The sequence below is a fragment of the Glutamicibacter endophyticus genome (assembly GCF_048457885.1).
Classification (GTDB): Bacteria; Actinomycetota; Actinomycetes; order Actinomycetales; family Micrococcaceae; genus Glutamicibacter; species Glutamicibacter endophyticus.
In genome coordinates, this window is the sequence record NZ_CP174200.1 from 1,771,309 (window position 1) to 2,232,681 (window position 461,373).

At 62.2% G+C, this 461,373-nt stretch carries 413 protein-coding genes, 13 tRNA genes, 2 pseudogenes and 1 riboswitch (2 of these 429 cut by a window edge); of the genes and pseudogenes, 155 read left to right on the forward strand and 273 right to left on the reverse strand.

Annotation, left to right across the window (positions count from 1 at the left end; translation table 11 throughout):
* The 16 genes from ACJD00_RS08255 to ACJD00_RS08330 all read left to right on the forward strand — a co-directional run.
* A protein-coding gene (locus ACJD00_RS08255; protein ID WP_418906622.1) for a site-2 protease family protein crosses the window boundary here: on the forward strand, positions 1-621 show its 3' portion. It extends 501 nt beyond the left edge of the window; the window shows 621 of its 1,122 coding nt (coding positions 502-1,122); the start codon falls outside the window, past its left edge; it ends in the stop codon at positions 619-621.
* A 10-nt stretch (positions 622-631) separates the two neighbouring features.
* Positions 632-1,669 carry a tRNA (adenine-N1)-methyltransferase gene (locus ACJD00_RS08260; protein WP_309407199.1) on the forward strand — a complete coding sequence of 346 codons (1,038 nt, stop codon included), beginning with the start codon at positions 632-634 and terminating at the stop codon, positions 1,667-1,669.
* 190 nt (positions 1,670-1,859) lie between these two features.
* Positions 1,860-3,497 carry a proteasome ATPase gene (arc, locus tag ACJD00_RS08265; protein WP_309410440.1) on the forward strand — a complete coding sequence of 546 codons (1,638 nt, stop codon included), beginning with the start codon at positions 1,860-1,862 and terminating at the stop codon, positions 3,495-3,497.
* Positions 3,494-5,110, forward strand: coding sequence for a depupylase/deamidase Dop (gene dop / locus ACJD00_RS08270; RefSeq protein WP_418906623.1), 1,617 nt, complete (start codon positions 3,494-3,496; stop codon positions 5,108-5,110). Before arc ends, dop begins: the two co-directional genes overlap by 4 nt.
* 33 nt (positions 5,111-5,143) lie before the next feature.
* Complete coding sequence (locus ACJD00_RS08275; protein WP_418906624.1) at positions 5,144-5,329, forward strand: ubiquitin-like protein Pup; 186 nt, start codon at positions 5,144-5,146, stop codon at positions 5,327-5,329.
* 62 nt (positions 5,330-5,391) lie between these two features.
* On the forward strand, positions 5,392-6,765 hold the full coding sequence (gene pafA / locus ACJD00_RS08280; RefSeq protein WP_418906625.1) for a Pup--protein ligase: 1,374 nt from the start codon (positions 5,392-5,394) through the stop codon (positions 6,763-6,765).
* A 119-nt stretch (positions 6,766-6,884) separates the two neighbouring features.
* Positions 6,885-7,811: an FKBP-type peptidyl-prolyl cis-trans isomerase gene (locus tag ACJD00_RS08285; RefSeq protein WP_418906626.1), complete on the forward strand. Its 927-nt coding sequence runs from the start codon at positions 6,885-6,887 to the stop codon at positions 7,809-7,811.
* A 34-nt stretch (positions 7,812-7,845) separates the two neighbouring features.
* The gene (locus ACJD00_RS08290) at positions 7,846-8,241 is read left to right on the forward strand and encodes an FKBP-type peptidyl-prolyl cis-trans isomerase (RefSeq protein WP_309407191.1); all 396 of its coding nucleotides are present in this window, start codon (positions 7,846-7,848) and stop codon (positions 8,239-8,241) included.
* Between the two features lie 92 nt (positions 8,242-8,333).
* Positions 8,334-10,328 carry a helix-turn-helix transcriptional regulator gene (locus tag ACJD00_RS08295; protein WP_418906627.1) on the forward strand — a complete coding sequence of 665 codons (1,995 nt, stop codon included), beginning with the start codon at positions 8,334-8,336 and terminating at the stop codon, positions 10,326-10,328.
* 4 nt (positions 10,329-10,332) lie between these two features.
* A complete protein-coding gene (locus tag ACJD00_RS08300) occupies positions 10,333-10,707 on the forward strand; it encodes a hypothetical protein (protein ID WP_309407187.1) in 375 nt (124 codons plus the stop codon).
* A 22-nt stretch (positions 10,708-10,729) separates the two neighbouring features.
* On the forward strand, positions 10,730-10,951 hold the full coding sequence (tatA, locus tag ACJD00_RS08305) for a Sec-independent protein translocase subunit TatA (RefSeq protein ID WP_309407186.1): 222 nt from the start codon (positions 10,730-10,732) through the stop codon (positions 10,949-10,951).
* 9 nt (positions 10,952-10,960) lie between these two features.
* On the forward strand, positions 10,961-11,794 hold the full coding sequence (tatC, locus tag ACJD00_RS08310; RefSeq protein WP_418906628.1) for a twin-arginine translocase subunit TatC: 834 nt from the start codon (positions 10,961-10,963) through the stop codon (positions 11,792-11,794).
* A 62-nt stretch (positions 11,795-11,856) separates the two neighbouring features.
* Complete coding sequence (locus tag ACJD00_RS08315; RefSeq protein ID WP_418906629.1) at positions 11,857-14,634, forward strand: DEAD/DEAH box helicase; 2,778 nt, start codon at positions 11,857-11,859, stop codon at positions 14,632-14,634.
* A 36-nt stretch (positions 14,635-14,670) separates the two neighbouring features.
* Positions 14,671-16,281, forward strand: a complete 1,611-nt coding sequence (locus ACJD00_RS08320) for an amidohydrolase (RefSeq protein WP_418906630.1) — start codon at positions 14,671-14,673, stop codon at positions 16,279-16,281.
* Between the two features lie 363 nt (positions 16,282-16,644).
* On the forward strand, positions 16,645-17,376 hold the full coding sequence (locus ACJD00_RS08325) for a polyprenol monophosphomannose synthase (protein WP_418906631.1): 732 nt from the start codon (positions 16,645-16,647) through the stop codon (positions 17,374-17,376).
* A 159-nt stretch (positions 17,377-17,535) separates the two neighbouring features.
* Positions 17,536-18,699 carry an IS1249 family transposase gene (locus ACJD00_RS08330; protein WP_418906632.1) on the forward strand — a complete coding sequence of 388 codons (1,164 nt, stop codon included), beginning with the start codon at positions 17,536-17,538 and terminating at the stop codon, positions 18,697-18,699.
* Positions 18,700-18,792: 93 nt separating this feature from the next.
* On the opposite strand, the gene ACJD00_RS08335 is transcribed toward ACJD00_RS08330, so the two are convergent.
* The 5 genes from ACJD00_RS08335 to ACJD00_RS08355 form a co-directional block, all read right to left on the reverse strand.
* Complete coding sequence (locus ACJD00_RS08335; RefSeq protein WP_309407176.1) at positions 18,793-19,140, reverse strand: RNA polymerase-binding protein RbpA; 348 nt, start codon at positions 19,138-19,140, stop codon at positions 18,793-18,795.
* A gap of 170 nt (positions 19,141-19,310) precedes the next feature.
* Positions 19,311-20,246 carry an SPFH domain-containing protein gene (locus ACJD00_RS08340; protein ID WP_418906633.1) on the reverse strand — a complete coding sequence of 312 codons (936 nt, stop codon included), beginning with the start codon at positions 20,244-20,246 and terminating at the stop codon, positions 19,311-19,313.
* Positions 20,247-20,297: 51 nt separating this feature from the next.
* The gene (locus tag ACJD00_RS08345; protein WP_418906634.1) at positions 20,298-20,768 is read right to left on the reverse strand and encodes an NfeD family protein; all 471 of its coding nucleotides are present in this window, start codon (positions 20,766-20,768) and stop codon (positions 20,298-20,300) included.
* A 103-nt stretch (positions 20,769-20,871) separates the two neighbouring features.
* Positions 20,872-21,720, reverse strand: coding sequence for a putative RNA methyltransferase (locus ACJD00_RS08350; protein WP_418906635.1), 849 nt, complete (start codon positions 21,718-21,720; stop codon positions 20,872-20,874).
* A complete protein-coding gene (locus ACJD00_RS08355; RefSeq protein WP_418906636.1) occupies positions 21,721-22,362 on the reverse strand; it encodes a peptide deformylase in 642 nt (213 codons plus the stop codon).
* 198 nt (positions 22,363-22,560) lie between these two features.
* Here ACJD00_RS08355 and ACJD00_RS08360 point away from each other — a divergent pair, with 198 nt between their 5' ends.
* Positions 22,561-22,908, forward strand: a complete 348-nt coding sequence (locus ACJD00_RS08360) for an ArsR/SmtB family transcription factor (protein WP_418906637.1) — start codon at positions 22,561-22,563, stop codon at positions 22,906-22,908.
* A gap of 118 nt (positions 22,909-23,026) precedes the next feature.
* Here the strand turns inward: ACJD00_RS08360 and ACJD00_RS08365 are convergent, their stop codons facing one another.
* Positions 23,027-23,422: a GNAT family N-acetyltransferase gene (locus ACJD00_RS08365; protein ID WP_418906638.1), complete on the reverse strand. Its 396-nt coding sequence runs from the start codon at positions 23,420-23,422 to the stop codon at positions 23,027-23,029.
* Positions 23,423-23,612: 190 nt separating this feature from the next.
* On the opposite strand from ACJD00_RS08365, the gene ACJD00_RS08370 reads away from it, so the two are divergent.
* Entirely contained in the window at positions 23,613-23,999 is a 387-nt protein-coding gene (locus tag ACJD00_RS08370) for a DUF3054 domain-containing protein (RefSeq protein ID WP_418906639.1), read from the forward strand.
* Here the strand turns inward: ACJD00_RS08370 and ACJD00_RS08375 are convergent.
* Together ACJD00_RS08375 and ACJD00_RS08380 are read right to left on the reverse strand one after the other, a co-directional pair.
* On the reverse strand, positions 23,961-24,518 hold the full coding sequence (locus tag ACJD00_RS08375; RefSeq protein WP_418906640.1) for a hypothetical protein: 558 nt from the start codon (positions 24,516-24,518) through the stop codon (positions 23,961-23,963). The two genes, ACJD00_RS08370 and ACJD00_RS08375, sit on opposite strands and share 39 nt — an antisense overlap.
* Before the next feature lie 3 nt (positions 24,519-24,521).
* Positions 24,522-25,118 carry a hypothetical protein gene (locus ACJD00_RS08380; protein ID WP_418906641.1) on the reverse strand — a complete coding sequence of 199 codons (597 nt, stop codon included), beginning with the start codon at positions 25,116-25,118 and terminating at the stop codon, positions 24,522-24,524.
* A gap of 157 nt (positions 25,119-25,275) precedes the next feature.
* Between ACJD00_RS08380 and ACJD00_RS08385 the strand changes: the two genes are divergently transcribed.
* Positions 25,276-25,557, forward strand: coding sequence for an Lrp/AsnC ligand binding domain-containing protein (locus tag ACJD00_RS08385; RefSeq protein WP_309407156.1), 282 nt, complete (start codon positions 25,276-25,278; stop codon positions 25,555-25,557).
* A gap of 70 nt (positions 25,558-25,627) precedes the next feature.
* Here ACJD00_RS08385 and trpD read toward each other — a convergent pair whose 3' ends face one another.
* Positions 25,628-26,692 carry an anthranilate phosphoribosyltransferase gene (gene trpD / locus ACJD00_RS08390; protein WP_418906642.1) on the reverse strand — a complete coding sequence of 355 codons (1,065 nt, stop codon included), beginning with the start codon at positions 26,690-26,692 and terminating at the stop codon, positions 25,628-25,630.
* Positions 26,693-26,978: 286 nt separating this feature from the next.
* Here trpD and ACJD00_RS08395 point away from each other — a divergent pair, with 286 nt between their 5' ends.
* The 4 genes from ACJD00_RS08395 to ACJD00_RS08410 all read left to right on the forward strand — a co-directional run bounded on the left by ACJD00_RS08395 (position 26,979) and on the right by ACJD00_RS08410 (position 31,284).
* A complete protein-coding gene (locus ACJD00_RS08395; RefSeq protein ID WP_309407153.1) occupies positions 26,979-27,617 on the forward strand; it encodes a heme-copper oxidase subunit III in 639 nt (212 codons plus the stop codon).
* A 73-nt stretch (positions 27,618-27,690) separates the two neighbouring features.
* Positions 27,691-28,485: a cytochrome c gene (locus tag ACJD00_RS08400; protein ID WP_309407151.1), complete on the forward strand. Its 795-nt coding sequence runs from the start codon at positions 27,691-27,693 to the stop codon at positions 28,483-28,485.
* A gap of 70 nt (positions 28,486-28,555) precedes the next feature.
* Complete coding sequence (locus tag ACJD00_RS08405) at positions 28,556-29,605, forward strand: Rieske 2Fe-2S domain-containing protein (protein WP_418906643.1); 1,050 nt, start codon at positions 28,556-28,558, stop codon at positions 29,603-29,605.
* A gap of 2 nt (positions 29,606-29,607) precedes the next feature.
* Positions 29,608-31,284, forward strand: coding sequence for a cytochrome b (locus ACJD00_RS08410; protein WP_418906644.1), 1,677 nt, complete (start codon positions 29,608-29,610; stop codon positions 31,282-31,284).
* A 272-nt stretch (positions 31,285-31,556) separates the two neighbouring features.
* Here the strand turns inward: ACJD00_RS08410 and ACJD00_RS08415 are convergent, their stop codons facing one another.
* The 7 genes from ACJD00_RS08415 to ACJD00_RS08445 all read right to left on the reverse strand — a co-directional run bounded on the left by ACJD00_RS08415 (position 31,557) and on the right by ACJD00_RS08445 (position 38,113).
* The gene (locus ACJD00_RS08415) at positions 31,557-31,856 is read right to left on the reverse strand and encodes a DUF1883 domain-containing protein (protein WP_418906645.1); all 300 of its coding nucleotides are present in this window, start codon (positions 31,854-31,856) and stop codon (positions 31,557-31,559) included.
* 241 nt (positions 31,857-32,097) lie between these two features.
* Complete coding sequence (locus tag ACJD00_RS08420; protein WP_418906646.1) at positions 32,098-32,880, reverse strand: GntR family transcriptional regulator; 783 nt, start codon at positions 32,878-32,880, stop codon at positions 32,098-32,100.
* A gap of 82 nt (positions 32,881-32,962) precedes the next feature.
* Positions 32,963-33,364 carry a cytochrome c oxidase subunit 4 gene (locus ACJD00_RS08425; RefSeq protein WP_309407141.1) on the reverse strand — a complete coding sequence of 134 codons (402 nt, stop codon included), beginning with the start codon at positions 33,362-33,364 and terminating at the stop codon, positions 32,963-32,965.
* 2 nt (positions 33,365-33,366) lie between these two features.
* Positions 33,367-35,085, reverse strand: a complete 1,719-nt coding sequence (ctaD, locus tag ACJD00_RS08430; RefSeq protein WP_309407139.1) for a cytochrome c oxidase subunit I — start codon at positions 35,083-35,085, stop codon at positions 33,367-33,369.
* Between the two features lie 6 nt (positions 35,086-35,091).
* On the reverse strand, positions 35,092-36,024 hold the full coding sequence (gene coxB / locus ACJD00_RS08435; protein ID WP_418906647.1) for a cytochrome c oxidase subunit II: 933 nt from the start codon (positions 36,022-36,024) through the stop codon (positions 35,092-35,094).
* Between the two features lie 170 nt (positions 36,025-36,194).
* Complete coding sequence (locus ACJD00_RS08440) at positions 36,195-36,569, reverse strand: iron-sulfur cluster assembly accessory protein (protein WP_309407135.1); 375 nt, start codon at positions 36,567-36,569, stop codon at positions 36,195-36,197.
* A 134-nt stretch (positions 36,570-36,703) separates the two neighbouring features.
* A complete protein-coding gene (locus ACJD00_RS08445) occupies positions 36,704-38,113 on the reverse strand; it encodes a dipeptidase (RefSeq protein WP_418906648.1) in 1,410 nt (469 codons plus the stop codon).
* A 68-nt stretch (positions 38,114-38,181) separates the two neighbouring features.
* Between ACJD00_RS08445 and ACJD00_RS08450 the strand changes: the two genes are divergently transcribed.
* The gene (locus ACJD00_RS08450; RefSeq protein ID WP_418906649.1) at positions 38,182-38,781 is read left to right on the forward strand and encodes a DUF3043 domain-containing protein; all 600 of its coding nucleotides are present in this window, start codon (positions 38,182-38,184) and stop codon (positions 38,779-38,781) included.
* Positions 38,782-38,916: 135 nt separating this feature from the next.
* Here the strand turns inward: ACJD00_RS08450 and ACJD00_RS08455 are convergent, their stop codons facing one another.
* Positions 38,917-39,984, reverse strand: a complete 1,068-nt coding sequence (locus ACJD00_RS08455; protein WP_418906650.1) for a quinone-dependent dihydroorotate dehydrogenase — start codon at positions 39,982-39,984, stop codon at positions 38,917-38,919.
* Positions 39,985-40,045: 61 nt separating this feature from the next.
* On the opposite strand from ACJD00_RS08455, the gene ACJD00_RS08460 reads away from it, so the two are divergent.
* Complete coding sequence (locus ACJD00_RS08460) at positions 40,046-41,074, forward strand: alpha/beta hydrolase (RefSeq protein ID WP_418906651.1); 1,029 nt, start codon at positions 40,046-40,048, stop codon at positions 41,072-41,074.
* Here ACJD00_RS08460 and ACJD00_RS08465 read toward each other — a convergent pair.
* The 3 genes from ACJD00_RS08465 to leuA all read right to left on the reverse strand — a co-directional run bounded on the left by ACJD00_RS08465 (position 41,071) and on the right by leuA (position 44,469).
* Positions 41,071-41,880, reverse strand: a complete 810-nt coding sequence (locus ACJD00_RS08465; RefSeq protein WP_418906652.1) for an isoprenyl transferase — start codon at positions 41,878-41,880, stop codon at positions 41,071-41,073. The two genes, ACJD00_RS08460 and ACJD00_RS08465, sit on opposite strands and share 4 nt — an antisense overlap.
* Entirely contained in the window at positions 41,877-42,626 is a 750-nt protein-coding gene (recO, locus tag ACJD00_RS08470) for a DNA repair protein RecO (RefSeq protein WP_418906653.1), read from the reverse strand. The genes ACJD00_RS08465 and recO overlap by 4 nt, the downstream gene beginning before the upstream one ends.
* Positions 42,627-42,723: 97 nt before the next feature.
* Positions 42,724-44,469: a 2-isopropylmalate synthase gene (gene leuA, locus ACJD00_RS08475; RefSeq protein WP_418906654.1), complete on the reverse strand. Its 1,746-nt coding sequence runs from the start codon at positions 44,467-44,469 to the stop codon at positions 42,724-42,726.
* A 287-nt stretch (positions 44,470-44,756) separates the two neighbouring features.
* Here leuA and ACJD00_RS08480 point away from each other — a divergent pair, with 287 nt between their 5' ends.
* On the forward strand, positions 44,757-45,929 hold the full coding sequence (locus tag ACJD00_RS08480; protein ID WP_418906655.1) for an FAD-dependent monooxygenase: 1,173 nt from the start codon (positions 44,757-44,759) through the stop codon (positions 45,927-45,929).
* A gap of 8 nt (positions 45,930-45,937) precedes the next feature.
* On the opposite strand, the gene era is transcribed toward ACJD00_RS08480, so the two are convergent.
* From era to ACJD00_RS08500, 4 genes are read right to left on the reverse strand one after another with little or no spacing between them, the layout of a single operon-like run.
* On the reverse strand, positions 45,938-46,900 hold the full coding sequence (gene era, locus ACJD00_RS08485; protein WP_418906656.1) for a GTPase Era: 963 nt from the start codon (positions 46,898-46,900) through the stop codon (positions 45,938-45,940).
* Complete coding sequence (locus ACJD00_RS08490) at positions 46,890-48,182, reverse strand: hemolysin family protein (protein ID WP_418906657.1); 1,293 nt, start codon at positions 48,180-48,182, stop codon at positions 46,890-46,892. The genes era and ACJD00_RS08490 overlap by 11 nt, the downstream gene beginning before the upstream one ends.
* A 3-nt stretch (positions 48,183-48,185) precedes the next feature.
* Positions 48,186-48,659 (reverse strand): rRNA maturation RNase YbeY, encoded by a 474-nt coding sequence (gene ybeY, locus ACJD00_RS08495; RefSeq protein ID WP_418906658.1) that lies wholly within the window; start codon positions 48,657-48,659, stop codon positions 48,186-48,188.
* Positions 48,656-49,678 (reverse strand): PhoH family protein, encoded by a 1,023-nt coding sequence (locus tag ACJD00_RS08500; RefSeq protein WP_418906659.1) that lies wholly within the window; start codon positions 49,676-49,678, stop codon positions 48,656-48,658. Before ACJD00_RS08500 ends, ybeY begins: the two co-directional genes overlap by 4 nt.
* Positions 49,679-49,933: 255 nt before the next feature.
* Here ACJD00_RS08500 and ACJD00_RS08505 point away from each other — a divergent pair, with 255 nt between their 5' ends.
* Positions 49,934-50,875 carry a GerMN domain-containing protein gene (locus ACJD00_RS08505; RefSeq protein ID WP_418906660.1) on the forward strand — a complete coding sequence of 314 codons (942 nt, stop codon included), beginning with the start codon at positions 49,934-49,936 and terminating at the stop codon, positions 50,873-50,875.
* Here ACJD00_RS08505 and ACJD00_RS08510 read toward each other — a convergent pair.
* From ACJD00_RS08510 to hrcA, 3 genes are read right to left on the reverse strand one after another with little or no spacing between them, the layout of a single operon-like run.
* Entirely contained in the window at positions 50,872-51,645 is a 774-nt protein-coding gene (locus ACJD00_RS08510) for a 16S rRNA (uracil(1498)-N(3))-methyltransferase (protein WP_418906661.1), read from the reverse strand. The two genes, ACJD00_RS08505 and ACJD00_RS08510, sit on opposite strands and share 4 nt — an antisense overlap.
* A 10-nt stretch (positions 51,646-51,655) precedes the next feature.
* Positions 51,656-52,777 carry a molecular chaperone DnaJ gene (dnaJ, locus tag ACJD00_RS08515; protein ID WP_418906662.1) on the reverse strand — a complete coding sequence of 374 codons (1,122 nt, stop codon included), beginning with the start codon at positions 52,775-52,777 and terminating at the stop codon, positions 51,656-51,658.
* Positions 52,778-52,834: 57 nt separating this feature from the next.
* On the reverse strand, positions 52,835-53,842 hold the full coding sequence (gene hrcA, locus ACJD00_RS08520; protein WP_418906663.1) for a heat-inducible transcriptional repressor HrcA: 1,008 nt from the start codon (positions 53,840-53,842) through the stop codon (positions 52,835-52,837).
* Between the two features lie 113 nt (positions 53,843-53,955).
* Between hrcA and ACJD00_RS08525 the strand changes: the two genes are divergently transcribed.
* Positions 53,956-54,807 (forward strand): DUF3097 domain-containing protein, encoded by an 852-nt coding sequence (locus tag ACJD00_RS08525; RefSeq protein ID WP_418906664.1) that lies wholly within the window; start codon positions 53,956-53,958, stop codon positions 54,805-54,807.
* A 113-nt stretch (positions 54,808-54,920) separates the two neighbouring features.
* Positions 54,921-55,316: a DUF4870 domain-containing protein gene (locus ACJD00_RS08530; RefSeq protein ID WP_309410438.1), complete on the forward strand. Its 396-nt coding sequence runs from the start codon at positions 54,921-54,923 to the stop codon at positions 55,314-55,316.
* A 19-nt stretch (positions 55,317-55,335) separates the two neighbouring features.
* On the opposite strand, the gene hemW is transcribed toward ACJD00_RS08530, so the two are convergent.
* Positions 55,336-56,565, reverse strand: a complete 1,230-nt coding sequence (hemW, locus tag ACJD00_RS08535) for a radical SAM family heme chaperone HemW (RefSeq protein ID WP_418906665.1) — start codon at positions 56,563-56,565, stop codon at positions 55,336-55,338.
* Complete coding sequence (gene lepA, locus ACJD00_RS08540; protein ID WP_418906666.1) at positions 56,565-58,409, reverse strand: translation elongation factor 4; 1,845 nt, start codon at positions 58,407-58,409, stop codon at positions 56,565-56,567. Before lepA ends, hemW begins: the two co-directional genes overlap by 1 nt.
* Positions 58,410-58,520: 111 nt before the next feature.
* Here lepA and ACJD00_RS08545 point away from each other — a divergent pair, with 111 nt between their 5' ends.
* Positions 58,521-59,039: a type II toxin-antitoxin system PemK/MazF family toxin gene (locus tag ACJD00_RS08545; RefSeq protein WP_418906667.1), complete on the forward strand. Its 519-nt coding sequence runs from the start codon at positions 58,521-58,523 to the stop codon at positions 59,037-59,039.
* A 171-nt stretch (positions 59,040-59,210) separates the two neighbouring features.
* Entirely contained in the window at positions 59,211-59,471 is a 261-nt protein-coding gene (gene rpsT / locus ACJD00_RS08550; protein WP_309407099.1) for a 30S ribosomal protein S20, read from the forward strand.
* Positions 59,472-59,552: 81 nt separating this feature from the next.
* Here rpsT and holA read toward each other — a convergent pair whose 3' ends face one another.
* The 9 genes from holA to ACJD00_RS08595 all read right to left on the reverse strand — a co-directional run bounded on the left by holA (position 59,553) and on the right by ACJD00_RS08595 (position 71,852).
* Complete coding sequence (holA, locus tag ACJD00_RS08555; protein WP_418906668.1) at positions 59,553-60,542, reverse strand: DNA polymerase III subunit delta; 990 nt, start codon at positions 60,540-60,542, stop codon at positions 59,553-59,555.
* Between the two features lie 36 nt (positions 60,543-60,578).
* Positions 60,579-62,861, reverse strand: a complete 2,283-nt coding sequence (locus tag ACJD00_RS08560; protein WP_418906669.1) for a ComEC/Rec2 family competence protein — start codon at positions 62,859-62,861, stop codon at positions 60,579-60,581.
* On the reverse strand, positions 62,858-63,553 hold the full coding sequence (locus tag ACJD00_RS08565) for a helix-hairpin-helix domain-containing protein (protein WP_418906670.1): 696 nt from the start codon (positions 63,551-63,553) through the stop codon (positions 62,858-62,860). Before ACJD00_RS08565 ends, ACJD00_RS08560 begins: the two co-directional genes overlap by 4 nt.
* Before the next feature lie 97 nt (positions 63,554-63,650).
* The gene (locus ACJD00_RS08570; protein WP_418906671.1) at positions 63,651-64,580 is read right to left on the reverse strand and encodes a DegV family protein; all 930 of its coding nucleotides are present in this window, start codon (positions 64,578-64,580) and stop codon (positions 63,651-63,653) included.
* Positions 64,581-64,589: 9 nt separating this feature from the next.
* Positions 64,590-67,079, reverse strand: a complete 2,490-nt coding sequence (gene leuS, locus ACJD00_RS08575) for a leucine--tRNA ligase (RefSeq protein WP_418906672.1) — start codon at positions 67,077-67,079, stop codon at positions 64,590-64,592.
* Between the two features lie 211 nt (positions 67,080-67,290).
* Positions 67,291-67,614 carry a hypothetical protein gene (locus ACJD00_RS08580; RefSeq protein ID WP_418906673.1) on the reverse strand — a complete coding sequence of 108 codons (324 nt, stop codon included), beginning with the start codon at positions 67,612-67,614 and terminating at the stop codon, positions 67,291-67,293.
* Positions 67,615-67,830: 216 nt separating this feature from the next.
* A complete protein-coding gene (gene glpK / locus ACJD00_RS08585; protein WP_418906674.1) occupies positions 67,831-69,354 on the reverse strand; it encodes a glycerol kinase GlpK in 1,524 nt (507 codons plus the stop codon).
* A 30-nt stretch (positions 69,355-69,384) separates the two neighbouring features.
* Complete coding sequence (locus tag ACJD00_RS08590) at positions 69,385-70,071, reverse strand: MIP/aquaporin family protein (protein WP_418909325.1); 687 nt, start codon at positions 70,069-70,071, stop codon at positions 69,385-69,387.
* Positions 70,072-70,172: 101 nt separating this feature from the next.
* Positions 70,173-71,852 carry an FAD-dependent oxidoreductase gene (locus tag ACJD00_RS08595; protein WP_418906675.1) on the reverse strand — a complete coding sequence of 560 codons (1,680 nt, stop codon included), beginning with the start codon at positions 71,850-71,852 and terminating at the stop codon, positions 70,173-70,175.
* 145 nt (positions 71,853-71,997) lie between these two features.
* Here ACJD00_RS08595 and ACJD00_RS08600 point away from each other — a divergent pair, with 145 nt between their 5' ends.
* From ACJD00_RS08600 to ACJD00_RS08610, 3 genes are all read left to right on the forward strand, one after another.
* Entirely contained in the window at positions 71,998-72,966 is a 969-nt protein-coding gene (locus ACJD00_RS08600) for a sugar-binding transcriptional regulator (protein ID WP_418906676.1), read from the forward strand.
* A 9-nt stretch (positions 72,967-72,975) separates the two neighbouring features.
* Positions 72,976-73,872 carry an alpha/beta fold hydrolase gene (locus ACJD00_RS08605; protein WP_418906677.1) on the forward strand — a complete coding sequence of 299 codons (897 nt, stop codon included), beginning with the start codon at positions 72,976-72,978 and terminating at the stop codon, positions 73,870-73,872.
* 160 nt (positions 73,873-74,032) lie between these two features.
* Entirely contained in the window at positions 74,033-74,482 is a 450-nt protein-coding gene (locus ACJD00_RS08610) for an NUDIX domain-containing protein (protein WP_418906678.1), read from the forward strand.
* 211 nt (positions 74,483-74,693) lie between these two features.
* Here ACJD00_RS08610 and ACJD00_RS08615 read toward each other — a convergent pair whose 3' ends face one another.
* The 27 genes from ACJD00_RS08615 to ACJD00_RS08745 all read right to left on the reverse strand — a co-directional run bounded on the left by ACJD00_RS08615 (position 74,694) and on the right by ACJD00_RS08745 (position 102,860).
* Positions 74,694-76,643: a primosomal protein PriA gene (locus ACJD00_RS08615; RefSeq protein WP_418906679.1), complete on the reverse strand. Its 1,950-nt coding sequence runs from the start codon at positions 76,641-76,643 to the stop codon at positions 74,694-74,696.
* A 10-nt stretch (positions 76,644-76,653) separates the two neighbouring features.
* Positions 76,654-77,859 (reverse strand): methionine adenosyltransferase, encoded by a 1,206-nt coding sequence (gene metK / locus ACJD00_RS08620; RefSeq protein ID WP_309407079.1) that lies wholly within the window; start codon positions 77,857-77,859, stop codon positions 76,654-76,656.
* Positions 77,860-77,936: 77 nt separating this feature from the next.
* The gene (coaBC, locus tag ACJD00_RS08625; protein WP_418906680.1) at positions 77,937-79,163 is read right to left on the reverse strand and encodes a bifunctional phosphopantothenoylcysteine decarboxylase/phosphopantothenate--cysteine ligase CoaBC; all 1,227 of its coding nucleotides are present in this window, start codon (positions 79,161-79,163) and stop codon (positions 77,937-77,939) included.
* A gap of 65 nt (positions 79,164-79,228) precedes the next feature.
* Positions 79,229-79,489: a DNA-directed RNA polymerase subunit omega gene (gene rpoZ, locus ACJD00_RS08630; RefSeq protein ID WP_309407076.1), complete on the reverse strand. Its 261-nt coding sequence runs from the start codon at positions 79,487-79,489 to the stop codon at positions 79,229-79,231.
* Positions 79,490-79,499: 10 nt separating this feature from the next.
* The gene (gene gmk, locus ACJD00_RS08635) at positions 79,500-80,063 is read right to left on the reverse strand and encodes a guanylate kinase (protein ID WP_309407074.1); all 564 of its coding nucleotides are present in this window, start codon (positions 80,061-80,063) and stop codon (positions 79,500-79,502) included.
* A gap of 3 nt (positions 80,064-80,066) precedes the next feature.
* The gene (gene mihF, locus ACJD00_RS08640; protein ID WP_309407073.1) at positions 80,067-80,402 is read right to left on the reverse strand and encodes an integration host factor, actinobacterial type; all 336 of its coding nucleotides are present in this window, start codon (positions 80,400-80,402) and stop codon (positions 80,067-80,069) included.
* 135 nt (positions 80,403-80,537) lie between these two features.
* A complete protein-coding gene (gene pyrF / locus ACJD00_RS08645; RefSeq protein ID WP_418906681.1) occupies positions 80,538-81,371 on the reverse strand; it encodes an orotidine-5'-phosphate decarboxylase in 834 nt (277 codons plus the stop codon).
* Positions 81,364-84,642 (reverse strand): carbamoyl-phosphate synthase large subunit, encoded by a 3,279-nt coding sequence (gene carB / locus ACJD00_RS08650; protein WP_418906682.1) that lies wholly within the window; start codon positions 84,640-84,642, stop codon positions 81,364-81,366. The genes pyrF and carB overlap by 8 nt, the downstream gene beginning before the upstream one ends.
* Positions 84,642-85,811 (reverse strand): glutamine-hydrolyzing carbamoyl-phosphate synthase small subunit, encoded by a 1,170-nt coding sequence (carA, locus tag ACJD00_RS08655; protein ID WP_418906683.1) that lies wholly within the window; start codon positions 85,809-85,811, stop codon positions 84,642-84,644. Before carA ends, carB begins: the two co-directional genes overlap by 1 nt.
* Complete coding sequence (locus tag ACJD00_RS08660) at positions 85,812-86,321, reverse strand: hypothetical protein (RefSeq protein ID WP_309407066.1); 510 nt, start codon at positions 86,319-86,321, stop codon at positions 85,812-85,814. It abuts the gene before it with no gap.
* A complete protein-coding gene (locus ACJD00_RS08665) occupies positions 86,314-87,618 on the reverse strand; it encodes a dihydroorotase (RefSeq protein ID WP_418906684.1) in 1,305 nt (434 codons plus the stop codon). Before ACJD00_RS08665 ends, ACJD00_RS08660 begins: the two co-directional genes overlap by 8 nt.
* Complete coding sequence (locus tag ACJD00_RS08670) at positions 87,615-88,592, reverse strand: aspartate carbamoyltransferase catalytic subunit (RefSeq protein ID WP_418906685.1); 978 nt, start codon at positions 88,590-88,592, stop codon at positions 87,615-87,617. Before ACJD00_RS08670 ends, ACJD00_RS08665 begins: the two co-directional genes overlap by 4 nt.
* Positions 88,589-89,164, reverse strand: a complete 576-nt coding sequence (gene pyrR, locus ACJD00_RS08675; RefSeq protein ID WP_418906686.1) for a bifunctional pyr operon transcriptional regulator/uracil phosphoribosyltransferase PyrR — start codon at positions 89,162-89,164, stop codon at positions 88,589-88,591. Before pyrR ends, ACJD00_RS08670 begins: the two co-directional genes overlap by 4 nt.
* A 393-nt stretch (positions 89,165-89,557) precedes the next feature.
* Positions 89,558-89,968 (reverse strand): transcription antitermination factor NusB, encoded by a 411-nt coding sequence (nusB, locus tag ACJD00_RS08680; protein ID WP_309407059.1) that lies wholly within the window; start codon positions 89,966-89,968, stop codon positions 89,558-89,560.
* Positions 89,968-90,528, reverse strand: coding sequence for an elongation factor P (gene efp / locus ACJD00_RS08685; RefSeq protein WP_418906687.1), 561 nt, complete (start codon positions 90,526-90,528; stop codon positions 89,968-89,970). Before efp ends, nusB begins: the two co-directional genes overlap by 1 nt.
* 603 nt (positions 90,529-91,131) lie before the next feature.
* Positions 91,132-91,668, reverse strand: coding sequence for a tetratricopeptide repeat protein (locus tag ACJD00_RS08690; RefSeq protein WP_418906688.1), 537 nt, complete (start codon positions 91,666-91,668; stop codon positions 91,132-91,134).
* Between the two features lie 2 nt (positions 91,669-91,670).
* Entirely contained in the window at positions 91,671-92,762 is a 1,092-nt protein-coding gene (aroB, locus tag ACJD00_RS08695) for a 3-dehydroquinate synthase (protein ID WP_418906689.1), read from the reverse strand.
* 62 nt (positions 92,763-92,824) lie between these two features.
* The gene (locus ACJD00_RS08700) at positions 92,825-93,298 is read right to left on the reverse strand and encodes a shikimate kinase (RefSeq protein WP_418906690.1); all 474 of its coding nucleotides are present in this window, start codon (positions 93,296-93,298) and stop codon (positions 92,825-92,827) included.
* 21 nt (positions 93,299-93,319) lie between these two features.
* Entirely contained in the window at positions 93,320-94,519 is a 1,200-nt protein-coding gene (gene aroC / locus ACJD00_RS08705; protein ID WP_309407052.1) for a chorismate synthase, read from the reverse strand.
* Positions 94,520-94,548: 29 nt separating this feature from the next.
* Positions 94,549-95,379 carry a shikimate dehydrogenase family protein gene (locus ACJD00_RS08710; RefSeq protein WP_418906691.1) on the reverse strand — a complete coding sequence of 277 codons (831 nt, stop codon included), beginning with the start codon at positions 95,377-95,379 and terminating at the stop codon, positions 94,549-94,551.
* Positions 95,379-96,737, reverse strand: a complete 1,359-nt coding sequence (mltG, locus tag ACJD00_RS08715; RefSeq protein ID WP_418906692.1) for an endolytic transglycosylase MltG — start codon at positions 96,735-96,737, stop codon at positions 95,379-95,381. The genes ACJD00_RS08710 and mltG overlap by 1 nt, the downstream gene beginning before the upstream one ends.
* 35 nt (positions 96,738-96,772) lie before the next feature.
* The gene (gene ruvX / locus ACJD00_RS08720; protein WP_418906693.1) at positions 96,773-97,246 is read right to left on the reverse strand and encodes a Holliday junction resolvase RuvX; all 474 of its coding nucleotides are present in this window, start codon (positions 97,244-97,246) and stop codon (positions 96,773-96,775) included.
* Positions 97,239-99,929 (reverse strand): alanine--tRNA ligase, encoded by a 2,691-nt coding sequence (gene alaS / locus ACJD00_RS08725; RefSeq protein WP_309407047.1) that lies wholly within the window; start codon positions 99,927-99,929, stop codon positions 97,239-97,241. The genes ruvX and alaS overlap by 8 nt, the downstream gene beginning before the upstream one ends.
* Before the next feature lie 19 nt (positions 99,930-99,948).
* On the reverse strand, positions 99,949-100,158 hold the full coding sequence (locus tag ACJD00_RS08730) for a hypothetical protein (protein WP_309407045.1): 210 nt from the start codon (positions 100,156-100,158) through the stop codon (positions 99,949-99,951).
* Positions 100,159-100,168: 10 nt separating this feature from the next.
* A complete protein-coding gene (locus tag ACJD00_RS08735; protein ID WP_418906694.1) occupies positions 100,169-100,540 on the reverse strand; it encodes a DUF948 domain-containing protein in 372 nt (123 codons plus the stop codon).
* A 123-nt stretch (positions 100,541-100,663) separates the two neighbouring features.
* Positions 100,664-101,287 carry a 30S ribosomal protein S4 gene (rpsD, locus tag ACJD00_RS08740; protein ID WP_309407042.1) on the reverse strand — a complete coding sequence of 208 codons (624 nt, stop codon included), beginning with the start codon at positions 101,285-101,287 and terminating at the stop codon, positions 100,664-100,666.
* A 187-nt stretch (positions 101,288-101,474) separates the two neighbouring features.
* On the reverse strand, positions 101,475-102,860 hold the full coding sequence (locus ACJD00_RS08745; protein ID WP_418906695.1) for a replication-associated recombination protein A: 1,386 nt from the start codon (positions 102,858-102,860) through the stop codon (positions 101,475-101,477).
* A 46-nt stretch (positions 102,861-102,906) separates the two neighbouring features.
* On the opposite strand from ACJD00_RS08745, the gene dtd reads away from it, so the two are divergent.
* The gene (gene dtd / locus ACJD00_RS08750) at positions 102,907-103,344 is read left to right on the forward strand and encodes a D-aminoacyl-tRNA deacylase (protein ID WP_418906696.1); all 438 of its coding nucleotides are present in this window, start codon (positions 102,907-102,909) and stop codon (positions 103,342-103,344) included.
* On the opposite strand, the gene ACJD00_RS08755 is transcribed toward dtd, so the two are convergent.
* From ACJD00_RS08755 to hisS, 3 genes are all read right to left on the reverse strand, one after another.
* A complete protein-coding gene (locus ACJD00_RS08755; RefSeq protein ID WP_418906697.1) occupies positions 103,310-104,032 on the reverse strand; it encodes a CPBP family intramembrane glutamic endopeptidase in 723 nt (240 codons plus the stop codon). The two genes, dtd and ACJD00_RS08755, sit on opposite strands and share 35 nt — an antisense overlap.
* Positions 104,033-104,222: 190 nt before the next feature.
* Entirely contained in the window at positions 104,223-106,016 is a 1,794-nt protein-coding gene (gene aspS / locus ACJD00_RS08760; protein WP_418906698.1) for an aspartate--tRNA ligase, read from the reverse strand.
* Positions 106,017-106,085: 69 nt separating this feature from the next.
* On the reverse strand, positions 106,086-107,408 hold the full coding sequence (gene hisS, locus ACJD00_RS08765; RefSeq protein WP_418906699.1) for a histidine--tRNA ligase: 1,323 nt from the start codon (positions 107,406-107,408) through the stop codon (positions 106,086-106,088).
* A 146-nt stretch (positions 107,409-107,554) separates the two neighbouring features.
* Between hisS and ACJD00_RS08770 the strand changes: the two genes are divergently transcribed.
* Complete coding sequence (locus ACJD00_RS08770; protein ID WP_418906700.1) at positions 107,555-108,913, forward strand: DUF349 domain-containing protein; 1,359 nt, start codon at positions 107,555-107,557, stop codon at positions 108,911-108,913.
* Between the two features lie 57 nt (positions 108,914-108,970).
* Positions 108,971-109,576 (forward strand): hypothetical protein, encoded by a 606-nt coding sequence (locus ACJD00_RS08775; protein WP_418906701.1) that lies wholly within the window; start codon positions 108,971-108,973, stop codon positions 109,574-109,576.
* Position 109,577: 1 nt separating this feature from the next.
* Here the strand turns inward: ACJD00_RS08775 and ACJD00_RS08780 are convergent, their stop codons facing one another.
* The 11 genes from ACJD00_RS08780 to ACJD00_RS08830 all read right to left on the reverse strand — a co-directional run bounded on the left by ACJD00_RS08780 (position 109,578) and on the right by ACJD00_RS08830 (position 120,935).
* Positions 109,578-111,845, reverse strand: coding sequence for a RelA/SpoT family protein (locus ACJD00_RS08780; protein ID WP_418906702.1), 2,268 nt, complete (start codon positions 111,843-111,845; stop codon positions 109,578-109,580).
* Positions 111,846-112,076: 231 nt separating this feature from the next.
* Positions 112,077-113,036, reverse strand: a complete 960-nt coding sequence (gene secF, locus ACJD00_RS08785; protein WP_418906703.1) for a protein translocase subunit SecF — start codon at positions 113,034-113,036, stop codon at positions 112,077-112,079.
* Complete coding sequence (gene secD, locus ACJD00_RS08790) at positions 113,029-114,717, reverse strand: protein translocase subunit SecD (RefSeq protein WP_418906704.1); 1,689 nt, start codon at positions 114,715-114,717, stop codon at positions 113,029-113,031. Before secD ends, secF begins: the two co-directional genes overlap by 8 nt.
* Before the next feature lie 54 nt (positions 114,718-114,771).
* Positions 114,772-115,197, reverse strand: coding sequence for a preprotein translocase subunit YajC (gene yajC, locus ACJD00_RS08795; protein WP_418906705.1), 426 nt, complete (start codon positions 115,195-115,197; stop codon positions 114,772-114,774).
* 130 nt (positions 115,198-115,327) lie between these two features.
* Positions 115,328-116,377, reverse strand: a complete 1,050-nt coding sequence (gene ruvB, locus ACJD00_RS08800) for a Holliday junction branch migration DNA helicase RuvB (RefSeq protein ID WP_309407024.1) — start codon at positions 116,375-116,377, stop codon at positions 115,328-115,330.
* An 11-nt stretch (positions 116,378-116,388) separates the two neighbouring features.
* The gene (ruvA, locus tag ACJD00_RS08805; RefSeq protein ID WP_418906706.1) at positions 116,389-117,006 is read right to left on the reverse strand and encodes a Holliday junction branch migration protein RuvA; all 618 of its coding nucleotides are present in this window, start codon (positions 117,004-117,006) and stop codon (positions 116,389-116,391) included.
* 62 nt (positions 117,007-117,068) lie between these two features.
* On the reverse strand, positions 117,069-117,659 hold the full coding sequence (gene ruvC / locus ACJD00_RS08810; protein WP_309407021.1) for a crossover junction endodeoxyribonuclease RuvC: 591 nt from the start codon (positions 117,657-117,659) through the stop codon (positions 117,069-117,071).
* Positions 117,660-117,706: 47 nt separating this feature from the next.
* Positions 117,707-118,465, reverse strand: coding sequence for a YebC/PmpR family DNA-binding transcriptional regulator (locus ACJD00_RS08815; protein WP_418906707.1), 759 nt, complete (start codon positions 118,463-118,465; stop codon positions 117,707-117,709).
* Positions 118,466-118,468: 3 nt separating this feature from the next.
* A complete protein-coding gene (pdxT, locus tag ACJD00_RS08820) occupies positions 118,469-119,080 on the reverse strand; it encodes a pyridoxal 5'-phosphate synthase glutaminase subunit PdxT (RefSeq protein WP_418906708.1) in 612 nt (203 codons plus the stop codon).
* Between the two features lie 108 nt (positions 119,081-119,188).
* Positions 119,189-119,716, reverse strand: a complete 528-nt coding sequence (locus ACJD00_RS08825; protein WP_418906709.1) for a hypothetical protein — start codon at positions 119,714-119,716, stop codon at positions 119,189-119,191.
* Positions 119,717-119,723: 7 nt separating this feature from the next.
* The gene (locus ACJD00_RS08830) at positions 119,724-120,935 is read right to left on the reverse strand and encodes a CapA family protein (protein ID WP_418906710.1); all 1,212 of its coding nucleotides are present in this window, start codon (positions 120,933-120,935) and stop codon (positions 119,724-119,726) included.
* Positions 120,936-121,009: 74 nt separating this feature from the next.
* On the opposite strand from ACJD00_RS08830, the gene ACJD00_RS08835 reads away from it, so the two are divergent.
* Together ACJD00_RS08835 and ACJD00_RS08840 are read left to right on the forward strand one after the other, a co-directional pair.
* On the forward strand, positions 121,010-123,022 hold the full coding sequence (locus tag ACJD00_RS08835; protein WP_418906711.1) for a M3 family metallopeptidase: 2,013 nt from the start codon (positions 121,010-121,012) through the stop codon (positions 123,020-123,022).
* Positions 123,022-123,786, forward strand: a complete 765-nt coding sequence (locus ACJD00_RS08840) for a GNAT family N-acetyltransferase (RefSeq protein WP_309407011.1) — start codon at positions 123,022-123,024, stop codon at positions 123,784-123,786. The genes ACJD00_RS08835 and ACJD00_RS08840 overlap by 1 nt, the downstream gene beginning before the upstream one ends.
* A gap of 28 nt (positions 123,787-123,814) precedes the next feature.
* On the opposite strand, the gene ACJD00_RS08845 is transcribed toward ACJD00_RS08840, so the two are convergent.
* The 6 genes from ACJD00_RS08845 to ACJD00_RS08870 all read right to left on the reverse strand — a co-directional run bounded on the left by ACJD00_RS08845 (position 123,815) and on the right by ACJD00_RS08870 (position 129,939).
* Positions 123,815-124,402: a dihydrofolate reductase family protein gene (locus tag ACJD00_RS08845; RefSeq protein WP_418906712.1), complete on the reverse strand. Its 588-nt coding sequence runs from the start codon at positions 124,400-124,402 to the stop codon at positions 123,815-123,817.
* A 112-nt stretch (positions 124,403-124,514) separates the two neighbouring features.
* A complete protein-coding gene (locus ACJD00_RS08850) occupies positions 124,515-125,105 on the reverse strand; it encodes a DUF1349 domain-containing protein (RefSeq protein WP_418906713.1) in 591 nt (196 codons plus the stop codon).
* Between the two features lie 258 nt (positions 125,106-125,363).
* On the reverse strand, positions 125,364-126,272 hold the full coding sequence (gene pdxS / locus ACJD00_RS08855; protein ID WP_309407005.1) for a pyridoxal 5'-phosphate synthase lyase subunit PdxS: 909 nt from the start codon (positions 126,270-126,272) through the stop codon (positions 125,364-125,366).
* 308 nt (positions 126,273-126,580) lie between these two features.
* On the reverse strand, positions 126,581-127,141 hold the full coding sequence (locus tag ACJD00_RS08860) for an HIT family protein (RefSeq protein WP_418906714.1): 561 nt from the start codon (positions 127,139-127,141) through the stop codon (positions 126,581-126,583).
* A 28-nt stretch (positions 127,142-127,169) separates the two neighbouring features.
* Positions 127,170-129,185 (reverse strand): threonine--tRNA ligase, encoded by a 2,016-nt coding sequence (thrS, locus tag ACJD00_RS08865; protein WP_418906715.1) that lies wholly within the window; start codon positions 129,183-129,185, stop codon positions 127,170-127,172.
* Positions 129,186-129,291: 106 nt separating this feature from the next.
* A complete protein-coding gene (locus tag ACJD00_RS08870; protein ID WP_418906716.1) occupies positions 129,292-129,939 on the reverse strand; it encodes an ArsR/SmtB family transcription factor in 648 nt (215 codons plus the stop codon).
* A 78-nt stretch (positions 129,940-130,017) separates the two neighbouring features.
* Between ACJD00_RS08870 and ACJD00_RS08875 the strand changes: the two genes are divergently transcribed.
* Both ACJD00_RS08875 and ACJD00_RS08880 read left to right on the forward strand, forming a co-directional pair.
* Entirely contained in the window at positions 130,018-131,553 is a 1,536-nt protein-coding gene (locus ACJD00_RS08875; RefSeq protein ID WP_418906717.1) for an MFS transporter, read from the forward strand.
* 162 nt (positions 131,554-131,715) lie between these two features.
* Positions 131,716-132,156 (forward strand): VOC family protein, encoded by a 441-nt coding sequence (locus tag ACJD00_RS08880; RefSeq protein ID WP_418906718.1) that lies wholly within the window; start codon positions 131,716-131,718, stop codon positions 132,154-132,156.
* A 9-nt stretch (positions 132,157-132,165) separates the two neighbouring features.
* Here ACJD00_RS08880 and ACJD00_RS08885 read toward each other — a convergent pair whose 3' ends face one another.
* The 4 genes from ACJD00_RS08885 to ACJD00_RS08900 all read right to left on the reverse strand — a co-directional run bounded on the left by ACJD00_RS08885 (position 132,166) and on the right by ACJD00_RS08900 (position 137,847).
* Positions 132,166-132,780, reverse strand: a complete 615-nt coding sequence (locus ACJD00_RS08885) for a GrpB family protein (protein WP_418906719.1) — start codon at positions 132,778-132,780, stop codon at positions 132,166-132,168.
* Between the two features lie 51 nt (positions 132,781-132,831).
* Positions 132,832-136,284, reverse strand: coding sequence for a DNA polymerase III subunit alpha (locus ACJD00_RS08890; protein ID WP_418906720.1), 3,453 nt, complete (start codon positions 136,282-136,284; stop codon positions 132,832-132,834).
* A gap of 68 nt (positions 136,285-136,352) precedes the next feature.
* A complete protein-coding gene (locus ACJD00_RS08895) occupies positions 136,353-136,670 on the reverse strand; it encodes a hypothetical protein (RefSeq protein ID WP_418906721.1) in 318 nt (105 codons plus the stop codon).
* Between the two features lie 226 nt (positions 136,671-136,896).
* A complete protein-coding gene (locus ACJD00_RS08900) occupies positions 136,897-137,847 on the reverse strand; it encodes an NADP-dependent oxidoreductase (RefSeq protein WP_418906722.1) in 951 nt (316 codons plus the stop codon).
* Between the two features lie 71 nt (positions 137,848-137,918).
* Between ACJD00_RS08900 and ACJD00_RS08905 the strand changes: the two genes are divergently transcribed.
* The 4 genes from ACJD00_RS08905 to ACJD00_RS08920 all read left to right on the forward strand — a co-directional run bounded on the left by ACJD00_RS08905 (position 137,919) and on the right by ACJD00_RS08920 (position 141,511).
* Positions 137,919-138,911, forward strand: coding sequence for a GlxA family transcriptional regulator (locus ACJD00_RS08905; protein ID WP_418906723.1), 993 nt, complete (start codon positions 137,919-137,921; stop codon positions 138,909-138,911).
* A gap of 226 nt (positions 138,912-139,137) precedes the next feature.
* Entirely contained in the window at positions 139,138-140,223 is a 1,086-nt protein-coding gene (locus ACJD00_RS08910; protein ID WP_309406991.1) for an S-(hydroxymethyl)mycothiol dehydrogenase, read from the forward strand.
* Positions 140,223-140,855: an MBL fold metallo-hydrolase gene (locus tag ACJD00_RS08915; RefSeq protein WP_309406988.1), complete on the forward strand. Its 633-nt coding sequence runs from the start codon at positions 140,223-140,225 to the stop codon at positions 140,853-140,855. The genes ACJD00_RS08910 and ACJD00_RS08915 overlap by 1 nt, the downstream gene beginning before the upstream one ends.
* 101 nt (positions 140,856-140,956) lie before the next feature.
* Entirely contained in the window at positions 140,957-141,511 is a 555-nt protein-coding gene (locus tag ACJD00_RS08920) for a hypothetical protein (RefSeq protein WP_418906724.1), read from the forward strand.
* On the opposite strand, the gene ACJD00_RS08925 is transcribed toward ACJD00_RS08920, so the two are convergent.
* Together ACJD00_RS08925 and ACJD00_RS08930 are read right to left on the reverse strand one after the other, a co-directional pair.
* Positions 141,508-142,389, reverse strand: coding sequence for an RCC1 domain-containing protein (locus tag ACJD00_RS08925; protein WP_418906725.1), 882 nt, complete (start codon positions 142,387-142,389; stop codon positions 141,508-141,510). The genes ACJD00_RS08920 and ACJD00_RS08925 overlap by 4 nt on opposite strands.
* Positions 142,390-142,487: 98 nt before the next feature.
* Positions 142,488-143,216 carry an SOS response-associated peptidase gene (locus ACJD00_RS08930; RefSeq protein ID WP_418906726.1) on the reverse strand — a complete coding sequence of 243 codons (729 nt, stop codon included), beginning with the start codon at positions 143,214-143,216 and terminating at the stop codon, positions 142,488-142,490.
* Between the two features lie 137 nt (positions 143,217-143,353).
* Here ACJD00_RS08930 and ACJD00_RS08935 point away from each other — a divergent pair, with 137 nt between their 5' ends.
* A complete protein-coding gene (locus ACJD00_RS08935; RefSeq protein ID WP_309406981.1) occupies positions 143,354-143,632 on the forward strand; it encodes a glutaredoxin domain-containing protein in 279 nt (92 codons plus the stop codon).
* Here the strand turns inward: ACJD00_RS08935 and ACJD00_RS08940 are convergent.
* Positions 143,629-144,369, reverse strand: coding sequence for a lipoate--protein ligase family protein (locus ACJD00_RS08940; protein ID WP_418906727.1), 741 nt, complete (start codon positions 144,367-144,369; stop codon positions 143,629-143,631). The genes ACJD00_RS08935 and ACJD00_RS08940 overlap by 4 nt on opposite strands.
* A 101-nt stretch (positions 144,370-144,470) precedes the next feature.
* On the opposite strand from ACJD00_RS08940, the gene ACJD00_RS08945 reads away from it, so the two are divergent.
* Positions 144,471-145,082 carry a uridine kinase family protein gene (locus tag ACJD00_RS08945; RefSeq protein ID WP_418906728.1) on the forward strand — a complete coding sequence of 204 codons (612 nt, stop codon included), beginning with the start codon at positions 144,471-144,473 and terminating at the stop codon, positions 145,080-145,082.
* A 2-nt stretch (positions 145,083-145,084) separates the two neighbouring features.
* Here the strand turns inward: ACJD00_RS08945 and ACJD00_RS08950 are convergent, their stop codons facing one another.
* The 3 genes from ACJD00_RS08950 to ACJD00_RS08960 form a co-directional block, all read right to left on the reverse strand.
* Positions 145,085-145,903, reverse strand: coding sequence for a thioesterase family protein (locus tag ACJD00_RS08950; protein ID WP_418906729.1), 819 nt, complete (start codon positions 145,901-145,903; stop codon positions 145,085-145,087).
* Positions 145,904-146,015: 112 nt separating this feature from the next.
* Positions 146,016-146,603 (reverse strand): GNAT family N-acetyltransferase, encoded by a 588-nt coding sequence (locus ACJD00_RS08955; protein WP_418906730.1) that lies wholly within the window; start codon positions 146,601-146,603, stop codon positions 146,016-146,018.
* A 53-nt stretch (positions 146,604-146,656) separates the two neighbouring features.
* A complete protein-coding gene (locus ACJD00_RS08960) occupies positions 146,657-147,238 on the reverse strand; it encodes a helix-turn-helix domain-containing protein (protein ID WP_418906731.1) in 582 nt (193 codons plus the stop codon).
* Between the two features lie 47 nt (positions 147,239-147,285).
* On the opposite strand from ACJD00_RS08960, the gene ACJD00_RS08965 reads away from it, so the two are divergent.
* From ACJD00_RS08965 to ACJD00_RS08980, 4 genes and pseudogenes are all read left to right on the forward strand, one after another.
* Positions 147,286-148,236 (forward strand): NAD(P)/FAD-dependent oxidoreductase, encoded by a 951-nt coding sequence (locus tag ACJD00_RS08965; RefSeq protein WP_418906732.1) that lies wholly within the window; start codon positions 147,286-147,288, stop codon positions 148,234-148,236.
* A gap of 1,491 nt (positions 148,237-149,727) precedes the next feature.
* Positions 149,728-149,919 carry a hypothetical protein gene (locus ACJD00_RS08970; RefSeq protein WP_309406970.1) on the forward strand — a complete coding sequence of 64 codons (192 nt, stop codon included), beginning with the start codon at positions 149,728-149,730 and terminating at the stop codon, positions 149,917-149,919.
* A 1,089-nt stretch (positions 149,920-151,008) separates the two neighbouring features.
* A pseudogene (locus tag ACJD00_RS08975) lies at positions 151,009-151,629 on the forward strand (manganese catalase family protein); the annotation flags it as partial.
* Between the two features lie 118 nt (positions 151,630-151,747).
* A complete protein-coding gene (locus ACJD00_RS08980; RefSeq protein WP_418906733.1) occupies positions 151,748-151,870 on the forward strand; it encodes a hypothetical protein in 123 nt (40 codons plus the stop codon).
* A 304-nt stretch (positions 151,871-152,174) separates the two neighbouring features.
* On the opposite strand, the gene ACJD00_RS08985 is transcribed toward ACJD00_RS08980, so the two are convergent.
* The 4 genes from ACJD00_RS08985 to ACJD00_RS09000 all read right to left on the reverse strand — a co-directional run bounded on the left by ACJD00_RS08985 (position 152,175) and on the right by ACJD00_RS09000 (position 156,254).
* On the reverse strand, positions 152,175-154,052 hold the full coding sequence (locus ACJD00_RS08985) for a thiamine pyrophosphate-binding protein (protein WP_418906734.1): 1,878 nt from the start codon (positions 154,050-154,052) through the stop codon (positions 152,175-152,177).
* A gap of 9 nt (positions 154,053-154,061) precedes the next feature.
* A complete protein-coding gene (locus ACJD00_RS08990) occupies positions 154,062-154,373 on the reverse strand; it encodes a hypothetical protein (protein ID WP_418906735.1) in 312 nt (103 codons plus the stop codon).
* A gap of 177 nt (positions 154,374-154,550) precedes the next feature.
* Positions 154,551-154,745 carry a hypothetical protein gene (locus ACJD00_RS08995; RefSeq protein ID WP_418906736.1) on the reverse strand — a complete coding sequence of 65 codons (195 nt, stop codon included), beginning with the start codon at positions 154,743-154,745 and terminating at the stop codon, positions 154,551-154,553.
* Positions 154,746-155,045: 300 nt separating this feature from the next.
* Positions 155,046-156,254 carry an IS110 family transposase gene (locus ACJD00_RS09000; RefSeq protein WP_418906737.1) on the reverse strand — a complete coding sequence of 403 codons (1,209 nt, stop codon included), beginning with the start codon at positions 156,252-156,254 and terminating at the stop codon, positions 155,046-155,048.
* Between the two features lie 487 nt (positions 156,255-156,741).
* On the opposite strand from ACJD00_RS09000, the gene ACJD00_RS09005 reads away from it, so the two are divergent.
* Complete coding sequence (locus ACJD00_RS09005; protein ID WP_418906738.1) at positions 156,742-157,164, forward strand: CBS domain-containing protein; 423 nt, start codon at positions 156,742-156,744, stop codon at positions 157,162-157,164.
* A gap of 193 nt (positions 157,165-157,357) precedes the next feature.
* Here the strand turns inward: ACJD00_RS09005 and ACJD00_RS09010 are convergent, their stop codons facing one another.
* The 13 genes and pseudogenes from ACJD00_RS09010 to poxB form a co-directional block, all read right to left on the reverse strand.
* On the reverse strand, positions 157,358-157,537 hold the full coding sequence (locus tag ACJD00_RS09010) for a hypothetical protein (protein ID WP_418906739.1): 180 nt from the start codon (positions 157,535-157,537) through the stop codon (positions 157,358-157,360).
* A 339-nt stretch (positions 157,538-157,876) separates the two neighbouring features.
* On the reverse strand, positions 157,877-159,154 hold the full coding sequence (locus tag ACJD00_RS09015) for an MFS transporter (RefSeq protein ID WP_418906740.1): 1,278 nt from the start codon (positions 159,152-159,154) through the stop codon (positions 157,877-157,879).
* Between the two features lie 81 nt (positions 159,155-159,235).
* Positions 159,236-159,832 (reverse strand): TetR/AcrR family transcriptional regulator, encoded by a 597-nt coding sequence (locus ACJD00_RS09020; RefSeq protein ID WP_418906741.1) that lies wholly within the window; start codon positions 159,830-159,832, stop codon positions 159,236-159,238.
* Entirely contained in the window at positions 159,816-160,115 is a 300-nt protein-coding gene (locus tag ACJD00_RS09025; protein WP_418909326.1) for a PEP-utilizing enzyme, read from the reverse strand. The genes ACJD00_RS09020 and ACJD00_RS09025 overlap by 17 nt, the downstream gene beginning before the upstream one ends.
* 1,272 nt (positions 160,116-161,387) lie before the next feature.
* A pseudogene (locus ACJD00_RS09030) lies at positions 161,388-162,218 on the reverse strand (PEP/pyruvate-binding domain-containing protein); the annotation flags it as partial.
* A 298-nt stretch (positions 162,219-162,516) separates the two neighbouring features.
* Complete coding sequence (locus ACJD00_RS09035) at positions 162,517-163,113, reverse strand: DUF4240 domain-containing protein (protein WP_418906742.1); 597 nt, start codon at positions 163,111-163,113, stop codon at positions 162,517-162,519.
* A gap of 646 nt (positions 163,114-163,759) precedes the next feature.
* Complete coding sequence (nrdF, locus tag ACJD00_RS09040) at positions 163,760-164,734, reverse strand: class 1b ribonucleoside-diphosphate reductase subunit beta (protein WP_309406951.1); 975 nt, start codon at positions 164,732-164,734, stop codon at positions 163,760-163,762.
* A gap of 215 nt (positions 164,735-164,949) precedes the next feature.
* Entirely contained in the window at positions 164,950-167,088 is a 2,139-nt protein-coding gene (nrdE, locus tag ACJD00_RS09045) for a class 1b ribonucleoside-diphosphate reductase subunit alpha (RefSeq protein ID WP_418906743.1), read from the reverse strand.
* Positions 167,085-167,573 carry a class Ib ribonucleoside-diphosphate reductase assembly flavoprotein NrdI gene (gene nrdI, locus ACJD00_RS09050; RefSeq protein WP_418906744.1) on the reverse strand — a complete coding sequence of 163 codons (489 nt, stop codon included), beginning with the start codon at positions 167,571-167,573 and terminating at the stop codon, positions 167,085-167,087. The genes nrdE and nrdI overlap by 4 nt, the downstream gene beginning before the upstream one ends.
* A gap of 63 nt (positions 167,574-167,636) precedes the next feature.
* Positions 167,637-167,867: a glutaredoxin-like protein NrdH gene (gene nrdH, locus ACJD00_RS09055; protein ID WP_309406947.1), complete on the reverse strand. Its 231-nt coding sequence runs from the start codon at positions 167,865-167,867 to the stop codon at positions 167,637-167,639.
* 466 nt (positions 167,868-168,333) lie between these two features.
* Positions 168,334-169,161: a PfkB family carbohydrate kinase gene (locus tag ACJD00_RS09060; RefSeq protein ID WP_418906745.1), complete on the reverse strand. Its 828-nt coding sequence runs from the start codon at positions 169,159-169,161 to the stop codon at positions 168,334-168,336.
* A complete protein-coding gene (locus ACJD00_RS09065; protein WP_309406944.1) occupies positions 169,161-169,913 on the reverse strand; it encodes a YggS family pyridoxal phosphate-dependent enzyme in 753 nt (250 codons plus the stop codon). The genes ACJD00_RS09060 and ACJD00_RS09065 overlap by 1 nt, the downstream gene beginning before the upstream one ends.
* A gap of 95 nt (positions 169,914-170,008) precedes the next feature.
* Positions 170,009-171,733 carry a ubiquinone-dependent pyruvate dehydrogenase gene (poxB, locus tag ACJD00_RS09070; protein ID WP_418906746.1) on the reverse strand — a complete coding sequence of 575 codons (1,725 nt, stop codon included), beginning with the start codon at positions 171,731-171,733 and terminating at the stop codon, positions 170,009-170,011.
* A gap of 151 nt (positions 171,734-171,884) precedes the next feature.
* Between poxB and ACJD00_RS09075 the strand changes: the two genes are divergently transcribed.
* Positions 171,885-173,147, forward strand: a complete 1,263-nt coding sequence (locus ACJD00_RS09075; RefSeq protein ID WP_418906747.1) for an FAD-dependent oxidoreductase — start codon at positions 171,885-171,887, stop codon at positions 173,145-173,147.
* A gap of 51 nt (positions 173,148-173,198) precedes the next feature.
* On the opposite strand, the gene ACJD00_RS09080 is transcribed toward ACJD00_RS09075, so the two are convergent.
* Positions 173,199-173,339 (reverse strand): hypothetical protein, encoded by a 141-nt coding sequence (locus ACJD00_RS09080; protein ID WP_418906748.1) that lies wholly within the window; start codon positions 173,337-173,339, stop codon positions 173,199-173,201.
* Between the two features lie 166 nt (positions 173,340-173,505).
* Between ACJD00_RS09080 and ACJD00_RS09085 the strand changes: the two genes are divergently transcribed.
* A complete protein-coding gene (locus tag ACJD00_RS09085) occupies positions 173,506-174,114 on the forward strand; it encodes a DUF2249 domain-containing protein (RefSeq protein ID WP_418906749.1) in 609 nt (202 codons plus the stop codon).
* Here ACJD00_RS09085 and ACJD00_RS09090 read toward each other — a convergent pair.
* Positions 174,111-175,199 carry a PLP-dependent cysteine synthase family protein gene (locus tag ACJD00_RS09090; protein ID WP_418906750.1) on the reverse strand — a complete coding sequence of 363 codons (1,089 nt, stop codon included), beginning with the start codon at positions 175,197-175,199 and terminating at the stop codon, positions 174,111-174,113. The genes ACJD00_RS09085 and ACJD00_RS09090 overlap by 4 nt on opposite strands.
* A gap of 109 nt (positions 175,200-175,308) precedes the next feature.
* Here ACJD00_RS09090 and ACJD00_RS09095 point away from each other — a divergent pair, with 109 nt between their 5' ends.
* Both ACJD00_RS09095 and ACJD00_RS09100 read left to right on the forward strand, forming a co-directional pair.
* Positions 175,309-176,112, forward strand: coding sequence for a hypothetical protein (locus tag ACJD00_RS09095; protein WP_418906751.1), 804 nt, complete (start codon positions 175,309-175,311; stop codon positions 176,110-176,112).
* Between the two features lie 114 nt (positions 176,113-176,226).
* Positions 176,227-176,574 (forward strand): hypothetical protein, encoded by a 348-nt coding sequence (locus ACJD00_RS09100; protein ID WP_309406935.1) that lies wholly within the window; start codon positions 176,227-176,229, stop codon positions 176,572-176,574.
* A gap of 41 nt (positions 176,575-176,615) precedes the next feature.
* On the opposite strand, the gene ACJD00_RS09105 is transcribed toward ACJD00_RS09100, so the two are convergent.
* Complete coding sequence (locus ACJD00_RS09105) at positions 176,616-177,437, reverse strand: alpha/beta fold hydrolase (protein ID WP_418906752.1); 822 nt, start codon at positions 177,435-177,437, stop codon at positions 176,616-176,618.
* 127 nt (positions 177,438-177,564) lie between these two features.
* On the opposite strand from ACJD00_RS09105, the gene ACJD00_RS09110 reads away from it, so the two are divergent.
* From ACJD00_RS09110 to ACJD00_RS09120, 3 genes are read left to right on the forward strand one after another with little or no spacing between them, the layout of a single operon-like run.
* Positions 177,565-177,945: a YidH family protein gene (locus ACJD00_RS09110; RefSeq protein WP_309406933.1), complete on the forward strand. Its 381-nt coding sequence runs from the start codon at positions 177,565-177,567 to the stop codon at positions 177,943-177,945.
* The gene (locus ACJD00_RS09115; protein WP_418906753.1) at positions 177,945-178,259 is read left to right on the forward strand and encodes a DUF202 domain-containing protein; all 315 of its coding nucleotides are present in this window, start codon (positions 177,945-177,947) and stop codon (positions 178,257-178,259) included. Before ACJD00_RS09110 ends, ACJD00_RS09115 begins: the two co-directional genes overlap by 1 nt.
* Before the next feature lie 54 nt (positions 178,260-178,313).
* The gene (locus tag ACJD00_RS09120; RefSeq protein WP_418906754.1) at positions 178,314-179,996 is read left to right on the forward strand and encodes an ABC-F family ATP-binding cassette domain-containing protein; all 1,683 of its coding nucleotides are present in this window, start codon (positions 178,314-178,316) and stop codon (positions 179,994-179,996) included.
* Between the two features lie 61 nt (positions 179,997-180,057).
* Here the strand turns inward: ACJD00_RS09120 and ACJD00_RS09125 are convergent, their stop codons facing one another.
* On the reverse strand, positions 180,058-181,803 hold the full coding sequence (locus ACJD00_RS09125) for an L-aspartate oxidase (RefSeq protein ID WP_418906755.1): 1,746 nt from the start codon (positions 181,801-181,803) through the stop codon (positions 180,058-180,060).
* Between the two features lie 77 nt (positions 181,804-181,880).
* On the opposite strand from ACJD00_RS09125, the gene ACJD00_RS09130 reads away from it, so the two are divergent.
* The 5 genes from ACJD00_RS09130 to ACJD00_RS09150 all read left to right on the forward strand — a co-directional run bounded on the left by ACJD00_RS09130 (position 181,881) and on the right by ACJD00_RS09150 (position 187,512).
* The gene (locus ACJD00_RS09130) at positions 181,881-182,831 is read left to right on the forward strand and encodes a LysR family transcriptional regulator (RefSeq protein WP_418906756.1); all 951 of its coding nucleotides are present in this window, start codon (positions 181,881-181,883) and stop codon (positions 182,829-182,831) included.
* Positions 182,832-182,896: 65 nt separating this feature from the next.
* A complete protein-coding gene (locus ACJD00_RS09135) occupies positions 182,897-183,409 on the forward strand; it encodes an Lrp/AsnC family transcriptional regulator (protein WP_418906757.1) in 513 nt (170 codons plus the stop codon).
* Between the two features lie 186 nt (positions 183,410-183,595).
* Positions 183,596-184,663, forward strand: coding sequence for a histidinol-phosphate transaminase (gene hisC / locus ACJD00_RS09140; RefSeq protein WP_418906758.1), 1,068 nt, complete (start codon positions 183,596-183,598; stop codon positions 184,661-184,663).
* On the forward strand, positions 184,660-186,051 hold the full coding sequence (locus ACJD00_RS09145) for an amino acid permease (RefSeq protein ID WP_418906759.1): 1,392 nt from the start codon (positions 184,660-184,662) through the stop codon (positions 186,049-186,051). The genes hisC and ACJD00_RS09145 overlap by 4 nt, the downstream gene beginning before the upstream one ends.
* A gap of 186 nt (positions 186,052-186,237) precedes the next feature.
* Complete coding sequence (locus ACJD00_RS09150; RefSeq protein ID WP_418906760.1) at positions 186,238-187,512, forward strand: DUF4232 domain-containing protein; 1,275 nt, start codon at positions 186,238-186,240, stop codon at positions 187,510-187,512.
* A 10-nt stretch (positions 187,513-187,522) separates the two neighbouring features.
* On the opposite strand, the gene ACJD00_RS09155 is transcribed toward ACJD00_RS09150, so the two are convergent.
* The 19 genes from ACJD00_RS09155 to ACJD00_RS09245 all read right to left on the reverse strand — a co-directional run bounded on the left by ACJD00_RS09155 (position 187,523) and on the right by ACJD00_RS09245 (position 208,130).
* On the reverse strand, positions 187,523-188,224 hold the full coding sequence (locus ACJD00_RS09155; RefSeq protein WP_418906761.1) for a DNA alkylation repair protein: 702 nt from the start codon (positions 188,222-188,224) through the stop codon (positions 187,523-187,525).
* Positions 188,225-188,288: 64 nt separating this feature from the next.
* Positions 188,289-188,915, reverse strand: coding sequence for a GyrI-like domain-containing protein (locus ACJD00_RS09160; RefSeq protein ID WP_418906762.1), 627 nt, complete (start codon positions 188,913-188,915; stop codon positions 188,289-188,291).
* Between the two features lie 8 nt (positions 188,916-188,923).
* The gene (locus ACJD00_RS09165; protein ID WP_418906763.1) at positions 188,924-189,913 is read right to left on the reverse strand and encodes a magnesium and cobalt transport protein CorA; all 990 of its coding nucleotides are present in this window, start codon (positions 189,911-189,913) and stop codon (positions 188,924-188,926) included.
* Between the two features lie 216 nt (positions 189,914-190,129).
* Positions 190,130-190,735, reverse strand: a complete 606-nt coding sequence (locus ACJD00_RS09170; protein WP_418906764.1) for a dihydrofolate reductase family protein — start codon at positions 190,733-190,735, stop codon at positions 190,130-190,132.
* Between the two features lie 142 nt (positions 190,736-190,877).
* A complete protein-coding gene (locus tag ACJD00_RS09175; RefSeq protein WP_418906765.1) occupies positions 190,878-191,255 on the reverse strand; it encodes a hypothetical protein in 378 nt (125 codons plus the stop codon).
* Positions 191,256-191,303: 48 nt separating this feature from the next.
* Entirely contained in the window at positions 191,304-191,576 is a 273-nt protein-coding gene (locus ACJD00_RS09180) for a DUF2277 domain-containing protein (protein ID WP_418906766.1), read from the reverse strand.
* A gap of 1,216 nt (positions 191,577-192,792) precedes the next feature.
* Positions 192,793-193,887: a CHAT domain-containing protein gene (locus tag ACJD00_RS09185; protein ID WP_418906767.1), complete on the reverse strand. Its 1,095-nt coding sequence runs from the start codon at positions 193,885-193,887 to the stop codon at positions 192,793-192,795.
* A 1,296-nt stretch (positions 193,888-195,183) separates the two neighbouring features.
* On the reverse strand, positions 195,184-196,311 hold the full coding sequence (locus ACJD00_RS09190; protein WP_418906768.1) for a hypothetical protein: 1,128 nt from the start codon (positions 196,309-196,311) through the stop codon (positions 195,184-195,186).
* Positions 196,312-197,256: 945 nt separating this feature from the next.
* Positions 197,257-197,329, reverse strand: a tRNA-Ala gene (locus ACJD00_RS09195).
* A 76-nt stretch (positions 197,330-197,405) separates the two neighbouring features.
* Positions 197,406-197,783, reverse strand: a complete 378-nt coding sequence (gene rsfS / locus ACJD00_RS09200) for a ribosome silencing factor (RefSeq protein WP_309406911.1) — start codon at positions 197,781-197,783, stop codon at positions 197,406-197,408.
* A gap of 53 nt (positions 197,784-197,836) precedes the next feature.
* A complete protein-coding gene (locus ACJD00_RS09205) occupies positions 197,837-199,174 on the reverse strand; it encodes a hypothetical protein (RefSeq protein WP_418906769.1) in 1,338 nt (445 codons plus the stop codon).
* A gap of 79 nt (positions 199,175-199,253) precedes the next feature.
* Positions 199,254-199,871, reverse strand: coding sequence for a nicotinate-nucleotide adenylyltransferase (gene nadD / locus ACJD00_RS09210; RefSeq protein ID WP_309406908.1), 618 nt, complete (start codon positions 199,869-199,871; stop codon positions 199,254-199,256).
* Between the two features lies 1 nt (position 199,872).
* Complete coding sequence (locus ACJD00_RS09215) at positions 199,873-200,085, reverse strand: hypothetical protein (protein WP_309406906.1); 213 nt, start codon at positions 200,083-200,085, stop codon at positions 199,873-199,875.
* A 96-nt stretch (positions 200,086-200,181) separates the two neighbouring features.
* Positions 200,182-201,477, reverse strand: a complete 1,296-nt coding sequence (locus ACJD00_RS09220; protein ID WP_418906770.1) for a glutamate-5-semialdehyde dehydrogenase — start codon at positions 201,475-201,477, stop codon at positions 200,182-200,184.
* Positions 201,478-201,500: 23 nt separating this feature from the next.
* Complete coding sequence (proB, locus tag ACJD00_RS09225) at positions 201,501-202,646, reverse strand: glutamate 5-kinase (protein WP_309406903.1); 1,146 nt, start codon at positions 202,644-202,646, stop codon at positions 201,501-201,503.
* A gap of 18 nt (positions 202,647-202,664) precedes the next feature.
* Positions 202,665-204,236 carry a GTPase ObgE gene (gene obgE / locus ACJD00_RS09230; protein ID WP_418906771.1) on the reverse strand — a complete coding sequence of 524 codons (1,572 nt, stop codon included), beginning with the start codon at positions 204,234-204,236 and terminating at the stop codon, positions 202,665-202,667.
* Between the two features lie 127 nt (positions 204,237-204,363).
* Positions 204,364-204,618 (reverse strand): 50S ribosomal protein L27, encoded by a 255-nt coding sequence (gene rpmA, locus ACJD00_RS09235; protein ID WP_309406901.1) that lies wholly within the window; start codon positions 204,616-204,618, stop codon positions 204,364-204,366.
* Positions 204,619-204,669: 51 nt separating this feature from the next.
* Positions 204,670-204,978, reverse strand: a complete 309-nt coding sequence (gene rplU, locus ACJD00_RS09240; RefSeq protein WP_309410435.1) for a 50S ribosomal protein L21 — start codon at positions 204,976-204,978, stop codon at positions 204,670-204,672.
* Between the two features lie 224 nt (positions 204,979-205,202).
* A complete protein-coding gene (locus ACJD00_RS09245; protein ID WP_418906772.1) occupies positions 205,203-208,130 on the reverse strand; it encodes an Rne/Rng family ribonuclease in 2,928 nt (975 codons plus the stop codon).
* A gap of 481 nt (positions 208,131-208,611) precedes the next feature.
* Between ACJD00_RS09245 and ACJD00_RS09250 the strand changes: the two genes are divergently transcribed.
* The 3 genes from ACJD00_RS09250 (at position 208,612) to ACJD00_RS09260 (ending at position 211,409) form a co-directional block, all read left to right on the forward strand.
* The gene (locus ACJD00_RS09250; protein WP_418906773.1) at positions 208,612-209,229 is read left to right on the forward strand and encodes a vitamin K epoxide reductase family protein; all 618 of its coding nucleotides are present in this window, start codon (positions 208,612-208,614) and stop codon (positions 209,227-209,229) included.
* 203 nt (positions 209,230-209,432) lie between these two features.
* Entirely contained in the window at positions 209,433-210,026 is a 594-nt protein-coding gene (locus ACJD00_RS09255; protein WP_418906774.1) for a GNAT family N-acetyltransferase, read from the forward strand.
* Between the two features lie 96 nt (positions 210,027-210,122).
* The gene (locus ACJD00_RS09260; protein ID WP_418906775.1) at positions 210,123-211,409 is read left to right on the forward strand and encodes an AI-2E family transporter; all 1,287 of its coding nucleotides are present in this window, start codon (positions 210,123-210,125) and stop codon (positions 211,407-211,409) included.
* 79 nt (positions 211,410-211,488) lie between these two features.
* Here the strand turns inward: ACJD00_RS09260 and ACJD00_RS09265 are convergent, their stop codons facing one another.
* From ACJD00_RS09265 to ileS, 5 genes are all read right to left on the reverse strand, one after another.
* Entirely contained in the window at positions 211,489-211,863 is a 375-nt protein-coding gene (locus ACJD00_RS09265) for a VOC family protein (RefSeq protein WP_418906776.1), read from the reverse strand.
* Between the two features lie 225 nt (positions 211,864-212,088).
* On the reverse strand, positions 212,089-212,505 hold the full coding sequence (ndk, locus tag ACJD00_RS09270) for a nucleoside-diphosphate kinase (protein WP_309406881.1): 417 nt from the start codon (positions 212,503-212,505) through the stop codon (positions 212,089-212,091).
* 36 nt (positions 212,506-212,541) lie between these two features.
* On the reverse strand, positions 212,542-212,976 hold the full coding sequence (locus ACJD00_RS09275; RefSeq protein ID WP_309406880.1) for a DUF4233 domain-containing protein: 435 nt from the start codon (positions 212,974-212,976) through the stop codon (positions 212,542-212,544).
* On the reverse strand, positions 212,976-214,331 hold the full coding sequence (locus ACJD00_RS09280; protein WP_418906777.1) for a bifunctional folylpolyglutamate synthase/dihydrofolate synthase: 1,356 nt from the start codon (positions 214,329-214,331) through the stop codon (positions 212,976-212,978). Before ACJD00_RS09280 ends, ACJD00_RS09275 begins: the two co-directional genes overlap by 1 nt.
* Positions 214,328-217,588, reverse strand: coding sequence for an isoleucine--tRNA ligase (ileS, locus tag ACJD00_RS09285; protein WP_418906778.1), 3,261 nt, complete (start codon positions 217,586-217,588; stop codon positions 214,328-214,330). The genes ACJD00_RS09280 and ileS overlap by 4 nt, the downstream gene beginning before the upstream one ends.
* 433 nt (positions 217,589-218,021) lie before the next feature.
* Between ileS and helR the strand changes: the two genes are divergently transcribed.
* From helR to ACJD00_RS09310, 5 genes are all read left to right on the forward strand, one after another.
* Positions 218,022-220,175 carry an RNA polymerase recycling motor ATPase HelR gene (gene helR, locus ACJD00_RS09290; protein ID WP_418906779.1) on the forward strand — a complete coding sequence of 718 codons (2,154 nt, stop codon included), beginning with the start codon at positions 218,022-218,024 and terminating at the stop codon, positions 220,173-220,175.
* 13 nt (positions 220,176-220,188) lie between these two features.
* Complete coding sequence (locus tag ACJD00_RS09295) at positions 220,189-221,433, forward strand: sensor histidine kinase (RefSeq protein ID WP_418906780.1); 1,245 nt, start codon at positions 220,189-220,191, stop codon at positions 221,431-221,433.
* Positions 221,433-222,056 carry a response regulator gene (locus tag ACJD00_RS09300; protein ID WP_418906781.1) on the forward strand — a complete coding sequence of 208 codons (624 nt, stop codon included), beginning with the start codon at positions 221,433-221,435 and terminating at the stop codon, positions 222,054-222,056. The genes ACJD00_RS09295 and ACJD00_RS09300 overlap by 1 nt, the downstream gene beginning before the upstream one ends.
* A 93-nt stretch (positions 222,057-222,149) precedes the next feature.
* Complete coding sequence (locus ACJD00_RS09305) at positions 222,150-224,246, forward strand: MMPL family transporter (protein ID WP_418906782.1); 2,097 nt, start codon at positions 222,150-222,152, stop codon at positions 224,244-224,246.
* The gene (locus tag ACJD00_RS09310) at positions 224,239-224,694 is read left to right on the forward strand and encodes a DUF2871 domain-containing protein (protein WP_418906783.1); all 456 of its coding nucleotides are present in this window, start codon (positions 224,239-224,241) and stop codon (positions 224,692-224,694) included. The genes ACJD00_RS09305 and ACJD00_RS09310 overlap by 8 nt, the downstream gene beginning before the upstream one ends.
* 7 nt (positions 224,695-224,701) lie before the next feature.
* Here the strand turns inward: ACJD00_RS09310 and ACJD00_RS09315 are convergent, their stop codons facing one another.
* Both ACJD00_RS09315 and ACJD00_RS09320 read right to left on the reverse strand, forming a co-directional pair.
* Positions 224,702-225,550, reverse strand: a complete 849-nt coding sequence (locus ACJD00_RS09315; protein WP_309406869.1) for a glycerophosphodiester phosphodiesterase — start codon at positions 225,548-225,550, stop codon at positions 224,702-224,704.
* A gap of 166 nt (positions 225,551-225,716) precedes the next feature.
* Positions 225,717-227,120, reverse strand: a complete 1,404-nt coding sequence (locus tag ACJD00_RS09320; RefSeq protein ID WP_309406868.1) for a DUF3100 domain-containing protein — start codon at positions 227,118-227,120, stop codon at positions 225,717-225,719.
* Between the two features lie 216 nt (positions 227,121-227,336).
* On the opposite strand from ACJD00_RS09320, the gene ACJD00_RS09325 reads away from it, so the two are divergent.
* A complete protein-coding gene (locus ACJD00_RS09325) occupies positions 227,337-228,830 on the forward strand; it encodes a chlorohydrolase family protein (RefSeq protein WP_418906784.1) in 1,494 nt (497 codons plus the stop codon).
* Positions 228,831-228,899: 69 nt separating this feature from the next.
* Here ACJD00_RS09325 and ACJD00_RS09330 read toward each other — a convergent pair whose 3' ends face one another.
* From ACJD00_RS09330 to ACJD00_RS09390, 13 genes are all read right to left on the reverse strand, one after another.
* Entirely contained in the window at positions 228,900-230,354 is a 1,455-nt protein-coding gene (locus ACJD00_RS09330) for an FAD-dependent oxidoreductase (RefSeq protein WP_418906785.1), read from the reverse strand.
* An 18-nt stretch (positions 230,355-230,372) separates the two neighbouring features.
* Positions 230,373-231,152 carry a uroporphyrinogen-III C-methyltransferase gene (gene cobA / locus ACJD00_RS09335; RefSeq protein WP_418906786.1) on the reverse strand — a complete coding sequence of 260 codons (780 nt, stop codon included), beginning with the start codon at positions 231,150-231,152 and terminating at the stop codon, positions 230,373-230,375.
* Positions 231,145-232,005, reverse strand: a complete 861-nt coding sequence (locus ACJD00_RS09340; RefSeq protein ID WP_418906787.1) for an ABC transporter permease — start codon at positions 232,003-232,005, stop codon at positions 231,145-231,147. The genes cobA and ACJD00_RS09340 overlap by 8 nt, the downstream gene beginning before the upstream one ends.
* Entirely contained in the window at positions 231,989-232,720 is a 732-nt protein-coding gene (locus ACJD00_RS09345) for an ABC transporter ATP-binding protein (RefSeq protein WP_309406862.1), read from the reverse strand. Before ACJD00_RS09345 ends, ACJD00_RS09340 begins: the two co-directional genes overlap by 17 nt.
* Positions 232,717-233,796, reverse strand: coding sequence for an ABC transporter substrate-binding protein (locus ACJD00_RS09350; RefSeq protein WP_418906788.1), 1,080 nt, complete (start codon positions 233,794-233,796; stop codon positions 232,717-232,719). The genes ACJD00_RS09345 and ACJD00_RS09350 overlap by 4 nt, the downstream gene beginning before the upstream one ends.
* Positions 233,783-235,084 carry a sulfate adenylyltransferase subunit 1 gene (locus tag ACJD00_RS09355; protein ID WP_418906789.1) on the reverse strand — a complete coding sequence of 434 codons (1,302 nt, stop codon included), beginning with the start codon at positions 235,082-235,084 and terminating at the stop codon, positions 233,783-233,785. Before ACJD00_RS09355 ends, ACJD00_RS09350 begins: the two co-directional genes overlap by 14 nt.
* A 1-nt stretch (position 235,085) precedes the next feature.
* On the reverse strand, positions 235,086-236,009 hold the full coding sequence (gene cysD / locus ACJD00_RS09360) for a sulfate adenylyltransferase subunit CysD (protein WP_309406857.1): 924 nt from the start codon (positions 236,007-236,009) through the stop codon (positions 235,086-235,088).
* A gap of 16 nt (positions 236,010-236,025) precedes the next feature.
* Entirely contained in the window at positions 236,026-236,736 is a 711-nt protein-coding gene (locus tag ACJD00_RS09365) for a phosphoadenylyl-sulfate reductase (RefSeq protein WP_309406856.1), read from the reverse strand.
* On the reverse strand, positions 236,733-238,436 hold the full coding sequence (locus ACJD00_RS09370) for a nitrite/sulfite reductase (protein ID WP_309406854.1): 1,704 nt from the start codon (positions 238,434-238,436) through the stop codon (positions 236,733-236,735). The genes ACJD00_RS09365 and ACJD00_RS09370 overlap by 4 nt, the downstream gene beginning before the upstream one ends.
* 85 nt (positions 238,437-238,521) lie before the next feature.
* Entirely contained in the window at positions 238,522-239,229 is a 708-nt protein-coding gene (locus ACJD00_RS09375; RefSeq protein ID WP_418906790.1) for a sirohydrochlorin chelatase, read from the reverse strand.
* A gap of 19 nt (positions 239,230-239,248) precedes the next feature.
* Positions 239,249-240,013 carry an SDR family oxidoreductase gene (locus ACJD00_RS09380; RefSeq protein ID WP_418906791.1) on the reverse strand — a complete coding sequence of 255 codons (765 nt, stop codon included), beginning with the start codon at positions 240,011-240,013 and terminating at the stop codon, positions 239,249-239,251.
* A gap of 92 nt (positions 240,014-240,105) precedes the next feature.
* Positions 240,106-241,200, reverse strand: a complete 1,095-nt coding sequence (locus tag ACJD00_RS09385) for a hypothetical protein (protein WP_418906792.1) — start codon at positions 241,198-241,200, stop codon at positions 240,106-240,108.
* Positions 241,201-241,511: 311 nt separating this feature from the next.
* On the reverse strand, positions 241,512-242,009 hold the full coding sequence (locus ACJD00_RS09390; RefSeq protein ID WP_418906793.1) for a methyltransferase family protein: 498 nt from the start codon (positions 242,007-242,009) through the stop codon (positions 241,512-241,514).
* Positions 242,010-242,143: 134 nt separating this feature from the next.
* Between ACJD00_RS09390 and valS the strand changes: the two genes are divergently transcribed.
* Positions 242,144-244,765 (forward strand): valine--tRNA ligase, encoded by a 2,622-nt coding sequence (gene valS / locus ACJD00_RS09395; protein WP_418906794.1) that lies wholly within the window; start codon positions 242,144-242,146, stop codon positions 244,763-244,765.
* An 89-nt stretch (positions 244,766-244,854) separates the two neighbouring features.
* On the opposite strand, the gene ACJD00_RS09400 is transcribed toward valS, so the two are convergent.
* The 11 genes from ACJD00_RS09400 to ACJD00_RS09450 form a co-directional block, all read right to left on the reverse strand.
* Complete coding sequence (locus ACJD00_RS09400; protein ID WP_418906795.1) at positions 244,855-245,850, reverse strand: trypsin-like serine peptidase; 996 nt, start codon at positions 245,848-245,850, stop codon at positions 244,855-244,857.
* A gap of 552 nt (positions 245,851-246,402) precedes the next feature.
* Positions 246,403-247,011: a DsbA family protein gene (locus tag ACJD00_RS09405; RefSeq protein WP_418906796.1), complete on the reverse strand. Its 609-nt coding sequence runs from the start codon at positions 247,009-247,011 to the stop codon at positions 246,403-246,405.
* A 37-nt stretch (positions 247,012-247,048) separates the two neighbouring features.
* Positions 247,049-248,341, reverse strand: a complete 1,293-nt coding sequence (clpX, locus tag ACJD00_RS09410; RefSeq protein ID WP_309406839.1) for an ATP-dependent Clp protease ATP-binding subunit ClpX — start codon at positions 248,339-248,341, stop codon at positions 247,049-247,051.
* Between the two features lie 168 nt (positions 248,342-248,509).
* Positions 248,510-249,169 carry an ATP-dependent Clp protease proteolytic subunit gene (locus tag ACJD00_RS09415; RefSeq protein ID WP_309406838.1) on the reverse strand — a complete coding sequence of 220 codons (660 nt, stop codon included), beginning with the start codon at positions 249,167-249,169 and terminating at the stop codon, positions 248,510-248,512.
* Positions 249,170-249,215: 46 nt separating this feature from the next.
* Positions 249,216-249,812, reverse strand: coding sequence for an ATP-dependent Clp protease proteolytic subunit (locus ACJD00_RS09420; RefSeq protein WP_309410434.1), 597 nt, complete (start codon positions 249,810-249,812; stop codon positions 249,216-249,218).
* 252 nt (positions 249,813-250,064) lie between these two features.
* Positions 250,065-251,390: a trigger factor gene (gene tig, locus ACJD00_RS09425; protein WP_418906797.1), complete on the reverse strand. Its 1,326-nt coding sequence runs from the start codon at positions 251,388-251,390 to the stop codon at positions 250,065-250,067.
* A gap of 88 nt (positions 251,391-251,478) precedes the next feature.
* Positions 251,479-251,553 (reverse strand) — tRNA-Pro (locus ACJD00_RS09430).
* Between the two features lie 157 nt (positions 251,554-251,710).
* A tRNA-Pro gene (locus tag ACJD00_RS09435) sits at positions 251,711-251,785 on the reverse strand.
* A 280-nt stretch (positions 251,786-252,065) separates the two neighbouring features.
* Positions 252,066-252,136 (reverse strand) — tRNA-Gly (locus tag ACJD00_RS09440).
* A gap of 107 nt (positions 252,137-252,243) precedes the next feature.
* Positions 252,244-253,194 (reverse strand): Fpg/Nei family DNA glycosylase, encoded by a 951-nt coding sequence (locus ACJD00_RS09445; protein ID WP_418906798.1) that lies wholly within the window; start codon positions 253,192-253,194, stop codon positions 252,244-252,246.
* Positions 253,195-253,196: 2 nt separating this feature from the next.
* Entirely contained in the window at positions 253,197-253,670 is a 474-nt protein-coding gene (locus ACJD00_RS09450) for a ribose-5-phosphate isomerase (protein ID WP_418906799.1), read from the reverse strand.
* Positions 253,671-253,924: 254 nt separating this feature from the next.
* Here ACJD00_RS09450 and pepN point away from each other — a divergent pair, with 254 nt between their 5' ends.
* The 3 genes from pepN to ACJD00_RS09465 all read left to right on the forward strand — a co-directional run bounded on the left by pepN (position 253,925) and on the right by ACJD00_RS09465 (position 257,594).
* Positions 253,925-256,492 carry an aminopeptidase N gene (gene pepN, locus ACJD00_RS09455; RefSeq protein ID WP_418906800.1) on the forward strand — a complete coding sequence of 856 codons (2,568 nt, stop codon included), beginning with the start codon at positions 253,925-253,927 and terminating at the stop codon, positions 256,490-256,492.
* A 117-nt stretch (positions 256,493-256,609) separates the two neighbouring features.
* The gene (locus tag ACJD00_RS09460) at positions 256,610-257,092 is read left to right on the forward strand and encodes an OsmC family protein (protein ID WP_418906801.1); all 483 of its coding nucleotides are present in this window, start codon (positions 256,610-256,612) and stop codon (positions 257,090-257,092) included.
* Position 257,093: 1 nt separating this feature from the next.
* Positions 257,094-257,594: a globin gene (locus ACJD00_RS09465; RefSeq protein WP_418906802.1), complete on the forward strand. Its 501-nt coding sequence runs from the start codon at positions 257,094-257,096 to the stop codon at positions 257,592-257,594.
* A 9-nt stretch (positions 257,595-257,603) separates the two neighbouring features.
* Here the strand turns inward: ACJD00_RS09465 and ACJD00_RS09470 are convergent, their stop codons facing one another.
* Positions 257,604-258,269 (reverse strand): hypothetical protein, encoded by a 666-nt coding sequence (locus ACJD00_RS09470; RefSeq protein ID WP_418906803.1) that lies wholly within the window; start codon positions 258,267-258,269, stop codon positions 257,604-257,606.
* Positions 258,270-258,423: 154 nt separating this feature from the next.
* Between ACJD00_RS09470 and ACJD00_RS09475 the strand changes: the two genes are divergently transcribed.
* Positions 258,424-259,308, forward strand: coding sequence for an acyl-CoA thioesterase (locus ACJD00_RS09475; protein ID WP_418906804.1), 885 nt, complete (start codon positions 258,424-258,426; stop codon positions 259,306-259,308).
* On the forward strand, positions 259,309-259,893 hold the full coding sequence (locus ACJD00_RS09480) for an AAA family ATPase (protein ID WP_418906805.1): 585 nt from the start codon (positions 259,309-259,311) through the stop codon (positions 259,891-259,893).
* On the opposite strand, the gene ACJD00_RS09485 is transcribed toward ACJD00_RS09480, so the two are convergent.
* Positions 259,850-260,356 (reverse strand): flavin reductase family protein, encoded by a 507-nt coding sequence (locus ACJD00_RS09485; RefSeq protein WP_418906806.1) that lies wholly within the window; start codon positions 260,354-260,356, stop codon positions 259,850-259,852. The two genes, ACJD00_RS09480 and ACJD00_RS09485, sit on opposite strands and share 44 nt — an antisense overlap.
* A gap of 122 nt (positions 260,357-260,478) precedes the next feature.
* On the opposite strand from ACJD00_RS09485, the gene soxR reads away from it, so the two are divergent.
* Positions 260,479-260,976: a redox-sensitive transcriptional activator SoxR gene (gene soxR, locus ACJD00_RS09490; RefSeq protein WP_418906807.1), complete on the forward strand. Its 498-nt coding sequence runs from the start codon at positions 260,479-260,481 to the stop codon at positions 260,974-260,976.
* A gap of 72 nt (positions 260,977-261,048) precedes the next feature.
* On the opposite strand, the gene ettA is transcribed toward soxR, so the two are convergent.
* Both ettA and ACJD00_RS09500 read right to left on the reverse strand, forming a co-directional pair.
* Positions 261,049-262,731, reverse strand: coding sequence for an energy-dependent translational throttle protein EttA (gene ettA, locus ACJD00_RS09495; protein WP_309406819.1), 1,683 nt, complete (start codon positions 262,729-262,731; stop codon positions 261,049-261,051).
* A 109-nt stretch (positions 262,732-262,840) separates the two neighbouring features.
* The gene (locus ACJD00_RS09500; RefSeq protein ID WP_418906808.1) at positions 262,841-263,302 is read right to left on the reverse strand and encodes a single-stranded DNA-binding protein; all 462 of its coding nucleotides are present in this window, start codon (positions 263,300-263,302) and stop codon (positions 262,841-262,843) included.
* Positions 263,303-263,510: 208 nt separating this feature from the next.
* Between ACJD00_RS09500 and ACJD00_RS09505 the strand changes: the two genes are divergently transcribed.
* Both ACJD00_RS09505 and ACJD00_RS09510 read left to right on the forward strand, forming a co-directional pair.
* A tRNA-Arg gene (locus tag ACJD00_RS09505) sits at positions 263,511-263,584 on the forward strand.
* 1,028 nt (positions 263,585-264,612) lie between these two features.
* On the forward strand, positions 264,613-265,815 hold the full coding sequence (locus ACJD00_RS09510; RefSeq protein WP_418906809.1) for an MFS transporter: 1,203 nt from the start codon (positions 264,613-264,615) through the stop codon (positions 265,813-265,815).
* Between the two features lie 9 nt (positions 265,816-265,824).
* On the opposite strand, the gene ACJD00_RS09515 is transcribed toward ACJD00_RS09510, so the two are convergent.
* Positions 265,825-266,271: an Lrp/AsnC family transcriptional regulator gene (locus ACJD00_RS09515; protein ID WP_418906810.1), complete on the reverse strand. Its 447-nt coding sequence runs from the start codon at positions 266,269-266,271 to the stop codon at positions 265,825-265,827.
* Between the two features lie 156 nt (positions 266,272-266,427).
* Between ACJD00_RS09515 and ACJD00_RS09520 the strand changes: the two genes are divergently transcribed.
* The 6 genes from ACJD00_RS09520 to ACJD00_RS09545 all read left to right on the forward strand — a co-directional run bounded on the left by ACJD00_RS09520 (position 266,428) and on the right by ACJD00_RS09545 (position 271,816).
* The gene (locus ACJD00_RS09520) at positions 266,428-267,147 is read left to right on the forward strand and encodes a LysE family translocator (RefSeq protein ID WP_418906811.1); all 720 of its coding nucleotides are present in this window, start codon (positions 266,428-266,430) and stop codon (positions 267,145-267,147) included.
* Positions 267,148-267,270: 123 nt separating this feature from the next.
* A complete protein-coding gene (locus ACJD00_RS09525) occupies positions 267,271-267,960 on the forward strand; it encodes an energy-coupling factor ABC transporter ATP-binding protein (RefSeq protein ID WP_418906812.1) in 690 nt (229 codons plus the stop codon).
* Positions 267,957-268,574, forward strand: a complete 618-nt coding sequence (locus ACJD00_RS09530) for an energy-coupling factor transporter transmembrane component T family protein (RefSeq protein WP_418906813.1) — start codon at positions 267,957-267,959, stop codon at positions 268,572-268,574. The genes ACJD00_RS09525 and ACJD00_RS09530 overlap by 4 nt, the downstream gene beginning before the upstream one ends.
* A gap of 4 nt (positions 268,575-268,578) precedes the next feature.
* Positions 268,579-269,163: a biotin transporter BioY gene (locus ACJD00_RS09535; protein WP_309406808.1), complete on the forward strand. Its 585-nt coding sequence runs from the start codon at positions 268,579-268,581 to the stop codon at positions 269,161-269,163.
* Between the two features lie 71 nt (positions 269,164-269,234).
* Complete coding sequence (locus ACJD00_RS09540; protein ID WP_418906814.1) at positions 269,235-270,659, forward strand: AMP-binding protein; 1,425 nt, start codon at positions 269,235-269,237, stop codon at positions 270,657-270,659.
* Positions 270,656-271,816 (forward strand): thiolase family protein, encoded by a 1,161-nt coding sequence (locus tag ACJD00_RS09545; RefSeq protein ID WP_418906815.1) that lies wholly within the window; start codon positions 270,656-270,658, stop codon positions 271,814-271,816. The genes ACJD00_RS09540 and ACJD00_RS09545 overlap by 4 nt, the downstream gene beginning before the upstream one ends.
* Here ACJD00_RS09545 and ACJD00_RS09550 read toward each other — a convergent pair.
* The 6 genes from ACJD00_RS09550 to ACJD00_RS09575 form a co-directional block, all read right to left on the reverse strand.
* Positions 271,806-272,141: a metal-sulfur cluster assembly factor gene (locus ACJD00_RS09550; protein ID WP_309406803.1), complete on the reverse strand. Its 336-nt coding sequence runs from the start codon at positions 272,139-272,141 to the stop codon at positions 271,806-271,808. The genes ACJD00_RS09545 and ACJD00_RS09550 overlap by 11 nt on opposite strands.
* 163 nt (positions 272,142-272,304) lie before the next feature.
* A complete protein-coding gene (locus tag ACJD00_RS09555) occupies positions 272,305-272,649 on the reverse strand; it encodes a metal-sulfur cluster assembly factor (RefSeq protein ID WP_309406802.1) in 345 nt (114 codons plus the stop codon).
* A 13-nt stretch (positions 272,650-272,662) separates the two neighbouring features.
* Positions 272,663-273,421, reverse strand: a complete 759-nt coding sequence (sufC, locus tag ACJD00_RS09560; RefSeq protein WP_418906816.1) for a Fe-S cluster assembly ATPase SufC — start codon at positions 273,419-273,421, stop codon at positions 272,663-272,665.
* A gap of 46 nt (positions 273,422-273,467) precedes the next feature.
* Positions 273,468-274,748 (reverse strand): Fe-S cluster assembly protein SufD, encoded by a 1,281-nt coding sequence (gene sufD / locus ACJD00_RS09565; protein WP_418906817.1) that lies wholly within the window; start codon positions 274,746-274,748, stop codon positions 273,468-273,470.
* Positions 274,749-274,750: 2 nt separating this feature from the next.
* On the reverse strand, positions 274,751-276,211 hold the full coding sequence (sufB, locus tag ACJD00_RS09570; RefSeq protein ID WP_418906818.1) for a Fe-S cluster assembly protein SufB: 1,461 nt from the start codon (positions 276,209-276,211) through the stop codon (positions 274,751-274,753).
* Entirely contained in the window at positions 276,208-276,993 is a 786-nt protein-coding gene (locus tag ACJD00_RS09575) for a helix-turn-helix transcriptional regulator (RefSeq protein WP_418906819.1), read from the reverse strand. The genes sufB and ACJD00_RS09575 overlap by 4 nt, the downstream gene beginning before the upstream one ends.
* Positions 276,994-277,136: 143 nt before the next feature.
* Here ACJD00_RS09575 and ACJD00_RS09580 point away from each other — a divergent pair, with 143 nt between their 5' ends.
* From ACJD00_RS09580 to ACJD00_RS09590, 3 genes are read left to right on the forward strand one after another with little or no spacing between them, the layout of a single operon-like run.
* On the forward strand, positions 277,137-278,090 hold the full coding sequence (locus ACJD00_RS09580) for an ABC transporter ATP-binding protein (protein WP_418906820.1): 954 nt from the start codon (positions 277,137-277,139) through the stop codon (positions 278,088-278,090).
* A complete protein-coding gene (locus tag ACJD00_RS09585; protein ID WP_418906821.1) occupies positions 278,087-278,848 on the forward strand; it encodes an ABC transporter permease in 762 nt (253 codons plus the stop codon). The genes ACJD00_RS09580 and ACJD00_RS09585 overlap by 4 nt, the downstream gene beginning before the upstream one ends.
* A 28-nt stretch (positions 278,849-278,876) precedes the next feature.
* Positions 278,877-279,815, forward strand: coding sequence for a COX15/CtaA family protein (locus ACJD00_RS09590; RefSeq protein WP_418906822.1), 939 nt, complete (start codon positions 278,877-278,879; stop codon positions 279,813-279,815).
* A gap of 437 nt (positions 279,816-280,252) precedes the next feature.
* On the opposite strand, the gene ACJD00_RS09595 is transcribed toward ACJD00_RS09590, so the two are convergent.
* On the reverse strand, positions 280,253-281,230 hold the full coding sequence (locus ACJD00_RS09595) for a heme o synthase (protein ID WP_418906823.1): 978 nt from the start codon (positions 281,228-281,230) through the stop codon (positions 280,253-280,255).
* Positions 281,231-281,584: 354 nt separating this feature from the next.
* On the opposite strand from ACJD00_RS09595, the gene tkt reads away from it, so the two are divergent.
* The 11 genes from tkt (at position 281,585) to glgX (ending at position 299,427) form a co-directional block, all read left to right on the forward strand.
* Positions 281,585-283,687, forward strand: a complete 2,103-nt coding sequence (gene tkt / locus ACJD00_RS09600; RefSeq protein ID WP_418906824.1) for a transketolase — start codon at positions 281,585-281,587, stop codon at positions 283,685-283,687.
* A 16-nt stretch (positions 283,688-283,703) separates the two neighbouring features.
* Positions 283,704-284,807 carry a transaldolase gene (gene tal, locus ACJD00_RS09605; protein WP_418906825.1) on the forward strand — a complete coding sequence of 368 codons (1,104 nt, stop codon included), beginning with the start codon at positions 283,704-283,706 and terminating at the stop codon, positions 284,805-284,807.
* Position 284,808: 1 nt separating this feature from the next.
* The gene (locus ACJD00_RS09610) at positions 284,809-286,383 is read left to right on the forward strand and encodes a glucose-6-phosphate isomerase (protein ID WP_418906826.1); all 1,575 of its coding nucleotides are present in this window, start codon (positions 284,809-284,811) and stop codon (positions 286,381-286,383) included.
* A gap of 13 nt (positions 286,384-286,396) precedes the next feature.
* On the forward strand, positions 286,397-287,917 hold the full coding sequence (gene zwf, locus ACJD00_RS09615; protein WP_418906827.1) for a glucose-6-phosphate dehydrogenase: 1,521 nt from the start codon (positions 286,397-286,399) through the stop codon (positions 287,915-287,917).
* Positions 287,914-288,855, forward strand: coding sequence for a glucose-6-phosphate dehydrogenase assembly protein OpcA (locus ACJD00_RS09620; protein ID WP_418906828.1), 942 nt, complete (start codon positions 287,914-287,916; stop codon positions 288,853-288,855). Before zwf ends, ACJD00_RS09620 begins: the two co-directional genes overlap by 4 nt.
* On the forward strand, positions 288,845-289,585 hold the full coding sequence (gene pgl / locus ACJD00_RS09625; RefSeq protein WP_418906829.1) for a 6-phosphogluconolactonase: 741 nt from the start codon (positions 288,845-288,847) through the stop codon (positions 289,583-289,585). The genes ACJD00_RS09620 and pgl overlap by 11 nt, the downstream gene beginning before the upstream one ends.
* A 224-nt stretch (positions 289,586-289,809) precedes the next feature.
* Positions 289,810-292,248: a glycogen/starch/alpha-glucan phosphorylase gene (locus ACJD00_RS09630; protein WP_418906830.1), complete on the forward strand. Its 2,439-nt coding sequence runs from the start codon at positions 289,810-289,812 to the stop codon at positions 292,246-292,248.
* A gap of 111 nt (positions 292,249-292,359) precedes the next feature.
* The gene (glgB, locus tag ACJD00_RS09635) at positions 292,360-294,552 is read left to right on the forward strand and encodes a 1,4-alpha-glucan branching protein GlgB (protein WP_418906831.1); all 2,193 of its coding nucleotides are present in this window, start codon (positions 292,360-292,362) and stop codon (positions 294,550-294,552) included.
* Entirely contained in the window at positions 294,549-295,883 is a 1,335-nt protein-coding gene (gene glgC, locus ACJD00_RS09640) for a glucose-1-phosphate adenylyltransferase (protein WP_418906832.1), read from the forward strand. Before glgB ends, glgC begins: the two co-directional genes overlap by 4 nt.
* A 2-nt stretch (positions 295,884-295,885) precedes the next feature.
* Positions 295,886-297,337 (forward strand): glycogen synthase GlgA, encoded by a 1,452-nt coding sequence (gene glgA / locus ACJD00_RS09645; RefSeq protein WP_418906833.1) that lies wholly within the window; start codon positions 295,886-295,888, stop codon positions 297,335-297,337.
* Positions 297,334-299,427, forward strand: a complete 2,094-nt coding sequence (gene glgX, locus ACJD00_RS09650) for a glycogen debranching protein GlgX (protein ID WP_418906834.1) — start codon at positions 297,334-297,336, stop codon at positions 299,425-299,427. Before glgA ends, glgX begins: the two co-directional genes overlap by 4 nt.
* 92 nt (positions 299,428-299,519) lie before the next feature.
* Here the strand turns inward: glgX and secG are convergent, their stop codons facing one another.
* The 13 genes from secG to ACJD00_RS09715 all read right to left on the reverse strand — a co-directional run bounded on the left by secG (position 299,520) and on the right by ACJD00_RS09715 (position 313,683).
* Positions 299,520-299,771, reverse strand: a complete 252-nt coding sequence (secG, locus tag ACJD00_RS09655) for a preprotein translocase subunit SecG (protein WP_418906835.1) — start codon at positions 299,769-299,771, stop codon at positions 299,520-299,522.
* Between the two features lie 17 nt (positions 299,772-299,788).
* Positions 299,789-300,604: a triose-phosphate isomerase gene (gene tpiA / locus ACJD00_RS09660; protein ID WP_418906836.1), complete on the reverse strand. Its 816-nt coding sequence runs from the start codon at positions 300,602-300,604 to the stop codon at positions 299,789-299,791.
* Between the two features lie 2 nt (positions 300,605-300,606).
* On the reverse strand, positions 300,607-301,833 hold the full coding sequence (locus tag ACJD00_RS09665; protein WP_418906837.1) for a phosphoglycerate kinase: 1,227 nt from the start codon (positions 301,831-301,833) through the stop codon (positions 300,607-300,609).
* A 16-nt stretch (positions 301,834-301,849) separates the two neighbouring features.
* A complete protein-coding gene (gene gap / locus ACJD00_RS09670; protein WP_418906838.1) occupies positions 301,850-302,857 on the reverse strand; it encodes a type I glyceraldehyde-3-phosphate dehydrogenase in 1,008 nt (335 codons plus the stop codon).
* Positions 302,858-303,042: 185 nt separating this feature from the next.
* Positions 303,043-303,672: a superoxide dismutase gene (locus tag ACJD00_RS09675; protein ID WP_309406763.1), complete on the reverse strand. Its 630-nt coding sequence runs from the start codon at positions 303,670-303,672 to the stop codon at positions 303,043-303,045.
* A 62-nt stretch (positions 303,673-303,734) separates the two neighbouring features.
* Positions 303,735-304,715 carry a DNA-binding protein WhiA gene (gene whiA, locus ACJD00_RS09680; RefSeq protein WP_309406762.1) on the reverse strand — a complete coding sequence of 327 codons (981 nt, stop codon included), beginning with the start codon at positions 304,713-304,715 and terminating at the stop codon, positions 303,735-303,737.
* 35 nt (positions 304,716-304,750) lie between these two features.
* Complete coding sequence (locus ACJD00_RS09685) at positions 304,751-305,776, reverse strand: uridine diphosphate-N-acetylglucosamine-binding protein YvcK (RefSeq protein ID WP_309406761.1); 1,026 nt, start codon at positions 305,774-305,776, stop codon at positions 304,751-304,753.
* Positions 305,777-305,787: 11 nt separating this feature from the next.
* The gene (rapZ, locus tag ACJD00_RS09690) at positions 305,788-306,681 is read right to left on the reverse strand and encodes an RNase adapter RapZ (protein ID WP_309406760.1); all 894 of its coding nucleotides are present in this window, start codon (positions 306,679-306,681) and stop codon (positions 305,788-305,790) included.
* Positions 306,682-306,690: 9 nt separating this feature from the next.
* Positions 306,691-308,628: an excinuclease ABC subunit UvrC gene (uvrC, locus tag ACJD00_RS09695; protein WP_418906839.1), complete on the reverse strand. Its 1,938-nt coding sequence runs from the start codon at positions 308,626-308,628 to the stop codon at positions 306,691-306,693.
* Between the two features lie 2 nt (positions 308,629-308,630).
* A complete protein-coding gene (locus tag ACJD00_RS09700) occupies positions 308,631-309,287 on the reverse strand; it encodes a lysophospholipid acyltransferase family protein (protein ID WP_418906840.1) in 657 nt (218 codons plus the stop codon).
* 11 nt (positions 309,288-309,298) lie between these two features.
* The gene (locus tag ACJD00_RS09705; RefSeq protein WP_418906841.1) at positions 309,299-310,006 is read right to left on the reverse strand and encodes an HAD hydrolase-like protein; all 708 of its coding nucleotides are present in this window, start codon (positions 310,004-310,006) and stop codon (positions 309,299-309,301) included.
* Positions 310,007-310,087: 81 nt separating this feature from the next.
* Positions 310,088-312,991 carry an excinuclease ABC subunit UvrA gene (uvrA, locus tag ACJD00_RS09710; protein WP_418906842.1) on the reverse strand — a complete coding sequence of 968 codons (2,904 nt, stop codon included), beginning with the start codon at positions 312,989-312,991 and terminating at the stop codon, positions 310,088-310,090.
* A 314-nt stretch (positions 312,992-313,305) separates the two neighbouring features.
* Positions 313,306-313,683 carry a GntR family transcriptional regulator gene (locus tag ACJD00_RS09715; RefSeq protein ID WP_418906843.1) on the reverse strand — a complete coding sequence of 126 codons (378 nt, stop codon included), beginning with the start codon at positions 313,681-313,683 and terminating at the stop codon, positions 313,306-313,308.
* Between the two features lie 80 nt (positions 313,684-313,763).
* Between ACJD00_RS09715 and ACJD00_RS09720 the strand changes: the two genes are divergently transcribed.
* The gene (locus ACJD00_RS09720; protein ID WP_418906844.1) at positions 313,764-314,417 is read left to right on the forward strand and encodes an MBL fold metallo-hydrolase; all 654 of its coding nucleotides are present in this window, start codon (positions 313,764-313,766) and stop codon (positions 314,415-314,417) included.
* Positions 314,418-314,423: 6 nt separating this feature from the next.
* Here the strand turns inward: ACJD00_RS09720 and ACJD00_RS09725 are convergent, their stop codons facing one another.
* Entirely contained in the window at positions 314,424-315,212 is a 789-nt protein-coding gene (locus ACJD00_RS09725; protein WP_418906845.1) for a methyltransferase domain-containing protein, read from the reverse strand.
* A 76-nt stretch (positions 315,213-315,288) separates the two neighbouring features.
* Between ACJD00_RS09725 and ACJD00_RS09730 the strand changes: the two genes are divergently transcribed.
* Complete coding sequence (locus ACJD00_RS09730; RefSeq protein ID WP_418906846.1) at positions 315,289-317,820, forward strand: DEAD/DEAH box helicase; 2,532 nt, start codon at positions 315,289-315,291, stop codon at positions 317,818-317,820.
* A 23-nt stretch (positions 317,821-317,843) separates the two neighbouring features.
* On the opposite strand, the gene ACJD00_RS09735 is transcribed toward ACJD00_RS09730, so the two are convergent.
* Positions 317,844-318,596, reverse strand: a complete 753-nt coding sequence (locus ACJD00_RS09735) for a metal-dependent hydrolase (RefSeq protein WP_418906847.1) — start codon at positions 318,594-318,596, stop codon at positions 317,844-317,846.
* A gap of 63 nt (positions 318,597-318,659) precedes the next feature.
* Here ACJD00_RS09735 and ACJD00_RS09740 point away from each other — a divergent pair, with 63 nt between their 5' ends.
* Together ACJD00_RS09740 and ACJD00_RS09745 are read left to right on the forward strand one after the other, a co-directional pair.
* The gene (locus ACJD00_RS09740; RefSeq protein ID WP_418906848.1) at positions 318,660-319,151 is read left to right on the forward strand and encodes an N-acetyltransferase family protein; all 492 of its coding nucleotides are present in this window, start codon (positions 318,660-318,662) and stop codon (positions 319,149-319,151) included.
* Positions 319,148-320,425, forward strand: coding sequence for an alpha/beta fold hydrolase (locus ACJD00_RS09745; RefSeq protein WP_418906849.1), 1,278 nt, complete (start codon positions 319,148-319,150; stop codon positions 320,423-320,425). The genes ACJD00_RS09740 and ACJD00_RS09745 overlap by 4 nt, the downstream gene beginning before the upstream one ends.
* A 450-nt stretch (positions 320,426-320,875) precedes the next feature.
* Here ACJD00_RS09745 and ACJD00_RS09750 read toward each other — a convergent pair whose 3' ends face one another.
* From ACJD00_RS09750 to coaE, 7 genes are all read right to left on the reverse strand, one after another.
* On the reverse strand, positions 320,876-322,138 hold the full coding sequence (locus ACJD00_RS09750; protein ID WP_418906850.1) for an MFS transporter: 1,263 nt from the start codon (positions 322,136-322,138) through the stop codon (positions 320,876-320,878).
* Positions 322,139-322,148: 10 nt separating this feature from the next.
* Positions 322,149-322,637 carry a MarR family winged helix-turn-helix transcriptional regulator gene (locus tag ACJD00_RS09755; RefSeq protein WP_418906851.1) on the reverse strand — a complete coding sequence of 163 codons (489 nt, stop codon included), beginning with the start codon at positions 322,635-322,637 and terminating at the stop codon, positions 322,149-322,151.
* Positions 322,638-322,761: 124 nt separating this feature from the next.
* Positions 322,762-323,796: a TerC/Alx family metal homeostasis membrane protein gene (locus ACJD00_RS09760; protein WP_418906852.1), complete on the reverse strand. Its 1,035-nt coding sequence runs from the start codon at positions 323,794-323,796 to the stop codon at positions 322,762-322,764.
* A gap of 324 nt (positions 323,797-324,120) precedes the next feature.
* A complete protein-coding gene (locus ACJD00_RS09765; protein WP_418906853.1) occupies positions 324,121-325,437 on the reverse strand; it encodes a CHRD domain-containing protein in 1,317 nt (438 codons plus the stop codon).
* 549 nt (positions 325,438-325,986) lie between these two features.
* Complete coding sequence (gene uvrB, locus ACJD00_RS09770; protein WP_418906854.1) at positions 325,987-328,074, reverse strand: excinuclease ABC subunit UvrB; 2,088 nt, start codon at positions 328,072-328,074, stop codon at positions 325,987-325,989.
* Positions 328,075-328,180: 106 nt separating this feature from the next.
* A complete protein-coding gene (locus tag ACJD00_RS09775; RefSeq protein WP_418906855.1) occupies positions 328,181-328,438 on the reverse strand; it encodes a hypothetical protein in 258 nt (85 codons plus the stop codon).
* The gene (gene coaE / locus ACJD00_RS09780; protein ID WP_418906856.1) at positions 328,435-329,025 is read right to left on the reverse strand and encodes a dephospho-CoA kinase; all 591 of its coding nucleotides are present in this window, start codon (positions 329,023-329,025) and stop codon (positions 328,435-328,437) included. The genes ACJD00_RS09775 and coaE overlap by 4 nt, the downstream gene beginning before the upstream one ends.
* A gap of 26 nt (positions 329,026-329,051) precedes the next feature.
* Here coaE and ACJD00_RS09785 point away from each other — a divergent pair, with 26 nt between their 5' ends.
* The 3 genes from ACJD00_RS09785 (at position 329,052) to ACJD00_RS09795 (ending at position 332,708) form a co-directional block, all read left to right on the forward strand.
* Positions 329,052-329,726 (forward strand): YigZ family protein, encoded by a 675-nt coding sequence (locus tag ACJD00_RS09785; protein WP_418906857.1) that lies wholly within the window; start codon positions 329,052-329,054, stop codon positions 329,724-329,726.
* On the forward strand, positions 329,723-330,838 hold the full coding sequence (locus ACJD00_RS09790; protein WP_418906858.1) for a class I SAM-dependent methyltransferase: 1,116 nt from the start codon (positions 329,723-329,725) through the stop codon (positions 330,836-330,838). The genes ACJD00_RS09785 and ACJD00_RS09790 overlap by 4 nt, the downstream gene beginning before the upstream one ends.
* Positions 330,839-330,929: 91 nt before the next feature.
* Entirely contained in the window at positions 330,930-332,708 is a 1,779-nt protein-coding gene (locus ACJD00_RS09795) for a DUF222 domain-containing protein (RefSeq protein ID WP_418906859.1), read from the forward strand.
* Positions 332,709-332,775: 67 nt separating this feature from the next.
* Here the strand turns inward: ACJD00_RS09795 and rpsA are convergent, their stop codons facing one another.
* The 7 genes from rpsA to ACJD00_RS09830 form a co-directional block, all read right to left on the reverse strand.
* Positions 332,776-334,242 carry a 30S ribosomal protein S1 gene (rpsA, locus tag ACJD00_RS09800; RefSeq protein ID WP_309406726.1) on the reverse strand — a complete coding sequence of 489 codons (1,467 nt, stop codon included), beginning with the start codon at positions 334,240-334,242 and terminating at the stop codon, positions 332,776-332,778.
* 200 nt (positions 334,243-334,442) lie between these two features.
* Positions 334,443-335,741 carry a GNAT family N-acetyltransferase gene (locus ACJD00_RS09805; protein WP_418906860.1) on the reverse strand — a complete coding sequence of 433 codons (1,299 nt, stop codon included), beginning with the start codon at positions 335,739-335,741 and terminating at the stop codon, positions 334,443-334,445.
* Between the two features lie 10 nt (positions 335,742-335,751).
* On the reverse strand, positions 335,752-338,433 hold the full coding sequence (gene polA, locus ACJD00_RS09810) for a DNA polymerase I (RefSeq protein WP_418906861.1): 2,682 nt from the start codon (positions 338,431-338,433) through the stop codon (positions 335,752-335,754).
* A gap of 75 nt (positions 338,434-338,508) precedes the next feature.
* Positions 338,509-339,060, reverse strand: coding sequence for a dihydrofolate reductase family protein (locus ACJD00_RS09815; RefSeq protein ID WP_418906862.1), 552 nt, complete (start codon positions 339,058-339,060; stop codon positions 338,509-338,511).
* A 32-nt stretch (positions 339,061-339,092) separates the two neighbouring features.
* Positions 339,093-339,332, reverse strand: a complete 240-nt coding sequence (locus ACJD00_RS09820; RefSeq protein ID WP_418906863.1) for a hypothetical protein — start codon at positions 339,330-339,332, stop codon at positions 339,093-339,095.
* Entirely contained in the window at positions 339,329-340,645 is a 1,317-nt protein-coding gene (locus tag ACJD00_RS09825; protein ID WP_418906864.1) for an inorganic phosphate transporter, read from the reverse strand. The genes ACJD00_RS09820 and ACJD00_RS09825 overlap by 4 nt, the downstream gene beginning before the upstream one ends.
* Before the next feature lie 336 nt (positions 340,646-340,981).
* Positions 340,982-341,066, reverse strand: a tRNA-Leu gene (locus tag ACJD00_RS09830).
* A 179-nt stretch (positions 341,067-341,245) separates the two neighbouring features.
* Here ACJD00_RS09830 and ACJD00_RS09835 point away from each other — a divergent pair.
* Positions 341,246-341,863 (forward strand): ANTAR domain-containing response regulator, encoded by a 618-nt coding sequence (locus ACJD00_RS09835; RefSeq protein ID WP_418906865.1) that lies wholly within the window; start codon positions 341,246-341,248, stop codon positions 341,861-341,863.
* Positions 341,864-341,966: 103 nt separating this feature from the next.
* Here ACJD00_RS09835 and pyk read toward each other — a convergent pair whose 3' ends face one another.
* From pyk to hisI, 11 genes are all read right to left on the reverse strand, one after another.
* Positions 341,967-343,478 carry a pyruvate kinase gene (gene pyk, locus ACJD00_RS09840; RefSeq protein WP_418906866.1) on the reverse strand — a complete coding sequence of 504 codons (1,512 nt, stop codon included), beginning with the start codon at positions 343,476-343,478 and terminating at the stop codon, positions 341,967-341,969.
* A gap of 91 nt (positions 343,479-343,569) precedes the next feature.
* Positions 343,570-345,027 (reverse strand): glutamate synthase subunit beta, encoded by a 1,458-nt coding sequence (locus ACJD00_RS09845; protein WP_418906867.1) that lies wholly within the window; start codon positions 345,025-345,027, stop codon positions 343,570-343,572.
* Positions 345,020-349,660 carry a glutamate synthase large subunit gene (gene gltB / locus ACJD00_RS09850; protein ID WP_418906868.1) on the reverse strand — a complete coding sequence of 1,547 codons (4,641 nt, stop codon included), beginning with the start codon at positions 349,658-349,660 and terminating at the stop codon, positions 345,020-345,022. The genes ACJD00_RS09845 and gltB overlap by 8 nt, the downstream gene beginning before the upstream one ends.
* Positions 349,661-350,082: 422 nt before the next feature.
* The gene (gene lgt, locus ACJD00_RS09855) at positions 350,083-351,066 is read right to left on the reverse strand and encodes a prolipoprotein diacylglyceryl transferase (protein WP_418906869.1); all 984 of its coding nucleotides are present in this window, start codon (positions 351,064-351,066) and stop codon (positions 350,083-350,085) included.
* 1 nt (position 351,067) lies between these two features.
* Positions 351,068-351,850 carry a tryptophan synthase subunit alpha gene (gene trpA / locus ACJD00_RS09860; RefSeq protein ID WP_418906870.1) on the reverse strand — a complete coding sequence of 261 codons (783 nt, stop codon included), beginning with the start codon at positions 351,848-351,850 and terminating at the stop codon, positions 351,068-351,070.
* Positions 351,850-353,103 carry a tryptophan synthase subunit beta gene (trpB, locus tag ACJD00_RS09865; protein WP_418906871.1) on the reverse strand — a complete coding sequence of 418 codons (1,254 nt, stop codon included), beginning with the start codon at positions 353,101-353,103 and terminating at the stop codon, positions 351,850-351,852. Before trpB ends, trpA begins: the two co-directional genes overlap by 1 nt.
* 48 nt (positions 353,104-353,151) lie before the next feature.
* Positions 353,152-353,967 (reverse strand): indole-3-glycerol phosphate synthase TrpC, encoded by an 816-nt coding sequence (gene trpC, locus ACJD00_RS09870; protein ID WP_418906872.1) that lies wholly within the window; start codon positions 353,965-353,967, stop codon positions 353,152-353,154.
* A 1-nt stretch (position 353,968) separates the two neighbouring features.
* On the reverse strand, positions 353,969-354,217 hold the full coding sequence (locus ACJD00_RS09875) for an HGxxPAAW family protein (RefSeq protein ID WP_418906873.1): 249 nt from the start codon (positions 354,215-354,217) through the stop codon (positions 353,969-353,971).
* Positions 354,218-354,361: 144 nt separating this feature from the next.
* Positions 354,362-354,961: a Trp biosynthesis-associated membrane protein gene (locus ACJD00_RS09880; protein WP_418906874.1), complete on the reverse strand. Its 600-nt coding sequence runs from the start codon at positions 354,959-354,961 to the stop codon at positions 354,362-354,364.
* Positions 354,958-356,523, reverse strand: a complete 1,566-nt coding sequence (locus ACJD00_RS09885; protein WP_418906875.1) for an anthranilate synthase component I — start codon at positions 356,521-356,523, stop codon at positions 354,958-354,960. The genes ACJD00_RS09880 and ACJD00_RS09885 overlap by 4 nt, the downstream gene beginning before the upstream one ends.
* Before the next feature lie 92 nt (positions 356,524-356,615).
* A complete protein-coding gene (hisI, locus tag ACJD00_RS09890) occupies positions 356,616-357,020 on the reverse strand; it encodes a phosphoribosyl-AMP cyclohydrolase (RefSeq protein ID WP_418906876.1) in 405 nt (134 codons plus the stop codon).
* A gap of 94 nt (positions 357,021-357,114) precedes the next feature.
* On the opposite strand from hisI, the gene ACJD00_RS09895 reads away from it, so the two are divergent.
* Positions 357,115-357,756, forward strand: a complete 642-nt coding sequence (locus tag ACJD00_RS09895) for a TIGR03085 family metal-binding protein (protein WP_418906877.1) — start codon at positions 357,115-357,117, stop codon at positions 357,754-357,756.
* A gap of 121 nt (positions 357,757-357,877) precedes the next feature.
* Here the strand turns inward: ACJD00_RS09895 and hisF are convergent, their stop codons facing one another.
* From hisF to ACJD00_RS09960, 13 genes are all read right to left on the reverse strand, one after another.
* Positions 357,878-358,648: an imidazole glycerol phosphate synthase subunit HisF gene (gene hisF, locus ACJD00_RS09900; RefSeq protein ID WP_309406696.1), complete on the reverse strand. Its 771-nt coding sequence runs from the start codon at positions 358,646-358,648 to the stop codon at positions 357,878-357,880.
* 26 nt (positions 358,649-358,674) lie between these two features.
* Positions 358,675-359,523, reverse strand: a complete 849-nt coding sequence (gene hisG, locus ACJD00_RS09905; protein ID WP_309406694.1) for an ATP phosphoribosyltransferase — start codon at positions 359,521-359,523, stop codon at positions 358,675-358,677.
* Between the two features lie 157 nt (positions 359,524-359,680).
* Positions 359,681-359,944 carry a phosphoribosyl-ATP diphosphatase gene (locus ACJD00_RS09910; RefSeq protein ID WP_309406692.1) on the reverse strand — a complete coding sequence of 88 codons (264 nt, stop codon included), beginning with the start codon at positions 359,942-359,944 and terminating at the stop codon, positions 359,681-359,683.
* A gap of 151 nt (positions 359,945-360,095) precedes the next feature.
* Positions 360,096-360,572 carry a 6,7-dimethyl-8-ribityllumazine synthase gene (ribH, locus tag ACJD00_RS09915; RefSeq protein WP_418906878.1) on the reverse strand — a complete coding sequence of 159 codons (477 nt, stop codon included), beginning with the start codon at positions 360,570-360,572 and terminating at the stop codon, positions 360,096-360,098.
* Positions 360,569-361,807 carry a 3,4-dihydroxy-2-butanone-4-phosphate synthase gene (gene ribB, locus ACJD00_RS09920; protein WP_418906879.1) on the reverse strand — a complete coding sequence of 413 codons (1,239 nt, stop codon included), beginning with the start codon at positions 361,805-361,807 and terminating at the stop codon, positions 360,569-360,571. The genes ribH and ribB overlap by 4 nt, the downstream gene beginning before the upstream one ends.
* Positions 361,807-362,427 carry a riboflavin synthase gene (locus ACJD00_RS09925; RefSeq protein ID WP_418906880.1) on the reverse strand — a complete coding sequence of 207 codons (621 nt, stop codon included), beginning with the start codon at positions 362,425-362,427 and terminating at the stop codon, positions 361,807-361,809. The genes ribB and ACJD00_RS09925 overlap by 1 nt, the downstream gene beginning before the upstream one ends.
* A gap of 20 nt (positions 362,428-362,447) precedes the next feature.
* On the reverse strand, positions 362,448-363,542 hold the full coding sequence (gene ribD / locus ACJD00_RS09930) for a bifunctional diaminohydroxyphosphoribosylaminopyrimidine deaminase/5-amino-6-(5-phosphoribosylamino)uracil reductase RibD (RefSeq protein ID WP_418906881.1): 1,095 nt from the start codon (positions 363,540-363,542) through the stop codon (positions 362,448-362,450).
* Positions 363,539-364,243: a nicotinamide riboside transporter PnuC gene (pnuC, locus tag ACJD00_RS09935; protein ID WP_418906882.1), complete on the reverse strand. Its 705-nt coding sequence runs from the start codon at positions 364,241-364,243 to the stop codon at positions 363,539-363,541. The genes ribD and pnuC overlap by 4 nt, the downstream gene beginning before the upstream one ends.
* A gap of 115 nt (positions 364,244-364,358) precedes the next feature.
* A riboswitch (FMN riboswitch) is annotated at positions 364,359-364,500 on the reverse strand.
* A 17-nt stretch (positions 364,501-364,517) separates the two neighbouring features.
* A complete protein-coding gene (rpe, locus tag ACJD00_RS09940; protein ID WP_418906883.1) occupies positions 364,518-365,195 on the reverse strand; it encodes a ribulose-phosphate 3-epimerase in 678 nt (225 codons plus the stop codon).
* A 26-nt stretch (positions 365,196-365,221) separates the two neighbouring features.
* Positions 365,222-366,733, reverse strand: a complete 1,512-nt coding sequence (locus tag ACJD00_RS09945) for an RsmB/NOP family class I SAM-dependent RNA methyltransferase (RefSeq protein WP_418906884.1) — start codon at positions 366,731-366,733, stop codon at positions 365,222-365,224.
* On the reverse strand, positions 366,730-367,662 hold the full coding sequence (gene fmt / locus ACJD00_RS09950; RefSeq protein WP_418906885.1) for a methionyl-tRNA formyltransferase: 933 nt from the start codon (positions 367,660-367,662) through the stop codon (positions 366,730-366,732). Before fmt ends, ACJD00_RS09945 begins: the two co-directional genes overlap by 4 nt.
* A gap of 5 nt (positions 367,663-367,667) precedes the next feature.
* The gene (def, locus tag ACJD00_RS09955) at positions 367,668-368,231 is read right to left on the reverse strand and encodes a peptide deformylase (RefSeq protein ID WP_418906886.1); all 564 of its coding nucleotides are present in this window, start codon (positions 368,229-368,231) and stop codon (positions 367,668-367,670) included.
* Positions 368,232-368,314: 83 nt separating this feature from the next.
* Positions 368,315-369,163 (reverse strand): PD-(D/E)XK nuclease family protein, encoded by an 849-nt coding sequence (locus ACJD00_RS09960; RefSeq protein ID WP_418906887.1) that lies wholly within the window; start codon positions 369,161-369,163, stop codon positions 368,315-368,317.
* Positions 369,164-369,357: 194 nt separating this feature from the next.
* On the opposite strand from ACJD00_RS09960, the gene ACJD00_RS09965 reads away from it, so the two are divergent.
* The 7 genes from ACJD00_RS09965 to ACJD00_RS09995 all read left to right on the forward strand — a co-directional run bounded on the left by ACJD00_RS09965 (position 369,358) and on the right by ACJD00_RS09995 (position 370,064).
* Positions 369,358-369,430 (forward strand) — tRNA-Gly (locus ACJD00_RS09965).
* A gap of 56 nt (positions 369,431-369,486) precedes the next feature.
* Positions 369,487-369,558, forward strand: a tRNA-Val gene (locus ACJD00_RS09970).
* Between the two features lie 31 nt (positions 369,559-369,589).
* Positions 369,590-369,662 (forward strand) — tRNA-Gly (locus ACJD00_RS09975).
* Positions 369,663-369,696: 34 nt separating this feature from the next.
* Positions 369,697-369,767: transfer RNA gene (locus ACJD00_RS09980), tRNA-Cys, on the forward strand.
* Between the two features lie 26 nt (positions 369,768-369,793).
* Positions 369,794-369,865 (forward strand) — tRNA-Val (locus ACJD00_RS09985).
* Positions 369,866-369,896: 31 nt separating this feature from the next.
* Positions 369,897-369,972 (forward strand) — tRNA-Gly (locus tag ACJD00_RS09990).
* Between the two features lie 16 nt (positions 369,973-369,988).
* A tRNA-Gly gene (locus ACJD00_RS09995) sits at positions 369,989-370,064 on the forward strand.
* Between the two features lie 74 nt (positions 370,065-370,138).
* Here ACJD00_RS09995 and ACJD00_RS10000 read toward each other — a convergent pair.
* Positions 370,139-370,540 carry a hypothetical protein gene (locus ACJD00_RS10000; protein WP_418906888.1) on the reverse strand — a complete coding sequence of 134 codons (402 nt, stop codon included), beginning with the start codon at positions 370,538-370,540 and terminating at the stop codon, positions 370,139-370,141.
* A 313-nt stretch (positions 370,541-370,853) separates the two neighbouring features.
* On the opposite strand from ACJD00_RS10000, the gene ACJD00_RS10005 reads away from it, so the two are divergent.
* Together ACJD00_RS10005 and ACJD00_RS10010 are read left to right on the forward strand one after the other, a co-directional pair.
* A complete protein-coding gene (locus tag ACJD00_RS10005) occupies positions 370,854-371,072 on the forward strand; it encodes an antitoxin (protein ID WP_309406674.1) in 219 nt (72 codons plus the stop codon).
* Positions 371,073-371,214: 142 nt separating this feature from the next.
* Positions 371,215-372,393, forward strand: a complete 1,179-nt coding sequence (locus ACJD00_RS10010) for a benzoate/H(+) symporter BenE family transporter (RefSeq protein WP_418906889.1) — start codon at positions 371,215-371,217, stop codon at positions 372,391-372,393.
* 4 nt (positions 372,394-372,397) lie between these two features.
* Here ACJD00_RS10010 and zapE read toward each other — a convergent pair whose 3' ends face one another.
* On the reverse strand, positions 372,398-373,438 hold the full coding sequence (gene zapE, locus ACJD00_RS10015; protein WP_418906890.1) for a cell division protein ZapE: 1,041 nt from the start codon (positions 373,436-373,438) through the stop codon (positions 372,398-372,400).
* A 204-nt stretch (positions 373,439-373,642) separates the two neighbouring features.
* On the opposite strand from zapE, the gene ACJD00_RS10020 reads away from it, so the two are divergent.
* From ACJD00_RS10020 to ybaK, 3 genes are read left to right on the forward strand one after another with little or no spacing between them, the layout of a single operon-like run.
* Entirely contained in the window at positions 373,643-374,560 is a 918-nt protein-coding gene (locus ACJD00_RS10020) for a sulfurtransferase (protein ID WP_418906891.1), read from the forward strand.
* The gene (locus ACJD00_RS10025; RefSeq protein WP_418906892.1) at positions 374,557-374,997 is read left to right on the forward strand and encodes a SufE family protein; all 441 of its coding nucleotides are present in this window, start codon (positions 374,557-374,559) and stop codon (positions 374,995-374,997) included. The genes ACJD00_RS10020 and ACJD00_RS10025 overlap by 4 nt, the downstream gene beginning before the upstream one ends.
* 10 nt (positions 374,998-375,007) lie before the next feature.
* Positions 375,008-375,535, forward strand: coding sequence for a Cys-tRNA(Pro) deacylase (gene ybaK / locus ACJD00_RS10030; protein WP_418906893.1), 528 nt, complete (start codon positions 375,008-375,010; stop codon positions 375,533-375,535).
* Here the strand turns inward: ybaK and ACJD00_RS10035 are convergent.
* Positions 375,532-376,740, reverse strand: coding sequence for an alpha/beta hydrolase family protein (locus ACJD00_RS10035; RefSeq protein WP_418906894.1), 1,209 nt, complete (start codon positions 376,738-376,740; stop codon positions 375,532-375,534). The genes ybaK and ACJD00_RS10035 overlap by 4 nt on opposite strands.
* Before the next feature lie 63 nt (positions 376,741-376,803).
* On the opposite strand from ACJD00_RS10035, the gene msrB reads away from it, so the two are divergent.
* The 9 genes from msrB to ACJD00_RS10080 all read left to right on the forward strand — a co-directional run bounded on the left by msrB (position 376,804) and on the right by ACJD00_RS10080 (position 386,505).
* A complete protein-coding gene (msrB, locus tag ACJD00_RS10040) occupies positions 376,804-377,211 on the forward strand; it encodes a peptide-methionine (R)-S-oxide reductase MsrB (protein WP_418909327.1) in 408 nt (135 codons plus the stop codon).
* Positions 377,212-377,351: 140 nt separating this feature from the next.
* The gene (locus ACJD00_RS10045; protein WP_418906895.1) at positions 377,352-378,725 is read left to right on the forward strand and encodes a DUF6421 family protein; all 1,374 of its coding nucleotides are present in this window, start codon (positions 377,352-377,354) and stop codon (positions 378,723-378,725) included.
* A gap of 12 nt (positions 378,726-378,737) precedes the next feature.
* The gene (locus tag ACJD00_RS10050) at positions 378,738-379,427 is read left to right on the forward strand and encodes an SDR family NAD(P)-dependent oxidoreductase (RefSeq protein ID WP_418906896.1); all 690 of its coding nucleotides are present in this window, start codon (positions 378,738-378,740) and stop codon (positions 379,425-379,427) included.
* A gap of 24 nt (positions 379,428-379,451) precedes the next feature.
* Positions 379,452-380,513 (forward strand): threonine aldolase family protein, encoded by a 1,062-nt coding sequence (locus tag ACJD00_RS10055; RefSeq protein ID WP_418906897.1) that lies wholly within the window; start codon positions 379,452-379,454, stop codon positions 380,511-380,513.
* Between the two features lie 70 nt (positions 380,514-380,583).
* A complete protein-coding gene (locus ACJD00_RS10060; RefSeq protein ID WP_418906898.1) occupies positions 380,584-381,198 on the forward strand; it encodes a DUF3000 domain-containing protein in 615 nt (204 codons plus the stop codon).
* 31 nt (positions 381,199-381,229) lie between these two features.
* Entirely contained in the window at positions 381,230-382,447 is a 1,218-nt protein-coding gene (locus ACJD00_RS10065) for an HRDC domain-containing protein (protein WP_418906899.1), read from the forward strand.
* A 108-nt stretch (positions 382,448-382,555) separates the two neighbouring features.
* Positions 382,556-383,794, forward strand: coding sequence for a thiolase family protein (locus tag ACJD00_RS10070; protein WP_309406656.1), 1,239 nt, complete (start codon positions 382,556-382,558; stop codon positions 383,792-383,794).
* A 12-nt stretch (positions 383,795-383,806) separates the two neighbouring features.
* Entirely contained in the window at positions 383,807-385,921 is a 2,115-nt protein-coding gene (locus tag ACJD00_RS10075) for a 3-hydroxyacyl-CoA dehydrogenase NAD-binding domain-containing protein (RefSeq protein WP_418906900.1), read from the forward strand.
* 104 nt (positions 385,922-386,025) lie between these two features.
* The gene (locus ACJD00_RS10080) at positions 386,026-386,505 is read left to right on the forward strand and encodes a Rieske (2Fe-2S) protein (RefSeq protein WP_418906901.1); all 480 of its coding nucleotides are present in this window, start codon (positions 386,026-386,028) and stop codon (positions 386,503-386,505) included.
* Positions 386,506-386,586: 81 nt separating this feature from the next.
* On the opposite strand, the gene ACJD00_RS10085 is transcribed toward ACJD00_RS10080, so the two are convergent.
* A complete protein-coding gene (locus ACJD00_RS10085) occupies positions 386,587-387,564 on the reverse strand; it encodes an aldo/keto reductase (protein WP_418909328.1) in 978 nt (325 codons plus the stop codon).
* 132 nt (positions 387,565-387,696) lie between these two features.
* Here ACJD00_RS10085 and argG point away from each other — a divergent pair, with 132 nt between their 5' ends.
* Entirely contained in the window at positions 387,697-389,124 is a 1,428-nt protein-coding gene (gene argG / locus ACJD00_RS10090) for an argininosuccinate synthase (protein WP_418906902.1), read from the forward strand.
* 109 nt (positions 389,125-389,233) lie between these two features.
* On the opposite strand, the gene ACJD00_RS10095 is transcribed toward argG, so the two are convergent.
* The 5 genes from ACJD00_RS10095 to ACJD00_RS10115 all read right to left on the reverse strand — a co-directional run bounded on the left by ACJD00_RS10095 (position 389,234) and on the right by ACJD00_RS10115 (position 393,478).
* Positions 389,234-389,557, reverse strand: coding sequence for a hypothetical protein (locus tag ACJD00_RS10095; RefSeq protein WP_309406649.1), 324 nt, complete (start codon positions 389,555-389,557; stop codon positions 389,234-389,236).
* Between the two features lie 44 nt (positions 389,558-389,601).
* Positions 389,602-390,171: a hypothetical protein gene (locus ACJD00_RS10100; protein WP_418906903.1), complete on the reverse strand. Its 570-nt coding sequence runs from the start codon at positions 390,169-390,171 to the stop codon at positions 389,602-389,604.
* 5 nt (positions 390,172-390,176) lie between these two features.
* The gene (locus ACJD00_RS10105) at positions 390,177-390,788 is read right to left on the reverse strand and encodes a DUF402 domain-containing protein (RefSeq protein ID WP_418906904.1); all 612 of its coding nucleotides are present in this window, start codon (positions 390,786-390,788) and stop codon (positions 390,177-390,179) included.
* Positions 390,785-392,752 carry a 1-deoxy-D-xylulose-5-phosphate synthase gene (gene dxs / locus ACJD00_RS10110; RefSeq protein WP_418906905.1) on the reverse strand — a complete coding sequence of 656 codons (1,968 nt, stop codon included), beginning with the start codon at positions 392,750-392,752 and terminating at the stop codon, positions 390,785-390,787. Before dxs ends, ACJD00_RS10105 begins: the two co-directional genes overlap by 4 nt.
* Before the next feature lie 81 nt (positions 392,753-392,833).
* Complete coding sequence (locus ACJD00_RS10115) at positions 392,834-393,478, reverse strand: TetR/AcrR family transcriptional regulator C-terminal domain-containing protein (protein ID WP_418906906.1); 645 nt, start codon at positions 393,476-393,478, stop codon at positions 392,834-392,836.
* Positions 393,479-393,533: 55 nt separating this feature from the next.
* Between ACJD00_RS10115 and ACJD00_RS10120 the strand changes: the two genes are divergently transcribed.
* Positions 393,534-394,766, forward strand: coding sequence for a beta-ketoacyl-[acyl-carrier-protein] synthase family protein (locus ACJD00_RS10120; RefSeq protein ID WP_418906907.1), 1,233 nt, complete (start codon positions 393,534-393,536; stop codon positions 394,764-394,766).
* A gap of 79 nt (positions 394,767-394,845) precedes the next feature.
* Here ACJD00_RS10120 and ACJD00_RS10125 read toward each other — a convergent pair whose 3' ends face one another.
* The 4 genes from ACJD00_RS10125 to ACJD00_RS10140 all read right to left on the reverse strand — a co-directional run bounded on the left by ACJD00_RS10125 (position 394,846) and on the right by ACJD00_RS10140 (position 402,302).
* Positions 394,846-395,697 carry an aminoglycoside phosphotransferase family protein gene (locus tag ACJD00_RS10125; protein WP_418906908.1) on the reverse strand — a complete coding sequence of 284 codons (852 nt, stop codon included), beginning with the start codon at positions 395,695-395,697 and terminating at the stop codon, positions 394,846-394,848.
* Positions 395,698-396,055: 358 nt separating this feature from the next.
* Positions 396,056-398,758, reverse strand: a complete 2,703-nt coding sequence (acnA, locus tag ACJD00_RS10130; protein WP_309406636.1) for an aconitate hydratase AcnA — start codon at positions 398,756-398,758, stop codon at positions 396,056-396,058.
* Between the two features lie 189 nt (positions 398,759-398,947).
* Positions 398,948-400,273: a class I SAM-dependent RNA methyltransferase gene (locus ACJD00_RS10135; protein WP_418906909.1), complete on the reverse strand. Its 1,326-nt coding sequence runs from the start codon at positions 400,271-400,273 to the stop codon at positions 398,948-398,950.
* Positions 400,274-400,304: 31 nt separating this feature from the next.
* A complete protein-coding gene (locus ACJD00_RS10140) occupies positions 400,305-402,302 on the reverse strand; it encodes an APC family permease (RefSeq protein ID WP_309406632.1) in 1,998 nt (665 codons plus the stop codon).
* Positions 402,303-402,446: 144 nt separating this feature from the next.
* Between ACJD00_RS10140 and ACJD00_RS10145 the strand changes: the two genes are divergently transcribed.
* Entirely contained in the window at positions 402,447-403,124 is a 678-nt protein-coding gene (locus ACJD00_RS10145; protein ID WP_309406630.1) for a TrkA family potassium uptake protein, read from the forward strand.
* 10 nt (positions 403,125-403,134) lie between these two features.
* Positions 403,135-403,800 carry a TrkA family potassium uptake protein gene (locus ACJD00_RS10150; RefSeq protein WP_309406628.1) on the forward strand — a complete coding sequence of 222 codons (666 nt, stop codon included), beginning with the start codon at positions 403,135-403,137 and terminating at the stop codon, positions 403,798-403,800.
* 5 nt (positions 403,801-403,805) lie between these two features.
* Here ACJD00_RS10150 and ACJD00_RS10155 read toward each other — a convergent pair whose 3' ends face one another.
* The 4 genes from ACJD00_RS10155 to dut are packed head-to-tail and all read right to left on the reverse strand — an operon-like array spanning position 403,806 to position 406,123.
* A complete protein-coding gene (locus ACJD00_RS10155) occupies positions 403,806-404,516 on the reverse strand; it encodes a DUF3159 domain-containing protein (RefSeq protein ID WP_418906910.1) in 711 nt (236 codons plus the stop codon).
* Positions 404,517-404,555: 39 nt separating this feature from the next.
* A complete protein-coding gene (locus ACJD00_RS10160; protein WP_309406624.1) occupies positions 404,556-404,930 on the reverse strand; it encodes a hypothetical protein in 375 nt (124 codons plus the stop codon).
* 4 nt (positions 404,931-404,934) lie between these two features.
* A complete protein-coding gene (locus ACJD00_RS10165; RefSeq protein WP_309406622.1) occupies positions 404,935-405,624 on the reverse strand; it encodes a DUF3710 domain-containing protein in 690 nt (229 codons plus the stop codon).
* A gap of 40 nt (positions 405,625-405,664) precedes the next feature.
* A complete protein-coding gene (gene dut, locus ACJD00_RS10170; protein ID WP_418906911.1) occupies positions 405,665-406,123 on the reverse strand; it encodes a dUTP diphosphatase in 459 nt (152 codons plus the stop codon).
* Between the two features lie 143 nt (positions 406,124-406,266).
* On the opposite strand from dut, the gene ACJD00_RS10175 reads away from it, so the two are divergent.
* Positions 406,267-406,782 (forward strand): DUF3093 domain-containing protein, encoded by a 516-nt coding sequence (locus ACJD00_RS10175; protein WP_418906912.1) that lies wholly within the window; start codon positions 406,267-406,269, stop codon positions 406,780-406,782.
* 36 nt (positions 406,783-406,818) lie between these two features.
* Here the strand turns inward: ACJD00_RS10175 and ACJD00_RS10180 are convergent, their stop codons facing one another.
* Positions 406,819-407,124, reverse strand: a complete 306-nt coding sequence (locus ACJD00_RS10180; RefSeq protein ID WP_309406617.1) for a DUF4193 family protein — start codon at positions 407,122-407,124, stop codon at positions 406,819-406,821.
* Between the two features lie 232 nt (positions 407,125-407,356).
* Between ACJD00_RS10180 and sepH the strand changes: the two genes are divergently transcribed.
* Complete coding sequence (gene sepH / locus ACJD00_RS10185; protein WP_418906913.1) at positions 407,357-408,409, forward strand: septation protein SepH; 1,053 nt, start codon at positions 407,357-407,359, stop codon at positions 408,407-408,409.
* A gap of 103 nt (positions 408,410-408,512) precedes the next feature.
* On the opposite strand, the gene ACJD00_RS10190 is transcribed toward sepH, so the two are convergent.
* Genes ACJD00_RS10190 through ACJD00_RS10200 form a run of 3 tightly spaced genes read right to left on the reverse strand, consistent with a single transcriptional unit; the run spans position 408,513 to position 412,999 of the window.
* Positions 408,513-409,694 carry an alkaline phosphatase family protein gene (locus ACJD00_RS10190; RefSeq protein WP_418906914.1) on the reverse strand — a complete coding sequence of 394 codons (1,182 nt, stop codon included), beginning with the start codon at positions 409,692-409,694 and terminating at the stop codon, positions 408,513-408,515.
* A 3-nt stretch (positions 409,695-409,697) separates the two neighbouring features.
* Entirely contained in the window at positions 409,698-410,285 is a 588-nt protein-coding gene (locus ACJD00_RS10195; RefSeq protein ID WP_309406613.1) for a DUF5998 family protein, read from the reverse strand.
* Between the two features lie 47 nt (positions 410,286-410,332).
* The gene (locus ACJD00_RS10200; protein ID WP_309406611.1) at positions 410,333-412,999 is read right to left on the reverse strand and encodes a GNAT family N-acetyltransferase; all 2,667 of its coding nucleotides are present in this window, start codon (positions 412,997-412,999) and stop codon (positions 410,333-410,335) included.
* Between the two features lie 98 nt (positions 413,000-413,097).
* Here ACJD00_RS10200 and ACJD00_RS10205 point away from each other — a divergent pair, with 98 nt between their 5' ends.
* Positions 413,098-415,716, forward strand: a complete 2,619-nt coding sequence (locus ACJD00_RS10205) for a DNA gyrase/topoisomerase IV subunit A (protein WP_418906915.1) — start codon at positions 413,098-413,100, stop codon at positions 415,714-415,716.
* Here ACJD00_RS10205 and cydC read toward each other — a convergent pair.
* From cydC to ACJD00_RS10220, 3 genes are all read right to left on the reverse strand, one after another.
* Positions 415,669-418,971: a thiol reductant ABC exporter subunit CydC gene (gene cydC, locus ACJD00_RS10210; RefSeq protein ID WP_418906916.1), complete on the reverse strand. Its 3,303-nt coding sequence runs from the start codon at positions 418,969-418,971 to the stop codon at positions 415,669-415,671. The genes ACJD00_RS10205 and cydC overlap by 48 nt on opposite strands.
* A gap of 71 nt (positions 418,972-419,042) precedes the next feature.
* Positions 419,043-420,068 carry a cytochrome d ubiquinol oxidase subunit II gene (cydB, locus tag ACJD00_RS10215; RefSeq protein WP_418906917.1) on the reverse strand — a complete coding sequence of 342 codons (1,026 nt, stop codon included), beginning with the start codon at positions 420,066-420,068 and terminating at the stop codon, positions 419,043-419,045.
* An 18-nt stretch (positions 420,069-420,086) separates the two neighbouring features.
* Positions 420,087-421,682 (reverse strand): cytochrome ubiquinol oxidase subunit I, encoded by a 1,596-nt coding sequence (locus ACJD00_RS10220; RefSeq protein WP_418906918.1) that lies wholly within the window; start codon positions 421,680-421,682, stop codon positions 420,087-420,089.
* A gap of 273 nt (positions 421,683-421,955) precedes the next feature.
* On the opposite strand from ACJD00_RS10220, the gene ACJD00_RS10225 reads away from it, so the two are divergent.
* Both ACJD00_RS10225 and ACJD00_RS10230 read left to right on the forward strand, forming a co-directional pair.
* Entirely contained in the window at positions 421,956-422,327 is a 372-nt protein-coding gene (locus tag ACJD00_RS10225; protein ID WP_418906919.1) for a BlaI/MecI/CopY family transcriptional regulator, read from the forward strand.
* 25 nt (positions 422,328-422,352) lie between these two features.
* On the forward strand, positions 422,353-423,336 hold the full coding sequence (locus ACJD00_RS10230; RefSeq protein ID WP_418906920.1) for a M56 family metallopeptidase: 984 nt from the start codon (positions 422,353-422,355) through the stop codon (positions 423,334-423,336).
* 73 nt (positions 423,337-423,409) lie between these two features.
* Here ACJD00_RS10230 and ACJD00_RS10235 read toward each other — a convergent pair whose 3' ends face one another.
* The gene (locus ACJD00_RS10235; RefSeq protein ID WP_418906921.1) at positions 423,410-425,518 is read right to left on the reverse strand and encodes a DNA gyrase/topoisomerase IV subunit B; all 2,109 of its coding nucleotides are present in this window, start codon (positions 425,516-425,518) and stop codon (positions 423,410-423,412) included.
* Positions 425,519-425,730: 212 nt separating this feature from the next.
* Between ACJD00_RS10235 and ACJD00_RS10240 the strand changes: the two genes are divergently transcribed.
* Positions 425,731-425,952, forward strand: coding sequence for a DUF7455 domain-containing protein (locus ACJD00_RS10240; protein ID WP_309406601.1), 222 nt, complete (start codon positions 425,731-425,733; stop codon positions 425,950-425,952).
* A 151-nt stretch (positions 425,953-426,103) separates the two neighbouring features.
* On the opposite strand, the gene ACJD00_RS10245 is transcribed toward ACJD00_RS10240, so the two are convergent.
* From ACJD00_RS10245 to ACJD00_RS10260, 4 genes are all read right to left on the reverse strand, one after another.
* The gene (locus tag ACJD00_RS10245) at positions 426,104-427,315 is read right to left on the reverse strand and encodes an RNA polymerase sigma factor (RefSeq protein ID WP_418906922.1); all 1,212 of its coding nucleotides are present in this window, start codon (positions 427,313-427,315) and stop codon (positions 426,104-426,106) included.
* A 263-nt stretch (positions 427,316-427,578) separates the two neighbouring features.
* Positions 427,579-428,685, reverse strand: coding sequence for a DUF4192 family protein (locus tag ACJD00_RS10250; RefSeq protein ID WP_418906923.1), 1,107 nt, complete (start codon positions 428,683-428,685; stop codon positions 427,579-427,581).
* A gap of 62 nt (positions 428,686-428,747) precedes the next feature.
* Positions 428,748-430,037, reverse strand: a complete 1,290-nt coding sequence (locus ACJD00_RS10255) for an MFS transporter (protein ID WP_418906924.1) — start codon at positions 430,035-430,037, stop codon at positions 428,748-428,750.
* On the reverse strand, positions 430,034-430,996 hold the full coding sequence (locus tag ACJD00_RS10260; protein WP_418906925.1) for a proteasome assembly chaperone family protein: 963 nt from the start codon (positions 430,994-430,996) through the stop codon (positions 430,034-430,036). The genes ACJD00_RS10255 and ACJD00_RS10260 overlap by 4 nt, the downstream gene beginning before the upstream one ends.
* A gap of 232 nt (positions 430,997-431,228) precedes the next feature.
* On the opposite strand from ACJD00_RS10260, the gene ACJD00_RS10265 reads away from it, so the two are divergent.
* The 4 genes from ACJD00_RS10265 (at position 431,229) to ACJD00_RS10280 (ending at position 436,770) form a co-directional block, all read left to right on the forward strand.
* Positions 431,229-432,740 (forward strand): leucyl aminopeptidase, encoded by a 1,512-nt coding sequence (locus tag ACJD00_RS10265; protein ID WP_418906926.1) that lies wholly within the window; start codon positions 431,229-431,231, stop codon positions 432,738-432,740.
* A gap of 270 nt (positions 432,741-433,010) precedes the next feature.
* The gene (gene lpdA / locus ACJD00_RS10270; protein WP_418906927.1) at positions 433,011-434,390 is read left to right on the forward strand and encodes a dihydrolipoyl dehydrogenase; all 1,380 of its coding nucleotides are present in this window, start codon (positions 433,011-433,013) and stop codon (positions 434,388-434,390) included.
* Between the two features lie 169 nt (positions 434,391-434,559).
* Entirely contained in the window at positions 434,560-436,308 is a 1,749-nt protein-coding gene (gene sucB / locus ACJD00_RS10275) for a 2-oxoglutarate dehydrogenase, E2 component, dihydrolipoamide succinyltransferase (protein WP_418906928.1), read from the forward strand.
* 99 nt (positions 436,309-436,407) lie between these two features.
* Positions 436,408-436,770, forward strand: a complete 363-nt coding sequence (locus tag ACJD00_RS10280; protein WP_418906929.1) for a hypothetical protein — start codon at positions 436,408-436,410, stop codon at positions 436,768-436,770.
* 52 nt (positions 436,771-436,822) lie between these two features.
* Here ACJD00_RS10280 and ACJD00_RS10285 read toward each other — a convergent pair whose 3' ends face one another.
* Positions 436,823-438,409, reverse strand: coding sequence for a serine/threonine protein kinase (locus ACJD00_RS10285; protein ID WP_418906930.1), 1,587 nt, complete (start codon positions 438,407-438,409; stop codon positions 436,823-436,825).
* Positions 438,410-438,459: 50 nt separating this feature from the next.
* On the opposite strand from ACJD00_RS10285, the gene lipB reads away from it, so the two are divergent.
* The 4 genes from lipB to ACJD00_RS10305 all read left to right on the forward strand — a co-directional run bounded on the left by lipB (position 438,460) and on the right by ACJD00_RS10305 (position 442,547).
* Positions 438,460-439,107 (forward strand): lipoyl(octanoyl) transferase LipB, encoded by a 648-nt coding sequence (gene lipB, locus ACJD00_RS10290; RefSeq protein ID WP_418906931.1) that lies wholly within the window; start codon positions 438,460-438,462, stop codon positions 439,105-439,107.
* 25 nt (positions 439,108-439,132) lie between these two features.
* Positions 439,133-440,134: a lipoyl synthase gene (gene lipA, locus ACJD00_RS10295; protein ID WP_396275207.1), complete on the forward strand. Its 1,002-nt coding sequence runs from the start codon at positions 439,133-439,135 to the stop codon at positions 440,132-440,134.
* Between the two features lie 144 nt (positions 440,135-440,278).
* Positions 440,279-441,028 (forward strand): DUF4191 domain-containing protein, encoded by a 750-nt coding sequence (locus ACJD00_RS10300; protein WP_418906932.1) that lies wholly within the window; start codon positions 440,279-440,281, stop codon positions 441,026-441,028.
* 310 nt (positions 441,029-441,338) lie between these two features.
* Complete coding sequence (locus ACJD00_RS10305) at positions 441,339-442,547, forward strand: RNA-guided endonuclease InsQ/TnpB family protein (RefSeq protein ID WP_418906933.1); 1,209 nt, start codon at positions 441,339-441,341, stop codon at positions 442,545-442,547.
* Positions 442,548-442,576: 29 nt separating this feature from the next.
* On the opposite strand, the gene ACJD00_RS10310 is transcribed toward ACJD00_RS10305, so the two are convergent.
* Positions 442,577-443,014 carry an RDD family protein gene (locus tag ACJD00_RS10310; protein ID WP_418906934.1) on the reverse strand — a complete coding sequence of 146 codons (438 nt, stop codon included), beginning with the start codon at positions 443,012-443,014 and terminating at the stop codon, positions 442,577-442,579.
* Positions 443,015-443,237: 223 nt separating this feature from the next.
* On the opposite strand from ACJD00_RS10310, the gene glnA (ACJD00_RS10315) reads away from it, so the two are divergent.
* Positions 443,238-444,662, forward strand: a complete 1,425-nt coding sequence (gene glnA, locus ACJD00_RS10315; protein WP_309406583.1) for a type I glutamate--ammonia ligase — start codon at positions 443,238-443,240, stop codon at positions 444,660-444,662.
* A 207-nt stretch (positions 444,663-444,869) separates the two neighbouring features.
* Positions 444,870-445,229 (forward strand): hypothetical protein, encoded by a 360-nt coding sequence (locus ACJD00_RS10320; RefSeq protein ID WP_418906935.1) that lies wholly within the window; start codon positions 444,870-444,872, stop codon positions 445,227-445,229.
* Positions 445,230-445,231: 2 nt separating this feature from the next.
* Here the strand turns inward: ACJD00_RS10320 and ACJD00_RS10325 are convergent, their stop codons facing one another.
* Entirely contained in the window at positions 445,232-448,258 is a 3,027-nt protein-coding gene (locus tag ACJD00_RS10325) for a bifunctional [glutamine synthetase] adenylyltransferase/[glutamine synthetase]-adenylyl-L-tyrosine phosphorylase (protein WP_418906936.1), read from the reverse strand.
* Positions 448,259-448,267: 9 nt separating this feature from the next.
* A complete protein-coding gene (glnA, locus tag ACJD00_RS10330; protein ID WP_418909329.1) occupies positions 448,268-449,608 on the reverse strand; it encodes a type I glutamate--ammonia ligase in 1,341 nt (446 codons plus the stop codon).
* Between the two features lie 148 nt (positions 449,609-449,756).
* Between glnA (ACJD00_RS10330) and panB the strand changes: the two genes are divergently transcribed.
* The gene (gene panB / locus ACJD00_RS10335; RefSeq protein ID WP_418906937.1) at positions 449,757-450,593 is read left to right on the forward strand and encodes a 3-methyl-2-oxobutanoate hydroxymethyltransferase; all 837 of its coding nucleotides are present in this window, start codon (positions 449,757-449,759) and stop codon (positions 450,591-450,593) included.
* Positions 450,594-450,632: 39 nt separating this feature from the next.
* Here the strand turns inward: panB and ACJD00_RS10340 are convergent, their stop codons facing one another.
* Positions 450,633-450,827, reverse strand: a complete 195-nt coding sequence (locus ACJD00_RS10340; protein WP_418906938.1) for an SPOR domain-containing protein — start codon at positions 450,825-450,827, stop codon at positions 450,633-450,635.
* A gap of 103 nt (positions 450,828-450,930) precedes the next feature.
* Between ACJD00_RS10340 and map the strand changes: the two genes are divergently transcribed.
* Together map and ppgK are read left to right on the forward strand one after the other, a co-directional pair.
* Positions 450,931-451,809 carry a type I methionyl aminopeptidase gene (gene map, locus ACJD00_RS10345; protein WP_418906939.1) on the forward strand — a complete coding sequence of 293 codons (879 nt, stop codon included), beginning with the start codon at positions 450,931-450,933 and terminating at the stop codon, positions 451,807-451,809.
* Between the two features lie 29 nt (positions 451,810-451,838).
* Entirely contained in the window at positions 451,839-452,630 is a 792-nt protein-coding gene (ppgK, locus tag ACJD00_RS10350) for a polyphosphate--glucose phosphotransferase (protein ID WP_418906940.1), read from the forward strand.
* 83 nt (positions 452,631-452,713) lie between these two features.
* On the opposite strand, the gene nrdR is transcribed toward ppgK, so the two are convergent.
* From nrdR to ACJD00_RS10390, 8 genes are all read right to left on the reverse strand, one after another.
* Positions 452,714-453,202, reverse strand: a complete 489-nt coding sequence (gene nrdR / locus ACJD00_RS10355; RefSeq protein WP_309406570.1) for a transcriptional regulator NrdR — start codon at positions 453,200-453,202, stop codon at positions 452,714-452,716.
* Positions 453,203-453,275: 73 nt separating this feature from the next.
* A complete protein-coding gene (hisD, locus tag ACJD00_RS10360) occupies positions 453,276-454,634 on the reverse strand; it encodes a histidinol dehydrogenase (protein WP_418906941.1) in 1,359 nt (452 codons plus the stop codon).
* Positions 454,635-454,713: 79 nt separating this feature from the next.
* A complete protein-coding gene (dnaE, locus tag ACJD00_RS10365) occupies positions 454,714-458,277 on the reverse strand; it encodes a DNA polymerase III subunit alpha (RefSeq protein WP_309406567.1) in 3,564 nt (1,187 codons plus the stop codon).
* Positions 458,278-458,349: 72 nt separating this feature from the next.
* Positions 458,350-459,300 carry an RluA family pseudouridine synthase gene (locus ACJD00_RS10370; protein ID WP_418906942.1) on the reverse strand — a complete coding sequence of 317 codons (951 nt, stop codon included), beginning with the start codon at positions 459,298-459,300 and terminating at the stop codon, positions 458,350-458,352.
* Positions 459,297-459,881, reverse strand: a complete 585-nt coding sequence (lspA, locus tag ACJD00_RS10375) for a signal peptidase II (RefSeq protein ID WP_418906943.1) — start codon at positions 459,879-459,881, stop codon at positions 459,297-459,299. Before lspA ends, ACJD00_RS10370 begins: the two co-directional genes overlap by 4 nt.
* A gap of 101 nt (positions 459,882-459,982) precedes the next feature.
* Positions 459,983-460,723: a DivIVA domain-containing protein gene (locus ACJD00_RS10380; protein ID WP_418906944.1), complete on the reverse strand. Its 741-nt coding sequence runs from the start codon at positions 460,721-460,723 to the stop codon at positions 459,983-459,985.
* Positions 460,724-460,948: 225 nt separating this feature from the next.
* Positions 460,949-461,245: a YggT family protein gene (locus tag ACJD00_RS10385; RefSeq protein ID WP_309406562.1), complete on the reverse strand. Its 297-nt coding sequence runs from the start codon at positions 461,243-461,245 to the stop codon at positions 460,949-460,951.
* A 27-nt stretch (positions 461,246-461,272) separates the two neighbouring features.
* Positions 461,273-461,373: the 3' end of a cell division protein SepF gene (locus tag ACJD00_RS10390; RefSeq protein WP_309406561.1), read on the reverse strand. The gene runs 460 nt beyond the window's last position; only the last 101 of its 561 coding nucleotides appear in the window; the start codon falls outside the window, past its right edge; its stop codon occupies positions 461,273-461,275.

The following is a 461,373-nucleotide window of genomic DNA, read 5'->3' on the forward strand; positions in this document are numbered from 1 at the left end:
GGTGGACGGCTCGTGGAAACCGCCGTCTGGAAAGCCACCGGCTCACAAGAACGCGGCACCATCGCTGCCGCATGGTGCGGTCGGGTTATCGCCGTGCTGGTTGTGGCCGGTGCGCTGCTCTATCCACTGTGGCGCGGACTGTCTCCGGAGTTGACCACCGTGGTGGTCGCGGCCATGATCGCCTTGTTCATGTGGCAAGGGGCCGGTCAGTTGATCTCTTACTCGCGGATGCGCCTAAACCTGCCGCGGGTACGGGTCCGGGACCTGATGAGCCCGGCCAGCGCCATGCATGCGACCGTCACCGTGGCCGAAGTATTTTCACGTCGCAGTAGCCGCGGCGGGCAAGTTGTTCTACTCGATCCACGCGGCATGCCCGCGGGTGTGGTGGACGAACCAGCCTTAGCCCGAGTTCCAAGCGACGTTGCAGCAAGCACACCGGCACTGTCGGTATGCCGCGCCCTAGGCGAAGGTGCCGTGGTTGACGCAGATGCGGACGGACGAACTTTGATTCAATACCTGGCGGGGGTGCCGACTGCCGAATACGTGGTGATCGACGCCGCCGGTCGGGTCGTGGGTCTGCTACAGCAGCAGGCCATTATCCGGGCCATTTCCGGACAGTAGAAAGGTAATCGTGACAGAACAGAACAGCAACACGGCCCACGGCGCCGCGGCGCGCCGCGGTCCCTTCCGCGTCGGTGACCGGGTGCAGCTTACCGATGAGAAGCGCCGGATTAACACCATTACCCTTGAAGAGGGCGGTGAATTCCACACCCATAAGGGCATTTTGCGCCACGAGGAAATCCTTGGAAAGCCCGAGGGCAGCGTCATCGAGAACGTTGACGGCTTCCGCTACCAGGCGTTGCGACCGTTGGCGAAGGATTTCGTGTTGTCAATGCCACGTGGAGCGACCGTGGTCTACCCAAAGGACGCGGCCCAGATCGTTCAGTTCGGCGACATTTTCCCCGGGGCCCGCGTGGTGGAAGCCGGCGTAGGCTCCGGCGCACTCTCGATTTCGCTGTTGCGCGCCGTGGGGGACCAGGGCTTCTTGCACTCCTTCGAACGCCGCGAGGAATTCGCCGACATTGCCCGCGGCAACGTGGCTACTGTCTTTGGCGGGGAGCACCCCGCATGGCGTATTTCCATCGGTGACTTCCAGGAGCAGGTCGTTGCGCTCGAGGAGCCAGGCAGCGTGGACCGCGTGGTGTTGGATATGCTCAGCCCTTGGGAGTGCCTTGACGCCGTGGCCACCGTGTTGGCCCCCGGAGGCGTGTGGACCAACTACGTGGCCACCGTGACGCAGATGTCTCGCGTGGTTGAGGCCATCCGCGCTTCGGGACAGTTCACCGAGCCCGAGTGCTTCGAAACCATGGTGCGTGGCTGGCACGTCGACGGCCTTGCCGTCCGCCCGGATCACCGGATGGTCGCGCACACCGCATTCCTGATCACCTGCCGCCGCCTGGCCGATGAAACCAACGGCATCCCCAAGGCCAAGCGTATTAAGGAGCACGGCTATTCGGCCGAAGACCTCAGCGCTTGGACGAAGGATCACGATCCGACCGTGTGGACCGCGGAGGCCTTAGGGGAGCGCGGACTCTCGGCTAAGAAACTGCGTCGGGCAGCTAAGGACGCGGCGCGTCCCGAGCAGGTTCGCAAGGACAACGAAGCCTAACGCATTTCTCGCCATGTGGACTTTCGGCCCCGCACCTTTTGGGTTGCGGGGCCGTGCCTTTCTAAGATGAACCCAGTCACATCGGCGTAGCATGGCAAGTAGAACCCGGTGGAAGACCCACCCTCCGGTCAAGGTGAAAGTGAGTATCGTGTCCGACAGTAGCGAAGCCCAACTGGCCGAGCGGCTTTCCATGAGTGAACGGCAGATCAATATCCTGCGCGACAAAAATCGCAGCCTGGATAAGCAGCTGGCCACCCTCAACGGCAACAACCAGCGGCTCGTGGCGATGCTAGAACGCACCCGCGAGCAGATCGTGAATCTCAAGACGGCCCTGGAAAAGGACGGCGACACGCCCTTTAGCTACGGGACCATCACAGCGCTACACCCGCGCCGGCACCCCGAACCGGGCACCGGGATTGAATCTACGGCCGTTCAGTCAGTGGATGTTCAGTACTCCGGGCGCAAGATGCGAGTGGCGGTCAGTCCACTGCTGGACTTCGAGAAACTTCATGTCGGACAGCAGGTGCTGCTCAACGAAGCGCTCGTGGTCATTGCCGCCTTGGGCTACGAGTCCACCGGCGAGCTGGTCACCATCAAGGAATTGCTGGATGATCACCGTGCCGTGGTCATGGCCCGCGCCGACGATCAACGGGTCGTGGAACTCGGCGAGCCCTTGCGCTCGGTCCATTTGCGCGTGGGTGATCAGCTCACGTTGGACTCACGTACCGGGCTGGCGATGAGCCGGGTGGTCCTTACCGACATGCAGTCGCTGGTACTCGAGGAAGTCCCCGACATCGCCTACTCCGATATCGGCGGGCTGAACTCGCAAATCGAGGCGATTCAGGATGCCGTTGAGCTGCCCTTCGCGCACCCCGAGCTCTATCGCGAACACGGGTTGACCGCCCCGAAGGGTATCTTGCTCTATGGTCCTCCCGGCTGCGGTAAAACGCTGATCGCCAAGGCGGTGGCCCATTCCTTGGCCGAACGCGCCGCGGCGAAAACCGGATCGCAAACCACCCGGAGTTACTTCCTGAATATCAAGGGTCCGGAACTGCTGGATAAATATGTCGGCGAAACCGAACGTCATATCCGACTGATCTTCGCCCGGGCGCGCGAAAAGGCGGTCAGCGGTGATCCGGTCGTGGTGTTTTTCGATGAAATGGACTCGCTGTTCCGCACCCGCGGCACCGGAGTCTCATCGGATGTTGAAACCACCATTGTTCCGCAGTTGCTCTCCGAGATCGACGGTGTGGAACGACTGGATAACGTGATCGTGATCGGTGCCTCAAACCGTGAAGACATGATCGATCCGGCCATTTTGCGTCCGGGCCGTTTGGACGTGAAAATCAAGATTCGCCGCCCCGATGCAGAGGGCGCAGCCGATATCTTCGGCAAATACCTGACCGAAGCGGTGCCATTGCACGACGCGGAGCTTGCCCTTGACGGCGGAGACCGCCAGGCAACGGTGAACCGGCTCATTGCCAGCACCGTGGAATCAATGTACTCCACCGCGCCGATCAATGAATTCCTCGAGGTCACCTACGTCACCGGTGAGACCCAGGTGCTGTACTTCAAGGACTTCGTCTCCGGTGCCGTGATTCGCAATATCGTGGATCGCGCCAAGAAGCATGCGATCAAGGAACTGCTCACCAACGGGCAGCGCGGCATCACCAGCGACTTTCTGCTGCGCGCCGTCCGTGAAGAGTTCGCCGAACACGAAGATATGCCGAACACCACCAACCCGGACGATTGGGCACGGATTTCCGGGCGCAAGGGGGAGCGGATCAGCCATATCCGTTCGCTGGTCGGCAAGGGGCATCGCTCGTGAGCGCCCGTCGAGTTGTCGGGCTGGAAACCGAATACGGCATTATCCGCCCGTCCATGCCGCGGGCCAACGCCACCGTCCTATCGGCGCAGATCGTGGACTCCTACGCTCAACTGGTCCGCGAAGGCGCCGGTCAGGTCCGCGGTACGCGATGGGACTATTCCGAGGAAAGCCCGCTGGCCGACGCCCGTGGATATCAAGTGGAGCGTTCGACCGCGCACCCCAGCCAGCTCACCGATATGGAACCGGCCGAACAGCCCGGCATGGTGTGGACGGCCGAATCGGTGGCCTTAGATGCTGGCGACGCGCGCGTGGGGCAGGCGCTCTACCGCGAGGAATACGCCAGTGACGTGGTGATGAACATGGTTCTGGGCAATGGCGCGCGTTTTTATGTGGATCACGCCCACCCGGAATACTCGAGTCCCGAGGTGACCACCCCGCACGATGCGGTGCTCTGGGATCAGGCCGGTGACGAGGTATTGCGCCGCGCGGCGGCTCATAACGACCAGCTGGGTAAAGGGGTGCTGCAGCTCTACAAGAACAACACGGACAATAAGTCCGTGTCGTACGGGGCGCACGAGAATTATCTTGTCCCACGCGAGGTCGAATTCTCGGCCCTGATTTCCGTACTCACCCCATTCTTCGTGTCCCGTCAGGTGATTTGTGGAGCCGGGCGAGTCGGCCGCGGCATGCTTGGCAACCTTCCCGGATTCCAGATCTCGCAACGAGCGGACTTCTTTGAAGCCGAAGTAGGGCTGGAAACCACCATTAACCGACCCATTATCAACACGCGCGATGAACCACACGCTGTGTGGGATAAGTATCGGCGGCTTCATGTGATCATCGGTGATGCCAATCTCGGGCAGATTTCCACGCTGCTCCGGGTGGGAACCACCAACCTGGTGCTCTCCATGCTTGAGGCAGGTTGCGCGCCGCAACTCGAACTCATCGACCCGGTCGGTGCGCTTCAGCAGATCAGCCACGATCCGACGCTGCGAACCACGGTGGCTCTGCGTGGCGGGAAGCGACTGACCGCCCTCGAGATTCAGCGCATCTACTTTGAAGCCGCTGCCAGTCACTGCGCGAAAACCGGGGCGGATGACCCGGCCACCGAAGATATTCTGGCGCGCTGGGAGGGGCTGCTCGATGATCTGGAGCGGGATATCTTCAGTGCGGCCGACCGCGTGGACTGGATCGCAAAATACCGCCTCATGTCGTCCTATACGCAAAAGCACGGCGTAGGCTTTGACGATCCACGCATCGCGCTGATGGACATTCAGTGGGCCGATCTCGACAAGCAAAAAGGCCTGTACTACCGGCTGGCCGCTCGCGGTGCCATGGAGACGCTGTTCGACGAGGCACAAATCAATGAAGCGGTGCTCGCCCCACCGACCGACACGCGGGCCTACCTGCGCGGGATGGCGTTACAGCGCTACGCCGATCACGTGGTGGCAGCGAACTGGGACGCGCTCTCCTTCTCGGTGCCCGGGGCCCGTAAACTAAATCGCATATACCTCACCGAACCACTGCGCGGCACCCGGGCAGAGGTCGGGGCGTTATTTGACGCGGAAATGGAGATCGCCGAATTTCTCGACTCTCTCCCGCCGCGACTCTAACCGCACACACCTTCCGATGAAAGGACCGTTGAGATGACTCAGGAAAGCTTCTCTTCCCGTAAGCAGCAGCAAGGCACCGAAGCCGAGCAGGAATTCACTCAGGCGCAGCGTAGCGGCACCGAGGCCGGGGTCGATGACCTGCTCGACGAGATCGATTCCGTGCTGGAAAGCAACGCCGAAGAGTTCGTGCGCGGCTTCGTCCAAAAGGGCGGCCAGTAGCCCTTAGCGGCAGTGAAAGACTGCGCGTCACAACGCGCACCCGGTAGTGAAGGTGGGATTAGGTGGACCGCAGAATTTATGGGCTAGAAACCGAGTATGGGCTGACCTATGTGCCCTCGGACGGGCGTCGGCTCACCCCCGAGGATGCGGCGCGCCACCTCTTTCGCCCAGTGGTCGCCTGGGGGCGTAGCTCGAACGTGTTCCTAACCAATGGGTCACGGCTCTACCTCGATGTCGGATCACACCCGGAATATGCCACCGCCGAATGCGACAACCTTCAACAGTTAATCGCCCACGACCGGGCTGGTGAGGCGATTCTGCTGGACTTGGTGGAGCAGGCCGAGGAGCAATTGGCCGACGAAGGGCACCATGGCAAGCTCTTCCTGTTCAAAAATAACGTGGATACCGCAGGTAACTCCTACGGTTGCCACGAGAATTATCTGATCACCCGCCGCATGGAATTCAAACGGCTGACCGATATGCTCATCCCATTTTTGGTCACCCGGCAGCTGCTCTGTGGTGCCGGTCATCTGGTCAACATCGATGACGAGACCCGCTTCGTCTTCTCACAACGTGCCGACCATGTCTGGGAGGATGTCTCCTCGGCTACGACACGTTCACGTCCCATTATCAACACTCGCGATGAGCCGCATGCGGATGCCGAGTACTACCGTCGGCTGCATGTGATCGTGGGGGACACCTCCATGAGCGAAACCACTCAGCTACTCAAGATCGGTACCACCGATCTGGTGTTGCGGCTGATCGAATCGGGGGAGATCTATCACGATCTGCGTTTGGAAAACCCGATCCGTTCGATTCGTCAGGTCTCGCACGACTTCACCGGCCAAACGGTGGTTCGTCTGATGTCCGGCGACGAGCCGACCGCTTTGCAGATTCAATGGAAATTGCTGGAACTTGTCACCGAATTTGTCGAACGCCACGGCGCACACCATGAATCGGTCCCGCATATTCTTGCCCTGTGGGAACGTGTGTTGACCGCAATCGAAACCCAGAATTATGGGCTGATTGACACCGACATTGACTGGGCCATCAAACACAAACTTCTCACCGGGTACGCGGCGAAAAATAACCTGGAGCTATCGGACGCCCGGATTGCCCAATTGAACTTGACCTACCACGATATCGATCCGACACGCGGAATCTTCCACCTGCTACAGAAGCGTGGCCTTGCCACCGGTGTGGTGGATCCGTCCGCGATTCGTGCCGCCATCGATCAGCCGCCGGCGACCACCCGAGCGAAAATTCGTGGCGATTTTGTCAGGGCGGCCCGGGCCACCGGTCGGCGCTATAGTGCCGACTGGGTCCATATGAAATACGAGGAAGGGGCCGGTGGCACCGTCTTGTGCAAGGATCCCTTCGCCACCGAAGACCCTCGCGTGCAGGAACTTTTGGCGATCATGAATCAACCGGTGTAAGCCTCCGCGTCGATTAAGAGGATTCACAGCCTGCACCCGTAGGCTGGTTCGTGGACATTGCGCCTGCGCCCACCGACCACGGTGGTACAGGCATTTCACCGCAGACGGAAAGTAGATACGTGCGTAAGATTTTGGCAATGGGGGCTACCGCCTCCCTTCTGGCCCTGTCATTAACCGCCTGCGGCGGGGCCTCCGGCGACAGCCTAGACTCGATCAGCGTCAAGCCTGGCAAGGACGAGAAAACCGCCCCCGAGGTAAAGTTCAACGCCCCGCTGTTGACCGATAAGAGCGAAGCGGTGACTCTCGAATCCGGTGACGGTGCCGAGATCGATCCGGGCTCCTCCATCAGCATCAAGTCAGGCATCTACAAGGCCATTGACGGCACCTTAACCAACGAAAACTTCACCGGCGACGCCACCAGCATGACCGTGGATGACACCATGAAGCAATCCATGCCGGAGTTCTACAACCTCTTGGTTGACTCCAAGGTCGGCGACTGGATCGCCTACACCACGGTCGAGGGCACCCCTCAGGCAGACGGTTCGGTGGCCGAGCCGGCGGAAGGTGCGAAGGCCGAACGCATCATCATCATTCATGTTGAAGGCGCCACCGCCCCGAGCAAGGATCTGTCCAAGGACGAGATCAAGAAGCTCAAGGACGAGAAGAAGCTGCCAACCGTCGACACCTCCGGTGACACCCCGAAGATCAGCATCCCCAAGGACACCGACGCGCCCAGCGGTCTTGTCGTAGACGTGCTCGAAGAGGGCAAGGGCAAGGAAGCAACTAACACCTCGAAGGTCACCGCCAACTACACCGGCGTGCGCTGGGAGGATGGCAAGGTCTTCGATTCCAGCTTCGAACGCGGTAAGGCCACCGAGTTCTCGCTCGATGGGGTCATCAAGGGCTGGACGGAGGGCCTGAGCGGCCTGAAGGAAGGCAGCAAGGTGCTCTTGAGCATTCCGGCCGATAAGGCCTATGGCGACGGGGCGAACGGACAGCCGGCCGGCCCATTGGTCTTCTACGTGGAACTAGACAAAGTTAAGTAGTCTTTAAGCTCAAACATCTAAGGAAGGGACGCGCATGTCATTTGGTCAGCGCAACTACGACCGCACCAAGCCGGAAATCGACTTCCCGGGCGCCGAGCCGCCCACGGAACTGGTGATTACCGACCTCATCGAGGGTGACGGCGCCGAAGTTACCCCGGGTACCACCGTGCAGGCCCACTACGTGGGCGTGGCCTGGTCCACCGGCGAAGAATTCGACGCGTCGTGGAACCGCGGCTCCACCCTCGACTTCCCGGTCGGTGTGGGCATGGTCATCAAGGGCTGGGACGACGGCCTGCTCGGGATGAAGGTCGGTGGCCGCCGCCGCCTGGAAATTCCGTCGCACCTGGCCTATGGCGAACGTGGTGCACCCGGCGCCATCGCCCCCAACGAAGCTTTGATCTTCGTGGTTGACCTGATGGGCGTCAAGTAGCCTAGGTCTGTGAGGCGGCCGATTCGTGAGTCACGAATCGGCCGCTCGACTTTTTAACAACCCGGGTGGATTTTTTCGTTAGGGTAGGGGATGTGAGCACGAAGCACCGTGATGAAGCCAGCAAGGCCGAGCGCCTGACCAGTCTGATCTATGCCATGGCCACCACCAGAGGCAAGGTGACCGCCGAGTTCATCGGCAATTATCTCAACCCCGAGGGGAGCGCCGAGGCCAAAGAGAAGGCCATTGAGCGGCTCAAGGAGGAAATCCGAAACGAATTCGGGTTGCGGGTTATCAGCGAACTAACCGCGGATGACACCACCTATTACCGGATTGACCGCGATGACTGGCTATTGCCGCCGTTGGAGTTCTCCCCGGCCGAAACCGGCCTGATCGCCCTGGCCGCCACCCTCTGGAAGGACAGTAAGCTCCAGAGCCTTGGGCTCAATGCCGCCGCCCGCGTCACCGGGGCCGTGGATGGTGTGCTCACGCCGGTGGCCGGCAACCTGCTTCCGCGCCTGTCCATGGACGAACCAAACTTCAAGCAGTGCGCCTTGGCCGTGTTCAACCGCCGAACCGTGCGTTTTGATTATCGCGATAGCAACGATGTGCCCAGCCGACGGGTGGTAGATCTGTGGGGGATCGGGCAACGTTACGGCAACTGGTACTTCACCGGATGGGATCACTCGCGCGCGGATCGCCGCGTGTTTCGGCTGGCGCGGGTCGAAGGAAAATTCGCCATCGTCAACCGTGGCAAGGCCGGTACCGACGGGACGTATCATCCACGCCCCGACGACTTCGACATGAACGAGGTGCTACTGCAATTCGATGCGGCCACCCAACCGGTGCTGGCCCGCGTGCAACTGCTCGAGGACTCGGCCACCCCCTTGCGGGCCCGGGCCATCTCCGAAACCCAGGATCTGCTAGAGATCCCCTACGCCGGGGAACAATCCTTCTCCCAAGACTTAGCCTCCTATGGGCCTGCCGTTGAGGTGCTCGCCCCCGATTCCTTGCGGGAACGGGTGTGTGCGGTGCTCGACGCGGCCGCAACGGCACAGCATCACATTGGGCAACAACTGGATGTGCAGCAGATCAAATTCCGGCCGAGCCGTCCCTCGGGCCGCGGCAGTACCGCGCAACAGGTGATGCGAAATATCGAGCTGATCCAGTATGTGGTGGCCCACGGCAACGTCTCGGCCCGCGAACTAAGCGAGCGCTTCGACATCCCGGCCTCTAAGCTTCCCGACGAACTGGCCATGCTTTCGCTCTGCGGCGTGCCCTACGGCTACCCGAACGAGCTGATCAACGTCAACGATGGCGACTACGACGCCGAGACCATCTCGATCTCCAACGCCGCGCTCCTGGGTGAACCGCAGAAGCTCGCCCCCATGGAAGCGATCGCCGTGCTCGGCGGGCTTAACGCCCTGCGCAGCGTGCCGGAGTTCGCCGATCACCAGATCTTGGGGTCGGCCCTGGCCAAAGTCAATGAGGCGGTGGCCCGATTCGACGGCTGGAACGGCGCACTGGGGTTCGCATTAAGCCAGGCTCGCGATCACGATGTGCTCGGACTGCTGCACCGTGCGGTAGCCCAGCACCACGTGCTGCGCATCGACTACTATTCAGCCAAATCCGGGGTTCACGCGGTGCGCGAGATCGAACCGGTGCGGATGATCGAAGACGGCACCTTGAACTATGTGCTGGGCTACTGCCGCACCCGACAGGCCGTCCTGACCTTCCGGGTGGACCGTATCCTCAGCGCCGAGCTGCTCGGTGAGCGCTTCGAACTTTCCGAGCGTCATGAGCCGGCCGACACAATGACCCCACAGTACGCCTCCAGCGCCGATGACGAATCGGTGGTGGTGTACGTGGCCGAAGACGCGGTGCCCGCCGTCGAGGCCTACCGGCCGGTGGCGTGGTCTACCGCCCGGGTGGCCGGCGGGTACCTGGCGAAAATTCGGTTCGCCGACGCGTTGGTTGCCGCCCCGCTGATCGCCCGCGAAGGCGGTAGACTGGCGGTCGTGTCCCCGGCGGATGCGAAGGAAAAAGTTGAGGCGTGGCTCAGCCGTGCCCGAGCGATGTACAAGGACTGATTGAATGCTTCCCTGGTGGTTTTGGGTGCTGCTGTGGCTGGTGCTGATCTTGGCGACCCTGCTACTGGTGGTACTGGCAGGGGTGTGGCTCTTCCGGCGCTTCATGAAGGTCCTCGACGATCTTGGGACGGCCACTACCCAATTCGGTGAGCAGCTCGCGGCTGAAGGCACCGTCGTCGAGTACGCCCCGCGCACCCGCCGTTACCCTTCGGGTACCAAGGCCACCCATGGTGATCCGAAGAAGATTCGCAAGAAACTCGAAAAGGGTAAGGCCGAGCGAATCGAGGCCCGACGCGAACGCCGAGTGGCTCGTCGACGTGAGCGGGGACAAGCTCAGAACATGAATGACCTCGGCTTGTTTGACGTAGACTTTAAGTAGACATTAGTAGGGGGTAATCCACATGGGTGGTTTGCAGGGATGGCACCTAGTCATCATTATTGTGTTGGCGTTGCTGCTCTTCGGCGCGCCGAAGCTTCCGGGCTTGGCCCGGTCGATGGGACAGTCGCTTCGCATCTTCAAGTCCGAGGTGCGCCAGATGAAGGACGACGATCCGGCAGCATCGGAGACCATTGACGGCTCGGTCGTTGAGCCTAAGAACGACGACGAGAAGAAGAACTCGTAATCTTTATCCGTGGCAAAGAACACCAACAAAACCAAGCGGCCTAAGCGACCTAAAAACGCCGAAGGGCGGATGTCTCTCAAAGAGCATCTCATCGAGGCGCGAAATCGACTCTTTAAGTCGCTGATCGCCCTCGCCCTGTGCACGATCGTAGGCTTCTTCGTTTACGACGACCTGCTGGCGTTGCTCATCGAACCGGTGAAGGATGCCGGTGGTTCGGTCAACTTCACCGCCGTGATGTCGCCCTTCGACATCCTGCTCAAGGTCGCTCTCTTCGTCGGTCTCGTGCTCTCCTCCCCGGTGTGGATCTACCAGATCTGGGCGTTTATCGTCCCGGGGCTGAAGAGCAACGAGCGCAAACTGGGCTACGCCTTTGCCGCCGTCGCCGTGCCGCTGTTCCTCGGCGGCGTGGCCATGGCCTACTTCGTGTTGCCCTTCGCACTGAAGTTCTTCATCGGCCTGGCGCCGGAGAACTCCGACACGCTGTTCACGATCGACACGTATCTGCCCTTTATTTTCCGGTTATTGCTCGCCTTCGGGTTGGCCATGCTGGTTCCGGTGCTGATGGTCGGATTGAATATGGTCGGGGTGCTCTCCTCCAAGCTGATCCTGAAGAACTGGCGTATCACGGTGTTCCTCATCGCTTTGGTGGCGGCCATGGCTGCCCCGGGCGGCGATATGATTACCATGTTCGCGCTAGCCGGACCGCTCTTCGTGACCTTCGCGGCGGCCACCATTTTCTGTGTGCTCAACGACAAGAAACGAGCCAAGAAGCTCAAGGCGCAGGAAGCCGAAAACGAGCGGATGGCCGCCTCCGGCCATAGCGAAATCGACGATCTCAAGTAATCGCCGCCGACACCGGTGCGGTGCCAGGTGGTAATCAGTACCCAACCGAGCAAAGGACCCCGGTGACTTCACCCGCCGAACGCTACGCGTTATCTAAGGCCCGAGCGGTGGAAGCGGAAACGCCGCTGCCGGATTTTCGAGCCAGCCTTTCCTTCGATCTCGACGATTTCCAAGCCGAGGCCTGCCGTAGTGTGGCCGCCGGGCACTCCGTGCTGGTCGCCGCGCCTACCGGCGCCGGAAAAACCGTGGTGGGCGAGTACGCGATCTTCCAGGCTCAACGGGAGAACCGCAAGGCCTTCTACACCACCCCCATCAAGGCGCTGAGCAACCAGAAGTACGCGGAACTGGTGACCCGCTACGGAGCCAAACGCGTCGGTCTGCTCACCGGGGATACCTCGATCAATAGCGAAGCGCAGATTGTGGTTATGACCACCGAGGTGCTGCGCAATATGCTGTACGCCGATTCGCCGACCCTCGACGGGCTGGGCTACGTGATCATGGACGAAGTGCACTATCTGGCCGATAAATTCCGGGGCGCGGTCTGGGAAGAGGTCATCATCCATCTGCCGATGAACGTGCAGATGGTCGCGCTCTCGGCCACGGTCTCGAACGCTGAGGAATTTGGCGGCTGGCTCGACACGGTGCGCGGCAAAACCGACATCGTCGTCTCCGAGCACCGACCCGTCCCGCTGTTCCAGCACGTGATGGTCGGCGGATCGATCGTGGATCTCTTTGCCGAAGATGTCGCCTTCGACGAGGTCGCCGGCGCCCAAGCACCGAATGCCACGGTCAATCCCGAACTGCGCAAGCTCGCCCGGAACCTTCGTGCCCCGGCCCGTGGGCCACGCGGGAAACGCGGCGGCCCGCCCCGTCGCGCGGCCGGAGCCGGACAGCGCAGGGTGAGCCGCGCCGAGGTTATCCGCTCACTGGATCACCATGGCCTGCTGCCGGCAATCTTCTTTATTTTCTCGCGCAAGGGCTGCGATATGGCGGTGCAACAATGCGCCTACGCAGACCTGCGATTGACCACCAACGAAGAATCCGCGCAGATTTCTGCTGCGCTCGATGCCGTGGCCCACCAGATCCCCAGCGAAGACCTGGAAGTTTTGGAGTACTGGGCATGGCGCGATGGCTTGCTCCGCGGCATCGCCTCACACCACGCCGGGCTGCTGCCGATCTTCAAGGAGATCGTCGAAGACCTGTTCGCTCGCAATCTACTCAAGGTGGTTTTCGCGACCGAAACGCTCGCCCTAGGCGTGAACATGCCAGCGCGCACCGTGGTGCTGGAGAAGCTGGTGAAGTTCAACGGCGAAACCCACGTGCAGATTACACCGGGGGAGTACACCCAGCTCACCGGGCGAGCCGGCCGCCGCGGCATTGACGTCGAAGGCCATTCGCTCGTGTTGTGGAATCCGGAGATGGAGCCCGAAGAACTGGCGGGCCTGGCCTCGAAGCGTACCTACCCGCTGCACTCCTCGTTCCGTCCGACCTACAACATGTCCACGAACCTGCTGGCACAGTTCGGCCGCGAGCAGACCCGAGCGATTCTCGAATCCTCCTTCGCGCAGTACCAGGCCGACCACTCGGTGGTCGGTATGGCCCGTCAGGTGCGTAGCCGCGAGGAATCCCTCGAAGGCTACCGCAAGGCAATGTCCTGCCATCTGGGTGATTTCTCCGAGTATGTGAAGCTGCAGCGCGAACTGGCCGCCGCGCAAAAGCTTGCCGCGCGTAATCGCCGGGTCGAACGACGCAATGCGGCCCAAAAGTCCATGGCGTCGGTGATCCGTGGCGATGTGGTGGACCTATCGGGGAACCGGAAGATGGGCCGGGCGGTCATTATCGCCGTCGACGACTCCCTGCACGATCCACGCCACACCATCCTCACCGAGGAAGGACGCCTGCGACGCCTGTCGCTGGCCGATCTCAACGGACCGTTGGAGATCATCTCGCGCGTCAAGGTTCCTAAGTCCTTTACCGGCAAAACACCCAAGGAACGCCGCGACTTGGCCTCGGCACTCCGCAATGCCATCTACGAGCACCGTCCACCGCGATTGGACGCCCAGGGCTTCAACTACGGCGATGAGGGCTTCCTGAACGAGGCGCAACAGCTGGAACAAGCCCTGCGGGACCATCCCTGCCACGGTTGTAATGATCGTGCCGAGCATATGCGCTGGGCCGACCGCTATTGGAAGCTGAAAAAGGAAACCGACAAGCTGCGGCGCAATATCCGTGGCCGGACGAACACCATCGCCCAGCAGTTCGATCGGGTCTGCCAGGTGCTCGAGCGTCTCGAGTATCTGCTTCCCGGCGAGGGTGACGAGTTCACCATGACCGACGCCGGTCGTCGGCTGCGCCGCATTTACGGGGAACGCGACCTGCTGATCAGCCAGGTGCTGGAATCCGGCCAACTCAACGGGTTGAGCCCGGAGGAGTTGTGCGCGGCGGTGGCCTCCTTGGTCTTCCAAGGCCGACGGGAATCGGATCGACCGGACCCGAAAATGCCCACGGAGAAGCTCAACCAGCTTTGGCACCTGTCCATCAATGCTTGGGGGAAGCTCTCGGACCTAGAAGAGGAAATGCGTCTAGAGCCGACCACTCCACCGGAATCAGGGCTCATTTGGCCGATTTTCAAATGGGCTAAGGGCGCAACGCTGAACAACGCGTTGCGCGGCACCGAAATGGCTCCCGGCGACTTCGTGCGCTGGGCCAAACAGGTGATTGACACCCTCGAACAGTTCGCACAGAACCCGCAGTTGCCCGCCCGGCTCGTCAAGAACTCTTCACGTGCCGTGGATCTGCTCAAACGCGGGGTTATCGCCTACTCGAACGTGCTGAACTAACCGCGGTGTCCACCGACGTAGAAAGGTAACAGGTCAATGAGCACCATTCTGTACCGCAATGGCTCCATCTACTCGCAGGCCGACCCGTTCGCCACCGCCATGGTGGTCGACGGTGCGACGATCGCATGGCTGGGCTCCGAGGAGGCCGCCGATGCCCAGGCCGAACGCGTTAGCGAGGTGATCGACCTCGCCGGAGCGCTGATCACCCCCGCCTTCGTTGACGCTCACACGCATCTGGCCGGCCTCGGCCGGCAACTCGAGGGCGGCTCGCTGGAATCGGTGCGTAGTGCCGAGGAGCTGTTGCAACGCGTGGCTGAGCTGGCCGCCGGTGCCACCGGCCCGGTGATGGCCCACGGTTGGGATGACACCCAGTGGAGCGTGGATGGGCTACCGACGCCGGCGCAGCTTTCCGTCGCGGCCGCCGGGCGCGGGTGCTACCTGCTGCGTCGCGACGTGCACAGCGCCTTGGTGGACGCGGACCTGCTCGAGCAGCTGGGCCTGGACGACGTGAGCCCGGGATTGGTGCAGGGCGCGGCTCATGATCGCGTGCGGGCCGCGGTCCTGGCCGCCCACCCGGTGGCCGACAGTGCGGCGCACACGGCGCTGAAGCACTATGCCGCCAAGGGTTATGCCGCGGTGGTGGAAATGGCCGCTCCGCACATTGAGGGAGCCGAGCAGCTCAAGCAGCTCCTGCGCGACACCGACCCGCAGCTACCGGCCGTCTACGCCTATTGGGGTCAGGCCGTCTCCAGTGCCGCGGAAGCCCAGAGCGTCCTGGCCCAGTTTGATTCCCCGCGTGTACTTGGGCTCGGTGGGGACCTGCGTGTCGATGGCTCCCTCGGCAGCCGCACCGCCTACCTACGTGCGGACTACGCCGACGCCGCCGGGCAACGCGGCGAGCTGATGCTCACCTCCGCACGGATCGCCGATCATGTGGTCGCTTGCGCCGAAGCTGGCATCCGCACCGGTTTTCATGTGATCGGTGACTCGGCCATGGATGAGCTGCTCGAAGGATTTGAGCTCGCGGCACAACGGGTAGGCCTCGGACGGGTACAGGCCGGACGCCACGTGGTGGAGCACGCCGAAATGCTCGATGCGGCGCAGCGCCAGCGGATGCTCGCCCTTGGCCTGACCGTGTCCGCGCAGCCCTTATTCGATGCCTACTGGGGACAGCCCGAGGGCATGTACGCCACGCGGCTTGGCGACCGCGCCGAATCGATGAACAACCTTGCGGCGCTGCTTTCCGACGGGATTCCGCTGGTCATCGGTTCCGATGCTCCGGTCTGTGAAGTCGATGGCTGGAAGAACGTCCGCGCGGCGATGCAGCTGAATAATGCGGCAGGACGCATCTCGGCGCGTGCCGCGTTCATTGCCCAAACACGCTCGGCCTACCGGGCGCTGGGGGAGATGAACCCCATGGCCGGGCAGCTGCTGATCGGTGCGCCGGCGACCTTCGCGATCTGGGCGGCCTCCGAATTGGCCGTGCAGACACCCGACACACGCATTAGCTCGTGGAGCACCGATGCCCGTGCCGGAACGCCGATGCTCCCGGTGCTCGACGAGGAAATCCCGCAGTGTCTACGCACCGTTCGCGAAGGTGTAACGCTTTACGATCAGCTACCTGCAGCGACGAAGCCCATAGTCTAGACAATCTTCCAAGTTTTTGAAACGGTCGATAAACGAGGATTTGATCTGTAGTTTTATCGAAAATTGGTGGTCATTCTCTGGTTGACAGGACCGGTGGGGTAGCCACTAGGCTTGGGGGAAGCGGCACGTTGCAACCGGAGCTCTTCCGGCACCCGCGTGCTACTCGATAGTCGATCCCCGGTGACATTAGATAACATTTCACGCCGTTCGCGGTGCACAGAAATAGGGCCGAAGTCACCGGGGATCGCTGCGTTCGGAACACCTCTTAGGCCCTGAGAGTGGATATACTGTGGGTTTGGGTAACCCCCGTCGGCCCGTTAGGGGCCATCGTCCTATGTTGTAGACCATGAAAGGTGCCGCCGCGTGCGCGTCGTTACGATCATTCCGACCTATAACGAGCTTGAATCGTTGCCCATTACCGTCGGACGCCTGCGTCAGGCGGTGCCGGACTCGGATGTCTTGATCGTCGATGACAACTCGCCAGACGGCACCGGGGACCTGGCCGAGAACATGGCCTCCGAGGACTCGGCAATCCACGTGTTGCACCGCACCGGTAAGGAGGGTCTGGGCGCCGCGTACATCGCCGGATTCCGTTGGGCCCTCGAGCGCGACTACGACGTGCTGGTCGAAATGGATGCCGATGGCTCGCATATGCCCGAGCAGCTCCCACGCCTCCTGGAAGCCAGCGAGGCCGGCGCCGACCTCGTTATCGGCTCGCGCTGGGTCAAGGGTGGGGAAGTGGTGAACTGGCCGCTACTGCGCAAGATCATCTCCCGTGGTGGCAGCTTCTACGCGCGCACCATGCTCGGACTGCCGCTACGCGATATCACCGCCGGCTACCGGGCCTTCAAGCGTTCCACCCTTGAAGCCATCGACTTTGACGCCATCGAATCGCGCGGCTACGGATTCCAGGTCGATATGACCTTCCGCGTGGCCATGCTGGGCAAGAAGATCACCGAGGTACCGGTGACCTTCGTCGAGCGCGAACTGGGGGATTCGAAGATGAGCGGCAATATCGTCGTGGAAGCCATGCTCAACGTCACCCGCTGGGGTCTTAGCGCCCGCTGGAACAAGTTGACCAAGAAGTCGCGCTAGCCCAAGCTAGCAACGAAAAAGACCGGCGGTTGCGCCCCCAACAGGGGGACAACCGCCGGTCTTTTGGGGGTTAAGTCTCAAAATGTGTGTACAGAAACCCGCTAAACCCGCACGCCACTAGGAACAACAGTCACGGTACATGCTTTGAAAGCATGTACCGTGGTCAAAGTTGAAAACCAGCCCCGCTGCGGTGTATGCGGAACCAAACAGGTCAAGAACGGGAAAACCAGCGCCGGCCGGACCCGCTGGCGGTGCAAGAACTGCGGAGCTTCGAGCACCCAACGCCGTGAAGACATCACCGCCCGCAAGCACTTCACCGCCTTCTATCAATGGGCCACCGGCAAACAGCCAGCGGCCCGCTGGGGAACCAGCAGAGCCACGTTTCAGCGCACCACCGCTTGGTGCTGGAGCGTGCACCCGACCTTGGAACCGACCGGAGAAATCCACCGGTACCTCATGCTCGACGGCACCTACGTCAACGGGTTCTGCGTGTTGACCGCGTACAACGGTCGGCACATCACCGATTGGCAATTCTGCGACCGGGAGAAGACCGCGTCGTGGACCTTGCTGCTGCAACGCATCCCTGCCCCGCAGGTCGTCATCGTTGATGGCAACGGGCCGCTGGCCAGCGTGATCAAACAGCTCTGGCCCGAGACTCGGGTGCAGCGCTGTTACTTCCATATTCGCCAGAACATCCATAAACACCTCACACGCCACCCCCGCACACTGCCCGGTCAGCAACTATTAGTCCTGGTCAAGGCGCTCACCAAGGTCAGCACGCTCACCGAATCGGTGGCCTGGGAGGAACAATTTCATCAGTGGCACGCAATGCACCAGGCCACGTTGAAGGCCAGGACTTACGCGAAGCACGTCACCGGCCAGCGCCCAGCTCACGTAAAGCAGGGACAGACCTGGTGGTACACGCATCTGCGGTTGCGTCGAGCAGCGCACCTGATCGACTCGCTGCTCCGCGAACGCCACTTGTTCACCTGGTTAGAGGACACCCACCACGAGGATCGCGAGGAGTTACCGCGCACGACCAGCCCTCTGGAAGGCGCGGTGAACGCCCCGATCAAAGAGATCCTCCGAGCCCACCGTGGTCTGAGCGCCGACCACGCGATGACCCTGCTGGAATGGCATCTCTACCAGCACACGCAAGACCCGAAGGATCCGTACAGTTTCGTCAGGCCCGAACACTGGCAGAAGGCCGCATCACGAACGATCGGTAGCGTTGACCCCGACCCTGGACCCGAGCTCTACGGTGCGCACTTCAGCTGGGAAGACGGCAACGGGCTGCGCAAAGGATGGTCCGGACGGGCCTAGCAACAAAAGTTACGCCGGATCCATACACACATTTTGAGGCTTAACCCTCTTTTGGCGTTAGTGGCCCTGGTCGGGCCGCACGTCGCCGGGTGCTTAGACCGCTTCGCCGCGCGATGCGCGTAGCTGGGTTAGCCGGTCGGCAAGGATCTTCTCGAGCTCTTCCTCGCTGCGACGCTCGAGGAGCATATCCCAGTGGGTACGGATCGGCTTATCCGTGGATTCCTCGTCGGCCTTGGCCTCACCATGCACCAGGTGGGCTTCCTTGCCGGTCTTAGTGGTCCACGTGGCGGGCACCTCGGCCTCGGCCGCGAAGACTACGAAGACGCGTTCGCCGTCCTCGCAGCGGTATTCCACACGCTGACGGGCAGCGGGCTCGACACCTGCCTCGGATTCCATGCTCTGTGCACCCAGGCGCATGCCTCGAAGGCTGCGATCGCTCATGTTTTTCCTCCGCGATGGTTCGACGTAGTGGCTATAGTGTCAACGCATGGCAGCGGGGAAACATTCCGCTGCACCCTGACACGTCAAAACATTTATTATACGCGTAAGTGGCGGTGCACCGTTCGGGGCGCACCGCCACTTAGCTAGCTCGGTTCGAAGATGAACGAGACTTAGATCTCCTCGGCCTTGTGGGTGCCGGAGGGGGAGCCGGCATCGGGCTGGTTGGCCAACGGGCCACCCAATGCGCCGCCAATGCCCTTGAGCGCCTCACCCAACTCGCTGGGGATGATCCAGAGCTTGTTGCTCGAACCATCGGCCAGCTTCGGGAGCGTCTGCAGGTACTGGTAGGCCAGCAGCTCGGAGTCGGGACGACCAGCATGGATCGCGTCGAACACCTTCTGAATCGCCTGGGCTTCACCGTCTGCACGCAGGATCGAGGCCTGAGCATCGCCTTCGGCCTTGAGGATCGCGGCCTGGCGTTCACCTTCGGCGGTGAGAATATCGGACTGCTTGGTACCCTCGGCGGTCAGGATGGCCGCACGACGATCACGCTCGGCGCGCATCTGCTTCTCCATCGAGTCCTGGATGGACATTGGAGGATCAATCGCCTTGAGCTCCACGCGAGAGACGCGGATGCCCCACTTGCCGGTGGCCTCATCGAGCACGCCGCGCAGCTGACCGTTGATCTGGTCGCGGCTGGTCAGAGCCTCTTCCAGGTTCAGTCCACCGACCACGTTACGCAAGGTGGTGGTGGTCAGCTGTTCGACAGCTTGAATGTAGTTGGCGATTTCATAGGTCGCAGCGCGAGGCTCGGTGATCTGGAAGTAGACCACGGTGTCGATGGAGACCACCAGGTTATCCTCGGTGATCACCGGCTGTGGCGGGAAGGATACGACCTGTTCGCGGAGGTCCAGCATCGGCAGCAGTCGATCCACGAAGGGGATCAGCAGTGTCAATCCGGGGTTGAGCGTGCGGTTATATTTGCCTAGTCGTTCCACAATGCCAGCACGTGCCTGCGGCACGATACGGACGCTACGGAGCAACACTACGATCACGAAGATCGCCAGGACAATGAGCACGATCGTCAAGCCAAAGTTATCTGGCATGCTCGTTACCTCTTTCCATGTGCTGGGTGATAGTTATGGTCTGTAGTCGTTCTAGATTTCTTCGGTGGGCGCCGGTACGAGGTAGGCCGTAGCACCTTCGATGCGGGCCACTACGGCGTAACTGCCCGGATTCATCACCGGGGCATTGGCTTCAGCACGGGCGGTCCAAATTTCCCCGACTATTTTTGCGCTACCGGAGATGCGCGAGGTTGGCTCCAAAACCAGTGCGTCCTTGCCGATCAAACGATCGACGTTGGTTCGGAATCCGTCCGGGGATTTACGTAAGTGCCGCACGGCAATGGGCCTGATAAACAAGATCATCAACAGCGAAACCACGCCGAAGATCACGACTTGCAACCAGATTTCCCCGTTGAGTAGGGCGGTAACGACACCGCCGAGCGCTCCGACGCCGAGCATGATGAAGTAAAGATCCAGCGAGATCATCTCGATAATGGCCAGCAGTAAAAAGAGCGCAAGCCACACAATCCATGCGTTATTTATGATCCATTCAGCCGCTGTCATGGCCTCCACCTTCAATCAGGGACGTGCTATGCCACCGATGTGGCTTTGCGTCCTATTCTGCCGCACGAATACGCGAAACCGCGTACCTATTTGGGCGTATATTTCACGAACGATGCCCGAATACATAAATGCCGAAGGCCGCGGTGACGGTTTGCGGGCCCAATCCGGCGGCGATCTGCTCAAGGTCGGACAACGCTTGATGGTGCCCTGCCGGTCCCATGAATGCCAGGTCTGCCAGTTGTTGTGGGCTAGCGGAAAATTCGTGGCGGAGGTGCTTCTCATCGAGCAGCTCGAGGCCGGCGGGTGAGAACTTCTCCAACAACTGGTCGCGTTTGTTGCCGCCAATGCCGAGCATGCCCAGGGGTTCGCGGACCTCTTGAAGATGATCGGGCAGACCGGTGACCACGATGCAGCGTCCCGTGGGTCGCAAAACGCGGGCGAACTCCGCGGGGTTGTGCGGGGCGAAACAGTTCAGTACAAGGTCGCACGAGCCATCCGCGGCCGGAAGACGACGCCAGAGATCCCAGACGACGGCCGTGGTCTTCGGAAGCTTCGCGGCGCGTCGCATGGCGTAGCGCGAGATATCTAGCGCCAAGGCCGAAGCCTCGGGCAAGGCGTTGGCCTGGAGGATTTCACCGAGGTAATAGCCGGTGCCGGCGCCGGCATCCACAATATTGCTAGGCGGCGACGCCGGAATCGCACGCGCACGCTCGATCAATTCCTGAGCCAAGGGGGAGTAGTGCCCGGTGGCCTGGAATCGTTCACGGGCGGCCACCATGGGCGCAGTATCCTCGAGGAATTTGGTGCCAGCCCCGGTGAGGAAGTTGTAGTATCCCTGCTTAGCTGGATCGAAACGATGGTTCGCATCGCAGGCCAACGTGGCTCGCGAACCTTCCAGAATGTGGAGTTCCGTCTGGCAGATCGGACAGTAGATATCAATCGTTGCGCGCACCTAGAAGCCCAGAACCTTGCGTGCAGCATCGACATGTAGACCCGGGTAACGCGACAGTTCGCCTTGCCCGATCAGTGAGCGTGTCTCGGCACAGTCGATGTAGACGGTGCCGGCCAAATGATCGGTCTCATGCTGGAAAATTCGTGCTTGCCAGCCACTGAAGGATCGCTGGATCTTGGTGCCAGAGGCATCGCTAAACGACGTTTCGATGTCGGCCGGACGCGTGACTACGGCCTGAAAGCCGGTAAACGACAGACAACCTTCAAAGAAGCTGGCGGTGCGATCACCCGCCGGGGAGTACGACGGATTAAAGATTTCGAGGTACTCCAACGGTTCGCGTTCCCGGTCCGCGGCGATGGCTGGATCAAGTGTGTACTGGTCTTCTAGCACCGCAATCTGCAGGGATATACCAACTTGGGGAGCGGCGAGACCGACACCTGGGGCGTGGTGCATCGTGTGACGCATGACGCGGAGAAATTCGCTCAGTAGGTCATCGGGTAGCTGGCCGTCGTAAGGCTCGGCGTTCTGGCGAAGCGCTGGATGCCCTAATTGCACGATGGGCACAATATCGTCGGTAGCTTCGGAGACCAGGCGTTCGACCTGATCGCGAAGCTGGGATGACCTCGAGGATTGACTGCTCATAGATCTAGTATTTCTGATTTCAGGGCGAACACCACACCGACGCATATTATGTAAAGTAATAAGTTTCACCGTGTCAGCGACGGGGAAGTGCCGCAATGGTTGCATTCCGTGGCGAGGCGCTCATAATGGGAAGCATCCTCAGGCCCCAAGCGGTGCCTCCGGAATAAACGGTCAACGGTGATACGGGGCGTGATGATCATGACGCAGGGTAACAACGGTGCCGAGATGCAATTCCTCGCTAGCGACGAGCTTGAGATGGCTTCCGGCATATTGGGTACGTTGTCAGATCCGATGCGCCTACAGATGCTCTGGGCGCTGTGCCAAGGTGAATGCACGCTTAGCGACTTAGCCCAGCAATGCGGCGTGAGCACCAACGTAGCCAGCCAACTAATGACTCGCTTACGAACAGCTGGAGTTCTGCGTTCGCACAAAGATGGACGGCACGTGATCTACGAACTGCACGACGACCAGCTGCGAGACTTCATTGAGAGCGTCGTAGACATGGCACGCCGTCGTCTGCGCATGGAGCTCGATGATGCCTCGTAGCCAGATACCAACTAGCTCAAACCCCTGATTATCAGCAGGGCATCAAAGAGCCGATAATCTACATTATGTAAAGTAGTGGATTCTTTGCCCTACCCCGGCGCGCTAATGCTTATGACAATTATTCGCGACGAGCCCGATTTGTACGCGGCTTACGAGAATCTACGGAGAACCCAGGATAGCTAGGAAAGCCGCCGACGTAGTCTGCGACGAAACCCATGGATTCGTAGAACGATATGGATTCTGGTCTAGCTTGCCAGTCAAGGATCATGGGATGGGCTCTGTTATAGGCCCACTCGATTGCATATTCGACGAGCGCCCGGCCCAGACCTTGATGTCGGACCGTCCCTCGCACATAGAGACCATGTATCCGGCCCACGCTGAACGTCGTACGGAACGTCGATCCATAGTCTTGCGCTAAAAGATATCCACCAAGCGATGGACCTGTGCCAATGACCCCAAGTAGCCATTGATCATCCTGAATCGTGGCGCGAAGTCGCGTCTTGAATTCGCTCAAGCTTAGGTCCAGTCCCCCGCTAAATTCTCCCGCAAGGCTGAACAGGTCGTCGACATCATCTGGTATGACCTGTCTGACGATAGAGCTCTCGAGTGCCCTGCTCGAAGCCTAACGCGCCGCTCGTGTGCTGACTACATGGTGACTATCCATTCAAGAACTCTCTGACACCTGGTGGACTACGATGGAGAGTATGTCTGAGAAGCCCGCGCGTTGGATTACCTACCTCGTTATTGACCTAGTACTCATTGTTCTGTTCGCGGCGCTCGGCCGACGCGAACATGAACATGGACTATCCCTCGCTGGAATTCTAGAGACTGCTGCCCCATTCCTCATGGCTTACCTAGTTATGGCGTTGCTTTCACGGCCATGGCTCAGCATCAACAAGATCTGGCCCGCCGGCGTCCTCGTCTGGATCGGCACGGTTGCCTTCGGTATTGCCTTGCGTCTGCTATTCGGAAGCACAGCAGCGGTTCCTTTTATTATCATTGCCACCATTGTGCTCGGTGTGTTCTTGCTCGGTCGCCGTGTGCTGACCAAATTACTGCACAAGCGGCTGACCCAGCAGGGCAACGCCTAGTCCGTAACCAGCAAGCGCGGTGAGTCCGCTTGAAAAAGTACCTAGGATAAATTGCTCGGCGGCAACGGTGTCCTTCAGTTCAGCGAAGCGACCGAGTCCCTTGATGGCCATGACGACCGCGATTCCTTCGGGCCAGCCTGCCCACAGGGAAACGATGATGGCCGTACGTTCGAGAAGGCCGATCCAGAGTCCTCCCTTCAGCGGCGATGGGTCTCTGTCAGTTTCGCCAGCATGTTCGGTACGTGCGCGAGCAAAAACGGCTTCGGTGAACGGTCCACCGCATAAAACCGCATAGAGCCCCGTCATGGCGATAATCCACGGAGCTGGCATCCACGACTGGCCCTGCTCCCCCGACGTCGCACCTCCGATAATTGCAAAGATGCCACTGAGCGCGCCTAGAGCCAAAGCAAGCACGGTAAGAAGCCTTTTGAGGCGCAGGCGTTTTGGCGCCTCAAGGGCGAAGGCCCCGCCACCAGCGGCTGTGCCTAGAACAAGTGCGATGAACGACAGAACGAGCATTCCTTATTCCTTTTCTAGCTTCTTAAGTTCTTCGTCCAGTGCTGTGGCTGCGTGCTCCATAAGTCGCTGACATTCGAACCACAGGGCGGCCGCCACACGCGAAGACACGGCCTGTTGACTGATGCCTAGTTTCTCGGCCGCTTCGGCTTGGGTATAGCCCTGGTCCAACAAGGTACCGGCCTCCCATGCTGTCGAGCGGCGTTTCGCGACGATATTCGACAGTAGCTGAAGTTCGACTTCGAGACGCTCCGACTCCCCCGTTGCCCCTGCCACGGCGAGGTGTCCAGAGGAATGTTTGGCGCGTTCCACAGCTTCTCGCGCGTACTCAAAAGCAAGACCACGCCCGGCACGTGTTTCGCTGGGTAGCGGTTCTTCAACTGAGCCATATCCTAGCCCTACGCTCCAGTCGCCGGATGCTGCAAGCATGACGGCAAGACGCACCGCTTCAAGTGAATTGTCGAGCACGGCCTGAACTTCATCGCCGGCGGTCCGCTGAAAGGGCCGAATGTGTGACACCGTAGAGTTAGCGCGATCTATTAACTCGGCAACCTTATCTTCCGAGCTACGCGAGTGACGCTGGTCGATAGTCAAGACGATCATGGAACAAGGTTATAACTTTGTATTCGAAAGTACAAGGTTTTAAATTTGTATCGTGTGCTACGCACTTAAAGCTTTGTGCTTTCTGTGCGCCAATCCGCTGGACTAGACTCGTGATCAAAGGAAAATTGCCCGAAGAGAGACCTTGGAGGTACCCATAGTGGTCACCGCATTCGTGATGATCCAGACCGCCACCGACAGTATTCCCGAGTGTGCGCAACAAATTTCGGAGATCGAGGGGATCAGCGAGGTCTACTCAGTCGCTGGCGACTGGGACCTTATTGCCGTGGCGCGCGTAACCCGGCACGAAGATCTGGCCGAAGTGATTGCCAACAAGCTCTCAAAGATCCCCGGAATTCGCGGCACTCAGACGCATATTGCCTTCCGCGCGTATTCAGCTCATGACCTGGAGGCAGCCTTCTCGCTGGGTCTTGACGACTAGTCTTTAGGTGCAGAATCACGGGGGCGGAACATCAAATGATGTTCCGCCCCCGTTGCCTGTGCACGGCGTGCTATCCGACGATTCGAGTGGTGCTATTGGCCCACCGTTGTAGCGTTTCGCCTGCGGCGCCGGAGTCGATTGAATGTGCCGCGCGCTCCAAGGCCGATTCCATTCGTTGCTGGAATGGTTGGTCCGCGGAATCTTCAAACGCGACGATGCCGGCGGCAGAGTTCAGTAGTACGGCGTCGCGGACCGGGCCCTGGGCGCCCTGAACAATATCCCGAACTACCTGGGCGTTTGCTGCGGCTTCTCCCCCGCACAAGTCATCGAGCGTTGCCCGCTCAAGGCCAATGTCACGCGCATCAAAGGTGAATTCTTCGACCTTCCCGTTGCGCACTTCCCAGACACGGTTGGCCGCTGTAGTCGTCATTTCATCAAGTCCGTCGTCACCCCGGAACACAAGACCGCGGACACCGCGCTGGGCCAGAACGCCGGCCATGATGGGCGCCATGCGCAGGTCGGAGCAGCCAATGGCTGAGGCGTTGGGAAGTGCCGGATTTGTCAGTGGTCCCATGAAGTTAAAGGCGGTCGGAACTCGCAGTTCCCTGCGGGCGCCGGCAACGTGTCGCATCGAGGGATGAAATACGTTCGCGAAGCAAAAGGCGATGCCCACCTCGTCAAATACTTCCGATAGCCGCTCGACGGGTACATCGAGCCGTACATTGAGCGCCTCGAGGACATCGGCGGACCCGGACGACGACGAAGATGCTCGATTGCCGTGTTTAACGATCTTGATGCCGGCTCCGGCGCAGACCAGCGTGGACATCGTCGAAATATTCACGGTGTTCTGCCGGTCGCCGCCGGTGCCTACAATGTCTAGAGTTTGTTCTTCGATGTACAAGGGTCTTGCGTTCTCGACCATGGAGTCGACCAGACCGGTCAATTCATCAACCGTCTCGCCCTTGGAGCGCAGTCCGACCAGTAGACCTGCGATCTGTACATCGCTGGCTTGCCCGGTCATGATTTGGCCCATTGCCCAAGCGGCCTCCGCGCGCGTGAGATCCCGGCCGGAAATCACGGCCGACAAAAGGTTTGGCCAGGTTGGGAACTTTTCATTTTGAGCTGTCGTTGACACGTTGTAAGCGTATCGAGGGCATGGGCTACGCTTCCACTTCATTGCGTGTCACGAAGGAAAAATCTAGGGCGCAGGTCACCTGAAAACACCCGGAAATAGGTAACAAATTCGTTGCCTAAGTGGTGCGGGAGTATGACGCGCCGTAAGGCGCTCTACGAATTGTAGAAAGACTTTCGAGCCAACTTCCCCGTGTTTCCGCGGCTCTGGGCTCTATGTGGCGTAGAAAACCTCTGTCACGCCGGTTTTGCATTGGTATATGTAGGCCGTTTAGAGACATAATGTCAGTGTGACAACTGCGACTCATGCCCCAAATACGACGGCGCACCATGCGCCGAACCGCCCAAACATGGTGTCGGTGGGAACGATGGTATGGCTCTCGAGCGAGCTCATGTTCTTCGCCGCGCTTTTTGCCATGTATTTCAGCCTTCGTGCGGCCGCCCCAGAAATGTGGGCGACTGAAACCGCGAAGTTGAACGTACCGTTCGCGCTGATCAACACCATCATCCTGGTGTCCAGCTCCTTCAGCTGCCAGCTTGGCGTTTTCCGCGCCGAAGAGTTCAAGGCCCGCCGTAGTGGCGGCGTCTTCAACGTTAAGGAATGGGGAATGATCGAATGGTTCATTCTCACCTTCATCCTTGGCGCGATCTTTGTTGCCGTGCAGGCCTATGAATACACCGAACTGGTTCACCACGGTATTGCCCTGAACTCGAACTCCTACGGTTCTGCCTTCTACATGACCACCGGCTTCCACGGCATGCACGTGCTCGGTGGCCTTATCGCCTTCTTGCTGATCATTGGCCGTGCCATGCTCGCCAAGAAGTTCGGTCACTTCGAGGCAACCGGCGGCATCGTTGTGTCCTACTACTGGCACTTCGTTGACGTCGTGTGGATCGCGCTGTTCGTGATCATCTACTTCTTGAAGTAGGCAACAAATATTCATCGGTTGCCTCCATAGAAGTAGGGCAACACCACACCAAGACAAAGTGAGGAACCAGCAAGTGAAGGCTCTTTCCAAAAAGCGCCGCCACCCGCTCGCCGCTGTGGCTCTGCTGTTGTTCGGATTGCTTATCACCGGCAGTCTCTACACCGCAGCGGGAAATATCCAGGAAGCGAAGGCGGCGGAAACTAGCACCGCTTCGCAGAGCGATATTGAGGAAGGCGGCAAGCTCTTCGTTGCCAACTGTGCCACTTGCCACGGCAAGAACGCCGAAGGGACCAACGATGGTCCGTCGCTGATCGGCGTTGGTGCCGCAGCCGTTGACTTCCAGGTCGGCACCGGCCGTATGCCGATGCAGATGCAGGGCCCACAGGCTCAGGTCAAGCCGGTTCAGTTCGACGACGAGCAGATCTCCCAGTTGGCTGCTTACGTAGCTAGCCTCGGAGCCGGCCCGGCCATCCCCGACGAGCAGTACCTCGACACTTCCGAGGGCGACGCTGCACACGGTGGCACCGTCTTCCGCGTGAACTGCGCCATGTGCCACAACGCTGCCGCTGCTGGTGGTGCGTTGACCCGCGGTAAGTTCGCGCCGACGCTAACTGGTGTCGAAGAGAAGCACATTTACGAAGCCATGGCGACCGGCCCGCAGAACATGCCGGTGTTCAACGACTCGAACATCACCCCGACCGAGAAGCGTGACGTGATCACCTTCCTGAAGACCATTGAAGCTAATGGTTCCGCCGGTGGTGCCGCATTGGGTTCCTTGGGTCCTGTGGCTGAGGGTCTGTTTATCTGGACCGCTGGTCTGGGAATCGTTATCGCCTTCACCATCTGGCTGACCTCGCGTCCTTCCTAAGGCGCCCGCGGTGTTAGAGCCGCGACATCACTACGTACGAAAATTCCTAAGAGAAGGATGAGAGAGAAACATGGGCGACCATAGTCACGGCAGTCCCGAAGACTCGGGCACCGTTGCTAAGGCTGACGATGTGGCTCAGGACCGTTTCCCGGATCCGGGCCTACCCCCACACCGTCCGCGTCTCGCAGATCGCGATCCGCGCGCAGCCAAGCGACACGAGCGCCAGGTAGCGCTGCTATTTACCATCTCCATCATCGGCACGCTGTTCTTCTTCGTTGCCTACTTTGTGCTGGGTCAGCTGGGCGATATGAGCTTCGCCGAGTTGCGTGTGCAGAACGCCGCGTTGGGCCTTGGTACCGCCTTTGCCATGCTCGGCATCGGTGTCGGCATTGTGCACTGGGCTAAGACCCTGATGCCGGACCACGAGCTGGTGGAAGAGCGTCACGAAATCCGTTCGGAAGCAGACCGCAAGGATGCTCAGGAGATCATCGACACCGTTCTCGATGAGTCGGGCATCAAGCGCCGTCCGCTGATCCGCAATACCCTGATCGGTGCCATTGCATTGGCTCCGATTCCGGCGATCTTCATGTTCCGCGATCTTGACCGCACCGGTAACACCGCTAGCGAGATGATCGACAGCCTGCGTCACACCATGTGGGACACCGGCGTGCGTCTGACTCGCGACCCATCGGGAACCCCGATCAAGGCCGCAGATGTTCAGATCGGTTCGGCCTTCCACGTTATTCCTGAGGGTCTGAACGAAGCCGAGCAGCCGCTGAACGAAAAGGCTAAGGCCGTCGTTCTGTTGATGCGCATGGACCCGAAGGAGATGAACGTCTCCCCCGGTCGCGAGGACTGGAACGTTGACGGTATCGTCGCTTACTCCAAGATTTGCACTCACGTGGGTTGCCCGATTGCACTTTACGAGCAGCACACCCACCACCTGCTGTGCCCGTGCCACCAGTCGACCTTCGACCTCGCCAACGAGTGCAAGGTTGTCTTCGGTCCGGCAGGTCACGCACTTCCGCAGTTGCCGATCGAGGTTGACGCCGAGGGTTACCTGGTAGCCAAGAGCGACTTCCATGAGCCGGTTGGCCCGAGCTACTGGGAGCGTGGTTAATCATGGCCGCAAATACCACTGAGTACACGGCAGCAACCAAGACCGGTCGCATTGCCGACTTCGTGGACTCCCGCGTTGGCGGGTCCGCAATGGTCAAGGAATTCGGCCGGAAGATCTTCCCGGATCACTGGTCCTTCATGTTCGGTGAAGTAGCGCTGTACACCTTCGTACTGCTGCTGCTCTCGGGCACCTTCCTGACCTTCTTCTTCGATCCTTCGATGGCTCACGTCACCTACAACGGTAGCTACGTGCCGATGAAGGGCGTTGGCATGTCCACCGCCATGGCCTCGACCCTGGACATCTCCTTTGATGTTCGCGGCGGTCTGTTCATGCGCCAGGTCCACCACTGGTCGGCGCTGCTGTTTGTCGCATCGGTGTCCGTCCACATGCTGCGTGTCTTCTTCACCGGCGCCTTCCGCCGCCCGCGCGAACTGAACTGGATCGTCGGTGGCGTCCTGCTCATCCTGGGTCTGGCTGCCGGCTTCACCGGCTACTCGCTGCCTGATGATCTGCTGTCCGGTAACGGTCTGCGCATTATCGATGGCGTTATGAAGGCCCTGCCGATCGTCGGTACCTACCTGTCGATGTTCTTCTTCGGTGGGGAGTTCCCGGGCGAGCACGTGATTCCACGTCTCTACTCGCTGCACATCATGATCGTTCCGGCCATGATCCTGCTGATGGTTGCCATCCACCTGTTCATGGTTGTCGTGCACAAGCACACCCAGTACCCCGGCCCGGGCCGCACCAACAACAACGTTGTCGGTTTCCCGGTTGGTCCGGTGTACGCAGCGAAGGCCGGTGGCTTCTTCTTCATCGTCTTCGGCATCATCGCGCTGATCTCCGGTCTGTTCCAGATCAACCCGGTGTGGAACTACGGCCCTTACGACCCGTCGCCGGTGTCGGCCGGTACCCAGCCTGACTGGTACATCGGCTTCGTCGATGGCGCCCTGCGTCTGATGCCAGGTGTCTTGGGTAACTTCAGCTTCGAATGGGTTATTCCGTTCCCGTGGGGTGACAACACCCTGGTCCTGAACGTGTTGCTCCCCGCGCTGGTTCCGGCCGGTGCCTTGTTCGCAGTGATGTTTGCTTGGCCGTGGATCGAGCGTTGGGTCACCAAGGACAACCGCGAGCACCACCTGCTGGATCGTCCGCGTAACGCCCCGTTCCGCACCGCCGTTGGCGCTGCTGGTGTGGTGTTCTACTCGGTCATGTGGGCTGCCGCATCCTCCGACTTGATCGCGACGCACTTCCATGTGTCGCTGAACGATGTCACCTACTGGTTGCGTACGCTGTTCTTCCTTGGTCCAGTGGTTGCGTTCTTCCTGACCCGCCGTATTTGCCTGTCGCTGCAGCGCAAGGACCGCGAGATCGTGCTGCACGGCCGCGAGGCTGGCATCATTGAGATGTCGCCGGAGGGCGGCTTCTCGGAGAAGCACGAGCAGGTCGACGTGTACCGCCGTTACGTGCTGACGAACTTCAACGATCGTCAGTACATCCCGGCAGAACCAGATGCAGCCGGCCACATCTCCCGCAAGGAGAAGCGTCGCGCGAAGATCTCGAAGTTCTTCTTCGAAGATCGTGTTGCTCCGGTGACCCCGTCCGAGCTGGAAGCCGCTCACGCGGCACACGGCCACCACGAGGTCGAGGGCGACAAGAAGTCTGAGTCGCTCGAGAGCTAAGCTCTCACCGCATTAGTCACAAAGAGAGGGACCCGCATTGCGGGTCCCTCTTTTGTATGCTCTGGACGTGATTCAGAGTCGCACGTCGGTTTGAAAGGTGTCGATCCGTGGTTGCGCAACCCGCCTCCGAGTTCGCGTTCCGCTACCGCTGACGCCAACCGAGCCCGACTCTCGCCTACAGAAACGTTTCAGGTCCTCCGTGGAGCCGTTTACGGGTCCTCTGACGCCGTCATGGTTACTTAGAGGTCGCCACGCAACCGGGAGTGTAGCGACTAGAGCCTCTGCGAAGGACGTGCCCGGTGCTCGACATCGACCGAGTGGCGCACCAGTGGCCCGCTAAGGCCTTCGAGATCAATAACGAGAAACCAAGGTCCAGAGCTGGGTACTCGTAGTCGGTAGGGCGCTTTTCGGGCGACTGATTCCCGCGCGCTGTATTCGACGCCATCTTCGAAAGCCGCGAAATTTTCGGGATCCATGAGGCGAACGTTGGCCGGTCGGCTCAACGTAATCACCAATGTGCTGCCGCGTTCGAGATGCTCCCAGTGATACTCGGCAAATTTACGCTCTGTCATACCGCTAGCCTCTCATGAGAGCGATTTGGGATGCCCTAGGCTTTCTCGCGCGCCCCGGAGTCTCATTGCCTACCGCCGCTCGATACGAGAAGTACGTGGAGACACCAGCGCACCACCCACTCGTTGGTGCCCGTGGCAGTTTGTGAAGTCTCACGAGCGGCTGTCGAGATAGGTCGACGCCAGAAGGACCTACTCCCCCGTGCCCAGAGGCTCTAGATGGCTCTCTACGGGGTGCAGAAGGTTAGAAGGTGTCCGAGTAGCGTGGCGTACCGGTTCCGAGGCGCTGTAGCGGCACAAAGAGCTTATAGCGATCCGAACGATACAGCGAGACGGAATAGTCGGCCAGCCGTTCGCCGATGTAGGCGTAACGAGTGATCTGCAGCAAGGGGAAACCTGGCTCAACACCCAACAGATCGGCCTGGCTGTGGCTAGCTGCGCGACTCTCGACCTGATCCTCACCCCATTCCAGCAACAGGCCATAACGCTCATGAAGGGCCTGATAAAGCTTGGATGGCGGAGGGCCGTCGATAAAGCCCGGCACGAGGTCGGCGGGCATATAGTTCTCGTCAAGGCTCATGGGTGTGCCATCGGCCAGCAGGAGGCGCTTGAAGCGTACGACGGGCTGTCCCTCTTCGATCATCAACTGAGCGGCCAAGTGCCCGGACGCCTTGATGGTGTCGAACTTCAACACATGTGCATCCGGCACCATGCCACGACGCATCATGTCTTCGCTGTAGGAGTGTAGCCGGACGCGGAGGTCCATCTTTTCGGGCACCACGAAGGTCCCGATCCCCACGACGCGCTTGAGCACCTGCTCGTCGACAAGTGCGTCAATGGCATGGCGAATGGTCTTGCGGGCCACGCCAAAGTGCTCGGACAGCTCACGTTCGGGTGGTAGCCGGTATCCGGGCTGGCAGGCCTCACGAGCATGCGTTTTCAGGATCTCGCGGATCTGCTTGTACTTGCTCAGAGGACTCTCCGGATCCAGTCCTTCGGTGACCGGTGGCTGAGGTACATGCCGCATGATTTACCTGACTTGTCGTAGTGCGTTAAATGCCGAAACGGGGTGGCAAGAACTATCTTGCCACCCCGTTACCGGAATTTACTTAGTGGGCGTGATCGCCACGGCTGTACTCGTAGACCCAGCCGGTCACACCGACGATGGCCAGGCCAGCGCCGATGTAGAAGACCCACCAACCCACGGCCAGGCCGAGGAAGGAGATCGCAGCGGCTGCGGCCAACACCAGCGGCCACCAGCTCCACGGGGAGAACATGCCAATCTCGCCGGCGTTCTCGTGGATTTCGCCATCGAGGCGGTCCTCGGGACGAGCACCAACGCGCTTAGCGGTGAACAGCAGGTACCAACCAACCATGGCGGACAGGCCCACCAGCATCAGCAGGGCCAGTACGCCAACCCACTCGCTCCAGTTGGTCATGTAGCCATACACGACCGCTACCGGTGCGAAGAAGAAGACTCCACCCAAGAAGATCCAGGATTCGATTTTCACCGTTACACGTCCTTCTGATCAGCCGGGCCAAAGATCTTGGCGGCCGGTGCGGATGGGGTTGCGCGGCCAGACAATTCCGGGTGGTGCAGATCCAGCGCAGGGCGCTCGGAACGAATACGCGGAATCGAGTGGAAGTTGTGGCGTGGCGGCGGGCAAGAAGTTGCCCACTCCAGCGAAGCACCGAAGCCCCACGGATCGTCAACTTCAACCTTCTTGGCGCTACGTGCGGTGATCCAAACGTTCCAGAAGAACGGAATCAGCGACATGCCCAGGATGAAGGCGAAGACGGTCGATACCTGGTTCATGGTGGTGAAGCCATCTTCCGGCATGTAGTCGGCGTAACGACGTGGCATACCCATAACGCCCAGCCAGTGCTGGATCAGGAAGGTGCCGTGGAAGCCGATGAACAGCAACCAGAAGTGGATCTTGCCCAGGCGCTCGTTGAGCATCCGGCCGGTCCACTTGGGCCACCAGAAGTAGAAGCCAGCGAACATTGCGAAGACCACGGTACCGAAGACCACGTAGTGGAAGTGAGCAACCACGAAGTAGGAGTCGGAGACATGGAAGTCAAGTGCCGGAGCCGAGAGGATAATACCGGTCAGACCACCGAAGAGGAAGGTGATCATGAAGCCAATACTCCAGAGCATCGGGGTTTCGAAGGTAATCGAACCGCGCCACAGGGTACCGATCCAGTTGAAGAACTTCACACCGGTCGGAACCGCGATCAGCATGGTCATGAAGCCGAAGAACGGAAGCATGACGGCGCCGGTCACGTACATGTGGTGAGCCCACACGGAGGCGGACAGTGCGGCAATCGCGATCGTTGCGAAGACCAGACCCTTGTAACCGAAGATCGGCTTGCGGCTGAAGACCGGGAAGATCTCGGAGACGATACCGAAGAACGGCAGGGCGATGATGTACACCTCGGGGTGACCGAAGAACCAGAACAGGTGCTGCCACAAGACGGCGCCACCGTTATCGGGGTCGAAGATGTGTGCGCCGAAGCGACGGTCCGCGCCCAGGGCGAACAGTGCGGCTGCCAGCGGCGGGAAGGCCATGAGCACCAGGATCGAGGTGATCAGGGTGTTCCAAGAGAAGATCGACATGCGCCACATGGTCATACCCGGTGCGCGCAAGCAGATGATCGTGGTGATGAAGTTGACCGCACCAAGGATGGTACCGAAGCCCGATAGGCCCAGACCGAAGACCCACAGGTCGCCACCGATACCCGGGGAGAACGTGGTGTTCGACAGCGGTGCGTAGGCGAACCAACCGAAGCTAGCTGCACCCTGCGGGGTGAGGTAGCCGGCCACGGCGATGGTCGAACCGAAGGAGAAGAACCAGAAGGCCAGTGCGTTCAGTCGCGGGAAGGCCACATCGGGCGAGCCGATCTGCAGCGGCATCATCACGTTAGCGAAACCGGCGAACAGCGGGGTTGCGAACATCAGCAGCATCACGGTGCCGTGCATCGTGAACAGCTGGTTGTACTGTTCCTTGGTCTGCAGGATCTGCATACCTGGTTCGAACAACTCTGCACGGATCAACAGCGCCATAACGCCACCGATGCAGAAGAAGAGGAACGACATGACCAGGTACATGTACCCGATCTTCTTGTGGTCGGTCGAAGTGATGTAGTCGACGAAGAGGCGACCCTTGGACTTCGGAACCACGGATGGTGCGATCGCACGAGCGTCGTCTGTAGCGTATTCAAACGTCGTCATAATCGATTACTCCCCTTCCCCGTGAGCGCCGTTTTCTCCGGCGGTGGAGTTCACCTTGTTCGGCTTGCGGTCGTACTCCTCGCCGAGGTGTCCATCGTCGAGCTTGGCGAGCTGGGCCTTGAACTCGGCCTCGTCGACAACCTTGACGTTGAAGAGCATCTCGGAGTGGTATTCACCGCACAGCTCGGCGCACTTGCCGTCGTAGGTGCCCTCAACCTGAGGAGTCAGGTAGATGTGGTTGGTGCGACCTGGGATCATATCCAGCTTCTGCAGGAAGGCTGGTACCCAGAACGAGTGGATGACGTCGCGGCTGTTCAGCTGCAATTCAACGCTCTTACCTGCCGGCAGGTAGAGGGTCGGAAGCGAATCGCGCGCGCCTTCGGAGCCGTCCTTGTTCAGGTGAGCCTGCTCACCGGCGAAGTACTTCTGCTGACCCTGGTAGTCATAGTTGAAGTCCCAGGACCACTGCTTGGCTCGAACGTCGACAACAAGCTCGGAATCAACCTTGGTGTTGATTTCCTTTTCGAGGTTGTTGTTAAAGCTAAAGAAGACCAACACCATCACCAAAGGAACGGCGGTGTAGAAGATCTCCAATGGCAGGTTGTAGCTCATCTGACGCGGGTAACCAGTGTCGGACTTGCGACGGCGGTAGGCGACGATGCACCACAGCATCAGGCCCCAAGTCAAAATACCGATGATAATCACGGCGAGCCACGAGTGCGTCCAGAAATCCTGAATCGCACCGGTGTGGTTGGTGGTGTCACGCTCCACGTTTGGGAGCCAACCCCGTTTAGCCTCCGCTGAACATCCCGTCAACAGCAATGCGCCGGTGCCAACCAAAGCCAGGACTTTGGCTTTAGCAGACCCGCGACTGCCGGTTCGGTCTTGCGAACTCACAGACGGCCCTTCCTCTTTGTTGGTGCAGAATGTGGTCTTCATAAGTCACCCCGCATTTACAGGTTGCACGGTGAGGTGGCTCACGAAGCGAAACATAGTTTTACTACTTAATGTAGAGCTTACCCTCTTGGGGCCCAGAATGCAGAAAAACACCGCTGCCCGACCGAGATTTTTCATCAACGGTCGAGCAGCGGTGTTAGTTCCCGCGGCCTTTAGTGGAAGGAGTCACCGCAAGCGCATGAGCCCGAAGCACTTGGGTTATCGATGGTGAAGCCCTGCTTGGCGATGGTGTCCTCAAAATCGATGGAGGCGCCGGCCAGGTAAGGAACGCTCATCTTGTCCACGATGACCTCGACCCCGTCGAAGTCACGGACGGCGTCACCGTCGAGCACACGCTCATCGAAGTACAGCTGGTAGATCAGACCGGAGCAGCCACCTGGCTGCACGGCGATGCGAAGGCGTAGATCGTCGCGGCCCTCCTGCTCGAGCAACGAGCGTACCTTTTCCGCGGCAACGTCACTGAGCTTCACATCGTGGCTTGGCAACTCGGTTGGGTCGCCCTTCACGTCATTGGCTGCTGCAGTCATGATTTTCCTCCCATACTGCTTATGCTGATTCGAGTCCTTGGTCGGTGTAACGCCGGGACCGAACATTTTCTTCCTTCTATCCTACGGGCCATGCTTCCCATCTGGGCAGAGCGAGTTCCGTTATATGACGCGAGTCATAGTCCTTCGGCGTTGATGCGCGCCAACAGAAGGGCTTCGGCGATGATGGCATTTTTGAAGTCGCCTAGGTGCAGTGATTCATTCGCGGAGTGCGCACGCGAGTCCGGATCTTCCACGCCGGTCACCAAGATTTGCGCCTCCGGGAAGACCTCGGAGAGATCGGCGATGAAAGGAATCGAACCGCCCAGTCCCATGTTGACCGGCTCGCAGCCCCACGCGTTCGCCAGAGCCCACTGCGCGATCTGCGTTGACTTGGTGCCTTCGGCGGCCTGGTAGGCGCTGCCGGCCTCGGTGCCTTCAAAGCCAACTTCGGCCCCGCGCAGGTCCACGCTGCGCACATGCGCTTCGAGTGCTTCAAGCGCCTTGCGTGGGTCCTGGCCCGGGGCCAGTCGCATCGATACCTTGAAGCGAACCTGCGGAATCAGGGTGTTCGAAGATTGCGCGACGGCGGGCATGTCGAGGCCGATAACGCTCAGTGCCGGCTTGTGCCAGAGGCGATCGGTGAGCTTGCCTTCACCGGCAAGCTCCACGGAATCTAGGATGCCGCTATCCCGGCGGAAATCTTCTTCGGCGAAATCGACCTCAGCGGACTCGAAAGAATGTAGGCCGGCCACGGCCACATTGCCCTTCTCGTCATGGAAGCTGCTGATCAATTTCGCTGCCAGTAGCGGTGCGTCCAATACCGGGCCACCAAACATGCCCGAATGCACCGCGTGGCTCATGGAGCGCACGGTGATCTCCGCGGCCGCCATGCCACGAAGCGAGGAGGTCAATGCCGGAGTTCCCACGGCCCAGTTCGACGAGTCGGCCACGATAATCAGATCGGCCTTGAGCTTATCCTGATGGGCTTCGAGGAAGTTGCGGAACGATGGCGACCCGGCCTCCTCCTCCCCCTCGATGAAGTAGGTGACGCCGACGCCGAAGTCCTCGCACAGGCTCAATACGGCGCGCATGGCCGCCACATGCACCATGATCCCGGCCTTGTCGTCGGCCGCGCCGCGACCATAGAGGCGCCCGTTGATTTCGGTGGCTTCGAAAACCGGGGTGTTCCAGTCGGCTTCGTTGCCCGGGGGCTGCACATCGTGATGCGCGTAAAGCAACACCGTAGGTTTGCCCGGCTGGGCCGCGCGGCGGGCTACGACGGCCGGGCTACCGAGGCTTCCGCTATCGGTAGGTTCGCGCAGAATTTCAATGCTGTCCATGCCTGCTGTTTCGGCCAGTTGGGCCACAGCCTGGGCGCTACGTTCGAGGTTTTCCGGGTCGAAAGATTCCCACGCAATGGCTGGGATCGAGACGAGGTGGCGTAATTCATCGACGATGCCGGTAAAGGATTGATCGACCTGGACCCGCAAGGCTTCGAGATCGATGCCATGGGTGGTGGCATCGACGGTAGAGAAATTAGTCATAGCTTTAGCCTAGCAATGGACAATGCCTTCGATGCGAAATAGCCCACAGGTGCCGGTAGGATGGTGGGGTGTTTGGTCGTAAAAAGGAAGATCCCCAGTCGCAGGCAAGTGCCGAGCCGACTCAGCCCGTAGATCCCACGGCTGGTGACGGACGTAAGTCCGGTCCGACGCCGAAACGAAGCGCTCAGCAGTCGCAACGTCAGCGTCCGCTGGTGCCCACGGACCGCAAGCTCGCCAAGGAGCAGGAGCGTAAGCGGCGTATGGAGGCTCAGGAGCGCCTGCGTTTAGCTAATGAGACCGGTGACGAGCGCTACCTGTTGCCGCGTGATCAGGGTCCACAGAAGCGCTATGCCCGTAATTTCGTCGACTCTCGCTGGATGTTCAGCGAATTCATGATGTTCTTGATCTTCGGGTTCCTTATTGCCTCGTTGATCTTCGGTAATAACCTCGTCGTTCAGGTCAATATCCAATTTGCCCTGTGGATCGTGTTGGCCATTGTGATCCTTGAACTGATCGTCACCACGATCATGCTCAAGAAGCGTCTGGTCGCGAAGTACGGATCGCTGGATCGCGGGGTGCGGATGTACGCCGCGATGCGTGCCATGCAGTTCCGCAAGCTGCGTCTGCCAAAGCCTCAGGTCAAGCGCGGCGAATCTTTCGAGTCTTAATCTGCTTCTCGCAAGCAAAAGGGGCGGCCTTGTGGCCGCCCCTTTGCTTTACCCAACGTTCAGCTTGTACGCGTGGATACAAAATAGGGGCCTTGTTGAGTCAACAACAAGGCCCCTGTTTTGTAGAGCGGGATACTACTTCAAAAGTTCTGCCAGCTCGCGGTTGATCGTGCGGGCCCAGAAGGGCCCTTCGTATAAGAACGCGGTGTAGCCCTGCACCAGATCGGCGCCCGCCTCCAGGCGCTCCTTCACGTCCGCGGCGGTTTCTACGCCGCCCACCGAAATGATGGCCATTTCTTCCGGAACCAACTGGCGAACCTGGCGTAGCACCTGCAGCGAGCGCTCCTTGAGTGGTGCACCGGATAGCCCGCCAGCACCAATCTCCTCAACCTTGGCGCTGTCGCTTTGCAGGTTCTCGCGGCCGATGGTGGTGTTGGTGCAAATGATGCCATCGAGCTTCAGGTCGGTGGCCAAGGCCGCCACCTCAGCGACGTCGTCATCACTGAGATCCGGCGCGATTTTCACCAGCAGTGGCACATGTCGGCCGGCTACTTCATCGGCGAGGGCCCCAACTTCACTCAGCAGCGGGCGCAGGGATTCAACACTCTGCAGCAGGCGAAGTCCCGGGGTATTCGGGCTGGAGACGTTAACCACGAGGTAGTCGGCGTGGATCGCCAAGTAACGGGTCGAGGTCAGGTAATCCCCCACCGCATCTTCAAGCTCGACCACCTTGGTTTTGCCAATGTTGACACCGACGACGGGACGCACCCTGTCATACTCCTTGGCCAGTCGAGCGCGTGCCGCGGCCACGCGGGCCGAAACTTCTTGTGCCCCGTCGTTGTTGAAGCCCATCCGGTTGATGACCGCACGGTCCTCGACCAGACGGAACAAGCGGGGACGCTCGTTGCCCGGCTGGCTCTGCCCGGTGATGGTTCCGATTTCAATGTGACCGAAGCCAAGATCGCTTAGTGCCTCGATTCCGGTCGCTCCCTTATCGAAGCCGGCAGCCAAACCGAAGGGTGAGGGGAAATCAATGCCGAGCACCGTGCGGCGCAGCGAGGGGTCCGGGGCGAAGAAAGATCGTGCCGCCTTGGTCAGGCCCACCCGCTGGGCGATTTTGATGGCGTTGAAGGCCAGGTGGTGTGCCTGTTCCGGGTCCATCTTGGTGAACAGGTGCTTAAAAACCAGTGGGTAGATGCGCATGACTTCTATTTTCCGTGCCGCAACGCATCCAGACAAACTCGCGACGGCTAGGCTACACGGTATGAGGCATGTCAGCGCATCACCCACCAGCCAGTGGCAGGACTTTGCGAAATCAACTGACCCCGGGCAGTGGGTCGATGATCCGCTAGGTGACGGCTTTAGCTATACGACCCTTCCGTTGCGTGACGATGGCGATGCGCCCACGCTGGCGACCCTGGTACGCTACCGCCGCACCGGTTTCAAGCGACTGCTCGATCGCCCGCGTGCCGTCGTGCTCAGTGTGCACGGGTGGAGCGACTATTTTTACAATCCCGAGCTGGCGCACTTCTACGCCGGGCAGCATGTGGCGTTCTATGCCTTGGATCTGCGTCGTTTTGGGCGCAGCCTTCGGGTGGAGCACGAACTTCCCGGATTCGTCAGTGACCTCAGCATCTATGACGAGGAACTGGCCGCCGTATTGGAGATCATCGAGGCGGAGCATCCAGGACTGCCGCTCGTGCTCCATGGGCATTCACTGGGCGGATTGGTCTTGTGCCTCTGGCTGGCGCGCACCGGCCGCAGTGCCGCCGGGCTGGTCCTGAATTCGCCCTGGCTAGAATTTCAGGGCACCGCGTTCTTGCGCGCCCCGATGAAGGGGCTGCTCGAGGCGATGGCTCGCGGAAACCCAAGGCGCAAACTGCGGCTACCCGAAGTCGATACCTATTGGCGGTCCATGAGTGCCGAGGGTGAAGGCTGGTGGGACCTGCACCGCGTGTGGCGCCCGATGAAAGCGTTCCCGGCCACCGCTGGATGGCTCAGTACGGTGCTTGAAGGGCACGCAGTGATCGCCAAGGGTTTGGCCTTGGAGCTGCCAATTTTTGTGGCCACCAGTAAACGGACGCACTTTTCTCTTCAATATGCATCCGACATTCAATCCACCGACTCGGTGATTGATGCGGTGCAGACGCGCGCCCGCGCCCTGCAACTAGGTTCGCTGGTTACGCTGTGCACCATTGAATCGGCCATGCACGATGTATTCGCGTCGGCGCCCGCGCCGCGCGCCGAAGCGTACCGAAGCTTGGGTCGCTGGTTGCCGATGGCCCTGGGCTAGGCCTTCACGACCTTATCCACGGCTCCCCCGTAGCGGCGATCACGCTGCGCATACTGTTCCACGGCTTTGTACAAGGTGCCGCGATCGACATCTGGCCACAGCTCGTCGAGGAACACGAATTCGGCGTAGGCCGACTGCCAGAGCAAGAAGTTGCTGGTGCGTTGCTCCCCCGAGGTACGCATGAATAGGTCCACGTCCGGAAGCTCGGGCGCGTGAAGGTATTTGGCAATGGTTTTCTCGGAGACCGCTGAGGCCTTGAGCCGGCCAGCGGCAACGTCTTGGGCGATGAGTCCCATCGCGTCAGCGATTTCGGCGCGCCCGCCATAGTTCACGCACATGGTCAACTGGCATCCGAGATTGTCTTTGGTCAGTTCTTCGGCCACCTTCAGTTCCCGAATAACCGACTTCCACAATCGCGGTTCGCGTCCCGACCATCGGATCCGTACTCCCCAGGAGTTCAACGTGTCACGTTGGCGGCGTAACACATCCCGCGAAAAGCCCATGAGGAATCGCACCTCATCCGGGCTCCGCTTCCAGTTTTCGGTGGAGAACGCGTAAACGGAAACGTATTTGATCCCCAGTTCCACGGCGCCTGCGAGCACATCCAGAAGCGCAGCCTCGCCGGCCCGGTGTCCCTCGGTCCGCGGCAACCCCCGTTGATTCGCCCATCGACCGTTGCCGTCCATCACGATCGCCACATGTTCGGGCACCAATTCTGCGGGAATCTGCGGCGCCTGCAGCTGCTCGGGATGAGCAAAGGGTTTCACCGGTCCGCGTTGGCCGGTGATCGGGGCAAGTTTCTTCACGTTCTCTCCACATGACGTAGCGACTTCACGGCACGTTCTAGGTGCCACTGCAGATAATTGGCCACAATTTCGGCGGCCTGATCGATGGCTCGGGGGCCGGCCTGTGCGACCGCGGCCCAGTCTCCGGTGAGTAGGGCCTGCAGGTAGGCGACCGTGACCGGATGCGGCGAGAGCGACCCGGCCGGGCGGCAGTTAGCGCACACCACACCGCCCAGCGGGATATTAATCGCCTGATGGGGGCCCTGCGCGCCACAGCGAACACAGTCGGTAAAGCTCGGAGCCCATCCGGCAATGGCCAGCGCCCGCAAAATATAGGAATCCAGCACCGCACCGGGGCGCACCTCGTGCCGGGCCAATAACGCGATGGCTCCGTGCAGGAGCCGATACTGTGCCGCCGTCGAGTCCGAGTCGGCCTCGGCGAGACGTTCGGCGGTTTCCGCCATTGCGTGTGCCACCGTGTAACTGGCATAGTCCGCGACCAAACGTTGGCCGTAGGGGTGGCGTAGCTGGGCCTGTGAAATCGTGTGTAGCGTGCGGCCTATGACGATCTGTGCGTCCACTTCCATAAATGGTTCGAGGGTAGCCCCAAGCCGCGAGGTGGTACGCCGAACACCCTTTGCGACGGCACGCACCATCCCATCGGGAGTCATCAGCGTGATGATGCGGTCGGCCTCCCCCAATTTATGGGTACGCAGCACAATCCCGCGGGTACGGTAGCTGCGCGCGGCAAAACCTGATCTGGACACAGGCCCTATTCTCCCACCGAAAGCCGTCCACGAAAAAACCCGCTGCCGCTATCCCACCATCAGTGGCGTAGCGGCAGCGGGTCAGTGCGCCAAAGTCTTATTCGGCGGCGTCGCGAATCGCGCGGTTCACGGCCGAAACGACGGCCTTCAGCGAGGCCAAGGTGGTGTTGGCGTCCAAGCCGACACCCCACAGAATGCGGTCGCCAACGGCGCACTCGACGTACGCGGCCGCCTGAGCGTTCCCGCCTTCGCTGAGCGCATGCTCCGTGTAGTCCAGCACGCGCAGGTCCACACCATCATCATTGAGCAGCTTCACCAGCGCCGAAATCGGGCCGTTGCCGGTGCTGGAACGCTCGTGGGCCACACCGTCGATGAGCAGTTTGGTGTGCAGCGTGAAGCTGCCATCCTCGCTGGACTCCGCGGTCGCCGAGGCGATCCGGTAGTAGCCCCATGGCTCCATCTCCGAGCCCTCGGCCGACGGCAGGTACTCATCCTGGAAAACGTTCCAAATGGTGGCCGAGGAAACCTCGCCGCCTTCGGAATCGGTCTTGCGCTGGATGACCCCGGAGAATTCGATCTGCGCACGACGGGGCAGATCCAAGGAGTAGTCGTTCTTCAACAGGTAGGCCACGCCGCCCTTGCCGGACTGCGAATTCACGCGGATGACGGCCTCGTAGCTGCGCCCAATATCCTTCGGGTCCACCGGCAGGTACGGTACCGCCCAGGTGATCTCGTTAATATCCTTGCCTTGGGCCGAGGCCTTGGCCTCCATGGCCTCCAGGCCCTTCTTGATGGCGTCCTGGTGCGAACCGGAGAACGCGGTGAAGACGAGGTCGCCACCGTAGGGGCTACGCTCCGGTACCGGCAACTGGTTGCAGTATTCGACCGTGCGGCGGATGTGGTCCATATCGGAGAAGTCGATCTCCGGGTCGATCCCCTGCCCGAAGAGGTTCATCCCCAACGTGATCAGGTCTACGTTACCGGTGCGCTCCCCGTTGCCAAACAGGCACCCCTCGATACGGTCGGCGCCGGCCAGGTAGCCCAGCTCCGCGGCGGCCACACCGGTGCCACGGTCGTTATGTGGGTGCAGCGAGAGGATGATCGATTCACGATTCGCCAAATTCCGGTGCATCCACTCGATGGAATCGGCGTACACGTTCGGAGTCGCCATTTCCACGGTGGCTGGCAGGTTCAAGATCACCTTACGCTCGACGCTGGCTTCCAAGACCTCGGCAACCTCGTCGCAGATGCGCTTGGCGAATTCCAGTTCGGTACCGGTGAAGGACTCCGGGGAGTACTCGTAGGTGATCCGCGTGCCGGTCAGCTGCTCCTCGTACTTCTTGCACAAGCGGGCGCCCTGCAGGGCGATGTCCACGATGCCGTCCTCATCCTGGCGGAAGACCACTTCACGCTGCAGGATCGAGGTCGAGTTGTACAGGTGCACGATGGCCTGCTTGGCCCCTTCGAGCGCCTGGAAGGTGCGCTCGATCAGGTGCTCGCGGGACTGGGTGAGCACCTGGATGGTTACATCATCCGGAATGCGGTTCTGCTCGATGAGCTGACGCACAAAGTCGAAGTCGGTCTGCGAGGCCGAAGGGAATCCAACTTCGATTTCCTTGTACCCCATCTGCACCAACAGGTCGAACATCTTGTGCTTGCGTTCCGGGCTCATGGGGTCGATCAGTGCCTGATTGCCGTCGCGCAGATCGACGGCGCACCAGCGCGGAGCCTTGGTGATGTACTTGTCCGGCCAGGTGCGATCCGGCAGATTTACCTGGATCTGGTCCTGAAACGGGACGTACTTGTGGATAGGCATTTTCGAAGGCTTTTGCACGTGCTGCATGGTTACTCTCCCCGGGGCGTAGAAATCACGATGAAATGGGGCCAGATAAGAACTACTCCGCAACGAGGGCTTGGCCAGGAACCACTAACGGTCCGTTGGATCCTCGCAGCGGCTAAGTAGGAGTAGTAGCGTCAAATGCACGTGGTAAGCATATCGCTGTAAATTCTTCAGCACGGAACTTATTGCGCGATCGTGTCACATTGTGGACACGCTGATCGCGGTTGCGGGTCTGGACAGCGAGCACGCCACGGTTCACGCTGGAGCAATATCGCGCGTGGAGGGTCGAGATGCGAGTGCTCATTGCAGGTGCAGGAATTGCGGGATTGGTCGCCGCCCGCCAGCTCGGTCTGGCCGGCTGGCAAGTTACGGTGCTCGAACGCAGCGGCGGCCCTCGGTCCGAGGGCTACATGATGGATTTCTTTGGTCCCGGAGTGCTGGCCGCCGAGCGTATCGGTCTGGCCGGGCGCATGCGGGAGGCCGCCTATGATGTGGACGCCGCATGCTATGTGGATCCCGCGGGCAAGGAAACCGGGCGACTCAACTACCGTTCCTTCCAGCTCCTGGCGGGAGGGAAAGTCTTCAGCCTGATGCGCCCAGATCTAGAGGCCGTGGCTCGCCAGGCCCTCGCGGATGTGCCAGCGGGGCGAATCAGCCTGCACTACGGGTGCACGGTACAGAGTGTCGACAACGCGCAGGTCGGTGTCGCCTTGCACTGTGCAGGGCAGTCCGGGACCTTTCGTGGTGACGTGCTCATCGGTGCCGACGGGCTGCATTCGACGGTACGCCGCGAAGTATTCGGGCCCGACAGCACATATTTCCTTGATCTGGGGATGCGGGCGGCAGCCTATATCGTGACCGATCCCGAACTGAACGCCAGGATCCGCGATACTTTTATGCTCACCGACAGCGTGGGGCGCAGCGCCGGCTACTACGCCCTGAGCGACGGTCGGGTGGCGGTTTTTCTGGTCTATCGCCCGCGGGCCCAGGATCGCGGGAAACCCACCCGGCAGGTCCTTCGCGAGCAGTTCGACGGTTTGGGGCGGGAGGTTGATCGCCTCCTTGAGCTATGCCCGGAGCGCCCCTATGACGATGCGGTGGCACAGATCCTGATGCCCCGGATTTTCGCCGGTCGCACGCTCTTGCTCGGCGATGCCGGAGGTGCCGTCTCCCTACTGGCCGGGCAGGGTGCCTCGCTGGCGATAGCCGGTGCAGCACGTCTGGGCGACGAACTTGGCCAGCTCAGCGACCCCGACCGGGTGCCAGCGGCCGTGGCTGGATTTGCTACGAGCTGGTTGCCGGTGATTCGGCAGGCGCAGGCTTCCGGACGTCGGGCGGCACGCAGTTTCTTGCCGCGTAACCGATGGCAGCAGTTGCAACGCCGGATGATTCTTAAAGCGACAAATCTGCCGGTCCTTGAAAAGATCGTGGCCCGGCAGATTGTGGCGCGATTAGCGAAATAGCTACAAGCTTAGAAGCCCAAGCGTCCTAGCTGCTTCGGATCGCGCTGCCAGTCCTTGGCGACCTTCACATGCAGATCCAAGTACACCTTGGTGCCCAAGAGTGCCTCGATCCCCTTGCGGGCATTGGTGCCCACCTCACGCAGTCGCGAACCGCCGCGGCCAATGACAATGGCTTTCTGGCTGGGGCGCTCCACATACAGCGAGACATGGATATCGAGCATGGGGTTGTTTTCGCTGCGGCCCTCGCGCGGCAGCATTTCCTCAACCACCACAGCCAACGAGTGCGGCAATTCGTCACGCACACCCTCCAGGGCGGCCTCGCGCACCAGTTCGGCGACCATGATGGACTCCGGCTCGTCGGTCAGCTCGCCATCCGGGTACAGCGGCGGACCCAAGGGCAGCTGCTGGACAAGAACATCAGCCACCTCCTTGACCTGGAATTCGCTCACCGCCGAGACCGGGACGATCGCGGCGAAGCCCTCGGGACCAAAGTTCTGGCTACCAAGCTCGGTCACGGCCAGCAACTGGGCGGCCAATTGCTCACGGTCGACCAGATCTGCCTTGGTTACGATGGCGATAATCGGCTTGCGCTGCAGCTGGGCCAGTTGGGTGGCGATAAACCGGTCACCCGGGCCGATCTTCTCATTGGCCGGAATGCAGAACCCAATCGCATCAACTTCCGAGAGGGTCTCGGCCACCAGGTCGTTCAGTCGCTGACCCAGGAGCGTGCGGGGGCGGTGCAAGCCGGGGGTATCGACCAGCACCAGCTGGGCGTCGTCGCGGTGCACGATGCCGCGAATGGTGTGCCGGGTGGTTTGCGGTTTCGCGGAGGTGATTGCGACCTTTTGGCCTACGAGCGCGTTGGTCAGCGTGGACTTGCCGGCATTGGGGCGTCCCACGAACGAGGTGAACCCCGATCGGTAGTCTTCCGGCCATCCCCCACTGGGTAGCAATTTTCCGTTATCGCTCATCTGTTGAGTCCTCATCGTTCTGCGTATCGTCGGAGGCGGCCTTCTCAAGCCGCTCTACATGGATCTTTCCAATGCGGTTTCGGCGACCGGCAAGGGTCGCCACGGTAAGCCGTAGCCCGTAAATCTCTGCAGTGGATCCGAGCACCGGAACAGATTCCAGCGCCTTGGAGAGCAGGCCGCCGACGGTGTCGACGTCTTCTTCCTCGATCTCCATGTCCAGATGCTCGGCCAGATCGTTCACATTCGTTGCGGCCATCACAAAGAAGGAACCATCCGGGTTGTCTATGATCTCAAACTTTGCGCGATCGTATTCGTCGTCGATCTCACCGACGATCTCCTCGAGCAGGTCCTCCATGGTGATCAGACCCGCCGTACCACCGTACTCGTCGATCACGATCGCCAGGTGAATGGATTCCATCTGCAGTTCTTGGAGCAGATCGGCAGCGGACTTCGACTCCGGAACGAAGCGAGCCTCGCGGGCCAGTTCGCTCAGCTCCATCTTTTCCTGCAGGCCGTGGACCTCGCGGATCACATCCTTGAGGTAGATGATGCCGCGTACATCGTCGTTGTCCTCGCCCACCAGCGGGATCCGTGAAAAGCCGGAGGCGATGAACAGCTCCACCGCCGTGGCCACGGTATCTTCGGGGGTCAACACCACCATGTCGGTGCGTGGCACCATCACCGCGCGCACATGGGTTTCTTCAAGATCGATAACCGAGGAGATCAGCTCGGCCGACTCCTCGTCCAAACCCTCGCCCTCACTGGCTCGATCGACGATATCGCGCAGTAGTTCTTTGCCCAGATACCCTTCGTCATCGCCGACTGCGCCCGGGCTCAATGCCTTGCCGATGGAGGCTAGCCAGTCGCTGACCGGCCCGAGCACGACCCGCAGGGCCCGCACCAGCGGCGCGGTGCTCCGCACGACCGTGCGCGCATTGGAGCGCCCGTAGCGGCGAGGCGAGACCGAAACCAGCACGAAGCCGACGCCGGCCATCACCATGGTGGCCAACAGGCCGGTAAGCCAGTCGTTTTCGATCCAGCGGGAGAAGAGCAACGCCACGGCGACCGCCGAGGCCGTCTCGAACCAAATACGCCAGAATCGGATGGCCTGCGCGTGCGTTTCGGTATCGTCCAAAATCCGGCTCAAGGCCGGAGACTGACTGTCGGCTCGGAGCTTTTCGGCTGCAGAGCGCGAGAGTGTGTAGAACGCGGCGTCGGCCGCCGTGAGCACCGCAGAACAGACGATAAAAGCCAGCGCAAGGGCCAGCAAGATGAAAATCACCGTCTACTGCACCGTTTCCTTCGGGGCCGGACGCCCCAGGTACTCCTCCAACAAGGTCCGCTGCAAGGTGAACATCTCCTCACGTTCCTCGGGCTCATCGTGATCAAACCCCATCAGATGCAGCAGGCCGTGCGTGGTCAACAACAGGATTTCATCGGCGGTGCTGTGTCCGCCGCGCCGTGCCTGTTCCTCGGCCACGGTAGGGCAAATCACGATGTCACCCAGAATCCCGTCGAGGCCCGGCGCCGACTCGGTTCCGGGACGTAGTTCGTCCATGGGGAAGCTCATCACGTCGGTCGGCCCCTCGAGGTCCATCCACTCCACGTGCAAGCGGCTCATCGCCTCTTCGTCGATGAAGACGATCGATACTTCGGTTTGCGGGTGCAAGAACATCCGGCGCATCACGAAGTCGGCCAGCTTGGAGACATCCTGCAGGTCAACTTCGAAGCCGGTTTCGTTGTTAACGTCGATGCTCATTTGCTGCCTCGTTCGTTGCGGTGTTTGTATTTGCGGGTGCTGTCCCAACGGTCGTATGCCGAGACGATGTCGGCAATCAACCGATGACGGACCACGTCGGTGGAATCCAAGCGGCAGACCGAAATGTCGTCGATGCCCTCGAGCACCTCGGTGACCACACGCAGACCGGACACGGCCGAACCGGGCAGGTCGACCTGCGTGATGTCGCCGGTAACCACCATTTTCGAACCGAATCCCAGACGGGTAAGGAACATTTTCATTTGTTCGCTGGTGGTGTTCTGCGCTTCGTCGAGAATGACGAATGCGTCGTTCAGGGTGCGCCCGCGCATATAGGCCAGCGGCGCCACCTCGATGGTGCCGGCTTCGAGCAACCGCGGAATCGATTCGGGATCAACCATGTCGTGTAGCGCATCGTAGAGCGGACGCAGGTACGGGTCGATCTTCTCGCTCAAGGAGCCAGGCAGAAAGCCGAGCTTCTCCCCCGCTTCGACCGCCGGACGGGTCAGGATGATCCGATTGACCTGCTTATCCTGCAGGGCCGAGACGGCCATGGCCATGGCGAGGAAGGTTTTGCCGGTACCGGCCGGCCCAATGCCGAAGGTGATCGTCGAGTCCTCAATGGCATCGACATAGGACTTCTGATTCAGCGTCTTGGGGCGGATCGAGCGTCCGCGTCCGGAGAGGATCTTCAACCCGAGGACGTCGGCCGGAGAATCCTGCCGTCCGGCGCCGAGCATCTTGATGATCTGCTCGATGGCCTCGGCGGACATCCGGGTGCCACGCGAGGCAAGGGAACGGGCCTCTTCCACTACGCGCTGGGCACGCCGTACCTGCGAGGGTTCGCCACGAAGGGTCAACGATTCGCTATTTGGATGGAACACAACATCCGGGTAGACCCCGGTGAGAATGCGCAAGAGCTCGTCGCCGGCGCCGAGCGTGGCGACCATATGCTCCGGTGTGTCAAAGCTGATGCTGAGCGACGCGCCCTGTGCGGCCGTAGCTGGTTGTTCAACGTCCATGCAGTGCTAGATGCCCCTTTTCGAGCTGATCGGGTGAATGGGTTCTGCCTACCTCAAGTCTAGCCAGTACCCGATCGCGGTGGGTCCATTGCGCCCACGGCGTAGCCAGCTTAGGTATAGATTTGGTTACGGATCGGTAGAAAACTCGGTTTCCGGCCGTTTGCCGGGCAAACTTGTGGCAAGCTAAATGGGCGCGCGAGCTCGCCGGAGGGCGAGTCGGGCGCGCTGAGGGCATGATACGGAAATGGGAGAAGTGTGCAGTTCAAGGTGCGTAAATCAGGCGTGATGCGCCAACGCATTGCCTGCCTAGCGGTTGCGGCGGTGGCGTTGACCGGCTGCGCTAGCACCCAAAACAGCACGGAACTGCAGATGCCCACCGCCGACCCGGCACAAGCCAACGGACTACCGGTGGCTGAAGATACGGTCGAAAGCGGCACGAAGGCTCAGAGCCTGCCGGTGTACTGGCTGCAGAACACCGATCAGGGCGTTTTTCTCTACCGCGAATATGTCAAAGGTGATGCCAGCGCCGAACCGGTCACCGAGGCGGTGCGTTATCTACTCAATGATGCCCCCGCCACGGACCGCTGGTACACGCTATTGGAACCCAGCACTGAAATCGGCGTTGCGGTCGGTCACGATAATGTGATCACCCTCGATTTGCCCGCCACGGTGTTCACCGCCCGCATCGATGATGGGCTGGCCGAACGTAGCATCCAACAGCTGGTATTCACGGCCACGGCCGCCGCCTCCCACGCGAGCCTGCTCACCGGAACGGCGGCACCGCGGGTGCGGCTGCTGGTCGACGGGCAGCCAGAGGCCACGGTTTTTGGCGACTACCAGCTACCGGCCACCATTGAACGCGACCCGAGGTTTGCCGCTCCCCTGTGGATCATTGACCCGCAGTACGGTTCGGTCAAGGCCGCCGGGAATGTCCGGATCAACGGACGCACATCCGGTTTCAGCGGCGGAACGCACTACAGCCTGACCCGACTCGATACCGCATCCGGGGATCACAACATCATCCCGGCGACCCGGGTGGACCAAGCGCTGATCGCCGATGACGGTAGCTTCAGCATCCGCCAGCGGCTCGAAAAGGGCCGGTACCGCTTGACCCTGTGGGGACAAAATCAGGGGTCCATGGCCCATGTCGCGACGGTGACCAGCGATTTCACCGTCGGCCCCAAATCCGAAGACTAGAGTTCGCCGAGTAGGTGTCGGATCAGCACCAGTGCGGCCGGTCCAGCAGTCGAGGCACGCAACACATGCTGACCCAATAACGCGGGAATGGCTCCGGCGGCGGTAAAACGCTCAATCTCCGCATCCGAGATGCCCCCTTCGGGACCCACGATCAGTCGGATGGCGCCGCCCTCCGTGTCGGCACCGAGCCATTGGCTCACCACCTCGGACAGCGCCCGCTGCTCGGCCTCGTGCAACACGATCACCAGCTCACCGGCCGCCACGTGCTCGGCAATCTGCGCTTCGAGTTGCTTCGAGTTGCACAGCGGCTGCACCGAGGGTTCATGTGTGCGCCGGGACTGTTTCTGCGCGGCGCGGACCTGAGCCTGCCATTTCGCCTGGCCCTTGGCCGCCTTTGCTTGATTCCAGCGCACGATGGAGCGTTCGGCCTGCCAGGGCTGGACCTGACTGATCCCCAATTCGACGGCGGCTTCGACTGCCTGCAGGTCGCGGTCCGACTTGGCCAGCGCCTGCGTCAGCGAAATCGGGATCGCCGGTGCAGGTTCACGCTCCACCTGCTCCACACGGACGCTCAGGAGCTCACGCCCGACCTCGAGCACGCTCACGGTCAGCCGGGTACCGCGCCCGTCGAGCAGATCGAGCTGCTCGCCGGGCGCGGCCCGCTTGACCGTGGCCGCGTGGTGGGCCTCGGCCCCGGTGAGCTCAAGGGTATCGCCCACGGAGGCACCACTGGCCTGCTCGGGGTCGATGGTGAAGCTCTGGTTACTCATTGGCTAGCCGTTAGCGCTGGTGGAGCTTGTCGCGCAGGCGGGCAAACATGCCGCCGGACTGTTCGACCTGACCGGCGGTCATCTCCTCACCACGGAGCTTAGCCAGCTGTTCGAGCAGGTCGCGCTGGGCGGCGTCGAGCTTGGTGGGGGTCACCACCTGCAGGTGCACGACGATGTCGCCGCGCTTGCCGCCGCGAAGCCGTGGCACACCCAAGCCGGGCAATGTGACGGTGTCCCCGTCCTGTGCGCCGGCTTCGACGTTCACGGTCTGTTCGCCGTCGAAGGTTTCCAGCTTCAGTTCGCAGCCCAGGGCTGCGGCGGTCATCGGCAGGCTCATCTTGGCGTGCAGGTCGTTGTGGTCGCGTTCGAAGATCTTGTGGCGACGCACGTCAATTTCCACGAACAGGTTGCCGTTCGGGCCACCGCCCGGGCCGGCCTCGCCCTGACCACGGAGCTGGATGCGGGTACCCGAGGCCACACCGGCCGGAATGTTCAGTTGCTTGGACACATGCTCGCGCACGCGGCCCTCGCCGTTGCACTCCACGCAGGGGTCCGGGATGGTGGTGCCGTAGCCGCGGCAGGCGGCACAGGTTTCGACGGTCATCATCTGACCCAAGAAGGAGCGCACCGGGCGCTGCACTTGACCGGCGCCGTGGCAGATCGAGCAGGTCACCGGGCTGGTGCCTTCGCGGCAGCAGGAGCCGTTGCAGACCTTACAGGTGACAGCCGATTCCATCTCCAGCGGGTACACGGTGCCCTTGACCGCGTCCTCCAGGTCGATGGTGACGGTGATCAGCGCGTCACGCCCTGGCTGGGTACGCGACATCGGGCCCTGCTGGCCACCGGCACCTCCGAAGAACTGCTCGAAGATATCCCCGAAGCCACCGAAACCGCCACCGCCGAAGCCTTGCTGGCCGTTGCCGTTTTCATCGCCGGTCGCGTCGTAGTTGGCGCGCTTCTGCTCATCGGAGAGCACCTCGTAGGCTCGGGTTACCAGCTTGAACTGCTCAGCGGCATCCTGAGACGGGTTCACGTCCGGGTGCAGCTTGCGCGCAAGTTTGCGGTACGCGCTCTTGATTTCCTGTCCGGTCGCGTCCTTGGCCACGCCAAGGGTTTCATAGTGCGTGCTCACGGTGAAGCCGCATCCTTTCTGCAGGGGTCATACGTTGAGTGTAGGGGCCAACGAGGGTTAGCCGGTCAAAATACGCGAAAGATAGCGCGCCACAGCGCGTACTGCGGCCATCGACGAGGGATAGTTCATGCGCGTCGGGCCCAGCACGCCGAGTTTATTGCGGGCATCGTTACTGTAGGTGGTGGCGATGACCGCGGTATCTAGTAGCTGGCCGTAGTGGTTCTCGGTGCCGATGGCTACGGCCACACCACGTGAATCTGCTTCGAGCTCGGAAAATAGCTTCAGCAATACAACCTGTTCCTCTAGTGCTTCGAGAACCGGAGTAATGCTCAAAGGAAAGTCTCTGCCCGAACGGGCCAAATTCGCGGTTCCGGCCATCACAATACGCTGTTTGCCAGCGGCGAGGGCCATTGCCGAAATACCGTCGACCAATTCGTTGAGAAAAGCCGCGTCTAGTTCCGCCGGGACGGGCACGGACTCAGCCTGTGCCAAGTCGGCAATTTGCCGCCCCGCAAAGTGGGTTAGCAGCCAGATTTTGGAACGTTGGAGCTCTTCTTCACCAATCACCCGATCCACCGTCAGCATGCGCTGATCCACGGTGCCGTCGGAGGTGATAAGTACCATCAGCACCTGGGATCCACCCAGCCACACCAGTTCCAGATTTTTCAAATGTGCCAGGTCGTAATGCGGCACCTGAATCATCGCGACCTGATTGGTCAACTGTGAGAGCAAGCGCACGGTGCTGCGCAAGAGATCGTCGAGATCGTGCGAACCGTCGAGAATCTTGTTGATGGCGTCGCGTTCGGGTCGTGAGAGCGGCTTGAGCTCCTCGATCTGATCCACGAAACGCCGATAGCCCTTTTCGGTAGGGATACGCCCCGAAGAGGTGTGCGGGGCCGCGATCAGCCCCTCCTCTTCCAGGGCCGCCATGTCATTGCGGATTGTCGCCGCCGAGACGCCGAGATTATGACGATCTAACAGCGCCTTAGAGCCGACGGGCTCACGGGACTGCACGTAGTCCTCGACGATTGCGCGCAGCACATCCAACCTACGCAACTCACTCATGGGACCACCTCGCCTCGAATTAGCACTCGAACCTTTCAAGTGCCAAGTCTAGTACGTTCAACGCTTGCTAGCATGGGATTTCCCGCGTATTCGATCACAGCGAAAGGCAGTTCGTGACCAATTATCCCTGGGGCGCCCAAGACCTGCGCGCGCCACAGCCGCGAAAACTCCGCCAAGTGCCCGTCGCCAAGGGCCTACTGCTTGAAGACGTGGACAGCGGATGGGTCGGTGAAGTCATACGCACGGACAAGTCCGGCGGCATGCGCGTCATCGTGCTTGAAGATCGACATGGCCGCACTCGCTCCTTTCCCGCAGGCTTCGGATTTCTGCTCGAGGGCGAACCGGTTGAACTTATCGAGCCGCGCACAGCGGCCGGCTCGGGCAAGAAAATCTCTGCCTCCGGTTCCGTGGCGGTCACCGGGCATAAGGCCCGTGTCGCCCGCGCCAGTCGCATCTGGGTCGAGGGTAAGCACGATGCGGAACTGGTCGAAAAGGTGTGGGGCCATGACCTGCGCGTGGAAGGCATTGTTGTCGAGCCCCTGCACGGCGTCGACGACCTGGCTGGAGCGATCGCCGAGTTCGCCCCATCGCCACAGCGACGTCTGGGCATTCTGGTTGATCACCTGATCGAGGGCACGAAAGAACAACGCATCGTCCAAGAGGCGCTCAAGGTGCCCGGCGCGGCCGGAAACGTGAAAATTCTCGGCCACCCGTACGTCGATGTCTGGCAGGCGATCAAACCCGCCACGCTGGGAATTTCGGCGTGGCCGGTCATCCCCAAAGGCACGGATTGGAAAACCGGCGTGTTGCGCAGCTTCGGCTGGCCGCATGCGACGGCCGAAGATATCGGCATCGGTTGGTCGAAAATCTTGAATGCCGTCACCCATTACGGACAACTCGAACCGCAGTTGCTCGGTCGTGTCGAAGAGCTGATCGATTTCCTCACCAGCGAAGATTACAACTAGCTAACAATCGCCCAGTAAATGGAGAATAGGGTGCAATATCCCCGATTTCTCCGGCGACACTGCGTAGAATTAGGCGTAGAAACCAACAGCAACGCGAGGAAGTGCCAGTGTCAATGCGCCAGACGGATCCGTCGAAGGGTTCGAATTTCGAGGGATCCAAAACATCGGCTCAGCCGTTGACTCCCTCCGAAGACCGCCAATGGGCAATGCTCGCCCACTTCGGCTTGATTCTCGGTTGCATTCCGGCCGCGGTGATCTTCGCGGTCTATCGCGACCGGGGACCGTTCACTGCGCAGGAAGCCAAAGAAGCTTTCAACTTTGCGTTGCCTCTGACCGTGCTGGCGATCGCGCTGAACGTACTAACCCTGATTCCCGGGCTGGGCTGGCTTTTTGCCGTACTGGCCGTGGTGTTGTGGATCTTCATGACGCTCATGGGCGCACGTGCCGGTATCGAGGTTAATAAGGGACGCCCCTACCGCTACTCGATGAACCTTCGGTTGCTCAAGTAGCGCCAGGGGCACCGATTGCTCAGAATCCGAGCAGTTGACGTACTACGAGGTCGGCCAAGAGCCGGCCTCGTTGCGTTAAGACCAACGTTCCTTGGAGGGCCTGCTTTGGATCAATCAGTGAATCGGCGATGAGCCCGGCCACGTTCTGCCGCGCTTCGCCGCTGAGTAGCTCCAAGGGCATCCCACTGGATAGCCGCGTCAAAAGCATGGTGCGTTCGAGCTCCACGGCCTCAGCATCGGGGAACTCGCGTCCGGCGCCGGGAGAAATTTCCGCGTCGATCCGCTGCTGATAAGCCGCCGGATGCTTCACATTCCACCAGCGCAGACCGCCGACATGGGAGTGAGCGCCCGGGCCGGCACCCCACCAATCCCCACCCTTCCAGTAGGCGAGATTGTGGTCGCAAGCAAATCGTGGTTCGCGCGCCCAGTTACTGACCTCGTACCAGCCATACCCGCCGCCGGCAAAAAGCTCGTCCGCCAGCTGGTACTTCTCGGCATGATCGTCATCGTCGATATTCGGCACTTGACCGCGGCGGATCTGGGCCGCCAATTTGGTGCCCTCCTCAATGATCAACGCATAGGCACTGATATGGTCCGGCTCCAGGGCCAATGCCGCTTCGATGCTGGTGCGCCAGTCCTCGAGCGATTCCCCCGGTGTGCCATAGATTAGGTCCACGCTTACTTCCAGCCCGGCCTCCCGGGCCCAGCTGACCACCTGCGGTAATCGGCGCGGATCATGCGTCCGTTCCAGAACCTGCAACACGTGGGGTACCGCGGACTGCATGCCGAAGGACACGCGCGTGAATCCGCCCGCCGCCAATTCGGCCAACGACTCACGAGTGACCGAATCGGGGTTGGCCTCGGTGGTGACCTCCGCCCCGGGCGTCAGTCCGAATCGCTGGACAATGCGCTGCAACACGGTCACCAGGTCCGCGGCAGGCAACAGGGTGGGCGTGCCACCACCGAAAAATACGGTATCGACCGTGCGTTGCGGAATACCGGAGCGCTCGAGAACCTGCTCGGCGAAGTCGATTTCCCGTGAGACGGTTTGCGCATAGGTCAGTTGGGAGGCGCCGGATCCGAGTTCGGTGGCCGTGTAGGTGTTGAAGTCACAGTAACCGCAGCGAACCGTGCAAAACGGAATATGCACGTAGAAGGAGAAGCTACGCCCCGCGGCGCCTTCGGCGCACGCGGGGGGTAGCAACCCGTCGGCTGGTGCCGGGTCACCGTCGGGAAGAACTGAGGGCATTACTTCTTTTTCGGCTCGTCCGAGGACAGTGCGGCGATGAAGGCTTCCTGCGGAACCTCCACGCGACCGACCATCTTCATGCGCTTCTTGCCTTCCTTCTGCTTCTCCAGCAACTTGCGCTTACGGCTGATGTCACCGCCGTAGCATTTGGCCAGCACGTCCTTGCGAATCGCTCGAATGTTCTCACGGGCAATGATGCGAGAGCCGATGGCTGCCTGAATCGGCACTTCGAACTGCTGGCGTGGAATGAGCTCGCGTAGCTTGGTGGCCATCATGGTGCCGTAGGCGTACGCCTTATCGCGGTGGGTGATGGCGCTAAATGCGTCCACCTGGTCGCCCTGGAGCAGGATGTCGACCTTGACCAGGTCGGCGGTCTGCTCCCCGTCGGCCTTCCAGTCCAGCGAGGCGTAGCCACGCGTCTTGGATTTGAGCTGGTCGAAGAAGTCGAAGACGATTTCCGCCAGCGGTAGCCGGTAGCGCATTTCGACACGATCCTCGGAGAGGTAGTCCATGCCGCCCATGGTGCCGCGACGCGACTGGCACAGTTCCATGATGGCGCCAATGAACTCGCTCGGCGCCAAAATGGTGGCCGAGACCATCGGCTCGTGCACCTCGAGGATCTTCCCATCGGGGAATTCCGACGGGTTGGTCACCGTGATCATTTGCTTGTCTTCGCCCATCACCCGGTACACCACGTTAGGAGCGGTGGAAATCAGGTCCAGCCCGAACTCGGCCTCGAGGCGCTGGCGCGTAATTTCGAGGTGCAGCAAGCCGAGGAAGCCCACGCGGAAGCCGAAGCCCAGTGCCACCGAGGTCTCCGGTTCGTAGACCAGCGCGGCGTCGTTGAGTTGAAGCTTATCCAGAGCATCGCGCAAGGCCGGGTAGTCCGATCCGTCAATCGGATACAGGCCGGAGAACACCATGGGCTTGGGTTCTTCGTAGCCGCCCAGGTTTTCGGTAGCCGGATTCGCGTTGTTGGTGACGGTGTCACCGACCTTGGACTGTCGGACGTCCTTCACACCGGTAATCAGGTAGCCCACTTCACCGACACCCAAACCCTTGGTGGGGATCGGGTTCGGTGAGGAGACGCCAATTTCGAGAAGTTCGTGGGTGGTGCCGGTCGACATCATTTCGATGCGTTCACGTGGCTTCAAGTTGCCATCGACCACACGCACATAGGTCACCACACCGCGGTAGGTGTCGTAGACCGAGTCGAAGATCATGGCGCGGGCCGGGGCGTTGGCTTCGCCGACCGGGGCAGGAAGCTGACGCACAACCTCATCGAGCAGCGCCTCGACGCCCTCACCGGTCTTACCGGATACCTTCAGCACGTCTTCCGGTTCGCACCCGATCAGGCCGGCCAGTTCCGCAGCGTACTTTTCCGGCTGCGCGTTGGGCAGGTCAATCTTGTTGAGCACCGGAATGATGGTCAGGTCGCCTTCGATGGCCAAGTACAGGTTCGCTAGGGTCTGCGCTTCGATACCCTGAGCGGCGTCTACCAGCAGGATGGCACCCTCGCAGGCTGCCAGCGAGCGAGAGACCTCATAGGTGAAGTCCACGTGGCCGGGGGTATCGATCATGTTCAGCGCGTACGACTGCCCATCGAGCTCCCACGGCATGCGTACGGCCTGGGACTTAATGGTGATACCGCGCTCGCGTTCGATATCCATCCGGTCCAGGTACTGGGCCTTCATATCGCGGGCGGCGACCACGCCGGTAAGCTGCAGCATTCTATCGGCCAGGGTCGACTTACCGTGGTCGATATGTGCGATGATGCAGAAATTTCGGATGAGCGACGGATCGGTCGCGGCGGGCACCTGAGCGGTGCGGGCCATGGGAGACACCTAAACAGACCTCACTTGCTGATGAAGTTACATGCAGAATTAACCCTCATTCTCTCATGACTACACTGCGGATCCGTAGTTAGGCCATCGCGTGCTGATAGTTTGTCAGCTATGGCAATCAACGTTGAGAAGATCTTCAGGGTCGTAAACCAGGTCTTCAAGGTACTTTCTTCCTCCCAAAAGGCCCCTGCGCAGCGTTCGCACCGCACCGCGAACCCGGCGGGCACGACCCGAGTGGCCGAGGGCTATCCCGGAGATTTCACCGGACGGGTCACCTTCGAATATGCACCGGAGCTCGACGGTCAAGCTGATCCCGGCGAGGTCGTCTGGTCGTGGGTTCCTTACGAAGAGGATCACACCCAGGGCAAAGACCGCCCGGTACTGGTCGTTGGCCGTGATGGTCGGTGGCTCTTGGGGCTCATGCTCACCAGCAAGGATCACGGCAACGGGCGCACGCAGGATCCCGACTACCTCGATATTGGGACCGGCGACTGGGACCGGCAACGTCGCGAAAGCGAGGTCAAACTTGACCGCATTATTCGCCTTGCCCCGGATGGCATTCGCCGCGAGGGTGCCGTGCTGGATCGTCGGCGTTTCGAGCGCGTAGTTAAGGCGCTCAACGAGCGCTAAGTCACGTGGGTCTGACCGGCCCAATGTGCTAGGGTTAATGCTTGTGTGTCCATCTGGTTGGGTGGACCGCCCCCTTCGGGTCGCCATAGGTGCCCCACACCGCTCAGTCGATGGCTTGAAGGATGAACCCTCTACCGACCGTATAAGACGATAAACGAGAGAGTTTATTAAGTGGCTAACATCAAGTCCCAGAAGAAGCGCATCCTGACCAACGAAAAGGCTCGCCTGCGTAACGTAGCAGTCCGCTCCGAGGTCAAGACCGTGATCCGTAACGTCAACGCTGCCGTGGCAGCCGGTGACAAGGAGAAGGCAACCGACGCTCTGCGCTTGGCCGGCAAGAAGCTGGACAAGGCAGTCAGCAAGGGTGTGCTGCACAAGAACAACGCAGCAAACCGCAAGTCGGCCCTTGCCCAGAAGGTTAACGCCCTCTAAGCAAAGCGAAGCTTCATAGTTCGGCCCGGTAGATTCTTCGGAATCTACCGGGCCGAACTGTTTTTAACTCGTTTCTAACCGCTAGCGCGGAGCCTTACCGGCAATGAAGAGTACCGCCCGCTCCAAGGCATACCCCGGCGACTTGCCGCCACCTTTGACCATGCGGTCGGTCTGCGCCACATGCTCGACGCAGGCTGCCACGTCGGCACGTTTCCAGCCGCGGGACTGCTGCTGTGCCGCCTGTACCTGCCATGGCGCCATGCCCAGTTCGGAGGCCAGTTGCGCGGCGGGCTCGTTCACGCCAAGCACCTTGGCCATCAATCGCACCTTCATCGCTAAGGTGGCGACCACCGGAATCGGATCGGTGCCGGTATCCAAGGCATGACGCAAGGTGGCCAAGGCTAAATACGCATTACCCGACACGGCCGCGTCGGCCACCTTGAACGCGGTAGCCTCGACTCGACCGCCGTAGTACTTATCCACCACGGCTTCGTCGACAACGCCCGTGGTGTCCTCCAGCAATTGATGCACGCTGGCCCCCAGCTCGGAGAGCGAGGATCCAACGGCCGCGACGAGGGCCTTAACCGCATCATTGGTGATCCGGCGTTTGGCGGCCTTAAACTCGGCCATCACGAAGTCGATCTTTTCGCTGTCGCGTTTCAGCGGCTGACAATTAACGACCACTGCCCCGGCCTTCTTCACCGCATCCAGCAGCTTCTTACCGCGGGTTCCTCCCGAATGGTGCATGATCAGCACGGTATCTGGGGCCGGGTCCTGCAAATATTTGAGCCCATCCTTGAGGAAGTCCTCGTTCATCGTCGCCAGATTGTGGACCTCGACGAGGTTGGCGCTTGAAAAGAGTGAGGCGCTGGTGGCCATCAGCAACGATCCTGGCTCGTAGCCCGAGGCCGATAGCACGGTGTGCCCAATGTCTCCGCGTCCCATGGCGGCCCGCCGCATGGCTTCGAAAGCGCGCGACGCCAAATAATCTTCCGAGCCGCTGAGCAGAATCAGGGGTTGGGGTTGCAGGTCCCGCCAGGGGATCCCCGCCGGGGTCTGGGCGCGTGCCATCGTGCTCCTTCAAGACAATTGGGTGCAGCCTCGATCTTATCGAACCGGCCAGCGGATCGTGTTCACTCGGATCTGCTCGGCGTCGAATGTGACCAGAACCGTGCCCGAGTGGTCTGTGCGCAGGATCCTTGCTCCTACGGCGCGAGCCCGGTCGAGGATTTGTGCGTGCGGATGACCATAACTGTTCTGCGCGCCGACCGAAATAAGAAAGAGTTGGGGTCGTACCGCTTCAATGATGTCCGCTCCCCCGTTACGCGCCCCATGATGGGAGGCTTTCAGCACGGTAGCCGGTGCGATAGGTCGGCGCCGTAAGAGCGCCGCCATCGATTCTTGCTCCATGTCCCCGGCGGTGACGAGGCTCGCTACGCTCTCGCCTGCGGTATCGAACTCGAACCGCAACACCAGGGAATGATCGTTGGGGTTACTTGAGCTCTCTCCGGGCGTCGGGCCGAGCACCGCATAGGAAAGCTCGGGTGTCCCACCGCGCTCCCCCTGCCGAAGGACCGTTGCCTCCGGGACAAGCGAAGGATCGAAGCCCTCCGGGATGAAGATCTTCCCGATAGGGAGCCCCGAGGTGCGTAGTTGTGGCAGCGCGCCAATATGATCGGCGTGCTCATGGCTGAGAAAGACCCATGGTAGTTCGCGTACCCCTAAGGAACGTAAACAGCCGAGGATCTCGCTTTCCGGTGGGCCGGTGTCGATCAACCAACCGGCCCCCGAGCCAGCATTGAGCACCATTCCATCGCCCTGTCCCACGTCGCACAGGGCGATGTCCCAGTCGCTGGGCAACTTCGGCGGCAATAGCAGGCTCAGCGGGAACATTGCGGCGACGAGCACCACGAGCGTCATCGGTAGCGCAAAGCGCAAAATCCGCTGTGCTACTGGCCGCTCGGCATGAAGCCGGCCGAGCAGAATGACGCTCAGTCCAAGGCTCACCGCCACTGCCAGCCAGAGACCGGCCGCACCTTCGGGCCACGGTCTCGCAGCCCCGGGCAAGTTCACCGCGTGCAGCGCCGCTCGACCGATCAGCTCGGCAGGCCACACCGCCATGTGGGCCAGTACCTGAGCGAGCGGGGCCAGCGCCCCTGCCAGCAGCAAGGCGAAAAGTCCAAGCACCGTAATTCCGGGAACTAGCGGCGCGGCCATCAGGTTCAGCGGGACGGTGTACGGACTCAAGCTTCCCGAGAGGGCGATAATTATCGGCAAACAGGTCAGCTGTGCGGCCAGGCAGATCGCGGTGGCCTGCGCTAGAAGATTCGGCATCCAGCGACCTAGCGCGTCGCTGAGCCCAGTTCCAAAGAGGATGATGCCCAGGGTCGCCAGCATGGACAGCGCAAAACCTGGCTCGGTTGCCAGTGAAGGATTAACGGCCAGCAGAATACACCCGCTAAAGGACAACACGCCCAGCGAGCCGCGCCCACGACCGCTTAGTAGTGCGACGGCGCCGATGGCGCCCATGACCCCTGCACGCAGCACGCTCGGGTCCGGCCCCACGAAGACGACGAAGAGCCCTAGTACGCTCAGTGCGCCGAGCCCCGAACTCCAGCGCCCAAGGCCCAGTGCCCGCAAACATCGTAGAGCCAGTGCGGTCAGCAGGGCACAGTTCGAGCCGCTGACCGCCGTCAAATGGCTGAGCCCGGTGAGTTTCATGGCCGCGCTGAGTTCTTCATCCTGGCCCGAACGGTCGCCGTACAACATCCCCGGCAGTAGCGCGCGGCCCTGTTCCGGTGCTCCCTCAAGCATGGCCGGTAACCGAGCCTTAACGCGGTCCGCGATAGAGGAAGTTCTGTAGGAGAGCACGCTCGGTTCGGAGAGTCCTCGCGCCCACCAGTCGATCGAGCCTCCAGTATCATTGCGCTCCAAGCTGAGTAGCACTTCAAGGGTCTGTGCGTGTTCCGGTGGCGCCTTGGGAAGCGTGAGATAAATATCCAGTGTGCAAGACTGCCACGCGGGGCTGTGCTGGTCCGATTGCCGATAGGCCAACAGCTGCGCCCGACCTTGCACCCTGCCATCGATTTTCGGGGCCACGATTTCGCGAAACTCTACGCGTGCACGTCGGGATTGCTCCGCCGGGCCGGGGAGCTCACATTGTGGTTGAACCACCGATAACCCGACCATGGCCAGTGCCGCGAGGGCTAGCAACAATGGGGCGGTGAACCAGGGGGCCGCATAGCCCGTAGCATGTCGCTGGCGCAGCAGAAGCACGGTGAGCACAAAGATCACCGCAGCTAAGGGCGCCGCCACGATGGGGTCGGGACGAAGCAGTGCACACACCCAGGCTCCGGTAAGTAACCAAAGCCCGCGAAGGTCGGTGCTCATGGCACCGAGACACGATCTTTAAGTCGCTCGAATAGTACCTGGCCAATCCCGGGCACGGCGTCGAGTTCGGCAATATCGCTAAAGCCGCCATGTTCGGTGCGGAAGGCGATGATGCGTTCGGCCAGTGTGGGGCCGATTCCGGGAAGTTGCTCCAGTTGTTGGGCGTCCGCGGAATTCAGCGGGATTAGCTCTTGTGTTTGCGAGGTCACCGGCGCAGCAGGCCCGGGGCCGTCTGGCCTCCGCTGGGTAGTCTCGTCATGGGTGGGAATGTAGAGTTGCGAGCCGTCGACGAGAACGGCCGCGAGATTGAGTCCAGAGTCTTCCGCGTCCTTGCGCAGTCCCCCGGCGGCGGTCACCGCATCGATCGCGCGTTCGCCCTTGCGAAGGCGGTAGACCCCAGGATTTTTCACCGCCCCGACCACGTGCACCATTACTACTGCGCCCTCGCTAGAGCTCTGGGTAGTGCTCGAGCCGCTTGGAGCCGGGCTCGTAGTGACTTGAGGTTGCGAGGATTCCTCTCGGAGCGGCAACGGATGTTGCGCTTCGGAGCGTGGCGGTGGGGATATGAGCAGTGAGGCCACGATCCACGTCAGCACAGCGGCGAGCAGGGCAAGTACGGCGATTCTGGACACGGCAAAGCGTAGCCGCGCCGGGCGCGGAGCGAAGCTACTGAAGAGATCGTGGCGGCCCATAAGCCACAGTGTCTGCTCCGAAGTAACACGGCGGACTTACCTATCCGCGGACTGTGGAACGCGATGACCGGAAATCATATCCGGATCCGCTACAGCCCTAGGTTGCCTCGCTACTTGGTTCTTCTTCGGCGGGAAGACCGGCTACGCAAATGGCGAGCACCCCGATCCCAGTATGCGCGGCCAGCACCGCCGGAAGCGACTGCACCAGAACCGCTTCCTCGCCAATATCGGAGAGTTCGGCGGCGACTTCTTGGGCGAGTTCCGCGGCGCCAAAGTGCATGACGCCGATTCGCACCGGTCCCTGGCACGCCGCGGCCCGCGTGCGCGCCAACGTCACCAGGCGCCCTTGGGCTCGTTCGAAGGAGCGCGGCTTCTCCAACGCCACAATTGACCCGTCGTTGATCCCGAGGATCGGCTTGACGTTCAGCAGCGTTCCGAGGACACCCGAGACGGCCGAAATCCGTCCTCCTCGACGCAGGGTTTCCAAGGAAGGCACCGCAAAGTAGACCACGTACTTCTCGGCCTGTCGGGCCAGAGACAGTAACTGCTCAACATCTGCCCCGGCGGCCCGTGCACGCGCCATTTCGGCGACCGCAAAACCTATGGGTGCCGCCGCGGTGCGTGTGTCGATGACATGCACCGGAATTGTCACCTGGGATGCCGCCAACCGAGCTGCTTCGAAGGTCCCCGACAGTGCTCCGGAAAGGTGCACCGAGACGATTTCCTTGCACCCGGCTTCCTGCAGCCGGGTGTACGCCGAAACGAACTGTCCCGGTGCCGGGCGGGAGGTGCGTACCGCCTTGCCCATGGCCAAACCCATGAGCAGTGCCTGAGTGTCGCCGTCTTGGACCTCATCGTCGACAATAATCGGGATGGTTAATTCGATGAGGTCTGGCGCGTGGGAAAATTCCTCGGGGAGACAACTGGCCGAATCGACAACAATCCCGATCCGTGAACGCGCAGGAGCGCGGCCCGGGCGCCATCGAGACAGCCACCCGGTCCGCGCTCCTGCGCTGCGTTCGTTCATGATCCGAGCTTACGGTGCGGGAACCACATTCACGAGCTTCGGGGCCCGCACAATCACCTTGAGCGGATCCTTGCCATCAAGCAGACGCACGACGTTGGCATCGGCCAGCGCCAGCTCGCGCAACTCTTCCTCGCTGATGTCAACGGACACCTCGAGGCGGGCGCGCACCTTGCCCTTGACCTGTACCACTGCGGTGATGGTGTCATCGACCAGCAGGGACTCGTCAACCTCGGGCCAGGCGCTGGTGGCTACGGAGGCTTCGTAACCGAGTTGGGCCCACATGTCTTCGGCCGTGTATGGGGCGAACAGGCTCAGCAACTGGGCGGTAACGCCGGCAGCCTCGCGGACGGCCGGATCGGCGGCGCCGGCACCGGAATCGATGGTCTTACGGGTGGCGTTGACCAATTCCATGGTCTTGGCGATCACCACGTTGAACTTGCCCGAGTCCAACAGCTGGGCCGACTCGTTGACGGTGCGGTGGATGACCTGGCGCAGTGCCTTGTCTCCGGTGCCGTAGTCCACGCCCGGGGCGCTAGCCACGTCCTGAGCGATGCGCCATGCACGCGCAAGGAACTTCTGCGAACCAGCCGGGGAAACATCGGCCCAGTCCACATCGTCCTCTGGCGGCGAGGCGAAGACCATGGTCAGACGCACGGCATCCACACCGAACTTGTCCAGCTGCTCACCCAGGTCCACGCCGTTACCCAGCGACTTACTCATGGCCTTACCGCCGTTGAGTACCTGCCCTTGGTTCAGCAACGCGCTGAATGGCTCGGTGGCGTCGATCAGGCCCAGGTCGTGGATCACCTTGGTGAAGAAACGTGCGTAGAGCAGGTGCAGAATCGCGTGCTCCACACCGCCGACGTACTGCCCCACCGGCATCCAGTCACGCACGGCCTTCGGGTCGAAGGGGCCCTCGGTGTAGTTCGGGGAGGTGAAGCGCAGGAAGTACCAGGAGGAGTCCACGAAGGTATCCATGGTGTCGGTATCGCGCTTGGCCGGCTTGGCGCAGCGCGGGCAGGGCACGTTGACCCAGTCCTCGGCCGCGGCCAACGGGCTGGTGCCCTTCGGAGCCAGCTGCTCACCGCGCAGGTTATCGGGCAGACGCACCGGCAGCTGATCATCCGGTACCGGTACCTCGCCGCAATCAACACAGTGAATGATCGGGATCGGGGTTCCCCAGAAACGCTGGCGGGAGAGCAACCAGTCGCGCAGGCGGAAGTTCACCGTGTGCTTGCCGGTCCCGGCAGCCTCGATGATCTCAATGGCCTTGGCGATGGCCTCGGCCTTGTTCAGTCCGTTGAGCTCACCGGAGTTCACCAAGGTACCTTCGCCGCTGGTGGCTACGCCGCTCTCGGCCGGGTTCTCTTCGCCGGTGTCCACGACCACGCGGACCGGCAGGTCGAAGGTGCGGGCAAAGTCCAGGTCGCGCTGGTCGTGTGCCGGCACCGCCATGATGGCGCCGGTGCCGTAATCGGCCAGCACGTAGTCGGCGGCCCAGATCGGCAGCTTCTCACCCGAGAGCGGGTTGATGCCGTAACGGCCGGTGAACACACCGGTCTTTTCACGCTCGGTGGACTGGCGCTCGATCTCCGAAAGCGCCTTGACCTGCTCCTGGTAGTCGCTCAGCGCCTGGCGGTGCTCGTCGGTCACCAGCTCATCGGCCAGCGCCGCGTCCGCCGCAACCACCATGAAGGTGGCACCATACAGGGTGTCTGGACGGGTGGTGAATACCGGAATGGTCTTGCCCGGCTTGTCCTCGGTGGCTTCGATCGCGAACTCGACCTCGGCGCCCTCGGAGCGGCCAATCCAGTTCTTCTGCATGAGCAGCACGCGCTCGGGCCAGTGGCCCTTGAGCTGCTCCATGTCCTCGAGCAGGCGATCGGCGTACTCGGTGATCTTGAAGTACCACTGGTTCAAGGACTTCTTGGTCACCGTGGTGCCGCAGCGATCGCAGGCGCCGTTGACGACCTGCTCGTTGGCCAGCACGGTCTGGTCCTTCGGGCACCAGTTCACCGGGTGGTCCTTGCGGTAGGCCAGACCCTTCTCGTAGAAGCGGGCAAACAGCCACTGGGTCCAGCGGTAGTATTCCGGGTCCGAGGTGTGCAGGCGGCGGGACCAGTCGGCGCTGATGGCATAGCGCTTGAAGGAGGCGGCCTGCGTGTCGATGTTCTTGTAGGTCCACTCGGCCGGGTGGGCATCGCGCTTAATGGCCGCGTTTTCGGCCGGCAGGCCGAAGGAGTCCCAACCGATCGGGTGCATCACGTCGAAGCCCTTGAGCTTCCAGTAGCGTGCCACCACATCGCCCATGGCGAAGGCCTCGGCGTGACCCATGTGCAGGTCGCCCGAGGGGTACGGGAACATATCTAGTACATAGCGGCGCTCGGCCGTGCCGTCGTCGGCGGGCTTGAAGACCTCAAGTTCATCCCACTTCGGCAGCCACTTGGCCTCGATGGTCTTAAAGTCGTATGTACTGGTCTCGTTCGTCGCTGATGTCACTGAGCTCGTCTCACAAAACGGTCGGAAAAGGGGCTAACTCCCATAACGTGCAAACACCCCCGTTCACTCACGAGGGTGTCGACTCCGGCAAAAGCCGGTGTCACTGGGGTTTCATACGCCGATTCTACCGCAGAGCGCAGTGGGAATCGGCTTCGTGTCCGCTCGCTCACACCCCGGCGGTGCGCGGTGCTCCGGTAGCGGAGGGCTGACTCTAATAGATGCTCTCTTCGCGCTGGTTTGCTAGGGCGCGTTCGCGTAGTTCTTCGAGGCTAGGATCGTCAATTTCGAGCAAGGTGTAGGCCACGGGTTCGCTGATTTCGAATGAGTCGAGTTCAATATCGATTTCATCGACGATCACCGCAATGAGCCGCGGGCTATCTGCCCCCAATGGCCGTGCATCGTGCATATAACGCATGGCCACCTGCAATTCGTGAACCTGTTCCTCGAGGTCTACCCGTTCAGCAAATTCCTTGGTCAGCAGCACCAGCTCCTGCTCTCCCGGCGTAATCTGAATGACCTGGATGGCTCCGTACATGCCCCGCTCCGTCCTTGGGGTCCACCGCCCGAGGCGCGGGGCGAAAGACATTCTCGAATGATTAAAACCAGTATGTCCTATTTCCGGGATTTTTCGGCAATAGATTGCGCGATTAATGCGGCCTCGGTTCGGTGGCCAAAACGCAAACACCCCGTGATTGATGTCCAATTCACTGAACATCTATCACGGGGTGCGCGTCGGTTTTACCGGTATTGATTAGGCCTTGGTGTCCTCGTCAACCCAGTCGAAGGTGCGGGTGACGGCCTTCTTCCACAAACGGAGACGGCGCTCGCGCTCCTCCTCGCCCAACTGTGGCTCCCAGCGCTTATCCTCGGACCAGTTCGAACCCAGTTCGCCCAGGTCCTTCCAGAAGCCCACCGCTAGGCCAGCGGCGTAGGCCGCACCCAGTGCAGTGGTCTCGGTGACCTTCGGGCGGACCACCGGTACACCGAGAATGTCGGCTTGGAACTGCATGAGCGCGTCGTTCGCAACCATGCCGCCGTCGACCTTCAGTTCGGTCAGCGGCACCTCGGCGTCGGCGTTGACCGCATCGAGCACCTCACGGGTCTGGAAGGCCGTGGCCTCCAGTGCCGCGCGGGCGATGTGATGCTTATTGGCGTAGCGGGTCAGACCCACGATCGCACCGCGGGCATCCGAGCGCCAGTACGGGGCGAATAGGCCGGAGAAGGCCGGCACGATGTACACGCCGCCGTTGTCCTCAACCTGCTCGGCCAACTTCTCGATCTCCGGGGCGGTGGCGATCATGCCGATGTTGTCACGCAGCCACTGCACAAGCGAACCGGCCACGGCGATCGAGCCCTCGAGGGCGTAGACCGGGGCGTTGTCGCCGAGTTTGTAGGCCATGGTGGTGAGCAACCCGTTCGAGGAGTGCACGATCTCGTTGCCGGTGTTGAAGATCAAGAAGCAACCGGTGCCGTAGGTGTTCTTGGCCTTGCCCGAGTCGAAGGCGGCCTGACCGAAGGTTGCGGCCTGCTGGTCGCCGAGAATGCCCGCTACCGGCACCTCGCGCAACAGCTGGTTGCCGGCCACGGTGCCGTAGACCTCGGAGGAGGAACGGATCTCGGGCATCATGCTCACCGGAACGCCGAAGTCCGCGAGGATCTCTTCATCCCAGGTCAGGGTCTTCAGGTCCATGAACAGGGTGCGCGAGGCGTTGGTGACGTCGGTGACGTGCACGCCGCCGTCCACGCCGCCGGTGAGGTTCCACAGCACCCAGGTGTCGGTGTTACCGAAGATCAAGTCTCCGGCTTCGGCCCGCTCACGCGCGCCGTCCACATTGTCCAGGATCCACTTGATCTTGGTGCCGGAGAAGTAGGTGGCCAGCGGCAGACCAACACGGTCCTTGTAGCGTTCCACTCCCCCATTGGCGGCCAATTCGTCCACGATGTCCTGGGTGCGGGTGTCCTGCCAGACGATGGCGTTGTACACGGCTTCGCCGGTGTTCTTATCCCACACCACCGCGGTTTCGCGCTGGTTAGTGATACCCACTGCTTCGATATCGTGGCGGGTCAGGTTGGCCTTGGACAGGGCCTGACCGATGACTTCGCGCACGTTGTTCCAGATTTCGGCTGGATCGTGCTCAACCCAGCCGGCGGCCGGGAAGATCTGCTCGTGTTCGAGCTGGCCGACGGAGACGATGTCTCCGGCGTGGTTGAAAACGATGGCGCGCGACGAGGTGGTTCCCTGGTCGATGGCGATGACGTACTTAGTGGTACTCATAACTTCGATGTCACTTTCGCTGATCGATGATTAGAACATGGCCATGGCGAGCAAACCACCGGCGGCGCCGCCGATGATCGGGCCGACGATCGGCACCCAGGCGTAGGACCAGTCGCTCGAACCCTTGCCCTTGATCGGCAGCAGGGCGTGGGCGATACGCGGGCCAAGGTCACGTGCGGGGTTGATGGCGTAGCCGGTCGGGCCACCGAGGGAGGCACCGATGGCGACAACCAGCAGGGCCACGGCCAGTGGGCCCAGACCGTGCGGGGTCTTACCGAAGCCGGCAATCACGAAGACCAGCACGAAGGTAGCGACGATCTCGGTAAGCAGATTCCACCCGTAGGAACGGATGGCCGGGCCGGTGGAGAAGACGCCGAGCTTGCTGGCGGCCTCGGGCTCCTCGTCGAAGTGCTGCTTGTAGGACAGCCAGGCACCGACGGCACCGAGGAAGGCACCGAGCATCTGGGCGACAAAGTAGAGCAGCATGTTCAGGAAGGTCTTATCGACGCCCGGGGCAAACTCCTGGACGTCACCGTTGACCATCAAACCGACGGTCACGGCAGGGTTCAGGTGCGCACCGGATGCCGCGGCAACCCACACACCGGCGAACACGCCAAGGCCCCAACCGAAAGCGATGGTCAGCCAGTCGGCTCCATTACCTTTGGTCTTGGCCAGTACGACGTTGGCGACCACGCCGCAACCAAGCAGCAACAACATAAACGTGCCGAGCATTTCGGCAAAAAACACATTAGCGGACAACGTTGACCTCATTAATGTTTCGACGAACTGGCACCTCTTTGATACCAGTGATGAATTTGCTAGACGAGCTGCACCTGGTGTGCATCGGCTAGCACCGAAAGCGCGTGCTCAATTTCGGTTTCCTTGCGGCTGGAATCCCAGCCCATCGGTGCGGCGAGGCCGTCGGCGACCTCATGCACCAAATCCTTGGTAACCAGGCCCCGGAAGGCCAGGTTGGTACGGCGGATGAACACGTCGATCAGGCGTCCGACCTGTTCATTGGCGGCCATATGTGCCAGTTCTTCAACGGAGAGTTCGTCGCTGTGCTCCAGCGGCTGCTCGCCGTCCTTGATGATCTCGAGCAGCTCGTCGGCGCGAGTGCCGTAGCGTTCGAGCAGGACTTGCAGACGCTGCCGGCTGGCCTGCCCCTCACGGGCTGCGAACCAGGCGGCGAGCTCACCCTCGTTCTTCGGGTAGTTCTTACCGCCGCCGATGGCCACCCCGGCGGTGCTGGCGACCTGGCGGGCACCGAGTAGCTCCAGGGCCTTGCCGCCGAGCGATTCGCTCAGGGCGCGGAAGGTGGTCCACTTGCCACCGATCAGCGAAAGCATGGTGGTCTTATCGGTCAGGCGGGTGTCCTTGACCTGGTAGTCGCGGGAGACGAAGCCGGGGGCCGTGTCGTCGTGGTTCGGCAGCGGGCGTACCCCGGAGAAGCTGTAGACGATGTCGTCCTTGGTGACGTTCAGCTTCGGGAAGACGTGGTGAACCAGATCGAAGAAGTACTGGATCTCTTCGTCGGTGCACACGGCCGGTTCGCGCATATCGTGCTCGAGGTCGGTGGTGCCCACCAGCACGCGGCCGAGCATTGGGTAGATCAGCACGATGCGGCCATCGGAGTGCTCGAAGAAGATCTCGCGTCCGCCGGTGGCGGCGAGCAGCTCCGGGTGATCGAGCACGATGTGCGAGCCCTTGGTGCCGCCGGTCCACTTGGTGTTCTTCCCCAGCTGCTCGTTGGTCAGATCCACCCAGGCGCCGGTGGCGTTGATGATTACATCGGCTTCGAAGTCGAACTCGTCCCCGGTCAGCTCATCGCGCAGTCGGGCCTTGCCGCCTTCGAAACCGGTCATCGACACGTAGTTGCTGGCACGGGCCTTGTCATTGGCCTCGAGGCCCTCGCGCAGCACGTCGAGGGTCAGGCGCTCCGGGTTGTGCACCGAGGCATCGAAGTAGGTGGCGGTGTACTTCACGTCGTCGCGAAGCTGCGGCAGTTCCTTGCGGCCGTTGGCGCCGAGCTGGAACTTGTGCCATGGGGTGTTACGTCCGCCCAGACCGGCGAATACGTCATACATGATCAGGCCGAGCTTGATGAGCACGGCCCCGCGCTCGGTGGGCTTGCCGGACTTGTGGGTCAAGAAGCGCAGCGGAGCGGAGAGAATGCCGGAGAAGGTTGAGAAGATCGGGATCGTGGTCTGCAACGGCTTGACGTAGTGCGGGGCGATCTCGAGTAGCGAATTGCGTTCCTGCACGGACTCGTGGACCAGGCGGAATTCACCGTTTTCGAGGTAGCGGATGCCGCCGTGAATCATGTGCGAGCTGGCCCCGGAGGCGCCCTGGCAGTAGTCCCCGCGTTCCACGAGCGCCACGTCGATCCCCTGCATGGCCAAGTAGCGGAAAGTCGCTACGCCATTGATGCCGCCGCCAACAATTAAGACGCGTGCCTGCGGATTGGCGCGGAGGTCCTCGAGCTGCTTTCGATTCACGAATACTCACCCTTAAGTACGAAATGGTCTTTTCAAGGGTTAGTCTGGTCACTATGGAACAAAGCGGTCAAACTATTTGCACATACGTGCAGAATTGCTAGGAACGATGGCGGAAAACCGGTTAAATGTCGGGTCACGGCGCTATGTGCATGACACATCCGTGCACGCGGATCCCAAAACACGGGATGCCTTGCGTGCGGCGCAGCTCTACTACGTGCAGGACATGAAAATGGAGAGCATCGCCCGGGAACTGGGAACCTCGCGCTCCACGGTGTCCCGGCTTTTAGCGCATGCCAAACGCACCGGGATGGTGTCGGTGAAGATCAATCCGGCGGCGAACCTTTCGGCCATGCTCAGCACCCAGCTCTCCGAGCGGTTCCGCATCTCGGTCCAGGTGGTCCCCACCGACGGGTCCATGGACGACACCCAACTTCTCCAGCGAGTTACCGCCCATGCGGCCTACGTCTTGGGCACCATGGTCTCTTCCTCGATGACCATCGGGGTCGCCTGGGGCTCGACCATGCAGGCGCTGTCGACCGCCCTGGGCAGTCACCCCACCCACGACACCGTGATCGTGCAACTCAACGGCGCGGCCAACCCGGTCACCAGCGGGGTGGGCTACGCCAGCGAAATCCTCACCCGTTTTGGGGAGTCCTTTACCGCACGCATCGAACAGTTTCCGGTCCCCGCCTTTTTTGACCGGGCCGAAACCCGGCAGGCGATGTGGGCCGAAACCTCGGTGCAGCGTGTGCTGCGCGTGCAACGCGACATGTCCCTGGCCGTGTTCTCCCTCGGCGCCGCCGCCTCTACGGTCACCTCGCAGGTATACCGGGGCGGTTATCTGAGCGAGGCCGAACTGCGGGAACTCGAACGGCTCGGCGCGGTGGGCGACGTGGCCACGGTGTTCTTCGACGCTCAAGGTCGCAGCGACACCATAGAAATCAACGCGCGGGCCACCGGTCCCACCTTCGACATGTTGCGTGAAGTGCCCCGCCGGCTGTGCGTGGTGGCCGGGCGCGGCAAACTCGAGGCGGTGCGCGGGGCCCTGGCCGGGGAATTAATTACCGACCTGATCATCGACGAGGGTACCGCCATGGCGCTGCTGGGCGGGTAGGCTTTTGCCATGGCCGCACGTGAAGAACTTGTCTCCACCCACCACCTATTGGGCAGCGAACTGAAGGTTTTCAGCTTCCCGGCAACCGCCCGTAAACGCGGGGTGATTTTCGCCGTGCATGGTTTCCGCGGCGATCACCATGGCCTGGCCCGGATCGTGGCGCAACTGCCCGGATATACCGTCATCGTTCCGGACCTTCCGGGTTTCGGCGCCTCCACCCCGATGTCCGGCACCCATGATGTGCCCGGATATGCGGAACTGCTGGCGGCCCTGGCCGATGAGCTTGAACTACCGCGGAGCACCGTCTTGCTCGGGCACTCCTTCGGCTCTATTGTGGCGGCCGAATTGGCCACCCAACGTGACTTTGCCGCACTGCTACTGTTGAACCCAATTTCCGAACCTGCCCTGGAATCCAGCCAGGCCTTGTTGGCCGGGATTACCAGCGGCTATTACCGACTCTGTGCCGCGCTCCCGACCGGAATCGGCGAGGGCCTGTTGCGCTCGCGCATGTTCACGGATTCGATGAGCCTGGTGATGACCAAAAGTCAGGACCCCACTGTGCGCGCCTACGTGCGGGAGCAGCACCGCGCCTACTTCGGTAGTTTCCACTCCCGGCACACCTTGGCCGAGGCCTACCGCGCCTCGATTACCAGCACCGTGCTCGACTACGCACCGGCGCTGGACCTTCCCACGCTGTTGGTGGCCGGGGCCGAGGACGAGCTGGGTAGCCCGGCCAGCCAAGAACGACTGCGCGATGCCTTCGGTGACGCCCGGCTGGTAATGCTCGAAAACGTGGGCCACCTGATCCACTATGAGAAGGCCGAGCAGACTGCCGCGGCGATCACCGGTTTCTTGCGCGAGATCTCCGCACGCCGCCGAGCGGCCGACGCCTCGTCAAGTTCCTAACACACGGCGTTAACCGATCCCCTCTCGTCTGTTGGGCAACGTCAGGCCGATGCCTCCGAAGTCCATTCAGTAAGCTCATCGCCCCTGTGGGCCTGCCGCCAGTCCCATCGTGTCTTTGATGCTTCGATAGCGAGTTCTCTCCCGCTGATAGGCTCCACATATGCCCGTTGTCACTGAGAAAGCCGTATGCTACGTAGTCCAAGACGACCACTTGCTGGTTTTCACACATTTGCAGCATCTTCTGCAGGTAACCGGCGTTCAGGTGCCCGCCGGCTCGATTCACTCCGGAGAATCACCCGATCGTGCGGCGATACGCGAGCTACGTGAGGAAACGGGCTTGACCGGTTCTGTGGTTCGTAGCCTCGGAACGGCGACCTACGATATTCGACCGGCACGAAATGAAATCGCTCGCCGACATTTTTTCGAGTTGTCGGTAGCACCACAAGACTTGACGCGCCGCTGGATCGCAGGTGAGACCGATCCTTCACACGGCGGACTACCCGAAACCTGGGAATGCTGGTGGTTGCCGCTGAAACAAGGGCATGTGTTAGCTGCTGGCCTCGGCGCCCTCCTAGGAAACCTTCGCACCGGCTCGACTCAAGGCGCCTAACGGATATCCAGTATCGAAGCTCTGCAGACTAGATTATCCAAGCAGCGGTCGGTCGTTGATCGCACACTTCACAGTTCGAACTCTGAATCTCCAGCGGTCCGTCAAGTCGAGGCACGTCTCGAGATGCTCTTGTGTGTGACAACAAAAGATCCGGACGATTCCATGTCTTGGGCTGCACGTAGTTCGTATTGTGGTCCGCACGATCGCCGTCTTACAGCACCTGATCCGGGTCGATGCTCACCTGCGCCACCGGTTCCTTGGCCGCGGCCATCTGGGCGCGCAGGCTACGCAGCTGCCCGGTCACCGCGGGGCCATCGGCATAGGAGAAAAACAGCACATAACGGTGCTCAAGTGGCGGACCTTCAAGGATGGTCGGTCCGTGTACCTGCACCGGCGCCTGAAGCCGCCGCACCAGCAGACCGGCACCGGGCCCGGAGACGATGGCGCTACGCACCGCTGGGGGTAAGCCAACTTCGCGCCGTTCGGCCAGTTCCCGCTCGGCGAATCCGGCCGGGTCATAGCGAATCAGCGCGGCACCGGCAACGCTCGGGTCGCCGGTGAGCACCACTACCCCGTCGTCCCGGGCGAGGCTGGCCGCGGCAAACCAACGCGCAAGCACCTGTTCGGCATTACGCAAGGCATCGTGGGCCAACATCTTCTGCGCGTCGAGGAGCAGCACCGCCCGGTAGCCGGCCTCGGCCACCGGCTCCACGCCGGGGGTACTGACCACCAGCGCCGGGCGATCGGGCACCTCGAACAGCGGCTTGGCACCCGTGGAGGACAGTACCGGCACGCTGGGAAAAGCCTGGCCCAGCTCGTCGGCGGTGCGTTCACTGCCGACCGAGGCGGCGCGAATCTGCGTGGAGCCACAGGTTTGGCAGGCATAGTTCCGGTAGGTGCGGGCACACCAGCGGCAACTGAGGGCCGCGCCGGAAGAGCTGAGCTGTAACGGTCCCTGGCAGTCCAGGCAGCGGGCCAGCGAGCGGCAGTTCTGGCAGGCAATGGCTGGCATAAACCCGGTGCGCGCTACCTGTACCAGGACCGGCCCGTGTTTGAGGGCCGCGCTGGCCTCCCGCCAGGCCAAGGCCGGGATGCGGGCTCGAGCCAGCACCGGATCGCGTTCGAGCTCAAAGTCGCTGGCCGCCGCCACTACCCGTGGGGCACGTTCACGCAGTAGGGCGCGCGGGAGCTTGAGCTCTTGGGCCCAGTCAGTAGCCACCAGCCGTTGTGCCTCAACCGAGCGCGAGGTACCGGCGATGAGTAGACCCACCTCGTCGAGCTGACTTCGGAGCAGGGAAATTTGCCGAGCGTGCGGATATGGAGCACGCTGTTCGCGGTGGGAGGCGTCATCATCCTGCCAGATGATCATCAACCCAAGATCCGGCACATGACAGAGCGCGGCGGCCCGGGTACCGATCACCAGTGGCACTTCCCCACCGATGGCCTTGAGATAGTTCCGGTAGCGCGGCGTGGGGCCATCATCGGCATGTAGCCGTGCATAGCTTTCGGGTCCCAGTTCGCTATCGAGGTAGGCCGCCAGCAGTTGCAGGTCGCGGGCATCGGGCACCACAATCAGCGCGCGGCGTCCGGCGGCCAAGACCGGCAGGCAGGCATCGAGCAGAAACCCGGGCCAGGACCCCTGATTATTCGGGGCCCAGGTCACCACGGCGCGGTGGGCCTGGCCTGCCGCCCACCGACCGGCGCTTTCGGCTCCGCCGGCATACTCATCAAGTTGCCCCTGGCGTGGTGGCAGTTCGGGATAGCGCAACTCGCGTTGCTCGGTCTCGACCCGTGCGGCTCGTGCCGGGACGGCCAGTCGCACCACATCCCACAGGGTGCCGGCGTAGCGTTCGGCCACGGCCTGCGCGAGCCGCGCAATCTCGGGATGTAGCGCCACGGTTGGTGATACGAGCTTGGCCAGCGGCTTGAGTTTATGTTCGACCGGTAGCTCGTCGAGCACCTCGAGCACGAAACCGGCCAGTTGCCGACCACCGAAGGGGACCTTGACTCGCACGCCGGCCTGGACCTGCTCGCGCATGCTCGGCGGGATCAGGTAGTCAAAGGGGCGATCAAGATGTGGCAGCGCAGATTCAATAAGCACCCGAGCCACATGCGCGGCGCGCTGTGGCTCGGGTGCTTCGATCAGGGCCTGTTGGTCCACCGACGGACCTTTAGGCGTTGAAGTAGCTGCGCAGCGCCTCGACGCGGTCGGTGCGCTCCCAGGTGAAGTCCTTATCGTCGCGGCCGAAGTGGCCGTGTGCTGCGGTCTTCTGGTAGATCGGACGCTTCAGATCCAGATCTTCGATAATGCCCAGCGGGCGCAGATCGAAGACTTCGTTGATCGCGGCGGTGATCTTTGCCGGATCGACGGTTTCGGTGCCGAAGGTTTCCACGTAGAGACCCACCGGGCGGGCCACGCCGATGGCGTAGGCCACCTGCACTTCGGCGCGTCGCGCCAGGCCTGCGGCGACCACGTTCTTGGCTACCCAGCGCATGGCGTAGGCCGCCGAACGGTCCACCTTCGACGGGTCCTTACCGGAGAAGGCACCGCCACCGTGGCGAGCGTAGCCGCCGTAGGTGTCGACGATGATCTTGCGGCCGGTCAGCCCGGCGTCGCCCACCGGGCCACCGATGATGAACGGGCCCGAAGGGTTCAGAATGACATTGGTGTTCGAGGTGTCCAGGCCCGAACGCTCCAGAACCGGGGTGACGACCTCTTCGAGCAGATCGGCCTTGAGGGTGTCCAGCTCGTACTCCGAGGCGTGCTGGCTGGAGACCACCACGGTGTCGATGCTGACCGGGGTTTCCCCGTCGTAGCCGATAGTGACCTGGGTCTTGCCATCCGGGCGCAGCAGGGGCAGGCGGCCGTTCTTGCGCACCTGGGTCAGGCGCTCGGAGAGCCGATGGGCCAGGAAGATCGGGGTGGGCATCAGCGAATCAGTTTCATCCGAGGCATACCCGAACATCAGACCCTGATCGCCGGCTCCCTGCAGGTCGCGGGGATCCTTGGCCAGGCCCTGGCGGGCTTCGAGAGAATTGAACACCCCGTCGTGGATTTCCTGCGACTGCTGGCCGATGGATACCGATACGCCGCAGCGGGCGCCGTCGAAGCCGTTGGCCGAGGAGTCGTAGCCGATGTCGAGGATGGTGCGGCGCACGATCTCGGGGATTTCAACATAACCGTCGGTGGTCACCTCGCCGGCCACATGGACCAGACCGGTGGTGGTCAGCGTTTCGACGGCGACCTTGGAATGTGGGTCCTGAGCCAACATGGCGTCGAGGATGGCGTCGGAGATCTGATCGCAGATCTTATCCGGGTGCCCCTCCGTGACGGACTCGGAGGTGAAAAGGCGCAATTCGGGGGTTGATGAAGTCACCTAGTTACTCTATCTGTTCTCATACTGTTGATGTTCAACGTTGATACTTTCCGTGACTTTGGGTCACGTGGTGCCGCTCACTGTGTGACGGTCTGTTGCCGATTTATGACGTCAGCGACCTGTTCGATGACCACGCGGGCCACCTCGAGCTTGCTTCCGGCGCTGTGCACCGGGGTGCGGCCATCGGCGAAGAGCACCTGGGCGGCGTTGGTGTCTTGTCCGAAGGTCAGGTTGGTGCCGACCTCGTTGACCACGAGCATTTCACAGCCCTTGCGTTGCAATTTGGCGCGGCCGTAGTCTTCCACGCTGCCTTGCGCGTCCCCGGTTTCTGCGGCGAAGCCGACCACCAGCGGAGGCAGCTCGGGTTGCGTGGCGCGAGCCGCAACTACCTCGGCCAAGATATCGGGGTTGCGCACCAGTGAGATCACCGGGGCCGAATGCTCATCACGCTTTTTGATCTTGGACTGCTCAATGGTGTCGGGGCGGAAATCGGCCACCGCCGCGTTCATGATCAACACGTCCTGGCCCGGCGCGTGCTCAAACACCGCCGCGTGCAGGTCACTGGCGCTGCCGACCTGGATCACCTTGGCTCCAAGCGGCGCGGGAACCTCGAGGTTACAGGCCAAGAGGGTCACGCTAGCTCCGGCATCCATGGCGGCACGGGCCAGAGCCACGCCTTGGCGCCCGGACGAACGGTTGCCCAAGAAGCGCACCGGGTCCAGCGGTTCGCGGGTGCCTCCGGCGGTGATCAGTACCTTGCGCCCGGCCAACAGCGGCTCGCTGAGCATCGCGGTGGCCCTGGCAAAGATCTCCTCGGGTTCCACCATGCGCCCGGGGCCCGAATCGGTACCGGTTAGTCGCCCCTCGGCCGGACCGATCAACTGTACGCCGCGGTCGCTGAGCGTCTGGATATTGGCAACGGTCGCCGGGTGCTGCCACATTTCGGTGTGCATCGCCGGGGCCATGAGCACCGGGGCGCGGGTGGCGAGCAGGGTTCCGGTCAACAAGTCCGTGGCCAGCCCGTTCGCGGCCTTGGCCAGCAGATCGGCGGTGGCCGGCACGACAAGCACCAAATCCGCCTGCTGACCCAAGCGCACGTGGTTCACGCTATCCACGGCGTCGAAGACATCGGCGGTCACCGGGTTGCCCGAAAGCGCCTCCCAGGTGGCGTTTCCCACAAATTTTTCCACGCTGGGGGTGGGAATCACATCGACGTGGTGTCCGGCCTCGCGCAGCAGGCGCAGGAGCAAGACCGATTTGTAGGCCGCAATGCCGGCCGAGACCCCTAGGACAATTCGCTTCACGCTATAGCTTTCTGGCTCGTTAAAAAGGAAACGGCGCCCTGATCTCAGGGCGCCGTAGCGACGTTTTAGGCCTCTTCGGCGGCCGCGGTAACCTTCAGCAGACCCTCGTCGAGTTCGCGTAACGCAATGGTCAGCGGCTTCTCGTTGGCCTTGGTCTCCACCAGCGGGCCGACGTACTCGAACAGGCCCTCATTGAGCTGCGCGTAGTATGCGTTGATCTGACGAGCACGCTTGGCCGAGTTCAAGACCAGTGCGTACTTCGAGTCATTGGTCGTCAGCAACGAGTCGATCGACGGGTTGATGATTCCCTCTAGGTTGGTGGTCACAAGACTCCCCTTATTCATTCCTCAGCCCCATTTGGGCGACAAGCTCTTCGGCGGCGCGTGCAACATCGTCATTAACGATGGTCACGTCGAATTCCGACTCAGCCGCAAGTTCCAGTTTAGCGGTTTCCAGCCGACGCTGCTGTTCCTCGGCGGATTCGGTGCCGCGGCCAATGAGCCGACGCACCAATTCCTCCCACGACGGCGGGGCCAAAAACACGAATTTTGCCTCGGGCATGGTCTCCTTGACCTGCCGGGCACCCTGCAGGTCAATTTCGAGCAAAACCTTCTTGCCCTGGGCCACCGCGTCCTCTACCGTGCTGCGAATGGTGCCGTAGCTATTGCGTCCGTGCACCACCGCCCATTCGAGCATTTGCCCGTCCTTGACGAGCGCCTCGAACCGTTCCGGGCCCACAAAGTAGTAGTGCACCCCTTCCACTTCGCCGGGACGCGGGTCCCGAGTGGTGGCTGAAACCGAGAGCCATACATCCGGATAGTTATCGCGGATATAAGTGGAGACGGTTCCCTTGCCAACGGCCGTTGGGCCTGCCAGTACGGTTACTGACGCAGCGGTCATATACTACACTTTCGTTTTTGGAGGCGACTGCTTGAAATGCTCGGTGATCGCGGTCCGTTGCTTACGGCCCAATCCACGCAGTCGACGGGAGGGAGAAATCCCCAGTCGTTCCAGCAGATTCGCGGCGCGGACTTCGCCGACGCCAGGCACCGACTCGAGCAAGTCCATCACGCGCATGCGCCCCACGGCTTCATCTTCGTAGACCAAGTCTAGTACCTCGGTGATGGAAATTTTTCCCGTACTGAACTGATCTTTGATCTCCGCACGTCGGGTGCGCGCGGCTAGCGCCTTGGCCCGTGCCCGGATGCGATCTTCGTCTGAAAGCTCTCGCAATACCATCGTTCAGCCATCCTTAGTGTGTAGTGGACTTGCCTCTATGGTGTTGAACATAATCACCAAACGCGTTTTATGCAAGAAGAATCGCGTTGTGGCTACCAGAAACTGTAGTAGCCACAACGCGATTCGGCTAGTAATTTAGCGCGCGTCGATCAATTCGTTGCGCACTTGCTCCGCCTTTTTCCGCAGGGCGGAAACTTCCGGTCCAACCTTGAGGATGTCTCGGCTACTGGTGCCCAGCACCTGAGCGTAGCTCTGCTCGAAGGCGGCGGCGATGTCCGCTGCGGTGGCGCCCTGCGCTCCGAGGCCCGGAGTGAGCAACGGTGCCTTGCTGGCCACCAGGTCGATGCCCAGCGTTTTCACCGCGTCTCCGATGGTCGCACCGACCACCAGGCCCACGTGACCCAGATCCGCGGCGTCGGCGTTTTCGGCGGCGACCTGCTCGATAATCGACTTGGCCACCGACTGCTCACCGCCCACATGCTGCACGGAGGGGCCCTCGGGGTTCGAGGTCAGTCCCAGCACGAACACACCGCGACCGGTGCTACGAGCCAGGTCCACCGCCGGACGCAGGGACTCATAGCCCAGATAGGGGCTGAGCGTCACCGCATCCGAGGCCAGCGGCGAGTTATCGTCCAACCAGGCGGTCGCATAGGCGGCCATGGTCGAACCGATATCCCCGCGCTTGGCATCGGCTAGGCTCAACACGCCCGCGGCCCGCGCTGCGGCAAGCGTTTCCTCCAGCACGGCGAAGCCGGCCGAGCCGAAGCGCTCGTAGAGGGCGACCTGCGGCTTGCACATGGCCGCTACCCCTTCGAGTGCCTCGATCACCGTCAGCGAGAAGCGGCGCACGCCCTCGACGTTATCCTCCAGCCCCCAGCTGTGAAGCAGCCCGGGGTGCGGGTCGATGCCCACGCACAGTGGACCGTACTGGTCCATGGCGCTGCGCAGGCGCTCTCCGAAGTTACGCATCCTCGCCCCGGTTCAGGAACTTGGCGTGCTCCTGCAGGCTCATCACATCCCAGTCGTAGGAACGCTGTGCATCGATGGCCTGTGCCGCCGCGGCCAGTTCGGCCACGGTGGTGATGACCGGGGTGCCCACGCTGGTGGCCGCGGCACGAATCTCGTAGCCGTCGCCGCGGGCTTCGGAACCCGACGGGGTGTTCACGATCAGTCCGATATGTCCCTCGTTGATCATGTCGACGATCGAGGCACCACCCTCGTGCACCTTGGAGACCACTTCGGTGGGGATACCGTTGCGGCGCAGCACCTCGGCGGTGCCACCGGTGGAGACAATCTCGAAACCGTTATCCGAGAGGTGCTTGACCGGCAGCACGATCGAACGCTTGTCGCGGTTGGTCACCGAAACGAAGATCTTGCCCGAGGTCGGCAGCGGGTTGTTGGCCGCGGCCTGGCTCTTGGCGAAGGCGGTGTCGAAGTACTTGTCGATACCCATGACCTCACCGGTGGAGCGCATTTCCGGGCCGAGCAGCGAGTCGACGACCTTGCCCTCCGGGGTGCGGAAACGGGCGAAGGGCAGCACGGCTTCCTTCACGGCGATCGGTGCGGTGTCCGGCAGGTTCGAGCCGTCACCGGTGGCCGGCAGCACGGTACCGCGCAGCTCGGCGATGGATACCCCCACACCGATCAGGGCGGCAGCCTTGGCCAGCTGCACACCGGTGGCCTTCGAGGTGAAGGGCACGGTGCGGCTGGCGCGCGGGTTGGCCTCGATGACGTAGAGGATGTCGCTGGCCAGCGCGAACTGCATGTTGATCAGACCGCGTACGCCCACGCCTTCGGCGATGGCGCGGGTGGCGGCGGCCACACGGGCGCGCACGTCCGGGCCCAGGGTGATCGGAGGCAGCACACAGGCCGAGTCGCCGGAGTGAATACCGGCCTCCTCGATGTGCTCCATGATGCCACCGATGTACAGGTCGGTGCCGTCGAACAGGGCGTCGACGTCGATCTCGATCGCGTCTTCGAGGAAGCGGTCCACCAGCACCGGGTGATCCACGGTGATTTCGGTGGCGTTGGAGATGTAACGCTCCAGGTTTGCCTCGTCGTACACGATTTCCATGCCGCGGCCACCCAGCACGTAGCTTGGGCGCACCAGCACCGGGTAACCGATGGAGTCGGCGATGGTCTTGGCCTCGGCGAAGGACACGGCGGTGCCGTTCTTCGGGGCGATCAGCCCGGCGTTATCCAGCACGCGCTGGAAGGCGCCACGGTGCTCGGCCAAGTCGATGGCCTCCGGGGTGGTGCCCAGAATCGGCACGCCGGCGGCCTTCAGCTCGGCGGCGAGCTTCAGCGGGGTCTGTCCACCGAGCTGCACGAAGACACCGAGTACGCCACCGGTCTCCTCTTCGGCGTGGATGATCTCCAGCACATCTTCCAAGGTCAGCGGCTCGAAGTAGAGGCGATCGGAGATGTCGTAGTCGGTGGAGACGGTCTCCGGGTTGCAGTTGACCATCACGGTCTCGTAGCCGGCCTCGCGCAGCGCCATCACGGCGTGCACGCAGGAGTAGTCGAACTCGATACCCTGACCGATTCGGTTGGGACCCGAACCGAGGATGATCACCGACTTCTTCTCGTGGGCCACCAGCTCGCTCTCCTCATCGTAGGAGGAGTACATGTACGGGGTGAAGGCCTCGAACTCGGCGGCGCAGGTATCCACGGTCTTGTAGACCGGGCGGATGTTCAGCGCATGACGCACTCCGCGCACCACGGCCTCGGACTTGCCGGTCAGCTTCGCGATCTGCGCATCGGAGAAACCGTGACGCTTGGCCTCGCGCAGCACCTGCTCATCGAGGTTCGGGTGCGCGGCGATCTGCGCGGCGGTCTCGTTGATCAACGCCAGCTGATCCAGGAACCACGGGTCGATGCCGGTGACCTCGTAGAGCTTTTCCAGGGAAACCCCGGAGAGCAGTGCGCGCTGTACCAGCGCCAGGCGCTCGGTGGAGCCCACGGTGATCTTCTCGAGCACCTCGGGGATCTCGGCCTCGTCCAGCGGCTCGAAGGACAGCTCGCTGCCCTTCTGCTCGAGCGAACGCAGCGCCTTCTGCAGCGCCTCGGTGAAGTTACGGCCCAGGCTCATCGCCTCGCCGACCGACTTCATGGTGGTGGTCAGGGTGGCATCGGCGGCCGGGAACTTCTCGAAGGCAAAGCGCGGGACCTTGACCACAACGTAGTCCAGGGCCGGCTCGAAGGAGGCCGGGGTCTTCTGGGTGATGTCGTTCGGGATCTCATCCAGGGTGTAACCCAGCGAGAGCTTGGTGGCGATCTTCGCGATGGCGAAGCCGGTGGCCTTCGAGGCCAGCGCCGAGGAGCGCGAAACACGCGGGTTCATTTCGATGACCACGACGCGACCGGTGTCCGGTTCGATGGCGAACTGGATGTTGCAGCCACCGGTGTCCACGCCGACCTCGCGGATCACGTTGATCGAGATGTCACGCAGGCGCTGGTATTCGCGGTCGGTCAGCGTCATCGCCGGGGCGACGGTGATCGAGTCACCGGTGTGCACGCCCACCGGGTCGAAGTTTTCGATGGAGCACACGACCACGACGTTGTCGTTCTTGTCGCGCATCATCTCCAGCTCGTACTCCTTCCACCCCAGGATGGACTCCTCCAGGAGCACCTCGGTGGTCGGCGAGTACTGCAGGCCGGCGCCGGCGATGCGGCGCAGATCCTCGGGGTTGTAGGCCATGCCCGAACCCAGGCCACCCATGGTGAAGGAGGGGCGCACCACGACCGGGTACTTCAGCTCCTCGACGGCGGCGAAGGCCTCCTCCAGGGTGTGCACGATCTTCGAGCGGGCCGATTCGGCGCCCGAGCGCTCCACCACGCCCTTGAACTTTTCGCGGTCCTCACCGAGCTCGATGGCCTCGATGTTGGCGCCGATCAGTTCCACGTTGTACTTCTCCAGCACGCCGTTCTTATCCAGCGCGATGGCGGTGTTCAGTGCGGTCTGACCGCCCAGGGTCGGAAGCACGGCATCCGGGCGTTCCTTGGCAATGATCTTCTCGACGATTTCCGGGGTGATCGGCTCGACGTAGGTGGCGTCGGCGAATTCCGGGTCGGTCATGATGGTGGCCGGGTTGGAGTTGACCAGGATGACCCGCAGGCCCTCCTCCTTGAGCACACGCAGAGCCTGGGTGCCGGAGTAGTCGAATTCGGCGGCCTGGCCGATCACGATCGGACCCGAACCGATCACGAGCACAGAGTTCAAATCGGTGCGCTTAGGCATTACTTGGAATCCTTATCTGCAGCGTTGTCTAACGCGGCGACGAAACGGTCAAAGAGGTAGGCGGCATCGTGCGGGCCGGAAGCGGCTTCCGGGTGGTACTGCACGGAGAAGGCCGGAATGTCCAGGCAGTTCAGGCCCTCGACGACGCGGTCGTTGAGCGAGAAGTGGGAGACCTCCACGGCACCAAAGCGCGCGACCGGCGCGGTGACCGAGCCCTCGAGCGGGGCGTCCACGGCGAAGCCGTGGTTCTGGCTGGTGATCTCCACCTTGCCGGTGGCCTTATCCAGCACCGGCTGGTTGATACCGCGGTGACCGAAGGGCAGCTTGTAGGTGTCAAAGCCCAGGGCGCGGCCTAGGATCTGGTTACCGAAGCAGATCCCGAAGTAAGGGATGCCGGCGTCGAGCACCGAACGCACCAGTTCCACCTGAGTGGTGGCGGTGGCCGGGTCACCCGGGCCGTTGGAGAAGAACACCCCGTCGGCGCCGGTGGCCTTGATATCTTCGAGGGTCGCATCATGCGGCAGCACGTGCACGCGCAGGCCACGCTCGGCCAGACGGTGCGGGGTCATCGACTTCATGCCCAGGTCGATGGCGGCCACCGAGTGCTTTACCGCACCGGTGTAACCGTGATCGGCTGGCTCGACGACGTAGGCCTGCTCCACCGAAACCTCGGCGGAGATATTGCGCCCGGCCATCGGCGGCTGCTGCTGCACCTCGGCGAGCAGTTCCGCCTCGGGACGCTGTGCGGCCTCACCGGAGAAGATGCCGGCCTTCATGGCACCGGCTTCGCGCAGGTGGCGAGTCAGCGCGCGGGTGTCAACATTGCGAATGCCCACGATCCCCCACTTTTTCAGCTCATCTTCCAAGGTGCCCTGGCTGCGCCAGTTGCTCGGGCGGCGCGAGGCGTCGCGCACCACGTAGCCGGCGGCCCACATGCGGCGGGACTCGGGATCCTCGTCGTTCACACCCGTGTTGCCCATATGCGGGAAGGTCTGCGCGATGATCTGGTGGGCGTAGGAGGGGTCGGTGAGCGTCTCCTGGTATCCGGTCATGCCGGTGGTGAACACGGCCTCGCCCAGGGTGGTGCCCACGGTGCCGTAGGCCAGGCCACGGAAGATGCGGCCATCTTCCAGTACCAGCAGGGCTGGAAGGTTGCTTAGCGTAGTCACTTAATGTTTCTCCTGCTCGGCTGTGCCGCCCATGCGCGGCTGCAGCATCTGAATAATCTCTGCGGTCTGTTCGTGATACCGGGGTCGGAAGCCGGTATCGAATTCGTAGTCGTCCTTGGCCCAGCTGATGATCACCAGTCCGTCGCGTTCGACGAACTTGCCCGCCATTCCGGCCCCTCGCTGTACCTCCAGCGTGGCGCCGTAGGGAATGTGCAGGTCCGTGGTTCCGGGACGCAGCAGGTGCACCCCATCCTCACCAATGCTCAATTCGGCATTGGAGCGGATCCCCAGCTGATGCACGGCCACCCGGTCCAGCCAGTCCTCGCGGCGCGTGGTGCTGACATACATTCCCGTAAAACGAGCCTGCTCGCTGTCCTCGAAGGGCTCATAGGGGGCCGGTACATCCTGTTGCCGACGCTTCATATTGCGCCACCCCAAGGCGATGAGGATGAAGGCCAGGACGATGACGGCGATCGTGATCCCGATCGCGGTAGGCGCGCCCTCAGGCATCGATCGACCGAGCCGAGGCCAATTCACCATCCAGCACGGTCGGGTGACCGTGGAAGAAGGTCGCGCGCACCGCACCGGGCAGTTCCATGCCGGCGAAGGGCGAGTTCCGCCCCTTGGTGGCCATCGCGAAGGGGTCGACGATCCAACGTGCCTCGGGATCCACCAAGGTCAGGTTGGCCGGTTCGCCCTCGGCGATGGGGCGGCCCTGATCGCTCAATCGGCCGATCTGCGCCGGCACCGCGGAGGTGATCCGTGCGACGTCGGCCCAGGACAGCAGCCCGGTCTCGACCAGCGTGTGCTGCACGATGGACAGCGCGGTCTCCAGACCGGTCATGCCCATGGCCGCCTGCGCCCATTCGCAGTCCTTGGACTCCGAGGGGTGCGGGGCGTGGTCGGTGCCGATCACGTCGATGGTGCCATCGGCCACGCCGGCGCGCAGCGCCAAAACATCCTCGTTGCGGCGCAGCGGCGGGTTGACCTTGTACACCGGGTCGAAGGTCTTGACCTTCTCATCGGTGAGCAGCAGATGGTGCGGGGTCACCTCGGCGGTGACCTTGATGCCGCGGGCCTTGGCCCAGCGGATGATCTCCACCGAGCCGGCGGTGGAGACGTGGCAAACGTGCAGGCGGGCATCGACGTGCTCGGCCAGCAGCACGTCACGGGCGATAATCGATTCCTCGGCCACCGCCGGCCAACCGGGCATTCCCAGTTCCGCGGAGGTCTCCCCCTCGTTCATCTGGGCACCCTCGGTGAGCCGTGGCTCCTGCGCATGCTGGGCGATCACCCCGTCGAAAGCCTTGACGTATTCCAGGGCCCGGCGCATCAGCAGCGGGTCCGAGACGCAGATGCCATCATCCGAGAACATGCGCACCGCGGCGCGCGAGTCGGCCATGGCACCGATTTCCGACAGCTGTTCGCCGGCCAAACCGACGGTGACGGCGCCAACCGGGCGGACGTCCACCCAACCGGCCTTGCGTCCCAGCTCATAGACCTGCTCGACGACGCCGGCGGTGTCGGCCACCGGGGTGGAGTTGGCCATGGCGTGGACGGCGGTGTACCCGCCCTTGGCGGCGGCCTGGCTACCGGTCAGCACGGTTTCGGCGTCCTCACGGCCCGGCTCGCGCAGGTGGGTGTGGGTATCGACCAGACCGGGTAGCAGGATCTGACCGGCGGCCTCGATGACGGTGGCGTCCTCGGCGGACAGCTCGGTGCCGATCTGGGCGATCACCCCGTCACGGATCAACACGTCGGCGCGCTGCTCGCCAAGAATATTAGCGTCACGAATCAGGTAGTTCATAGGGAGGATTCCTTCGTCAGGTCGCCGGATAGAAGCAGGTAGAGGCTCGCCATGCGCACGGCCACACCGTTGGTGACCTGTTCAAGCACGAGAGCGCGATCGGAGTCGGCGGCCGCCGAGGAAATTTCCAGGCCGCGGTTCATCGGCCCCGGGTGCAGGATCAAGGTGTCCATCCCGGCGGCGTTCAAACGGCCCAGTCGGGCGTCATCCAGCCCCCAGTACCGCGAGTATTCGCGTGGGTTCGGGAAGTACGCCGCCTTCATGCGCTCACCCTGGACGCGGAGCATCATCACGGCGTCCACGCCCGCGTTCAGCACGGAATCCAGGTCGTAGCTGATGGTGCACGGCCAGTTGCCACTACCGACCGGCAGCAGGGTGGGCGGGGCGATCATGGTCACCTCGGCGCCCAGGGTACGCAGCAGCCAGAGGTTGGAGCGGGCCACGCGCGAGTGCAGGATGTCACCGACGATCGCGACCTTCAGGCCATCGAGTCCACGACCCAGCGGGGAGACGTTCTCGCGCAGTGCCAGCTGGCGGCGCAACGTGAAGGCATCGAGCAGCGCCTGGGTCGGGTGCTCGTGCATGCCGTCACCGGCGTTCACGATCGGCAGATCGATCCAGTCGGTGGCCGCCAGACGAGCCGGGGCCCCGGAGGCTGGGTGACGAATCACCACGGCGTCGGCGCCGATGGCCAGCAGCGTCTGCGCGGTGTCTTTCAGCGACTCGCCCTTGGACACTGAGGAGCCCTTGGCGGAGAAGTTGATCACGTCCGCGCTCAGACGCTTGGCTGCCGCTTCGAAGGAGATGCGGGTGCGGGTGGAGTCTTCGAAGAAGAGGTTCACCACGGTGCGTCCACGCAGCGCCGGAAGCTTCTTGACTTCGCGGGTGCCGGCCTCACGCATTTCTTCGGCCACGTCGAGGATCTGGATGGCCTCGGCGCGCGACAGATCGCGGGTGGAAATCAGGTGTTTCATGCGATCCCCTCGATACTCACATCGTTCGTGCCGTCGATTTCTGCCAGGCGCACACGCACCTTTTCGCTTTTCGCGGTGGGCAGGTTCTTGCCCACGTGATCCGCGCGGATCGGCAGTTCGCGGTGTCCGCGGTCGACCAGTACGGCCAGTCGCACGATTTTGGGGCGTCCCCAGTCGGCGAGGGCGTCGAGGGCGGCGCGAATGGTGCGTCCGGAGTAGAGCACATCGTCGACCAGTACCACGACCTTGCCCTCGATGCCGCCGCTGGGAAGTTTGGTCGGCGAGGGGGTGCGTGCGGTGGAGTGCCGCAGATCGTCACGGTACATGGTGACGTCGAGTTGCCCCACCAGAGCGGCGGGGTCGATGGATTCGTCCTTGGATGCGGCCGCAATACGGTCGGCCAGACGGCGCGCCAGCGGGAACCCGCGGCTTGGAATACCGAGCAGGACGAGGTCCTCGGTACCCTTATTTGCCTCGATTATTTCAAAGGCAATACGCGTCAACACACGTTCAATGTCATCGCCGGACAGCACGGTACGTGCCAGCACGGGCTGTGATGCTTCATCGGTCATCTGTGCGCGATCTCCCTTCTCCGCCTCACGGGACGGTTCTTAAAGGAACAGTGCTGAAGTAAAAATTATCACGCGTGCACCCCAATCCCCTAGCGCATATTCATGCATTGCGACGAATCGACCGAGGTGTTAATCACAGGGAAGGCGACGGCGCCCTTTCCTGGCCTGCCCCGGTCACGCATCGGCGCAGGTCACCGGTGCGCCGACACTGACCTGACGCGTCATTTCCAGTGCCGCGGCCTAGGCATGACGCCGTGCATAGCTCGTCGCCAATCTCACGTTCGCGTCGTGGAGAGGTAATACGCGTGCAACGTTGGCGCTTAAACACGAACTGCCGAGGAGATATCCCTAAACGGGATCTCCTCGGCAGTTCCGAAGTGTTGCTGCTACGAGCTAGTCGACCAGGGTTTCTTTGACTTCCTGGATGCGTCCGAGCACGCCGTTGACGAAGTCCGGGGACTCATCGGTGGACAGCTCACGGACGTTCGCCACCGCCTCGGCAATGGCCACCGCGTCGGGGACGTCATCGTTGTAGAGCACTTCCCACACGCCAATGCGCAGGGCAATGCGATCGACATTGGGCATCCGTTCGATGGTCCAGCCACGTACGTAGCTTTCGAGCACCTCATCGATGCGTTCCTGGTGCGCGGTGACACCCTCGATGATGTTCAACGAGTACTCGTTGAGCACGATATCGGAGTTCTCACGTCGCGCAACGGCTACCTGAAGTGGGTCAGCGCCGCGGGCTTCTGCTTCAAACAAGAATTCCAGGGCCCGGCGGCGGGCCTTGGCGCGGGCGCTCACTAGGAGACACGTCCTAGGTAATCGCCGGTACGGGTGTCAACCTTGACCTTGGTGTTCTGCTCAACGAACAGCGGCACCTGGATCTCCTTGCCGGTTTCCAAGGTGGCGGGCTTGGTGCCGGCCGAGGAGCGGTCGCCCTGCAGGCCTGGCTCGGTGTAGGTGATTTCGAGAATGACCGAGGCTGGCAGCTCGAGGTACAGCGGAGCACCGTCGTGCATGGCGATGGTCAGTTCCTGGTTTTCCAGCATGTAGCCGGCGGCTTCGCCAACGGTATTGCCGGGCACGGTGATCTGGTCGTAGTCTTCCAGGTTCATGAAGACGTAGTCTTCGCCGTCCTGGTAGAGGTACTGGTAATCGCGGCGGTCCACGGTTGCGGTTTCGATCTTTGCACCGGCGTTGTAGGTCTTGTCGACGACCTTACCGGTGAGCACGTTGCGCATCTTGGTGCGCACGAAGGCGCCACCCTTGCCCGGCTTCACATGCTGGAAATCGATGATGGTCCACAGCTGGCCATCGATCTTGATGACCTGTCCGTTTTTGATGTCGGTTGTATCCGCCACGTATAACTCAATTCCTCGTATGTGCCAGCGCGAGGCCGGCCTTGTCAAAAATCCATATACAGTCTAGCGCATGGAAAGTTCAGCTGGCGGGTCTTTGCGACGAGTACCACGCAGGTAATTCGGCACAATGACTCGGTAAGGGCCACATGGAGCGGCTTGGTACCCGCCGAAGGCGCCGTTGATGGCGGTGCGATCCTACCGCGGCCCCGCGTGGGAAAACAGCTACCTCACTCGTCGCAGGCCTTAGCCGCACCTGTAGCCCCGCGGTGAGTCGTGCGACCCACGGCCATTGCTGGGGATGGTTGCCGGGTGAGCAATGGCGCTCACGGATAGGGTTTACGCCAGCGAATCGCGAAGGCCAACTGCAGTAGTTCCGGATTTCGCGCTAGATAACGGCGAATGCTCTAACCGAATTTAGGCCCCGCCCCGTTGCCTACACAGTGGTGTAGCGCTCCACTAGGGCTCCGACAGCTTCGCGAGCTTGTTTGTCGCAGGATGCTCCCGCGTGGCGGCAGAGGTGCACAACCACGTTAGTCTGAGTTAAAAGAAAATTCTGGCGCGCACATCACGTGCACGCCAGAATCACTTCACGCAATGGCTGCTTTAGCCGTGCTGTGCAAGTTTTTCTTCGGCCATCTGCAGACAGACCCGCGAGGCGTCGATCAAGTGTGGACGTCCACCGGATTCTTCACGCATCTGCAAGGCGGTGCGGAAGCGAGTGGCCGCGGCGTGGTAGTCGCCACGCTCGTAGTAGGACATGCCCAAGTGGTGTTGCATCAGCGACTCGTACTCGGTGCCGGCGAACTCTTCGAGGAGCGCGCGCAACCGGTTGATCGCCCGGTCGAAGTCACCTCGTGCACGGGTCAGCTCGGTATCCAACACGCGCAGGTGGGCGTTGGTCGGGTCGGTCAACCGCGATTCGGCGATCAGCTCCCCCGCCTTGGACAGTTCACCGCGGGCCAGGTGAATGACTACCTGGTCGGTCGGCGAACCGAAAAGCATCGAATGCTCGGCGGCCTTCTCGTCCGAGACGAAGGGACGCATGGTCTCCGGGTCGATGAGGATGCCCGCAATAGCCGTATCGGTACCTTCACGGTTGACCGAGGCGACTTCAAAGGCTTGGTGTGTCTGCTGAGTCATCGCTATTCCCCGATCTCCTGGTAGGCGGCGAACAACAGCGAGTTATCGGGCACCTCGTAGATACGCGGCTTGCCGATTTCCTCGAGCACGACAAAGCGCAGCTGATCGCCACGCGACTTCTTATCGCGCTTCATCCCATCGAGCAGCGCGGCCCAACGGTCATTGCGGTAGCTCGTGGGCAGACCCAGCGAACGGAGAATGGCAAAGGTGCGCTCAACAATAGCGTCAGAGGTGTAACCGACCGAGCTTCCCAGCTCGGCCGCGAAGCACAGGCCAATGGAGACCGCGGCACCGTGACGCATCTGGTAGCGCTCGGCCAACTCGATGGCGTGGGCCAGGGTATGGCCGTAATTCAAGAACTCGCGCTCCCCCGATTCCTTCAGGTCACGCGAGACCACGTCAACCTTGACGGCGATGGTGCGTTCAACGATTTCACGCAGCCGATCGCTGGTCGGATCGATCGCATCGGCGGGATCTTCTTCGATCAATTCCAGAATGCGTTCGTCGGCGATGAAGCCACATTTCACGGCTTCGGCCAAACCGGTGACCAGTTCGTTCTTTGGCAAGGTGGCCAGCGCATCGAGGTCGGCCAGTACGGCGGCCGGTGGGTGGAAGGCCCCGACGAGGTTCTTGCCCTCGGCGGTGTTAATGCCGGTCTTGCCGCCCACGGCGGCATCCACCATCGCCAGTAGCGAGGTGGGGATATGGATCACCTTGACGCCGCGCAGCCAAGTCGCTGCCACGAAGCCGGCCAGATCGGTGACGGCGCCGCCGCCAACGGAGATTACCGCGTCGCTGCGGGTGAAGTCGTTCTTGCCCAGAACCTCCCAGCAGAAGGAGGCGACCTGAATGTGCTTGCCTTCCTCGGCATCCGGGATTTCCGCGGTCAGCGCGGTCAGTCCGGTCCCTTCGAGATCCTCACGAACCAGATCGCCGGTGGCGCGCAGGGCTCGTGGGTGGATGATCAAAACCTTCTTCACCGCCGGACCGAGCAATTCGGGTAGTTGCCCCAGCAAAGAATTGCCGACGAGTACGGGATAAGATTCCCCGGCATTCGTCCCGGTGACCTGCAGTGTGGTGGGTGCTAATGGCATCCGTCGAGATCCTCCTCATGGTGCTGATCTATCTAGGGTACGCGCGCGGCGGCGCACGCAAACTATCTCGTGGCGCGAATCACATGATCCTTAATGAGCGCTACGACCTCGTCGACCGTGCGATCATCCACGTTAACTGTCAGGTCAGCTAGGGATTCATAGGTAGTTCGGCGCTGTTCGTAGAGCTGCGTCCAGCGCGCAATGCGATCATCGCCACTTAGCAGGGGCCGCCCGTCATCAGCCGGTAGACGGCCTTGCGCGGTCCGTTCGGAGAGCTCTAAATAGATGACCGTACCGCGGCGTAGCGCGGCATGATTTTGCGGGTTGACCACTATGCCACCGCCGGTGGCGATAACCCCGGCCCGCGTTTGCGCCACCGCCTGAGCTTCGAGGCTCCGGAAGTAGGACTCCCCGTGGGTGGCGAAAATCTGTGGGATCGGGCCGTGCGCCTCGGTGATGACCGCGTCGGTGTCGGCGAAGTCGGTGGACAGGGCAATGGCCAGCGACCGCCCAATGGTGGACTTGCCGCTGGCCATAGGACCAATGAGATAGATCATTTATACCCCGGTCGACTCCAACGACTCAGGGATTGCCGCCAGGTACGACTCCAGGTTCCGCTTGGTTTCGGCCACCGAGTCGCCGCCGAACTTCTCCAATACGGCCTGGGCGAGCACCAGTGCCACCATGGCTTCGGCTACCACGCCGGCAGCCGGAACGGCACAGACGTCCGAACGCTGGTGGTGTGCGGTGGTGGCTTCGCCGGAGGCGGTGTCAATGGTGCGCAGGGCGCGCGGCACGGTGGCAATGGGCTTCATACCGGCACGTACGCGCAGCACCTCGCCGATGGACATGCCACCTTCGATACCGCCGGCACGACCCGAAGCGCGGCGGATAACACCCTGTTCGTCACGTTCGATCTCGTCGTGGGCAGCCGAACCGCGACGGGCCGCGGTTTCGAACCCGTCGCCAACCTCAACACCCTTAATGGCCTGAATGCCCATCAGTGCGCCGGCCAGGCGCGCGTCAAGACGGCGGTCCCAGTGCACGTAGGAGCCCAGACCTGGAGGCAGGTTGTAGGCAAGAACCTCGACCACGCCGCCGAGGGTTTCCCCGGCCTTGTGTGCGTCGTCGACTTCGGCCACCATGGCCTGGCTGGTCTCTGCGTGGAAGCAACGCAGTGGGTCGGCATCCAACGCGGCCACATCGGCGGCCGTGGGTAGCGGGGCGTCGGCCGGGGCGCTGACGGTGCCGATGGCGGTGGTGTGGGAGACCAACTCGATACCCAGTTCGCGCAGGAATGCCTGCGCCACGGATCCGAGGGCCACTCGGGCGGCGGTTTCGCGGGCGCTGGCCCGTTCAAGCACCGGACGGGCATCCTCGAAACCGTACTTCTGCATGCCGGTGAAGTCGGCGTGGCCCGGACGCGGGCGGGTCAATGGTGCGTTGCGCGCCATGGCGGCCAGCTCGTCGAGGTCCACCTCGTCGGCGTTCATCACCTTTTCCCACTTGGGCCATTCGGTGTTGCCGATCTGGATGGCCACCGGGCCGCCCTGCGACTTGCCGTGGCGGACACCGCCAAGGAAGGTGACCTGGTCCTGCTCAAACTTCATGCGGGCACCGCGGCCATAGCCGAGCCGCCGGCGGGCCAGTGCATCACGCACGACCTGTGAGTCCACCGAAACCCCGGCGGGTAGTCCTTCAAGAATTCCAACGAGTGCCGGGCCATGGGATTCGCCCGCCGTCAACCAACGCAACATGGCATCAATTTTGCCATGACATGACCGGATTAGCCTTCTCGATGAAGTCCGATGCTGGCGTATAGGGCATTTGTGACGTTTTCACGCACCGACTCATCGAAGTTCACGCCACTAAAAAGGCGGACCTGCTCCACGGCCTGGTGCACCAACATATGTTCGCCGCTGAGCACCGGCCCGGCCCAGCTTTCGGCCAGGGCCGAGGGCCATGGGTCATAGGCCACGTCCAGCAGCACCCCGGTGCCGGCCCCGAGCACGGACAGCCAATCATCGGCCCCATGCGGTGGCAGAGTGCTAATCACCAGCGGGTCCGCGGCTAAGGCGCCTTCGCCAAGCGAGCCTAGCTCCTCGACGCGCACATCCATGCCCAACTCTTCGGCCAGGGCGGCGACCTTCTGGGCCTTGAGCGCGTTGCGCAGCACGATACGCAGCTCGCGCACACCCAGTTCGGCACCGGCGGCCACGGCCGCCAGGGTGGTGTTGCCGGCCCCGAGCACGGTGAGCCGCTCGGCTTGGCGCACCCCGGCGTCGCCTAGGGCTCCAAGGATGCCGTCGACGTCGGTATTCTCCCCGCGCAAACGGCCCTGCGGGTCAACGATGATGGTGTTCAGCGCGCCCAACCGGCGCACCCGATCGCTCAGCTCGTCCATCAGGGGCACGAACACGTCCTTCAGCGGCATGGTGACCGAACAACCGGCCCAACGACCGGCACGTAGCTCCGCCGCCTGTGCCTCGGCCTGTTCCGGGGACAGCTCAATGGCCCGGTAATCGATCGGCACCTCGAGCAGCGCGTAGGCGGTGCTGTGCAGCACCGGGGACTTGGAGTGGCCGATGGGTTGGCCGAGGACGGCGGCGCGTAGCATTAGCAAGCCTCCGGATTCGCCGAGCAGAAGTCGCGGAACTGCTGCTGATTCTTCTGATGGTCGGCGAAGGTCCGCGCAAACTTCGTTTCGCCGGTGATGGTGTTCACCGTCACCCAGTAGTAGTAATCATTGGGCACAGGGTTGATCGCGGCACGGATCGCCGGAAGCGCCGGGGAACCGATCGGCGTGGGCGGCAGTCCCTTGTGCACATAGGAGTTGTAGCGGTTCGAGGCGTCCTTGCGTTCGGCCTGGCTGAACTGCAACGAGTAGCGATCCAGTCCATAGATCACCGTGGAGTCCACCTGCAAGAGCCCGTGGGTTTCGCGGTTATTCGGTGAGAGACGGTTGTCGATGGCCCCGGCCACCGTCGCGTAATCCTTCGGACGGGCCTCCGCCTGCAAAATCGAAGCGATCTTCAGGTAGCGATACCCTTCGCTGAGATCCTCGACGCCCTGCTCGCTCAGGGCCTTCTTGGTGTTATCTACCATGGTCTGCAAAATCTCGGTGGCTTCGGTTTCCAGCGGGAAGCGGTACTCCCCCGGGTGCAGCCAGCCCTCAAGATTCGGCACCGACTCGGGAAGCCCAAAGGCCTGCGGGTCATCGGCGAGTTCACGCAACTGCTTTTCCTTCAGCCCGGAGCCCTCGGCGATTTCCTTCAACGAGTCCTTGAGCCGCACATTGGCCTTCAACCCCACGTAGACCACCTTGTCGGGGCGGTTATCCAGCATGATTTCGGCGGCGTCGGCGGCCGGCAAATTTGTGTTGAGCTGATAGGTGCCCGGGTGAATGGTGGTGGCCTCCTCATGGGTGGCGACGAAGTCCTCCACCGCCTTCACGAAGAGCTTCTCGCTGGCCACGACCTTCTTCTCGGCCAGCACCGAACCAACGATCTTCGCACCCCAACCATCCTTGACGGTGATTTCAACCACGGGACCCTTGGGTCCGGTGAAATCGTCCGGGTTGAACTGCTTGTAGATGGTCTTGATGAAGTACACCGACCCGGTCACGACCAGGGCAAAAATCAACACGGTGGCAAGCATCACCAGATTGCGCCGACGCTTGGTGCGCCGCGGCTTTGGCTCATGCTCGGTAAAAACCGAGGTTTCGGCCAGCGGCATTTGCCCGGTGATCGGATGCTGCTCAGCGTGCTCGGCCTCGGCGTCGTACGCGGCGGCCTGCTCGGCATGCGGGTGCTCGGTCTCGGGGGCCTCGGTGAAGTCCGCACCGCCTAACGGAGCTCCGGTGATTTCCGGGGCTCCCGGGGTCGGTAGTTCTCCCGGGCGTGTTCCACCGGCCCAGCGGCGCAGCAGCTCGGGCAGCGATGACGGGATATTGGCCGGGTTATGCTCGTCGCCCATAATCTCTCTCCATGTGGGGCGTGCGTGGCGAAGGGTTACTTCACCACGACGCGGCTTGCCTGCACGCGGGCGTCGTTACGCCGTGCGTCCAGCACCTGTTGCAAAATATTGACCGCGGCCACCTGGTCGACGACCTCGCGGTGCTGCTGCATTTTGCGACCCGATTCGTGCAGCATTCGGTGGGCGCTGACCGTGCTCAGCCGTTCGTCGATGAGATACACCGACAACTCCTGCTGCGCCTCGTGGGCACGCTCGGCCAGTTCGATCGCATAGGCGCGGGCCATCCGAGTGGACTCGGTGTCCTGCCCCGAGAGGGAACGCGGCTCACCGACAAACACCTCGCTGACCCCACGATCCGCAATAATGCGCAACAGCATCCGCAGATCGGAATTCTTCTTCGCGTCGCGGCGCAGGGTCATCACCGGGGTGGCCAGCACCCCGTGCGGATCGGATACGGCGACGCCGACGCGGGCCAAGCCCACGTCGACGCCCATCGCCAACTCAGGCATTGGCCACCGCGGAACGGATGGCCGCCAGGGCCTCGCCGATGCGCGAGGCGTCCTGCCCGCCACCCTGAGCCATATCGTCCTTGCCGCCGCCGCCACCGCCGAGCACGGAGGTAGCGGTGCGCACCAGCGCACCGGCCTTGAAACCGGCGGAGCGTGCCGCCTCGTTGGTCACGGCCAGCACCAGCGGGCGTCCGCCGGCCTGACCGATCAGCACGATCACGGCCGGGTCGGAACCGATCTTGCCGCGCAGATCCAGTGCCAGCGTGCGCAAGGCATCGGCCGAATCCACGGCACCGGCATCATGAGCCAAGAGCTTGACACCGTTGAGCGACTCGACGTCGGCGAGCAGCGCACTGCTCTGGGCCAGTAGCGCGGCCGACTTCATTTCGGCGATCTGCTTCTCGGCGGCCTTGAGCTTTGCCACGGTGTCCGAGACACGGTCGAGCACCTGCTCGCTGGGGACCTTGAACATGCCGGTCAGCTCCGAAACCAGGGCGCGTTCGGCTGCCCCGTGACGGAAGGCCTCCATACCCACCAGGGCTTCGACGCGGCGGTTGCCCGAACCGACCGAAGCCTCCGAGAGCAGGGTCAGCTGGCCGATGCGGGCGGTGGAGCCCACGTGGGTACCACCGCACAGTTCGCGCGACCAGGCGCCGTTCATCTCCACAACACGCACCGAATTGCCGTACTTCTCACCGAACAGGCTCATCGCACCGAGCTTCTTCGCGGCATCCAACGACATTTCATTGCTGATCACGTCGTGGTTCGCCACGATGGCCTGGTTGACGACCTCTTCAATTTCGGCGCGCGTGGCGGACGACAGTGCCTCAGTCCAGGAGAAGTCGAAGCGCAGGTATCCGGCCTTGTTGAAGGAACCGGCCTGCGTGGCGGTGGGCCCGAGCAGGTCGCGCAGCGCGGCGTGCACCAGGTGAGTGGCCGAGTGAGCCTGCTCACCGGAGTGGCGACGGATTGCGTCCACCTCGGTGCGGACCAGTGCCTCGGCGGGCAGTTCGCCCTCGCGCACCAGAACCTTGTGGACGTTCAAACCCTTAACCGGGGCCTGCACATCGGTGACCTCGAGGACGAAACCATCACCGTGGATCAATCCCACGTCACCGGCCTGGCCACCGGCCTCGGCGTAGAACGGGGTTTCCTCGAGCACCAGATCCACCTGCTGGCCCTGTTCGGCAAAGGGCACCAACTGCCCATCGCGAACGATGCCGCGGATCTTCGACTCGCCATTGAGCGTGTCGTAGCCGGTGAAGTGCACCGCGCCGGACTCGGCAAGCTTGTTGAAGACGCTCAGATCGGCGTGACCGGCCTTCTTGGCCTTGGCGTCCTTCTGCGCGCGGGTGCGCTGTTCGGTCATCAGCTCACGGAAGCGCTTCTCATCGACGCTCAACCCCGCCTCGGAGGCGATCTCCAAGGTCAGGTCGATCGGGAAACCGTAGGTGTCGTGCAAGGTGAAGGCGTCATCGCCGGAGAGGTTCGTGCCGGCGGCCTTGGCCTGTTCGAGGGCCTCGTCCAGACGGGTGGTACCCGAGGAGATGGTGCGGCGGAAGGCGCGCTCTTCGGCGTAGGCCACCCGGGCAATGCGTTCGAAGTCGGACTCCACCTGCGGGTAGACGCCCTTCATCGCATCGCGCGAAACCGGCAACAGCTGTGGCAGCACCTCGGAGTCCACACCCATCAGGCGCATGGCACGCACCGCACGGCGGATCAGGCGACGCAGCACATAGCCGCGGCCCTCGTTACCCGGGGTCACGCCATCGGAAATCAGCATCAGGGCGCTGCGTACGTGATCGGCAATCATGCGCAGGCGCACATCGTTGGCGTGGTTCGGATCCTCGGGATCCTCGGTGGAGGTGTACTCCACCCCGGCCAGTTCGGCGGCGCGATCAAGCACCGGACGCACCTGGTCGGTTTCGTACATGTTCTCGACGCCCTGCAGGATCATCGCCAGGCGTTCCAGACCCAGCCCGGTGTCGATATTGCGCTTGGGCAGTTCACCGGCCACATCGAAGTCGGTCTTCGAGCGCACGGCGGAAAGCCGGTACTGCATGAACACCAGGTTCCAGATCTCGATGAAGCGGGTTTCGTCGACGGCCGGGCCGCCGTCCTTCCCATACTGCGGGCCACGGTCGTAGTAGATCTCCGAGCAGGGACCACCGGGGCCGGGCTGACCGGTGTTCCAGTAGTTATCTTCCTTGCCGGTGCCGATCACACGTTCGCGGGGCACACCGATCTCTTCTTCCCAAATGCGGCGGGCCTCGGTGTCCTTCTCGTCGCCGTCCTCGTAGACGGTCACCCACAGGCGCTCGGGATCCAAGCCGTAGCCGCCGGATTCCACCGAGGAGGTCAGCAGCTCCCAGGCGAAGGGAATCGCCGATTCCTTGAAGTAGTCACCGAAGGAGAAGTTACCGCACATCTGGAAGAAGGTACCGTGGCGTACGGTCTTACCGACCTCTTCGATATCTCCGGTGCGGATGCACTTCTGCACGGAGACGGCGCGCGAGTATGGCGGCTCCTCACGGGCGGTCAGGTACGGGATGAACGGGACCATGCCCGCCACCGTAAACAGCAGCGAGGGATCAGAGGAGACCAGCGAGGCGCTGGGAACCGCGGTGTGGCCCTTGGCGGCGAAAAAGTCGATCCAACGGCGGGCAATTTCCTGCGTTTTCATCGTTGAGCGGATGATCCCTTCACTTAGCGTCGTTCACGCCGAGGGCGGAACGAAGTTCTTCTTCGCGGGCGGCCATCCCCTCACGGAAGGCCTGCCCAATGTCCGAGAGCCGGTCCGCATAGCGCCCGACCTGGCGGTTAAGTGCCGCCCCGGAGGAAATTTCGGTGTATTTCTTGGCCGCCAGCACGCCGACGGACACGCCGAGAGCAACCCAGAAAAGCTTTTTCATTCTAGTCTCCTTAGCGGCTGCGGCGGTGCGTACCGCGCGGCTTTGCGTTCATCGCTTCCTTCACACCGGCGGTGAAGGCGGCCACCTTGATCAGCGGCTTGCCCACGGTTGCGGCGACCAGCGAGGACAGGGCCGAAACGTTGGCGGTGGCATCGGACACATTCGAGGTGATCGTATCGACCTTCTTGAGCTGGTCGTTGGTGGTCGCCACCGTGGTGGTCACCTCGCCCAAGAGCGGGGTGGTGCCATCGGAGAGCTCCTTGATCGAACCGCGTAGCTCATCGAAGACCTTACCCAGTTTAAGAATCGGCACCGCCAGCAGTGCCACGAGAACCGCGAAAACGCCCGCGGCGATTAACCCCGCAATATCCGAACCCGACATGTGCTTCCTCTTCCGCTTGGGTTTTGTTGCCAGTCCACCTTATCGAACCGGCAACGCTGGGTGTTAGTTAGCCCAAGGGCCCGCAGCCGATAGCGGCTACGGGCCCTTGGAACGCACCTAGATTTAGCGTGCGTAGTACTCGACCACGAGGTTCTCTTCGCAGGTCACCGGGATCTCGGCACGCTCAGGAGCGCGCAGCAGGGTAGCCTGCAGCGACTCGAGCTTGACGTCCAGGTAGCCCGGAACGGCCGGCAGCACGTTCTTGTGCTCGCCGGTGGCGGCAAGCTGGAACGGAACCATCTTCTCGCTCTTCTCGTGAACGTGGATCATCTGACCCGGCTTCACCTTGAAGGACGGACGGTCCACGCGCTGGCCGTTGACCAGGATGTGGCGGTGCACGACCAGCTGACGGGCCTGTGCGATGGTGCGGGCGAAGCCGGCACGCAGCACCAGGGCGTCGAGGCGGGTCTCGAGCAGGGCCAGCAGGTTGTCACCGGTCTGGCCGCCGAGGCGCTTGGCTTCCTTGAAGGCAGCCAGCATCTGGGTCTCGCGGATGCCGTACTGGGCACGCAGACGCTGCTTTTCGCGCAGACGCACAGCGTAGTCGCTGTCCTGCTTCTTGCGAGCACGGCCGTGCTGACCGGGGCCGTACGGACGGCGCTCCATGTACTTTTCGGCCTTCGGGGTCAGGGCAATGCCAAGTGCGCGGGAGAGGCGCACGGTACGGCGGGCACGGGCGTTAGCCATTGATGTGTCCTTTTCTTTTCTGGCGACGTGAGCAAGGCTGGCCTCCGCGGTTCAATGGAGAGTGCCCGGGCGTCGCGTCCCGTTAACACTGCAACCGGTGCGACGAGAATCTCGTCCACCGGCTTGCCAGCCAAGGATCAAGTCTACACCACTATGCTCGCTGTGCCCGGCGTGAGAATGCTCGCAATTATTGTCGCTTGCCCCGGATGATCTGGCGTAACTTCGCCAGACGTTGACCGATGGAGCGTTCGGCCCCGTTCTCCGTGGGCTGGTAGTAGTCCACCCCGAGTAGATCGTCCGGGGCGTACTGCTGGGTGGCGATGGAGTGCGGCGCATCGTGCGAATACACGTACCCCACCCCGTGGCCCAGCTGCTTGGCGCCGGGATAGTGCGCATCGCGCAGGTGATCGGGCACCCGCGACCCCTTACCGGCGGCCACATCGGCCTGCGCCTGATTCAACGCCATGTAGGAGGCATTGGATTTCGGGGCGGTGGCTAGGTGCACGGTGGCCTGCGCCAGCATGATCCGTGCCTCGGGCATGCCCACCAGCTGCACCGACTGGGCCGCGGCCACGGCCAGCGGCAGCGCGCTCGGGTCGGCCATCCCAATATCTTCCGACGCGCTAATCATGAGCCGACGCGCCACAAATCGCGGGTCCTCCCCCGCGGCGAGCATGCGCGCCAGATAGTGAAGTGCCGCATCCGCATCCGACCCGCGGATCGACTTGATGAACGCCGAGATGATGTCGTAGTGCTGGTCCCCATCCCGGTCATAGCGCTGCACCGCCTGATCCATAGCCAACTGGACGTGCTCGGTCTCGATCCGTACCGGTGTGCGCGGGTTCTTCCCGGCCGCGTTCCAGGCCACGGCGCCGGCGGCCTCGAGGACGGTGAGTACCCGGCGGGCATCGCCCTGGGCCAAGCGCACGATCGTCTCGCGCTGTTCATCGGGTAGCTCGACCTCCCCGTTGAATCCGCGTTCATCGCTGACCGCACGGGTGGCCAGCTCCATCAGATCCGCGTCGGTTAACGGGCGCAGGGTGAGCATCAACGAGCGGGACAGCAGCGGGGAGATCACCGAGAACGATGGATTTTCGGTGGTGGCGGCCACGAGCACCACCACCCGGTTTTCCACGCCGGGCAGCAACGCGTCTTGCTGGGCTTTATTGAAACGGTGGATCTCATCGAGGAACAACACCGTGGTCAAGCCGCGCAGATCCCGGTCGTCCTTGGCTTGTTCCAGCACCCGGCGCACATCTTTCACCCCGGCGGTAATGGCCGAAAGCTCAACGAATTTGCGGTCCGTGGCCCGCGCGATCACGTGCGCGATCGTGGTTTTACCGATCCCCGGGGGCCCGTAGAGGATCACGCTGGACGGTCCGGCCGGCCCGGTATCCGGGTGCTCGGCCAGTTGACGCAGCGGCGAGCCGGGGCCCAGCAGATGCTGCTGTCCCACGAGCTCATCCAAGGTGCGCGGGCGCATGCGTACCGCCAGGGGCGGACGCGGGCGATGGACGCCGCGCCCGGAATCCTCCGGGTCGTTCTCGTTCAGGGCGTCGAGCAAATCGTTCACCGTCCCAGCCTACCGATACTCTGGGACACGAGCAGAAAGGAGCGTCATGCGCGCAGTAGTGCAACGGGCCAGCCAGGCCGCCGTCCACGTAGCGAACGAGGTGGTCGGGCAGCTTACGGAACCGGGGTTGGTGGTGCTCTTAGGGATCACCCACGAGGATGACGAGGCCACCGCGCGGAAGGTTGCCGAGAAAATCTACGAACTACGGATTCTCGACGAGGAACGTAGCTGCGCCAGCACTGGGGCACCGCTGCTGGTGATCAGCCAGTTCACGCTCTATGGGTCGGTGCGCAAGGGCCGCCGTCCCTCATGGAGTGCCGCCGCCCCCGGCGCACACAGCGAACCGCTGTACGAGTACTTCGTGTCCCACCTGCGTTCGCTAGGTGCCACGGTGGCCACCGGGGTGTTCGGGGCCATGATGGAAGTCTCGCTGACCAATTCCGGGCCCTTTACCGTACTGGTCGACTCTGCCGACCTGCCCTAGCGGGCTGCGAACGTAAGAGCAGCACCCCGAGGAGCACAAAACCCACGTGCACCAGCAGGTAGGCCGCAAACGGGGCCGGGGTGGTCATGAGCACGGTGAAATCGGCCAGCGCGTGGACCAGGAACAGCGGCGCTAACCAATGGAAGCGTAGCTGGAACGCGGCCAACGCGAACCCGTAGGTGGCCGAGGCCAGCACGTTGAGCAACACATCATCCACGGCACGGCTGGTGGTGGCCAGTAGCGACAGGTGTGCCAACCCGAACAGGGCGCCGCCAAGGACCGCCGAGGCCACCGGCCCCAAGGCACGGCGCAGCGTGCTGAGCACCGCCATCCGGTGAAAAAGCTCCTCATTGATCCCCACCATCAGCAGGGTAAGGATCCACAGCGCCCAGCCCGGCTCACGCATCGCGAAGTCCCCGGGCGCCACCAACCACATCAGCGCCTCGGCGAGAAAGGGCAGCAACCACACAGCCGCCCGGCGCGAGTGCCAGAGCAGCATCACCCCCTGGCCGTGGCCAAGCTGTAGCCAACGCACAAGGATGAGCGCCGCCACCACGCACCAAAAATTCGCGAATAAACCCGCGTACCAGCCGGTGATCCCCAGCCACGGCGCAACCCACAAGGCCAGTTGGATCAGCACAAAGCGCGCCACCAGAATGCTAACTGCCGTGACTATCGCCCGCGCCACGCTACGAGCATGGCTCGAGGTCCTGCGCCCACCCAATGTCATGGGGCGACGCTAACAAGCCCGGTGCCCCATGGAACTGGTCCGCGGACTTTGATCTTTGACGCCGTCAAGTGCCGGTTAAATGCCCGTCGCGGGCCGGTCAGCACCATATCTGGTGCCGACCAACCCGCGATGGTGAACAACTAAACCCTTAGGAGTTCGCCGGAGCCTGCGCTTCGGCCTTCTTCTTCTCGGGCTTGAAATCGATTCCGGCTTCCTTGCGCTGCTGCGCGGTAATCGGTGCCGGAGCCGAGGTCAGCGGGTCGAACCCGCCACCGGTCTTCGGGAAGGCGATAACATCGCGAATCGAATCGGACCCGGTCAGCAGCTGCAGCACACGGTCCCAGCCGAAGGCGATACCGCCATGTGGTGGGGCGCCGAACTTGAAGCCTTCGAGCAGGAAGCCGAACTGGCTCTCAGCCTGCTCCGGGGACACGCCCATAACCTTCAGCACGCGCTCCTGCATTTCGCGCTGGTGGATACGGATCGAACCACCACCGATTTCATTGCCGTTGCAGACAATGTCGTAGGCGTAGGACAGTGCCGAGGCCGGATCGGTGTCGAAGGTGTCGACGAACTCTGGCTTCGGGCTGGTGAAGGCGTGATGCACAGCGGTCCAGGCACCGGCACCGACGGCCACATCGCCGGAGGCGACCGCGGAGGCGGCCGGCTCGAACATCGGGGCGTCAACCACCCACACGAAAGCCCAGTCGCCGTCCTTGATCAGGCCGGTGCGGTGACCGATTTCCACGCGTACCGCGCCGAGCAGGGCACGGGATTCGGCCTTGTCGCCGGCGGAGAAGAAGATGCAGTCACCGTTGCTGGCGCCGGTTGCGGCCGCCAGGCCGGCCTTCTCTTCCTCGGAAAGGTTCTTGGCCACCGGACCGGCCAGTTCGCCATCTTCCTTGATCAGCACGTAGGCCAGACCCTTGGCACCGCGCTGCTTGGCAAATTCCTGCCAGGCATCCAGCGTGCGTCGCGGCTGCGACGCGCCGCCTGGCATCACCACGGCGCCGACGTAATCGGCCTGGAACACCTTGAAGGTGGTGTTGGCGAAGTACTCGGTCATTTCGGTCAGTTCCAAACCGAAACGCAGATCCGGCTTGTCGCTACCGTACTTGGCCATGGCGTCGGCGTAGGTCATGCGCTGAATCGGGGTCGGGATCTCCACATCGATCAGGGCCCACAGTTCCTTCACCAGGGCTTCGCCCAGGGCGATGATGTCATCCTGCTCAACGAACGAGGCCTCGATGTCCAGCTGGGTGAATTCCGGCTGACGATCGGCGCGGAAGTCCTCATCGCGGTAGCAACGCGCGATCTGGTAGTACTTCTCGAAGCCACCGACCTGAAGGAGCTGCTTGAACAGCTGCGGCGACTGCGGCAGCGCGTACCAGCTACCCGGGGCCAGACGGGCCGGCACCACGAAGTCACGGGCTCCTTCCGGGGTGGAGCGGGTCAGCGTAGGGGTCTCGATTTCCACGTAACCCTGATCGTGCAGCAGGTTACGGGCGATACGGTTCGCCTCCGAGCGCAGCCGCAGGGCCTTGGCCGGAGCCGGGCGACGCAAGTCCAGGTAGCGGTGACGCAGACGCGCCTCCTCGCCGACCTCGACATGCTCATCGATCTGGAACGGCAGCGGGGCGGAGGTGTTCAGCACGATCACCTCGTCGGCGATCACCTCAATTTCGCCGGTCGGCAGGGCAGGATTCTCGTTGCCCTCCGGGCGGCGTTCCACGGTGCCCTTGACCTGCAGCACAAATTCATTGCGCAGCGGGTGGAAGTCGGCCTCATCGCGCACCACCACCTGGGCGAAGCCCGAGGCATCACGCAGGTCCAAGAAAGCCACGCCGCCGTGGTCGCGGCGCCGGGCCACCCAGCCGGTCAGGGTGACTTGCTCTGAAATGTGCTCGGCGCGAAGTTCGCCCAGCTGATGAGTGCGTAGCACTACGATCCTTTCGGTTGGAACAGGTGGATGTGGCAGCTTGCCGCTGCACACGAGTTTAGTGCACGAGCTTTACTTCACTAAGTTCGTCAGATCCTCGGCCGGCGGCTGCCAGCTGGTCGGATCGGCCGCGAACTGTTCGCCCGAGCGAATGTCCTTGACCTCGTGGCTACCATCGGGCTGGGTAAACCAGACGAATGGAATGCCGCGACGGTCCGCGTATTTGATCTGCTTGCCGAACTTCTCGGCACTGGAGGCCACCTCGCAGGCGATCCCCCGGCCGCGAAGCTGCGCGGCAACATCCTGTGCCTCGTGCCAGGACTCGTCGTTAGCCAGGGTGATGTAAACCACCGACGGCACGCTGCGGGCAGCGCTGACGGTCTCCTCGGCCAGGATCCGGGAAATCAAACGGGTCACGCCGATCGACAGGCCCACGCCCGGGTAGTTCTTCTTGCCCTTGGTCGCCAGCGATTCGTAGCGGCCGCCGGAGCAGATGGAGCCGAGCGACTCGTGGCCCACGAGCACCGTTTCGTACACGGTGCCGGTGTAGTAGTCCAGCCCGCGGGCGATCGACAGGTCGGCCATGACCTTGCCCGGAGCCCGCTTCGAGGCCGCGGCGATAACCTGCGACAGTTCATCGAGCCCGATCTCCAGCAGCTCGTGGCTGACGCCCAGGGCGCGGACCTGATCCACGAACCCGGTATCCAGGGAGCGGATTTGGGCCAGATCCAGGGCGGCGCGAGCCTGCTGCTCATTGGCGCCGACCTCCTCGATGAGGATCTTGGCGACCGCGTCGGGGCCAATCTTCTCCAGCTTGTCGATGGCGCGCAGTACCGCGTCGGGGTCGCCCAACCCCAGACCCAGGTAGAAGCCTTCGGCGAGCTTTCGGTTATTCACGCGCAGGCGGAAGTCGCCGATCGGCAGTGCCGAGAGTGCGTCGGCAATGGTCAGCGCCAGCTCCACGTCGTAGCTGAAGGGAAGTTCGCCCTCGCCCACCACGTCGATGTCGGCCTGGGTGAACTCGCGGAAGCGACCATCCTGTGGTCGTTCGCCACGCCAAACCTTCTGCATCTGGTAGCGCCGGAATGGGAAGGCCAGGTGACCGGCGTTCTCCACGACGTAACGGGCAAAGGGCACGGTCAGATCGAAATGCAGGGCCAGTACGTTCGGGTCGTGCTTATCGTCCTCCGCGGCCAAGCGGGAGAGCCCGTACACTTCCTTATCGATCTCGCCCTTGCGCAACAACTGGGCGCGGGTTTCCACCGCACGGGTTTCGATATTGGCGAATCCATGCAATTCGAAGATTCTGCGCAAGGTGTCCAGCACATGCTGCTCGACAACGCGTTCCGCGGGTAGCCATTCGGGAAAACCGGACAATGAGGCCTTGCGTGCCATGAATCTCCTTGAAACGAAACAAAACTGCCTGTCCATCTTACTTCGCAACACACCTCGCTGTTTACGTAGCCACGGTTACATCGCGGTGCACCTCACAGGTAGAGTAGCCACTAGCAAATGCTCAAAATCATGAAAGAGTTCCAGCGGTGACCACCAGTCAAGAATCCGACGACCAGAAGACCATCCCCGTGCCGCAGGCTGTTAAGCCCGCCGCCAATGCACCGGCAGCAACCCCGGCCGCACCGGCCACCTCGCTCGAAGAGGCCGCGGCGTTCGCCCGCGTGACCGATGACGGGCATGTGTTCGTTATCATCGACGGCACCGAGCACCCGGTAGGCCAGTACCCGGACGCGACGAAGGAAGAAGCACTGGCGTACTTCGTGCGTAAGTACGACGACGTTATCGCCCAGATCGTGTTGCTCGAGCAGCGCGTTGCCGCCAAGGCACCGGCCAATGACATGCATAAGGCCCTCGAGACGATCAACTCGTTGATCGTCGAGCGCCATATGGTCGGCGACATTGCCGCCCTCGAGTCCCGCGTGGAAACCCTGCGCGTGGCCATCGAGTCGTTGCAGGCCGATCAGCGCAAGGCCGCCGAGGCCGCCCGCGCCGAGATGCTTGCGGTGCGCGAAGCCATCGTGGAAAAGGCCGAGGAACTGGCCGCGAAGCGCCCCGAACAGGTGCAGTGGAAGACTGCCTCGGGTTCCATGAACGAGCTCTTCGACCAGTGGAAGGAAGCGCAGCGTTCGTCGGTGCGTTTGCCGCGAGCCACCGAAGATGCCCTGTGGAAGCGATTCCGTGCGGCCCGCACGACCTTTGATCGTCACCGCCGGGCGTTCTTCTCGCAGCTGGACTCCAACAACGCCGAAGCCAAGCGTGTGAAGGAAGAGCTGATCGCGCGTGCCGAGGCACTGCAGACCTCCACGGACTGGGGTGCAACGGCCGCCGAGTACCGTCGCTTGATGGACGAGTGGAAGAAGTCGCGCCGTGCCTCGCGCAAGGATGACGACGCCCTGTGGAGCCGTTTCCGTGCCGCTCAGGATGTGTTCTTCCAGGCCCGTGCCGAGCAGAATGCGAAGGTCGAGGCCGAGTTCCGCGAGAACCTCGTGGTCAAGGAGGCGCTCCTGGAAGAGGCTCGTGCCTTGTTGCCGATCAAGGATCTTGCGGCCGCAAAGAAGGCACTGGACTCCATCCGCGACCGCTGGGATGCCGCCGGTAAGGTTCCGCGCGGCGATCTGCAGCGCGTGGAATCCGCGCTACGTCAGGTTGAGGATGCCGTGAAGAGCGCCGAAGACGAGCAGTGGCGTCGCTCCAACCCGGAGACCAAGGCCCGTTCGAACTCGATGCTCTCGCAGCTGCAGGACACCATCGCGCAGCTCGAAGATGATCTGGCTCAGGCCGAGGCTGCTGGCAACGCCAAGCAGATCGATGCGGCCCGTGAAGCCCTCGAGGCTCGCCGCATGTGGCTGAACACCCTGGAGAAGTCGGCCGCCGACTTCCAGTAAATCCACAAATCGCCTCGGCGACCGCCACGCGGCGGCGCGTGCTGATTGACTTCCCTCATGGAACAAGTCAACAAGCAACGCGCCGCCGCGTTGCGTATACCCGAAGATTTATTCATGGTTGGCCAGCCCTTCTCCCGCAATGAACTGGGTGCTCTGGTGCATCGCGGACTCTTACGCGAAACCATGGGCGGCTGTTTCTTACGCACCGACCACCCCTATGACCCGACCGTCCGCACGCGGATCGCCGCCTATTTGGCCGGCTCTCGAATGGCCCCCGGCGACGTGCTCTGTCGGCTGACGGCGGCATGGATTCACGGTCTGCTACCGCATAGCTCGGTGCTATGTATTTCCAGCGATGAGTATCATCGGCCCTATGCGCTACCCGAGGGGCCGACCTTTGATTTCGTGCGGCTCAGCTTTCGGGATGACGAAATTCAGTACCGGCACGGCGTTCTGGTGACGACGCTGCTTCGCACGGTCTGCGATGTCGCATGCTGGGACGAGATCCATGTGGCAGCCGACGTGTTGCGCCGGGTTCGGGTTCTGGGAGATCAATTCCTGAGCCTCGACGCGGTGGCCACGGCGCTCGAAGGTAGAGCGGATCATCCCAGCGTGCGCCGCGGGTTACGGCTGGTGGAGTCCTATCAGTTACGTGCCGCCTAACCTAGCGGCGGTTCCCCGAGGTCGTACGGTACACGTCGTAAACACCATCGATGCGCCGAACCTGGTTCAACACATGGTTCAGGAACTTCGGGTCGCTCATCTCGAAGGAGAAGCGGGAGATGGCCACGCGTTCCTTCGAGGTTTGGACACTGGCGGCCAGAATGTTCAGATGGTTTTCCGACAGAATGCGGGTGACATCGGAGAGCAACGATTTGCGGTCCAGGGCTTCGACCTGAATCTCCACGAGGAAGACGCCCTGGTGCTTGTCGGCCCAGGCGACGTTGACCAGCCGATCGGGCTGATTGGCCAGCTGTGCGAGGTTCAAACAGTCCGTACGGTGTACCGAGACGCCAGCGCCACGGGTGACGAATCCTTGAATGTCATCCGGGGGCACCGGGGTGCAGCAGCGCGCCAGCTTCACCAACACGTCGCCCACGCCCTCGACAATCACACCGGCATCGTTACCCGTGCTGGCCTTCGGTGTGGCGACACTGACCAGCGCTTCTTCCTCGACCTGCTCGCTCTCCGGTGGGCCGACGAGGGCGGTGAGGCGTTCGAGCACATTCTGTGCGCTGGTGTGCCCATCCCCGACCGACTGGTAGAGGGCCGAGATGTCGACATGGTGCAATTCGGTGGCGACCGCGGTGAGCAGCTCGTGGGTCATCACCTTCTGTAGCGGCAGGTGACTCTTGCGCAGCTCCTTGGTGAGCAGCTCCTTGCCCTTTTCGATCGCCTCTTCACGGCGCTCTTTACTGAAGTACTGACGGATCTTGGCCTTGGCTCGTGGCGAGCGAACAAAGTTTTGCCAGTCTTGGGAAGGGCCAGCGGTTTCGGCCTTGGAGGTAAAGACCTCGACCATATCGCCCTGGCGTAGCTCGGTATGTAGCGGGACGAGCTTGCCATTCACGCGGGAGCCGATGGTTCGGTGGCCAACATCGGTGTGGATCGCGTAGGCAAAATCGACCGGGGTGGCGCCGACGGGTAGCGACATGATGTCGCCCTTGGGAGTGAAGACATACACTTCGGCGGAACTAATCGAGTAGCGAAGCCCGTCGAGGAATTCTTCGGAGTCGGTGGTCTCCTGCTGCCACTCCATCAGGGAACGCAACCAGTCCATATTCTGCGTCGGGGAGAGCATGGAGTTTGCGTTGGAACCGTGCTTGTACTGGAAGTGCGCGGCCACACCATATTCGGCGCGCAGGTGCATGTCGTGGGTGCGAATCTGGATCTCGACAGGTTTGCCGTCGGGTCCCATCACGGTGGTGTGCAGAGACTGATACAGGTTCAGCTTCGGTAGCGCAATATAGTCCTTGAACCGGCCCGGCAAGGGGTTCCAGAGCTCGTGGACGATACCCAGCGCGCCATAACAGTCCTTGACCGAGTCCACCAGAATGCGCACACCCATCAGATCATGGATGTCGTCGAAGTCCTTACCGCGCACGATCATCTTTTGGTAGATCGAATAGTAATGCTTGGGGCGCCCCGAGACGACGGCTTCGACATGATCGCGCGTCAGATGCTGATGCAGGGTGCCGCGCACATTGGCCAGATACTTTTCGCGTTCGGGGGTGCGCTCCCCCACCATCCGCACGATTTCCTGGTAGACCTTGGGGTGTAGCGCCGCGAAGGAGAGGTCCTCGAGCTCCCACTTGACCGTATTCATACCCAAGCGATGCGCCAGCGGAGCGAAAATCTCGAGGGTTTCTTTGGCCTTGCGCGCACTGGACTCGGGCGAAACATAGCGCCAGGTGCGTGCGTTATGCAGCCGGTCGGCCAACTTGATCAGAAGCACGCGGATATCCCGCGACATCGCGACGACCATCTTGCGCACCGTTTCGGCCGGTGCGGCCTCCCCGTAGGTGACCTTGTCGAGTTTCGTCACGCCATCGACCAACATGGCGATCTCTTCGGAGAATTCTTTGGTGACCGACTCCAAGGAGTAGTCGGTATCTTCGACGGTATCGTGCAGCAAGGCCGCGGCAAGAATGGAACCGGTCATGCCCATTTCGGCCAGAATGGTGGCCACCGCGACCGGGTGGGTGATGTAGGGGTCGCCGCTCTTGCGCTTTTGACCGTCGTGGTACTTCTCGGCGACCTCATAAGCATGAATGAGCTGATTGAGGTCGGCCTTGGGGTGCTGGGCCTTGACGGTGCGCAGCAACGGTTCGAGGGTGGGCGAGGTACCTTCGGTCGTGCCGCGCCCGGCAAAGCGCACCAGACGAGAAATCGACCGCCGCTTATTACCGTTGAGGTTAGACGTATTCGCCATGCCTCACTCCTTCCCCCCACCGTTAACGGTGCTCAGCGTGCCCATGAAGAGGCCGTCGGCCCGGAGTGATTCGGGGCGCACGGCACATTGTGCAGTTCATTTGTTATAACACGTTCAAGTTCACACAACTAATTATGCTTGCCTTGCTTTAACCAGAGGTGGCGCCCGAAACCGTAGTTTCGAACGCCACCCGAAGTCCAGCACTTACCGGCAGACTCGCGAAATCCCCGACTACAGGTTTTCGCGCTGTTCCAGTACGTCCTTATCCTTGCTGCGCAGCCAGTAGTAGAACGGCGCCTGGATGAACAAGGTCGACAGTGTGGAGACGATAATACCGACGAACAACGCCAACGACAGGTCCTTCAATGTACCGGCGCCCAAGATCATGGAGCCGATGAAAAGGATCGAGGCCACGGGCAGCACGGCCACCACCGAGGTGTTAATGGAACGCACCAGGGTCTGGTTAATGGCCAGATTCACCAGCTGCTCAAAACTGCGCTTTGTTTGCTCCGTGAAATTCGCGGTATTTTCGCGCACCTTGTCGAAGACCACCACCGTGTCATAGAGCGAGAAGCTCAAGATGGTCAAGAAGCCAATGATCGCACTGGGCGTGACTTCAAAGTCTGACAGGGCGTAAATACCGGAGGTGATGATGGCGACGGCCAACAAACCGACAATAGCGGCAATCGACATCTTCCAGGTACGGAAGTAGGCGGCCATGAGCAGCGCCACCAGCACGACGAAGGCCACCAGGCCCAGTAGCGCCTGCCGCGAAACGTCCTCGCCCCAGGTCGGGCCGATGAAGTTGCTGGTTACTTCCTTGTCGGAGACCCCATAGGCCTCGGCGAGCTTGCCGGCGATGGCCAGGGTCTGATCATCCGAGAGGCGCTCGGTCTGCACGCGCATGGTTTGCGGTGCAATGTTGGTCACCGTGGCATCCTGCCCGGGCACTGCCTCACTGACGGCCTGCTCGCCGATGGTGATGTCGGTGTTTTGCACCGAAGAAATCATGAACTCCGAGCCACCACGAAACTCAATGCCGAGGTGGAATCCGCCCTTGGCGACCGGCACGAGGATCGAGGCGATCACCAGCAGACCGGCGATAAGGAACCATAGCCGGTGCTTTCCCGTAAAGGGGTAGGAACGCTTGCCGGTGTAAAGCTCATTGCCCCAAGACACTAGCTTATTCATTGGCTTCCTCCCGGTTTTCTTGAGCTGCCCGTCGTTCGGCGATGGTCAACCGGCGATTGGCTTCGGCGCTCGCCTTCGGCTTGCGCTTCCCCTCCGCGGTGGGGTTGAAGCGTCGGATCTGTCCCGCACCCTTGTACAGCGGCTCAACGCCCAACAACGATGGGTCCAGACCGGAGAGGCGGTGCCCGTCGGCGAAGAACGGGGTGCGTGCCAGCATGGTGAGCAGCGGGTGGGTCAGACCGTAGACGACGATGAGGTCAATGATGGCGGTCAGGCCCAGAGTGAACGCGAAACCACGCACGTTGCCCACGGCCACCAGATACAGCACGGCGGCGGCCAGCAAGTTCACGGCCTTCGAGGCCAAGATCGTGCGCTTAGCACGGCCCCAACCGATGTCGACGGCGCTTGCGAGCGGACGACCGTCACGCAACTCATCGCGCACACGTTCGAAGTAGACGATGAAGGAGTCGGCGATCAGACCGATGGCCACAATCAGACCGGCGACACCGGCCAGCGAAAGCCGGTAGTTCATGCCCCAACCGAGCAACACGAGCGCCAAGTAGCTGAGCACACCCGAGACCAGCAGCGACAGGATGGTCACCAGGCCCAGAGCACGGTACTGGAAGAGCGAATAGATGAAGACCAGAACCAGACCGATCACACCGGCCAACAGGCCGGTACGGAGCTGGTCGGCACCGAGCGTGGCCGAGATCTGCTGTTCGGACTGGATATCGAAGCTAATCGGCAGCGCACCGTATTTCAGCTGCTGCGCCAGAGCCTGCGCGGACTCCTCGGTGAAGCCACCGGTAATCTGCGCCCGTCCATCGGAGATGACATTGTTCGTCGTTGGCGCGGTCAGCACGGTGCCGTCGAGCAGAATCGCGAACTGATTGCGCGAACCCTGCAGGGCCACCAAGCGCTGGGTGGTCTCGGAGAAGGTCTTCGTACCCGGGCCGTTGAACTCGAGGTTCACGGCCCATTGACCGGTGACAGCGCCCTGGGAGCCGCGCACCATCCCCGCATAGGCGTCCTTGATCTGGTCGCCGGGGATTTCCTGCGGGCCAAGAATGTACTTCACGCCCTGCCCGGGATCGCAAGAGATCATCGGCTTGGCCGGGTCATCCTCGTTGCGATCCGCCTTGGCTAGTTCGACGGCGCAATCATAAGCCTCGAACTCTTTATAGAGCTTGGGGGTGATCCAGTTGGTATCCGAAGCGTCCTTGGGGTCGCCCTCCGGCTTCGGAATATCTTTCTCGGGAGTACGATCGGCTTCCGGAGTGGCGGTGAACGGTCCGGCGATTAGCACCGGACGGAACTCCATATCGGCCGAGGCACGAATAAGTTCGCGGGTCTCGCTGCTGGGAACGCCAGGCATCGAGACAACGACGTTGCGGCCGGACTGGGTGGTGATCTCCGCTTCGGAAACACCGCTACCGTCCACACGCTGGCGGATAATCTCCACCGCTTGATCGAGCTGTTCTTGACTGATCGACTCGTTGCCCTTGACTTGCGGCGCCAGGATCATCTGGGTGCCGCCCTCAAGGTCCAGGGCTAGTTTTGGACTGGCATCTGTTTTGCCCGCAGTCACACCGGCAACCAGGATTCCGGTTGCGATGACGGCTACGACCAACAACCAGAGCAACGCCCTACGCGCCTGCTTTACAGGTCCAGTTGATGACATCTATTGTGCTTTCTCGTCGAATTGACGGTGCCCGGTGAAGTCCGGGGTGTGGACTTAGGCGTTGTTGTCGCCCTTGTTCTCGCCATTCAGGCGGCGCATGGTTTCCTCGGCGGTCTCGCCCTGAACGGTCTCGCCCTGCACGCTGTCATCTTCCTGCGCGGTAGCAGCAGCGGTGGTCTCGGCGTCGGAATCAATGAACTGGGCGATGGCCTGGCGGTGCAGGGTCAGCACCACGCCGGGAGCAACCTCGACCTGGACGCGATCCTGAGCGTCAACACCGAGCACGGTACCGAAAATTCCGGAGTTGGTCATCACCTTGGCGCCGGGCACGGTGTTGTTCTTCAACTTCTCCTGCTGTGCCGCCTGCTTCTTACGGCCACGGAACATCATGATGATCAGCACTGCAAAAAGTGCAACCATCAACAGCATTGAAGGATTGAAGCCACCACCGGCGGCCTGGGCAAGAACAAGGAAGTTCACGCGGTTTACCTGCTAACAACTAGTCACAAAAGTTCGGAAACCCCGGCGCATGCCAACGGTGGACATGTGTCGGGCGTCTCCAGTCTAGTCGTTGTGTGCTTTGGCACCGGACCATTAAGCGCGAAGAGTACTAATCCTCATCCGATTCATAGCTTTGGGCGCTGGCAAATACGGCATCCTGCGGCATGCGCAGCCCCAAGTGCTCCCACGCGCCGGGCATTGCCACGCGTCCGCGCGGGGTTCGTCCCATCAAGCCTTCACGCACCAGATACGGTTCGGCGACCGTTTCCACCGTTTCGATTTCCTCGCCGACGGCGATGGCCAGCGTGGACAGGCCCACCGGTCCCCCGCCGAACTTCTGGCACAGCGCCAGAAGCACCGAACGGTCGAGGCGATCCAAGCCGCGCGCGTCCACCTCATACATGTCTAGCGCGGCGCTGGCTGCCGAAGCGTCAATCTCCTCGAGGGAGTGCACCAGCGCCCAGTCGCGCACGCGACGCAGGAGGCGGTTAGCGATACGTGGCGTGCCGCGGGACCGGGAGGCGATCTCGGTAAAGGCCGCCGAGGTGACCCGAAGATCAAGCATCATCGCTGAGCGGCGTAGCACCAGCTCTAGTTCATCGACGGTGTAGAACTCCAGGTGGCCGGTGAAACCAAAACGATCCCGCAGCGGGCCGGGAAGCAACCCGGCGCGGGTGGTCGCCCCGACCAGCGTAAAGGGCGGGAGTTCAAGCGGGATGGCGGTGGCCCCGGCACCCTTGCCGACCACAATGTCGACCCGGAAATCCTCCATCGCCATGTAGAGCATTTCTTCGGCGGGCCGTGACATACGGTGAATTTCGTCGAGGAAGAGCACTTCGCCCTCGGATAGCGAAGACAAGATGGCCGCCAGGTCACCGGCATGCTGAATGGCCGGGCCGGAGGAAATACGTAGCGGCGCGTTCATTTCGGCCGCAATGATCATCGACAGGGTGGTTTTCCCGAGCCCCGGAGGGCCGGAGAGCAACACGTGGTCGGCGGTGCGTTCACGGATTTTCGCTGCCTCGAGCACGAGGGAAAGCTGGCGGCGCACCCTGCCCTGACCAACGAATTCGTCAAGGTGCTTTGGACGTAATGCAGCCTCGAGCACTCGCTCTTCGGGTTCGCTACCGGCCTGGGTCAGCGGATTGACCTCACTCATGGTGATTTCTCCTAGCGAGCCCGGGCACCGGATGACATGCTACGCAGGGCGGCGCGCAGAATATCCGGGACAGTACCGGTAGCAATAAGATCGGGCTCGGCCTTGGCCAGGGCCTTCAGCGTAGATTTCGCGTCCTTCTCGGTCCACCCCAGACCGGTCAGCGCCTCCAAAACCTGCGGTTCCCAGGTCTCGGCCGGTGCCGCTGGGTTTGAACCGACCGGAGCCCCAGTGGGCACGAGCTTTCCGTTCAGTTCCAGCACGATGCGACTAGCCCCCTTGGGGCCGATGCCGGAGACCTTGGTGAAGGCTGCCGTGTCTTTGGTATTTGCGGCAATACGCACCTCTTCGGGGGTGTGCACCGCCAGGATCGCCAAGCCGGTGCGCGGTCCAATGCCGGTCACCGAGATCAGCACCTCAAATACTTCGCGTTCTTCCGGGCTGGCAAACCCATAGAGCGTCATCGAATCTTCGCGCACGACCATGGAGGTGTGTACGGTGGCGCGTTCCCCGACCTTGAGAGTGGACAGCGTCTGCGGGGTGGCCTGCACCAGCATGCCGAATCCGTTGACGTCGATTACGGCGGTGTGCAAGGTCGCGGCCTGCACCACACCGGTCAGTGAGCTGATCATCCCACTCCTTCTCGGGTTTGTACGATAACACCCAGCTTATCGAATATATCTACGAATGGCGATCAGCCGCGGGCCGCTCGGCCCTTCGAGGCGGCCTCGGCGGCAATCCACGCCCGCTGGGCTGGAGTTAGGGCGGCTCCCCCGGAACGTGCCGCCGGTGAGGCGGAGGCCGAGGCGTGCGAGCCGGCGGCCGCACCACGCCAGGCGTGGGCGATGGCCAGCGCCACGGCGTCGGCGGCGTCGGCGGGCTTCGGTGGTTCATCGAGCCGGCAAATCTTGGCCACCATCTTGCCCACCGCATTCTTGGTTGCCTGCCCGCTGCCGGTGACCGCGGCCTTCACTTCGGTGGGGGTGTGCAGGGCCACCGGGATTTGTTGCCTGGCGGCGGAGACGATGACGATTCCCGAAGCCTGGGCGGTGCCGATCACCGTGGAGACATTCACCTGAGAGAAAACCCGCTCCAGGGCGAGCACGTCCGGCTGGTGACGTTCCAGCCATGCGTCGATTCCGTTGGCCACGGCCAACAGGCGGGCGTCAAGCGCCGTGCCCGGTGGGGTGCCAATCACGGTGACGTCGATGAGCTCAACCTTGCGGTTGGGCAGGACGTCGACCACGGCTAGACCGCAACGGGTCAGGCCGGGGTCGACGCCCACGACGCGTAAAGCGCTACGCGTCGACTGTCGCTGCTGCTTGGAAATTATTAGTCCTCGTCATCCAGCGCGGCACGAACCTCATCCGAGAGGTCGGCGTTGGTGTAGACGTTCTGCACATCGTCCAACTCTTCGATGGCGTCGTACAGGCGCAGGAACTTACGGGCGCCTTCGACATCCAGGTCCACCTTCATCGAAGGAATGAACTCGACTTCATCGGACTCGTACTCGATCTCGGCTTCGTCCAAGGCGGTGGCCACGGCGCGCAGATCGGTTGCTTCGCAGATGATCTCGAAGTTCTCGCCCTCGTCGTTCACCTCATCGGCGCCGGCGTCGAGGACCACCATCAGCAGATCGTCTTCGGTCAGATCGCCCTTGGGCAGGCGAACAACACCCTTACGAGCGAACAGGTAGTTCACGCTGCCTGGGTCGGCGACGGTGCCACCGTTACGGGTAATGGCCACGCGGGTCTCGCTGGCGGCACGGTTCTTGTTGTCGGTCAGGCACTCCACCAGCAGCGCCGAACCCTGTGGGCCGCGTGCTTCGTAGATGATCTCGGTGTAGTCGACAACTTCACCCGTGAGGCCGGCACCGCGCTTGATGGCACGCTCGATGTTGTTGATCGGCACCGAATTCTTCTTGGCCTTGCTCACGGCAAGTTCCAGCGCCGGGTTACCGGCTAGATCGGCACCGCCGGCACGCGCCGCGACTTCGATTCCCTTAATGAATTTGGCGAAGGCCTTCGCGCGCTTGGCGTCAATCGCGGCCTTCTTGTGCTTGGTCGTTGCCCATTTGGAGTGGCCTGACATGCTTTAAGCGTCTCCTCGCGTGATGTCGATGAAATACTGGTGGATAGCCAAGCTTCCGGTGACTTCCGGATGAAAGCTGGTCGCCAGCAAATTTCCCTGTCGTACTGCAACAATTCTATCAACAGTTCCTTCACCATCGGCGGGAACGGTACCCAGCACGCGCACCTGCTCGCCCACTTCCAAGGCTTCGGGAGCCCGGATAAAGACGGCGTCGAGGTTCACCCCGTTGAACTGCATGCGGTGCTCGAAGGAGTCGACCTGCCGTCCGAAAGCATTGCGGCGCACGGTCATATCGATACCGCCAAAGGTCTGTTGCGCGTTCCCCAGCTGGTCAATGGCCGGGTTATCCAGGCGGTCGGCCAGCATGATCATTCCCGCACAGGATCCGTAGACCGGAAGTCCCGCGGCAATACGCTCTTTAATGGGGTCGGCAAGGCCGTAGATGCGCGAGAGACGGTCGATCACCGAGGACTCACCGCCGGGGAGCACCAGCGCGTCGACGGCCGCTAATTCCGCTTCGGTACGCACCGCGATTGCTGCTACGCCGAGCTTGCCCAGGGCCTGCAGATGCTCGCGAAAATCGCCCTGCAGAGCTAGGACGCCAATGGTGGACATATGAACTTACCTTCCGACCGAGCCAGCGGCGCCCGGCAGCGGCGCCGGATCAACGGTAGTCCCAAAAGGCCTTGTCACCCAAGTTGATTGCGCGGCGTGTCGCGGCGTTCAGCGATGCAGACTCACCTCGGACTCGCGAAGCGGCACGATCTTGCGCGTGCCTAAGGGTTGGTCGAGATTGACTAGCAGTGTCGCGGCCACCCCAATGTCGCGGCAGACGTCGGCACTTTCGGGAATGTTCCCCACGACCACGGCAACTCTCACCGCCTCCGCGTCCTCGCGCACCACCGCTCGCGCGCCGTAGCATTCGGGGGTTCCGGAGATGAAGTGAATGCGCAGATACTGCTGGTCCACCACCTCCACCTCGTTATAGGCGCTGTAGTGTTCGTTCAGTAGATCATCACGCGGCACTAATTCCGGGGCTGCGCTCAGCGGTGCGCTGGGCGCATCGGGGTCAAGGCTGGTGGACGTCGGCGCATCCGGCCTGTCGGAGGTCGGCATCGCACCCGTGGGGGAACTGGGGCTGCCGCCACTGGTACTGCAGGCTGGCAGTAGTCCGAGCAAGGCCATGGTGCACAGTGCAAGAAGTCGTCGAGAACCGCCGGATACCATCACGCCCTCCTTTGGGTCGCTCACCGAGCCTTTACTTCTTAGGTACCCAGTCTCGCAGTCCATCCTCGAGTGCGCCATAGGCATCGACGGTGCGCGTGCTCCGTTCACGCGATGCCTGCGCCTCGGCGTTCTCCGGGCAGTCACCAGCGGCCGCATCCTTAGCATCGGAGGCAGGTAGCGCACACCAGCGAATCGGTGACCCGGTGAGCCAGTGCGGCACCCAAGCCATGCTGTCGACACTCCAGCGGCCCGCATCGCTGCGCGAGAAGGTCGCCTTGACGCTAATTCCCTCGCGGTTGAGTTGGTTCACCGTGGCGTGCTTGGCCACCGAATTGCCAAGCCCATAGACGATCCAGGTGCCCTTGTATTTTTCGATGGGCTGCGCCGAGTGCGTGTGATGCATGTAGACGAAGTCAAAGGCCCCCGAGGCCGCTAGCTCACGCCCCAGCTTTCGTTGGCTGCTGGTGGGACGGTCGGTGTATTCCGCGCCGTCGTGCACCGCGGCCACCACCAGGTCGGCACCGACCTTGCGGGCCTTCTGCGCGCGTCCGATCAAGGTTTTCGCATCGATCTGATCGTCCACGCGCCAGGGCTTGTCTTCGGGTAGTCCGTTCAGCGAATATGTGCCCGCGATGACCGCCAGCTTCACTCCCTGCCGCTCGATAATGGGCGGAAGTTTCGATTCTGCCTGGGTGCGGTACGAACCGGTGGTGAACAGCCCCGCTGATTCAAGCGCGTCAAGTGTTTCTTGAGCCCCGGAGGCACCGCCGTCCATGGTGTGATTGGTTGCCGTGGTGCATCCGTCATAGCCAAGGTCGGCAAGATCTTCGGCAATCTGCGCCGGGCCCTTGAAGCGCGGATATCCGCTGTATGGGGCATCACCGATGGGGGTTTCCATATTGCACAGCGCCACGTCGGCATCCTTCACGAAGGGTTCTAGCCCTGCCAGCAACGGATGAAAATCATGGCCCTTGCTCGTCTCGGCCTGCCGCACCAGCGTCGGATGCAGTAATACGTCGCCGGTGACCATCAGCGAAAAAGTGTCCGGTGGCGCCGACGCCGACTCGCTCGCTGTCGTCGAGGCACCACTGCTTGGCTGCGCGGTTTCCGTCAGCTGCGGTGCCTGGCTTGATGCCGATGGACTGGGGGCCGAGTCCCCCGGTGCTGGCGCGGAGGTTTCGGGGGCGGCGCAGGAGCTGAGCAGCAGTGTTAGAGCCACCAGTGCGGCACGTCGACGGTTCATAGAAGCCAGCCTAGCTTGGGCCGATGACTGTGTTAATTCAGCGCTTCGGATGTGATCTGTGACAATCTAGTGCTATGCCAAACCCATTGCTAACCCGCAGTTCTTTGCCCTTCCAGTGGCCGGATTTTTCGGCTATCACTCCGGAGAATTACCTCGAAGCGGTTAAGGCCGGCATCGCCGAACAACGTGATGCTATCGCCTATATTGTCGCAGATCCGACACCCGCCGACTTTGAGAACACCGTCCTTGCCCTCGAACTCAGTGGCGAGACGCTGCGCCGCGCCTTGATGACCTACTTCAGCGTGCTGTCCGCGGACGGCACCGAAGAGATTCGTGCCTTGCAAGAGGAAATTTCGGCGCTCTACGCGGCACAAATGAGCGAAATCCATCTCAATGGTGAGCTCTACGCCCGTCTGTGCGCCGTACCGACGGAGGAACTGAGCGGCGAAGACGCCCGTTTGGTGCACGAAACCCTAAAAAGCTTCAAGCTAGCCGGTGCCGAACTGGAGCCGGAGACCAAGGATCAGCTGCGCGAACTCGACGCGGAGATCGCCGCATGCAGCACCAATTTCTCGGCCCAAGCCCTCGAAAATCAGAACGCCCACGCCGTGTACTTTGAATCGGCCGAGGAACTAGCCGGACTCGACGCCGGACGACTGGCCACGGCGCGGCAGGCCGCCGCGGACGCCGGGCATGAACAGGGATACTTGCTCACCCTGGTCTCCCCCACCCAGCAGCCGGTACTACAGTCCTTGGAATCTTCCGCGGCACGCCGCCGCGTCTTCGAAGCGTCAATCTCCCGCGGCATCGAGGGTAACAACACCTATGCACTGGCCGTGAAAATGGCCGAACTGCGTGCCCAGCGCGCCCAGCTTCTGGGCTATGCGAACCATGCCGAATCGGTGCTGGCTACCGCCACGGCACCGGATACCGCGGCGGTCGCCGAACGCCTGGCCGAACTCACCGCCCCGGCGGTACGCAACGCGCTGAGCGAAACGGCCACCTTGCGCGAACTGGCCGGCGAAAAGATCGAAGCCTGGGACTGGACCTACTACTCGAATAAGGTACTGGCTCAGCGCTACGCCGTGGACACCTCGGCACTACGCGAATACTTCGAACTCGAGCGAGTACTCCATCAAGGCGTGTTTGCCGCCGCCACCAAGCTCTATGGGATCACCTTTAGCGAACGCACCGACCTGCCGACGTATCACGAGTCGGTGCGGGTGTGGGAAGTCCGCAACGAGGACGGCAGCGTGCTGGGACTATACAGCGGAGACTATCTGGCGCGTCCCACGAAAAAGGGCGGCGCATGGATGACGTCCTTGCGTGATGCCGCGAGCGCGGTCGATGAATTGCCGGTGGTCACCAACACCTTGAACATTTCCCCAGCGGCTCCCGGTGAACCCGTGCTGCTGAGCCTCGACGAAACGCGTACGCTCTTCCACGAGTTCGGCCACGCACTGCATGGCCTATTCTCCAACGGGCGCTACCCCTCGCTGTCGGGCACCTCGGTGCCGCGCGACTTCGTCGAGTTCCCGTCACAGGTCAATGAGATGTGGGCGCTACACCCGCAGATTCTGCCGGATTACGCGGTGCATTACCGTACCGGGGAACCGCTTGATCCGCAGGTGGTGAAGGCGATCGAAGACTCTGCCCTATGGGGCGAGGGATTCGCCACCACCGAATACTTGGCGGCCAGTGTGCTGGACTGGGCCTGGCACACCCTGGAGCCCGGTGCGCAGATCAACGACCCGGTGGCGTTCGAAAATCAGGTGTTGGTCGAGGCCGGATTCATTCCCGAACTCATTCCACCGCGCTACCGTACCGGCTACTTCCAGCACATTTTCGCCAATGGATACTCGGCCGGGTACTACTCCTACATTTGGTCCGAGGTACTCGATGCCGACACCGTGGAGTGGTTCACCGAAAATGGTGGCCTCATGCGCGAAAATGGTAACCGGTTCCGCGAGGAACTGCTGTCGCGGGGAAATACCCGCGACCCGTTGGAGTCCTACGAACTGTTCCGCGGACGTAGCGCGCGCGTCGAGCCGCTGCTGCGCCGCCGAGGATTGGTGAACGCAGAATAATGACCACAATTGCCTCCGCCCAGGATGCCTTGACCCATTGGCAGCAGGCGCTAGCCATCGCTACCGGGGGAAAGATTTTCACGACCCATGGCTGTTCCTGGGCCTGGCAACCGGCACGTAAACGACTGGTGCTCCTCTTCCCCGACGAGGCCGAGCCCGCAGGGCTGCGTCCCGCCTTGGCCGAGGGGCACCGGTTGGGCGCCCAACGTGTGGAGGCGTGGGTGAACTCGGGCGCTCAGGTGAAACATCTGACCGAGGCCGGTTTCTCCGACAACGCCCAAGTGTCGTGGCATGCCGGCATCTTGGCGGTGCCGATGGAGTCCTGGGCTGGAAAGGTGCGACTGGGCAATAACGTGCCCGAGGCCAAGGGCGCGGACAAGATCGAACTAAATGTCACGAACTTGTGGCGCGATCACACGACGTCCCTCAGCTCCGGGCACCCGGCGCTGCGCCGTGTGGAGCACGCGGTGGCCCGCACCGAAGAGGGGCAGGTTGTCGGTCGCGGCTTTGTGCAACAGGCCATGCACGGGCAGTTGATGGTGCACGCGCTGGCGGTCTCCCCCTCGGTGCGCCGCCAGGGCGTGGGCACCGCACTGCTTCAGGGTCTGTCGCGCTCCATGTTGAACCCGCTGGTGGCCATGGATGACCAAGATCCAGTGGAGATGCTGGCCGCCGCGACCCCGAAGAACGCCGAATTTTTCACGGCCAACGGGATGAAGCTACTCGGTCGCGGGCGCCATATGGTGCTACGCAACTGGTCCTAGCCTTTCGCCTCGCTCCGTGCCCGGTGCGCTAGAGTGCCGAATTCGGGCGTTGCTCAACCGAGGGCAGTACCCGAAATTCGACACGGGCGAAGGGGCCGATGATCTTGGCTTCTTCGACCCGCAACCGGGCTGGCGGGACGGTGACCGGCAGTAGTGGCGCACCGGACGCCAGGGCCGCAGGAGCAATGCTCAGGCAAATGCGGTCCAGTGCACCTGCGCGCAGAAACTCGCCGGCCAATGCCCCGCCACCGAGCACCCAAATATCGCCGTCCGCCGCGGCCTCGCGGATCTCATCGAGATGCTCGGCGACATCTCCGCTGACGAACCGGATATTGGCTCCCTCCGGGGCCGGCAAAGTTGCGTGCGCAAAGACGAAACAGGGGCGCTGCCCATAGGCCTCACGCCAATGCTCCGGCTCATCGAGCATCGGTTGGTAATCGAGCAACCACCGGTAGGTATTTGCACCCATAACGTAGACCGATGGGTTCTCCGGCATCAATCCAGGCGGCGGTTCTCCGTTGGACCCGGCGGCGTCAAAGAGCCACTGTAGGGAGTGTTCCTCATCGGCGATGAACCCGTTAAGGGTGGTGGCCGCATCGTAAATAATCTCGCCCATTCGCACAGTGTACGGAGTGTGGCGCCGCTTTGGCACCCCCTTACGCGTCAGCGCATCGTCGCGGAGCTTCGCGCTTCCCGAGGAACGGCGTGGACCGCTGGAACCAGGCAGGCTAGTGAAGCGCAGCATCCTTTGGGGTCATTCGCCAAGAATGGAACGGTATGGTCAGTCCGGCTCTGCTCGGCGCACAGATCAGCGGCCCTGCCTGGGCATGAAGTTCAGGTGCGAAAGGAACGACCCGCACCAGCTGCAGCGCACCGCCGGCCACACCGGCGCGAATGCTCAGTGCGTCGCCAGATCTGCTGACCCTGATCAGCACACGCTGGTTCGTCCAATCCGGTACGGGCGCCAACGACCAGTCCGAGGCTCCATTGGTGACCACCGCCCCCAATTGGGCACTGCCATCGGCATATTCGACACCCGCTTTAATCCAGTGCGCGTCGCTGACTTTGATGAAGATGCCGGCCTGGTCGAACTGCTGAGAGAACGCCGCCGTGAATTCGACCTCCACGGCACTATCCTGCGCAAAGGGAGCCAGTAACGCGTGTTCACTCTCGTGCACAAAACCATAGGAGGTATGCCGCCATGCGTCACTACCTTCCACTGCCGTTACCAGTAGGTTTGTGCCTTGCTCAACGGCTTCAGCCGGGGCATGGGTCCAACGGCCGCTGGACCACGGAATCAGTGTTGAATCATGACTCACGTACTGTCGTCTCCTGTGAAATACTGGCCGGTCGTTTCGGCGAAAGCTGAAGCTCATGCCAAGCGCGGAGGTGTCAGCGTTCGGCGTCTCAATCCAATTTTTGTACGAGTCGGCGCTTTGCTGAAGTATTTGGCGATGGCGTGCGACTCCGTGTCGAACCAGTTGCCGACGCAAGGTTCCCACCGGTTGTTAAAGCACTAAGGCCCACGCCACCGGAATCCCGGTGAAGTGGGCCTTAATTGCCTGGTATTTCAGCGTTTACCAGCCGCGCTCTGCCAGGCGGTGAGGCACTGGAACGTCGGCGACGTTGATGCCGACCATGGCCTCGCCCAGACCACGGGAGATCTTGGCCAGCTCATCCGGGTTGTCGAAGAAGGTGGTGGCCTTCACGACGGCTGCGGCGCGCTGCGCCGGGTTGCCGGACTTGAAGATACCCGAGCCAACGAAGACACCATCGGCGCCCAGCTGCATCATCATGGCAGCGTCGGCCGGGGTGGCAATGCCGCCGGCGGTGAACAGCACGACCGGCAGCTTACCGGTGCTGGCAATTTCCTTGACCAGGTCGTACGGTGCCTGCAGCTCCTTGGCGGCCACGTACAGCTCGTCCTCGGGCAGTGCGGCCAGCTTGGCAATTTCGGCGCGAATCTTGCGCATGTGCCCGGTAGCGTTCGAGACGTCGCCGGTACCGGCTTCGCCCTTGGAGCGGATCATGGCTGCGCCTTCGTTGATACGACGCAGGGCCTCGCCCAGGTTGGTGGCGCCGCAGACGAACGGTACGGTGAAGGGCCACTTGTCGATGTGGTTTTCGTAGTCGGCAGGCGAGAGCACCTCGGATTCATCGATGTAGTCGACACCGAGCGACTGCAGGATCTGCGCCTCGACGAAGTGACCGATACGTGCCTTAGCCATCACCGGAATGGAGACGGCGTCGATGATGCCGTCGATCATGTCCGGGTCGCTCATGCGCGAGACGCCGCCCTGGGCGCGAATATCTGCAGGAACGCGTTCAAGGGCCATAACGGCCACGGCGCCAGCATCTTCGGCGATGCGCGCCTGCTCGGGGGTGACAACGTCCATGATGACGCCGCCCTTGAGCATTTCGGCCATACCGCGCTTCACGCGATCGGAGCCGACCAAGTTTCCTTGACCCTCAGCTGGGTTAGACATGAGTTGGATGTTTCCTTTCGAACACCGCGCGCCTCGCTGCGCGGCGATTGTTGCTACGCCAGCAATGCTATGGTGCCGCGTAACAATTCCCCGATCTGTTGCGTCATAATTTGGCTTTAGGAGACTAATCACCCGGTTTCGGGTTTGCGCGTAACAATTAGTGACATGCAAAAGCTCTACTCAGCCAAGGTTTTTGCAAGAAGCCCGGCAAGAGTAAAAGGAGCGTTAAACACCGAGACGGCGGACCCGATTTTTCGGATCCGCCGTCGTCGAAACTTGCTACCAGCCTTCATGTGGCCCAGAATGCGCTACTCGGTCGCTTCCCAGGCCTCCGCGATCTGGTCACGCACCTGCGAGAGCGTGGCCGGGATGGCCTTGGTCTGGGCAATGATGGGCAAGAAATTCCCGTCGCCGCCCCAGCGCGGCACGATGTGCTGGTGCAGGTGCGCCGCGATCCCGGCCCCACCGGTTTCGCCCTGGTTCATACCCAGATTGAATCCGGTCGGGCCGGAGACCTTACGCAATACGCGCATGGCCTGCTGGCTGAGCGCCGCCATCTCCGCGGTCTCCTCCACGGTGATATCCGTGTAGTTAGGCACGTGGCGATAGGGGCAAACCAACAGATGGCCCGGGTTGTAAGGGAAGAGGTTCAGAATGACGTAGCAGGTCTGACCGCGATGGACGATCAGCGCCTCCTCATCCTTACGTTGCGGTCCGGCGCAGAACGGGCAACTCGACTCATCCTTAACCTGGCCCTGCCCGCCCTGGATATAGGCCATGCGATACGGGGTCCATAGGCGCTGGAAGGAATCGGGTACACCAGCGAGCTCGAAGTCGTCGGTCACCGACCCGTCGTCCGGGTACTGCATACTGGCCTCTCCCCTGTTCTATCGTGCGTTAGTTATCGTTCGAACGGTTTTTAATGGCCGTCACGATACGCTCGATGGCTTCCTCAACGGGCACCTGGTTCTCCTGGCTACCGTCACGGAAGCGGAAGGACACGGCATTCGCGTCCGCATCATCGCCACCGGCAATGAGCACGAACGGGATCTTTTCCTTCGAGGCGTTGCGGATCTTCTTCGGGAAACGATCCGAGGAATCGTCGAGTTCCACACGCACCCCGGCGGCCCGCAGCTTGGCCACAACCTCGTCGAGGTAGTCGTTGAAGGCTTCGGCCACCGGAATGGCTCGCACCTGTACCGGAGCCAACCATGCCGGGAAGGCGCCGGCGTAGTGCTCGGTCAGCACACCGAGGAAGCGTTCGATGGACCCGAACTTGGCGGCGTGAATCATCACCGGTTCCTGACGGGTACCGTCCGCTGCCTGATACTCCAGACCAAAGCGTGCCGGCTGGTTGAAGTCATACTGCACGGTGCCCATCTGCCAGGTACGGCCGATGGCGTCCTTGGCCTGAACCGAGATCTTCGGACCGTAGAAGGCTGCGCCACCCGGGTCGGCTACAAGTTCGACACCGGATTCGGTGGCAACTCGTTCCAACACGGAGGTAGCTTCTTCCCACTGCTCATCGGTGCCGATGAACTTATCAGACTCCGGATCACGGGTGGAGAGCTCGAGGTAGAAGTCGTCCATGCCGAAGTCCTTGAGCAGGGAGAGCATGAAGTTCAGCAGGTGCTCGACCTCGGCTGGCGCCTGCTCCTTGGTGACATAGGAGTGCGAGTCGTCCTGGGCAAAACCGCGCACGCGGGTTAGCCCGTGGACCACGCCCGACTTCTCGTAGCGGTACACGTGCCCAAATTCGAAGAGGCGCAGCGGCAACTCGCGGTAGGAACGACCACGACCGCGGAAAATCAGGTTGTGCATCGGGCAGTTCATTGCCTTCAGCCGGTATTCCTGACCCTGCTTGGTGATGTTGCCATCTTCATCGCGCTCTTCGTCGATATGTAGCGCCGGAAACATGGTATCCGCGTAGTACGGCAAGTGCCCGGAGGTGTGGAACAACCCGTCCTTGGAGATGTGCGGGGTGCCCACGTACTGGAAGCCCTCGGCCACGTGACGGTCACGCACGTAGTCTTCCATCTCGCGCTTGATAATGCCGCCCTTGGGGTGGAAGACCGGCAGGCCGGAACCCAACTCATCGGGGAAGGAGAATAGGTCGAGTTCCGCGCCGAGCTTGCGGTGATCGCGGCGCTCGGCTTCGGCCAGGCGTTCCTGGTAGGCCTTGAGATCTTCCTTGGTCGGCCAAGCGGTGCCGTAGATGCGCTGCAACTGCTTGTTCTTCTCGCTACCCAGCCAGTAGGCGGCGGCCGAACGAGTCAACGCGAAGGCATTCTTGATCAGCTTGGTGTTGGGCAGGTGCGGCCCACGGCACAGGTCCTTCCACACAGCCTCCCCACTCTTGCGATCAACGTTGTCGTAGATGGTGGTCTCGCCGGCGCCAACTTCCACGGTCACGCCCTCACCCGAGGTGTCATCCGAGTCGGCCTTGGCCAGCAGCTCGCACTTGTAGGGCTCATTGGCCATTTCGGCCTTGGCCTCGTCCGGGCTGACCTCGCGGCGCACGAACAGTTGGTTCTGGTTGACGATCTTGAGCATCATCTTTTCCAGCTGCTTGAGATCTTCGGGAGTAAAGGCCTCATCCACGTCGAAGTCAAAGTAGAAGCCGTCGGTGATGTACGGGCCGATGCCGAGCTTGGCATCCGGGCGCAACTGCTGCACAGCCTGGGCCATCACGTGAGCGGTGGAGTGACGAAGCACCTCCAGACCCTCGGGGTCGGTGATGGTGACCTTGGTGACGGTGGTTCCTGCTTCTAGTTCGCGGGAGAGATCTCGCAGTACGCCATCGACGTGCATAACCACCACGTCATTATTCTTGGCGTAGAACTGCAGACCGGTCGTTCCCGCGTCCACCTGTACCTGCTCGCCATCGATGGTGAGAGTCAGCTGTTCGCTCATGTGATCGGATCTACCTTTCATTGGTTCACGGCTTCATAGCTTGCGGCATACCTTGGCCGCAGCCAGCCATTACCCAGTTTAGTTCAGCACCCTACGTAAGTCGCGTTCACTTCGGGCTTTGCGCCGCATCGAAACCCTCTTGTGACTCGTTTAACAATTCGTCGGCGGAGAGCAATCCCGAAAAGTGCCAGAGAGTGCGTTCGCTCTCGGGCTGGGCGCTGACGATTTCCCCAGCCTTGAGCTCTTCACGGAACGCTGGAATTAGCGCCTCGATGCGCTCGTTGAGAGCTTGGGCCTCATCTTTGGTGAGCATCAAGTTGCTGGTGCTGAGAAGTGCCTTGGCCGCTCCGAGTTCCGGCGAAGCGTAGTGACGTTTAGCGTGCGCCAAGGCCGCCGCTATCCGGCGCTGCTCATCGTAGGCGATTTGATCGAGATAGGCATTCATGGCGGAATCCCCCTCGGCACTGGGGCGCTCGGCAGGTTCGCCGGTGGTGTAGCCCTTGGCCGCGGTACGCCACACTCGGTCGCGCTTATCCCGAGCCAGCTCCGGGGCCTCCTCAATCAGTTCAGCCTTCGCTAGTTCACGCAGGTGGAAGCTGACCTTATTGGCCGCCACTGAGAGAAGTTCAGCCAAGTCGGAGGCGCGAGCGGAACCCATGGCACCTAGGGCGTCAAAGATTTTTCGCCGCAAGGGATTGGCCATGGCTTTCAGCATCGGTGCGGTCAGCGTGATATTGCCTTCTTGCCGGGTCATGCCCCCAGCATAGCAATGCCCAAAAAATATTGCGCAAATTCTATTGCGCAAGTTTTGTTGCGGGTCTACCGTGAGGATATGACCTCGCTCCCAGCACCGCCCCTCACGCAGCCAACGCCTCGGCCGGCCCTATACACCCAGCGTTCTTACCGCCTATGGTGGGTGGCCGACACCTCGGCTTTGCTTGCCGGAAATTTCTACGCGTTTCTCATACCGCTGTTGCTACTGGCAGCGACCGGCTCCCCCGCTCAGGCCGGCGCGTTAGCCGCGCTGGGGCTCACCGCACGCACCGTGGTGACGCTAGCTGGCGGGGCCATGGCCGACCGGCGGGATCGCGCACGCATGATCGTGTTTGGTTCGCTGCTGGGCGCGATACTGGCCGGAACCCTCACCCTGCTGGCCTTTGTCGATTCGCTAACTGCCATCGTGTTGAGCGTTGCCCACGTGGCCATGGAGCTTCGCTCGGGCTATTTCGGGTCAACGACCAATGCGGCACTGAAAGATGTGGTGCATCCAGATCAGCTCGGACGCGCAATGGCTGCCAATCAGGCTAGGGACTCGGGTCTAGCGCTCCTGGTCGCCCCGGCAGCAGGAGCGCTACTTGGTCTTGGTGCGGGTCTTGCTTTGCTCTGCATCACCGCGGCGCAGCTCATCGCGGCAGGCGCCGGGCGCGCCTTGCGCGCACCGTTACGCGCGGCACGAGCGAAAAGCTCGGCCGTCGAAGCCGGCGGCGTACGCGACGGTGTACTTGCCGGGCTGCGCTGGTGTTTTGGCCACCGGCGACTACGGATCCTGCTGTTGATCGCCGCGCTGATTAACCTCGGCACTGGAGGAATGAGCACCACGCTGATCTATGGGCTACAGCAACGCGGCGAAGCACCGTGGGTTATCGGACTTATTACCACCGCAATGGGCGTGGGGATGCTGTTTGGGTCGATACTTGCGAGCCGACTTATTGAGCGCTTCCGCACCGGGCTACTGGCCTGCAGCTGTCTGAGCGTGCTGGCCGCAGGCATTGTGCTCATGGGGCTGAACACGCAGCTGTGGTGGATGGGCGCCATGCTGGCTTTGGCTTTCTTCAGTGTCCCGGCGCTGAACGCTGGGGTGGGAGGCTACTTCCTGGCGACGGTGCCACACGAACTCGCCGGCCGCGCCAGTTCGATTCTGCTGTTTATGGCATTGGTAGCCGCGCCGCTCGCCCCAATTCTTGCCGGGCTCGGACTGCAGTTGCTCGGCCTGTCGACCACATTGCTGTGCTTCGGTGTGCTGGTAGCACTTGCCGCCGTGGCCGCTTGGGGTAGCCGCTCCATACGCACCATCCCCCGGCCCGACCAGTGGCAGGACCCAACGCCACACGATGCCATGTCGGCGACAACACTCAATCACGAACACCCACGTAGCGAGGCGAAGACCTCGCACCTCGAAGGAGAAATCATCATGAAAACAACGGCACCAACCCATCAAACCCGTGCTACGCACGGCTCTCCCCCACACAAGGCTTCGCATAGCGAAGCACGGCAACACCACGCCCCTTTTGCACACTCGGCTGAGTTTCGGCGGAGGAAGGATGAGCAGCGCTCTACACTTCGGCAGGAGCAGTGGATTTACCTATAACTGCCGCGCAGTTCCCTCGGGGTGGAACTCAGCGCACTGGCTCATCGCCTGCGACCCGTTGCGGTCGTGGGCGATGAACTTATTCTGAGACCGGCTCCGCGTCTCCAGGTAGCCGGACCCGAACCTCTTCCCCGATCGATATGCGGCTTCTAGGCTGGAAGTATGAGTAGCCATACCCCACCGACCATTAGCGCCATAACCCTCGGAGTACGCGACGTAGCACGCTCGCTGGACTTCTACACGGAGGGCCTTGGATTCACCCTCGTGCAACCGGCGAGCGCGGAGATTGCCTTCGTACGGGCCGGGCATGGGTTGATGTTGGCTCTGTGGGATGTGCGGCAGATGCCTTCGGAGTATGGGGAGGTTGGTCATGGGCCATTGGCTCCCCCGGTGTCGTTGGGGCATAACGTGCGGAACGATGATGAGGTGGAGCGGCATTACCGGCGAGCGCTGGAGGCGGGGGCAAGTTCAATTACCGCGCCTACGCGTCAGCCTTGGGGCGGCATGAGCGCCTGCGTGGCTGACCCGGATGGGTTCCGGTGGGATTTTGTGCATAACCCGAGTTTTGTCATCGACGCGGATGGGCATGTGTCCTCGGTGTAGGGCCACGTGCTAGCTTGCGGTGCGCCGTTGCTGGATGAACTGAGTTTTTCCCGCTAAGTAGGTGCCGCGATCGCTATCGCCGCGATTTGCGAGGCGTTCTTTGAGCGCCGCATAGGCGTCGCGGTCTGCCGGATGGTTTCGAAGGTAGTTTCGAAAGTTGAGGTAGTGCTGCCATTGGCTGGCGCCGTAGTCGATTAGGTGCGCATTGACCAGACGAATGCCCGGGTCGCGTTCGAAAGCGTACATGAGGTCCGGGCGCGTATTGTCGCGTTCCCCGCGGTAGATGAAACCGAGGTGGCTGAGCCAGTGATGGATCGTGGCGCGGTCCGCGGTAGGGGCTAGTCCAATGGCGAGGTCGAGGATGGGTTTGGCGGCAAGTCCCGGTACTGCGGTCGAGCCGATATGCGCAAGGGCGCGGACCACTTCGGGCCGAGTTTGATTCAGTATCTGTTCGAGCTGATGGTAGGCCGGGGCCCAACGGGGCGAGGCGGGGGCAAGATATACCTGCTCGCGGCGCAGGCCGAGATCGGCGCCTTTGAGGCAGGCCACTAGGGCCGAGTCGAATCGTTGTGGTGTATCGCTGCGTACCCGCCACACCTCGGGTTCGCTGCATTTGCTGTCCATTCGCTCATCCTAGCGGCGGGTGAACGGGCGTGGAGCGCAGTCGCTGAGTTGTTAGGCCCCGCGCTGGTCGAGGTCTTCGGCGCGCATGCGAGCGGCAAGCTCTCCCGTACCGAAAGTGACTCTGCTGTGGGAGCGTGGTCGGTAGCTGGGTTGCGGGCGTGCCGGGTCTTGCAAGTAGTTCGGGTCCGGCCAGGTTTCGGGCTGGTGCAGGTTCCAGGCGTTCAATGCCTGCAGAGAGATGCCGCGCGGTCCGGTGCGCCGGGTGGTGCCGTGGATGAGCAGGAGTCGCGTGTTGAATAGTAGCGTCCCGGTATGTTGTTGCACATCGGCGAAGAAGGTGGCATCGATACAGCCGGTGCCGTCGTCCACGGAGATGAACACTACGCGCTGTCCCCCGCGCATGGGTGGGGTTTGGGTGGCGACGCGCACCCCGGCCACAAGGACCTCGCTACCGTTACGTAGGTGTAGCAGCTCGGTGGCCCGAGTGATCGGCAGATGAGCGAGGGGTTGGGTATAGGAATTCATCAGGTGTCCGCTGGCATCGAGGTGCATCAAATCCAGTTCGGTGCGCACCATCTCCTCGGCACTGAGCCGCTGGCCGCTACGGGCAATGTGGTCGATGGGCCCCAGTGGCAGGGCAAGTTGCCCGGGTCCGGGACGATATTTGGCGGGGATGCCGTGGTTCGGGGTCAACGATTGGCTGTGCGCGATTGCATCGGCGCGGTTATTTTCGGCCAGCAGAGAGTCGAAGACTCCTAGGGCGGCGAGGTTTTGGTAGGTGCGTCGCGAGAGCCCGGCGCGATGGCGCACATCGGCCAGGGAGTCATAGGGTTGCCCGGCCAGCAAGCGCGCGGTTTCACGCTGGCTCATCTGGTGGATTTCGCGGAAGGCCAGCCGGATGCCGCAGTGCCCAGGTCGGACGCTTCCCGGGGCACGCGGTATTTGCGGGGCGGGTGCCGGGGTGGGTTCGGCGATGGCCTCAACCCGGTAGTGATCGGTGGAGCGGTTGATATCCAGAGGCAGGATGGGGATGTTCATGCGGCGGGCTTCGGAGACCAGCAGGCGTTTGGGGTACATCCCCGGGTCGTGCTCCCAGATGCCCGCGAGGAAGGCCTCGGGATGGTGGGCCTTGAGCCAGGCCGAGTGGTAGGTGGGTACGGCAAAGGCGGCACCGTGGGCCTTGCAGAATCCGAAGGAACCGAAACCGGCCAGTACCTGCCAACAGTCTTCAATCACCTGCGGTTCGTAGCCTCTGGCCGCGGCTTGGCTGCGGAAGAAGCGTTCGATTTCCGGTTCACGGTTGGGGTTGCCCAGCCCGCGGCGCAGATCGTCGGCGGTACCGAAGTCGCAGCCGGTCATGACATTCAGGATGCGCATGACCTGCTCGTGGAAGACGGTAACCCCGTGGGTTTCGGCCAACGCCGGGACCAGATCACGGTGCAGGTAGCGGGCGGGGGCGAATCCGTGCCGGTGTTCGAGGTAGGGCTTGACCATATTGGATTGCATTGGGCCGGGGCGGAAGAGCGAGATATCGATAATCAGGTCGTTGAATTCTCGGGGTGCGAGTTTGCCGATGAGCTCGCGTTGCCCCGGGGATTCAATCTGGAAGCACCCTAGGGTGTGGGTGGAGCGGATCAGTTCGAAGGTGCTTGGGTCATCGAGCGGAACCCGGGAAAGGTCGATGAACCCATCGGCGTCAATGTAGTCACTGCGCGAATGTCCCCCGGCGCGGGCCACTGCGGTGCCGCTAGGGTGCAGGCGTTGAATCTCCGCCAAGGTGTATGCGATGGCCGATTGCATGCGCACCCCAAGGATGTCGAGCTTAATCAACCCCATATAGTCCATGTCGTGTTTGTCGTATTGGCTCATGGGTAAACCGATCCCGGAGGGTTGGACCGGGGTGCGGTCATAGAGTGTGGCATCGGAGAGGATCACCCCGCAGGGGTGCATGGCGATATGCCGCGGAAGCCTGTCGAGACGCTCGGTGGCATCGATAAGTATCTGCAGGTCGGTATTGTCACTGACGCGTTCGGCCAGAGCCGCGAGTTCGGGCTTTTCGCTCAGTGCTTCGCGGAAGGAGGAGGCCGAGAAGCGCCAGAGCTGCTTGGCGATGTCATCGATGGTGGTTTGTTCAAGTCCGAGGGCGGTGCCGGCGTCGCGTACCGCACCACGGGCCCGGTAGGCGTTTTGCATGCTCATCAGGCTGACACGTTCGGCACCGAAAGCCTCGAAAATCCGGTGGTAGATCTCGTGACGTCGCGCCGATTCGACGTCAATGTCAATGTCGGGCAAGGTGGTGCGCTCGGCTGAGAGGAAGCGCTCGAAAAGCAGATCGTGGCGTAGCGGGTTCACGTGGCTGATTCCCAGTAGGTAGTTGACCAGTGAGGAAGCCCCGGAGCCACGGGCGGAGACCCGAACGCCGAGTTCGGTGATCAGCCCGACGGTTTCGGCCACGGTGAGAAAGTAACTGGCAAATCCTAGCTTTTCGATCACACCTAGTTCGTGGGCGAGCCGATTACGGGCCGCTGCGGCCTCTTCTGGTGGTAGCAGCCTGCTGATGGCCGCATGGGTACGTTCGGAGAGTTCCTGCTGGGCCGGCTGGTGTATCCCGATGATGTGGGCCTCGGGAATGACCGGGGTTTTCCACCCTAAATCGGTGCGTTCATCCAGCGACGCCCAGGCGGCGACCCGTTCGGTTTCGGCCAGCAGGGCACGACCGAATCGCGGCTCGGTGGCCCGGCCTAAGAGCGCGGCCAGACGATACATCTGCACGCTGCTCTTGAGCCAGCCTTGCCCATTGGGTTGCACGCTCTCCAGTTCGGCTAGACTTCCCAGCACACGGGCGGAGTCGAGCAGATCGGCGGTGACCGCACCGTCGGCATCGGCATAGCGCACCGCATTACTCAGAACCGCCGCAATTTTCAGCTCATGGGCATTGCGCAGTAGCTTGCTGGCATGCCCCAGGCTGTAACGGGCCGCATCGGCGGAGAGGTGTAAGGCGATCTCCACCCGTAGCCTGCTTCCAGCCAGTTTTTTCCATCCCACCAACGCCTGCCTGGCCTGCGCATAGCGACGCGCTTCTAGGGCCTTTGCCACATCGGATTCGGCCCCGAGGAGCACCATGAGCCTGCCCCCGCGCAGCGCATGGGCCAACTGTTCACGGGTGAGGCCTATGGCTGCCGGGGTTTCGCTGTGTGCCGCACTGACCGCACGGCACAGTGCCGCGTAGCCTGCCCCGTTGCTATGCCCTTGGGCGAGCAGGATGATCCGCCCGGTGGGTTTTCCACTTCGATCTAGGGTGGCGAGATTGACCCCGAGAATCGGGGTTAGTCCATGCTGCAGGCAAGCGGCAACGTGTTTCACCGCGCCGTAGAGGCCGTCGCGGTCCGTCAACCCAAGGGCATGCGCCCCGTCGGCGGCGGCCGCGGCGACCAGCTGCACGGGGGTAGAAACCCCATAGTGTGCGCTGAATGCCGAACTGACATTCAGGTGGGTGAAGCTCATCGGTGTCCTTTGTCCTGCAATCAGAACACCATTAGAACAAAAATTCGAAGCTAAGACATCTGCCCTACTCAGGCACCCAGTGCCAGCGGGTACTCATGCGTTTTCACCAGACGCCAGCGAGTGCTTTGCGGGTCAAAACTCACGTCGACACTGAAGGATTCTCCGGGGCCACGCAACGGTGCGAGCTGCAAGCGCCACATCTCATAATCGGCCAGCCCGGCCCCGGCGCCGCGGGGAATGCGCACCTTTTCCTCCCACCACTTGCGGCGCTCAAACCAACAGTGCGGCTCGGCTACCAGTCGATAATCGCGACCCTGCCAGCGCACGCGCAACGGCACGCCCGCGGGCGTGCAGGTTACTTCAATCCCCTCGGTGAACATCCCCATGCTCGACTCCTCACTGCCATCAAACCATTATATTCGAACACACGTTCGATTCGATAGCGACCTTAGCGAGGCGCTCCGACGCTTTACCCCTGCCAGCACGCCACGGTGGGCGGTGCGCGACGCCATGAAGCCCGGAGTGGCGCAGATTTTTCTGCACCACCCCGGGCTTTACGTCGCGACCCGAGCTCGGAAATACCGGGAAGTTCTCACACTAGGATGCGGGAGGCTAGGTCATGGTGATCACAAGCTTGCCGGCGGTGTGTCCGCTTTCTCCGGCCCGGTGCGCCTGGGCAATACGGTCCAAGGGGAAGGTCTCGGCGATGGCAGGGCGCAACGACCCCGCATCGGCCATCTCTGCGATCGTCGCCAAATCATCCTTTGAGGAATCGACGAGCATCCGCACGGCCCGCACGCCCAACCGCTGCGCTTCGCGATAGAGGTCATCGGAGCCGATCGGAAGCGTGGAGACCAGCACACCGCCTCGGCGCAGGGTCTGCAATGAGCGGACCGAGGTCTCGGCGCCAATGGTGTCGAGCACGACATCGACATCCCGGACCTCCGCGGTGACGTCCACCGACCGATAATCAATGGCCTGATCCACTCCGAGGCCGTGCAAAAACTCATGTTTCGCGGCACTAGCCGTACCAATCACATAGGCCCCGCGGGCCTTGGCGATTTGAACGGCCACATGACCGACCCCGCCGGCCGCCGCGTGAATCAACACGCGCTGCCCGGCCTCGAGCTGCGCGTAGTCCACCAACGCCTGCCACGCGGTAAGCGAGACCAGCGGCAGGGCTGCCGCGTGAATATGGTCGAGGGTGGTTGGCTTGGCTGCGAAAACCCGAGCCGGCGCGGTCACGTACTCTGCATGCGTGCCATGCCCGAAGGGGTAGGACATCATGCCAAATACTTCATCGCCGGGCTGGAAACGCGCGACACCGATGCCCACCTCTTCCACCACTCCGGAGACATCCCAACCCAAAACATAGGGTGGCTCACCCAGAAATCCCGCACCTGCCCGGTGTTTCCAGTCGGTCGGATTGATCCCCGCCGCGTGGACGCGCACCAGAATCTCATTCGGTCGTGGAGTGGGGCGGGGAACCTCGGCGATCCGAAGAACTTCTGGCTCGCCGACAACCTCTTGGGTGGCAACTTTCATCATGACTGTACTGTTCATAGCTTCTATCCTCCCGGCTCTAGGGTTTGGGCAATAGTGGCTAGAATGACAATCTTCGATAGGATCATGCCATGTCTTCACCTCAGTCGCCGACTCGCGTCGCGGTCCTCGCCCTCGACGGGGCCTACCCCTTCGAACTGGGCATCCCCAGTAGGATTTTTGAGGCGGTCGAGGGCCTCTACACGGTGTCTACCTGCAGTATCGACGGGAAACCGGTACGCAGTGCCGCGGATTTCAGCATCGCCGTTGAGCACGGGCCGGAACTGCTGGAAACGGCCGATATTGTGGTGCTCAGCGCGGTACACCCCGAGTGGATTCCCAGCACGCTTTCCCTCGAGCTTCGGCAGGCTCTGGCCCGCATCGGCACACACAGCCGTATCGTCTCGATCTGCACCGGGGCCTTTATTCTCGCGGCCACCGGTCTGCTCGATGGGCGCCGGGCGACCACCCACTGGCGCGTGGCCGAGCATTTTCGTGCACGCTTCCCTCAGGTTGCTCTTGAGCCCGAGGTACTTTTCGTGGAAGATGGCCGCTTTCTCAGCTCGGCTGGGGCCGCCTCGGGCATCGACGCCTGCCTGCATCTGGTCCGCAACGACTACGGGCACGACATTGCCAATCAGGTGGCACGGCGATGCGTCGTACCGCCTTTTCGCGACGGCGGGCAGGCACAGTTCATTGAACAGCCCGTCCCGAAACCCGAACAGGTAGGCACCGCCCCCGCACGGGACTGGGCGCTGAGCCATCTCGACGAACCGCTTGACCTGAATACCTTGGCCCGTGTCGTCGGCATGAGCCCGCGCACCTTCTCACGGCGTTTCACCGCCGAGGTGGGTATCAGCCCCGGCAAATGGCTCCTCGTGCAACGCGTGGCACAGGCGCAACGCCTATTAGAAAACAGCACCCTGCCCATCGACCGGGTGGCCGAGGCGGTTGGCTTTGCCACCTCAGCCTCGCTGCGCCAACATTTTCACGCGACGCTGGGGGTCACCCCCACCGCCTACCGGAACACCTTTGGTACACCGCCGGACATCGACCTAGCCTCACCGGCGCTGCCGGGGAGTTAAAAGTGCTCGCGCGCTCAGCCGCGTCGGCCCCTTTAAGAACCCTCTGAAGAGGCCGAATGTGCAAAGAATTTGCAGGGTTCACCACACTCTTCGTGGAGAAGTTCGCCTGCAGATGAAAAGCGTGAATCTCTAGGTGAAATACGCGGTCATAGCTAGCTGTAGAAGAGGGTGACCGCTAGCATCGAAGCATCTAACGATCCATAAACTTTCCCCTAAGGATGAGCTCATGCCTCAAACAGTCAAGGGCGCCATTTCGCGCGCCAAGAATGCCCCGGTAGAAATCGTCAACATCGTGATCCCTGACCCGGGCCCCGGGGAGGTCGTCGTCGATGTACTCACCTGCGGTGTCTGCCACACCGACCTGCACTACAAGCTGGGTGGAATCGGCGACGAGTACCCCTACCTGCTGGGTCACGAGTCCACCGCGGTAGTCAGCCAGATCGGCGAGAACGTCACCAACGTTAAGGTCGGCGACCGAGTGATCCTCAACTGGCGTGCGGTCTGCGGACAGTGCCGTGCCTGCGCCAAGGGCGAGCCGAAGTACTGCTTCAACACCCACAACGCCACACAGAAGATGACACTCGAGGATGGCACCGAGCTCTCCCCGGCTCTGGGCATCGGCTCCTTCGCTGAAAAGACCCTCGTGGCCGCCGGACAGTGCACCATCGTCGACGAGGACGCCGACCCGGCGGCCGTGGGTCTGCTCGGTTGCGGCGTTATGGCAGGTATCGGCGCGGCAATGAACACCGGTGAGATCAAGCGCGGCGAGTCCGTGGCCGTGATCGGCTGCGGTGGTGTGGGCGCAGCCGCTATTGCCGGCGCCCAGCTCGCCGGAGCAACCACCATCATCGCGGTGGACGTCAACCCGGACAAGCTGGAAACCTCCAAGCGCTTTGGTGCCACGCACACCGTGGACTCCTCCAAGGTCGATGCGGTGGAAGCCATCCGTGAGCTCACCGGCGGCTTCGGCGCCGACGTGGTCATTGACGCCGTGGGCCGCCCGGAAACCTACGCCCAGGCCTTCTACGCCCGCGACCTGGCCGGCCGTGTAGTGCTCGTTGGTGTGCCGACCCCGGAGATGAAGCTCGAACTCCCGTTGCTGGATGTGTTCGGCCGCGGCGGTTCGTTGAAGAGCTCCTGGTACGGCGACTGCCTGCCCAGCCACGACTTCCCGATGCTGGTCGAGCAGTACAAGCTCGGCCGTCTGGATCTGGATGCCTTCGTGACCGAGCGCATCAAGCTCGAGGACATCGAGGCCGCTTTCGACAAGATGCATGAGGGCACCGTGCTGCGTTCGGTGGTGGAGATCTAATGACTGCACAGATCGAACAGGTAGTCACCTCCGGCACCTTCAGTCTCGACGGTGGCACCTGGGAGGTAGACAATAACGTCTGGCTCATCGGCGATGAGCAGCGCGTTGTGGTCATTGACCCGGCCCATGAGCCGGAGAAGATCCTGGCCGCCATCGGCGAGCGTGAGGTACAGGCCGTCCTGCTCACCCACGGACACGACGATCATATCCGCGCCGCCGGCGACTTTGCCGACCAGGTGCAGGCTCCGGTGTATCTCAACCCGGCCGATTCGATGCTCTGGGAAGCGGTCTACGGTCAGGAGCGCGCGGTCGATCAGGAAATCGCCGACGGTGACAGCTTCGAAATTGCCGGGACCACCCTGCGCGCCTTGCACACCCCGGGGCATTCGCCGGGCTCGACCTGCTTCTATGTCGAAGACCTGGGTGTGCTCTTTAGCGGAGACACGCTGTTCAACGGTGGCCCCGGGGCGACCGGGCGCAGCTACTCGAGCTTCGAGACCATTATCGACTCGATCCGCGAACGCCTGCTCACCCTGCCCGAGCAGACCGTGGTCCATACCGGACACGGAGATTCGACGAGCATCGGGGCCGAGGCACCGCATCTCGAGGAATGGATCGCTCGCGGGCACTAACCGCTGACGGATCCGGCGCAATGAGAAGCGACCGGCGTCGAACTGAGTTCAGTTCGACGCCGGTCGCTTCTATTTTCACGACGTTATGACAGACTTATCCCATGTCGAACGCTGAATTATCACCACGTCGCCGCCTAGCTGGGTGGCTCACCGGCGGGTTGGGTGCATTGGCAACGCTCGCTGGAATCGCTATTGTTTGGTGGTTTCATACCCGCACCCATGTGATGTACACCGGGATCTATGAGCCGATGTTGACCGAGGACTCACCAGAGCTATTCCTGATGACCCCACCGGGGCAACAGGGCGGAGAGCTACTGTTCGTCCTTGGCGTGATCGTGCTCGGCGTGGGGCTGGGAATCCTTGCGGCCACCCGCCGCCGCGGTATGGCGAGTGGCGGTCAGAAGCTACCACGGGCACTGTTCTGGGGCGGGTTGTTCCTGACGCTCGTGGCCAGCGGTGTGCTGCTTTGGGATGCCCTCCAAGTCAGAAGCTTCGGCTGGTTCGGTTACGCGCCGATCGATGTCGGGTTAGTCGAGGGAGATCCATTTAGCAGCGGCACAAAGCTCATCGGTCTACTGCTCCTAGCCGTGGGCCTAGGTGCTGTGGGTTTCGCACTCGCCTTCAGACGCGAAGCAAGGGCGCAGATCTCCCGCTAGAGGCGGGAACCTGGTGGCTCTGCGGTGCCGGGAAGCCGCAGGGGCGGCCAGTGGGCCACCTCGCCCTGGCCTTCGGCATTGTTCCCGGTGCTTCGCACGGTACCGTCCGCGCAGAGGGCCAAGGTATGGGTCGAGCCGGCGGCCACGGCGACCACGTTCTGCCATCGGCTCACCTCACATTGTCCATAGCTGTTATCGCCCACGGCAAGCACCGTTCCTGCGGCGTTGACCCCGACGGTGTGATAGCTTCCAGCGTCCACCGCAAGCATCTCTTCCCATTCGGCTACCGCACAGGCGCCGTTGCTGCGATCACCTATGGCCACGACTCGACCATCAGTCCTTAGCCCTACGGTGTGCAAGTACCCGGCCGAGATGGCTATGAGCTCCTCCCAACGCTCAACGGCGCACTGGCCACGCCGGTCATTCCCGGTAGCTACCGCCGTCCCATCCGCTCGCAGACCCACCGAATGCCAGTCCCCGCAAGCCACCGCGATAATCTGTTGCCAAGAGTGCACCTGGCAGGCACCCTCGGCGGTGCGTCCGACGGCGTAGACGGTCCCGTCGGCCCTAACCCCCAGCGTCCGCCGCCACCCAGCCGCCACGAAGGTGATATCCCGCCAGTGCTCGAGCGCGCACTGACCATCGGAGTTGAGGCCCGTGGCTAGGACGGTGCCATCAGCCCGCAAGGCAACGGTGTGCGATTTGCCGGTATTGCGCGCGGTATGAACATTGCCCGCTGTCACGGAGATCACCTGGCGCCACCTATCCACCTCGCATTCACCGGCCGAGTTGCTACCGCACGCGAGGACCGTGCCATCGGGGCGCAGCCCCACCGAGTGCCGCCGCCCGGCGGCCAGCACGATCTGCGCACCTGGCACGCGACCTCCTTCTCGGATCTAGCTCTTGGCGGTGGCTGGTCTTGTCGCCAGTGGAACCCTTGCCGCGTTCGGGTTCACGCCCCTAGACAACCCGGCGCTTAGAACAGCTGGGAATTATGCGGCTCGATCAATGCTGGAGAATCATTGCGCACATTGCCCACCGCGGAATCGACTTCATGCATCGTCCACTGAGCGGCGACCGCGTAGGCTTCGTCACGGAGCCGGTCCAGCATCCCCGCCGCATCCTCGGCTTCCGGGTTAAGCCAGTCGGCCATCATGGCGCGGTCCATGGGAATCGGTAGCCTGTCATGCAAGGTAGCCAGTTGCCCTAACACGCCAGGTTCCCCTTCCGGCGGCGAAGGCATGGTCAGGATCGAGGTGGAAAGTATCCACGAGTCATCGGAGTCTTTCCACCATTCGTAGAGGCCCGCGAAGAAGATCAGCTCGCCCGCTGGACGGTGTACGAAGAAGGGGCGCTTGGTGCCGCCTTCCTTCTTCCACTCGTAGTACCCCTCGACGGGCACGGCGGCACGCCGCTTCTTCAGCGCCGAGCGGAAGGTGGGCTTCTCTGCCACGGTTTCGCTCCGCGCATTAAAGGCTCGTACTCCGACGGAGAGGTCTTTCGCCCACCCCGGGACCAATCCCCAACGGGCCACGTGTATCTGTCGATGCACTACCCCATCGATCACCCGTTCCAGAACGATCGGCACATCTGTGGTCGGAGCGATATTCCACGAGTGACGTAGCTGTAAGTTCTCGTCGGCTTCGGCTTCCGCCTCGGCCACGAGATCGCCGATGGCCTTGGCCATCACATATCGTCCGCACATACCGTTCGCCCTTCCCGATCGACGCGTTGCGGCCAGTGTAAGCACAAAACCGTGTCGTTGGCTCGCTTCCCACGCGCCGGGCGAGACCAACACGTCACGGTGGGAAGAACGGCGCCGCTTGAATGGTTGAATGAAGTATGACCAACCAAGCAGAACTTGAAAAGTACATTCCGGCCGCTGGCAGCGTCACCATGTTCACCACCAGCTGGTGCGGATACTGCCGTAACCTCAAACGCCTCATGGATCAGAAGGGCGTGGGCTACACCGAGGTGAATATCGAAGAGGTTGCGGGCACCGCGGAGCTAGTCGAGTCCTTTAACGGCGGCAATCAGACCGTTCCGACCCTGATCTTCCCCGACGGAAGCGCCGCGACCAACCCGCGCATCGAAGAAGTCGTCGAGCGCGTCGGCGCCTAAACCAGTTCGTTGACCGTGGTGTGCTGACGATATTCGCTCAGGAGCGCGTCGATAAAGTCCTCGACGTTGACCCCTGGCACCATGTCGTCGGCCGCCCCGGCCGTACTCGGATCCATTTCAAGATCCATCGCTTGATACACCGCGTCGAGAACCGCGCGGATCGGCGCGGAATCTTCGATCACGAAAACGCTGGAGAACAGCCAGGCCCCGGCGATCACCCGCTGTGCGGTGCCCACGAGTTTTACCGGAACGGCGCTGCGCGACAGTTCTGTGGGTAGCCCGTGCACCGAAAAATCCCCCGGGCAGTATTCGCCGGGGATCGCGCCTACGCGAGCCTGGACACCCAACTGGCGTAGCGCTTGCGCGTAGAGCTCACCGAAAACTTCGAAACGGCGCTGGTGCCCTAAGATCGCTTCGCTATGCGGTTCAATATGATCAACGATCAGCGTGCCGCGATGATAGGCGGCAGCCCGGCCGCCGGCCTTGCGCACCACGGGAGCAAATCCATGTGCCGTGCTGGCAGCCACGGCCTGCTCGTATCCGGCCATCCGCACATCACGTTGGCCGAAGGCCAACGTCGGATCTGGGCGGTAAAAGCGCAGCAACCCGGGCCGTTCACCGCGTTGCACCTGCCGCAATAAATCCAAGCCGCGCCCCAGATCGGCGACCGGGTCGCCGCTGGGTTCCTCAAAGAGAAAGTCCAGCGCTGCATCGGATTCAGGGTTCCACAAGGTCATACCCACAGCTTAACCTAGCCGCCGTGCGGCGACCGCGTACGTGTCGGGCGCAACGCCTCGATGCGACCTAGGCCCGAAACGGATACGGAATAATAGACTGGGTGTCTAGCGATACCCCAACTATTATTCTCATCGGCGGCGCTTCGGGTTCGGGAAAATCCTACCTCGCCGGACGTTTCGGCAACCCACATTTGCCATTAGACGAGTTCTACCGTGAAATCAGCGAGGATGGGAACCCCGCCGCCTTTCCACGCACCGCCTATGGGCAGATCGATTGGGACCACCCGGAGACATGGAATCTTCAGGCCGCGGTGGACGCGCTCATCGAACTCGCCGAAACGGGGCGGACCACGGTACCGAACTACTCAATCGCTACCTCCAGCTACAGCGGGCACCGCGACATCTCCGGTTCCGGACCCATTCTCGCCGAGGGGATCTTCCTCAGTCAGGTGCTCGCACCCCTACAACGTGCCGGATGCCACGTGCAGGCCTACTTTGTCGACGAACCGGCATTGCTGACCGCGATACGCCGCTTTGCCCGGGATGTCGCCGAGCGCCGCAAACCCGTGGGTTTCCTCATCAAGCGCGGCTACGCGCTGTATCGGGCGCACCAGTCCACTCGGGAAAGCTACCGCGAGGCCGGATTTACTATGGTGCCCAAGCCGGCCCTGAAACGGATTCTGGCTTCCCAGCAGACCCAGGCCCAGGCTTAGGGTTACAACGGGCGGACGGTCAGAATTTGTTCGCTATGCCCGAAGGGTCCTAGCTCATCGTGTAACACGCTGGAGGTCAATCCGATGCCCTCGGCTCCGTAGGCTTGCTTCGTGGAAAATCCCAACCATTGGCCCTGTGGCTGGCGGTACAGGTGAATCTGCAGATCCACGTTCGGGAACATCCAACTTCCGGCCCCAGGGGTGGCGCGTGGCGCCACACCATTGGCGGTATCGACCATGCCGATTAGCCGCACCATGTCGCTGGTGTTTTCGCTGTCGAGTAGCCGCAGGGGGTTACGCACCCACACGATCCCGTGGCCCGGGCGGGTTTCGGGTGCGTGACGGATCTCTAGGCTCCGGATATAACCGCCGGGCCAGATGTTGGTGATGTCCACCTCGACGCACTGCTCTGGTGTTGGGATCCACGCATCGTCGGTTCCCGAGACCGCTGAGCTGTCCCCGGCGATAATGCGCCAGGCACGGGCAATGATGCTGGTGCGGCCGCCGGCAACGAGTTCGGCTTCGAGTAGTTCGATGGTGCGCCCGGGGCGCAACATACGGGTGCGGATCTCAAATTCTCCACCGGGAATGATGCCCAGAATGTCGAAGCTCAGTCGCGACAGTCGCATCTCATCGCGGGGCTGAAAATTGGCTAACTCATGGGTCAGAATGCCGCTGGCCGGACCCATGTGCTGTTCGTGCTCATTCCACGCACCCTGCGCGTGAATGCTGGAACGAAACCGTCCGGCGCCGAGCCGCTGATAATAAAAACCTCCAACGGCCAGTTCGTCGGCCAAATTTTCTGGGGCCGGGTGGGTCATCGATGAGCCTCCTTGCTACATTGCTGCACTGTGTCCCAGCGTATCCGATCCGTGCGTCGGCTATTGGCACTCCAGCGGTAAGCGGGTGAGGCTTCTGAACCTAAAACATGGTCTAAACGCCGAGCCTACGATGATCGGTGAGTTCGGCTCGCATTGAGTAAACCCTAGGACCCTCCGCGATGTCGGTGCACTGTGAGAGAACGAATCCATGCCGTTGATAAAGCCGCACGTTCTGCGCGGCCGAGGTTTCCAACGAGACCCGCGGAAAGGGCGATGTAGCGACGGACCACAGAGACTTGCGCAGTAGCGCGGAACCAAGTCCGCGGCCAGCGCTGGATTTCGCCACGCCAAGTGTGGCCAGTTCCCATGAATTTTCTGGCCTCGCCGGGAGCTGCACTCCGAACACGATCTCGAGCCGCTCGCCCATCAACTCGGCGATTTCTTCCTGCCGTTGCGTATCTGGTTCCGGGCAGTCCGGTGGTAGGAGTGCCGCTACTCCGTCGTGGTCATAACTGATGAGGACAAGCCCATGCTCGATAGCATGCGACAAGTAGATGGCTTGGAGTCGTTCGAGCCGCGCTAGGTAGTCATCGGCCGGGATACTCCACCGTGTCCACGGGTAAGAATCAAAAGCATCGGCGAGCGTGGCCGCGGCGGACGGGACATCGTACATAGTCGCTCGACGTAGCTGAAAGTTCATAGTGTTATCCAAACACGTCTGAGTTCGGCAGCACGAAAGCATGGGTCGCCTGACTAGCTCTCCAAACCATCATCGCTATGCGCACGACGCCCGGCGGGATCCATAATGCTCAGGATCTCCGCTGACCCTCCGTGAGCTTGAATAGAGTGTGGGGTCATCGTTTCGAACTGTGCGGCTTGCCCGGCGGGAATATGAAAGACTCGATCCCCCAGACGCAACTTGATCTCCCCGAGGAGAACGGTAAACCATTCCTTACCGGGGTGCACCCGCAACTCCGGTTCTTGCTTTACCTCGCGAGGGTCAAAACGGATCTTGGTGACACTCACTCCATTCAGTGCTTTGGCATCCGAAAGCAGCCAAGTGGTCATGCCCGGCACGGCGACTGGCTGCGGACGGATGATAATTTCGCCGGCGTCTTCCGGGGCGGTCAATTCATCCAGCGTAGTCTCTAGGGCCCGGGCCAAGGCGAGAAGTTGGTCCACCGCGATCCGACGGTTTCCCGTTTCAATTCGACTGAGAGTCGAAATGGTCAAACCTGCCCGGGTGGCCAAGGCTTCAAGGGACCATCCGCGCGCTTGCCGCAACGTCCGAATACGCAGGCGAATAATGGCATCAACACCCAATTCTTGCGTCATACGCAAAATCATATCCCCTTTACGCAAAGCATGCGTAGCGTGGAGGTATGCAAACAACCCCAGAAGAACTCAGTGAAAATTACGAAGTCATCGTGATCGGCGCCGGCGCAGCTGGTGCATCCGCCGCCGTCGCCCTGTCCCGTTCCCTCCGTCGCGTACTCGTGATTGACGCCGGTGCCCCACGCAACGCCGTCAGCGCCCACGCCCACAATGTCCTCGGCCAAGAAGGCGTGAACCCACTTGAACTTCTCGCTCGAGGACGGCAAGAAGCCATCGACTATGGAGCGCACTGGCTCGAGGCGCGAGCCGAAAATCTACAGGGGACTCGCGAATCCGGTTTTTCGATACAGGCGGCAGGTCGCACCTTCCACGGGGAACGTGTTCTGTTGGCCACCGGCCTCAGCGATCAACTGCCCGATATTCCGGGCATCACTCAAGCCTGGGGAGTTTCGGCTCTACACTGCCCTTACTGCCACGGTTATGAGGTACGCGGCGAGCAGATTGTCGTACTCGGAACAGGCGAGATGTCCGCACATCAGGCGTTGATGTTTCGGCAGCTCAGTGAGCACGTCACCTATCTCGAGCAGGTCCCGGGACAACTAACACAAGACGACGAGCGGCGGCTTGCCGCCCTGTCAATTGAGATCCGACGCGATGCCGTCCAACGCCTCGACGTTGATGATCGTGGTCAAATCAGCATGTTGCACCTAGCATCGGGGGCAACTTTGCCAGCCAAAGCTCTGGTACTTGCCAACCGACTGGAGGCCAATGCCGATCTCTATGTAGGACTAGGCGGGGCGCTCGCCGAGCATCCGGTCGGTCGCTTTATCGAGGTTGATCAGATGCAACAGACCGCCATACCGGGAGTGTATGCGGCCGGAAATACCTCAAATCTGATGCATATGGTGATGGCTGCCGCCGCCTCGGGCACGATGGCAGGGGCAGCAATCAACGCCGAGCTGATCATGAATCGGGCCGTTGTCGCATCGGGACGCTAGCCAAGCGGTAACAGGAGTAGCTGAAGGAACGCTGCGGCCAGAGTCTCTGGTCGCAGCGTCGACCGCTGTTCAAGATCGGCCAAGTCGCTGGGCCAGCTCAGACCCCGGACGTGAGCACACCCGAGCATTCGATCTGTTGCGTTCCAGGTTCAGCCATCATCCCCACAATCTCCGCAATGACGAGTGTAAACGCGACGACGAACGGTTAATATAGGAGCGAGACGCCAGCGCTTCGCACCATAGTCAATTGAGACTTTCCGATCAAAGCTGGGCGCAAGCTGATAGAACTTGCCAATCTCTAGCAAGTTTCTGACAAGAAGCCTACGGTGAAGATTCCAACTGCGAGCCAGATCACAGTCTGTCGCAAACCCTCCATGTAGGCGATGGGACATTGGGGATAGCCAATCGAACCTACCTCGCGCAACGCCCAACCAGCAAGCAAGAAAGTAGGAACCATGCCAGGACGATACGTACGTTCCGCGACAGCCATCCGGGTATCAGAATTTCTCGGATCACGCGCTGGACGCCGATACTTAGAAACGCACGCATGGACCGAGGGCATGCCAATTATAATTTCGCAGAGCCACGAGCCATTGCCCGACGCCATGGGCCTTGTCGCCACACAGGGGAACGTTGCGCTCGTAGCATTTCTCGATCCAGCGACCGACGAGTTGCGCTTTATCTACGCCTCCTTGCCGAACCGGGCCTTAGGAATCGTTCCACCCGAGCCGCCACAGAGAACCGTCGCCGATCTCTATCAAGCCGCGGCACAATCGTTCGCGTACACGTTTCGCATTGCAAGCTGGAAGTTCAGCGCTATCGCGCACGCAATTAGTACCAGAGCCGTACGCTTCGAATCCACTGAGCTTCGCCTGGGATTCGCTCTCCCCGAGCCCTCGGCACAGGTGCCAGACGTTCCCTCCCCACAGCCGCCGCGTCATACCCTTCAGTAACCACACCCTTCAGTAACGCAGAGTCTGGCGCAGCCCTCTCGCGCGCCTTGTTCGAGGGGCGGCTCCCCGGTTCATCGAAGATGCCGCAGATACTGTAACCCTCATCTTGTATCGATCCACCACCGAGCCTGGCGGTTTCCTCGACACCAACCTTTCTGCGAGATCGACTTCGAAGACACGACCGTGACCTTCTAATGCTGAGCTGACGCGGCTCCACAAGTCGAGCCACCGTACAGGCCTAGTCCGCTTGCCACTCCTCTTGTCTCGCGGAATAAAACTGCGGGACCAACTCAAGCTTCCACACACTATTGCATGGTCATAGCAACCCGAGCTCACCACGGGTTGCATCCCGAAGCCAGCGCATCGGGCACGCGGCAATGCTACTACCCGACAATGCCCTGAACCGTTGATTTCTCGATAACGGCTCACCCCAACCTGAGAGATCCCTCAGTCCCCTAGAAGTATGTTTACACAGTGCATAGGTTAAAGAATGTGTTCCTCACAAAGGGTGAGGACTCTCAATGGAAGGAGCAAGATCATGGCAAATGAGAACAACTCCGGACAGTTTGGAAACCGGGAAGACACCGAGGAGCAGGCACGGAAGGGCGGCGAGGCCAGCTCGGGTAGTTTCGGGGAAGAGAACAGCGCTGACCCCAGCGAAGCAGGCCGCCGAGGAGCAGAAGCTCAACCCACCGAAGCCAAGGCGCGTGGCGGGAAAAACAGCCACTAAGCCGGCTCAATGACCTCCGATAGCTGGCACGGGCCCTGCCCGTGTCAGCTATCTTTGTCTTTTTTAGGAATAAATATATTTGAGTGAGCTTGCCCAAGTTTGACGCCGCCTTGTCCCGTCTAAATACCTAGCTGTTGCCCCCGCTAAATTCTGACGTCATGTTCTGCCGGAGACCGCTCATGGCTATGCGATTCGGGGCAATTTCACGTCGCTACTATCGGCATTGCGCCACGAGAGCGTTGGTCCGACATCGCCTCACCCACCGACACCTCCAGAAAGAAACACGAATTCTTGCTGCATAGCGTCCCGATCGACGGGCCTCAGGTCCAGCCGACTCCCCGGCTCGTTTGTCCGTGGATTACTTCTCGAGCGGTGAGCGGCCTTGGAAACACACCAACCGTCGTTCGCGCCGTGCGCTACCGCCATTGCAGAATTTCCCAGGGCTCTTCGTAGCTCTGCCACCGTCAGGCGCATTGCCAGGGACTTGGTAGTGCGCTGCTCCACGCAGCGTTCCTCGACACTCAATTAGGACCGGTGAGCCGAGAGGCGTCAACACGCCGCTTGTCCTGCCAGACAACGACAATGGCACAAAAGGCTAACATGCTGGCGCGGCCCGTCGGCAATGAACCCTACCCACACGCACATCGGCTAGCGCGCAGCGAGCGCGCGACACATGCGTTGCTTTCAGTACCGCGTTGCACCTTTCGGGTCAATCTTCGCTCGGAGTTTCCTTCTCCGCCGATTGCGCACGCTCTAATTGGCGATTTAAGTTCTCCAGTTCCCCACTGGCCCGAGCCAATTCAATGGGTGACTCCGTCCGGGCGAGCAACTCCACCAGTTCGCACTGGCGTCGACGCAACGCTTCTAGGTCCATCTCAACAACTCACTTTCGCTCGAAATCTGGGGCATGCCTTTAGGATGCCATTTCCCTAGCCGAACCGAAGTTACCTTGGAGTAACCTGCTCATCTCAGGCCCTTACTTTCAAATCCTCCCCCGGTTTCCTACGGTAAATAGGGAAATGGGTAGAAGGTGCGATGCCGTTCACGGTCTCGACCCACTACCCCAGAACCTCAACGTTGGAGAGGTCCATGTTTTTCCATAAGCGAGAGCCACAGTACCGGGCTACGCCCGAACATCCGGACGCAGGCTACGCACGCAAGTTGCAAGAAGTGCTAGGTGGTCAATACGGTGCAATCACGTTGGCCATGCAGTACAGCTTCCAGGCTTGGAACGCCCATCTGCCAGGCAAATACCGGGACCTCATTTTCGACATTGGCACCGAAGAGTTCGGTCATGTCGAAATGCTAGCTACCATGATTGCTCGGCTGTCAGAGGCGGAACCGCAGGACTTCGTGGAGGAAACAGCGCAGTCTGACTCGATTGTCTCGGCCGTACTTGGTGGAACGGATATTGAACAGGCGGTCTTAGCCGGAGTCGGCGCGCGTCCCGTCGATGGCGCGGGAAACCCATGGAGTGGTTCGTACATCACCGCTACCGGAAACCTGATTGTGGACTTCAAGGCGAACGCAACCGCCGAAATGCAAGGCCGCTTGCAACTCGCCGAGCTATATCACCAAACAGATGATCACGGCGTGAGAGATCTACTCTCGTTTCTCCTAGCACGGGATACTGTCCACCAGAATCAATGGCTCGCCGCAACTATGGAACTCGAGGAGGAAAACGTTAAGAGTATGGCTGCGCCAGGCAGCCTCCTCTAACCCGCTCAATGTACCTATTAGCACGCGTAACTGATCACCACGGATAGACCTGTACTGGTCACGCAAGAGAACAATCGTGCAAGCCCACCCACCGAAGGAGGTCACACTTATGGCACAGGAACCAGAGAAGAAGAATCCCGGCACTGAAGAGTCACCCGTAGAAGAGGAACAGACGGTTCGAGAGTGGGAGAAGGAGTCCTTCCCGGCCTCCGATCCACCAGCGAACTATTAGCAGACAGCCTACTTGCGACGGGACTGCCGCTTCGGAGAATCGCTCACGATTAGGCGTTGAGAATACGGCCGATCAGAGACAGTCGCCTCCCGCGACAGGCAGAGCTGTAACTGGATAGCCAACGTAATGCGCCTGACCCCGCCCCCATCGATGGGGGCGGGGTCAGGCGCATTTGCAAAGCGTAGGGCGCGACCGCAGCGGGACATGAGATCACGCTGAGTAATTGCGTCCCACCCATTTCACGGGCCATCCGCCCGTGCTTGTTGCCGGTGTTTTCGTTTGTCCAGTAACCCGAATGCGATGCTCAACGCCCTTCCAGAGAATCCTCCAGGGCGACATAAGCGTTCAACAGATCCAAGCCCTGGGTATTCGCTTCCTTTTCCAGTCCCGCGCGCATCTTAGCGAGCACCTGCTCATCGGCTAGAGGTGGCAACAGCGGCATATCACGATCGCTATGAACCTCCAATACAGCAGGTCTGTCCGCCTGAAGCGCCCATGCCCAAGCTTCGGCGAGGTCTGAATCGTCGGTGACGACACGACCGGCGAGACCGAGCATACGGGCATAGTTCGCGAACGGGAACCGTGGCAAGTGCTGACTCTCCTTGAACCGCGGGTCTCCTTCGGTTTCACGTTGTTCCCAGCTCACTTCGGCTAAGTCGCCGTTGGAAAAGACGCAGACGACTAGCCTTGGGTCATCCCACTGCTTCCACCGTTCAGCGATGATCACTAGTTCCGCGTTTCCGGCCATCTGCATACCGCCATCGCCGCTGAGCACGACCACGGGCCGTTTGTCATCGAGTAGTTTGGCCGCGACACCATAGGGGACGCCGCCTCCCATGCTGGCCAAGGTGCTACACAATTGCGCGCTGGCGTCCGGTGGCAAGCGAAGCTGACGAGCATACCAGTACACGCAACTACCAACATCCAATGCAATCTGAGCCGCCGACGGCAGTTGGCTCGAAAGTTCAGCGACGACTGCTTCCGGATTCACCCCGTGGACCGCCAACCGGGCACGCTCCTTACACAAGGTGCGCCACGAGAGTACCTCCCGTTCAACCAGATCGCGCCATAGCGCACGGTCTGCTGCGGGTCGTGTGAGCCGAATTTTGAGTGCTTCGAGACTCAACCCAGCATCGCCGACGAGGGCGACCTCGACCGGGTAGCGGTTGCCCACCCGCGCCGCAGAAATATCGATCTGAATGGCACGCGCCGCACCAGGCTCTGGATAAAACTCGGTCCACGGATCATTGGATCCGATGATAAGTAGTGCATCGCACTCCGACAGAACGCGAGCACTGGCCGTTGTCCCCAAATGCCCCATGACCCCGGCGACGTTCGGCGCCGATTCATCGACATAGGGTTTGCCCAGCAGACTTGTGACCACTGCAGCATCTAGTTGCTCGGCAAGCGATCGTACCTGTGCTTGGGCGTGACGTGCCCCCTGCCCCACAAGAAAGACAATGCGTTCCGAATCTTCCAGCAATCGAGCGGCACGGTTCAGTGCCTCCGCATCCGGCACGGTGACCGATGGACGCCACGCGTTAGAGGTGGGGATTTGCGCATGCTTCCCCGCTGGCAGCGATTCCTCTTGCTGCTGGACGTCATGGGGAACAATGACCACGGCTGGCCCCGAATGCGCTAAGGCGCTGCGAATGGCCCGGTCAAGCACCGGCACCAGCTGAACGGCCGTGGTGACTTCTTCCCGATAGCAAGCGACATCGGCGAAGAGTGCTTTGAGGTCGACTTCCTGCTGGTAGTCGCTACCGAGTGCCGGCCGATTCTGCTGTCCGACGATCGCTAGCACCGGCACAGAGTCCAGCTTGGCGTCGTAGAGGGCATTCACGAGATGGATGGCGCCGGGACCTTGGGTAGCGGCCACTACACCGAGATCTACCCCACGCTCTTCGGGCTGGGTGCCCTCCGCGACGTCCGGACGGTTTCGTGCCTCGAGCGCATCATCTGCCGCGCTCGAACCGAAGGCATATTGGCCAAGCCCGTATTTGCTATGCGCCACCGCCATGAAGCCGGCGGACTCCTCGTGACGAGCCTGGATAAAGGGCAGTTCGGCCCGGCGCACGGCGCCCAGTAACGTGTTGATTCCGTCTCCGCTGTAGCCGAAGAGCCGGGTCACTCCCCACTGGGTCAGTCGCTCTACTAAGGTATCCGCAACATTTCGCGACATACACCGCTCCTACTCGTGGTCCGGGTTGTCGCGCTGATCCGGAAGATTGGCGCGGTGGTTCGCTTCCGTATCGGAGTCACTCTCCGCTGCCTGGGCCTCACCGGCTGCAGACTCCGAGGGCAAATTCTCGGGGTTCAGCTGCAGTGGGTCCAGATCGTTTTCTTCGAGTACTTGGTCTACTCCACGAAGCGGGTCTTCGGAGTTCAACTCGGCGGTAGCGTCCGGTGAGCCGGGCATCGGCTGACTATCGCGCCCGTCCAATGGTTCATCGATGTCCTCATCCTTACGGACATTATCGAATTCTGAGTTATTCAAGGTCATGACTACTCCTTCTCCATTGGTGTATTCGCACGGCGGAACGGATATTGCCCGTGCGGTACTCGCGGTTAGTGCTAAGCGGGGTATCGAGCCCGAACCTGGTTTAGCGTCGTCTCCAAACCTGGTGTGCAGCCTATGAAGAGTTAGCGCACTTTGGGTTCGAAGCCTCCCCCGATACAGCTAGCCGCGTTCGTCGTCCTCTGGGTCATACTGGTCCTCTTCAGAGACGTCCAGTTCCGGGTCATACCCCTGCACCGAGTCGGCATGATCTGGCATAGAGTCCCCTGTGCCCTCGTCCCGGTCTTGCCTGTTGGTGTCCTTCAGGCTTTCCACCGTCTGGCTGATTGCGTGTTTGGCCTTGTCCAAAAATCCCATCACGGTGATCCCTTCTGGTTGCTCAAGCGCCCTCGGGTGCGTTCCTCTACCGATACCAGTGTCTATGCCCGTGGTACACGCTTAATAGGTTCTTGCCAGCTTCGACCCGCGGCGCCTTTGAGGTCGCTGGCAATCGTTGAATCGGCTTGGCATGTGGCCCATGGTGGGTCACGTCCGCACCCAACGAAAGGAATCTCAATGGTGTTTGTCAAGCCCCGAGCGCATTGGTTTTAGGGCGCGTTTCGACGCCCGGTGACTAGCGGAGGGACATCCGATGACCGGGTTGAAGTCAGTGCAATGCTAGACGGTTTTCAGAGCGGAGGAACGATGCGTCGGATCAAATGGTTGACCAGAACTGAGCACCGCCCAGATCACGTTCACCCTGCGTCTGGCCAGCGCGAGGACCGCTTGCTTGTGGTTCTTTCCCTCGGCCCGTTTCCGGGCGTAATAGGCTCCGGCGACCGGGCAAATTCGTGCCGCCGTTTGCGCGGCGATGAAACACACGCGCAGCAGTTTCCGATCATACCGGTGGGGTCGGTGCCGGTTGCCGGTGATGCGTCCGGAGTCTTTCGAGACCGGGGCGACTCCAGCGATCCCTGCCAGCCGATTCGCGTTCTGGAAGTTCTTGATTTCTCCTCCGGTCGCGCCGATGAATTCGGCAGCCAGCAGGAACCCGATCCCGGGGATGCTCAACAACAAGGGCGCGTACGCGTGCTGGTTGAGCAAGACCCGGATCTGCTGATCCATGGCTTCAACCTCACGGTAGAGCTCCAGGACTTGTTCGGCCAGACGCTTGATCGCGCTGACGGCGGTCTGCTCACCAGGGATCGTGGTGTGTTGCCGGTGCGCGGCAGCTACCGCGTCGTGGGCCACCGCGGCACCACGGATGCCCCCGTTGCTGCTCAGCCATTTGGTGATCCGGGTTTCCCCGGAGGCCCGGATCACCGCCGGGCTCTGGTAACGGGTAAGCAACAGCAACGCGGTTTTGCGTTGAGCGAAATCAAACGCTACTTCCAGAGCCGGGAAGTACTCCGAGAGCAGTCCGCGCAGCCGGTTGATCGCTCGGGTCCGGTCCGCGACCAGATCAGCACGCTGGCCGGTGAGGATTTTCAGCCCTGCCGCGGTCTCGTCGGTGATTTTCACCGGGTGAAGGTCTCTGCGCATGCGGGCTTGGTCGGCGATGATCGCCGCGTCCTTCGCGTCGGTTTTGTTTCCGCCTTGGTAGGCCTTGGCAGCGGCATGAACGGTGCGTCCGGGGATATAGAGGACCTGTTGGACGTGGGCGGCCAGCAGAGCCAGAAGCAGCGAGGAGGGACCTTGGTTCAGATCGGTAGCCCAGAGGATCTCCGGGTCCTCGGTCAGGGCGTGGACATCGGCGATCAACTCGAGAATGGGCCCTTCGTCGTTCACCAATTTTCTGGAGAGCAGTTGCCGTCCGTCGGTGTCGATGGCGACTGCGTGGTGATGGGATTTACCGGCGTCGATGCCGACCCAGAGCTTGGTGCTCATGGTGGGGTTCGCTCCGTCCGTGCTCAGTCAACAAGGGATGGGATGTTACCACCGAACGACAATGCCGTCGTGTCCTTATGCGGCGAACCATCAACCGAGCGGTGGTCGCGTGTCTCAATGAGCGGTCATCAGTCGTTGCGGGATACCAAGTGGCCATTCCTTTCCAGCCCTGAAAACTTGGTGCAAAAAACAATAAGCCCTGCTTGGAATCCCTGGCGTGACTCCAAGCCTACGAATGCTCGTAATCACACAACAAACAAGATAAGGAACGACAATGTCGTCGTGTCCTTATGCGGCGAACCATCAACCGAGCGGTGGTCGCGTGTCTCAATGAGCGGTCATCAGTCGTTGCGGGATACCAAGTGGCCATTCCTTTCCAGCCCTGAAAACTTGGTGCAAAAAACAATAAGCCCTGCTTGGAATCCCTGGCGTGACTCCAAGCCTACGAATGCTCGTAATCACACAACAAACAAGATAAGGAAGAACCATGGTCAGCGCACGCGAACTCATGACCTCTCCTGCACAGTGCGTCAACGAGCAGGACACGATCCAGAATGCCGCGCAGCTCATGCGGGATCTCGATGTGGGTATGTTGCCCATCTGCGGGACCGACGATCAGCTTGCCGGTACCATCACCGATCGGGATATCGTGGTGAACTGTGTCGCCAACGATATTGCCGGCTCAACCCGCAAGGTTTCCGAATACGCCCAAGGCAAGCCGGTGACGATCGGTGCCGACGATTCCGTCGACGAGGCAATTCGAACCATGCAACGGCATCAGGTACGTCGGCTACCGGTAATCGACGGGCACAAACTCGTCGGTATGCTGGCTCAGGCCGACGTTGCCCGCTACTACGACACCCAAGGGACCGGCGAACTGGTTTCTGAAGTATCCGAGCCTAACGACTAGGACAGTTACCTGTCTGGTCAATAACTTGGCGTTTGCTACCTCCGTGCACGGAGGTAGCAAACGCCAAGTTTTATTTAATGCGTAGAAACGATATGTGGATCGCCGGGACGTAGAGACTAACTTGCACCCTTTACGAGCCTGGTTCCATCGGTCCGGTCGGTTTTACCGTGTGCCGCTAGTGTTCGCTCCCGGACTATCCAGCGTCAAACCGCTCATCATCGTCCTCGGTGGCCTGGTCGTCCTTCGGTTTTTCCGCCCGCTTCCCGTGCCGGGCCACACCGCTGTCACTACTGTGCCGTAGCGTTTCGGCGTTTTGGTTGGTGTCCTTAGTGTCGGTGGAATCAGGGTTCTCTGGCTCGTTGATCTCAGTCATCTGCTCTTCCCCTCCTGTGTATCCGTGTCACCATCGATTCCTCGAGACCCCGAGGTTGCTAACCGTCGGTCTTTCCCATGGCGCAACGCTTCTCTGGTTGCGGCTCGGAACCACGTTCACGCTAACGCCGGCTAGGTTGAAAAAACAGCGACACCGCCAAACTCTGCGCGAGGACTCAGGTTTCAAAGATCTGTGGGGCCGGTGCCGTCAGGCAACGAACCATCGCCAGATTGAGCCCGAGATAAATCACGCTTCGTCGCCACAGGATGGCAGGCTCCACGGACGTCCGGGAGGCTTGAGAGCATTCCACACGTCAGCGCACTAAGCGTGCACCTGGTGTTAATCATCGGGGAGTTTCTGGCGCGAGAGGCCCAGCGACCAGGCATCGCGATTCAAGAACACAACGATCAGGGCCAGAGCCAACAGAATCATGGCAAGCCCCTCGAACCCGGCGAGCGCAAGGACAGGCCCGGCACAGAGCCCGCCCAGTGCCCCGGCCAAATTCATGAGGAGGTCTGAGGTTCCTTGTAGCGCGGTGCGCTCGGCCAGGGGTGCCGCCGCTGAAACCATGGTCGAACCGGCCACCGTCGCCGCCGACCATCCCAATCCCAGCAAGGCTAGGGCCACGGTTACCAGAGCATGTCCCGTCGGGTTCATCCAGACGCAAAGGCTCGCGGCAATGAGCAGTATCTGGCCAATCATCACTATACGGGCGGCGCCAAGGCGGTCGGTAAGCCAACCGAAGATCGGTGAGAAAGCGTACATGCCCAGCACATGCAGTGAGATCGTAAATCCGATCAGTGTCAGCGATGCGCCGTGATGTTGCATATGCACCGGCGTCATCGACATAAGTGAAACCATGTAGGCGTGGCTGAGCGCTACGGTCAGCACCGCACGCCGTGCCGCCGGAAGCTCGCGTAGCAGACGGAACCCTGCGCCGGTGCGCCGAACCACCTGGGTTCCCGCAATCCCTGCTCGCTGCCATGCCACCACCATCGGATCTGGTCGTAAGCCCGCCCAGTAGACAATGAGACCTAGAATCTGGGCGGCCATGGCGATGAGGAAGCCGCCCGTGTAGGTCGGCAGACCCAACGAGGAAGAAATCACCTCACCTGGGGCAAAGAGGTTCGGGCCGAGTACTGCACCTACGGTGGTAGCCCACACAACTAGCGACAAATCTCGTCCCCGCGTGCGTTCATCGGAAAGATCGGTAGCCGCAAAACGTGATTGCAAGTTCATGGCCGAGGCCGTCCCTAGCACGAGCATGCCGACCAAGAGAACTAAGACGGAATTCCATACCGCACCGGTGACAATGAGTGCAGATCCGAGTACCGCTATCAATGCTCCGGTCGATAGCGACATTCGACGTCCCAGCCGCTGGGCAAGCATCGCCAAGGGTACCGACATGGCCGCGGCGCCCAAGGTATTCATGGTCGCAGCCATTCCCGCCAATGAGTCCAAACCAGAGACGTGGACAATCAGCAAGGATCCGAGGGTGAGCGTGGCCCCGCCGCCTAATCCTCCGAGTATCTGTCCCAGCGCGAGAATACCGATGGACCGACGGCGGATCGCGGCGATCTGTGACTCGTTGTACTCCTCGGCGGCAAGACGTGACATGGCTGTGGTGGCTCCTTTATGACAGGCTCTGTGCTCAAGACTATGGCACCGTGCCTCGCTCGCGAATAGCGCGCCGTATCGTTACCGTGAGGACTTATCTCCCAGCCATAATGGAAGCACGATCAGCTGTACTAGATCGTCGATGAACTCTTGATTCACGGTGCCGTAACTGATGAAGCGTTGTTTGATGAGATCGGTGGGAACGCTGAGCACGAGCCCCTCGGGCACATCCGAAAGTTCACCACGAGCCACCGCCTGCTCGGCTACTTTGCGCATTAAACCCGGTCCCATCCCCCACGAAAGTTCGGCCATACTCGGCGCTTGTTCCGCAACGCTCGCGGCCATCAGCGCGCGTAGGAGTTGCCCGATCGGTGCATCAATTTGCCGCGCTACGTCCCCGAGCACCGAGCGTAGGTCCGCTTGGAGGGTCGACGGCTCCCCGGGAAGTTGGGGAATATGCGCGTGATGGGCGGCAGCCGATTTAACCAGTTCTGGCTTAGTCGGCCACCTCCGATAGATGGAGACCTTCGAGGCCCCGGACCTCCGGGCTACCGACTCATAGCTGAGTTTGGCGTAGCCAACCTCGATAAGCTCTTGGCAGGCTGCCGATAGGATCGCGTCGACAAGTTCCTCCCCACGGCGGCGCGGCGCTGAACGATGATCAGTTGGCGTGCTCATTTTTAGCCTCCAGAACCAAGCCTCGATCCCCGTCCACGGTGACCCATTGCCCATCGGTGAGCGTTGTGGTGCCCGATGCGCACCCCATTACGGCCGGAATTCGGTACTCCCGGGCGACGATGGCGGCGTGGGAGCCGGCCGACCCGTGATCGACGACAACCCCGGCGGCACGGGCGAATAGAGGTGTCCATGAAGGGTTTGTGGCCGGGCAAACCAAGATTTCTCCCGGTAAGAGCCGGTCGAATTCCGCCGCACTATGTACTAGGCGAACCGGTGCGGTCACCCTGCCACCTCCGGAACCTGTGCCATGAAGTAGTGCCCCGGATACCGGCGACAGATCGTAGAGTGTGGCCGGAGAGATCAGCGGTGCCGCGGCTAGTTCATCGTGACGGCGCCGGCGTTCGCCCGCCCGGTGCGCATTGTTCGGTGCGCATAGCAGTATTTCGTCGGAAGCCTGTCGCAGTACTGCATAGTCAAGGAACCAAACGTCCTCGAACTGCTGAAGTCCTCCACCGGCATACAGGCGCCTACCCATCTCTTCTATGGCGGCACGAACAACCGGCATAGTTCGAGTGATCTCGAAATGTGTGTCTTCGCGAACCGCGATAAATTCCTGCACACCATGCACCCAGGAGCGCACCTTCTCGGCAACCGGTTGGGCACGAAGCAGCGGATGGGCTAATAACCGTTCAAGTGCGTGTTGGTCTCCGGCCGAGGACTCGTGCCCGCCATTGCCCAACACTCCCAGAAGATGAGTCACCGGTGTTGGATCGGCACCCCAAGTCGGAACCCGAGGCAACAGGAGGCTCGCCGATTCCCGATGGCCGTAGGTCATCAAGAACTCGTCAATACGCGAAGCGAGCTGAGCGGTTGCCGGGTTGTTATTCAATGCGGCGAGAGCCTCTCGACCAGAGTGTTGGGTTAGCATCTGCATGGCCTCAGGATTCTGGGTCAACTCGGCCGCAATGTCAGATAGGCGCTCGTTGATTCGGTGCGTCTCGGTATGAGGAGTAATAGACAGCTCGGAAAGTAGTTCGAGCTGTCCGGTGATCGCCAATGCCGCAACGAGTTTCAGTCCGTTGGAGACGGCTGGGCGCAGGTACTTCACCCTCAGCTCGGCAACCAGCTGCATGCTACTGCACGCCCGCGAAGGAATTTCGACCAGTTCCCGCCACGGTAGGTCACGGAGCGGAAGCCGATCGAGTTCACTGCACTGACGCAGATATGTGGCGTAGAGCGGGTCATTTCGCCACCCACCAGTCAACGGTCGCTGACCAAGGGCCTGTACGATCCGCAACGGGGTGGCAAGAGTCGGCTTCGGACGGGTGGGAACGAATTCGGTAACGATGCCGTCTTCCCGGACAAGGGAGGCGGAATAGTCCACGTGCACTCCGGCGATGCCTCCCATCATTCGCGCGACCAGTTTGGCTATACCGGGCGTAATCCACGCGTCCACTTCCATGGGTGTGGGCCGTTGCGGCAGTAGTTCGTAGAGCATTGGGGCGACTTTTCGTTCTACGGAACCAAGTTTGCGCGGTGCCGGCGGAAGCGCCGTCATGGGGCGAGCCTGGAGAATATAGAGTTCCGAACCCACCGTGGCCCATTCAATATCCATCGGCCGGTCAAACCCGTCGCGAATCCTCCGCCCAGCGGCAGCTAGTTCTTTGAGTTGTGCTTCCTCAAGCCGCGCCTCACCTTGGCCACGCTCCGTGCTGACGCCGCCGGAAGCTTTGAGCCGGATAACCGCTTCCGGCGCACCGGCACGACGCTCAAGTATCAGTCCATCTTCTCCTAGGACTGCACGATCCGTGATGACCAACCCAGAGACCACCGCCTCGCCTAGGCCAGGATTGGACTCAATAACTACGCGCTTCCGGTCCCCCGTGACCGGGTCAGCAGTGAACATAACACCGGCAAAATCAGCGTCTACCATTTGCTGCACAACGACAGCGATCGATACCTCTGATTCGTCGATACCTCGCTCGTTTCGGTAGCTCCGTGCCCGCTCAGAGTGCAATGAAGCCCAACAGTCGGTTATCGCTTCCAGCAATGCTTCTTCGCCAAGCACACCTAGATAGGTTTCCTGCTGCCCGGCAAACGCTGCACCGGGCAGGTCTTCGGCGGTTGCACTGGAACGTACAGCCACTAGCGGGGATCCTAGCTGTCGGTAGGCTTCACGAATCACGTGCTCATCCACTTCCGGAACGGTGAGCACTGCATCATTAGAGTCCTGGCGCGCCGCGTTATAGACGTCGGTAGTAATCACGAATCCCGGCGGAACGCGCTCCCCCAGTGCCAGCAAGCGCGAGAGACCCAGCGCCTTCCCTCCGATGGCAGCGAGCGTTCCTTCGGAAGACTCAAGTGGCAACACCGTTTCGCGATTCATGGCTTCACGGTAGCACTTAGTAAACGGCTCGTACACTATTTTAGCGGAGCGGATTTGTCGCCACACTCAGGCAGCGGCGAAACTCAATGAACCAAACGTGACCCCCGACAGTAAGCGAAGCCTGTTCGATACGCGCCGATATCTCCTAGCGCCAAATGAACCGCAATCCGAGTCTCGAGACGGTACCCGTGCCAAACCGGCGCGAGACACCGCAAACAGTGCCGTCAGGAAATACTTACGCCAATCTCGGCAGTTCTCATGCGGTCACCATAGGATCTGGCAAGAGCAGTTCAAGGTACTACTCGAGCGGTCTAAGGTCAGGAAAAAGCTGCTCCACGGTAGCCTCATCCCACTTCTGACCCTTGGGAGACTCACGGGCAATCGTCGAAGGGTTATGCGGATAGTCCTCAAAGAGACTGCCACCACCACTCGCTCTACCGTAGGCATCTTCGATCGTGTACGCGAACAATTCAGCGAAATCGCTCTCCCCGGCATAGCTCAGGCGCCCCTGGGCGAGGGCCCGAGGATCACTCTTTACTTCTTCGAAGTAATCCTTCCCTTGAGCAACTACCCACGACCGAAGGTACTCAAAACAGTCAGGCGAACATCCGTCGTAAAGAACATATACAGCACCCCAGAGGTCCCACGAATACAGCTCGAATGCCTTAGCCACGAAGGTGGCGTGAAATTCAGCAACGTCTTTCGGCGGCAATTCAGCTAACGAATCCTCCAATACTGCTAGTTGTTCCTCCGGGTCAGCGCGCGTTGCCCGCACTGAGCGCTCTATGATGTCCCAGAATTGTTCGTTGTTCATGAATTCCGGCACATCTGCAAGGTCGGGCGTTTCTTCCGTGGTCGCGCCAGGGCTTGGGCTCAGTCCATTTGATGTGGCCACGGGCTGACTCGGATCCGCTTGCATTCCACCCGCTAGCGGGCTTTGCCCGCAGGCTCCCAGCACTGCTCCAAGACTTAGCACAACAAGGGCCGTGAGGATCTTGCTTATGCTTCGCCACCGTGCTATCCGCCATCCGCTTCCAACACGAATTGTCGAAACATTACTTTGAGCATCTCTCAATTGAACTCCCTCGACTGGTTCACCGGCGACGTGCACTAAATGCGCTCGTGACAAGGCATACCCACAATTGCCTAAGCTAACTGCCTAAATCTATATGTAAGCTTCCGTTGAGGTAAGAGTTTTTCTCGAGAATTTTTCTTTCATCAAGAGTGTTGGCTAGCTAAAGGAAGACCCTCCGACTTGTTGGGGGCAATCATTGCTGCTGGAGTGCAGTCCGCTGACAGAAGAAAACGACTCTGGGCGACCGAGTTGGCGCTCAAGCCAATGCAGTCAGCATAGAATGCGGAAACGGATCCAGGAACAACTAGAACCGACGGCAAATCACCTGCAACGATGGTTTGCCTGCAGGTAAGGTTTCCTCTACGGCTGCTTGGCAGCCCCGAAGCAAAAGGCCCGGAACCCACGTAAAATTACGCGGATTCCGGGCACTTTCCGGCGGTCAATATGGCCTATAAGGCACAGTCTTTTAGAAGTCCCAGTCTTCGTCCTCGGTGTTCACTGCCTTACCAATAACGTACGAAGAACCGGATCCGGAGAAGAAGTCGTGGTTCTCATCGGCATTCGGGCTCAACGCGGCAAGGATTGCTGGAGACACGTCGGTCACGGAAGCCGGGAACATCGCCTCGTAGCCGAGGTTCATCAGCGCCTTGTTGGCGTTGTAGTGAAGGAACTTCTTAACATCTTCGCTCAGGCCCACCGGATCATACAGATCGTGGGTGTACTGAACCTCGTTCTCATACAGCTCGAAGAGTAGCTCGAAGGTGTAATCCTTCAGTTCCTGACGGCGCTGCTCGCTCTCCTTCTCCAAGCCCTTCTGGAACTTGTAGCCGATGTAGTAGCCGTGGACTGCTTCGTCGCGGATGATCAGACGAATCAGGTCTGCGGTGTTGGTCAGCTTGGCGCGTGAAGACCAGTGCATCGGTAGGTAGAAACCAGAGTAGAACAAGAACGATTCGAGCAGGGTCGAAGCAATCTTGCGCTTGAGTGGATCATCACCGTGGTAGTAGCTCTCGATGATCTGAGCCTTCTTCTGCAGGTTCACATTCTCGGTGGACCAGCGGAACGCTTCGTCAATTTCCTTGGTGGAGCACAGCGTAGAGAAAATCGAAGAATAGCTCTTCGCGTGCACCGATTCCATGAACGCGATGTTGGTGTACACCGCTTCTTCATGAGGGGTAATCGCATCTGGGATCAGCGAGACGGCGCCTACGGTGCCCTGGATCGTGTCGAGCAAGGTCAAACCAGTGAAGACGCGCATGGTCAGAAGCTTCTCGTCTTCGGTCAGCGTGGCCCATGACTGAATGTCGTTGGACAGCGGCACCTTTTCCGGCAGCCAGAAGTTGTTCACCAGACGGTTCCACACCTCGACGTCTTTATCGTCCTGGATGCGGTTCCAGTTAATTGCTTCAACCTTATCGGCGAGCTTTAGCTTCTCGGTCATTGCCCCTCATTGCTCAACACTATGGATCACAGTCGATTTCACCCTAAATCCTACTCTTAAGACAGGGTGATTGCTAATAATTAGACGTACAACACGAGTTGAAATTTATGGGTTTGACTAGGGGTTTAACTACAAATAGCTACCGAACCCACTAGGGTTCGGTAGCTATTTTAGGAATGCCGCGATAGACGGACTACTTCGCTTTTAGTTTGCTGCTACAGCATGCAGGACACGCAGTTATCTACTTCGGTGCCCTCCAACGCCATCTGGCGCAAGCGGATGTAGTACAGGGTCTTGATGCCCTTGCGCCATGCGTAGATCTGCGCCTTGTTGATGTCACGTGTGGTGACGGTGTCCTTGAAGAACAAGGTCAACGACAGGCCCTGATCGACGTGCTGCGTTGCTGCGGCGTAGGTGTCGATGATCTTCTCGTAACCGATCTCGTAGGCATCCTCGTAGAACTCGATATTCTCGTTGTTCATGTAAGGAGCCGGGTAGTAGACGCGGCCGATCTTACCTTCCTTGCGGATCTCGATCTTTGCGGCGACCGGGTGGATCGAGGAGGTCGAGTTGTTGATGTACGAAATCGAACCGGTCGGCGGGATGGCCTGCAGGTTCTGGTTGTAGATACCGTGCTCCATCACGGAAGCCTTCAGCTGCAGCCAGTCTTCCTGAGTCGGAATGTGGATGCCTTCGAACAGCTCCTGTACGCGTGCAGTGGCCGGAGCCCAGACCTGCTCGGTGTACTTGTCGAAGAACTCACCGCTTGCGTAGGCCGAGTTCTCGAAGTTATCGAAGGTCTCGCCGCGTTCAATGGCGATCTTATTCGATGCGCTCAGTGCGTGGAACAGGATCGTGTAGAAGTAGATATTGGTGAAATCAATACCTTCCTCGGAGCCATAGTAAACGTGCTCACGTGCCAAGAAACCATGCAGGTTCATCTGCCCCAAGCCAATGGCGTGAGACTTCGCATTGCCATCGGCAATTGACGGGACGGAGGCGATATTCGACATATCGGATACGGCGCTCAGTGCGCGAATCGCGATTTCGACGGAGTTTCCAAGGTCCTTGGCATCCATGGCCTTGGCGATGTTCATCGAGCCCAAGTTGCAGGAGATGTCCTTGCCGATCTTGGAGTAGCTGAGGTCATCGGAGAACTCCGAAGCGGAGGACACCTGCAGAATCTCCGAGCAGAGATTCGACATGGTGATGCGTCCGGCGATCGGGTTAGCCCGGTTTACGGTGTCCTCGAACATGATGTACGGATAACCGGACTCGAACTGGATCTCGGCCAGGGTGGTGAAGAATTCACGCGCGTTGATCTTGGTCTTACGGATTCGCGAATCGTCGACCATCTCGTAGTACTTTTCGGTAACCGAGATTTCGCTGAACGGCACCCCGTAGACGCGCTCAACGTCATAGGGGCTGAACAGGTACATGTCCTCGTTCTTGCGCGCGATTTCGAAGGTGATATCCGGAATGACCACACCCAAGGAGAGGGTCTTGATACGGATCTTCTCATCGGCGTTCTCGCGCTTGGTATCCAAGAAGCGGTAGATGTCCGGATGGTGCGCGTTGAGGTACACCGCGCCAGCACCCTGACGGGCACCGAGCTGATTAGCGTAGGAGAAGGAATCCTCGAGAAGCTTCATCACCGGGATGACACCGGAGGACTGGTTTTCGATCTGCTTGATCGGGGCACCGTGTTCGCGCAGGTTGGTCAGCGACAGCGCGACGCCACCGCCACGCTTGGACAGCTGCAAGGAGGAATTCACCGCGCGGGCGATAGATTCCATATTGTCTTCGATACGCAGCAGGAAGCAGGAGACCAGTTCGCCACGCTGCGCCTTACCGGCGTTCAGGAAGGTCGGGGTGGCCGGCTGGAAACGGCCGCCGATGATCTCGTCGACTAACTGCTCGGCAAGCTTCTCATCACCGCGGGCCAAGTGCATGGCCACCATGCACACGCGGTCCTCGTAGCGCTCCAGGTAACGCTTACCATCGAAGGTTTTCAGCGTGTAGGAGGTGTAGAACTTGAACGCACCCAAGAAGGTTTCGAAGCGGAACTTCTTGCCATAAGCACGCTTGAACAGGTCACGAATGAAGTTCATCGTGTACTGGTCGAGGGTTTCGCGCTCGTAGTAGTCGTGCTTGACCAAGTACTCGAGCTTCTCATCCAGATCATGGAAGAACACGGTGTTGTTATTCACGTGATCCAAGAAGTACTGACGAGCGGCGTAGCGATCGACTTCGAACTGAATCTTTCCATCTGGACCATAGAGGTTCAGCATGGCGTTCAGGTCGTTGTAGCTCAATCCTTGGAACTGGGCGGGTAGCTCTTTGGTGGAGTTCATGGCTGCTTCCGGTTCAGCGAGGCTTGTGTCCAAAAGAGTTCAAGTCCTTTTCTGACATTGAGAACGTCTTCCGAGGTTCCCATTAGTTCAAATTTGTAGAGGAGCGGCACATTGCACTTGACGGCGATTTTTTTCGCCGCGATGCAGTAGTACTCGCCGAAGTTCGTGTTACCCGCCCCTATAACTCCGCGGAGCAGCCGGCGGTTTTCCTCATGTGCGAGGAACTTGATGATCTGCGGAAGGATCGAGCGTTTTCCATGCTCGCCGCCGTAGGTTGGAATCAACAGCACATAGGGCCGCGTTGCAACCAGCTGGGGTTCATGAGCGTGAACCGGGATCCGAGACGCAGGAATATTCAGTTTTTCGACGAAACGGCGAGTGTTCTCGGAGACCGACGAGAAGTAGATCAGGTCGTCCTCCGTGAACCGCTCCCCCTCGGGTGCCGTAGCCGATTGCCGGTGACCGGCAAGCGCTGATGGTGGCATGGGTGTTCGCCTCCATGGTTCGTCGACGAGGGGTCTGCGAGCCGGATAGTTCCGGCCCTCGGCTTAGTTAGCTGCAGCCAGCCCGTCGATCATGTCGGGACGGAAACCCGACCAGTGGTTGCTGTCGGTGACGACGACCGGGGCCTGGGCGTAACCCAGTCCACGCACGTATTCCAGGGCGTCGGCGTCCTGGGAGATGTCAACCTTCTTGTACTCGATGCCACGGCTATCCAGTGCTCGGTAGGTGGCATTGCACTGCACGCAAGACGGCTTCGTGTAGACGGTGACGCTCATGGTCTTCTCTCCCCTTATTAAGTCCTGCCAGAGTCCGCGATAATGCGTTCTCGCGCGATCCCGGACCAAAATTCTTGGTGCCTCAAAGTGGTGTTTGAGGTGTTTTCGATGCCGTTCGCATCGTCGAGTTCAATACTACATCTTGTGTTTGGGGGCGCAAGTAGCCACATCATGTTGTGGCCACACTACTTTTGCGCGTTAAAGTCAAGTCAACAGTGGCTGTGGATATCGAGCCGTTCCGTAAACCTGTTTAACCCCGGTTTCACGCGTCAGCGCTCAAGGTTGTCCACAGCTGCGAATAGCGAATGAGCCCCGACTGTGCGTAGAAATATCTTTAATCACGTCGCCCCTCCGGTGTGTCGAACTGTGGTGCGGATACACCCTCACCACTACATATAGTGGTGAGCTAAGTATGAGTCCGCACCCCGACACTTTGGCTCCCACGCACACCAGATGTGAGAAGCGCTCAACGCCACCGATTAGTCGCATGGGGCGCGAAATCGGAATCTTCTCCGGCTAATACTTGGGTGGTGGCAATCACGGCCTGCGCCATGGACTCGGTTAGACCGGTGCCGTGCAACAGCTCCACCACCAAAGCCCCGAGGAGGCAAGCGCCGGCGCCCTTGGCGCTTGTCTCCACGCGGAGCGTGTCTACCTGTTCTACCTGCTCGTCTTCGGTGGCCAGCAATGTGCCAATGAGTTCTGGCGTATCGCCGGGTACGGAGGTCACGATGAGATTGGGTACCCCGGCATCAATCACCTCATAGGCTGCCTGCAGGATCTGTTCTTCGTCCTCTACCGTTTCTTCGGCCATCACACCCAGCTCGAAGAGATTAGGGGTCATCAGCCACGCCAGGGGCAACAGATGCTCGATATAACTCTGGACCACCGCCGGATCGGCGTGGAGCCCCTCCTCCGCATCCCCGATGTCCGGGTCCACAATCAACCGTAGCTGCGGGTATTGCTCGCGGGCCTTCCGGTACCAGGCACCGAGGATCTCCGCTTGCCGCGCATTACCCAGATAACCCACGACGATGTAGCGCGCCGTCGCCAATACCTCGCGGCGCAACAATTCCTCTAATATGCCGCTGAGGTAGCCATCGGGTAACTCGCCACCGGCCGAGGACGGATATAGGGGCAAGTTGCTCAGTAGCGCCGTTGGCACCTGTACGGCGCGGAATCCCGAGCGCTCAAGGAAGCGGATGGTGATGTTATTTCCCGTCGAGCCGTAGGCCAACTGTGCACCGATGAGCACGGCATCGACCGGCCGAGTATCCAGCTCGTAGTCATGCATTAGGCGTCGGCCTGCGGGTACTGTCGTGCCCCAAAGATCCCCTGACCGACGCGCACTACGGTGGCTCCTTCTTCAATCGCCCATTCGAAGTCCCCGCTCATCCCCATGGAGAGCTGGTCGAATGCCTCGGGCACCGCAAGCCGATCGCGCACCGACTCGGCGGTGTCGCGCAGCAACTTAAAACATGCCCGCACCGTGGGTTCGTCACTGGTATTGGTCGCCAAGGTCATCAGCCCCCGCGGTTTGAGGCGATCCAACGGGGCCAAGGCAGCCGCCAATTCACCGATCTCGGCGGCCGGCAGCCCCGATTTACTGGCTTCACCGGAGGTGTTGACCTGTAGGTAAACCTCGAGGGTCCGGTCTTCCTCTTCCAGTTTCCGTTGCAACACGGTGGCTAGCTTCAAGGAATCCAGGGCATGGAATTCATCCGCGAAACGCGCCACAAATTTGGCCTTGTTGCTTTGCAGCGGGCCGATCACGGCATAACGCAGGTGAGGGAACTCTTGGTGGAACTCCTCGTACTTCCCCAGCGCCTCCTGGACCTTGTTCTCTCCCAAGCAGTCGACGCCTGCGGCGATCGCTAGACGCAGTCGCTCGGCCGGGATGGTTTTCGTCACCGGCAGCAGCCGCACGTTGGCTGCCGCGCGCCCGGACCGCTCGGCAGCTGCGGCAATGCGTTGCCGAACCGTCTGCAGGTTGTGCGTGAAGTCTTCGATGGTGGCTGCCCGGGCGGCGGCCGGCTGCGACGTCATGTGTTGCTCTGACCTCTTTCACTTGATGCTTATCGTGCATATGCCCGCTACGGGGCATGCCCCACCAGCTTAGTGCGTCACCGTGGCCGCGTCGTCTAGAACAATTGCCGCCAGTTGGTTTTCGCCAAATCCAACAGTTCGTCTCCACGCCCCGAGAGCACGGTGCGTATGGCGTAAAGGGCGAAGCCCTTAGCCTGCTCGGCGGTAATGCTCGGCGGCATCGAGAGCTCTTGACGCGCGGTGCGCACATCAAGAAGCGCCGGACCGTCATGTGCAAGGAATTCATTCACCGCCGCAGGAAGCTGGTCGGACTCATCTACCCGAATCCCATGTAGCCCGGCGGCCTGGGCCACGGCGGCAAAGTTCGGGTTCTCCAACTCGGTACCGTAATTCACGAATCCGGCCGACTTCATCTCCAACTCCACAAAGTTCAGCGAGGAGTTGTTGAACACCACAATTTTCACCGGTAGCCCGTTTTGCGTGGCGGTCAGCAATTCTCCGAGCATCATTGCCACACCGCCGTCTCCGGCGAGCGCGATCACCTGTCGGTCGCGATCGACGGCCTGCGCGCCCAGGGCATGACAGAGCGCATTGGCCATCGAGCCGTGATTGAAGGACCCCAGTAAGCGGCGAGAGGCACTCATTTTCAGGTAGCGGGCGGCCCATATCACCGGGGAGCCGACATCGGCGGTGAAAATGGCGTCGTCGGTGGCGCGTTCGTCGAGTAGACGGGTGAGATATTGCGGGTGGATCGGCTCTCCGGCCGAGGATTCTGTAGCCAGTTCGTCGAGCTTTGCCCGGGTTTTGGTGTAGTGCTCGAGCGCATCGTCTAGATGTCGGCGGTCCCTGCGCCGCTCCAACCGGGCGGTCAATGCGGCGGCAGTGTCTTTGACGGTCCCGCACAGGCCCAGATCAAGCTCGGTACGTCGTCCCAATTGTGCTCCACGCATATCGATCTGAATGGTTTTGGCGTGGGCGGGATAGAACTGCTGGTAGGGGAAATCGGTGCCGAGCATCAGCAGTACCTCGGCGGCGTCGATGGCTCGATATCCCGAGGCGAAACCCAAAAGACCGGTCATCCCGACATCGAACGGGTTCTCGTATTCGAGGTGCTCCTTGCCACGCATCGAATGCACGATGGGCGCCCCGAGCGTATCGGCCAACGCCATCACTTCGGAGTGGGCTCCGGCGCAACCGGCTCCTGCCAAGATGGTGATCTTCTCGGCGGATTCAAGCAGTTCCACGGCGGCGTGCAGCTCGCTTTCGCTAGGAAGCATGCGCGGATCGGTTGCATGGATCTTGCGCGGCTGAGCTGCGGGCATCTGGCTCAGCGCAACGTCTCCGGAGATGACCAGCACCGCGACCCCGCGCTTCTCAATGGCCTCTCGCAAGGCAATACGCAACATGCGCGGCAGCTGCTCCGGGGCGGTGACCTGTTCGGCATAGACTGAGCACTCCCGGAAAACCTCGACCGGGTGGGTCTCCTGAAAATATCCGGAGCCGATCTCGCTGGTGGGAATCTGCGCGGCGATGGCCACCACCGGCACCCGAGAACGTTGCGCATCGTAGAGCCCGTTGATCAGGTGCAGATTGCCCGGCCCGCAGGAACCAACGCAGACTGCCAGTTCACCGGTGATTTCGGCTTCTGCTGCGGCAGCAAAGGCAGCCGATTCCTCGTGACGATGGTGCACCCATTCGATACTTCCATCCCGCCGCAGCGCGTCGGTAAGCCCGTTGAGTGAGTCGCCCGGGATCCCGTACATCCGCTGGACTCCCTGTGCGCGCAACTGGGCGATGATGTATTCGGCCACCGTAGACATAGAAACCTCCCGTGCTCAACGACAAAGTACTTCCCTCACGCCCAAGCCTAGGTGTCGGGTGCAACACTTGCCAGCATCAACAGGGTGAACACAGCTTTTAGCGCGCCGGTGCCGAAAACGCGCCATACTACAAGAGGAGGAAGGAGCGGTGATGACAGCACAGAACCCGTCGGCTTCCGGCGAACACGTATCACGGGCAACCTGCGCCATCGTCGGTGGTGGGCCCGCCGGGATGGTGCTTGGTCTACTGTTGGCCCGCGCCGGTGTCACGGTGACCGTATTAGAAAAGCACGCCGATTTCCTGCGGGACTTCCGCGGTGGCACGGTGCACCCCACCACCTTGTCGCTCCTCGATGATCTAGGGCTCATCGACCAGTTCGATCAGCTCCCGCACTCGAAAATTACTACCGTTCGCCTCCCGGGCTCCGGACCCAACGGCCCGATCGCCGTGAATTTTGACCACCTTCCGCTACGGCACCCCTATGTGGCCATGGTGCCGCAATGGGATTTATTGAACCTCATCGCCGAGGCCGCCCGAGCCGAGCCGACATTCACTTTGCTTACCGAGCATGAGGTGACCGACGTAATCCGTGAGGGTGAACGTATCGTGGGCGTCACCTACCAATCGCCGCAAGGAGTTGGACGACTCATGGCGGATCTGACGGTGGCCTGTGACGGTCGCTGGTCAGCGGTGCGTCGGGCCCTGAAGATACCGGTCAAAGACTTCCCGGTGGGTTTTGACGTGTGGTGGTGCCGCCTAGATACGCACAAACCAATCGGCGACTCTTTGAATCCGCGCTTTAATTCCGGCCGGGTTGCCATTGGCATCCCCCGTACCGGATACCTACAGGTGGCCCAGCTCGGATTCAAGGGTACCGACGCACAGGTACGCGCCCACGGCATCGAGGCCTACCGCGCCCATCTGGCCAGAATATTCCCGGAGCTGTCGACGGACACGGAATCGATCGGCTCCATGGAGGACGTCAAGCATCTGGATGTACGCCTCGACCGACTCCGGCGGTGGTACGCTCCCGGCGTGCTCTGTATTGGCGACGCTGCCCATGCGATGTCCCCCGTGGGTGGGGTCGGGATCAACCTTGCCGTACAGGACGCGGTAGCCACCGCCCGCTTGCTGGCCACTGCCCTGAAGCAAGGACGGTTCGCGCAGGAGCCGGCGCTGGGTCTCCTCGCCCGGGTACAACGCCGTCGCAGTTACCCCACGTGCGTAATACAGGCGCTACAACGCTTTATGCATCGGAACCTGATTATGCCCGCTCTGCGTGGCCGGGCCCCGCGACCACCGCGAGCGCTTTCGAGCCTTTTACGTAGGGTCCCAATCCTCGCAGCGGTGCCGGCGGCAATTCTCGGGGTTGGTCCACGACCCGAACGAGCCCCGGCCTGGGCGCGGCGGTAGTCCGCCTTATCTGTTATCCGCCGCTCCTGTTCGCGTGCCAAGGACAAGGAGCTATGGGGCGAACTCATCACTGGACGCTGGCTGAAAATAGCTTGAGAGCCCCACACCCGGTGGCTCCTTCAGCGCCAGACGAAGCCGTGCCCGGTCCGAAACGGACCCCAGCCGCAGCTGTTGCATACGCACTGCGCTCACGCATCGACTGTAGAGCCGCGACAACTTATGCAGTAGTCGGATGACTCTAAGACACTCCCGCTCCCGAGAACACGTGAGCTAAGTGCCGAACACACCGAGGCACGGCGTAGGGTGGTCAAGGCAGTCTAGAACGCCGGGAGAAGCCCGGAGAAAGTTGCGGTGTTCAGTGTCTCGAAAGTCAGAGGCCATTCTCGACCTGCGTGAGCTTCCCGCTAGCGAGCATGTGGCGCTCGCACTCACTCACTACAAGCACCTGCCTAAAGGCGACAAACTGGTCCTACAAGGACCAAGCGACCTTACCGCGCTTCGGGCGGCGTTTGAGCGTGAGCATCCGAGCGCATATAGCTGGCAGGTTCTCGAGGAAGAGCAGCTGGTCGAGGTAGAACTGGGCAAACTGACGTCGCATCCCCTGCCGCGCGTGGTGCACAATACCCGTGCCGCCCGGTCGGAGACCGATACTTTCAACGGGGCACGCTGGCGGTTGGATCCCGTCGATCGAGACCTAGATGCCAATGTCATCGAGCTGGCCCCGGAGTCCAGCATCGGTGAACACCTCGGGCCAGAACTCGACGTGCTTATTCACGTGATCTCCGGAACCGGTCAACTACACACCGAAACCGGCACCGTAGACCTTGCCTCCGGCGATGTGCTGTACCTGCCAGCGCGTTCGTCACGTGGATTCACCGCCTCCACGAAAGGGTTGCGGTACCTGTCGGTGCATCAACGCAAACGCACCGGAGGCTTGATGCCTACGCGCCGGAGGGAAACTAGCTAGTCGCTTGCTACCCACTGACCGGTGTCCAAGAAGTGATTAAGTCGCTGCCGATGCGGTTCGAGATCTAGTCCCTGTTCGCTGACCCACTGGGGGTTGTAGTAGGTGTTGGCATAGCGCTCGCCGGTGTCACAAATCAGTGTGACTACGCTGCCTTTCTCGCCGCGTTCCAGCATGCCGGCGATGATTTGGAAGGCTGCGTATAGGTTGGTGCCGGTCGAACCGCCGGCCCAGTAGCGGGTACGTTCGCGGAGCAGCTGCATGGCGGCGAGCGAGCCGGCGTCGGGCACCTGGAGCATCTCGTCAATCACTCCGGGCACGAATGAGGGTTCGACCACCGGGCGCCCGATGCCTTCGATCCGAGAGCCCTTCCCGGTGCAGTATTCCCGGTCCCCCGTTTTCCACCCATGGTAGAAGGCGGAATTTTCTGGGTCGGCCACGGCCACCTTGGTGTCATGGCAGCGGTATCGTACATAGCGCCCAAAGGTCGCGCTGGTGCCGCCGGTGCCGGCGCTGACCACGATCCACGAGGGAATTGGGTGCGGTTCCGAGCTCATCTGGGCGAACACCGATTCGGCAATGTTGTTATTTCCACGCCAGTCGGTGGCTCGTTCGGCGAACGTAAATTGGTCAAGGTAATAACCCTTGGTATCCGCAGCCAACTTCCGGGCGGCGTCATAGACCTCCGATGGGCCATCTACGAGGTGGCACCGACCACCATAAAATTCGATGAGTTCAATCTTTTCGCGGCTGGTTGCCTTGGGCACCACGGCGATGAACGGTAGCCCGAGCATGCGGGCGAAGTAGGCCTCGGATACGGCGGTCGATCCGCTAGAGGCTTCCACCAGGGTGGTGTACTCGTTAATCTGGCCGTTGATCAAACCATAGAGAATCAGCGAGCGAGCCAGTCGATGCTTCAAGGATCCCGTCGGATGCACCGACTCATCTTTGAGGTATAGGTCAATGCCCCATTGGCTCGGAAGCGGAAAAACGTGAAGGTGGGTGTCGGCACTGCGGTTGGCATCGGCATTCAACGCAGCGATGGCTGCATGCACCCAGGTCGTGTTTTCGGTTTTCAACTGACTCACGTATTCAACTGTAGCCTTTGCGAAAGTCAGGGAACGATTCAGGGTGATCCCGGTGGTAAGTTGAGCCTCAGCGACCCTATGCTAAAGAAAAATTCATTAAGTACAGGCAGTGATGATTCGAAATCTTCCCGATCAGACGAAGGCGGCAGTGGCCTGCGGACTAAGCCTTGCTGGCTTGCTGTGGGCACTTTTCGCCAGCCTCCTGCTGCCCGTTCCGGAGGCCCTAGAGCTGATTGCACCTATGGGGATCTGGACGGCGCTCTGGTTCGTGGTGCTCGGCACGGCCGCCGCATACAGTCTGTGGCAAGCGCGCTCCGGGGTGTGCGGCGAAGATTTACACCGGCAGATTCGTACACCGGTCGTGCTGGCCTGTTTGCTCCAGGGTCTCTGGATACAGTTCTGGCCGGTGGGCACGGTTCTCGTGGAATTGGGTGTGCTACTTGGGCAAAGTTTGCTGCTCGTCTGCGTCCTCTACACCATCGATCATGCCGAGCTGCCCGATAGGGCCGATCGCTGGATGACCAGAGTCACCTTTGGCCTGTGGGGTGGGTGGCTGGTCGCAATCCTGCTGATGACCGCCGTCGCCTACGGCGTCGAGCTGGGATTCGAAATTAATGAACCAACCTTCAAGATTGTTGTATCCCTGGTGGTCTTGCTTAGCGCCCTGGCCCTCTGTGCGCTGAGCTTTCGAAACCCCGTGGGGATCTATTTGAACGTGGCCGCGCTGTGGTCGGTTTGCTGGGTGGCCGTCGAACGGTACGTCAGTGCGCATGAGGCTTCGTTGGTGGCGGTCGTCTGTAGCATTGCCGCCGGGCTGATGTTCCTCTGTCTGCTGCTGGCACTGCGTCAACGACTAAGCCTAAAGTTTGCCGCGCCAGCGGATTCTAATGGCACTTCACAGGGAGATACTTAGGCGTAGGCTGTGAATATTCAGGTAGGTCGCGTCCATTGTTGTATACGGTCTCGGCGCAACCTAGGGTGAGAAGTGTCTATCCATGATGCAGTGCGCACAGTTTAAAGGAGCAACATGTCCAAGACATCGAAGAGTTTCAAGAACGTCGAGAAGTCGCTGAGCAAGCTTGCGAAGAAGGCAAAGACGGAAATTCCGCAGGAATTGCGTGATGGCTGGAGCAATGCGGTGTCGGGCGCTAATGCTTCCGCTATTGCTGACGCCGGCTCCAAGCTGGTCGACAGCATTGGTGGGAAATCCAAGGTCGCCAAACGCTCCCGCGCCTCCATCGAAGAAGCTGTCGCTCGAGCCGAAAAGTCGCTAGCTGGCAAGAAAAAGAAGAAGGGCGGCAAGTTCGTGATGCTGCTGCTCGTCGCCGGCGCCATTGCCGCAGTGGTGGCCGGACGCAAGAAGGTAGCTGCCTAGGCGAAGGCCGTTTACCCGTGACGCGGGGCCGCGCCCACCGATTACCGGTGTGGCGTGGCCTTCGTCTTTAACGAACGGCGTCGTCCATAACCGGCGAAGCGGTCGATCATTCCGGCTGCCACCTTTCCCTGCTGTGGGGTAAGTTCGTGCGGTCCGCGCGTGGTTGCCACTTTCACGTGGCGACGATTCGCCCAACGCAACCGATAGGTGTTGCGGCGAATAATGAAAAAGTCGAAGATCCCGTTGACGAACAAGACAGGCCGATCCAATCGTGCGACCTGCCGATAGCTCTCGAACTGCATAATGGTGTGGCGCAGGCTTTGTTCGTACGCCGGCCACGTCTCCTCGGTAATCTCCATGCCTTTAACAAAGGGAACGAGTTCGTCGGCGATTTGTCCGCCGGCCTGCACCAGATCGGGAATTTCCGTAACCACATTGAAGAGCGCGAAATACAGGCCCTCGGCACGGATCAACTTCCGCCAGCGGCTGGCACGCGGTTCTCTGCGGTACAAGGGTGCACCAAAGAGTACAAGTCGCTCCACGAGCTGCGGATTCTCCGCCGCTAAATCAATAGCTACGATGCACCCCATGGAATGACCGGCTACCACTGCCTGCTCGATTCCCAAGTCGTGAAGGGTCGCCGCCACCGCTTGCGAATGATCACGTGGCGTGTAGCGAAGTTCGGGCTTCGGTGCGTCACCGAATCCCAAAAGATCAACCACGATGACCCGCCACCGGCTGTAATCCAAATGCTCGAGCACGAACTGCCATGATTCGTGGTTGTTACCGAGCCCGTGCAACAGGACTAGGGGCCGGCCCTGCCCGCGATCAATCTTCACCGGTAACGTGTGGGACTTGCTCATAGTAGGAAACCATAGCAACAGCCCAGGCCAACAGCGGCTCAAGGCACGTCCAGCGAGATTAGACGATTCGGGAGTATCATCACATCTACTGTCGAACTAAGAACTTGTGAGACGAGAGGTGCTTGCGATGAGACGACATGCTGAAGCACGCCGTGGTCTACACTTCTTCCCGCCGGATACCGACGATCCGGATCCTCGCTTTACCTTGGCCAATGAACGCACCTTCCTCTCATGGAGCCGCACCGCGTTGGCGTTGATCGCCGGCGGTATTGCCATCGAGGCCTTCGCCACAGGGGTCTTCCCCACCGAGTACCGCCGTCCGTTGGCAGTAGGTTTGTTCCTCCTCGGTTCGGCCATTAGTCTCGGTTCCGCGGTGCGTTGGTATCTGGTCGAGCGCGCCATCCGTGAGGATCGACCGCTACCTAAACCTTTGCTCATCCCCTTTCTGGCCATTGCCGGGGCTGCGACCGGCGCGGTATTAACCTGGCTTTTCTTTGTGGACAGCTGATGGAGCCGAGCTATCATTCGCAGCAACCTGAACGCACCACGTTGTCATGGTCACGCAGCTCCATGGCGCTGGTGCTCACCGCTTGCCTGTTCTTGCGCTGGTTACCGGAGAATGGGCCGGTCGTGCTCTGGCTGGTGGCCCCGTTCATGCTGTGCGCCCTGGGTCTCTGGGCGACCGCCCACTGGCGCTATCGCCGGGCCGAGCTGGCCATGGAACATGGGCCGGTCCGTCACACCACCGGAGGCATCGTCGCGCTGACGATAACAATAAATTTGGTGTGCGCCGGTGGAATCTGGGTGGTGCTGACCCGCTAGGGTCGGCATTCGACGGCAATCACCTGTACCGCGCGAGCCCACTAGGATGGTTAAGTGGCACATATTGACGTGACGGACATCCAATACTTCCTCTCCGACGGCACCCAACTATTGGGCGGGGTGACTTTCAAGGTCACCTCCGGCTCCAAGACGGCGCTGATTGGCCCTAACGGCACCGGCAAGACAACGTTGTTCAAAATCATCGGCGGTGAGCTGAAACCCGATGAGGGTGCGGTATCCCGTTCGGGATCCATGGGCATTATGCGCCAATTCGTCGGTCAGGTGCGTGATGAGTCGACGGTACGTGATCTCTTGCTATCCACCGCTACCGCGGAATTGGTCGCAGCGGCCGAGAAGGTCGCGACTTGGGAGCAGCGCATGCTCACCAGTGACGACGAAAAGGTCCATATGCGGTACGCCGAGGCGATCATCGCCTGGGGCGATGCCGGTGGCTACGAACTGGAAAACACCTGGGACAAGGTGTGCATGGCGGCCCTCGGGGTGAGTTTCGACCGCGCGGCGGATCGTGCGGCCACCACACTGTCGGGCGGCGAACAAAAGCGCCTCGTTCTCGAAGCTCTCTTCCAGGGCCCGGACGAGCTGCTGCTTCTGGACGAGCCGGATAACTACTTGGATGTGCCGGGCAAGCGTTGGCTTGAGGAACGGATGCGCAGTTCCGAGAAGACGGTTCTGTTCATCAGCCACGACCGTGAACTGCTCGATAATGCTGCCACGCGCATCGTCACGCTCGAACCCGGCCACGGTGGGGCCACCGCATGGGCCCATGGCGGGTCATTCTCTAGCTATGTTCAGGCCCGCAAGGAACGGAACGAGCGCTTCGAGGAATTACGTAAGCGCTGGGATGAAGAGCACGCCAAGCTCAAGGAACTGGTCAACATGTACAAGACCAAGGCCGCGTTCCGTTCGGATATGGCGAATCGGTACCACGCCGCGCAAACGCGCCTCGATAAGTTCTTAGAGGCCGGCCCACCACAGGCGATTCCCCTCGAACAGAATGTCACCATGCGGCTGAAGGGCGGACGCACCGGCAAACGCGCCGTGGTGGCCGAGGAGCTAGAACTCACCGGACTCATGAAGCCCTTCTCCACCGAGATTTGGTTCGGCGACCGTGTTGGGGTGCTGGGATCCAATGGCTCGGGCAAGTCGCACTTCCTGCGCCTCCTAGCTGCCGGCGGAAGTGACCCGGACGCCGAGCACCTGCCGGTGTCCGACGTGGTCATCGCGGAGGTGAAACATGCCGGAAGCGTCAAACTTGGTGCGCGGATTCGCCCCGGATACTTCGCCCAAACCCATAGCCGTCCGGATCTCTTCGGGCGCACCCTGTTGGAGATCCTGCACCGCGGTGATGAACACCGCTCCGGCCTGCCTCGTGAGGCAGCGGCCGGGGCTTTGGATTCCTACGGGTTGGCTGGTCAGTCGGAGCAGAAGTTTGAGTCGCTTTCCGGCGGCCAGCAGGCTCGTTTCCAAATTTTGTTGCTGCAGCTTTCGGGCGCCACTTTGTTACTGCTCGATGAGCCAACCGATAACCTCGATCTGCATTCGGGTGAGGCCCTGGAGCGAGCTATCAACGCCTTTGAGGGGACCGTGATGGCGGTGACCCACGACCGGTGGTTCGCCAAATCCTTCGACCGTTTCCTCGTGTTCGGTTCGGACGGGTCGGTCTATGAATCTGATGAACCGGTGTGGGAAGAGACGCGAGTCGAGCGTCAACGCTAGTCTCTAGCCACGGCCGGCACGCCCAGTAACAGGACGTGCCGGCCGTGGCCTTGAACGGACGCTACTCGACCAGCTTGCCGGCGGTCGAGATTTCCTGGGCAGCGATGAGTTCGGCAATCTCTGCGGGCACCGGTGCGATTGGTTCACGCACCACACCATTTTGCGGGGACCAGACGAGGTTTACCTCAAGTGCCGGATCTTGCTCCGGGTAATCGCTGCGGTTGTGGCATCCGCGGGTTTCGCGGCGTTCCAAGGCAGCCTCCAAGGTGGCGCGGGCGGCAAGCGCGGCCGATTTCAGGTCAAAGGCATGGGCCAGATCCTGGTATCCGGCGATATCTGGGTGAATACCCACCCGCGTGATGCGTTCTTCAACGGATCCGAGCTTCTCCAAGCCGAGCAGAAGCCCCTGCTCATCGCGAACCACGCCGGCGTGTTCGGTCATGAGATTACGTATATCGCGCTGCAAAGACCGGACGTTCTCCGGCCCGTCGGCGGCGAGTAGTTCATCGATGTCGGCGCGCGCCCGTGCCAGCGCGGTCGCCGAGCGTGGTTGGGCGTTAAGTCCCGCCGAGTAGGCCGCGGCCGCCTGCCCCACGATTCTGCCGAACACCAACAATTCGATCAGTGAGTTACCGCCGAGTCGGTTCGCCCCATGCAGTCCGCTCGAGGCCTCGCCAATGGCATACAGGCCGCGCACTTCCGTGGAATGATCGAGCGGATCTACCCAGACTCCTCCCATCGAATAGTGTGCGGTGGGGGCAATTTCGATGGGTTCGCGGGTAATGTCGAGCATCTGCACCTCGAGCATGGTCTGATAGACCCGCGGAAGGCGTTGCATGATGATCTCGCGCGGTAGATGTGACACATCGAGCCACACACCACCGTTGGCCGTACCGCGTCCCTCGGCGATCTCGGTGTAGGCGGCGAGGGCTACCCGGTCACGCGTTGATAGTTCCATGCGCTCCGGATCGTAGCGTTGCATGAATCGCTCCCCCAGTCCGTTGCGTAGAATCCCTCCTTCTCCGCGTGCCGCCTCGGAGATCAGGGTTCCTGCCGCGTTTTCGGGTTCGATGATGCCCGAGGGATGGAACTGTACGAGTTCGGGGTCGCGCAGCCGGGCGCCGGCCTCAACGGCGAGGCGGAAAGAGTCTCCGGTATTCTCGTCGCGCCGCGAGGAGGTGCGGCGCCAGATCCGGTTGTGTCCGCCGGCGGCCAAGATCACCGCGTCGGCATGGATCAGGTACCGTTGCCCGGTGTTCAGGTCGAAACCGTAGGCGCCGAAAATCTGTCCGTCGGTGACCAGCAACCGAGTGATGTACACGGAGTCGAGGATCGAAATCTTCAGTTGCTCACTGCGCCGGATCAGCGTGCGTTGAATCTCCAGTCCCGTGTAGTCCCCAGCGAACGCCGTGCGGCGGAAGGTGTGCGCGCCGAAGAACCGCTGGGAGATGCGTCCATCGTCTTCTCGGGCAAAGTTCATCCCATAACGTTCGAGATCTTCGATTCCGCGCGCAGCTCCCCGGGCGACCACTTCCACGGTTCGCGGGTCGGCAAGGAAGTAGCTTTCTTTGATGGTGTCGGCAGCATGTTGCTGCCAGGAGTCTTCCTCGTCCATGGTGCCCAACGCCGCGTTAATGCCGCCGGCGGCTAAGGAGGTGTGCGCATCGTGCTTCGGTCGTTTGCCGACTGCCACGACGTCCACGCCTAGTTCGGCTAGTTCAATGGCCGCGCGCAGGCCGGAGCCGCCGGTGCCAATGACCAGAACGGAGGTGGAAATCTGTTGTTCTCGCTGTGTTTGTGTCGTCATGGTTCAAGACTGAACCCCCCACCCAGAATACGTCCAATGAATTATTCATGTGGTTTCGATAGCAATATGCTATTGCTATGAATCTTGAGCAGTTGCGCAGCTTCGCCACCCTCGCCGAGGTGGGTCACTTCACACAGGCCGCGGGTCAATTGCATCTGGCCCAACCCTCGCTCAGCCGCCAAATAGCCACCCTCGAACAGGATCTGGGCGCCGAGCTCTTACATCGGGCCCGCGGAAATATCACCCTCACCGCCGCGGGTCAGGCGCTGCTCCCCCTAGCCACGCGCATGCTCGCCGATGCGGACCGGGTCCGCCGTGAAATGGCCGAACTCGCCGGACTGCGCAAGGGCACAGTAAGCTTTGGCGCCCCGCCATCACTGTGCATGAGCCTGCTCACCGATGTACTGCACGACTTCCACAACCGGTACCCGGGCATTGAACTTCAGCTGCGCGAGGCCGGTTCCAAGACTCTTCTCGAAGAGCTCACCGCGGGTGTACTAGACATGGCATTGATCGTCTCCAGCGAGCACGGGATTGCCGACGGGAGCCTAGTGGACATCCCGCTACTTCGCGAGGAACTGGTGGTGATTTCCGACCTTGCCTGTTCACTGCCCGATCGCAACGGGCGACTCACCCTCCGGGAGCTGGCCCCGTTGCCACAGATTGCATTGTCAACCAGTTACGACCTACGCTCGGCGACCGCCCAGGCCTATAACGCACAGGGTCTAACGCCGCATATTGTCCTTGAAGGCGTGGAAATGGACGCGGTCCTGGGTTTCGTGGAAAGCAAACTCGGCCTAGCCATCGTCCCGGCAACCGTTGCCATCAATCGGCCGCAACTGCGCACGCTTCGGCTCGGCGAACCACAAATGACCCGCACCCTATCGCTCGCCCATCGCCGCGATGTCAGCCTTTCCCCGGCCGCGGCAGCCATGGCCACCACGATTCGCCGGAACGCTTTGCGCATGGCCCAGGAGAACGATGGGCTGATCTCACTGGATGAAGCCGCGCCCGTGGCCGATGCGTAACCGATTACCGCCTGCCACCGGTAGCCTTTTTAGGTGGCGCATAACTGGCGGAACAGAAGGAGAGCATGATGCGAATCGACAAGTTGGATGCCGCGCTAATCCGTCTGCTGACCGAAAACCCAAATCTGCCAGCTATGGAATGCGCCCGACGGCTGGGTGTCGCACGCGGCACCGTCACCAGTCGCCTGAGCCGCCTGCACGAGGGCGGGGTTATCGAGGCCATCGTGCCTCGCATCCAACCCACGGGTTTCGACTACCAGCTGGTGGCCTTCTGCTCGGTGGAGATCATTCAGCGCTACGGCCACGAACCGGTGGCCGCAGCCCTCGCCGAATCCATTCCGGAGATCGTCGATATGTACACCGTCACCGGCGCCCACGATTTGCAGTTGCGCATTGTGGCGCGCAACGCCCAAGACCTACAAAGCATCTTCGATCGCATCAATCAGGTGCCCGGAGTAGCGCGCACCGCCTCGTCAATGGCCCTGCGCGAGCACTTCCAGGGGCGTACCTTGCCCCTAGTAGAGGCCTGTGCGCAACGCACGGAGACTTCCGAAAAAGCTATACAGACTGACCAGTAATTCGCGGTTAAATCCACCCTAAGATGCGCAGTGTGCATAGTCGACCGAGCAACGATTGCACACGTGAGCCAACCCACTTACGCTCGTAGCCTGTGAGCTGATTCACGCAGGTTATGAGCGGCCACACCGGCGGTACAGATGCACCACCCCACTGCGGCCGGTTTCGAACGTCAGAGAGGACAGAACATGTCAATCAACCAGCGCCCCTCGCTGGCCGAAGTCCCGGCTTACCGCCAGGGCAAAGCCGCCGCTCCCGGAGCTTCGAAGCTGTCGTCGAATGAATCGCCGCACCCGCCCCTGGACTCTGTCGTCAACGCCGTGGCCGATCGCCTGCAGAACATTCACCGCTACCCGAGTATTGCGGCCACCGAACTCATCGGCGCCCTCGCCGCCGAGCACCATGTCCCGGCCGAGTGCATCACCTTGGGTGCCGGGTCCGTCGAAGTTGCCAGCCAGCTCATCCATGCGGTGGCTGCCGAGGGCGATGAGGTCATGTTCGCGTGGCGTTCGTTTGAGGCCTACCCTTCGCTGGTGCGCATCGCCGGCGCCACCCCGGTGATGGTGCCACTCGATGCCGAGCACCGCCATGATCTTCAGGCCATGCTGGCGGCAATCACCGATAAGACGCGCCTGATCTTTATCTGCAACCCGAATAACCCCACCGGCACCGTAGTTGATGCTCAGGCACTGAATACCTTCATCGCCGCGGTCCCGCAGGATGTGTTGGTCGTCATCGACGAGGCATATGTGCATTTCGACAAGTCCGAGGTGCGCGCCGAAGGACTTGCCATGTTTGCCAAGTATGAGAACGTCGCGGTGTTACACACCTTCTCCAAGGCCTACGGGTTGGCCGGTCTGCGCATCGGTTATGCCATCTCCCCGCAGCCCGTGGCAGAAACCTTGCGCAAGGTCGCCATTCCCTTCGGCGTCACCGACCTCGCCCAGCATGCGGCACTGGCTTCGCTGGCCGCGGCCGATGAGCTCAATGAGCGCATCGACGAAGTCGTCGCGCAGCGTGAACGCATGCTTCAGGGCTTGCAGGACGCCGGATACCCCGCGGTGGCCTCGCAGGCGAATTTCGTGTGGGTCGCAGCAGGTGAAAACACCACCGAGCTCGAGGCCCGACTGGCCGCGGGCGGCGTGGTCGTGCGCGCCTTCCCCGGAGAAGGTCTGCGTATTTCCTCCGGCACCGCCCACGATGTTGATCGTGTCCTTGCGGCGCTGGCCCCGGTTTTGGAAGGTAGCACGCTTTGAGCATCAGCAAACTTGAACAGAAGACGGCGCCGGAAAACGGAAGCCTGCACGCGGGGCTGACGCAGCGTCAGATCTCGATGATGGGCCTGGGCGGCGCCATCGGCGCCGGCCTGTTCGTCGGTTCCGGCCAGGCGATCGCGATCGCCGGTCCGGCGGTGCTGATTTCCTACCTGCTCGCTGGCACCGTGGTGATCATCATCATGGCCATGCTGGCCGAAATGGTCGCGGCCGACCCCTCCTCCGGCGCCTTCTCCACCTTCGCGCATAAGGCCATGGGCCGCAGTGCAGGTAGCACCGTGGGCTGGCTGTACTGGATTCAGCTGATTGTGGTGGTGGCGGCCGAGGCCACGGGTGCCGCGGCAATCGTCGCCAGTTGGTTCCCGGGCATCGCCCAGTGGATCTGGGTGCTAATCTTCGTGGTCGCGCTCACCGGCGCCAACCTGCTAGGTGTGGGCAACTACGGAAAGTTTGAGTTCTGGTTCGCCTTCATCAAGGTCGCTGCCATTATTGCCTTCCTCGCCTTCGGCGTCATGGTACTCACCGGGATTATCCCCACCGATCACGCAGTTGGTTTTGCGAACTTTGCGGCCCACGGTGGCTTCGCTCCGGCCGGTATGACGGGTATCGCCGCCGCCTTGCTCATCGTGATCTTCTCCTTCGGTGGCACCGAGGTCGTTTCCATCGCCGCAGCCGAATCCGATGATCCACAGCGCAATATCAAGCGCACCGTCTCGCAGGTGATGCTGCGTATCCTGTTCTTCTACCTGGGTTCGATCATCGTTATCGTTGCCGTTTTGCCGTGGAATGCCCCGGAGATTGTTGACGGCCCGTTCTCGGCCGTCCTCGGTGTGATGAACGTTCCCGGCGTGGAACTGATTATGAGCGCCATTGTGGTCATCGCCCTGCTTTCGGCGATGAACGCGAACATCTACGGTTCCTCACGGATGCTCTTCTCCCTAGGGAAGCGCAAACTGGCTCCGAAGCAGGTTACGCACGTTACCGGTCAGGGCGTCCCCGCCAATGCGGTACTTTCCTCCGTGGCCTTCTCCTTCCTAGCCGTCGGACTGAACTGGATCTGGCCGGATGCGGTGATGCCGATGTTGCTCAACGTGGTCGGCTCCACGATCATCGTGATTTGGTCATTCATCGCGGTCACTCAGTTCATTTTGCGGCGACGAGCCGAGCGTAACGGTGAGACCCTACCGATGAAGCTATGGGGCTTCCCATACCTCTCCATTGCGACAATCGCGGCGATGGCGGCCATCGTGGCCATTGCGATGACCGATGCCACGGCACGTACCCAGTTGCTGCTCACCGGTGGTCTCACCGCCGTGCTGTGGATCGTCTCTAAGTTGTTCCTTCGCGACGGCGTTGAGGCGCGGCGCTAGTCTGACACCAGCTCATCGCACAGAAGATCCCCTGTTCGACCCAATGATTCGAACGGGGGATTTTCTCGTACCCGGTCATAGCCACATTCTTCTTGATAGCGTGAAGCCATGAACTTACGTGGTTGTCGCACCTTAGCGCTTACCTGTCTTCTGGCACTGCCCATACTTGGGTGTACGACCCCTAGCGTGAATAGCCTTTGCCAAGAACACCCCGAGATCTGCGATTCCCTCGACCAGGCCCGCTCCTTGGATGGGGTTCGGGACCTGTCTACGAGTACCGACGTACTTTCACACGATGGACTGGACGAAGACTCTCTCTTGTTTTCGGTCACGGCCGTTCTCGACGAAAATCTTCCGCCAGAACGGGCCGGGTCCACGGCGCAGCAGATCTACTATCTCCTCGCGAATGCTTTCACGTCCGACCGGAATATCGCTTGGCATGGTGAAGTAAATGCTGGAGTCACCCCCGGCGAGCCGCGGCCGGTACTCGACGTCGCGTTGAACGAAGACAGCGATCAGCAGGTTCGACAGTCCTTTGTCCTCATGCAGGCCGGGGCTATCAACGTCCACGCCAACTCTGCCGAAGTATCCGACGCCGCCACACTCGGCCGCCTCGCTGAACTCGCGTACGCGAAACATTTTCAGGTCGAATTACGCACCACCGACAACAGCCTGCGGTACACCGTCGGGGGTGAACCCGACCTTGAAAAGCTCAAGTTGTTTCTCGAGGTGGCAGGCCTGGATTCCGTGGCAACCGCCGGAATGGACCCTTCCACACTCAGTGTGAACCTGGCCGAAAATAGTTCGGCGAGTAAGCACGAGGAACTTGAACGGTGGCTGATAGACCACCGGCCGTTGCGCACCGACCCGCTGCCTTTCATCCTCTTCAGCCCGTCCTATGAGGTACTCGCCGAGGGCTGGCTCGGCGATAAGAAGCCCTCACATTTGATTCCCAAGCCCGTCGTAGCACCCGAAGGAGTCACCCCGTGGCCGCAGGATCAACGGGCACCGGACTGCACCGACCAGGATCTCGTCGTGGCTCCGGCCGGTTCCGATGCGGCCGCCGGGTCACGATTTCTACAACTGAACGTGCAGAATGTTTCCTCTCGAACCTGCGCGCTCGAGGGCACACCAGATATCCGTTTCATCAATACCGAGGGAAACTTGCAGAAAGACGTCACCCTCGAACCGATGCCCAACGTCTTGGCCGAAAGAATCGCGATCCCGGCCGGAGAATCGGCGATGTCCGCGGTGAAATGGTCCGCGGCCTCCACCACGCTGGATCCTGACGTCACCACGAGACTTGAGGTACGGACCACGGAACAAGGTCTGCACGTAGACGTGCCGCTCATTACCAACGGAGAGCGACAGACCCTCGACATACTCGACGGTTCCACAGTTTCCGTGAGCCCTTGGGTCCAAGCAATGAAGGGGTGGGGTATGCCGAGACCCGCCGAGTAAGTCCCGTCCCCTATCCGGCTTGCTGGGCGGCACGCCGCGCGACGATTTCCTCAATCCACACCGGGGCAAACGGTGAGGTGCACCCCGGCGGCGTGGGATAGTCGGCGAGTACGCCTAGTTCATGACCGATCCGAACCGCGCGTTCGCGCAGTGGCTCGCATTCGATGCCGATGGCCGCAAGGGTGTTGTTCATCGCCCACTGCAACCGTTCGGGTGCGTGTTTCATCTGTGCTTCGATTGTGTCCAACAGGACTGGTAGGTCCAGCACGTCGGGAGCCTTAGCGACCTGAAAGGCGGTCAATTCCCATCCGGCACTCGCTACCTCTGGCGTAGGGTCCGCAATCCACGACTGGCGGGCCTGTTCCAAGAGCCTTGATTTTTTCACGACGTAACTCAGAAGCCAGTCTTGCACTTTGGGGGTGGGTTCCTCACGGAGCCACCGGTCGAGGTCTTCGAGCGTAAATAGCCGCGGTTTACAGATCAAAATCGCCACTAGCCGCGTTGTGGGGTCCTTCGATGCCCACAGCGCGCCGGCTAGCTCGTGGTTGCTTTTCAACGACTTGGCAATGGCGCGAACGGTTCCGAGGTTCACGGCAATGTTGTTGCCATGTTTGAGATTCACGGCGAGAATCTTCTCGTCGGCAGCGTCGGCCAATGCCGCCTGCACCTGAGCAACGGTACTTTCCGGTGTGAGCTCGGTTCGTGAGTTCATCTGATGCTCTCTTCGCTCGGTATCCAACGTCGGTCTTCTCTCGGTGATCCACGTAAGGGCCGTATCAGGTCGATCTACGCACGGGTTGGCGCAATATGGTGCGTAGTTTCTCTGGCGCAGCTCGCCGCGGATCGCTCAAATAGATCTCGTGGTGTCGTCCAGTGAGCTCGAGGCCATGTTGTGGGATGAATTCGTGGTGCATGTGCTCGAGCAACGGTCCTTCATCATCGTACGGTCCAAGGTGTAAGGCCTGGACGCACTGACCTTCATCGAGTTCCACGACCCGTACCCGGTGCACCGCCTCGGGTGGCGAGGATTTGTGCGCTACCCGCTGGATCGCTGCTTGAGCATCGGCGTCAGTCATCCATGAGGGAATCAGTAGCATCATGCTCCACTGCCATTTCGACTTGTCGCGCCGTCGTGTGAACGAATCCATATCCTCGGCCCACCACAACCCCTCGAGCGGTGGCACCACATAATCTTGCCCGCGGTCTTTGCTGGCGAACTTGAGAGCATATGCCACGGGATACAGCGCCTGCAACGCCTGCCGGTAATCCTCGGCCGTATTCGGGTCGCCGGAGCCGTCAACCACGAAGTATCGGGTCGGGGCCGTGGTGATCAACGTCGGGCTCCCAACGGACGCCTGATAACCGGGCAGGATCTTTTTGAAGTCGACCTTTGGTTGCGCCATTGCTCTACTCAGAACCAGTTACGTCGCTTGAACACGACAAAGAGGGTCACGGTGAAACCCAGCATGACGATCAGGGCTGCCGGGTAGCCAAAGGCCCAGTGCAGTTCGGGCATGTGGTCGAAGTTCATGCCATAGATGGCGCCGATGAGCGTAGGTGCGAAGAGAATGGCAGCCCATCCGGAGATCTTCTTCATGTCCTCGTTTTGCCTTTGTGCCACCAACGTGGCGTTGACGCTCAAGATCTGGCTCAGCGCCTCGCGATATTCGCCAATTTGAACATTGGCACGCTTCAAGTGGTCCAGGACGTCCTGTAAATAGGCCTGCAACTGTTCGGGAACGTTGTACTTCTCAAAACCGCTACGAATCCCCCGCACCACCTCGAGCATGGCCATCGTCGCATGTTGCATGTCGATGACTTCTTGACTCAACCGGTAAATACGTTCGGCCACGGCAGCATCCCCACTAAAGACCTGCCGTTCGACCTGCTCCTTATCGATGCCCAAGCCTTGGAGCACAGGCTGGTAGCCGTCGACCATCTCGTCGAGTAGCCGGTAGAGCACCGCTTCGGGCCCTAGACCGAGCCGCGCGTCATCGGCCAGTGCGGTGCGGGTACCTCCAGCGACTCCCTCGGCCACGCTGGCCTCCAACGCTTCCCCGCGCGTTCCGTCGATCCAGCGCCGATCTTGGCAAAGCACCGCAAGAGCGTTAGGGCGCATCAGGATATGGAATTCCGAGAATTCGACTTCTTCGGACTCGTCGATATACCGCGCGGAGCGCAGCACCAGAAAAACGACATCCCCATAGCGTTCGAGCTTGGGACGCTGCCGGGCGTGAAGCAAATCATCGGCCAATACCGGGTGCAGCTGCCACGCCGCAATGAGCGCATGGATATCCTCGTGGGTCGGCGCTGGATAGAGGGACAAGGCCATCCGATGAGTACCGGCCGCCGCATAGGTCAGAGCCTCATTCGCCGTGGTCACTTCGGGCCGCTCGGTCATTTGTCCGTTCTCAACACAACGAAAGACCGGGGACACCGCCGTGGACGTGGTCGGCGAGGCTTTGCGGCCCAGTTCGTGCCGCGGCCGATGCGGTCCAGGGGACATAGATACTCCAATGCTTCAGATGCTGTTTCGATCCTACGTGATGCCTGCCCCACGGCCGGGAAGTCCGCATCTTGGGGACGAGCAAATTCTCTGTCCCAGAATCAGAACACTTCATTCTCCGTGCTTTTTGGGAAACCTGTACGTCGAATGGGTGACGAGCGGATCGGCCCGTGAATGAATCGGTACCGCATCGATCAAGGGAACCTCATCAAAGAGGCGTGCCCCGGCGCCGAGGAGAATTGGCGAAATATGCAGGCGCAGTTCGTCCAATAGGCCAGCGGCAAGGAATTGGTTGATGGTTTGTGCCCCACCGGCCACGGCGATATTGCGTTCCGGAGACACCTCACGTGCGCGCTCTAGGGCTTCGTGCACTCCCCCGGTGACAAAATAGAACGTGGTGCCCCCGCGCATTGGGATCGGTTCCCGTTCATGGTGCGTCAAGACGAATACCGGGGCATGATATGGCGGTTCATCGCCCCACCAGCCGCGCCAGATCTCATCCCACACTCCACGTACCGGACCAAACATGTTGCGTCCCATGATGAACGCACCCGCATCGACGATGGCCTCAACTTCAGCGAGATTCTCCTCGCGGCGCTCGAACATCCAACGGTGTAATTCTTCACCGCCGATCCCCAGCGGCTCCTCTCGTGACTGCTCGGGTCCAGCCACAAATCCATCTAACGAGACCGTAACGTCACAACAAACAATCCCCACGGCTATCCCCTTTGTTCCGGTCGGCGTAGTCCCACGGCCCACGCTAGACCCGAGAGCCATAGACGGCAAGCAACACGGCCCCGTCAAGACGGTGCCGCGCCGCTACACACCACCCACCGGCCATCTCGCGGGTGTAAACGCATTAGTTTAGGGCTATGACCAAGGTTGCGAGGGCAAGAACGACGGTGGTCGGCGTCATCGTCCACCGCTCGGAAGGGCTGCGCGAGATGGCATTCATGCCGACACCAATAACGAGATATGCGAACAGCACCCACGTCAAAACTCGTACAACGGGCGACTCGCCTCCGGGCAGCACGCCGGCGCGACTCGACAGTAGTGCGGCGAAACCGACGTAAAGCAGCACTGCGATGAGGCTACCGACGCGCAATTTTGGTGGCAGTCTGCGATGCTGACCGCCCCAGACGAAGCGTCCATAGGGTAAGCCGAGTGCAACTAAGACTTGAAAGATTCCAAGGACGGCAAACAGGACCAGCGCCGCAGTCAGGGCCACGTGAACCATGACCTTGTTCCTTCCGCTCGATTTCTAAAGGAGATAGCCATGGCGCTACTATTGGTACCGTCCGGAAGCGACAGCGCGGGCACGTGCTTTCGCGGCTTCTTCTTCGCGATTCTTCGGCGGACGCGTAGCCACCAGATCATCGAGCAGATGCTGCGTCGCATGCGCGATCTCGCCTACGGCGCGGTCGAAGGCCTCCTGATTGGCTTTCGACGGCTTCGTCGTCCCGGCGATCTTTCGTACATATTGCAAGGCGGCGGCGTGCACCTCTTCGGCTGTCGCGGCCGGCTCGAAGTTATGCAGATTATGTATATTGCGGCACATACCAGCATGCTACTGCTGGTGCTCGTGACTCGATAGTGGGTATCGCTCCCCCTCAGTGACTCGCCGGTCGGGTCTATACCTGCCTCCTCGGCGCAAATCCGCCCTGTGTTCACCAGTTGCTGATCACCTTCATTATCGGCAATTCTCCCAGCGGGCGGGCAACGGTGGAAGCGGCCCCGCGTCATTGGGTGTGCGCAAGATAATCGCGGCGACCACCGTGAAACCAAGTGCATACACAGGCCACGACAATGCGTCGAGCGCGGGTGAGCCGAGCACAAGATAGGAAACTGCACGTGCTGGTTGCGCGACGGCCACAAGTTTTCCGTCCCCAGGTCGGGAAGCTGTGCGAGCGGGTAATTCCCAGACCGAAACGTTTCGAGACGAGCACATGCCCGGGCACGAAGAGCCCGTCCAATACCACCGAATCGGATGGCCTTGAAGAAATGATTCTTGAATAGATGCAGATTCATAGCTGGCGCGGACGACGTACCACGCTAGTGCATCAGCTACTGAGACCCCCAGCCATCGGGATGTAACCGGTGTAGCTGAGCCCAACGGCGGCGGTTTTCAACTAGGGCAGCGCACGCTTGGTGATCCGCTCCACCCCCAGCGTCCCGGTGGTCCTGTACGCTTCCAGTGGGATGTGCCCGCTCAAGGCACACGGCTTCCGTGAGCCCAATACCGATGTGGTCCAGTCCGAGGTTTGGTGGCAAGTAATCCCGTAGTCGAACATCGGAGTTCCCACCGGTGCCGCCTCGGACATGCAAATCGTAGATGTGCACGGCCCGGTCAACGGTACGCCTCCATCGCCCGCGCCTCCCGGGCAGGTTTGGTGGACGGCTGGAAGTTGCTGATGCGCACCAGTTCGGGGCATGCACGCCTATCGGCCAGCCACAGTGTAGTGAATGCGGCGATCTCAGCCGGTAGCACGCACCGGGATCGACTTCCATAGCGACGGGCCGTACATTACCGTTCCGCCCTCCCGATGTACCATGGATTCTCGCCCGGCTGCGTATACGATCGCGCGGGTTGATCCCGAAACAACCACACTCATCGATTTCGTCCGGCTGCGAGACTTCCTCGGCGCTACGCCGACAACATCACATCGACCAGATTGAGGACGCTTTCCAGACCGCCGAGTACCGCGATGTCCAGCCCCAAAAAGACGACCTCACCGTCGTTCTCCCGCTGTGTCTCGTGGTGTGAGTGAAATGGTTCAGGTCGGCTTGACGAGCACCACGTCCGATGGGTCAACTTCGGCTGCCCACGCAAGCGTCGGAAGATCAGCGCCGTCAAGCCCAGCAAGTTCGAGGGCTGCCTGCCCGGACAAGTGGGCCGCCTTGATCGACTGGCCGTTCGCAACCGCCGCGTAGAACTGCGCCGCGTAATTGATCGCATCGACGTCGTCAATCGTGTCTGCCATCCCAATCGCGAACGGCACCACCTGCGCGATAAGGCCGTCGATCTGAGCGGCTGAGTTACACGAGTTGAGCACAACCAGCAACGGCGGCAGATCTGTGGCTTGAACCGCTTTGGAGAATGCACCGGCAGTCACCACGATGCCTTCATGATGGAGATCCTGCTCATCTTCAAACACAATGAGGTTCTCATCACTGTGTCCGGAGAAATGCACAACGTGGGGACGGAATTTGGTAATCCCATCAAGAAGGTCAGCAGTCGTTGCTGCTGGGCGGACATCAAGTTCGATCGCGTCACGATGAAGCGCCGATTCAACCGCGGCGCGGATTCGCTTCTGCTCTCGCCCGACACGCGAGTCTCCTTCCGCCGAGGCACCAAGGATGAGAACACGAAGCCTTTCGACGCGCGGCGCCGGGAGCTGTCGTATCACGTTGTTGATGGCCGACTCTGCGCCTTTCAATCGATTCTCAATCTCGCCGCGAGCGGCGCTGGCACGTCGATCAGCAAGTTGCTGATCGCGTTTTCGTCGTCGCTCCGCAGCGTTAGCCTCGGTCTGCTCTGCCCGTGCGACCTTCGATTGAAGCTCATCCTCCGCTTTCGCGTATCGGGCCGCCGTGGTCTGCCACTTGTTCGCCTCACGACCGGCGGACTCGGCTTCTTTCTCCTTACGTTCGGCTTCGCGAAGCTTGCTGCGCTGAGTGCTCTCGCTCTGCGTCTTCGTGACGACCTGACGTGCTTTGGCAGCTTCAGCGCGCTTTTTCGACTCCTTGCTCCGGTATTCACCGGCCTTCTTCTCGGCATCAACGCGTTGCTTGCGCTTATTATTGAACTGATTCCGGTACTGCTGTGCACTCATGAACTTCGCTTCCTCGCCTCTGACTGTGCTGTCCATGCTAGCTCCCACCACAGACACTTTGAGGGTGTCGATCGCGCACCTCCGGGACATCAAGCCCTGCCAACTGCAGAGGTTCCCCCCTGCCCGCCTTCTCCGATCCGGCCGCTGACGCCGGTGAAATCTCCGAGTGTGTGGTCTCAGGACATCCTTCACCATGGAAGAACCCACCCACAAACACACCACCAGCCATATAGACCTGCGACACCCTTCACCCACCCAACCAATCAACAATGTCCAAGGACACCGTTCATACGCGAGCCTCACCGGACAATGGCCCCCTAACAGGCCGCAAGAAAGAATTTGTCATCTGACCTAAAAGAGTCGATACCTGCCCATTTCGTGAGCAGCAATCCGCTGCAGGTGGTTCCCCTAAAACTAGCGGTCAGGAGCTTCTCAAGGCCTTCTGGTAGCCATACGGGGGCGCGCAATATGAAAAGACGACGCGGTAGGTCCCGCAAACAATGGTCGGCCAGGCGCGACAGCGTAGAGCACGGGCCATATATTAATGATCACCTAGATCAACGCCAGAGGTCGCGCTAGAGAAAACACGAAAAAGTCGGCTGGCCACCCTTGGGGGCAACAATAGATGGCCTCAGAAACACACTTACGTCGCTGAGTAGGCATCTGGTTAAAAACTAATGTCTCGGGACATCATCCTAAACAAAGTCCCGAGACATTACATTTGTAGAAGTAATGAAGCGCTGCGGGAACAGGCGGCCACGGATTGAGAGGCTTGATTCCGCGTGGAATCAACGTATCCACGGGGTTGCCGACCCTGCCGGAGAGCCGGACGATCCGCTGATCGGTGCATCGACGGAGCCGAAGATACGACCTCGAACACGTCTCGCGGATGAGGAAGTGGACGCTATACGAACCGCCCGTGCGGACGGCGTCAGCGTACCCTCGCTCGCGAGGCAGTACAGGATTCACCGCGGGACGGTGTGGGCGAAGGTCTTCCAGGCACGACCACAGCCGCAGGGCATATAACGAACTTCGCGGGGAGCCCCGTTGTAACGCGGATATAGACGGCCAACTCGTCAAGGTCGAGACTGTGCAAGATGAGCACCACGACTTGCAATGGCCTTTGGGAGGAACGGCGGGTCTACACCGAATCCATGCGAGAACATGAGGACGAGGCGAGCCCGAATGAGGCAGAAGATACAAACGGTGCTGACTCCGACACAGGTATAGGGTTAAAGTCAAAATTTTAAGGCGCCGTGAGGAGATGCTGCGGAAACAGTTGAAGCACATGCAAGAAGTACTTGCAGGTGTACGGGATGGATGCAGGTATGACTAGTTCGCTCTAGCACGAAGCAGTTGCCGAGCTTCGTCTATTCCGTCACGCCAACTCAGCATCACTTGAATGCTGGCAATGAACCTGTCGAGAGACCGAACAATCGAATCCATGACCGGTCGAATATCACGCGAAAGGTCGCGGTTGTTCTTGACGCTCGTTCGCATGCCGATGATTCCCTCTGCGCCTTCCTCTGATGCGTCGAGAAGGCCGTCCAGCTGTCCTAGGAATACTTCCACCTCTGATGAGTCTTCTTCACCTGCGCGGGCAAGAACGTTCTTGATCATCGCGTCCATTAGATCGATATCGGTCGCGAAGGCCTCGCCAGCTGCGTCGAGACTCTTCGCGAGCGGGTCGAGTTCTTTGGCGAGGTCCCTCATGACCAGAAGTCTGCCCGTGAATCCTTTGGAAGTAACCTGCGGTGACTGAGCTCGCTCCGCAGCGAATTTAGTCACCTCGCTAATTTCCACGATGCACTCCTGCGCATTATTAAGCACTTCCGAGACGTGGCTGATCGCAGTCTCCCCGGCTGCCATCACCTCAAGCAACCCCGGCTCATCAAGCACTGTCTGGCCGTCTTCGGTATCCAGTGAGCGAGCAGCGTCGGCGGCGGGGTCAACCTTGCCGCCATCCCCATCAGTGAATACATCCGTCGCACGTAGCTTCGTTGGCCCCGTTGTAAGCGCTACTCGCAACGCTTCGGTCAGTGCATTCCTTGCTTCAATAAGCCCCATCTCGTTGCGGGTGAACTGAATGGTTCGGATTGACTGCACATCGAAAGGTAGCCGCCCATACTCACCGACCTGAAGAGTAATCGCGTGTTTGCTGTGCCGCAGCCCCAACTCGTACATCACATTCGGGTTTCCACCACTTACATCGGCAACAACGATCTCGGCGTCGCGCAAGTAGGTGAAGATTTGGTCAGGGAGCTCACCGGGATCCGCGATCTTGTCGGCGCGTACAACTTGCAACCCGAATTGCTCGCATGCTGGTGAAAAGACCTTGGACCACATCTCGAGGGCGCGCTCGTAAGCCATGCGTCCATCAGTGCCGAGCGGAGCTAACGCGTCGCCGATAGGCGTCACGACGAAGCAGGTCTTACCTGCGCCCAGTTCCTGATCAGTCATTGCCTGCTCCTTCGACGGTCACGAGACTTCACTAGCCGAATGGGGGCCAGCTTCGTCATCAATCTTACGGGGGCCATAGGATTTGAGCCTACGCACGCTACGACGCCTGTTGACGGGGCGTGAGCGACGAGGAACGCCTGAACTAGACGGCTCAGGTCGAGCATCTCGGTCGGGACCGGATCTCCGACGCGTAGGCGACGGGCATCACCGCTGACTCACCTTAAGCACAATAACTCGCACGCCGACACACGGCTGACTCGGAAGCGTCCGCGGGAATTTCGGCCGCCGATCAGGCCCACGACCTCACTGCGTGTTGGGTCTCGCGGGGATGAACGTGGTCCATGTGCGATTTACGGCCAACTACGGCGGCGTTGAAGGCGCATCGTTCGTGCGAGACGCACTTATCGCTCGCTTGATCAAATGCCTAATTTCCGGAGGGTGGTCACCGCCCCGGAGACGGCCTGCCGTGGCTGGGACCGCGGTCGAGCACGTGGGAAGGGTCGAGATGTCGTTGCCGCTTGCTCGGTTGCGCGAGTTTGTTGGATGCGCTGCACCGCCTCAGCAGGTGTGAAAACACCTAGCGTCTCATTTCCGGCGAGGGCCTGCTGCCCGGTGCGGCTCGCGTCCGTGGCGTTCACGTGAGGCGGGTGTCCCTCCACGACAGCCTACGGTTGCTCACAGACTCGCACCACGCCTACGCCAGATCCGGCGACGCCGATCGCAGGTTGGCAAAATAGGAGTTCTTTGCCTGCCTCGACATCACCGACGACGAGCAATTACGCCCGAGGCCGGCCGAACCGTTCGCCACCATCATCCGCGAAAGCGAAAGCGAAAGCACCGGCGACGGTGACGACGCGGGAGCAGAAGATGAGCACGAGGGCAGAAACGACTTACGGGAACACACAACACCTTTCGATGTTGCGTGTTCCCGTAAGACACATTTTGTGGAGGTAAGGGGATTCGAACCCCTGACCTTCTGCATGCCATGCAGACGCGCTACCAACTGCGCCATACCCCCAGAAGGATTTGCTACCCTGATCAGGCAACTCAATAACTATATATGAGCTCCTGCGCGCAATGCAAATCCGCTGCCACTAGTGGCTTTCGGTGACCTCTGCAGGCAGTTCAATGACCGGGCAATCCGCCCACAGACGCTCCAGCGCATAGAAAACGCGGTCTTCTTGGTGCTGTACGTGAACCACAACGTCACCGTAGTCCAATAGCACCCAACGCCCCTGGCCGAAGCCTTCGCGGCGGACCGGTCGAATCCCGAATTCCTCGAGGACCTTTGCGTGGATCTCATCCACGATGGCGTTTACCTGAGGCTCAGATCCTCCGGAGACGATCAAGAAGGCGTCGGTTACACCCAGACGCTCGGCTACGTCTAGAGCAACCTGATTTTCTGCCTTCTTCTCTGCGGCGGCCAAGGCGGCCACCTTGACTAGGGCAATAGAGTCTGCGTGAGCTCCCATATAGGTGAGTCTCTCCTTTTGATTCAATGACGAGTGATTTAAGTGATCAGTGCTTAAGAGAGAGCATTGATCAGCATGACGATTCCGGCAATCAGCGCGACGCCGCCGACCGAGAGCGCGGCAATCATGGTAATAAGCATGTTGTTGGCTCGACGCACACCTTGGGTCTGCACATCCAGTGGATCGAGACCGTGAGCGTTGACCGCCTCTAGGCGAGGCATCTCGATATCCCGCGGGGCCGCTGGCGCTGCCGCCTGCTTTTTCCCTACTGGCTTATCGGCCGCAGGAGCCTTGGCGGGTTGCTTAGGCGCAGCGCTTGGCTTCTTGGCGTTTGATGCGCCCTTATCGCTAGCTGGCTTTGCCGGAGTGTTCTTCTTTGCGGCCGGGGCCGGCGCTGCGGGTTTCGCCGCGGGTTTCGCCGCGGGCTTAGGTGCAGGCTTCGGCGCTGGCTTGTCGGCGGGTTTCGCCGTCGACTTTGCTGCTGCCGAGTCCTTGGACTCGGTCTTTTCGGACTGGGCCTTGTCGGCGGGCTTGGATTCGGTCTTCTTCTCCGCGTCCTTTGCCTCTTGACCGGCAACGGTCAACGAGACACTTTCGGTTTTCGGCCCCAACACTCCGGTACGCGCGATGCGCTCTTCGGCTTCACGGATATTGCCCATGGCCCCGGTAAACGGATCGGAGAGTGATTCGTCGTCCTTGCCAGCCTTGGCGTTCTCGACGCGTAGTCGTTCACGTTCGGCGGCTCGGCGAGAAATAATCGCCGCGCGGGCTGCCATTTCACGCTGATGGGCTAGGACTTCGAGGTCGATATCGCTATCGTCGTCGCCCAAGAGCTTCGGGTCGATAGGTGGTGGAGTGGTCCCGTGGGCACGACGTGCGGCAAGGGCCTCCTCGACGCTCATCACGGTAGTTTCGGGTTCCGCGTCCGACGCCTCAGGCTTCTTGGAGGAAGCGGCAGGCTTGCTCTCCTGCGCCTTGGGCGCTTCGGCCTTACCTTGCTCGGCTAGTGCCTGCAGACGTAGCTGGCGACGAGTTAGCGGTTTGGGCTCATCGGCGGGAGCCACCGTGGGCTGATGGCTGGTGAGTGCACCCACTTCTTCCTGCAGCCGACGACGTTCGCGCAAGGCCTCACGGTCGCGGGCCCGTCGCCGAGAGGCGCGCTCCCCCAGTTGCTCTTCGCTGGCTGGCGCCGCTGGGGTCTCATTTTTGGGCGCACTGTCGGGGGTTTTCTCGGTGGCCTTAGGCTCTGGAGTTTCGTCCTTGACGGACTCCTCGGCTTGGCTACGAGCCTTCTTTTCGGCCTCGCTGCTGGCCAGCAGCGCTTCCATTTCGGCTCGCCGCTTTTCACGCAGAGCACGCCGGCTTGAAGCCGGCTGCGTGTTATCGCTCATCCTGTCCTTCTCCCGACCGCGTAGACAACCCGTCACCCTTACCTAAGAATTATGCCTTGAAGGGCTGGGTCGTGTGTGGCTACGACTCGGTATAAAGCCCGTATTTTGCAATGTACTGCACCACACCGTCTGGCACCAGATACCAGACGGGCTTTCCCTGCTCAACGCGCTGCCGGCAATCCGTGGACGAGATGGCCAGTGCCGGAATCTCTAGCTGCGAGATCGACTTGGCCTTCAACTCTTCCATCTCCGGTAGCGAATGCCCGGGGCGGGTCACTCCCACGAAATGCGCGAGGTCCCAAAGCTCGTCAATATGCCGCCAACTCATGATCTTGCTCATGGCGTCGGCACCAGTAATGAAGAAAAGCTCGGCATCCGGGCGTTCACTGCGTAGATCCAGCAGGGTGTCACGGGTGTATGTGGGGCCCTCGCGATCGACATCCACGCGGCTTACGGTGAAACGCGGGTTGGATGCGGTGGCGATGACCGTCATGAGGTACCGATGTTCCGGGCTGGTGACTTCCCGGTCCGACTTTTGCCAAGGCATGCCGGTTGGTACGAAAACTACCTCATCCAGGTCGAGCTCGGCGGCAACTTCGCTCGCCGCCACGAGGTGACCGTTGTGGATGGGATCAAAAGTACCGCCCATTACGCCGAGGCGTAATGGGCGGTTCTTGAGCTGCTTGGAGTCCGCCAAGTTAGTGCTTAGGTTCGTGAACCTTGAACTGACGGTGGGTGTCGTGCGGTTCGTCCTTGACGTCGTGACGATTGCCAACGTTGGTGTAGGACACGGTGATCAACAGCAGGATCATCAAAGTAACAAAGATGCCACCGCCAATCAGCAGTGCCCAAGTCTCGCTTGGCAAGCCTTCGGATGCCGCTTCGGTAGCAAGGATCAGCGCGTTCAACATATTCTCCAGACGCTAGCCTTCCAACCGGGCGAGCTGCCGCGGCCGGAATGAACTTAATTGATTCTTCTACATCCTACCGAAAAGGTAGATCAGAAACTATTTCCGCACGTGTCCATCGCCCTGGACGATCCACTTGGTAGTGGTCAGTTCCTTCAGCCCCATGGGGCCGCGGGCGTGCATCTTCTGCGTGGAAATACCAACCTCGGCCCCCAACCCCAGCTGGCTGCCGTCGGTGAAACGAGTGGAGGCGTTCACGATGACCGCAGCCGAATCGACTTCGGCAATGAAACGCTCCGAACGAGCCAGATTGTTGGTGATAATCGCCTCGGTGTGACCGGTGGAGTAGCGACGGATGTGCTCCATGGCCTCGTCGATACCGTCGACCACCTTGACCGCAATATCCGAGTCAAGGTACTCGTTAGCCCAGTCCTCTTCCCCGGCTTCCACGGTCGGCAAGGATCCGGCCAATTCCGCGGCGCGAGGATCGACGTGCAAACGCACGCCGGCGTTGTGCAGCGCCTCGAGCACCGCGTAACCGGCTTGAGCCTTGGCGTCGATAAGTAGCGTTTCGACCGTGTTGCACACGCTCAGACGCTGGGTTTTGGCGTTAAGCAGGATATCCACGGCCATCTCGGTGTCGGCCGACTCGTCCAAGAAGATGTGCACATTGCCTTCGCCGGTTTCAATGACCGGGACTCGGGCGGTGGTGACCACGCGCTGGATCAGCTCACGGCCGCCACGCGGAATCAGCACATCGATCTTGCCGCGGGCTTCCATCATGGCCGCAGCGCCTTCACGCCCGTACTCGTCCATGGAGACCACGGCGTCGCGCGGTAGCGAGACGGATTCCAGGGCATCACGAATGATGGCGATCAGCGTCTGGTTGGAGTGCAGTGCCGCGCTACCGCCGCGCAACAGCGCCGCGTTGCCGCTCTTCAACGCCAAACCGGCGATATCTACGGTGACGTTGGGGCGGGCCTCGTAAATCGCGCCAACGACGCCCATCGGGACGCTGATCTGACGCATCCGCAGGCCGTTGGGCAGGGTTTCACCGCGGACAAAACCGCCCACGGGGTCGGGCAGGCCAGCCAGCTCATGCAGCGCGGCGATCAAACCGTCAATGCGATCGTCGGTCAGCTTCAGGCGATCGAGCAAGGCGTCGGACGTGCCATTGTTGCGACCGGCTTCAAGGTCCTTGGCGTTGGCCGCGAGGATCGCTGCGCGGTTCGAATCGAGGCGTTCGGCGATCCGGCGCAGGGCCAGATCCTTCCAATCGCGGTCCGCCCGGGCCAGCACGCGCGATGCGTTGCGAGCCTGGTCGGCGTGGTGGTGTACGGCCTGGGTAACGTCGGTCATGTGGGTCTTTCCGGTTGCGGTTGTGTCAAGACTCATAGTGTCCATTGTAGTGATTCCCCCTACACCAAGGCCAAGTCGTCGACGTGGACGACCGAACGGACGTAGTCCTCGCCCAGTTCTTCGCCGAGTTCGATGGAGGAACGGCCAAACATCTGCGGCAGCTCATCGCTGCCGAAATTGACCAGTCCGCGGGCGATGACCTTACCCTGCGCATCGCAGATTTCCACCGCGGCGCCGGCTTCAAAGTTGCCCTCGACACCGGTAATACCTGCGGCCAGCAACGAATTCTCACCGGTGCGCAGCGCGTTGACCGCGCCACGGTCGATGATGATCTTGCCCTTCGTGCTGGCCAGGTGGGCCAACCAGACGGCTCGCGCGCTGCGGCGGGTACCGCGCGCGGCAAACCAGGTGCCCACATCTTCGCCGGCCAATGCACGGCGCACATTTGCGGTACTGGTCACCAGCGCCGGGATGCCGGCGTCCGAGGCGATGGTCGCGGCCTCGACCTTGGTGATCATGCCACCGGTGCCGACGCCTGCGGCCCCTGCGGTGCCCAAGTCGACATCTTCTAGCTCATCCGGGTGAGCCACCTCGGAAATACGGGTACCACCCTCATTCGGGTGGGCGTCGTACACCGAGTCGACGTCGGAGAACAATAGCAAGGCATCGGCCTTGAGCATGTGAGCAACCAGGGCCGCCAAGCGATCGTTGTCGCCGAAGCGCACCGAGTGGGTGGCCACGGTGTCGTTTTCGTTCACGATCGGCAGCACCCCGCCGATGTTCAGCAGGCGGTTCAGCGTCCGGAAGGCGTTGCCGTAGCTCTGGCGGCGCGTGAGGTCATCGGCGGTGAGCAGAACCTGGGCGACCTGCACCCCGTGCTTGTTGAAGGCGTTGGTGTACTGCGCCAGCAGCAGGCCCTGCCCTACGGCAGCGGCGGCCTGCTGGCTCGCTAGGTCTTTCGGCCGCCGCTCGAAACCCAGTGGTTGCAAGCCTGCGGCAATGGCGCCGGAGGAGACAAAGACCAGTTCGGTGCCCCCTGCCACCAGTGGCGCCAGGGAATCCACCAAGAAGTTCAGTCGATCGGTTGAAATGCCTCCGTTGACGGTGGTCAGTGAGGAGGATCCCACCTTGACGACCAGACGCTTGGCCTTTGGCAAATCACTAGCTGTAGAAATTACGGACGGAACTCGGGCGGATCGCACCATTACTGCGTGTCTTCTTTCCTATTTGCTTTCGTTGTCCCTCGCACGTGCACGCGCTTTGGCGTTCACAGACTCGGTCCAGATGCCGGCCTTACGCTCGGCTTCCAGCTCTTCGCGCGCTGCGGCCTTCGCCTCTCGGCGTTCCTGATATTCGGCGCGCTTCTGGTCGCGGGTTGGCCGCGAACGGTCTTCGAGTCGAACATCTTCGCCACGGCGTGAGCCGAGTAGCTCGGCGCCGGCAACCATGGTCGGTTCCCAATCAAAGACCACTGCATCATCTTCGGCACCAATGACCACTGCATCGCCGGGTCGCGCACCAGCCTTGAACAGCTGGTCTTCGATACCCAGCTTCGCGAGGCGGTCGGCTAGGTAACCCACGGCTTCATCGTTACGGAAGTCGGTCTGCTGAATCCAGCGTTCCGGCTTCGCGCCGATGACGCGCCACAGCGGCTCGAGGTTCTGCTCTTCACGGCGAATAGTAAATTCTGCCTTATTCACCGAGCGTGGTCGAATCACCTCAGGAGTGACGACCTGCACCGCTTCTTCACGCTGCGCACGTGCTTGTTCAACTAATTCAGCCATGGCGAAGGACAATTCCCGCAATCCATTACGAGAAAGGGCTGAGATCTCGAACACGCGATATCCGCGCTTTTCGAGCTCTGGGCGCATGAACTCGGCCATGTCAGCGCCATCGGGCATGTCAACTTTGTTAAGCGCCACGAGCTTCGGACGATCCACGAGCGGGATCACATTGCCATCGCTACCGTGGAAGGTCGAATCGGCCGAATAGGCGGCCAGCTCCTGCTCGATCACCTCAAGATCGCTCAGCGGATCACGGTCCGCTTCGAGGGTGCCACAGTCCAGAACGTGCACGATCGCTGCGCAACGCTCAACGTGCCGCAGGAACTCGTGGCCAAGCCCCTTACCTTCAGAGGCGCCGGGGATCAGGCCCGGGACGTCGGCGACGGTGAAGCGCACCTCGCCGGCCTGCACCACACCCAGGTTCGGCACGAGGGTGGTGAACGGGTAGTCGGCAATCTTCGGGCGTGCCGCGGACAGCGCGGCGATCAACGAGGACTTACCTGCCGATGGGAAGCCGACCAGCGCCACATCGGCCACGGTCTTGAGCTCGAGCACAATGTCGCGGCTGCGTCCGGGAATACCCAGCAAGGCGAAGCCCGGTGCCTTGCGCTTATCCGAGGCCAGCGAGGCGTTACCCAGGCCACCCTGACCGCCTTCGGCAGCGAGGAATTCTTGGCCCACGGTCACCATATCGGCCAGGATTTCGCCTTCGCGGTTCTTGACCACGGTGCCGATCGGCACGCCGAGGACCAGATCCTCACCCTGCTTACCGGGGCGCAAACCGCCCTTGCCCGGCTCGCCGTTGCCGGCCTTGCGGTGCGGCAGGTGGTGGAAGTCCAGCAGGGTGGTGACCTGTGGGTCGACCTTGAGGATCACGTCACCACCGTTACCGCCGGTACCACCGTCTGGGCCACCGAGTGGCTTAAATTTTTCACGATGCACCGATACACAGCCATGTCCGCCATTACCGGCGGTGACATGCAAAGTTACGCGATCTACGAATGCGGCCACGGGGCCCTCTTCTCCTTGGACTGACCTGCGAATGCTCTCGCACCAAGTCTACTGATAAATGCACTGAAGGGGCGGGCCGAATACTCGGCCCACCCCTTCAAGTGTTACGTGTTTGCCTGTGCCTGAATTAGGCGGCTTCCACAATGTTCACAACGCGGCGACCACGACGGGTGCCGAACTCGACTGCACCGGCAGCGAGGGCGAACAGGGTGTCGTCCTTACCGCGGCCGACGCCGGCGCCCGGGTGGAAGTGGGTGCCACGCTGGCGAACGATGATTTCGCCTGCCTTGACTTCCTGGCCACCGAAGCGCTTTACGCCCAGGTACTGTGCGTTGGAATCACGACCGTTGCGAGTGGAACTCGCACCTTTCTTATGTGCCATGCTATTGAGCCTCTTTCGCTACAAATTTGACGGATATTACGAACGCCCGAATTAGGCGATCGAGGTGACCTTGACCTTGGTCAGCGAAGAGCGGAAGCCCTGACGCTTCTTGTAACCGGTCTTGTTCTTGTACTTCTGGATGACGATCTTCGGACCGCGAAGGTTTTCTACAACCTCAGCGGTGACCTTAACCTTGGCCAGATCGGCTGCGGCGGAGGTAACCTTCTCGCCATCAACCAGCAGCAAGGCAGGAAGCTCGATGGAGCTGCCCGGGGCAGCCTGAAGACGGTCAACGGTGATGAGGTCTCCTACGGAAACCTTCTCCTGGTGGCCGCCAGCGCGGACAATTGCGTACACCACGTGGGTACTCACTTCTACTCGACGTTTCATTGTCTTACGGCGCAGAGATCAACCCGGAGCTGCGATACCGCGTCTCCACGGGGCTCTCATGCGCTTGTGCCTTGACGCCGAGCGGATTTAAATCCGTGATCTTGGCGTTTAGCACCGATGAACCAGATTACGCTAGTTGCCGGTGCGGTAGCAAATACAAACCGCCCCGCAACGGCTAGCGTGACCGAGATCATCTATTTCAGTTCGCGTACCGGCACTCCCACACCGAACATCACCGGCTGGCTCGCCGGTTCGGCGGGCTTGTCGGCACGCTTACTGGTGGCGTCCATCTGAACTACCGAACCGGTAGCGGAGGACACCTCAGCCACGACAACCTCGGCAGTCGCATCGCCCTGGACCGAAGTGGCCCGACGGCTGCGACGCTTTGGCGTCGTCGTGGAAGTTTTCTGTGCGGGGGCAGCCGGGGCTGCCTCCTGCGGAGCGGGGTTCTCGGTCTGGGCGGCCGGTGCCTGCGAGGCAGGCATGGCCAGACCGGTGAGCACCGGCTGATCAGTGGAGCTAGCGGCCGGGGCACTGGTGGCCCGGCGACTGCGCTTGGCTGGCTTCTGGGCCTGCGGCGCGCTTTCGGGCTCCTCAGCGCTCTGTGGCTGGCTCTGCGGCGCCTCTTCCTGCTGCTCGGCGCCCCCGCGAGCCCGCTTGCGCGAGCGGCGACGTGGCTTACGTTCGCTCGGTGCCGACTCGTCTGCGGATCCGGGCAGCGCCTGTTGCAGCGCCTGCAGCGCACCGTCGACATCCTTGACCGGCTCGGTCTGATCGGTGGACGCACCGGAGACCGGCACCACTTCCCCATCGATCTTCACGCCGTTCTCGTCCTCGTGCTCGTTCAGGTGCGAGGCTGCGGCAATATTTGCCAATGCGTGCCGCGCCGCCTCGGACTTCTCGTCGTGCTCGTCGACATGCGGCTGTGTCTCAACCTGCTTGGTTTCCTCGCGCTCGGCCCCACGACGGCGACGGCGCTCGGAGCGGCCGCCCTTCTCGGAGTTCTTCTTGCCGGACTGCGCCTCACCGTGCGAATTGAACGCCTTGCGGTGTTCGACGGGCTCCTCATGAGTGATGACACCACGGCCGGCGCACGCTTCGCAGCTTTCCCCGAAGACTTCCAGCAGACCGGTACCCATGCGCTTACGCGTCATCTGCACCAGACCCAGGCTGGTGACCTCGGCCACCTGATGCTTGGTGCGGTCACGGCCCAAGCACTCGACCAGACGGCGCAGCACCAGGTCGCGGTTCGACTCCAAGACCATGTCGATGAAGTCGATCACGATAATGCCGCCGATATCCCGTAGGCGCAGCTGGCGGACAACCTCTTCGGCCGCCTCCAGGTTGTTCTTGGTCACCGTTTCCTCGAGGTTGCCACCCGAGCCGGTGAACTTACCGGTGTTCACGTCGATCACGGTCATCGCCTCGGTACGGTCGATCACCAGCGAACCGCCCGAGGGCAGGAAGACCTTGCGGTCGAGGGCCTTGTGGATCTGCTCGTCCAACCGGAAGTGCGCGAACAAGTCCTCGGACTCTTCCCACTTCTGCAGGCGACCCATCAGATCCGGGGCCACGTACATGACATAGGCCTCGATGGTGTCCCAGGCCTGTTCACCGGAAACGATGAGCTTGGTGAAGTCCTCGTTGAAGACGTCGCGGACCACCTTGATGGTCAGGTCTGGCTCGGAGTACAGCAGTTCCGGGGCCAGGGTCTTGGTGGACCCGGCCTGGGATTCGATACCCTCCCACTGCGCGCGCAGTCGGTTGATGTCGTTGGTCAGCTCTTCCTCGCTGGCACCTTCGGCGGCGGTACGTACGATCACGCCGGCGTTCTCCGGCAGGTGATCCTTCAGGATCTTCTTCAGTCGCTGGCGTTCCACGTCCGGTAGCTTGCGCGAAATGCCGGTCATCGAACCGCCGGGCACGTACACAAGGTAACGGCCGGGCAGCGAGACCTGGCTGGTCAGTCGGGCACCCTTGTGACCCACCGGATCCTTGGTGACCTGCACCAGCACCGAGTCGCCGGCCTTGAGCGCGTTCTCGATACGGCGTGGCTGGCCCTCGAGGGCGGCCACATCCCAGTTGACTTCGCCGGCGTACAGCACGGCGTTACGGCCGCGTCCAATGTCCACGAAGGCGGCTTCCATGCTGGGCAGCACGTTCTGCACCTTGCCCAGGTAGACGTTGCCAATCAGCGAATCCTGCTGGGTCTTGGACACGAAGTGCTCGGCCAGCACGCCGTCTTCCAGCACGCCGATCTGAATGCGGTCTTCCTGCTGGCGCACGATCATTTGACGTTCCACCGATTCGCGGCGCGCCAAGAACTCGGCCTCGGTAATCACCTGACGGCGACGACCGGTTTCGCGCGATTCACGGCGACGCTGGCGCTTCGCTTCCAGGCGAGTCGAACCGCGCACGGAGGCGACCTTGTCCACGGCGGCGTGCGAATCGGCCGAACTGCGCGGAGCGCGCACTCGGGTGATGGTGTTCGGCGGATCATCCTGCGATCCACCCTCAAGTTCTAGATCCACTTCACCGCGACGGCGGCGACGGCGGCGACGTGAGGTCACTTCCTCATCGTCGTGCTGCTCTTGCTGTTGCTCGCGGCCCTTGTCTTCACGGGTCTTGGCCTTCTTGGCCACCGTGTTCTGTACGACGCTCATCGCGGTCTGCGGTACCGCGAAGGGGTTCAGAATCATGGTGCTGCCGTGTTCGGCCAGCAGCGCGCCGGTGTGGTCCTCGGCGTCTTTGATGGCCTGCTCGGCCACGGCGGCCACCTGATCGTGGTCGCGGGCGGTGGTTTCCTCGCCCGGTGCTGCTACCTGCTCGGTGACCGGCTCGGTGGCCGGCGCGGCTTCCTCGGTGGATTTGCGGCGGCGTTCGGCCTGCCGGTTGGCGAGCTTGCTGCTGTCCGGGGTGGCTACCTGGGTGCGGCGCGTGGCGCGCCAGCGGTAAGGATTTTCTTCGACGCCTGCGGCGGCATTGAGTTCCGCCAGGGTCATTGCCCGTCGCAGGGGACGAGCCACCGGTGCTGAGACCGAGGTGCGCCCGGCACGCGGTGAGCGATTACCGCGCTTGCTATTACCTGCCCCGGCGCCTTTTCGATTTTTCGATGCGCTCATTTAGTTTGCGTACTCCTCTTAAGTTTCCGCTCCGACCGCCTCCACAGACGGGGTCTGAAGCTGAACTTGCGTTCATGTGTGCCGTGGGCCCAACCATTAGTGGTAGCCAACGGGCATCAAAGCCTGTTCGCAGTCCGTGCGCTGCGGACCGAAGCACCGCTACACGGGTCAACTCAGCCATTGAAAACCGGCCGCTTTCCTTTGCGACCTTCACGATCCGCGGTATTCCCTCGGGAGGCGCACATACTTGGGCACTCAACCGAAGCGATCCATCGCCGGATAATCTCTTGCTTCAAAAGTCTGTCGTTGGGTTGAAAGCAGACTGTGGATCCGCGAACAACCATCAGTATCATCTCACATTTATTTGCGACATGATCCTTTTAGACTTATTGATCACACAGGATCCGCCCATAGAATCGTCATCGAAATCTCGCGGCGGACCTCGCCCATTACCGAAACCCTCCAAGACAGGGGCAAAAAGTTGACACAGTCGAATATTCAAAACGGTCCGGGCGTGTTGCCCTGGTGGGCCACCGGACGTGGTTTTGGACTCTTCGCCATCGTGACCGGAGCCATCGCATGGATCGCCGCGGGCATCCTGGTACTCGAACGGCTCGAACTCTTTAAGAACCCGGACTATGTCACCAGTTGCGATCTGAACCCGTGGGTTTCCTGCGGTACCGTCATGAAATCCTGGCAGGCCTCGCTCTTCGGCTTCCCCAATCCCCTGCTGGGCATCGTGGGTTTCGCCATCGTGATCACCATCGGCATGGGGCTGCTTTCCGGGGCGAACTACGGACGCTGGTTCTGGTACGGGATGCAGGTCGGCATTACCGCGGCGCTGGTCTTCATCATCTGGCTCTGGTCCCAGGCCCTCTACGAGATTAACGCACTGTGCCCGTACTGCATGGTGGTGTGGGCGATGGTCATTCCGCTGTTCGTGTTCACCACGGCCCGCAATGCGGTCCACGGCCTGTTTGGAAAGAGCGCTGGGCTGCGCAAGTTCTTCACCGAATGGAGTTGGATCGTCACCGCAATCCTTTGGGTTCTGGTGGCAGCCTCGGTGGTCCTACGCTTCCCGAACGCCTTCTTCGGCTAATTCCTCTCGGCTCGACACTCGGCGCCGCGCGGACCCATCCTTGGGTTCTGCGCGGCGCTTTTTCGTGCGCTTCACCTCGGGCGTGTCGCAACAGGCCTACTGCCGCCCTACCGCTAATTTTCGCGCCTGGACACGTGCGCGACACCTTGGTGCGGCACCGGTAGCACCGGGCGGTGCTCAGCTTGCAGGACTAGATTAGGGGTATGACGAGCAACACATGGAATACCGAGACGGCGCAGCACTATGGCATTAATCTGCTGATTTCCGAGGAGATTCGGCTGCGCGAGTTGCACGACGAGGATCTGCCGATACTCACCGGGTGGTGGAATAGCCCGGAGTTCATGGCCCTGCAGGGATCCATCGTGCTCCCCCACCCGGTCTCCGAGGCCGCCGAACTCTTTAAGTCCTGGAGCGTCAACAAGGGCATGGCCAATGGCATCGGGCTGAGCATCACCATGCCCGATGACACGCTGATCGGGTTCACCGCCCTGCACAACTACAACGCCCCCTCGCGCAGTGCCGATCTCATGCTGATGATTGGCGGATCGAACGTCGGTCAAGGCTATGGCACCCTAGCCACCAAAATGATCGTTGATCTCGGCTTCCGCGAAATGGGGCTCAACCGCATCGGCGTGGGCCTGTGGGGTTATAACGAGCGGGCACTGCGCACCTTTGTGCGGGCCGGATTCCGTGAGGAAGGACGCCAACGCCAGGCCGGTTTCCACGACGGCCAGTTCCACGATCGAGTACTGCTCAGCCTGCTCGCCAATGAGTATTTTGCCGCCGATTCTCGCTAGCGACACGTGGCAAAATTCATCCTTTCGGTGGGCTTGAAGTTGCGGCGTGCTGGATAGGCTTGGGGTAATCGAACCATCAACCGATAAGGACTAGCCATGGCCTTCTTGCGCAGGAAAAAATCTGCGGCCGCCGCTGGGAAAGTCGAGGAACAAGCCTCGGCGTTGGCCGCCGAAGTGGTCGCCGAGACCCCCGAGTTCAGCGTTCAGGGACTATGGACGGACGTCTTGGGGCGCCTGGGTATCCGTTGCGTACAGATCCTCATCGTCGGCGCGCTAGGCGCTGTTCTGGTGCTCGGACTGCTTCGCCTGACCGTGATCGTGATCCCGACCCTCATTGCCGTCATTCTCTCCTGCGCCCTGTGGCCATTGGTCAGCAAGCTACGCAAGGTAGTTTCACCGATGATCGCCGCGTGGACGGTATTCCTCGGCTCGCTGCTGGTGCTCGGCGGCATCGGTACCGGCCTGGTCTTCTCGGTGATCAATGAGTGGCCCAAACTGGTGGATAAGGCAGTCGAAGGCTTTAACCAGCTCAACGACATGGTGCAATCCATCATGGGCGATATGCCGTTCCTGATCGAGCAGGAACAAATCGACAAGGCACTGTCCACGGTCACCGGCTTCTTGACCAGCGCCCAGTTCGGTACCGGTGCACTGAATACGCTCAGTGCCGCCGGTAGCTTCGTCACCGGGCTCATCCTCTTCCTGGTGATCCTGTTCTTCTTCCTGAAGGACGGCGACAAGATCTGGCAGTTCGCAATCTCGTGGACCCCGAAGCACTACCGCCAGCACTGGGTGGTCTCCGGTGACCGTGCCCTAGGCACCTTCGGTGGCTACATCCGCGGTACCGCCACGGTGGCGGCCGTCGACGCCATCGGTATTACCGCAACCCTGCTGGTACTGCAGGTACCGCTGGCCCTGCCGCTCGGTGTGATCGTCTTCCTCGGTTCGTTCATCCCAATGGTTGGTGCCACGGTGGCCGGCGTGCTGGCCACGCTGATCGCCCTGGTAACCAATGGGCCGATCGTTGCCCTGGTTGTGCTGGCTGCGGTAATCCTCGTGAATCAGCTGGAAGGCAACTTCCTGCAGCCGGTGGTCATGGCCAACGCACTGAACTTGCACGCCCTGGTGGTTTTGATGTCGCTGACCGCCGGTACCGTGCTGGCCGGCATCGTCGGCGCAATCCTGGCCGTTCCGCTGGTCGCAGCTGGCTGGGCCGTGGTGAAGGTTTGGACCGGCCGCGATGAACAGCTCGCCGCGGCGCTGAACCGTACAACCCACGACGTTGCAACCGCCGAAGTTGTGTCCACAGAGACCGCCGAGGCCACCCCGGGGGTCGAGGAGTCCGAAGCCGCCGACCAGGTGACGCCCAAGGACGAAGGCTGATCCGAACCTGAGCTTGTGAGCCAGCTGGTGCCGCGTTCCGCAGTAGCGGAACGCGGCACCAGCTGTTTCTGGCGGCGTCTTAGATGTACGGCCTGGTAATCAGCTCTAGGTAGTGTCCGGCCGGGTCGAGCAGGTAAACACCACGTCCACCGTGTTCGGTGTTGATCTGCCCGGCGCGGGTGCGTTGGGGGTCGGCCCAGTGCTCTAGGGCACGCGACTGGATCAGGGCATACGCCCGGTCGAAATGCTCTTCATCGACCAGGAACGCGAAGTGCCAAGGGACAAACTCGATCGGTGGGGCAGCGAATTGCAGCAGCACCCCGTCGGGCAGCGTGATGTTGTGAAAGACGCCCCAGGACGGGGCCATCTCGGCTTCCAGCAGTTCAACGTAGAAGCGGGCACTGAGCTGCGCATCCTTGCTGGGAATGATCATGTGGTTAAACGTTGCGGTCAAAATTCTCCTTCGCTTGATGGTCATGGTTCTTCGGTACATGCACCATGCGAAGGCGGCGCGCGGCTCAACCGTTGGCCGGCTGGCCCGTCTCTGTGTGCCGCGGTGCGGCGGATCCGGTCATCACGATCCTGAGCCTAGGCACCGACAGGATTCTCGTCAACCACATATGAAAAAGCCCGACCCGCTCCCCCGTTAGGGGAAACGCTCGGGCTTTGACACAGCGTTTTACTGGCCGAACCAGATCGCAATCTCACGTTCGGCGGATTCAACCGAGTCCGAACCGTGGACGAGATTCTGCTGAACCTTCAGCCCCCAGTCACGACCGAAGTCGCCGCGGATGGTGCCCGGAGCGGCGGTGGTGGGATCGGTGGCACCGGCCAAGGAACGGAACCCGGGGATTACCCCGTGGCCTTCGGCGACGATCGCCACGACCGGGCCGGAGAGCATGAACTCCACCAGCGGCTGGTAGAAGGGCTTGCCCTCGTGCTCCGCATAGTGGGCGGCGAGGATCTCCTCGGTGGCGTTAACCTGCTTCAGCTCGGCAATGGTGTAGCCCTTTGCCTCGATGCGAGCAAGGATCTGCCCGGTCAGGCCGCGGCGCACGCCATCGGGCTTGACCAGGATCAAAGTACGTTCCGACATGTATATTCCTCTTCGTGCAGTAAGTCGTGAGTTCGCTTAAGATTCTACCGGCGGATTCTGTCGCTCCCATTCGGCCTGTTCTTGGGCGCGTCGGGCGTTCTCCACGTCGATCGCGCCGCCCTTGGTCAGCGCATACCACCAGCACAGGGCGAAGGCCACGCCGACGTAGAACATGTCCACCAGCAAGAAGCCCGAGAGGATGAACACCAGCTGGATGGCCCAGCCCAGGTAGTAGCCCCACGGCTTGCGCAGGAAGGCGCAAGTGCCGATGCACAGGACGATCAGCAGGGCACCGAGCGGCAAAATGATCTGCGGTTCGGCACGTTTCAGCCCAAAGGCGGCCAAGGTGACGAACAGCGCCAGCAGCGCCTCGAGGCTCAGTACGGTGGAAGCGAACATCACCTTGGTCGAGCGCTGCTTTTTGGGCATGCCCGGGCGCCATTCACGTTGTGCCTTCGTCAAGCGTGCCACTACTGACCACCCTCTCGTTTCAGCAGCAAGGAAATCTCACCGACCAGCGTGATCGAGCCGGTGACCAACACGCCGCCGGCTAGGTCGCCCTCGGACTCGGCGCGCCCCACGCACCATTCCACGGCATCTTCGAGGTTCTCGGTCACATGCAGATCTTCCTCGGGCCACCCGGCATCCACGGCCAGGCTCGCCAGCTCCCCGGCGGGGATGGCGCGCGGCGAGGACGACTGGGTCAAGCACAGGTCTTCGACGAGGTCGCCGTACTCCTCACGCAGCGTGTAAAGGATCGCCTCGGCGTCCTTTTCGCGCAGGATCCCGAGCATCAGCACAAGCTTGGAGAAGCCGAAGGATTCGCGCACCGCTTCGGCCGAGACCCGCACCCCATCGGGGTTGTGCCCGGCATCGAGCAGAATCGTCGGTGCGGTACGCGCAATTTCCAGTCGTCCCGGGCTCGTGACCTGCGCGAAACCATCGCGCACCAGATCCACGTTCAGTTCCCGCTGCCCGCCGCCGAGGAAGGCCTCCACCGCGGCCAAGGCGACCGCGGCGTTCTGTGCCTGATGGGCACCATACAACGGCAGGAAGATCTCGTCGTAGCGTGCGGCCTGCCCCTGGATTTCCAACAGCTGCCCACCCACGGCCATGGTGCGGTCGAGCACCTTGTAGTCCAGGCTTTCAAAGGCCACCGGCACCTGGAGTTCGCGGACCTTGTCCATGAGCACCTCGGCGGCATCCATGGGCTGTACCGCGGAGATGAGGTACCCCTCGGGCTTGAGAATCCCCACCTTTTCTTCGGCGATCAGCGCCGGGGTGTCCCCCAGCAGATCCGTATGATCCAGCGAGATCGGGGTGATCACCGAAACCTGTCCGTTGGCCACGTTGGTGGCGTCGGTGATCCCGCCGAGGCCAACTTCGAGGACCAACACATCCACCGGCGCGTCGGCGAAGATCGCGAACGCCAAAATGGTCACGGCCTCGAAGTAGGTCAGCGCGTTCTCGCCGCGCTCACGCAGTTCGGCATCGACGATGTCCAGATACGGTGCGATCTCATCCCAGATGCGCACGAAGGTTTCGTCATCGACCGGTTCACCGTCGAGGCTGATCCGCTCGGTAACCGACACCAGATGCGGCGAGGAATAACGCCCGGTGCGCAGATCGTGGGCGCGCAACAGCGATTCGATCATCCGTGCCGTGGAGGTCTTGCCGTTGGTCCCGGTGATGTGAATGACCGGGCAGGCCTTATTCGGCTCGCCGAGTACTTCCATGGCACGGAACATCGGCGCCATGCGCGGTTCCATCTTGTTTTCTGGCGCCCGCGCTAGTAGCTGCGCGTAGACGCGCTCGACCTGACTCATGCCAACTCCTCGGCGGCTAGTACGGCCACGCTGATCATCGGTTCGCCGACGCTGTCATCGGCCTCGAGCACCAGTTCGGCGCTGAGTGTTTCCCCGGCGACAAGCTCCCGGTTGGCTTCCACGGCGGCGACGGTCTGCGCGCTGGCCCGCACCAGGGTGCGGATGCGGTCCGAAACCTGCAGATCGGCGTCCTTGCGGGCGGACTGGATGGCGCGGATCATATCGCGAGCGGTGCCTTCGGCGACCAGCTCGGCGGTGACCTCGGTGTCCAGTACCAGGAAGCCACCGTCGATGACGGCGGCCGCCACCTGACCGGCGGCAGACTCGTCCACCACGGTGTCGAGGGTGTACTCCCCCTCGATCAGTTCCAGACCGCCAGCGGTCACTACCCCGCCGGTCACCGACCAGTCACCGGACTTGGCGCCCTTAATGGCCTGCTGCACGTTCTTGCCCAGACGCGGGCCGGCGGCGCGGGCGTTGACCACCAGCTGCTGGCTGATGCCGTAGCTGGCGGTGTCCACCCCGGCGGCCTCGATGAGCGTGACCTTCTTCAGGTTCAGCTCGTCGGCGATGATCGAGGCGTAGGTACCGCTCAGCCGCTCGGCGTCGCTAAGGACGACCTTCAGCTCGGCCAGGGGCAGGCGCACGCGCAGGTTCTTGGCCTTGCGCAGGGAGGATGCGACCGAGCAGATCCGGCGCGTGGTATCCATGGCCTCGAGCAGTTCGGGGCTGCTCGGGAAGAGCGTGGCGTCGGGCCAGTCGGCCAGGTGTACCGAGCGCAGACCGGTCAGCCCGCGGTAGATCTCCTCGGTGGCCAGCGGCAGCAGGGAGGCCGCCACCTTCACCAAGGTCAACAGCGCGGTGTACAGGGTGTCGAAGGCCTCGGTGTCCTCGTCGAAGAAACGCTGACGCGAGCGACGCACGTACCAGTTGGTCAGCGTGTCCATGTAGCGGCGCACCGCCTCGGTGGCGTCGGAAACCTCGTAGGCGTCCAGCGCCTGCTGCACCTCGGTGACCAGCTTGCCGGTGGCGGCCAGCATGTACTGGTCCAACGGGTCGCTGGAGTCGTAGGACTCCTTCGCCTCGTAACCGGCCCCGGAGTTGGCGGCGTTGGTGTAGAGGTTGAAGAAGTGCCAGACGTTCCACAGCGGTAGCAGTACCTGGCGCACGCCCTCGCGGATGCCCTGTTCGGTGACGATCAGGTTGCCGCCACGCAGGATCGGGCTGGCCATGAGGAACCAGCGCATCGCGTCGGCGCCGTCGCGGTCGAGTACCTCGGTGACATCCGGGTAGTTCTGCAACGACTTGCTCATCTTCTGCCCGTCGGAGCCCAGCACGATGCCGTGCGAGATCACGTTGGTGTAGGCCGGGCGGTCGAAGAGCGCGGTGGACAGGATGTGCAGGGTGTAGAACCAGCCGCGGGTCTGCCCGATGTATTCGACGATGAAGTCGGCCGGGTGGTGGCCGGAGTCGAACCATTCGCGGTTCTCAAACGGGTAGTGCACCTGGGCGTAGGGCATCGAACCGGAGTCGAACCACACATCGAGCACGTCCTCGACACGGCGCAGCGTGCCCCCGGCGGCGCAGCCGGCGTGGGCGAGGGTGAGCTCGTCGATGAACGGGCGGTGCAGATCCGGTTCGCCGGCGTGGTTTACCGGCAACCGGCCGAAGAACTCCTGCAGTTCGGCCAGCGAACCGAAGACTTCGCGGTGTTCGCATTCCACGCCGTCGCATTCCCACACCGGGATCGGCGAACCCCAGTAGCGGTTGCGGCTGATCGACCAGTCGCGGGCGTTTTCCAGCCACTTACCGAACTGGCCGTGCTTGACGTTCTCGGGGATCCAGTTGATCTGCTCGTTGAGCTCGAGCATCCGGTCCTTGAGCTTGGTGACCTCCACGTACCAGGAGGAGATCGCCCGGTAGATCAGTGGGGTGCGGCAACGCCAGCAGTGCGGGTAGGAGTGCTCATAGGAGGCCTGCTTAACCAGTGCACCCTGCTCCTTGAGCACGTTGGTGATGGTCTTATTCGCCTCGAAAACCTGCACGCCCACGATGTCGTGCAGCGGCCCGTCGGCGAAGACCGGCAGGAACTTGGCGCCCTCGTCCACGGAGAGGATCACCGGGATTCCGTGTTCCTCACAGACCTTCTGGTCATCTTCACCATAGGCCGGGGCCTGGTGCACCAGGCCGGTGCCGTCGGTGGTGGTGACGTAGTCGGCCACGACGATCTGCCAGGCGTTGGCGGTCTCGTACTTTTCGGTGTCGGTGTAGGTGTCCCACAAGGGCTCGTAGCGCAGCCCGGCCAGCTGGGCGCCGGTGTACCGGGCGCTGATGGCGGCCGCGGCCTGGCTGGCGTCGGCGTAGCCCAGGTCCTTCGCATAGGAACCGAGCAGGTCTTCGGCCAGCAGGAACGGTCCGGTGGCGGCCGAAGCCTTCACGCCCTGCTCGCCGGCGGGCACCACCACGTAGCTGACCTCTGGGTGCACGGCCAGTGCCGCGTTGGTCGGCAGCGTCCACGGGGTGGTCGTCCAGGCCAGGGCCTTGACGCCGGCCAGTACGGCGGCGAGCGGGTGCTCGGTGGCGCGGATGGCGAAGCCCACGGTGACGGTCTGATCCTGACGGTTCTTGTACACGTCGTCGTCCATGCGCAGCTCATGGTTCGACAGCGGGGTCTCGTCCTTCCAGCAGTACGGAAGCACGCGGAAGCCCTGGTAGGTCAGGCCCTTGTCGCTCAGCTGCTTGAACGCCCAGATCACCGACTCCATGTACTCGACGTTCAGGGTCTTGTAGTCGTTCTCGAAGTCCACCCAGCGTGCCTGGCGGGTGACATACTCCTGCCACTCGTCGGCGTACTTCATCACCGAGGTGCGACAGGCGTCGTTGAATTTGTCGATGCCCATCTCAAGGATGTGGGCCTTGTCGTTCATGCCCAGCTGCTTCATGGCTTCCAGCTCGGCCGGCAGACCGTGGGTGTCCCAGCCGAAGCGGCGCTCCACGCGCTTACCGCGCTGGGTCTGGTAACGGGCGACGAGGTCCTTGACGTAGCCGGTCAGCAGGTGGCCGTAGTGCGGCAGACCGTTGGCAAAGGGAGGGCCATCGTAGAAGACGAATTCTTCGCCCTCGCGCTGGTCAATGGAGGCCTGGAAGGTGTCATCCTGCTTCCAGTATTCGAGGACGCGCTTCTCAATTTCGGGGAAACGCGGCGAGGCCGGGGTCGAACCGGAGGGGTCTGTTGTGACCTTCGGGTAGAAGCTCATCGAATGGGCCGTCCTTCATGGCGTAGGGTCGAAAATTCCTGCCACGAGGACGACGTGAACGCCGCGGTACCACCCCGCTTGCTTCCCGTGACCGGGAAACCGCTTCTCTTCAGCTGTAACGGGCTGGACCCGCTTGGTTCTACTAGGCCTGAGCGACCGTTCTTCCAAGGACTCCCCGGTGATGGCCGGATCTACGTCATGGTGCTTCTAGTCTAGCGCGTTGGGCTCGGGCTGAAAATTCCTGTGCATCCCCGTCGTGGCCGCTGAGTTCAGCATCACACCAAAGACCGCGGATCACCTACCGTGACCGCTACCCTACCTTCCTTGCATTTTCAGAATACCGCGTCGTGGGGGCCTTGCCGCAAGGCCCCGGGTAGGGCGCATAATCGATCTCTGCCTTCGCTCACCCGCGCATATTTTGGGAGTTTTCACCGTGCCTACCGAACCTCGCACCACCGGATTCATTCACGTGAAGGACACCGAGTTCTCGGCTGTTGCCGCCGACGAACAACGCTTGGAGGCCATCGCCGACCGGGTGGCGGCCCTACGCCGCGAAACCACCGAACTGTTGATCCGCCGGGGACGTGATGCAGCCGGTGTCCTGCAACAGTCACTGGAGCGCGATGTCCACATCGACGAGCTCGGCCGGAAGCTACAGCGGCTCGATCGCATGGGCGCCCACGCCTGCCTGGGTTTCATGCTCACCACTACCGGCGAGCGCATCTACATCGGACGCATGGGGTTGCGCGACGAGCAGGGAGAACACCTGTTGCTTGACTGGCGCACACCGGCCGCCACGGCGTTCTTCGCCGCGACCTACGCCAACCCGTCGGGCTTGGCGATGCGGCGTCGCTACATCTGGCGCGGGCAACGCGTCACCCAGTTCGTCGATGAGATCTTCGATCCCGCGCTGGTTCCCGAAAGCCCGGCCGCGGATCCGCAGTCGGCGCTGATCGCCTCGCTGGGGTCCCGGCGCACCGGAAAGATGCATGATGTGTTGGCCACCTTGCAGGCGGATCAGGACGCCGTGATCCGCAGTTCGGCCGAGGGGGCGCTGGTCGTGGAGGGCGGGCCCGGCACCGGCAAGACCGTGGTGGCCCTACACCGAGCGGCCTATTTGCTGCACGCCGACGCGAGGATACACGCTCGCGGCGGTCGGGTGCTGGTGGTCAGCCCGCACGATGCCTACAGCGCCTATGTTGCAGATGTTCTGCCCAACCTTGGCGAGCATGAGGTGCAGGTGGCGACCTTGGCGCAGCTGGTTCCGGTGTCGGGCACCGAGGTGGAGGCCGATCGGGAGGTCGCGCGGCTGAAAGGCTCCTGGGCCATGGTTCAGGGCGTGCAGCGGGCGGTGTCGGTGTTCCAGCAGCCACCGGCCGCGGATTTGTCCGTACCCACCGACTGTGGTGAACTCCGGATTACTCCCGCCCAGTTCAGCGACGCCATCGCGGGGCTCACCCCACATGTGCCGCATAACGAGGCGCGAGTCGAACTGCGCGAGAATTTGCTCGAGATTCTGTTGCGGCAGCTACCTGCATCCGAGGCTGCCGAGCCCTCGGTGCGGCGGGCGCTACGCGCCAATACTCGGCTGGCGGAACATCTCGATGACTACTGGCCGGTTCTGGACCCGCAGCGTTTGGTCCACGCCCTCTACACCACCGAGAAACTGTTGCATTACTGCGTTCCGGAGCTTTCAGCCACACAGCGTCAACGGCTGCGCACCACGGCGGCAGCCTCCGGGTGGTCCGCCTCGGATCTCCCGCTGCTCGATGCCGCGCGCTGGCTGACCGGGGACCCGCACGCCGAGGAGGTTCAGCGGCGCAGAACGCGCCAGGTGGCCGGGGCGCAATCGGTGCTGCGGCGAACGATTGAGGAGCTCCTCGAGGCAGCGGATGATCGGGAGGATCTCGCCTCGCAGCTCATCCACGAGGATCTGCAGGAGCAACTGCTCGCCGCACGCAGTGAACCGGCGGCTACGGGCGACCCGCTAGAGGGGCCCTTTGCGCATGTGGTGATCGACGAGGCCCAGGACCTGAGCGATGCACAGTGGGCCATGGTGCTACGCCGGTGCCCCTCGGGGAGCTTGACCGTTGTTGGCGACCGCGCCCAGGCTATCGCCGGTTTCACTGAATCATGGCCTCAGCGCCTTGCTCGGTTGGGTCTGTCGCGGGTCAAGGTGGCGGAGCTAACCGTCAACTACCGCTCCACCGCGCAAGTGATGGCCACCGCCGCCCCGGTCATTCGTCGCGAACTGCCCGATGCAAGCATCCCGGTCTCGCTGCGCACCGATGGCGCCCCGGTGCACTACGGGCGGCCGGCAGAGCTGGGCACGGTTCTGGAACTGTGGCTATCCGAACACGCCGAGGGTGTGGTGGCAGTGATCGGCGACGCCTCGGTGCCGCTCAACCCGCGCGTGCGCGTGGTGACGCCCGAAGGGGCCAAGGGCCTGGAGTTCGACCTGGTGATTCTTTGGCGGCCCGAGGAATATGGCGCCGGGGTGGCAGGTGCGGTGCGCCGCTATGTGGCGATGACACGTGCGACCAGCCAGCTGGTGATCCTTACCGATCGGCAGGGCGAGGTGTTTTAGTAGGCTGAAGCCCATGAGCACCGTGCAGCCACCGCGACAGGTTACGAACCTCGAGGGTCGGGTCTTAGTCTCCCCCGCCCTGCTTCGTGCGGGCCAACATGTGGTCACGGCGATGCTGCTGGTGATCGTGGTGTTGCGGGCGTTGAGTGATGGCTCGGGCCTGGCGCCGATCCTGGTTGCCGCCGTGGGATTCGCCGGATGGTATGGGCCCGGGTTCATCGCCATGGCCCGGGCCCACAGCCAGCGATTACCGTTGTGGTGGCTTGCGATCCTGGTGCTGCTCTGGGTGGCGGGGCTCTGGGCGAGCCCGGAATTCATATGGTTGGCCTTTAGCCTGTGGCTGTTGCTCGGGCATCAGCTGCCGCTCTTGCCCTCGGCTCTCTGGTCCGCGGTGGTCTACGCTCTGGTGGTTCTGGCTCCGTACCTGCACCGCGGGCACAGCGACGTGGCAGCCATGGCCGGGCCCCTGGTGGGAGGCCTGTTCGCCTGGGGCATCTCGCGAGGTTATCTGCAACTCGAACACGACGCGAAGGTGCGCTCGGATCTGGTGGATTCGCTGTTGCGTGCCCAACAGGAAATGACCGAGCTGCAAGAGGAGCTGGCCCGATCCCAGCACGCGGCCGGTATCGCCAAGGAACGCACTAGGCTGGCCCGTGAAATACACGATACGGTCGCACAACAGCTCTCCTCCATCGGGCTCCACGCCAAGGCCGCGCTAACGGCCGCAGACGCGGAGAAAACCCGCACGGCGCTCCAGCGCATCGATGAGCTCTCCGGCGAATCGCTCAATGATCTGCGCCGCATTATTGCCGCGTTGGCCCCGGCGGAACTCGACTCCCAGGCCCTAACCGGTGCGCTGGAACGAATTCTTGCCAACTACGCACGCGATGCCGGGCTCACCACACGACTACATGTCGATCCGGGACTACCGATCATGGACCCATCGATCCAAATCGCCCTGCTCCGCACGGCGCAGTCGGCCCTATCGAATGTGCGGCGCCATGCCCGGGCCTCCACGGTGGCGTTGAGTCTAGAATTCAATGACCACGAAGTGCGCATGGACATTGTCGATGATGGAGTGGGCTTTAAAGCGCAATCCGCACTGGACGCGCCAGTGAGCGACGCCGGAGGCTATGGCTTGACCGCCATGACCCGGCGCCTGAAGGAGCTCGGCGGAGGTCTCGAAGTGGAGAGCGCGCCGGGAGACGGCACGGCACTATGCGCCCATGTACCCCTGAGGATGGCGAAAGAAGACTGATGATTAGGATCTTGTTGGTGGACGATCATCCGATTGTACGCACCGGCTTGCGCTCACTGTTCGAGAACTATCCTGATCTTCAGGTGGTTGGCGACCTGTCCAGCGGCGAAGAAGCTCTTGATTTTGCCCGCACGCAACGAATCGACGTCGTGCTCTGTGACCTGCGGCTCGGCGCGGGCATGAATGGCGCCCAGACTACGCGGGCCCTGACGAGCCTGCGGCATCCTCCTCGAGTGTTGGTCCTGACCACTTTCGATAAGGACGCAGAAATTCTGGCCTGTATCGAGGCCGGAGCGGCCGGCTACCTGCTCAAGGATGTCGCCGCGGAAACCATTGTCAGTTCGATCCGTCAGGCCAATGCCGGGCAAATGGTGCTGGCCCCGGAGATGACGCAGCGAGTGCTCGCCGGGATGCGCCAGCCGAAGATCGAGCTGACGGCCCGGGAGCGTGAGGTGCTCGCCCAACTGGCCACCGGTGCCGGCAACAAGCAAATTGCCAAGGCCCTGTTTGTTTCCGAGGCCACCGTCAAAACGCACCTCGTGCACATCTTCGAGAAGTTACAGGCCACCTCGCGCACCGCGGCCATCACCAAGGCACAAGAGCTGGGACTCCTCGAGGGGTAACAACACGCCCGTGAAGCCCTCAACCATATGGTTGATCTTTTATTGGCTCCTTTGCCCGATGGCAGGCTCACCCGCACCGCATTGACTGGAAGTATGAAACTTCCAGTCCTTTCCCGCCTCGGTGACACGCTCACCAGCCGCCGCGGCGCGCGCCGCTGGTTGGCGCTGAGTTTGCTTGTCATCGTCCTGCTTTTGGGTGCGCTCAGTGGTATTGACGCCCCGCCACGTGCCAGCGGGGCCCCGGTCGAGGGTTCCGATTCGGCCCGCGTAGCGCAGCTACTGCGCGAAAATACTACCGAGCACCGCACAACGGCATTGCTGGTCGCCAGCGGCGACGACGCTCAGCAGTTAGATCCCTTTCAGGTTGAACGGTTCACCGCGCAGAGCCGTGACTACGCTCAGGCGCTGGGCCTGAGCTCCGGGAGCGTCATCAGAAGTGAAGACCGTGCAGCGGTGATGGTGCCCCTGAGCTGGGACACCGTCTCCGAAATGGACGATCGGCAGACCCTGACCGACCTCCGCTCCTCCATTGCCGCGCACCCCATCGACGGCGTGCAGCAGCAGGTCACCGGGTCAACAGCCTTCGCCGTGGACATTACCGGCGCATTTGCCGGGGCCGACTTCACGCTCTTGGCGGTGACGGTAGCGATTGTCGCAATCTTGCTCATCGTGACCTACCGGTCGCCGATCTTGTGGTTGCTCCCCCTGCTGGTGGTGGGGCTTGCCGACGGACTAGCCGGCCGAGTCGCTAACCTGCTCGGGACGAGTCTGGGACTGCATTTCGATGCCGGGGTACTTAGCGTGCTGGTCTTTGGCGCCGGAACCAACTACGCGTTGTTACTCATTTCCCGCTACCGTGACGAGCTACGGCGTCAGAAGGATCATCGCGCGGCCCTGCGCACCGCCTGGGTCGCGAGTTTCGAAGCCATCGCGACCTCGAATCTCACGGTCGTTTTGGCGCTACTCACCTTGGGTCTCGCCGTCATGGACGACACTCGCGGCTTGGGCGTGGTGTGCGCCGCGGGCTTGCTGATCGCCGCACTGCTCGTGTTGTTCCTGCTCCCTCCGGTCTTAGCGCTTGCCGGACGCAAGGCCTTCTGGCCGCTGGAGCCCAGACCCGGTGTCGCCCCGGCACCCACGAATGTTTTCGGCCGCGCCGCCCACGCGGCAATGCGCAAACCAGCACTGAATGTCGCGACCTTAATGGTGCTTCTGCTCGTGCTGGCCGGTGGTTTGGCAGGCACCCGGATGGGTCTAGATCAAACCCAACAATTTCGTACGCAGACCGAGTCGGCCAGCGCTATGCAGCAGCTAGTGGCCCACTTCCCGGCCGGGGAAGCTCAGCCAATCACTGTGCTCAGTGACGGCAAGGATACGACGGCGTTACGCGAAACCTTTGCCGGGCTCGCCGACGTGGCCCGGGTCGCTGAACCCAGCACGCTCACTAGCACCTGGCAACAATTCTCGGTGATCACTCATGCCGATCCCGGATCGCAACAGGCCCAAGCGCTTATCAAAGAACTCCGCGACCAAGCCGCGGTACATAGCGACGCGACGGTGCTGGTCGGCGGCCAGATCGCCGAACAGTACGACAACCATCAGGGACATCTGCGGGATCTGCTCCTGATCGCCCCGCTGATTGCGGCCATCTGCTTGCTCATGCTCGGCTGGCTCACACGCTCCTGGCGCACCGCCGTAGCTTTGGGCTTTGTCAACCTGCTCAGCGCCGCGGCCGCACTCGGCGTGGGATCGGTAGTTTCGTCCTTGCTATTCCAGATCAACGCCCTCGACATTCAGGTGCCGCTCCTAGCTTTCGTGTTCCTGGTCGCTCTTGGTGTGGACTACACCATCTTCTTGACGCAACGGGTGCGGCAAGACCTGCTCGAGCTACCGCTGCACGCCGCAGTGCCACGGGCGGCGAGCCGTACCGGAACCGTAATTACCAGTGCCGGCATGGTGCTGGCCGGCGTCTTCGCCGCCCTGGCCACCTTGCCACTGACGGTGCTCGGCCAGCTAGGAGTCATTGTCGGCTTAGGAGTCTTGGTCGACACCTTCCTGGTGCGCACCTTGCTGTTGCCGGCCCTCTTTGCCCTGCTGTCCTCGGGCCGCCACCCACTGTTTGGCGATCAACCTTCAACCTCGACACAACCGGCGCACCCCGCCGCGACAGAAAGTGAAATTCATGCGTAAACTTCTCAACTTGGCGTTCGGCTACATGCTCCTAGGCGTAGCCTCGGGATTGTTCTATCGAGAGTTCACCAAGCTCAACGACTTCCCCGAAGGATCATGGACGCAATTGTCGGTGGTGCACACACACTTGCTGGTGCTGGGATTTGTGGTCCTACTCCTCGTACTTCTTCTGGAAAAAGCCTTCAAGCTCAGTGAACAACGAAAACTGTTCGCATGGTTCCTCGGCACCTACAACGCCGGACTGATCTTGACCACGGCCATGCTCACGGTACACGGCATGCTGACCGTTCTCGGGATGGAATCGAGCAAGATGATCTCCGGAATCGCGGGTCTGGGTCATATGGGACTCAGCGCCGGGATGATCCTGCTGTTCGTCATGTTGCGGCGCAGCGTCACAGCTAACCCGACGCGGCCCGTGGCGGCGGAAGCGACGCCGACACGTCACTAACGACCGGTCAGTTGTGCGGCGGACCCGGTGTCCGCCGCTGCAGCTGCTCGGCGACCCGCTGCGGCCAGTCTGTGGTGATCCTAGTAGCACCGCGGGCCACGGCGTTGGACACGGCGCGTGGACCATTGACGGTATAGACGCCGAAGTCCAGCGAACTACGACGTAGCCGTCGCGCCCCACGTTCGTCGAGGGCACGGTAATTGACCCCAATGGCCTGGGCGTATTGTTCGATTCGAGTAAGTGCGCGTTTCGAGGGGACGGATCTGGTGAGCTGTTGCACGGGGATATGTCCGGCCAGCCGGGCGAACTCCCGGTTCGAGCGTGCATCAAACCCGAGCACTTCCACTCCGTGGCGTCGCACTACATCGACCCACTTCATATCGTTCGTGAGCCGTTCGGCGAGCGCCGCTTCGATCCCCGGGGAATTCTTTGGATTCTTGATCTCGATAAATAGCCCGCACTGTCCGTGTACCGCGTCGCGGACCTCGTCGAGGTGCGCGATGCGTTCGCCTGCAAATGCCGCGGAGAAGTGCGAGCCAACCTCCAGTCGTTGCAGTTCTGCCCAGGTAAAGGTGGTGATGGGCCGGCGTGCCCGGCGGGGAAAGACCTCGGCGATGTTAGTGGTTCGTCGCCCGGTTTCGTCGTGGAAGATGAAGGGCACCCCGTCTGCGCTGAGCTGCACGTCCACCTCGATGTACCGTGCCCCGCAGCGTACTGCCGCGGCAACTGCCGCCAAGGTGTTTTCCGGTGCAACTCCACTCGCACCGCGGTGCCCAATGACCCTGACCTCCGGGTCAGGCCCCAGCAGGTTCGGCCGCGGGCTTGAGGCTGGGGACAGGATTTGTTGCTGCTCCATGGCGCCCAGTCTTCCGTCCGGTGCTGACGTCCTGCGCAACCCTAAGTGAATTCTGAGCAAAAACTCGCCGGCCCTTACCCTATACACGCGCCGGGGACTTGCGCACATGGCACTGGCCGCCTCGCTGACCCTGTGGGAAGCGAGGCGGCCAGTGAGCTGCACGGCGCTATACGTGGATGACGAACTGAGCCAGTGCGGCGGCTCCAACGAAGCTCGCGGTGAAGGTCAGCATCGCCACAATGACAACCTTCCAATTCAGTGACTTCAGTGCCTTCACATCGCGCCCGAGGTTCATGCCCAGGAGCGCGATCGAGGCCAGACCCACGAACAGTGCGTCGAGATGTTCGGTCAGCCCGGTTACGAGTCCCGCGGTCGGCATAAAGGGAGCGGTCACGAAGGTGGCCAGCGCCAGCACCCACACACTGGGCGGTACCGAACGCACCAATTTACTGAGCAGGAAGGCCACGGCGGTTAGCACCCCGAGGACGAGAATGCCTAGCGCTTCGTTTGCCCCGGCCACGCCGGTGCCCAACGCGTTGAGCAGGAAGCCGACAACGATGCTCGCCCCGAAGGCAATAATCCAAGTGGATGGCTTCATCCGCACCTCGGGATCCACGGTGACGGCGTTGGTGTCAACGGCCGAGGCGGCCTCCGAACGCTTGGCTATCTTCACCGGCTGTCCATCCGCGCCTACCCGGCGCCCCTCGTCGTCGCGGCGGAATAGCCGCTTCCAGAAGGTGTACAGACGCTGCGCCATCGGCATGGAGAGGAATACTCCGGCATAGAAACCAACCAGATTGGTCACCAGGTTGGACAGGGCCGCCAGGGCCATGATTTCGCCGGCCTGCTCTGGATAAATAATCGACAGTGCGGCCACACCACCGAGCATCATGGACCCCGACCCGAGTCCAAGTCCCAATGCAAGGGCACGTGGGTCAAAGATCCCCAGCCCACCTAACAAACCGGCCAGCAGGGATATGAACACGGCACCGAAAACGCTACCGAGTAGCCAGACCGAAAAGACGCCGCGGTATTCCGGGGACTTCACCCCGAAGCGCTGCAGGGCGTAGGCGAGGTAGGACTCGCGGTCGATCGCCCAGGTGGCTCCGATGGCCATGCGTCCCATGCCCAAGGCCACGGCCACCGGCAGCGCGATGATCACGGTGCCGAAAATATGGCCGACTTCCTGAAGTAGTACGGCAGGACCTAGATCTGTCAGCTGTGAGAGTGCCGGTCCGACGCTCACTCCCAGTGCGGCCAAGAACATCACGATGCTGACATCCAGGAGCACCGAGGACACCGCACGGCTGTGCCCGGTCATCGGACGGACCTTCTGCACACCGATGACGGCGCCGAGTAGCACCGCCCAGAGCACCGGCATGAGCACGATGGCGGCATTGCCCAATGGGATCTTATGCGTGCCGAGCAGGATGGCAACGACACAAATTCCCGCCGAGAGCAGGACCATCGATCCCCACTGCCACGCGTTGGGCGTAAATAGCGCCGAACGCGTCGCGCTAGGCTGCGCCTCTGTCTGCGCGTGCACGGCAGCTGCCGGCTCATGACTCATTTGGGTGCTCCCTCGATCTCGTCCCCGCCGTGCGGGACATCACTCAATTTTGGTATACAGAAATAAGGTAAGCTACATCACCAGACAGCGCAAGATGCGTCACTTAATACTCATAACCGAGATTTACAAGGCAAAACCTTGAATCACGAGGCGAGTTCGGTGCATCACCCACGCTGGTTTGGCATACTAAACTTCAGCTTCAGATTGGAGAGTGCGATGATCACACGCCTGCGCGCCCGATATATTCTCGGATTCGACGGGTCACGGCATGTCATGCACACCGACGGAGAACTGGTTTTTGACCAGGACACGATCATTTTCATCGGGGCGCATTACCCGGGCGCTGTCGATGCGGAACGGGACTTCGGCAACAGTCTGATCGCCCCGGGATTCATTGATCTAGATGCCCTAACGGATATCGATCACCTGCTCATCGATTCCTCTCCCACCGCTGAGATCGCCCCTGGCCTGCAGTGGTCGCGCGACTATTTCGAGCACCGCCGACACGATGTCTTCACCGCCGACGAGCGGCAGGTCATCCGCACCTATGCGCTCGCGCAACTGGCACTGCATGGGATCACCAGCTATATGCCCATCGCTTCGGAGATCCACAGCGCCTGGGCCGAAAGCTTTGCTGAACTGCGCGGCATGGCGCAGACCAGCATCTCTATCGGCCTGCGGGGTTTCCTCGGACCCGCCTATCGTTCCGGGGTTAACGTCACGGATGACGACGGTCAGCGGGTAATCCTCTTTGACGAGTCCGAGGGGCTGCGCGGCTTAGACGAGGCAGAGCGCTTCCTCGACTACGCCCAAGAGCTGGCGCACCCGTTAATTACCGGAGTCCTTCTCCCCTGCCGCATTGAAACGCTCAGTGATGAGTTGATGCGGCGCACCGCCCGGCTTGCCACCGATCGCAACGCACTGGTGCGCCTACACTGCCTGCAATCCGAGGCGGAGGATGCTTTTCTGGCCGCGCGCACCGGCCGTACCGTGCTCGAACAGCTTCGCGATTCCGGGTTGCTCGAGACCAGACTGCTGATTCCCCATGGGATCGTCATCGACGGTACCGACCCAACGACCCGTGCTCCGGATGGGGCCCTGGAGCTACTGGCCCGCCACGAGGTCAGCATCATTCATTGCCCGTTGACCACTTTCCACTACGGCAGAATGCTGCGTTCCTTCGACGCTTTCGCGGCCGCCGGGGTGAATATGACCCTTGGTACCGATTCCTTCCCGCCGGATCTCATCAAGGGAATCGACGTGGGTACCCACGCGGCGCGAATCGTCGAGGGCCGCCTCGACGCCGGGAAAATCTCCGACTTCTTCAACGCCGGGACCTTAGGCGGTGCCCGTGCGCTGGGCCGAGAGGATTTGGGACGACTAGCTCCCGGTGCTCAAGCCGATCTCATCGTCGCCTCGCTGGCGAACTTCCGCGATGGGGTGGTCGAGGACCCGCTACGCACCCTGGTCCTGAACGGTTCGGCCCGGAATATCACCGACAGTTATGTGGCCGGACGGCCGGTAGTGGTGGATTCCGAATTACCGGGCTTCGATCTCGTGCGGCTACGCGAGCAAGCTCAACAGCTCTTTGCCCGCATGGTGGCCGGCTATCCAGAGCGCGACTACAAGCGGCGCGAGGTGGCCGAACTTTTCCCCACCGAGTACCCGGCGGCCACGAGCGAAGCGTTGCTCGATCCGGTGCAGCGTTAAAGGCGAAAGCCCCGGGGCTCCGATATCTTTCGGCGCTCCGGGGCTTAGTTCGCTGAGCCCGGGGTGGTCTTACAGGCTCTCAGCCAATTTTTTTGCGCGAGCATACTCGAGCATCTCGCCGCGTTCCACAACCTTGATCCGGTCGCGGGTTACCTCGCCGAAGCGGGTTTCCACGGTACCGGCCTGGGCACCGAGTGCCTTCTCCTGCTCGTCCAAGGCCAACCAGCCGGACCAGTCGGCGTAGTCCACGCCGCGTTCGGTCAACAGTTCGGCGATGGTCTGCTCCGAGGCCGGAACGGCAAGCTCGGTGAGGTCCTCGAGCAGGTGGGTGATGGTTTCCAGCGCATCGCCCTTGGTGTGACCAATCAGGCCAACCGGGCCACGCTTGATCCAGCCGGTGGCGTAGAGGCCAGGAACGAAGTTGCCCTCGGCATCCTGAACACGACCCTCGACGTTGGGCAGCACACCCTTGGCGCCGTCGTACTCGATATCGTCCACGGCCGAACCGAAGTAACCCACGGCACGGTAGACCGCCTGCAACGGGTACTCGATGAATTCGCCGGTGCCCTTGGCGTTGCCGGTGCCGTCGAGTTCGTTGCGCTCAACCTTCAAGCCGGCAACCTTGCCGTCTTCACCGAGGATCTCCACCGGGGACTGCAGGAAGTGCAGGTGCAGGCGACGCGAGGCGCTCGGGGCGTCTTCGCGTTCTTCCTGCTCGATGAGCCAGTTGGTCAGCGTCGAGACCATGGTCTTGGTCTGGTTATTGGTCTTCATGGCCTCGTCGGAGGCCTTGTCGAACTCGAAGTCCTCCGGGTAGAGGACGATGTCCACATCCTTGGAGTGGGACAGTTCGCGCAGTTCCAGCGGGGTGAACTTCACCTGTGCCGGGCCACGGCGACCGAAAACGTGCACGTCGGTGACGGCCGAGTTGTTCAGCTGCTCGTAAATGTGCGCCGGGATCTCGGTTTCAATGAGCTGATCGGCGTGCTTGGACAGAATGCGAGCCACGTCCAGAGCCACGTTGCCGTTACCGATCACGGCTACTTCCTTAGCCGACAGATCCCAGTTCTTATCCACGTCCGGGTGCGCGTCGTACCAGGAGACGAAGTCGGCGCCGCCGAAGGAGCCTTCAAGGTCGATACCCGGAATGTTCAGGTCCGCGTCCTTCTGTGCACCGGTGGCGATGATGACCGCATCGTAGCGTTCCTTCAGCTCGGCCAGGGTGATGTCGCGGCCCAAGCCTACATTGCCGTAGAAATCGATCCAGTCGTTGTTCAGCACCTTGTGCAGGGCGTTAATAATGCCCTTAATGCGTGGGTGATCCGGCGAAACACCATAACGAATGAGGCCGAAGGGGGTGGGGAGCTCGTCGAAGAGGTCCACCTTCAGACCCAATTCGCCGGATGCCACGGGCTGGCTCTTGGCCAGAAGATCCGCGGCGTAGATGCCGGCTGGTCCTGCCCCGACGATCGCCACGCGCAGGGCGCGCGAGGTCAGGTGCTCTGGGATGGTAATTTCACTCATCAATCAACATCTACTTTCTTAGTCAACGAATGTGGCCGCCGCCGCGGCATCGGACGTGTCCAACGACTTCAATGAAGCCAGGTGGACCTGTGCATCTGGTGCCAGACGGACTACGTCACCGATCACGATGACGGCCGGATTCGCCACTGCGGCTTTGCGGGCGCGCACTACGATCTCTTCTAGCGTACCTATAGTTGTGCGTTGCGTCTGTGAGTAACCTCGCTCGATAATCGCAATCGGGGTACTTGACGGCAACCCACGGGATGTGAGCGTGGACACGGTGGATGCCAGGGTCGAAACACCCATAAGCACCACCAGGGTGTGGTCGGCACGTACCGGAACCTCACCGAGGTCCTGATGCCCGGTGACCACGGTAAAGCCCGTGGCGAGGTGCCGATGCGTGACCGGGATACCCGCCGCGGCGGGTACCGAGACGGCGCTGGTGATCCCGGGGATCACCCGTACGCTCAGTCCGTGCTGTTCGGCGTAGAGGCGTTCTTCGCCGCCGCGCCCCAGCACGTAGGGATCGCCGCCCTTGAGCCGGACCACGTTCTTTCCGGCCAGCGCGTGAGTGACGATTAACTCATTAATTTCATCCTGAGTGGCCACGTGGCACCCAGGAGCCTTGCCCACATCGATGACGGTGACGTCGTCGGCAAGGTCGGCCAACAAGGCGCGCGGGGCCAAACGGTCCGCCAGCACCACGTCGGCGCGCAATAGGGCCTTATAGCCGGCCACGGTGATCAGTTCCGGGTCACCAGGCCCGGCACCAATGAGGGTGATCTCTCCCTTAACCATGGTGTTCTCCAGTTCGTTTCAGTCCGCGGTCCGCCAACAATTTCCGTTCCAGCGGGGCAAAGCAGAGCAGTTCAATAAGCACGCCGATGAGCAGGATGAAGATGATCACCAGCATCACCAGCGGTAGGTCGGCCAGGTCTCGGCCGCGCTGGAGCAGCGAGCCAACACCCAAGTCCAGCGAACCGCCAACGGCAATCAGTTCCGCGGCCATCAATGAACGCCAGGCAAAGGCCCACCCCTGACGCAACCCGGCCACATAGCCAGGCAGCGCCGCAGGTAACTCCACATGCCAGATATGTTGGGCTCGGCTGGCGCCCAGCACGGTCGACAGCGAACGGTATTGCCCCGGGATGAGGTCCACCCCGGCCAACAGACCGTTGATAATCGAGGGCACCGCCCCGAGCAGCAACACCGTGTAGATGGTGGCGTCGGAAAGCCCGAAGAGGATGATGGCCGCCGGAACCCACGCGATGGAGGGCAATACCTGCAACGCGGAAATCAGCGGGCCAACGGCCTGGCGTAGCCGCGGCTGGTGGGCCAAGAGCAGGGCGATCGGCGTGGCGATCAGTACCGCCAATACGAAACCGCTCAACGCCCGCCACAGCGAGGTGCCCACGGCCGGCAACAGCGAGCCGTCGGCCAGCACCTGCGGGAGCTTGGCGGCAACCTGCACCGGACCCGGGAACAGGTCCTGGCGCAACGGCACCGCCCAGGCGATGATCTGCCACAAACTGAGCAACACGATCACGGCCAGCACGGGCGAAAGCATTCCGCTACGCGCACGGCGCGGTTTCGGCGCAGGCGCCGGGGCGCTGTGCGTCGTGCTGCCGCTGCGTTCAACGAGCGTCGTCATCTTTGCGTTGCTCCTTTCGCAAGATCTGGGTCAGTTCATTGGCCATGGCGGCGCTGCGTGCCGGATCCTCCCGCAGCTCCTCGGTGATCCACCGGGTTTCGAGGATGCGCCCGGGGTGCGAGGAGAGCACCAGGATGCGTCCGGCCAAGCGGATCGCCTCACGCACGTTGTGCGTTACGAAGATGATGGTTTTGCCGGTACGCTGCCATAGCGCGCGTAGCTCCTCGTGCAGCATGTCCCGGGTGATCGCATCCAGGGCCGCAAAGGGCTCATCCATCAAGAGCACTTCGCGTTCCTGGGCCAGCGCCCGGGCCAGGGCCACGCGTTGCCGCATGCCTCCGGAGAGCTCATGGGGTTTGCGGTGCGCCGCATGTCCCAGCTGCACCAGTTGCAAGAGCTCGGCGACTTTCGCCGCCCGCTGCCCGGCCGGCACGCCGGCCAGCTTCAGCGCCAGCTCCACATTGTCTCCGGCGCTGAGCCATGGCAGGAGGTTCGCGTCCTGGAACATGAACGCGGCGCGGTCATCGGGTACTTCCAGCCACCCGGCGCTCGGCGGCAACAGTCCGGCGATGATGTTCAACAGCGAGGACTTGCCACAGCCCGAGGCACCGAGCACGGCCACGAATTCGCCGGACTCGATACTGGCCGACAGGGAGTCGATGACCAGCGGGCCATCGGCGTAGCGCAGCGAGACTTCATGCAGTTCTACACTCATTCTCGCTCCCCCTGTGCCGTATCGGCCAGTAGACCGCTCAGGTCCCCGCGTGGGCCAATGCCTACCTGTGCGGCGTGCTCCATCAACTGCTCCAGGGTGCCGGCCGGCACCACGGTGTCGAAGTGAAGCTCGCTTAGTGCCGCGCGCAGCACCTTCTCATCGAGGGCGGCGCCATTGGCGTGGCTCAGCCCCGCGGCGACAAGCTTCACGCGTTCGTTCTGATTCGCGGCGTTCAACGTGTCAATGGAACGCTGATTTGCTTCGAGCAACCGACGTACGCTCTGCGGGTGTTCGGTGCTGAACCGCTGAGAGACCACGAGCATGGTGGTGGGGAACTTACCCTCCGGCCACAGCTGAGCCTCGTCGAGCAGTCGGTGGGCACCATAGTTTTCCACCAGCAGCGAAGCGTAGGGCTCGGGCAACCAGGCCCCGTCCACGGCCCCGCGGGCGAAGAGCTGCGGGACGGTCCCGTTGCTGCTCGGGGTCACCGTGGTGCTCTCGCTCAGTCCCTGTTCGGCAAGGAAGTTGCGCAGAGCCACGTCCTGGGTGCCGCCATACTGCGGGCTGGCCAGATTCTTTCCGGCCAGTTGGGACACCTCGGTGATGTCCTTCGACACCACCAAGCTGGCCCCACCCGTGGTGGCTCCGGCGATGACCTGCAGTGAGTTACCCCCGCTGGAGAGGTAGCTGGTCAGGGCCGGGCTAGGCCCTATGTAGGCGGCATCCAGTGCGCCGCTGTTCAGGGCTTCCACGGCGGCCGGACCGGCATTGAACACCTCGGTGGCTAGCTGCGTACCGTCGGCCTGCAGGCTCTGGGAGATGAGCCCTTGCTCAACACCCACCAACGCCGGGGCGTGGGTGGCGTTGGCGAAGTAGCCCAAGCGCACGCTCGCCGCCGGGCCCTGATCGGCATTGGCTGCCACCGACTGGGGTTCGGGCACGAACGCGGTCAGCACGGCCGTGGCCGCCACCAGTGCGACGAGCACCGGGGCCAGCCAGCGGCTTGCCCGCCGTCCGGATCCGCTACCCGCCGGGTGCAGCCGTAGCCTACCGGCGCGTGGTTCAGGCTGCGACATGACGGTCCTGGACGAACCCGGCGGCCAGCGTGGTACCGTCGACCGGGTCGATGAGCAGGAAGGACCCACCGGTACGGCTGCTGGCATACCCTTCGGCGGCCAGGGCCGAGGCGGTCCGCACGCTCAGCCGGCCCAGGTCGTTCAGCTGCAACGACTCGGCGGGGCGGGTGGAATAATCCAGCACATCCAGTACGTGCTCAATGCCGGAGATCTTTGCCTGCGTCACCTTGGTACCGTGCTTGATCAGCACCCGGTCCCCGGAACGCAAGGTACGCTCGGCCAGCACACAGACCTCGGCGCTGAGCTCCTTGCTCGGCTCCGGCAGCGCCCCGGCCACGATGGTGTCGCCGCGGGCGATGTCGATCTCATCGGCCAGTTCCAGGACGATGGCCTCCCCCGCTTCGGCGCTGGCGGCCGGACCGTTGACGGTATGGATTCCAGCGATCTGGCTCTGCGCCGGGCGCCCGTTGGAAAGCAGGCTCACGCTGTCGCCCACATTCAGCGTTCCACCGGCGAGGGTGCCGGCGTACCCACGGAAGTCCCGGTAGGCCTCGGCGTCCAGCCCCGGGGCCAGGGCACCCTGCGGGCGGATCACATACTGCACGTCCAGGCGCGGCAAGTGCTCCTGCACATGCTCCGATGGTTCGATCGCTTCGAGGAGCCCCAGTAGGGTCGGGCCCTCGTACCAAGGGCTCTGCGCCCCTGGCTCGACCACGTTCTGCCCACCCAAGGCGCTCAGCGGGATGGTGTGAATACGCGCCAAGCCGAGCTGGTTTGCCAGCGCCTCGATGTCGGCGACGATCGCGCTAAATTGCTGCTCGTCCCAGTCGATGAGGTCCATCTTGTTCACGGCAACGACAACCTGCGGCACGCGCAGCAGGGCGAGCACACCCAAGTGACGGCGGGTCTGTTCGAGCACGCCATTGCGGGCGTCCACGAGGACCACGGCGACATCGGCGGTGGAAGCGCCGGTGACGGTGTTGCGCGTGTACTGCACGTGGCCGGGGCAGTCGGCGAGGATGTAGGAGCGGGTATCGGTCGAGAAGTAGCGGTAGGCCACGTCGATGGTGATGCCCTGCTCGCGTTCGGCACGCAGCCCGTCGGTCAGCAGTGCCAGGTCAAGAGCCGGTACCTCACCGCCGAAGCCACGTTCGGTGCTGGTGCGGGTCAGCTCATCCAGCGAATCGGCCAAAATGGCCTTCGAGTCGTGCAACAGGCGGCCGACCAGTGTGGACTTGCCGTCATCTACCGAGCCGGCGGTTGCAATACGCAGAAGTGTGTGCGGCATTTTAGAAGTACCCTTCCTTCTTGCGGTCTTCCATGGCCGCGGATGAAATTCGGTCATCGGCGCGTGTGGCGCCGCGTTCGGTGAGCGTGGACAGTGCGAGTTCCGCGCGCACCTTTTCGATGGTGTCGGCTTCGGAGGCCACGGCCCCGGTGCAGGAGGCGTCACCCACGGTGCGGTAGCGGACCCGGCGGATGGTGACCGGCTCGTCCTCGGTGGGCTGGCTCACCGGGGTGACCGCGCGCAGCATGCCGTCGCGTTCGAAGACCTGGCGGGCGTGGGCGAAGTAGATCGGCGGCAGCTGGATCTCTTCGCGTTCGATGTAGGCCCAGATATCGGCCTCGGTCCAGTTGGAGATTGGGAAGGCGCGCACATGCCAGCCCGGCTCGTGGCGACCGTTGTACAGGTTCCACACCTCCGGACGCTGGTTGCGCGGGTCCCATCCCCCGAACTCGTCGCGTAGCGACAGGATGCGCTCCTTGGCGCGTGCCTTGTCCTCGTCGCGCCGCGCCCCACCGAAGAGCACGTCGAAACCGTGGGCTTCGATGGTGTCCAGTAGCACGCGGGTCTGTAGCAGGTTGCGGGTGCCGTCGGCACGCTCGGACAGTCGGCCGTCGTCGATGTAGTCCTGCACGGAGCCAACCACGAGGTTCAGCCCGTAGCGTTCCACGGCGGCGTCACGGAAGGCGATAACCTCCCCGAAGTTGTGCCCGGTATCCACGTGTACGACCGGGATCGGAACGCGGGCCGGGGCAACGGCCTTGGCCAGCAGGTGGAGCACCACCACGGAGTCCTTGCCGCCGGAGAAGAGCAACGCGGGCTTTTCGTGTTCGGCAAGTACTTCGCGGATGATGTGGATGGATTCGGCCTCGAGTGCGTCGAGCACGCTGCGCTCGGCGCGGGTGGGAGCAAGAGTTTGTGCGGTCATGGTGTTTCTCCCTTTCCTAGAGGTGGATTCCGCATTCGGTTTTCGACAGCCCGGCCCAGCGCCCGGAGCGTGGGTCTTCGCCGGGGGCCACCGGACGGGTGCAGGGCTGGCAACCGATGGATGGGTAGCCGTGGGCCAGCAGCAGGTTCACCGGCACCTGGTGCTCTCCGGCGTAGCCGACCAGCTCGTCGAAGCTCCAGGTGGCGACCGGGTTGAACTTGATCAGCCCATGCGCCTCGTCGAAGGTCACCACCGGCGTGTTGGTGCGGGTGGGTGCTTCTTCGCGGCGGACTCCGGTGAACCATGCCGAATACCCGGACAGCGCCTTCTTCAGCGGGTCCATCTTGCGCATCTGGCAGCAGGCGGCGGCGTCCCGGGCGAACAGGTCTTTACCGTACTTCTCGTCCTGTTCGGCCACGGTTAGTTCCGGCAGCACGTCGATGACGCGCACCGGCAGCTTCGCGGCCACTTCATCGCGGGTGAAGTGCGTTTCGGCGAAGTGGTAGCCGGTCTCGAGGAACAGCACGTCCACATCGGGAAATTCTTCGGACACCAGCGCCGGCAGGACGGCGTCAGCCATCGAGCAGGCCACGGCGACCTCGCGCACCGAGAGGTGCTTGGCGGCGAAGGCGATCACCTCGGCGGCGGTGGCGTCCCAATCCAGTTCGGCGGCGCCCAGTTCGGCGATCTGACGCAGCTCGGCTTCGCTTCGGGTGGTGGTGCTCATACCAGTTCCTCCTCGTCGACTCGGTGGGCCCAGGCGGCGAAGGACTCGCCTTCCTGGGAGCTTTCCCCGTAGCGTTGCACCACGCGTTCGACGTAGTCGGGGATCTTATCTGCTTCGACCTTCAGGCCGCGTACGGTGCGTCCCAGTGATGCCTCTCCGTCTTCGGAGCCGGCCAGGGTGCCACCGAGGTGGACCTGGAATCCGGACACCTGTTCGCCTGCATCATTGGTGATCAGCTGGCCCTTGAGCCCAATATCGGCGGTTTGGATACGGGCGCAGGAGTTCGGGCAGCCGTTGACGTGCAGCGAGAGCTTCTTGGGCAGCTTCCCGGTGGCGTCGGCCAGGCGGGATTCGATTTCACGCACCGCTCCGGCCGCGGTGTCCTTGGTGTCCACGATGGCCAGCTTGCAGAACTCGATGCCGGTGCAGGCGATGGCCGAGCGGGCCAGCAGTCCAGGGTTCGCTTCCAGCCCCAGCTCGCGGGCACCGGCGATGAAGGACTCCACCTGCTCGCCGGGCAGATCCAGGACGACGACCTTCTGGTGCGGGGTGGCACGCAAGCGCTGGGAACCGTGCGCCTCGGCCAACTGGGCGAGGCGGGTGAGGATGGTGCCGGAGACGCGACCCACCAGTGGGGTCAGGCCAACGTAGAAGTTCCCGTCCTTCTGTTCATGCACCCCGGAGTGGTCTCCGGCCTCGGTGGGCTGTGGGGCGGGCGGTCCGTCGGGTAGGGCGTAGCCCAGGTACTCGTCCTGCAGAATCTGACGGAACTTTTCCGGTCCCCAGTCGGCCAGCAGGAACTTCAGGCGGGCGCGGTTACGCAAGCGGCGGAAGCCGTAGTCACGGAAGATCGAGACGACGCCCTCCCACACCTCGGCGGCGCGTTCCTGGCTGACGAAGACGCCGAGGCGTTCGGCTAGGCGTGGGGCCGCGGACAGCCCGCCACCGACCCAGAGGTCGTAGCCGACACCCAGCTCGGGGTGCTCCACGCCGACCAGTGCGATGTCGTTGATTTCGTGCACCACATCCTGGCTGGGGTGCCCGGTGATGGCGGATTTGAACTTGCGCGGCAGGTTCGAGAATTCCGGGTTGCCGATATAGCGGGCAGCGATGTCGCGGATGACCGGGGTCGGGTCGATCAGCTCGTCCTTGGCGATGCCGGCCACCGGGGAACCGAGGATGACGCGCGGCACGTCGCCGCAGGCCTCGGTGGTGCTCAACCCCACGGCCTCGAGTCGGTTCCAGATTTCGGGAACATCCACCACGTCGATCCAGTGCAGCTGGATGTTCTGGCGGTCGGTGAAGTCGGCGGTATCGCGACCGAACTCGGTGGAGATCTCGCCAATAACGCGCAGTTGCTCGGTGCTCAGCGCCCCGCCGTCGATGCGCACGCGCAGCATGAAGTACTTGTCTTCGAGCTCGTGCGGTTCGAGGCTAGCGGTTTTGCCGCCCGGGATCCCCTGAGCGCGCTGGGTGTACAGCCCCCACCAGCGGAACCGCCCGTGCAGGTCATCCTTGGTGATGGAGTCGAATCCCTGCTTGGAGTAGACCTGCTCAATGCGCTGGCGCACATTCAGCCCGTCATCGGCCTGCTTGAATTCCTCGTTGGCGTTGAGCGGGGTCTTGCCGTCGACCTTCCATTGTCCGTTGGGCTTCGCCGCGCGCCGGGTGGCTCGGGTGGGTGTGGTGGTTTGCGTCATGTCTGCCAGCGTAGGCGCCCACCCCGGAGGCAAACCAAGCCCAAAGGACTTCTAGAGCCCGATTACTTCGCACTGGTCAACATCGTCATTTTTCGTCATCTAAGAGCACCCTTGCGAGGGCCTGCTGGGCCCTTTCGGCGAAACATTGCGCAATGTTTGCGTCAGGTAACAGGGGACTTGTCACAACCCATGCATCCGTGCTGCGCAACTTGTTTTGGAAGTATCCCTCCGCCAGCAGGACGCTAAGCAGCAAGACCTTCTCCCCTGCCGCCGCGCGCACCATCTCCCCGGCTTCGGGCTTGGCGCCGGCGCAATAGGCCACCGCCACCTCGCGGTTCAGTTCCTCCCCGAGACGCTGCGCGAGCGTTTGAATCTGTTCTTGCCCAATGCGCATCCGGGTGCCTGCGGCGGCCAACACCACGGTCTCTGCCTGCTCGAGATGCGCGGCGGCACGGTCGGCGAGCACTCGGACCAGTTCGGTCCCGGTGGCCAGCACTCCGGCCACCACGGCACGCGGGTGGCTGGCGGCGGCCTGCGCGAAGTCCTCGGTGGTGTGAAAGCCGTCGGCGACCAGCAGGGGCACGAGGACCACCGCTTCTTCGCGCGGGAGCGCATCGAGCACCTCGGGTAGGCGTGGTTGTTGCACGTCTACGTAGGCCTCATGCCAGCGCAGGTCGATCCCGTCGGGGACCGGGAAGGTCGTGGCGATTTGTTCGCGCAGTTCGTTGATCTGCGCTTGGCCAATCTGGCTGTCGGTTCCGTGGCTGGCGGCGATAATGTGCACGGTTTGCATCGGCGGGTTCCCTTACTGACTAGTGCTTGCGCACAAGCTTGTGATTGGCTGCTTGGGCTTGCGGACGGATGACGATCTCGTCGAGATTCACATGGTGTGGCAGCGAAACTGCATAGCGGATTACCTCGGCCACATCCTCGGCCAGCAACGGCTCGTCCACGCCGGCATAGACCTTGGCGGCGGCTGAAGCATCCCCGAGACGTCGAAGGGCGAATTCTTCGGTTTGCACCAGTCCGGGCAGCACCTCGATGACGCGGATTCCGTGCTCTACCTCCTCCAGACGCAGTGCTTGGGTCAGTGCCCGCTGGGCCGATTTCGCCGCGTTGTAGCCGCTGCCTCCTTCATAGCTGGCTAGGGCGGCGGTGGAGGTCACGTTCAGGATGGTGCCTTGAGTGGCGCGCAACTGCGGAAGGAGCGCACGAGTTAGACGCATCGTGCCCATCACATTGGCCTGGAACATGAACTCCCAGTCCGCGTCCTTGGCCTCGGCTAGGTAGTCGGTGCCGCGCGCCCCTCCGGCACAGTTCACGAGAGTGTCCACGCCGGGACCCTCTTGGAGTCCGGCGAGAAGCTCGTCGATGTCGGATTGCACGCTTACGTCGGCGGTCAGGGGCACCGCACCGGTTTCCTCGGCCAGCGCGTGCAGCCGTTCGGCGCGTCGAGCTACGGCGTAAACGGTCCAGCCGTCGGCGCGAAGCGCGCGAACGATGGCTTGGCCAATGCCGCTAGAGGCCCCGGTGACGAGGGCGGAACGTGACTTTGAGGTGGAGGCGTCGATAGTCATGTTCCCACTGTAGAACCTTGTCACAGCCCTGCGTTAGGTTATGAAGCCTTTACCGAGCCGCGTCACCGCGGTGCCGGCTGCGGGCTTCGGGTTCAACTGGCAAGCGGTTTACCTGCCGATACGGAACGGCGTGGTGGCGGTGGGGCCCAAGACAGATACCCGGCTACGGACAGCGCGGCCGTGCCGCACAAAGTAAGGAAATACCCTGCTGGTACTGCATCGGCCCCGCTGGTACCAAAGGCATCGGCCAAGCCCATGCTCATCGCGAAACTCGCAAACCAGAGGAAGAACACTTGGGCGCCAATCAATAGCCCGCCGGCGATGAGCCAGCCCCGACTCGTACCGGGCGCGACGCGCCAGCGGCATACCGCACCGATCGCCACGAGCGCGGCACACACCGGCCAGCAACCGGCCCAAATGAACATCTCCATCGTGCCCGAACGCTCCCCGGCCGCGTATAACTGTGTGTAGATCTGATCCAGACTCAGGCTCGGCACCTTGGCCTGCGGATTCCAGCGCAATACATGAAGCAAGCCCACGGCTGAAACACCAATGCTCAGTAGCACCAGCAGCAGGCCCCCACGGAGTTGCGCACCAGTCCGCAAAATCACCGCGTGACGTGGTGGCCGCTGCGCGGTGAGGCTACCGAACAACACACCAATCGCGCACAGCGCGACCACCCCGTACCCCACCGCCGTGTATGCCGTAAGCAGGACGATCACCCCGACGAACACTAGAACCGCGGCCCAAGTGGGTAGCGGCAATCTAACCCGGGTACGGCCCAGCCGGTAGAACATGATCTGGGCTGCCCCGACAACCAGGAACGCGGCACCGAGTAGTGCCAGTATCCGACCAATGAGCGCCGCCACCGAGAACAGCTGTTGGCCGTTCGCGAGTGTGGCCGGTTCAAGATCGAACCCTCCAAAAAGCACAAAGATAAATCCCCATGGCAGGAGGGCGGCGGCTAGTGCCGCGGTCCGCCACACACGGCGCGTTGCCCAGCGCTCTAGTTCCGCCCCGGGGTAGATCGGGCGCACCCGGTCAAGGGTCAGGGCCGCGAACAACGCCCGGCATAGGAGCGTGAATTGGGCGAAGCCACCGCTGCCAGCAGGCGGCGCCGCCGCCTTCCAGTGGGCGATAAATCGCTGTCGCTGCACCGCGGGGACAAGCCAGCTGATTGTTTTCAATAGACCTTGCCGTGGCACCCTGTTCATGCCCGGGCCCCAACGCACCAGGGGCTACCGGCAGCACGAGTAACGTGGGTGCTGGTCTCGGCCACGCGGCAGTGCCGTGCCTGATGCGGGTCTGTCTCCACGCCCTTCACCGACACCCAATCACACACACTGCGGTGATCGCCTGCCGCATATCCATGCTCCCCGCGTGGGTGTGAGTCCTCGACTACAGCCCGTCCCCACACCGGTGACTCGGGATGTTTGAGCATGTCAGGTCGCAGGCGCGGCGTTTCGGTCGCGTGAGATAGGGGCTTCATGGCCCCATCCTAGCGATCCGCCTCAGCTCCGCACGGAATGTTGGCGCACCCGGAACTAATCCAACGCGGCACGCGCCGGCAGTACTCGACATAGCTTCTTCCGTGCAAGGACCGCAAAGCTTGCTCCTCGGCGGGAATCTGCGCCCGATCCAGCCATTCGGCCAGTAGGGCGGTGGGCACCTGTGCCAGTAACCCTCCTCGCCATAGTCCGTGGGCCGCGACGGAACATACCAAACCCAAATACATCGGGTTGCGCGAGATGGCATAGGGGCCATCTGCAACCAGCTGCGTGCCACGCTCTGGATGAAGCGGATTCACGGTGGTGCGCGCGGCACGGAATCGGCGTTCGCTCAGCGCACCGAGTGTCACTCCAGCACCCAGAAGGCCGACTGCGAAGGCTCGGCGCACTATTCCGCCGGGCGCCGGTCGCGTCAGTAAATACTGCGCGAGCAACGCCCCGGCCGCCACGGCCGGCGGCGGTATGCGAGGTGCCGTGACGATACCCATATCTGTGATGCTACGCCGCCACAGGCGCCTTGTTAACGGAAGCATCGATCAGCGTTCGAGCGTGTGGCGCTTTCCTCACTGACCGCCGGATCCCGGTGGTGAGGTGGGGGTCGAAAACATGAAAGAATATGTGTATGGCAGAAGAAAACTTGGGCACAGACACGCCCGTCACGGTTTCGGTTCCCGACAAGCCCGCATTGGAAGGCCTCGAGGAACGTCTTTCGTCCCGGTGGCGCACCGAGGGCACCTATCACTTCAACGAGGACACCACCCGCGAAGCGGTGTACTCCATCGATACTCCCCCACCAACGGCATCCGGCTCGTTGCACGTGGGCCACATGTTCTCCTACACCCAGACCGACGTGTTGGCGCGCTACCAGCGCATGAGCGGTAAGAACGTGTTCTACCCGTTGGGCTGGGATGACAACGGACTTCCTACCGAACGCCGCGTCCAGAACTACTACGGCGTGCGCTGCGATCCGACCAAGCCGTACATCGAAGGCTACCGCCCGCCGGAGAAGCCCGCGAAGAACCAGCGTGACTGGGACGTTATTGGCCGTAAGAACTTCATCGAGCTCTGCGAAGAACTGGCCGTCGAAGACGAGAAGGTCTTCGAACAGCTCTTCACCACACTGGGTCTGTCCGTTGACTGGAATATGACCTACCGGACCATCGACGACACCTCGCGTGCGGTCTCACAGCGCGCCTTCTTGCAGAATCTGGCCGACGGCGACGCCTACATGGCCGAGGCCCCGACCCTGTGGGATGTCACTTTCCGCACCGCGGTCGCCCAGGCTGAACTCGAAGACCGCGAGATGCCCGGCGCTTACTACCGTTACCCGTTCAGCACCGCCGAGGGCGAACAGGTCTTCATCGAGACCACCCGCCCCGAGCTGCTGGCCGCCTGCGCCGCCTTGGTCGCACACCCGGATGACGAGCGTTACCAGCACCTGTTCGGCAAGACCGTCATTTCCCCGCTCTTCGGCGTTGAGGTGACCGTCCATGCCCACCCGTTGGCTCAGGCCGATAAGGGGTCGGGTATCGCGATGGTCTGTACCTTCGGTGACCTCACCGACGTGACCTGGTGGCGCGAACTGCAGCTGCCAACCCGCGCCATCATCGGCCGCGACGGCCGTCTGCTGGCTGATACCCCCGAGTGGATCACCAGCGCTGCCGGCGCCGAGGCCTACGCCCAGATTTCCGGTAAGACGGTGTTCTCCGCCAAGGAAACCGTGGTCGAGCTGCTTAGCGAAGCCAACCTGCTCGATGGCGAACCGAAGAAAATCTCCCGCCCGGTGAACTTCTTCGAAAAGGGCGACAAGCCCCTAGAGATCGTCACCTCACGCCAGTGGTACATCCGTAACGGCGGGCGCGACGAGGATCGCCGCAAGACCATGATTGCCCGCGGTGAGCAGATCGACTTCCACCCCTCGTTCATGCGCTCGCGCTACGAAAACTGGGTGTCCGGTCTCAACGGTGACTGGCTGGTCTCCCGCCAACGCTTCTTCGGCGTCCCGGTACCGGTGTGGTACCAGGTGGACGAGCATGGCGAGCCGAACTATGACGCACCGATCTTGCCAACATTCGATCAGCTTCCGGTCGACCCGGCAGCCGACGCTCCGGCCGGTTACATCGAGGATCAGCGCGGTGTGGCAGGCGGATTCATCGGTGACGCCGATGTGCTCGATACCTGGGCAACCAGCTCGCTTACCCCGCAGATCGTGGGTCGCTGGGGCCGTGACGACGAGTTCTTCTCGAAGGTGTACCCCTTCGACCTGCGCCCGCAGGGCCACGACATCATCCGCACCTGGCTATTCTCCACGGCGGTGCGTGCCAATGCCTTGCACGGCAATGCCCCGTGGAAGCATGCCGCTATCTCCGGCTGGATCCTCGATCCGGATCGTAAGAAGATGTCCAAGTCCAAGGGCAACGTTGTGGTCCCCAATGACGTACTGGAGCAGTTTGGGGCCGACGCGGTGCGCTATTGGGCGGCCAGCGCCAAGCTCGGCGCCGATACGGCCTACGAGGTTGCGCAGATGAAGATCGGTCGCCGTCTGGCGATCAAGATTCTCAATGCGTCGAAGTTTGTACTGAACCTGGGGGCCACGCAGGCCGACGTGCTCTCCGGCGACGGTTCGGCCGTGGTCAATGGGATGGACCGCTCGCTCTTGGTGCGGCTCTCGTCGGTCATCGAAGATGCCCAGCGCGCCTTCGAGAACTATGACTACGCCCGAGCCTTGGATATCACCGAATCCTTCTTCTGGTCCTTCACCGATGACTACGTCGAACTAGTCAAGGATCGTGCCTACGGTGGGCACGGCGAGGCGGAGAAGGCTAGTGCGCTGGCTACCTTGGCCACCACGCTGGACGCTGTACTGCGCCTCTTCGCCCCGTTCCTGCCCTTCGCCACCGAAGAGGTTTGGGGCTGGTGGCGCGCCGGTTCCGTGCACCGCGCCAGCTGGCCCAGCGCACAGCACCTTGCCGGTGCCATCGAAGGTGCCGATGCAGGCGTACTACCCACCGTGGGTCTGGCCCTGTCGGGTATTCGCAAGGCCAAGTCCGATGCGAAGGTCAAGCAGCGCACCGAGGTGCTCAACGGTGAGATTCACGGTTCGGCCGCACAGCTCGAACAGTTGAACGCTGGTTTCGAGGACCTGAAGTCGGCGGCAAATGCGCGTGAGCTGTCGCTGCACGAGTCGAGCGAGGAGCTGAGCGTACGCAACGTTGAGCTCGCACCGGCCGAGGACGCCTCCTAGCCGCAGGTAGCAAAGACTGATGCCCGAGTTCCCTAGGGAACCCGGGCATCAGTCTTTAATGAACTCGACTGTCGAGGAGGCGTTCAGCCTTAGTTCTGTGCGTCCTGGTAAGCCTGCTCGATTGCAGTGCCCCAGTACGGGCCAAACATGGTGTTGCGGATGCCGTTGTAACCGAAGCTGTTCACGGAGTTCTGGTAACCGTTCGAACCGCTACCGATGAACCATGGGCCGCCCGAAGAACCACCGGTCATGTCGCAAGGGATGCCCTGGGACTGGCTCTGACCGTACGGATCGGGGGTAGCCGAACCGTAGCAGGAGTGCAGGGTTTCACCGGTGAACGGGTAGGCTGCCGGGTAGCCGAAGGCGGTGTAGGTCAGTCCGCGAGCCTGGTTGAAGGCCACGCCGGAGGCGCCAACGCGATCGGTCAGGCTCACTCCGCTACCGTCCGAGACCACGGCGAAGCCGGTGTCGTAGGTGATGTCCCCGTCATTGCTCCACTGCGTGGTGGTGACCAGTTCGGTGGCAGCGTAGGTGCCGTACGGGGTGTTGCCGTTTTCGTAGGCAGGGGCGAAGATCCAGCGCGTAGCGAAGGCTCCCGGCCCCTCGTTCAGGCAGTGCCCGGCGGTCGAGACGGTGGATTCGTTGGCCGAAACTACGGCGTTACCCGAGCAAACGTAGTCCTGGCCGCCCAGCGTGAAGAAGACCTTACCAATGTGCGAGACCGGAGATACAGCGTTGTTCTTGGTCGGCTTGCCCTTGCGGATCGCCTGCTTCTCGGCCTTTTCACCGGCGATCTTGCTGGGCTGTCCCACCTTGACGCCATTGCTCGAAGCCGACTTGCCGCGAGTCAACGCATCGGCGCTCTTGGCCGCCTTCATGCGTTCCGGGGTCCAGTAGTCCAGCGCCGATTCGGTCTGGCTCTTCGAGATTTCCTGAGATTCGATCTGCTGGTTTTCCACCACAGGTGCGGCCGAAGCCACGGGTGCGGTACCTGCCGCCAACAGTCCTGCCAGCATGGTTGCCGCCAGCAGGGACTTGCGACGGCCTGCCTTGGCCAATCGGTTCTGCTTTGAACCAAGTTGCACGGTAGTTCTCCTCATCCGGCGACCACTACGTCGCCCTCGAAACTGTGTGCCGTAGCACTCGTGGGACACAGTCAAGCACATACTTCACAACCGCACTAGTACTTTGTTCCAAGCAATTTCGCGGATGAGAACTTGAGGTGACAAGTAGTTATGAAAAGAACATCCAGTGATGCTTAATTATTCAACACCACTGAGTGAGCGAGCGGCACGGCAAGCATCAACCCCGCAAAGGTGAGCCTGAAACAGATGATTCATAGATTGACCTAGGAAAATGTGAGCCACGCAACTTTGAAAGTAGTTACCGCCCAGTAGGTGAATCGGGCGGCGGAAAATCTGAAAGAAAATAGGCGTGCTATGCCGGTGCGACCAGATGGTATCCAGAAAAATTTTTATAGACCTTCGTAGCGCTTCGTAAAAGTCGCCCGGTGACATGGTCAGTTCGGTATACCGTCTGGTATGTGTGGGCACGAAAATGCCCGCCCGAGCACACTGCCTCTACCGTCGAAGACGGTAGGAGTGTGACCGGACGGGCTAACAGCCGTCCAACGAGGGTTACTCGAAGGTCGGCGACTCCGTGCGCGTGCGCTTGAGCTCAAAGAAGTACGGGAAGGAAGCGAGTTCGGCCGAGGCATCAAAGAGGCGTCCTGCGTCCTCGCCGGTGGGCACACGGGTGATGACCGGCCCAAAGAAGGCCACGCCGTCCACGGCCACGATCGGCGTGCCGACATCTTGACCGACCTTTGAGATACCAGCCTCGTGGCTCTCGCGCAGCTTCGCATCATAGGCGTCGGTATCCGCAGCCTCGGCAAGCTCTGATGGAAGCCCTACCTGCTCCAATGCTCGGGCGATCACCTCGGCGCGATCATCGAGCTGCTCGTGATGGAAAAGCTCGCCCATGGCCGTGTAGAGACCGTCGGTAACCGAGGCTCCATGGTCGGTGATTGCCTTGGTGATCACACGGACCGGGCCCCAGGAACGGTCCATTTTCTCGCGGTAGTCAGCCGGGAGCTCACGCCCGTCGTTAAGCATCGACAGGCTCATCACATGCCAGGTGACATCAATGTCACGAACCTTCTGGACCTCTTTGATCCAGCGGCTCGTGGCCCAGGCGAAAGGACAAATCGGATCGAACCAAAAATCAACGTGTTTGCGCTCGGCCACTGACCGGACCTACTTTCTGGGTTAGGGTGACGGAAAACTATGCGGACTTCTGATTGCGCTTCGCGGCCAACTCATGGGTGAGCATAACCGGCTCGGCGCCCTCTAGGACGGTCTCGCGCGAGATCACAACCTCGGCAACGTCCTCCCGGCTAGGCAGGTCAAACATGATGCCGCCGAGGGTTTCTTCGAGAATGGAACGCAAACCGCGCGCTCCGGTCTCGCGTTCAATGGCCTTCTCCGCAATGGCCTCCAGGGCGCCCGCGTCGAAGGAGAGTTGCACTCCGTCCATCTGGAACATCTTCTGATACTGCTTGACCAGGGCATTGCGCGGCTCGGTGAGCACTCGAACCAAGGCGTCGCGATCCAAATGTTCGACCGTGGTGATCACCGGAAGACGACCAATGAATTCTGGGATCAAACCAAACTTCAAAAGGTCTTCGGGACGCACATCGGAGTACGAAGGGGTCTCGGATTTGATGGCGGTGAGCGGCGCCCCGAATCCAATGCCCTTTCGGCCCGCGCGGCTCGAGATGATCTCTTCGAGTCCCGCGAATGCTCCGGCAACGATGAAGAGAATATTGGTGGTATCCAACTGGAGAAAATCTTGATGTGGGTGCTTGCGCCCACCCTGCGGAGGAACCGCGGCGACCGTCCCCTCGAGGATCTTCAGCAGGGCCTGCTGCACGCCTTCACCGGAGACATCGCGAGTAATCGACGGGTTTTCACTCTTGCGCGAAATCTTGTCGATTTCATCGATATAGATGATGCCGGTTTCGGCCCGCTTGACGTCGTAGTCGGCCGCCTGAATCAATTTCAGCAGAATGTTCTCAACGTCTTCACCGACATATCCGGCCTCGGTGAGGCTGGTCGCGTCGGCCACGGCGAAGGGCACGTTCAGTTTCCGGGCTAGAGACTGCGCCAAATAGGTCTTACCGCAACCCGTCGGGCCGATCATCATGATATTTGACTTGGAAACCTCAACCTCTGACAGCGGATCGTCATTGGTCAAGGCGGCGACAGGAGCCTTATCCGGGGACCCGTGGATGCGCTTGTAGTGGTTGTACACCGCCACCGACAAGGCGCGCTTGGCGTTCTCCTGGCCGATGACATATTCCTGGAGAGAATCGAAGATCTCGCGCGGCTTCGGGAGGGTAAAGTCTTCGGCGACCTGCTCTTCGGCGAACTCCTCGGCAATGATCTCATTGCATAGTTCGATGCACTCGGTGCAGATGTAGACCCCGTGGCCTGCAATCAACTTCTTCACTTGCTTCTGGCTCTTTCCGCAGAAAGAACATTTCAGCAGATCCGAGCCTTCGCCCATTCGTGCCATAGCACTAATCTCCCATTGTTGGATTGCCGTGGACTCCCCCTCATTCTAAATCAGGAGATCCCCAAATTAGCCGAAGATGGCATGAAGCCGACAACCCGCGCGCCCCATCACGGGGTCGCAGGTTGCCGGCAATCAGCTACTCGACAGCGTGTGCGTCGCTAATCGTGCCTAGTGGCCCAGCTGCGCGCGGTTCAACTTACGCGGGGTCAGCACCTCGTCGACGATGCCGTAGGCCTTTGCTTCTTCCGCCGTCATGTACAGATCACGCTCTACGTCATTGCCCACCTTGGACACTTCCTGGCCGGTGTGATCGGAGATGGTCTTTTCCATCCATTCGCGCATGCGCATGACTTCTTCGGCCTGAATCTGCAGGTCGGTTGCCGTACCACGTTCGCCGCCACCCATAGCCGGCTGGTGGATCAGCACGCGGGCGTTCGGCAGGGCCAGACGCTTGCCCGGGGTGCCGGCGGCCAAGAGCACGGCGGCGGCCGAAGCTGCCTGACCGAGGCAGACCGTCTGCACCTCTGGACGGATGAACTGGATGGTGTCGTAGATAGCCGTCATCGCGGTGAACGAGCCACCGGGCGAGTTGATGTACAGGGTGACATCGCGCTCCGGGTCCATGGATTCGAGCACCAACAGCTGAGCCATGACGTCATCTGCCGAGGCGTCATCAACCTGGGCTCCGAGGAAGATGATGCGATCTTCGAAGAGCTTCGCGTAGGGGTCCTGGCGCTTGAAACCGTACGGGGTACGCTCCTCAAACTGCGGCAGGATGTAGCGTGCGGAGGGCATTGCGCCGGCGGTGGCTTCCTGATTGAAGTACATGATTTCTCCTTGAAATTCTGCGTTCGGTGGTGGGTGCAGGCGGTTGTTACTTGTTGCCGACTCCGCCGCCACCGGTCACCGAACCGGCATGCTGGGCAATCTGGTCAAAGAAGCCGTATTCCAGGCCTTCCTCCGCGGTGAACCACTTATCGCGCTGGTTATCCAACAGAATCTGCTCGACGGTCTGGCCGGTCTGCTCCGCGGTCAGCTCGCTCATAACCTTCTTCATGTGCATGATCAGTTCGGCCTGGATCTTGATGTCCGAGGCCGTACCGCCGATACCACCGGATGGCTGGTGCATCAGAATACGAGCGTTCGGGGTCGCGAAACGCTTGCCCGGAGTACCCGAGGAGAGCAGGAACTGCCCCATGGAAGCTGCCAGACCGGTTGCCACGGTCACCACATCGTTCGGAATGAACTTCATGGTGTCGTAGATGGCCATGCCCGCGGTGATCGAACCACCCGGCGAGTTGATGTACAGGTAGATGTCCTTCTCCGGGTCCTCTGCGGAAAGCAACAGCAGCTGCGAGCAGATGGCATTGGCGTTCTCGTCGCGGACCTCGGAGCCCAGCCAAATGATGCGCTCCTTGAGCAGCCGGTTGTAGATGTAGTCCTCACGGCTGGCTGCTTCGACGGTAGCCATGGTGGGAGTGCGCGAATCATGTGGCATGTTCTCTACCTCTTCCAAACGTGTAGATCGGATCGTGCAGCTCCCGGCGGAGCCGCAACTTCGAGTGGTTACTTTGAGATTACTGATTTCAACTGGCCCTTGGGGCGTTTCATGCCCGGTTTTCGCTCACGGCGCATGAGTGCGCCGAGGGCGAACGACAAAAGTCGCCGGCCCACCCGCGCTGTGCGGGGGTTCCGGCGACTTCTGTTATGTGAGTGTCGGTGACTACTCGGCGGCGACCTCTTCGGCAACTTCCTCTTCACCGGCTGGCTTCACGAAGGAGCTCAGGTCAACGGTGGCACCGTTGGAGTCGGTGACCACGGCGTACTCGAGGACCTTGGCCAGTGCCTTGCGGCGACGCACCTCGCCGAGCAGCATCGGCACCTGGCCGGCACCGTCGAGCATCTGGGCGAACTGGTTCGGATCCATGCCGTACTGACCGGCGGTCTGCACGATGTAGTCGATCAGCTCGGACTGCTCGACGCCAACCTCTTCGGCCTCGGCGACGGCGTCCAGCACGATCTCGTTCTTGAAGGCACGCTCGGTGTTCTGGCGAACCTCGGTGCGGTGCTCTTCGGTGTCGTGGTCTGCTTCGGCCTGCGGGTTGTCGAAGTGCTGCTCGATCTGCTCGTCGATGACGCCAGCCGGAACCGGAACCTCAACCAGCTCGAGGAGCTTGTCCAGCACCAGTTCGCGGGCCTCGACGCCCTGCTCGACGACCTTGCCCTCGGCGGCGTCCTTGGACAGCGACTCGCGCAGTTCGGCGATGGTGTCGAACTCGGAGGCCAGCTGAGCGAAGTCATCGTTGGCCTCTGGCAGTTCGCGCTGCTTCACGGCGGTGACGACAACCTTGACGGTGGCCGACTGACCGGCGTGCTCGCCGCCTGCCAGGGTGGTCTCGAAGGTGGCGTCCTCGCCGGCGGTCAGGCCGGTCAGTGCCTCGTCCATGCCCTCGAGCATGTTGCCCGAACCGATCTGGTAGGACAGACCCTGAGCCGAGTCAACCTCTTCGCCATCAACAGTGGCGGTCAGGTCGATGGTCACGAAGGAATCGGCTGCGGCCGGAGCCTCAACCTCCTTCAGGGTGCCGAAGCGACCGCGCAGGTCGTCCAGAGCCTTCTCGATGTCCTCGTCGGCAACTTCCTTAGCCTCGACGGTGACCTCGATGCCCTTGTAGTCCGGCAGTTCAACCTTCGGGCGGATGTCCACCTCGAGGGTGAAGACCAGCTGGCCCTCGCCGACGTTCTCCAGGGAAGGCAGTTCGGTGATATCCACCTCAGGGCGCGAGAGCGGGGTCAGCTCGTTCTCGACCATGGCCTTCTGGTAGTACTCATTCAGACCCTCGTTCACGGCGGTCTCAATGACGTAGCCGCGGCCGACGCGCTGATCGATCAGGCGGGAAGGAACCTTGCCCTTACGGAAGCCCGGCACCTGAATCTGCTGCGCGATGGTCTTGTATGCCTCGTCGATGCGCGGCTTCAGCTCCTCGTACGGAACCTCGACGGTGAGCTTAACCCGAGTCGGGTTCAGGTTTTCAACGGCGCTCTTCACAGCCTTGTACTCCTGGGTTGTCTAATAATTAGGTCTAATCTGCAAAAAACCCCGCAACATCGTGGTGTTGCGGGGTTGTTCTCCAGAGTCGGGGTGACAGGATTCGAACCTGCGACCTCACGCTCCCAAAGCGCGCGCTCTAGCCAAGCTGAGCTACACCCCGATTAGCAGTGAACAGTCTAACCTGCGCTCTCCTGCATCCACTAATCGTTGTGGCCAGACGATGATCCGCGGACCGCGTCCAAGCCGGTGACCCCTTAGGCTGTGGGTCAAGCCCATGCGATGGCCTCCTCGAGAAACCAACGAGAACCTCGCATGTGTCGGGGTGACAGGATTCGAACCTGCGACCTCACGCTCCCAAAGCGCGCGCTCTAGCCAAGCTGAGCTACACCCCGCGAAATACCTAGTGAATCAAAATATTCACGAAATAGTTCGGTAGTTGTTGTGACCTGTTTCCAGCGAGTCATCCCGCCTGGTCACAAGCATCTAACTTACACGTCACCGCGCACATTTCAAAACTGAACCGCTTCATGGCGCGATTGTGTAATGTACGCCTCACTGTATGGGCCATCCGACCTCGTCCTACGGCACCACTAGGGGTCAGACGACGGTTAAAGCAAAAGGCCCGGAAGTGAAAACTTCCGGGCCTTCAAGCATCTCTGACGATGCCTTCGGAGGGGATGACGGGAATCGAACCCGCGTCATTAGTTTGGAAGACTAAGGCTTTACCATTAAGCTACATCCCCATGTCAGCGGCCTGAACCGCGAACGAGATTCAGTTTAGACCATGTCGCTCACGCCGTGCAAATCGACGGGTTCCCCCTGCAGTTGCTGAGCGTGAGCGCCATTGGTCCTAGCGGCGGCGCTGGCAGCGCGGGCACCAGTACAGCTTGCGCCCGGCGACTTCGGCCAAACTCACCTGTGCGGTACAACGGCGGCATTGGTGCCCCTGACGCTGATAGACGTAATAAGCGTTATCCGGCCATAACGGCAGGCCTGGCTCCCGATCCGCTTCCTCGGTGGTGATGATCTTTCCCTGGCGCACCCCGTCCTCCATGAGTGCAACAAGGTCAAACCACAGGGCGCGTAATTTTCGCGCCGAAATGTCGTTGGCGGGTTGCTGCGGGTCGAGCCTCTGGCGAAAGAGCACCTCGGCACGGTAGATGTTTCCTACCCCGCTAATCAGCTCCTGGTTCATCAGCGCGGTGCCAATCGGGGTACGCGTGCGCGCTAGCTTGGCTTTGAACTCCGTAAGGCCAGCCTCCAACAGGGCTTGTGGCTCCTGGAGAATCGCACGTCCCTTAGCGGCATCGAAGCGCGCCGCGGCCGCAACGAGCGGGTCGGGCCCAAGCTTGGCCAGCTGCCGTTGCACCTGATCGTGCTCGAGCACCTCGCAGGCGGTCGGCCCACGCAAATCGGCCCATCCGTGCTCCGAGACCACGCGTGCACGCACCGCACCGACCGGTTCGGGCGGCCCGGTGTAGCGCTCGGGTGCCGCGCTCTGTGAACTTTCGCGCTCCCCCACCCGACGCGGCGCACCGATGGACGAGGCGCCCCGGAAGTACTCGTCACCGCCGAAGTCGAACGCGCCATACAGCCCAAGGTGCACACGGAGGTACAGGTCGTTGGAGAAGTGGCAGAAGAGTTGCTTGCCCTTGGCGAAGGCGGATTCGAGCACATGGCCATCGATCCGGGCGGCGTCGAGGGCAAAGCGCCCCTGCGGGGAGCTGACTGCCACCGCCTGCCCGCCGAAGACGTCATCCATCTGGCGGGCGAGGCGATGTAGGGAATGTCCTTCGGGCACGGTTAGTCGACGATCTCGCCGGTGGTTTCGTAGGTCGCGATCTTGCCGATGCGGCGCGCATGGCGCTCGGCACCGCTAAATGGCTCGGCCAGGAAGGCCTCGATCAGTTCGGCGGCTTCTTCCACGCTGTGCTGGCGACCACCGACGGCAATGACATTCGCGTCGTTGTGTTCGCGGGCCAGCTTTGCGGTATCCAGATTCCATGCCAGTGCCGCGCGCACTCCTTCGACCTTGTTGGCCGCGATCTGCTCACCGTTGCCCGAACCGCCGAGCACGATTCCGAGCGCTTCGACTCCGGCGCGCTGATCGGCGACAACAGCCTTGGCGGCGTTCAGGCAGAAGGCCGGGTAGTCGTCTTCCGGGTCATAGGAGGTTGGGCCGTGGTTGACCATCTCGTAGCCCTTGGCGGTGAGGTGCTTGATCAGGTAGTCGGAAAGCTCGAGACCTGCGTGGTCGGTCGCGATATGCACGCGCATGTGGTTGCCCCATTTCATAAGGAGAAGACGGCCAATCAGTGACCGTTCTACTCTAGCGAGTTTGAGGCGTCTCGCGCTCATCACCGGTCCAGTACTCGGACACTTAGGCGCCCGCGATGGCGCGCTGATGGCACGGGCAGAAGAATCTATGTCGAGGCACTTGCGCGCGATGGGGTTCTCCATGCCACAATTGCAGTGATATTCAATATTTGTTTCACAACTAGTGCGGGTCCCCCGCAGGAAGCCGGAGCATCATGCCTGGAATGAATCTCACCCGCGCCGAGGCCCAAGAGCGTGCCTCGATCATCTCGGTCGAGAGTTACCACGTCGAACTCGATTTGACCCGCGGCGAGCGCGTGTTCACCTCCAAGACCACGGTACGTTTCTCCGCCACCGCTGGGGCCAGCAGCTTCATCGATGCGGTCACCGACACCGTACGCTCGGTAACCCTCAACGGGCAGGAACTCGACGTCGCTGCCATCAACGATGGGATCCGCATCCAGTTGCCCAACCTCGCGGCCGACAACGTGCTGGTCATCGACGCCGATGCCCGCTACATGAACACCGGCGAAGGTTTGCACCGCTTCGTCGACCCGGTCGATAACGAGGTTTACCTCTACACCCAGTTTGAGGTGGCCGACGCCCGTCGCATGTTCGCCGTTTTCGAGCAGCCGGATCTGAAGGCTACCTACCAATTCAGCGTCACCGCCCCGGCTCACTGGAACGTCGTGTCCAATTCGCCGACGCCGCAGCCGAGCGAGGTCGGCGAGGCCAAGCGCTGGGACTTCGCCCCGACCCAGCGCATGTCCTGCTACGTCACGGCCCTCATCGCCGGCCCCTACCAGGCGGTACGCGACTCGTTGACCTCCAGCGATGGGCGCACCATCGAACTGGGCGTCTTCGCCCGCTCGTCGCTCATGCAGCACCTCGACGCCGATGAGATCGTGAAGATCACGCGCCAGGGATTCGAATTCTTCGAGAAGAACTTCGGCACCCCGTACCCCTTCGAAAAGTACGATCAGCTTTTCGTACCGGAGTTCAACGCCGGTGCCATGGAGAACGCCGGCGCGGTGACCTTCCTCGAGGAATACGTCTTCCGCTCGCGCCCGACTCACGCAATGGTCGAGCGCCGCGCCATCACGATTTTGCACGAACTGGCACATATGTGGTTCGGCGACCTTGTCACCATGAAGTGGTGGAATGACCTGTGGCTCAACGAGTCCTTCGCCGAATTCATGTCTACCCTGGCGGCCGCGCAGAACACCGAGTTCACCAGCTCCTGGACCACCTTCAACATGCTGGAGAAGAACTGGGCCTACCGCCAGGATCAGCTGCCCAGCACCCACCCGATCGTCGCTCCGATCAACGATCTGGAAGACGTCGAGGTCAACTTCGACGGCATCACCTATGCCAAGGGCGCCTCGGTCCTGCGCCAGCTCGTGGCCTTCGTGGGCCAAGAAGAATTCATGGCCGGAGTGCGTGCGTACTTCGCCAAGCACGCCTGGTCCAACACCGAACTGCCCGACCTGCTGCGTGAGCTGGAGGCCGCCAGCGGACGCGACCTGAGCCACTGGGGCGCCGAATGGCTCGAAACTGCCGGAGTCAACACGCTCACCGCCCGCATCGCCGCGGACCAGGACGGAAAGATCACCGACTTCGCCATCGTGCAGCAAGCCGCCGCCGACTACCCCACGCTGCGCCGCCACCGTCTCGCGGTGGGCTTCTATGACCTCGACGCATCCGGCACTTTGGTACGCACCCACCGTGAAGAGCTCGACATCGACGGGGAACTGACCGAGGTCCCGGCACTCGTGGGCCGCGCCCGCCCGGCGTTGGTGCTCCTGAACGACGACGACCTCACCTACGCGAAGATTCGTCTCGACGAGCAGTCGCTGGCCACCGCCACCGAACATCTAAAGTCCTTCGCCGACTCGCTACCGCGCACCCTCGTCTGGAGCGCCGCCTGGGATGCGGTGCGCGACGCCGAGACCGCGGCCAGTGACTACGTGCAGTTGCTGCTGAACAATGTGGGACATGAGGCTGATTCTTCGGTGATCATGGTGCTGCTGCGCCAGCTGAGCACCGCCCTGGATCACTACGTCTCCCGTGAGCATGCCACCGAGCTGGCCGCAACCAGCGCCGAGCGACTCTGGGAACTGGCTTCTGCCGCCGAGGCGGGCTCCGACGCCCAGTTGCAGTTCGTGCGCGCCTTCGCCGCACGTTCACGCACGGCCGAACAGCTGGATCGGGTGGCGGACCTGCGCTCTGGCGCCCACAGCCTGCCCGGCCTGGTGCTCGACACCGATCTTAAGTGGGCGCTGGATATTGCGCTCTCGGCCGGTGGACGAATGGACGAGCAGTCCTTGGCGGCTTCCTTGGCAGCGGACGATACGGCCAAGGGCAAGGCCAGCTGGTACACCGCGTGGGCTGCACAGCCGGTAGCGGCCATCAAGGAGGAGGCCTTCGCACTGGCTACCTCGGGAACCCTGTCCAATGACCAGCAGCAGGCGGTGATCGCCGGGTTCTCCAAGGCCCACGATGACTCGCTGATCTCCGGCTTTGCCGAACGCTACTTCGCGCTGCTGATCCCCACCTGGGAGACCTTCTCCCACGAGATGGCCAAGCAGATTGTCATCGGCCTCTACCCCGGCAGCGTGGCCAGCGCGGCGGTACTCGAAGCCACCGACGCGTTCCTGCAAGAACTCGGCGACCGGCATCAGGCACTGCGCCGACTACTCGTCGAAGCCCGCGCGGACGTGGTGCGTTCGCTCGCCGCTCAGGAAGCCGACCAGTCCCGCGTCACCCAGGGCAGCCAGGCCTAGGGTTCGGAGACAACCCGACGGCTTGCCCGCGTAGCGTACGGCGGCTCCTTCACACAGCGGAAGGGGCCGCCGTCGTCTATGCCCACGTAGCGCCTCGAAGATGGAAGAATAGGTGATATGGACGGCACAGAACATCAGTACCGCGTGGCGGTGCACTGGACCGGGAACCTCGGCCAAGGCACCAGCGGGTATCGCGCATACTCCCGTGATCACATAGTCAGCGCCGAAGGCGTGCCGACCTTAGCTGGCAGCGCCGACGCAACCTTCCATGGGGCACGTGATCGGTGGAACCCGGAGCAACTTCTGTTGGCGGCGCTGAGCCAATGCCATATGCTCTCGTACCTGCATTTAGCGGTGCTGCACTCGGTCAACGTCAGCGGGTACCGGGACGAGGCCACCGGAATCATGCAACTGAACCGAGATCACAGTGGCCAGTTCACCTCCGCAACCCTGCACCCACAGGTGAGCTTGGTCGATGAAAGCCAACGCGAGCTGGCCGACTCATTACACGCCCAGGCGAATAAGGTGTGCTTCATCGCTCGCTCGGTGAATTTTCCCGTCCACCACGAACCTTTGGCCCCCACCGATCAAGAAAGCTGAAATGACCGAGCACAATCCCCTGCCGCACACCGTCAAGCCCGACCCGCTGAGCAACCCGGTGGTTACCGGGCCATCGAGCGACGAGTTCCTGCGGCTCGCCGAAACCGAGGTGGATGTGGCCGACTACGCCGGCACCTTCTACGCCGAGGTCGGCGGCCGTCCCGTATTCGCTGCGCTCACCAAAAACTTCTATGCCTCGGTGGCCGAGGACGAGGATTTCCGCCAGCTTTACCCAGAACAGGACCTGTACCCGGCGCAGATTCGTTTGCAGCTCTTCCTCGAGCAGTACTGGGGCGGACCCAGCACCTACTCCGAACACCGCGGACACCCACGCCTGCGCATGCGCCATATGCCTTTTCCGGTCAACGCGCACTATCGCGATACCTGGCTACGGCATATGAACAAGGCCATCGACCAGCTCGATCTGCCGATGTTGCACGCCGAAACTCTGCGTGAGTACTTCGAACGCGCCGCCTTCTCGCTGGTCAACCGCCCCGACTAAGTCGGTGGGCTAGGAAAGATTCAGCGCTGGAGCCCGGCGCACCAGCACGTGGCCTCGCTCGTTGCTCACACGCATCCAGCTGCCTTGGCGTAGTACCGAGCTCTGCCCGGTAGTCGGAAGCAACCCCAGAGCGTGCAAGGCGAAGGCCGCCCCGAGCGGTAGCTCTTGGTGCTCGGCGGCGAGCGGGGAGGACCAGATTCGCTGCCGGACCTGGCCAATGACCGGTTTGCCTGGATTCTCGGGTAGTGCCTGAGCTACCGCATCGATCCCGCGCTGGGCGGCCTGCGCCAGCTCCGCGTTCTGCAGGGCGCCGGCCGCTTCCCAGCCAGAGACCGGCACCTGAATGCCCGCCCACGCCGGTACCGCTTCGACCGGTGGCACCACAAAGCGGGTGGACTCCTCCCCCATGCGCGCCAGCCGATCCTGGATGGCCGAAAGCTCATAGGCCGCGTTCAATTCGGCTGGTTCGGCCAGTCGGTGCACTCGCATGGCCAGCACCGTGTAGTCCCCCGCACCCAATTCGGCCGGAACCAACACCGGCACATAGACCGCCAGCGCTTGGCCGCGCGCGGTGAACAGGGCCGCGTCCTCATGCACCGCCTTGGCTCGGGCAATAAGATTTGCCAAGTCGAGTACGGATGCGGAGTCGTCGAAAATCAGTGCGTCACTTGCCATGTCCTCATATTCTCACGCCCCAGTTCATTCGCAGGAAGCATGTGACAACTCCGTCATTTGACGCCGACCCTGAACGCGCGCCGGACAACCTGTGTGTAACCAAAAGGTACGGGTAAAGTCTTTTTCAGGAAATTCACATCAAGGAGTCAACGACGTGGCAGAGGAATTAGGCACCACCCAGGTGCTATTGGATCTATTGAACCTCGACGATGGCAACGGTGCCCGCACCGACGAGGATGTCTTCGTGGGGCACACACCGCGCCAGACCCGCACCCGCGTGTTCGGCGGCCAGGTCCTGGCACAGTCGATTATCGCCGGAACCCGCACCGTCGAGCCGAACCGACCCATCCACTCCATGCACGGATACTTCCTGCGGCCCGGCGACCCGGCCCAGCCGATCACCTTTGGCGTCCAGCGCCTACGCGACGGCCGGTCTTTTTCGGCCCGCCGCGTCCACGCCTACCAGAACGGCGAACCGATCCTGTCGATGATCGCGTCCTTCCAGGAGCCGGCGAACGGGTTGGATCACCACGACCCGATGCCCACCGGTATTCCCGCGCCCGACTCGCTACCCACCACCGCGGAACTCATCGGCCACATTAAGCATCCAATAGCCCATGAATGGGCCTACGAACGCCCTTTCGACGTCCGGCATGTCACCGAGCCGATCTATTTGGCTGCGGCCCCCGAACAGAGCGCCGATTCGGCCGTGTGGATGCGGACAACCGCGCCGATGCCCGACGATCCGGCTTTGCATCGCGCCGCGCTCGCCTATGCCAGCGACTATATGCTGCTCGAACCGGCGCTGCGCCGACACTCGATGACCTGGGTGCACCCCGGGCTGAGCATCGCCAGCCTTGATCATGGCATGTGGTGGCACCGGGATTTCCGGGTCGACGAATGGTTGCTCTACGTGCTCCACGCTCCCTCGGCCTCCTCGGCGCGCACCCTGGGCACCGGAAAAATCTACAACCAGGCCGGCCAGCTCGTGGCGAGTGTGGCGCAAGAGGGCATGATTCGCGTTCCGGACGAAGCCTAGATGCAGGATTTTCGTGCTCCGCTCACGCATCAACCACGCCGCGTGCTGATTTGCGGGGTCACCGGGGCGGGAAAAACGACGTTGGCCCGTGAACTTTCCCGGCGTTGGGCCTTGCCCTACACGGAGATCGACGCGCTCTATCACGGTCCGAACTGGCAGCCCAGGGAACAATTCCTCGACGATGTGCATGTACTGGCCGCTAGTGAGCAGTGGGTGACCGAATGGCAGTATCTGAACCTTGGGGCGGGCCCGGCGCTGGGCGAGCGAGCCGATACCATCATCTGGCTAGATCTGCCGCGCTATCAGGCACGTTGGCGGTTGTTTCGGCGTACCGTCCGGCGTCGGCTGCGCCGCGAACGCCTCTTCAACGGGAACGTCGAACGTCCCTTGCACACCTTCTTCAGCGACCCCGAGCACAATATCCTGCGTTGGGAAATGCAAACCCACAACGCATGGCGTGAACGTTTCCCGGCCGTCCTCGCGCAATATCCGCAGGCGACTTTCATCCGCCTTGGCAGTGTCCGTCAGGTTGCCTTCTGGCTTAATGGTCCCGCGGCACAAGGGGTTGCGCGCCATCCAGGCTGAGGTAGGTACGGTCACGGTAGAGCAGATGGGAGGCCTGGGTCCCGTTGATCACCTCGAGGACTTCCGCTGCGATCAGCCGCGAACCGCCCACCTGCAAGGAGCTGTGCACGCGAGCGCGCATCGCGACTGGAGAGTCCACAAGATAGGGCGCTCCATCGGCTAGGTAGGCCCACCCCTGATCCTCGGTGAACCGTGCACCATCACTGCGGGCGAAAGCATCCGCCACATGGCTTTGGTGTTCGCCTAAAAAGTTAATCACGAAGGTGGGTGCCTGAAGCAACGCACCGGCCGAGCCCGAGTCCCGGGTGAGCGAAAAGGAGACCGCCACCGGGTCCAGCGACAGCGAAGCCAGACTCGAGATGGTCAGGCCCACCGGGGCACCGAACGGGTTGGCGCTCAGCAGCGACACTCCTGCCGGGTGGGTGCGAAATGCGGATCGAAAATTTTCGGCGAGCGTGCTCATCTACAGCGCAGCTCCTTTCGCTACGTCCGGTCACCAATGGCTTCACCGGATAACTTCTTGTGCCTGCCATCGTAGAACCTCAAGTAAACTTGAGGTCAATCCATGACCCTGCGAGGTGCCCATTGTCACATTCACCCAGAACAGAAGATCACGACCAGCCATCACCGACCGATGTAGATCCCGAAGACCTGCTGAGCATTGGTCAGATCAGCGAACGCACCGGCGTGGCACGCTCCGCATTACACTTTTATGAATCGCAGGGGTTACTGACCGCGCATCGTACGGCGGGCAACCAGCGACGCTACCCGCGACACCTCATCCGCCGAATAACGCTCATATCGGTGGGCCGCAACCTCGGCATCCCCTTGGCCGACATTCGAGCCGCACTCGAGTCGGTCCCCATGGACCATCGACCCAGCGAAGCCGACTGGCAGCGGGCTTCCAACGAGTGGAGACGAGTCCTAGAACGCCGGCGCCAAGCCATCGAAGAGCTCGAGACACGGCTGACCGGATGCATTGGCTGTGGATGCCTATCCATGGACGCCTGCCAGCTAGCCAATCCGCGCGACCAACTCTCCCACGCAGGTAGTGGAGCTCAGGGACTGCACTCGCCCATCTAAGGGTACGGCAAAGCCCGCCGCATCCACTGAATACAACGGATGCGACGGGCTAGGACCAGTGACAGTAAAAGACTAGTCGCGGGTCAACCGGCGGTGGGTGACGCGGTGCGGCTTCGCCGCCTCCGGGCCCAAACGCTCGATCTTGTTCTGCTCGTAGGACTCGAAGTTACCCTCGAACCAGTACCAGTTCGACGGGTTTTCCTCGGTGCCCTCGTAGGCCAGAATGTGAGTAGCCACGCGGTCTAGGAACCAACGGTCGTGCGAGACGACCACGGCACAGCCGGGGAATTCGAGCAACGCATTTTCCAGGCTCGACAGGGTTTCCACATCGAGGTCGTTAGTCGGCTCATCGAGCAGCAACAGGTTACCGCCCTGCTTGAGGGTGAGCGCGAGGTTCAGACGGTTGCGCTCACCACCGGAGAGCACACCAGCCTTCTTCTGCTGATCCGGTCCCTTGAAACCGAAGGCCGACACGTAGGCGCGCGACGGCATTTCGACCTGTCCAACGTTGATGTAGTCCAGTCCGTCGGAGACAACCTCCCACAGCGACTTGTTCGGGTCGATGTTTTCGCGGTTCTGATCTACGTAGGAGATCTTGACCGTGTCGCCAACCTTCAAGGAACCACCATCGAGCTCTTCGAGCCCAACAATCGTCTTGAAAAGCGTGGACTTACCGACACCGTTCGGACCAATGACACCAACGATGCCGTTACGCGGCAACGAGAAGGACAGCCCGTCGATGAGTACGCGATCGCCGAAGCCCTTCTTCAGCTTCTCGGCTTCGATCACGACCTGACCCAAACGAGGTCCAGGCGGAATCTGGATCTCTTCGAAATCGAGCTTGCGCGTACGCTCGGCCTCCGCAGCCATTTCCTCGTAACGAGCCAGACGAGCCTTCGACTTGGTCTGACGTCCCTTGGAGTTCGAGCGAACCCAGTCAAGTTCCTCGGCCAATCGCTTAGCGAGCTTGGCGTCCTTCTTGCCCTGCACGGCCAGACGCTCGCGCTTCTTCTCCAGATAGGTGGAGTAGTTGCCCTCGTATGGGTGCAGCCGACCACGGTCAACTTCACAGATCCATTCGGCAACGTGATCCAAGAAGTAACGGTCGTGGGTCACGGCCAATACGGCGCCCGGGTAGCTGGCCAGGTGCTGTTCCAACCAAAGGACGGACTCGGCGTCGAGGTGGTTAGTCGGCTCATCGAGCAGCAGCAGGTCAGGCTTCTGCAGCAACAATTTACACAGCGCCACACGGCGGCGTTCACCACCGGAGAGGTGGGTCACCGGCTCGTCACCCGGCGGGCAACGCAGTGCATCCATGGCCTGCTCAAGCTGGCTGTCAATGTCCCAAGCGTCGGCGGCGTCAATGGCCTCCTGCAGCTTGCCCATCTCTTCCAGCAGCGCATCGAAGTCGGCGCCGTCCTGCGCCATTTCCTCGGAAATTTGGTTGAATCGCTGGATCTTCTGGTAGATCTCACCGACGCCTTCCTGGACGTTGCCCAGGACGGTCTTCTCTTCGTTCAGCGGCGGCTCCTGCAACAGGATGCCGACCGAGTAGCCCGGTGACAGCCGAGCTTCACCGTTGGACGGGGTATCGAGCCCCGCCATGATCTTCAGGATCGTAGACTTACCAGCACCGTTCGGGCCCACAACACCGATTTTTGCGCCCGGGAAGAACGACATGCTGACATCGTCAAGAATGACTTTGTCACCAACGGCCTTACGGGCCTTGGTCATCGTATAAATGAATTCCGCCATGCTCTAAGGCTAGTCGGTTTGGCCCCCTCCGAACGAATTTATCGGCGCTACGCGACGTGCTACGTGTCCACCGGCACATCCAGCCGGTGGACACGCACCGAATCGCCAATCAGGCCGCATCCGAATCCGGCCAGTGGGCCACCCCCTCGCTCTTCTCCCCCATGTGCACCTCTTCCGGAACTTGGGCATGCGATGTCTGCTCGGCCTCGACAGCCCGGACCTTAGTAAAAACACTGGTGCCGAACTTCAAGTCATGCCCTAGCGCATAGGCTTCGATGTCGGCACTCGTTCCTCGCGTTCCGTCGGCGCGATCAAATTGCCGGATCCCCAACTTCCCAAAAATGACCAGATGGTCCCCCTGCTCGATACTTTCCATCGCATTCTCCGCTAGCGCGCGAAAAACACTCACCGAGTACCAGTTCGTCGGCCCATCGCTCCATTGCCCGGTACTTACATCCCGTTTGCGCTCGTGGCTTGCCGCGCGGAATTTAAGCACTGAGACACCCTGCGGGGTGATGCTCAGTTGTGGTTCGGTGCCCACCACGGCGCGAATCGTCACCAGATCGGTCATCGTGATCCTCCTTTGTCGGTCCCATTTCTCACCAAGCGTGTGCTCAGTTAATGACCTAGCGTGAACTTGCCTTACTCCGCCGGGCCCGTCACTCCGACGATCTGTGGAGAACAAGCGCACGTTGCCCACCGGCTGTTTCACCACGCCGACTAGAGGCACTGCCGCAGAATCGCTCGGACTGGCTCATTGGGCTAAACTATTTCGTGGCGCCTCCGTAGCTCAGCTGGATAGAGCAAGAGCCTTCTAATCTCTAGGTCGTGGGTTCGAATCCCGCCGGGGGCACAGGTGAATGCCGCTTGACATGAACGTTTATGATGTTGAGCGGCATTTTGCATAGAGAGGTGAGCCGACAGGGTGGGCCGCGACGCGACTTAGACAAGGTGGAAGTAACGTGTCGTCGCGCTGCCGGTCGCCACAAAATGAGCCCACTTTAAATCCTGCCAAGAAGACCTCGGCGCACCCGCATCTGATCACGCTAGCGACAAGACAACTGACGCATCTGCACACCTACGTGCGACATTCGAACCGAGGCCTAGCAAGTAGGGGTATCGCCAGGCGGAATGATCAGGGAACTTCGGGCGTCGCCGAAACGTTGCCCACAACCCTTGTCGTTTCCCCACGGACCTCCGATTAACCAGCGCACCGCTACTAGCGCACAGGGGCACCTCTCTTAGCGATCGCGCTGATTTGTGCGAGCTAGAGCTAACTTCACGGCACCCCGGACGAGCCTCGGACGCTCCACTACTCGCAGACCCGACCTATCGAGGATTCCCACCATATCGACGTGGCCGCTGGAGCCGGGTAGCCCAATTGCCGAAACGAGCGTAAGACCACGCGAGACTGTCGAGTGAGCCCGGCCTGCGCCTCCTCCTAAGTGACCAGTTGCCCAAGCCTCGTACAACTTCTTCGCTTACTAACAGGAATAAGTTTATTTTTTGCTCATTTAGGAGCGTCACCCTATCGATCAAGTATGAATAAGCACACATTCTCGCTCGCTCAATATTCATCACGACCAACCATTAAACCTCCCAAGTAAAGGGAGAATGAAAAATAAAGTTACCAGTGAGTAAGATATGCTTAATGAGAATCATAATTAAATGCATTAAAACTTTAAAGAATCCGCCAGCGATGGGGTGACATTTCTTGTGCCGCAAACCCGCCCGCAGGCGCTTCACGCCGGCGTTAGGGGCGCGCATCACCCAAGCATCCTAGGGGTCAATTCTCGCGTAGACCACAGGTTATGCGCCTCTTATCGGCTCGTTATGGGATATACTAAACGATCTATACTTAAGCGAAAGGGGCGTGACCGAGTGACGATCGCTGCGCGTATGAATCGACATACGTGGTCGATGGAGCGCCTCAGCGTAAGCCTTATTTTTATGAGCGCGGGAATAGCGTTCGCCTCATGGGCGGGTCGTCTTTCAATCATCCATTCGGTCTTTGATTTTTCTGGCACTGATTTAGGTGCCTTTTTGGCCTGCATGACGGTTGGAACTATGGTCGGAATTTCCTTCACGCCGCGACTTTTAGGCCGCTTTGGTCCACGACCTCTACTCTTACTGCTCCCTCTCGGGCTAGCGTCATTGCTGGTCATGCTGGGCATCAGCCTGATCGACTCGAGGTCTGCTCCTTGGGCGTTCCTGATCATCGGCCTTAATGGGGTGCTCTTCGGCATGCTGGACATCGTGATGAACATTTGCGGTGGCCAGGTCGAACGTCAGGCCGGTCGAAGCCTCATGCCTTCGTTCCATGGCTTCTTCAGTCTGGGATCAGTCATCGGCGCAGCAAGCGCTGGCCTCACCATGCACTTTAGAATCTGGTCGATCTGGCATTTCACCATCGTCGCCATCGTTCTGACCGTCATCGCGCTCTACGCATCGAGTGGATTTCCTCGTCAGGCTCCGTCAGCATCCTTGCGTCCAGCAACACCCACCAGCACCGGTCAAACCAACACAAAATCTCAGATTGGAACAACAATTCTCATTCTGGGCTTGATGGTGGCCGGACTCAGCTTTGCCGAAGGGGCCGCTAATGACTGGTTGGCCGTTGCTTCCGTCGAAGGACACGGCTTTACCCATTCCAAAGGTGCCCTAGTTTTCGCAGCCTTTACGGCCGCGATGACGATTGGCCGATTTGCCGGTGGACACGTCGTGGACCGCCTTGGCGCAAAGAGAACCTTGCTCATTATGGGTGCCATCGGACTACTCGGCATCGTGCTCTTTGTCCGCGGTGAATCCGTGATTACTATTGCCGCCGGTGCCATCCTCTGGGGACTTGGCAGTTCCCTAGGGTTTCCTGTCGGGATGTCGATCGCCACTGCAAAGGCACCAACCCATGGTCCGAAGATCGTTACTTCGGTCAGCATGTTCGGCTACGGTGCAATGCTGAGCGGGCCACCACTTATCGGTTTCGTCTCCGATTACACGGGCCTGCCCCAAGCCCTGTGGCTAGCAGCGGCAGTCATGTGCCTGTCTGTGCTCCTCACGCCCCTAGCGGCGCGAAACCACAGATAGTTCGAAAACCTAAACCGGCAAAGTAATGCGCCCCTTGATGTTGCGCATGACAATGGTGCTGTTGAGTTTCTCCACCGCAGGTAGCGACACCAAGACCTCGTCATAGAGCTGCTGATAATGCGCTAGGTCGTTGGCATAAACACGTAGCAGGAAATCCGGTTCCCCAAAAAGCCGCAGCGCTTCGACGATACGTTCGTTTGCTTCCACCGCCGCTTCGAATTCGCGCAGCTGGGCTCGATCGCGCAGCGTAACGAACACCAGGGCCTCAAAGCCCAGACCGATTGCTTGCGGGTCGACCACCGCTTGGTAGCCACTAATGACTCCGCTGCGTTCAAGTTCTCGCATGCGCCGATGGCAGGCAGCTACCGACAAACCTACGTCACCGGCCAACGCCGTGGCGCTTACCCGTCCATCACGCTGGAGCCTCGCCAAGATTGCACTATCAAGATCATCCATGTGTTCACTCTAGCTTGCAAAAAATTCTCGCGTAAACCAAGATTTTACGGTTTTTATTGCACATATCTCGGAATATGCGCCGATTTTCGACAGCACATTTCGCGCCTTTCGCACTAGCGTTGAGCTCAGAACCTCAACCAAGAAAGGCCTCGCGACGTGGAGATTGCCAATTTGACCGCCTTCATGCTGATTTCATTGACGCTAGCCTGCACGCCGGGCGCCGATTGGGCCTACATCATCTCCAGCGCACTCAAAAATACGTCGTTCGCGCCCGCCGTTTGGGGGTTGCTTTCCGGATACCTGATCCACACCGCTTTGATCGTCTGTGGGCTGGCCGCCATAGTGGCCAGTAACCCTCAGGTATTGTCATGGCTAACGCTGCTTGGAGCTGGATACCTTCTGTGGCTCGGCATCTCCACGGCGCGCTCCTGGCGTTCTGCGCGATTCTTGGCCACCGAACCTGCAGCAGGAATGGCCGGCGACCTGCCAGAGACAGTTGCCGAATCCAGCATCGGAGGCGCCGTTGCAACCGCGGTCGAAGCACGCCGCACGGTAAGCGGCAAGGTGCAAGCTCGGCACCAGTTCACCAAGGGGCTGCTCACCAGTGCCACCAATCCCAAGGCCTTACTCCTCTATCTGGCGCTAATCCCTCAGTTCATCTCCCCGCAGGCACCCTGGTCACTTGAGATTCAGACCGGCGTTCTGGGTCTCGTTCATTTCGGGATTTCCATCGGCGTATACTTCACAATTGCTTACGCCGCGCGACTTTTACTCGGCTCTCGTCCGGCCGCCGCGCGCATCGTTACCTTGGTCTCCGGGCTGATCATGATTGCTTTGGGCGTCGCACTATTGGCGGAAAAGTTTTTCGTTCTGTGACGGTGACTTGAACACCGATCAACAGCATTGAACGGTGATCAAGTATGCTGTTCTATAGCGCGCTACACCGAGCATCAATGTTCCAATCTGCAGCACCTGGCGCGTTAGGAAGCGAAAGACGCCATGCAGCTACCCCAGATCCACATAGAGAATGTGCGAGTCCAGCGTGACGAGCGAGTCATCCTCGAGGACATCAACCTGACCTTGGATGAACAACGGATCGGCATCATTGGAAGCAACGGAGCCGGCAAAAGCACTCTCTCGCGACTCCTCAACGGCCTCGTATTGCCCACTTCCGGGCGCGTGCTGATCGATGACCGCGATACCGCGCGGGAAGCCAAACAAGTCAGGCGCGATGTCGGTTTCGTCTTCCAGAACCCAGCGAATCAGATCATCATGCCCATCGTGCTCGACGATATTTGCTTCGGCCTGAAGAACCTGCAAATACCACGCGCCCAGCGCAAGCCACTGGCGTTACTCACCCTCGACAGGCTTGGACTAGGCCACCTAGCCGAGCGTGAAAGCCACACCCTTTCCGGTGGTGAGCAGCAAATGATCGCGCTGGCCGCGGTGCTGGCAATGAACCCGAAAACTATCGTTTTCGATGAACCTACGACGATGCTGGACTTGCGGAATCGAAATGCGTTCCGCCAGGAAATCGCAAAACTCGACCAGCAAACGATCGTGGTCACACACGATTTGGAACTACTCGCGGATTTCGACCGTGTCTTGGTGGTCACCGACGGGCGTATCGCTTTTGATGGGGCTCCACAACCGGCCGTCGATCATTATCGCCAGTGGAGCCACGTATGATCAGCGCACCTCGCGAATCCCTGCTCACCGCACTACCGGCCGGATTCAAGTTCGCTGCTTTATTGATCATCAGTATTGCGCTCTACCTCATCGCGAGCTTGCCTGTCCTCGGAGCCGCGGTATTTATCTCACTGGGACTGCTCGTTATGGCCCGGCCTCGGTGGAAACTGATACGCCTTCCATTGATCACGCTGGCACTCATTCTGAGTGTTGTTTTCGCAACCCTTGCCTGGCAAAGCGGTTGGCAGCTGGCGGCCATTTCCGTTATGCGGTTGGTGTCCATGTGCTTGATCGCGTACGCCGTCACCCTCTCGACAACCTTCGACGAGATGCTGACGGTTTTCCAAACGGTAAGCAGTCCGCTCAGGTACCTCGGGGCCAACCCCGAACAAATTGCGCTGACCCTTTCCATGACCTTGCGGTTCGTGCCCGAGCTTCACCGGGTATATCGCGAAGTTCGTGAAGCGCAGTATGCCCGAGGGTTGGCGAACAACCCCTTCGCCATCAGTGTGCCGCTGGTAATTCGTTCACTACGTATGGCTGACGACGTCGCCGAATCACTCGATGCACGAGGATACGACAGCCAAGAATCATCACCCCGTAACCGAAAGTAAAACCATGACGACTTCATCTGTCACCCGCACTTCTTCCACGCAGACCGCCGTATATGTTGCGGTTTTCGCAGCATTGATCGCCGCAATGGGGCTCGTTCCGCCCATCACCATCGGCATCTTGCCCGTTCCTATCACCCTCCAGACTCTGGGCGTAATGCTTGCCGGAGCACTATTGGGCCCGCTTCGTGGCATGCTCGCTTCGCTTGTTGTGGTGGTACTGGTTATCGCCGGTTTACCGCTGCTAGCTGGCGGACGCGGCGGGCTACCTGTAGTGCTCGGTCCCACCGGAGGCTATTTCCTTTCGTGGGTACTGGCCTCACTCGTTATCGGAGCGCTCTATAAGTACTGGGTGCTCAAGTTCGAAGGCACCGTCGCTCGCTTTGTCGCCGGCCTGACCTCGACCTTGCTTGGCGGAATCGTATTGATCTACGCATTCGGTATCCCGTGGACCTCAGTGGTTACCGGACTCCCCCTAGGCACCAGCGCCCTCGGTTCGCTGACCTTCGTGCCAGGCGATGTCGTCAAGGCCGTCGTCACGACCCTTGTCGCGCTCACGGTACACCGTAGCTACAAGGGCTTGATGCGTTAGCAGCTATGCTCGACCCCATCCACAAGTTGTATCGCCGGGCGACCGATACGCCACATCGCCAGGCTGTGAACGTGCCACACCGGGCGCCACTAACCTTTGCGCAGTTTTACGCGCAGATCGTGGCTCAGTCGGAGTCGCTCACATCAGTGCTCGACAAGCGGCAAGACGCCATTGCGCGTATTGCGTTGCTCTGCCATGACCCCTTGGCGATGCTCACGAGCTTCTACGCGATACAACACGTCGGGGCCAGTGCCGTAATCCTCGACCCGGCCAGGCCACAGGCCCGGATCACCGAGGTGCTCGGCGAGGTACCCGTGGTGGCGGTGCTCACGGATGCGGAGCGGAACGTGTTTCCCGAAGCGTTACCGGTTCACCGAGCCTTCACGGCACCGGCACCGGCCGAGGAATCTGATGAGCTTCCGGCTCCCGCCTCGGTGGATGACGCCGCGGAGCTCATGGTGATATTTACTTCCGGCAGCACGTCGATGCCCAAACCCATCGCGCGCTCTAGAAGCAGTTGGGCTTTGTCGCTACCTCTGGGTTTCGACGTACTCGGCGCCAGCGAATCCGCGCGGAGCCTGATTCCAGGACCGTTGGCCCACGGTTTGAGTCTCTACGCCGCAGTCGAAGCACTTTCGGCTGGCGGTAGCGTTTGGCTCAGTGGCGGATGGAAACGGGACTGCATCCGTACGTGGCTCAACAGCGCCGAATGCAACCGGATAGTGGCAGTGCCAAGCGCTTACCAGAAGCTCCTCGACACCGATGGTCCCGGCCTCTTGGCAGCGATCGAAACCATCGTTTCCGGCGGTGAGGCGCTAGGGGCCACGCTGATCAGTCGGCTAGCGAGCCTGCCGAACCTCAAACAGCTGACCGAGTACTACGGAACCAGCGAGCACGGGTTCATTGCCTACCATCACCACGACACGGCCAGCACGGCTCCTTCCGTAGAACGCACGGGATTCGCTGGCCGGCTCTTTCCAGGCGTGCAGGCGCGAGTCAGCTTCCCCGCTACCGTTTACGGCCCGGGCGACTTGCTCGTCCGGAGCCCACTAACCGCCACCGGTTATCTAGGCCAGAGCGCTCGGCAGTGGCTCGAAACAGATGGCTGGATCGGAGTCGGTGATCATGGCTACCTTGACGGTCAGTCCTTGTACCTGCAGGGACGAGGCGGCGATATGATCCAGTGGCACGGGAACAACATCTACCCGACCGAAGTTGAACACGAGCTCTGCATGATCCTTGGAACCACCGACTGCCGAGTCGTTGACCTGCATGCGGCGGGACAACGACGACTCGTTGCCTTCGTTGAAGCCGGCTCCCTCCCGGACGTTCCACTCGATGCCCTCGAACAGCTGCGCCAGAGGCTACCAAAATACAAAATTCCGCACCTGATCTCAGCTGTAGCACGCTGGCCACGCACCAGTAGTGGAAAGATCCAGCGTGCGGCCCTGCCGGACACCTTCGACCTCGAAAGAACCGTGGAGCTGAGAAAATGACCGCGCTGATCGTTGCCGCCAAGCGCACCCCGGTGGTGCGCGCCGGAAAACAATATGCACATCTTGGGGCCGAACAACTCTCCGCTCTGGTGATTGATGCACTGCTCGATCAGTTGCCTGCCCCCGTACCGGTCGAACATGTTTTCTGGGGCAACGCGGCTGGACCCGGTGGAAATATTGCACGGGTTAGCGCCCTGGCCTCGCGCCTTGGCACGTCCGTGCCCGCGACGTCAATGGACGCGCAATGCGCCAGTTCCCTCGAGGCTATCGCGGCGGGTTGTCGCCTGGTAGCCACCGGTGAGGCCCGCGCCGTGATTGCTGGCGGCGTGGAATCGGTAAGCACCGCGCCCTGGCGAATGACCAAACCGGCAACGCCGATGGAACAGCCAGTGGTTTATTCGCGGGCGCGTTTCACCCCTCGCCCGATGCCAGATCCGGATATGGGAGTTGCTGCGGAAAATATCGCTCATCGCTACGGAATTACCCGTGAGGCTCAGGACGAGTTCGCCTTGCGTAGCCACCAGCGTGCGGTCGGTAGCGCCGCTTCCGGACGCTTCGATAACGAGCTCGTTCCCGTTGCGGGTGTCGGCGGCATTGTTGAACGGGACAGTTGTCCGCGGCCGCAGTTGACGCTGCAGAAGCTCGCGGCACTGCGTCCGGCATTTGTACCCGACGGCACGGTGACGGCCGGCAACGCCTGCCCCATCAATGATGGGGCCGCCGGAGTGCTGATCTTGCACGAGGAACTGGCACACAGCCTGAAGCTGACGCGTGCTTTGGAGTACGTCGCCGCCGGACATGGCGCCTGCGACCCAGAACTCTTGGGCATGGCGGCGGTACCGGCGATGCAGAAATTACGCTCCCTACTTGGCGTAGCGCAGGACTGGAGCCCGCGCTTACTCGAATTCAACGAGGCTTTTGCCGCGCAGGTCCTTGCCTGTTTCTCCGAGCTCGGGCTGGATCCGCTAGCCGCCAACCGCGATGGCGGGGCGCTGGCATTAGGCCACCCCTACGGCGCGAGCGGCGCTATTCTCGCCACGCGGCTGTGGGCCCAAGCCGCTCAGGCCAACGAGGGTGACATGGCGGTGGCGCTTATGGCCGGCGCCGGTGGAACCGGCACTGCGTTAGGCCTGCGGGTGCGTGAATTTAAAGGTTAAACCCTAGCGCTCGCATCTGATCGCGCCCGTCGTCGGTGATCCGCTCCGGACCCCATGGCGGCATCCACACCCAATTGACGTGGTAGGTACGGACGAGGTCGCGAAGCACCGAAGCCACCTGCTCTTCGATAATCTCGGTGAGCGGGCAGGCGGCCGTGGTCAGTGTCATATCGATCTGCAGAATCGAGTCGTCACCGTATTTCAGACCGTAAATCAGCCCTAGATCCACAATATTGACCCCTAGTTCGGGGTCGATCACGTCTTTGAGGGCTTCTTCGACTTCATCCACCGGGGTGGTGAGGGTCTGAGTCTGAATCTCGGTCATGGGCCGCAACTCCCTATCGCATGAGGTAAACCTAATGCTATTAACTTACACGAGATGCGCGATATCTCCGCATGCGGTTGCAGCGGATGTCGTTCACGGTTAATGCGCAAGGGGCTGACGAGAAACGATTTCGTCTCTCGTCAGCCCCTTGAGCCGGTGCTTCCTAGATGTTGAACCCGAGGGCTCGCATCTGATCGCGTCCGTCGTCGGTGATCCGTTCCGGACCCCACGGCGGCATCCACACCCAGTTCAGTCGGTGCTCATCGACAATGTTCTCCAGCGACTTGGCTACCTGCTCCTCGATAATATCGGTGAGCGGGCAGGCCGCGGTCGTTAGGGTCATGTCGAGTAGCAGAACCCCGTCCTCGCTGTACTTCAATCCGTACAGCAGACCTAGGTCCACGATGTTCACGCCCAGCTCAGGGTCGATCACATCCTTTAGTGCCTCTTCCACGTCCTCCAGCGGAGTCGTGACGGCACCCTTGCCCTGATCGGTCGATTCGCTCATGATCGCTACTTTACTAGGCGTTGGCGTTCACGTAACGGTCGTAACCCTCTTCTTCCAAGCGGTCGGCCAGTTCCGGGCCGCCCTGCTCGGCCACGCGGCCGTCAACGAACACGTGGACGTAGTCCGGCTTGATGTAGCGCAGAATGCGGGTGTAGTGGGTGATCAGCAAGGTGCCCATCTCGTTCTCGGCCTGGGCGCGGTTCACGCCCTCCGAGACGACCTTCAGCGCGTCAACGTCGAGACCCGAGTCGGTCTCGTCCAGTACGGCGAACTTCGGCTTGAACAGTTCAAGCTGCAGGATCTCCACGCGCTTCTTCTCACCACCGGAGAAGCCTTCGTTGACGTTACGCTGAGCGAAGTCGGCGTCGATCTTCAGCTTGCCCATGGCGTCCTTGACATCCTTGGTCCAGGTACGCAGCTTCGGTGCTTCGCCGTCGATCGCGGTCTTGGCGGTGCGCAGGAAGTTGGTCATGGTCACGCCGGGAACCTCAACCGGGTACTGCATGGCCAGGAACAGGCCAGCCTTGGCGCGCTCATCCACGCTCATTTCCAGCACATCTTCGCCGTCCAGGGTGATCGAACCCGAGGTGACGTTGTAGCGCGGGTGGCCAGCAATGGTCGAAGCCAAGGTGGACTTACCCGAGCCGTTCGGGCCCATGATGGCGTGGGTTTCGTTGGTGTTGATCACCAGCGAAACGCCCTTGAGGATTTCCTTCTCGCCCTGCTCGGTTTCGATCGAGACGTGCAGGTCCTTGATTTCCAGAGTAGACATACGTCGTTTCCGTTTCTCTTCTAAAAACTATGCAAATCGGCGCGAACTAGTTGTTCGTCGCGGCCAATTCTTCTTCGATGGTCTCGGTCAGGCGCTCTTGCAGCTCGTCGTCGCCGATCTGCTGCACGATCTCATTGAGGAATCCGCGCACTACCAGGCGGCGTGCGGTCTTCTCATCGATACCGCGGGCCATCAGGTAGAACAGGTGCTCGTCGTCGAAGCGTCCGGTGGTCGAGGCGTGTCCGGCACCATCGATCAGGCCGGTCTCGATCTCCAGGTTCGGCACCGAGTCGGCGCGGGCGCCGTCGGTGAGAACCAGGTTACGGTTGGCCTCGTAGGAGTCGGTGCCCACGGCGGCGGCGCGGATCAGCACGTCGCCCACCCATACGGTGTGCGCGTCCTTGCCCTGCAGCGCGCCCTTGTACAGCACGTTCGACTTGCAGTTTGGCACTGCGTGGTCGACGAACAGGCGGTGCTCCAGGTGCTGACCGGCATCTGCGAAGTACAGGCCGTACAGTTCGATTTCTGCACGCTCGCCGGTGAAGCGAGCCGACGGGGCCAGGCGCACCAGGTCGCCACCGAAGGTGACGGCAATGTGCTTAAAGGCAGCGTCCTTGGCCACGGAGGCCTGCTGGGAGGATGCGTGTACCGCATCGTCTTCCCAAGCCTGCAGGGACACGACGGTCAGCTTGGCGCCTTCACGCACGTCGAACTCGACGTTCTGGGCCAGCACGGCGGAGCCGACGTGGTCCAGAATCAGCAGGGCTTCGGAGTTCTCCTCGGCCACAACGACGATGTGCTGGGCGGCTGCGTCCTTGGACTCACCGGTGATGCGCAGGCGCACGTGGCCGGCGTCCTGACCCTTGGGCAGGGTTAGAACGCTAGCGTCCGCTGCGTACTTCCAGGCGTTGGCCGAGACGCGGTCCTCCGGCTTGAGCGCGACACCACGTAGCTTGTCGTCGGCTGCCACGGTGGACAGCTGCGCGACCTCGGAGCCGAGCAGCTCAACCTTCGGGGCTGCGCCGGTCAGCTCGGCGGTGTGCAGTGCACCCATGCGCTTGAGCGGAGTGAAGCGCCAGTCTTCTTCGCGACCGGTCAGCGGGGCGAAGTCCTCAACGTTGTAGCTGGTCAGACGACCGGCACGCGAGGAGTCCACAACGCCGACGCCGCCACCGTGGCTGTGACCCTTGGTGGAGTCACCGCCCAACAGGGAGCTGGCGTTGTCGTTCAGCGGCGAGAGGTTTTCGCCTTCTTCGGTGAAACCCGGGATGGACGGGGCGCCGATACGCGCCTTCTCTTCCGGGAGGTGAGTAGTGGTCTCCGACATTCTTAGCCGACCGATCCTTCCATCTGAAGTTCAATGAGGCGGTTCAGTTCCAGTGCGTACTCCATCGGCAGCTCACGTGCGATCGGCTCAACGAAGCCACGCACGATCATCGCCATTGCCTCGTCCTCGGCCAGGCCGCGGCTCATCAGGTAGAACAGCTGCTCTTCGGAAACACGCGAAACGGTTGCCTCGTGGCCCATGGTCACGTCATCCTCGCGGACGTCGATGTATGGGTAGGTGTCCGAACGCGAGATCTGGTCGACCAGCAACGCGTCACAGACAACCGAGTTCTTGGTGCCCTTGGCGCCTTCGCGCACCTGGACCAGACCGCGGTAGGCCGAACGGCCGCCGTTACGGGCCACCGACTTGGCGACAATCGCGCTGGAGGTGTTCGGTGCGATGTGGACCATCTTCGAACCGGTGTCCTGGTGCTGACCCTCGCCGGCAAAGGCGATGGACAGGGTCTCGCCCTTGGCGTGCTCGCCCACCAGGTAAACGGCCGGGTACTTCATGGTGACCTTGGAACCGATGTTGCCATCGACCCATTCCATGGTGGCGCCCTCTTCACAGATGGCACGCTTGGTGACCAGGTTGTACACGTTGTTCGACCAGTTCTGGATGGTCGTGTAGCGGACGCGGGCGCCCTTCTTCACGATGATTTCCACAACGGCCGAGTGCAGCGAGTCGGACTGGTAGATCGGCGCGGTGCAACCCTCGATGTAGTGGACGTAGGAGTCCTCATCGGCGATGATCAGGGTGCGCTCGAACTGGCCCATGTTCTCGGTGTTAATACGGAAGTAGGCCTGCAGCGGGATCTCAACGTGAACGCCCTTCGGGACATACACGAAGGAGCCGCCGGACCATACGGCGGTGTTCAGCGCGGCGAACTTGTTGTCACCGGCCGGGATAACCGAGCCGAAGTACTCTTCGAAGATCTCCGGGTGTTCTTTCAAACCGGTATCGGTGTCGAGGAAGATGACGCCCTGAGCTTCGAGGTCTTCACGCAGCTGGTGGTAGACGACCTCGGACTCGTACTGTGCGGCGACGCCGGAAACCAGACGCTGCTTTTCAGCCTCCGGGATGCCCAGCTTGTCGTAGGTGTTCTTAATGTCCTCGGGCAGGTCTTCCCAAGAGGTTGCCTGCTTTTCGGTGGAACGCACGAAGTACTTGATGTTGTCGAAGTCGATACCGGAGAGGTCTGCACCCCAGGTCGGCATCGGCTTGCGGTCAAAGTACTTCAACGCCTTCTGGCGGCGCTGTAGCATCCATTCGGGCTCGGACTTGAGGCTCGAGATGTTTGCCACCACGTCCTTGTCCACGCCACGACGTGCATTTGCACCCGCGACGTCCTTGTCGGCCCACCCGTATTCGTAATTGCCAATCCCGTGGAGCTCAGGGTTCTTCTCCAGGATCTCGGAAATCACGCCCGGGTCTGCAGACTCCTGTGCAATCTGATCCGTCATCGCGGCCTCTCCTGCTTCGTGAACTGAATTCGAGTTCTCTTCTCGGCGCGCTGTGGCGCCTTGTCGCGACCCACCGGAATGTGAGTCGTGCACACATGTCCTCCACCGGCCAGCGTCGACAGCCTACGCACATCGACGCCTAGCAAGCGGGCAAACATTTCTGTTTCCATATCGCAGAAAACAGGAAACTCGCGTGCAAGGTCTTGTATGGGGCAGTGCCCCTGGCACAGCTGAACGCTGCGCATCAGGTAATTCGAAACTTGCGAATCGACCTTCCTGGTGTAACCAACAAAGCCGTCGGCGCTGAGCAGGTCGGCAAGCACTTCGGCTCGTCGCTCCAGCCCTTCTACGCCCTCGAGCTTTTTGGCGTATCGGTTTTCCATTGCCTGGAAGCGCTGGCGGGCAAAGGCGCGAATCGCGTCTTCTCCCGCGGTCTCTCCCAGTGCCTTGAGTGCCTGAGTGGCAATATCCAAATAGTCGTTGCCAAGCTTGGTCTGCCCGCGGTGCGACAACACGTACCGGCGAGAGGGTCGACCCGCACCGGTCTTCTGGTTGGCCACGAGCTTGACCTCCACGAGGCCGGCCTTCGACAGTGCGTCGAGGTGACGACGTACTGCTGCCGGAGTGAACCCAAGCTTGTTGCCCAGCTCAGCGGCGCTGACCGGGCCATCTTCAAGGACCGCATAGAGCACCCGGTCGCGGGTGCGCTCTTCTGTATCCCCTACCGCACCCACGCCGGCGCCGTTCACGGTGCCAACTGCGTCTGAATTAGATGAATACACAACACAATCATGCGCATTTTTAACTCTGCGGTCTAGTAAGGAAGGACTTACTAAGCCGAAGGTCACATTTACCGAAATCACGCGGGAATTCGACGTGATTGACGGCTCACTCTCAAATCTTCGACATGCCGTAGAATGTTGTGGTGTCTTCAGTAGTCCCCAGCCTCGTTATCACCGAGTTATGCAAAGACCTCGGGCCGGTTCCGGCACTGAACAACCGCATGTTGCGCGTGCTTGAATCCGTCTCCCTCAAGGCCTACCCGGGCCAGGTCACGACCTTGCTCGGCTCGAATGGTGCCGGTAAATCCACCACGCTCGCCTGCGCGCAAGGCCTACTGCGCCCCGAAGGCGGCAGCGTCGAACTTCTCGGCCAAGATCCTTTCGGAGACCATCCCGCACTGCGTTCGCGCGTCGGTGTGATGCTGCAGGACGGTGGACTCCCGCCCTCAATGCGTCCGGTGCCACTGTTACGTCACGTGGCCTCGCTGTATCAGCGCACCTATGACATTGACGCACTGATCGAGCGCCTAGAGCTCAATTCCTTTGGCAGCCGCACGATCCGCCGGCTCTCCGGTGGCCAAAAACAACGCGTGGCCCTGGCCATCGCGCTAGCTGGCGACCCGGACGTGCTCTTCCTCGACGAGCCGAGCGCCGGCTTGGACCCGCAGTCTCGACAGGTCGTCTTTGATCTGATTGCCGAGCTGCGCGACGCGGGCAAGGCAATTATCCTCACCACGCATTTGATGGACGATGCACAACGGCTGAGCGACTATGTCTACATCATCGACAAGGGCCGCACCGTTGCCGCGGGAACCGTCGCCGAACTGACCAGTTTAGCTACCAGTGAGCACGAATCGCGGCCAGTACTCTTTGGCGCGGCACCCGGACTCGTGTTGCCCACCGCACCGGCAGGTCTAAGCCTTCAGGAAACCTCGGCGGGCGAATACCGGCTCAACGGGGTCAGCGCACCTGAGCACCTGCTATGGCTGAGCCAGTGGCTCACCGAATCTGGCATCATGCCCAGCCACCTAAGCCTTCAGGCCCGTAGCTTGGAAGACGTCTTCATGGAGTTTGCCCACAAGGAGGAAACGGCATGAGCCAAAGCACCCTGACATCCAATGCCGTGGGGCCGGTCAAGCGCATCCTCATTCAGGGCAAGTACGAGACCAAGGTGATGTTGAGCAACGGCGAACAGCTCGTGCTGGCCGTGGTTTTGCCGGTGATCGCGCTGTTCGCCCTGACCGTCACGAACCTGCTCGACGGGGTCGCCGACCGTGCCGTGGATGCCGCCGTACCAGGCGTTCTGGCGCTCTGCGTGATTTCCACGGCCTTCACCGGACAGGGCATTGGGACCGGCTTCGATCGTCGATACGGAGTCCTGCGCATGTTCTCCACGACCCCGCTGGGGCGCGCTGGGCTGATCTTCGGAAAAATCCTGGCGGTGCTGGCCGTCTTGGTCATCCAAGTGGTGCTCATTAGCGTCGTCGGGGTACTCCTGGGCTGGCATCCGAACCTCGTGGGCATCGTTCCGGCCGCCGTGCAGCTACTGCTCGGTGCCGGCTGCTTCACCTCATTGGGCCTGCTGATCGCTGGCACCGTTCGCCCGGAAGCCACCTTGGCCATCACCAACTTGGCCTGGGTCTTGTTGGCCGGAGCCGGTGGCGTGCTGTTCCCGCTCTCCATGGCCCCGGAGTGGATCCAGCCCACGCTCAACGCGCTGCCCTCGGCGGCATTGGGCGATAGCCTCCGTCAGTCCTTGATTGACGGCGGATTCTCACTCGCTGGCATGATCATCCTCATCATCTGGACCGCGGTCTCGGCCGTTGCCGCAACTCGCCTGTTCAAATGGAACTAACCACCACACCGCAAAAAGGAAACTCACCATGTCTGCAGAGCTAGCCCGGCCAAGCTGGGCCGATAAGCTCCCCACGCGGGTCACCAAAACCGTCTACGGTCTGGCCATTGCCTCGCTGGTCTCCCAGGTCGGCATCATCGTCAGCGGCGGTGCGGTGCGTCTGACCAAGTCCGGTCTCGGCTGCTCGCAGTGGCCAAACTGCATGCCCGGCACCATGACCCCGGTACCGGAAATGGGCATCCATGGACTCATCGAGTTCGGCAACCGCCTGCTGACCTTCGTGCTTCTGGCCATCGCCATTGCCTTCTTGGTCTCAATTTGGCGAATGCGCGCTACCCACCGCACCCTGTTCGTGTTGGGCTGGGTGCTGCTGCTTGGCATCCCCTTCCAGGGCGTCATTGGTGGCATTACGGTATGGAGCAGACTGAACCCCTGGGTAGTGTCCCTTCACTTCCTGTTGTCCATGACTCTGGTGATGCTGGCCATGCTGCTGGTCAACCGCACCGCACGCGAATACAAACAGCTCGGTGCCCCGGTCCAAGACCGCACGATCCAGCAAGTCGCGTGGGTGGCCTGGTTCGCCGCCATACTGGCGATCATTTTTGGCACCATCGTGACCGGAACCGGCCCACACGCCGGCGATGCCACGGCACCGCGCCACATGTTTGATCCCCTGCTGGTCACCCGGATGCACACCGCACCGGTCTACCTGCTGGTTCTGGCTACGGTGATTCTGCTGGTCCTCGCGGCCAAACGACAGGCTGGAGCGCAGTTCACCCGCGCCCTCTATTGGCTCGTGGCGATCATTCTGGTACAGGCGGCTATCGGTTACATTCAGCACTTCATTGGCTTGCCGATCGGCCTGGTAATTCTGCACATGCTCGGCAGCGGCCTGCTGGGAATTGCCGCCACCAATGTCTGGGACAAGGCCGTGCTGTTGCCCAAGAGCACGAGTGTCGAGAACTAACTCCATCCCCATTTCGCGCACGTGGCCCGTTACGGAAAACTCCGTAACGGGCCACTTTTGTACCAGAAGTCTCCGCACTCGGGTTGCACTAACTCCCCATACCGTTTGGGAACCACCCACCGCTTGATTGCCATCCCCAGGCCTTGAGTGGTTTATGACTCAAGAGGAGATCAGCCGGATAGCCGGACACCGCGGCAGTGTAGCCAAACGGCCCAGAGGTCACATTCGGCGTTGTACCGCGCGACCGCGGACGGGCACCGTAGAGAAGACCGGGTGGCCGTGGTGGCGCCCATGGGTGCCCCGTGCGAGTGGGGGGCAGCACTCGGGCGGGGCAGACGGCCACGTGGCACCGTAACCACCTGCGCTCGGGCCGCTGAAGGAACCACTCGGATATAGCAAAACGCCCCCGGACGAGCCGGGGGCGTTTGCGAGGTTCTTTAGCCGAACAGCGGGCTACCGACGAAGGGGTCGATGGCCAGTGCCAGGAAGACGATCGAGAGGTAGGTGATGGAAATGTGGAAGACCTTCATGGCCTTGCGGTTCACATCGGCGGGCTTGTGATCACGCTGGGCCTCGCGGTACAGCACATGCGATTCGTAGACGAACCACAATCCGGCCGCGCCGGCCACCACGGTGTACACGATGCCGGCATAGCCCATTGGCAGCAACAGCATGGAGCAGACGAAGGTGGCCCATGCGTAGAGCACGACCTGCACCGAGACGCGACGAGCGTTGGCGATGGCACCGAGCATTGGCACGCTGGCGGCGTTGTAGTCGTCGGCGTACTTCATGGACAGCGGCCAATAGTGCGGCGGAGTCCACAGGAAGATCACGAGGAACAGGATGATCGCTGGCCACTCGATGGTGTTGCGCACCGCGGCCCAGGCGATCAGCACCGGCATACATCCGGCAATGCCACCCCAGACGATGTTCTGCGCGGTACGGCGCTTGAGGATCATCGTGTACAGCACCACGTAGAGCAAGATCGCCGCAAGGCCCAAGGCGGTAGTTAATACGTTGGTTCCGACGTACAACACCACGAGTGAGGCAATTGCGAGCGTCCAGGAGAACACCAAGGCTTCCCGCGGGGTCAGGTCACCGGTAACCAGCGGGCGACCCTTGGTTCGCTTCATCAGCTTGTCCATATCGCGATCGATATAGCAGTTGAAGGCACCCGAGGCTCCGGCCGCCATGGCGCCACCGACGATGGTGCAGAACGTCAGCCAGAATGGAGGGAAGGCGCCCTGAGCGAAGATCATGGTCGGCAGGGTGCTGACCAGCAGCAACTCGATGACTCGCGGTTTGGTGAGGGCGAGGTAGGCCCCCGCCTTGCGCTTGACGAACTCCCCGCGGCTCTCGCCGGGCTGGCGCGAGGAGCGTGGAGTCGATGAGCCGGCGACGCTAAGAGTCTTCAATTAAACGCACTCAGTTTCTACACGGGTACAAGACAGACAGTTCAATACTACAGCGCGTAGAACTTTTTGCACACTTACACCTCGGTAAAATCCGATAGCTTACCCGTGAGATCCGTCAACTTTCAAGCACCGCTCAAACGATGGACGTCAGCGGCGTGACTTTGCCAAAAAAGCCTGTGTCATCTTGCGTTATGCCCCTGTTTTGCCATGGTTTGCACGCTAGAGTGGGATATGAACGCGCCGTCGCTTCCCGGATAATGTTGGTGTTGAGCCTCCAAAAATCTCGGAATCGGCGGCGTACTGCGTGTATGCGGGGTACATCGCCCGCCAAAGCCAAATGGAAGGAACGCCACCATGGCGACAGAATCCTCAGTCAAAGAGTTCTCCCTAACCGAGTTGGACCGCAAGGCCATCGACACCGCGCGCGTGCTGGCCGCCGACGCGGTTGAGAAGGTTGGTAACGGCCATCCCGGTACCGCCATTAGCTTGGCGCCCGCCGCATACCTGGTGTTCCAGCAGCACCTGCGCCACGACCCGAAGGATCCGCAGTGGATCGGTCGCGACCGTTTCGTGCTCTCCCCCGGTCACACCTCGCTGACCCTGTACCTGCAGCTGTTCCTCTCCGGCTACGGTCTGGAACTTGAGGACCTCGAAGCCCTGCGCACCTGGGGCGCCAAGACCCCGGGCCACCCGGAGTACGGTCACACCGACGGCGTTGAAATCACCACCGGTCCGCTGGGTCAGGGCCTAGCCTCCGCGGTGGGCTTCGCCTACGCCCAGCGCCGCATGCGCGGTCTGCTCGATGCCGATGCTCCGGCCGGCACCAGCCCCTTCGACCACACCGTCTGGGTTATCGCCTCCGACGGCGACCTGCAGGAAGGCGTGACCTCCGAGGCCTCCTCGCTGGCCGGTCACCAGGAACTGGGCAACCTCGTCGTGATTTACGACGACAACAAGATCTCCATCGAAGACGACACCGACATTGCGTTCACCGAGGACGTTCTGGCCCGCTACGAGGCCTACGGCTGGCACACCCAGCGGGTGGACTGGACCGAGTCCGGCGAGTACGTCGAAGATGTTCAGGCCCTCGATGCCGCCCTGCGTGCGGCCAAGGCCGAAACCAACCGCCCGTCGATCATTTCGCTGCGCACCATTATCGGTTGGCCTTCGCCGACCAAGCAGAACACCGGCGGCATCCATGGCTCCAAGCTCGGCGGCGACGAAGTCGCAGCCCTGAAGAGCAGCTTGGGCTTCGACCCGGAGGCCAACTTCGCGGTGGATCCAGAAGTTCTCGCGCACGCACGCAAGGTTATCGACCGCGGCGCCGCTGCTCACGAGGCCTGGAACGCAGACTTCGCCAGCTGGCAGCAGGCTAACCCGGAGGGTGCAGCCCTGCTGGCCCGTCTCGAAGCCGGCGAACTGCCGAAGAACTGGACCGACTCGCTCCCAGAGTTCGAAGCCGGCACCTCCATGGCCACCCGCGCCGCCTCCGGCAAGGTCATCAACGCCATCGCCGACGTGCTCCCAGAGCTCTGGGGCGGCTCGGCCGACCTGGCAGGTTCGAATAACACCACCATCGAATCGGCCAAGTCCTTCGCCCCGGCCTCGCGGAGCACCTCGAAGTGGAACGCCGACCCATACGGCCGCGTGCTGCACTTCGGTATCCGCGAGCACGCCGCCGCGTCGATCACCAACGGCATCGTGCTCTCCAGCCCGACCCGCGCCTATAACGGCACCTTCCTGATCTTCTCGGACTACCAGCGCCCGGCGATCCGTCTGGCCGCGCTGATGGGTGTCCCCTCGATCTTCGTGTGGACGCACGACTCCATCGGTCTGGGTGAAGACGGCCCGACCCACCAGCCGGTCGAGCAGCTGGCAAGCCTGCGCGCCATCCCGAACCTCGACGTGGTGCGCCCGGCCGACGCCAACGAGGTCTCCTACGCCTGGCAGGGCATCCTGGAGCTGACCAACACCCCGGCCGGCATTGTGCTCTCGCGCCAGAACCTGCCGGTCTACGACCGCACCGCGCCGGGCTTCAAGCCAGCCTCCGGCACGCTGAAGGGTGGCTACATCTTGGCCGAGGCCGTCCGTGACGGCGCCGAGGTCACCCCGGATGTCATCATCATCGCCACCGGCTCCGAGGTGGAGCTGGCCGTCGAAGCACGCGAAGCACTGGCCGCCGATGGCATCGCCGCCCGCGTGGTGTCGCTGCCCAGCCTCGAATGGTTCAACAAGCAGGACGCCGCCTACCGCGAGTCGGTGCTGCCGGCCGCCATCACCGCCCGTGTCTCCGTGGAGGCCGGCGTGGCTCAGGGCTGGCGCGAACTGGTCGGCGATGCCGGCGCAATCATCTCGCTGGATCACTTCGGTGCCTCGGCGGACTACCAGAAGCTGTACAGCGAATTCGGTTTGACCACCGAAGCCGTGGTCGCTGCCGCCAAGAACGTCGCTAAGTAAAGGAACAAATATCACCATGAGCAACCCGAAGACTCAGGCCCTGCACGACGCCGGCGTATCCATCTGGCTCGACGATCTCTCCCGCGAACGACTGACCAGCGGTTCGCTGGCCGCCCTGATCGAGGAAAAGAACGTCACCGGTGTGACCACCAACCCGGCGATCTTCGCCGCCTCGCTGTCCAACGCCGAGGTCTACGGCGAGGCCATCGCCGAGCAGCGCGGACAGAGCGTCGAGCACGCCATCACCGAGATCACCAGCGACGACGTGGCCGCAGCCTGCGACCTGTTCCGTCCGATCTACGACGCCACCGGGGGCGTGGATGGCCGCGTGTCCATCGAGGTAGACCCGCGTCTGGCCCGCGACACCGCCGGGACGATCACCCAGGCCGCCGAGCTGCACCAGCGCGTCAACCGCGAGAACGTGCTGATCAAGATCCCGGCCACCGTCGAGGGTCTGGAAGCCATCACTGAAACCATCGCCGCGGGTATCAGCGTCAATGTGACCCTGATCTTCTCCCTCGAGCGTTACCGCGAGGTCATCAACGCGTACCTCATCGGCCTGGAGAAGGCCCACGCCAACGGGCTGGACCTGTCGAAGATCCACTCGGTGGCCTCCTTCTTCGTCTCCCGCGTGGACAGCGAAATCGACAAGCGTCTGGACGCCCTCGGCACCGAGGCAGCCGCCGCCGTCCGCGGTAAGGCTGGCGTGGCCAACGCTCGGTTGGCGTACCAGGTCTTCGAGGAGTCCTTCTCCTCGGCCCGCTTCGAGGTGCTGGCCGCCGCCGGCGCCAATGTGCAGCGTCCGCTCTGGGCCTCGACCGGTGTCAAGGACCCGGCCTACCCGGCCACCCTGTACGTCACCGAGCTGGTGGCCAAGCACACCGTGAACACCATGCCGGAGAAGACCCTCGAGGCCACCGCGGAGCAGGCCGTGATCCGCCCGGATGCGATCGCCGGCACCTACGCCGAGGCCAACCACGTGTTGGATCAGCTCGCCGCGCTGGGCATCGACTACAACCAGGTTGTTGAGCAGCTCGAGGTTGAGGGCGTCGACAAGTTCGAGGTCGCCTGGAACGAACTGCTCACCGACATGGAGCAGGCTCTCAAGGGGGCCAACTAATATGGAGCTAGGGCTCATCACTTCCGGCGCGGCCCTAGCCAGCGTCGAGTCACAGCTGCCGCAACTCATCGAAGACCGCGTCGGTAGCCGCATTGCCGCGAAGGATGCCACCTTGTGGGGTCCGGAGGCAGAATCCGAGGCCTCCATCCGTTTGGGCTGGGTCTCCCCCTTCGAGGCCGCCGAGGCGCTGGTCCCGCAGATTCTCGCCCTGCGCGAAGAACTGCTGGCCGAGGGGCTAGACCGCGTGGTGCTTTGCGGTATGGGTGGCTCCTCGCTGGCCCCCGAGGTTATCGCCGCGAATGACGGTGTCGACCTGGTTATTTTCGACACCACCGACCCGCAGGCCGCGGCCCGCATTGTCGGCACCGACCTCGAGCGCACCGTTGTGGTGGTCTCCTCGAAGTCCGGTTCGACCGTGGAAACCGACTCGCAGCGTCGCGCCTTCACCAGCGCGTTCAACGCCGCCGGCATCGACCCGGCCACCCGTCTGGTGCTGGTCACCGACCCGGGCTCGCCGATGGATAACCCGGACGGTGTGCGCGCGGTCTTCAACGCGGACCCGAATGTCGGCGGACGCTACTCGGCCCTGACCGCCTTTGGCCTGGTGCCCTCCGGGCTGGCCGGTGCCGATATTCAGGCACTGGTCGAAGAGGCCGGACTGATCGCCGACCTGCTGGCCACCGACGACGAAGACAACTTGGCCCTGCACCTAGGTGCGGCCATGGCCACCGTCGGCCGCGATAAGTTGTTGATTGCCGGACTCCCCGGCTCACTGCCGGGCTTCGCCGATTGGGCCGAACAGCTCATCGCCGAATCGACCGGCAAGCTCGGCAAGGGCGTACTGCCGGTGGCTCTGGGTCCGGACGCCCCGGAACTGCGCGAGCCGGCGGCCGACACCCTGCCGCTGTACATCCACGCCGAACTGCCCGAGGAGCTTGACGAGGAAGCCACGGCAATCCACGTCAGCGCCCCGCTGGGCACCAGCTTCATGCTCTTCGAATACGCCACCGCGGTCGCCGGCCGGTTGCTGGGGATCAACCCCTTTGACCAGCCGGATGTGGAGGCGGCCAAGGCCGCGGCCCGCTCGCTGCTGGACGCTCCGGCCGCGGGCACCCCGGATGCGGTCGATGGCAGCGTCGAGCTCTACGGCACCAGCGCTCGCACCCTGAGCGAGGCCTTGCGCACGCTGACCTCGAAGCTGGCCGACGACGGCTACCTGGCCATTCAGGCCTACCTGGATCGTGAGCAGGACGCCGAGCTATTGGCGCTGCGCGATGCCTTGGCCGCGGCCACCGGACGCCCGGTGACCTTCGGTTGGGGTCCACGCTTCCTGCACTCCACCGGCCAGTACCACAAGGGCGGGCCGCGCCAGGGCGTGTTCCTGCAGCTCACCGGGGATGCTTCGGAGGATCTGCCGATCGAGGGTCGTCCCTTTAGCTTCGGCGGGCTGATCACCGCGCAGGCCAGCGGCGACGCGGCGGTTCTCACCGACGCCGAGCACGCACGCCCGCTGCTTCGGGTGCACCTGACCGACCGTGCCGCCGGCATCGCAGCGCTGTTGCAGGCCGCCGGCTAGGACCAAGGACAACATGAACAACCCACTACGTGACGCCCGTGACCGGCGATTAAATCGCATCGCCGGTCCGGGCGCGCTGGTGTTCTTCGGCATCACCGGCGACCTTGCCCGCAAGAAGCTCATGCCCGCGGTCTACGATTTGGCTAACCGCGGCCTGCTACCCCCAAACTTTGCCATCGTCGGTTTCGGCCGCCGCGACTGGAGCGCCGAGGATTTCGCCGCCCAGGCCCGCGAGTGGATCGTAGCCAACGCCCGCACCCCCTTCAACGAGACGGTGTTCACCCAGCTCGCGGCGGGGATGCGTTTCATCTCGGGTGCCTTTGACGACGACGATGCCTACGAGCAGCTCGCCGCCACCCTGGATGAGCTGGCCGAGTCCCGCACCACCGGGCGCAATCACGCCTTCTATCTCTCGATCCCGCCGAGCTGGTTCGAGGTGGTCTGCCAGAAGCTCTCCGAGCATAAGCTGGCGAACGACGAGAACCCCGGCTGGGAACGCGTGGTCATCGAAAAGCCCTTCGGGCACGACCTGGCCAGCGCCCGCGAACTGAACAGCATCGTCGAGTCGGTCTTCCCGGCCGATTCGGTGTTCCGCATCGACCATTACCTGGGTAAGGAAACGGTGCAGAATATTCTGGCACTGCGTTTCGGCAACCAGCTCTTTGAGCCGCTGTGGAATAACAAGTACGTGGACCACGTGCAGATCACCATGGCCGAAGATATCGGCATTGGTGGCCGCGCAAGCTACTACGACGGGGTGGGCGCGGCCCGCGACGTCATCCAGAACCACCTGCTGCAGCTGCTGGCGCTCACGGCTATGGAGGAGCCCATCTCCTTCGACGCCGATCACCTGCGCAGCGAAAAGGAGAAGGTGCTCGCCGCGGTCAAGCTCCCCGAAGACTTGGGGGCGGCCAGTGCCCGCGGGCAGTACACCTCCGGCTGGCAGGGCGGCGAACAGGTCGTTGGCTTCCTCGACGAGGAAGGCTTCAACCCGAAGTCGAAAACCGAAACCTACGCGGCCATCCGGGTGAATATCAACACCCGTCGCTGGGACGGGGTGCCGTTCTACCTGCGCGCCGGCAAGCGTTTGGGCCGCCGCGTCACCGAGATCGCGGTGGTGCTCAAGCGGGCCCCGAACCTGCTGTTCACCGACCACGAGGCCGACGAATTTGGGCAGAACGCGATCGTGATCCGGGTGCAGCCAGATGAGGGCGCGACCATCCGCTTCTCCTCCAAGGTGCCCGGCACCCAGATGGAGATCCGCGATGTCACCATGGACTTCGGCTACGGTAACGCCTTCACCGAGTCCTCCCCGGAGGCTTATGAGCGGCTGATCTTGGACGTGCTGCTCGGCGAGCCGCCGCTGTTCCCGCGCCATGAGGAGGTCGAGCAGTCTTGGCGTATTCTCGATCCTTTCGAGGAGCACTGGGCCCAGCTTCCCGAACAGCCCGAACCCTACTACCCGGGTTCCTGGGGGCCTCAGAGCGCGGACGAGCTGATGAACCGCGACGCAAGGAGCTGGCGCCGACCATGATGATCGAACTGCCCAATACCACCACCTCCAAGGTGGCTAAGACGCTGCTGTCCTCGCGCCGCACCCACGGCGTGGTGGCGCTCTCCCGAGTGCTGACCCTGGTGGTGATCACCCGCGAAGGCTTCGCCGAAAAAGCGATCGACGCGGCGAACCTCGCCAGCCGTGAGCACCCCTGCCGCATTATCGTGGTGGTGCGCGGCTCCACCAACGGCGAGAATCGGCTGGATGTGCAGATTCGCGTCGGCGGTGACGCCGGGGCTTCCGAGGTTATCGTGATGCGCACCCACGGCCCGGATATCCTGGCCGACGAGGCGCTGATTTCGGCGCTGCTGTTGCCGGACGCCCCGATTGTGGCCTGGTGGCCGCACGGGGTTCCGGCCGACCCCTACAACACCCCGTTGGGGCGGCTGGCACACCGGCGCATCACCGATGCGAGCGAAATGGAAGATCCCACCGCGGCCCTGTTCCAGCGCGCCGAAACCTACCGTGCCGGCGATACCGATCTGGCCTGGACCCGTATCACCCTGTGGCGCGCCCAGCTGGCCAGCATTCTGGATCTGATCGGCCCCGACGGGCTGACCGGGATCACCGTGAAGGGTTCGGCCAACTCGCCATCCACCAGCCTCTTAGCTGCCTGGTTGACGATGTGCCTGAACGTGCCGGTGACGATCGCCGCCGATAAGTCCACCGGTGGACTTTCCAGCGTTCGGTTGACCCGGGACGGCGGGGATGTGGAACTCTCGCGTCCCTCCGGCGAGGTGGCGAAGCTGTACCTGCCGGGCTCGGCACCGCAACGAATTTCGTTGCCGCGTCGATCGGTGGCCGAATGTCTGGCCGAGGAAATGCGCCGGCTCGACGCCGACGACCTCTTCGGCGAGGTGGTCACCCGTGGCCTGAACCTAACCAACCTGAGGAGCATTACCTCCAGTGATCGCTAGAAATATCGTTATCCACCCCGACGCCGCGGCCACCGCGGAGGCCATCGCGGCCCGGCTGATCACCGCGATCAGCGACGCGATCGCCGCCCGCGGCGTGGCGCACGTGGTGCTCACCGGCGGCAGCCTAGGCATTAACTCGTTGCTGGCGTTGGCGCGCAACCCGGCCCGGGTGGCCGTGGATTTCTCGCTCGTGCACTTCTGGTTTGGTGACGAGCGCTTCGTGGCCGCCGACTCCCCCGACCGCAACGTGGGTCAGGCCGAACCGCTGTTCGCGGCCCTCGAGGAGTTGGGGCTGGATCGTGCCACCGTGCATGCCATGGGCTCAAGCGACGAGTTCGACGACGCCGAAAGCGCCGCCGCGGCCTACGCCGAAACGCTAGCCGCCGAAGCGCCCGAAGGGGCCAGCGCACCGCAGTTCGACGTGCTCATGTTGGGAATGGGGCCGGATTCGCATGTGGCCTCGCTCTTCCCAAACCACACCCGGCTGGAGCAGGCCGGAGTGCTGGCGGTGCACGACTCCCCCAAGCCACCGGCCGACCGGGTGTCGCTGAGCATGCCGTTGATCAACACCGCCCGCGAGGTATGGCTATTGGTCGCGGGGGCCGAAAAGGCCCCGGCCCTGGCCGCCGCGCAGCATGAGGTCAACGAGGTCGCCGTGCCGGCTAGCGCCGTACGCGGCACCGAGGCCACCCGCTGGCTCATCGACCGTTCCGCGGCCACGCTGCTCTAAGCTATGCCCGTGCGCATCAGGCCCCCGTCACCGAGATCATCGGTGACGGGGGCCTGATGCGTTAACTACCGGTAAACCTTCGCCAGCCAGCCGGTGACTGCGCGTTAACATGACGTGCACTGAGCGCGACATCGACGTCATATAGCCGGCTCTAGGATAAAGTCTCTCTTCACACAGCAGCGCATGAAATTCCATGTCCCACTTGACCCTCGCGGGAGCACCACATGTCTGAACAAATCGATATCCGAGATTTTCGCGCTACCGACCCGGGGGCCAGCGCGCCGACGCCGGAGCAGTTCCGCCGCGCGTTGCTGCGCCACCTGCAGTACACGGTCGGCAAAAGTCCGCAGAAGGCCTCACTTTTCGACTGGCGGATGGCACTGTCCCATGCGGTACGCGACCACGCGGTAGATCCCTGGTTTGCCGCCACCCGCCGCACCTGGGACGAGGACCGCAAGCGCGTCTACTACCTCTCGATGGAATTCCTCATGGGTCGACTGCTCGAGGATCAGGCCATCAATCTGGGGTTGCGCGAGGTGGCGGTGCAGGTACTCGAGGAATTCGGTTTGAGCTTTGCCGAGCTAGCCGAGGGCGAACCCGACGCGGCGCTGGGCAATGGCGGATTAGGCCGCCTAGCCGCCTGCTATCTGGACTCGATGTCCACCATGGGCTGTCCGGCCTACGGCTACGGCCTGCGCTACGAGCATGGGTTGTTCCGCCAAAGCTTTGAAAACGGGCGGCAGATCGAAACCCCCGAAAACTGGCTGGCCACCGACAACCCCTGGGACTTCACCCGTCCCGAGGCGGCCTACCCGGTGGGCTTCGGCGGCGAGGTCACCACACATGAGGGCGCCACACTGTGGTCCCCGGGCTCCCGGGTGCTGGCCGCGGCGCATGACACTCCCGTGGTCGGCTATGGCGGGCACTGGGCCAACACCCTGCGGCTGTGGGCGGCGATGCCCAGCGCCGAGCTCTTCGATCTGCAGCGCTTCAACGCCGGCGACTTCGCCGCGGCCTCCGAGGCCGAGGCCCTGGCCCGTAGCCTGAGCCGGGTGCTCTACCCCAACGACACCACCGACGGCGGCAAGGAACTACGGCTCTCCCAGGAATACTTCCTGACCTCGGCCTCCGTTCAGGACATCCTGCGTCGCTATTTGGCCGCGCACGAGGATCTGCGCCGCCTGCCCGAGTACGTGGCCATCCAGATGAACGACACCCACCCGGCCATCGCCGGCCCGGAGTTGATCCGCTTGCTCGTCGACGAGCACGGTTTTGAGTTCGACTCCGCGGTGTCGGTGGCCACCAAGGTGCTGGGCTACACCAATCACACGCTGTTGCCCGAAGCCCTGGAACGCTGGAGCGTGGGTCTGGTGCGTAAGGTCCTGCCCCGCCACCTGCAGATCGTCGAAACCCTGGACACCCAGTTTGTGCAGTTGCAGGCCGATAGCCCCGACCCGGTGCGGCTGATCAGCGGGGATCAGGTCAGCATGGGCGATCTGGCCTTCGCCACGAGCCATAAGGTCAACGGGGTCTCGGCGCTCCATACCGAACTGGTCAGCAGCCAGCTCTTCCCGGTACATAACGCGTTGCATCCCGGACGCATCGTCAACATCACCAACGGCATTACCCCGCGCCGTTGGCTCAAGCTGGCCAACCCGGCCCTGGCCTCGCTGATCACTGACACCATCGGCCCCGGCTGGGAAACCGATCTGCAGCGGCTACGCGAACTGGAACCCTATGCCGAGGATCCGGCCTTCTGCGACGCCTTTGGACGCAGCAAACGCCAAGCCAAGGAACGATTCACCGGCTGGCTGGCCCGCGAACACGGCATCGAGTTACCCACCGAAGCGCTCTTCGACGCCCAGGTGAAGCGGCTCCACGAGTACAAGCGCCAGCTGCTGAACATCCTGTGGACCATCGCGCAGTGGCAGCGCATCAAGCGTGACCCGCAGGCCGGCTGGGTGCCGCGCGTCAAAATCTTCGGCGGCAAGGCCGCGCCGAGCTATCACATGGCCAAGCTGATCATCCAGCTCATTAACGATGTCGCCGAGGTAGTGAATCACGACCCGGAGACCGCGCACCTGCTACGCGTGGCCTACCCGGCAAACTATGGCGTCTCCATGGCCGAAAAGCTGATTCCTGCCGCAGACCTCTCCGAGCAGATTTCGACGGCCGGCATGGAGGCCTCGGGCACCGGCAACATGAAGTTCGCGCTCAACGGTGCGTTGACCATCGGCACCCTGGATGGGGCCAACGTGGAGATCCGCGAACAGGTCGGACCGGAGAACTTCTTCCTCTTCGGGCTGAGTACCGAGCAGGTCGCCGAGCGCCGGGCCCAACCGGATCACGCGCGCCAAGCGCTGGAGGCAAGTCAGAGCCTACGCGATGTGCTCCAGGCCATCGCCGAGGGTACCTTCAGCCCCGAGGATCCGCATCGGTATGACCAGCTGCTCGACACGCTGTGGAATAGCGACTGGTTCCTGGTCACCTCGGATTTCGAGGACTATGACCGGGCGCAACGCGAAGTGGCGCAGTGTTACACCGACCCGGCCCGCTGGCAGCAGATGGCGATTCGCAATGTGGCACGCATGGGCTATTTCAGTTCCGACCGCTCAATTCGCGAGTATATGACGCACATTTGGGACATTGAATCCGCGCTCTGACACGCACACATTAAGTTCGGCAAGTCATAGAGGCGTGACACGCGTCATTTTGAGGTCAGGCCGCGCCGAGTGTGCTTGGATTATCATCAATCGCTACACCAAGGAGTCCAAGTGGCAGACGAGGACACAACAAAGCTAGTGATCAACGAGGATCAGGTACGCCTGCTGTCTCAGGGCAGGCACCCGGACCCGTTCGCGGCGCTCGGGCCCACCGCCGATGGCCGCCATGTGGTGGTCCGGCTCCCCGGTGCCAAACGGATCTCGGTGGTGAACGCCACCGACGAGATCGAGCTCGAACGCCATCCGGCGGATGCGGCCACGTTCATCGGCCCGGCATTACCGTACTATCGGTTGCGCGTTCGCTGGGCGTCGGGGCTCGAAGAGGAACGGGAAGACCCCTACCGTTTCGGGCCCGTCATCGGCCAGATCGACGAGTATCTCATCGGCGAAGGCGAACACCGGAGCCTGTGGAGCGTGCTCGGCGCCCACCTGATCACCCACGAGCAGGTTCCCGGCGTGCACTTCGCGCTGTGGGCGCCCAATGCACAGCGGGTTTCGGTCGTTGGTGACTTCAACGCCTGGAATGGCACCACGCACCCGATGCGCGCCCGTGGCTCCACCGGCGTCTGGGAGTTGTTCCTGCCCGGACTGGACGATGGCACGGTCTACAAATACGAGATCATCGGCCCGGACGGACAGTTGCTTCCGCTCAAGGCCGACCCGGTGGGTTTTGGCGCCGAGCACCCACCGGCGACCGGCTCGGTGGTGCGCTCCCTTGGCACCCACCGTTGGCAGGATCAGCAGTGGGAGGCCCGGCGGGCGGAGCTCAACGCGGTCGACGCCCCCATCAGCGTCTACGAAGTCCACCTTGGGTCCTGGCGCCGGCTCGGCGCCGAGGCCGCCTCGCTCAGCTACCTGCAGTTGGCCACCGAACTGGTGGACTACGCCGCCGACATGGGATTCACCCATATTGAGGTGCTGCCAATCAGTGAGCATCCCTTCGACGGCTCCTGGGGGTACCAGCCCATCGGGCTCTTCGCCCCGACCGTACGTTATGGCACGCCAAAGGACTTTGCCGCGTTCGTCGATGCCGCCCATGCCCGCGGGCTGGGGGTCATCGCCGACTGGGTGCCGGGGCACTTCCCCACCGACCAGCACGGTCTGGGGCGCTTTGACGGCACCGCGCTCTACGAGCATCTCGACCCGCGCGAGGGCTTCCACCCGGACTGGAACACGCTAATCTACAACTACGGCCGCCCCGAGGTACGCAACTACCTGGTGGCCAACGCGCTGTACTGGCTTGGGGAATACCATCTGGATGGATTGCGCGTCGATGCCGTGGCCTCGATGACCCACCGCGACTACTCGCGCAAAGAGGGCGAATGGATCGCCAACAAGGATGGCGGCAACGAGAACTACGAGGCGCTGGAGTTCCTGCGCCAAACCAATATCGCCAGCTACGGGCAGCACCCCGGCATTGCGATGATCGCCGAAGACTCCACCGCCTACCCCGGGGTCACCCGCCCGGTGGACGCCGGAGGGCTGGGCTTTGGGTACAAGTGGAACCTGGGCTGGATGAACGACTCGCTGGAATACTTCGGCAAGGACCCCATCTACCGCAAGCACCACCACAACCAGCTCACCTTCGGCATCACCTATGCCTTCAGCGAAAACTTCCTGCTCCCGATCAGCCACGACGAGGTCGTGCACGGTAAAGGCTCGATGTATGGGCGCATGCCCGGGTCGCACGCGGATAAGCTCGGGAACCTGAAAGCCTTCTACGGCTACATGTGGGGCTACCCCGGCAAAAAGCTGCTGTTCATGGGCCAAGAGTTCGGCCAGCCTGCCGAATGGAACTACCAGAGCGAACTGGATTGGTCCGTGCTCGAGGACCCGGGGCATGCCGGGGTCCAAGCGGTGGTTCGCGACCTGAACCGGCTGTACCGCGAACAACCTGCCCTGCACCGCGGCGATGCGCAGGCCGAGGGCTTCCAATGGCTCCTGGTCGACGACCTCGATAACCAGGTGTTCGCGTGGTTGCGGCGCGGCGCACCCGAGGACCCACATGTGGTCGTCGTCCTAAATCTCACCCCGGTCGAGCGCACCGGCTTCCGTCTGGGGTTCCCGGTGTCCGGACGCTGGATCGAGGCGTTAAACACCGATTCGGCCTGCTACCACGGGGCGAATCGCGGCCACGGCGGGGCCATCGAAACCGAAGATGTTCCGGCCGGCCGCGAAGCACAATCAGCACTACTCACTCTCCCACCTTTGTCGGCAATCTATTTTGTGGAGGAACGGTCATGACACCAACACCCGACGCGCACCAACCTATCGGGGCACCACCGCGCCTTTCGAGCCAGGCGATGGCCTTCGTGCTGGCCGGCGGCCGCGGTAGCCGTCTCGAGGAACTCACCGACCGGCGCGCTAAACCCGCGGTCCACTTCGGTGGCAAGTCACGCATTATCGACTTCCCGCTGTCCAATGCGCTGAATTCCGGGATCCGCAAAATGGCCGTGGCCACCCAGTACAAGGCGCATTCGCTCATCCGCCACCTGCAACGCGGCTGGGATTTCTTCCGCTCCGAGCGCAACGAATACCTCGATATCCTCCCGGCCAGCCAGCGTGTGCAGGAAAATAAGTGGTACCTAGGCACGGCGGACGCCGTGACGCAGAATATCGATATTGTCGATGACTACCATGTGGAATACGTGATCATCCTCGCCGGTGACCACGTGTACAAAATGGACTACGAAATCATGCTGCGCCAGCATGTGGAAACCAACGCCGACGTGACCGTCGGCTGCCTCACCGTCCCGCGCGCCGAAGCCACCGGCTTCGGGGTGATGCACGTGAACGAGCAGGGCCGCATCGTCGACTTCCTGGAAAAGCCGGCCGACCCGCCGGGCATGCCCGATAACCCGGAGATGGCGCTGGCCTCCATGGGCATCTACGTATTCAACTGGAAGTTCCTGCGCGAACTCCTGCTACGCGATGCCCTGGATTCCAGTTCCAGCCACGATTTCGGCCACGACTTGATTCCGGATATCGTGCGCAACGGCAGCGCCTATGCCCATAAGTTCACCGAGTCCTGCGTGATGACCGGGCTGGAAACCGAACCTTATTGGCGTGATGTGGGCACCATCGATTCCTTTTGGCGGGCGAATCTCGATTTGACCCAGGTCGTGCCGCCGCTGGACCTCTACGACAATCACTGGCCGATCTGGACCTACTCGGAGTTGACCCCTCCGGCGAAGTTCATCCACGATGACAACGCCCGCCGCGGCCATGCGATCGAATCGCTGATCTCGGGCAACTGCATTCTTTCCGGTGCCGAAGTCCACAAGTCCCTGGTCTTCACCGGTGGGCGTGCACACTCCTACTCGAAACTCGATGAGGTGGTCATGCTGCCGAATGTGGATGTGGGGCGCAACGCGCAACTGAGCAAATGCGTCATCGACAGCCGGGTGCGCATCCCCGAGGGTCTCGTGGTCGGCGAGGATCCCGAGGAGGACGCCCGCTGGTTCCGGCGCACCGAATCGGGCATCGTGCTGATCACCCAGCCGATGCTTGATCAGCGGGCCGCGATCATGAACGGTTCGCTGTCTGCTCGTGCCGATCTACTGGATGGGCGGTAACGATGGCCGCACGCCGGCAACGCCGCGTTCTCTCGGTCGCCTCCGAGTGCGCCCCACTCATTAAAACCGGCGGGCTCGCCGATGTGGTCGGTGCCTTGCCGGCCGCATTGGAGCCGCTGGGGTGGCGCAGTCGCATCCTCATGCCCGCCTACCCGGGGCTGCTCGAGCGGGTGGGGCGCACCCGGCGGCTGTGGCGGACCGATGACCTGTTCGGCGGCCCGGCCTGTGTCCGTGCCTGCCGCTACGCGGATCTTGATCTGCTCCTGCTCGATGCCCCGCACCTCTATGAGCGCGACGGCGGCCCCTATGTGGTCGACGGCCACGATCATCACGATAACCATGTGCGCTTCGCGGCACTGTCCTGGGTTGGGGCCCGGCTGGCCATTGAGGGCACCAGCGACCGCTGGCGCCCGGATGTGGTGCACGCCCATGACTGGCAAGCCGGTCTCGTGCCCTCCTACCTGAAGTATGCCGGCGCCAGCACCCCGAGCCTGCTCACGATCCACAACATCGCGTTCCAGGGGGTGTTCGGACCCGATCAGCTCGATCGTCTCCAGCTGCCCACCTGGGATTTCCATCCGGACGCGCTGGAGTATCACGGGCTGGTCAGCACGCTCAAGGCCGGCATGGTGCATGCCAGTCGGGTGAGCACGGTCAGTCCCAGCTATGCCGAGGAACTGACCAGTGCCGAGTTCGGTTTCGGCCTTCAGGGGGTCGTGGCGATGCGCCGCGATCGCGGTGAGCTGCATGGCATCCTCAATGGCATCGACACCCGGGTCTGGGACCCGGCCGCCGACCCGGTCATCATCAACTACTCGGCCGACGCCCCCGAACCCAAGGCGGCGAACCGTCGGGCGCTACTCGAGGAATTTTCGCTGGCCGAACCCAACGGCCCGCTGGCCGTGGTGGTCACCCGGCTCACCCATCAAAAAGGTGTGGACCTGCTGCTGGAGAAACTTCCCACCTTCATTGAATCCGGTGGTGCCGTGGTCGTGCTCGGCTCGGGCGACCCCGGGTACGAATACGCGCTGGGTGAGTTGGCCGCGCGGTACCCGCAGTCGGTGGGCCTACGCATCGGTTACGACGAGCCGCTGAGCCACCGCATGTATGCGGGGGCCGATCTGGTGCTGGTGCCCTCGCGCTTCGAACCCTGTGGGCTGACCCAGCTGATCGGGCTACGCTATGGGGCCGTGCCACTGGTCGCGGCCACCGGCGGACTGCGCGACACCGTGATCGATGCGAACCCAGAAAATCTCGCGCAGGGCACCGCCACCGGTTTCACCTTTGGTGACATCGATCCCGGTGGACTGGGTTTCGCCCTAGGACGCGCCGTGGACCTGTACGCCGATGCCGAAGCGTGGTCGCGCCTGCGTGCTCAGGCCTTGCGGGCCCCGGTGGACTGGGGCACCTCGGCCGCTCACTATGCGGCACTGTTCACGGAATTGCTCGGATGACCCAACCGAGCACGAATCGTCTCACCCCCGGGCGGCCCGGGCCGCTCGGGGTGAGCCTCACCGCCGATGGCGTCAACGTCGCCCTGTGGGCGCCGGAGGCCGAAGCGGTCTTCTTCTGCCTATTCAACGAGCAGGATGGGAAGCAAGACGAGCATCGCATCGCGCTCCCCTACCGGCAGGGCGGCATTTGGCATGCCCACATCGCCGGGGTCGGTCCGGGGGCTCGCTATGGTATCCGGGCCGCTGGCCCGCACCGTCCGCGCGATGGTCTGCGTTTCAACGTCAATAAGCTGCTGATCGACCCCTACGCCCGGGCGTTAGACGGGCCGCTGCGCTATGACCCGCTGATGGCTGGTTGCGTGCATGGGCCGGACGACGACTTGCTTTTAGATGAACGCGACAGTGCGCCGGTGGTTCCCAAGGCGATCATTCTTGGCCCGCCCAGCGGCCCCGATCCGGCCCAGAATCGTCCCGGTCATGAGCTATCCGATCTGGTGATTTACGAGGCGCATCTGAAGGGGTTGACCGCCGCCCACCCCGAGGTCCCGGCTGAATTGCGCGGGCGGTATGCCGGCCTTGGGTACCCGGCGGTGCTTGAGCATCTGCAGTCCCTAGGGGTCAACGCGGTGGAGCTGCTGCCGGTACAGGCGTTTATCGACGACGGTTTTCTGGTGGAGCAGGGTCTGCGCAACTATTGGGGTTATCAGCCGGTGGCCTGGTTCGCGCCGGAGCCGCGCTATGCCCAGCACGACGCGGCCGCCGAATTACGCACACTGGTACACACCCTGCATGAGGCCGGGATCGAGGTCATCCTCGATGTGGTCTATAACCATAGCGGCGAAGGCGACGCACGCGGGCCCACGTTGAATCTGCGCGGACTGCACAACACCGGCTACTACCGGCTACTCGACGATGGACGTCATTACGTCAACGACACCGGGACCGGGAATACGCTGGCGGTGCATAACCCCATGGTGCTGCGCCTGGTGATGGATAGCCTGCGGCACTGGGCTGAGTATTTCGGGGTCGACGGCTTCCGCTTCGACTTAGCCGTAGCGGTCGGACGGAACGAGCAGGGCTTCGACGCTCGAGGGGCCTTCTTCCAGGCGATCCGGCAGGATCCGGTGCTGTCCGAGCTCAAGCTCATCGCCGAACCCTGGGACCTGGGCCCTGGCGGCTATCAGCTCGGACATTTCCCCTACCCCTTTGCGCAGTGGAATGACCGCTACCGTGACGGGGTGCGCCGGGCTTGGCGCGGCGATGGACTTGAACAAGCCAAACTCGGTGCACGGCTCTTGGGCTCGGCGGATCTCTTCGATCATTCCGGGCTCGGCCCCACCGCGGGGATTAATTTCCTCAGCGCCCATGACGGTTTCACCCTGCACGATGTGGTGTCCTATGCGCACAAACACAACGAGGCCAATCTCGAAAATAATCGGGATGGGCATTCGGAGAACTTCACCGACAATCTTGGCGTCGAGGGGCCCACCGAGCAGGAGGAGATCCTTACGGCTCGCAGCCAGCGTGTACGCGGCATGCTCACCACGTTGCTGGTGTCTCAAGGGGTGCCGATGCTGCTGGCTGGCGATGAAATCGGCAATAGCCAGCAAGGAAACAACAACGCCTACGCTCAGGACAACGAGCTGGGCTGGATCGACTGGTCTGCTCCCGACCGGAAGCTGTTCAGCTACGTCCAGCGCCTGATTGAATTACGTGGCAGACTTCCGTTGCTTCGCCAGCGCAACTTCCTCCATGGCCAAACACGTGGCGACGGGCATCCGGATGTCAGCTGGCTACGACCCGATGGCAGCACCCCGAGTCCGGAAGATTGGTTAGATCCCGAGTTTCGGTCGCTAGCGGTTGTGCTGCGCGGTGTGGCCGAGGACCCACGGGGTGAAGCGCTTCCCGGTGCGGTGCTCATCGTGCTGAATCTGGGGGCCGAGCGCGACTTCTACCTCCCGCCGGCGTCCGCGGACCAGCCGTGGCAACTGGAGGTCGATAGTGCCCGCCCAGAGGCCAACGGCACGGCCGCCGATAGCTATAGCGCCGCGGCACAGTCCGTGGTGGTGTTGAGCAACGGATGTTATTGATCCACCCACGACGCTGCCGGGCATAAAAAATCCCGATCCACAGTTCGTGGATCGGGATTTTTTAGTGGCTATTGGTAGCTCACCGATGGAGCTTAGGATTCCGCACTAAAACGCATAACCAGCGCGAGGCCAATAATCACCGCGGCCCACACGAGGCCGAGGATGATGGTGATGCGGTTCAGGTTACGTTCTGCAACACCGGAGGAACCCAGCGAACTGGTCATACCGCCGCCGAACATATCCGACATGCCGCCGCCCCTACCCTTGTGCAACAGGATCAGTAGGGTCAGCAACACGCTGGTGATGCCCAGGAAAACTTGCAGAATGATCTTGAGGATATCCACTAGCGATAGTTCCTTAATTAATCGGTGACGAGGTGATGCTCGAACCTGACAATATTAGCAAATTCTTCAGCATCCAAGCTGGCACCGCCGACCAACACGCCGTCTACGTCACGTTCGCGCATAATCGCCGCCGCATTGGCTGCCTTTACACTCCCACCGTACAACAGGCGGGTGGCTTCGGCGATCTCCTCGCCGAAACGTTCGCGCAAAGCGACACGGATCGCGGCGCACATTTCCTGAGCGTCGGCCGGGCCGGCCACTTCACCGGTGCCGATGGCCCATACCGGTTCGTAGGCGATCACCAGATTGGCCGCCTGTTCGGCGGTGACCTGGTCGAGCGACTCGTTCAGTTGCTGCAGGGTGAACTGCACGTGCTCTCCAGCCTTGCGCACCTCGAGCCCTTCGCCGACGCAGAGCACCGGGGTCAGTTCGTGGCGGTACGCTGCGGCCAGCTTCGCGGCGATCACCGCGTTGGACTCCTGGTGGTATTCGCGGCGTTCCGAGTGTCCGACCAGCACGTACTGGCAGCCGAGCTTGTTCAGGAACTGACCGGAGATTTCACCGGTGTAGGCGCCGGAGTCCTGAGTGGACAAATCCTGCGCGCCGTACACCACGTCGAGCTTGTCCCCGAGGACCAGGGTCTGCACCCCGCGGATATCGGTGAACGGTGGGAACACGGCCACCTCGGCACGGCTGTAGTCGTGCTCGGCGTCCTTCAGCGTCCACGCCAGTTTCTGCACCAAGGTGATGCCCTGGACGTGGTCCATGTTCATTTTCCAGTTGCCCGCGATCAGCGGCTGGCGCACGAAGGCACCGTTTTGCGAAATGGTCATTGCTACCTTTCCAGTGCGGCAACACCCGGCAGGGTCTTACCTTCGAGGTATTCGAGCGAAGCGCCACCGCCGGTGGAGATGTGCCCGAAGTCGTCATCGGCGAAGCCCAGCGAACGCACGGCCGCGGCAGAGTCGCCACCACCGACGACGCTGAATGCCTCGGAATCGGCCAGCGCGCGCGCCACCGTCCGGGTACCTTCGGCGAAGGCCGGGATTTCGAAGACACCCATCGGCCCATTCCAGAACACGGTGTTGGCGCTGGTGATGTAGCTGGCGAAGAGCTCCGCGGTTTTCGGTCCGATGTCCAAGCCCAGACCGGAGGAGCCGAAGCTTGCCTCTTCGATCTTGTCTGCGGCCAAGACCTCATGCGCTGCATCGGCGCCGAACTTCTCGGCCACCACCACGTCGCTCGGGACAATAATGTCGCAGCCAAGTTCCTTGGCCCGCGAGAGGTATTCGGTGCAGGTATCGATCTGATCCTCTTCGAGCAGGGAGCCGCCGATGGCGTAACCCTGCGCCTTGAGGAAGGTGAAGGCCATGCCGCCACCGATCAGCAGGTGGTCGGCCTTGCCCAGCAGGTTGTCGATCACCGCGAGCTTGTCCGAAACCTTGGAGCCACCGAGGACCACCACGTAGGGACGCTTAGGAGCCTCGGTAAGGGTCTTCAGAACGTTGACTTCGGTGGCCACCAGGTCGCCCTGGTAGCTGGGCAGCAGGGCCGCGATGTCATACACCGAGGCGTGCTTGCGGTGCACGGCGCCAAAGGCGTCGTTCACGTAGGCACCATTGTCACCGGTCAACTCCGCCAACTCTCGAGCGAACTGCTCGCGTTCGGCATCCACCTTGGAGGTTTCGCGGGCGTCATAGCGCACGTTTTCCAGGACCAGCACGGCACCGTCGGCCAAGGAGGCTGCGGCCTCACGGGCCGAAGGGCCGACAACGTCGCTGGCCACGGTCACGTCGAAGTCTGCCAGCTCGCCAAGCCGCGCGGCGGCCGGGGCGATGGAGTACTTCGGGTCCACGGTGCCCTTGGGGCGGCCAAGATGAGCCATGACGATAACCTTGGCTCCGGCTTCGGCTAGCTTGGTCAACACCGGCAACGAGGCGCGTACACGCCCGTCGTCGGTTACGGTTGAGCCGTCTAGCGGCACGTTCAGATCGCTACGGACCAGGACATGACGTCCCGAGACCCCGGCGGCGAGCAATTCGTCGAGAGTGTGTGAAGACATGTCTCTAGGTTATCGACTACAGGCTGGAACCAACGAATTCGACCAGGTCGACCAGGCGCGAGGAGTAACCCCACTCGTTGTCGTACCAGGCCAGGACCTTCACGGTGTTGCCCATGACGGTGGTCAGGCCCGAATCGAAGATTGCCGAGTGCGAGTTGGTGACGATGTCGGTGGAGACCAGCGGATCGGTCGAGTACTCCAGGTAGCCGGCCAGGTCGCCGGAGGCGGCGGCCTTTTCGAAGGCGGCGTTGATCTCTTCAACGGTGGCGGTGCGAGCCAGGTTGACGGTCAGGTCGGTAGCCGAACCGGTCGGAACCGGCACACGCATGGCGTAACCGTGCAGCTTGCCCTTCAGCTCCGGCAGCACCACGCCGATGGCCTTGGCGGCACCGGTGGAGGTCGGGATCATGTTCAGCGCGGCGGCGCGGGCACGGCGTGGGTCGCTGTGCGGTGCGTCCTGCAGGCGCTGGTCTGCGGTGTAAGCGTGGATGGTGGTCATCAGGCCGTCGACGATGCCGAATTCATCGTTCAGAACCTTGGCGACCGGGGCCAGGCAGTTGGTGGTGCACGAGGCGTTGGAGATGATGTTGTGTGCCGCAGGATCGTACTTGTCCTGGTTCACACCCATCACGACGGTGATGTCTTCACCGCTGGCCGGTGCGGAAATGATGACCTTCTTGGCGCCGGCGTCCAGGTGCTTCTTGGCGGCGTCGGCCTTGGTGAACAGGCCGGTGGACTCAACCACGATATCTACGCCAAGCTCGCCCCACGGAAGGCTGGCCGGATCGCGCTCGGAGAGAACCTTAATGCGCGCTTCGCCGACGACGATGGTGTCGTTTTCAACGGACACATTCTGGGCGAGCGGGCCGAGAACGGAGTCGAATTTCACCAGGTGAGCGAGCGCGTCGATCGAACCAAGGTCGTTGACGGCGACAATCTGCAGATCTGCATTGTGTGCGAGGCTGGCACGCAGGAAGTTGCGGCCGATGCGTCCAAAACCATTGATTCCAACACGAGTTGTCACGTGACTATCTCCTACTTGAAGGGAATTTGTCGCCACAACCGCGCAAAACGGAGGTGGCCTATTTGATGTAGGACACTCCGTTGTGTCGTGTCACGCGGACCCCTCGAAAGGGGTCCGCGTAAGCACACTTAACATCCTACGCTATTTTCGCGTCGAATGTGAGCTAACTTACCGCTAAAGTAAGTTTACTTGCCCGGAACGATCAACGAGCTGGCACCGGCGCGGGCAGCCTCGAAGCGAGCCTGGACGTCGGCCCAGTTCACGATGTTCCAGAAGGCCTTGACGTAATCGGCCTTAACGTTGACGTAGTCCAGGTAGAAGGCGTGCTCCCACATGTCCAGCATCAGCAGCGGGGTGGTTGCCACTGGCACGTTGCCCTGCTGATCGTACAGCTGCTCGATAACCAGCTGGCCGGCGATCGGCTCGTAGGCCAGCACGGCCCAGCCCGAACCCTGCAGGCTCATGGCGGCAGCGGTGAAGTGACCACGGAAGGCATCGAAGGAACCGAAGAACTCGTCGATGGCTGCTGCCAGCTCACCCTCCGGCTTGTCGCCACCCTCCGGGGACAGGTTGTTCCAGAAGATCGAGTGGTTGGTGTGACCACCCAGGTGGAAAGCCAGGTCCTTGGACAGCTTCGGAATGTTGCCGAACTCGCCCTTGGCGCGGGCCTCGGCCAGCTGCTCCAGTGCAGAGTTGGCGCCGGCTACGTAAGCGGCGTGGTGCTTCGAGTGGTGCAGCTCCATGATGCGAGCCGAAATGTTCGGCTCCAGGGCGGCGTAGTCGTACTGCAGTTCAGGCAGCGAATAAACAGCCATGATTCTCCTCAAATCAGTGAAATTTGGTTGAATCTCCGCGGAAAGGGCTTCCGCAGGGACACTTACTGTTCCAGTGCATCTACTGGAACGCTGGACTCGGTACCAGGTATTCCCAGTTCACTGGCCTTTTTATCCGCCATGGCCAAAAGCCGACGGATGCGGCCAGCGATCGCGTCCTTGGTCATGGGCGGTTCGGCCATACGGCCCAACTCGTCCAACGACGCCTGCTTGTGCTCCAAACGGAGCACTCCGGCGTACCGCAGGTGCTCGGGCACCTCGTCGCCGAGAATTTCTAGGGCGCGCTCCACGCGAGCCCCCGCGGCAACCGCCGCCTGTGCACTACGCCGCAGATTGGCGTCGTCAAAGTTGGCGAGCCGGTTGGCCGTGGCGCGCACCTCTTTGCGCATGCGGCGCTCTTCCCACACCATCAAGGCATCGTGCGCACCCATGCGGGTGAGCAACTGAGCAATGGCATCGCCGTCGCGCAGCACCACGCGGTCGACGCCGCGCACCTCGCGTGCCTTGGCGGTGAGATCTAGTCGGCGGGCGGCGCCCACCAGTGCGAGCGCGGCTTCCGGGCCGGGGCAGGTAATTTCCAGCGCGGAACTGCGTCCGGGTTCGGTCAGCGACCCGTGGGCCAAGAAGGCGCCACGCCAGACGGCCTCGGCGTCGGCGGTGGAACCGTTGACGATGACCGATGGCAATCCACGCACCGGTCGGCCGCGCTGGTCGAGTAGTCCGGTTTGCCGGGCGAGTACCTCGCCCTCCTTGGCTACGCGGACAATGTACCGGCTCCCCTTACGGATGCCGGACCCCGAGACCATAACGATTTCTGCGTCGTGGCCATACAAATCAGCAATGGCAACTTTTAATCGGCGCGCGGTCGACGCAAGGTCAACCTCGGCCTCGATGACGATACGCCCGGAGACAATGTGCAAGCCGCCGGCGAAACGCAGGATGGTGGAAACCTCAGCCTTACGCTGCGAAGGTTTACGGATTTCAACCCGCGACAGCTCGTCTTTGACGGAAGCCGTCAATGCCATGAATCAAACTCCCTTACAAGGTTCCGGCACTGTGCTCAGGAACCAATCGCGGTAAATACCTCGTGATAGGCCGCCGCTAGGCGCAACGGGTCATGCACCGCACGCCCGTCGGATACTCCCACTCTACTAAAAAACACCTGCGCGCCGAGTTTTTGCGCTGCCAGCTCAAATCTTTCCCGGTTACTGACACGTTGCTCATCGGCGATGATGGCGTCGAATCTCACCTCGGGCGCGTAGCGGACCAGCACCTCTAAATGTGCCGCCGCGTCGAGGCCGCTGGTTTCGGCGGTGTTAGTCGACAGATTCATCGTCAACAGCTTCTTGGCGGTGGTATCGGCCAGCGACTGACGCAATTCCGGCAATAGCAGATGCGGCAGCACCGAGGTGTACCAAGACCCCGGGCCGAGCACGACCCAGTCGGCGAGCTCGATGGCGTTCATCGCCTCGGGGCAGGCCGGAGCGTCGGCCGGCTCGAGCGCCACATTGGTGACCAGTGAGCCCGATCCGGCCCTGGCCAGTTGAGCTTGGCCCTCGACTCGGCGCCGTAGCAGCGTGTCGGTGGCCTCGTCGGCCTCGAGTATTTCCCCGTGAATGGACAGCGGCACCGTGCTCATCGGCAGCACCTGACCGCGGGCGCCGAGCAGTGCACCGGCCCAGCGCAGGCCCGCCACCGGGTCCTCGAGCAACTCCCAGAGCGCGAGAATCAGCAGGTTGCCTACCGCATGGCCGTTCAACGGTTCGGCCATATTCTGCGTGGAGGTAAAGCGATGCTGCATCACATCACGCCAGGTACGCCCCCAGTCGTTGTCGTCACAGAGCGCGGCTAGGGCCATACGCAGGTCCCCGGGTGGTAGCACGTCGAAGGATTCACGTAGCCGCCCGGAACTACCCCCGTCGTCGGCCACGGTCACCACGGCCGTGAGGTCGGTGCTCAGGCGGCGCAGTGCCGAAAGCGAGGCCGAAAGCCCGTGCCCGCCGCCCAACGCGACGATCGACAGGTTACGTTGACCGTCATCGCGGTTCAGCCCCTGGATGGGGATCGGCCCGGTTGCAAATGCCATGATTCGCCTCTTTACTCTCGGCCTAGGTCACGGTGCGTAATGTTGACCCGAACGTTGGGTAGCTGAGCCAGTCTCCGGCCCAGTTCGATGCTCGTGGCCACCGAACGGTGCTTACCGCCGGTGCACCCCACCGCGATGGTGGCGTAATGCTTGTTTTCGCGGCGGTACCCCTCGAAAACGGGCTCCAGGGCCTTGAGGTAGTTCTCGATAAATTCGCCCGTGCCGTCTTGACCCAGTACGTAATCGGAGACTTCGCGATCCTTACCGGTCTGCGGACGCAATTCCGGAACCCAGTGCGGGTTGGGAATGAAGCGCACGTCGGCCACGAAGTTCGCGTCGGTGGGCAGACCGTACTTGAAGCCGAAGCTCATAATGTTCACGCGCAAGACGATCGGGCCGGACTCGCTAAACAACTCGGTGGCCGAACGCACCAGATCGTGCACCGACATGCCGGTGGAGTCGAGCACCAGCTCGGCGGCGTCGCGTAGCGGGGCGGTGACATCGCGCTCGCGCTTGATCCCGTCGACGATGCGCCCATCGCCCTGCAGGGGGTGCGGGCGCCGGCCCTGTTCGAAACGACGAACCAGAACTTCGTCGCTGGCATCCAAATACACCAGACGGAACTTGATGCCGCCGCTGGTCAGCATCGCCAGCGCCTCGCGCAACTCCGGGAACATTTCCTTCGAGCGCACATCCATGACCACGGCGAGTCGCGGAATCGATCCGCGCGAGCGACTCATGAGCTCGGTCAGCGTGCCGAGCAGGGCCGGTGGAAGGTTCTCCACCACATACCAGCCCTGATCTTCGAGCGCATGGGCGACGGTGGTGCGCCCCGCACCGGACATGCCGGTGACAATCACCAGCTCCGATTCGGGAGGTTTGACGGACTCATACTCTGCGGTCATAGTCCAAGGCTAGTCGAGAATTTCACCCGTAGTCATGTTCACTCCGCCCGATGACTTCTCACCCAGCGCCTCGTGAATTGCCGCGGCTAATTTCGGTCCAATTCCCGGGGCCTGCTCGAGTTCCTCGACGCTGGCCTGACGGATCTTCTTCATGGAACCGAAATGCTTGCGCAGCGCCTCGGCCTTGGCACGACCCAGGCCGGGCACCGCATCCAGTTCGGAGGCCGTCATCGACTTGGCGCGCTTGGCGCGGTGGAAGGTGATGGCGAAACGGTGCGCCTCGTCGCGCAACCGCTGCACCAGATACAGCGCCGCCGAGGAGCGCGGCAGAATCACCGGGAAGTCATCGTCGGGCAGCCAGAGCTCTTCGAGCCGCTTGGCCAAGCCCACCACCGGGATGTTCGTAATACCCAAATCGTCCATGGCCCGTTGCGCGGCGGCCACCTGCGGCGGCCCACCATCGACGATGACCAGCGCCGGCGGGTAGGCGAATTTACGCTGTTCGGTGGACTCCACGTCGATCTGGCCGCTGGTGTAGTCGCTCTGCTCGTCACGGTCGCGCAGGTAGCGGCTGAAGCGCCGATGAATCACGTCATACATGCTGGCGGTATCGTCGCGCGCCGCCTCACCGGTGATCGAGAATTTCCGGTACTCGCTCTTCTTCGGCAGCCCATCCTCGAACACCACCATGGACGCGACCACGTTGGTGCCCTGGGTGTGCGAGGCGTCGTAGCATTCGATACGGAGCAGCGCCTCGGGAGCGTCGAGGGCTTCCTGCAATTCCTGAAGGGCCAGCGAGCGGGTGGAAAGGTCCCCGGCGCGTTTGGACTTGTGCAACCGCAGGGCCTGCTCGGCGTTTTCGGTGACCGTTTGGGCTAGCGCGGCCTTGTCGCCACGCTGGGCCACACGCAGCGAAACCTTGGCTCCGCGTAACTCACTGAGCCACTGGGTCAGCTCGGCATCGTCTTCGGGCAGCGTGGGCACCAGCACCTCACGCGGGATCCGGTCGGCGTTATCGGCATACACCTGGGTGAGCAGATGTTCAATGAATTCTGCGGGCGTATGGTCGAGCACCTTTTCCACGACCCAGCCGCGCTGGGCCCGGATGCGCCCGCCGCGCACCTGGAATACCTGCACCGCCGCCTCAAGCTCATCTTCGAAAATTCCGTAGATATCGGCGTCGGTCTGTTCCGGGAGCACCACGGCGTTGCGCTCGAAGACCTTGTTCAGGGCCGCGATGTCGTCGCGGTAGCGCGCCGCCTGTTCATATTCGAGGTTGGCCACCGCCTGCTGCATTTTGGTGGTCAGCTCGCGGGTGAACTTCTTCGCCTCACCGCCCATGAAGGTGCACAGATCTTCGGCACGCTGGCGATGTTCTTCCTCGGTCACGCGCCCAACGCACGGGGCCGAGCATTTGTCGATGTAGCCCAACAGGCAGGGACGGCCCGAGGCCTGGGCCCGTTTGAAAACCCCCGGGGAGCAACTGCGCACCTGAAAGACGCGTAGCAGCGTATCGAGGGTTTCGCGGATGGCTTTGGCCGGATAGAAGGGCCCGAAATACTTCACGCCCTTGCGCTTGTCGCCGCGCATCACCAGGGCGCGCGGGAATTGCTCGTTCATGGTGACCGCGAGATAGGGGTAGGTTTTATCGTCGCGGAACACGATATTGAAGCGCGGGGCGTACTGCTTGATCCACGTGTACTCAAGCTGCAGGGCCTCGAGTTCGGAGCCCACGACGGTCCACTGCACACTGGCCGCGGTGAAGACCATGGTGCGGGTTTTCGGGGTCAACCGTTGCGGGTTGACGAAGTAGGAGGACAGCCGGTTGCGTAGCACCCGGGCCTTGCCCACGTAAATCACCCGGCCGTGTTCATCGCGGAAGCGATACACGCCCGGCTGGGTCGGGATGTCCGAGGTTTTAGGGCGGTAGCTAGCGGGATCGGCCATCGTTACTTCGCGTCGGGCGGCAACTGGTTGTAGGCGGCCACCCGCTCCTGCCCGCTCAGCGCGGCAATGGCATCGACAATCTGATCGGTGGCGCGTCGACGTTCCGGCAGGGGGTGCTTGCGCCCCATCTGCTCGAAGTACAGTGGCTCCCCGAACTTAATGGTGAATTTCGTCGGGCGAATGCCCTTGGCCCCGGCGGGCTGCAGTTTTTCGGTGCCGATCAGTCCCACGGGAACCACCGGGGCGCCGGTGGTGAGTGCCAGCCAGCCCACACCGGTGCGGCCGCGGTAGAGTTTTCCGTCGCGCGAGCGGGTTCCCTCGGGGTAGATGCCAATGCCCTCCCCCGATTCGAGGATCTCAATGAGCGACTCAAGGGCGGCCACCGAGGCGGCCTGCTCCCCGCGTTGCACGGGGATGGAACCCACGGATTCGAAGAAGTGCTTCATCGCCTTGCCCTTCAACCCGGGGGTGGTGAAGTATTCGGCCTTGGCGAAGAAGGAGACGCTTCGTGGGGTCAGCGCCTGAATGATGATGGAGTCCAAAAACGACAGGTGGTTTGAGGCCACGATCAGTGGCCCGTCCTTTGGCACGTTCTCCAGCCCGATGATTTCCGGCCGGCACATGGTGTGCAGCATTACCCGAATGGATGAGCGGGTCATGGTGTAAAGGCTCATGCGTTCGGGTCCTCCTGAAGTTCCTGCGAAGTGTGATCTATGCCGTGACCGTCTAGGCCCAGCAGTTCGGCCAGTTCCGTGGCATCCGCCGCGAGATGCTCGACCGCCGAGAATTCCCCGTCCTGCGCAAATCCCCACAGCACGCCGATAAAGCCTAGTCCATGCGCCTGCGCCGCGTCATGGTCGTAATGACGGTCCCCCACCATCACCGTGCGCTTGGCGTCCACCGCCGAGGTGGCCAAGGCGCGGGCGACAATATGGGCCTTGCTCGTCCCATGCGCCCCGCCCTCGTCGTCGTTGCCGTAGATCGCGTCGAGGTCGCTGTCCAGCCCCTGTACGCGGATCAGTTCCCGGGCGATGGGTTCGGGTTTCGCGGTCGCCACGGCCACGTGCACACCGCTCGCGCGGAGGTCACGCAACAACGTACGAAGGCCCGGGTAGACGCGGGAAGCGGCCATGCCACGAGCGGCGTACTCTTGCCGGTAGTCGGCGATGATCTTATCAAGATTCTGTGCGGTAACGCCCGGGAGTTCCGCGAGCCCGATCCGCAGCGGCGGACCAACCAACGACTCAACGGCGTCCTCCCCCGGATCGGCCACCCCATTGGACCGCAGGGCTTGCCGGATCCCCGAGGTAATGGCTCCCGCCGGGTCCACAAGTGTGCCGTCTAGGTCAAAGAGCACGCAGGCTGTCGAGTTTTCCACGAGCCTATCTTCCCACGAAGCGGCCACCACATGCCCAATTGATGCCTGTGCGGGCATATTTCGGGGGTGGCCGCCACGCTTTTAGCCCTTCGTGGCCGCACTGCCCACCGGTTCGTTGAGAATTTCGGCGAGGAAGGCTCCGGTGTGCGATTCGGGCACCCGGGCCACGTCCTCCGGGGTGCCGGTCGCCAGGATCATGCCGCCTCCGGAACCGCCCTCGGGTCCCAGATCGATGATCCAGTCTGCCGACTTGATGACGTCGAGGTTGTGCTCGATGGTCAGCACGGTATTGCCCTTGTCGACCAACGATTGCAGCACGGTCAGCAGCTTGCGGATATCTTCGAAGTGCAGGCCGGTGGTCGGCTCATCAAGTACGTAGATCGACCGTCCGTTCGAACGCTTCTGCAATTCGGCGGCCAGCTTCACGCGCTGCGCCTCCCCGCCCGAGAGTGTCGTGGCCGGCTGTCCTAGGCGCACATAGCCGAGTCCAACATCCACCAAGGTGTTCAAGTGTCGGGCGATGGGCGTGAAGGCGCTGAAGAACTCCGCGGCCTCGGCAATCGGCATATCCAGCACATCGGCGATGGTCTTGCCCTTGTAATGCACCTGCAGAGTTTCGCGGTTATAGCGCGCCCCGTGGCATACCTCGCAGGGCACATACACGTCGGGCAGGAAGTTCATCTCGATCTTCAGCGTGCCGTCGCCCGAGCAGGCCTCGCAGCGTCCGCCCTTGACGTTGAAGGAGAAACGGCCCGGCTGATAGCCGCGCAGCTTCGCCTCCTGGGTTTCGGCGAACAGCTTACGGACGTGATCAAACACCCCGGTGTAGGTCGCCGGGTTCGAACGCGGGGTTCGGCCAATCGGCGACTGGTCCACGTGCACGACCTTGTCCAGATGCTCGAGCCCACGCACCCGGGTATGCCGACCCGGCACCTGCTTGGCACCGTTGAGCTTATTGGCCAGCACCTTGTACAGGATGTCGTTGACCAAGGTGGACTTACCGGAGCCGGAAACGCCGGTCACCGCGGTGAGCACACCCAAGGGGAAATCCACCGACACGTCGCGCAGGTTATTCTCGGAGGCGCCCACGACGGTGAGCATCCGCGCTGGGTCCACGGCGCGACGGGTCGCCGGCACCTCGATCTGCTTACGACGAGCCAAATAATCGCCGGTCAACGAGCGGGTGTTGGCCTTCAGGCCCTCCACGGATCCGGAGTGCACCACCTCGCCGCCATGTTCACCGGCGCCCGGGCCAATGTCGACAATCCAATCCGCCTCGGCGATGGTGTCCTCGTCGTGCTCCACCACGATCAGCGTGTTACCCAACGACCGCAGGTGCAACAAGGTATCGATCAGGCGTCGGTTATCGCGTTGATGCAGGCCGATGGAGGGCTCGTCGAGCACGTAGAGCACCCCGACCAGACCGGACCCGATCTGCGTGGCCAGCCGGATGCGCTGAGCCTCACCGCCGGAAAGGGTGCCCGCGGCACGCTCCAGCGTCAGGTACTCCAGCCCGACGTCGAGCAGGAACTTCATACGCGCGCCGATTTCCTTCAGCACCTGGGCGGCGATCTTCGCCTCACGTTCGGTCAGCTCGAGGCTGGTGAGGAAGTCACTGGCACTACGCAGGTCCATGGCGGAGACCGCGGCGATGGACTTGCCACCGACCAGCACCGACAAGGATGCCGGGTTGAGTCGTGCCCCGCCACAGGTCGGGCACGGAATTTGCCGCATGTACTGCTCGTAGCGGTCGCGGGCGTGATCCGACTCGGTCTCCTGGTGCTTGCGGTGCACGTAGGAGATGACACCCTCGAAGCCGGTGGAGTATTTGCGTTCGCGACCGAACCGATTGCGGTACTGCACCACGACCTTATGGTCCTTGCCGCCCAGGATCGCGGCACGGGCCTTGGCCGGCAGATCCTTCCAGGCGGTGTCCATGGTGAAGCCCAGTTCGTTGCCGAGGCCCTCGATCAACCGGTTCCAGTACTCGGTGGTGGCCTTGCCCAACGACCACGGGGCGATCGCACCCTCGGCCAGGGTCACCTCGGGGTCCGGAACGATCAGTTGCTCGTCGACCTCGAGTTTGGTGCCGATACCGCTACAGGCCGAACAAGCACCGAAGGGATTGTTGAAGGAAAAGGTACGTGGCTCGATCTCGTCGATGGCCAGCGGGTGCTCGTTGGGGCAGGCCAGGTTCTCGGAGAAGGCCCGGGTACGCTTGGGGTCCTCGGCATCCAGGTCGACGAAGTCGATCACCACGCGACCCTCGGCAATATTCAGCGCCGTTTCCACCGAGTCGGTGAGCCGCTGTCGCACCGAATCATTAATGGCCAGTCGGTCCACGACCACTTCGATGGTGTGCTTGTACTGTTTGGCCAGCTTCGGCGGTTCGGAGAGCTGAATGGTTTCCCCGTCCACGCGGGCACGGGCGAATCCCTTGGAGGACAGCTCGGCGAACAGGTCGACGAACTCACCCTTGCGGGCACGAACCACCGGGGCGAGTACCTGGAAGCGTGTCTTCTCCGGTAGCTCGAGTAGCTGGTCGACGATCTGCTGCGGAGACTGCTTGGAGATCGGCTCGCCACATTCCGGGCAGTGCGGGCGTCCCACACGCGCCCAGAGCAGACGCATGTAGTCGTAGACCTCGGTGATCGTACCCACCGTCGAGCGCGGGTTACGGCTCGTGGATTTCTGGTCGATGGATACCGCCGGGGAAAGCCCCTCGATGAAGTCAACATCCGGCTTATCCACCTGGCCGAGGAACATGCGCGCGTAGGCCGAGAGCGATTCGACATAGCGACGCTGCCCTTCGGCGAAAATGGTGTCGAAGGCGAGCGAAGATTTGCCCGATCCGGAGAGCCCGGTGAACACGATCATTGCGTCGCGCGGCAGATCCAGGTCGACGTTCTTCAGATTATGCTCGCGGGCGCCCTTGACGATCAGGCGCGAAAGATCCAAGGTTTTGCTCTCTGCAGTAGTAGCCACCCTGCCATAATAATCGAAAATTGATTCGAATCGGTGTTCTCTTCAGCACAGTTTTCCGAGGCGGTTCTTCCAACGCGGTGACTTGAGTCCACGAGGTCACCAAGCCGCTGCGGTTCACTACGGGGCACGGAATCACGAACCGTCGTGCAACCGCCTAAGCTCGCGCATTTGGACCACTAGGGTCCCGAAATCTTGGCCCCGGCGCGACAACCCGACGCGGGCAACTCGGCGCGTGGCCCGAAGGTAGTGATAGGCACGCATTGTACTTGCCGATGTCAGGCTTGGCTCCGGCACAGATCCCCGACGCTTGGACGCTAGTCCGGCAGGGAACTAAAGGCCGCACGCAAATACTTCACCGCACGTTCCTCATCCACCGACCACGTCCGGGCCACCCGCGCCAGATCGGCGGCCGCGTCCGAAACCGCCTGCTCGCCGGCCTCGGCGCCGGCCTGCACGATGGTGCCGTGCCGCCCCCTTGTGACCACGGCTCCCTGGGCTTCGAGCTCCTTATAGACCTTCGCCACCGTGTTCACCGCCAGACCGACCTGTCCGGCGAGCGCCCGCACGGACGGTAGACGGGTACCCGGAGCCAAGCGCCCCGAGGCGATTGCACCGAGCAACTGTTCACGGACCTGCTGATAGGGCGCCGTCTCCAATGTGTTATCGACGCTAATGAACTCCAGTTCGCTCACGGGATCCCTTCCTTGCCACATTTGCTTCTCCGCCCCCGAGCCTATCGCGCAGGTCTGCTCGGGAGACGTAGGCTGGAGCCATGGCTGAACTTGTACTTAACGACGTGGTGATTCGCTGGGTCAGCGTCTCCTCGATGAACAATAACGTGTACCTGGTAACCGAGCGGGCGAGCGGTCAACAACTCCTCGTGGACGCCGCCGACGATATCCAAGCCATTGCAGGCCTACTCTCCGAGGCATCGGCGGACGGCCCCAATCCCGAGCTTGTGGGCATTGCGACGACCCACCAGCACTGGGATCACGTGCGGGCGCTTGCCGAGCTGAGCTCCCGGTACCCGGTCCCCACCTATGCGGGCGCTGACGACGTCGCGGGTATCGAGCAGGAATGCGGCATCAAGACCTCGCATCCGTTGCGCCATGGCGAACACATTGAGCTGGGTGACGTGATCATCGAAGCGATTCACCTGCGCGGACACACTCCAGGCTCGATTGCGTACGTGCTACGAGACTCCTCGGGCCAGGTGGTTGTGCTCAGTGGCGATAGCTTATTCCCCGGAGGCGTTGGCAACACGGGCAATGATCCGCAACGTTTCATGTCGCTGTTTACTGACGTCACCGAGCGGGTCTTCGAACGCTTTGATGACGCCACGCTGGTGTTGCCCGGACATGGAGATTCCACCACGCTCGGTGACGAGCGCCCGCACCTGGCTGAGTGGCAGGCTCGCGGCTGGTAAACCGGGTCAGTTTTTGCGGCCCACCATGAAGATCCGGCGAAATGGGAAGTTGGTCAGCAGTTGACCATCGAGGGCCGTGAACGAAGGGTAATGCTCGGCGATCGCCGCACGATAGTCGTCTTCGAAGGCGAGGTAATCCGCCGCGGACAGCGCCGCCTTGACCGGCAGCAACGCCGTGCCGCGCACCCAGCTAAGCACCGGGTCGGCGCCGGTGAGCAACTGCTGATAGGTGGTTTCCCACACGTCGGCCTCGAGACCACACCGAATGAATAACTGCTGGTAGTCGGATGGGTCAGCGACCGCGTCACCGTGGCGCAGGACCCCACGCAACTTCTCGACCCAGCGTGGGCTCTGCGCCACCTCGCGCATGACCGCATGAGACGGTGAGGTGAAGTTCCCCGGCACTTGGATAGCCACCACCGCGCCGGGGGCTAGCTGCCGCAGCCAGCGTTCGAGGTGCACTTGATGCCCGTCGAGCCACTGCAACATCGCGCTCGAGACCAACAGATCGGTACCCTCGGGCACATCCCAGCTGGCCGCGTCGGCCAGGGCGAAGCTGAGATTCTCGGCTGCTGCCACGGCATTGGCACGAGCGACCATCTCCGGCGATGAGTCCAACCCCAGCACCTGCGCTTGCGGCCAGCGCTGGGCGAGTACCTCGGTAATATTCCCGGGCCCACAGCCCAAATCGACGATGCTCGTCGGATCGAGCTGCGGGATCCGTCCCAGCAAATCGAAGAAAGGTCGGCTTCGATGATCCGAAAATTGCGCGTACTGTGTCGGGTTCCATTCCATAGTTCGTAGCCTATGCGACCCACGGCCGAGGCGCGGTGACGCACAAACCGCGGCGGCCCGATAGGCTTGAGACATCATGCTGCTCACCGATTACCTGCCCCAAGATCCCGCCAACGTGTCCGAGGACGACATCTACGAGGCCTTCGGGCGTTGGGTGGCGACCCGTGGGATCGACCTCTACCCCGCCCAGGATGAAGCCTCGATGCACCTGGCTGCCGGCAGTAACGTCATCTTGGCTACCCCCACCGGCTCGGGGAAATCTCTGGTGGCGATCGCCGCGCATTTCTACGCCATGGCGCGCGACCAAATCAGCTTCTACACCGCGCCGATCAAGGCCTTGGTCTCCGAGAAGTTCTTCGACCTCTGCAAGATCTTCGGCGCCGAGAACGTCGGAATGGTCACCGGAGACTCCTCGGTGAACGCCGACGCCCCGATCATCTGCTGCACCGCCGAGATCCTGGCGAACCTGGCCCTGCGCGAGGGTTCGCGGGCCGACGTGGGCTGCGTGGTGATGGACGAGTTCCATTTCTATGCCGACCCGCAGCGTGGCTGGGCCTGGCAGGTGCCGCTGATCGAGTTGCCGCAGAGCCAGTTCCTGCTGATGAGCGCCACGCTGGGCGATGTGACGCGCTTCGAAAAGGAGTTGAGCGAACGCACCGGTAAGTCGACGGTCACCGTCGCTCACACCCAGCGTCCGATTCCCCTGCACTTCCACTACTCCATGGAGCCGGTGCAGGAAGCGGTGGAGGAACTGATCTCCACCAAGCAAACCCCCGTATACATCGTGCATTTCTCGCAGCTCGATGCGATCGATCGCGCCAGCGGGTTGATGAGCATCAACGTGTGCACCCGCGAGGAGAAGGACCGCATCGCGGAGCTGATCGCCGGATTCCGCTTCTCCGCCGGCTTCGGCAAAACCCTCAACCGGTTGGTGCGTCACGGCATCGGCGTGCACCATGCGGGCATGCTGCCCAAGTACCGCCGACTCGTCGAACAGTTGGCGCAGGCCGGGCTGCTGAAGGTCATCTGCGGTACCGACACCCTCGGGGTGGGCATTAACGTGCCCATCCGCACCGTGGTGATCACCGCACTGTCGAAGTTCGACGGCACCCGCACCCGTATCCTCAACGCCCGCGAGTTCCATCAGATCGCCGGGCGTGCCGGCCGCGCCGGTTTCGACACCGCAGGAACCGTGCTCGTACAGGCCCCGGAACATGCGATCGAGAACCACAAGGCCATGGAAAAGGCCGTTAAGAAGCATGGCGAGGGTTCGACCAAGCTCCGCCAGATCCCCAAGAAGAAGCCGCCGCAGGGATTCGTGACCTGGGGCGAGAAAACCTTCGAGAAGATCGTCGACGCCCCTCCGGAGACGCTGAAGTCCTCCTTCCAGGTCTCGCACTCGATGCTGCTGAACCTGCTCGAGCGCGAAGATAATGCCTTCGAGGCCGCGGTGCGCCTGCTCACCCAGAATCATGAAACGCCGTCGGCGCAGCGCAAACTGAAGTTGCGCGCCCTGGGCATTCTGCGTGAACTGATCGCCACCGGGGTCGTGGTGCGCCGCGAGCAGCCGGACCGATTCGGGAACTACTATGAGCTCACCGTCCACCTGCAGGCGAACTTTGCGCTGAACCAGCCGCTGTCTCCCTTTGCCTTGGCGGCCCTTGAGCTCTTGGATCCGGACTCCCCCAGCTATGCCCTAGATGTGGTGTCCACCATTGAGGCCACCTTGGAAAAGCCTCGCCAGGTGCTCTCCGGCCAAGAGAAGAAGGCCCGCGGTGAGGCGATTGCCGCCATGAAGGCCGAAGGACTGGAATACAACGACCGGATGGCCGCCCTCGAAGAGGTCAGCTACCCGCAGCCCTTGGCCGAACGGCTCGAGTCGGCCTTTGAACAGTACCGGGCCGGGGCCCCGTGGCTCGCCGATTTCGAACTGGCTCCCAAGTCGGTGGTGCGTGACATGTACGAGCGGGCCATGGGCTTCTCCGACTTCGTCCAGTACTACCAGTTGGCTCGTTCCGAGGGCGTGCTCTTGCGTTACCTCACCGACGCCTACAAGGCGCTGCGACAGACCGTGCCGCAGGACTCGCTACGCGAAGACCTCGAGGATCTGATCGAATGGCTCGGCGAAATGATTCGCCAGATTGACTCCTCGCTGCTCGACGAGTGGGAGGAACTCAGTCGCGGCGAGGTGCCGGAGGAGCATCAGGAGGAAATCACTCCCCCGGCTCCCGAACGGCTGACCACCAACCGTCGCGCCTTCCGGGTGATGGTGCGCAATGAAATGTTCCGCCGCGTGAAGCTCTTTGCCGACGAAAAGGATAATGAGCTCGGCGAGCTCGATGGCGAGGCCGGTTTCGACGCCGATGCGTGGGCCGAATTCATGGACGACTACTTCGACGAGCATGAAGATATTGACGACGGACCGGCCGGCCGCGCCGCCGACTTGTTCCTGGTCACCGAGGAGGGCCGTACCTGGCGGGTACGGCAGATTTTCGCTGACCCGGCCGGCGACCACGACTGGGGCATCAATGCCGAGGTCGATCTGGATGCCTCCGACGAAGCCGGGGCGCCGGTACTCACGGTGACCTCCATCGGCCGCATGGGCTGATTACCGACCGCCACCCGGTGGCGTTACGCGACGAGTAACGCCACCGCCACGTAGGAGGTCAGCACGCTGGCGAGCATCCATTCGGCTTGCGACCCGGTGTCGCCAAGCACGGGGATCGCAATGCGCCCGTTGCCCTTCCAGCACAGGCCAATCCCGGGGATCTTGCGGAACCACCGCGGGGACTTGATCTTGATGGGCCACAACAGATTGCAGCCACCGGTGGTGAGCATATCCCCCAGCACATGCACGATCACACCCAGCGCCACCGCTAACGGGAACCACGCGCGATCGGCTGGGGCGTTCATCCCCACGAAGGCGCCGGCGGACAGCGCGATCACCCAGCACAGTAGCTCGGGCATGAATTTCATCGTCTTCACGGCGAAGGAAATCAGCACGATGCTAAAGAGCGCCGCGCCCGGATAAATCACCCCGAAGGCGCTGGTCTGCATCGACCAGCGGTCGGCGAGCCACGCCAACGCGACGAAAAACCCCACCCCGAGCAGGGAGTGCGTCCCATTGCGGTGTCCGCCAAAGACCGTGCCAATGACCCGGGTAATGAGATTCGAAATCGGTGGCAACGAGCGAGAGATGGTGGCGCCATGATGATCGGCATCCGGCAAAAGCGCCGCACCTGCGCAGACAATGGCCCCGGCCAAGGTTTCCCAACGGTTGGTTTCGAGTACGCCGAAGCCCAGGTGTGCCGCGCCGAGTGCTACCGGTGTTGTTAATGCCAGCCACGCGGCTGCGCCGCTCATGGCATGGTGTCCGCCCATCATGCACTCCACTTTAGGACTGGTCACCGACGTTTTAGCCGCCCGGCGCGGAGTAAGCTTGAACACATGGCAACCATTCGCGAAGCACAGATCGGCGATTGCGCCGACATCCTTGAGCTCATCCAAGAACTGGCCGACTATGAGCGGGAACCCGATGCGGTGCGCAATACCGTTCCCGATCTGGAGGCCCACCTCTTTTGCCCGAACCCGCAGGTCTTCGCCCATGTGGCCGAGGACGCAGGTCAGATCGTCGGCGTCGCCCTCTGGTACTTGACCTACTCCACCTGGGAGGGCCGCCACGGCATCCACCTCGAGGACCTCTACGTGCGCGAATCCCAGCGCGGACGCGGCACCGGGGCGGCACTGTTGCACACCCTGGCCGAAATCGCGGTGTCCCGCGGCTACCGCCGGGTCGAATGGGCGGTGCTGGACTGGAACACTCCGGCCATCGAGTTCTACGACGCACTCGGTGCATCCTCCATGGACGGTTGGACCACGCGTCGGCTCGACGGTGCGGCGCTCGAAGCCCTCGGCGGTGTGCAGGCGGCACGCTCATGAACTACGAAGGAATGACCGTCACCGAGCACCGTCTCATGGTGCCGCTGGACCATGCCCAGCCCACCGGCGAGCAGATTGAAATCTTCGCGCGCGAGGTCAGCGTGGATCAGGACAAGCCGTGGCTGCTCTATCTGCAGGGTGGACCGGGCGGTAAGTCCCCGCGCCCCGCCACCCTCTCGGGGTGGCTCGCGGAGGCGGTGAAGCATTTCCGGGTGCTGCTGCTCGACCAGCGCGGCACCGGCCTGTCCACACCGGCGAACCGACAGTCGCTTGGACTCCGCGGAGATCCGGCGGCGCAGGCCCGCTATTTGATGCATTTCCGCGCGGACTCGATTGTCCGCGATGCCGAGGCCTTGCGTGAGCACCTGGGCATCGAGCAGTGGTCCACGCTCGGGCAGAGCTATGGCGGGTTCTGCACCCTGACCTACCTGTCGCTCGCCCCGCAGTCGCTAACGCGGTGCCTGGTCACCGGCGGACTGGCCTCCCTGGAGGCCGATGCCCGCACCGTGTATCGGGCCACCTACCAGCGCATGGCCGAACGCAACGAAGAGTACTTCTCCTGGTACCCGCAAGACCGCGAAACCCTGCACGCCATCTACGAGCATGTACGCCATAATGACGACGAGTTCCTGCCCGATGGACGCCGCGTCACCGTCCCGCTGGTGCAGATGCTGGGCCAGTACCTAGGCGGTAACGCCCGGGTGCACCAGTTGCATTTCGTCTTCGAGGAAGCCTTCATTAACACCCCGGGCGGGCGTCGCCTGTCCGATAGTTTTCTCACCGCCCTCTACGAGCAGGCCTCGCGCGCTTCCAACCCGCTCTACGCGGTGCTCCATGAGAGTATTTACGCTCAGGGCGAGGCCACGAATTGGGCCGCCGAAGCGGTCCTTGAGGAGTTCCCGGCCTTCGGTGCGCACGCGCCAACTCCCCTGTTGACCGGCGAAATGGTGTACCGCTGGTACTTTACCGAGGATCCGGCTCTTCGACCGTTGGAAGAAACGGCACGGATTCTGGCCGAACACGAGGGATTTGCCCCGCTCTATGATCTCGAGGTGCTGGCCACGAACACAGTGCCCGTGGCCGCCGCGGTGTATCACGACGACGTCTACGTCGATCGCGAGCTGTCTCTCCGCACCGCCGAGCAGGTTCGAGGACTCAAGGCCTGGGTGACCAAGGACTACCACCACGACGGCATCGGACAAGACGGACCGAAGATCTTCGCCAAATTGCTCGCGATGACCAACGAGTCGGAAGCCGAAACGGCTTCCGACTAACCACGACGCCCGGATCGGTAAGGCACCGGTCCGGGCGTTCGACCCTACCAGGCACGGCCCAGCGCCTAGCGGCCTCCCCATCCAGCCCTTTTGCGTGGCGCCGCATTCCGAACCCTTGAGAAATTACCGGTTCTCGACGCTCGCCCCGCGGCCTGTTCCGGCCTAGTCTCCGGATACCGGTCACCGGAATCCTCCGTCGAAGCTCTCATTCCCCGCACGCGAGCCCTTTGCCTTGAGAACCTCGAGATGGGGCACCCACGATTTCATTGTGCTTCAGGCTATGGTCCGGCGGTACGTGGAGCCTTCAGTCCCTTCGGTATCCACCGGCGACCTGTCAGCAGGCAGCCCGGAACACCAAACCATCAGGCACTCCTGTCTCGGGGTACGGAAAAGACCGGCAGGCACCCTCTTGGAAGGTGCCTGCCGGCCCGCATGCAGGCTGGGCCGCGGCTACGCGTCACCCACGAGAACATCCTGCACGACTTCTTCGCGCGTCTCATGCGCGGTACCGATATGGCTAAGTTTGTGTCCCGCCAAGATCAGAACCACGATCGCCACAACGACGGCCCCGGCGCCTAGCCAGTAAGGGGCTGCGGCCCCAGCCGCCGTGGCCAGTGGGCCTGCCACGGCTGGCGCCACCGCACCACCGAGAAAACGCACGCCCGAGTAAGTGCTACTGGCCACGTTACGTGGCAAGTCGGTGGCCTCCATCACTGCTTCGGTCAACGCCGTATTCATGATGCCCAGCACCAGTCCGGCGATAACCACGAGCACGATCAGCGCGACGAGCTGCGCATGGAATATCGCCATCAAGCCCAGCAGAATAGCCAAGGCCGCAAGCATCGTGAAGAGCACCGGACGCAGGCCGAAGCGGCGGGTGGCCGGTGGTGCAACAATGACCGAGGTAATTGCCAGCGCCAAACCCCAGCCAAAGAAGACGAAGCCCAGTTCGGTGGCCCCGAAGTCCATGCCCATCGCCTTAGCCGCAGCTTCTAGCGGGAACGGGGTGTAGGCCAGCAACACGAAGAATCCGAAGTTGTAGAACAGGGCGGTAATCGACAAGGCCAACAGCGCCGGGTTACGCAGGGCGCGGAAACTTGCGGTGATCGAAATCTTGGCCGGGGCCGGTGCGTCCTTGGGCAATCTCAAGAAGGCCACAATGGCGATGAGGGCGATGGCCATCAATGCGGCCGTGCCGAAGAACGGGCCACGCCACGACAAGGTTCCTAGGGCACCGCCGAGAAGCGGTCCGACGGCCATGCCAATGCCCAGCGCTGCTTCGTAAAGCACGATGGCCTGCCGGCTGCCGCCGCTGGCGGCCCCGACGATTGCCGCCAGCGCCGTGGAAAGGAACAGCGCGTTACCCAGTCCCCAGCCGGCACGGAACCCGAGGATCTGATTCACATCTGCACTGGCTCCAGCCAGCGCGGCGAAGACTACGATCAGCACGAGTCCCACCACGAGCGTCTTCTTGACGCCAATGTGGCCGGAGACCCAGCTGGTGAAGAACATGGCCAACCCGGTGATGAACAGGTAGCTGGTAAAAAGCAACATGGTCTGCGACTGGGATGCCTCAAGGGCCCGGCTGATAGCGGGCAAGATTGGGTCGACCAAGCCAATTCCCATGAAGGAGACCATGCAGGCAAAGGCGATTGCCCACACGGAACTCGGCTGTTTAAGCAGCGATGGCTGCTTCTGCGTCGTGTCACTCATTCGTTAGTACTCATTTTCCGGTTGCGTAGTTTTTCTCGCTCAAAGCATGCTCTTGTAAACGACCGGCCACGTGCTCAAGGATTCCGGCGCTTCGGGCCAGTAGGTCAAATTCTTCGGCCGAGAGCCCATCCATGGCGAAATCGAGGGCGGCCGCGGCACGGTGCCGGTAGGCCAAAACCTCTTCATGCCCACGTTCGGTGAGCTCGGCCAGGAGGGCGCGACGATCATGATCATCAGGCACCTTGCGCACAAGCCCCTCGGCCTCGAGCCGAGAAATCAGCGAGGTCATTGTGGGTTGCGCGATGCGTTCATCGGTGGCAAGATCGCCGATCCGGCGTGGCCCCGACGTGGCCAGCGTGCCCAGCACGCGCCAGGCGGAAACCGAGCGTCCGTCTCCCACGATGCGGCCGAGGTAGCGGGAAATAGACCCGGCAACGCGGGATACTCTCTCGGCGGTGTCGTCGGTAACGGACGAGACGCCCGATCGTTTAGTTGGCATGTTTCAACTATAACGCAAAATACATAGCCTAGCTATGCAAATTACTGTGAGAAAACACAAAGGCGGCCCGAACGTTCAACGTGGTGAACGTTCGGGCCGCCTGAGCTACCGCAACAGTTAGGGGTTAGTGCCCGTCGTTTGCGCCATTTTTCTCCGGCTCAATCGCATGAGTCGCGGCCTTCTCCGCCGCGCGACGACCCCACGGGGTCCACAGCGAGAGAATGGTTGCCACCACGATGGTGCCCAGAATGACCAGCAGCGATATGTTGGTCGGAATAACCGGAGCCCACTCGATCCCATGGCCGCCATTAATAAACGGCAGTTCGTTCTCATGCATCGCGTGGAAGACCAGCTTCACGCCGATGAACGCGAGGATGAAGGAAAGTGCGTGCTTCAAGAACACGAGTCGGTTCATGAGGCCGCCAAGCAGGAAGTACAACTGCCGCAGACCCATTAGCGCGAAGATGTTCGCAGTAAACACGATGAACGCGTACTGGGTAAGGCCGAAGATCGCCGGAATCGAGTCCACCGCGAAGAGCAGGTCGGTCATGCCGATGGTAATGAAGACCATGACCATCGGGGTGAACAGCTTCTTGCCATCAACAACGGTGCGCAACTTGGCGCCGTCGTAGTCCTTAGAGACCGGCAATTTGGCGGTCAGCTTTTTGACCAGGCCGCTTTCCTCATCTTCGTCGTCCTCATCCTTCAACTGATGCCATGCTGTCCACAGCAGGAAGGCACCGAAGATGTAGAACACCCACGAGAAGTGCTCGATCACGGCAGCGCCCAGCAGAATGAAAATCGCACGGAGAATCAGCGCGATGATGATGCCGAACATCAGCACCTCTTGCTGATACTTTCGCGGCACCGCAAAGCGGGTCATGATGATGATAAAGACAAAGAGGTTATCAATGGATAGCGAGTATTCGGTGACCCAGCCAGCGTAGAATTCCTGGCCGATATCTGGGCCCGCCTGCCACCAAAGCAGCGCACCGAAGGCTATCGCGAGAGCGATATAGAAGCCGACGAATAGGCCAGCTTCCTTCATGGATGGCACATGCGGGCGCTTGACGACATAGAGCAAGTCGGCCAGCAGAATCAGGCAGAGAACCGCAAGAGAAATGATTTCGAATTGGAGCGTCAGTCCGGTATGACCCACGGACGACCGCCTTTCGTACTAAAGGGTTGGCAATGATCCGCAAGTCTCTCCACCGTGGTCTAATTCCACGGCCGCTGTGCCCGGTGCCTCGTCGTTGAGCCACGTGTTGACGTTCACAGCGCTTTAGGGATACTCCCCTACGCACGATAATCCAGTGTACCGCACGGCGACCTGCGCCTGTCTAGTACATGACAGCGCGACCACATCGGCTGACTAACCAGCAGGGTTTCGACAAAAGCATGGGGCGCGACCGGAGGATTCCGGATCGCGCCCCACAGGTAGAACCCAATGAACTTACTGGGTATTACCGAGTTTCCACGCTGACTAGCAAGGCTTCACGGCCCCGCTGATCGCCGCAGCGGACGAGCTGGTGGTGTGCACGTTGACCGTGAACTTGCCGGACTTCAGCGCCGCAACCTGCTCGGCGGTGAGCTCGTAGGAACCCGCGGCGCCACCACTGGTGTCACCGCTCACGGCTAGCTCCAACTCACCATCGCCGGTGTCGATCGAAGCCGAGGTCACGGCCGAGTCCATACCCGCATACAGGCAGGAAATCGAGAAGGTGTTCTCACTCAGGGTGCCCTGGCACTGACCCTTACCCGAAGCGTCGGCAGCGCCCTCAAGCAAGACCGTAAATTCGCTCTGCGCCGAGGCATCGGGGCTTTCGATCTGGTTGATCAAAGACAGCAGGCCGGAGAGCTGGTCGGCATTTAGCAGCTCCGACAGGCCTTCCTCACCCAGCAATTGAGTGACTGCATCGAGGCTCAGCAGATCGTCGGTCGATCCACCGCCCAGTAGACCACCCAGGGCATCGCCACCGAGCAGGCCGCCAACCAGGTCGCCGCCGAGCAGCCCGTCGGTGGTGTCGTCTCCGACCACGGAGGACAGCGACTCGAGAGTATTGATATTGTCGGTGATCTTTAGAATCTCAAGGATGCCAGTGGGGTTGCCGTTGGAGACATCTTCCAAGGCGGTTTCCCACAGCAGTCGCCACGTGTCGAAGTGATCACCGGCGAAGTTCTTGTACTCCTCCATATTGGTCAGCGTCTCAGGAGTGACGCGCTGCAAAATGGCCGAGGCGTCCGTGGTCTTCCACAGGTATTCGGGATCGGTAATCATTTCCGGGGAGGGCAGGCCCGGGATGATCAGGTCCGAGAGATCGGCGAGCTCCTCGGCGGAAGGCACATTCAAGGTCGTCAGGTCGTTGCTGTCGAGCGGAATGCCGATTCCTCCGCACGAGGTCAGTAGCGTGACATAGTCGGTGTTATGCCCCTTGACGTGGGAAGGATTAAAGACGGGAATCCAACCGAGTGGCCCACCATAGATATCGATGATTGGCATTTCGGAGTTGCCGATAGCACCACTGGCCAGCGACAGGACTAGGTTCTCGTAGGCCGGATCCGTGTGGTACTCGTTGATGTGAGCGAAGCTTCCGAGAGCGGGAATGCCATCCTCGTTGGCCCACATATGCTCCAGGAAGAACTCACATGCATCGCCGCCGCCATGCCCGTCGTGCTCTCCGGCGGCATTGCCTGCCGGAGCAGCCGCTAGGCCACCGCCAACAACCAGCGCCGTTGCAGCCGCCGTCGCCGTCGAGGCTCGTAGCCACTTCTTACGGACCTGCGCAAACTTGCTCGTCATTCTATTCTCCATCTTCTCCACTGCACGCATCTCGGGGTGGAACCCGACTCAACGTGCAGGATGCAAATTACTGTGAAGCACCTGTGTAGTGGCAACTTCACCGCCGACACTATGCAACTTGGGTCACAAGGGTCAATACTTTTCGTTAACTCTTGGATAATTACACTGGCTAATTAGCAGCGCTATCACTGGGCAGAAATAATCAAAAAGATGGAAACATTAATATTTTGGCGAGTTTGCACATAGTTGCACTGAGCAAGAGGCAACCAAAATTTTTAGGTTAAACTACCGCCCCTGGACTGCTGACTCCGAGCAGTTGCCCCTCGTGTGTGGCATAGCGTGCGGACGTGCCTCGGCGAGCGTCGCAAGAGAGCACATGGGCATCGACCGCAGCTCCACGTCGGCATAAAAGACATAGCGGGGCTGGGCACAGCAGCCGTTCCGACCCCGGACTGCTCCGCGGCCTTACCGGTCCTCGAAATGAAAATGGGCGTGGGCAAAGCTCATCGCCCTGCCCACGCCCACCCTCAGCGGAATTTTGACGTCGCGCTACGCGTGGCCCGCATCCTTCATCTGGCGTAGTTCTTTCTTCAGCTCGGCCACCTCGTCGCGCAACCGGGCCGCGAGTTCGAACTGCAGCTCCGCTGCTGCCGCGTGCATTTGCTCGGTCATCTGCTCGATCTGTGTCAACAGGTCCTCGGCCGGGGCCGCGGCAAGCCCGTCCTTGCGGATGGTCGATGATGCCGAGCTACGCTTGGCGTTCTTCGCCAAACGATTATTGTTCAGCAGTTCCTGCGTGTCGGCGTCTTCTCGCGCCAACTGATCGGTGATGTCGGCGATCCGTTTGCGCAAGGGCTGCGGGTCGATACCGTGTTTTTCGTTGTGGGCACGCTGGATCGCTCGACGTCGGTTGGTTTCCTCAATGGCCTGATCCATGGCGTCGGTGATCTTGTCGGCATACATAATGACTTGGCCAGAGACGTTACGTGCGGCACGGCCAATGGTCTGAATCAACGACGTCGCTGAACGCAAGAATCCCTGCTTATCGGCGTCGAGGATCGCCACCAGGGAGACCTCTGGCAAATCCAAACCCTCGCGCAACAGGTTAATACCGACCAGCACGTCGAAGGAGCCCATACGCAGTTCGCGCAAAAGCTCCACGCGGCGGATCGTGTCCACATCCGAGTGGAGGTACTGGACACGCACCTGATGTTCGGTCAAATAGTCGGTAAGATCCTCGGCCATACGCTTGGTCAACGTGGTCACCAGAACACGCTCGTCGCGCGCCACGCGGCTACGGATCTCATCCAGCAAATCATCGATCTGACCCTTGGTGGGTTTGACGATGATCTCCGGATCGATCAATCCGGTTGGGCGGATAATCTGCTCGACGTAACCGTCGGACTTGCCCAGTTCGTACTTGCCCGGGGTCGCGGAGAGATAGACCGTCTGCCCGATGCGTTCCAAGAACTCATCCCACTTCAGCGGGCGGTTATCCATCGCCGAGGGAAGCCGGAACCCATGCTCTACCAGGGTGCGTTTACGGGACATATCGCCCTCATACATCGCACCGATCTGTGGCACGGTGACGTGCGACTCGTCGATCACCAGCAGAAAATCGTCCGGGAAGAAGTCCAGCAAACAGTGTGGGGCGCTGCCGGCCTCGCGGCCGTCAATATGGCGCGAGTAGTTCTCGATGCCATTGCAGAAGCCCATCTGCTCCATCATTTCCAGGTCATAGGTGGTGCGCATGCGCAACCGTTGGGCCTCGACGAGCTTATTTTGCGATTCGAGTTCGCGCAGGCGCTCCCCCAACTCATTTTCAATGCTCTTGATCGCCTTGCCCATGCGTTCGGCGCCGGCGACATAGTGGCTGGCCGGGAAGATATACATTTCGTTTTCTTCGCGGATCACTTCACCGGTCACCGGGTGCAGGGTGTAGATGGCCTCGATCTCATCGCCAAAGAACTCGATGCGCAACGCCTGTTCCTCGTACATGGGGATGATCTCGACCGTATCGCCCCGTACCCGGAAAGTTCCCCGGTGGAAGTCCATGTCGTTACGGGTGTACTGCATGGCCACGAATTGGCGCAACATATCATCGCGGTTGAGCTCCATGCCCTTCGCGACGGTCACCATCCCTGCCACATACTCTTCCGGGGTACCCAGACCGTAAATACAAGAAACCGTGGCAACCACGATGGTGTCGCGGCGCGTCAACAGGGAGTTCGTTGCCGAGTGGCGCAGGCGTTCAACTTCCTCGTTAATCGAGGAATCCTTCTCGATAAAGGTATCGGTCTGCGGCACATAGGCTTCGGGCTGGTAGTAGTCGTAATAGGAAACGAAATACTCCACCGCATTATTGGGCATAAGCTCGCGGAACTCATTGGCCAGCTGGGCGGCTAGGGTCTTGTTCTGCACCAGCACGAGCGTCGGACGCTGGACCTTTTCGACGAGCCACGCGGTGGTGGCCGACTTACCGGTACCCGTGGCACCGAGCAAGACGATGTCCTTTTCACCGGCGTTAAGCCGTTCGGCTAGTTCGGCAATGGCCTGCGGCTGATCACCGGCCGGCTCATATTCGCTGATGACCTCGAACGGGGCGACGACACGCTTAATCGGTTGCGCAAGACTCATGGTTCCAGCATAACCACGCCATCCCCCAAGTCGTACCGTTCCTAGCCAGCTACCACCGTGGCCTCAGGTGTTTTTCGTCGCCGGTCCTCTGGGGTTCGTTGCTGCCCTACCGTCGACGCCGGAGTTGACGGGTCGCGGCACGAGTGGCGGCCCGAGTAATAAAGCGCGCATAGAACGTCACGGCCAGCACCGTTGCGCTGAGCACACCGGCCAGCGCCAGCCACCCAGCCACGTAAACGCGCGCCGAATAGGGCCCCTCGCTAGCCCCGAACTCGTCACGTGCACCAAAGCCGAGCCAGATCACCAGCGACACGGCAAAACAGCCAAACATCGCCCATCGCGAAATACTCAGAGTTAGTTTCATGCGCTCACCAGCACCTGGAAGTTCGCGTCCACCTGATCACGCAGGGACTCAAGGCTCCCGTCGTTCTGCAACAGCACGTCGGCAACCGCGGCACGCTGCTCGTCGGAGGCCTGCGCGTCGATTCGAGCTTCGGCCTCCTGACGGGTCATCGCCCGATGCTCAAGCATCCGCGCAATCCGTAGTTCACGCGGCGCCACGACGACCCACACGCTATCGAAACGTTCGGCCTGTCCGGTTTCCACCAACAAGGGTATGTCTTCCACCACGACCTCAGCGGCGAGCGCGGCCTCACGTTGCCGAGTCGCCTCCGCCCTCACCAGCGGATGCACGATCGCATTCAACGCCTCGCGGGCCTGCGGGTCGGCAAACACGAGGCTTCCCAGCGCCGGCCGGTCCAACGAACCATCGGGCCCTAACACCTTCTCGCCGAAGCGTTCGCAAATCGCCGCGAGTCCGGGCGTGCCGGGCAACACCACGGCCCGGGCAATGGCGTCGGCGTCGATCAACACCGCCCCCAGTTCAACCAGGCGCTGCGCTACCGTCGATTTCCCCGAGGCGATGCCTCCGGTCAGTCCCACATGGATCATGTCCCCAAGACTACTAAACTGGTTAGGTGAGTAGCGAAAACCCGGCGGCCAGCCGCTATACAACGATCGCCACGGATGTTCTCCACGAGGTGGAGATCAAACGTTCGCGGTTCATCACCTACCTGCGCCGGGTGAGCGACGAACCAGCCGCGCGCGAACTGGTTGCCGAACTGCGCAAAAGTTACTTCGACGCCCGGCACCACTGCAGTGCATTCGTACTCGGCGCGGACCGCATGGTGCAACGTTCCAGCGATGACGGCGAACCCTCGGGGACCGCTGGCATCCCGATGCTGGAGGCGCTGACCAAACGCGACACCGGGCAGGGCACCGACCTCTCGGATATCGTCGCGGTCTGCGTGCGCTACTTCGGCGGTATCAAGCTCGGCGCCGGCGGGCTGGTTCGCGCCTATTCGGATTCGGTCTCCCAAGCGTTGGAACAGGCGCAGCTCTTGCGAGTTCAGCGCATGCATCGTTACACGCTGGACACCACGCACGCGCAGGCACCGCGCTACGAAAACGAGTTACGCGCCGCTGGCTTCCAGGTGGGCGAGACCACTTGGCATCCCGAGAGCGCGCAACTCACGCTGGCGATCGCCGACGAACCCGGGCGCAAGGAGACGCTGGAAGCCCACATAGCCTCGCTGACGGCCGGGGCCGGAACCTTGAACTACCTCGATCAACGATGGGTGGACCTACCGTGACCTCCGTGCTCGATTCGCTACGCCGTTGGCCCGACGTCGAAGCCGAGAACCTGCATGCGGTCGACGCCGCCGACCGACTCATCCTCGATACGGTGCAACAGTGGCCGGACACCGTGGCGGTGCTCGGCGACCATTACGGTGCCCTCACCCTCGGCGCCTTGGAAGCCGGGGCCGAGCGGGTGGTGGTGCACACCGATGCGCTCACCGCACGCCGCGCCATCGCGGCAAACCTCGAGCGGCTGCGACCCGACTGGCTGACGCGTGTGGACTTCCGGGACCCGGAGGATACGGTGCGCGACGCCGAACTCGTGCTGCTCCCGTTGCCCCGTGGTCTGGATGTTCTGCAGGAATACGCACACCTGATTGCCTCGCTGGCCTCGGCCGAGGTGGTGGTGCACGCGGGCGGGCGCATTAAACATATGAATCTGAGCATGAACGAGGTCTTGGCCACGATGTTCGAGCGCGTGGACGTCTCGCTGGCTCGTCAGAAGTCCCGGGTGCTCAGCTGCCGAACTCCACGCAGCGAACTTCCCGAGCCGCAGTATCCGCAGCACCGCACCCACCGGGTCGGCGACACGCAATTCACCCTGATCGCCGGGGCGCAGACCTTCGGGCAGGCCCGACTCGACCCGGGTACCCGGCTACTGCTCGACCACCTACCGGACCTGGGCGACGAACCCCGGCTGCTGGATCTGGCGTGCGGCAACGGCAGCATCGGCATCGTCGCCGCGCTGCGCTACCCGGGGCTGGAAGTCACCGCCACCGATCATTCGGCGGCCGCGGTGCACGCCACCCGGGCCGGTGCCGCGGCCAACGGTCTCGCGGCGCGGATCGAGGCACGGCAGGACGACGCGCTGAGCTCATGGCCCGACGCTTCGGCCTCACTGATCACCCTCAATCCCCCGTTCCATATGGGCAATACGGTGCACGCGGGCATTGCGTTGAAACTTATCGACGACGCGGCCCGTGTGCTGCGTGACGGTGGCCGGCTGATCTGCGTATACAACTCGCATCTGCGCTATCGCGCCGAACTCTCCCGGCGAGTCGGTCCCACCCAGCAGCTGGCACGTAACGAGAAGTTCACCCTCACCGTTTCAACCCGTCGACGCTAACCACACCGTTTTCAGCGCACCTCCTCCGCGCTTATCCACAGTGCGCCCACCGTCCACGGGATCCAGCTAGCTTGTCCGGTGTACTTGGCTCATGCAGCAGCGCACGTGCACCGAAGCAATCGAGCTGCTCGGGCAGGTTCTTGCAACCCCCGGGCGGCTCGAAGCCGAGGACCAACTGCGTCTGGCACGTCTGGCGGTGGAGATAGGGCAAACGCTCAGTACCTTGCCGGTCGACGATCCGCGCACCGCACTACTGCTGGCCGGCCTCGCCGAATCGCTGCACCACAGCAGCACACGGCTTCAGATACAGTCCGCCCACCTCGTGGAAACCACCCAGGCGCACACCCTGGAGGCCGACGAACTCGAGGAACTGCGCGCCTGTGAACAGCTCGGCACCCTTCCGGAACTTCGGCAGCCGCCACGGCGTTGCACGGGCCGAGCAACCTGCAAAGATCCCGCCGCGTTATTGAGCGCCTGGCTCACCATCGACGGTTTCGCAGCCCAACGGCGCATCGACGACGCCCACTACGTCATCGGCCAGTTCGATATGCACGCAAACCCGTGCGGACCGCAATTTACCCGCATTGCGCAACGTTTCCACGACAAAACCTGCCCGCCGCAACAGGCCCTCAACCTCGCCCGCCGGCTCGCCAAGCTCGAAACCCGTTCGGCCGACGAAAGCGAGCTCCCGGGCGCTACGGCGCTGACAACGAGCGGCAAACTCGTCGAGAAGGCCGCCGACGAACTACTCGACGAACCGGATCTGCGCACCCGCACGAGCGAACTGAACAAACTCTTCAAGGCGGCACGCAGCCAACGGCTCACCCAAGATCCGAGCGTCGAGGCCGGCCTCTTCCGCCGCGGCGAAAAACATGGTCTGCAGCACTACGAGCTTCTGGTTCAGGCCAGCGACGCCGAAGTTCTCGAGTCGCTCATCGTTCAGGCCGACAACCCGCGGACCAAGGCAGGTAGCGCAAGCCGCCAACCGGTACCGGACGGCACCGCTGCGGCACCGAGCGAGTACCCCGATTTCCTCACTCCGGCCGAAGCCAACCTCGGGCTCTGGAAGCCCATGCGTGAGCCAAGTGTTGGTCAACGCCGGCTCAAGGCTCTGCTGAATCTGCTCCAGTTTGATCTTCGCAAGCTTTCGGCCGGCACTGCACTCCACTGCGCCGAAGGCGAGCAAGATCTGGCGGACGGCACCGCTGAGACTTCCAATCCAGACGATGTGTCGCCCCTGGCCCCCGCAACGTCACCGGTCGAATCGCCAGCCCCTTCGGCGCTAGTGAGACCCACCGTCATCGTGCATTTGAAACTCGACGAGCTACTTGGCTTGGCGGATTCGGCCGGTGTCACCGAACATGGCTTGAATCTGACGGCCGCCGAACTCCGGCAGGTGCTAGCGAAGGCACAAATCATCCCGCTGGTGCTCGGGTCCCGCGGCGAAGTGTTGGATATTGGGCGCGCCGGCAGGCAGTTCCCGCGCGCCATGAGACGGGCAATCAAGGCACGAGACCGAGGGTGCGTGGTGCCTGGCTGCACCGTGCCGGTGGAATTGTGCGAAATCCACCATATTCAGTGGTGGTCGCGTGGTGGCCCGACCTCGGTCGCGAACGGAATGTGCGTCTGCAAAACACACCATATGGATATCCACGCCGGGCTGATTACTGCCTTGCCCAACCACGGGCTGCCGATGGTCATCCTGCCGCGCTACCAAGATCCGGAGCAAAAGCCACGTCGCAACCGGATCAACCAGCGAGCATTCGAGCTTTCCGCAACCGAGCCTCGAGCACCCGAGGCGCCTCCCATCGTGACCGTCGACCCCGGCGCTACGGCCGACGGCACCGGACGATCACCGTCCACGGAATAAACGAAAGGCCCAACCCGCGACGGGTTGGGCCTTTCGGCGATGCTCAACGAGAGTGAGCGGTCAACAATTAGTTGCCGGTCAGCTTCTCACGCAGGGCAGCCAGTGCTTCATCCGAAGCCAGGGTGCCTGCGTCGGTGGCTGGAGCCTCCGAGGAGTACGAAGCCGGTGCGGCTTCGGCGGCTACCGGCTCGGCAGCAGCGTCGGCTGCAACAGCAGCGGCAACCTGCTTCTTGTGAGCTTCCCAACGCTCCTGAGCGGCAGCGTACTGTGCCTCCCAAGCAGCGCGCTGGGTCTCGAAGCCCTCGAGCCACTCGTTGGACTCCGGGTCGAAGCCCTCTGGGTACTTGTAGTTGCCCTCTTCGTCGTACTCGGCAGCCATGCCGTACAGCGCCGGGTCGAACTCGGTGCCCTCTGGGTCAACGCCCTCGTTAGCCTGCTTGAGCGACAGCGAGATGCGGCGGCGCTCCAGGTCGATGTCGATGACCTTGACGAACAGCTCGTCGCCCACGGAGACAACCTGCTCGGCCAGCTCGACGTGGCGCACAGCCAGCTCGGAGATGTGAACCAGACCCTCGATGCCGTCCTCGACGCGCACGAACGCACCGAACGGAACCAGCTTGGTGACCTTACCCGGCACAACCTGGCCCAGGGCGTGGGTGCGGGCGAAGGTCTGCCATGGATCTTCCTGGGTAGCCTTCAGCGACAGCGAGACGCGCTCGCGGTCCAGGTCGACCTCGAGAACCTCGACGGTGACTTCCTGGCCAACCTCGACAACCTCGGACGGGTGGTCGATGTGCTTCCAGGACAGCTCGGAAACGTGGACCAGACCGTCCACGCCACCCAGGTCCACGAAGGCACCGAAGTTGACGATGGAGGAGACGACGCCCGGGCGAACCTGGCCCTTCTCCAGCTTGTTGAGGAAGGTCGAACGAACCTCGGACTGGGTCTGCTCGAGCCATGCACGGCGGGACAGCACAACGTTGTTGCGGTTCTTGTCCAGCTCGATGATCTTGGCTTCGATCTCCTGGCCGATGTAAGGGGCCAGATCGCGTACGCGACGCATCTCGACCAGCGATGCCGGCAGGAAGCCGCGCAGGCCGATGTCCAGGATGAGGCCACCCTTGACAACCTCGATGACGGTACCGGTAACGACGCCGTCCTCTTCCTTGATCTTTTCGATATCGCCCCAAGCACGCTCGTACTGAGCACGCTTCTTGGACAAGATCAGACGGCCTTCCTTGTCTTCCTTGGTCAGCACGAGGGCTTCGACGTTGTCACCAACGGTGACAACTTCGCCCGGATCAACGTCGTGCTTGATGGAAAGCTCGCGGGAAGGGATGACACCTTCGGTCTTGTAACCGATGTCGAGCAGGACCTCGTCGTGGTCAACCTTGACGACGGTGCCTTCGACGAGGTCACCATCGTTGAAGTACTTGATGGTGGCATCGACGGCGGCCAAGAAGTCCTCAGCAGTTCCAATGTCGTTGATGGCAACGACAGGTGCGCTGTTGTTCTCGTTCGAGGTGATGGTCATGTAGTAGGGACTCCGATGTGGATAGTTTATGGTCAGTCGAAACCCCGGAAGTCCCGGAATTTCGAGGTGTGTACTGCTTAGGGGCGTGCATGGCAAAGCCACGGCACACTTATCCATCCTACGCGCACCACTGCGCGCGGTCAAAGTCAAGTCGGATCGCCCCGAGACATTCTCGGGGTAATTCTCGACACATCCCGCCGCTAGAATTCGAACGGCGTATACGGCGTGCTGTGCGCCTCGAAAATCCGCCGTGCGCTCGATTCATCGGCCCCGGTGCGCCATGTCGCGGCACCCGCCTCGAGCAGATCCCCGATCGACCACTGGCCCAGATACAACCTGCCCAGTTCCGCCACATCAAGGCTGAGCATCGGCAGCTCGCCATATTCCTCGGCGGCAACGCGGCAGACCGTTGGCTGGCCGCTGGTGACTTCGAGCAGATAGATTCCTTCCGCAATGCCTAAACGGTCGGCGACGTTTACAAGCAAGCGTCCGTCGTTGACGTATCCGCGTGCCGTGAGCGCGGCCACCGGGTTGAGCACGCGCAACCACAACGAGTCCTCCAGCGACCGCACGGTGTATTGGCGCTCGTCGCGTAGCTGAAGCCGCAAGGGTTCGTGCACCGGGCCCGAGCCGCGGATTTGTTCGATCAGGTCGTGGTTGGCCAGATGCTGCAGCAAGGCGACCCGTGCTTGTGCTGTGCTCGCCACTAGGCCGCGGATCTGCATGGTGTCGGCGCCCTGATGATCGGCGTACTTGTAGCACACCATCCCAGTGATTTGTTGGTGCTCATCCCGATAGGCGGCCCAGCGTAAGTTCTTCGGCTCGGTGAGGGTATCCCATCCGTCCCACTGCCCCAGCAGGTATCCCTCGTCGAAGGGAGCGGCATCCACGGCACCGAAACTGCTATGCAGGGTCCGTTCGGCCAACTCCTGAAAGGCGCCGTCCATCCGCTGGCCGGTGACTTCTTCCACGCGACCAGGCACGGGGAAACGTAGTTCCAGACCCTGTCGGCAGTGCACGGTAAAGGCGGCCCGGTAGCTGGCCGCGCCAAAGCCGAACCGTCCATAAATCCCCGCCTCGCTGGCAGTCAGTACCGCCAACGGGTACTGCTCGGCAGCCTCCCGCAGATCGGCAGCGATCTGCTGCGAAAGCAATCCCTTGCGGCGGTAGGCCGGACTCACGGTGACGGCCGTGATCTTATGCACCGGTACCGGGTTTGCTCCCCCGGCATTTAGTCGTCCACCGAATCCGGCGTAGGTCAGCACCGGATCTTCGGCATGCCGACTCTCGGGCGACGCCGAGCGGTCAAATACCATCCGCATCAGCAGACGCTGAGCACGGGCGATCTTTAAGAAAACCTCGCGGCCTGCGGCCTCGGTCACCGCCTCATGGAATCCGATAGCGGTGGCACGCTGGAACTGTTCGACAACACCGGCCGTATCTGAACTTGGGTCATCGGCGCGGCGCACCTGGGTTTCGAACTCTTCGGAAACGCTCATCTATTTCTCCTTAGTGGGCCGCATCGTGCCAGGTGGCACCGGTACCGGGCTGCACGTCAAGCGGTACCCGAAGTTGCGCGGCATGCTCCATCTCATAGGTCACCAGCTCGGTCACCGCGTCCAATTCACCCAGGGCGATTTCCACGACGAGTTCGTCATGGACCTGGAGCAGCATCCGCGAGGAGAACTTTCCTTCGCGAAGCCGCCGGTCGACATTGAGCATGGCGATCTTCACCAGATCGGCCGCGGAGCCCTGAATCGGCGCGTTCAGCGCGGCGCGTTCAGCGATCTGACGCAGGTTACGGTCCGAACTGTTCAGCTCTGGCAAGTAGCGACGACGCCCGAAGATCGTTTCCGTGTAGCCATCACGACGTGCCTGCTCCACCACGGAACGTAGATAGGTGCGCACGGCACCGAATCGATCAAAGTAGTCCTTCATCAGCGTGCGCGCTTCGTCGACGGAAATTTTAAGCTGCTTGGACAAGCCGAAGGAACTCAACCCGTAGGCCAAGCCGTAGCTCATCGCCTTGACCTTCGAGCGCATCTCCGAGGTGACATCTTCCGGAGCGACGTCAAAGACGCGCGAGCCGACATAGCGGTGCAGATCCTCGCCGTTCTGGTAGGCCTCGATCAGACCCTCGTCACCGGATAGGTGCGCCATGATACGCATTTCGATCTGCGAGTAGTCCACGGTCAGTAGGGTTTCGTAGCCTTCGCCGACGACGAACACATCGCGAATGCGTCGGCCCTGCTCGGAGCGAATCGGGATGTTCTGCAAGTTCGGGTTCAGGCTGGAGAGTCGGCCGGTGGCCGCTACGGTCTGTGCGTAGGTGGTGTGAATCCGTCCGTCTTGGGTGACGAACTTCAGCAGACCATCCACCGTCTGACGTAGCTTGCTGGCGTCGCGGTACTCCATCAGCGCCACCAGGAACGGATGTTCGGTGCTGATCAACAAGTCCTGCAAGGATTCGGCGTCGGTGGTGTACCCGGTTTTGATCTTCTTGGTCTTCGGCAACTGCAACTCTTCGAACAGCACCACCTGCAGCTGCTTGGGGCTCGAGAGGTTAACCTCATGGCCGATCGCCGCATAGGCTCCAGCCGTGGCACGCTCGACCAGGGTCGTGAAGTGCTCGCGCAGCTCCAGCAGGCGTTCGCGGCTCACGGCCACACCAGCTTGCTCCATGTCGAAGAGCACCGGAATCAGTGGCAATTCCATGTCGCGGGCCAATGCGTCGGCGTGCTTCTGCGCCATTTCGGTGTCCAGGTATGCCGAAAGGTCGTGCACCGCCTGGGCCTGACGCAGAGTTGGCTCGGCCAAATCACCGCTCAGCTGCAGGTCGAGTTCACCGGCCTTCGGTGCCGGAGGCTTCGCCAGCGCGTAGCCCAGATGGTACTGCACCAGATCGGCAAGCTCGTGGCTCCGGCGATCCGGTTGGATCAGGTAGGCGCTGATCAGCGTGTCGTCGGCAATGCCGGCCAGTGTCAGGCCGTGCTGGTGCAACAGGTGCATCGCGGCCTTGGAGTCATGGAGCACCTTAGGCTGATTCTCATCGGCTAGGAACTCGGAGAGCACGGCACGGCGCGGTTCATCCAACGCCCCAAGTTCGAGCCAGCATCCATCCAATTCCCGGAAGAGAGCCAGACCAACCAGCTCACCACCAACCACCGCGAGGTGTACGGTAATGCGCTGATCTTTGCCAGCGGATAGGAACTCTTTGAGCTCCGCGACACTGGCCACGGAAATCTCATTGATTTCCGCGACCTCCACCTGTGTCTCTTCTTCCGCTGCCGCAAAGTGGTCGAAGAGTCGTTTACGCAGGGTGTTGAATTCCAACGCGTCGAAAAGATTCTCGATCTCTTCGCGATTCGGCGTACCGAGTTCGGTATCGTCCAGCGTCACCGGCAGCTCGAGATCGCCAAGTAGTTGGTTCAGTCGACGGTTACGCTTCACGCTCTCGACATGCTCGCGGAGGCTTTCGCCGACCTTGCCCTTGATCGAGTCAATATTCTCCAGCACACCATCGAGGTCACCGTAGAGGTTCAGCCACTTGGCGGCCGTCTTCGGGCCAACGCCCGGCACGCCGGGCAGGTTATCGGCCGATTCGCCAACCAGCGCGGCCAGATCCGAATAACGTTCCGGGCGTACAAGGTATTTGGCCTCGATCGCTTCGGCGTCCATCGGCGGGATGTCGCTAATACCCTTCTTCGGGTAGAGCACCAGAGTCTTGTCGGTGATCAGCTGGAAAGCATCGCGATCCCCGGAGACCACCAACACCTCAAAGCCGGCGGCTTCGCCCTGCTTGGAGAGCGTGGCCAGAATATCGTCCGCCTCATAGCCATCAAGCGAGATGCACGGAATATTCATCGCCTTCATGACCTGCTGGATCAGGTCGATCTGACCGTAAAACTCCTCGGGGGTCTTATTACGCCCACCCTTGTACTCGCCATACTCGGTCGACCGGAACGTCGGAGTATCGAGGTCGAAGGCCACCGCCACGTGGGTGGGCTTCTGTTGCCGGAGCATCGTCAGCAGCATCGAGACGAAACCGTGCACGGCGTTGGTGTGTTGCCCGGTGCTCGTCGCAAAGTTTTCGGCCGGCAGCGCATAGAAGGCGCGGAATGCCATGGAGTGGCCGTCGATGATCAGCAGTCGTTTGTCCGACGATTCGTGCGTCGTGGTTGTTTCGCTCACACCTGCCAGCCTAGTGGGCTGAGTAGACATTTTCACTTCCGAAACGGCGAAATTTTCGCCACAACCCGGCTCCGGTCAGGCACGCTCGATGCTGTAACCAGCCAGACGCATGCCGTGGGATAGTTGCTCGGCCTCTAGCAGCCGCACCCGCGCCTTGACGTTTCGACCGATCAGCGGGTGCCCCGAACCGAGCAACACCGGATAGGTCAGCACCCAAATTTCATCAAGCACCCCGGCATCGAGCAGTGCACCGGCGATATCGGAACCGCCAAAGACCCACACGTCCTTGGCTCCGGCACTGCTTGCAATGTCGTCATGCCAGAAACTTTCGCTACCCCTGATGAAGGTCAGGTCGGCAACGGCAACGGTAGGCAGTTCGTGGTGGGTAAAAACCCAAACCGGCAGGCGCCCAAAGGGCCAGCTTCGACTACCTTCGGCCACCTCGCGGGCGATCCCCGCATAGGCCTTGCCGCCGATGACAACGGCCCCAATTCCTTGGGCAAACGCGCGGTAGGTGTCCGCGACCTGCTCTTCAACCTCCGGCTCCGAAGACCACAAAGACAGCCCCTCTCGATCGGCAATCAATCCGTCGAGAGAGGCTGTCACAAAGTATTTGAAGCTCGTCATGGCACCAGTGTATGCCTTAGCTCACAGGCCGGTCAGCTAAAGCCGAGAATGTTCTCACTCAGCACTGGAACGATCAACACGATGCCGAACAACACGATCAACCCGCACACGGCAAAGAAGAAAACTGCGCCGATCTTGTTGAGCATGGCGGTCGAGCCACCATCGCGCGCAACGGCCAGAAGACGCACGGCGAACGAGTATGCTGCGACGATGCACATGGCCGAGACCCAGGTGACAACGGCAACGATGCCAAAGGCTGCCCAATCGATCATTTCTTCTGTCCCTTCTCGGTGCCCTGCGTCGAATCAGTGCCAGATTCGGTCTCACCGGACGTCTCGGACGACACCGCCGCTGGTTGTTTCGCCTGCTTGGCGGCCTTCTGTTCCTTTTCGGCGGCCTTGCGTGCGGCCCGCTCGCGCTTGCGGCGTTCCTTCTTCGACAAAATGTTGACCGCGGCACCCGAGTTATCGATATCGCTCATGGCGTTCTCGTGGCCAACCACCTCACGGCGAGACAGCACCCAGAAGACCACCAGTACGCCTACACCCAGAACAGCAACGGCTACGACACCGATGGTTCCTAGGTGGGCCAACGCTGCGGCAACGCCGCCAACAATCGCTGCGGCCGGCAGCGTGAACAGCCAACCCAATGCGATACGTCCGGCGGTTCCCCAACGCACTTCGGCGCCCTTACGGCCCAGCCCCGAACCGATCACGGAACCGGAGGCCACCTGAGTGGTGGACAGGGCGAAGCCCAAGTGCGAGGAGGCGAGGATTGCAGAAGCCGTGGACACCTCGGCAGAGAAACCCTGTGCGGGCTTCACGTCCGTCAGGCCGGAGCCCATGGTGCGGATGATGCGCCAGCCACCGGTGTAGGTACCCAGTGCGATAGCCAGGGCACAGCTGGCAATAACCCACATGTGCGGGCCGGTGTTTGCTTCCTGCAGGCCAGAGGCCACCAGGGTCAGGGTGATAACACCCATGGTCTTCTGCGCATCGTTGGTACCGTGCGCCAGCGCCACCAGCGAGGAGGAGAAGATCTGGCCGTAGCGGAATCCGCCACGCTTCGGGGAGCTACCGGACTGACGGCGGGTAATCGAGTAGGCAAGCTTGGTGCACAGGTAGGCCGAAACACCGGCAATGACCGGGGCGCACAGTGCGGGCAGCAGCACTTTGGACAGCAAGACGCCGTAGTCCACGGCGCCAAAGCCGGCGCCGACGATGGCCGCACCGACCAGGCCGCCGAACAGGGCGTGCGAGGAGCTGGAGGGAAGACCCAGCAACCAGGTCAGCACATTCCAAATGACGGCGCCCATGAGGCCCGCGAAGATCATATCCGGGGTAATACTCACCCCGGTCGCGGCATCCTCGTTGATAATGCCGCCGGAAATAGTCTTGGCCACTTCGGTGGACAAGAACGCACCGACGAGGTTCAAAATTGCGGCGAGAAGCACCGCTTTTTTCGGGGTGATGGCCCCGGTGGCGATGGGGGTGGCCATCGCATTAGCAGTGTCATGGAAACCATTGGTGAAGTCGAAGAACAACGCCAATGAAATGACAAGGACGACGATAAGCGTCAAATCCATGTAGTACCAGCCTGGGGGTCGTGTGACAAAAGATCAGGTCTACCTAAAGGTGCCGCACTCCCCGACGCATTCACGCATCATGCAATTGGGCAGCAACTCTCCAGGCGCAGAATCAATCTTATGCCCCCTGAACCATGAGTCAATCTGGTAACCACCTGCGAATTTGCGTCTAAGGGATGTCAATTCCCGAGCTGATCGGCGGTGATCACCACTAAATAGCCGGTGAACCCCTGACAAACGAGAGGTAAACAACATTTTTCGTGCGCCATGTCTCAGGCAAGATTTTCCAGGACCCAACAAAAAACACCCCGAAGCTAAATTGCTTCGAGGTGTTGCTGGTGCCCAAGGTGGGACTCGAACCCACACTTCTTTCGAAACCGCATTTTGAGTGCGGCGCGTCTACCAATTCCGCCACTTGGGCTGGCACTTTATCGATCTTACGTGACCTTTCGCAGATTTCCTAATCCGCTACGAGCGTCATCGACGAATCAAGGTTACATGCAAGTAGGCTTAGATGTGAAACTGAGATCGACCCGCTGAATCCAGCTGTAGATCACCATTCGTCACGCGACACCGTCCTGCCGTGAAAGAAGGAGCCAGATGAACGAGTTACCAGAAATCACCAAGATCCCTTCGGAGGTTCCCACCACCGCCCGCCGCGTAGTTGTGGCCGAGGACGAGACGCTCATCCGCCTGGATATTGTCGAGATCCTTCGTTCCGAAGGCTATGACGTGGTCGCGGAAGCCGATAACGGGCAGATGGCCCTCGAGAAGGCCCGCGAGTTCAAGCCCGATCTGGTTCTCATGGACGTGAAGATGCCTGTCATGGACGGGATCACCGCCGCCGAGGCGATCGTCAAGGAACGAATCGCTCCGGTCGTGCTGCTCACCGCCTTCAGCCAGAAGGAACTGGTAGACCGCGCCCGCGAGGCCGGCGCCATGGCCTACGTCGTGAAGCCTTTCACCCCAGCCGATCTCACGCCGGCCATCGAAATCGCCATCTCCCGCCACGACGAAATCCGTGCGCTGGAGGAGGAAGTCAGCAATCTGGCCGAGCAGTTCGAAACCCGCAAGCTGGTGGATCGTGCCAAGAGCCTGTTGATCACCAAGATGGGCCTGAGCGAACCAGAGGCTTTCCGCTGGATTCAGAAGACCTCCATGGATCGTCGACTGTCGATGCGTCAGGTCGCCGAGACCGTGATCGATCAGGTCAAATAACCGAACCTAACAAGGCTCAGCAAAACACCGGAGGGGCTGTTCCTCCCGCCATGGCGGGGGAACAGCCCCTCCGGTGTTAACTACCGTCGTCGGCTAGCGCGGCTTAGACGTTGCCGTCGGGACGGACGTTCTCTTCGGCCCACGGGCCGACCTTTTCACGGTCCGGCATCGGCTTACCCTCCACCAGCTGACCGGCGTCAGCCAAGTCGCCAACCTTGTGCACGCGCAGCGAGTTGGTGGAGCCGGCCTGCCCTGGAGGCGAACCGGCGGCAATGCACACCACGTCGTTGATTTCGGCCAGTCCCTCGCTGAGCAGGGCCTGATCGACCTGTGCGGTCATCTTATCGGTGTGATCGGCGTAGTCCACCAGACGCGCATCGATACCCCACATCAAGGTCATGATGTTGTAGGTCTGCTGCAGCGGGGTGAAGGCCAACACCGGGCGCTTCGGGCGCAATCGCGACAGACGGCGAGCCGAATCGCCGGACTGGGTGAAGGCCACAATGTACTTGGCATCCAGCTGGTCCGCGATTTCCACGGCTGCACGCGTAATGGCGCCACCGCGGGTCTTCGGCTTCGAACCCAGGCGCGGGATACGGTCCAAACCGTGTTGTTCGGTGGAGGAGATGATGCGCGACATGGTCTGCACGGTTTCCACCGGGTAGGCTCCGACCGAGGTCTCGCCCGAGAGCATCACCGCATCGGCACCGTCGAGCACTGCGTTGGCGCAGTCCGAGGCTTCGGCGCGGGTCGGGGTCGGCGATTCGATCATCGACTCGAGCACCTGCGTGGCGACAATCACCGGCTTAGCCCAGCGACGAGCCAATTCGATAGCGCGCTTCTGCACCACCGGAACGTCTTCCAGCGGAAGCTCCACACCCAGGTCGCCACGTGCGACCATGATGGCGTCAAAGGCGTTGATGATGTCTTCGAGGGCCTCGACGGCCTGCGGCTTCTCGATCTTCGCGATCACCGGCAGGCGGCGACCCTCTTCGTCCATGATCTCGTGGACGCGGCTGATGTCCTCGGCGTTACGCACGAAGGACAAAGCGACCATGTCGACGCCGGCGCGGATGGCCCACCGCAGGTCATCCTCGTCCTTTTCGCTCAGTGCCGGGACGTTCACGGCCACGCCGGGCAGGTTGATGCCCTTGTTGTTCGAGACCTCGCCACCGACGACGATCTCGGAACGCACCTCGGTGTCGGTGACCTCAACGGCCTTGAGCTTGACCTTGCCGTCATTGATCAGCAGGATATCTCCGGGCTTGACGTCGCCGGTCAGTCCCTTGAAGGTGGTGGAGCAAATGTGGCGCTCCCCCGGTACGTCCTCGATGGTGATGGTGAACTTCTCACCGGCTTCGAGAATGTACTTTTCATCGTTTGCAAAACGTCCCAGGCGGATCTTCGGACCCTGCAGGTCGGCGAAGATACCGACCGCACGGCCGATCTCTGCCGCCGCGGTGCGAACGTTTTCCAGTGATTTTGCGTGCATCGAGTGGTCGCCGTGGCTCATGTTCAAGCGAGCCACGTCCACCCCCGCCTGCAGTACTGCTACGGTGTTTTCATAACTTGCCAGGGCTGGTCCCCAGGTGGCCACAATCTTTGCGCGTCTCATACCGTCAGCCATATGCCTTTCGCTGTACCGGGTGTAAGAAAATGCGCGTCAGCCGGACCCGGCTGACGCGCATCATCGAAACCCATGTCATTTAGATAATGCTGATGGCTCTATCACTCGGTGCCACGGGCGCCGGCAGGGTGCTGGAACCGGTCAGGTAGCGATCCACCGCCGCTGCGCAGGACCGCCCTTCAGCGATTGCCCAGACAATCAGCGACTGCCCCCGTCCGGCGTCACCTGCAGCGAACACGCCGTCGGCGTTCGTCATGTAGTAGCCATCTCGGGCGACATTGCCCCGGTTGTCGAATTCGATACTAGCCTGTTCATCCAGACCGGAAGTCTCCGGCGCGGTGAACCCTAGGGCCAACAACACCAAGTCGGCCTTGATGACCTTTTCGGTGCCCGGCTTCGGGAGGCGCTTGCCAGCGACGAATTCCGTCTCTGCAACTGTAACACCGATCACCTTATTCTGCTCGCCGATGAAGTTCACCGTGGAGGCAAGGTAGCTGCGTTCGCCGCCTTCCTCATGGGCAGACTGCACCTCAAAAACCAGCGGAGTCATGGGCCACGGGTGGTTTTCGCCACGTTCCATCGGCGGCTTCTTGCCGATCGCGAGAGTTGTCACACTGGCAGCTTCCTGGCGCAGTGCGGTGCCCAAGCAGTCGGCACCGGTGTCACCGCCGCCGAGGATGATCACGTGCTTACCCTTGGCGTCGATCGTCAATTCTTCCTGCTCGCCGGCGACGACGCGGTTGGAGTCGGCCAGGTACTCCATGGCGAAGTGCACGCCATCGAGCTCACGGCCTTCCACCGGAAGGTCGCGCGGCACCGTGGCGCCGGTGGAAACGATCACCGCGTCGTAGTCGCGGCGTAGCTCATCCCAGCTGATGTCCACACCAATTTCGACGCCGGGGCGGAAGATGGTGCCTTCGGCTTCCATCTGCTCCAGGCGCAGGTCGATGACGTCCTTCTCCAATTTGAAGTCGGGGATGCCATAACGCAGCAGACCACCGATCTTGGCGTCGCGCTCGTACACGGCCACGGTGTGGCCCACACGCGTCAGCTGCTGCGCGGCGGCCAGACCGGCCGGTCCGGAGCCGACCACGGCCACACGGTGCTCGGTGTGACGCGCCGGAGGCTGCGGGGCGAAGCTGCCGGCATCCATCAAGTGGTTCGCCAGTTCGGCCTCCACCTGCTTGATGGTCACCGCCGGCTGGTTGATCCCCAGCACACAGGAGGACTCGCAGGGTGCCGGGCACAACTTACCGGTCAGTTCCGGGAAGTTGTTGGTCTGCAGCAGCCTGCTGGCTGCGTCGTCGAGCTGACCACGGTAGGTCAGGTCGTTGAACTCCGGAATCAGGTTGCCCAGCGGGCAGCCGGTGTGGCAGAAGGGTACGCCGCAGTCCATGCAGCGCGAGGCCTGGGCCTTCAGCGTGCCGGCGTCCTGGCGGGCCACCACTTCCTTGTAGTCCATGATGCGCACGGGCACCGGACGCTTGGGCTGCGTGACCCGTTCGGTCACCGAAAGAAAACCACGAGGATCAGCCACGGGTCACCTCCAAAATCTTGTTCCACACCGCCGGGGAATCCGGGTTCTGCCCGGAGGCCTGCGCGTCGTTGCGAATTTGCTGCACCGCGGCGAAATCGCGCGGGATGATGCTTGAGAATCGACTGCGGCTTTCGGCCCAGTCCACGAGCAGGCGCTGGGCCAGTGGCGACGCGGTGCGCGCCACGTGCTCGGTCAGCAGGGCGTAGACCATGTCGGCCTGTTCGTCGGTCAGCTCGGAAATCAGCAGGTCCTCGTTGGCCGCGGCCAACGGGTTGAGCTTGGCCGGATCGAAGTCCAGCACCCAGGCCACGCCGCCGGACATACCGGCGCCGAAGTTGCGCCCGGTACCGCCGAGGATCAGCACCTGACCGCCGGTCATGTACTCGCAGCCGTGCTCGCCGATGCCTTCGGCGACGATCGTCGCCCCGGAGTTACGCACCGCGAAGCGCTCACCGACCTGGCCACTGATGAACATCTGGCCGCTGGTGGCGCCATAGCCCACCACGTTACCGGCGATGACCTGGTCTTGCGGGTTGGTCAGCGTCGAGGCTGGCGGGTGCACGGCGATAATACCGCCGGACAGGCCCTTGCCCACGTAGTCGTTTGCGTCGCCGGCCAAATCCAGGGTGATACCCGCGGGCAGGAAGGCGCCGAGCGATTGTCCGGCCCGACCGGCCAACTGCACCTTGATGCTGTCGTTGGCCAGGGTGTCCAAGCCGAAGGTCTTGGTCACGTGGTGCCCCAGCAGGGTACCCACCGAACGGTCGGTGTTGACAATGTCGGCGTTGATCGAGCTCGGAATCCGGTCGGTCAGCGTGCCCTGCGCCTGGCGCAGCAGCTCCTGATCGAGGTGGTTTTCCAAACCATGGTCCTGACCGATGCGACGACGACGGGCGGCAAGTTCGACCTGCGGCACGTGCGTAATCGGGGCCAGGTTCATGCCCTTGGCCTTGAAGCTCTCGTCGAGTTCGGTGGTGTCCAGCAGCTCGACACGGCCAATGACCTCATCGAGGGTGCGGGCACCTAGCGAGGCAAGCAGTTCGCGGATCTCTTCGGCGATGAACTCGAAGAAGTTCACCACGAACTCGGCCTTGCCGGAGAAGCGTTCACGCAGCAACGGGTTCTGCGTGGCCACACCCACCGGGCAGGTATCGAGGTGGCAGACGCGCATCATGATGCAGCCGGAGACCACCAGCGGGGCGGTGGCGAAACCGAACTCCTCGGCGCCGAGCAGGGCACCGATCAGCACGTCACGGCCGGTCTTGAGCTGGCCGTCGACCTGCACGGTCACACGATCGCGCAGGCCGTTGAGGATCAGCGTCTGCTGGGCCTCGGCCAGACCGATCTCCCACGGGGTGCCGGCGTGCTTGAGCGAGTTCAGCGGTGAGGCGCCGGTGCCGCCGTCGTGCCCGGAAACGAGCACCACGTCGGCCTTCGCCTTGGCCACACCGGCGGCCACGGTACCGATCCCGGACTCGGAGACCAGCTTCACGTGCACGCGTGCCGAAGGGTTCGAGCACTTCGCGTCGTGGATCAGCTGCGCCAAGTCCTCGATCGAGTAAATGTCGTGGTGCGGTGGCGGGGAAATCAGCCCCACGCCCGGGGTGGAGTGCCGGGTCTTGGCGATCCACGGGTAGAGCTTCTGCGCCATCAACTGGCCACCCTCGCCGGGCTTCGCACCCTGGGCCATCTTGATCTGGATGTCCTCGGCGTTGCTCAGGTAGAGGCTGGTCACACCGAAGCGTCCGGAGGCGATCTGCTTCACGGCGCTGCGACGTTCCGGGTCCATCAGACGCTCGGGGTCCTCGCCACCCTCACCGGTGTTCGACTTGCCGCCGAGCCGGTTCATGGCAATAGCCAGGGTTTCGTGGGCCTCGGCGGAGATCGAGCCGTAGCTCATCGCACCGGTGGCGAAGCGCTTGACGATCTCGCTGACCGGTTCGACCTCGTCGATGTCGATCGGGGTGATTCCCTCGGTCTTGAACTTCAGCAGCCCGCGCAGGGTCTTCAGTTCGGCGGCCTGATCGTCGACGGCCTTGGTGTACTCCTTGAACACGTCGTAGCGACGGGTACGGGTAGAGTGCTGCAGGCGGAACACCGTCTGCGGGTCGAACAGGTGCGGCGGACCTTCACGACGCCACTGGTATTCGCCACCGACCTCCAGTTCGGCCAGCTGGCTCGAGGTGGGGCTCTCCGGGTAGGCGCGGGCGTGCCGTGCCGCGGCCTCGTCGGCCACCACATCCAGTTCGATGCCGTCGAGCTTGGTGATGGTGCCGGTGAAGTACTGGTCGACGACGCGCTGGGACAGGCCCACCGCTTCGAAGGTCTGCGCACCGCAGTAGGAGGACACCGTCGAGATGCCCATCTTGCTCATGATCTTCAGCACGCCCTTGCCCAGGGCCTTGGTGAGATTATTCGACGCCTTGGCACCGTTGACCCCCGGCAGCTGGCCCTCGTCGGCCATTTGCTCCACGGTTTCCAACGCCAAGTAGGGGTTGATGGCGCTCGCGCCGTAACCGATCAGCAGGGCAATGTGGTGCACTTCGCGGGCATCGCCGGACTCGATAATGAGCGACACCCGGGTACGGGTGGAGCTCTTGAGCAGGTGATGGTGCACCGCGGAGGTCAGCAGCAGCGAAGGGATCGGCGCCCAAGTTGCGGTGGAGTCACGGTCGGAGAGCACGATGAAGCGCACCCCACGGTTGACCGCGGCCGACACCTTCTCGCAGATTTCCTGCAGGCGGGCGCGCAGCTCGGACTCGCCGCCGGAGGGGCGGTACAAACCGCGAACCTTCAGCGCGAGCTTCGAGCCGTCGTCGTCACGCAAGTTCGAGATCTTGGCCAGCTGGTCGTTGCTCAGCACCGGGTAGTCCAGGCTCAGGTGCCATTCGGGGACCCGATCCAGGCTCAGCAGGTTGCCGTCCGGGCCGATCGTGGTGCCCATCGAGGTCACCAGTTCCTCGCGGATGGCATCCAACGGCGGGTTGGTCACTTGGGCGAAGGACTGGGTGAAGTAGTCGAAAAGAAGCCGCGGACGGTCCGATAGCGCGGCGATGGGCGTGTCGGTGCCCATGGCGCCCAACGGCTCGGCGCCGGTGCTGGCCATCGGGGCCAGCAGAATGCGCAGTTCCTCGTTGGTGTAGCCGAAGGTCAGCTGACGCAAGCGGATGGAACCGGGCGTGTGGTGCACATGCTCCAGGTCCGGGTAGTCATCCAGCGACTTCAGGTTCTGCGCGACCCATTCGTCCCATGGCTTGGAGGCGGCCACTTGCGACTTGATTTCGGCGTCGTCGATGATGCGGCCGGCCTCGAGGTCGAGGGCGAACATCTTGCCCGGGGCCACGCGGCCCTTGGCGACAATGTGCTCCTCGTCGACGTCGATCACGCCGACCTCGCTGGCCAGGACCAGCTTCTGGTTGTCGGTGACCCACCAGCGGGCTGGGCGCAGACCGTTGCGGTCCAGCACGGCGCCGGCCATCGAGCCGTCGGTGAAGCACACCGCGGCCGGGCCGTCCCAGGGCTCGATCAGCAGCGACTGGTACTGGTAGAAGGCGCGCAGCTTCGGGTCCATCGACTCGTCGTTTTCCCAGGGCTGCGGGATCATCATCATGATCGCCTCGGTGACCTCGCGCCCGGAAAGCATGAGCATTTCGGCCACCTCGTCGAAGCTGGCCGAGTCCGAGGCACCGGGGGTGCAGATCGGGAACAGTTCTTCGGGCACCTCGCCGAGCAGTTCGCCTGCCAGCGTGGACTGGCGGGCACGCATCCAGTTGCGGTTGCCCTTAACGGTGTTGATCTCACCGTTGTGCGCGATGGTGCGGAAGGGCTGGGCCAGCGGCCAGGACGGGAAGGTGTTGGTCGAGAAGCGCGAGTGCACGATCGCGCAGCGGGTGGTGAAGCGCTCGTCGGACAGGTCCGGGTAGAAGGGCTCGAGCTGGGCGGTAGAGACCATGCCCTTGTAGACCAGGGTGCGCGAGGAGAAGGAGGAGAAGTACACGCCGAGCTTGTTGTGCGCGCGGCGGCGAATGCGCCAGCAGGCGGCGTCGAGGGTACGACCGGTGCGCTCGTTGGCGGCGTCGAGGGTACGACCGGTGCGCTCGTTGGCGGCGTCGGCGACGAAGAAGTGCACGATGCTGGGCATCACGGCGCGTGCGGAGGCACCGAGCACCGAAGGATCTACCGGCACCTCGCGCCAACCGATGACGCGCAGGTTTTCTTCCTCGGCGAGGGCTTCGAGTTCGGTGCGGGTCTCGGCCAGTTCATCGGCGTCGGCGGGCAGGAAGCCGACGCCGACGGCGTAGCCACCGGCGGCCGGCAGCTCGAGGTTCGTGGTGGCCCGGAAAAAGGCGTCGGGCATGTGCAGCAGAATGCCGGCACCGTCGCCGGTGCCTTCGTCGGCGCCGATGGCGCCACGGTGCTCGAGACGGCGCAGCGCGGTCAACGCATCCTGCACGATCTCGTGGGTGGGGTTGTTGTCGAGGGTGGCGATCATTGCCAGGCCACAGGCGTCCTTCTCGGCCGCTGGGTCGTAGAGGCCCTGGGCCTCGGGCAGCGCGGCGAAGCGGGAGTAGGGCGAGGAGATCTCCCCGCCGACCCCTGGCGAAGCGTTTAGCTGTGCTCCTTGGGGATTCATAGGTGTGGCCTTTCGACGATACGGCACAACCATTGCAGGTTGCAGGTCTAAGGCGGCTTAAGCTGCGGCGCACGCAAGGGGTGGGACGGGCGCGGCTCATGCCACCGAGGGCCCGCTGCACGGATGACACTGTTCACCGGTGGGTGCGGCACATTCGGTACGGGCTCTTCGGCGCCCACGTCATTGTGGTGCGTTGCTCAATTAACTGAGCTCTACGCTACGCGCCCGATGTTTCACTCAGGCACGCGCTTATGTTTCAAACGTGTTAAACATCCCATCAGCATGGGGCGTGACGTTACTAACACGTTAATTGATACAGTGTTGCGGCGCTCACCGCCAATTGTGAAGAAGCCGCCCGGGTGGGGCACGGTGTTCCGTGCCCCACCCGGGCGGCTTTGATGACGTGGCGTAGATCCTGCTGGCTAGCTGGACCGGTCCGTTCCCGGGGGCTGCTCCCCCGGATGATTCTGCGTGTTCGACGGCTGCTCGCTCGGCTCCGCCGCGTCGACGGAGGCCTCGGGGGCACGGCCGGGCAGGTATATTTCACCGTCGTCCGTCGGGCGTAGCCGGGCCAGCACGTAGCTCAGCGCCAGCGCGCCACCGATCACCAGGGCGATGGCCAGCCACTGGTGGATGCGCAGGTCCAGCGGGCCGATCTGGAAGGATTCGGCCGCGTCGATGCGCAGCGACTCGGTGAAGGTGCGGCCGATGCCGTACCAGATCACGTAGCACCAGAACATCGCCCCGCGGTGGAGCTGGAACTTCTTATCCAGCGCCAAGAGCACCAGCACCCCGAGCACATTCCACAGCGATTCGTAGAGGAAGGTGGGGTGGAACAGGGTGTCGGCCGGAAGCCCGGGTGGGAAGTTGTGGCTCGTCGGGTCGATCTCCAAACCCCACGGCAAGGTGGTGGGCGAACCGAAGAGTTCCTGGTTGAACCAGTTACCCCAGCGTCCGAAGGCCTGGGCCAACAGCACGCCCGGGGCCGCGGCGTCGGCGAAGGCCGAGAGCCGGATCCCGGTGCGTCGGCAACCGATCCACGCGCCGAGCGCACCAAGCGAAACCGCGCCCATGATGCCCAGGCCACCGAGCCAAAGCTGCGGTATTTCGGCCCAGTGGGCGGTGCCGCCGCCCACCCCCAGATAGTACGCCGGGTCGGTGATCAGCACATGGTAGAGCCGCCCGCCGACGATGCCGAAGGGGATCGCCCAGATGGCGATATCCCACAGCATGTCGGCGTTGCCGCCGCGGGCGCGCAACCGGCGGTTAGTCAGCCACAGGGCCACCAGAATGCCGGCGAGAATGCACAGCGCGTAGGCGTGAATGGTCAGCGGACCAATGGAAAATTTCGAGAATTCTTCCGGCGGCGAGGGGATGGACGCCGGCAGCATGCTCAGCACCGTCATCCTAGGCGCGTCCGCTCAGTTCGGCGGCCAGGGCGCCGACGGCCGGTACCCCGCCGTCGCGTAGCGCCGCCACCAGGGCGGTGCCGACGATCACCCCATCGGCGTAGGAGCCGATCTGTTCGACGTGCTCGCGGCGCGACACCCCGAGTCCGACGCAGGCGTTCTGCGCGCCGGCGGCGTGCGCGGCGTCGACCACGGACTGCGCGGCGGCCGAAACCTCGCTGCGCGCCCCGGTCACGCCCATCAGCGAGACACAGTAGATGAAGCCCGAGGAGGCTTCCACGGTGCGGGCCACGCGTTCGGGCGAGGAACTCGGCGCGATCAGGAAGACGCGTTCAAGATCGTACTTTTCGCTGGCGGCGAGCCATTCATCGGCCTCGTCGGGCACCAGATCCGGGGTGATCAGACCGGCGCCGCCGGCCTCGGCGAAGCGGCGTGAGAACTCCTCCACGCCCATGCGCAGCACCGGGTTCCAGTAGGTCATCACCATCACCGCGGCGTCGGTGCGCTCGGTGATGCCACGCACGATCTCGAACACCTGGTTGACCTTGAAGCCACCGGCCAGAGCGGCGGTGGTGGCCTGCTGGATGACCTCACCGTCCATCACCGGGTCGGAGTACGGGATGCCGATTTCAATAATGTCCACGCCGTTCTCGGCCAACGCGACGGCGGCCTCGATGCTGGTGGGGACATCGGGGAAACCGGCCGGCAGGTAGCCGATCAGTGCCGGGCGGCCGGCGGCACGGGCGGCCGCAATCTTCTCTGCACTGCTCACGCGGGTCATTACTGCTCCTTGGCTGCGGTCTGCTCGTCGATCAGGTTGAACCAGGCCGCCGCGGTGCCCACGTCCTTGTCGCCACGCCCCGAGAGGTTGGCGATGATGATGGTCTGTGCCGGGTCGGCCCCGGCGGCCAGCTTGCGCTGAGCCACCTTGATGGTGCCGGCCAGCGCATGGGAGGACTCGATGGCCGGCAGGATTCCCTCGGTGCGGCAGAGCAGCTTGAAGGCGTCCATGGCCTCGGTGTCGGTGATCGGTTCGTAGTTCACCCGGCCGATCTCGGCCAGGTGGGCGTGCTCCGGGCCCACGCCCGGGTAGTCCAAACCGGCGGAGATCGAGTGCGATTCGATGGTCTGCCCGTCTTCGTCCTGCATCAGGTAGCTTTTCGCCCCGTGCAGCACCCCGGGGCGTCCCAGGGTGATGGTGGCCGCGTGACGGTCGGTGTCCACCCCATCGCCGCCGGCCTCGAAACCGTAGAGTTCGACCTCGGGGTCATCGAGGAAACCGTGGAAGATGCCGATGGCGTTCGAGCCGCCGCCGATGCAGGCGGTGACCGCATCCGGCAGTCGGCCGGTCTGCGCCAGGATCTGCTCGCGGGCTTCTTCGCCGATCACCTCGTGGAAGTAGCGCACCATGGCCGGGAACGGGTGGCCGCCGGCGGCGGTACCCAGCAAGTAGTGGGTGTTCGCCACGTTGGCCACCCAGTCGCGTAGCGCCTCGTTGATCGCGTCCTTCAGCGTCTGGCTGCCCACGGTCACCGGGATCACGGTGGCGCCTAGCAGCTGCATGCGCGCCACGTTCAGCGCCTGCCGGCGGGTGTCCTCGGCGCCCATGTAGACCACGCACTCCAGGCCCATCAACGCCGCAGCGGTGGCCGAGGCCACCCCGTGCTGCCCGGCGCCGGTTTCGGCGATGATGCGGGTTTTGCCCATCCGCTTCGCCAGGAGCGCCTGGCCGAGCACGTTGTTGATCTTGTGGCTACCGGTGTGGTTCAGATCCTCGCGCTTGAGGAAGACACGCACACCGCCGCAGGCCAGCTCGGAGAAGCGCTTGGCTTCGGTCAGCAGCGAGGGACGGCCCGAGTAGTTCGCGTTCAACTCGCGAATTTCTGCGATGAATTCGGGGTCGGCCTTGGCCTTCTCGAAAGTGTCGTTGAGCTCGTCCATGGCCGCCATAAGCGACTCGGGCATCCAGCGGCCACCAAATTGGCCGAAGTATGGACCGGAGGCGTGTTTCAGCGAGTTCTCGTCGGAGCTCATCGCATCCCTCTACTTTCTTCTAGGTTCGTGTTCTCGGTTCTCGTCGGGTTAGCGCGCGGGCTTCGCGGCGCTGCCGGCGGCGATAAAATCGGCGACGGAGCTGCGCGGATCGGCGTGCTTCACCAGCGCCTCGCCGACCAGAATCGCGTCGGCCCCGGCGGCGGCGTAGTTGCGCACCTGCTCGGTGCTCTCCACCCCGGACTCGGCAATGATGACCGCGTCGCTGGGGATCAACGGCGCCAGCGCCGCGAAGTTGGCCGGATCCACCTCGAGGGTTTTCAGATTGCGCACGTTCACGCCAATGAGTTTGGCGCCCACCGCAACGGCCCGGGAAATCTCCTCGGGGGTGTGGGTTTCGACGATGGCGTTCATCCCCAGCTCGTGGGTGAGCTCCAGGAAGCGGCGCAGGGTCGCGTCGTCCAAGGCGGCGACGATCAGCAGCACGAGGTCGGCCCCGTGGGCGCGGGCCTCGTAGATCTGGTACTCGTCGACGGTGAAGTCCTTGCGCAGCACCGGGATCTGCACGGCGGCGCGCACCGCGTCGAGATCCGCAAGCGACCCGCCGAAGCGGCGCTGCTCGGTGAGCACCGAAATCACGCTCGCTCCCCCGGCCGCGTATTCGGCGGCCAGCTGGTGCGGTTCGGGGATATCGGCCAGCGCACCCTTGGAGGGCGAACGACGCTTGACCTCGGCGATGACGCGCAAGGTGGTGTCCCGTGGCGGGTGCGCACCAAGCGCCTGCAGGGCGTCGTGGGCGGGTGCCGCGGCGGCGGCGGCGGCCTTCACACTGTCCAGTGGCGTATTTAAGCGACGGGCGTCCAGGTCTTCCCGGACGCCCGCGATGATCTCGTCAAGAACGGTCAATTTAGTGCTTAGCTCCGCTGCGCGGACCACCCACACCGAAACCGGCCGCCTTCATGATCCAACCCAGGATCAGGCCGAGAACCACGATGCCGGCCGAGACGTACACGATGGTCCAGGCGGTGTAGGCGAAGGCAATGCCGCCGACGATGAAGCCGATCATCATCACGCCGACGCAGACCCAGGCGGCAATGGAATTGCCGTGGCCGAGCTCTTCGGTTAGTACCGGATCGATTTGGGTGTCCTGCGACATTTAAGAACGTCTCCCTTTGCTGCTGTTGATTCCGGCGCTTGCCCTCCCCCGTCCACTGGGACCGGGGCGGGCCATCGCCGCTAAACGTCGTAACCTATTCTGCCACCTGCGGGCGTGGTTCACATATTTTTCGACGCACGTGACCTAGTCGGTGGGGTCTTCACCGCGCGAGAGCCGCTCCCAGTCATCGATGCGACGGCTCTGCCTGTCGGCCGGGGCCGCGGAGCCCGGCGCGGCCGGGCCGGTGGTTGTGCTGGGCTGGCGGTTGAAGCGCTTGCTGGCGGTGCTGCGTGAACCGGCCAGCAGGGCCAGCACGCAGTAGAGCAGAATCAGCGCCCCGGCCACGATGGCCAGCGCCGGGATAGCCGAGAGCTGATAGTCGGCGGTGACGGTACTGAGCCCGGTGGCTTCGCCCACGCGCCCGGAGGCGGCGCCCACCGGGTCGGCCAGCGCCCCGGCTCCGGCAATAATGACCCCGAGGCCCGCGAGCGCGCTGATCGCGAGGATCACCCAGCGCACGAGTTTCCCGGCGATCAGCAGGGCCAACGACCCGGCGAGCACCACCACGCACAGCGCGGTGACGCTGGGGGCTGCCTCGGATCCGGTCACCGCAATTTGCGGCACCTGCACCGTGGAGGACTGCACCGTCACGCTCACCCAAGTGCGGGTGGCGGTGAACATGCCCAGCAGCGCCCCGAGCAGGCCGAGCAGGGTCGCGTTACGCCGCGTGACCAGCCGGCTCATGCCTGGGCCTGCTCGTGGTCGGCGGCCTGGCGCAGGGTGGCGGCGGCGTAGACCGCGCGCAGGGGCGCGGCGGCCTTATTGACCGTTTCCAACGCCTCGTCGGCGAATTTCGAATCGTTCACGATGCCTCCCCCGGCCTGCACGTAGGCCCGCCCGTCCTTCAGGAGGGCCGAGCGGATGGCGATGGCCAGGTCCATGTCCCCGGCGAAGTCCAGGTAGCCGACCACCCCGCCGTAGACGCCGCGGCGGTGCGGCTCGTATTGGTCGAGTAATTGCAGGGCCCGCGGTTTCGGTGCCCCGGAGAGGGTTCCGGCCGGGAAGGTTGCGGCCAGCACGTCGTAGGCGTCGGCATCATCACGCAGCCGGCCGACCACGTTGGAGACCAAGTGCATAATGTGGCTGAAGCGTTCGACCTCCATGAACTGGGTGACCTCCACCGATCCGGCCCGGCACACCTTGGACAGGTCGTTGCGGGAAAGATCCACCAGCATCAGGTGCTCGGCGCGTTCCTTCTCGTCGGCCAGCAGTGACTTTTCATGCAGCTGATCGGCCTCGTAGTTGCTGCCGCGCGGTCGTGAACCGGCAATCGGGTGCGTGACCACATGCCCCTCGTTGACGGTGACCAGCGCCTCGGGCGAGGAACCGACCACCTGGAACTCGGTGCCGTGCTCGTCGACGAAGTTGTACAGGTACATGTAGGGGCTGGGGTTCGTGGCCCGCAGCACCCGGTACACGTCCAGTGCGTCGGCGGAGGTTTCCAGTTCAAAGCGGCGCGAAACCACGATCTGGAAGACCTCGCCGTCGACGATCGCCTCCTTGGCCTGCGCCAGGGCCTGCAGGTACTCGTTTTCGTCCCAGGAGTGGGTGACCTGCTCCATGAGCTGTTCGGCGTCCACGTCGGTGCCGTGCAGCACGCTGGCCCCGGCCTGCAGCGGCGCCTGCAGTGAGTGCAGCATCTGTTGCAGGCGGTCAACGGCCGCGTCGTAGGCTTCCTCGGCGCGCTGTTCCGAGTTATCGAAGTTGATGGCGTTGGCCACCAGGGTGATGATCCCCTCGGCGGCGTCATGCACCGCCAGGTCCCCGACCAGGTTCATGCTCAGCTCCGGCAGCTGCAGGTCATCGGCCGGCGGGTGCGGCAGATGCTCCCAGTGGCGCACGCAGTCCCAGCCGAGGAAGCCGACCATGCCGCCGGTCAGCGGCGGCATCCCCGGCAGCGGGTCGGTGTGTAGCGCCCGCACGGTGTCGCGCAGAATGTGCACCCCGACCCCTTCGGTGGGCACCCCGACCGGGGCGTTGCCCTGCCAGTAGGCGGTGCCGTCGGCCCGGGCCGAGAGCGTGGCCGGGGAGTTGACCCCGATGAAGGAATGCCGGCTCCACACGCCGCCGGCGGCCGCGGATTCGAGCAGGAAGGTGCCCGGGCGCCCGGCGGCGAGCACCTGATAGAGGCCGATGGGGGTCATCGCATCGGCCAGCACATTGATCGTCACCGGAATCACCCGGCGGCTCGCGGCCATCTCGAGGAAGGCCTCGCGGGAGGGGAAAATCGTGCCCAGTTCTTTCATCACATTCACTTTCGCCACCGAGGTGGCTGTTCATCTGCCGTTTCGGCGCCGTCTCGCGGCGGCGCAAACCCTTTACTGTGCTGCTTCGCCGGTCAGTCCAGCGGCCGTTGCCCGCTGACCGCCGGTAGCTCGCGGTCGGTGAAGCAGGTCGGCGCCCCGGTGTGGCAGGCCGCCCCGACCTGGTCCACGCGCACCAGCAGGGCATCGCCGTCGCAGTCCAAGGCCACGGACTTGACCCACTGGCTATGCCCGGAGGTATCGCCCTTGCGCCAATATTCTTGGCGGGAGCGCGAGAAGAAGGTCACCCGACCGGTGGTGAGGGTGCGGTGGAGGGCCTCATCGTCCATCCATCCCAGCATGAGCACCGCGCCGGTGTCGTACTGCTGGATGACGGCGGCCACCAGACCGTTGGCATCGCGTTTCAGCCGTGCGGCGATCGCCGGGTCAAGCCCGGATTCGGGGGCCGCCGAGGGGGTATCGGGTGTAGAAGTAGACATCATCCCTAGGATACGCGTTGTGCGCGCCGAACGCCCGGCTCTGTGACGCGCGCCGAAGGTAGGTTCGCCGACGGCATCGTGCTACGTTCGTACTGTGGATCTGGTACACGCTTCGCGCATCGCGCTGGCCGAGGCCCTGCTGGCCGCCGGCCCGGACGCCCCGACCCTTTGCGAGGGCTGGCGCAGTCGTCACTTAGCCGCCCATTTGGTGTTGCGGGAAAACTCGTGGCTATCGGCGGGCACCGTGATCTCCCCGCTGTCGGGTCGGCTGGAGAAGAAGATCGACCAGCTCGCCGAAAGTGCCCGGCGCCCCGAGTCCTATACCGCACTGGTGCGCCGTTTTCGGCTCGGCCCGGCCAAACTCAGCCCCTTTAGCCTGCCCGCGGTGGCCGACGCCGCGAACATTAGCGAGTTCTTCGTGCATACCGAGGATGTGCGCCGGGCCCGCGCGCAGTGGACCCCGCGGGTGCTCGACGCCGACTATGAGCGGATCCTGTGGCGGTCGCTGACCCGGCAGGGCTCCCTGCTCTACCGCAAGGCAAAGTTCGGGGTGATGCTGGCCTTGCCCGACGGTCGACGCTTCGCCGCCCGCAAGGGCGATAATGCCGTGGTGATCACCGGCACCGTCTCCGAGCTGATGTTGCATGCCTACGGGCGCACCTCGAAGTCGCTGGTGACCTTCGAGGGCAGCGAGGCCGGGCTACGGGCCCTGCAGGGCTTTACCCCCGGGCTCTAGCCCGCAACCTGTTCTGGCTTTAACGCACCGTTCTTAACGCACCGCGGGGCGGGTGTTGCTGCGCTCGCAACAACACCCGCCCCGCGGTGGTCCACGTAGCCTGCTCGACCCGGACCGCTGGCTACCGCACCGGGTAGCCGGCCTCGGCGATGGCCTGCTTGACCTGGGCGATCATATCCTTGGGTCCGAAGTGGAAGATCGACGCGGCGAGCACCGCATCGGCCCCGGCGGCGATGGCCGGCGGGAAATCCGCGGGCTTTCCGGCCCCACCGGAGGCGATCAGCGGAACGTTCACGGCCGCGCGTACCGCGGCGATCATCTCGATGTCGAAGCCGTCCTTGGTGCCGTCGGCATCGATCGAGTTCAGCAGGATCTCCCCCACCCCACGCTCGGCGGCCTCTTGGGCCCAGGCCACGGCGCAGCGCCCGGTGCCGGTGCGCCCACCGTGGGTGGTGACCTCATACCCGGAGGCGATCGCCGGGTCGGCGGTGCGACGCGCGTCGAGCGAGAGCACCAACACCTGCGAACCGAAACGTTCGGTGATCTCGTTAATCACCTCGGGGCGGGCCACCGCGGCGGTGTTGATCGAGGCCTTATCCGCCCCGGCACGCAGCAGGCGGTCCACATCGGCCGCGGTACGCACCCCGCCGCCGACGGTGAGCGGGATGAATACCTCTTCGGCGGTATGCGAGACGACGTCGTAGGTGGTCTCACGTTCCGCCGAGGAGGCGGTGACGTCCAGGAAGGTGATCTCGTCGGCGCCGGCCTCGTTGTAGCGTCGGGCCAGCTCGACCGGGTCCCCGGCATCGCGCAGTCCGGCGAAGTTTACGCCCTTGACCACACGGCCGGCGTCGACGTCCAGGCAGGGAATCACGCGGATGGCAACAGTCATCTCAGATCCTTCTCTTAGTGCGCGGGCTAGATACGGCAGGCGTGGATCTGGCTGACCAGGATGGCGCGGGCGCCGAGGTCGTAGAGCTCGTCCATGATGTTATTGGTCTGCGACTTGCGCACCATCGAGCGCACGGCGCACCATTCGGAGTCGGCCAGATCCGAGACCGTGGGCGATTCCAGTCCGGGGGTCAGCGAGCAGGCCTGCTCCACCAGGTCGCGGCGCACGTCGTAGTCCAGCATCACGTACTGGCGTGCCACCAGCACCCCCGACAGGCGCCGGATGAGCACCTCCAGCCCGGTGGGGCTGTGGCTGGTGCGGCCGATGAGTACCGCCTCGCTGTGCAGCAGCGGGGCGCCAAAGATTTCCATGCCGGCGGCCTTGATGGTGTTGCCGGTTTCCACGACGTCGGCGATGGCGTCGGCTACGCCCAGGCGCACCGAGGACTCCACGGCCCCGTCGAGGCGCACGACCTCGGCGTCGATCCCCTGATCGCGCAGGTAGTGGCGCAGCAGAATGTCATAGCTGGTGGCGATGCGCTTGCCGGAAAGTTCGCTGGCGTCGGTGAAGGCTCCGCGCGGGGCGGCAAAGCGGAAGGCCGACTTGCCGATCCCCAGCGGCAGCAGTTCCTCGACGTTATCGTCAACGTCGGCATCGAGGTAGAGGTCGCGGCCGGTGATGCCCACGTCAAGGATGCCGCGCCCGACGTAAACGGCGATATCGCGGGGGCGCAGGTAGAAGAATTCGATGTTGTTCTCTTCGTCGACCATCACCAGTTCGCGGCTGTCGCGGCGCTGGAGGTAGCCGGCCTCCTTGAACATGGTGGAGGCGATCTCGGACAGGGCGCCCTTATTGGGCAGTGCTACGCGGAGCATGTGAATCTCTTTTCGGATCTACGTGCGGCGCGAGGTCAGGCCCGGGCCCGAAAGGGGGCTGGTCGATGAACGGGTGCTGCTGCGCCGCGGGTGCAGGATATCTGGGTCAAAGGCTGGGCCAAAGCGGCTGCCGTCGGCGCACTAAGCGGCGCGACGGCTATAGATGCTTGTAAACATCGGCCAGGGTGAGCCCCTTGGCCAGCATGAGGACCTGCAGATGGTAGAGCAGCTGGGAGATTTCCTCGGCCGCTTCCTCGTCGCTTTCGTATTCCGCGGCCATCCAGACCTCGGCGGCTTCCTCGACGATTTTCTTGCCGATCCCGTGAATGCCGGAGTCCAATTCGGCGACGGTACCCGAACCTTCCGGTCGGGTTTGGGCCTTAAGCGACAGTTCGCTGAAGAGCTCGTCAAATGTTTTCACGCTCTCTAGCCTAGCGGTAATTGACCCCATAGCATGAATCCGCGCTGTCACACAGTGACGTACGCATAAAGAATCCGGTATACGAGACACCGGTGGGGTGGGGCGCTAAGCGCCACCCCACCGGTGAGATCGCGGTATCCGGGGCCAGAAACTAGCCGCGCAGCGCCGCCACGGTCAGCACGGCGGCGGAGAACGCCTCGTAGCCCTTATCCTCGCTGGAGCCCTCAAGGCCCGCGCGGTCTAGTGCCTGCTGTTCGTTATCGCAGGTGAGCACGCCGAAGCCCACCGGGGTGCCGGTGCGCACCGACACCTCGGTCAGGCCGTTGGTGGCGGCCAGGCAGACGTAGTCGAAGTGCGGCGTCCCGCCGCGAATCACCACACCCAAGGCGACGATCGCGTCATAGTCCGCCGCCAGCCGGGAGGCGGCCACCGGCAGTTCGAAGGTGCCCGGAACGCGGATCAGGGTGGCCTGCACCCCGGCATCGGCCGCGGCCTTCTGTGCACCGTCGATCAGCCCGTTCATCACTACTTCATGCCAGCTGGCGGCCACAATGGCCACCCGCAGATCCGCGAGGTTCGCGGCGGCTAGTTCGTCGGCCACATTCTGTGGGGCTCCGTGCTTGCTCATTTGCTTTCTCCTTCGGTGCGCTCCCGCAGTGGCGGAAGGTTGAGGTCATGCCCGAATCGGGTCTGTTTGGTGTGCAGGTAGCGTTCGTTTTCGGCGCGCGGCGGCACCCGGTTCGGAAGCACGGTGCTCACCTGTACGCCGGCGGATTCGAGCTGGGTGCGCTTATCCGGGTTGTTGCTCAGCAGGGCGATGCGCTGCACGCCCAGTTGCCGCAGGATCGCGGCCACGGCCAGGTAGTCGCGGGCGTCGGCCGGGAAACCGAGGTGGACATTCGCCTCCAGGGTGTCCAGGCCCTCGTCCTGTAGCGCGTAGGCGCGCAGCTTATTGAACAGTCCGATGCCGCGCCCCTCGTGGCCGCGCATGTAGATCAGGTGCCCGCCCTGTTCGGCAATGCTGGCCAGTGCCGCATGCAGTTGCTCCCCGCAGTCGCAGCGGTAGGAGGCAAATACGTCGCCGGTGAGGCATTCGGAGTGGATGCGAACCACCGGGTCCCCCTCGCGCGGGGTGGTGCCCGGGTGGCTGAGCACCAGGTGCTCGTGCCCATCCACACTGGCCGAACGGGCGCTGAAGGTCCCAAAGGCGGTGGGCAGCTGCACCGGCTCGGTGAGATTGATGTGGTCATTGAGCCGGCGCCACCGGGCCAGATCGTCGATCGTGATCAGCGGCAGCTCGTGGGTGGCGGCGAAGTCACGCAGCGCGTCCAGTCGCATCATCGACCCGTCGTCGTGCACGATCTCCCCGATCACGCCCACCGGGGCGAGCCCGGCGGCCCGGCACAGATCCACCGCGGCTTCGGTGTGTCCGCGCCGTTCCAGCACGCCACCGGCGGCGGCCCGCAGCGGGAACATGTGCCCGGGGCGGTTCAACTGGCGGGAGGTGGTCAGCGGGTCGGCCAGCAGCCGGGCGGTCAGCGCACGGTCGGCCCCCGAGATGCCGGTGCTGATGCCCTCCACCGCGTCGCAGCTGACGGTGAAGGCGGTGCCCTTAGCGTCCTGGTTGATCCCGACCATCGGGGCCAGCCCCAGCTGGTCGGCGCGTGCGGCCTCGAGCGGCACGCAGATCACCCCCGAGGTGTGCCGGATGGTGAAGCCCATCAGCTCGGCGGTGGCGTGCTCCGCGGCGAAGATGATGTCACCCTCGTTTTCGCGGTCCTCGTCGTCGACGACCACGACCGCGCGCCCGGCGGCGAGCGCGACCAGCGCGGTTTCGATGCTGTCTAGTTCCTTGCGTGCCATTAGTCCTGCACCTCAAATCCACGCAGGCGGGCCACGTACTTGGCCAACACGTCGGTTTCGATATTGATCCGGTCCCCCACCTGACGCTGGCCCATGGTGGTTTCGCGTAGCGTGATCGGGATGATGCCGACCTCGACCCAGTGCTCGGCGTCGCTGGCGGCGGAGACCGCGGTGACGGTCAGCGAAATCCCGTCGAGCGCGATGGAACCCTTTTCGGCGACGAACGGCGCGTAGGCGGCCGGCAGTCCCACCCGGAAGGTGGTCCACTGGCCGTGGTCGGTGCGCGCCAGTACGGTGCCGACGGTGTCCACATGCCCTTGCACCACATGTCCGTCGAGCCGGGCACCGGCCGGGGTGCAGCGTTCCAGGTTGACGCGATCCCCGGCGCGCAACTCACCGATGGTGGTGCGCTGCAGGGTTTCACCCATGACGTCCAGCGACAGGGTTTCGCCGTCGTTGGAGGTGGCGCTCAGGCAGACGCCGTTGATGGCGATGGAGCCGCCGAGGTCAAGGTCGCTGGCGTGCCCGGGGGCATGAAGCCGCAGCACCGCTAGGGACTGCTCCTGATCGTGGGTCACGTCCAGCACCGTGCCGGCGCCGGAGACAATTCCGGTAAACATGGGTTTCGATCCTTCTAAGTCTAAATTTTGTTGGCGTGTGCGTGCGCTGGGTCCGGCTCGGGTTCCAGATGCATCAGCACATCCGGGCCGAGCCGACGTAGCGCGTCGGGTTGGTGTGCGTCGAGCCGGAAGGCACGGCGCTGCGAAAGCGTGGTGACGGTAGGCAGGTTCACCGAGGCGCTGCCGGCACCGATAATGTCCGTGGCCTGATAGCAGAAGAGCTCGTCGGCCAAGTCCGCGGCGATGAAGGCGCTGGCCACCGTCGCCCCGCCCTCGATCAGCAAATGGGACAGACCTAATTCGTTGGCCCGGGCGGTCAGCGCGTGCACGTCGTGGCTGCGCAGCTGCTCCCACCGTTCGTCGTAGGCAAGGGCCAGATCCTGCGGCAGGTCGCGGTGCCCCAGCACCAGACGGTAGGGCTGGCGGGCGTGCAGGGTGCCGATCATGGTGCGCGCGGTCAACCGCGGGTCGTCGCTGAGCACCGTTTCGGTGCCCACCACAATCCCATCCACCCGGGCGCGGAGCTGGTGGGCATGGGTGCGGCTAGCCTCGGAGGTGATCCACTGGCTCGTACCATCCGGGGCGTTGATCCGGCCGTCGAGCGACTGGGCCGTTTTGACGGTGATGAAGGGGCGCCCTGCGGCTTGGGCCCGCAGCCAGCGGTGGTTCAGTTCCCAGGCCTGCTGACCGTCGCCGATGCGGTCCACGTGGACCCCGGCAGCCTGCAGGGTTTGTGCGCCCCCGGCGGCGGTGCTGGTCTGATCCGGCAGCGCGTAGTACACCGCCCCGATCCCGGAGTCGATGATGGCTTGGGCGCAGGGGCCGGTGCGGCCGGTGTGGTTGCAGGGCTCGAGGGTTACCACCATGCTCAGCGTCCGGGCGCGGGCCTTGTCGATGCGGCCCAGTCGGCGCAAGGCGTCGATCTCCGCATGGGGCGAACCGGCGCCGAGGTGGAAACCGGTGGCGATGATATGCCCCTCGGCATCGAGGATGCAGGCGCCGACCAGCGGGTTCGCACCACGGTGTCCGCGGCGGGCCGCCTCAAGCGCGGTGCGCAGCGCGGTCGCCAGCGCATCGGCGCCGGGCTGGAATGGCAGTACATGTGCCTGGTTCATGAGGCACCGCCCTTGATCCGCGGATCGGGCAGGGCCGTCTCGACGCTGGGCTTGCCCCCATTGCGGGCGCGCATCCAGACGAAGAAACCGACCAGGGTAAAGGCCCCGTAGAACAGGTACATGAAGGCGCTGGCATAGTAGCCGGCGGAGAACAGCAGTGGCACACCCACCGCGTCCACGGCCACCCAGATCAGCCAGAATTCCACCCAGCCGCGGGCCATCCCCCAGGTGGCCAGCAGCGAACCAACGAAGGTCCACGCGTCGGCCCACACCGGCTCGTAGGAACCGAGCATCCTGAAGAGCGGGGTCAGCGCGATGGTGCCGATGATCAGAACGAGCACAAGCATCAGCCGTTCGGTGCCGCTGGCCCAACGCGGGGTCACCCCGTGCCCACCGGCGGAGCGGGCCTGTCGCCACCGCACCCAGCCGAAGATCGAGACGGCAATGAACATGATCTGGCGCCCGGCCTGACCCAGTAGGTTCGCGCTGTAGGCGGTATCGAAGAGGCTGCCGAGGAATACGGTCAGCAACAGCAGATTGCCGACGATGCCCACCGGCCAGGCCCACACCTTTCGGCGCATGCCGCCGACCGCACTGGCCAGCCCGAAAATATTGCCCACCACCTCGCGCACCAGTAGCGCCGAGCCACCAATGGCGATTTGTGAGTTGAAAGCGTCAATGAGCCACCGCAGGAAATCCATCTCCACCCTTCTCGAAGCGGCGGCTCCGGGGGTGCATTTGATGGCCCGCTGATGCCTGTGGTTAGCGAAGGGCACCTCGGAAAGAGGTGCGCACAGGCACGGTAGCGTTGATCAAATCGTGCTTCTCCCATCCAGACTTTAACTGTCGGTGCCGGAATTTCACCGGCTCAACCGTTCCCACCGTGGCCTGAGCCTGATGGTTGCGGGTCGCGGACTATCACCGCCGGTTCGGACTTTCACCGACCCCGGAGCACGTAGTTGTCGTGTACTGCGTTTATTGTTGCACATTCTGGTGCCCGGCGAGCACCAAATTGCGTAATGCGTCGATCTCCACCGACGGCTCCGGCGCCCCATAGACCGCAGAGCCGGCAACGAACACATCGGCCCCGGCCTCGGCGGCGCGTAAAATGGTGTCGCGGGAGATGCCGCCGTCCACCTGCAAGGCGATGGGCTTGCCGCTACCGTCGATGGCGGCGCGGGCGCGACGAATCTTCGGCAACACCAGATCCAAAAAGGCCTGCCCACCAAAGCCGGGTTCCACGGTCATGAGCAGCAGCATGTCCAGCTCGCCCAACATATCCAGGTACGGTTCGAGGGCGGTGGCCGGACGCAACGCCATTGCCGAACGGGTTCCGGCGGCACGCAGTTCGCGGGCCAACCGCACCGGGGCGGCGGCGGCCTCGGCATGGAAGGTCACCGACTGCACCCCGGCTTGCGCATAGGCCGGGGCCCAGCGGTCCGGGTCCTCGATCATCAGGTGCACATCCAGTGGCAGCTCACTTCGCTCCGCGAGGGCCTGCACCACGGGCAGGCCCAGGGTGAGGTTGGGGACGAAGTGATTGTCCATCACATCCACGTGGACCGCGTCGGCGGTGTGGATGCGTTCGAGTTCGCTGGCCAGGTTGGCGAAATCGGCCGAAAGAATCGAGGGATGAATGTGAGGCTGCGACATGTTGGCTCCCGAAAGGTCGAAGGGTCTCAGGCGGTTTTGGTCAGAAGGGCCATGAACATGGCATCGGTCCGCTGCAGGTGCGGCCAGAGCTGCACGGTATTACCCGACTCTCCCAGCTCGGTGCCCTGGACGCGCACCTCGGGCAAAAGCACCGAGTTGATGGCTGCGGCCGTATCCAGCAGGCGGGCTTGCGGGTTGCGCTGCAGGAAGTCCTGCACGACTTGGCGGGTCTCCACCTGGTGCGGGGAACAGGTTACGTAGCCGATTACCCCGCCGGGGCGGACCGCGCTGAACGCGGCGTCGAGCAGTTCACCCTGCAACTGGGCCAGTGGCTGGATGTCACGCGGCGTCTTGCGCCACCGCGCCTCGGGGCGGCGACGCAGTGCGCCGAGACCTGAGCAGGGAGCGTCGACCATAATGCGGTCGTAATCCCCCGCGAATTCGGCGCCACCGAAATCACGTCCGTCGCGCGAGTCCACCATCCAGTACCCCGGATCCACCGGCGCCAAGGACTGTTCGACCAGCCGGGCACGGTGGGCGGTGGGCTCGTTGGCCGTCAACCGGGCATCGCGTTGCACCGCCAGCGCCCCCAGCAGTGCCGCCTTGCCGCCCGGTCCGGCGCAGAGGTCGAGCCAATAGCGATCTCCGTCGGTGGGATCGGGCAATTCAGCCCCCGCCAGCGCACGGGCCATGATCTGGCTTCCCGCGTCCTGGGCACGCACCACGCCGGAGCGCACACCGGGTACCCGGGAAATGTCGCCCTGCTGGTAGGTGGCCGAATCGGCGAGCAGCTCGCCGGGCTCGGCGCCGGCGGCGAGCACCTGCTCAATGTCCGCCAGTCCGGGTAGCGCCACGAGGTTGACCACCGGGGCCAGGTTATCGGCGCGCAGCAATTGTTCCAGCTCCTGCCCGTCGCGGCCGTGAGCCTTCAAAGCCTGGTGCAGGGCGCGGGCCACCCACTCCGGGTGACTGTGCTCGATGGCCAGACGCGCGGTGTCGTTGCTGGCCCCGGCGGCGAGTTCCGCGGCCCACTCTTGGGCGTCGCGGGCGGTGACTCGGCGCAGCACCGCGTTGATGAGCCCGGAGGGACCGGCCCCGATCTGGGCGCGGGCCAACGACACGGTTTCATCGAGTGCCGCATGCTGCGGTACCCGCATGGCCAAGAGTTGGTGGGCTCCGAGGCGTAGCGCGTCGCGGATGGCCGGGTCGAGCTCCTCGAGCGGACGATCAACCAGGGTGGCCAGGATGCCGTCGTAGAAACCCTGTCCGCGCAGCGCCCCATAGGCCAGTTCGGTGGCGAAGCCGGCGTCGCGCTTATCGAGTTGATAGGTACGGATCATTTTGGGCAGCACGAGGTTGGCGTACGCGTCGGCCTCGCTCACCTCGCGGAGCACTTTGAAGGCCACCAGGCGGGCCGGGTCGGCCGAGCGTTTGCGGGCCGCGGGGGCCGACTGGCTGAACTGGCGCGGGCCGGCGCCCTGGCCGCGGTTGCGGGTGCGGCCACGCTCGTTGCGGCGTGGCTGGTTGTCCTGGCTCATGCGAAGTTCACTTTCAGGTCGTTGGCCAGCGCACCGCGGGCCCAGTCGGCGGCGTTCATCATTTTCTTGCCCGGCGGTTGCAAGGCGGTGACCTCGAGGGCCCAGGTGGCGGTGCCAATGAGTACGACCGGGCGCTTACCCGGTTCGATATGCAGTTCCCCGCAGGCCAGGTCGCGGCGCTCGCGTACCTCGCGGAGCGGACCGAACTTGTAGCGTTGCTCGCCAGCCATCGCCCAGGGGCCGGGGGCCGGGAGCGTGCCGTGGGCCCGGCGCCGGATTTCCGTAGCCGGTTTGCTGAAGTCCAGGCGGGCGTCGGCGTCGGTCAGTTTCGGCGCGTAGCTTCCGTTACCGCTTTGCGGTACCGGGTTGGCCACCCCGGCCTCCAGCGCGTGCAGGGTCTGTACGAGCAGCTGCGAGCCGCTGTCACTGAGCCGCTGCAGCAGGTCTCCGGCCGTGGTGTTTTCGTCGATGACCTCGGTGACCTGGCCATACACCGGCCCTGTATCCAGACCGGTCTCGAGTTGGAAGGTCGCCGCGCCGGTGATGTCGTCGCCATGGATGATGGCGTGCTGCACCGGAGCGGCACCACGCCAGGCTGGAAGCAGGGAGAAATGCAGATTGATCCACCCGTGAGTGGGCACCTGCAGCGCCGCGGCTGGTACCAGCCCGCCGTAGGCGACGATGGCGGCAGCAGCTACCTTCAACTCAGCGATCTGCGCGGTCACGGCCGCGTCAATGGTGGAGGACTTGATGACCTCGAGGCCTAGTTCGGTGGCGCGCGCGGCAACCGGCGAGGGGGTCATCACGCGTTTGCGCCCCAAGGGTGCATCCGGGCGGGTCAACACGGCGGCGATCTCGAATCCGGCCTCGTGTAGGGCATCTAGGGTCCGCACGGCCACCTGCGGGGTTCCGGCAAAAAGGATACGCATAAGACTCAGCGCCCCATTCCGGCGCCGAAGCTTGAACCGAGCGCCGAGGCGCGCTGGGTGACGGTGCTGCTCGCCGTGGCGTTGTAGTTACCGGCACGGAGCGTGCGCCATGCGGCCTTGCGGTCCGCGGCGGAGAGGCGATCCAAGAACAGGACCCCGTCGAGGTGATCGGTTTCATGCTGCAGGCAGCGTGCCAGCAGGCCCTCGGCCTCCAGCGTCAGCGGGTTGCCTTCGACGTCGAAGCCGGTGGCACGCACGGTGCGGTGTCGGGCGATTTTTCCGGCGATCCCCGGAATGGACAGGCACCCTTCCATGGCTGGTTCCTGCAGTTCGTCGCTCAATTCGAGGACGGGGTTCACGATATGTCCCCGCACTCCGTCGACCTGATAGGTGAACACCCGCTGGGACACACCCACCTGTGGGGCGGCCAAACCGGCACCATCCACATTCTCCATGGTCTCGTCCATATCGGCGACGAGCTTCTTGAGCTCCGGTGTAAATTCGGTGACCTCGTCCGCTCGGGTGCGCAACACGGGGTCGCCAATGATCCGAATTCCCAGTACTGCCATGGTGGGTGGTGGTTCCTCTCGGTAGTTGGTGGCGCGGCGAGGCCAGAAGCATCACCGGAAGCTCTAGTCTACGGTGCCGAGTCTTAGGCTGGCGCGGCCGGCGGCGCGATCTCGGTCAGCGCGCTCGGGTTCGTCGCAATGATCTGGCGTGCCTGCCATGCGGCATGAAGGGCTTGGAACTGGGCGAAGTAGGTGGGAACTGCCGCCTCGGTGGCCAGGTAGGTGCGGGCCGGTGCCGCACCGAGGGCGACGGCGAGAAGCAACGGATTGCGTGGGTGCGGCCATGGTTCCCAGCGTCCGGCCTCGGCGTCCACGTTCTGCTCCTCGGCCTGCGCGGCCGCCGCTAACTGCATGATGACCTTTTCGTCGGGCCGTTTGAGCTGTCCATCACGGTCCACGCCACGGGTTTTGTAATCCACCAAGCAGAGGCGACCGCCGATACGCGCCACAAGGTCGATGGTGCCGGCGTAACCGAGGGTTGCATTCCAGATGGTCACCTCCGCGGCCACCGGTTCCACGCCGTAGTCGTGCCACCACGCTTCAAAGTGCGCGGCATTGGCAAGTTCGCCGTGTTCTTCGAGCTTGGCGCGCGCGGCCTCAAGCTCGTGCGCTTGCCCCAGCGCGCGTAGCGCCCATGCTTCGGCGTAGTTGTGCAACCGATCGCCGCGTTCGGCCGCGGCATCTCGATAGCGTTCCGCAGCGGATGCGGCCTCGCGCACTAACGGACGGACGGCCCCGGGCGTCTGTAGCGCCGCGGGTAGCCGACTGTCTTCACTCAGTGTCGTGGCGGCTAGGTATCCGGCCCACCCACTGAGATCGGGTGCGGCCACGGACATGACCGTCGTAATCGACGGAACCGTGGCCGGTTGCGAGAGGTCTCTGCGATACATGCGTCCGGTGGCCGTACTCACGGCGAGTCGTGGAGAGGTCATATCTCGATCATGGCATGTCATCTCGGAGTTAAGAGTGCGACGCAGGGGCTGTGGGGACTATTTTTCCGCGTGTTTCCGGGACTACAATGGCTTGTGAACCAGATCTCATGTTTTCGATTTGGAAGCCCGGTCAAACTCGTATAGAGTTTTTACTCGTTGGAAAACGGACGGAAACGTTCGGGAAAACAGCATTTGCGGACATAGCTCAGCTGGTAGAGCGCAACCTTGCCAAGGTTGAGGTCGCGAGTTCGAACCTCGTTGTCCGCTCGGAAAAATCGCGAAGTGATTTGTGGTTTTGTCGAGATTCCCCTGCGGAATCTTCGGCGCGATTGGCGCAGCGGTAGCGCGCTTCCCTGACACGGAAGAGGTCACTGGTTCGATCCCAGTATCGCGCACGGAGTATCGATCCCTAGGATCAGTACCCAAGCGGACATAGCTCAGCTGGTAGAGCGCAACCTTGCCAAGGTTGAGGTCGCGAGTTCGAACCTCGTTGTCCGCTCGCAAGAAGAACACCGACCGGTTTACCGGTCAATGGTGGGGTGGCCGAGAGGCGAGGCAGCGGCCTGCAAAGCCGTATACGCGGGTTCGAATCCCGTCCCCACCTCGCAGAAAGATCATTGCTTTCTTTTTGCGCGATTGGCGCAGCGGTAGCGCGCTTCCCTGACACGGAAGAGGTCACTGGTTCGATCCCAGTATCGCGCACGGAGTATCGATCCCTAGGATCAGTACCCAAGCGGACATAGCTCAGCTGGTAGAGCGCAACCTTGCCAAGGTTGAGGTCGCGAGTTCGAACCTCGTTGTCCGCTCCAAATAATTGAATATCGTGCGGACATAGCTCAGCTGGTAGAGCGCAACCTTGCCAAGGTTGAGGTCGCGAGTTCGAACCTCGTTGTCCGCTCCACGAAAGAGGCGGTCCTGAATTTCAGGATCGCCTCTTCACCTATTGGGCCTGCGAGAGTGCCCCGATCATTTGTGTTACACCGGATCCGTCTGGCATTGCTCGAACCAGACTTGGATGTTCACGACCCCGCTGCAGGTTGCCCCGCCATACTGGGCCTGTTGCGGAATTTCGCCATTGGGCCCCACAATCCACGTTGCGAGGTCGGCCACCTGGTCACCATTCACGTCGAATCCAAGAAGCCCGGAGAAGCCCTCCCCGGTTTCGGGATTGATAACGCCCCGATCGATGCGGTTCAACACGCCCCGCGTCGCCCACACGACCTCACCACTTTCGTCGTCGATCACGACTTGGACACCGGCGGCTTGATTGACCTTGCTGGCATTGACGCACTGATGCGCCAATGCCGAGCCGGCAGCCAGTGTTAGGACTGCCGGTACGGCCGCGATCCCCAACGCGACCCGTTTACCTGTATTCATAATTCCCCTTTTCACGAACGAACACGTGGGCGAATCTTATCCCTGTGATGCACATCACACAAGGGAATTGAATGGAAAGAGCGGGCGAAAGCAGGGTGAATTAACCGCGCCCGAAACCTCACAGCGCCTCGCGTTCTTCCCACCCGGTAAAACTCTAGATTCATACATATATAGGCGCTAGCCACACGCGTATTAGAGCCAAGAGCGTGTTCGCCCTCGGCATGAACGCCGGGGTTACGAAAACGTGATCTAGCGGCTTAGGATGTAGTGCAGTGAGGATCACCCCGATCTTCAGCAGCGAAGGGAGAAGCGTATGCCAGGATTAGACGATCTCGCAGGTAACCTCGACGGCCTGAAGGATAAGGCGTCCCAGTTCGCCAGCGAACATTCGGACCAGATCTCGGACGGGATCGAGAAGGCCGGTGACTTTGTTGACGACAAGACCGGGGGAAAGTTCGCCGAGCAAGTTGATGGCGCTCAAGAAGGCGCTCAGAACTTCCTGAACAACCTCGGTGGGGAAGAGAACGCATAGCGCGTCGAGATCTTTGACGTATCGGCCTGCACGACACGTCACGTGGGCACCGGCCAGATACTGGCGCGGTGCCCACGTCATTTAACCCCCTCGGCCTGTTACCAATTTGTTCCACGTACTCCCCCGCCTCGAAAATAAACGCATGTCACAAAGCGTTGCGGCGGAAAATAATGCGCTCCGAGATGCGGTTTTGGCCGGGCTGGTCACCACCGTCGTGGGTTTCACCTCGTCCTTTGCCGTGGTGCTAGCCGGCCTCACGGCCGCGGGAGCCACGGCCCATCAGGCCGCATCGGGCCTACTGGCCCTGACCCTGCTCACGGGAATTAGCTGCATCGTGCTCTCGAGCTGGCATCGGGTGCCGGTCACGGTTGCCTGGTCGACGCCCGGGGCGGCGCTACTGGCCGGCTTGGCGCCGGGTAATTTCAGTTTCGCGCAAGCGGTGGGGGCGTTCATCGTCAGCGGCGTGTTGATCATGTTGACCGGCCTGGTGCCAGCCCTGCAACGGTTGATGGCCGCCATTCCGGTCTCCATTGCCCAGGGCATGCTCGCGGGTATCCTTATCCCGCTCTGCCTCAAGCCGTTCACGGCGCTAAGCCACATTCCCATTGAGGCGCTGGCCATTTTGCTCGCGTTTTTGGTGGCCCTACGCAAACTACCGAAGTACGCCGTGGGGTTGAGCATGCTGGTGGCCGTGGCTATCGGGCTGTGGCATATTGCCGCTCACGGTGCGTGGGCACAGATTTCGGCCGCCCCCAGCCTGGAATTGGTGGTGCCGGAATTTTCGCTGGCCGCCGTGGCCAGCATTAGCCTGCCGCTATTCATCGTGACCATGGCGTCGCAAAATATTCCAGGGGTGGCGGTGATGTCGACCTTTGGTTACACCACACCCTGGCGCTCAAGCATGCTGCTCACCGGCGCCGGTAGCGCCGCCGGCGCGTTCTTCGGCGGGCATGCGATTAATTTGGCTGCAATCTCCGCGGCGCTGGCCGCCGGCGAGGCGGCCGGCTCCAATCCGGCCCTACGCTGGCGTGCGGCCACGAGTAGCGGGGTGTTCTATCTGCTCTTCGCCGCCGGCTCGGTGCTCATTGCCTCGGTGGCCGCGGCGAGCCCCGCAGGACTCTTCGAAGCCGCCGCGGGACTGGCGCTGCTGGCCACCTTGGCCAATGCGCTCGGCGGGGCACTTGCCGATCCGGCGTGGCGCTTCAGCGCGCTGGCGACCTTGTTGGTCGCCACCTCCAACCTGACCCTCTTCGGAATCGGCGGGGCCTTCTGGGCGCTACTCATCGGCCTAGGCGTGCACCTGATCGCCGAACGCAGCTAGTGCCTTAGAGTGCGACCTCACCGATCTGACCCTCGCGGGCCAGGGCGGTCAAACGCGAGACGGCACGGAAGTACTTCTTCTGGTAGCCACCGGCCATCATTTCCTCGGTGAACAGTTCGCTGAAGGGCTTACCCGAAGCAATGATCGGCACGTCCTTGTCATAGAGCCGGTCGGCCAGCACCACGAAGCGCAGGGCCACCGACTGATCGGTGATGGTGTCGACGTTATGCAACACCAGGACCTGGGTCTCGGCCAGCAGCTGGCGGTAGCGCGAGGGGTGCACCTTGGACAGGTGCGCGACCAGGTCGGCAAAGTCATCCACCGCGAGGGTGCTCTCCGGGTAACGTTCCGCGGCAAAGCTTTCAAGCTGAGCATCGTCCATCGGCTTCGGGGCCTCGGGCAGACCACGGTGGCGGAAATCTTCACCGTCAACCCGGTGCACGTCGAACTGTTCGGAGAGCGTCTTGATTTCGCGCTGGAAATCCACCGCGGCGAAGCGTCCCTCGCCCAGCGCGCCGGGCAGGGTGTTCGAGGTGGCCGCCAGCTTGACCCCGGCGTCGGAGAGTTCACGCATCAACCGCGACATCAGCACGGTGTCCCCCGGGTCGTCGAGCTCGAATTCGTCGATGCACACCAGCTTGTACTGGCTGAGCACGTCGACGGTCTGCCGGAAGGACAGCGCCCCGACCAGGTTGGTGTACTCCACGAAGGTGCCAAAGGCTTTCGGTCCCGGGGCGGCGTGCCATAGCGAGGCCAGCAGGTGGGTTTTGCCCACGCCGAAGCCGCCGTCGAGATAAATCCCGTTCTTTGCGGTTTCCTTCTTCCCAAAGAGCTTGCCGAAGAAGCCGCCCGAGGAGGACTTGCCCACCGACTCGGCAAAACGCTGCAGTTTGGTGACCGCTTCGGCCTGCGAAGGCTGGCGCGGGTCGGGCCGGTAGGTGTTGAAGGAGACCTCCCCGAAACGGTAGGACGGGTGGAATCCGGCCAGCAGTTCCTCCACCGAAACATTGGGAGTGGTCTCGGTCAGGTGGGTTATCGTGGCCATGCGCGCAGTGGTGTCCTTTGCAAAAGTCGGTACCGGTCCATCGGATAGTTTACCGCCCGGCGCTAGCTTATGTTCCCTTGGATGACCTCCGGGGCTTGGAAGCTGGGCCCCACCCGGGACTAGGCTAGGGGTAAGAGCGTGTGGCCGCACTCTACGGTGCGGGCCCGCGCTTTCAGTCAGACCCCGAATGAAGGACGGTTAGCGATGCCCGTGCCCGTGGATGAGAATCCAGCCTACGCCCAGTACGCCCACCCGGAGCGGTTGGTATCCACCGAGTGGTTGGCCGCGCACCTGAACGACGAGAACCTCGTGGTGCTCGAGTCCGACGAGGATATTCTGCTCTACTCCACCGGCCACATCCCCGGGGCGCTCAAGGTGGACTGGCATACCGAACTGAACGATGAAGTCACCCGCGACTACGTCGACGGCGAGGGCTTCGCCCGCCTGATGAAGGCCAAGGGCATTGCGCGGGACACCACCGTGGTGATCTACGGCGACAAGTCCAACTGGTGGGCCGCCTACGCGCTTTGGGTGTTCTCGCTGTTCGGGCACGAAGATGTGCGCCTGCTCGATGGCGGACGCGATAAGTGGATCGCCGAGGGACGCGAACTGAGCACCGAGAAGCCCGCCGCGCGCCCGGTTGCCGACTACCCGGTCATCGAGCGTGACGATTCGCAGATTCGTGCCTACCTGCCGCAGGTGCTCGAGCACCTGGGCAACCCGCTGATCGATGTGCGCTCCCCGGAGGAATACACCGGTGAACGCACCCATATGCCCGCCTACCCGGAGGAGGGCGCGCTGCGCGGCGGGCATATCCCCACCGCCGCGTCGGTGCCGTGGGCCCGGGCCGCGGCCGAGGACGGTACCTTCCGTTCGCGCCAGGAACTGGAGGCAATCTATCTCGACGAGGCCGGGCTGAAGCCGGGCGACGACGTCGTGGCCTACTGCCGCATCGGTGAGCGTTCCAGCCACACCTGGTTTGTGCTGACTCACCTGTTGGGCTTTGAGAAGGTACGCAATTACGACGGTTCGTGGACCGAGTGGGGCAACGCGGTGCGCGTGCCGATTGTCCGCGGAGCCGAGCCCGGCGAACTTCCGGCGCAGCTGGCGGGTCGCGCATGAGCCAGACCCCCGCGGCACTGAGAGAGATCGTAGAGGAATTCACCGAGGTGCCCGAGGCCGACCGCCTCGAGCTGCTGCTCGAGTTCTCTCGTGAGTTGCCCGAGCTACCACCGCGTTTGGCCGAGCACCCGGAGTTGCTCGAGCAGGTCGTCGAGTGCCAGTCGCCGCTATTTTTGGTGGTTGAGGTCGGTAACGACGAGAACCGGCTGACCCGGCTGTTCTTTTCGGCGCCACCCGAGGCGCCAACCACCCGCGGGTTCGCCTCGGTGCTGGCCGCCGGGCTCGATGGCGCCCCGGCCACCGACATCTTGGCCGTGGCCGACGATATGCCGCAGTCTCTGGGGCTTTCGCGGGCGCTGTCCCCCTTGCGTATGCGCGGGATGACCGCGATGCTAGGCCGCATCAAGCGCCAGGTGCGCGAGCAGTTGGAGGCCTAGGACCGGCGGTATGGGCAAGCGACAGGGACAATCGGGCACCCCGGCAACCGTGGCTTTGGAGGCCGCCGGGGTGCCCTATACCGCCCACCACTATGCGCACCGGGCGCAGTCCGAGGGTTACGGTGCCGAGGCGGCGCGCGCCCTACACGTCTCCCCCGCCCGGGTGTTCAAAACACTAATGGTGGCCACCGGGGCGCAGGCCGATCGCGACCTGGCGGTGGCAATCGTCCCGGCGGATTCCACCCTGGATCTTAAGGCCTGCGCGCAGGCGCTAGGGTGCAAGCGGGTGCAGATGGCCGATCCACAGGCCGCCCAGCGGCGCACCGGCTATGTACTCGGCGGGATTTCTCCCTTCGGACAACGCCACCTCAGCCCGACGGTCATCGACCGTTCGGCCCTTGAGCACGAAAGCATTTTTCTCTCCGGGGGTCGACGAGGCTTCAGCCTCGAGCTGGCCCCGGAACGCGCCGTGGCGTTTCTGGGCGCCAGTGTGGCGCCTGTGGCCAGCGGCACGTCGCTGCCCGCGGAGCGCGGCTAGGCTAGTCGGCTACGCAGGAAGACCTCTAGGGCGGCGGCAAATCCCTGCGGGTCGACGTTCGGTTCGCGGGTGTGCCCGGCGCCCCGGAAGGATTTCAGGGTCACCAGGTCCGGACGCAACGTGGCCAGCTTGTGGCTCGGGCCCGAGGGCACGAAGTCGTCGTCGTCGCTGTGCATGATCAGCGTTCGGTGGGTCAGCTCCTCGGCACGGTCCACCCAGTTCAGCGCCTTGAGATTCACCGGTGCCGCCAGTCCGGTAAACCAGCGTCCGGCCGGGTTGGACAGCAGCCATTGAGCCAGCCGACCCACGGATTGTGGGATCTTATTCGCCCGGGCCTGGTGGCTGAGCACGTCCACCCAGTTAATGACCGGCCCCACGAGCACCAGTGCGTCGATGACGTTGGCCAGGGCCGAACGGTCGGCGGTCTGCAGGCTGATCGCCCCACCCATGGACCAGCCCATGAGAATGACCTTGCGCGCCCCGTGTTCCAGGGCGTAGCCGATGGCGCTTTGCACATCGAGCCATTCCGTATCCCCCAGGCCATAGCGCCCGTCGAGGGTGGCCGGGGCCAGCCCGTCGTTGCGATAGCTGATCAGCAGCGCGCTCACTCCCACGCGTTGCAGGGTCGGTAGCGCCCGAATCGATTCGGTGCGCCTCGCCCCGCGTCCGTGCACGCAGATCACCCAGGTGTCCTTGTGGCTGGTGCCGTCGATCAGCCAGGCGGGGGCCGGGCCGACCTCGAGCGGCACCTTGACCTCGTGCGCGTCGATGCCAATATCGCGCGGGTGCTCATAGATGGCCCCGGAGAAATTTCCACGCCGGACATTCTCTAGCGAACCCCGGTAGATTTCCTCCACGGCCCGCGCCACCAATCGGGGTTTGCCCGGCACGGGTTGTGGCGGGCCGAGCCGCACCGCGCAGGCGTCGCCTTCCCCGAGGAAGCTACAGGCCCCGGCCGCGGTGGTTTCCTCGGTGCGTTGCAGATGCATCCAGCGCTGACCGTGGGCGTCGACGACGATATCGCGCACGATGACACTGAAGATGCGTTTTTCATCCGGGGTGACCACTCGGCGGGCGAAGTACCCGGCGAGCGCGGAGACACTGGCGGCCAGCAGCGAACCGGCGGCCAGTCCGGCTCCGGCGCCAATGAGCGTGGCCGGGATGGTTTTCCGCGGTTCGAGGGTCTGTGCGAGATTGCGTGGCATAGTCCCATCATGGCAGATCCAGGCTCGGGGAATCTTCGGTGGCCGCCAGACGTTGTGCGGTACATGAGTAAACCGGAGAATCCAAAGAATATTGACTGGCGCGAGGTGCTCTCGCCGCAGGAATTCCAGGTGTTGCGTGAGGCTGGCACCGAGCGCCCCTTCACCGGTGAGTACTGGGACAGCACGCAGGCCGGGGTTTATGCCTGCCGGGCCTGTGGTGCCGAGCTTTTCACCAGTGACACGAAGTTCGACGCTGGCTGCGGCTGGCCCTCGTTCTTCGCCCCATTGGCCGAGGATCGGGTGCGTTACCTCAGCGATCAAAGCATGGGCATGGAACGCGTGGAGGTGCGGTGCGCAAGCTGCGATTCGCACCTTGGGCATGTGTTTAAGGGCGAGGGTTTCGACACCCCGACCGACCTGCGCTACTGCATGAATTCGATCAGCTTGACGCTGCGCGAAACTCAGGATTAAGCACCGTCCGCCAAGCTGGGGCCCACATCACATCTAGCATTAGTAATGCTTAGCCTTGATGGGCTGAGCATTACTTTTTCTTCGGTTGCGCGTAGCGTTATTACCAAGAACGCAACGACCCAACGATTGAGGTGGAGACCATGACCCAGACCCCTATCAAGCCAACCGTCAGCGCCGATGAGATTGTCGACTCACAGGCCTGGAAGACCCTCAAGGCTTCCGCCAGCGAATTCCAGACCCTTCAGGTCAAGGACGGCTCGCTCGCCCCGGAGGCCGACCAGGCCCGCGCCGGCGAACTGATCGAACTGATCATCGGCGCCGTACAGGAACTCTCCGGCCACTTCGCCCACGACGAGGCCTACCTCACCGCCCTGGTCAAGGACCTAGCCGCGTGGAAGGACGCCGGATTCGGCGTGCCCGACTTCCTGGATTCGCTGGTGCAGTTCCAGCCGCAGACGCAGCGCGAAGATGGCCTGATGCACCTGGTGCTCTTCCCGATGTACACCCAGAACGGTTCGACCAACCGTCACCTCGAGGCCGTGCTGGTGCAGGTCATGTGGCCGGAGTTCATCGCGAACCTCGAGGCCGGTAGCTACAGCAACGGGCTGTTCGTGCCGCTGCGCTTCCTGGACTTCACCGCCGGCTACGACACCAACTCCGCCGTGCTCTTCCCGGAGTCCGTCGCCATCCGCGAAACCCCGTCCTTCACCTGGGGCGCAATCTTCCAGGACCGCGAAGCCGTGCGCTTCCGCAAGGTTCTGAAGGAGGCCTCGGCGATCACCAACCTGGAACTGCCGGCCGACGCCAGCCAGCTACTGGAAGATCAGCAACTGACCGAGGACACCTTCATCATGTGGGACCTCATCCATGACCGCACCCACATGCGTGGCGACCTGCCCTTCGATCCGTTCATGATCAAGCAGCGCATGCCGTTCTTCCTGTACTCGCTCGAGGAACTGCGTTGCGACCTGACCGCATTCCGCGAGTGCGTGAAGATCCACAACGACGCCAACGCCGACGAGCGCACCCGCCACACCGCCAAGCTGGTGCAGTACGCCGTGATCTTCGACCGGATCTTCCGCTTTGCCATCACCGGCAACCGCGTGCGTAACTACGACGGCCTCGGTGGCCAGCTGCTCTTCGCCTGGATGCACCAGAACCACGTGCTGCACTGGACCGACACCAAGCTGACCATCGATTGGGAGCAGGTTCCGGAGGTCGTTTCGGCCCTGGGCGACGCCATCGACGAGCTGTACTGGAAGTCCATCGACCGTCCGAAGCTGGCCCACTGGCTGGCCGCCTACGAGCTGGTCTCCGCCACCGTCACCCCGCACCCGGCCTCGGTCTGGGCCAAGGGTCCAGACGCCCTGCCGCTGACCGCTCCGCTGCGTGAAATCACCGACCAGGTGATGGACGACGAGTTCCCGCTGTCCATGTTCTACGAGGCACTGAGCAAGAAGATGAGCGAGACCATCGAGTCCACCCGTGGCATGTATGGTGCCAGCAGCATCTAATAGGATCAAACCATGAGCGAACCATCAAATGATTCACCGCTCGTGCTGATTGCCGGGGCCACCTCGCCGAGCGGGGTGGCCTCGGGTCGTGCACTGGCACAATCCGGAGCGCGGGTGCTGGCCGTGGGCAGCAACGCCGAACGGCTCAACGAGCGCCTCGATTTCGCCACCGGTCGTTACGTCTGCGACCTGGCCGACCCCGAGGCGGTGGCACAGTTAGCCGAGCAAATCCATCGCGAGCACGGGCCGATCGACGTGCTGTTGCACCTGGTCGGCGGGTGGCGCGGCGGCAAGGGCCTCGCCGGGCAGGACGATGCGGACTTCGCCTTCCTGACCCGACAGGTCCTGGGCACGCTGCGCAACACCACCAAGGCCTTCCATGAGGACCTGGTGGCCTCCAGCGCCGGCCGGCTGGCGATCATTAGCGCCGAGGCGGTGCAGAACCCCACCCCGTCGAACGCCAACTACGGTAGCGTCAAGGCGGCCGCCGAATACTGGCTGAATGCCGTCGCACGCCTCTTTAGCAAGCAGGCCCCGCAGTCCGCCGCCATCACCTGGGTGGTCAAGGCGCTGACCGATAAGACCAGCGACGCCCCGGCCGGCTTCACGCACGCCGATGCGGTCGGCGCCGCCGCCGTGGAACTGCTCGGCGCCGACGCGGCCAGCATCAACGGCGCCCGCGTGCACCTGCCCACTCTCTAAACCCCTTTGACAGGAGTCATCCCCATGACCTTGAGCCACGACACCGAGCTGCGCGGATTCGCCTCCGATAACTACTCCGGCGTTCACCCGGAAGTACTCGAGGCGATCGCACGCGCCAATGGTGGACACCAGATCGCCTACGGTGAGGATCAGTACACCGAGGCGCTGGATCAGCTGGCCCGCGACAGCTTCGGCCCGCAGGCGGCAATTTTCCCGGTGTTCAACGGCACCGGCGCCAACGTGACCGCACTGACCTCGCTGCTTCCGCGCTGGGGCGCGGTCATCTGCGCGAGCACCGCACATATTAACGTCGACGAAAACGGCGCCCCGGAACGCGTGGGCGGCATCAAGCTCCTGCAGGTCCCGACCCCGGACGGCAAGCTGACCCCGGAGCTGATCGATCAGGAAGCCTGGGGCTTCGGCGATGAGCACCGCGCCCAGCCGCTGGCCGTGTCGATCACCCAGGCCACCGAGCTGGGCACCGTCTACACCCCCGAGGAGATCGCCGCGATCACCGAGCACGCGCACGCCAAGGGCATGCTGGTGCACCTCGATGGGTCACGTCTGGCCAACGCCGCGGCGCATCTGGGCGTTGAGCTGCGCGAGCTGACCACCGATGTCGGCGTCGACATCGTTTCGCTGGGCGGCACCAAGAACGGGCTGCTGCTTGGCGAAGGCATTCTCACCCTCCGCGAGGATCTGGCCGCGGATATGAAGTACCTGCGCAAGATGAATATGCAGTTGGGCAGCAAGATGCGTTTCATCTCCGCCCAGCTGCTGGAACTCTATGGCACGGATCTGTGGAAGCGTTCGGCCTCGCACTCCAATGCGATGGCCGCGAAGCTCTCGGCCGCCGTCGAGCAGATCGACGGGGTGGAGCTGGTCTACCCCACGCAGGCCAATGGGGTCTTCGCTCAGGTGCCAAATGACGTGGCCGACACGCTGCGTGAATCCTTCCGTTTCTACGATTGGGATCGCGCCGCCGGGCACGTGCGCTGGATGTGCTCCTTCGACACCGCGGAGTCGGATGTGGATGCCTTCATCGCCAAGCTCGGCGAGCTCATGGCGGCCCACAACGCCCACTGAGTAGGCCTTAGCAACAGGCGCATCGGCGTGCCGCATTCCTGACCGAGTGCGGCACGCTTACACTCAACATGTGAGTGAACTTCCCCGTGCAGCCAGCATTCCCGCGGTGTTTTCCGACGCCGTGGCCGATTTGGCGCGCGCCGATCTTCGCCGCGAATTGCACATCACGAAAATACCGGCCCCCGGCAAGCTCGCACCCTTTGCGCTGGCCCTGAGTGCCGACGTGTACGCCACCGAACGCAACACACGCCAGCACACCCCGATCTTGCCAGCCTCCGAACAATTAGCCACCGGGCGCTTCGTCCTGCTTTATGACCCGCAACCGGTCGAGCTGTGGGAAGGCAACTTCCGCGTGGTCAGCTACATTCGGGCGAGCCTCGACGAAGACATGGGCCAAGATCCGCTGCTGGCCTCCGTGGCCTGGAGCTGGCTCGAAGAAGCACTCGAAGGACGCGGGGCACAGTACCGCGCGGCCGGCGGGACCGCCACCCGGGTGATGAACGAGTCCTTTGGCAACCTCGCCGGGCGGAGCGACAGCATCGACATTGAACTGCGCGCCTCGTGGACACCGACCGACCAGATGCTCGGGCACCACCTGAGCGGGTGGGCCGATATGGTCGGCACCTTTGCCGGGTTGCCGCCACTGCCCCAGGGCGTCCAGCAACTACCGCGTCGCCTCAGCTAGCACGGGGCGCAACAGGCCTAGAATGGAAGAGATGAGTAGCTCCGAATCTTCCACGCCGCCGGCCGATCTAACCCCCTTGAACCGCCCGAGCGAGGGCATCCCCGAGGTTATTAACACCCCGGCCGGCCTACGCCGTGCCGTGCGTACCCTGCATGAGGGTAGCGGAGACTTAGCCGTGGACACCGAGCGAGCCAGCGGCTTTCGCTATGGTCAGCGCGCCTTCCTTATCCAGATCCGCCGCCCCGGTGCCGGCACCTGGCTCATCGATCCCGAGGCCCTCGAAGATCTCGAGGTGCTACAGGAGTTCATGAACGAGCAGAGCTGGATTCTGCACGCGGCCAGCCAGGATCTGCCCTGTCTGCACGAACTGGGCCTGTACCCCGTCGAGCTCTATGACACCGAATTGGCGGGGCGTTTGGCCGGCATGCCCCGCGTCGGGCTGGGCACCATGGTGGCCGAGCTGCTCGGCATTGAACTGGCCAAAGAACATTCGGCGGTGGACTGGTCCACCCGCCCGTTGCCCGAGTCCTGGCTGAGCTATGCGGCGCTGGACGTTGAGGTGCTCCACGAGCTACGCGATGCGATCGCCAAGGTGCTCGAGGAACAGGGCAAAACGGAGTATGCCCGCCAAGAGTTTGAATTTGCGCGCACCATGCCAGATCCCCAGCCGTCCGACGAACCGTGGCGCAAGTTGCCGGGTCTGGCCCGGATCAAGCGCCGCAAGCAACTTGCCGTGGCCCGTGAGCTGTGGCTGGCCCGCGACGCCCTGGCCCGTAGCCGCGATGTCGCCCCCGGTAAGCTCCTGAACGACAAGGCCATTATGGCTACGTTGCCCCAGCCGCCGCGCTCGGTTCCGGCGCTGCTACAGATCAATGGCTTCCATGGCCGCAGCGCCAAACGCGATGCACCGCGCTGGCTCGAGGCCATCGGGCGCGGGCTTGCCTCCACCGATTTGCCCGAGCCGAGCGTCAACCGCGGGATGCCACAAAATGTGCGCTCCTGGGGCGATAAGAACCCGAAGGCCGCCGAACGTCTCGGTCAGGCTCGCCAGGTTCTCGCCGAACTCTCGGAGCAGGTGCAGATTCCCACCGAAAACCTGCTCACCCCGCGCTTCCTGCGTCAGCTGTGCTGGGACGCCAGCGACGGCATGCAGGTCGAGGAGGTCGCAGAATTTCTGCGCAACCTCGGGGCCCGCGAGTGGCAGATCGAACTGGTGGCTTCCCCGCTGGCCGAGGCCCTGAGTAGCTGATTCTCCGGGTGCGCCGAGGGCTACTTGCACAACAAGTTACTCATTAGTAACCTATGGTATGAGTCACAGTGATGTGGACCATACCTACAACCCGCAAGGAGCCTGACGGTGAGTGCAAACACCCCGGTAGCCCATGACTCGCTCGCAGCGCGCGACGTCGTCTTCATCGATGGGGTACGTACCCCCTTCGGCAAGGCCGGCGAGAAGGGGATCTATCACGGAACCCGTGCCGACGATCTGGCAGTGAAGGCCGTCAAGGCCCTACTCAAGCGCAACCCCGAGGTGCCGGCCGAGCGCATCGACGAAGTCGCGATGGCCGCCACCACGCAGACTGGAGACCAGGGGCTCACCATTGGGCGTACCGTAGGCCTGCTCTCCGGCCTACCCAAGTCGGTCCCCGGCTTCGCCATCGACCGGATGTGTGCCGGGGCCATGACCGCGGTGACCAGCACCGCCGGTGGCATCGCCTTCGGCGCCTACGACGTTGTGATCGCCGGTGGCGTCGAGCATATGGGCAATCACCCCATGGGTGAGGGCGCCGACCCCAACCCCCGCTTCCTCTCCGAGAAGATCGTCGACCCGCAGGCGCTGAACATGGGCAACACCGCCGAGAACCTGCACGATCGCTTCCCGGCCATCACCAAGGAACGCGCCGACCGCTACGCCGTGGCCTCCCAGGCCAAACTCGCCGCGGCCTACGAAAAGGGCCAGATCCAGCCCGACCTGACCCCGGTCGCCGCCAAACGGCCCGGCGAAGGCTGGATGCTGAACACCGTCGACGAGCCACCACGCCCGGGTACCACCCTCGAAGATCTAGCCCAGCTGCGCACCCCCTTCCGCGCGCACGGACATGTCACCGCCGGCAACGCCGCAGGCCTTAACGACGGTGCCACCGCCGCCCTGCTGACCAGCGGCGCCGCAGCCCGCGAACTGGGACTAAGCCCGAAGATGCGCATGGTCTCCTTCTCCTTCGCCGGCGTGGAGCCCGACGTGATGGGCTACGGCCCGGTCCCGGCCACCGAAAAGGCCCTGGCCCAGGCCGGACTGAGCATCGATGACATCGGACTGTTCGAAATCAATGAAGCCTTCGCCGTGCAGGTGTTGTCCTTCCTGGACTACTACGGCATCGACCAAGATGACCCCCGGGTCAACCGCTACGGTGGCGCCATTGCCATCGGCCACCCGCTGGCTTCCTCCGGCGTGCGCCTGATGACCCAGCTGGCCCGCCAGTTCGCCGAGGATCCCTCGGTCCGCTACGGCGTGACCACCATGTGCATCGGCCTGGGTATGGGCGGCACCGTGATCTGGGAGAACCCGAACCACAAAGACTTTGGCAGCAAGGCCTAGGAGAAAGAGACCATGACTCAAGAATTCACGGCGCTGGCCGAACTCATGCACGACGAGGTCATCACCCATTCGCTCACCCGCGACATCACCCTAGCCAGCGGCAAGAAACTCGTCCTCCTCACCCTGGATAACGGGCTTGATCACCGCAAGCCCTCGACGCTGGGGCCCAATACGCTGCTGGAACTCAAGGCCACGCTCACCGCGCTGAGCGAACGAGCCGCCGCCGGTGAGATCGACGCCGTCGCCATCACCGGCAAGCCCTACTTCCTGGTGGCCGGCGCGGACCTGTCGGCGGTGCAGCGACTCAACGATCCGCAGGCCGCCACCGCCATGGCAACCCTGGGACACCAGACCTACGACCTGCTGGCCGACCTCGGCGTACCGACCTTCGCGCTGATCAATGGGCTCTCCCTCGGCGGCGGGCTGGAGATCGCGCTGGCCTGCACTTACCGCACCGTCTCGCGCTCCGCCGGCGCCCTGGGGCTACCCGAGTCCTTCCTCGGCCTCATCCCGGGCTGGGCCGGAATCTACCGGTTGCCGCGCCTCATCGGCCCCGAGGCCGCCATGAAAGTCATCATCAACAACCCGTGGAGCAACAATCGCACGCTGTCCGGCGCCGAAGCCTACGAGCTGGGCATCGCCGATGCGCTCTACGACAGTGCGGACTTCCTGGAGCGTTCGCTCGAGTTCGCCGACGAGGTTCTCACCGGGCGCCGCGAGGTGACCCGCCCCAACGCCGTGGACCCGGCCGACGAGGCCGTCGCGCAGCGCTTTGTGGCCGCCGCCGATCAGGCACAGGCATTTATCGACGCAAAGCTCGGCGGAGCCGCACCGGCACCCTATAAGGCGCTTGAGGTGTTCCGTCAGGGCATCGGACGCACCCAAAAGGAATCGGCGCAGTTGGAAATCGCCGCCTTGACCGAGCTCATGGGCACCAACGAATTCCGCAACACCATCTACGCCTTTCTCGATCTGGTCCAGAAGCGCGGCAAGCGCCCGGTGGGTGCACCGAGCTCGAAGTTGGCCCGCCCGGTCACCAAGGTCGGCGTGGTAGGTGCCGGGTTGATGGCTTCACAGCTGGCCCTGCTCTTCGTCCGCCGACTCAGCGTGCCGGTGGTCATCACCGACCTGGACCAGTCACGTGTGGATAAGGGCCTGGCCTACATCCACGGTGAGCTGGACAAGCTTCAGGCCAAGGGCCGGATGAGCCAGGATAAGGTCAATCGGGCCAAGGCTCTGGTGAGCGGCTCGATCAGCAAGGAAGCCTTCTCCGACGCCGATTTCGTCATCGAGGCCGTTTTCGAGGAATTGACGGTCAAGCAGCAGGTCTTCGCCGAAGTGGAGGCCGTGGTCTCCAGTGAGTGCATTCTGGCCACCAACACCTCCTCGCTGTCGGTCACCGAAATGGGACGAAATCTCAAGCATCCAGAGCGCCTCGTTGGTTTCCACTTCTTCAACCCGGTGGCCGTGATGCCGCTTCTGGAAATCGCCTCGACGCAGTGGACCGACGAGTCCACCGTGGCCACCGCCTTTGCCCTGGGTAAGGCACTGCGCAAGACCTGCATCCGCTCGGCCGACGCCGCGGCCTTTATCGTCAACCGCGTGCTGTTGCGCCTGATGAGTGAGGTGCAGGCGGCCTTTGATGAAGGTACCGACGCCAAAACCGCGGACAACGCGCTGGCTCCGATGGGCCTGCCGATGACCCCGTTCACCCTGCTGGCCATGGTTGGCCTGCCGGTGGCCCAGCACGTCACCGAGTCCTTGCACGCGGCCTTCGGCGAGCGCTTCAAGGTCTCGGCCAATGTGCAGCACTTGATTGACGCGAAGGTCACCAAGGTATGGATCAAGGACGAGCAGGGTCAGCAGCAGTTGAACCCGGAGGCCGTCGCCGTCATCGAACAAGGTGAGCAGCCCTCGAGCGCCGAGCAGATTCTGCTGCGCGTGCAGGACGCGCTGGCCGAGGAAATCGGCTTGATGCTCGCCGAGGGTGTCGTCGCCGAGCCTCAGGATGTGGATCTGGCCATGATTACCGGTGCCGGTTGGCCGATGCATCTCGGTGGCATCACCCCGTACCTGGATCAGGTGGGAGCCTCCGAACGCGTCAACGGACGAAAGTTCCACGGCTAACAGCCCCTAACGGCCCGTGGGCGCTCACGCACTGAGTTTGCGTGAGCGCCCACGGTCTTTTTGGCACATAGTGCGGTCATAGCTTGATCTGCAAGAATATGCCCATGAGCGAAACTTCCCTTCCCAATCGGCGCACGGTCGTGGGCGTCGGAGCAGCACTCGGTGGTAGCGCCCTGCTGGCCGCCTGTGGAGATGGCCATTCGGCCGCTCCCGTCAACTCCCCCAGCACCGTACCCGAGCCAACCGGCCAGGGCCAGGCCCTGCTGACCCTAGCGGACTTGCCCGTGGGCTCGCGGGCCTCGGCGGTCGCCTCGGGGGCCAATGGTTCCGAGGTTGGCGTCTTGCTCTTCCGCCCGAGCGAGGATTCCGTACTGGCCTACACCAATGTGTGCACCCATCAGGGTTGCGCGGTCAGTAGCGACGCACCCTCGGGCGAGGATTTCTACTGTGCATGCCACGGCTCGCAGTTCTCCCCCGCCGATGGCACCGCCACCCACGGACCGGCAAAGGCCGCCTTGGCCCGATTCGCCACCAAAATTGAGGGCGACGAAATCCTGGTTTTCATACCCAAGGATGCTATCTAGCACGCAGCCACCGAGGTATAGAGAATGCCGGGCAGTCACCACATCTGGTGGCTGCCCGGCAATCGCTGTGTCACTGGAGTGTTAGAACAGCGCGATTTTCTCGGCAGGCGGGAAAATCTCGTCCAGTTCAATACGCTCGATGTCGCTCGGCACCCACTTAATGGCCTGGGCGTTAGCACGCACCTGCTCGACGCGAGTGGCTCCGGCGATCACCGAGGCCACCGGCGACTGCGCGGCCAGCCAACAGAAGGCCAGTTCCGCCGGGGTGAGGTCACGGGCGCGGGCAAAGGCGGCAAACTTCTCGAGCTGCTCGAAATCGGTGTCGTGAAGCAGGTTCTGCCGCGAGTGGGTGAGCCGAGAGCCCTCAGGAGCCGAACCCTGGGAGTATTTGCCGGTTAGCAGCCCATTGGCCAGCGGGAAGTAGGGCAGTACCCCGAGGCCAAATTCGTGGGCGGCCGGCAGCACCTCCAGCTCGGCCCGACGGTCGATGAGGTTGTAGTGGTTTTGCGCCGAGATAAAGCGGGAGGTTCCCAGCTGGCGGGCCACGTATTCGGCCTGGGCGATCTGCCACCCGGTCTGGTTGGAGTGTCCGATGTAGCGCACCTTGCCGCTGCGCACGAGGTCGTCCAAAGTCTGCAGGGTTTCATCCACCGGGGTTAGCCCGTCGGGGCTGTGATACTGATACAGGTCAATGTAGTCGGTGCCCAAGCGGCGAAGCGATGCTTCGACGGCTTTCATGATGTAGCGCCTGGAACCGCGAGCACCATAATCTGGCCCGTTGACGCCCTGCATGTCCAGTCCGAATTTCGTGGCTACGATGACATCCTCACGGTGCGATCCAAGTGCCGCACCGAGCCGTTGTTCGGAAAGCCCGGGCTCCCGGCCGTACATGTCGGCCACGTCGAAGAACGTAATCCCCGCATCGAGGGCGGCATGAATCAATTCATTGGTGCCCTCTTGCGATTCGGTAGCGGTCCCCGCGCGCCCAAGGTTATTACAGCCCAGACCCACCACGGATACTGTGAGCCCGCTGCGTCCCAATCGTCGAAATTCCACGATTTCTCCTTATCACTCTCGTAAGGTCTTAACCTTTGCCGACCAATAGGAACTACGCTATCGGTAGATGCCTTGATAGTTCACTTTTTGGCACACGATTCACACCATTGCATATTTATCCATTAGGATGTGACCATGTCTAAAGTCCTCACCTCCCTCCCCGTCGGCGAACGCGTCGGCATCGCATTTTCCGGCGGTCTCGACACCTCGGTGGCCGTGGCCTGGATGCGCGATAAGGGTGCCATCCCCTACACCTACACCGGCGACCTCGGCCAGTACGACGAGCCGAATATCGATGCCGTTCCGGGCCGCGCTCTGGAATACGGCGCCGAGGCTTCGCGCCTGGTCGACTGCAAGCCCGCGCTGGTCGAAGAGGGCTTCGCGGCTCTGGCCTGCGGTGCCTTCCATATCCGTTCGGGCGGCAAGTCCTACTTCAATACCACCCCGCTGGGCCGCGCCGTTACCGGCACGCTGCTGGTACGCGCCATGCGTGAGGACGGGGTCGATGTCTGGGGCGATGGCTCCACCTACAAGGGCAATGACATCGAACGCTTCTACCGTTACGGGCTGATGGCCAACCCGAAGCTGCGTATTTACAAGCCATGGCTGGACCCGCAGTTCGTCGCCGAGCTGGGCGGACGAGCGGAAATGAGCGAGTGGCTGCAGGCCCACGGCTTCCCATACCGCGATTCGGCAGAAAAGGCCTACTCCACCGACGCCAACATCTGGGGTGCAACCCACGAGGCCAAGACCCTCGAACTGCTGAACACCTCGCTGGAAGCCGTCGAGCCGATCATGGGTGTGAAGTACTGGGACGAGTCGGTCGAGGTCAAGGCCGAGGATGTATCGGTCACCTTCGCCGCCGGTCGCCCGGTGGCCATCAATGGCCAGGAATTCTCCGACGCCGTCGCACTGGTCGATGAGGCCAACCGGATCGGTGGCCGTCACGGCCTGGGCATGAGCGATCAGATCGAAAACCGCATCATCGAAGCCAAGTCGCGTGGCATCTACGAGGCACCGGGCATGGCCCTGCTGTTCATCGCCTACGAGCGCCTCGTCAATGCGATCCACAACGAAGACACCGTGGCCAGCTACCACAACGAGGGCCGTCGCCTCGGCCGCCTGATGTATGAGGGTCGCTGGCTGGACCCGCAGGCACTGATGCTCCGCGAATCCATCCAGCGCTGGGTTGGCTCGGCCATTTCCGGTACCGTCACCCTGCGCCTGCGCCGCGGCGACGACTACACGATCTTGGACACCACCGGCGAGAACCTCAGCTACCACCCGGACAAGCTGTCCATGGAGCGCGTGGGCGACGCCGCCTTCGGCCCGCTGGACCGCATTGGCCAGCTGACCATGCGTAACCTGGACATCGCCGATTCGCGCGGCCGCCTGGAGCAGTACGCCAAGGCCGGTCTCGTCGGCGGGCACACCGCCGAGCTGGTCGGCACGCTGGAGGCCGGCGGCGCCGAGGCCATCGCCGAGGCCGCCCCGGTCGATGGCGATTCCTTGGCCGTGGACCGTTCGTTGGAGGCCGCAGCTTTCGATAGCGGCACCGACTAGTCACGGCTCGCACCGAGTAACTAAAAAGGTCGCCGTATCCCGAGCAATCGGGATGCGGCGACCTTTACTGTATCAGCGGCCAACGCGCGTGGCGCGGTGCGCGACGGAACTACGTCAGCAGGCGCGAGAGTCCGCTTATGGCAAAGGTAAAACCAACGATCGAGAGCATGCGCAGCACGAGCACCACGCGCGCCCCGGCCCGGGTAGCCGTCGGTTGATAAAGTTCGCGAATCAGCCAACATAGAAGGGCTAGGGCTACACCGGCTAGGGCACCATTGGCGGCCGGAAGCTGCAGTAGCCCCTCAAGACCCAGCGCCACGACCGCGGCAATACCGGCTTGAAAGATCAGGTGCAGCGGTAGTCGGCTGGCACCAACCTGAGCTTGCTTGCGCTTCGCCCCGGCACCGCGGTCCTGTCCGTCCTGGGGAATCATGGGTGGAAAGTCCTCAAGTCAGTTCGTGTCGTCGTCCGGCGCGCTTAGCTCAGCGAGAACGGCTTGGCCGGCGTCGGATGCACCATTTTGGCGTGCTCAAGATCTGCGTACCCGGCGGTGGCGATGCTCATCTTGGTGAAGTCGAGCTTGGCCTCGCGGATGCAGGTCTTGATCGCGGCCACGGCCTTTTTCGGAGCAGGCGTCAGCACCCGAATGTTCAGCTTGTAGGCGGCAAAATCCGAGGATTCAACGGTGCCCAGCCCACGCCACGCGAGGTGACCGGTCAACGCCTCGCTGGCCTTACGCTGCAAGTAGCGATCGCGTTCGGTGCCGTCCTTGGACTTCAGCGCATACTGCACGATGACCCAAGACTGCTCCTCGGCAGGGATCTCGGCGTAGCCGTCTTCGGCGCACTGCTGAAGAAAACCGGCGAAGAGTTCGTCGGCACGTTCCGCCTCGACGTCCACGGATTGGTTGGTGCTGGACATATGCCCCACCGACCCGTGATTCAGCACGAACTGGCCGAGCTCTTCGTTTTCGAACTGCTGGTACCAGGCTTCGCGAAAGTGCAATTCGCCTTTGTCATCGGTGCGGTACGTGCGGATAATCGCCATCAGTATTAGTCCTTCGCTACGTTAGTGTCGCGTGCGTCAAAATTAGCGGCACGCTGCCGCCACTGAGCACGGTAGGAGTGGTTGAACGGCGGCCGGTCGTCCGCTAGACCCTGCAGTAGGCCCTCGGCGGTCTGCCGTAGGCTGAGCTGCAAGTTCCGCGGATAGCCCATCTGCGCCGCGTGCTCGGTAAATTCGTCTTCGTCGTCAAGGAACACACCGCGGGTGCGTGAGCGGATGGCATCGAGATCCATGTCGATGGAGTTCAGTTCCCATCCCCCGGACTTCAGCGGGGCCCAACCGACCGAGGTGGACAGGTCGATGTATACGTCGAAATCTTCCTGCGCGCTGTCGTAGAGCGTCGCGACCCAGCTTTCCCCGCGTGGAATCAGGCAAAGGGCATCGCTGGCGGCCAGGTGGGCACTGCCCGGGCGTGCCACGAGCGAGCCGGCCGGTTGATGAATCCAGTGCCCGTATTCATCGGCGCCCAGGTAGTAGCCGGGAACAACCCAGTGCGGGGTGCCATCGAATTTCCAGGCCCGCGCCACCACGAAGTCGCCGTACTGGGCGTGCGGCTCATCCTGCAGGTGCGCGAGAAAGGACTCTCGTTCTTGGGTCATAGCTTGGGAATCTGTCCGGTGGGCAGATCCTGCCCCGGTAGCGGGCGGGCGAAGGGCACCTTGGTGCCTAGAACTTGGGCGAGGGTGTCCTGGGCAACCTGTTGGGCGGTGAGCCCAACGCGCTCGAGCACCTCGGCCCGGGTACCGTGGGCCAGGAATTCGGTGGGTAGACCTACCTCGTTCAGCGCGGTATCTACCCCGGCTGCACGCATTTCGGTGCGTAGGCGGGAGCCAATGCCACCAACACGCACCCCGTCCTCGATGCACACGACAATGCGGTGACGGGCCGCGAGCGAGACCACGGACTTCGGCATGGGCAACACCCAGCGCGGGTCGACCACGGTCACCGAAACGCCCTGACTGTTCAGTCGACGGGCTACATCCAGTGACAACTCGGCCATGGCGCCCACCGATACGATCAGCACGTCGGGGGCGGCGCGGTCACCGAGCCGGGCCAATACGTCCACTCCGTCGGGCAGCCGGTCCACGGCATTGACGGGTTCACCCACGCTGCCCTTGGAGAAACGCACCACACTGGGGGCGTCATCGATCTGCAGCGACTCGCGCAGTTCCTCGCGCAACCGGTCGGCGTCACGCGGAGCGGCCAGATGCAGATTCGGAATAATCTGGGTCAACGCCATATCCCACATGCCGTGGTGGCTGGCGCCGTCGGGGCCGGTCACACCGGCGCGGTCGAGCACGATGGTCACCCCGGCCTTGTGCAACGCCACGTCCATCAGCAGCTGATCGAAGGCGCGGTTCAGGAAGGTCGCGTAGACGCAGACCACCGGGTGCAGTCCCCCGAAGGCCAGGCCTGCGGCGGTGGTCATGGCGTGCTGTTCGGCGATGCCGACGTCGATCACGCGATCCGGGTGGCGTTCGGCCATGGTTTTAAGACCGACCGGCTGCAACATGGCGCCGGTGATGGCCACAATATCCTCGCGCTCGTCGGCTACCGCAGCGATTTCCTCGCCAAATACGCTGGTCCAGCTCTGTGCGGAGCTGGAGGCGACCGGCACCCCGGTTTCCGGGTCGATCACACCCACGGCGTGGAATTGGTCGGCCTCGTCGGCCCGTGCCGGGGCGTAGCCGTGGCCCTTCTCGGTCAGCGCATGGACGAGCACCGGCCCGCCGTAGTTTTTCGCCTGTAGCAGTGCTTCTTCAACGGCGCTCTGGTTGTGCCCGTCGATCGGGCCAATGTATTTGAGGCCAAGATCCTCGAACAACCCCTGCGGAGCCCACCAGTCTTTAATGCCCTTCTTGGTGGCATGCAGGGATTTGTAGGTGAAGTTCCCGACCGGTCCGGAATCACGCAATTTGCTCTTGAGCTTATCCATCGCGTTTTCGTAGGCCGGGTGTGTGCGTACCCGATCCAATTGCTGGCGAAGCCCGGCGAGTTGGTTAGCCAGGCCGCCGATCGTCGGAGCGTAGGAGCGGCCGTTGTCATTGACGACAATCACGGCCTTGCGGGATTTGTCGGCGGCAATGTTGTTCACCGCTTCCCAGGCCATGCCACCGGTCAGCGCGCCGTCGCCTACGAGCGCTACCGCCCACCGGTCTTGCTCGCCACGTAGCGCCCGGGCGCGCGAGATTCCGTCGATCCAAGAAAGGGAGGAGGAGGCGTGGGAGGACTCGACAATATCGTGTTCGGATTCGGCCCGCTCGGGGTATCCCGACAGACCGCCTTGTTTGCGCAACGTGTCGAAGTTCTGGCGACCGGTTACAAGTTTGTGCACATAGGACTGGTGTCCGGTATCGAAGACGATGGAATCACGCGGCGAATCGAAGATCCGGTGAATTCCTAGGGTCAGCTCCACAACCCCGAGGTTGGGTCCTAAGTGTCCACCGGTGCGCGCCACATTGGCGATGAGAAAACCGCGGATTTCCTCGGCCAGCTCGTGTAGCTGTTCCGGGGTGAGGGCGCGCAAATCTGCGGGCTTGTTGATGGTCTTGAGCAAAGACACGTAGTTCCCCTTCACCTCGTGCACCTCGCGCGGCGTGCACCCCGCGAATCTTCTAGTATAGACCGGCACGTCTACCGTTTATTATCCGCCACCAGTGCGGTCGGGCGCGAATCGCTCGCCCATAGCTTCTGGGTCGGCGTTGATTCGCACCAGCGACGCGACATCGAGATCCGAGGGAGTTCCTTGGAAACCGGCCTGCCCCATCAGTACTGCACCGAAAATCGTGCTCCAGAAGGTTTTCACTTCCTTTTCCACCGATTCGGGCATTGTCCAGCCCTTTTCCTGCAGTATGGCGCGCACATAGTGCGTCGAACTGCGAAAGAGGACCTTCATGCCACCGGTCAGCGTGGGTTGCAGCGCGGTATGTGAACGCCCTAGGCCCAGGGCCGAGACGACCATTGGGATCGATGGCATCACCAACGCGGTGCGCGCCAAGGCTGTGACAAACACCTCGGGATCGGCCGTGCGACGGGAGACGGTTTTGAGCCGTGCGGAGTCGCGCAACAACGAGGAGAACGCCGACTCCACAAAGAGTGCGTCCTTGGACCCAAAATGGTGGGTGATTTGGTTGGGATACACCCCAGCGTGGCGCGCGATGGTCGAGACCGTCACTTCCTCTGGCGCGTAGCGCGCGAAGAGCTCCGCGGCACTATTGCGAATGCGCTGACGGGTGATCTGACCTCGAGACCCCGGCTTCGTGCTGCCCTCGCGATGCTGCCCACTCATAGCGCTATTGTATACTGAGTGAAGAAACTTGTTTTCCATACAAGAAGGATTCTTCGTGACCGACATCGTCGTAACCGGCTACGGTGCCATCACCCCACTGGGGCTCGGCACCGAAGCGCTCTTTTCCGGACTAGCTGCCTCGAGCTCCGGCATCGCCGCCTTGACCGACCCGCGATTCGCTGAGGCAGGTGTGCCCGACGCAATCGCCGGCGCGGTTACCGTCGATATGGCCGAGCTACTTGGCAAACCGGCGACACGTCGCTTGGACCGCTCCCAGCAATTTGCCCTCGTGGCCGCCGAGCAGGCATGGGCCGATGCGGGATTCGACGCCGAAACCGAGCTCGATCCGGAACGGCTGGCAGCGGTCATTGGCACCGGCATCGGCGGCCTCAATACGTTGCTGGATCAGGAACACGTTCTCCTCGAACGCGGAGCCCGCCGGGTCAGCCCGCGTACCGTCCCGATGCTGATGGCCAACGCTGCAAGCGCACAGGTCGCGATGACCTACGGGGCCAAGGCCGGAACCTATACCCCGGTCAGCGCGTGTGCTGCCGGTGCAGAAGCACTGGCGACGGCGGCCCGACTGATCGCCACCGGCGAGGCTGATGTGGTGATCGCCGGCGGTGCCGAAGCAGCAATCGCACCATTGACCGTGGCGGCCTTCTCACAGGCCCAGGCACTGGCCAAGCCGGATGAACGACCCGCCGAGGAACTATCCCGACCGTTCTCGGCCGACCGCGCCGGATTCGTGCTCGGCGAAGGGGCTGGTGTGGTGATCCTCGAAAGCGCCGAACACGCAGCACGCCGTGGCGCACGGGCGCATGCACGGCTCAGCGGCTGGGCAATCACCTCGGACGCGTATCACATCACCGCCTCGGATCCCAGCGGTGCGGGACAGATCCGTGCCATGCGCCAGGCGATCAAACTCGCGGGGCTGACTCCCTCGGCGGTGGGACACCTCAATGCCCACGCCACGGGAACAACCGTTGGCGACCTGAGTGAGAGCAAGGCGGTCAACGAGGTGTTCGAACACTCCCCTGCCGTCACGGCACCGAAGGGGGCGCTCGGACACTTGGTGGGCGCGGCCGGCGCCGTGGAGGCCATCGTGACCATCATGTCCCTCGAACAGCAGATCATTCCGCCAACACGCAACCTCAGCGAACTGGACGAAGAAATCACGCTCGATGTGGTCCACACGCAGGCACGTGAGACGACCTTCGATCACGCGCTGAGCAACTCCTTTGGGTTCGGTGGCCAGAACGTCTCGTTGCTCTTCTCCAAGGCATAGTAGGCATCCAATGCCCGGACGCTGGTCAACATAGATCGGCCAGCGTCCGGGCTTTGCGCACGTTGAGCATGTTGCTTCGCTAGAGGCCGTGCAGCACTTCGGCCAGCATATGGTGGCCTTGGGTCTCGAACTGCTCATCCCCCATCCGGTAAGCCCACACCGCGGTGCCAATCGCTTCGCGGATCTCGGCCAGCTTCCACCCCGGATACGCCCGAGGATCGGCACCATATCCTTCGCGGTGGGCCTGCGCCAACTCGGGGTGTTCGACCCATTGCTGATGATGTAGCCGCACCAGATCGCTGGATGCCGGGCGGAAATCGAAACGCCCCAGATCAATGGCTCCCAATTGCCCTTCCTGCACGAGCCAATTGCGGGGCTGCCAGTCACCATGAGTGGGCACAAGGGCTATGGGCCGCGGACGGTAACCGTGAAGCCAGGACTCGGCTCTGACTCGAAGCTCGGGATCTATCCGGTGACTTCCGCCCAATAGCTCAATGGTGCTCGCAACAAGGCGTGCTTCGTAGTCGCCGCTGGGTTGCGAGTCTTGCTCATGCAATACGCGCAGAAGTTCTCCGGCCTGCCGATGCACCTCGGGTGAATATTCGGCGGGTGTTCCTTGCGCCAATCGACCGGGCAGGTATTCGAGCACTAAGAGTTTGGCACCAGCGTGTGCATGGAGCATCTTGTTGGTCGCCCTACGGGCATACCAGGCGGTTAGATGCTGTCCGTGTGCACGAATTTCTCGACCAATGTGGTGAGTCGATCCCCGACCGGCCTTGACGATTAAATCCCGTCGGGCGGTGCGCACCCGAAGCACGATGTTCTCGCCTGTCGGCCACGAGAGGTCTTCGAGGATTTCATATTGACCCAGCCATTGCCGCAGTAAGCCTGTCTGCTCGGCGGTTAGGTCGCGTTGTGCGGGCGCGTTCATGACACCAGCCTAGGCCGTACTTATGTCGTCGGTATTCCGCGAAACCGACGCCAGCTAATACCTATTCCCGGGCGGCGAATGCAGAGCCGGTGAGGACCAGATGCGCCGTATCATCCCCCTGAGGCATCGGCTGGTTCGTCCATGGTGTTTGACTGTCGCCCGCTCGTGCCCAACAACAGTCAGACGACGTCCAGCAGCCATACCGTCGCCGGCCGCCATCCCCGCAGTGCCGAACAATGCATCCTAAAGCCCTAAATCAGGGGCGTAGGCACTAAGAGTGTTCTGCGCTTAAAGACCCGCGGGGCGGGCAGACCCAGTAGGTCTACCCGCCCCGCGGTGTTCCAGTGATGTCGACTAATTAGTTAGCCGAGATCTGACGCAGCACGTACTGCAAGATGCCGCCGTTACGGTAGTAATCGGCTTCACCTGGCGTATCGATACGCACTACGGCGTCGAATTCGGTCACCTTGCCGTCTTCGGCGGTGGCGGTGACCTTCACGGTCTTCGGGGTCGTGCCGTTGTTCAGCTCGGTCACACCGGAGATCGAGAAGACCTCGGTACCGGTCAGACCCAGCGAATCGGCGGACTCGCCGGCCGGGAACTGCAGCGGCAACACGCCCATACCGATCAAGTTCGAGCGGTGGATGCGCTCGAAGGATTCGGTGATGACGGCCTTGACACCCAACAGTGCGGTGCCCTTTGCAGCCCAGTCACGCGAGGAGCCCGAACCGTATTCCTTACCACCGAGGACGACCAGCGGGGTGCCGGCAGCCTTGTAGTTTTCGGCGGCATCGTAGACGTAGGACTGCGGTGCACCCTCCTGGGTGAAGTCGCGAGTGAAACCACCCTCGACGCCATCCAGCAGCTGGTTCTTGATGCGGATGTTCGCGAAGGTACCGCGGATCATGACCTCGTGGTTACCACGGCGCGAGCCGTAGGAGTTGAAGTCCTTGCGATCCACACCGTTGGCGATCAGGTACTGACCTGCCGGGGTTTCGGACTTGAAGGAACCGGCCGGGGAAATGTGGTCGGTGGTGACCGAGTCGCCCAGCTTCAGCAGCACGCGAGCACCCTCGATGTCGGTGACCGGCTGCGGTTCAGCGGTCATGCCATCGAAGTACGGGGCCTTACGGGCGTAGGTGGAGTTCTCGTCCCAGGCGAAGGTGTCGCCCTCAGGGGTGTCGAGAGCCTTCCAGCGATCGTCGCCCTCGAAGACACCCTCGTAACCCTTGGCGAACATGGCCTCGTCGATGGACGAGTCGATGATCTCCTGGACCTCGGTCGGCGAAGGCCAGATGTCCTTGAGGAAGATCTCGTTGCCGTCGGCGTCGCGGCCGAGCGAGTCAGTCTCGAAGTCGAAGTCCATGGTGCCGGCCAGGGCGTAGGCGATGACCAGTGGCGGGGAGGCCAGGTAGTTCATCTTCACGTCCGGGTTGATGCGGCCTTCGAAGTTACGGTTACCGGAGAGCACGGCGGTTGCGGCCAGGTCGTTGGCCTGGATGGCCTCGGAGATCTCGGTGTCCAACGGGCCGGAGTTACCGATGCAGGTGGCGCAGCCGTAACCGACGACGTAGAAGCCCAGTTCTTCGAGGTACGGCAACAGGCCGGACTTCTCGTAGTACTCGGTGACGACCTTGGAGCCCGGAGCCACGGAGGTCTTGACCCATGGCTTGGACTTCAGGCCCTTCTTGGCGGCATTGCGGGCCAGCACGGCGGCGGCCAGCATCACCGAAGGGTTCGAGGTGTTGGTGCAGGAGGTGATCGAAGCGATCGAGACCAGACCGTTGTCGATGGTGAAGGTCTCATCGCCGCGGGTTACCTCGACGGCCTGCGACGGACGGCCAACGCCCAAGGCGTCGGTGGTGTCGGAGACGTAGTTGTGGATGTCCTTGCGGAACTGCTCCTTGGCGCTGGTGAGCTCGATGCGGTCCTGCGGACGCTTCGGGCCAGCGATGGAAGGCACCACGGTGGACAGGTCCAGCTCGAGGTATTCGCTGAAGCGCAGCTCGCGGCTCGGATCGTGCCACATGCCCTGTTCCTTGGCGTAGGCCTCGACCAGGGCGATGTTCTGCTCGCTGCGGCCGGTCAGGCGCAGGTAGTCCAGGGTGACATCGTCGATCGGGAACATGGCGGCGGTGGAACCGAATTCCGGGGACATGTTACCGATGGTGGCGCGGTTAGCCAGCGGCACTTCGGCGACGCCGTCGCCGTAGAATTCCACGAACTTGCCGACCACACCGTGCTTACGCAGCATTTCGGTGATGGTCAGCACCACGTCGGTGGCGGTCGCGCCGGCCGGGATCGAGCCCGAGAGCTTGAAGCCAACGACGCGTGGGATCAGCATGGAAACCGGCTGGCCGAGCATGGCAGCCTCGGCTTCGATGCCACCGACGCCCCAGCCGAGCACGCCCATGCCGTTGACCATGGTGGTGTGCGAGTCGGTGCCGACGCAGGTGTCCGGGTAGGCACGCAGCACGCCGTCGACCTCGCGGGTCATTACGGTGCGGGCCAGGTACTCGATGTTGACCTGGTGCACGATACCGGTGCCCGGCGGGACGACCTTGAAGTCATCGAATGCGGTCTGGCCCCAGCGCAGGAACTGGTAGCGTTCGCCGTTGCGCTGGTACTCGATTTCCATGTTGCGCTCGATGGCGCCTTCGAAACCGAAGGTGTCGATCTGCACGGAGTGGTCGATGACCATTTCGGCCGGTGCCAGCGGGTTCACCCGCTTCGGGTCGCCGCCGAGCTCCTTGACGGCTTCACGCATGGTGGCCAGGTCAACGACGCAGGGAACGCCGGTGAAGTCCTGCATGATCACACGGGCCGGGGTGAACTGGATCTCGGTGTTAGGCTGCGCCGAGGCGTCCCACTGACCCAATGCGTTGATGTGGTCCTTGGTGATGTTCGCGCCGTCTTCGGTGCGTAGCAGGTTCTCTAGCAGAACCTTGAGGCTGTAGGGAAGGCTGTCCGAGCCTTCGACCGTGTTCAGTCGGTAAATTTCATATTCGGTTCCGTTGACGTCCAATACGCCCTTAGCACCGAAGCTGTCCACATTGCTCATTGGGACTCCTCTCGCCAGACATTCATCTTGATGCACGCTCACACGGAATTCCAGTTAGGAACCCCTAACTGAAATCGTCGTGCTACTACCGCGGCAGAGCTAAAGACAGTGTATCGGCATCGCGCGGCAAATGCGGGCGGAGTAGCAAATTTCCCCCGCTTTTCATGTTTAGCGGGGGAAATTTCTCGATTATTGGCACTGAAAGAGCCCCACGAGTTCCATGTGATGGGTTTGCGGGTACAAATCGTGAACTTCAACGTTCGCTAATTCGTAGCCGCGGGCGCTCAGGCGTGCGGTGTCTCGGGCGAAGGACGCCGGATCGCACGATACGTAGCAAAGCCTGCGGGCGCCGCTGGCCGCCAGCTCGGCCGCGACCTTCTTATCCACCCCGGCACGTGGTGGATCGAGCACCACCCCATCGAGCTCACGCTCTTCGACCACCTGGTGCAACACGCGTTCAACCCGACCGCGAATCACCTGCGCCTGCGGGAAGTGACGCAAGTTCTTCTTCGCGTCCGCGTGGGTTCCCGGAGCGCCCTCCACACTATAGAGCGCACCGCTAGGCCCCACTGCCGCGGCGAGGTGCGCAGAGAACAACCCGGCACCTGCATAGAGATCGGCCACCGCCTGCCCGGGTTGCGGGTCCAGCAGTTCAAGCACGCGTTCGCTAAGGACCGTCGCCGCGGCGCGGTGCACCTGCCAAAAGCCCTCACCGGTGATCCGGTATTCCTGCCCCAGCACCTCTTCGGTCAGCCAGCTGCGGCCTTGAAGCACGCTCAGGCTACCGCGCCCGTCGGCGGCCGCCCCGCGCTGTTGGGTCAGTGCCGCAACGTTCAGCTCCGCTGGCAGTTGCCGGGCCACGGCCTTCGCGGCACCGGGCTGCTCCTCAATAAGCAGCACCAGCACGCTACGGTCATCGAGACTGGACACCGCAACCTCGACCCGGCTGATCCCCGGATACTTCACTGCATAGATTCCACTGGCTTCAATGGCCGGGTGCGCAAGCGGCATACGGGTAATGGCGGTCAACGAATTGCTCCGGTAAGCACTCATGGCCAAGGCGCCCGAAGCGTCCACAGCGTAGGACATGCGGGTCCGCCAGCCCAGCCCGCTGACATCGCCGGGGGCCGGTTGGGCGGCAACTAGATGTTCCAGACGCACCGGGTCGATCTGACCCAGGCGAGTGAGCTGTTCAACCGCCACACGCGCCTTGAGCTGACGCTGAAAGTCCAGCGCGATATGCCCGAATTCGGCACCGCCCACGGGCTGCTCGCTCAGCAGGGCATCGGCCGGCGCCCAAAAGTGCGGTTGACGCTCGGCGCTGGGCTCCAGCACTTCGGCGACATCGGCTCGCCAGAATTTGGCCTGCTCGCCGGCATCGGTCAGCCGTGCGCGCACCAGCTCTCCGGGGATTCCGTGCCGCACGAACACCACCCGGCCCTCGTGGCGGGCGACGGTGTGCCCGCCGTGGGCGATCGGTCCTAGGCGCAGCTCAACCAGCTCGGTGGTGCTCATGGTGATATGGGTCCTTCTTAAACTTCGTGGGCTAACGGCGGTGGGCAGAGGATTCTTCGGTGGGCGCCCCGAAGTGGGCATCGGCGGAACTCAGTAGCCGCCATGGCACCGAGGCGATGAGCACACCGGGCTCGTAGTGCAGGCGGTTTTTCACGCGCATCGCCGTCTGGTTGTGCACCAGTTGTTCCCACCAATGCCCCACGACGTACTCGGGGATGTAGACCACGATGAGATCACGCGGCGATTCACGTTTGATCGACCGAATATGCTCGATCAGCGGGCCAGCGATGTCGCGGTACGGTGAGGCCAGTGCGGTGATAGGCACCGGCAGACGTAGCCGTTCCCACTCCGCCAAGGTGCGTTCGGTCTTCTCCTGCTCGACGTCCACGATGATCGCCTCCAGCTTGGAGGGGCGGGAGGCGCGCGCGAAGGCCAGCGCCCGCAGCACGGGTTTGCGCACGGTGGAGACCAGCACCAGCGCATGCACGCGGGCCGGCAACGCAGAGGCGGACTCGTCGTCGCTCACCGCCAGTTCCCGGTCCACCAGCTGATAGTGCCGGTGCAGCGAATCCATCACGAGCATCAGCACCAGAATGCCCAGCACCGCCAGCCAGGCTCCATGGACCAGTCGTGTGGCTAGGACGATGACCAGCACCAGTGCGGACAGGCCCAGGCCGAGCAGCGTCAGCAGGCGTTTGCGCAGCAGCGAGCGGCGCAGCTTGCGGTCGGTGACGCTCACCAACACACGCGACCAGTGCTTGAGCATGCCCATCTGGCTCAGGCTGAAGGAAACGAACACGCCCACCACGTAGAGCTGCACCAAAATGGTCACATCGGCTTGGAAGAGCACGACCAACGCCAGGGCGGCCACACCCAGTGACAGGATGCCGTTGGAGAATCCCAGACGGTCGCCGCGTGTGCGCAACTGCCGTGGCAGGAAGCCGTCGGTGGCCAGGTGGCTGGCAAGGTTCGGGAAAGAATTGAAGGCGTGATTACCCGCCATCAGCAACACGCCGATGGTCAGCGCCGAGACAATGGCGGTAGCGATGAACACATTGCCAAAGACCGCTTCGGCCAGCTGACCGAGCACCGGCAGCTGCACATAGTCTTCGGGTATCGGTCCCCCATCGCGAAGTAGGGAACGCTGCGGATCGGCCACGACCTTCACCCCGGTGGCCTTGGCCAGCATCAGGGTACCGATGGTCAGTACGCCGGAGAGTGCCCCGAGAATCACCAAGATCCGCCCGGCGTTTTTCGCCTTGGGTTTCGACAGGTAGTGCACGTTGGAGATCGGCACCTCAATACCGGTCAACGCCGCCGAACCGGTCGAGAAGGCACGCAGAATGAGCAGTGCCCCGACGATTCCGTGCAATCCGGTGGAGAGTCCCGCCTCGGGCACGATGGTCAGTTCCGCGCTGGGTGCGTGCCCGAGCGTGTTGGTCAGCGCCTTGACCACACCCACCGCAATCATCACGAGGATGCCGGTCACGAACAGGTACACCGGGATGGCCAGCGACCAGCGGCCCTGACCACGACCGCGCAGGTTGCCGATCATCAACACCAACACGATCAGCGAGGCCACCAGCGTGTGATGCTGCTCCAACACCGGGATAATCGCACCCAGGTAGAGGGCGATGGATGAACTGGAAACCGCCACGGTCAGCACGAAGTCCACCAGCAGCGCGGCCGCAACCGCGGTTCCGGCACGCGGGCCGAGGTTCTTGCGCGCAATCTCGTAGTCGCCGCCCCCGGAAGGGTAGGCTGCCACGGATTGGCGATAGGACAGTACCAGCACCAACAGCACCGCCATCACCGCGAGCCCCACCATCGGTGAGAGTGCGGTTGCCGCCACCCCGGCCATGGCCAGGGTCAACAGAATTTCGTCGGGCGCATAGGCCAACGACGAGAGGGCACTGGAGGAAAAAATTGGCAGCGCGATCTTCGGTGGGAGCGGCTTCTTTTTCAACCGTGCGGTGCTAAAGGGCCGGCCCACGAGGATCCGTTTCAGACCATCAAATAAAGCAGGCACGCCTCAACGTTAGCGCAGGGAGCCAAACACACAGTAGCCACACTCACCCGGCGGGGCCTGCGGGGCGCTATTGTTGCATGCGTGGTCTTTCTCGACTGAGACCACCGGAGTTGTTGATCCGACGGATACCTAGGAGTGCGCGCAATGGCACATTTCGTGATTATGGGGTGCGGACGCGTGGGCGTCGGGCTGGCGCACACCCTGGACAATGCGGGCCATACGGTGGCCATCATCGATCAGAATGAACACGCATTCCGCCGCCTCGGCCCAGACTTTTCCGGCTTCACGGTCACCGGTGTTGGCTTCGACCGCGATACGCTGCTCGAGGCCAAAATTGACGAGGCCTACGCGTTCGCCGCCGTCTCCAGCGGTGATAACTCCAACATTCTGGCCACCCGCGTGGCCCGGGAAACCTATAACGTGCCAAACGTTGTCGCCCGCATCTACGATCCGGGACGTGCGGAAATCTATCAGCGGCTGGGCATCCCCACGGTGGCTGCGGTGCGTTGGAGCACCGATCAGGTACTGCGCCGGATCCTGCCGGATTATTCGATGCGCGGCGACTACCGCGAAGCGTCTGGACGCCTCATGCTCACCGAAGTCGCCCTGCACCGCGACTGGTATGGGCATCAGGTCCGTGATCTGGAAGCCGCCGCAGGTGTCCGCGTGGCCTACCTCACCCGATTCGGCGAAGGCATTATTCCCACCGGCAAGACCCTGCTTCAAGGCGGAGACCTCGTGCATGTGATGATGAATCTCCATGCGGCCAAGGACGTCGAAAAGACCCTGGCCAGTGCCCCCGCCCCCACTACCGCCAGCTAAGGATCCCTAGATGAAAGTCATGATCGCCGGAGCCGGATCTGTCGGCTCATCCATCGCCCACGAACTGGTCACCAACGGCCACGAGGTGCTGATGATCGACTGGAAACCGGAAATGGCCCAGCGTGAGGACATCGCCAAGGTGCGCTGGCATATCGGCGACGCCTGTGAACTGACGGTCTTGCAGCGCGCGCAATTGGAAGACTATGACGTGGTTGTCTCGGCCACGGGTGATGACAAGGTCAACCTGGTGGTCTCCCTGCTCGCGAAAAGCGAATTCGGCGTGCGACGCACCGTGGGCCGCGTGAACAACCCGAAAAACGAGTGGATGTTCGATGACGCTTGGGGCGTGGATGTCGCGGTGAGCACCCCGCGCCTGATGACCGCCCTGGTTGAAGAGGCCGTCGAGGTCGGCGACCTGGTGCGCTTGCTGAGCCTGAAAACCGGTGAGGTTCTGATGGTGGAATTCACCGTCCCGCACGACTCGGCACTCATTGGGCGCACCATGGGCCGGGTGCAGTGGCCCGAGGACACCACCGTGGTGGCCATCGTGCGCGATAAGGCGCCATTCCCGCCCAGCGACGATGACGTGATTGAGGGTGGTGATGAAATCTTCTTCATCACCACCCCCACCGCCGAAGAAGAGCTGCGTCGTACGCTCTCCGAGGCCTGCCGCTAGGACCGTTATTTGGCCGGGCCGGCCTCGCCCTGCAAAGGTTGCGGGGCCGGTTTGGAAATCATCCAGCCCAGGTAGAGACCGGCCGCGTAGAGCGGAACCCCCATCAGGGCCCGGCTGATGCCCAGGGCTACCACCTCATCGGCGAAGTACATGGGCAACTGGACGGCCAGACGCAGAATGAACACGCCGGCAAGCACCCAGGTGGCCAGCTGATAGCGGCGCACTCGCGACGGGTCCTCACGCCAGCGAACCCCCTCATTGCGGATGAATCCGAAGAGCACCCCGACCAGCGGCCAACGCACGAAGATCGAGATGAGCAGGGCCACCAGGTAGGCGGCCCCCATGTAGAAACCGGGCACGTAATAGTCCTTGGCTTCCCCCGTGGTACGGGCGGCGAAGGCGCAGATCAAAATGCCCACCATGCCCACGGCGGCTTGCATCACCGTCGACTTGCCCAGCAGGCGCAACACCATGAACACGGCCCCGACCGCGATCGATGCAATCAGCGCCCAGGAAAGTTCACTGCTGAAGGCGAAGACCAGCACGAAGATAAAGCCGGGAAGGATGGCTTCGAGTACTCCGCGAACCCCGCCGATGCTGGCCAGCACGTCGATGGAGCCGTCGGCGCGCTGACTGACCCGCTGTCCGGCATTCTGGCTGAGTTGCTCGGCTAGCGTCGGCTGCCGCTCGGGTTCTTGCTGTTCGTACTCACTCATCGTCTTGATCCATCGGGTCGAAGGTTCACGTTGCGCCGGCTAGCGCACGCGCTGGGGCAAAATCACATAACGCGGGTTGTAGATGGTGGGCACATGCCCCACCGGAGCGACCATGCCTCCGTAAGCGATTTTGACGCCGGGTTTAATCCCCGGCACGGTGCGCTGCCCCATGAAGTTCAGCTTCACATGCCATTGGCTGCCGCGGCGTCCGGGGGCACCACCGAGCCGGTCCACCACCACGGCGGTGAGACTTGGGTGCTCACCGGCCGCAGAGTAGCTCACCGACTGCACGTAGCCGGTATGGGAAATACGGCCTTTGGTCGGTAGGTCGGCCAAGCTGTTGAGCCGGCGATACACCTGAGGCGGCAGTTCCTGTTCTTCGCCTTCGGGCTCGCGAAGAGATTCCGGTGCCATGAGCTCAGCCGATCTGAGTGATCTCCGGGCCACGTTCGGGCGGGTTGATCCCACCCTCGGATGCCTGCTCTGGCTTGCTGGCCGTTGCATTCTTGGGCACTTGCAAAGGCAGCAGCTCTGCTGGAGGCATCGGCTTCTCGCCGCGGTTGACGATCACGCTGCGCAGGTATTCGTCGACCTTATTCGAGGTCTCCTCGTCCTGCAGGGCGGCGCCCCCGATGGTGGCGCGCAGGCACCAGCGTGGACCGTCGAATCCGACAAAGCGCAGGATTACCCTCCCCTGGCGTCCGTCAGGAAGCTGCTGCGGAACTTGGGCGAGCAGTTCGTGGCCGAACTCGCTTTCGCGTTCGTAGATTTCGCCCTTCTGTGCCGAGATTTCCTTGGCGATGTTCGTACGGATGCCCGGCCAGAGTTCCCCGGACTTCGAGGAGGAAAAGGCCATGAGCTGGATTCGCGAATTAAGCAACTCGAGCGAAATGGCGATCACGCGGTTATTCGACTGTTCGACATCCATTCGAACGCCGAGCCCTTCCACGGGCTTGACCAAAATAGCCCCGAAATCTAGGTAGTCATCGTGTTCGGGCGCGTCGGCGATGTCGAAAGGACCGCTGGTGGTCGGCTCCTGAACGGTTGGCTCCGTGTCAACGACAGGCTGTTCGGCCTGTTCGGCTGATTTCTTGCGCTTGAAAAACATGGTGTCCTTAGAAAAATGTGATCCCTATCAACTAGGGTACTCAGTTGCTCGCAAATCCGCCGGTCGATCCGAAACCGCCGGTGCCGCGCGCCGACTCCTCGAGGGATTGCACCGCCACGAATTCGGCGATCTCGACCTTTTGAATCACCAGCTGGGCAATGCGATCTCCGCGCACCACCTCGAAGGGCTTGCTGCTGTCGGTGTTCAGCAATGTGACCATAATCTCGCCACGGTATCCGGCGTCGACGGTGCCCGGTGCATTGACCACAGTGATCCCGTGCTTTGCCGCCAAACCGCTGCGTGGGTGGACCAAGCCAACATACCCGTGCGGGATCGCCAGGCTAACACCGGTTCCAATGAGGGCCCGTTGGCCGGGCTCCAGTACAACACCCTCGCGGGCATGCAGGTCAGCGCCTGCATCGGAGGGGTGCGCGTAACTCGGTACGGGTAGCTCGGGGTCGAGCATGTGAATGGCGACAGACAGGGTGGATTCGCTCATTGGCGTCTATGTATTCCTCGGTCTCGGGCAGGCGGAGAACCGCCACTACTGTTCACGGTCCTTCTTTTCCAGCTAACTCTATCGCGGGCCACGGGAACGCCACGGTGCATTCAGCGTCCCGCGCAATGCCTAAACTAGTAGTCATGAGTACTTCCAGCGCGCCAGCAGCCCCAGTTCTATTTCAGGAAAAGTTGTGGCCCTCGGCCGGAACGTGGGTCTGGCCAGTATTGATCGCCGCGACCGCCGGTGTGGCCATCGCCCCGATTTCCGTCCTTGGCGGCGTACTGACCGGTGTGGCCGTGCTGGTCAGCCTAGTCGCGGTGTTTTTGGTGCGTGTTCCGGTCATTGAAGTGACCGAGGAGACCTTGCAGGTCGGTCGGGCCACCATTGAGCGCAAGTTCATTGGGGAGGTCGTCGGTTTTCGCGGCGAAGAGGCCTTCAAGGAACGCGGTCAGCGACTCAATGGCCTCGCTTTTATGAACCTACGCGGCTGGTTGGACGCCGTGGTACGGATGGAAGTCACTGACCCGCGCGATGAGACCCCCTACTGGATCACCTCGACCCGACGCCCCGAGGAGTTGACCGCTGCGCTCGGCGGTGTGATGGACGAGTACCGTGAGGATCAGCCACCAGCGAGCGACCGGCCCGAGGTGAACTAGCCGCGCAACCGCTAGGCAGTGCGGAACGAAAGCGCGCTAGCCTTCGCATTCGGCGCAGAACTTGTCGGCGCCGTCCTCCCGTACCAGCTGCGAGCGGTGGCGCACCATGAAGCATGAGGCGCAGGTGAATTCATCGGCCAGCTGCGCGATGATTTCGACGTTTTCCTCTTCGGCCTGCTTCTCTGCCCCCGGCAGTACATAGCGTTCGGCCAGCTCGGTTTCCGACTCGTCGATGAAGTTTGCGTCCTTGGCGGATTTCGAGCTTTTCAACTGCGCCAAGAGCGCTGCGTGACGCGGGTGAGCTGCCGCGGCGGGAACTGATTGTTCATTGGCCAAGGCCATGTTCCGCTCCTTATCCCGAGGGCTCGCTAGCCCCCGAATGATCGCTGACCGGTAAAAACTCCGGCATAGCAGTATAGCGCGTGAAGCGTGTCCCGCGCGTCCTTGCGGGACCGGCGATCGCCACCGGCAAAACTTCGCGAGGAATCTCGCGCCACACCCTTGCAGGTAGTGGGTTTTAGCCGGTATCAGTGGCAAAGTTTTATCCGAGAAGATATCGGCCTGGAGGGTAGTAATGCGACAGCTCAGACTTGTTGGGATTCATGAAAATGGTTCCAGTCTGCAGGTCAGCAGTGACGACGGCATGAGCTTCGAGTTGCCCGTGGACGACGCACTGCGTAGCGCCATGGCCGAGATTGCCCGTTCGCGTCAACCGCGTAAGGATGAGGAACAGTCCGTTCACTCTCCGCGTGAGATTCAGGCGCGCGTGCGCGGCGGAGCCAGTGCCTATGAGCTCTCCCTTGAATGGGATGTGCCACTGGAAACGATCTTGAAGTATGAGGGCCCGGTGCTGGCCGAGCGCGCGCACATCGTTGAGTTGGCCCAACGCGTGGAGGTCTCCGGCCCGCAGACCGATGCGGAGTACCGCGAAGTCTTTGGTGAGGAGCCGGCCGATCTGGGCGCGATGGTCACCCACCGCCTGCATCAGCTGAATATCGACACCGACACCGCGGTCTGGGATTCCTACCGGGATCCCGAGGGGCACTGGATCGTGTGGCTCAAGTTCCGTTCCCCACTGGACTCGGATAATGTGCAGAAGCTTGAGCACGCCGGGGACAGCGAAGAGGAAAACACCGCACGATGGTCCTATAACCCGCAGCGCAAAACCATCAAGAACCTGAATCGATGGGCACAGACCCTCTCCGAGCAGGTCGCCCCCGAGTACTTCGCCCCGATCGCCGCGGTATCGGCCAGTGACGCTCCGGCCCCGAGCCAGCCCGCCAGCGAACCGACCGATCAGGAGCTGCTGGACCTACTCAATGCGCGCCGGGGGCAGCGCGCCAACGAGGATCCGGAAAACGACGAACGCCTCAATGAACTGATCGAACGCGGAGCCGGCAGCTTTGACGACGAGGATGAATCCGAGGATTCCTTGCCGAACCTTCCGCAGGGTTTTTCCCCGCGCACAACTCAGCTCTCGGTGGTGCCGAACCACTCGGCAACCCAAGATTCCACCGGCGCCGGTGAGCAGCCTGCCGAAGAACCCGATGCCGCGCCGCGTAAACCGAAGCGCTCTTCGGTACCCAGCTGGGATGACATCATGTTCGGAAAACGCAAAAAAGACTAGTTCAGCAACGACAATGCCGCCGTGCCGTAATCTCCCGATCAGGGAGGTACGGCACGGCGGCTTTGTCTGTTCAGTTCCGCGCCCTGAGCTCGGGCGGCGCCGGCTACCGGGTGCGCAGGTTGATCAGTGGGATGAAGCGTTCGGCCGCAGTGAGTGAACCGTGCTGTCCAATCATCTCGAAGGCGCGGGCCGGAACTCGCCGGCCGTCATAGAACGCGATGGCCTCGGCTGCCAACACCACCAAATCTCCGAGTCGTTCCCGGTGGCTCGTGCTCACCGGACCGTAGAGGCCATGCTCGATGGCTTCCTCGGTGCTCAGCACCCACGCCTTGCGCCCGTAGGCTTGAGCCCAGGCATGCTGCACTGCCTGGCGGCGCTCGATGCTCGTGTCGGCAGCGAAGCGCAACTGTACCCCGCGAGGCTCACCGCTCGTGAACTCCACCCCGTCGATGAGCTCCGGGAAGAGACTGAAATCGATTCGCTGGGAGGCCGGCACATCGACCATGCCATGGTCGCCGGTGATCAACACCGTGGTCTGCTCCGGCAGCCGCGCGACCAGCGACTTGATCGCCAAATCAAGATCTTCAAGGGTTTCGCGCCACGCATCGGAATTCACGCCGTACTTGTGCCCGGCCTTGTCGAGTTCGTTGAAGTAAACGTAGGCCAGCGCGTTGCGGTTGAGCGCAAAGTACTCGGACGCCGCGCGCGCCCGGGCGGCAGGCTGGTTGGCGGCGATGAATTCTGGGCCGCGTAGCGCGGCGCGCGTCAGTGCCGACTGGGCAAAGAGCGGCAGGGAAATGCTGGCGGTGCTGATCCCATGAGCGAGCACGGCTTCGAATACCGTGGGGGCAGGCTGCCAGCGGAGCGGGTCGAGATTGCCGGGCCAGCCACCGAGCTGGTTCACCACGCGGCCACCGTTAGGGTCGATCACATCGTAGCCGAGCATCCCATGTTCCCCGGGGGTCAGCCCGGTGCCTAGGCTGCTGAGAGACGTGGCGGTGGTGGAGGGAAAGCCGGTGCTGAGCTTTTGTGCCGCGTCGAACTGTCCACGCAAAAACGGGGCGTGCGACCGGTTGGCGCGCAGCTGATTCCAGCCCAAACCGTCGACCATGATCACGCAGACCCGGCGGGTGGGCGCGAGGTTCAGCGCATTGGCGAAGCCGGGTACACCGAGGGCCGCAGCGGCCGAAGGCAGGATTTCACCCAATGTTCCAGTGCCGTAGGCGGGGGCGTCGGGAAGTGCCACATCGGGCTGCGGCATCGAGCCGTTATTCAGTACACTCACGGCTTAGAAGATCGTGGCCTGGCGCAGGCGCACCGCGAAGCCGCGGGCTTTATTCACGGCCTGCTGCCCGTCGGCTTGCGCACTGACGCGCAGCACCAGATCTTCGGGTTGGGTGGTGCCGGTAAGGCCATGGTCGGCGTCGCATTGCGGATCGGCGCACCCGGCCGGAGCAAGATCCACCCGGCTGGTGCCGTTCCAGGACAGCCCGAAGGTCAACTCATGTACTTCCTCACCGCGGCGGTAATCCTGTGGTTGGTGGAAGACATAGTTTGTTGCCACCGAGGCGATGCGCTTGAGCGAAATCATTTCGGTGGACACCTGGGCCACCACATCGCGACCGTCATCATCGAGCTGCTGGTCATCGACGTGCACGATGAACAGCACCTCGTCGCTGAGCACGAGCACCGTAATATGCCGGTGTACTTCGGTGCGGTCAAAGTGCGTTTCTAGGTGCACGTAGTGGTCAAGCACCGGACGCGTCAGCATGGCCTCGGCCAAGACGTCCTGCACCATTTGCGGATAGAAACCGGCACGGACGAGGTCCTGCTGAAGTTCGGCGCCTGCGGTGGTTGAGTACGTCTCGGAAGTCATAAGCTCAATTCTACCGATTAGCCTCTTTCTTTTCACTCCCGCAGGTGCTAGCCGCGCATGGCGCGGCGCACGCTGTCGGTACGCTGGGTGGCGTTGCCTACGTGGATCTCCACACCGAGCACCTGCACCCCCGTCGGTCCGGCCATCACCGGGCTCAGCCGCAAAATGGCCACCTCCGGGTGGTTGTCCTTCAACAGGGCGATCCGTGAAATCAGTTCACACAGCGCACCGCGATCCACCGCCGGCAACCCTTGGTAGCCACTCAACCGCGCGCTGGTGCGCGGGCGGTCAATGAGCGCCGCAATATCGTGCGTGCTCAATGGCGGCACCGCGTGCGCCCAATCCTCGAGCAGGTTGGTGGCGTCCCCGGCCAGGCCGAAGGACAGTACCGGACCGAGCAGCGGATCCTCGAGGGCCTGCAGCACGCAGGCCTGCCCCGCCGGGGCCATGGACTGCACCTCGAGGGCACCGATGCCCCGGGCGCTCATCTGCGCGGACATATACCCGTAGGTGGCGCGCAGGCTGTCCTCATCGTGCAGGTCCAGCCGCACTCCCCCAAGATCCAGCCGCTGACGCAAATCCGGGTCGTCGGCCTTCAACGCGACCGGCCAACCCAACTGTTCGGCGGCCGCCACGGCTTCGTCGGCGCTGTACACACGCAGGGAAGGGAAAACTTCAATGCCATAGCAGCCAAGCAGGGTGGCGCACTGGGCGAAGTCGAGTTTGGTCAGCCGAGTGCCGTGGACCCGGTGAGCGAGGGAGTCGAGAAACTCGGTCGCCTTGTGCGCATCGATGCCCTCGGGCTGCGTCACCGCCTCGAAGGGCACTTCAAGCCACTGCCGATACCCGTAGGCCTTCCCGAGGGCGCCGACCGCGTCGTGGGCCGAGGTGTACAGCGGGACCGAGTAGCTCACGCCGGCGCGCACCGACTGGCCGAGATAGCCCGGGAATAACCCCAGAACCGGTCGGTCGGCCCCGGCAAACTCGGCTAACAGCTCGGCCATGGCCCGTGGGTCCACGCCCAACTGCGGCAGCAGGGCGACGATCGCCGCATGGTATTGCGCGTCGTCGACGAGTTCTTGCAGTTGGCGGCGCAAAACCGGCAACATGCGTGATTGGCCCAGTTGCGGGTCCGCCGCCGGATCCATGGCGATGGCCTGCGGCTGCAGATTTCGATCGGTGGCCGCCTCGCAAACAATGTCGGCCAATGTCGGCGAGTTCGACAGCACCGCCACGTTGGGGCCGGTCGGGGCCGCAAAGCACGACAGTAAGGTGGCCACATCCATCAGCTCATCGGCCGAACGGACCCTGATGACCCCGGATTGGCGCAACATCGCGTTCAGCGCCGCGGGCGGTGCCTTACTGGTCAGGGCCGCGTGACCCGGTGGTACCCGACGTCCCGAGAGGTCGGATTTTGCGACGATCACTGGCTTGCTGCGGGCCAGGCGCCGGGCAATGCGCGCGAACTTGCGCGGGTTACCGAAGGATTCGAGGTGCATGGCAACGACGCTGGTGCGTGGATCGTCCTCGAAGTACTGCATGGCATCGTTGCCCGACACGTCGGCGCGCAGGCCTGCCGATATTGCGCTGCTCAGCCCGAGGTCGCGGCGTCGCACCTCGGCATGCAGCATCATGCCCACGGCCGCCGACTGGGAGAAGAGCCCCACCACGCCGTCCTCGGGCAAGGCCTGAGCCAATGATGCGTTGAGCTTCACCCCCGGCGCGGTATTGAATAGGCCCAATGAGGCGGGTCCGACCACGCGCATCCCGTTTGCACGGGCCAGCGTCACAAGTTCGCGTTGAGCGGCCAGCCCGGTCTCGTCGTCGTAGCCGGCACTCATCACCAGCAGGCCCTTAATGCCGTTGCTGGCGCCATCGGCCACCACTTGGGCCACGCGGTCGCGCGGGACGCAGATGACCGCGAGATCGATGGGGCCAGGAATCTCGCTGAGTTTGGCGTAGCTGGGTAGCCCGCCAATCTCAAAGGCCTGTTCGTTGACCGCGTACACCGCCCCGGTGAAACCGGACTCCACGATCCGATCGAGAACATCGCGCCCCAGGCTCCCCCAGTTACGGCTGGCCCCAACCACCGCGATGGACCGGGGGGCTAAGAGCCCCGCCACGGACTGCGACTCGGAGCGGTGCTCGCGCGCCTCGGTGACTTCGCGAGAGCGATCAGTCGGGTCGATCGGGAATTCGAGCATCACCACGCCGTCCTCGAAGCGCTTCGCAACCGCGTATCCGGCCTCGGAGAACACCGTGATCATCTTGCGGTTTTCCGGCAGCACCTCCGCGACAAACTTCCCGATACCGTTTTCACGGGCCGCCGCGGCAAGATGTTCGAGCAGAATGGATCCGATGCCGGTGCCCTGGAATTCATCGGCCACGTTGAAGGCCACCTCGGCCTGGCTTGGATCGTCAAGCCGGTCATAACGTCCCACGCCAATGATTTTCTCGCCGCGCAAAACCGTGATGGCCACCCGATCCCGGTGGTCGACGTGGGTGAACCGGTCCAGCTCTTTGGCAGTCAATGAGGACTTGTACGTAAAATAGCGCAGGTAGACCGAGGTCTGGGATTGCAGCTTGTGCATGGCCTGGAGTGCTTGCGCGTCGGCCGGGGTAATGGGCCGCAGGTGCGCCGTGGTGCCATCGCGCAACACAACATCGGCCTCCCAATGAGCTGGATATGCCGAGGAAAGTTTACGATCCACCATAGGCTTATGTTAGCCACGCCAGTCGATCCATGCACGGATCGGTTCAGGCGTGGCCCGCAGCAATCAGGCCGCAGCAGATGAAGGGCGCAATCAGAGCAATGGCTCGCAAGAAGACTGAAGAGATTCCCGCAGATTTCGTGGAAAATATCGTCGACATCGACGTGACCAATGAAATGGAGTCTTCGTTCCTGGAGTATGCCTACTCCGTGATTTACTCCCGTGCCCTGCCCGACGCCCGTGACGGGCTGAAGCCGGTGCAGCGACGCATCCTGTTCCAGATGGCGCAAATGGGCTTGCGCCCGGACAAGGGCCACGTGAAGAGTGCCCGCGTGGTGGGCGAGGTGATGGGTAAGCTCCACCCGCACGGTGACGCGGCCATCTACGACGCCATGGTGCGTATGGCCCAGTCTTTCTCCCTGCGCTTGCCGCTGATCGATGGCCACGGCAACTTTGGTTCCTTGGACGATGGTCCGGCCGCGGCCCGTTACACCGAAACCCGATTGGCGGCCTCGGCCGTGGCGATGACTGCGAACCTCGATGAAGACGTGGTGCGCTTCGTACCGAACTACGACAATCAGTTCATGCAGCCCGAAGTGCTACCGGCGGCCTTCCCCAACCTACTGGTCAACGGCACCACTGGTATTGCGGTGGGTATGGCCACGAATATGGCCCCGCACAATCTGCGTGAGGTGATCGCCGCCGCCCGCCACCTTATCGAGAACCCCGAGGCCACCCTGGCCGAGCTGATGAAGTTTGTGCCGGGCCCCGATCTGCCCTCCGGCGGCACCATTGTGGGCCTCGACAGTATCAAGGATGCTTACGCGACCGGGCGCGGTGCCTTCCGCACCCGTGCCACCGTGGCGCTCGAGAAGGTTTCGGCGCGCAAGTCCGCCCTTGTGGTTACCGAGCTTCCCTACGGGGTCGGCCCCGAGAAGGTCATCGAAAAGATCAAGGACGGGGTGACCAACAAGAAGATCACCGGCATCTCGGATGTCGTGGATCTGACCGACCGCAGCCACGGTTTGAAGCTGGTCATTGAGCTGAAGAACGGCTTCAACCCCAATGCCGTGCTTGCCGGGCTGTATAAGTACACCCCGATGGAAGATTCCTTCGGCATCAACAACGTGGCGCTGGTCAACGGTCAGCCGCGCACCCTGGGGTTGCGCGAGCTGCTGCAGGTCTATGTGGATCACCGTCTCGAGGTGGTGCGTCGTCGTACCGAGTACCGTTTGAAGAAGCGCCAGGAACGCCTGCACCTGGTCGAGGGTCTCTTGATCGCCATCGTCGATATCGACGATGTCATTGCGATCATTCGGTCCTCGGAGCAGACCGCTGAGGCGCGCGAACGCCTGATGACCGTCTTCGACCTGTCCGAGGAACAGGCAAGTCACATTCTGGAACTTCGTTTGCGCCAGCTGACGAAGTATTCACGCATCGAACTCGAGGCCGAGGCAGAGCAGCTGCGGGCGGAAATCGCCGAACTGCTCGAGATTTTGGGCTCCGACGCGCGGCTTCGTCAGGTGGTGTCCGACGAGCTCGCCGACATCTCCGAGACCTTTGGCACTGATCGGCGCACCAAGTTGAGCAAGTCCGCCGATCTGGCCGCGCTCAAGGGCACGGCCATGCCCGAACCGGTCGGCACGGGCAAGAAAGCAACCATGGCCATGGAGGTCGCCGACACTCCGTGCTGGGCCATGCTCTCGGCCACCGGTCAGATCGCTCGCACGCAGGACCGCACGGCCGTTGATTTCTCCGGTCCGCGGTTGAAACATGACATTCTTTCGTCGCAGGTGGCTACCAGTGCCCGCGGCGAAATCGGCGCGTTGACCTCCAAGGGACGCATCCTGAGGGTTTCGCTGATCGATGTGCCCGTGATCGCCGAACATCATGGTTTCCCACCCCTGGCCCAAGGTGTTCCGGTGGCCGAGTTCTTGCGCCTGCCCAAGGATGAAAAGGCCATCGCTCTCGTGCCGCTGAATCGGGTGCTCGCCCTTGGCACCGCTCAGGGCGTGGTCAAACGGGTCAACCCCGAGTACCCGCTGAACCGCGATGAGTTCGAGGCGATTACCCTCAAGGACGGCGATACCGTCCTCGGTGCTGCTCCGGCCGACGATGACGATGAGCTCGTATTCATCTCCCGCGGCGCCCAGCTTCTGCGTTTCGCGGCGTCCGCGGTGCGCCCTCAGGGCCGCACCGGTCGCGGTATGGCCGGTATCAAACTGGCCGAAAACGACACCGCGATCTTCTTTGGTGTGGTGCCGTCCGGTGCACAGGACGCGGTGGTGGCCACGGTCGCGGCCGGTGCCCAGTCGCTGCCGGGCACCTCAGGGCAGTCGGTCAAACTCAGCCACTTTGACGAGTTCCCGGCCAAGGGACGTGCCACCGCCGGTGTGCGGGCGCAGCGTTTCGTCAAGGGTGAAGATCATCTGCAGCTGGGCTTTGCCGGCCTCGGACCGGCACGTGCCTCCTCGCCTGCCGGCGTGGTCCGTGCGCTACCGACCGAGTTTGCCAAGCGTGACGGTTCCGGGGCGCCGCTGGCGCACAGCATCGGCTTGATCGGCGGCAGTCTGGAACAACCCGGAGACAACGGCGCGCCTGCGGCGGCGTCGGCTCAGCCGGCGACCCCCGCCGAGGCTCCGGCCGAGACCCCGTCTCGTCCCACTGTGCAACTAGGCGAGGACACCTTGCCCTTCGACGACGGTGGCGTGCTGCTCTAGCCTAGGAAGCACGATGCGTCCGGGGCAGCTAGCGGCCAAGGACGCATCGTGCGTGATAAGCACGACGGTGCGTCCGGCGAGCGCGGTCCGCAGGCTCTGCATCAGCTCGGCTGATTCATCCGTTCCGAGGTGGGCGGTGGGTTCATCGAGCAGGATCACTTGGCCGCCACCGAGCAGTGCGCGGGCCACCGCCAACTTACAACGTTGACCGCCGGAGAGGTTATGGCCCGAACTGCCGATTCGGGTGTCCAACCCGTGTGGCTGCTCGGCTAACCAGCGCTCGAGTCCGACGGCCCGTAGAGTCTGGCGCAGAGTGTCGTCGCTGGGCAGTTCTCCACGTACCCCCAAGAGCAGGTTGCGGCGCACCGTGGAATCAAACAGGTGTGCCTCCTGGGGACACCAAGCCACCGGCAGCAGGCCCTCCGGCGCAGCCACCGCCCCTCCCTGCGCGTCAAGCAGGGTGAGGGTGCCGTCGCTAGGTTTCAACGCCCCGAGTAACGCGGCCATCAGGGTGGATTTTCCGGCGCCCGACGGTCCGGTGATCGAGGTCCACTGGCCCGGTTCGATACGCGCGTTGAGCCCTTGGACGATTACCCAGTCGGTTTGGTAGCTCAGGTTCAGGTCGGTCAGTTCGTAGCCGTGCACGTCGGGCACCTCGGATTCGCTCGCGAGCTGTGATTGTGGGGCGTTCAACCCTTGTGCGCTCATCCGGTCGGTGGCTGTGCGCAGGGCCGCGAAGTTCTGCACCGCGCTCATGGCCCCACCGGCCGGGTCGGCCAGCGCGAGGGCGAGCAGTACGGCCAAGGCCGTTTGGGCGGCGTCTACCTGGCTGGTGGCGATAACGTGCACGGCCAGCAACGCGCAAGATAGTCCGGCGAGCGCTGGCCCAATCCCCTGCCCCCAGGCTTGGCGGCGTATCCGTGCGGTGTTTTGGCTTTCGGCCTGTGCCAAGTGCCCTAGCTTGTCATCCAAGCGGTTGTAGGCGCGTAGGGCGAACCGGTGCCGTAGCAAGCTCATGGTCTGCTCGCTCACACGTACCCGATGCAAGTTGGCCTCGGCCAGTTGTTTGCCTTCGATGGCTCGTACCCCGAGTGCCAGCGGTCCGCCGAGCACGAGCAGGAGAACCAGTGCCGCCATCCCAAAGCTCGGCTGGATCAGCCATAGCGCAACACAGGCCGCCAGCATGGTCAGCGCGGCGGTAATGGGAGGGAAAATGACCCGGGCGAGCAGATCGCGCAGTTGGTCGACCTCGGCCAGCAGGTAGCGCAACACCTTGTTGCCCCGTCCCATCAGTCCCCAACGTGCCGGATCGCTCACCATGGCGTTCCAGATCTTCTCGCGCAGGGCGGTGGCATATCGCAGCACCGCATCGTGAACCGCGAGTTGTTCGAGGTAACGGAACACTGCCCGGCCGATCCCCAGGGTGCGTACGGCCACAAAGGCAACCGTCAAATGCAGGATGGCCGGCTGGTAGCTGGCCTGCACGATCAGCCACCCGCTGAGCGCAGCCAGCGCGGTGGCACAGAGCAAGGACAGCGCCCCATACCCGATGGCCTTACGGGCCGATGGGAAGGTGCGAAGCAGTTCGCGGCTCGGGCGCCACGTCGGTCGCTTGGATGCTGCGGTGGCCTGAGCCGGCGCCGACATCTCGCTGGCCGTGTGCTGGGGTTCGGTCTCGCTCGCCGCTTCGGGCCGTTGTTGGGACCGGGTGACCGCGGCCTGCGTACCGCCTAGTAACGGATCGTGGCTGGCCAGCAGCACCGCGCAATCCTCGGGCAATTCCTCGAGTAGTTCGCGCACAACCCGGGCATTCTCGCTATCCAGATGCGCGGTCGGCTCATCGGCGAGCAACAGGCGCACGGTGGGATCGCTGTGCACCGTCAAGCATGCGCGGGCGACCTCGAGACGGCGCAACTCCCCTGGTGAGTATCCGGCGATCGGCGTATCGAGCAAGGAAGCCAGTCCCAGCCGCTGGCACATCTCGGCGATCTGCGTTTCACTGGCCTGCGGGGCGTCGAGCGTTAGCTGGTCTCGACCGGTGGGCTCACTGAACTGCGGATGCTGGCTGATCACCGCAAGGTTAGTGCCTAGGGTGATCTGTCCGCTAAGAAGCTGCGGCGCAAAGGCCGCGGGCCCAAGCCGGCTCTCGGCGATGGCCGTGAGCAGGGTTGTTTTCCCGGTACCACTGGGGGTGTCCAACAGCTGGCGCTGCCCGAAGCGAAGCCGTAGCGAATAGTTTCGATACACCGGTTCGTGCCCTGGGTAGCGAAGGGTCAGTGCCTGTACCTGAAGTGCGCTATCGGCCTTCGGCTCCGATTGCTCCTGCACGTCGACTGGCGCCTTCGAGGTGGGGTGGAAATTCTGTAACCGGTCATAGGCGGCTAGTCCTTCATCGGCGGCGTGGTAGGCCGATCCCACTTCGCGTAGCGAGCCAAAGACCTCCGGGGCCAGAATCAAAATGATAAGCCCGGCCGAAAGCTCCATGCCTCCCCCGACTAGGCGCACACCGATGGTGACCGCCAGTACCGCCACCGACAGCGTGGAGATCAGCTCCAGCCAGAAACTCGACATGAACACGGTGCGCAGGTTCGCCATCGTTGCCTGCCGGTACCGGTCAGAGGCTCGGGCCATGGCGTTGCCGTGTTCTCGGGCTCGTCCCAAACCTATGAGCGCCGGTAGCCCCAAGGCCAACTCGTAGAGTTGCTTCGACAGCGCGTCGAGGCTCTGCTGCGAGTCACGGATCGTGTCTTGGGTGTGCAGGCCAATGAGCGCCATGAACAGGGGAACCAGCGGAATGGTCAGCGCTAGAATCAGCGCGCCGAGCCAATCCAAGTACAACGTGTAGGCGCCCAGTAGCACCGGAAGCACGGCCGCCGAAGTGAACGCGGGAATGAACTTGCCGAAGTAGTCGTCGAGCTTGTCGATCCCGTGGCTCGCTAAGGTCGCGGTACCGGGCACCGAGAAGTCATCCTCATCCGCCCCGATCACCGGGCGTTTGGCGGCGGTGCGCAACAACTGGGCTCGTAGCCGTTCCTTGGCCCCGCTGCCCAGTCGGCGCGAGGCCAACGACAATCCCCAGGCCGCGATGGCGCGCAGCAGCGCGCCGGCGACGGCGAGATACAGGTAATTACCCGCTGGCTGGCTCTCCCCTGCCAGCCCGGCAAGCCACCGGCCCAATCCGGTAGCCAGAAGGATCAGACCGGCGGCCTTGAGCACACTGAAGGCCGCCAGGGCGGCCAGCTGGCCGCGCGTCATCAGTGCACTGGGGAGAAAGCGCGGTGATCTCATCTGTTGTGCCTTTCGAAATATGGAGTGGGCGCGCTAGCCTAGTCGACTACCGAGAGCACCGCATGGGGCTCGGGGATATGTTCTTCGCGCAAACGCTTGCGGAACACCCAGTAGGTCCACGCTTGGTAGGCCAATACGAGTGGGACACCGAATGCGGCTACCACGCTCATCAGTTGCAGGGTACCGGTCGTGCTTGAAGCGTTGTGCACGGTGAGGTTGAAAGCGGCATCGAGGCTCGAGGGCAAGACCACCGGGTAGGCGGCGGTGAAGATCGCCGCGACCCCGCCGAGCAACATGAGCCCTAGGCCAAGGAAGGCGAGCTTCTCACGGCCGGCCTTGGCGAACAGCCAGGAGCCCAGCAGCGCCGCCACGGCCAGCGCGGTCAGCGCCCATGCCGCCACCGACGAACTACGGCTGACCACGATCAGCACCCAGCCCAGCAACGGCAGAACGGCTGGCAGTACGAGCCGGCTGAACCGTCGGTTGGCTGCGTGACGGATGGGACCATCGGTTTTCAATGCGAGGAAAGCCAAGGCGTGAATCAGGCAGAAGAGCACCACCGCAAGGCCGCCGAGTAGCGCGTACCCGTTGAGCCAGGCGAAGGCCCCGCCGACTCGGTCACCGTTGGCGTCCAGGGGTAAACCGGTGGTGGTCAGCGCCAGCATGGCGCCCACCCCGAAGGCCGCAACCAAAGACCCCAATCCAAGCGCGAGGTCCCAGAGCCGACGAGTCACCAGGGTGGTCGCCTTCCCGCGGTACTCAAAGGCGACGGCGCGGAAGATCAAGGCTAGGAGCACCAGCACCAACGGTATGTAGAGGGCCGAGAAGAGCGAGGCGTACCAGTGTGGGAAGGCGGCGAATGTGGCGCCGCCGGCGGTCAACAGCCAGACCTCGTTTCCGTCCCAGACCGGGCCGATGGTGTTCAGCAGCACGCGCTTACGTTTTTCATCGGTGCGCCCGAGCCCGATCAGCATGCCAACGCCCAGATCGAAGCCTTCAAGGAATAAATATCCGCACCAGAGTACGGCGATCAGAATAAACCACAGCGTGGTAAGCCAGTCCATGAGTCGTTCCTCTGCTTCCTAGTAGGCGAAGGCGAGCACGTCGCCGCCGTCGGATGGATCGTGATCATCATGTGGATGCCGCTTGTCATCCTTGGTGAGCTCGGGCATCGCCGAACCAACCCCGCCACGGATGTATCGGGTCAGCAACACCAGCTCGACCACCAGCAGCACCCCGTACACCAGGGTCAGTGCGATCAGCGAGAAGAGCATCTCGCCGGCGCTCACCGAAGGAGAGACGGCCGCGGCGGTGTACATGAAGACTTGGTCAACACCGCCCATTTGCGGATTCGGGGCCACCACGAAGGGTTGCCGTCCCAGCTCGGTAAAGATCCACCCGAAGGAGTTGGCGCCAAAGGGTGCGGCTATGCCCAGCAGGGCCAGACGGGAGAGCCACTTATTCGCTGGAACGGTCCCCTTGCGGGTCAGCCATAGCGCAACACCGGCGGCCACCGCGGAGAGCCCGCCGAGAGTGATCATCAGCCGGAAGCCCCAGTAGGTCACTTCCATGACCGGCACGTAGTTAATTTCCTGCCCGGCATGCTCACCGTAGCCCGGATCATCCGGGTAGTGCGTGCCGTACTTCTGTTGGTACTCCGGGATCAGGGTGTTCACGCCCTTGACCGGGGTGTCGAAGTCCCCATTGGCCAGGAACGACAGCAGGCCGGGCAGTTCGAAGACGAAGGCGATGTCGTCGCAGCCCGTGGCGCCGCTCTTGGAAATGTCACCGATGGTCAGCACCGAGAAGCCGGTTCCGTCGTGACAGGCCGCCTCGGCTGCGGCCATCTTCATCGGCTGCTGCTCGAACATCAGCTTGGCCTGCTCGTGGCCGGAGAAAGCGACACCGGTGAAAGACACCAGGGCGACAACGGCGCCGACGCGTAGGGAGGTCAGCCAGACCTTGTGGTCCGTTTTGTCGCGGTTCCGCCCCTTGCTCAGGTCTTCGCCGACGATCACCTTGCCATCGGCGCCGACGGTGTCAATGCCATCACGCCGCCGCCGGTAGAGGTGAAACCACGAAATACCCAGCAGGAAGCCGCCGGCCACCGCGAAGGCGCCGAAGATCGTGTGCGGGAAGGTGACCAGCGCCGTATTGTTCGTAAATACGGCCCAAGGGTCGGTCATCACTGCGCGTCCGTTGATGATCTCGGTACCGACCGGATGTTGCATCCATGAGTTAGCGACAAGAATGAAGTAGGCCGAAAGGATGCTGGCCAGTGCCGCTAACCAGATGGTGGCAAGGTGAAGTTTCGCGGGAAGTTTCTTCCAGCCGAAGATCCACAAGCCCAGGAAGGTGGACTCGACAAAGAAGGCTAGTAGCGCTTCCATGGCCAGCGGGGCGCCGAAGACGTCCCCGACGAACCGACTGTATTCGCTCCAGGCCATGCCGAACTGGAATTCCTGGACGATGCCGGTGGCCACGCCCATCACGAAGTTAATGAGGAACAGCTTGCCCCAAAATTTGGTCATGCGCAGCCAGTGCTCATTGCCGGTACGCAACCAGACGGTTTGTAGCACCGCGACGGTCAGCCCGAGGCCAATCGTCAACGGCACCATTAGGAAGTGGTAAACGGTTGTGATGCCAAATTGCCAGCGGGCAATCTCCAAGGGGTCCATTTGTTCCTCACCTTCATGGTGCTCGAACCTGAAGTTTCTACGAGCTGTAGAAATCTGCTCAATACCCACCATACCAATTTCGACAACGTGTAGAAATCCCTTGAGCGATGATTCCCGTTTCAAGTCAGCGTGCGGTACGACACAGGGCCCGACACTTTTACGCCATGTAGAAAAATTCGCTCAGCGGCTATACACTTAAAGCCCCATGCGGGTAACGTGCCGAAACTTCGGCCCATCCCGTGCACGATCGACAACATAGTGAGGTAGGACCTGGTGGCCAGTCTTGGCGATCTGGAACGATCCGTAATGGATCTCCTCTGGGACTCAGCAGAAGCGTTGACCGCGAACGACCTTCGCGACGAGCTGGCGGCTAACGCCGGCGATTCCAAGGAGCTCGCCGTCACCACCGTACTGACGGTGCTGGCGCGCTTGGAGAAAAAGGGACTGGTCGAGCGTGAGCGCTCCACCCGCCCACACCGCTACACGGCGTCATCCTCCCGTGAGGATCACACCGTCGAACTGCTCAACGAAGCCCTGGGCAATGCGCAGGACCGCGAGGCAGTACTTGCACGCTTCATCGGCGGCATTTCCCCCGACGAAGCCGCCGCGCTGCGTGCTATCTTGGATTCACCAAAATCCGCTTAATTTTTCCGTAGAACTCGAGGTATGAGTGCTTCTGACCTCATATTTCCTAGCGGCGTTGGCTGTGGTACTCGCATGGCCGACGCCGTTAGCTTTGGCGCGCGCAAAATGGCCAGCTAGAGCCCCGGTGCAGGCCGTGCTCCTCTGGCAGGCGATCGCACTGGCCGGTGGGCTTTCGATGATCGGCTCCATGCTGGTCTGGGGGCTCTCCCCGCTGGGCGATGACCTGATTACCGCCCTCGGCCGCGGGGTGAAACTCGTACTCGGCGCACCAGATGTGCCTTACCCGGGGATCGTTCACCTCTTTGCCCTGAGCGCCGCGGCCCTCTTCGGGTTTCACCTGGTCCTCACCCTGATCCGCGCCACCTGGCGCATTTCGCGACAACGGGCCAAACACCGCCATTTATTGGGGTTGCTCAGCAACCCCGCCGCTTCCGGCCCCGATACTTTAGTCCTGGACCATGACACGCCGGTAGCCTACTGCGTCCCGGGCCTGAACCGCTCGGTCACCGTCTTATCGCAGGGACTACTCGACCAGCTGACGGCGGATGAACAACGCGCCGTCCTGGCCCATGAGCGCTCCCATCTCGATCAGCGACATGATCTACTGATTCTGGCCTTCACCGCCTGGCATGAAGCTCTCCCGTGGCTTCCGACCTCCAAACTAGCCCTGGACGCCGTGCGCCAACTGGTCGAAATGCTTGCCGATGATCGGGCGCTGACTCAGGTCACCCGGCCAACCCTGCTGCGGGCCATCGTGGCAGCGTCATCCTCGGCCGGAAGCACTCCAGCTAAACAGCAGCCTTCGACCACTGCAGGTGGGCAGTTAGCCAATCCCCTCGAAGGCACGCCGGACGGCGAACTGTCGGCCCGCCGCATCCAGCGTCTACTCACCGCCGAACCACCGCTGAAACGCAGTGCCGAAGCGCTGATCTTTGTTGGCACAGTCTTGTTGTTGGTCTGCCCTACGGTGCTACTAATTGCTCCACGCCTACTGGACCCCAATAGTTAAACGCCCAGGCCGCCGGCGTCGCTCCCCGCAGGGAGGACGTCGGCGGCCTGTCGGTATCTAGGCTACGGGCGTACTAGACGTCGATGCGTTCCAGCTCGACGTTCTCGGCCCCGTCAATAATGAACTTCTTGCGCGGGGCCACATCCGAGCCCATCAGCAGATCGAAGACCTCTTCGGCCGCCTGCGCATGTTCAATGCCTACACGGCGCAACATACGGTGACGTGGGTCCATGGTGGTTTCGGCCAATTGGTCCGCGTCCATTTCGCCCAGACCCTTGTAGCGCTGAATCGGCTCCTTGTACTTTCGCCCCTCGGCTTCCAACTTAGCCAGTAGCCGGTTCATCTCCTGTTCCGAATAGGTGTACACCACCTCATTGGCCTTCGAACCGGGGTTGACGATCTCAATACGATGCAGCGGCGGGACGGCGGCGTACACCCGACCCTCCTCGACCATCGGGCGCATGTAGCGGTAGAACAGAGTGAGCAGCAGGGTGCGAATATGCGCCCCGTCCACGTCGGCATCGGTCATCAAGATGACCTTGCCGTAGCGTGCCTGATTTATGTCGAAGGTGCGTCCCGACCCAGCGCCGATGACCTGAATCATCGAGGCGCACTCGGTGTTCGAGAGCATGTCGGAGATGGAGGCCTTCTGGACGTTGAGGATCTTACCGCGAATCGGCAGCAGGGCCTGGAACTCACTCGAACGCGCCAGCCGGGCGGTACCCAAGGCGCTATCGCCCTCAACGATAAAGAGCTCGGAACGTTCGACCTCTTTGCTACGGCAGTCGAGCAGTTTCGCCGGCATCGACGAGGACTCCAACGCGGTCTTTCGGCGCTGGGTTTCCTTGTGCATGCGAGCCGAAACACGCGTCTTCATCTCGTTGACCACCTTTTCCAGCAAGGTGGTGGCCATGGCCTTGTCATTACGCTTGGTGCTGTTCAACCGCTCGCTCAGGCCCTTATCGAGGACCTTGGAGACGATCTGCTTGACCTGCGGCGTACCAAGTACTTCCTTGGTTTGGCCTTCGAACTGCGGTTCGGCCAGCCGGACGGTGACCACGGCGGTCAGCCCGGCCATTACGTCTTCCTTTTCCAGCTTGTCTTTCGGGCCGTACTTAAGCTTGCGGGCGTTGCCTTCGACGGCTTTACGAATGGTCTTGAGCAGGGATTGCTCGAAACCGGATAGGTGGGTTCCGCCCTTGGGGGTGGCGATGATGTTGACGAAGGTTCGGATGCTCGTGTCGTACCCAATACCCCAACGCATGGCGAGGTCGACCTCGCAGACACGCTGAACATCCTGAATATGGCTACGCCCGTTGTCATCGAAGACCGGAACCTTCTCGTGGAAGGTTCCGCTTCCTTGAATGCGCCAGATATCGGTCACCGCCGAATCGTTGGCTAAGTAGTCGACAAACTCGCTGATACCACCATCGTGGTGGAAGACCTCTTCATGCGGCCCCTGCTCCCCTGGGGTCCCTGCCACGCCTCGCTCGTCGCGCAACACGAGACGCAACCCGGGAACCAAGAATGAGGTCTGCCGCGCGCGGTTTTGCAGGTCTTCGTAGGAGAACTTCGAATCGGGTGTAAAGATGTGGGTGTCGGCCCAGTACCGGATGCGGGTACCGGTGACCCCGCGCTTGGCCTTGCCAATAACTTCGGGGGCAGTGGCCTGCTCGAAGGGGGTGAAGGGTGCGTCAGCCTTCGGTTTCCCCCGGTCGGTGAAGCGGCCCGGCTCGCCGCGCCGGAATTGCATGGAATAGGTCTTGCCGCCACGATCCACTTCAACGTCTAATCGAGCCGAAAGGGCGTTGACCACCGAGGCACCCACGCCGTGCAGACCACCGGATGCGTTATAGGAGCCCCCGCCGAACTTGCCACCGGCATGGAGCTTGGTAAAGACCACTTCCAGGCCGGACAGGCCCGTGCGCGGTTCAATGTCCACCGGGATACCGCGTCCATCATCACGGACCTCGACGGAACCATCGGCGTAGAGCACCACGGTAATGGACTGCCCGAATCCGCCGAGCGCCTCATCGACGGAGTTATCGATGATCTCCCAGAGACAGTGCATGAGGCCACGAGAATCCGTGGAGCCGATGTACATACCCGGGCGCTTGCGTACTGCCTCGAGCCCTTCGAGCACCGATAGGTGTCGGGCACTGTAATTTTCGCCTGCGGCCACGATCGAACTAACTCCTGTACTGCCTAGATGAGATCGAACGAATCTATTCTAATCGTTCACGTGTTCGAACCGTGGAGGCTGCGCCGTCCGCGGCACTGCGCGCTGGTGTTATCCACATTCTCTACGCGGTGAGCGAAAGCAGGGCCAAATCGGCATAAAGTCTCAGCCATTACTGGTTGTATAGATTAACCATCGATTTAGGGAGGTTGGCAATGACTACTCAAACTGTGAGCCGAGAGCTCAATGCCCTTGACCGCTGTGACCGTTGCGGCGCCCAGGCGTACGTCAAGGCCGTGCTGGCCTCCACCGGTGGCGAACTGTTGTTCTGCGCACACCACGCGCGTGCCGTAGAGCCCAAGCTTCGCCCGCTGACCTCGCTCTGGCAGGACGAGTCAGCGCGCTTGTACGAGAAGCCGAAGGTTGACGCCGACTAGTCTCGGCGCGACCTCGCGGCCAACTAAGGGCAGTTCCTATGCGGAACTGCCCTTAGTCTTTAACTACCATTCTGGCGTGCGCGCCATCAAACACCGGTGGGGTGGGAACGACTGCAGTCATTCCCACCCCACCGGTGTTTAATTCTGTTCTTTAGTCGAGGTAATCGCGAAGTACCTGCGATCGCGACGGGTGACGCAGTTTCGACATGGTCTTCGACTCGATCTGGCGAATACGCTCGCGGGTGACCCCGTAAACCTTACCGATTTCGTCTAAAGTCTTCGGCTGGCCATCGGTCAGACCGAAGCGCATTGCCACAACACCCGCCTCACGCTCGGAGAGGGTATCAAGCACCGAGTGCAACTGCTCCTGCAACAGCGTGAAGGACACGGCATCGGCTGGAACAACAGCTTCGGAGTCTTCAATCAGGTCACCGAACTCTGAATCTCCGTCTTCACCCAGCGGAGTATGCAGAGAGATCGGCTCACGACCGTACTTCTGAACTTCGACCACCTTTTCAGGGGTCATGTCCAGTTCCTTGGCCAGCTCCTCCGGGGTTGGTTCACGCCCCAGGTCCTGCAACATCTGGCGCTGCACACGGGCGAGCTTGTTGATGACTTCGACCATGTGCACCGGGATACGGATGGTACGGGCCTGGTCGGCCATTGCACGAGTAATTGCCTGGCGAATCCACCAGGTGGCGTAGGTCGAGAACTTAAAGCCCTTGGTGTAGTCGAACTTCTCCACCGCGCGGATCAGACCCAAGTTGCCTTCCTGGATCAGGTCCAGGAACAGCATGCCACGGCCGGTGTAGCGCTTTGCCAGCGAAACGACCAGTCGAAGGTTCGCTTCCAGCAGGTGGTTCTTGGCGATCTTTCCGTCGTGGATGATCTGTTCGTAATCCCAACGCAGACGCTGCTCCATGGAGCCGTCGTCCTTAGCCAGCTTATCCGCGGCAAACAAGCCAGCTTCAATGCGTAGCGCCAGGTCAACTTCCTGCTCAGCGTTCAGCAGTGCGACCTTACCGATCTGCTTCAGGTAGTCCTTGACCGGGTCCGCGGTTGCACCGGCGACCAGCACCTGCTGCTGCGGCGCGTCATCATCTGCGGTGGACAGCGTGAACCCCTTGGACTCGGGTTCGCTGGCCTCGACGTCCTTGACGGCGGCTTCGTCCGGCTCCACCTCGGTGTCATCGTTGAATTCGCCGGCGTCGGTGGTCTCCCCTTCCGGCTCCACAGACTTAGTCTCGGCCGTCTTGGCCTTGCTCACACGCTTCTTCGCGGCAGGCTTGGTTACCTTCTCCTCGGCCTCCCCCGAAGTCTCGGCGGCTGCTTTACGATTAGCGTTCGTCTCAGAAGATGACACGAAAAACCTTTCTCACGATGCGTTCCGGATGCACCTACCGGCAACACCACTATGACCCTGTCAAGTCCGAGGGCCTTCGCCGAAGCGACTGCCGAGGGGGCACACTGTCTATCCAACGTGCCCACCCCTCGTTTTGTTCCATGCGATGCACTGCACGGGCACAAAACGGATCGAACCTAACCGGGTCTGTTGAACCATTATCCACGAATCGGGTCCGCGGCACCACTTGGCCCCAAGCGTGGCGTTGCGCACCGGCACCGAAGCTAGTCATGTACGGCCCGCCACGCATGTTCCGGGTCGACCGCCCATTGCGGCATGAGCCCGCGTGTGACCATGTCCCGGAGCAACTTAGCCAGTCGGTAATTTGGAGATTCCTCCAGTACGGATTTGAGCAAGGTCATGGCCAAGCTTCCGCGTCCCCGAGCCCATTCAATCCATGCCAATATGCACAACAGGGCGCTATGGTGTTCGCCCTGCGCGACCCCCAACAAGTCTCGGCAGAGATGCCACAGCCGATCCACCCCTTCCCACTGCGGGTAGCGCTCACCCTTGCCCAGTAAATAATCGGCCATATCCGACACTTCCGGGCCCTCGCGTCCGAGCGCTAGTTGCCGGATCAGATTCACCGCCCGGTCGGATCCGACACCAGCCAAGTAGGGCAACACATCTCGTACCAGCCGCGCGCTAAGGCCCCCAAGCAGTCTGGCGCACAACATGTGATCTTGACGCATGAGGGTACTTGCAACCGAAACGGGGTGGCTCAGTACATGGGCCCAAGCGTCAAGGGAATCGAAGATATCCTCGCACTCGGGTGCCGCCGCTAGCGCCCGGATGCTGGCTGCTTGAGGCCAAGGGCTAATCCCACCCCCATCCCACGGGGTGGCTAATGGAGCCGAACCAGCCACCACCAATGCCGCGTTCGTGGCATTGTCCCTGAGGTCACCGAGCGCAAAACTTTCCCTGCCGGACGGGGCCAGATAGTCCCAACCCCACTTCTCACCGATGCACCAGCCACGATGTGTAAACAGTCCGCGCTGCTCGAGGGAGCTGACGGTGTTGCGAAAGAGGCTCGCATAAGGGGCCTCGGTGCTTGCGGCGTCCGGGCCATCGGCGTAAAAAACAATGATGACCGATTCGACGGTGGAGAGTTTCCCGATAAGGTCGCCGACCTGCCCGAGCCAGCGCTCATGATCTGGACTTTCACGCTCGCCGGGCAGATCTACGCGTAGTGTCGCTTCGAGTTTCCGGCCGGTCAGAAGCAGGAATACCGCCGATCGGTGCGGCAGGAAACCCAAGGCGTGAGGGATATAGGCGAGTACGTCATCGCATTCGCTGAGGGACAGGGGCTGGCGTTCTGGAGTTGTTGTCATGCACCCCAGCGTCACCTCGGCATCCGACCGCTAGGGCCTCATGCCGACGAACTGTTGACGACTTAACGCGCGGCCCCTTGGACACGTGCTTCGCGGGCCACCTGTTCGCGGGCCTTACGGCGATTGCGCACCATGAACACCACGCCAATTACCGCAATGACCAGCTGGAGGCTTAACGCCACCCGAAAGGCGTCGAGGTTATACAGCGAGGTGCCGGGAGCATCGTTGAGGTGGAGCCAGTCCATAATCAACCCAATGAGGTAGATGGTAAGGAAGCCTCCGAAGAAGCCACCGGTATTCACCACACCGGTAGCGGTCCCCATCAGGTGCGGCGGGTTAAAGGTGCGGGCAAAGTCGAAGGCGATCACCGAAGCTGGACCACCGGCCGCCACAGCCACCATCAACACGATCAACAACCACAGCGGGGCCTGCCCCGGCCACAGCAGCACCACGGACCAGCTCAAGATCATGAGGAACACGACGGTCAGCGCGAAATTCGAACGACGTTGCGGGTAGCGGGCCGTCAACGCCCCCAGAATCGGGCCGAATACGATCGCCACCACCACGAACACCGACATCACCGACGAAGCCAGCGCATCATCTAGCCCTTGGCCCTCGACGAGGAATGGGTAGCCCCAGCTGAGCATGAACACATTGCACATGAAGGCGGTGGTGAAGTGGGTCCAGAATCCCAGCTTCGTGCCCGGTTGCCGCCAAGCCAGCGCCAGGCCTTGCCAGGCCCGTAAACGCTCGGTCGACCCCTTGTGACCGAAGTCCTGACCATTGCGCACGAAGGCGATAGTGGTCAGGAACGTTGCGAGGGCCAGTCCAGACATGATGGAAAAGGCCGGAGTCCACCCGAGTGCAACCAGTAGCGCGTGAAAAGGGATCAGGCTAACTAGCTGTCCGAGCTGCCCGAAGGTGCCGGTTAACTGCGTGAGCAGCGGAATACGATTACTGGAAAACCACATCGGCAGTAGCCGGAGCACCGACACGAAAACCATCGCGTCGCCGGCGCCGACGAAGATACGGCCGGTCAACCCCAGACCGACGCTTTCGGCGACCGCCAGCATCCCCTGACCTAGGGCCATGATGGCCGCACCACAGGTAATCAGTAGCCGCGGGCCGAAACGGTCAAGGGCAAGACCCACCGGCACCTGTGCCCCGGCATAGACGATCAACTGGACTACCGAGAAGGCGGCCAGCACCTGGGCGCTGGCCGTGAAGCGTTCCGTGGCCTCGATCCCGGCGACTCCGAAACTCGTGCGCTGGGCTACTGCGGATAAATAGGTGAGCACTGCGGCAACGAAAACTACCCACGAACGCGCCGAGTTGAGCTTGATCGTGTTCACGATTCGGGTGATTCCCCTGCCTCACGTTGGTGTGCCGCGTCCAACCACGGGCCGGTGTCCCCAAGCGAGGCCAAGAAGTCCTCGGCACGTGCCCCGAGCTGCTCTGCGTCGGGCAGATCCTGGTCAACGTCCACCAGCAAGGAACGCTGTTCATGCTGGTGCGCATGCGCATCGAACCGCGCCTCGAAGCCATCGACCATTTGCTTGACGTCTTCGCTGCTGGCCAGCTGTTCGGCCAACTGGCCCTCGACCAGACGGGCCGCTTCACGCAATTTTTCGGTGGGCAAGGCCAGCTTCAGGGCCGCGCCCAGGTACTCCAGACCCGCCACGGCAACGGCCGGGTACTCCGATTCGGAGAGGTAGTGCGGGGTATGTAGCGAGTAGCCGACCACGTCCCGCTGCTGATCGTTGAGACGAATCTCGAGCAGCGCGGTAACGCTTGCCGGGGTTTCGGCGGTGGGCGACCAGGTCGAAATGTTCTCGATCAGATCTTGGCGATTGCCATGAGCCGTCACTCCGATGGGCCGGGTATGCGGCACCGGCATCGGTAGCGAAACCGCCGAGGCCGTCAGCGGAACGTTATAGGCATCAACGAAGCGGCATAGTTCACTAACGAACCGCTCCCACCGCAAATCGGGTTCGACGCCGGTGAGGAACCAAAACTTCCGCCCCAGTTCGTCAGTGAGCAAATAGATGTCGATGCCCGGGGCCTGATAGCCGGCAAAGTGGTCGGCCACGAAAGTCACACGCGGGCGTTGGGCGCTGTAGCAAACCAGCTCGTCGGCATCGAAACGCGCGAACAATTCGGCATCTAAAGCGGTTAGCAATCCATTGCTCAACTGCGCGTGCAGATGACCGGCATCCGAGGCGCCCTTGAGCGAAATCAGCATGCCCAGTCCCTGCAGCTCAGGATCGTCGACGCGCTCGCCGACCAGTTCCAGTAGACGCTCCTGCGACATTTGGCTCCTTCCCTCTGCACGGCCTCGAGCCGGGCAAGGTGCCACCGGCTCGAAGGTTCCAAAGAACCATTCTATCCCCGCGGGTACTTTGCTCACTGTGAACTAGGGCACCGTACGCTCCGACCTCGACTACGATCAGTACCGGAGTACGTACCGCCCGCTTGGTCGCATCATCGACCACTTTGGCGGGTGCACGCCCCAACCCTACAAAGGCATAGTAAGGAATGATTTTGTGATCAACTCCAACGATCTGAAGTTGACTGTCATCGGCACGGACATCAGCCGTCAGGGCAGCGACGCCCTCGTGCTGGGCTTGTTCAAGCAGGAGAACGGCGTAGCAATCGCCGCATCTCCGTTCAGCGCCGAAATGACCCGCGCCGTGGAAGCTTCACTGGCTAGCATCAACGCCACCGGCAAGGCCGACGAGTTGCTGCTGCTCCCGCCGGTGGCCGAAACCAAGGCTAAGGTTATGGCATTCACCGGCCTTGGCGTCGCCGATGACGCCTCGTTGGACGACGAACTGCTCCGCCGCGCGGCAGGTTCGGCCGCACGCCAGCTGAGCAATGTGAGCACCGCGGTGTTCAGCCTGCCGGCCGAGACCACCGCTCGCGTGTCCGCCGTGGCCGAGGGTATCGCGCTCGGCGCCTACCGCTACGAGAACTACCGGGTGGCTTCCAAGAGCAGCAAGCCAACCCTGTCCGAAGCACAGATCGCCACCGAACGCTCAGCGGACAAGGACCTCATTGAGGTGCTCAAGCATGCCGCAGCCATCGGCCGCGCCGTGCGCGGTACCCGCGACCTGATCAACGCGCCGGCCAACGAGCTGTACCCGGAATCTTTCGCCTCGGCGGTAAAGGACTACGCCAAGTCCTTGCCCCTGAAGGTCACGGTGTACGACGAGAAGAAGCTGGCCAAGGACGGTTTCGGCGGCCTGCTCGGGGTCGGCGGCGGCTCTAATCGCCCACCGCGCCTGGTCAAGGTCGAATACGCACCGGCCAAGGCGGCCAAGCACCTAGCTTTGGTCGGCAAGGGCATCACCTTTGACACCGGTGGCATCTCCATCAAGCCTGCCTCGGGAATGCACGCCATGAAGTCGGATATGTCCGGCGCCGCGGCGGTCTTCCAGAGCATCTGCGCCGTTGCCGAACTGGGCCTGGACGTCAAGGTCACCGCATGGCTGTGCCTTGCCGAGAATATGCCCGGCGGCAAGGCCACCCGCCCCGGCGATGTCATCAGCATGTACGGCGGCAAGACCGTCGAGGTGCTCAACACCGACGCCGAGGGACGCCTGGTCATGGGCGATGGTTTGGTTGCTGCCAGCGAGGAGCACCCCGATGTGGTCATCGACATCGCCACGCTCACCGGCGCCCAGATGCTCGCCCTTGGTCTTCGGACCGCCGGCGTGATGGGCACCGAGTCCGTGCGCGATGCGCTCATCGAGGCGTCAAACACCGTGGGCGAACTTGCGTGGCCCATGCCAATTCCGGAGCAGCTGCGCCCGAGCCTCGACTCGGAGGTCGCCGATCTGGCCAACATCGGCGAACGCATGGGTGGGATGATGACCGCCGCGGCCTTCCTGCAGGAATTCGTCGGCGAGGTCGACGGCCAGCAGATTCCGTGGGCACATATCGACTTCGCGGGCCCGGCCTTCAACGAAGGTTCAGCATGGGGTTACACCCCGAAGAACGGTACCGGCAGCCAGGTGCGCACCCTTGTGCAGTACGCGGCAACCTTGGCCGGCTAACGCGTTGAGCCGACGCCCCTTGGCGTGAGATCGACCCGGTGTGGGCGGAGCGAAACTCCGTTCCACACCGGGTTTCGTGTTCCACACCGCATTTAGCCGTGAGCTTGCTACCCAAAGATGACTCACGGGCGCCAACGGGGCTAAGGTAAGTTCTGAAACATCACCAGCGGATGAATGCGAAGAGCCTGACAGGGCACTTCGCCATCTGCGACCCGATCCTCTGGCCGGCGAACGCCGACCATACTATAGCTATTACGAGGGAGCGTTCACGTGGCCGAATCGGCAGCAACGCAAGAATTTGATGTCCTCATCCTCGGCGGTGGATCCGCTGGATACTCGGTGGCGCTACGCGCCGTCCAGTTGGGCTTCTCCGTTGGTTTGATCGAACGCGACAAGGTCGGCGGCACCTGCCTGCACACCGGTTGCATTCCCACCAAGGCCTACCTGCACGCCGCTGAGCTGGCAGAAAACGCCCGCGAAGGCGCGAAGTACGGCATTCACACCAGCCTGGAGTCCATTGACTTGGCTGGCGTGCGCAGCTACAAGGACGGCATCGTCGCTGGCAAGCACAAGGGCCTATCCGGCCTGCTAAAGATGAAGAAGATCACCGTCATCAACGGCAACGGCCGCCTGGTTGGCCAGGACACCATTGACGTTGACGGTGTCGCCTACAAGGGCAAGAACATTGTGTTGGCCACCGGCTCCACCTCCAAGACCTTCGGTCTGGAAATCGGTGGCCGCGTGCTGACCAGCACCGAAGCCCTGAACATGGAGACCCTGCCGAAGAGCGCCATCGTGCTCGGTGGCGGCGTCATCGGTGTCGAGTTCGCCTCCGTCTGGAACTCCTTCGGTGTCGATGTCACCATCGTCGAAGGTCTGCCGTCGCTGGTTCCGAACGAGGACCCGGCCATCATCAAGAACCTTGAGCGTGCTTTCAAGAAGCGAGGCATCAAGTTCAACACCGGCGTGTTCTTCGAAAAGGTCGAGCAGGACGCCAACGGCGTCAAGGTTCACCTGGCCGACGGCAAGACCCTCGAGGCCGACGTCGTGCTCGTGGCCGTAGGCCGCGGCCCGGTCACCGAAAACATGGGCTTCGAAGAGCAGGGCATCACCATCGACCGTGGTTTTGTTATCACCAACGAGCGCCTGCACACCGGTGTTGGCAACATCTACGCCGTGGGCGACATCGTTCCCGGCGTGCAGCTGGCACACCGCGGTTACCAGCACGGCATCTTCGTTGCCGAGGAAATCGCTGGCCAGAAGCCGACCATCGTCGAGGACATCAACATCCCGAAGGTCACCTTCTGCGAGCCTGAAATCGCGTCGGTGGGTTACTCCGAGCCAAAGGCTAAGGAGAAGTTCGGTGAGGACCAGATTGAAACCACCGAGTACAACCTGGCCGGCAACGGTAAGTCTTCGATCCTCGGCACCAGCGGTCTGATCAAGATGGTTCGCGTCAAGAACGGCCCGATCGTCGGCGTGCACGGCATCGGCGGCCGCATCGGTGAGCAGATCGGCGAAGCCCAGCTCATCGTGAACTGGGAAGCCTACCCGGAGGACGTGGCTCAGCTTATCCACGCCCACCCGACGCAGAACGAGTCGCTGGGTGAGGCCGCCTTGGCCTTGGCCGGCAAGCCGCTGCACGGCTAGTCACGTGCCATAAGTCACGAAGTAGCGCGTTTTATCCGGCGCGCTACTTCGTGCACTAGGCTCAGAGGCACGCCTCTCAATTTCGGCCGACCGTACCGCCACGTCCACGACGCAGAGCGGGAACAGCCGGTCATCATCAAAGCTTTGAAAACTGAGGAGATACGGGAAGATGTCTGAAACCGTAAACCTGCCCGCACTGGGCGAAAGCGTTACCGAAGGTACGGTAACCCGCTGGCTGAAGCAGGTCGGCGACCGCGTAGAGGTTGACGAACCGTTAGTTGAGGTTTCCACCGATAAGGTCGACACCGAGGTTCCATCGCCGGTTGCCGGCGTCATCGAGGAAATTTTTGTTGGCGAAGACGAGGAAGCCGAAGTTGGCGCCCCGCTCGTTCGCATCGGCGATGGTTCCGGTTCGGATTCGGGCTCGGACGCGCCAGCCGCCGAGGAAGCACCTGCCGCTGAGGAAGCTCCGGCCAAGGCTGAAGAAGCACCAGCCGCTGAGGCACCGGCTGCACCCGCTGCTGGCGGCGAAGCCTCGGGTACCGAAGTCACCCTCCCCGCCCTGGGCGAGTCGGTTACCGAAGGTACCGTCACCCGCTGGCTGAAGGAAGTCGGCGACGAGGTAGCTGTTGACGAGCCGCTGCTTGAGGTTTCCACCGATAAGGTCGACACCGAGGTTCCGTCCCCCGTGGCCGGCACCCTGCTAGAGATTCGCGTTTCCGAGGACGAAACGGCTGAGGTCGGTTCGGTTCTGGCAGTCATCGGTGCCGCTGGTGCCGCTCCGGCTGCCGAGTCCACCCCGGAACCGGCTGCTCCAGCCAAGTCCGAAGCACCGGCAAAGTCTGAAGCTCCGGCCAAGACCGAGGCTCCTGCCGCCGAAGCACCGGCTGCCGATGTCCCGGCAACTCCGGCGCCGGCTCCGGCAGCACCTGCTGCTCCTGCAGCCCCTGCCGCACCGGCCTCCGAGGCGCCTGCTGGCAACGATTCGGGCTACGTCACCCCGCTGGTACGCCGACTGGCTAACCAGCACGGCATCGACATTGCTTCGGTCACCGGCACCGGTGTCGGCGGACGCATCCGCAAGCAGGACGTTTTGGACGCAGTGGCCGCCAAGGAAGCCGCCGCAGCAGCCCCGGCACCGGCCGCACCCGCCGCTCCAGCTGCCAAGGCAGCTCCGGCCGTCGAAGCTTCCTCACTACGTGGCACCACCGTCAAGGCTCCTCGCATCCGCCAGGTCATCGCCCGCCGCATGCGCGAATCGCTGGACACCTCGACTCAGCTGACTCAGGTCCAGGAAGTCGACATGACTCGCGTGGCCAACCTGCGTAAGGCTGCCAAGGCTGGCTTCAAGGCCACCAACGGTGTGAACCTGACCTACCTGCCGTTCATCGCCAAGGCCGTTGCCGAAGCACTGAAGCAGCACCCGTCGCTGAACGCAAACTACGACGAGGACAAGCAGGAGATCACCTACCACAACGCCGAGCACCTGGGCTTCGCGGTAGATTCCGAGAAGGGCCTGCTGGTTCCGGTCGTTTCCAACGCTGGCGACCTGAACCTCGCCGGTCTGGCCAGCAAGATCGCCGATGTCGCCGCCCGTACCCGCGGTAACAAGATCGGTCCGAACGAGCTGTCCGGTGGCACCTTCACCATCACCAACATTGGTTCGGTAGGGGCCCTGTTCGACACCCCGATCATCAACCAGCCTGAGGTTGCCATCCTGGGTACCGGCACCATCGTCAAGCGCCCGGTCGTTATCACCGACGCCGAAGGCAACGACGTCATCGCCATCCGCCAGATGATGTACCTGTCGCTGACCTACGATCACCGCATCGTTGACGGCGCCGACGCCGGTCGCTTCCTGCAGACCGTCAAGGCACGTCTTGAAGGCGGCGCTTTCGAGGGTGATCTCGGCCTGTAAAGGTTGATTTGTCCTGGCGCGGGGCCCGTGATCGAAGCAATTCGATCACGGGCCCCGCGCGTTTCTACAGCACGTCGAACATGACCTAGGATTGAGTGTATGAGCTTCCTCTATTCCCTTTTGGTTTTTCTGCACATTCTTGGCGCCGCGGCCATTTTCGGCGGATGGTTGGCCAACTTCAAGACCCCTACCGTCAACGTATGGCAATGGTACGGTGCGCTGACTCAGCTGATTACCGGTCTGGCCTTGGTGGCACTGACCGAAATGGGTCTCAGCCCCTGGGACGGGGAACTGAACCACTTCAAGATTGGCGTCAAGCTATTGATTGCCATCGCCATCGTCGTCGCGGCCTTCCTGGGTCGTAAAAAGGTGAAGGCAGGCGCCGAAGTTTCGACCGGCATCGCCCACGCCACGGGTGGTTTGGCCCTGATCAACATCGCGATCGCTGTACTCTGGCACTAGTCATTGCGGCACCGCACGCCAAGGGGACCTCGTCACGAGGTCCCCTTTCCGTTTAATTCCCCCGGCTGAGCACATCGCCGATTTTCCACCGCTGGTCTTCCCACTGAATCGTGAGGGTGATCTGCTCCCCGGCCAATCCCTCGACCGTATGCAACACCTGCCCTTCCCGGTCCACATAGCTGTAACTGGGTTGGGCGCTCGTGGCATTGAGCACCGCGCGATTCTGCGGACCTCGGGCAATAAATTCAATGTCACTAAGTTGTGTGCTCAGGCCTTGAATCTTGAAGCCTAAACTCCGTAACTGCTCGACTGTGGCCAGGTCCCGTTCCAACTGCTGTGAACCCTGCGCATAAAGGTCACGCAGTGCGCGCTGATCCAATCCGGCCAAGGCTTGGTCGCGACGGCGCGACAGGTCGATTACCTGCGTCACCAAGCCGTCCACCGCGTTGGCACACTCCGGAATGATTCCGCCGTCACCGACCTGACATCGGCCATCGGGTACGTTTTCGGCAAGTTCGGGCCCCTGAGCATGCACTTCCGTGGGCAGGTAGCGCAGGGCCGTGAAGCTCGTGACGCCGACAGCCACTACCGCGAGCATCACGGCGGCCACCAGCCGCTTCCTGCCCGGAGTCTGTCGAAGCCTCGGGATGCTCCACCCTGACTGGTTCTTGTCATCAGTCCTTGCTGGTCGAGTGCCCGCTCTACCCCTCGGGCGCCGGGCTCGTATCTTGTCCGGTGTGGCACACGGTGGATGAACGGTCTCCATGAACTGCGTGGCTTGGGCGGGTACACAGTTGGTCCAGTCAATGGCTTCGGCTTGTGCGCAGGCGAAAAGCTGCCGGGCGAAATGCTCAGCCGAGGGGCGCTGCTCAGGATCCTCGCTGAGGGCATCGCATAGAAGCTGGTGCACGAGCTCTGGCAGATCGGGAAAAACTGCCGTGATCGGCGCCCTGTGCTCCGGTGCCGCCGGCACCTGACCGGAGAGCAAGTACCAAACGCAGGCAGCGAGCGCATAGACGTCAGCGCTCCCGATCTGCGCACCGGTTGGTTCCTGACCGGTGAGTATCTCGGGCGCTATGAAGCCCGGTGTTCCAGCGCCCGAAGTGCTTCCGAACGTACCACCGAGCTCCTGAAAGTCGATCAGTTTAGGTTTGCCCTTGGCGGTCAACAAGATATTGCCCGGCGATACGTCACCATGGGCATGTCCCTGTGCATGCATTGCCGCCAAGCGCTGAGCGATCGGAGCCAGCGCCGTCACGCATTCTCCGAGGCTCATTGGGGGCCGTTGCGACAGTAGGGCGTGAAGACTGCCGCCCGGACAATACTCCATCAGCACTCCAGCACCAAGTTGGGTGTTCAACAATCCGTAAACTTCAACCGCATACTCGTGTTGCACCTGAACCCCGTCTTGGATCAATGTGCCTACCGCCTCGGACTCAGTGGTGGTCTTGAGCGCAAAATATACTTGGTCTTCGACCCTCCGAAGTAGCCAAACATTTGCGGGTGACTTGGCACTTAAGGGCCCTATTGTGTCGTATCCTTCGGCTTGCGGCCAGGCAAGTCCGTGCTCTAACGTGTCCATTCCACCGGTATAGCGCGATTGCCCGTTGTCCGCCGCGGATATCCACAGCGTTAGCATTTGCGGTCCCAATTGGCCGGGCTCCACCGCTTGGGCGTAGGGTATCGATCATGACGATCGAATTCGAACGAGTCGGTCTGGGCACGACCTACATTCCATATCTGCAAGCATGGGACTACCAAAAGAGTCTGCATGACGAGGTTGCCGCGGATCAGCGTAGCCCCAGGGTACTTTTCCTTGAGCACGAAGCTGTGTACACCGCCGGGCGACGCACCGAACCGGAAGACCTGCCTCAGGACGGTACGCCGGTAGTCGATGTTGACCGTGGCGGCCAGTTGACCTGGCACGGACCCGGCCAGCTCATTGGCTATCCCATCGTAAAACTCAAGCAGATCAATGCCATCCGCCGCTACGTAGAGACCCTCGAAGAGGCGCTGATGAATGTGCTGAAGGACCTGGGAATCGAGACCATTCAAGTCAAGGGGCGCTCGGGAGTCTGGGTGCCAAGCCGCGACGGTGGTGAAGACCGCAAAATTGCCGCCATCGGAATCCGGATCAATCATGGCGTCACCATGCACGGTTTCGCCTTGAACTGTTCAAACTCCCTCGCACCATACGAGCAGATCATTCCGTGCGGCATCAGCGATGCCGGAGTCACCACGATATCTGCAGAGCTCGGCCGTGAAGTTTCGCCGAGCGACGTTGTTGATCGCGTCCAGCAGGAGCTTGAGCACCTCCTGTCACCGCAAGTTGTTTAATCCTGAACCCCAGAAAGATCAGACTATGAGCGTCGAACCAGAAGGTCGCCGGCTACTACGCGTCGAGAAGCGAAACTCCCAGACCCCAGTGGAGCGTAAGCCCGACTGGATCAAAGCCAAGCTGAACATCGGCCCGGAATACGTGGGCCTGAAAAAGCTCGTCCAAACCGAAGGTCTACACACCGTCTGCGAGGAAGCAGGCTGCCCGAACATCTTTGAGTGCTGGGAAGACCGCGAAGCATCCTTCCTCATTGGCGGCTCGGAATGTACCCGCCGCTGTGACTTCTGCCAGATCGACACTGGCAAGCCAGCCGCGCTGGATCGCTCGGAGCCGTTCAAGGTCGCGATGAGCGTGAAAAAGATGGATCTACGCTACGCCACCGTCACCGGTGTAGCCCGCGACGATCTCGAGGACGAAGGCGTCTGGTTGTACGCCGAGACCGTGCGCCGGATCCACCAGTTCAATGAGAATACCGGTGTCGAACTGTTGATCCCCGACTTCTCCGGTAAGCCCGAGCATCTGGACGCGATCTGCGACTCCGCCCCCGAGGTTTACGCACACAACGTCGAAACCGTGCCCCGCATTTTCAAGCGCATTCGTCCAGCGTTCCGTTACGAGCGCTCGATGGATGTCATCACCCACGGCCACAAGCGCGGACTGATCACCAAGTCCAACCTCATTCTCGGCATGGGTGAGACCCGTGAAGAGATCTCCGAGGCGATGCGTGACCTGTACGAAGCGGGTTGCGACCTGTTGACGATCACCCAGTACCTGCGCCCGACCGAACGCCACCTCCCAGTGGATCGTTGGGTGAAGCCCCAGGAGTTCTTGGAGCTCCAGCAGGAAGCCGAAGAGCTGGGCTTCAACGGTGTTATGTCCGGCCCGCTGGTCCGTTCCTCGTATCGCGCCGGCCGCTTGTGGGCCGGAGCCATGCGCAAGAAGGGACGTGAGATCCCGGAAGCCCTGGCTCATATCGAATCCTCGGGTAACACTCGACAGGAAGCTTCCTCGCTGATCGCGCAGTAGGCACCCTTGTAGCACTTGGTTGGTCCCCGGCATTCCCATACAGGGAGCCGGGGACCTACTATGTCTCGGAGCGCCATCCCCGCGGCCGCCTCGATTCGACCGCGCACAGCGGTCAATGCAAATTTCGCGTAGAATGAGATCACTATGGCCAAAAACACCGACGGCGAGGCATCCGCGAAGAAGCGCGGCCTGTTCTCGCGTAAACCAAAAGCAGAGAAAACTACCAAAGAACCCGGTCGATTGAAGCAAATCGGTCAGGTCTTCCAGATGACCCGCCGCTCCGACCCGATGGTCGTATGGTGGATGGTTCTGGCGGCTGTCGCTGTCATTGCCGTGGGTCTGCTGATCGGTCTGTTGATCAATAACTGGATCACGATGCTGATCATCGCGATCCCGGTGGCTCTGCTTGCCGCCATGTTTGTCATGTCGCGTCGCGCCGAAAAGGCCGCCTTCACGCAGCTGGAAGGCCGCCCCGGTGCCGCCGGTGCCGCCATGAGCGTGCTGCGTCGCGGCTGGATTCTGAAGGATGAGCCGATTGCGGCTAACCGCCACCAGGACATCGTATTCCTGGCCATCGGACGACCAGGCGTAGTGCTGGTTACCGAGGGTCCCACGAACCGGGTACGGGATTTGGTCAGCTCCGAACGCAAACGCATTGGCCGTGTGCTCCCGAACGTCCCGATCCACGTGATCAACGCCGGTAGCGCCGAGGGACAGACGAGCCTGGCCAACGTGGGCAAGGAAATGAAGAAGCTTCCAAAGGCCATCACCAAGCTTGAGGTCAGTGCCGTGGACAAGCGATTGACCACGTTGAGCATGAACCGGATGCCGATCCCTAAGGGAGTTGACCCGACGAAGGTCCGTCCGAACCGCCGGGCAATGCGCGGCCGCTAAAGCAGCTAAAACGCAGAGGGTGGGAACCATTTATGGTTCCCACCCTCTGCGTTTTCTGTGCCCGCAACGGGGTTTCGTGCTGTTTGGTGTCACCTCCTAAGCGGGGCCATACGATATCAAAATGAACAGTAGAAACGACTTGAGAGGCAAGACCGTCCTAGACGCTCCCAGCAGCCGCGTCACCGATAGCACCAGGCCGGCAGTTAACCCGCCCTGAGAGCCGCGAACGATCCGCCTAGCCGCTCCAAAGTGTCGGTACCGTTTGCGACCATGAAGACATAGCCTCGGCAACGGTTTAAGGGGGTGGAGGATGCACCGTGCGCATAAGATTGCCCTAGACCCAACCAACGTGCAAGCTACCGGGTTGACGCGTGCGGCAGGGACCGCACGCTTCGCCTACAACTGGGCCCTCGCCCACTGGAATCAGCAGTACGCAGCCCGCTTGGCTGATCCTTCCCTGCCAGCCCCGTCACAGTACGCGTTGCGCCGTGAACTGAACCGGATCAAACGAACCGAGTTCCCATGGATGTTGGAGTCTACGAAATGCGCCCCGCAAGAAGCAATCATCGCTCTTGGCGTGGGGTTCAAAAACTTCTTCGCCGGCCGCGCCAAACACCCGACCTTCAAGAAGAAAGGCGTGAGCGCTGAGTCGTTCCGTCTTTCCTCTGGACAGTTCCGCATCGAGGGCAAACGTTTGCGCGTACCGAACATCGGGTGGGTTCGGATGCGTGAAGCGGTCCGCTTTGAGAACGCCAAACTCATCTCGGTAACTATCTCGAAACGAGCTGGCCACTGGTACGCCAGTATTAGTTGCGACGTCACTGACCCGCTAGTCCCCACCGTCCCAGTCAGCACGGTTGGTGTTGACCTTGGGGTGCGCGAGTACGTGGTCTCTGACGGTACACGTCATCAGGTGCCCCGTGCGCTGCGCAACGCTCAGCGTTCGCTCAAACGCGCCCAGCAGAGCCTGGCACGTACGGCCAAGGGGTCGAAGAACCGTGCCAAAGCACGTCGAAAGGTGGCCACGATTCACCAAAGGGTCGCCAACGCCCGTCATGACTGGATACATAAGCTCACCACCGGTCTTGCCGATGCACATGACCGGATCGTGATTGAAGATCTCAACGTGAGCGGGATGATGAAGAATCACCGTCTAGCCCTGTCGATCGCGGATGCCTCTTTTGGTGAATTCCGTCGCCAGCTCGACTACAAAACACGTGATCGCAATACAACGCTGATTGTTGCCGATCGCTGGTTCCCGTCCTCGAAAACGTGCAGTGCTTGTGGCGCAAAAACCACGCGCACTATGGCATTGCATGTGAGGGCCTGGGCTTGCGAGGCCTGTGGCGCAACGCATGATCGTGATCTTAACGCGGCGATTAATCTCGCCGTGTATGCCGGGAGTTCCTCGGTGTCAGCCTGTGGAGAGCTCTTCGCCTCTGCCGGCACTGAGTCAGATGGCTTGGTACCGACAAACGGTCTCGATGATGCAGGAACTAGACAGCATCAGGTTACCTAAGACCTGTTTGCATAGGTTCTAGAGAACGGCTATTTGATAACTACAAGAATGCTGTTTCCCGCCCGGTCGTGAAATCCACGTTGGTCGGCGTCGCTAAAAAGTACCGGAATCACCATGCACAATAGGACCGAACGCAACGCACCGCTCCACGGCTTGATGGGCCCACCGTCCATGGATTGCACCTGCATCCCGAACAGCCGGTGACCGATGGAATGACCAAAGAGGCCGACCATAAAGATCTGTAGCCCGCAGAATATCAGCAAGGTGGCTAATGAATCTGATTGGAAGAGCCAGGCGCTTACGGCCATAGCGATCAGCCAATCGATCACCAGCGCGCCGAGCCGACGCCCAAAGCGCGCGACCGACCCCGGTCCCTTGTCTGGGCGGCCCAAGCGTTCGCCGGGCCACTGCTGGGAATTGAGCTGCGGCGGGCCTTCAAGCCACGATCCAAAATCTTTACGTTCCACTCCCCTAGTTTAACGCCCGAGGCTAGGCGGAGGCTTTGCGAGCCCCGAGGCTGCCAAGGCGGCAAGAAATTACGCCGAGCGCGTTTCTGTAACGCATTGGAAACAATAGAGACACCGCTCCGAAACGGAAACTGGGTATTGTTACTTTGTAAGCAGGCGTACCGCGGCACCACCGCGGCTACCGCTTACCGTCACCCACAACTCAACAGGGAGTTCACTCCACATGTTTTCCAGTCCTGAAGAAGCCCTGGCCTACATCGCCAATGAAGACGTCAAGTTCGTGGACATCCGGTTCACCGATCTACCTGGCGTGCAGCAGCACTTCAATGTTCCAGCCAAGTCCGTAGACGCGGACTTCTTCGTCAACGGCCAGCTCTTCGACGGTTCCTCCATCCGTGGCTTCGCCGGAATCTCGGAATCCGATATGCAGCTGATTCCTGATGTCACCACCGGTTTCATCGATCCGTTCCGCATGGAGAAGACCCTTGCGTTCAACTTCTCGATCGTGAACCCACGCACCGGTGAGCCATACCACCGCGATCCGCGTGGTGTGGCCGAGCGCGCCGAGGCCTACCTGGAGTCCACCGGCATCGCCGACACCGCATTCTTCGCCCCCGAGGCAGAGTTCTTCATCTTCGAAGACGTCCGCTACGCATCCACCCCGCAGGGCTCTTTCTACAAGGTCGACTCCGACGAAGCCCCGTGGAACACCGGGCGTAAGGAAGAGGGCGGCAACCAGGGCTACAAGACCCCCTTCAAGGGCGGTTACTTCCCGGTCTCCCCGACCGACAAGCAGGCCGACCTGCGCGATGCGATCTGCATCGAACTGGACAACGTGGGCCTTGAGGTCGAGCGCAGCCACCACGAGGTCGGCGCCGCCGGTCAGGCCGAAATCAACTACAAGTTCAACACCATGGTCCACGCCGCTGACCAGCTGATGCTGTTCAAGTACGTGGTGAAGAACGTTGCCGACGCTTGGGGCAAGTCCGCCACCTTCATGCCGAAGCCGGTCTTCGGTGACAACGGCTCGGGCATGCACGTGCACCAGTCGCTGTGGAACAACGGCGAACCGCTGTTCTACGACGAGAAGGGCTACGCCGGCCTGTCCGACACCGCCCGCTGGTACATTGGTGGTCTGCTCAAGCACGCTTCGGCCGTGCTGGCCTTCACCAACCCGACCGTGAACTCCTACCGTCGTCTGGTCAAGGGCTTCGAGGCACCGGTCAACATGGTGTACTCGCAGGGTAACCGCTCGGCCGGTATCCGTATCCCGATCACCGGTTCGAACCCGAAGGCCAAGCGCATCGAGTTCCGCGCACCGGATGGTTCCTCGAACCCGTACCTGGCCTTCGCTGCACAGCTGATGGCCGGTCTGGACGGCATCAAGAACCGCATCGAGCCGGCTGACCCGATCGACAAGGACCTCTACGAGCTGCCGGCCGAAGAGGCCAAGGACATCCAGCGCGCTCCGGAGAACCTCGAAGAGGCTCTGAAGGCGCTCGAGGAGGACTACGAGTTCCTGCTCGAAGGTGGCGTGTTCACCGAGGACCTGATCCGCACCTGGATCGAGTACAAGCGTGAAAACGAGATCAAGCCACTGAGCCTGCGCCCGAACCCATACGAGTTTGAGCTGTACTACGGCTGCTAATTAGCCCCGTGGGCTAGTCTTCAGCTGGTCAACAGCGTATCCGCCCGGATCGTGTCCTGCACCGCAGGGAACGATCCGGGCGGATTTTTATTTGTGGAGCGAACAACCCTAGGCTAAGCCGTAGCGAGCGAGCATGTTGGTGCGCTCAAGGGTGCGGCCGTTCGCATGGCATCACCCCAGTCGACACACGATGGAAAGGCGGCCTGCATGAATGAACAGCTACCCAGCGGCTGGGTCTCCGTGCGCCGAGCGGACCGCGAGGTGGTGGGTTATCTCGAGGCGCTGCGTGAGGACTACGCGCGGGTACAACCGCGTAATGTGCTCGGGCATGTCGTTGGCGACGCCTGTGACTACCTGGCAGGGGAAGAACGACTCCTCGAACGCGGTCTGTGCGAACTCTCCGAACCATGGAGGCTGACCGACGGCGCCGTTCTGAGCATTCTGGAGGTGTCCCCACACGGTATCGTTCTGACCGATCGGCTCGCCGCCAAGGCGCTGCTGCCCAGTGCCCGCGTGCACGTTACGTGGCCGGATCTCGAGCATCGGCTCCAACCGGCCGAACTGTAGGGTTAGTCGTCGAAACCGTAGAAGAGACGCTCGAAGACCGCACGGGAGTGTCGGGTCACCCGCAGATAGTCCTCCTCTAGTTCGTGCCCGTGGCCCGGCTCGTAGCGGCACCAGCGGCCCACGGCCTCCATATCGCGCGCGGAGCGCGGCAAAACGTCGCTGGTGCGACCGGCGGTGATGATCTCCGCGCTACGCACCCGGGTGGCCAGCGTCCATGCGTCGCTCAGCTCCAGGGCATCCTGATCGGTCAGTAGCTCAAGGTCGGCCAGCGCGGCCAGCGCCTGCAGCGTGGAGGGAGTGCGCAGCTGCGGGTGCTCGCTAGCATGTTGCAGCTGGTAGAGCTGTACGAGCCATTCAACGTCGGAAAGCGAACCTCGTCCTAGCTTCAGATGCCGCGTCGGATCGGCACCACGCGGCAAGCGCTCGGATTCCACGCGGGCCTTGATCTTGCGGATCTCCTTGACTTCGCTCTCGCTGAGCGCCCGCTCATAACGAACCGGTTCGATCAGGTCGATGAAGTCCGCGGCTAGCTCCATGTCACCGGCAAAGGGGCGCGCCCGGAGCAGGGCCTGCCGTTCCCAGGGTTCGACCCACCGGTCGTAGTAGCTGGCATAGCTCTCGAGGGATCGCACCAGCGATCCGGTCCGCCCCTCGGGCCGCAAATCGGAGTCGACCTTGAGCTTGACCTCGGCGGGAATGGCGGGCTTGAGCGGACGCGAACACCATGCCAAGAGTTCGGTGCACACGCGCAATGCCTGCTCCTGCGCCTTCTGCGCGTCGGCCCCTGGCAGCGGACGCTGCACCAAGAGGACGTCGGCATCCGACCCGTAGCCGATCTCGCGACCACCCTGACGGCCCATGGCGATCACCGCCACACTGGCATGTTCGCCGTGTTCGCGCTGATCGACGATCATCAGCACCCGCAGGATCCCATCCATCATCGCCGCGTCGATGTCGCTCAGGGCCGCACCGACCTGGCTAACGTCGAGTAATTCGGCGCCGTCGGCCAGTGCGACACGCAGTACCTCGCGGCGGCGGATCAGGCGGATTTGCCGCACCGCGGCCTCGGGTTGCTTGGCGCGCTGAATAATCGCTTCGTTTTGCTGCGTGAGGGCCTGCAGGGTCAGCGGGCGTAGCGCCGCGTCGTTGCCTAACCAGGCCGCCGCGGAAGCCTCGTTGGCCAGCAGATCCGTCAGGAAGCGCGTATTGGACAGCAGGGCGCACAATCGTTCGGCGGCGGTGTTGGTATCGCGCAACATTCCGAGGAACCAGTGGCTCTTGCCCAGGGATTCGCTAATCCGGCGGAACCCGAGCAGCCCGGCATCGGGGTCCACCCCGCGGGCGAACCAATCCAAGAGCACCGGCAGCAGTTGGCGCTGGAGCGAGGAGCGGCGTGAGACTCCCCCAATCAGCGCCTCGATATGACGCATGGCCGCCTTGGGATCCAGGTAGCCTAGGGCACGCAGGCGCGCTTGGGCGGATTCCGGGGTCAGCCTGACATCGTCGGCCGAAAGATTCGAACTGGAAACCAGCAGTGGACGATAGAAAATGGCTTCATGCAGCCGCCGGACCAGGCGTTTAGTGGCGTTCCAGCGTTTGAGGAGTTTCTCCGGGCTGGTGGCGCTCAGGTCCCCGGCAGGACGGATGGCGCGGGCCAGCACCCGCTGGGCCTGTTCGGCGCGGGGCATCAAGTGGGTGCGCCGCAACTGGCTGAGCTGTATACGGTGTTCCAGCAGGCGCAGGAAGCGGTAAGCGTCGGCAAAGTCTTGAGCATCTTGGCGTCCGATGTACCCGATGCGGCTGAGCGCGTCGATCGCCAGCGTTGTGGTCGGCACCTGAATGTCCGCGTCGACCCGGCCGTGCACCAACTGCAGCAGCTGTACGGTGAACTCCACATCGCGCAGCCCGCCGGGGCCGAGCTTGATCTGCCAGTTCACCTCGTCCTTGGGAATGTGGTCGGTGACGCGACGGCGCATTTTCTGCACCGACTCCACGAAGCCTTCGCGTTCCGGGCTGGACCAGACAAAGGGGTTGACCATTCGTTCGTAGGCGGAGCCCAGATCCCGGTCACCGGCGATGGCGCGGGCCTTGAGCAGTGCCTGGAACTCCCAAGACTGCGCCCAACGCTGGTAGTAGGCCTCGTGCGAGGACAGCGTGCGCGAAAGCACCCCGTCCTTGCCTTCGGGCCGCAGGTTCGCATCGACTTCCCACAACATCGGCTCCGGGCCCGGCGCCATGATGGCCTTCGCGGCGTTGGAGCAGATGGCCACGGCGATCTGCGCGGCAGTGTCCTCGTCGATCAACGGCAGGCTGCTGTGCACGTAGATCACGTCGACGTCGGAGATGTAGTTCAGCTCGCGGGCCCCGCATTTGCCCATGCCAATCACCGCCACGTTGACCGCGTCAACATGCTGCGCGGTGAACTGGCCGGCAAGTTCGGCGCGGGCCACCGCCAGCGCGGCGTCCAGCGCGGCCGCGGCGAGGTCGGCCAGCTCGGCAGCCACCTGTGGCAGAGCATCCTGCGGGTCGACACAATTCACGTCGCGATAGGCCAGATCCAAAAGGCCGCGGCGGTAGGCCACGCGCAATGCTTGGCGTGCCTCGGCGCCGGTCAGCCCGGCGATCTGGTGCCCGTGCTCGCTTTCTTGAGCCTGCACGGACTCGAGCAGCCGTTCACGCAGCAGCTCGGCGTCGGTGGCCACGAAATCCGCCGGTGGGGCGATACGCACATCGGCCAAGGCCTCATCACAGCGAATCAGGAACTCGCCAAGCGCCGAGGAGGACCCGAGCAAACGGATCAACGCCAGCCCGGTTTCCGGTTCGGCGAAGATCTCGCGTGCCTGCGGGTGGCGTTCCACCAGACGCAGGGCCAGTAACAACGCCTGGTCTGGATCCGGGGCGTGCGATAGCGCGGTAAGCAGGTTCTGCTGGTCGAGCCCTTCGAGTTCCGGGGAGGCCAGGAACCGTTGGGCGCGTTCGGTGTCGCCGAAGCCGGCGTTGATCAGTGAGCGGACCGGTGACTCTGCCATCGCCGCCGCCTACAGAATTCCCAGATACCGGTTCAGCTCGAAGGGGCTGATTTCCTGACGGTACGCTTCCCATTCGGCGCGCTTGTTGGCGATGAAGGAGTTGTAGACCTGCTCACCGAGGACCTCGGCCATCAGCTCGGATTCTTCCATCGCCTTCAGCGCATCATGCAGCGAACCCGGTAGCGGGTGGTGGCCCGAGGCGCGACGCTCGGCGGTGGACAGGCTCCACACGTCATCCTCGGTCGGATCCTCCAGGTCGTAGCCCTCACGGATACCCTTCAGGCCGGCTCCGAGCAGGCAGGCGTAGGCCAAGTACGGGTTAGCGGCCGAGTCGATACCGCGGTACTCCACGCGAGCGCTTTGCCCCTTGCCGGGCTTGTAAAGCGGCACACGCACCAGGGCCGAGCGGTTGTTGTGCCCCCACGACAGGTGGCTCGGGGCTTCTCCCCCGCCCCACAGGCGCTTGTAGGAGTTCACGAACTGGTTGGTGACCGCGGTCAATTCCGGTGCGTGACGCAAGATGCCGGCGATAAAGGAGCGGGCCACGTCGGAGAGCTGGTATTCGCGTCCGGCCTCGAAGAAGGCGTTCTCGTCGCCCTCGAACAGCGAGAAGTGCGTGTGCATGCCACTGCCCGGGTGCTCGGTAAAGGGCTTGGGCATGAAGGTCGCGTAGATCCCCTTCTGCATCGCCATCTCCTTGATGACGGTACGGAAGGTCATGATGTTGTCCGCGGTTTGCAGGGCGTCCGCATAGCGCAAGTCGATTTCGTTCTGCCCCGGCCCGTTCTCGTGGTGCGAAAACTCCACCGAAATACCCAAGGCTTCGAGGGTGGTTACCGAGGAGCGGCGGAAGTCCTGCCCGACCCCGTCGGGCACATGATCAAAGTAGCCGCCATTATCGATCGGCTGCGGGCGTCCCTGCTTATCGAGATTCGCCGAATGCAGCAGGTAGAACTCGATCTCCGGGTGCGTGTAGCAGGTGAAGCCCATATCGGAGGCCTCATTCAACTGCCGCTTGAGCACATGGCGTGGATCGGCGTTCGAGGGGGTACCCTCCGGGGTAAGGATGTCGCAGAACATGCGGCTGGTCGGCTCGACCTCGCCGCGCCACGGCAGTAGCTGAAAGGTGGAGGGGTCCGGCTGCAGCAACATGTCGGATTCGTAAATGCGCGACAGACCCTCGATGGAGGAACCATCAAAGCCCAGCCCCTCCTCGAAGGCGTCTTCCACTTCCGCCGGGGCCAGAGCCACCGACTTCAGCGAACCGACGACGTCGGTGAACCACAATCGCACAAAGCGCACGTCTCGTTCCTCAATAGTGCGCAACACGAATTCCTGTTGGCGATCCATCATCCACCACCTTCGACTCAAGACTTGTCCAAAGCTCCGCAGCGGCGCGAAGCAGCATGGTTTTAAAGTAAGCCTATACGTTCTGAACGGCATTGGGCCGTAGATGAACCGCGGCACACCGCAAACCCAAGTGCGCTAAGGTTTTCCTATGGCCAAACCATATGTTTCGGAACCACAATCCTCACCGGCAAAGATCCGTATTCACCATCTTCAGAAGGCCAAAGACAGTGGCGCGAAGTTCGCGATGCTCACCGCCTACGACACCATGATGGCCGAAATTTTCGACGGTTGCGGCATCGAATTGTTGCTCGTGGGTGACTCCGCGGCCAACACCGTCATCGGCTACGACTCCACCTTGCCAATCACCCTCGACGAGATGATCGTGTTCACCAAGGCCGTGGCCAACGGTGCCCGTCGGGCCATGGTCGTGACCGATCTGCCCTTCGGTAGCTACGAGCAGTCCCCCGCCCAGGCCGTCGCCTCGGCCACGCGACTGATGAAGGAAGGCGGCGCGCAGGCCGTCAAGATGGAAGGCGGCGCCGAATTCGCTGGCCACGTCAAGGCCTTGGTGCAGGCAGGGGTTCCGGTTATCGGCCATATTGGCTTCACCCCGCAGTCCGAACACGCCCTGGGCGGTTACCGGGTGCAGGGGCGCGGCGAACAGTCCGCACAGTTGATCGCCGACGGTCAGGCCCTGCAAGACGCCGGTGCCTTCGCTGTGCTCGCCGAGATGATCCCCAGCCCGGTGGCCGCCGAGCTTGAGGCCACGTTGCGCGTGCCCACCATCGGCATCGGTGCCGGTAACGAAACCACCGGTCAGGTCCTGGTCTGGCAGGACATGCTCGGCTTGGGTGGGCACCGTACTCCACGTTTCGTGAAGAAGTATGCCGACCTGCGTGGAATCGTTTCCCAGGCGGTCTCCGAGTACCACCGTGAGGTCCTCGAAGGGTCCTTCCCGTCGGCCGACTACGAATTCACCGAATAAACCCGCACCACTAGTTCGTTGGAAGGGGACGCGGTCGACTTAGTCGTCCGCGTCTTCTTCTTCGTCCCACTCCTCGTTGCGCGCACGCACCTTATCCATCGCGCCGCGGGCAGCTTCTTCTGTGGGGTATGGGCCCAGTAGCGCCGACCAATCGGACTGTGGCCCGTGTTCGATGCCTCCGGTCTGCACGTTGTACCAATACTGGCCCTCGCCGGGTAGTGACTTTTCGCTCATGGCTCTTCCCTTGGTCGTGACTCGCCTTACGTTTCTCTACGCTATCGCAGGCTAACCCACCGTGGCAGCTAGGACGCGTAAACCCGGTGGCCACATCGTTAGAATGGTTCTCATGGCAGCACACGCACCGATCGGTCACCTAGAACCAGGCACTATATCCCCGCAACGACACGTTCCAGCTCATATTGAGCGTCCCGAGTACGTCGGTAAGAAGGAACCGGCGAAAAGCACGGCCAGCGACATCAAGTCGCCCGAGGTGATCGAACGGATCCGCGTTGCCTCAAAAATTGCCGCCCAGGCCCTCGCCGAGGTGGGACGAGCCTGCCAGCCGGGAATCACCACAGATGAGTTGGATCGGATTGGGCACGAGTTTCTGATCGACCACAACGCCTACCCCTCGACCTTGGGATATCGCGGCTTCCCGAAGTCGCTCTGCTCGTCGCTCAACGAAGTGATCTGCCATGGCATCCCGGATAGCACCGTGCTACGCGACGGGGACATTATCAACATCGACATCACCGCTTACATCGGCGGGGTGCATGGCGATAATAATGCCACCTTCTTGGTTGGCGACGTGGACGAAGAGTCGCGCCTCTTGGTCGAACGCACCGAGATGTCACTCAAACGTGCCATCAAGGCAGTAATGCCCGGGCGAGAGATCAACGTGATCGGGCGCAGCATCGAGACCTACGCCAAGCGCTTCGGCTACGGTGTGGTGCGTGACTTCACCGGTCACGGAGTCGGTGAGTCATTCCACTCCGGGCTGATTATCCCGCACTATGACGCCGCGCCGGCCCACAACACCTTAATTGAACCGGGGATGGTCTTCACCATTGAGCCCATGCTCACCCTAGGCACCATCGAATGGGATATGTGGGCCGACGACTGGACCGTGACGACCAAGGACCGCAAGCGCACCGCCCAATTCGAACACACTCTGCTGGTGACCGAATCCGGCGCTGAGATCCTCACCCTGCCCTAGCGGCTCCCCCCTCACGCAAAGGACACCCCATGAGCGCGCACCCGCAAGCAACCCCTGCCCTGGCTCTGGGCATCGATATCGGCGGCACCGGTATCAAGGGCGGAATTGTTGATCTCGGCACCGGAGAACTATGCGGTGAACGCTTCCGCATCGACACCCCTTCCCCGGCGACCCCACCGGAGGTAACCGCAGTCGTCGGTGAGATCTACCGGGAACTGCTCACTCGCGATCCGAATGTGGGGGCGCAAACCCCGGTGGGCATCACCTTCCCGGGCATCATCCACCACGGGGTGGCGCGTTCCGGAGCCAACGTGGGTCAACACTGGGTGGGCACCGATATTGCCACGCTCTTTGCTGAAGAACTCGGGCGCGAGGTGCTTGTTCTGAACGACGCCGATGCCGCCGGTCTGGCCGAAACCGAGTACGGTGCGGGGCGTAATCGCAGTGGAACGGTGCTGACCCTGACCCTTGGCACCGGCATCGGCTCGGCCTTGGTTCACGATGGCGTGCTGGTGCCGAACTTTGAGCTCGGACATCTCGAAATTGGTGGGGTGGCTGCCGAAAAGAAGGCGAGCTCGGCCGCGCGCAAACGTGATGACATCAGCTGGGAAAAGTACGCTCGTCGGCTCGAAAAGTACCTGCGGCACGTGCAGTTCCTTTTCTCTCCGGAACTGATCATCCTCGGGGGCGGGATCTCGAAAAAGCCCGAGAAATTCCTGCCCTACATAGAGCTGGAAACCCCGATTGAAATTGCCCGCAGCGCCAACAACGCCGGAATCATCGGCGCGGCTCTGCAAGCGCAGCGCCTGAACGCACATTAAAACGACGCAGGCTCGCTGGTCTTAGTGACCGTCGAGCCTGCGTCTACAGTTTGAGCGACTTCGAGCAGTTCTAGCGCCCCAGGCTACTCCGCCGACAACGGGCGTTGGGTGCCACGCGGGGAATTCGAGCGCTGTTCACGCAAACTGACAATAGCTTTCTCAAAGTCGCCGAGCGACTGGAAGCCCTGATACACGCTGGCAAAACGCAAGTAGGCGACTTCGTCGAGGCGCTGCAATGGTTCAAGGATCGCCAGGCCTACCTGATGGGCCGGGATCTCTGCGGCACCGGTGGTGCGCACCGACTCTTCCACTTCCTGTGCGAGAACCGCCAAGTCATGATCCGTGACCGGGCGCCCCTGGCAGGCCTTGCGCACACCGTTGATCACCTTGTTCCGCGAGAACGGTTCGACGGCACCCGACTGCTTGAGCACACTTAAGCTAGCCGTTTCGGTCGTGGTAAAGCGGCGCGAGCAGGCACTGCACTGACGGCGTCGACGAATGGAGACACCATCGTCGGCGACTCGGCTGTCAACCACACGGGAATCCGAGTTTCGACAATACGGGCAGTTCATGGCACCTCCAACAAAGTTGCACTAGCGGTTCGGGACACACCGTCACCGGCTGTCCTCTCACGTCACAGACAGTTTACCGGTTATTGGAATAACGCGCCTTGACGGCATCACCGTGTGCCGGCAGGTCCTCCGCATTAGCAAGATTCACCACGTGCGCGGCCACGTCGTTCAGGGCGTCCTGCCCATAATTAATGACCTGCACGGCCTTGAGGAAGGTGTTCACGTTCAGCCCCGACGCGTGCAGGGCGGTTCCGCTCGTGGGCAGTACGTGGTTGGACCCTGCACAGTAGTCACCGAGCGAGACCGGCGCATAGTCCCCGACGAAAATAGCCCCGGCCGCGGTAATTTGCGCGGCCACCGCCGAGGCGTTCTCGGTCATGATCTCCAAGTGCTCGGCGGCGTAGGCGTTGCACACCTCGATCCCCTGTGCCAGGTCATCGACCAAGATGATGGCCGACTGACGTCCGGAGAGGGCAGCGTTGACTCGTTCACGGTGCTTGGTGGCGGCCACCTGGCGCTCAAGTTCGCCGCGTACGGCCGCCGCAAGCTGCTCATCATCCGTGACCAACACGGCCGCGGCGTTCTCGTCGTGTTCGGCCTGCGAGATCATATCGGCGGCGATCAAATCGGCGCGTGCCGTGCGGTCGGCAAGGATCGCGATCTCCGTTGGACCGGCCTCGGCATCGATGCCCACAACGCCCTTAACCAGCCGCTTAGCGGTGGCGACGAAAAGATTCCCGGGCCCGGAAATCACATCCACCGGGTCGATACCACCACGCGGATCCTCCGGCATGCTCACCCCGTAGGCCAAGGCCGCGATGGCCTGTGCACCACCGACGGCGTGGACCTCGGTGATCCCCAGTAGCTGGGCGGCGGCCAGAATGGTCGGGTGCGGCAGTCCACCGAACTCACGTTGCGGCGGGCTGACCAAAGCCAGCGAGCTCACCCCAGCGGCCTGCGCGGGAACGGCGTTCATGATGACCGAGGACGGGTACACCGCCAGTCCGCCGGGGACATAGAGCCCGACGCGGGTAACCGGAACCCAGCGCTGGGTGACGCTGGCCCCATTGGGGTAGTCAACCGTGGTGTCCTGCGGCAGCTGGGCCGCTGCGAAGGTGCGGGCGCGGGCAATGGACTCTTCGAGTCCGGCACGCACCTGCGGATCCAGCTGTTCTAGGGCCCGCTCCAACTCCTTAGCCGGAACCCGGGTATGTTCGAGCTCCACCTTGTCGAACTGTGCGGCGAGCTGCACCAGGGCAGTCATCCCCTCGCGGCGGACCCGCTCGATGATCTGCGAGACCACGTCGGCAGCGGTCTGCGCATTCACTTCGGGGCGCGGCAGAGTCAGCTTCAGCTGCGCGGCCGACAGCTCTTGGCCTCGCCAATCGAGGGTGGCCAGCTGCTCAAATACGGTGGATTCGTTGGTAGTCACCCGCCTAGTTTAACGCCCCACGCGGGGTGCTTTATAGCCGGGTTACTCACCACGGTCACACGCAACGTAGCACGACCGGCTACATATCCACGCAGCTGGGCCCCAGCAGTACCTTCAGGTCACCAAAGAGCGCCGGATTCGGGTTGACCCGGTAGTTCATCCCCAAACGCATCAGTGAGGTGCCTCGGCTACCGGAGAGCTTGACTCGCACCTCGGTATTTCCACGGTGGGTACGCAACACGTCGCCCAATTGCGAGACCAGTGACTCGGTGGCCTTGTGGGTGGGAATGGCGATAACTACCGGTCCGGTGCCCGAGGCGTCGGATAGCTCGGGAATCATCATCTCTTGAGCGTTGAGGGTGATCGAGCCATCGTCACGTCGTTGCACGCGCCCCTTGATCACCACGATGAGGTCATCGGCTAGGACTTCGGCGATCGGCTGGTAGGCCTGTCCAAAGAACATGACCTCCATGGAACCGGAAAGGTCCTCGACTTCGCAGCGCGCGTAGGGATTACCGCTCTTCTTGGCGATACGCCGCTGCAACCCGGTGATCATGCCAGCAATCGAAATGATGTGTCCATCGGCCGGGCCATCGTCGGAGAGCACGTGGGTCACGGGCATATCCGCATACTGTTCCAGCGCCGAGCCGAGTCCCTGCAGCGGGTGATCGGAGACGTAGAGCCCCAGCATTTCGCGCTCGTAGCCCAGCTTCTCCTTCTTATCCCAGTCGGGGATGTCGGGAATCGCCACGCTCATCGACTCGCCCGCCTCGGTGGCACCCAGCGCACTGAACAGGTCGAATTGGTTCGCCGCTTCGTTACGCTTGACCGAAATTACCGAGTCAACGGCCTCTTCGTGGATGGCCAGCAAGGCACGCCGCGGGTGGTTCATCGAGTCAAAGGCACCGGCCTTGATCAACGATTCGATGGTGCGCTTATTGCATACGACCGCCGGCACCTTGTTGAGGTAGTCGGTGAAATCGGTGAAGGCGCCCTTTTCTTCGCGCGCCTTGACCATCCCTTCAACCACGTTTGCGCCCACGTTGCGGATCGCGCCCATACCGAAGCGAATATCGCGCCCCACCGGGGTAAAGGTCATTGCCGATTCGTTGACATCTGGTGGTAGCACGGTGATGCCAATGCGGCGGCACTCATTGAGGTACATGGCCAGCTTGTCTTTGTCGTCACCGACCGAGGTGAGCAGCGCGGCCATGTACTCGGCCGGGTAGTGGGCCTTGAGGTAGGCGGTCCAGAATGAGACCACACCGTAGGCGGCCGAGTGGGCCTTGTTGAATGCGTAGTCGGAGAACGGCAGCAGGATATCCCAAAGGGTCTGCACGGCTTCGTCCGAGTAGCCGTTGTCGTTCATACCCTGCTTGAAGCCAACGAACTGCTTATCCAGTTCGGACTTCTTCTTCTTACCCATGGCACGACGCAAGATATCTGCTTGGCCCAGCGAGTAGCCGGCCAATTTCTGCGCGATGGCCATAACCTGCTCCTGATACACGATCAGGCCGAAGGTGCCTCCGAGAATATCTTCGAGCGGTTCAGCCAACTCCGGGTGGATCGGCACAACATCTTGAAGCTTGTTCTTACGCAGGGCGTAGTTCGTATGCGCGTTTGCGCCCATAGGTCCCGGGCGATAGAGCGCGAGCACCGCGGAGATATCTTCGAAGTTGTCCGGTCGCATGAGCTTGAGCAGCGAACGCATCGGCCCACCATCGAGCTGGAACACGCCGAGGGTGTCGCCGCGGGCCAGCAACTTATAGGCCTCGGGGTCATCGAGCGGCAAGGTTTCCAGGTCGATGTCGATGTCCTGGTTGTACTTCACGTTCTCCAGCGCGTCGGAGATAATCGTGAGGTTACGCAGACCCAAGAAGTCCATCTTGATCAGCCCCAAGCCTTCGCAGGTTGGGTAGTCGAACTGGGTGATGACCTGGCCGTCCTGCAAACGACGCATAATCGGGATGACGTCGATGATGGGGTCCGAACTCATGATCACGCCGGCTGCGTGTACACCCCATTGGCGCTTCAGCCCTTCGAGGCCCTTCGCAGTCTCAAAGACGCGTGCGGCCTCGGGATCGGTCGCGATCAGGTTACGGAAATCCCCCGCCTCGGAGTACCGCTTGGAATTGGGATTCTCGATGTCGTTGAGCGGAATATCCTTGGCCATAACCGCCGGCGGCAGTGCCTTGGTGAGGGTCTCGCCCATGCTGAAGGGGTACCCCAGCACACGCGAGGAGTCCTTCAGCGCCTGTTTGGTTTTAATCGAACCGTAGGTGACGATCATCGACACACGCTCGTCGCCGTACTTTTCGGTGACGTATTTGATCACCTCAGAACGGCGCCGATCATCGAAGTCGACGTCGAAGTCGGGCATGGAGACGCGTTCCGGGTTCAGGAAGCGCTCGAAAATCAACCCGTGCTTGAGCGGATCGAGGTCGGTAATACGCATGGCATAGGCCACCATGGAGCCGGCACCCGAACCACGACCGGGGCCCACGCGGATACCGTTGTCCTTGGACCAGTTGATGAAGTCGGCCACGACGAGGAAGTAGCCGGGGAAACCCATCTTGATGATCACATCGAGTTCGTAGTCGGCTTGGCGCCGCACCTCCTCGGGGATCCCGCCCGGGTAACGGTAGTGAAGGCCCTTATCGACTTCCTTGATGAGCCAGCTGGTTTCGTCCTCCCCCGGCGGGCAGGGGAACTTTGGCATGTAGTTGGCGTTGGTATCGAAGCTGACCTCGGCGCGCTCGGCGATCTCAAGGGTGTTATCGCACGCTTGGGGGAACTCGCGGAATAGTTCACGCATTTCGCGCGGGGATTTCAGGTAGTAGCCCGAACCGCTGAAAGCGAAGCGGCTACCGCCCTGATCATAGGTCGGCTCATCGAGGGTGGAACCGGAGTTAATCGCTAGCAGGGCCTCGTGCGCCTTGGCATCGGACTCGTGCGTGTAGTGCAAGTCGTTCGTGGCCAAAAGGGGAATATCGAGTTCCTTGGCCAGGCGCAGCAGATCCTTGGTGACTCGGCGCTCAATGTCTAGGCCGTGGTCCATCAGCTCGCAGTAGTAGTTGCCTTTGCCGAAGATGTCTTGGAATTCGGCGGCCGCAGCCTTGGCTTCCTCGTACTGGCCCAATCGGAGCTTGGTTTGCACTTCGCCAGAGGGGCAGCCGGTGGTTGCGATCAGTCCTTCGGCATGGCGGTTCAGTAGCTCGCGGTCCCACCGTGGGTACTTGCCGAACACCGAATCCAAGGAAGCGGTGGAGGAACCCTTGAACAGGTTGTCCATCCCGGTGTTGTTGTAGGAGAGCAGGGTCATATGCGTATATAGACCACCACCGGAGACGTCATCGCCCTTTTGGGCTTCTTCGGTACGCCACTTCACGCGGGTCTTATCGCCGCGTTCGGTGCCCGGAGTTACATAGGCTTCGACGCCGATAATGGGTTTCACTCCGGCGCTGGTCGCCTTGCTCCAGAAGTCGAAGGCTCCGAATAGGTACCCATGGTCGGTGATGGCCATGGCGTCCATGCCGTGCCGGTTGGCTTCCTCGAAGAGTTCAGTAAGCCGTGCCGCACCGTCCAGCATGGAGTATTCGGTGTGGGTATGCAGGTGTACGAATCCATCACGTGTCGCGCTCACCAAAACAGTCTACTAGGCCACCTAGGGCCCAGCGGTGGAAGCTAGGTGAGAACTCTCATGTTGAGGTTCGTGCTAGACCGTTCCCTCGCGTAGCAACTCCAAGGCACCGGCGAGATCATGCGGGTACTGGCTCTCGTAGCTCATCCAATCACCGGAGACCGGGTGGGTGAATCCTAGTCGTTTCGCATGAAGCCACTGGCGGGTCAGGCCCAACGCCGCTCCGAGTTTGGGGTTGGCCCCGTAGGTTTGGTCGCCCACGCAGGGATGACCGAAGGCAGAAAAATGCACGCGGATCTGGTGGGTGCGCCCGGTTTCCAGATGCACTTCGACAAGGCTTGCTTTCCCGAAGGCCTCGATGACCTTGTAATGGGTAACCGAGTCCCGTCCCCCGTCAAGCACCCCAAACTTCCAATCGTGGCCCGGGTGCCGGCCAATCGGGGCGTCGATGGTTCCCTGTAGCGGATCGGGCAGCCCTTGGACGACGGCGTGGTAGACCTTCTCCGGCGTGCGTTCCTTGAACGCGTTTTTCAGCACGCTGTAGGCGCGTTCGGATTTGGCGACGACCATCAGACCACTGGTGCCCACGTCCAGGCGGTGCACGATGCCCTGTCGTTCTGGTGCACCGGAGGTGGAGATCGAGTAACCTTCAGCGGCAAGCGCCCCCACGACGGTCGGACCAACCCAGCCCGGGGATGGATGTGCGGCCACGCCGACGGGCTTGTCGATCACGACATAGTCCGGATCGTCGGCGATGATCTTGAGGTTCTCCACTTTTTCCACCTTCACAGCCAGAGGGTCTTCACGTTCCGGAATGTTCACGACGATCTGATCGCCGGTCTTGAGCTTTCCCGATTTGGCGACCGTCTTACCATTGAGCCGAATCATTCCGGTCTTGCACAGCTCGGCTGCGAAAGCGCGTGGCAGGTCAAGGGTGTGCGAAATAAAGGCGTCGAGGCGCTGCCCGGCGGCTACCTCTGAAACACTTAGTTCGTGGGTCGCTGCCTCGTATGGTCCACCGCTCACTTCTCGTCGTCCTCATCAACGGGCTTATCGCCACTGAGCTCTCCGCCCTTCGGCTCGGAGCTTTCCCGGGTACCGTCGAAGTTCACACCACGGATCAGCAGCAGTGCGACCATGATCATGGAGCAAACGATAAACGAGTCGGCCACGTTGAAAATCGCGAAGCCGTGGACCGAAAACATGTCCACCACATGCCCCATGCCGAAGGACGGTTCACGGAACAAACGGTCGTAGAGGTTCCCGGCCACGCCCCCGAGCAGACACCCAAGGACGATCCCCCAGCTTAGGGTGCTGACCTTGCGAATCAGCAGGTACCCGCAGTACACCGCAACGGCGGCCTGCAGGAGGGTAAAGACCACGGTGAACTGCTCGCCGAAGGAGAACGCTGCACCGGAATTGAGAATGTAGTGGATGTCGAAGAATCCGGGAATCACCTCGATAGCTTGACCTAGGGTCATATTTGCTTCGACGCTGAACTTGACGACTTGGTCCGCGACGAAGGCCAGGGCAGCAAGTGCTAGCCCGAGCCAGAGAAATTTGCGGCCTGCCGTGGCGGGAGTCGCCGGGTTCACACCGGATGTCATATTTGTTGTCCTTGGTTAAAAAATCAACGGTGGCACCGGATCATTCCGGAGCCACCGTTAACTTTACTGATGTTTGTTTCAGCCCAACAAACTAGCCTTGACTAGTTCGCCTTAGCCGCGCCGCCGTCAACCGGGGCCGAGGCCTCGAGTTCACGCAGCTGGCCTTCGATGTAGGTCTTCAGGCGTGCACGGTAGTCACGCTCGAAGCTACGCAGCTGATCGAGCTTGCGCTCAAGGACGGCCTTCTGCTGCTCCAGGGCCGACAAAGTCTTCTTGCTCTTCTCTTCGGCGGAGGTGACCAGGTTGTTGGCCTCGGTCTTCGCCTCGGAGATGATCTTATCGCGCTGCTCGACACCGGATGCGACGTACTCGTCGTGCAGGCGCTGAGCCATGGCCAACACGTTGGCTGCAGACTCGGCAGTGTTTTCGGTAGCAGGCTTGGCAGCCGCGGCAGGTGCTGCCGGCGCCGCAGCGGGCGCTGCATCCTTCTTGGCTTCGGCAGGCTTCGCCGGAGCTTCGGCCTTCTTCTCCTCGGCAGGCTTCGCCGGAGTTTCAGCCTTCTTCTCCTCGGCAGGCTTCGCCGGGGCTTCAGCCTTCTTCTCCTCGGCAGGCTTGCCCGGAGCGGCGGCCACTGGAGCGGGCACGGCCTGCTCCTTCGAACCGGCCACGTCTTCACCAAGGGCGGCTAGACGGCTGCGGAGCTCGTCGTTCTCAGCGTTCAGGCGACGGAGTTCGACGACGATCTCGTCGAGGAAATCATCTACCTCGTCCTGATCGTAGCCCTCGCGAAACTTGGTCGGCTGAAACCGCTTATTGACTACGTCTTCTGGCGTCAAAGCCATTTGGTCACCTCAATACTGGGGTCTTTTCCGCTCGACCATTAGTTTGGTTGGCGAAACACTTACCGTTCTACAGTGCCACAGCCTGCGAAGCCGAAGCACCATTTCTTAAAGGATATAACGATTTGGTCACTGATGACGAAATCAGACGGGCTGTCTGCTCTCTCAATCATGAATCTACATGGTCATTTGTCCTAAGACAACACTAGTCAGTGAGAGATTCACGGACTACAGCGAAGTTTGAATGCCTAAGTTGCGAACAATGGCGTGCGCGATAATGACCACAATAAACAGGACGATGAACGACAAATCCAAACGGATTCCGCCGAAATCGACGGGTTTAATCCAACGCCGTAGCCAGCGTAGGGGTGGATCCGTAATTGTCACAATCACGGTGGCCGTCAACAACGCTATTCCCGCTGGTCGCCATGAACGAGCGAAATTTTCCGTCACGTCAAGGACAATTCTCATCAGCAGCAGGATCTGCAGGATGCTGAGTGCGAGATAGAGGGTGCCGAAAATCATGAAACTCTGACCGGTCGCGATCCGCTACTAGCTCTGGTTAAAGAAGGTAGCCTGCGCCTCGGACTGCTTGCGGTCCTCGCCGAGCACCTCGACGGTTGACGGTGAGAGCAGGAAGACCTTGTTCGTGA

Excerpts from the sequence above, each read along its gene's own strand:
- arc (WP_309410440.1), top strand. The coding sequence starts at position 1,860 with ATGAGTGAACGGCAGATCAATATCCTGCGCGACAAAAATCGCAGCCTG.
- ACJD00_RS08275 (WP_418906624.1), top strand. The coding sequence starts at position 5,144 with ATGACTCAGGAAAGCTTCTCTTCCCGTAAGCAGCAGCAAGGCACCGAA.
- ACJD00_RS08290 (WP_309407191.1), top strand. The coding sequence starts at position 7,846 with ATGTCATTTGGTCAGCGCAACTACGACCGCACCAAGCCGGAAATCGAC.
- ACJD00_RS08300 (WP_309407187.1), top strand. The coding sequence starts at position 10,333 with ATGCTTCCCTGGTGGTTTTGGGTGCTGCTGTGGCTGGTGCTGATCTTG.
- tatA (WP_309407186.1), top strand. The coding sequence starts at position 10,730 with ATGGGTGGTTTGCAGGGATGGCACCTAGTCATCATTATTGTGTTGGCG.
- ACJD00_RS08320 (WP_418906630.1), top strand. The coding sequence starts at position 14,671 with ATGAGCACCATTCTGTACCGCAATGGCTCCATCTACTCGCAGGCCGAC.
- ACJD00_RS08335 (WP_309407176.1), bottom strand. The coding sequence starts at position 19,140 with ATGAGCGATCGCAGCCTTCGAGGCATGCGCCTGGGTGCACAGAGCATG.
- ACJD00_RS08340 (WP_418906633.1), bottom strand. The coding sequence starts at position 20,246 with ATGCCAGATAACTTTGGCTTGACGATCGTGCTCATTGTCCTGGCGATC.
- ACJD00_RS08345 (WP_418906634.1), bottom strand. The coding sequence starts at position 20,768 with ATGACAGCGGCTGAATGGATCATAAATAACGCATGGATTGTGTGGCTT.
- ACJD00_RS08355 (WP_418906636.1), bottom strand. The coding sequence starts at position 22,362 with ATGAGCAGTCAATCCTCGAGGTCATCCCAGCTTCGCGATCAGGTCGAA.
- ACJD00_RS08360 (WP_418906637.1), top strand. The coding sequence starts at position 22,561 with ATGACGCAGGGTAACAACGGTGCCGAGATGCAATTCCTCGCTAGCGAC.
- ACJD00_RS08370 (WP_418906639.1), top strand. The coding sequence starts at position 23,613 with ATGTCTGAGAAGCCCGCGCGTTGGATTACCTACCTCGTTATTGACCTA.
- ACJD00_RS08375 (WP_418906640.1), bottom strand. The coding sequence starts at position 24,518 with ATGCTCGTTCTGTCGTTCATCGCACTTGTTCTAGGCACAGCCGCTGGT.
- ACJD00_RS08380 (WP_418906641.1), bottom strand. The coding sequence starts at position 25,118 with ATGATCGTCTTGACTATCGACCAGCGTCACTCGCGTAGCTCGGAAGAT.
- ACJD00_RS08405 (WP_418906643.1), top strand. The coding sequence starts at position 28,556 with ATGGGCGACCATAGTCACGGCAGTCCCGAAGACTCGGGCACCGTTGCT.
- ACJD00_RS08410 (WP_418906644.1), top strand. The coding sequence starts at position 29,608 with ATGGCCGCAAATACCACTGAGTACACGGCAGCAACCAAGACCGGTCGC.
- ACJD00_RS08415 (WP_418906645.1), bottom strand. The coding sequence starts at position 31,856 with ATGACAGAGCGTAAATTTGCCGAGTATCACTGGGAGCATCTCGAACGC.
- ACJD00_RS08420 (WP_418906646.1), bottom strand. The coding sequence starts at position 32,880 with ATGCGGCATGTACCTCAGCCACCGGTCACCGAAGGACTGGATCCGGAG.
- ctaD (WP_309407139.1), bottom strand. The coding sequence starts at position 35,085 with ATGACGACGTTTGAATACGCTACAGACGACGCTCGTGCGATCGCACCA.
- coxB (WP_418906647.1), bottom strand. The coding sequence starts at position 36,024 with ATGAAGACCACATTCTGCACCAACAAAGAGGAAGGGCCGTCTGTGAGT.
- ACJD00_RS08440 (WP_309407135.1), bottom strand. The coding sequence starts at position 36,569 with ATGACTGCAGCAGCCAATGACGTGAAGGGCGACCCAACCGAGTTGCCA.
- ACJD00_RS08445 (WP_418906648.1), bottom strand. The coding sequence starts at position 38,113 with ATGACTAATTTCTCTACCGTCGATGCCACCACCCATGGCATCGATCTC.
- ACJD00_RS08455 (WP_418906650.1), bottom strand. The coding sequence starts at position 39,984 with ATGCGCATCTACCCACTGGTTTTTAAGCACCTGTTCACCAAGATGGAC.
- ACJD00_RS08460 (WP_418906651.1), top strand. The coding sequence starts at position 40,046 with ATGAGGCATGTCAGCGCATCACCCACCAGCCAGTGGCAGGACTTTGCG.
- leuA (WP_418906654.1), bottom strand. The coding sequence starts at position 44,469 with ATGCAGCACGTGCAAAAGCCTTCGAAAATGCCTATCCACAAGTACGTC.
- ACJD00_RS08480 (WP_418906655.1), top strand. The coding sequence starts at position 44,757 with ATGCGAGTGCTCATTGCAGGTGCAGGAATTGCGGGATTGGTCGCCGCC.
- era (WP_418906656.1), bottom strand. The coding sequence starts at position 46,900 with ATGAGCGATAACGGAAAATTGCTACCCAGTGGGGGATGGCCGGAAGAC.
- ybeY (WP_418906658.1), bottom strand. The coding sequence starts at position 48,659 with ATGAGCATCGACGTTAACAACGAAACCGGCTTCGAAGTTGACCTGCAG.
- ACJD00_RS08500 (WP_418906659.1), bottom strand. The coding sequence starts at position 49,678 with ATGGACGTTGAACAACCAGCTACGGCCGCACAGGGCGCGTCGCTCAGC.
- ACJD00_RS08510 (WP_418906661.1), bottom strand. The coding sequence starts at position 51,645 with ATGAGTAACCAGAGCTTCACCATCGACCCCGAGCAGGCCAGTGGTGCC.
- hrcA (WP_418906663.1), bottom strand. The coding sequence starts at position 53,842 with ATGAGTGAGTTGCGTAGGTTGGATGTGCTGCGCGCAATCGTCGAGGAC.
- ACJD00_RS08530 (WP_309410438.1), top strand. The coding sequence starts at position 54,921 with ATGCGCCAGACGGATCCGTCGAAGGGTTCGAATTTCGAGGGATCCAAA.
- hemW (WP_418906665.1), bottom strand. The coding sequence starts at position 56,565 with ATGCCCTCAGTTCTTCCCGACGGTGACCCGGCACCAGCCGACGGGTTG.
- ACJD00_RS08545 (WP_418906667.1), top strand. The coding sequence starts at position 58,521 with ATGGCAATCAACGTTGAGAAGATCTTCAGGGTCGTAAACCAGGTCTTC.
- holA (WP_418906668.1), bottom strand. The coding sequence starts at position 60,542 with ATGGCACGCGCCCAGACCCCGGCGGGGATCCCCTGGCGGGACCTGCAA.
- ACJD00_RS08560 (WP_418906669.1), bottom strand. The coding sequence starts at position 62,861 with ATGAGCACCGACCTTCGCGGGCTTTGGTTACTTACCGGAGCCTGGGTG.
- ACJD00_RS08565 (WP_418906670.1), bottom strand. The coding sequence starts at position 63,553 with ATGGGCCGCCACGATCTCTTCAGTAGCTTCGCTCCGCGCCCGGCGCGG.
- ACJD00_RS08570 (WP_418906671.1), bottom strand. The coding sequence starts at position 64,580 with ATGAACGAACGCAGCGCAGGAGCGCGGACCGGGTGGCTGTCTCGATGG.
- ACJD00_RS08580 (WP_418906673.1), bottom strand. The coding sequence starts at position 67,614 with ATGTACGGAGCCATCCAGGTCATTCAGATTACGCCGGGAGAGCAGGAG.
- glpK (WP_418906674.1), bottom strand. The coding sequence starts at position 69,354 with ATGAGTACCACTAAGTACGTCATCGCCATCGACCAGGGAACCACCTCG.
- ACJD00_RS08590 (WP_418909325.1), bottom strand. The coding sequence starts at position 70,071 with ATGTTGTTGCTGCTTGGTTGCGGCGTGGTCGCCAACGTCGTACTGGCC.
- ACJD00_RS08605 (WP_418906677.1), top strand. The coding sequence starts at position 72,976 with ATGGCCGCACGTGAAGAACTTGTCTCCACCCACCACCTATTGGGCAGC.
- ACJD00_RS08610 (WP_418906678.1), top strand. The coding sequence starts at position 74,033 with ATGCCCGTTGTCACTGAGAAAGCCGTATGCTACGTAGTCCAAGACGAC.
- gmk (WP_309407074.1), bottom strand. The coding sequence starts at position 80,063 with ATGACCGCTGCGTCAGTAACCGTACTGGCAGGCCCAACGGCCGTTGGC.
- mihF (WP_309407073.1), bottom strand. The coding sequence starts at position 80,402 with ATGGTATTGCGAGAGCTTTCAGACGAAGATCGCATCCGGGCACGGGCC.
- pyrF (WP_418906681.1), bottom strand. The coding sequence starts at position 81,371 with ATGCGTAACTTCGGAGAGCGCCTGCGCAGCGCCATGGACCAGTACGGT.
- carB (WP_418906682.1), bottom strand. The coding sequence starts at position 84,642 with ATGCCTAAGCGCACCGATTTGAACTCTGTGCTCGTGATCGGTTCGGGT.
- ACJD00_RS08660 (WP_309407066.1), bottom strand. The coding sequence starts at position 86,321 with ATGCCTGAGGGCGCGCCTACCGCGATCGGGATCACGATCGCCGTCATC.
- ACJD00_RS08665 (WP_418906684.1), bottom strand. The coding sequence starts at position 87,618 with ATGAACTACCTGATTCGTGACGCTAATATTCTTGGCGAGCAGCGCGCC.
- ACJD00_RS08670 (WP_418906685.1), bottom strand. The coding sequence starts at position 88,592 with ATGAAACACCTGATTTCCACCCGCGATCTGTCGCGCGCCGAGGCCATC.
- pyrR (WP_418906686.1), bottom strand. The coding sequence starts at position 89,164 with ATGACCGATGAAGCATCACAGCCCGTGCTGGCACGTACCGTGCTGTCC.
- ACJD00_RS08690 (WP_418906688.1), bottom strand. The coding sequence starts at position 91,668 with ATGACTCAGCAGACACACCAAGCCTTTGAAGTCGCCTCGGTCAACCGT.
- aroB (WP_418906689.1), bottom strand. The coding sequence starts at position 92,762 with ATGCCATTAGCACCCACCACACTGCAGGTCACCGGGACGAATGCCGGG.
- ACJD00_RS08700 (WP_418906690.1), bottom strand. The coding sequence starts at position 93,298 with ATGGCCAGCGGCAAGTCCACCATTGGGCGGTCGCTGGCCATTGCCCTG.
- aroC (WP_309407052.1), bottom strand. The coding sequence starts at position 94,519 with ATGTTGCGTTGGTTGACGGCGGGCGAATCCCATGGCCCGGCACTCGTT.
- ACJD00_RS08710 (WP_418906691.1), bottom strand. The coding sequence starts at position 95,379 with ATGCTACGCGCCGCCGTCCTCGGCCAACCCATCGGCCACTCCAAGTCC.
- mltG (WP_418906692.1), bottom strand. The coding sequence starts at position 96,737 with ATGGGCGACGAGCATAACCCGGCCAATATCCCGTCATCGCTGCCCGAG.
- ruvX (WP_418906693.1), bottom strand. The coding sequence starts at position 97,246 with ATGCCTGAGTTGGCGATGGGCGTCGACGTGGGCTTGGCCCGCGTCGGC.
- alaS (WP_309407047.1), bottom strand. The coding sequence starts at position 99,929 with ATGAAAACGCAGGAAATTGCCCGCCGTTGGATCGACTTTTTCGCCGCC.
- ACJD00_RS08730 (WP_309407045.1), bottom strand. The coding sequence starts at position 100,158 with ATGAAAAAGCTTTTCTGGGTTGCTCTCGGCGTGTCCGTCGGCGTGCTG.
- ACJD00_RS08735 (WP_418906694.1), bottom strand. The coding sequence starts at position 100,540 with ATGTCGGGTTCGGATATTGCGGGGTTAATCGCCGCGGGCGTTTTCGCG.
- rpsD (WP_309407042.1), bottom strand. The coding sequence starts at position 101,287 with ATGGCTAACGCCCGTGCCCGCCGTACCGTGCGCCTCTCCCGCGCACTT.
- dtd (WP_418906696.1), top strand. The coding sequence starts at position 102,907 with ATGCGCGCAGTAGTGCAACGGGCCAGCCAGGCCGCCGTCCACGTAGCG.
- hisS (WP_418906699.1), bottom strand. The coding sequence starts at position 107,408 with ATGGCACGCAAGGCCTCATTGTCCGGTTTTCCCGAATGGCTACCCGCG.
- ACJD00_RS08775 (WP_418906701.1), top strand. The coding sequence starts at position 108,971 with ATGGAACAAGTCAACAAGCAACGCGCCGCCGCGTTGCGTATACCCGAA.
- ACJD00_RS08780 (WP_418906702.1), bottom strand. The coding sequence starts at position 111,845 with ATGGCGAATACGTCTAACCTCAACGGTAATAAGCGGCGGTCGATTTCT.
- secF (WP_418906703.1), bottom strand. The coding sequence starts at position 113,036 with ATGAATAAGCTAGTGTCTTGGGGCAATGAGCTTTACACCGGCAAGCGT.
- secD (WP_418906704.1), bottom strand. The coding sequence starts at position 114,717 with ATGTCATCAACTGGACCTGTAAAGCAGGCGCGTAGGGCGTTGCTCTGG.
- ruvB (WP_309407024.1), bottom strand. The coding sequence starts at position 116,377 with ATGAGTGAGGTCAATCCGCTGACCCAGGCCGGTAGCGAACCCGAAGAG.
- ruvA (WP_418906706.1), bottom strand. The coding sequence starts at position 117,006 with ATGATCAGCTCACTGACCGGTGTGGTGCAGGCCGCGACCTTGCACACC.
- ACJD00_RS08815 (WP_418906707.1), bottom strand. The coding sequence starts at position 118,465 with ATGTCAGGCCACTCCAAATGGGCAACGACCAAGCACAAGAAGGCCGCG.
- pdxT (WP_418906708.1), bottom strand. The coding sequence starts at position 119,080 with ATGTCCACCATTGGCGTCCTAGCTCTGCAGGGCGATTTTCGCGAGCAT.
- ACJD00_RS08830 (WP_418906710.1), bottom strand. The coding sequence starts at position 120,935 with ATGAACCGTCGACGTGCCGCACTGGTGGCTCTAACACTGCTGCTCAGC.
- ACJD00_RS08835 (WP_418906711.1), top strand. The coding sequence starts at position 121,010 with ATGCCAAACCCATTGCTAACCCGCAGTTCTTTGCCCTTCCAGTGGCCG.
- ACJD00_RS08840 (WP_309407011.1), top strand. The coding sequence starts at position 123,022 with ATGACCACAATTGCCTCCGCCCAGGATGCCTTGACCCATTGGCAGCAG.
- ACJD00_RS08845 (WP_418906712.1), bottom strand. The coding sequence starts at position 124,402 with ATGGGCGAGATTATTTACGATGCGGCCACCACCCTTAACGGGTTCATC.
- pdxS (WP_309407005.1), bottom strand. The coding sequence starts at position 126,272 with ATGTCTAACCCAGCTGAGGGTCAAGGAAACTTGGTCGGCTCCGATCGC.
- ACJD00_RS08860 (WP_418906714.1), bottom strand. The coding sequence starts at position 127,141 with ATGCAGTACCCGGACGACGGGTCGGTGACCGACGACTTCGAGCTCGCT.
- thrS (WP_418906715.1), bottom strand. The coding sequence starts at position 129,185 with ATGAGCGAACAGCTGACTCTCACCATCGATGGCGAGCAGGTACAGGTG.
- ACJD00_RS08870 (WP_418906716.1), bottom strand. The coding sequence starts at position 129,939 with ATGACCCGGCAAGAAGGCAATATCACGCTGACCGCACCGATGCTGAAA.
- ACJD00_RS08875 (WP_418906717.1), top strand. The coding sequence starts at position 130,018 with ATGACCTCGCTCCCAGCACCGCCCCTCACGCAGCCAACGCCTCGGCCG.
- ACJD00_RS08880 (WP_418906718.1), top strand. The coding sequence starts at position 131,716 with ATGAGTAGCCATACCCCACCGACCATTAGCGCCATAACCCTCGGAGTA.
- ACJD00_RS08885 (WP_418906719.1), bottom strand. The coding sequence starts at position 132,780 with ATGGACAGCAAATGCAGCGAACCCGAGGTGTGGCGGGTACGCAGCGAT.
- ACJD00_RS08890 (WP_418906720.1), bottom strand. The coding sequence starts at position 136,284 with ATGAGCTTCACCCACCTGAATGTCAGTTCGGCATTCAGCGCACACTAT.
- ACJD00_RS08895 (WP_418906721.1), bottom strand. The coding sequence starts at position 136,670 with ATGGGGATGTTCACCGAGGGGATTGAAGTAACCTGCACGCCCGCGGGC.
- ACJD00_RS08900 (WP_418906722.1), bottom strand. The coding sequence starts at position 137,847 with ATGAACAGTACAGTCATGATGAAAGTTGCCACCCAAGAGGTTGTCGGC.
- ACJD00_RS08905 (WP_418906723.1), top strand. The coding sequence starts at position 137,919 with ATGTCTTCACCTCAGTCGCCGACTCGCGTCGCGGTCCTCGCCCTCGAC.
- ACJD00_RS08910 (WP_309406991.1), top strand. The coding sequence starts at position 139,138 with ATGCCTCAAACAGTCAAGGGCGCCATTTCGCGCGCCAAGAATGCCCCG.
- ACJD00_RS08915 (WP_309406988.1), top strand. The coding sequence starts at position 140,223 with ATGACTGCACAGATCGAACAGGTAGTCACCTCCGGCACCTTCAGTCTC.
- ACJD00_RS08920 (WP_418906724.1), top strand. The coding sequence starts at position 140,957 with ATGTCGAACGCTGAATTATCACCACGTCGCCGCCTAGCTGGGTGGCTC.
- ACJD00_RS08930 (WP_418906726.1), bottom strand. The coding sequence starts at position 143,216 with ATGTGCGGACGATATGTGATGGCCAAGGCCATCGGCGATCTCGTGGCC.
- ACJD00_RS08935 (WP_309406981.1), top strand. The coding sequence starts at position 143,354 with ATGACCAACCAAGCAGAACTTGAAAAGTACATTCCGGCCGCTGGCAGC.
- ACJD00_RS08940 (WP_418906727.1), bottom strand. The coding sequence starts at position 144,369 with ATGACCTTGTGGAACCCTGAATCCGATGCAGCGCTGGACTTTCTCTTT.
- ACJD00_RS08950 (WP_418906729.1), bottom strand. The coding sequence starts at position 145,903 with ATGACCCACCCGGCCCCAGAAAATTTGGCCGACGAACTGGCCGTTGGA.
- ACJD00_RS08955 (WP_418906730.1), bottom strand. The coding sequence starts at position 146,603 with ATGAACTTTCAGCTACGTCGAGCGACTATGTACGATGTCCCGTCCGCC.
- ACJD00_RS08960 (WP_418906731.1), bottom strand. The coding sequence starts at position 147,238 with ATGACGCAAGAATTGGGTGTTGATGCCATTATTCGCCTGCGTATTCGG.
- ACJD00_RS08965 (WP_418906732.1), top strand. The coding sequence starts at position 147,286 with ATGCAAACAACCCCAGAAGAACTCAGTGAAAATTACGAAGTCATCGTG.
- ACJD00_RS08970 (WP_309406970.1), top strand. The coding sequence starts at position 149,728 with ATGGCAAATGAGAACAACTCCGGACAGTTTGGAAACCGGGAAGACACC.
- ACJD00_RS08980 (WP_418906733.1), top strand. The coding sequence starts at position 151,748 with ATGGCACAGGAACCAGAGAAGAAGAATCCCGGCACTGAAGAGTCACCC.
- ACJD00_RS08985 (WP_418906734.1), bottom strand. The coding sequence starts at position 154,052 with ATGTCGCGAAATGTTGCGGATACCTTAGTAGAGCGACTGACCCAGTGG.
- ACJD00_RS08990 (WP_418906735.1), bottom strand. The coding sequence starts at position 154,373 with ATGACCTTGAATAACTCAGAATTCGATAATGTCCGTAAGGATGAGGAC.
- ACJD00_RS08995 (WP_418906736.1), bottom strand. The coding sequence starts at position 154,745 with ATGGGATTTTTGGACAAGGCCAAACACGCAATCAGCCAGACGGTGGAA.
- ACJD00_RS09000 (WP_418906737.1), bottom strand. The coding sequence starts at position 156,254 with ATGAGCACCAAGCTCTGGGTCGGCATCGACGCCGGTAAATCCCATCAC.
- ACJD00_RS09005 (WP_418906738.1), top strand. The coding sequence starts at position 156,742 with ATGGTCAGCGCACGCGAACTCATGACCTCTCCTGCACAGTGCGTCAAC.
- ACJD00_RS09010 (WP_418906739.1), bottom strand. The coding sequence starts at position 157,537 with ATGACTGAGATCAACGAGCCAGAGAACCCTGATTCCACCGACACTAAG.
- ACJD00_RS09015 (WP_418906740.1), bottom strand. The coding sequence starts at position 159,154 with ATGTCACGTCTTGCCGCCGAGGAGTACAACGAGTCACAGATCGCCGCG.
- ACJD00_RS09020 (WP_418906741.1), bottom strand. The coding sequence starts at position 159,832 with ATGAGCACGCCAACTGATCATCGTTCAGCGCCGCGCCGCCGTGGGGAG.
- nrdF (WP_309406951.1), bottom strand. The coding sequence starts at position 164,734 with ATGACCGAGAAGCTAAAGCTCGCCGATAAGGTTGAAGCAATTAACTGG.
- nrdE (WP_418906743.1), bottom strand. The coding sequence starts at position 167,088 with ATGAACTCCACCAAAGAGCTACCCGCCCAGTTCCAAGGATTGAGCTAC.
- nrdI (WP_418906744.1), bottom strand. The coding sequence starts at position 167,573 with ATGCCACCATCAGCGCTTGCCGGTCACCGGCAATCGGCTACGGCACCC.
- nrdH (WP_309406947.1), bottom strand. The coding sequence starts at position 167,867 with ATGAGCGTCACCGTCTACACGAAGCCGTCTTGCGTGCAGTGCAATGCC.
- ACJD00_RS09060 (WP_418906745.1), bottom strand. The coding sequence starts at position 169,161 with ATGCATGACTACGAGCTGGATACTCGGCCGGTCGATGCCGTGCTCATC.
- ACJD00_RS09065 (WP_309406944.1), bottom strand. The coding sequence starts at position 169,913 with ATGACGTCGCAGCCGGCCGCCGCCCGGGCAGCCACCATCGAAGACTTC.
- poxB (WP_418906746.1), bottom strand. The coding sequence starts at position 171,733 with ATGTCTACGGTGGCCGAATACATCATCGCCCAGTTGCGCGCACAGGGA.
- ACJD00_RS09075 (WP_418906747.1), top strand. The coding sequence starts at position 171,885 with ATGACAGCACAGAACCCGTCGGCTTCCGGCGAACACGTATCACGGGCA.
- ACJD00_RS09100 (WP_309406935.1), top strand. The coding sequence starts at position 176,227 with ATGTCCAAGACATCGAAGAGTTTCAAGAACGTCGAGAAGTCGCTGAGC.
- ACJD00_RS09105 (WP_418906752.1), bottom strand. The coding sequence starts at position 177,437 with ATGAGCAAGTCCCACACGTTACCGGTGAAGATTGATCGCGGGCAGGGC.
- ACJD00_RS09110 (WP_309406933.1), top strand. The coding sequence starts at position 177,565 with ATGAGACGACATGCTGAAGCACGCCGTGGTCTACACTTCTTCCCGCCG.
- ACJD00_RS09115 (WP_418906753.1), top strand. The coding sequence starts at position 177,945 with ATGGAGCCGAGCTATCATTCGCAGCAACCTGAACGCACCACGTTGTCA.
- ACJD00_RS09125 (WP_418906755.1), bottom strand. The coding sequence starts at position 181,803 with ATGACGACACAAACACAGCGAGAACAACAGATTTCCACCTCCGTTCTG.
- ACJD00_RS09130 (WP_418906756.1), top strand. The coding sequence starts at position 181,881 with ATGAATCTTGAGCAGTTGCGCAGCTTCGCCACCCTCGCCGAGGTGGGT.
- ACJD00_RS09135 (WP_418906757.1), top strand. The coding sequence starts at position 182,897 with ATGATGCGAATCGACAAGTTGGATGCCGCGCTAATCCGTCTGCTGACC.
- hisC (WP_418906758.1), top strand. The coding sequence starts at position 183,596 with ATGTCAATCAACCAGCGCCCCTCGCTGGCCGAAGTCCCGGCTTACCGC.
- ACJD00_RS09155 (WP_418906761.1), bottom strand. The coding sequence starts at position 188,224 with ATGAACTCACGAACCGAGCTCACACCGGAAAGTACCGTTGCTCAGGTG.
- ACJD00_RS09160 (WP_418906762.1), bottom strand. The coding sequence starts at position 188,915 with ATGGCGCAACCAAAGGTCGACTTCAAAAAGATCCTGCCCGGTTATCAG.
- ACJD00_RS09165 (WP_418906763.1), bottom strand. The coding sequence starts at position 189,913 with ATGACCGAGCGGCCCGAAGTGACCACGGCGAATGAGGCTCTGACCTAT.
- ACJD00_RS09175 (WP_418906765.1), bottom strand. The coding sequence starts at position 191,255 with ATGGTTCACGTGGCCCTGACTGCGGCGCTGGTCCTGTTTGCCGTCCTT.
- ACJD00_RS09180 (WP_418906766.1), bottom strand. The coding sequence starts at position 191,576 with ATGTGCCGCAATATACATAATCTGCATAACTTCGAGCCGGCCGCGACA.
- ACJD00_RS09185 (WP_418906767.1), bottom strand. The coding sequence starts at position 193,887 with ATGGACAGCACAGTCAGAGGCGAGGAAGCGAAGTTCATGAGTGCACAG.
- ACJD00_RS09190 (WP_418906768.1), bottom strand. The coding sequence starts at position 196,311 with ATGACTGATCAGGAACTGGGCGCAGGTAAGACCTGCTTCGTCGTGACG.
- rsfS (WP_309406911.1), bottom strand. The coding sequence starts at position 197,783 with ATGGGAGCTCACGCAGACTCTATTGCCCTAGTCAAGGTGGCCGCCTTG.
- ACJD00_RS09205 (WP_418906769.1), bottom strand. The coding sequence starts at position 199,174 with ATGAGCGATAACACGCAGCCGGCTTCAAGCCGGCGTGCTCTGCGTGAA.
- ACJD00_RS09215 (WP_309406906.1), bottom strand. The coding sequence starts at position 200,085 with ATGTTGAACGCGCTGATCCTTGCTACCGAAGCGGCATCCGAAGGCTTG.
- ACJD00_RS09220 (WP_418906770.1), bottom strand. The coding sequence starts at position 201,477 with ATGAGTCTTGACACAACCGCAACCGGAAAGACCCACATGACCGACGTT.
- proB (WP_309406903.1), bottom strand. The coding sequence starts at position 202,646 with ATGGTGCGATCCGCCCGAGTTCCGTCCGTAATTTCTACAGCTAGTGAT.
- rpmA (WP_309406901.1), bottom strand. The coding sequence starts at position 204,618 with ATGGCACATAAGAAAGGTGCGAGTTCCACTCGCAACGGTCGTGATTCC.
- ACJD00_RS09245 (WP_418906772.1), bottom strand. The coding sequence starts at position 208,130 with ATGAGCGCATCGAAAAATCGAAAAGGCGCCGGGGCAGGTAATAGCAAG.
- ACJD00_RS09255 (WP_418906774.1), top strand. The coding sequence starts at position 209,433 with ATGACGAGCAACACATGGAATACCGAGACGGCGCAGCACTATGGCATT.
- ACJD00_RS09260 (WP_418906775.1), top strand. The coding sequence starts at position 210,123 with ATGGCCTTCTTGCGCAGGAAAAAATCTGCGGCCGCCGCTGGGAAAGTC.
- ndk (WP_309406881.1), bottom strand. The coding sequence starts at position 212,505 with ATGTCGGAACGTACTTTGATCCTGGTCAAGCCCGATGGCGTGCGCCGC.
- ACJD00_RS09280 (WP_418906777.1), bottom strand. The coding sequence starts at position 214,331 with ATGAGTCAGGTCGAGCGCGTCTACGCGCAGCTACTAGCGCGGGCGCCA.
- ileS (WP_418906778.1), bottom strand. The coding sequence starts at position 217,588 with ATGAGCTTCTACCCGAAGGTCACAACAGACCCCTCCGGTTCGACCCCG.
- ACJD00_RS09295 (WP_418906780.1), top strand. The coding sequence starts at position 220,189 with ATGAGCACCGTGCAGCCACCGCGACAGGTTACGAACCTCGAGGGTCGG.
- ACJD00_RS09300 (WP_418906781.1), top strand. The coding sequence starts at position 221,433 with ATGATTAGGATCTTGTTGGTGGACGATCATCCGATTGTACGCACCGGC.
- ACJD00_RS09305 (WP_418906782.1), top strand. The coding sequence starts at position 222,150 with ATGAAACTTCCAGTCCTTTCCCGCCTCGGTGACACGCTCACCAGCCGC.
- ACJD00_RS09310 (WP_418906783.1), top strand. The coding sequence starts at position 224,239 with ATGCGTAAACTTCTCAACTTGGCGTTCGGCTACATGCTCCTAGGCGTA.
- ACJD00_RS09315 (WP_309406869.1), bottom strand. The coding sequence starts at position 225,550 with ATGGAGCAGCAACAAATCCTGTCCCCAGCCTCAAGCCCGCGGCCGAAC.
- ACJD00_RS09320 (WP_309406868.1), bottom strand. The coding sequence starts at position 227,120 with ATGAGTCATGAGCCGGCAGCTGCCGTGCACGCGCAGACAGAGGCGCAG.
- ACJD00_RS09325 (WP_418906784.1), top strand. The coding sequence starts at position 227,337 with ATGATCACACGCCTGCGCGCCCGATATATTCTCGGATTCGACGGGTCA.
- ACJD00_RS09330 (WP_418906785.1), bottom strand. The coding sequence starts at position 230,354 with ATGAGTGAAATTACCATCCCAGAGCACCTGACCTCGCGCGCCCTGCGC.
- cobA (WP_418906786.1), bottom strand. The coding sequence starts at position 231,152 with ATGGTTAAGGGAGAGATCACCCTCATTGGTGCCGGGCCTGGTGACCCG.
- ACJD00_RS09340 (WP_418906787.1), bottom strand. The coding sequence starts at position 232,005 with ATGACGACGCTCGTTGAACGCAGCGGCAGCACGACGCACAGCGCCCCG.
- ACJD00_RS09345 (WP_309406862.1), bottom strand. The coding sequence starts at position 232,720 with ATGAGTGTAGAACTGCATGAAGTCTCGCTGCGCTACGCCGATGGCCCG.
- ACJD00_RS09350 (WP_418906788.1), bottom strand. The coding sequence starts at position 233,796 with ATGTCGCAGCCTGAACCACGCGCCGGTAGGCTACGGCTGCACCCGGCG.
- ACJD00_RS09355 (WP_418906789.1), bottom strand. The coding sequence starts at position 235,084 with ATGCCGCACACACTTCTGCGTATTGCAACCGCCGGCTCGGTAGATGAC.
- cysD (WP_309406857.1), bottom strand. The coding sequence starts at position 236,009 with ATGACCGCACAAACTCTTGCTCCCACCCGCGCCGAGCGCAGCGTGCTC.
- ACJD00_RS09365 (WP_309406856.1), bottom strand. The coding sequence starts at position 236,736 with ATGAGCACCACCACCCGAAGCGAAGCCGAGCTGCGTCAGATCGCCGAA.
- ACJD00_RS09370 (WP_309406854.1), bottom strand. The coding sequence starts at position 238,436 with ATGACGCAAACCACCACACCCACCCGAGCCACCCGGCGCGCGGCGAAG.
- ACJD00_RS09375 (WP_418906790.1), bottom strand. The coding sequence starts at position 239,229 with ATGCAAACCGTGCACATTATCGCCGCCAGCCACGGAACCGACAGCCAG.
- ACJD00_RS09380 (WP_418906791.1), bottom strand. The coding sequence starts at position 240,013 with ATGACTATCGACGCCTCCACCTCAAAGTCACGTTCCGCCCTCGTCACC.
- ACJD00_RS09390 (WP_418906793.1), bottom strand. The coding sequence starts at position 242,009 with ATGGGTATCGTCACGGCACCTCGCATACCGCCGCCGGCCGTGGCGGCC.
- valS (WP_418906794.1), top strand. The coding sequence starts at position 242,144 with ATGGCAGAAGAAAACTTGGGCACAGACACGCCCGTCACGGTTTCGGTT.
- clpX (WP_309406839.1), bottom strand. The coding sequence starts at position 248,341 with ATGGCACGAATGGGCGAAGGCTCGGATCTGCTGAAATGTTCTTTCTGC.
- ACJD00_RS09415 (WP_309406838.1), bottom strand. The coding sequence starts at position 249,169 with ATGTACTTCAATCAGGAAGCCACCGCCGGCGCAATGCCCTCCGCACGC.
- ACJD00_RS09420 (WP_309410434.1), bottom strand. The coding sequence starts at position 249,812 with ATGGCTACCGTCGAAGCAGCCAGCCGTGAGGACTACATCTACAACCGG.
- ACJD00_RS09450 (WP_418906799.1), bottom strand. The coding sequence starts at position 253,670 with ATGCGCGTGCATATCGCGACCGACCACGCAGGTCTCGAGCTTTCCGAC.
- pepN (WP_418906800.1), top strand. The coding sequence starts at position 253,925 with ATGCCTGGAATGAATCTCACCCGCGCCGAGGCCCAAGAGCGTGCCTCG.
- ACJD00_RS09460 (WP_418906801.1), top strand. The coding sequence starts at position 256,610 with ATGGACGGCACAGAACATCAGTACCGCGTGGCGGTGCACTGGACCGGG.
- ACJD00_RS09465 (WP_418906802.1), top strand. The coding sequence starts at position 257,094 with ATGACCGAGCACAATCCCCTGCCGCACACCGTCAAGCCCGACCCGCTG.
- ACJD00_RS09470 (WP_418906803.1), bottom strand. The coding sequence starts at position 258,269 with ATGGCAAGTGACGCACTGATTTTCGACGACTCCGCATCCGTACTCGAC.
- ACJD00_RS09480 (WP_418906805.1), top strand. The coding sequence starts at position 259,309 with ATGCAGGATTTTCGTGCTCCGCTCACGCATCAACCACGCCGCGTGCTG.
- ACJD00_RS09485 (WP_418906806.1), bottom strand. The coding sequence starts at position 260,356 with ATGAGCACGCTCGCCGAAAATTTTCGATCCGCATTTCGCACCCACCCG.
- ettA (WP_309406819.1), bottom strand. The coding sequence starts at position 262,731 with ATGGCGGAATTCATTTATACGATGACCAAGGCCCGTAAGGCCGTTGGT.
- ACJD00_RS09500 (WP_418906808.1), bottom strand. The coding sequence starts at position 263,302 with ATGACCGATCTGGTGACGATTCGCGCCGTGGTGGGCACCGAACCACAA.
- ACJD00_RS09515 (WP_418906810.1), bottom strand. The coding sequence starts at position 266,271 with ATGGATGATCTTGATAGTGCAATCTTGGCGAGGCTCCAGCGTGATGGA.
- ACJD00_RS09525 (WP_418906812.1), top strand. The coding sequence starts at position 267,271 with ATGCAGCTACCCCAGATCCACATAGAGAATGTGCGAGTCCAGCGTGAC.
- ACJD00_RS09530 (WP_418906813.1), top strand. The coding sequence starts at position 267,957 with ATGATCAGCGCACCTCGCGAATCCCTGCTCACCGCACTACCGGCCGGA.
- ACJD00_RS09535 (WP_309406808.1), top strand. The coding sequence starts at position 268,579 with ATGACGACTTCATCTGTCACCCGCACTTCTTCCACGCAGACCGCCGTA.
- ACJD00_RS09545 (WP_418906815.1), top strand. The coding sequence starts at position 270,656 with ATGACCGCGCTGATCGTTGCCGCCAAGCGCACCCCGGTGGTGCGCGCC.
- ACJD00_RS09550 (WP_309406803.1), bottom strand. The coding sequence starts at position 272,141 with ATGACCGAGATTCAGACTCAGACCCTCACCACCCCGGTGGATGAAGTC.
- ACJD00_RS09555 (WP_309406802.1), bottom strand. The coding sequence starts at position 272,649 with ATGAGCGAATCGACCGATCAGGGCAAGGGTGCCGTCACGACTCCGCTG.
- sufC (WP_418906816.1), bottom strand. The coding sequence starts at position 273,421 with ATGTCTACTCTGGAAATCAAGGACCTGCACGTCTCGATCGAAACCGAG.
- sufD (WP_418906817.1), bottom strand. The coding sequence starts at position 274,748 with ATGTCGGAGACCACTACTCACCTCCCGGAAGAGAAGGCGCGTATCGGC.
- sufB (WP_418906818.1), bottom strand. The coding sequence starts at position 276,211 with ATGACGGATCAGATTGCACAGGAGTCTGCAGACCCGGGCGTGATTTCC.
- ACJD00_RS09585 (WP_418906821.1), top strand. The coding sequence starts at position 278,087 with ATGAGCCAAAGCACCCTGACATCCAATGCCGTGGGGCCGGTCAAGCGC.
- ACJD00_RS09590 (WP_418906822.1), top strand. The coding sequence starts at position 278,877 with ATGTCTGCAGAGCTAGCCCGGCCAAGCTGGGCCGATAAGCTCCCCACG.
- tkt (WP_418906824.1), top strand. The coding sequence starts at position 281,585 with ATGGCGACAGAATCCTCAGTCAAAGAGTTCTCCCTAACCGAGTTGGAC.
- tal (WP_418906825.1), top strand. The coding sequence starts at position 283,704 with ATGAGCAACCCGAAGACTCAGGCCCTGCACGACGCCGGCGTATCCATC.
- ACJD00_RS09610 (WP_418906826.1), top strand. The coding sequence starts at position 284,809 with ATGGAGCTAGGGCTCATCACTTCCGGCGCGGCCCTAGCCAGCGTCGAG.
- zwf (WP_418906827.1), top strand. The coding sequence starts at position 286,397 with ATGAACAACCCACTACGTGACGCCCGTGACCGGCGATTAAATCGCATC.
- ACJD00_RS09620 (WP_418906828.1), top strand. The coding sequence starts at position 287,914 with ATGATGATCGAACTGCCCAATACCACCACCTCCAAGGTGGCTAAGACG.
- ACJD00_RS09630 (WP_418906830.1), top strand. The coding sequence starts at position 289,810 with ATGTCTGAACAAATCGATATCCGAGATTTTCGCGCTACCGACCCGGGG.
- glgC (WP_418906832.1), top strand. The coding sequence starts at position 294,549 with ATGACACCAACACCCGACGCGCACCAACCTATCGGGGCACCACCGCGC.
- glgA (WP_418906833.1), top strand. The coding sequence starts at position 295,886 with ATGGCCGCACGCCGGCAACGCCGCGTTCTCTCGGTCGCCTCCGAGTGC.
- glgX (WP_418906834.1), top strand. The coding sequence starts at position 297,334 with ATGACCCAACCGAGCACGAATCGTCTCACCCCCGGGCGGCCCGGGCCG.
- tpiA (WP_418906836.1), bottom strand. The coding sequence starts at position 300,604 with ATGACCATTTCGCAAAACGGTGCCTTCGTGCGCCAGCCGCTGATCGCG.
- ACJD00_RS09665 (WP_418906837.1), bottom strand. The coding sequence starts at position 301,833 with ATGTCTTCACACACTCTCGACGAATTGCTCGCCGCCGGGGTCTCGGGA.
- ACJD00_RS09675 (WP_309406763.1), bottom strand. The coding sequence starts at position 303,672 with ATGGCTGTTTATTCGCTGCCTGAACTGCAGTACGACTACGCCGCCCTG.
- whiA (WP_309406762.1), bottom strand. The coding sequence starts at position 304,715 with ATGGCATTGACGGCTTCCGTCAAAGACGAGCTGTCGCGGGTTGAAATC.
- ACJD00_RS09685 (WP_309406761.1), bottom strand. The coding sequence starts at position 305,776 with ATGGCATTTGCAACCGGGCCGATCCCCATCCAGGGGCTGAACCGCGAT.
- rapZ (WP_309406760.1), bottom strand. The coding sequence starts at position 306,681 with ATGACCGCAGAGTATGAGTCCGTCAAACCTCCCGAATCGGAGCTGGTG.
- uvrC (WP_418906839.1), bottom strand. The coding sequence starts at position 308,628 with ATGGCCGATCCCGCTAGCTACCGCCCTAAAACCTCGGACATCCCGACC.
- ACJD00_RS09700 (WP_418906840.1), bottom strand. The coding sequence starts at position 309,287 with ATGACCCGCTCATCCATTCGGGTAATGCTGCACACCATGTGCCGGCCG.
- ACJD00_RS09720 (WP_418906844.1), top strand. The coding sequence starts at position 313,764 with ATGGCTGAACTTGTACTTAACGACGTGGTGATTCGCTGGGTCAGCGTC.
- ACJD00_RS09725 (WP_418906845.1), bottom strand. The coding sequence starts at position 315,212 with ATGGAATGGAACCCGACACAGTACGCGCAATTTTCGGATCATCGAAGC.
- ACJD00_RS09730 (WP_418906846.1), top strand. The coding sequence starts at position 315,289 with ATGCTGCTCACCGATTACCTGCCCCAAGATCCCGCCAACGTGTCCGAG.
- ACJD00_RS09735 (WP_418906847.1), bottom strand. The coding sequence starts at position 318,596 with ATGATGGGCGGACACCATGCCATGAGCGGCGCAGCCGCGTGGCTGGCA.
- ACJD00_RS09740 (WP_418906848.1), top strand. The coding sequence starts at position 318,660 with ATGGCAACCATTCGCGAAGCACAGATCGGCGATTGCGCCGACATCCTT.
- ACJD00_RS09745 (WP_418906849.1), top strand. The coding sequence starts at position 319,148 with ATGAACTACGAAGGAATGACCGTCACCGAGCACCGTCTCATGGTGCCG.
- ACJD00_RS09750 (WP_418906850.1), bottom strand. The coding sequence starts at position 322,138 with ATGAGTGACACGACGCAGAAGCAGCCATCGCTGCTTAAACAGCCGAGT.
- ACJD00_RS09755 (WP_418906851.1), bottom strand. The coding sequence starts at position 322,637 with ATGCCAACTAAACGATCGGGCGTCTCGTCCGTTACCGACGACACCGCC.
- ACJD00_RS09765 (WP_418906853.1), bottom strand. The coding sequence starts at position 325,437 with ATGACGAGCAAGTTTGCGCAGGTCCGTAAGAAGTGGCTACGAGCCTCG.
- uvrB (WP_418906854.1), bottom strand. The coding sequence starts at position 328,074 with ATGAGTCTTGCGCAACCGATTAAGCGTGTCGTCGCCCCGTTCGAGGTC.
- ACJD00_RS09775 (WP_418906855.1), bottom strand. The coding sequence starts at position 328,438 with ATGAAACTAACTCTGAGTATTTCGCGATGGGCGATGTTTGGCTGTTTT.
- coaE (WP_418906856.1), bottom strand. The coding sequence starts at position 329,025 with ATGATCCATGTGGGACTGACCGGAGGCATCGCCTCGGGGAAATCGACG.
- ACJD00_RS09795 (WP_418906859.1), top strand. The coding sequence starts at position 330,930 with ATGCAGCAGCGCACGTGCACCGAAGCAATCGAGCTGCTCGGGCAGGTT.
- rpsA (WP_309406726.1), bottom strand. The coding sequence starts at position 334,242 with ATGACCATCACCTCGAACGAGAACAACAGCGCACCTGTCGTTGCCATC.
- ACJD00_RS09805 (WP_418906860.1), bottom strand. The coding sequence starts at position 335,741 with ATGAGCGTTTCCGAAGAGTTCGAAACCCAGGTGCGCCGCGCCGATGAC.
- ACJD00_RS09815 (WP_418906862.1), bottom strand. The coding sequence starts at position 339,060 with ATGACGAGCTTCAAATACTTTGTGACAGCCTCTCTCGACGGATTGATT.
- ACJD00_RS09820 (WP_418906863.1), bottom strand. The coding sequence starts at position 339,332 with ATGATCGATTGGGCAGCCTTTGGCATCGTTGCCGTTGTCACCTGGGTC.
- ACJD00_RS09825 (WP_418906864.1), bottom strand. The coding sequence starts at position 340,645 with ATGGATTTGACGCTTATCGTCGTCCTTGTCATTTCATTGGCGTTGTTC.
- ACJD00_RS09835 (WP_418906865.1), top strand. The coding sequence starts at position 341,246 with ATGAACGAGTTACCAGAAATCACCAAGATCCCTTCGGAGGTTCCCACC.
- pyk (WP_418906866.1), bottom strand. The coding sequence starts at position 343,478 with ATGAGACGCGCAAAGATTGTGGCCACCTGGGGACCAGCCCTGGCAAGT.
- gltB (WP_418906868.1), bottom strand. The coding sequence starts at position 349,660 with ATGAATCCCCAAGGAGCACAGCTAAACGCTTCGCCAGGGGTCGGCGGG.
- lgt (WP_418906869.1), bottom strand. The coding sequence starts at position 351,066 with ATGACGGTGCTGAGCATGCTGCCGGCGTCCATCCCCTCGCCGCCGGAA.
- trpA (WP_418906870.1), bottom strand. The coding sequence starts at position 351,850 with ATGACCCGCGTGAGCAGTGCAGAGAAGATTGCGGCCGCCCGTGCCGCC.
- trpB (WP_418906871.1), bottom strand. The coding sequence starts at position 353,103 with ATGAGCTCCGACGAGAACTCGCTGAAACACGCCTCCGGTCCATACTTC.
- ACJD00_RS09875 (WP_418906873.1), bottom strand. The coding sequence starts at position 354,217 with ATGTCGCAGGACACCCAAATCGATCCGGTACTAACCGAAGAGCTCGGC.
- ACJD00_RS09880 (WP_418906874.1), bottom strand. The coding sequence starts at position 354,961 with ATGAGCCGGCTGGTCACGCGGCGTAACGCGACCCTGCTCGGCCTGCTC.
- ACJD00_RS09885 (WP_418906875.1), bottom strand. The coding sequence starts at position 356,523 with ATGAAAGAACTGGGCACGATTTTCCCCTCCCGCGAGGCCTTCCTCGAG.
- hisI (WP_418906876.1), bottom strand. The coding sequence starts at position 357,020 with ATGTCTACTTCTACACCCGATACCCCCTCGGCGGCCCCCGAATCCGGG.
- hisF (WP_309406696.1), bottom strand. The coding sequence starts at position 358,648 with ATGACTGTTGCCATCCGCGTGATTCCCTGCCTGGACGTCGACGCCGGC.
- hisG (WP_309406694.1), bottom strand. The coding sequence starts at position 359,523 with ATGCTCCGCGTAGCACTGCCCAATAAGGGCGCCCTGTCCGAGATCGCC.
- ribH (WP_418906878.1), bottom strand. The coding sequence starts at position 360,572 with ATGAGCAAGCACGGAGCCCCACAGAATGTGGCCGACGAACTAGCCGCC.
- ribB (WP_418906879.1), bottom strand. The coding sequence starts at position 361,807 with ATGGCACGCAAGGAACTAGACAGCATCGAAACCGCGCTGGTCGCGCTC.
- ACJD00_RS09925 (WP_418906880.1), bottom strand. The coding sequence starts at position 362,427 with ATGTTTACCGGAATTGTCTCCGGCGCCGGCACGGTGCTGGACGTGACC.
- ribD (WP_418906881.1), bottom strand. The coding sequence starts at position 363,542 with ATGAACCAGGCACATGTACTGCCATTCCAGCCCGGCGCCGATGCGCTG.
- pnuC (WP_418906882.1), bottom strand. The coding sequence starts at position 364,243 with ATGGATTTCCTGCGGTGGCTCATTGACGCTTTCAACTCACAAATCGCC.
- rpe (WP_418906883.1), bottom strand. The coding sequence starts at position 365,195 with ATGTCGCAGCCTCACATTCATCCCTCGATTCTTTCGGCCGATTTCGCC.
- ACJD00_RS09945 (WP_418906884.1), bottom strand. The coding sequence starts at position 366,733 with ATGAGCCAGGACAACCAGCCACGCCGCAACGAGCGTGGCCGCACCCGC.
- fmt (WP_418906885.1), bottom strand. The coding sequence starts at position 367,662 with ATGCGTATCCTTTTTGCCGGAACCCCGCAGGTGGCCGTGCGGACCCTA.
- def (WP_418906886.1), bottom strand. The coding sequence starts at position 368,231 with ATGGCAGTACTGGGAATTCGGATCATTGGCGACCCCGTGTTGCGCACC.
- ACJD00_RS09960 (WP_418906887.1), bottom strand. The coding sequence starts at position 369,163 with ATGACCTCTCCACGACTCGCCGTGAGTACGGCCACCGGACGCATGTAT.
- ACJD00_RS10000 (WP_418906888.1), bottom strand. The coding sequence starts at position 370,540 with ATGAATACAGGTAAACGGGTCGCGTTGGGGATCGCGGCCGTACCGGCA.
- ACJD00_RS10005 (WP_309406674.1), top strand. The coding sequence starts at position 370,854 with ATGCCAGGATTAGACGATCTCGCAGGTAACCTCGACGGCCTGAAGGAT.
- ACJD00_RS10010 (WP_418906889.1), top strand. The coding sequence starts at position 371,215 with ATGTCACAAAGCGTTGCGGCGGAAAATAATGCGCTCCGAGATGCGGTT.
- zapE (WP_418906890.1), bottom strand. The coding sequence starts at position 373,438 with ATGGCCACGATAACCCACCTGACCGAGACCACTCCCAATGTTTCGGTG.
- ACJD00_RS10020 (WP_418906891.1), top strand. The coding sequence starts at position 373,643 with ATGCCCGTGCCCGTGGATGAGAATCCAGCCTACGCCCAGTACGCCCAC.
- ACJD00_RS10025 (WP_418906892.1), top strand. The coding sequence starts at position 374,557 with ATGAGCCAGACCCCCGCGGCACTGAGAGAGATCGTAGAGGAATTCACC.
- ybaK (WP_418906893.1), top strand. The coding sequence starts at position 375,008 with ATGGGCAAGCGACAGGGACAATCGGGCACCCCGGCAACCGTGGCTTTG.
- ACJD00_RS10035 (WP_418906894.1), bottom strand. The coding sequence starts at position 376,740 with ATGCCACGCAATCTCGCACAGACCCTCGAACCGCGGAAAACCATCCCG.
- msrB (WP_418909327.1), top strand. The coding sequence starts at position 376,804 with ATGAGTAAACCGGAGAATCCAAAGAATATTGACTGGCGCGAGGTGCTC.
- ACJD00_RS10045 (WP_418906895.1), top strand. The coding sequence starts at position 377,352 with ATGACCCAGACCCCTATCAAGCCAACCGTCAGCGCCGATGAGATTGTC.
- ACJD00_RS10050 (WP_418906896.1), top strand. The coding sequence starts at position 378,738 with ATGAGCGAACCATCAAATGATTCACCGCTCGTGCTGATTGCCGGGGCC.
- ACJD00_RS10055 (WP_418906897.1), top strand. The coding sequence starts at position 379,452 with ATGACCTTGAGCCACGACACCGAGCTGCGCGGATTCGCCTCCGATAAC.
- ACJD00_RS10065 (WP_418906899.1), top strand. The coding sequence starts at position 381,230 with ATGAGTAGCTCCGAATCTTCCACGCCGCCGGCCGATCTAACCCCCTTG.
- ACJD00_RS10075 (WP_418906900.1), top strand. The coding sequence starts at position 383,807 with ATGACTCAAGAATTCACGGCGCTGGCCGAACTCATGCACGACGAGGTC.
- ACJD00_RS10080 (WP_418906901.1), top strand. The coding sequence starts at position 386,026 with ATGAGCGAAACTTCCCTTCCCAATCGGCGCACGGTCGTGGGCGTCGGA.
- argG (WP_418906902.1), top strand. The coding sequence starts at position 387,697 with ATGTCTAAAGTCCTCACCTCCCTCCCCGTCGGCGAACGCGTCGGCATC.
- ACJD00_RS10095 (WP_309406649.1), bottom strand. The coding sequence starts at position 389,557 with ATGATTCCCCAGGACGGACAGGACCGCGGTGCCGGGGCGAAGCGCAAG.
- ACJD00_RS10100 (WP_418906903.1), bottom strand. The coding sequence starts at position 390,171 with ATGGCGATTATCCGCACGTACCGCACCGATGACAAAGGCGAATTGCAC.
- ACJD00_RS10105 (WP_418906904.1), bottom strand. The coding sequence starts at position 390,788 with ATGACCCAAGAACGAGAGTCCTTTCTCGCGCACCTGCAGGATGAGCCG.
- ACJD00_RS10115 (WP_418906906.1), bottom strand. The coding sequence starts at position 393,478 with ATGAGTGGGCAGCATCGCGAGGGCAGCACGAAGCCGGGGTCTCGAGGT.
- ACJD00_RS10125 (WP_418906908.1), bottom strand. The coding sequence starts at position 395,697 with ATGAACGCGCCCGCACAACGCGACCTAACCGCCGAGCAGACAGGCTTA.
- acnA (WP_309406636.1), bottom strand. The coding sequence starts at position 398,758 with ATGAGCAATGTGGACAGCTTCGGTGCTAAGGGCGTATTGGACGTCAAC.
- ACJD00_RS10135 (WP_418906909.1), bottom strand. The coding sequence starts at position 400,273 with ATGAGCACCACCGAGCTGGTTGAGCTGCGCCTAGGACCGATCGCCCAC.
- ACJD00_RS10145 (WP_309406630.1), top strand. The coding sequence starts at position 402,447 with ATGGCACATTTCGTGATTATGGGGTGCGGACGCGTGGGCGTCGGGCTG.
- ACJD00_RS10150 (WP_309406628.1), top strand. The coding sequence starts at position 403,135 with ATGAAAGTCATGATCGCCGGAGCCGGATCTGTCGGCTCATCCATCGCC.
- ACJD00_RS10155 (WP_418906910.1), bottom strand. The coding sequence starts at position 404,516 with ATGAGTGAGTACGAACAGCAAGAACCCGAGCGGCAGCCGACGCTAGCC.
- ACJD00_RS10160 (WP_309406624.1), bottom strand. The coding sequence starts at position 404,930 with ATGGCACCGGAATCTCTTCGCGAGCCCGAAGGCGAAGAACAGGAACTG.
- ACJD00_RS10165 (WP_309406622.1), bottom strand. The coding sequence starts at position 405,624 with ATGTTTTTCAAGCGCAAGAAATCAGCCGAACAGGCCGAACAGCCTGTC.
- dut (WP_418906911.1), bottom strand. The coding sequence starts at position 406,123 with ATGAGCGAATCCACCCTGTCTGTCGCCATTCACATGCTCGACCCCGAG.
- ACJD00_RS10175 (WP_418906912.1), top strand. The coding sequence starts at position 406,267 with ATGAGTACTTCCAGCGCGCCAGCAGCCCCAGTTCTATTTCAGGAAAAG.
- ACJD00_RS10180 (WP_309406617.1), bottom strand. The coding sequence starts at position 407,124 with ATGGCCTTGGCCAATGAACAATCAGTTCCCGCCGCGGCAGCTCACCCG.
- sepH (WP_418906913.1), top strand. The coding sequence starts at position 407,357 with ATGCGACAGCTCAGACTTGTTGGGATTCATGAAAATGGTTCCAGTCTG.
- ACJD00_RS10195 (WP_309406613.1), bottom strand. The coding sequence starts at position 410,285 with ATGACTTCCGAGACGTACTCAACCACCGCAGGCGCCGAACTTCAGCAG.
- ACJD00_RS10200 (WP_309406611.1), bottom strand. The coding sequence starts at position 412,999 with ATGGTGGATCGTAAACTTTCCTCGGCATATCCAGCTCATTGGGAGGCC.
- ACJD00_RS10205 (WP_418906915.1), top strand. The coding sequence starts at position 413,098 with ATGGCTCGCAAGAAGACTGAAGAGATTCCCGCAGATTTCGTGGAAAAT.
- cydC (WP_418906916.1), bottom strand. The coding sequence starts at position 418,971 with ATGACGCGCGGCCAGCTGGCCGCCCTGGCGGCCTTCAGTGTGCTCAAG.
- cydB (WP_418906917.1), bottom strand. The coding sequence starts at position 420,068 with ATGGACTGGCTTACCACGCTGTGGTTTATTCTGATCGCCGTACTCTGG.
- ACJD00_RS10220 (WP_418906918.1), bottom strand. The coding sequence starts at position 421,682 with ATGGACCCCTTGGAGATTGCCCGCTGGCAATTTGGCATCACAACCGTT.
- ACJD00_RS10240 (WP_309406601.1), top strand. The coding sequence starts at position 425,731 with ATGACTACTCAAACTGTGAGCCGAGAGCTCAATGCCCTTGACCGCTGT.
- ACJD00_RS10250 (WP_418906923.1), bottom strand. The coding sequence starts at position 428,685 with ATGACAACAACTCCAGAACGCCAGCCCCTGTCCCTCAGCGAATGCGAT.
- ACJD00_RS10260 (WP_418906925.1), bottom strand. The coding sequence starts at position 430,996 with ATGTCGCAGGAGCGTCTACTGGAACTGGTCGGCGAGCGCGTCGACGAT.
- sucB (WP_418906928.1), top strand. The coding sequence starts at position 434,560 with ATGTCTGAAACCGTAAACCTGCCCGCACTGGGCGAAAGCGTTACCGAA.
- ACJD00_RS10280 (WP_418906929.1), top strand. The coding sequence starts at position 436,408 with ATGAGCTTCCTCTATTCCCTTTTGGTTTTTCTGCACATTCTTGGCGCC.
- ACJD00_RS10285 (WP_418906930.1), bottom strand. The coding sequence starts at position 438,409 with ATGCTAACGCTGTGGATATCCGCGGCGGACAACGGGCAATCGCGCTAT.
- lipB (WP_418906931.1), top strand. The coding sequence starts at position 438,460 with ATGACGATCGAATTCGAACGAGTCGGTCTGGGCACGACCTACATTCCA.
- lipA (WP_396275207.1), top strand. The coding sequence starts at position 439,133 with ATGAGCGTCGAACCAGAAGGTCGCCGGCTACTACGCGTCGAGAAGCGA.
- ACJD00_RS10300 (WP_418906932.1), top strand. The coding sequence starts at position 440,279 with ATGGCCAAAAACACCGACGGCGAGGCATCCGCGAAGAAGCGCGGCCTG.
- ACJD00_RS10305 (WP_418906933.1), top strand. The coding sequence starts at position 441,339 with ATGCACCGTGCGCATAAGATTGCCCTAGACCCAACCAACGTGCAAGCT.
- glnA (WP_309406583.1), top strand. The coding sequence starts at position 443,238 with ATGTTTTCCAGTCCTGAAGAAGCCCTGGCCTACATCGCCAATGAAGAC.
- ACJD00_RS10320 (WP_418906935.1), top strand. The coding sequence starts at position 444,870 with ATGAATGAACAGCTACCCAGCGGCTGGGTCTCCGTGCGCCGAGCGGAC.
- ACJD00_RS10325 (WP_418906936.1), bottom strand. The coding sequence starts at position 448,258 with ATGGCAGAGTCACCGGTCCGCTCACTGATCAACGCCGGCTTCGGCGAC.
- glnA (WP_418909329.1), bottom strand. The coding sequence starts at position 449,608 with ATGGATCGCCAACAGGAATTCGTGTTGCGCACTATTGAGGAACGAGAC.
- panB (WP_418906937.1), top strand. The coding sequence starts at position 449,757 with ATGGCCAAACCATATGTTTCGGAACCACAATCCTCACCGGCAAAGATC.
- ACJD00_RS10340 (WP_418906938.1), bottom strand. The coding sequence starts at position 450,827 with ATGAGCGAAAAGTCACTACCCGGCGAGGGCCAGTATTGGTACAACGTG.
- map (WP_418906939.1), top strand. The coding sequence starts at position 450,931 with ATGGTTCTCATGGCAGCACACGCACCGATCGGTCACCTAGAACCAGGC.
- ppgK (WP_418906940.1), top strand. The coding sequence starts at position 451,839 with ATGAGCGCGCACCCGCAAGCAACCCCTGCCCTGGCTCTGGGCATCGAT.
- nrdR (WP_309406570.1), bottom strand. The coding sequence starts at position 453,202 with ATGAACTGCCCGTATTGTCGAAACTCGGATTCCCGTGTGGTTGACAGC.
- lspA (WP_418906943.1), bottom strand. The coding sequence starts at position 459,881 with ATGACATCCGGTGTGAACCCGGCGACTCCCGCCACGGCAGGCCGCAAA.
- ACJD00_RS10380 (WP_418906944.1), bottom strand. The coding sequence starts at position 460,723 with ATGGCTTTGACGCCAGAAGACGTAGTCAATAAGCGGTTTCAGCCGACC.
- ACJD00_RS10385 (WP_309406562.1), bottom strand. The coding sequence starts at position 461,245 with ATGATTTTCGGCACCCTCTATCTCGCACTCAGCATCCTGCAGATCCTG.